Origin of the sequence: Streptomyces sp. Ac-502 (assembly GCF_045222935.1) — a bacterium.
GTDB classification, from domain to species: domain Bacteria; phylum Actinomycetota; class Actinomycetes; order Streptomycetales; family Streptomycetaceae; genus Streptomyces; species Streptomyces monomycini.
This window is the reverse complement of record NZ_JBHFFO010000001.1, coordinates 5,512,263-5,970,061: the sequence shown is the minus strand read 5'-3', so window position 1 is coordinate 5,970,061 and position 457,799 is coordinate 5,512,263. Positions and strand designations below refer to the sequence as shown.

The 457,799-nt window shown below is 71.6% G+C and carries 373 protein-coding genes, 8 tRNA genes, 1 other RNA gene, 61 pseudogenes and 2 riboswitches (2 of these 445 cut by a window edge); of the genes and pseudogenes, 223 read left to right on the top strand and 220 right to left on the bottom strand.

What is annotated here, in order from left to right:
- A pseudogene (locus ACEXOX_RS27125) lies at positions 1-352 on the top strand (DUF5937 family protein); its annotated part reaches 755 nt to the left of the window's first position; the annotation flags it as partial.
- 42 nt (positions 353-394) lie between these two features.
- Here the strand turns inward: ACEXOX_RS27125 and ACEXOX_RS27120 are convergent.
- The 3 genes from ACEXOX_RS27120 to ACEXOX_RS27110 form a co-directional block, all read right to left on the bottom strand.
- Positions 395-1,114 (bottom strand): glycoside hydrolase family 75 protein, encoded by a 720-nt coding sequence (locus tag ACEXOX_RS27120; RefSeq protein ID WP_406523812.1) that lies wholly within the window; start codon positions 1,112-1,114, stop codon positions 395-397.
- A 274-nt stretch (positions 1,115-1,388) separates the two neighbouring features.
- Complete coding sequence (locus ACEXOX_RS27115) at positions 1,389-2,075, bottom strand: response regulator transcription factor (protein WP_125045720.1); 687 nt, start codon at positions 2,073-2,075, stop codon at positions 1,389-1,391.
- A 15-nt stretch (positions 2,076-2,090) separates the two neighbouring features.
- Positions 2,091-3,413, bottom strand: coding sequence for a sensor histidine kinase (locus ACEXOX_RS27110; protein ID WP_406523811.1), 1,323 nt, complete (start codon positions 3,411-3,413; stop codon positions 2,091-2,093).
- A 161-nt stretch (positions 3,414-3,574) separates the two neighbouring features.
- Here ACEXOX_RS27110 and ACEXOX_RS27105 point away from each other — a divergent pair.
- Positions 3,575-4,574, top strand: a pseudogene (locus ACEXOX_RS27105) (SAM-dependent methyltransferase).
- Positions 4,575-4,689: 115 nt separating this feature from the next.
- Positions 4,690-5,831, top strand: a pseudogene (locus ACEXOX_RS27100) (NADH-quinone oxidoreductase subunit D).
- Positions 5,832-5,882: 51 nt separating this feature from the next.
- Here the strand turns inward: ACEXOX_RS27100 and ACEXOX_RS27095 are convergent.
- From ACEXOX_RS27095 to ACEXOX_RS27085, 3 genes are all read right to left on the bottom strand, one after another.
- The gene (locus ACEXOX_RS27095) at positions 5,883-6,437 is read right to left on the bottom strand and encodes a DUF4232 domain-containing protein (RefSeq protein WP_406523810.1); all 555 of its coding nucleotides are present in this window, start codon (positions 6,435-6,437) and stop codon (positions 5,883-5,885) included.
- Positions 6,438-6,583: 146 nt separating this feature from the next.
- Positions 6,584-7,237 carry a GNAT family N-acetyltransferase gene (locus tag ACEXOX_RS27090; RefSeq protein ID WP_406523809.1) on the bottom strand — a complete coding sequence of 218 codons (654 nt, stop codon included), beginning with the start codon at positions 7,235-7,237 and terminating at the stop codon, positions 6,584-6,586.
- A 183-nt stretch (positions 7,238-7,420) separates the two neighbouring features.
- Positions 7,421-8,035 (bottom strand): TetR/AcrR family transcriptional regulator, encoded by a 615-nt coding sequence (locus tag ACEXOX_RS27085; protein WP_406523808.1) that lies wholly within the window; start codon positions 8,033-8,035, stop codon positions 7,421-7,423.
- 109 nt (positions 8,036-8,144) lie between these two features.
- Between ACEXOX_RS27085 and ACEXOX_RS27080 the strand changes: the two genes are divergently transcribed.
- The gene (locus ACEXOX_RS27080) at positions 8,145-8,651 is read left to right on the top strand and encodes a DUF1453 domain-containing protein (RefSeq protein WP_406523807.1); all 507 of its coding nucleotides are present in this window, start codon (positions 8,145-8,147) and stop codon (positions 8,649-8,651) included.
- An 89-nt stretch (positions 8,652-8,740) separates the two neighbouring features.
- Here the strand turns inward: ACEXOX_RS27080 and ACEXOX_RS27075 are convergent, their stop codons facing one another.
- On the bottom strand, positions 8,741-9,289 hold the full coding sequence (locus ACEXOX_RS27075; protein WP_406523806.1) for a TetR/AcrR family transcriptional regulator: 549 nt from the start codon (positions 9,287-9,289) through the stop codon (positions 8,741-8,743).
- A gap of 213 nt (positions 9,290-9,502) precedes the next feature.
- On the opposite strand from ACEXOX_RS27075, the gene ACEXOX_RS27070 reads away from it, so the two are divergent.
- Entirely contained in the window at positions 9,503-10,762 is a 1,260-nt protein-coding gene (locus ACEXOX_RS27070; protein ID WP_406523805.1) for an MFS transporter, read from the top strand.
- Between the two features lie 109 nt (positions 10,763-10,871).
- Here the strand turns inward: ACEXOX_RS27070 and ACEXOX_RS27065 are convergent, their stop codons facing one another.
- The 4 genes from ACEXOX_RS27065 to ACEXOX_RS27050 form a co-directional block, all read right to left on the bottom strand.
- Positions 10,872-12,410, bottom strand: coding sequence for a hypothetical protein (locus tag ACEXOX_RS27065; protein ID WP_406523804.1), 1,539 nt, complete (start codon positions 12,408-12,410; stop codon positions 10,872-10,874).
- Positions 12,411-12,528: 118 nt separating this feature from the next.
- Positions 12,529-13,554, bottom strand: a complete 1,026-nt coding sequence (locus tag ACEXOX_RS27060; protein ID WP_406523803.1) for a glycine betaine ABC transporter substrate-binding protein — start codon at positions 13,552-13,554, stop codon at positions 12,529-12,531.
- Between the two features lie 107 nt (positions 13,555-13,661).
- Complete coding sequence (locus ACEXOX_RS27055) at positions 13,662-14,390, bottom strand: ABC transporter permease (protein WP_406523802.1); 729 nt, start codon at positions 14,388-14,390, stop codon at positions 13,662-13,664.
- Positions 14,391-14,394: 4 nt separating this feature from the next.
- Positions 14,395-15,132, bottom strand: coding sequence for an ABC transporter permease (locus ACEXOX_RS27050; protein WP_406523801.1), 738 nt, complete (start codon positions 15,130-15,132; stop codon positions 14,395-14,397).
- A 205-nt stretch (positions 15,133-15,337) separates the two neighbouring features.
- Here ACEXOX_RS27050 and ACEXOX_RS27045 point away from each other — a divergent pair, with 205 nt between their 5' ends.
- Positions 15,338-16,522: an ABC transporter ATP-binding protein gene (locus tag ACEXOX_RS27045; protein ID WP_406523800.1), complete on the top strand. Its 1,185-nt coding sequence runs from the start codon at positions 15,338-15,340 to the stop codon at positions 16,520-16,522.
- Positions 16,523-16,552: 30 nt separating this feature from the next.
- On the opposite strand, the gene ACEXOX_RS27040 is transcribed toward ACEXOX_RS27045, so the two are convergent.
- The 6 genes and pseudogenes from ACEXOX_RS27040 to ACEXOX_RS27015 all read right to left on the bottom strand — a co-directional run bounded on the left by ACEXOX_RS27040 (position 16,553) and on the right by ACEXOX_RS27015 (position 21,870).
- The gene (locus tag ACEXOX_RS27040; RefSeq protein ID WP_406523799.1) at positions 16,553-17,035 is read right to left on the bottom strand and encodes a DUF3180 domain-containing protein; all 483 of its coding nucleotides are present in this window, start codon (positions 17,033-17,035) and stop codon (positions 16,553-16,555) included.
- Positions 17,036-17,173: 138 nt separating this feature from the next.
- A complete protein-coding gene (gene folK / locus ACEXOX_RS27035) occupies positions 17,174-17,767 on the bottom strand; it encodes a 2-amino-4-hydroxy-6-hydroxymethyldihydropteridine diphosphokinase (protein ID WP_406523798.1) in 594 nt (197 codons plus the stop codon).
- Positions 17,764-18,122 (bottom strand): annotated as a pseudogene (gene folB, locus ACEXOX_RS27030) (dihydroneopterin aldolase). The gene folK and the pseudogene folB overlap by 4 nt, the downstream one beginning before the upstream one ends.
- A gap of 416 nt (positions 18,123-18,538) precedes the next feature.
- On the bottom strand, positions 18,539-19,030 hold the full coding sequence (locus ACEXOX_RS27025; protein WP_406523797.1) for a nuclear transport factor 2 family protein: 492 nt from the start codon (positions 19,028-19,030) through the stop codon (positions 18,539-18,541).
- Positions 19,027-19,947, bottom strand: a complete 921-nt coding sequence (folP, locus tag ACEXOX_RS27020; RefSeq protein ID WP_406523796.1) for a dihydropteroate synthase — start codon at positions 19,945-19,947, stop codon at positions 19,027-19,029. The genes ACEXOX_RS27025 and folP overlap by 4 nt, the downstream gene beginning before the upstream one ends.
- A 78-nt stretch (positions 19,948-20,025) precedes the next feature.
- Positions 20,026-21,870: a phosphatidylglycerol lysyltransferase domain-containing protein gene (locus tag ACEXOX_RS27015; protein WP_406523795.1), complete on the bottom strand. Its 1,845-nt coding sequence runs from the start codon at positions 21,868-21,870 to the stop codon at positions 20,026-20,028.
- Between the two features lie 140 nt (positions 21,871-22,010).
- Here ACEXOX_RS27015 and ACEXOX_RS27010 point away from each other — a divergent pair, with 140 nt between their 5' ends.
- A complete protein-coding gene (locus tag ACEXOX_RS27010; RefSeq protein WP_406523794.1) occupies positions 22,011-23,126 on the top strand; it encodes an alpha/beta hydrolase-fold protein in 1,116 nt (371 codons plus the stop codon).
- Between the two features lie 180 nt (positions 23,127-23,306).
- On the opposite strand, the gene folE is transcribed toward ACEXOX_RS27010, so the two are convergent.
- From folE to dacB, 6 genes and pseudogenes are all read right to left on the bottom strand, one after another.
- The gene (gene folE, locus ACEXOX_RS27005; RefSeq protein ID WP_406523793.1) at positions 23,307-23,912 is read right to left on the bottom strand and encodes a GTP cyclohydrolase I FolE; all 606 of its coding nucleotides are present in this window, start codon (positions 23,910-23,912) and stop codon (positions 23,307-23,309) included.
- Between the two features lie 226 nt (positions 23,913-24,138).
- Positions 24,139-26,156 (bottom strand): annotated as a pseudogene (ftsH, locus tag ACEXOX_RS27000) (ATP-dependent zinc metalloprotease FtsH).
- Between the two features lie 283 nt (positions 26,157-26,439).
- The gene (hpt, locus tag ACEXOX_RS26995) at positions 26,440-26,979 is read right to left on the bottom strand and encodes a hypoxanthine phosphoribosyltransferase (protein WP_030019223.1); all 540 of its coding nucleotides are present in this window, start codon (positions 26,977-26,979) and stop codon (positions 26,440-26,442) included.
- A gap of 88 nt (positions 26,980-27,067) precedes the next feature.
- Positions 27,068-28,156, bottom strand: a complete 1,089-nt coding sequence (gene tilS / locus ACEXOX_RS26990; RefSeq protein ID WP_406523792.1) for a tRNA lysidine(34) synthetase TilS — start codon at positions 28,154-28,156, stop codon at positions 27,068-27,070.
- A 209-nt stretch (positions 28,157-28,365) separates the two neighbouring features.
- Positions 28,366-29,496, bottom strand: coding sequence for a zinc-dependent metalloprotease (locus tag ACEXOX_RS26985; RefSeq protein WP_406523791.1), 1,131 nt, complete (start codon positions 29,494-29,496; stop codon positions 28,366-28,368).
- Between the two features lie 533 nt (positions 29,497-30,029).
- Positions 30,030-31,522, bottom strand: a pseudogene (gene dacB, locus ACEXOX_RS26980) (D-alanyl-D-alanine carboxypeptidase/D-alanyl-D-alanine-endopeptidase).
- 200 nt (positions 31,523-31,722) lie between these two features.
- Here dacB and ACEXOX_RS26975 point away from each other — a divergent pair.
- Positions 31,723-32,220, top strand: coding sequence for an inorganic diphosphatase (locus ACEXOX_RS26975; protein ID WP_004571927.1), 498 nt, complete (start codon positions 31,723-31,725; stop codon positions 32,218-32,220).
- 81 nt (positions 32,221-32,301) lie between these two features.
- Here ACEXOX_RS26975 and ACEXOX_RS26970 read toward each other — a convergent pair whose 3' ends face one another.
- The 12 genes from ACEXOX_RS26970 to ACEXOX_RS26915 form a co-directional block, all read right to left on the bottom strand.
- The gene (locus ACEXOX_RS26970; protein ID WP_406523790.1) at positions 32,302-32,799 is read right to left on the bottom strand and encodes a hypothetical protein; all 498 of its coding nucleotides are present in this window, start codon (positions 32,797-32,799) and stop codon (positions 32,302-32,304) included.
- 191 nt (positions 32,800-32,990) lie between these two features.
- Positions 32,991-33,161, bottom strand: a complete 171-nt coding sequence (locus ACEXOX_RS26965; RefSeq protein ID WP_406523789.1) for a hypothetical protein — start codon at positions 33,159-33,161, stop codon at positions 32,991-32,993.
- A gap of 98 nt (positions 33,162-33,259) precedes the next feature.
- Positions 33,260-33,451, bottom strand: coding sequence for a linaridin family RiPP (locus ACEXOX_RS26960; protein WP_030019228.1), 192 nt, complete (start codon positions 33,449-33,451; stop codon positions 33,260-33,262).
- Positions 33,452-33,581: 130 nt separating this feature from the next.
- Positions 33,582-34,046: a hypothetical protein gene (locus ACEXOX_RS26955; RefSeq protein WP_406523788.1), complete on the bottom strand. Its 465-nt coding sequence runs from the start codon at positions 34,044-34,046 to the stop codon at positions 33,582-33,584.
- Between the two features lie 112 nt (positions 34,047-34,158).
- Complete coding sequence (locus ACEXOX_RS26950) at positions 34,159-35,067, bottom strand: alpha/beta fold hydrolase (RefSeq protein ID WP_406523787.1); 909 nt, start codon at positions 35,065-35,067, stop codon at positions 34,159-34,161.
- 155 nt (positions 35,068-35,222) lie between these two features.
- On the bottom strand, positions 35,223-35,600 hold the full coding sequence (locus ACEXOX_RS26945) for a transposase (RefSeq protein WP_406523786.1): 378 nt from the start codon (positions 35,598-35,600) through the stop codon (positions 35,223-35,225).
- 45 nt (positions 35,601-35,645) lie between these two features.
- Entirely contained in the window at positions 35,646-36,413 is a 768-nt protein-coding gene (locus ACEXOX_RS26940; RefSeq protein ID WP_406523785.1) for a class I SAM-dependent DNA methyltransferase, read from the bottom strand.
- A gap of 374 nt (positions 36,414-36,787) precedes the next feature.
- Positions 36,788-38,299, bottom strand: coding sequence for a phytoene desaturase family protein (locus tag ACEXOX_RS26935; protein ID WP_406523784.1), 1,512 nt, complete (start codon positions 38,297-38,299; stop codon positions 36,788-36,790).
- Complete coding sequence (locus tag ACEXOX_RS26930) at positions 38,296-38,601, bottom strand: hypothetical protein (protein ID WP_406523783.1); 306 nt, start codon at positions 38,599-38,601, stop codon at positions 38,296-38,298. The genes ACEXOX_RS26935 and ACEXOX_RS26930 overlap by 4 nt, the downstream gene beginning before the upstream one ends.
- The gene (locus tag ACEXOX_RS26925) at positions 38,601-40,373 is read right to left on the bottom strand and encodes an ABC transporter ATP-binding protein (RefSeq protein WP_406523782.1); all 1,773 of its coding nucleotides are present in this window, start codon (positions 40,371-40,373) and stop codon (positions 38,601-38,603) included. Before ACEXOX_RS26925 ends, ACEXOX_RS26930 begins: the two co-directional genes overlap by 1 nt.
- Positions 40,374-40,664: 291 nt before the next feature.
- Complete coding sequence (locus tag ACEXOX_RS26920) at positions 40,665-42,452, bottom strand: threonine/serine exporter ThrE family protein (protein ID WP_406523781.1); 1,788 nt, start codon at positions 42,450-42,452, stop codon at positions 40,665-40,667.
- 269 nt (positions 42,453-42,721) lie between these two features.
- Positions 42,722-43,441 (bottom strand): DedA family protein, encoded by a 720-nt coding sequence (locus ACEXOX_RS26915; RefSeq protein WP_406523780.1) that lies wholly within the window; start codon positions 43,439-43,441, stop codon positions 42,722-42,724.
- A gap of 280 nt (positions 43,442-43,721) precedes the next feature.
- Between ACEXOX_RS26915 and ACEXOX_RS26910 the strand changes: the two genes are divergently transcribed.
- Positions 43,722-44,093, top strand: coding sequence for a YbjQ family protein (locus ACEXOX_RS26910; protein WP_125045744.1), 372 nt, complete (start codon positions 43,722-43,724; stop codon positions 44,091-44,093).
- 90 nt (positions 44,094-44,183) lie between these two features.
- Here ACEXOX_RS26910 and ACEXOX_RS26905 read toward each other — a convergent pair whose 3' ends face one another.
- Positions 44,184-44,942 carry a MerR family transcriptional regulator gene (locus ACEXOX_RS26905; RefSeq protein WP_406523779.1) on the bottom strand — a complete coding sequence of 253 codons (759 nt, stop codon included), beginning with the start codon at positions 44,940-44,942 and terminating at the stop codon, positions 44,184-44,186.
- Positions 44,943-45,061: 119 nt separating this feature from the next.
- On the opposite strand from ACEXOX_RS26905, the gene leuE reads away from it, so the two are divergent.
- Complete coding sequence (gene leuE, locus ACEXOX_RS26900; protein WP_406523778.1) at positions 45,062-45,736, top strand: leucine efflux protein LeuE; 675 nt, start codon at positions 45,062-45,064, stop codon at positions 45,734-45,736.
- 46 nt (positions 45,737-45,782) lie between these two features.
- Here leuE and ACEXOX_RS26895 read toward each other — a convergent pair whose 3' ends face one another.
- The 3 genes from ACEXOX_RS26895 to ACEXOX_RS26885 all read right to left on the bottom strand — a co-directional run bounded on the left by ACEXOX_RS26895 (position 45,783) and on the right by ACEXOX_RS26885 (position 51,622).
- The gene (locus tag ACEXOX_RS26895) at positions 45,783-46,832 is read right to left on the bottom strand and encodes a methyltransferase (protein ID WP_406523777.1); all 1,050 of its coding nucleotides are present in this window, start codon (positions 46,830-46,832) and stop codon (positions 45,783-45,785) included.
- Positions 46,833-47,168: 336 nt separating this feature from the next.
- Positions 47,169-47,645: a hypothetical protein gene (locus ACEXOX_RS26890; protein WP_406523776.1), complete on the bottom strand. Its 477-nt coding sequence runs from the start codon at positions 47,643-47,645 to the stop codon at positions 47,169-47,171.
- Positions 47,642-51,622 carry a polymorphic toxin-type HINT domain-containing protein gene (locus tag ACEXOX_RS26885; RefSeq protein ID WP_406523775.1) on the bottom strand — a complete coding sequence of 1,327 codons (3,981 nt, stop codon included), beginning with the start codon at positions 51,620-51,622 and terminating at the stop codon, positions 47,642-47,644. Before ACEXOX_RS26885 ends, ACEXOX_RS26890 begins: the two co-directional genes overlap by 4 nt.
- Before the next feature lie 79 nt (positions 51,623-51,701).
- On the opposite strand from ACEXOX_RS26885, the gene ACEXOX_RS26880 reads away from it, so the two are divergent.
- The 4 genes and pseudogenes from ACEXOX_RS26880 (at position 51,702) to ACEXOX_RS26865 (ending at position 55,240) form a co-directional block, all read left to right on the top strand.
- Complete coding sequence (locus tag ACEXOX_RS26880) at positions 51,702-52,400, top strand: hypothetical protein (RefSeq protein ID WP_406523774.1); 699 nt, start codon at positions 51,702-51,704, stop codon at positions 52,398-52,400.
- 192 nt (positions 52,401-52,592) lie between these two features.
- Positions 52,593-53,080: pseudogene (locus ACEXOX_RS26875) on the top strand (flavodoxin family protein); the annotation flags it as partial.
- Positions 53,081-53,095: 15 nt separating this feature from the next.
- On the top strand, positions 53,096-54,508 hold the full coding sequence (locus tag ACEXOX_RS26870; protein WP_406523773.1) for a glutamate decarboxylase: 1,413 nt from the start codon (positions 53,096-53,098) through the stop codon (positions 54,506-54,508).
- Between the two features lie 108 nt (positions 54,509-54,616).
- Positions 54,617-55,240, top strand: coding sequence for a Uma2 family endonuclease (locus ACEXOX_RS26865; RefSeq protein ID WP_406523772.1), 624 nt, complete (start codon positions 54,617-54,619; stop codon positions 55,238-55,240).
- Here the strand turns inward: ACEXOX_RS26865 and ACEXOX_RS26860 are convergent, their stop codons facing one another.
- Complete coding sequence (locus ACEXOX_RS26860; RefSeq protein ID WP_406523771.1) at positions 55,241-55,912, bottom strand: PadR family transcriptional regulator; 672 nt, start codon at positions 55,910-55,912, stop codon at positions 55,241-55,243.
- 95 nt (positions 55,913-56,007) lie between these two features.
- On the opposite strand from ACEXOX_RS26860, the gene ACEXOX_RS26855 reads away from it, so the two are divergent.
- Positions 56,008-56,766, top strand: a complete 759-nt coding sequence (locus ACEXOX_RS26855; RefSeq protein ID WP_406523770.1) for a bleomycin resistance protein — start codon at positions 56,008-56,010, stop codon at positions 56,764-56,766.
- On the opposite strand, the gene ACEXOX_RS26850 is transcribed toward ACEXOX_RS26855, so the two are convergent.
- The 3 genes and pseudogenes from ACEXOX_RS26850 to ACEXOX_RS26840 form a co-directional block, all read right to left on the bottom strand.
- The gene (locus ACEXOX_RS26850) at positions 56,729-57,274 is read right to left on the bottom strand and encodes a DinB family protein (RefSeq protein ID WP_406523769.1); all 546 of its coding nucleotides are present in this window, start codon (positions 57,272-57,274) and stop codon (positions 56,729-56,731) included. The genes ACEXOX_RS26855 and ACEXOX_RS26850 overlap by 38 nt on opposite strands.
- A 184-nt stretch (positions 57,275-57,458) precedes the next feature.
- A pseudogene (locus ACEXOX_RS26845) lies at positions 57,459-58,915 on the bottom strand (aldehyde dehydrogenase family protein).
- Positions 58,916-59,005: 90 nt separating this feature from the next.
- A pseudogene (locus ACEXOX_RS26840) lies at positions 59,006-59,868 on the bottom strand (helix-turn-helix domain-containing protein).
- A gap of 320 nt (positions 59,869-60,188) precedes the next feature.
- On the opposite strand from ACEXOX_RS26840, the gene ACEXOX_RS26835 reads away from it, so the two are divergent.
- A complete protein-coding gene (locus tag ACEXOX_RS26835) occupies positions 60,189-60,710 on the top strand; it encodes an ATP-binding protein (RefSeq protein ID WP_406523768.1) in 522 nt (173 codons plus the stop codon).
- Positions 60,711-60,912: 202 nt separating this feature from the next.
- On the opposite strand, the gene ACEXOX_RS26830 is transcribed toward ACEXOX_RS26835, so the two are convergent.
- From ACEXOX_RS26830 to rpmG, 5 genes are all read right to left on the bottom strand, one after another.
- Positions 60,913-61,152 (bottom strand): DUF397 domain-containing protein, encoded by a 240-nt coding sequence (locus tag ACEXOX_RS26830; RefSeq protein ID WP_030019250.1) that lies wholly within the window; start codon positions 61,150-61,152, stop codon positions 60,913-60,915.
- Positions 61,153-61,515: 363 nt separating this feature from the next.
- Positions 61,516-61,752: a 30S ribosomal protein S18 gene (rpsR, locus tag ACEXOX_RS26825; RefSeq protein ID WP_406523767.1), complete on the bottom strand. Its 237-nt coding sequence runs from the start codon at positions 61,750-61,752 to the stop codon at positions 61,516-61,518.
- Between the two features lie 77 nt (positions 61,753-61,829).
- Positions 61,830-62,972, bottom strand: a complete 1,143-nt coding sequence (locus ACEXOX_RS26820) for a GTP-binding protein (RefSeq protein WP_406526482.1) — start codon at positions 62,970-62,972, stop codon at positions 61,830-61,832.
- A 55-nt stretch (positions 62,973-63,027) separates the two neighbouring features.
- Positions 63,028-63,282 carry a type B 50S ribosomal protein L31 gene (locus ACEXOX_RS26815; protein ID WP_406523766.1) on the bottom strand — a complete coding sequence of 85 codons (255 nt, stop codon included), beginning with the start codon at positions 63,280-63,282 and terminating at the stop codon, positions 63,028-63,030.
- An 8-nt stretch (positions 63,283-63,290) separates the two neighbouring features.
- The gene (gene rpmG / locus ACEXOX_RS26810; RefSeq protein WP_030260286.1) at positions 63,291-63,455 is read right to left on the bottom strand and encodes a 50S ribosomal protein L33; all 165 of its coding nucleotides are present in this window, start codon (positions 63,453-63,455) and stop codon (positions 63,291-63,293) included.
- A gap of 50 nt (positions 63,456-63,505) precedes the next feature.
- Between rpmG and rpmB the strand changes: the two genes are divergently transcribed.
- The 3 genes from rpmB to ACEXOX_RS26795 all read left to right on the top strand — a co-directional run bounded on the left by rpmB (position 63,506) and on the right by ACEXOX_RS26795 (position 65,858).
- On the top strand, positions 63,506-63,742 hold the full coding sequence (gene rpmB / locus ACEXOX_RS26805; RefSeq protein WP_030019255.1) for a 50S ribosomal protein L28: 237 nt from the start codon (positions 63,506-63,508) through the stop codon (positions 63,740-63,742).
- Positions 63,742-64,047 carry a 30S ribosomal protein S14 gene (rpsN, locus tag ACEXOX_RS26800; protein ID WP_361155583.1) on the top strand — a complete coding sequence of 102 codons (306 nt, stop codon included), beginning with the start codon at positions 63,742-63,744 and terminating at the stop codon, positions 64,045-64,047. The genes rpmB and rpsN overlap by 1 nt, the downstream gene beginning before the upstream one ends.
- 125 nt (positions 64,048-64,172) lie before the next feature.
- The gene (locus tag ACEXOX_RS26795; RefSeq protein ID WP_406523765.1) at positions 64,173-65,858 is read left to right on the top strand and encodes an IS1182 family transposase; all 1,686 of its coding nucleotides are present in this window, start codon (positions 64,173-64,175) and stop codon (positions 65,856-65,858) included.
- A gap of 46 nt (positions 65,859-65,904) precedes the next feature.
- Here the strand turns inward: ACEXOX_RS26795 and ACEXOX_RS26790 are convergent, their stop codons facing one another.
- The 3 genes from ACEXOX_RS26790 to ACEXOX_RS26780 all read right to left on the bottom strand — a co-directional run bounded on the left by ACEXOX_RS26790 (position 65,905) and on the right by ACEXOX_RS26780 (position 68,442).
- Positions 65,905-66,591: a Uma2 family endonuclease gene (locus ACEXOX_RS26790; protein WP_406523764.1), complete on the bottom strand. Its 687-nt coding sequence runs from the start codon at positions 66,589-66,591 to the stop codon at positions 65,905-65,907.
- Between the two features lie 8 nt (positions 66,592-66,599).
- The gene (locus ACEXOX_RS26785) at positions 66,600-67,445 is read right to left on the bottom strand and encodes a nitrilase-related carbon-nitrogen hydrolase (protein ID WP_406523763.1); all 846 of its coding nucleotides are present in this window, start codon (positions 67,443-67,445) and stop codon (positions 66,600-66,602) included.
- A 229-nt stretch (positions 67,446-67,674) separates the two neighbouring features.
- Complete coding sequence (locus ACEXOX_RS26780; protein WP_406526481.1) at positions 67,675-68,442, bottom strand: alpha/beta fold hydrolase; 768 nt, start codon at positions 68,440-68,442, stop codon at positions 67,675-67,677.
- Positions 68,443-68,967: 525 nt separating this feature from the next.
- Between ACEXOX_RS26780 and ACEXOX_RS26775 the strand changes: the two are divergent.
- Positions 68,968-70,637 (top strand): annotated as a pseudogene (locus ACEXOX_RS26775) (bifunctional 3'-5' exonuclease/DNA polymerase).
- A 70-nt stretch (positions 70,638-70,707) separates the two neighbouring features.
- Positions 70,708-71,682 (top strand): alpha/beta hydrolase fold domain-containing protein, encoded by a 975-nt coding sequence (locus ACEXOX_RS26770; RefSeq protein WP_406523762.1) that lies wholly within the window; start codon positions 70,708-70,710, stop codon positions 71,680-71,682.
- Here ACEXOX_RS26770 and ACEXOX_RS26765 read toward each other — a convergent pair.
- Positions 71,648-72,247, bottom strand: a complete 600-nt coding sequence (locus tag ACEXOX_RS26765; RefSeq protein WP_406523761.1) for a TetR/AcrR family transcriptional regulator — start codon at positions 72,245-72,247, stop codon at positions 71,648-71,650. The genes ACEXOX_RS26770 and ACEXOX_RS26765 overlap by 35 nt on opposite strands.
- A gap of 141 nt (positions 72,248-72,388) precedes the next feature.
- On the opposite strand from ACEXOX_RS26765, the gene ACEXOX_RS26760 reads away from it, so the two are divergent.
- Genes ACEXOX_RS26760 through ACEXOX_RS26750 form a run of 3 tightly spaced genes read left to right on the top strand, consistent with a single transcriptional unit; the run spans position 72,389 to position 74,523 of the window.
- Entirely contained in the window at positions 72,389-73,075 is a 687-nt protein-coding gene (locus ACEXOX_RS26760; RefSeq protein WP_406523760.1) for a spheroidene monooxygenase, read from the top strand.
- A gap of 51 nt (positions 73,076-73,126) precedes the next feature.
- On the top strand, positions 73,127-74,044 hold the full coding sequence (locus ACEXOX_RS26755) for a DeoR/GlpR family DNA-binding transcription regulator (RefSeq protein WP_406523759.1): 918 nt from the start codon (positions 73,127-73,129) through the stop codon (positions 74,042-74,044).
- 32 nt (positions 74,045-74,076) lie between these two features.
- A complete protein-coding gene (locus ACEXOX_RS26750; protein ID WP_406523758.1) occupies positions 74,077-74,523 on the top strand; it encodes a RidA family protein in 447 nt (148 codons plus the stop codon).
- Positions 74,524-74,623: 100 nt separating this feature from the next.
- Here ACEXOX_RS26750 and ACEXOX_RS26745 read toward each other — a convergent pair whose 3' ends face one another.
- From ACEXOX_RS26745 to ACEXOX_RS26735, 3 genes and pseudogenes are all read right to left on the bottom strand, one after another.
- A complete protein-coding gene (locus ACEXOX_RS26745) occupies positions 74,624-75,463 on the bottom strand; it encodes an arylamine N-acetyltransferase (RefSeq protein WP_406523757.1) in 840 nt (279 codons plus the stop codon).
- A gap of 201 nt (positions 75,464-75,664) precedes the next feature.
- Positions 75,665-76,561 carry a glycerophosphodiester phosphodiesterase gene (locus ACEXOX_RS26740; protein ID WP_406526480.1) on the bottom strand — a complete coding sequence of 299 codons (897 nt, stop codon included), beginning with the start codon at positions 76,559-76,561 and terminating at the stop codon, positions 75,665-75,667.
- Positions 76,562-76,813: 252 nt separating this feature from the next.
- A pseudogene (locus ACEXOX_RS26735) lies at positions 76,814-77,682 on the bottom strand (MBL fold metallo-hydrolase); the annotation flags it as partial.
- Between the two features lie 187 nt (positions 77,683-77,869).
- Between ACEXOX_RS26735 and ACEXOX_RS26730 the strand changes: the two are divergent.
- Both ACEXOX_RS26730 and ACEXOX_RS26725 read left to right on the top strand, forming a co-directional pair.
- Entirely contained in the window at positions 77,870-78,100 is a 231-nt protein-coding gene (locus ACEXOX_RS26730; protein ID WP_406523756.1) for a hypothetical protein, read from the top strand.
- On the top strand, positions 78,097-79,518 hold the full coding sequence (locus tag ACEXOX_RS26725) for an amidase (protein ID WP_406523755.1): 1,422 nt from the start codon (positions 78,097-78,099) through the stop codon (positions 79,516-79,518). Before ACEXOX_RS26730 ends, ACEXOX_RS26725 begins: the two co-directional genes overlap by 4 nt.
- A gap of 69 nt (positions 79,519-79,587) precedes the next feature.
- On the opposite strand, the gene ACEXOX_RS26720 is transcribed toward ACEXOX_RS26725, so the two are convergent.
- Positions 79,588-80,232, bottom strand: a complete 645-nt coding sequence (locus ACEXOX_RS26720) for a TetR/AcrR family transcriptional regulator (RefSeq protein WP_406526479.1) — start codon at positions 80,230-80,232, stop codon at positions 79,588-79,590.
- Positions 80,233-80,366: 134 nt separating this feature from the next.
- Here ACEXOX_RS26720 and ACEXOX_RS26715 point away from each other — a divergent pair.
- The 17 genes and pseudogenes from ACEXOX_RS26715 to ACEXOX_RS26635 all read left to right on the top strand — a co-directional run.
- Positions 80,367-80,627 (top strand): annotated as a pseudogene (locus ACEXOX_RS26715) (hypothetical protein); the annotation flags it as partial.
- Between the two features lie 197 nt (positions 80,628-80,824).
- Positions 80,825-82,180 (top strand): type VII secretion integral membrane protein EccD, encoded by a 1,356-nt coding sequence (gene eccD, locus ACEXOX_RS26710; protein ID WP_406523754.1) that lies wholly within the window; start codon positions 80,825-80,827, stop codon positions 82,178-82,180.
- 53 nt (positions 82,181-82,233) lie between these two features.
- On the top strand, positions 82,234-83,418 hold the full coding sequence (locus tag ACEXOX_RS26705; protein WP_406523753.1) for a MinD/ParA family protein: 1,185 nt from the start codon (positions 82,234-82,236) through the stop codon (positions 83,416-83,418).
- Between the two features lie 37 nt (positions 83,419-83,455).
- A complete protein-coding gene (eccCa, locus tag ACEXOX_RS26700) occupies positions 83,456-87,490 on the top strand; it encodes a type VII secretion protein EccCa (RefSeq protein WP_406523752.1) in 4,035 nt (1,344 codons plus the stop codon).
- Between the two features lie 82 nt (positions 87,491-87,572).
- Positions 87,573-89,002 (top strand): annotated as a pseudogene (locus ACEXOX_RS26695) (DUF6177 family protein).
- A gap of 143 nt (positions 89,003-89,145) precedes the next feature.
- Positions 89,146-89,478 (top strand): hypothetical protein, encoded by a 333-nt coding sequence (locus tag ACEXOX_RS26690; protein WP_030019276.1) that lies wholly within the window; start codon positions 89,146-89,148, stop codon positions 89,476-89,478.
- A 48-nt stretch (positions 89,479-89,526) separates the two neighbouring features.
- Positions 89,527-89,838: a pore-forming ESAT-6 family protein gene (locus ACEXOX_RS26685; RefSeq protein ID WP_030019277.1), complete on the top strand. Its 312-nt coding sequence runs from the start codon at positions 89,527-89,529 to the stop codon at positions 89,836-89,838.
- Between the two features lie 126 nt (positions 89,839-89,964).
- Entirely contained in the window at positions 89,965-90,462 is a 498-nt protein-coding gene (locus ACEXOX_RS26680) for a DUF6507 family protein (RefSeq protein ID WP_406523751.1), read from the top strand.
- Positions 90,413-91,678, top strand: coding sequence for a hypothetical protein (locus ACEXOX_RS26675; protein ID WP_406523750.1), 1,266 nt, complete (start codon positions 90,413-90,415; stop codon positions 91,676-91,678). The genes ACEXOX_RS26680 and ACEXOX_RS26675 overlap by 50 nt, the downstream gene beginning before the upstream one ends.
- Positions 91,679-92,040: 362 nt before the next feature.
- Entirely contained in the window at positions 92,041-92,958 is a 918-nt protein-coding gene (locus tag ACEXOX_RS26670) for a hypothetical protein (RefSeq protein WP_406523749.1), read from the top strand.
- A 50-nt stretch (positions 92,959-93,008) separates the two neighbouring features.
- A complete protein-coding gene (locus tag ACEXOX_RS26665) occupies positions 93,009-93,380 on the top strand; it encodes a hypothetical protein (RefSeq protein ID WP_406523748.1) in 372 nt (123 codons plus the stop codon).
- A 26-nt stretch (positions 93,381-93,406) separates the two neighbouring features.
- Positions 93,407-93,706 (top strand): hypothetical protein, encoded by a 300-nt coding sequence (locus ACEXOX_RS26660; protein ID WP_406523747.1) that lies wholly within the window; start codon positions 93,407-93,409, stop codon positions 93,704-93,706.
- Positions 93,707-94,107: 401 nt separating this feature from the next.
- Positions 94,108-94,512, top strand: a complete 405-nt coding sequence (locus ACEXOX_RS26655) for a hypothetical protein (protein ID WP_406523746.1) — start codon at positions 94,108-94,110, stop codon at positions 94,510-94,512.
- Between the two features lie 145 nt (positions 94,513-94,657).
- Positions 94,658-95,476 carry an immunity 49 family protein gene (locus ACEXOX_RS26650; protein ID WP_406526478.1) on the top strand — a complete coding sequence of 273 codons (819 nt, stop codon included), beginning with the start codon at positions 94,658-94,660 and terminating at the stop codon, positions 95,474-95,476.
- 406 nt (positions 95,477-95,882) lie between these two features.
- Positions 95,883-96,335, top strand: coding sequence for a hypothetical protein (locus tag ACEXOX_RS26645; RefSeq protein WP_406523745.1), 453 nt, complete (start codon positions 95,883-95,885; stop codon positions 96,333-96,335).
- A gap of 668 nt (positions 96,336-97,003) precedes the next feature.
- Entirely contained in the window at positions 97,004-97,597 is a 594-nt protein-coding gene (locus tag ACEXOX_RS26640; RefSeq protein ID WP_406523744.1) for a hypothetical protein, read from the top strand.
- Between the two features lie 480 nt (positions 97,598-98,077).
- On the top strand, positions 98,078-98,251 hold the full coding sequence (locus ACEXOX_RS26635) for a hypothetical protein (RefSeq protein ID WP_406523743.1): 174 nt from the start codon (positions 98,078-98,080) through the stop codon (positions 98,249-98,251).
- A gap of 330 nt (positions 98,252-98,581) precedes the next feature.
- Here ACEXOX_RS26635 and ACEXOX_RS26630 read toward each other — a convergent pair.
- From ACEXOX_RS26630 to topA, 6 genes and pseudogenes are all read right to left on the bottom strand, one after another.
- Positions 98,582-98,658: transfer RNA gene (locus tag ACEXOX_RS26630), tRNA-Thr, on the bottom strand.
- Positions 98,659-98,718: 60 nt separating this feature from the next.
- Positions 98,719-100,316: pseudogene (locus tag ACEXOX_RS26625) on the bottom strand (alpha/beta hydrolase).
- A 192-nt stretch (positions 100,317-100,508) separates the two neighbouring features.
- The gene (locus ACEXOX_RS26620) at positions 100,509-101,738 is read right to left on the bottom strand and encodes a DNA polymerase III subunit delta' (RefSeq protein ID WP_406523742.1); all 1,230 of its coding nucleotides are present in this window, start codon (positions 101,736-101,738) and stop codon (positions 100,509-100,511) included.
- Between the two features lie 213 nt (positions 101,739-101,951).
- Positions 101,952-105,338, bottom strand: a pseudogene (gene tmk, locus ACEXOX_RS26615) (dTMP kinase).
- Between the two features lie 63 nt (positions 105,339-105,401).
- On the bottom strand, positions 105,402-105,662 hold the full coding sequence (locus ACEXOX_RS26610) for a hypothetical protein (protein WP_406523741.1): 261 nt from the start codon (positions 105,660-105,662) through the stop codon (positions 105,402-105,404).
- A gap of 14 nt (positions 105,663-105,676) precedes the next feature.
- Positions 105,677-108,541, bottom strand: a complete 2,865-nt coding sequence (gene topA, locus ACEXOX_RS26605) for a type I DNA topoisomerase (RefSeq protein ID WP_406523740.1) — start codon at positions 108,539-108,541, stop codon at positions 105,677-105,679.
- A 630-nt stretch (positions 108,542-109,171) separates the two neighbouring features.
- Here topA and ACEXOX_RS26600 point away from each other — a divergent pair.
- Positions 109,172-109,582, top strand: coding sequence for a DUF2752 domain-containing protein (locus ACEXOX_RS26600; RefSeq protein ID WP_406523739.1), 411 nt, complete (start codon positions 109,172-109,174; stop codon positions 109,580-109,582).
- Positions 109,583-109,694: 112 nt separating this feature from the next.
- On the opposite strand, the gene ACEXOX_RS26595 is transcribed toward ACEXOX_RS26600, so the two are convergent.
- The 7 genes from ACEXOX_RS26595 to bldG form a co-directional block, all read right to left on the bottom strand.
- Positions 109,695-110,105: a hypothetical protein gene (locus ACEXOX_RS26595; RefSeq protein WP_406523738.1), complete on the bottom strand. Its 411-nt coding sequence runs from the start codon at positions 110,103-110,105 to the stop codon at positions 109,695-109,697.
- A gap of 299 nt (positions 110,106-110,404) precedes the next feature.
- Positions 110,405-110,596: a hypothetical protein gene (locus ACEXOX_RS26590; protein ID WP_406523737.1), complete on the bottom strand. Its 192-nt coding sequence runs from the start codon at positions 110,594-110,596 to the stop codon at positions 110,405-110,407.
- A 97-nt stretch (positions 110,597-110,693) separates the two neighbouring features.
- On the bottom strand, positions 110,694-112,244 hold the full coding sequence (locus ACEXOX_RS26585; RefSeq protein ID WP_406523736.1) for a methyltransferase: 1,551 nt from the start codon (positions 112,242-112,244) through the stop codon (positions 110,694-110,696).
- Between the two features lie 364 nt (positions 112,245-112,608).
- Positions 112,609-113,190, bottom strand: a complete 582-nt coding sequence (locus ACEXOX_RS26580; RefSeq protein WP_406523735.1) for a small secreted protein — start codon at positions 113,188-113,190, stop codon at positions 112,609-112,611.
- Between the two features lie 204 nt (positions 113,191-113,394).
- Positions 113,395-115,791 carry a sodium-translocating pyrophosphatase gene (locus ACEXOX_RS26575; RefSeq protein WP_406523734.1) on the bottom strand — a complete coding sequence of 799 codons (2,397 nt, stop codon included), beginning with the start codon at positions 115,789-115,791 and terminating at the stop codon, positions 113,395-113,397.
- A gap of 1,045 nt (positions 115,792-116,836) precedes the next feature.
- Positions 116,837-117,310: an ATP-binding protein gene (locus ACEXOX_RS26570; RefSeq protein WP_406523733.1), complete on the bottom strand. Its 474-nt coding sequence runs from the start codon at positions 117,308-117,310 to the stop codon at positions 116,837-116,839.
- 106 nt (positions 117,311-117,416) lie between these two features.
- Positions 117,417-117,758 (bottom strand): anti-sigma factor antagonist BldG, encoded by a 342-nt coding sequence (gene bldG, locus ACEXOX_RS26565; RefSeq protein ID WP_004571875.1) that lies wholly within the window; start codon positions 117,756-117,758, stop codon positions 117,417-117,419.
- A gap of 55 nt (positions 117,759-117,813) precedes the next feature.
- Here bldG and ACEXOX_RS26560 point away from each other — a divergent pair.
- A pseudogene (locus ACEXOX_RS26560) lies at positions 117,814-120,259 on the top strand (DEAD/DEAH box helicase).
- A gap of 30 nt (positions 120,260-120,289) precedes the next feature.
- A complete protein-coding gene (locus ACEXOX_RS26555; protein WP_406523732.1) occupies positions 120,290-120,508 on the top strand; it encodes a hypothetical protein in 219 nt (72 codons plus the stop codon).
- Between the two features lie 65 nt (positions 120,509-120,573).
- On the opposite strand, the gene ACEXOX_RS26550 is transcribed toward ACEXOX_RS26555, so the two are convergent.
- From ACEXOX_RS26550 to ssd, 8 genes and pseudogenes are all read right to left on the bottom strand, one after another.
- A complete protein-coding gene (locus ACEXOX_RS26550; protein WP_406523731.1) occupies positions 120,574-120,906 on the bottom strand; it encodes a cupin domain-containing protein in 333 nt (110 codons plus the stop codon).
- A gap of 154 nt (positions 120,907-121,060) precedes the next feature.
- A complete protein-coding gene (locus tag ACEXOX_RS26545; RefSeq protein ID WP_406523730.1) occupies positions 121,061-121,408 on the bottom strand; it encodes an Rv3654c family TadE-like protein in 348 nt (115 codons plus the stop codon).
- A gap of 22 nt (positions 121,409-121,430) precedes the next feature.
- Positions 121,431-121,754 carry a TadE family type IV pilus minor pilin gene (locus ACEXOX_RS26540; protein ID WP_406523729.1) on the bottom strand — a complete coding sequence of 108 codons (324 nt, stop codon included), beginning with the start codon at positions 121,752-121,754 and terminating at the stop codon, positions 121,431-121,433.
- A gap of 64 nt (positions 121,755-121,818) precedes the next feature.
- Positions 121,819-122,025 carry a DUF4244 domain-containing protein gene (locus ACEXOX_RS26535; protein ID WP_406523728.1) on the bottom strand — a complete coding sequence of 69 codons (207 nt, stop codon included), beginning with the start codon at positions 122,023-122,025 and terminating at the stop codon, positions 121,819-121,821.
- 73 nt (positions 122,026-122,098) lie between these two features.
- The gene (locus ACEXOX_RS26530; protein WP_406523727.1) at positions 122,099-122,938 is read right to left on the bottom strand and encodes a type II secretion system F family protein; all 840 of its coding nucleotides are present in this window, start codon (positions 122,936-122,938) and stop codon (positions 122,099-122,101) included.
- Positions 122,928-123,938, bottom strand: a complete 1,011-nt coding sequence (locus ACEXOX_RS26525; protein ID WP_406523726.1) for a type II secretion system F family protein — start codon at positions 123,936-123,938, stop codon at positions 122,928-122,930. The genes ACEXOX_RS26530 and ACEXOX_RS26525 overlap by 11 nt, the downstream gene beginning before the upstream one ends.
- Positions 123,931-125,091 carry a TadA family conjugal transfer-associated ATPase gene (locus tag ACEXOX_RS26520; RefSeq protein WP_406526477.1) on the bottom strand — a complete coding sequence of 387 codons (1,161 nt, stop codon included), beginning with the start codon at positions 125,089-125,091 and terminating at the stop codon, positions 123,931-123,933. Before ACEXOX_RS26520 ends, ACEXOX_RS26525 begins: the two co-directional genes overlap by 8 nt.
- 196 nt (positions 125,092-125,287) lie before the next feature.
- Positions 125,288-126,570: pseudogene (gene ssd / locus ACEXOX_RS26515) on the bottom strand (septum site-determining protein Ssd).
- A gap of 435 nt (positions 126,571-127,005) precedes the next feature.
- On the opposite strand from ssd, the gene ACEXOX_RS26510 reads away from it, so the two are divergent.
- The gene (locus tag ACEXOX_RS26510; protein ID WP_030022543.1) at positions 127,006-127,878 is read left to right on the top strand and encodes an HAD family phosphatase; all 873 of its coding nucleotides are present in this window, start codon (positions 127,006-127,008) and stop codon (positions 127,876-127,878) included.
- Between the two features lie 430 nt (positions 127,879-128,308).
- On the opposite strand, the gene ACEXOX_RS26505 is transcribed toward ACEXOX_RS26510, so the two are convergent.
- Complete coding sequence (locus tag ACEXOX_RS26505; RefSeq protein ID WP_406523725.1) at positions 128,309-129,130, bottom strand: oxidoreductase; 822 nt, start codon at positions 129,128-129,130, stop codon at positions 128,309-128,311.
- Positions 129,131-129,240: 110 nt separating this feature from the next.
- On the opposite strand from ACEXOX_RS26505, the pseudogene ACEXOX_RS26500 reads away from it, so the two are divergent.
- From ACEXOX_RS26500 to ACEXOX_RS26465, 8 genes and pseudogenes are all read left to right on the top strand, one after another.
- Positions 129,241-130,221: pseudogene (locus ACEXOX_RS26500) on the top strand (ATP-binding protein); the annotation flags it as partial.
- A gap of 854 nt (positions 130,222-131,075) precedes the next feature.
- Positions 131,076-131,597 (top strand): hypothetical protein, encoded by a 522-nt coding sequence (locus tag ACEXOX_RS26495; RefSeq protein ID WP_406523724.1) that lies wholly within the window; start codon positions 131,076-131,078, stop codon positions 131,595-131,597.
- Between the two features lie 483 nt (positions 131,598-132,080).
- Positions 132,081-134,271 (top strand): annotated as a pseudogene (locus ACEXOX_RS26490) (SulP family inorganic anion transporter).
- 190 nt (positions 134,272-134,461) lie between these two features.
- A pseudogene (gene acs, locus ACEXOX_RS26485) lies at positions 134,462-136,437 on the top strand (acetate--CoA ligase).
- A 307-nt stretch (positions 136,438-136,744) separates the two neighbouring features.
- Positions 136,745-138,139, top strand: a complete 1,395-nt coding sequence (gene nhaA / locus ACEXOX_RS26480; protein ID WP_406523723.1) for a Na+/H+ antiporter NhaA — start codon at positions 136,745-136,747, stop codon at positions 138,137-138,139.
- Between the two features lie 44 nt (positions 138,140-138,183).
- Complete coding sequence (locus tag ACEXOX_RS26475; RefSeq protein ID WP_406523722.1) at positions 138,184-138,642, top strand: phage holin family protein; 459 nt, start codon at positions 138,184-138,186, stop codon at positions 138,640-138,642.
- Complete coding sequence (locus ACEXOX_RS26470) at positions 138,639-139,565, top strand: alpha/beta fold hydrolase (RefSeq protein ID WP_406523721.1); 927 nt, start codon at positions 138,639-138,641, stop codon at positions 139,563-139,565. The genes ACEXOX_RS26475 and ACEXOX_RS26470 overlap by 4 nt, the downstream gene beginning before the upstream one ends.
- A gap of 178 nt (positions 139,566-139,743) precedes the next feature.
- Positions 139,744-139,941: a hypothetical protein gene (locus ACEXOX_RS26465; RefSeq protein ID WP_406523720.1), complete on the top strand. Its 198-nt coding sequence runs from the start codon at positions 139,744-139,746 to the stop codon at positions 139,939-139,941.
- Between the two features lie 70 nt (positions 139,942-140,011).
- Here ACEXOX_RS26465 and ACEXOX_RS26460 read toward each other — a convergent pair whose 3' ends face one another.
- The 3 genes from ACEXOX_RS26460 to nth form a co-directional block, all read right to left on the bottom strand.
- Positions 140,012-141,211 carry a MarP family serine protease gene (locus ACEXOX_RS26460; protein ID WP_406523719.1) on the bottom strand — a complete coding sequence of 400 codons (1,200 nt, stop codon included), beginning with the start codon at positions 141,209-141,211 and terminating at the stop codon, positions 140,012-140,014.
- A gap of 13 nt (positions 141,212-141,224) precedes the next feature.
- Entirely contained in the window at positions 141,225-141,938 is a 714-nt protein-coding gene (locus ACEXOX_RS26455) for an NUDIX hydrolase (RefSeq protein WP_406523718.1), read from the bottom strand.
- 227 nt (positions 141,939-142,165) lie between these two features.
- Positions 142,166-142,912 carry an endonuclease III gene (gene nth, locus ACEXOX_RS26450; RefSeq protein ID WP_033038927.1) on the bottom strand — a complete coding sequence of 249 codons (747 nt, stop codon included), beginning with the start codon at positions 142,910-142,912 and terminating at the stop codon, positions 142,166-142,168.
- 595 nt (positions 142,913-143,507) lie between these two features.
- On the opposite strand from nth, the gene ACEXOX_RS26445 reads away from it, so the two are divergent.
- Positions 143,508-144,182, top strand: a complete 675-nt coding sequence (locus ACEXOX_RS26445) for a Crp/Fnr family transcriptional regulator (RefSeq protein WP_003981529.1) — start codon at positions 143,508-143,510, stop codon at positions 144,180-144,182.
- An 82-nt stretch (positions 144,183-144,264) separates the two neighbouring features.
- Here ACEXOX_RS26445 and ACEXOX_RS26440 read toward each other — a convergent pair whose 3' ends face one another.
- Together ACEXOX_RS26440 and ACEXOX_RS26435 are read right to left on the bottom strand one after the other, a co-directional pair.
- Positions 144,265-144,444 carry an agmatine deiminase family protein gene (locus tag ACEXOX_RS26440; RefSeq protein ID WP_406526476.1) on the bottom strand — a complete coding sequence of 60 codons (180 nt, stop codon included), beginning with the start codon at positions 144,442-144,444 and terminating at the stop codon, positions 144,265-144,267.
- A gap of 113 nt (positions 144,445-144,557) precedes the next feature.
- Positions 144,558-145,274: pseudogene (locus ACEXOX_RS26435) on the bottom strand (agmatine deiminase family protein); the annotation flags it as partial.
- A 326-nt stretch (positions 145,275-145,600) separates the two neighbouring features.
- Here ACEXOX_RS26435 and ACEXOX_RS26430 point away from each other — a divergent pair.
- On the top strand, positions 145,601-146,194 hold the full coding sequence (locus ACEXOX_RS26430; RefSeq protein ID WP_406523717.1) for a TetR/AcrR family transcriptional regulator: 594 nt from the start codon (positions 145,601-145,603) through the stop codon (positions 146,192-146,194).
- 133 nt (positions 146,195-146,327) lie between these two features.
- Here the strand turns inward: ACEXOX_RS26430 and ACEXOX_RS26425 are convergent, their stop codons facing one another.
- The 4 genes from ACEXOX_RS26425 to ACEXOX_RS26410 all read right to left on the bottom strand — a co-directional run bounded on the left by ACEXOX_RS26425 (position 146,328) and on the right by ACEXOX_RS26410 (position 148,915).
- Positions 146,328-147,164 carry an MBL fold metallo-hydrolase gene (locus ACEXOX_RS26425; protein ID WP_406523716.1) on the bottom strand — a complete coding sequence of 279 codons (837 nt, stop codon included), beginning with the start codon at positions 147,162-147,164 and terminating at the stop codon, positions 146,328-146,330.
- On the bottom strand, positions 147,161-148,099 hold the full coding sequence (locus tag ACEXOX_RS26420; protein ID WP_406523715.1) for an NUDIX hydrolase: 939 nt from the start codon (positions 148,097-148,099) through the stop codon (positions 147,161-147,163). Before ACEXOX_RS26420 ends, ACEXOX_RS26425 begins: the two co-directional genes overlap by 4 nt.
- A 193-nt stretch (positions 148,100-148,292) precedes the next feature.
- Entirely contained in the window at positions 148,293-148,757 is a 465-nt protein-coding gene (locus tag ACEXOX_RS26415) for a RidA family protein (protein WP_406523714.1), read from the bottom strand.
- Positions 148,754-148,915, bottom strand: a complete 162-nt coding sequence (locus ACEXOX_RS26410; protein WP_003981536.1) for a DUF4177 domain-containing protein — start codon at positions 148,913-148,915, stop codon at positions 148,754-148,756. The genes ACEXOX_RS26415 and ACEXOX_RS26410 overlap by 4 nt, the downstream gene beginning before the upstream one ends.
- 151 nt (positions 148,916-149,066) lie before the next feature.
- Between ACEXOX_RS26410 and ACEXOX_RS26405 the strand changes: the two genes are divergently transcribed.
- Positions 149,067-150,062, top strand: coding sequence for an ArsA family ATPase (locus ACEXOX_RS26405; RefSeq protein ID WP_406523713.1), 996 nt, complete (start codon positions 149,067-149,069; stop codon positions 150,060-150,062).
- 172 nt (positions 150,063-150,234) lie between these two features.
- A complete protein-coding gene (locus ACEXOX_RS26400; RefSeq protein WP_406526475.1) occupies positions 150,235-151,539 on the top strand; it encodes an ArsA family ATPase in 1,305 nt (434 codons plus the stop codon).
- 700 nt (positions 151,540-152,239) lie between these two features.
- Here the strand turns inward: ACEXOX_RS26400 and ACEXOX_RS26395 are convergent.
- Positions 152,240-152,632 (bottom strand): WhiB family transcriptional regulator, encoded by a 393-nt coding sequence (locus ACEXOX_RS26395; RefSeq protein ID WP_030022571.1) that lies wholly within the window; start codon positions 152,630-152,632, stop codon positions 152,240-152,242.
- A 571-nt stretch (positions 152,633-153,203) separates the two neighbouring features.
- On the opposite strand from ACEXOX_RS26395, the gene ACEXOX_RS26390 reads away from it, so the two are divergent.
- Positions 153,204-155,414 (top strand): transglycosylase domain-containing protein, encoded by a 2,211-nt coding sequence (locus tag ACEXOX_RS26390; RefSeq protein ID WP_406523712.1) that lies wholly within the window; start codon positions 153,204-153,206, stop codon positions 155,412-155,414.
- Between the two features lie 194 nt (positions 155,415-155,608).
- On the opposite strand, the pseudogene ACEXOX_RS26385 reads toward ACEXOX_RS26390, so the two are convergent.
- Positions 155,609-156,072 (bottom strand): annotated as a pseudogene (locus ACEXOX_RS26385) (GatB/YqeY domain-containing protein).
- Positions 156,073-156,261: 189 nt separating this feature from the next.
- On the opposite strand from ACEXOX_RS26385, the gene ACEXOX_RS26380 reads away from it, so the two are divergent.
- The 4 genes from ACEXOX_RS26380 to ACEXOX_RS26365 all read left to right on the top strand — a co-directional run bounded on the left by ACEXOX_RS26380 (position 156,262) and on the right by ACEXOX_RS26365 (position 158,237).
- Positions 156,262-157,200: a metallophosphoesterase gene (locus ACEXOX_RS26380; protein ID WP_406523711.1), complete on the top strand. Its 939-nt coding sequence runs from the start codon at positions 156,262-156,264 to the stop codon at positions 157,198-157,200.
- Between the two features lie 136 nt (positions 157,201-157,336).
- A complete protein-coding gene (locus tag ACEXOX_RS26375; RefSeq protein ID WP_406523710.1) occupies positions 157,337-157,696 on the top strand; it encodes a hypothetical protein in 360 nt (119 codons plus the stop codon).
- 26 nt (positions 157,697-157,722) lie between these two features.
- Positions 157,723-158,151: a Pr6Pr family membrane protein gene (locus tag ACEXOX_RS26370; protein WP_406526474.1), complete on the top strand. Its 429-nt coding sequence runs from the start codon at positions 157,723-157,725 to the stop codon at positions 158,149-158,151.
- Between the two features lie 12 nt (positions 158,152-158,163).
- Positions 158,164-158,237, top strand: a tRNA-Pro gene (locus ACEXOX_RS26365).
- Positions 158,238-158,515: 278 nt separating this feature from the next.
- Here the strand turns inward: ACEXOX_RS26365 and ACEXOX_RS26360 are convergent.
- Positions 158,516-159,877: an MFS transporter gene (locus ACEXOX_RS26360; RefSeq protein WP_406523709.1), complete on the bottom strand. Its 1,362-nt coding sequence runs from the start codon at positions 159,875-159,877 to the stop codon at positions 158,516-158,518.
- On the bottom strand, positions 159,871-160,257 hold the full coding sequence (locus tag ACEXOX_RS26355) for a hypothetical protein (RefSeq protein WP_406523708.1): 387 nt from the start codon (positions 160,255-160,257) through the stop codon (positions 159,871-159,873). The genes ACEXOX_RS26360 and ACEXOX_RS26355 overlap by 7 nt, the downstream gene beginning before the upstream one ends.
- A gap of 309 nt (positions 160,258-160,566) precedes the next feature.
- On the opposite strand from ACEXOX_RS26355, the gene ACEXOX_RS26350 reads away from it, so the two are divergent.
- The 4 genes from ACEXOX_RS26350 (at position 160,567) to ACEXOX_RS26335 (ending at position 165,048) form a co-directional block, all read left to right on the top strand.
- Positions 160,567-161,496: a LysR family transcriptional regulator gene (locus ACEXOX_RS26350; RefSeq protein WP_406523707.1), complete on the top strand. Its 930-nt coding sequence runs from the start codon at positions 160,567-160,569 to the stop codon at positions 161,494-161,496.
- 204 nt (positions 161,497-161,700) lie between these two features.
- Positions 161,701-163,311: a DUF885 family protein gene (locus ACEXOX_RS26345; RefSeq protein WP_406523706.1), complete on the top strand. Its 1,611-nt coding sequence runs from the start codon at positions 161,701-161,703 to the stop codon at positions 163,309-163,311.
- A gap of 328 nt (positions 163,312-163,639) precedes the next feature.
- A complete protein-coding gene (locus ACEXOX_RS26340; protein ID WP_406523705.1) occupies positions 163,640-163,891 on the top strand; it encodes a hypothetical protein in 252 nt (83 codons plus the stop codon).
- A gap of 14 nt (positions 163,892-163,905) precedes the next feature.
- A complete protein-coding gene (locus tag ACEXOX_RS26335; RefSeq protein ID WP_406523704.1) occupies positions 163,906-165,048 on the top strand; it encodes an SPFH domain-containing protein in 1,143 nt (380 codons plus the stop codon).
- 204 nt (positions 165,049-165,252) lie between these two features.
- Here the strand turns inward: ACEXOX_RS26335 and ACEXOX_RS26330 are convergent, their stop codons facing one another.
- The 3 genes from ACEXOX_RS26330 to ACEXOX_RS26320 form a co-directional block, all read right to left on the bottom strand.
- Positions 165,253-165,816, bottom strand: coding sequence for a hypothetical protein (locus ACEXOX_RS26330; RefSeq protein WP_406523703.1), 564 nt, complete (start codon positions 165,814-165,816; stop codon positions 165,253-165,255).
- A 171-nt stretch (positions 165,817-165,987) separates the two neighbouring features.
- Positions 165,988-167,751: a cytochrome c oxidase subunit I gene (gene ctaD, locus ACEXOX_RS26325; RefSeq protein WP_406523702.1), complete on the bottom strand. Its 1,764-nt coding sequence runs from the start codon at positions 167,749-167,751 to the stop codon at positions 165,988-165,990.
- Between the two features lie 368 nt (positions 167,752-168,119).
- Complete coding sequence (locus tag ACEXOX_RS26320; RefSeq protein ID WP_406523701.1) at positions 168,120-168,914, bottom strand: response regulator; 795 nt, start codon at positions 168,912-168,914, stop codon at positions 168,120-168,122.
- A gap of 525 nt (positions 168,915-169,439) precedes the next feature.
- Here ACEXOX_RS26320 and ACEXOX_RS26315 point away from each other — a divergent pair.
- The 6 genes from ACEXOX_RS26315 (at position 169,440) to ACEXOX_RS26290 (ending at position 176,660) form a co-directional block, all read left to right on the top strand.
- Positions 169,440-170,984 (top strand): globin domain-containing protein, encoded by a 1,545-nt coding sequence (locus ACEXOX_RS26315; RefSeq protein WP_406523700.1) that lies wholly within the window; start codon positions 169,440-169,442, stop codon positions 170,982-170,984.
- 136 nt (positions 170,985-171,120) lie between these two features.
- A complete protein-coding gene (locus ACEXOX_RS26310) occupies positions 171,121-172,728 on the top strand; it encodes a protoporphyrinogen/coproporphyrinogen oxidase (RefSeq protein ID WP_406526473.1) in 1,608 nt (535 codons plus the stop codon).
- Between the two features lie 360 nt (positions 172,729-173,088).
- Positions 173,089-173,463, top strand: a complete 375-nt coding sequence (locus ACEXOX_RS26305; protein ID WP_406523699.1) for a hypothetical protein — start codon at positions 173,089-173,091, stop codon at positions 173,461-173,463.
- Positions 173,464-173,602: 139 nt separating this feature from the next.
- Positions 173,603-173,998, top strand: a complete 396-nt coding sequence (locus ACEXOX_RS26300; protein ID WP_406523698.1) for a hypothetical protein — start codon at positions 173,603-173,605, stop codon at positions 173,996-173,998.
- Positions 173,999-174,097: 99 nt separating this feature from the next.
- Positions 174,098-175,483, top strand: a complete 1,386-nt coding sequence (locus ACEXOX_RS26295) for a cryptochrome/photolyase family protein (protein WP_406523697.1) — start codon at positions 174,098-174,100, stop codon at positions 175,481-175,483.
- A gap of 151 nt (positions 175,484-175,634) precedes the next feature.
- Positions 175,635-176,660: a hypothetical protein gene (locus tag ACEXOX_RS26290; protein WP_406523696.1), complete on the top strand. Its 1,026-nt coding sequence runs from the start codon at positions 175,635-175,637 to the stop codon at positions 176,658-176,660.
- An 84-nt stretch (positions 176,661-176,744) separates the two neighbouring features.
- On the opposite strand, the gene ACEXOX_RS26285 is transcribed toward ACEXOX_RS26290, so the two are convergent.
- Positions 176,745-177,587, bottom strand: coding sequence for a class I SAM-dependent methyltransferase (locus tag ACEXOX_RS26285; protein WP_406523695.1), 843 nt, complete (start codon positions 177,585-177,587; stop codon positions 176,745-176,747).
- Positions 177,588-177,656: 69 nt separating this feature from the next.
- On the opposite strand from ACEXOX_RS26285, the gene ACEXOX_RS26280 reads away from it, so the two are divergent.
- Together ACEXOX_RS26280 and ACEXOX_RS26275 are read left to right on the top strand one after the other, a co-directional pair.
- Positions 177,657-179,567, top strand: coding sequence for a S9 family peptidase (locus ACEXOX_RS26280; RefSeq protein ID WP_406523694.1), 1,911 nt, complete (start codon positions 177,657-177,659; stop codon positions 179,565-179,567).
- A 240-nt stretch (positions 179,568-179,807) separates the two neighbouring features.
- A pseudogene (locus ACEXOX_RS26275) lies at positions 179,808-180,643 on the top strand (pentapeptide repeat-containing protein).
- 126 nt (positions 180,644-180,769) lie between these two features.
- On the opposite strand, the pseudogene ACEXOX_RS26270 reads toward ACEXOX_RS26275, so the two are convergent.
- The 11 genes and pseudogenes from ACEXOX_RS26270 to ffs all read right to left on the bottom strand — a co-directional run.
- Positions 180,770-181,555, bottom strand: a pseudogene (locus ACEXOX_RS26270) (SURF1 family protein); the annotation flags it as partial.
- 145 nt (positions 181,556-181,700) lie between these two features.
- Complete coding sequence (locus ACEXOX_RS26265; protein WP_406523693.1) at positions 181,701-183,032, bottom strand: DUF4232 domain-containing protein; 1,332 nt, start codon at positions 183,030-183,032, stop codon at positions 181,701-181,703.
- Positions 183,029-183,604, bottom strand: a complete 576-nt coding sequence (locus tag ACEXOX_RS26260) for a SigE family RNA polymerase sigma factor (protein WP_030019634.1) — start codon at positions 183,602-183,604, stop codon at positions 183,029-183,031. The genes ACEXOX_RS26265 and ACEXOX_RS26260 overlap by 4 nt, the downstream gene beginning before the upstream one ends.
- A 546-nt stretch (positions 183,605-184,150) precedes the next feature.
- Positions 184,151-185,292: pseudogene (locus tag ACEXOX_RS26255) on the bottom strand (aspartate-semialdehyde dehydrogenase).
- Positions 185,289-186,560 carry an aspartate kinase gene (locus ACEXOX_RS26250; RefSeq protein ID WP_073764899.1) on the bottom strand — a complete coding sequence of 424 codons (1,272 nt, stop codon included), beginning with the start codon at positions 186,558-186,560 and terminating at the stop codon, positions 185,289-185,291. Before ACEXOX_RS26250 ends, ACEXOX_RS26255 begins: the two are co-directional and overlap by 4 nt.
- 333 nt (positions 186,561-186,893) lie before the next feature.
- Positions 186,894-187,559: a DUF5063 domain-containing protein gene (locus ACEXOX_RS26245; RefSeq protein WP_030019637.1), complete on the bottom strand. Its 666-nt coding sequence runs from the start codon at positions 187,557-187,559 to the stop codon at positions 186,894-186,896.
- Positions 187,552-188,151 (bottom strand): recombination mediator RecR, encoded by a 600-nt coding sequence (gene recR / locus ACEXOX_RS26240; protein WP_003984655.1) that lies wholly within the window; start codon positions 188,149-188,151, stop codon positions 187,552-187,554. The genes ACEXOX_RS26245 and recR overlap by 8 nt, the downstream gene beginning before the upstream one ends.
- Positions 188,152-188,314: 163 nt before the next feature.
- Positions 188,315-188,671: a YbaB/EbfC family nucleoid-associated protein gene (locus ACEXOX_RS26235; RefSeq protein ID WP_106968753.1), complete on the bottom strand. Its 357-nt coding sequence runs from the start codon at positions 188,669-188,671 to the stop codon at positions 188,315-188,317.
- Between the two features lie 262 nt (positions 188,672-188,933).
- The gene (locus tag ACEXOX_RS26230; protein ID WP_406526698.1) at positions 188,934-189,671 is read right to left on the bottom strand and encodes a hypothetical protein; all 738 of its coding nucleotides are present in this window, start codon (positions 189,669-189,671) and stop codon (positions 188,934-188,936) included.
- Positions 189,672-189,854: 183 nt separating this feature from the next.
- A pseudogene (locus ACEXOX_RS26225) lies at positions 189,855-191,582 on the bottom strand (DNA polymerase III subunit gamma and tau); the annotation flags it as partial.
- A 52-nt stretch (positions 191,583-191,634) separates the two neighbouring features.
- An RNA gene (ffs, locus tag ACEXOX_RS26220) (signal recognition particle sRNA small type) lies at positions 191,635-191,733 on the bottom strand.
- 140 nt (positions 191,734-191,873) lie between these two features.
- Here ffs and ACEXOX_RS26215 point away from each other — a divergent pair.
- The 3 genes from ACEXOX_RS26215 (at position 191,874) to ACEXOX_RS26205 (ending at position 195,736) form a co-directional block, all read left to right on the top strand.
- Positions 191,874-191,961: transfer RNA gene (locus ACEXOX_RS26215), tRNA-Ser, on the top strand.
- 255 nt (positions 191,962-192,216) lie between these two features.
- Complete coding sequence (locus ACEXOX_RS26210; RefSeq protein ID WP_406523692.1) at positions 192,217-192,972, top strand: DUF4232 domain-containing protein; 756 nt, start codon at positions 192,217-192,219, stop codon at positions 192,970-192,972.
- Positions 192,973-193,891: 919 nt separating this feature from the next.
- Positions 193,892-195,736 (top strand): helicase-associated domain-containing protein, encoded by a 1,845-nt coding sequence (locus ACEXOX_RS26205; protein WP_406523691.1) that lies wholly within the window; start codon positions 193,892-193,894, stop codon positions 195,734-195,736.
- 80 nt (positions 195,737-195,816) lie between these two features.
- On the opposite strand, the gene ACEXOX_RS26200 is transcribed toward ACEXOX_RS26205, so the two are convergent.
- Positions 195,817-196,212 (bottom strand): GNAT family N-acetyltransferase, encoded by a 396-nt coding sequence (locus ACEXOX_RS26200; RefSeq protein ID WP_406523690.1) that lies wholly within the window; start codon positions 196,210-196,212, stop codon positions 195,817-195,819.
- A gap of 93 nt (positions 196,213-196,305) precedes the next feature.
- Between ACEXOX_RS26200 and ACEXOX_RS26195 the strand changes: the two genes are divergently transcribed.
- Entirely contained in the window at positions 196,306-197,202 is an 897-nt protein-coding gene (locus ACEXOX_RS26195; RefSeq protein WP_406523689.1) for a DUF72 domain-containing protein, read from the top strand.
- A gap of 344 nt (positions 197,203-197,546) precedes the next feature.
- Positions 197,547-198,107 (top strand): glycoside hydrolase family 25 protein, encoded by a 561-nt coding sequence (locus tag ACEXOX_RS26190; RefSeq protein WP_406523688.1) that lies wholly within the window; start codon positions 197,547-197,549, stop codon positions 198,105-198,107.
- 322 nt (positions 198,108-198,429) lie between these two features.
- On the opposite strand, the pseudogene guaD reads toward ACEXOX_RS26190, so the two are convergent.
- A pseudogene (gene guaD, locus ACEXOX_RS26185) lies at positions 198,430-199,814 on the bottom strand (guanine deaminase); the annotation flags it as partial.
- 329 nt (positions 199,815-200,143) lie between these two features.
- Here guaD and ACEXOX_RS26180 point away from each other — a divergent pair.
- Positions 200,144-200,833, top strand: a complete 690-nt coding sequence (locus tag ACEXOX_RS26180; RefSeq protein WP_406523687.1) for a CAP domain-containing protein — start codon at positions 200,144-200,146, stop codon at positions 200,831-200,833.
- Between the two features lie 103 nt (positions 200,834-200,936).
- On the opposite strand, the gene ACEXOX_RS26175 is transcribed toward ACEXOX_RS26180, so the two are convergent.
- Both ACEXOX_RS26175 and ACEXOX_RS26170 read right to left on the bottom strand, forming a co-directional pair.
- Positions 200,937-201,698, bottom strand: coding sequence for a CbtA family protein (locus tag ACEXOX_RS26175; RefSeq protein WP_406523685.1), 762 nt, complete (start codon positions 201,696-201,698; stop codon positions 200,937-200,939).
- Positions 201,699-201,714: 16 nt separating this feature from the next.
- Positions 201,715-201,932, bottom strand: a pseudogene (locus tag ACEXOX_RS26170) (CbtB-domain containing protein).
- A 35-nt stretch (positions 201,933-201,967) separates the two neighbouring features.
- A riboswitch (cobalamin riboswitch) is annotated at positions 201,968-202,111 on the bottom strand.
- A 108-nt stretch (positions 202,112-202,219) separates the two neighbouring features.
- On the opposite strand from ACEXOX_RS26170, the gene ACEXOX_RS26165 reads away from it, so the two are divergent.
- The 3 genes from ACEXOX_RS26165 to alaS all read left to right on the top strand — a co-directional run bounded on the left by ACEXOX_RS26165 (position 202,220) and on the right by alaS (position 207,026).
- Positions 202,220-202,816 carry a histidine phosphatase family protein gene (locus ACEXOX_RS26165; protein WP_406523683.1) on the top strand — a complete coding sequence of 199 codons (597 nt, stop codon included), beginning with the start codon at positions 202,220-202,222 and terminating at the stop codon, positions 202,814-202,816.
- Positions 202,817-203,245: 429 nt separating this feature from the next.
- The gene (gene tsaD, locus ACEXOX_RS26160) at positions 203,246-204,310 is read left to right on the top strand and encodes a tRNA (adenosine(37)-N6)-threonylcarbamoyltransferase complex transferase subunit TsaD (protein ID WP_406526472.1); all 1,065 of its coding nucleotides are present in this window, start codon (positions 203,246-203,248) and stop codon (positions 204,308-204,310) included.
- Between the two features lie 64 nt (positions 204,311-204,374).
- Complete coding sequence (gene alaS / locus ACEXOX_RS26155) at positions 204,375-207,026, top strand: alanine--tRNA ligase (RefSeq protein ID WP_406523681.1); 2,652 nt, start codon at positions 204,375-204,377, stop codon at positions 207,024-207,026.
- Between the two features lie 204 nt (positions 207,027-207,230).
- On the opposite strand, the gene ACEXOX_RS26150 is transcribed toward alaS, so the two are convergent.
- Positions 207,231-208,208: a carbon-nitrogen hydrolase gene (locus tag ACEXOX_RS26150; protein ID WP_406523679.1), complete on the bottom strand. Its 978-nt coding sequence runs from the start codon at positions 208,206-208,208 to the stop codon at positions 207,231-207,233.
- Between the two features lie 675 nt (positions 208,209-208,883).
- Here ACEXOX_RS26150 and ACEXOX_RS26145 point away from each other — a divergent pair.
- Entirely contained in the window at positions 208,884-209,966 is a 1,083-nt protein-coding gene (locus tag ACEXOX_RS26145; protein ID WP_406523677.1) for a LacI family DNA-binding transcriptional regulator, read from the top strand.
- Positions 209,967-210,145: 179 nt separating this feature from the next.
- Here ACEXOX_RS26145 and ACEXOX_RS26140 read toward each other — a convergent pair.
- Positions 210,146-210,783: pseudogene (locus tag ACEXOX_RS26140) on the bottom strand (HD domain-containing protein).
- Between the two features lie 141 nt (positions 210,784-210,924).
- Positions 210,925-211,947 carry a GlxA family transcriptional regulator gene (locus ACEXOX_RS26135; RefSeq protein WP_406523675.1) on the bottom strand — a complete coding sequence of 341 codons (1,023 nt, stop codon included), beginning with the start codon at positions 211,945-211,947 and terminating at the stop codon, positions 210,925-210,927.
- Positions 211,948-212,114: 167 nt separating this feature from the next.
- On the opposite strand from ACEXOX_RS26135, the gene ACEXOX_RS26130 reads away from it, so the two are divergent.
- Positions 212,115-213,059, top strand: a complete 945-nt coding sequence (locus tag ACEXOX_RS26130) for an alpha/beta hydrolase (RefSeq protein ID WP_406523673.1) — start codon at positions 212,115-212,117, stop codon at positions 213,057-213,059.
- Between the two features lie 152 nt (positions 213,060-213,211).
- Complete coding sequence (locus ACEXOX_RS26125) at positions 213,212-213,976, top strand: methyltransferase domain-containing protein (protein WP_406523671.1); 765 nt, start codon at positions 213,212-213,214, stop codon at positions 213,974-213,976.
- A gap of 67 nt (positions 213,977-214,043) precedes the next feature.
- On the opposite strand, the pseudogene ACEXOX_RS26120 reads toward ACEXOX_RS26125, so the two are convergent.
- A pseudogene (locus ACEXOX_RS26120) lies at positions 214,044-215,644 on the bottom strand (ABC-F family ATP-binding cassette domain-containing protein).
- Positions 215,645-216,038: 394 nt separating this feature from the next.
- Here ACEXOX_RS26120 and ACEXOX_RS26115 point away from each other — a divergent pair.
- The gene (locus ACEXOX_RS26115) at positions 216,039-218,213 is read left to right on the top strand and encodes a TerD family protein (RefSeq protein WP_406526471.1); all 2,175 of its coding nucleotides are present in this window, start codon (positions 216,039-216,041) and stop codon (positions 218,211-218,213) included.
- 70 nt (positions 218,214-218,283) lie between these two features.
- Here the strand turns inward: ACEXOX_RS26115 and ACEXOX_RS26110 are convergent, their stop codons facing one another.
- Positions 218,284-218,595, bottom strand: a complete 312-nt coding sequence (locus ACEXOX_RS26110) for a hypothetical protein (protein WP_406523669.1) — start codon at positions 218,593-218,595, stop codon at positions 218,284-218,286.
- Positions 218,596-219,078: 483 nt separating this feature from the next.
- Between ACEXOX_RS26110 and ACEXOX_RS26105 the strand changes: the two genes are divergently transcribed.
- The 13 genes and pseudogenes from ACEXOX_RS26105 (at position 219,079) to ACEXOX_RS26045 (ending at position 235,047) form a co-directional block, all read left to right on the top strand.
- Positions 219,079-220,392 (top strand): GNAT family N-acetyltransferase, encoded by a 1,314-nt coding sequence (locus ACEXOX_RS26105; RefSeq protein WP_406523668.1) that lies wholly within the window; start codon positions 219,079-219,081, stop codon positions 220,390-220,392.
- A 127-nt stretch (positions 220,393-220,519) separates the two neighbouring features.
- Positions 220,520-221,755 carry a DegT/DnrJ/EryC1/StrS family aminotransferase gene (locus ACEXOX_RS26100; RefSeq protein ID WP_406523666.1) on the top strand — a complete coding sequence of 412 codons (1,236 nt, stop codon included), beginning with the start codon at positions 220,520-220,522 and terminating at the stop codon, positions 221,753-221,755.
- Positions 221,756-221,804: 49 nt separating this feature from the next.
- Complete coding sequence (locus ACEXOX_RS26095; RefSeq protein WP_406523665.1) at positions 221,805-222,815, top strand: glycosyltransferase family 2 protein; 1,011 nt, start codon at positions 221,805-221,807, stop codon at positions 222,813-222,815.
- Entirely contained in the window at positions 222,812-224,251 is a 1,440-nt protein-coding gene (locus ACEXOX_RS26090) for an NAD(P)/FAD-dependent oxidoreductase (protein WP_406523664.1), read from the top strand. The genes ACEXOX_RS26095 and ACEXOX_RS26090 overlap by 4 nt, the downstream gene beginning before the upstream one ends.
- Before the next feature lie 136 nt (positions 224,252-224,387).
- Positions 224,388-225,818: an aspartate aminotransferase family protein gene (locus ACEXOX_RS26085; RefSeq protein ID WP_406526470.1), complete on the top strand. Its 1,431-nt coding sequence runs from the start codon at positions 224,388-224,390 to the stop codon at positions 225,816-225,818.
- Positions 225,815-226,213, top strand: a complete 399-nt coding sequence (locus ACEXOX_RS26080; protein WP_406523662.1) for a hypothetical protein — start codon at positions 225,815-225,817, stop codon at positions 226,211-226,213. The genes ACEXOX_RS26085 and ACEXOX_RS26080 overlap by 4 nt, the downstream gene beginning before the upstream one ends.
- Positions 226,210-227,808, top strand: a complete 1,599-nt coding sequence (locus tag ACEXOX_RS26075; protein ID WP_406523660.1) for a GMC family oxidoreductase N-terminal domain-containing protein — start codon at positions 226,210-226,212, stop codon at positions 227,806-227,808. The genes ACEXOX_RS26080 and ACEXOX_RS26075 overlap by 4 nt, the downstream gene beginning before the upstream one ends.
- Positions 227,783-229,276, top strand: a pseudogene (locus tag ACEXOX_RS26070) (FAD-dependent oxidoreductase); the annotation flags it as partial. The gene ACEXOX_RS26075 and the pseudogene ACEXOX_RS26070, both read left to right, overlap by 26 nt.
- A gap of 280 nt (positions 229,277-229,556) precedes the next feature.
- Positions 229,557-230,558: a 2,3-diaminopropionate biosynthesis protein SbnA gene (gene sbnA / locus ACEXOX_RS26065; RefSeq protein WP_406523659.1), complete on the top strand. Its 1,002-nt coding sequence runs from the start codon at positions 229,557-229,559 to the stop codon at positions 230,556-230,558.
- Positions 230,559-231,656 (top strand): iron-containing redox enzyme family protein, encoded by a 1,098-nt coding sequence (locus ACEXOX_RS26060; RefSeq protein ID WP_406523657.1) that lies wholly within the window; start codon positions 230,559-230,561, stop codon positions 231,654-231,656. It begins immediately after the preceding gene.
- A gap of 23 nt (positions 231,657-231,679) precedes the next feature.
- A pseudogene (locus tag ACEXOX_RS26055) lies at positions 231,680-232,731 on the top strand (ROK family protein).
- 400 nt (positions 232,732-233,131) lie between these two features.
- Positions 233,132-234,514, top strand: a complete 1,383-nt coding sequence (locus ACEXOX_RS26050; protein ID WP_406526469.1) for a purine-cytosine permease family protein — start codon at positions 233,132-233,134, stop codon at positions 234,512-234,514.
- Positions 234,515-234,516: 2 nt separating this feature from the next.
- The gene (locus ACEXOX_RS26045; protein WP_406523655.1) at positions 234,517-235,047 is read left to right on the top strand and encodes a pyridoxamine 5'-phosphate oxidase family protein; all 531 of its coding nucleotides are present in this window, start codon (positions 234,517-234,519) and stop codon (positions 235,045-235,047) included.
- Between the two features lie 33 nt (positions 235,048-235,080).
- On the opposite strand, the gene ACEXOX_RS26040 is transcribed toward ACEXOX_RS26045, so the two are convergent.
- The 3 genes and pseudogenes from ACEXOX_RS26040 to ACEXOX_RS26030 all read right to left on the bottom strand — a co-directional run bounded on the left by ACEXOX_RS26040 (position 235,081) and on the right by ACEXOX_RS26030 (position 237,700).
- The gene (locus ACEXOX_RS26040; RefSeq protein ID WP_406523653.1) at positions 235,081-235,260 is read right to left on the bottom strand and encodes a hypothetical protein; all 180 of its coding nucleotides are present in this window, start codon (positions 235,258-235,260) and stop codon (positions 235,081-235,083) included.
- A gap of 85 nt (positions 235,261-235,345) precedes the next feature.
- Positions 235,346-236,802: pseudogene (locus tag ACEXOX_RS26035) on the bottom strand (amidase).
- Between the two features lie 22 nt (positions 236,803-236,824).
- Complete coding sequence (locus tag ACEXOX_RS26030; RefSeq protein ID WP_406523651.1) at positions 236,825-237,700, bottom strand: aminoglycoside phosphotransferase family protein; 876 nt, start codon at positions 237,698-237,700, stop codon at positions 236,825-236,827.
- 314 nt (positions 237,701-238,014) lie between these two features.
- On the opposite strand from ACEXOX_RS26030, the gene ACEXOX_RS26025 reads away from it, so the two are divergent.
- The 9 genes from ACEXOX_RS26025 to ACEXOX_RS25985 all read left to right on the top strand — a co-directional run bounded on the left by ACEXOX_RS26025 (position 238,015) and on the right by ACEXOX_RS25985 (position 244,389).
- Positions 238,015-238,824, top strand: a complete 810-nt coding sequence (locus tag ACEXOX_RS26025; RefSeq protein WP_406523650.1) for a hypothetical protein — start codon at positions 238,015-238,017, stop codon at positions 238,822-238,824.
- A gap of 60 nt (positions 238,825-238,884) precedes the next feature.
- A complete protein-coding gene (locus ACEXOX_RS26020; protein WP_406523648.1) occupies positions 238,885-240,327 on the top strand; it encodes a hypothetical protein in 1,443 nt (480 codons plus the stop codon).
- Between the two features lie 123 nt (positions 240,328-240,450).
- The gene (gene rpmF, locus ACEXOX_RS26015) at positions 240,451-240,621 is read left to right on the top strand and encodes a 50S ribosomal protein L32 (RefSeq protein ID WP_361587977.1); all 171 of its coding nucleotides are present in this window, start codon (positions 240,451-240,453) and stop codon (positions 240,619-240,621) included.
- Between the two features lie 6 nt (positions 240,622-240,627).
- Positions 240,628-241,890 (top strand): GTP-binding protein, encoded by a 1,263-nt coding sequence (locus ACEXOX_RS26010; RefSeq protein WP_406523645.1) that lies wholly within the window; start codon positions 240,628-240,630, stop codon positions 241,888-241,890.
- Positions 241,875-242,270 carry a Fur family transcriptional regulator gene (locus ACEXOX_RS26005; RefSeq protein ID WP_406523643.1) on the top strand — a complete coding sequence of 132 codons (396 nt, stop codon included), beginning with the start codon at positions 241,875-241,877 and terminating at the stop codon, positions 242,268-242,270. Before ACEXOX_RS26010 ends, ACEXOX_RS26005 begins: the two co-directional genes overlap by 16 nt.
- A gap of 140 nt (positions 242,271-242,410) precedes the next feature.
- On the top strand, positions 242,411-242,710 hold the full coding sequence (locus ACEXOX_RS26000; RefSeq protein WP_406523642.1) for a hypothetical protein: 300 nt from the start codon (positions 242,411-242,413) through the stop codon (positions 242,708-242,710).
- Between the two features lie 115 nt (positions 242,711-242,825).
- Entirely contained in the window at positions 242,826-243,380 is a 555-nt protein-coding gene (locus tag ACEXOX_RS25995) for an LPXTG cell wall anchor domain-containing protein (RefSeq protein ID WP_406523640.1), read from the top strand.
- A 35-nt stretch (positions 243,381-243,415) separates the two neighbouring features.
- Positions 243,416-244,105, top strand: a complete 690-nt coding sequence (locus ACEXOX_RS25990; protein WP_406523638.1) for an RNA polymerase sigma factor — start codon at positions 243,416-243,418, stop codon at positions 244,103-244,105.
- A complete protein-coding gene (locus ACEXOX_RS25985; protein ID WP_406523636.1) occupies positions 244,102-244,389 on the top strand; it encodes a hypothetical protein in 288 nt (95 codons plus the stop codon). The genes ACEXOX_RS25990 and ACEXOX_RS25985 overlap by 4 nt, the downstream gene beginning before the upstream one ends.
- A 73-nt stretch (positions 244,390-244,462) precedes the next feature.
- On the opposite strand, the gene ACEXOX_RS25980 is transcribed toward ACEXOX_RS25985, so the two are convergent.
- A complete protein-coding gene (locus ACEXOX_RS25980) occupies positions 244,463-244,873 on the bottom strand; it encodes a hypothetical protein (RefSeq protein ID WP_406523635.1) in 411 nt (136 codons plus the stop codon).
- Positions 244,874-245,254: 381 nt separating this feature from the next.
- Here ACEXOX_RS25980 and ACEXOX_RS25975 point away from each other — a divergent pair, with 381 nt between their 5' ends.
- Together ACEXOX_RS25975 and ACEXOX_RS25970 are read left to right on the top strand one after the other, a co-directional pair.
- Complete coding sequence (locus tag ACEXOX_RS25975) at positions 245,255-245,551, top strand: type II toxin-antitoxin system VapB family antitoxin (RefSeq protein WP_003986294.1); 297 nt, start codon at positions 245,255-245,257, stop codon at positions 245,549-245,551.
- A gap of 178 nt (positions 245,552-245,729) precedes the next feature.
- Positions 245,730-246,389 (top strand): LytR C-terminal domain-containing protein, encoded by a 660-nt coding sequence (locus tag ACEXOX_RS25970; RefSeq protein WP_406523633.1) that lies wholly within the window; start codon positions 245,730-245,732, stop codon positions 246,387-246,389.
- A 130-nt stretch (positions 246,390-246,519) separates the two neighbouring features.
- Here the strand turns inward: ACEXOX_RS25970 and upp are convergent, their stop codons facing one another.
- A complete protein-coding gene (gene upp / locus ACEXOX_RS25965; protein ID WP_030018025.1) occupies positions 246,520-247,155 on the bottom strand; it encodes a uracil phosphoribosyltransferase in 636 nt (211 codons plus the stop codon).
- A gap of 823 nt (positions 247,156-247,978) precedes the next feature.
- Between upp and ACEXOX_RS25960 the strand changes: the two genes are divergently transcribed.
- The 10 genes and pseudogenes from ACEXOX_RS25960 to ACEXOX_RS25915 all read left to right on the top strand — a co-directional run bounded on the left by ACEXOX_RS25960 (position 247,979) and on the right by ACEXOX_RS25915 (position 256,022).
- Positions 247,979-248,551, top strand: a complete 573-nt coding sequence (locus ACEXOX_RS25960; protein WP_406523631.1) for a hypothetical protein — start codon at positions 247,979-247,981, stop codon at positions 248,549-248,551.
- Positions 248,552-248,575: 24 nt separating this feature from the next.
- On the top strand, positions 248,576-249,106 hold the full coding sequence (locus ACEXOX_RS25955; protein ID WP_406523629.1) for a nucleoside deaminase: 531 nt from the start codon (positions 248,576-248,578) through the stop codon (positions 249,104-249,106).
- 67 nt (positions 249,107-249,173) lie between these two features.
- A tRNA-Ser gene (locus ACEXOX_RS25950) sits at positions 249,174-249,260 on the top strand.
- Between the two features lie 857 nt (positions 249,261-250,117).
- A complete protein-coding gene (locus ACEXOX_RS25945) occupies positions 250,118-250,297 on the top strand; it encodes a hypothetical protein (RefSeq protein ID WP_406523627.1) in 180 nt (59 codons plus the stop codon).
- A 1-nt stretch (position 250,298) separates the two neighbouring features.
- Positions 250,299-251,600, top strand: coding sequence for a hypothetical protein (locus tag ACEXOX_RS25940; RefSeq protein ID WP_406523626.1), 1,302 nt, complete (start codon positions 250,299-250,301; stop codon positions 251,598-251,600).
- Positions 251,587-252,264 (top strand): hypothetical protein, encoded by a 678-nt coding sequence (locus ACEXOX_RS25935; protein WP_406523624.1) that lies wholly within the window; start codon positions 251,587-251,589, stop codon positions 252,262-252,264. The genes ACEXOX_RS25940 and ACEXOX_RS25935 overlap by 14 nt, the downstream gene beginning before the upstream one ends.
- Positions 252,236-252,898: a hypothetical protein gene (locus ACEXOX_RS25930; protein WP_406523623.1), complete on the top strand. Its 663-nt coding sequence runs from the start codon at positions 252,236-252,238 to the stop codon at positions 252,896-252,898. Before ACEXOX_RS25935 ends, ACEXOX_RS25930 begins: the two co-directional genes overlap by 29 nt.
- Before the next feature lie 547 nt (positions 252,899-253,445).
- A complete protein-coding gene (locus ACEXOX_RS25925; RefSeq protein WP_406523621.1) occupies positions 253,446-253,964 on the top strand; it encodes a hypothetical protein in 519 nt (172 codons plus the stop codon).
- A gap of 161 nt (positions 253,965-254,125) precedes the next feature.
- Complete coding sequence (locus ACEXOX_RS25920; RefSeq protein ID WP_406523619.1) at positions 254,126-255,289, top strand: sensor histidine kinase; 1,164 nt, start codon at positions 254,126-254,128, stop codon at positions 255,287-255,289.
- Positions 255,286-256,022: pseudogene (locus tag ACEXOX_RS25915) on the top strand (response regulator). Before ACEXOX_RS25920 ends, ACEXOX_RS25915 begins: the two are co-directional and overlap by 4 nt.
- A 159-nt stretch (positions 256,023-256,181) precedes the next feature.
- On the opposite strand, the gene map reads toward ACEXOX_RS25915, so the two are convergent.
- Positions 256,182-256,964, bottom strand: coding sequence for a type I methionyl aminopeptidase (gene map / locus ACEXOX_RS25910; RefSeq protein ID WP_406523618.1), 783 nt, complete (start codon positions 256,962-256,964; stop codon positions 256,182-256,184).
- Positions 256,965-257,029: 65 nt separating this feature from the next.
- Between map and ACEXOX_RS25905 the strand changes: the two are divergent.
- A pseudogene (locus ACEXOX_RS25905) lies at positions 257,030-257,302 on the top strand (helix-turn-helix domain-containing protein); the annotation flags it as partial.
- 322 nt (positions 257,303-257,624) lie between these two features.
- Here the strand turns inward: ACEXOX_RS25905 and ACEXOX_RS25900 are convergent.
- A pseudogene (locus ACEXOX_RS25900) lies at positions 257,625-258,505 on the bottom strand (helix-turn-helix transcriptional regulator).
- Between the two features lie 78 nt (positions 258,506-258,583).
- On the opposite strand from ACEXOX_RS25900, the pseudogene ACEXOX_RS25895 reads away from it, so the two are divergent.
- The 10 genes and pseudogenes from ACEXOX_RS25895 to ACEXOX_RS25850 all read left to right on the top strand — a co-directional run.
- Positions 258,584-259,377, top strand: a pseudogene (locus ACEXOX_RS25895) (SDR family oxidoreductase); the annotation flags it as partial.
- 331 nt (positions 259,378-259,708) lie between these two features.
- Positions 259,709-259,831, top strand: coding sequence for a short-chain dehydrogenase/reductase (locus tag ACEXOX_RS25890; protein WP_406523616.1), 123 nt, complete (start codon positions 259,709-259,711; stop codon positions 259,829-259,831).
- A gap of 101 nt (positions 259,832-259,932) precedes the next feature.
- Positions 259,933-260,142, top strand: coding sequence for a tautomerase family protein (locus tag ACEXOX_RS25885; RefSeq protein ID WP_406523614.1), 210 nt, complete (start codon positions 259,933-259,935; stop codon positions 260,140-260,142).
- Positions 260,143-260,751: 609 nt separating this feature from the next.
- The gene (locus ACEXOX_RS25880) at positions 260,752-261,117 is read left to right on the top strand and encodes an ALF repeat-containing protein (protein WP_406523612.1); all 366 of its coding nucleotides are present in this window, start codon (positions 260,752-260,754) and stop codon (positions 261,115-261,117) included.
- Positions 261,084-264,125 (top strand): ALF repeat-containing protein, encoded by a 3,042-nt coding sequence (locus tag ACEXOX_RS25875; RefSeq protein WP_406523610.1) that lies wholly within the window; start codon positions 261,084-261,086, stop codon positions 264,123-264,125. Before ACEXOX_RS25880 ends, ACEXOX_RS25875 begins: the two co-directional genes overlap by 34 nt.
- Positions 264,126-264,516: 391 nt before the next feature.
- Positions 264,517-265,020, top strand: a complete 504-nt coding sequence (locus ACEXOX_RS25870) for a hypothetical protein (RefSeq protein WP_406523608.1) — start codon at positions 264,517-264,519, stop codon at positions 265,018-265,020.
- A gap of 165 nt (positions 265,021-265,185) precedes the next feature.
- Complete coding sequence (locus tag ACEXOX_RS25865) at positions 265,186-265,374, top strand: trypsin-like serine protease (protein ID WP_406523607.1); 189 nt, start codon at positions 265,186-265,188, stop codon at positions 265,372-265,374.
- A gap of 211 nt (positions 265,375-265,585) precedes the next feature.
- Complete coding sequence (locus ACEXOX_RS25860) at positions 265,586-266,938, top strand: hypothetical protein (protein WP_406523605.1); 1,353 nt, start codon at positions 265,586-265,588, stop codon at positions 266,936-266,938.
- Positions 266,939-267,349: 411 nt separating this feature from the next.
- Positions 267,350-268,570, top strand: a complete 1,221-nt coding sequence (locus ACEXOX_RS25855) for an acyltransferase family protein (protein WP_406523604.1) — start codon at positions 267,350-267,352, stop codon at positions 268,568-268,570.
- A 129-nt stretch (positions 268,571-268,699) separates the two neighbouring features.
- Positions 268,700-269,611, top strand: a complete 912-nt coding sequence (locus ACEXOX_RS25850) for a pirin family protein (protein ID WP_406523602.1) — start codon at positions 268,700-268,702, stop codon at positions 269,609-269,611.
- A gap of 90 nt (positions 269,612-269,701) precedes the next feature.
- On the opposite strand, the gene ACEXOX_RS25845 is transcribed toward ACEXOX_RS25850, so the two are convergent.
- Together ACEXOX_RS25845 and tatA are read right to left on the bottom strand one after the other, a co-directional pair.
- Positions 269,702-270,109: a hypothetical protein gene (locus ACEXOX_RS25845; RefSeq protein WP_406523600.1), complete on the bottom strand. Its 408-nt coding sequence runs from the start codon at positions 270,107-270,109 to the stop codon at positions 269,702-269,704.
- 91 nt (positions 270,110-270,200) lie between these two features.
- Positions 270,201-270,443, bottom strand: coding sequence for a Sec-independent protein translocase subunit TatA (gene tatA, locus ACEXOX_RS25840; RefSeq protein WP_406523598.1), 243 nt, complete (start codon positions 270,441-270,443; stop codon positions 270,201-270,203).
- 135 nt (positions 270,444-270,578) lie between these two features.
- On the opposite strand from tatA, the gene ACEXOX_RS25835 reads away from it, so the two are divergent.
- Positions 270,579-272,210, top strand: coding sequence for an LCP family protein (locus ACEXOX_RS25835; protein ID WP_406523596.1), 1,632 nt, complete (start codon positions 270,579-270,581; stop codon positions 272,208-272,210).
- 81 nt (positions 272,211-272,291) lie between these two features.
- On the opposite strand, the gene ACEXOX_RS25830 is transcribed toward ACEXOX_RS25835, so the two are convergent.
- From ACEXOX_RS25830 to ACEXOX_RS25820, 3 genes are read right to left on the bottom strand one after another with little or no spacing between them, the layout of a single operon-like run.
- A complete protein-coding gene (locus tag ACEXOX_RS25830; RefSeq protein WP_406526468.1) occupies positions 272,292-273,461 on the bottom strand; it encodes a cation transporting ATPase C-terminal domain-containing protein in 1,170 nt (389 codons plus the stop codon).
- A gap of 20 nt (positions 273,462-273,481) precedes the next feature.
- Complete coding sequence (locus ACEXOX_RS25825) at positions 273,482-275,425, bottom strand: cation-transporting P-type ATPase (RefSeq protein ID WP_406523594.1); 1,944 nt, start codon at positions 275,423-275,425, stop codon at positions 273,482-273,484.
- Positions 275,426-275,432: 7 nt separating this feature from the next.
- The gene (locus ACEXOX_RS25820) at positions 275,433-275,801 is read right to left on the bottom strand and encodes an ArsR/SmtB family transcription factor (protein WP_406523592.1); all 369 of its coding nucleotides are present in this window, start codon (positions 275,799-275,801) and stop codon (positions 275,433-275,435) included.
- 620 nt (positions 275,802-276,421) lie between these two features.
- On the opposite strand from ACEXOX_RS25820, the gene ACEXOX_RS25815 reads away from it, so the two are divergent.
- The 7 genes from ACEXOX_RS25815 (at position 276,422) to ACEXOX_RS25785 (ending at position 282,962) form a co-directional block, all read left to right on the top strand.
- A complete protein-coding gene (locus tag ACEXOX_RS25815; protein ID WP_406523590.1) occupies positions 276,422-276,586 on the top strand; it encodes a hypothetical protein in 165 nt (54 codons plus the stop codon).
- Between the two features lie 82 nt (positions 276,587-276,668).
- On the top strand, positions 276,669-276,962 hold the full coding sequence (locus tag ACEXOX_RS25810; protein WP_406523588.1) for a Dabb family protein: 294 nt from the start codon (positions 276,669-276,671) through the stop codon (positions 276,960-276,962).
- A gap of 308 nt (positions 276,963-277,270) precedes the next feature.
- A complete protein-coding gene (locus ACEXOX_RS25805; protein ID WP_030017598.1) occupies positions 277,271-278,080 on the top strand; it encodes an RNA polymerase sigma factor SigF in 810 nt (269 codons plus the stop codon).
- A gap of 191 nt (positions 278,081-278,271) precedes the next feature.
- On the top strand, positions 278,272-279,105 hold the full coding sequence (locus ACEXOX_RS25800; RefSeq protein ID WP_031012305.1) for an RNA polymerase sigma factor SigF: 834 nt from the start codon (positions 278,272-278,274) through the stop codon (positions 279,103-279,105).
- A 1,169-nt stretch (positions 279,106-280,274) separates the two neighbouring features.
- Positions 280,275-281,321 carry a methyltransferase domain-containing protein gene (locus ACEXOX_RS25795; RefSeq protein WP_406523587.1) on the top strand — a complete coding sequence of 349 codons (1,047 nt, stop codon included), beginning with the start codon at positions 280,275-280,277 and terminating at the stop codon, positions 281,319-281,321.
- Positions 281,322-281,646: 325 nt separating this feature from the next.
- Positions 281,647-282,534, top strand: coding sequence for a S1 family peptidase (locus ACEXOX_RS25790; RefSeq protein ID WP_406523586.1), 888 nt, complete (start codon positions 281,647-281,649; stop codon positions 282,532-282,534).
- Positions 282,531-282,962, top strand: coding sequence for an ankyrin repeat domain-containing protein (locus tag ACEXOX_RS25785; protein WP_406523585.1), 432 nt, complete (start codon positions 282,531-282,533; stop codon positions 282,960-282,962). The genes ACEXOX_RS25790 and ACEXOX_RS25785 overlap by 4 nt, the downstream gene beginning before the upstream one ends.
- Positions 282,963-283,071: 109 nt before the next feature.
- Here the strand turns inward: ACEXOX_RS25785 and ACEXOX_RS25780 are convergent, their stop codons facing one another.
- Both ACEXOX_RS25780 and ACEXOX_RS25775 read right to left on the bottom strand, forming a co-directional pair.
- A complete protein-coding gene (locus tag ACEXOX_RS25780; protein ID WP_406523583.1) occupies positions 283,072-283,446 on the bottom strand; it encodes a hypothetical protein in 375 nt (124 codons plus the stop codon).
- Positions 283,447-283,516: 70 nt separating this feature from the next.
- Positions 283,517-284,161, bottom strand: a complete 645-nt coding sequence (locus tag ACEXOX_RS25775; RefSeq protein WP_406523581.1) for a CatB-related O-acetyltransferase — start codon at positions 284,159-284,161, stop codon at positions 283,517-283,519.
- 293 nt (positions 284,162-284,454) lie between these two features.
- Here ACEXOX_RS25775 and ACEXOX_RS25770 point away from each other — a divergent pair, with 293 nt between their 5' ends.
- From ACEXOX_RS25770 to ACEXOX_RS25750, 5 genes are all read left to right on the top strand, one after another.
- A complete protein-coding gene (locus ACEXOX_RS25770) occupies positions 284,455-284,583 on the top strand; it encodes a lasso RiPP family leader peptide-containing protein (RefSeq protein WP_406523580.1) in 129 nt (42 codons plus the stop codon).
- A gap of 254 nt (positions 284,584-284,837) precedes the next feature.
- Entirely contained in the window at positions 284,838-285,287 is a 450-nt protein-coding gene (locus ACEXOX_RS25765) for a cupin domain-containing protein (RefSeq protein WP_406523579.1), read from the top strand.
- A gap of 88 nt (positions 285,288-285,375) precedes the next feature.
- Positions 285,376-285,921: a MarR family winged helix-turn-helix transcriptional regulator gene (locus ACEXOX_RS25760; protein ID WP_406523577.1), complete on the top strand. Its 546-nt coding sequence runs from the start codon at positions 285,376-285,378 to the stop codon at positions 285,919-285,921.
- A 96-nt stretch (positions 285,922-286,017) separates the two neighbouring features.
- Positions 286,018-286,272 (top strand): hypothetical protein, encoded by a 255-nt coding sequence (locus ACEXOX_RS25755; protein WP_406523575.1) that lies wholly within the window; start codon positions 286,018-286,020, stop codon positions 286,270-286,272.
- Positions 286,273-286,400: 128 nt separating this feature from the next.
- On the top strand, positions 286,401-286,958 hold the full coding sequence (locus ACEXOX_RS25750; RefSeq protein WP_406523574.1) for a Uma2 family endonuclease: 558 nt from the start codon (positions 286,401-286,403) through the stop codon (positions 286,956-286,958).
- A 36-nt stretch (positions 286,959-286,994) separates the two neighbouring features.
- On the opposite strand, the gene ACEXOX_RS25745 is transcribed toward ACEXOX_RS25750, so the two are convergent.
- The 4 genes from ACEXOX_RS25745 to ACEXOX_RS25730 all read right to left on the bottom strand — a co-directional run bounded on the left by ACEXOX_RS25745 (position 286,995) and on the right by ACEXOX_RS25730 (position 288,385).
- Positions 286,995-287,450 carry a GntR family transcriptional regulator gene (locus ACEXOX_RS25745; RefSeq protein ID WP_406523572.1) on the bottom strand — a complete coding sequence of 152 codons (456 nt, stop codon included), beginning with the start codon at positions 287,448-287,450 and terminating at the stop codon, positions 286,995-286,997.
- Between the two features lie 113 nt (positions 287,451-287,563).
- The gene (locus ACEXOX_RS25740; RefSeq protein WP_406526467.1) at positions 287,564-287,824 is read right to left on the bottom strand and encodes a GntR family transcriptional regulator; all 261 of its coding nucleotides are present in this window, start codon (positions 287,822-287,824) and stop codon (positions 287,564-287,566) included.
- A gap of 15 nt (positions 287,825-287,839) precedes the next feature.
- Complete coding sequence (locus ACEXOX_RS25735; RefSeq protein ID WP_406523571.1) at positions 287,840-288,103, bottom strand: GntR family transcriptional regulator; 264 nt, start codon at positions 288,101-288,103, stop codon at positions 287,840-287,842.
- Between the two features lie 12 nt (positions 288,104-288,115).
- A complete protein-coding gene (locus ACEXOX_RS25730; protein ID WP_406523570.1) occupies positions 288,116-288,385 on the bottom strand; it encodes a GntR family transcriptional regulator in 270 nt (89 codons plus the stop codon).
- A gap of 168 nt (positions 288,386-288,553) precedes the next feature.
- Here ACEXOX_RS25730 and ACEXOX_RS25725 point away from each other — a divergent pair, with 168 nt between their 5' ends.
- Together ACEXOX_RS25725 and ACEXOX_RS25720 are read left to right on the top strand one after the other, a co-directional pair.
- Positions 288,554-288,826: a hypothetical protein gene (locus tag ACEXOX_RS25725; protein ID WP_406523568.1), complete on the top strand. Its 273-nt coding sequence runs from the start codon at positions 288,554-288,556 to the stop codon at positions 288,824-288,826.
- Positions 288,823-289,167 (top strand): hypothetical protein, encoded by a 345-nt coding sequence (locus ACEXOX_RS25720; RefSeq protein ID WP_406523567.1) that lies wholly within the window; start codon positions 288,823-288,825, stop codon positions 289,165-289,167. The genes ACEXOX_RS25725 and ACEXOX_RS25720 overlap by 4 nt, the downstream gene beginning before the upstream one ends.
- A 36-nt stretch (positions 289,168-289,203) precedes the next feature.
- Here ACEXOX_RS25720 and ACEXOX_RS25715 read toward each other — a convergent pair whose 3' ends face one another.
- The 3 genes from ACEXOX_RS25715 to ACEXOX_RS25705 all read right to left on the bottom strand — a co-directional run bounded on the left by ACEXOX_RS25715 (position 289,204) and on the right by ACEXOX_RS25705 (position 291,481).
- Positions 289,204-289,422: a hypothetical protein gene (locus ACEXOX_RS25715; protein ID WP_406523566.1), complete on the bottom strand. Its 219-nt coding sequence runs from the start codon at positions 289,420-289,422 to the stop codon at positions 289,204-289,206.
- A gap of 116 nt (positions 289,423-289,538) precedes the next feature.
- On the bottom strand, positions 289,539-289,892 hold the full coding sequence (locus tag ACEXOX_RS25710) for a RidA family protein (protein WP_406523564.1): 354 nt from the start codon (positions 289,890-289,892) through the stop codon (positions 289,539-289,541).
- A gap of 77 nt (positions 289,893-289,969) precedes the next feature.
- Positions 289,970-291,481 (bottom strand): monooxygenase, encoded by a 1,512-nt coding sequence (locus ACEXOX_RS25705; RefSeq protein ID WP_406523562.1) that lies wholly within the window; start codon positions 291,479-291,481, stop codon positions 289,970-289,972.
- A gap of 64 nt (positions 291,482-291,545) precedes the next feature.
- Here ACEXOX_RS25705 and ACEXOX_RS25700 point away from each other — a divergent pair, with 64 nt between their 5' ends.
- Positions 291,546-292,256 carry a TetR/AcrR family transcriptional regulator gene (locus ACEXOX_RS25700; RefSeq protein WP_406523560.1) on the top strand — a complete coding sequence of 237 codons (711 nt, stop codon included), beginning with the start codon at positions 291,546-291,548 and terminating at the stop codon, positions 292,254-292,256.
- A 17-nt stretch (positions 292,257-292,273) separates the two neighbouring features.
- Here ACEXOX_RS25700 and tgmC read toward each other — a convergent pair whose 3' ends face one another.
- The 3 genes from tgmC to tgmA are packed head-to-tail and all read right to left on the bottom strand — an operon-like array spanning position 292,274 to position 294,659.
- A complete protein-coding gene (gene tgmC / locus ACEXOX_RS25695; RefSeq protein ID WP_406523559.1) occupies positions 292,274-293,401 on the bottom strand; it encodes an ATP-grasp peptide maturase system methyltransferase in 1,128 nt (375 codons plus the stop codon).
- Complete coding sequence (gene tgmB / locus ACEXOX_RS25690; RefSeq protein ID WP_406523558.1) at positions 293,398-294,351, bottom strand: ATP-grasp ribosomal peptide maturase; 954 nt, start codon at positions 294,349-294,351, stop codon at positions 293,398-293,400. The genes tgmC and tgmB overlap by 4 nt, the downstream gene beginning before the upstream one ends.
- On the bottom strand, positions 294,348-294,659 hold the full coding sequence (gene tgmA, locus ACEXOX_RS25685) for a putative ATP-grasp-modified RiPP (protein WP_406523556.1): 312 nt from the start codon (positions 294,657-294,659) through the stop codon (positions 294,348-294,350). The genes tgmB and tgmA overlap by 4 nt, the downstream gene beginning before the upstream one ends.
- Positions 294,660-295,069: 410 nt before the next feature.
- On the opposite strand from tgmA, the gene ACEXOX_RS25680 reads away from it, so the two are divergent.
- The 3 genes from ACEXOX_RS25680 to ACEXOX_RS25670 all read left to right on the top strand — a co-directional run bounded on the left by ACEXOX_RS25680 (position 295,070) and on the right by ACEXOX_RS25670 (position 299,203).
- Complete coding sequence (locus tag ACEXOX_RS25680; RefSeq protein ID WP_030017574.1) at positions 295,070-295,543, top strand: MarR family winged helix-turn-helix transcriptional regulator; 474 nt, start codon at positions 295,070-295,072, stop codon at positions 295,541-295,543.
- 11 nt (positions 295,544-295,554) lie between these two features.
- On the top strand, positions 295,555-298,134 hold the full coding sequence (locus ACEXOX_RS25675; RefSeq protein ID WP_406523555.1) for an MFS transporter: 2,580 nt from the start codon (positions 295,555-295,557) through the stop codon (positions 298,132-298,134).
- Positions 298,135-298,345: 211 nt separating this feature from the next.
- A complete protein-coding gene (locus tag ACEXOX_RS25670; protein ID WP_406523554.1) occupies positions 298,346-299,203 on the top strand; it encodes a YceI family protein in 858 nt (285 codons plus the stop codon).
- 98 nt (positions 299,204-299,301) lie between these two features.
- On the opposite strand, the gene ACEXOX_RS25665 is transcribed toward ACEXOX_RS25670, so the two are convergent.
- The 8 genes and pseudogenes from ACEXOX_RS25665 to ACEXOX_RS25630 all read right to left on the bottom strand — a co-directional run bounded on the left by ACEXOX_RS25665 (position 299,302) and on the right by ACEXOX_RS25630 (position 308,981).
- The gene (locus tag ACEXOX_RS25665; protein ID WP_030017571.1) at positions 299,302-299,538 is read right to left on the bottom strand and encodes a chaplin; all 237 of its coding nucleotides are present in this window, start codon (positions 299,536-299,538) and stop codon (positions 299,302-299,304) included.
- A gap of 370 nt (positions 299,539-299,908) precedes the next feature.
- A pseudogene (locus ACEXOX_RS25660) lies at positions 299,909-300,667 on the bottom strand (TetR/AcrR family transcriptional regulator); the annotation flags it as partial.
- 43 nt (positions 300,668-300,710) lie between these two features.
- A complete protein-coding gene (locus ACEXOX_RS25655) occupies positions 300,711-302,291 on the bottom strand; it encodes an MFS transporter (RefSeq protein ID WP_406523553.1) in 1,581 nt (526 codons plus the stop codon).
- A gap of 115 nt (positions 302,292-302,406) precedes the next feature.
- Positions 302,407-304,281 carry an ArnT family glycosyltransferase gene (locus ACEXOX_RS25650; protein ID WP_406523552.1) on the bottom strand — a complete coding sequence of 625 codons (1,875 nt, stop codon included), beginning with the start codon at positions 304,279-304,281 and terminating at the stop codon, positions 302,407-302,409.
- A 693-nt stretch (positions 304,282-304,974) separates the two neighbouring features.
- Positions 304,975-306,218 (bottom strand): annotated as a pseudogene (locus ACEXOX_RS25645) (glycosyltransferase); the annotation flags it as partial.
- A gap of 26 nt (positions 306,219-306,244) precedes the next feature.
- Positions 306,245-307,639, bottom strand: coding sequence for a sensor histidine kinase (locus tag ACEXOX_RS25640; RefSeq protein ID WP_406523551.1), 1,395 nt, complete (start codon positions 307,637-307,639; stop codon positions 306,245-306,247).
- A 38-nt stretch (positions 307,640-307,677) separates the two neighbouring features.
- The gene (locus ACEXOX_RS25635) at positions 307,678-307,965 is read right to left on the bottom strand and encodes a hypothetical protein (protein WP_406523550.1); all 288 of its coding nucleotides are present in this window, start codon (positions 307,963-307,965) and stop codon (positions 307,678-307,680) included.
- Positions 307,966-308,234: 269 nt separating this feature from the next.
- Positions 308,235-308,981, bottom strand: a complete 747-nt coding sequence (locus ACEXOX_RS25630) for a response regulator transcription factor (RefSeq protein WP_406523549.1) — start codon at positions 308,979-308,981, stop codon at positions 308,235-308,237.
- A gap of 266 nt (positions 308,982-309,247) precedes the next feature.
- On the opposite strand from ACEXOX_RS25630, the gene ACEXOX_RS25625 reads away from it, so the two are divergent.
- Positions 309,248-309,817: an NADPH-dependent FMN reductase gene (locus ACEXOX_RS25625; protein WP_406523548.1), complete on the top strand. Its 570-nt coding sequence runs from the start codon at positions 309,248-309,250 to the stop codon at positions 309,815-309,817.
- A gap of 74 nt (positions 309,818-309,891) precedes the next feature.
- Here the strand turns inward: ACEXOX_RS25625 and ACEXOX_RS25620 are convergent, their stop codons facing one another.
- Positions 309,892-310,896 (bottom strand): DUF2797 domain-containing protein, encoded by a 1,005-nt coding sequence (locus ACEXOX_RS25620; RefSeq protein WP_406523546.1) that lies wholly within the window; start codon positions 310,894-310,896, stop codon positions 309,892-309,894.
- Positions 310,841-311,925 (bottom strand): annotated as a pseudogene (locus ACEXOX_RS25615) (GlxA family transcriptional regulator). The gene ACEXOX_RS25620 and the pseudogene ACEXOX_RS25615 overlap by 56 nt, the downstream one beginning before the upstream one ends.
- 93 nt (positions 311,926-312,018) lie before the next feature.
- On the opposite strand from ACEXOX_RS25615, the gene ACEXOX_RS25610 reads away from it, so the two are divergent.
- Complete coding sequence (locus ACEXOX_RS25610; protein ID WP_406523544.1) at positions 312,019-312,798, top strand: NAD(P)H-dependent oxidoreductase; 780 nt, start codon at positions 312,019-312,021, stop codon at positions 312,796-312,798.
- 60 nt (positions 312,799-312,858) lie between these two features.
- On the opposite strand, the gene ACEXOX_RS25605 is transcribed toward ACEXOX_RS25610, so the two are convergent.
- The 5 genes from ACEXOX_RS25605 to ACEXOX_RS25585 all read right to left on the bottom strand — a co-directional run bounded on the left by ACEXOX_RS25605 (position 312,859) and on the right by ACEXOX_RS25585 (position 314,682).
- Positions 312,859-312,932, bottom strand: a tRNA-Met gene (locus ACEXOX_RS25605).
- Between the two features lie 65 nt (positions 312,933-312,997).
- Positions 312,998-313,285 (bottom strand): hypothetical protein, encoded by a 288-nt coding sequence (locus tag ACEXOX_RS25600; protein ID WP_406523543.1) that lies wholly within the window; start codon positions 313,283-313,285, stop codon positions 312,998-313,000.
- Between the two features lie 202 nt (positions 313,286-313,487).
- A tRNA-Arg gene (locus ACEXOX_RS25595) sits at positions 313,488-313,560 on the bottom strand.
- Positions 313,561-313,693: 133 nt separating this feature from the next.
- A complete protein-coding gene (locus tag ACEXOX_RS25590) occupies positions 313,694-314,443 on the bottom strand; it encodes an HD domain-containing protein (RefSeq protein ID WP_406523541.1) in 750 nt (249 codons plus the stop codon).
- A gap of 148 nt (positions 314,444-314,591) precedes the next feature.
- A tRNA-Ser gene (locus ACEXOX_RS25585) sits at positions 314,592-314,682 on the bottom strand.
- 317 nt (positions 314,683-314,999) lie between these two features.
- Between ACEXOX_RS25585 and ACEXOX_RS25580 the strand changes: the two genes are divergently transcribed.
- The 3 genes and pseudogenes from ACEXOX_RS25580 to ACEXOX_RS25570 form a co-directional block, all read left to right on the top strand.
- A complete protein-coding gene (locus ACEXOX_RS25580) occupies positions 315,000-315,593 on the top strand; it encodes an SSI family serine proteinase inhibitor (RefSeq protein WP_406523539.1) in 594 nt (197 codons plus the stop codon).
- Positions 315,594-315,786: 193 nt separating this feature from the next.
- Positions 315,787-320,179 (top strand): annotated as a pseudogene (locus ACEXOX_RS25575) (PAS domain-containing protein).
- Between the two features lie 141 nt (positions 320,180-320,320).
- Positions 320,321-320,782: pseudogene (locus ACEXOX_RS25570) on the top strand (DUF6886 family protein); the annotation flags it as partial.
- Between the two features lie 183 nt (positions 320,783-320,965).
- Here the strand turns inward: ACEXOX_RS25570 and ACEXOX_RS25565 are convergent.
- Positions 320,966-322,618 carry a long-chain fatty acid--CoA ligase gene (locus tag ACEXOX_RS25565; RefSeq protein ID WP_406523538.1) on the bottom strand — a complete coding sequence of 551 codons (1,653 nt, stop codon included), beginning with the start codon at positions 322,616-322,618 and terminating at the stop codon, positions 320,966-320,968.
- 187 nt (positions 322,619-322,805) lie between these two features.
- Positions 322,806-323,192, bottom strand: coding sequence for an ATP-binding protein (locus tag ACEXOX_RS25560; RefSeq protein ID WP_406523537.1), 387 nt, complete (start codon positions 323,190-323,192; stop codon positions 322,806-322,808).
- A 278-nt stretch (positions 323,193-323,470) separates the two neighbouring features.
- Between ACEXOX_RS25560 and ACEXOX_RS25555 the strand changes: the two genes are divergently transcribed.
- From ACEXOX_RS25555 to ACEXOX_RS25545, 3 genes are all read left to right on the top strand, one after another.
- A complete protein-coding gene (locus tag ACEXOX_RS25555) occupies positions 323,471-324,322 on the top strand; it encodes a helix-turn-helix domain-containing protein (RefSeq protein ID WP_406523535.1) in 852 nt (283 codons plus the stop codon).
- 11 nt (positions 324,323-324,333) lie between these two features.
- Entirely contained in the window at positions 324,334-324,528 is a 195-nt protein-coding gene (locus ACEXOX_RS25550) for a DUF397 domain-containing protein (RefSeq protein ID WP_406523533.1), read from the top strand.
- Between the two features lie 330 nt (positions 324,529-324,858).
- Positions 324,859-325,698, top strand: a complete 840-nt coding sequence (locus ACEXOX_RS25545; RefSeq protein WP_406523532.1) for an MOSC domain-containing protein — start codon at positions 324,859-324,861, stop codon at positions 325,696-325,698.
- Positions 325,699-325,796: 98 nt separating this feature from the next.
- Here the strand turns inward: ACEXOX_RS25545 and ACEXOX_RS25540 are convergent, their stop codons facing one another.
- The 5 genes from ACEXOX_RS25540 to ACEXOX_RS25520 all read right to left on the bottom strand — a co-directional run bounded on the left by ACEXOX_RS25540 (position 325,797) and on the right by ACEXOX_RS25520 (position 330,015).
- Positions 325,797-326,330: a SigE family RNA polymerase sigma factor gene (locus ACEXOX_RS25540; RefSeq protein WP_030024464.1), complete on the bottom strand. Its 534-nt coding sequence runs from the start codon at positions 326,328-326,330 to the stop codon at positions 325,797-325,799.
- A gap of 195 nt (positions 326,331-326,525) precedes the next feature.
- Complete coding sequence (locus tag ACEXOX_RS25535; RefSeq protein WP_406523531.1) at positions 326,526-327,386, bottom strand: DUF1906 domain-containing protein; 861 nt, start codon at positions 327,384-327,386, stop codon at positions 326,526-326,528.
- A gap of 120 nt (positions 327,387-327,506) precedes the next feature.
- Positions 327,507-328,673: a lipid-transfer protein gene (locus ACEXOX_RS25530; protein WP_406523529.1), complete on the bottom strand. Its 1,167-nt coding sequence runs from the start codon at positions 328,671-328,673 to the stop codon at positions 327,507-327,509.
- On the bottom strand, positions 328,670-329,086 hold the full coding sequence (locus ACEXOX_RS25525; RefSeq protein WP_406526466.1) for a MaoC family dehydratase: 417 nt from the start codon (positions 329,084-329,086) through the stop codon (positions 328,670-328,672). Before ACEXOX_RS25525 ends, ACEXOX_RS25530 begins: the two co-directional genes overlap by 4 nt.
- A gap of 11 nt (positions 329,087-329,097) precedes the next feature.
- On the bottom strand, positions 329,098-330,015 hold the full coding sequence (locus ACEXOX_RS25520) for a bifunctional MaoC family dehydratase N-terminal/OB-fold nucleic acid binding domain-containing protein (protein WP_406526465.1): 918 nt from the start codon (positions 330,013-330,015) through the stop codon (positions 329,098-329,100).
- Between ACEXOX_RS25520 and ACEXOX_RS25515 the strand changes: the two genes are divergently transcribed.
- Both ACEXOX_RS25515 and ACEXOX_RS25510 read left to right on the top strand, forming a co-directional pair.
- Positions 329,938-330,102, top strand: a complete 165-nt coding sequence (locus ACEXOX_RS25515; RefSeq protein ID WP_406526697.1) for a hypothetical protein — start codon at positions 329,938-329,940, stop codon at positions 330,100-330,102. The genes ACEXOX_RS25520 and ACEXOX_RS25515 overlap by 78 nt on opposite strands.
- 318 nt (positions 330,103-330,420) lie before the next feature.
- A complete protein-coding gene (locus ACEXOX_RS25510; RefSeq protein WP_406523528.1) occupies positions 330,421-331,485 on the top strand; it encodes a bifunctional DNA primase/polymerase in 1,065 nt (354 codons plus the stop codon).
- Between the two features lie 190 nt (positions 331,486-331,675).
- On the opposite strand, the gene ACEXOX_RS25505 is transcribed toward ACEXOX_RS25510, so the two are convergent.
- The 9 genes from ACEXOX_RS25505 to ACEXOX_RS25465 form a co-directional block, all read right to left on the bottom strand.
- The gene (locus ACEXOX_RS25505; protein WP_406523526.1) at positions 331,676-332,854 is read right to left on the bottom strand and encodes a tyrosine-type recombinase/integrase; all 1,179 of its coding nucleotides are present in this window, start codon (positions 332,852-332,854) and stop codon (positions 331,676-331,678) included.
- Positions 332,854-333,063, bottom strand: coding sequence for an excisionase family DNA-binding protein (locus ACEXOX_RS25500; RefSeq protein WP_406523524.1), 210 nt, complete (start codon positions 333,061-333,063; stop codon positions 332,854-332,856). Before ACEXOX_RS25500 ends, ACEXOX_RS25505 begins: the two co-directional genes overlap by 1 nt.
- 2 nt (positions 333,064-333,065) lie before the next feature.
- Positions 333,066-334,463, bottom strand: coding sequence for a replication initiator protein RepSA (gene repSA / locus ACEXOX_RS25495; RefSeq protein ID WP_406523522.1), 1,398 nt, complete (start codon positions 334,461-334,463; stop codon positions 333,066-333,068).
- On the bottom strand, positions 334,460-334,642 hold the full coding sequence (locus tag ACEXOX_RS25490) for a hypothetical protein (RefSeq protein ID WP_406523520.1): 183 nt from the start codon (positions 334,640-334,642) through the stop codon (positions 334,460-334,462). The genes repSA and ACEXOX_RS25490 overlap by 4 nt, the downstream gene beginning before the upstream one ends.
- Before the next feature lie 91 nt (positions 334,643-334,733).
- Positions 334,734-335,012 (bottom strand): hypothetical protein, encoded by a 279-nt coding sequence (locus ACEXOX_RS25485; protein WP_406523519.1) that lies wholly within the window; start codon positions 335,010-335,012, stop codon positions 334,734-334,736.
- Between the two features lie 18 nt (positions 335,013-335,030).
- Positions 335,031-335,219, bottom strand: a complete 189-nt coding sequence (locus ACEXOX_RS25480) for a mobile element transfer protein (RefSeq protein ID WP_406523517.1) — start codon at positions 335,217-335,219, stop codon at positions 335,031-335,033.
- Between the two features lie 12 nt (positions 335,220-335,231).
- Positions 335,232-335,957, bottom strand: coding sequence for a DUF2637 domain-containing protein (locus tag ACEXOX_RS25475; RefSeq protein ID WP_406523515.1), 726 nt, complete (start codon positions 335,955-335,957; stop codon positions 335,232-335,234).
- 92 nt (positions 335,958-336,049) lie between these two features.
- Entirely contained in the window at positions 336,050-337,393 is a 1,344-nt protein-coding gene (locus tag ACEXOX_RS25470) for an FtsK/SpoIIIE domain-containing protein (RefSeq protein ID WP_406523513.1), read from the bottom strand.
- Between the two features lie 2 nt (positions 337,394-337,395).
- Positions 337,396-337,725 (bottom strand): hypothetical protein, encoded by a 330-nt coding sequence (locus ACEXOX_RS25465; protein WP_406523511.1) that lies wholly within the window; start codon positions 337,723-337,725, stop codon positions 337,396-337,398.
- 138 nt (positions 337,726-337,863) lie between these two features.
- On the opposite strand from ACEXOX_RS25465, the gene ACEXOX_RS25460 reads away from it, so the two are divergent.
- Positions 337,864-338,730: a GntR family transcriptional regulator gene (locus ACEXOX_RS25460; protein ID WP_406523509.1), complete on the top strand. Its 867-nt coding sequence runs from the start codon at positions 337,864-337,866 to the stop codon at positions 338,728-338,730.
- Positions 338,720-339,403 carry an HAD family hydrolase gene (locus ACEXOX_RS25455; protein WP_406523507.1) on the top strand — a complete coding sequence of 228 codons (684 nt, stop codon included), beginning with the start codon at positions 338,720-338,722 and terminating at the stop codon, positions 339,401-339,403. Before ACEXOX_RS25460 ends, ACEXOX_RS25455 begins: the two co-directional genes overlap by 11 nt.
- Before the next feature lie 1,122 nt (positions 339,404-340,525).
- Here ACEXOX_RS25455 and ACEXOX_RS25450 read toward each other — a convergent pair.
- Positions 340,526-340,613 (bottom strand) — tRNA-Ser (locus tag ACEXOX_RS25450).
- Between the two features lie 43 nt (positions 340,614-340,656).
- Positions 340,657-342,389: pseudogene (locus ACEXOX_RS25445) on the bottom strand (S1C family serine protease).
- Positions 342,390-342,677: 288 nt separating this feature from the next.
- Between ACEXOX_RS25445 and ACEXOX_RS25440 the strand changes: the two are divergent.
- The 3 genes from ACEXOX_RS25440 (at position 342,678) to ACEXOX_RS25430 (ending at position 345,860) form a co-directional block, all read left to right on the top strand.
- Positions 342,678-343,517, top strand: a complete 840-nt coding sequence (locus ACEXOX_RS25440; RefSeq protein WP_406523505.1) for a glycerophosphodiester phosphodiesterase — start codon at positions 342,678-342,680, stop codon at positions 343,515-343,517.
- 53 nt (positions 343,518-343,570) lie between these two features.
- Positions 343,571-344,380 carry an ATP-binding protein gene (locus ACEXOX_RS25435; RefSeq protein WP_406523503.1) on the top strand — a complete coding sequence of 270 codons (810 nt, stop codon included), beginning with the start codon at positions 343,571-343,573 and terminating at the stop codon, positions 344,378-344,380.
- A gap of 511 nt (positions 344,381-344,891) precedes the next feature.
- On the top strand, positions 344,892-345,860 hold the full coding sequence (locus ACEXOX_RS25430) for a DUF5926 family protein (protein ID WP_406523501.1): 969 nt from the start codon (positions 344,892-344,894) through the stop codon (positions 345,858-345,860).
- A 471-nt stretch (positions 345,861-346,331) separates the two neighbouring features.
- Here the strand turns inward: ACEXOX_RS25430 and ACEXOX_RS25425 are convergent, their stop codons facing one another.
- Positions 346,332-346,628: a hypothetical protein gene (locus ACEXOX_RS25425; RefSeq protein ID WP_406523499.1), complete on the bottom strand. Its 297-nt coding sequence runs from the start codon at positions 346,626-346,628 to the stop codon at positions 346,332-346,334.
- A gap of 77 nt (positions 346,629-346,705) precedes the next feature.
- On the opposite strand from ACEXOX_RS25425, the gene ACEXOX_RS25420 reads away from it, so the two are divergent.
- Positions 346,706-346,840 carry a hypothetical protein gene (locus ACEXOX_RS25420; RefSeq protein WP_406523497.1) on the top strand — a complete coding sequence of 45 codons (135 nt, stop codon included), beginning with the start codon at positions 346,706-346,708 and terminating at the stop codon, positions 346,838-346,840.
- A 499-nt stretch (positions 346,841-347,339) separates the two neighbouring features.
- Here ACEXOX_RS25420 and ACEXOX_RS25415 read toward each other — a convergent pair whose 3' ends face one another.
- Complete coding sequence (locus ACEXOX_RS25415; RefSeq protein ID WP_406523495.1) at positions 347,340-348,059, bottom strand: bifunctional DNA primase/polymerase; 720 nt, start codon at positions 348,057-348,059, stop codon at positions 347,340-347,342.
- Positions 348,060-348,702: 643 nt separating this feature from the next.
- Between ACEXOX_RS25415 and ACEXOX_RS25410 the strand changes: the two genes are divergently transcribed.
- Together ACEXOX_RS25410 and ACEXOX_RS25405 are read left to right on the top strand one after the other, a co-directional pair.
- Complete coding sequence (locus ACEXOX_RS25410; protein WP_406523493.1) at positions 348,703-350,598, top strand: SpoIIE family protein phosphatase; 1,896 nt, start codon at positions 348,703-348,705, stop codon at positions 350,596-350,598.
- 125 nt (positions 350,599-350,723) lie between these two features.
- Positions 350,724-352,196, top strand: a complete 1,473-nt coding sequence (locus ACEXOX_RS25405; RefSeq protein ID WP_406523492.1) for an aminopeptidase P family protein — start codon at positions 350,724-350,726, stop codon at positions 352,194-352,196.
- A 185-nt stretch (positions 352,197-352,381) separates the two neighbouring features.
- Here the strand turns inward: ACEXOX_RS25405 and ACEXOX_RS25400 are convergent, their stop codons facing one another.
- Positions 352,382-353,023, bottom strand: a complete 642-nt coding sequence (locus ACEXOX_RS25400) for a TetR-like C-terminal domain-containing protein (protein ID WP_406523490.1) — start codon at positions 353,021-353,023, stop codon at positions 352,382-352,384.
- Between the two features lie 520 nt (positions 353,024-353,543).
- Here ACEXOX_RS25400 and ACEXOX_RS25395 point away from each other — a divergent pair.
- The 5 genes from ACEXOX_RS25395 (at position 353,544) to ACEXOX_RS25375 (ending at position 356,617) form a co-directional block, all read left to right on the top strand.
- Positions 353,544-353,849: a hypothetical protein gene (locus ACEXOX_RS25395; RefSeq protein ID WP_406523488.1), complete on the top strand. Its 306-nt coding sequence runs from the start codon at positions 353,544-353,546 to the stop codon at positions 353,847-353,849.
- Between the two features lie 60 nt (positions 353,850-353,909).
- The gene (locus ACEXOX_RS25390; RefSeq protein ID WP_406523487.1) at positions 353,910-355,361 is read left to right on the top strand and encodes a putative T7SS-secreted protein; all 1,452 of its coding nucleotides are present in this window, start codon (positions 353,910-353,912) and stop codon (positions 355,359-355,361) included.
- Positions 355,361-355,540 (top strand): hypothetical protein, encoded by a 180-nt coding sequence (locus ACEXOX_RS25385; RefSeq protein ID WP_406523486.1) that lies wholly within the window; start codon positions 355,361-355,363, stop codon positions 355,538-355,540. The genes ACEXOX_RS25390 and ACEXOX_RS25385 overlap by 1 nt, the downstream gene beginning before the upstream one ends.
- Positions 355,541-355,608: 68 nt before the next feature.
- A complete protein-coding gene (locus tag ACEXOX_RS25380; protein WP_406523484.1) occupies positions 355,609-356,013 on the top strand; it encodes a hypothetical protein in 405 nt (134 codons plus the stop codon).
- Positions 356,014-356,038: 25 nt separating this feature from the next.
- Positions 356,039-356,617, top strand: coding sequence for a hypothetical protein (locus ACEXOX_RS25375; RefSeq protein WP_406523483.1), 579 nt, complete (start codon positions 356,039-356,041; stop codon positions 356,615-356,617).
- A gap of 41 nt (positions 356,618-356,658) precedes the next feature.
- On the opposite strand, the gene ACEXOX_RS25370 is transcribed toward ACEXOX_RS25375, so the two are convergent.
- On the bottom strand, positions 356,659-357,150 hold the full coding sequence (locus tag ACEXOX_RS25370; RefSeq protein WP_406523481.1) for an ATP-binding protein: 492 nt from the start codon (positions 357,148-357,150) through the stop codon (positions 356,659-356,661).
- Between the two features lie 311 nt (positions 357,151-357,461).
- Here ACEXOX_RS25370 and ACEXOX_RS25365 point away from each other — a divergent pair.
- The 10 genes and pseudogenes from ACEXOX_RS25365 (at position 357,462) to ACEXOX_RS25320 (ending at position 369,225) form a co-directional block, all read left to right on the top strand.
- Positions 357,462-358,306, top strand: a pseudogene (locus ACEXOX_RS25365) (hypothetical protein).
- 196 nt (positions 358,307-358,502) lie between these two features.
- Positions 358,503-359,303, top strand: a complete 801-nt coding sequence (locus ACEXOX_RS25360; RefSeq protein ID WP_406523480.1) for a YcnI family protein — start codon at positions 358,503-358,505, stop codon at positions 359,301-359,303.
- Positions 359,304-359,383: 80 nt separating this feature from the next.
- The gene (locus ACEXOX_RS25355) at positions 359,384-360,034 is read left to right on the top strand and encodes an SCO family protein (protein ID WP_030022862.1); all 651 of its coding nucleotides are present in this window, start codon (positions 359,384-359,386) and stop codon (positions 360,032-360,034) included.
- Positions 360,031-360,471 (top strand): annotated as a pseudogene (locus ACEXOX_RS25350) (copper chaperone PCu(A)C); the annotation flags it as partial. The gene ACEXOX_RS25355 and the pseudogene ACEXOX_RS25350, both read left to right, overlap by 4 nt.
- Before the next feature lie 187 nt (positions 360,472-360,658).
- Positions 360,659-362,836, top strand: coding sequence for a copper resistance protein CopC (locus tag ACEXOX_RS25345; RefSeq protein ID WP_406523478.1), 2,178 nt, complete (start codon positions 360,659-360,661; stop codon positions 362,834-362,836).
- Positions 362,836-364,132 (top strand): annotated as a pseudogene (efeB, locus tag ACEXOX_RS25340) (iron uptake transporter deferrochelatase/peroxidase subunit). Before ACEXOX_RS25345 ends, efeB begins: the two are co-directional and overlap by 1 nt.
- Positions 364,133-364,340: 208 nt before the next feature.
- A complete protein-coding gene (pheA, locus tag ACEXOX_RS25335) occupies positions 364,341-365,267 on the top strand; it encodes a prephenate dehydratase (protein WP_406523476.1) in 927 nt (308 codons plus the stop codon).
- A gap of 781 nt (positions 365,268-366,048) precedes the next feature.
- Entirely contained in the window at positions 366,049-367,338 is a 1,290-nt protein-coding gene (gene serS, locus ACEXOX_RS25330) for a serine--tRNA ligase (protein ID WP_406523475.1), read from the top strand.
- Positions 367,335-368,192, top strand: a complete 858-nt coding sequence (locus tag ACEXOX_RS25325; RefSeq protein WP_406523473.1) for an HAD family hydrolase — start codon at positions 367,335-367,337, stop codon at positions 368,190-368,192. The genes serS and ACEXOX_RS25325 overlap by 4 nt, the downstream gene beginning before the upstream one ends.
- A 331-nt stretch (positions 368,193-368,523) precedes the next feature.
- Entirely contained in the window at positions 368,524-369,225 is a 702-nt protein-coding gene (locus ACEXOX_RS25320) for a hypothetical protein (protein ID WP_406523471.1), read from the top strand.
- On the opposite strand, the gene ACEXOX_RS25315 is transcribed toward ACEXOX_RS25320, so the two are convergent.
- Positions 369,222-369,425: a rhomboid-like protein gene (locus tag ACEXOX_RS25315; RefSeq protein WP_406523469.1), complete on the bottom strand. Its 204-nt coding sequence runs from the start codon at positions 369,423-369,425 to the stop codon at positions 369,222-369,224. The two genes, ACEXOX_RS25320 and ACEXOX_RS25315, sit on opposite strands and share 4 nt — an antisense overlap.
- A gap of 98 nt (positions 369,426-369,523) precedes the next feature.
- Positions 369,524-370,579, bottom strand: a complete 1,056-nt coding sequence (locus ACEXOX_RS25310; protein WP_406523468.1) for an Lrp/AsnC family transcriptional regulator — start codon at positions 370,577-370,579, stop codon at positions 369,524-369,526.
- Positions 370,580-370,704: 125 nt separating this feature from the next.
- Between ACEXOX_RS25310 and ACEXOX_RS25305 the strand changes: the two genes are divergently transcribed.
- Positions 370,705-372,210, top strand: coding sequence for an MFS transporter (locus ACEXOX_RS25305; RefSeq protein WP_406523466.1), 1,506 nt, complete (start codon positions 370,705-370,707; stop codon positions 372,208-372,210).
- Between the two features lie 259 nt (positions 372,211-372,469).
- Positions 372,470-373,558: a LysR family transcriptional regulator gene (locus ACEXOX_RS25300; protein ID WP_406523465.1), complete on the top strand. Its 1,089-nt coding sequence runs from the start codon at positions 372,470-372,472 to the stop codon at positions 373,556-373,558.
- A gap of 133 nt (positions 373,559-373,691) precedes the next feature.
- On the opposite strand, the gene ACEXOX_RS25295 is transcribed toward ACEXOX_RS25300, so the two are convergent.
- Entirely contained in the window at positions 373,692-374,519 is an 828-nt protein-coding gene (locus ACEXOX_RS25295) for a MerR family transcriptional regulator (protein ID WP_406523463.1), read from the bottom strand.
- Between the two features lie 348 nt (positions 374,520-374,867).
- On the opposite strand from ACEXOX_RS25295, the gene ACEXOX_RS25290 reads away from it, so the two are divergent.
- From ACEXOX_RS25290 to ACEXOX_RS25265, 6 genes are all read left to right on the top strand, one after another.
- A complete protein-coding gene (locus tag ACEXOX_RS25290; protein WP_406523461.1) occupies positions 374,868-375,185 on the top strand; it encodes an SAV_915 family protein in 318 nt (105 codons plus the stop codon).
- 19 nt (positions 375,186-375,204) lie between these two features.
- On the top strand, positions 375,205-376,659 hold the full coding sequence (gene lysA / locus ACEXOX_RS25285; RefSeq protein ID WP_406523459.1) for a diaminopimelate decarboxylase: 1,455 nt from the start codon (positions 375,205-375,207) through the stop codon (positions 376,657-376,659).
- 198 nt (positions 376,660-376,857) lie between these two features.
- Positions 376,858-377,568 (top strand): FadR/GntR family transcriptional regulator, encoded by a 711-nt coding sequence (locus tag ACEXOX_RS25280; RefSeq protein ID WP_030022880.1) that lies wholly within the window; start codon positions 376,858-376,860, stop codon positions 377,566-377,568.
- Positions 377,569-377,786: 218 nt separating this feature from the next.
- Positions 377,787-379,067, top strand: a complete 1,281-nt coding sequence (locus ACEXOX_RS25275; protein ID WP_406523457.1) for a CynX/NimT family MFS transporter — start codon at positions 377,787-377,789, stop codon at positions 379,065-379,067.
- A 355-nt stretch (positions 379,068-379,422) separates the two neighbouring features.
- Positions 379,423-379,638: a GntR family transcriptional regulator gene (locus tag ACEXOX_RS25270; protein WP_406523455.1), complete on the top strand. Its 216-nt coding sequence runs from the start codon at positions 379,423-379,425 to the stop codon at positions 379,636-379,638.
- Positions 379,639-379,795: 157 nt separating this feature from the next.
- Complete coding sequence (locus ACEXOX_RS25265; protein WP_406523453.1) at positions 379,796-380,248, top strand: VOC family protein; 453 nt, start codon at positions 379,796-379,798, stop codon at positions 380,246-380,248.
- A gap of 93 nt (positions 380,249-380,341) precedes the next feature.
- Here ACEXOX_RS25265 and ACEXOX_RS25260 read toward each other — a convergent pair whose 3' ends face one another.
- The 4 genes from ACEXOX_RS25260 to ACEXOX_RS25245 all read right to left on the bottom strand — a co-directional run bounded on the left by ACEXOX_RS25260 (position 380,342) and on the right by ACEXOX_RS25245 (position 384,115).
- On the bottom strand, positions 380,342-381,133 hold the full coding sequence (locus tag ACEXOX_RS25260) for an ABC transporter permease (protein WP_406523451.1): 792 nt from the start codon (positions 381,131-381,133) through the stop codon (positions 380,342-380,344).
- 16 nt (positions 381,134-381,149) lie between these two features.
- A complete protein-coding gene (locus tag ACEXOX_RS25255) occupies positions 381,150-382,061 on the bottom strand; it encodes an ABC transporter ATP-binding protein (RefSeq protein WP_406523449.1) in 912 nt (303 codons plus the stop codon).
- Positions 382,062-382,134: 73 nt separating this feature from the next.
- The gene (locus tag ACEXOX_RS25250; RefSeq protein ID WP_406523447.1) at positions 382,135-383,046 is read right to left on the bottom strand and encodes an ABC transporter permease; all 912 of its coding nucleotides are present in this window, start codon (positions 383,044-383,046) and stop codon (positions 382,135-382,137) included.
- Positions 383,036-384,115: an ABC transporter ATP-binding protein gene (locus tag ACEXOX_RS25245; RefSeq protein ID WP_406523445.1), complete on the bottom strand. Its 1,080-nt coding sequence runs from the start codon at positions 384,113-384,115 to the stop codon at positions 383,036-383,038. Before ACEXOX_RS25245 ends, ACEXOX_RS25250 begins: the two co-directional genes overlap by 11 nt.
- Positions 384,116-384,523: 408 nt before the next feature.
- Here ACEXOX_RS25245 and ACEXOX_RS25240 point away from each other — a divergent pair, with 408 nt between their 5' ends.
- The 4 genes and pseudogenes from ACEXOX_RS25240 to ACEXOX_RS25225 form a co-directional block, all read left to right on the top strand.
- A complete protein-coding gene (locus tag ACEXOX_RS25240) occupies positions 384,524-385,402 on the top strand; it encodes a M24 family metallopeptidase (protein WP_406523443.1) in 879 nt (292 codons plus the stop codon).
- Positions 385,399-387,257, top strand: a pseudogene (locus ACEXOX_RS25235) (SDR family oxidoreductase). The gene ACEXOX_RS25240 and the pseudogene ACEXOX_RS25235 overlap by 4 nt, the downstream one beginning before the upstream one ends.
- A 56-nt stretch (positions 387,258-387,313) precedes the next feature.
- Positions 387,314-388,236: pseudogene (locus ACEXOX_RS25230) on the top strand (metal-dependent hydrolase).
- Between the two features lie 11 nt (positions 388,237-388,247).
- A pseudogene (locus tag ACEXOX_RS25225) lies at positions 388,248-388,988 on the top strand (MerR family transcriptional regulator); the annotation flags it as partial.
- A gap of 764 nt (positions 388,989-389,752) precedes the next feature.
- Here the strand turns inward: ACEXOX_RS25225 and ACEXOX_RS25220 are convergent.
- The 3 genes from ACEXOX_RS25220 to ACEXOX_RS25210 form a co-directional block, all read right to left on the bottom strand.
- Complete coding sequence (locus ACEXOX_RS25220) at positions 389,753-390,046, bottom strand: hypothetical protein (RefSeq protein ID WP_406523441.1); 294 nt, start codon at positions 390,044-390,046, stop codon at positions 389,753-389,755.
- A gap of 222 nt (positions 390,047-390,268) precedes the next feature.
- Positions 390,269-391,633 (bottom strand): carotenoid oxygenase family protein, encoded by a 1,365-nt coding sequence (locus ACEXOX_RS25215; protein WP_406523440.1) that lies wholly within the window; start codon positions 391,631-391,633, stop codon positions 390,269-390,271.
- A complete protein-coding gene (locus ACEXOX_RS25210; protein WP_406523438.1) occupies positions 391,630-392,220 on the bottom strand; it encodes a hypothetical protein in 591 nt (196 codons plus the stop codon). The genes ACEXOX_RS25215 and ACEXOX_RS25210 overlap by 4 nt, the downstream gene beginning before the upstream one ends.
- Positions 392,221-392,333: 113 nt before the next feature.
- Here ACEXOX_RS25210 and ACEXOX_RS25205 point away from each other — a divergent pair, with 113 nt between their 5' ends.
- Together ACEXOX_RS25205 and ACEXOX_RS25200 are read left to right on the top strand one after the other, a co-directional pair.
- Complete coding sequence (locus ACEXOX_RS25205) at positions 392,334-392,750, top strand: PadR family transcriptional regulator (RefSeq protein WP_406523436.1); 417 nt, start codon at positions 392,334-392,336, stop codon at positions 392,748-392,750.
- Positions 392,747-393,019 carry a hypothetical protein gene (locus ACEXOX_RS25200; RefSeq protein WP_406523434.1) on the top strand — a complete coding sequence of 91 codons (273 nt, stop codon included), beginning with the start codon at positions 392,747-392,749 and terminating at the stop codon, positions 393,017-393,019. The genes ACEXOX_RS25205 and ACEXOX_RS25200 overlap by 4 nt, the downstream gene beginning before the upstream one ends.
- Positions 393,020-393,067: 48 nt before the next feature.
- Here the strand turns inward: ACEXOX_RS25200 and ACEXOX_RS25195 are convergent, their stop codons facing one another.
- The 3 genes from ACEXOX_RS25195 to ACEXOX_RS25185 all read right to left on the bottom strand — a co-directional run bounded on the left by ACEXOX_RS25195 (position 393,068) and on the right by ACEXOX_RS25185 (position 395,737).
- Positions 393,068-393,640 (bottom strand): hypothetical protein, encoded by a 573-nt coding sequence (locus tag ACEXOX_RS25195; protein WP_406523433.1) that lies wholly within the window; start codon positions 393,638-393,640, stop codon positions 393,068-393,070.
- A gap of 61 nt (positions 393,641-393,701) precedes the next feature.
- Positions 393,702-394,601, bottom strand: coding sequence for a zinc metalloprotease HtpX (gene htpX / locus ACEXOX_RS25190; RefSeq protein WP_406523431.1), 900 nt, complete (start codon positions 394,599-394,601; stop codon positions 393,702-393,704).
- A gap of 242 nt (positions 394,602-394,843) precedes the next feature.
- The gene (locus ACEXOX_RS25185) at positions 394,844-395,737 is read right to left on the bottom strand and encodes an LLM class flavin-dependent oxidoreductase (RefSeq protein ID WP_406523429.1); all 894 of its coding nucleotides are present in this window, start codon (positions 395,735-395,737) and stop codon (positions 394,844-394,846) included.
- A gap of 368 nt (positions 395,738-396,105) precedes the next feature.
- Here ACEXOX_RS25185 and ACEXOX_RS25180 point away from each other — a divergent pair.
- Positions 396,106-396,998, top strand: a pseudogene (locus tag ACEXOX_RS25180) (Cof-type HAD-IIB family hydrolase).
- Positions 396,999-397,186: 188 nt separating this feature from the next.
- Here the strand turns inward: ACEXOX_RS25180 and ACEXOX_RS25175 are convergent.
- The 6 genes and pseudogenes from ACEXOX_RS25175 to hisC form a co-directional block, all read right to left on the bottom strand.
- Positions 397,187-397,687, bottom strand: a pseudogene (locus ACEXOX_RS25175) (M23 family metallopeptidase); the annotation flags it as partial.
- A 971-nt stretch (positions 397,688-398,658) separates the two neighbouring features.
- Positions 398,659-400,337, bottom strand: a pseudogene (locus tag ACEXOX_RS25170) (GAF domain-containing protein).
- Positions 400,338-400,692: 355 nt separating this feature from the next.
- Positions 400,693-404,421, bottom strand: coding sequence for a thiol reductant ABC exporter subunit CydD (gene cydD, locus ACEXOX_RS25165; protein WP_406523427.1), 3,729 nt, complete (start codon positions 404,419-404,421; stop codon positions 400,693-400,695).
- 81 nt (positions 404,422-404,502) lie between these two features.
- The gene (gene cydB / locus ACEXOX_RS25160; protein WP_406523425.1) at positions 404,503-405,504 is read right to left on the bottom strand and encodes a cytochrome d ubiquinol oxidase subunit II; all 1,002 of its coding nucleotides are present in this window, start codon (positions 405,502-405,504) and stop codon (positions 404,503-404,505) included.
- A gap of 9 nt (positions 405,505-405,513) precedes the next feature.
- Complete coding sequence (locus ACEXOX_RS25155; protein ID WP_406523423.1) at positions 405,514-407,022, bottom strand: cytochrome ubiquinol oxidase subunit I; 1,509 nt, start codon at positions 407,020-407,022, stop codon at positions 405,514-405,516.
- Positions 407,023-407,274: 252 nt separating this feature from the next.
- Positions 407,275-408,354: a histidinol-phosphate transaminase gene (hisC, locus tag ACEXOX_RS25150; protein WP_406523422.1), complete on the bottom strand. Its 1,080-nt coding sequence runs from the start codon at positions 408,352-408,354 to the stop codon at positions 407,275-407,277.
- A 796-nt stretch (positions 408,355-409,150) separates the two neighbouring features.
- Between hisC and ACEXOX_RS25145 the strand changes: the two genes are divergently transcribed.
- The 4 genes from ACEXOX_RS25145 (at position 409,151) to ACEXOX_RS25130 (ending at position 413,978) form a co-directional block, all read left to right on the top strand.
- Positions 409,151-410,251: a LacI family DNA-binding transcriptional regulator gene (locus ACEXOX_RS25145; protein ID WP_030022912.1), complete on the top strand. Its 1,101-nt coding sequence runs from the start codon at positions 409,151-409,153 to the stop codon at positions 410,249-410,251.
- Between the two features lie 390 nt (positions 410,252-410,641).
- Positions 410,642-411,820, top strand: coding sequence for a metallophosphoesterase (locus tag ACEXOX_RS25140; protein ID WP_406523420.1), 1,179 nt, complete (start codon positions 410,642-410,644; stop codon positions 411,818-411,820).
- 204 nt (positions 411,821-412,024) lie between these two features.
- Complete coding sequence (locus ACEXOX_RS25135) at positions 412,025-412,930, top strand: hypothetical protein (RefSeq protein ID WP_406523418.1); 906 nt, start codon at positions 412,025-412,027, stop codon at positions 412,928-412,930.
- A 142-nt stretch (positions 412,931-413,072) separates the two neighbouring features.
- The gene (locus ACEXOX_RS25130) at positions 413,073-413,978 is read left to right on the top strand and encodes a Bro-N domain-containing protein (protein ID WP_406523416.1); all 906 of its coding nucleotides are present in this window, start codon (positions 413,073-413,075) and stop codon (positions 413,976-413,978) included.
- A gap of 241 nt (positions 413,979-414,219) precedes the next feature.
- Here ACEXOX_RS25130 and thiC read toward each other — a convergent pair.
- A pseudogene (gene thiC / locus ACEXOX_RS25125) lies at positions 414,220-416,009 on the bottom strand (phosphomethylpyrimidine synthase ThiC).
- Positions 416,003-416,161: riboswitch (TPP riboswitch) on the bottom strand. (Overlaps the previous pseudogene by 7 nt.)
- Positions 416,162-416,313: 152 nt before the next feature.
- Between thiC and ACEXOX_RS25120 the strand changes: the two are divergent.
- Positions 416,314-417,821 (top strand): annotated as a pseudogene (locus ACEXOX_RS25120) (YibE/F family protein).
- 122 nt (positions 417,822-417,943) lie between these two features.
- Here ACEXOX_RS25120 and ACEXOX_RS25115 read toward each other — a convergent pair.
- From ACEXOX_RS25115 to ACEXOX_RS25100, 4 genes are all read right to left on the bottom strand, one after another.
- Complete coding sequence (locus tag ACEXOX_RS25115; RefSeq protein ID WP_406523414.1) at positions 417,944-418,369, bottom strand: SsgA family sporulation/cell division regulator; 426 nt, start codon at positions 418,367-418,369, stop codon at positions 417,944-417,946.
- A 104-nt stretch (positions 418,370-418,473) separates the two neighbouring features.
- On the bottom strand, positions 418,474-419,244 hold the full coding sequence (locus ACEXOX_RS25110) for an IclR family transcriptional regulator (protein ID WP_406526464.1): 771 nt from the start codon (positions 419,242-419,244) through the stop codon (positions 418,474-418,476).
- Positions 419,245-419,696: 452 nt separating this feature from the next.
- On the bottom strand, positions 419,697-419,921 hold the full coding sequence (locus ACEXOX_RS25105) for a DUF5326 family protein (protein ID WP_030022921.1): 225 nt from the start codon (positions 419,919-419,921) through the stop codon (positions 419,697-419,699).
- A 170-nt stretch (positions 419,922-420,091) separates the two neighbouring features.
- Positions 420,092-420,409 carry a cupin domain-containing protein gene (locus ACEXOX_RS25100; protein WP_361153003.1) on the bottom strand — a complete coding sequence of 106 codons (318 nt, stop codon included), beginning with the start codon at positions 420,407-420,409 and terminating at the stop codon, positions 420,092-420,094.
- A 48-nt stretch (positions 420,410-420,457) separates the two neighbouring features.
- Here ACEXOX_RS25100 and ACEXOX_RS25095 point away from each other — a divergent pair, with 48 nt between their 5' ends.
- The 5 genes and pseudogenes from ACEXOX_RS25095 to ACEXOX_RS25075 all read left to right on the top strand — a co-directional run bounded on the left by ACEXOX_RS25095 (position 420,458) and on the right by ACEXOX_RS25075 (position 424,524).
- Positions 420,458-420,838: a phage holin family protein gene (locus tag ACEXOX_RS25095; RefSeq protein WP_406523412.1), complete on the top strand. Its 381-nt coding sequence runs from the start codon at positions 420,458-420,460 to the stop codon at positions 420,836-420,838.
- Positions 420,839-420,934: 96 nt separating this feature from the next.
- Complete coding sequence (locus tag ACEXOX_RS25090; RefSeq protein ID WP_406526463.1) at positions 420,935-421,585, top strand: low molecular weight protein-tyrosine-phosphatase; 651 nt, start codon at positions 420,935-420,937, stop codon at positions 421,583-421,585.
- Positions 421,586-421,635: 50 nt separating this feature from the next.
- On the top strand, positions 421,636-422,769 hold the full coding sequence (locus ACEXOX_RS25085) for a cystathionine gamma-lyase (RefSeq protein ID WP_406523410.1): 1,134 nt from the start codon (positions 421,636-421,638) through the stop codon (positions 422,767-422,769).
- Positions 422,770-423,021: 252 nt separating this feature from the next.
- Positions 423,022-423,916, top strand: a pseudogene (locus ACEXOX_RS25080) (LysR family transcriptional regulator).
- Positions 423,917-424,044: 128 nt separating this feature from the next.
- A complete protein-coding gene (locus tag ACEXOX_RS25075) occupies positions 424,045-424,524 on the top strand; it encodes an NUDIX domain-containing protein (protein ID WP_406523408.1) in 480 nt (159 codons plus the stop codon).
- Between the two features lie 617 nt (positions 424,525-425,141).
- On the opposite strand, the pseudogene ACEXOX_RS25070 reads toward ACEXOX_RS25075, so the two are convergent.
- From ACEXOX_RS25070 to ACEXOX_RS25060, 3 genes and pseudogenes are all read right to left on the bottom strand, one after another.
- Positions 425,142-425,718: pseudogene (locus tag ACEXOX_RS25070) on the bottom strand (pyridoxamine 5'-phosphate oxidase family protein); the annotation flags it as partial.
- Positions 425,719-425,904: 186 nt separating this feature from the next.
- Positions 425,905-427,740 (bottom strand): globin domain-containing protein, encoded by a 1,836-nt coding sequence (locus ACEXOX_RS25065; RefSeq protein ID WP_406523407.1) that lies wholly within the window; start codon positions 427,738-427,740, stop codon positions 425,905-425,907.
- A gap of 462 nt (positions 427,741-428,202) precedes the next feature.
- Positions 428,203-428,835: an HAD family hydrolase gene (locus ACEXOX_RS25060; RefSeq protein ID WP_406523405.1), complete on the bottom strand. Its 633-nt coding sequence runs from the start codon at positions 428,833-428,835 to the stop codon at positions 428,203-428,205.
- A 189-nt stretch (positions 428,836-429,024) separates the two neighbouring features.
- Between ACEXOX_RS25060 and ACEXOX_RS25055 the strand changes: the two genes are divergently transcribed.
- Positions 429,025-429,573 (top strand): DUF2269 domain-containing protein, encoded by a 549-nt coding sequence (locus tag ACEXOX_RS25055; RefSeq protein ID WP_406523403.1) that lies wholly within the window; start codon positions 429,025-429,027, stop codon positions 429,571-429,573.
- On the opposite strand, the gene ACEXOX_RS25050 is transcribed toward ACEXOX_RS25055, so the two are convergent.
- Together ACEXOX_RS25050 and ACEXOX_RS25045 are read right to left on the bottom strand one after the other, a co-directional pair.
- Positions 429,566-429,994, bottom strand: a complete 429-nt coding sequence (locus ACEXOX_RS25050) for a heme-binding protein (protein ID WP_406523401.1) — start codon at positions 429,992-429,994, stop codon at positions 429,566-429,568. The two genes, ACEXOX_RS25055 and ACEXOX_RS25050, sit on opposite strands and share 8 nt — an antisense overlap.
- A 259-nt stretch (positions 429,995-430,253) precedes the next feature.
- A complete protein-coding gene (locus ACEXOX_RS25045; RefSeq protein WP_406523400.1) occupies positions 430,254-431,555 on the bottom strand; it encodes an MFS transporter in 1,302 nt (433 codons plus the stop codon).
- Positions 431,556-431,928: 373 nt separating this feature from the next.
- Here ACEXOX_RS25045 and ACEXOX_RS25040 point away from each other — a divergent pair, with 373 nt between their 5' ends.
- On the top strand, positions 431,929-432,408 hold the full coding sequence (locus ACEXOX_RS25040; protein WP_406526462.1) for a MarR family winged helix-turn-helix transcriptional regulator: 480 nt from the start codon (positions 431,929-431,931) through the stop codon (positions 432,406-432,408).
- A 24-nt stretch (positions 432,409-432,432) separates the two neighbouring features.
- A complete protein-coding gene (locus ACEXOX_RS25035; protein ID WP_406523398.1) occupies positions 432,433-432,885 on the top strand; it encodes a GNAT family N-acetyltransferase in 453 nt (150 codons plus the stop codon).
- A 107-nt stretch (positions 432,886-432,992) separates the two neighbouring features.
- Here the strand turns inward: ACEXOX_RS25035 and ACEXOX_RS25030 are convergent, their stop codons facing one another.
- The 3 genes and pseudogenes from ACEXOX_RS25030 to ACEXOX_RS25020 all read right to left on the bottom strand — a co-directional run bounded on the left by ACEXOX_RS25030 (position 432,993) and on the right by ACEXOX_RS25020 (position 437,044).
- Positions 432,993-433,760: a TetR/AcrR family transcriptional regulator gene (locus ACEXOX_RS25030; protein ID WP_406523397.1), complete on the bottom strand. Its 768-nt coding sequence runs from the start codon at positions 433,758-433,760 to the stop codon at positions 432,993-432,995.
- 601 nt (positions 433,761-434,361) lie between these two features.
- A complete protein-coding gene (locus ACEXOX_RS25025) occupies positions 434,362-435,516 on the bottom strand; it encodes a pyridoxal-phosphate-dependent aminotransferase family protein (protein WP_406523395.1) in 1,155 nt (384 codons plus the stop codon).
- A 113-nt stretch (positions 435,517-435,629) separates the two neighbouring features.
- Positions 435,630-437,044, bottom strand: a pseudogene (locus ACEXOX_RS25020) (serine hydrolase domain-containing protein).
- Positions 437,045-437,287: 243 nt separating this feature from the next.
- Here ACEXOX_RS25020 and ACEXOX_RS25015 point away from each other — a divergent pair.
- On the top strand, positions 437,288-437,731 hold the full coding sequence (locus ACEXOX_RS25015) for a MerR family transcriptional regulator (RefSeq protein ID WP_406526461.1): 444 nt from the start codon (positions 437,288-437,290) through the stop codon (positions 437,729-437,731).
- On the opposite strand, the gene ACEXOX_RS25010 is transcribed toward ACEXOX_RS25015, so the two are convergent.
- The 4 genes from ACEXOX_RS25010 to ACEXOX_RS24995 form a co-directional block, all read right to left on the bottom strand.
- Positions 437,703-437,978 (bottom strand): hypothetical protein, encoded by a 276-nt coding sequence (locus ACEXOX_RS25010; protein ID WP_406523393.1) that lies wholly within the window; start codon positions 437,976-437,978, stop codon positions 437,703-437,705. The two genes, ACEXOX_RS25015 and ACEXOX_RS25010, sit on opposite strands and share 29 nt — an antisense overlap.
- Positions 437,979-438,434: 456 nt before the next feature.
- Positions 438,435-439,550 carry a MerR family transcriptional regulator gene (locus ACEXOX_RS25005; RefSeq protein ID WP_406523391.1) on the bottom strand — a complete coding sequence of 372 codons (1,116 nt, stop codon included), beginning with the start codon at positions 439,548-439,550 and terminating at the stop codon, positions 438,435-438,437.
- 68 nt (positions 439,551-439,618) lie between these two features.
- Positions 439,619-440,017: a hypothetical protein gene (locus tag ACEXOX_RS25000; RefSeq protein ID WP_406523389.1), complete on the bottom strand. Its 399-nt coding sequence runs from the start codon at positions 440,015-440,017 to the stop codon at positions 439,619-439,621.
- Positions 440,018-440,092: 75 nt separating this feature from the next.
- On the bottom strand, positions 440,093-440,671 hold the full coding sequence (locus tag ACEXOX_RS24995; protein WP_406523387.1) for a TetR/AcrR family transcriptional regulator: 579 nt from the start codon (positions 440,669-440,671) through the stop codon (positions 440,093-440,095).
- Between the two features lie 70 nt (positions 440,672-440,741).
- On the opposite strand from ACEXOX_RS24995, the gene ACEXOX_RS24990 reads away from it, so the two are divergent.
- Positions 440,742-441,635: an NADP-dependent oxidoreductase gene (locus ACEXOX_RS24990; protein ID WP_406523385.1), complete on the top strand. Its 894-nt coding sequence runs from the start codon at positions 440,742-440,744 to the stop codon at positions 441,633-441,635.
- A gap of 98 nt (positions 441,636-441,733) precedes the next feature.
- A complete protein-coding gene (locus ACEXOX_RS24985) occupies positions 441,734-442,861 on the top strand; it encodes an FAD-dependent oxidoreductase (RefSeq protein ID WP_406523383.1) in 1,128 nt (375 codons plus the stop codon).
- 168 nt (positions 442,862-443,029) lie between these two features.
- On the opposite strand, the gene ACEXOX_RS24980 is transcribed toward ACEXOX_RS24985, so the two are convergent.
- Together ACEXOX_RS24980 and dnaB are read right to left on the bottom strand one after the other, a co-directional pair.
- Positions 443,030-443,599 carry a haloacid dehalogenase type II gene (locus ACEXOX_RS24980; RefSeq protein ID WP_406523381.1) on the bottom strand — a complete coding sequence of 190 codons (570 nt, stop codon included), beginning with the start codon at positions 443,597-443,599 and terminating at the stop codon, positions 443,030-443,032.
- A 72-nt stretch (positions 443,600-443,671) separates the two neighbouring features.
- Positions 443,672-445,152 (bottom strand): annotated as a pseudogene (gene dnaB, locus ACEXOX_RS24975) (replicative DNA helicase).
- A gap of 457 nt (positions 445,153-445,609) precedes the next feature.
- Between dnaB and ACEXOX_RS24970 the strand changes: the two are divergent.
- Positions 445,610-446,946: pseudogene (locus tag ACEXOX_RS24970) on the top strand (MATE family efflux transporter).
- 39 nt (positions 446,947-446,985) lie between these two features.
- Positions 446,986-447,873 (top strand): trypsin-like serine peptidase, encoded by an 888-nt coding sequence (locus ACEXOX_RS24965; RefSeq protein ID WP_406523379.1) that lies wholly within the window; start codon positions 446,986-446,988, stop codon positions 447,871-447,873.
- Between the two features lie 90 nt (positions 447,874-447,963).
- Here the strand turns inward: ACEXOX_RS24965 and rplI are convergent, their stop codons facing one another.
- The 4 genes and pseudogenes from rplI to rpsF all read right to left on the bottom strand — a co-directional run bounded on the left by rplI (position 447,964) and on the right by rpsF (position 449,729).
- Positions 447,964-448,410: a 50S ribosomal protein L9 gene (rplI, locus tag ACEXOX_RS24960; RefSeq protein ID WP_406523377.1), complete on the bottom strand. Its 447-nt coding sequence runs from the start codon at positions 448,408-448,410 to the stop codon at positions 447,964-447,966.
- 18 nt (positions 448,411-448,428) lie between these two features.
- On the bottom strand, positions 448,429-448,665 hold the full coding sequence (rpsR, locus tag ACEXOX_RS24955) for a 30S ribosomal protein S18 (RefSeq protein WP_003978893.1): 237 nt from the start codon (positions 448,663-448,665) through the stop codon (positions 448,429-448,431).
- Between the two features lie 106 nt (positions 448,666-448,771).
- A pseudogene (locus ACEXOX_RS24950) lies at positions 448,772-449,361 on the bottom strand (single-stranded DNA-binding protein).
- A gap of 77 nt (positions 449,362-449,438) precedes the next feature.
- Positions 449,439-449,729: a 30S ribosomal protein S6 gene (rpsF, locus tag ACEXOX_RS24945; RefSeq protein ID WP_003978891.1), complete on the bottom strand. Its 291-nt coding sequence runs from the start codon at positions 449,727-449,729 to the stop codon at positions 449,439-449,441.
- Positions 449,730-449,959: 230 nt separating this feature from the next.
- Between rpsF and ACEXOX_RS24940 the strand changes: the two are divergent.
- The 3 genes and pseudogenes from ACEXOX_RS24940 to ACEXOX_RS24930 all read left to right on the top strand — a co-directional run bounded on the left by ACEXOX_RS24940 (position 449,960) and on the right by ACEXOX_RS24930 (position 452,600).
- A pseudogene (locus tag ACEXOX_RS24940) lies at positions 449,960-450,275 on the top strand (hypothetical protein).
- Between the two features lie 117 nt (positions 450,276-450,392).
- Complete coding sequence (locus tag ACEXOX_RS24935) at positions 450,393-451,511, top strand: peptidoglycan bridge formation glycyltransferase FemA/FemB family protein (RefSeq protein WP_030017085.1); 1,119 nt, start codon at positions 450,393-450,395, stop codon at positions 451,509-451,511.
- Positions 451,512-451,568: 57 nt separating this feature from the next.
- A complete protein-coding gene (locus ACEXOX_RS24930; RefSeq protein ID WP_406523374.1) occupies positions 451,569-452,600 on the top strand; it encodes an alanine racemase in 1,032 nt (343 codons plus the stop codon).
- Between the two features lie 91 nt (positions 452,601-452,691).
- Here ACEXOX_RS24930 and ACEXOX_RS24925 read toward each other — a convergent pair whose 3' ends face one another.
- A complete protein-coding gene (locus ACEXOX_RS24925) occupies positions 452,692-454,173 on the bottom strand; it encodes a glycosyltransferase family 87 protein (RefSeq protein WP_406523372.1) in 1,482 nt (493 codons plus the stop codon).
- 106 nt (positions 454,174-454,279) lie between these two features.
- A complete protein-coding gene (locus ACEXOX_RS24920) occupies positions 454,280-456,976 on the bottom strand; it encodes a transglycosylase domain-containing protein (RefSeq protein WP_406523370.1) in 2,697 nt (898 codons plus the stop codon).
- Positions 456,977-457,340: 364 nt separating this feature from the next.
- Here ACEXOX_RS24920 and ACEXOX_RS24915 point away from each other — a divergent pair, with 364 nt between their 5' ends.
- Positions 457,341-457,799 carry the 5' portion of a PadR family transcriptional regulator gene (locus ACEXOX_RS24915; protein ID WP_030017081.1) on the top strand. 213 nt of this gene lie beyond the right edge of the window, so the window shows 459 of its 672 coding nt (coding positions 1-459); it begins with the start codon at positions 457,341-457,343; the stop codon falls past the right edge of the window.

Sequence of the window (457,799 nt, the reverse complement as noted above, 5' to 3'; positions counted from 1 at the left end):
GTTCGGCTGGCCGCACCTGAGCGTGCTGCACGCGCGGGGCTGGCGCCCGGTGATCCACTATCCCGTGGCGGCGCCGGAGCCGGCCGGCCCCGCCTCGATCGCCCTGGTCGAGTCCCGGCTCGAAGCGCTCGCCCACCCGATGCGGATACGCATGTGCCGCCACCTGGCCCGTACCGCCTACACGACCGGTGAACTGGCCACCTCGCTCGGCATATCCGCGCCGGAGGTCTCCCGGCACCTCGCCGTCCTCAAGAAGGCCGGGCTGCTCCAGACCCGACGCCGCGGCCGGTACGTCCTGCACCAGCTGGACGTCCGGGTGGTGGCGCGCCTGGGCAGCGACTTCCTGGAGGGGTGCTGCGCTGATCCGACGGTCGGCCGGGGGCATGCGGGGCGCTCAGTTCTCCTGGAGGAACTTCTTGGCGAGGGCGTCGCCGCGGGTGACGGCGTCGCTGTGGCTCTCGATGGGGGACGCCTTGGAGTTCTTGAACAGGATGTAGGTGACGCCGGACTCGGCTCCGCCGGTGGCCGGGTCGGGGTCGATGCCGAGGCCCTTGGCGGCCGCGTACGACGCCTCACCGATGATCTTCTCGGGACCGCTGTCGCCGACGACCGCGTACTCGACCTTGTTCTTGTGGATGACGGCGACGATGCCGCCGCCCTTGATGCCCGCGGACTCGAAGTCCCAGATGCCGCTGACCGAGGGGACGACGACGTACGGCAGCTTCTCGGCGTTCAGCGGCTTGCCGTCGGACTGGTTCCAGCGGGTCTCCGGCTGGAACCAGGGGTCGGTGTCCTTGTTGCACTTGGCCGTGACCTGGCCGTCGCAGTCGATGTCCATGTCCGCCTTCCAGAACACGGCGTTCTTCTTGCCGCAGACGGGGATGGTCGCCGATGTCTCCTCGTCGGTGCGGTACTTGCCGTGGGAGATCTGCGAACAGCCGGTGACCTTGGCGAGCAGGTCGGCGGCGCTGACCGAGCCCTCGGTGACGCCCGGGCGGCTCACGGCGTTCGCGGCGGCGGAGGTCGCGGCCGGCTGGGCGGTGGCGGGCAGCGCGGCGGCGGCGAGCAGCGCGGTTCCGGCGGCGGTGGCCAGGGCGAAGGTTCGTCTGCGCACAGGAGGGCCCCTCTGTTAGGAAAGTTTCCTTACCGAGCGCGCCCAATCTCCTCCGCTCCACCACCCCCGTCAACCCCGCACCACCCGCAACTCGCGTCCCCTCCAGGCCCGTTCGACCCGAGCCCCGGCACGGCTCGACCGCCCCAACCCGACGACCGCGCCCCGGCCCCCGTCACGACTCGACCACCACGGCTCGACCGCCTCAGCCCGACCACCACGGCCCGACCACCGCCGCCCGAAGACCACGGCCCGACCGTCACCGCCCCCGCAGCCGTTACGCCCCCGCGCCGCCCCCGGCCCGTACGAGTCCCGTCTCGTAGGCGAGCACCACCGCCTGCACCCGGTCCCGCAGCTCCAACTTGGTGAGGATCCGGCCCACATGCGTCTTGACCGTGGCCTCCGACAGCACCAGCTGCGCCGCGATCTCGCCGTTCGAGAGCCCCTGGGCCACCAGCAGCAGCACCTCCCGCTCGCGCTCGGTGAGCCGTCCGATCTCCGGGCGGACCGGTTCGGCGGCGGACGCCGGCAGCATCGGCGTGAACCGGTCCAGCAGTCGGCGGGTGGTCGAGGGCGCGACCACCGCGTCACCGCTGCGCACCGCGCGGATCGCGGCGAGCAGTTCGCTCGGCGGCACGTCCTTCAGCATGAAGCCGCTGGCCCCGGCCTTGAGCGCGGAGAAGGCGTACTCGTCCAGGTCGAAGGTGGTCAGGATGAGCACCTTCGGCGCGTCCGCCTGCTGGCCGCCCGCGCAGATCCGGCGAGTGGTCTCCACCCCGTCCAGGTGCGGCATCCGCACGTCCATCAGGATGACGTCGACCTTGGTGGACCGGAGCACTTCCAGGGCCTCCACCCCGTCACCGGCCTCGGCGACGACCTCCATGTCGGGCTGGGCGGCCAGCACCATGCGGAAACCGGTGCGCAAGAGCACCTGGTCGTCGACGAGCATTACTCGGACAGTCATGGCAGGAGGTCCCTTTCAACGGCGGTGCGGGGGGCGGAGCCGGTGGTCCCGGCGCCGGGAGGGCCGGCCGGCGTCGGCGCGGCAACAGGGTACGTACGGGTGGGGGGAGCGGGGCGTCGTCCCCGCCTCACTGCCCCGATTTGAGCGGCAGGACCGCGCTGATCCGGAAGCCTCCCCCGGCCGCGGCCCCGCGTCCAGACTGCCGCCGACCATGCCGACGCGTTCGCGCATGCCGATGAGCCCGTGGCCGAGGCCGTCCGTCCCGCCGCCCTCGTACAGCTCGTGCTGGGCGCCGCGCCCGTCGTCCTCGACCAGCAGGTCCAGCTCGGCGTCGCGGTAGGCGAGGCGGACCGTGGCGCCGACGTCCGGGCCGCCGTGTTTGCGGGTGTTCGTCAGCGCTTCCTGCACGATGCGGTACGCGGTCAGCTCGACGCTGCTGGGCAGCGGGCGCGGTTCGCCCGCCACCTGGAAGTCGACCGGCAGTCCGGCTCCCCGCACCTGGTCGATCAGGTCGGCCAGCTGCTCGACGCCGGGCTGCGGTACGTACTCGCCGCTCTCCGGCTGTTCGCCGGTGCGCAGCACGCCGAGCAGCCGCCGCATCTCGGCGAGCGCCTGCCGGCCGGTGCCGGAGATCGTCTCCAGGGCCTGCTTGGCCTGCTCGGGCGCGGCGTCCAGGACGTAGGCGGCGCCGTCGGCCTGGACCACCATCACGGACACGTTGTGCGCGACGACGTCGTGCAGCTCGCGGGCGATGCGGGCGCGCTCGGCGGCCACCGCGATCCGCGACTGGGTCTCGCGCTCCTTCTCCAGCCGGGCGGCCTTCTCCTCCAGCTGGGCCCAGTACGCGCGGCGGGTACGGACCGAGTCGCCGAGCACCCACGCCAGCACGAAGGGGACGGTGAACAGCCCCAGGACGAACAGCCCTTGCCACAGGTTGCCGGGCGGCGCCTCACCGTTGCCGCTGCGGACGGCGTAGAGCGTCGGGCCGATCAGCGCACCGCCCAGAGCGGTACGCGAGGCCCAGCGCCTGGTGCCCGAGGCGACCGTGTAAATGGTCACCAGCATGGCGAAGTTGGACGGATTCGGCTGTACGTCGAACACCAGCTGGCAGAGGCCGACCAGGACGGACAGCAGCAGCATCTTCTCGGGCACCTTGCGCCGCAGGGCGACGGTGAGGCACATCGCGGCGACGACGAGAGCTTCGAGGATCGTCCGGCGCTCGCTCTGCACATCCGCCGACGCGACCAGCATCAGACAGTTGAAACCGAACAGGAGGACGGCCCAGAAGGTATCCACCCCTGTCGGATGCCTGCGGAAGAAGTCGTAGAGACGCTGCACGTCACCCAGCGTAGGCAGGCCGTATAGGTGTACGGGTCAACCGGACGGGCGATCCTGGGGGACGGGAGTACTCCGCAAGGTGGAGACGGGCCTGACACCGGGCCCCGCCGCCGTCCGCGCCCGCGTCCGCACGCCCACCCGTCCCCGCGTACCGTGGTGCGGTGACACACGACTGGTGCGGCTGGCGGGACGCCACGGAGCGGGCCCTGTACGGCCCCGGCGGCTTCTACACCAGCGGCGACGGGCCGGGCCCCGCCGGCCACTTCCGTACCTCCGTGCACGTCTCCCCCCGGTACGCCGAAGCCCTCGCCACCCTGCTGTGCCGCGTCGACGTGGCCTTGGGCCGTCCGGCGGAGCTGGCGCTGATCGATGTGGGCGCCGGGCGTGGCGAGCTGCTGACCGGAGTACTGGCGGCGCTCCCGGAACCGGTGTGCGCCCGCGTGCGCCCCTACGCCGTCGAACGCGCCCCCGGCCGGCCGGACTGGACGACCGCGTCACCTGGCTCCCGGAGCTGCCCGCACCCGGTTCCCTGACCGGCCTGCTCTTCGCCAACGAGTGGCTCGACAACGTCCCGGTCGACGTCGCCGAGACCGACGGGGACGGCGTGCTCCGGTACGTACTGGTCCGCCCGGACGGCACCGAACGGCTCGGCACCCCGGTCACCGGCGCGGACGCCGCGTGGCTCACCCGGTGGTGGCCCCTGCCGGCCGACGCCCCCGGGCTGCGCGCCGAGATCGGCCACCCGCGCGACGCGGCCTGGTCCCGCGCGGTCGGCACTCTGCGCGCCGGCCTCGCCGCCACCGCCGACTACGCGCACACCCGGGACACCCGCCCGCCCTTCGGCACCCTCACCGGCTTCCGCGAGGGCCGCGAGGCGCCCCCGTACCGGACGGCACCTGCGACATCACCGCCCACGTCGCCCTGGACGCCTGCGCGGGCCCCGGCGCCGAGCGCGTCACCCAGCGGCAGGCGCTGCACGCCCTCGGCGTCGACGGCCGCCGCCCGCCCCTCTCCCTCGCGTCCAGCGACCCGGCCGCCTACGTACGGGCCCTCGGCTCGGCGGGCGCGGCGGCGGAGCTGACCGACCCGGCGGGCCTCGGCTCCTTCGGCTGGCTCCTGCAACCGGTCGGCGGCGTCTGTACGGGCCTGCTCACCCCCTGAAGCAACCGTCCGCCGCCCGCCAAGAACCCGTCCGCGGCCCGGCCCCGCCCGTCGGTCGCCCGGCCGCCGCCCGACCCCACCGGACTCCCCCGGCCCGAACTGCGAGACTGTTCCCATGACGGAGACCACGGTCGGCATCGGCGGCGCGGCGGAGAGCACCGACATGGTGCTGAACATCGGCCCGCAGCACCCCTCCACGCACGGCGTGCTGCGGCTGCGCCTCGTCCTGGACGGCGAACGCATCCAGCACGCCGAACCCGTGATCGGCTACATGCACCGCGGCGCCGAGAAGCTCTTCGAGGCGCGCGACTACCGCCAGATCATCATGCTCGCCAACCGCCACGACTGGCTGTCGGCCTTCTCCAACGAGCTGGGCGTGGTCCTCGGCGTGGAGCGGATGCTCGGCATGGAGGTCCCCGAGCGCGCCGTGTGGACCCGTACGCTGCTCGCCGAGCTGAACCGGGTCCTCAACCACCTGATGTTCCTCGGCTCCTACCCCTGGAGCTGGGCGGCATCACCCCCGTCTTCCACGCCTTCCGCGAGCGCGAAGAACTGCAGAACGTCATGGAGGAGATCTCCGGCGGGCGGATGCACTACATGTTCAACCGCGTCGGCGGCCTCAAGGAGGACCTGCCGGCCGGCTGGCTCGGCCGCGCCCGGCACGCCGTCTCCGAGGTCCGCTCCCGGATGGGCGTCTTCGACCGGCTGGTCCTCGGCAACGAGATCTTCCGCGGCCGGACGCGCGGCATCGGCGTACTGAGCCGCGAGGCGGTGCACGGCTACGGCGTCTCCGGGCCGATCGCCCGCGCCTCCGGTGTCGACTTCGACCTGCGCCGCGACGAGCCCTACCTCGCGTACCCGGAACTCCAGGACACGCTGCGGGTGGTGACCCGAGAGGAGGGCGACTGCCTGGCCCGCTTCGAGTGCCTCCTGGAGCAGACCCACAACTCCCTGGAGCTGGCCGACGCCTGCCTGGACCGGATCGCCGAGCTGCCGCCCGGACCGATCAACCAGCGCCTGCCGAAGGTGCTGAAGGCCCCCGAGGGCGCGACCTACGCCTGGACCGAGAACCCGCTCGGCATCAACGGCTACTACCTGGTCTCCAAGGGCGAGAAGACCCCGTACCGCCTCAAGCTCCGCTCGGCGTCGTACAACAACATCCAGGCGCTGGCCGAGCTGCTGCCCGGGACGCTCGTCGCCGACATGGTCGCCATCCTCGGCTCGCTGTTCTTCGTGGTCGGCGACATCGACAAGTAGCCGGGCCGGCCCGGGAGCCCGGGGCGGCACAAGGGGCGTACGCCGCCCGGACTACGTACGCGGCCTGGGCCCCTCCCGGTGCCATGCCGTGACGCCCAGCTTGCCGGTGGACCCGAGATCGACCAGCTCACGGACCAGCTGCGGACGGCTGCCGCCAGCGGCCGGTGTGAGCGCCAGGAACGCACCGTTCACCGCGGGGCGCGTCGCGTCCGTCACGCGATTGCGCCACATCAGTACGGCCCTGACGTGCTCGCCCGGCTTGAGCGTGACCGGCTCGGGGCCGACGTCGTCCACGACGTCCGAGCCGTGGCTGATCTTCACGTCCAGCGGTTTGCGGTCCTTGTCGAGGACTTGGACGCCCGGGTAGCCGTTCACTTTGTAGGGGCGCTCGCCGCAGTTGGTCAGGGTGATGCCCATCGCGCGGGTGCCCATGGCGGCGTCCACCGGAGAGCCCTTGATGACGACACCGTCCTCGGGGCAGGCGGGGGCGGTACGGGACGGTTTGGGGTCGGGCTTCGCCTCCGGCTGCTCCTCGGGCTTCGCCGAACAGCCGACGGCGGCGAGCACCACGACGCCGAGCACGGCCGCCGAGAGCGCACGCGTCACCGGCCGGGCCGCTCCTGCGATGACTGCTCCGGCCACTGCTCCACTCCGCGTGCGCCTCACGTCGACCAACCACTGATCGAATCGGCCGCCAGCGTACCCGTACGGGGGCGGCGCGGACCCCGGCGTCCGCGCCGCCTCCGGCCCGCTCACGCCCCGAAAAGCGCCCGGCACTCCTCGGTCCATCCCGCCACCTCGACCGGCACCGTACGGTGCGCCTCCCACCCCGCCCGGTCCAGCCGCAGCCGCTGCAACGTCCGCGCCTGCCCGCGCACCGCGGCGACCTGCACGCCGTCCGGTACGTATCCGAGCTTGCGCGAGACCGCCAGCGACCGGGCGTTGTCCGTCATCGCGGCGGAGGTCACGGCGTCCGCGCCGAGCCGGTCGAAGACGAAGTGCAGGACGGCCGCCCGCATCTCCGTACCGATGCCCTGGCCCTGGTGGGGCAGTCCGAGCCAGGACCCGGTCTCCGCCTCCCTGGTCACCCCGAAGGCGGTGCCGACCACGTCCTGGCGCCCCACCGCCTTTCCCTCCCGTGTCACCGCGAGGCTCAGCGTCCAGCTCTCCGGCTGCCACGCCGCGACCGTGGAGAGTACGTGCTGGAACGTCGCGCGTCCGCGCTCCTCCGGGGCCGCGTCCGTCCAGGGCACGGTGAACGGCATCTCCGCCGCGTCGTGCACACCGTCGGCGGCGACCTCGGCCAGGTCGTCGAGGAGGTCGAGGCCGGGCAGGCTCAGTTCGAGGCGCGGGGTACGGATGCGGAGGCCGTAGAGGGGCCAGTGGTGTCGGCGAGGCTGTCTCATGACGGAATGCTGCCGAACGGGGGTCCGTGGCGTCGACCTGTTTCGCGTGCCCGCCGTGGGCCCCTGGCCTGTCCCTCACGTGCCCGCAGCCTGCCTTCAGGCCGCCTGCCGCCTGCCGCCGTATGCCCTCAGGCCGCCCGCCGCGTGCCCTCAGCCCGCCCGCCGCTCGCCCGACGCCTGTCCTCAGCCCGTCTTCAAGCCCTGCAAATGCCTGCGCAGCACCGCCCGCTGCGTTTCCGGAGTGACGTACTCCGGCTCCAGCATCGCGCGCAGGTTGAGGCCGTCCAGCAGGGCGGACAGCCGCAGGCACTCCAGGTCCACATCCAGGCCGGCGGGCAGGCCGCCGGCTTCCTGCGCGCCGCGCAGCACCCGCGCCAGCAGGGCCCGCAGGCCGGCCTCCAGCTCCACCGCGCACTTCCGCAGCTCCGGCCGGAGCCGGGCCGCGCCGCAGAACGCCGCCCAGAGCACCGCCTCCTGACGCCGCTCCTCGTCCAGGGCGAGGAACTCGCCGAGCAGTTCCTCCACGCGCGCCGGCCGCTCCCGCCGCGCGGCCGGGTCGAGCAGGCCGTCCACATGGGCCCGTACGCGCCGGTCGATCCGCGCACTCAGCTCACGCATCGTGAAGAGCAGCACCTCGTCATGGTCACGGAAGTAGTGCCGTACGGATCCGACGGCCAGCCGCGCCTCGTCGGCGACGGTGCGCAGCGAGGCGCCTTCCACCCCCTCCCGCCCGATGACGCGCAGAACGGCGTCGGCGACGGCCTGGCGGCGGGCTTCGGGGTCGACGATCTTCGGCATGTTGCCATTGTGGCACGCCCGAGCTAAATTGTTTTTGGCACGGTTGAGCTAAAAAGTTGGACCGAGACAACGTCGGGCGCCCGCCACCAGGGCGCCGTCAGGGGGAATCGTGAACGGCTGGCTGCTCGCGGCGATCATCGTCGTGGTCCTCGTCCTCGTCGTCGCCAAGCGGCTCAAGGGCGAACCGGTCAACGTCCGCGACCTCTTCGCGGGCCCGGCCGTCCTCACCGGCCTCGGCATCCTCTTCGTCGCCAAGGCCGACGGCGTGACCGGCACCGACATCGCCTGGGTGGCCCCCGGCGCCTTCCTCGGCCTCGGCCTCGGCGCCGCACGCGGCACCCTGGTGCACCTCTTCGAGAAGGACGGCACCCTGTGGCAGCGCTACACCGGCCGTACGTTCCTCGTCGTCATCGCGTCACTGCTGGTCTCGGCCGGTTACGGCGTCATCGCCGAGCACCTGGGGATGCACCCGTACGCCCGGCCCACGCAACTCACCATCGGCGTCAGCTTCCTGGGCGAGTCCCTGCTGGTCTACCACCGCGCGCGGAAGACGGGCACACCCTTCGCGCCGCAGCAGGAATCCCCCCTCGCCTTCCTCGACCGCCGCTCCCGATGAGCCACGCGGCCGAGGAGCGCCACACAGCCTGAGGGGATCACGTGGCCTGAGGGGATCACGCAGCCCAGGGGATCACGCGGCCTGGGGAGTCACGCGGCCGCGAGGAGGGCGGCCGCCACCGCCCTGGCCCGGTGGGCGGGCGCCGCCGAACGTTCCCGCAGGGCGGTGACCTGGGCCCCGTCGATCAGCAGGACGAGCTGTTCGGCCAGCTCCCGCGTGCCGCGCACATACCCGGCCCCGGTGAGCAGTTCGGCGACGTACGAGGCCAGCGTGCGCTTGTGGGCCGCGGCGGCGCGGTGTGCGGCGCTGGCCGGGTCCGCGATCTCGACCATCGTGTTGATGGCGGCGCAGCCGCGGTAGTCGTCGGCCGAGAAGCGTTCGGCGAGGGCGTCGAAGAGGGCGAGCGGTGCGCCGCCGCGCTCGGCGACCGCGGCGTGCAGCCAGTCGAACCAGCGCCGGCCGTAACCGTCGATCATGGCCACGACCAGGTCGTCCTTGCTCGCGAAGTGCCGGTAGAAGGACGCCCGGCCCACCCCCGAGACGGCGAGCAACCGCTCCACGCCGACGGCACGGATGCCCTCGGCGTAGAAGAGGTCCTCGGCTGCCCTGACGAGTCGTTCCCGGGCGTTGGTCGGCATACGGCCACGATAGCCAACCTTGACTCCGCACGGAACCGATCGGTACCGTCTCGCCTCACCAGCAGACGGTACCGATCGGTGCCATTCTCGGAGCCTGGAGACCGTATGTCCCGCCACAGCGCGTCCGACCAGCCACCGCCCCCGTCCTCTCCCTCGTCGGTTCTGCCGCCTCCCCCACCCGCGGAGTTTTCAGCGCCGCCGGATTGCCGAGCGATGGCGCCCGCCGCCACCGGATCGGGAAGCTGGCGCTTCCACGGAGCCGTGCTCGCCGCCGGAACGTTCGTCGTCGGCACCGACGCCTTCGTGATCGCGGGCGTCCTGCCCGGCATCGCCGCCGATCTGCACGTCGGGCTCGGCGCCGCCGGACAGCTCGTCACCGTGTTCGCCGTCGCCTACGCGGTGCTCTCGCCCCTGCTCGCGGCGCTCACCGCACGCTGGTCCCGCCGTACGGTACTGATCACCGCGCTGGTCGTCTTCGCACTCGGCAACGCGGCCACGGCGCTCGCCCCCGGCTACCCGGCCGCGCTGGCCGCCCGGGTCGTCGCGGCCGCCGGCGCCGCGCTCTACGCCCCGAACGCCTCGGCCACCGCCGCGGCCCTGGCCGGTGAGGCAGCCCGCGGGCGCGCCTTCGCCCTGGTGAACACCGGGCTGACCTCCGCGCTGATCCTCGGGGCGCCGCTCGGCACCGCCATCGGCGGCGCGTACGGCTGGCGCAGCACGATGTGGCTGGTCACCGTCCTGCCCCTGCTCGTCGTACCGCTGCTCGCCGCCCGGCTGCCCCGCATCCACACCGACACGCCACGCGGCCTGCGCCGCCGGTTCGCCCCACTGGCGGACCGCGGCGTCCTGTACATGCTCGTCGTCACGGTCGTGGTGTTCGTCGGTATCTACATCCCCTTCGAGTACCTCAGCGCCGTCTACGGGCCCGTGCTCGGTCCCGACGGCGGCGGCCCGACCGCGGTCCTGCTCCTGGTCTTCGGCATCACCGGCACGGCCGGGAACCTGGTCGCCGGCCACCTGGCCGACCGCTTCGGCCCGCGGCGGGTGGTACTCGGCGCCGCGCTCGCGCTCACCGTGATCTTCGGGCTGGTGCCGCTGAGCCGCGAGTGGCTGCCCGCCGCGCTGATCGCGGTGGCGGTCTCCGGCTGGGTGTCGTTCTCGGTGACCACACCGCAGCAGCACCGGATCGCCGCGCTCGCCCCGCAGGCGCAGTCCGTGGTCGTCTCCCTCAACGCGGCCGCCCTCTACCTCGCCGTGTCGCTGGCCGGCGGCCTGGGAGGCATCGGGCTGGAGACGGTGGGCGCGACCCGGCTGCCGTGGCTGGCCGCCGGGTTCACCCTGGTCGCCGCCGTACTGACGGCCGTACACCGGCCGAAGGCGGAACGGACACGGGCGGAACGGGCACGAGCGGAACGGGCGCGGGCGGGCCGAGAGCGGGCGGGCCGGGCGAAGGGGACGGCGGGCGCGGCCTGAACGCGACGATGCGCCCGGCAGTGGCCTGCCTGCCGCTGGGCAGGAGCGCCACCGCCGGGCGCATCGTCACGCGGAACGGAGAATCCGCGGAACCGTACCCGCTCGCGGGTCAGGAGGAGACCGCGCTGCGCAGTTCCGCCAAGTCGATCTGCTCGGTCTCGTCGTGCGCGGTCAGGTCGATGACCTCACCGTTGCCGGCATCCGCGGCCTCGGCCGCCGCACGGTCCGCCGGAGCGTCCGCGGCCTCGCCCTCCGCCGCCGACTCCTCGGCCGTCGCCGTCTGCGCCACTGCCTTCTTCGTCGCCGATTCCTTCGTCACCGGCTTCTTCGTCACCGGCTTCTTCCCCGTCGGCTTCTCCGCCGTCGGCTCCGGGGAACCGTCAAGGGCCCTGCCGAGCGCCGACTGTTCGGCGACCGCCTCGTCGCCCACCACGTCGGCGAGGTCCTCCTCCAGCCGCCGGACCGGCTTCGGCCGCCGCGTCACGGTCGACGGCGCGCCCGCGCCCGGACCGTTCTGCGGCGCCCCGTCCCGCACGGCACCGGTGCCGGTCGCCGTCCCGAAGAAGTCGAAGCCGCCCTGTAGGCGGGAGGCGGGCAGCCGCGCGGCCCGCACGGGCGCGACGACGGCCGCGGCAGCCGGAACCGGCCGCAGACCTGATGCCGAACCCGCGTCCGCCTTCGCACCGGCACCGGTCTCAGCACCAGCGTCCGGCAGCTCGGCGGAACCCAGGTCACGGCCCCGACCGGCACCACCGGCCGTACGGACAGAGACCTCGCCCGCCTCCACCTCAGCGACTCCGGACGCGGCAGACTCCGACACCCCCGCCTCCGCACCGCCCAGCTCCGACGCCCCCGACTTCGGACCGCCAGCCTTCGCCGCATCCGCGATCACCGCGTCCGTATCCGCCGCACCCGTGTCCGCCGCATCCGCCTTCGTCGCCCCCGACCTCGGACCCCCCGGCTTCGGACCGCCCGACCTCGGACCACCCGACCTCGGACCCCCCGGCTTCGGCACGGCGGCCCTACGGTTCCGGCCTTGCGCGGCCGGAGGCTCCGTGGCCGCCCCGGGATTCCCCTGGCCGTCCTCACCGTCCTGGGCCTGCGCGCTCTCGGCCTGCCGGGCCGCGTTGCGCGGCAGCTGCCGCAGCGCTTCCGCCGCCCGGTGGTACATCCCCGCGGTGAGCGCGCCCGGCACGCTCCCGTCCGGGCCGTCCGCGGTCCCGGACGTCAGCTCCCCGGCGGGAGCCCCGGTCTCGATCGCGAGCAGCCGGCGGCCCTCCAGGGCGCTGGCACGCTCGGTCTCGGCGGTGGCGTAGCGGCGCAGCAGCTCGGCGTGCTCACTGCGCAGCCGGGCCAGCTCGGCCCGCTTGGCCCGCAGCTTGGTGTCCAGCTTGCCGCGTATCCCGCGGGACTCCTCCAGGTCCGTTTCGAGCTCGGCTATGCGTTCGTCGGTCTTCCACTCGTCCCGCATCCGGGCGTTCTTCAGCTCGGCGACGCTCTTGCCCGCCGTACGGTCCCACGCGCGCAGCAGGACGGAACCGGTGACCGCGGCGGCCGCCGCGCCCGTGGCGAGCACCCGCTGGGCCAGGTCATCGCCGACGAACCAGACGCCCGAGGCACAGGCTAGTGACGCACCGGCGACCGTCACGGGCGGAAGAAGCCGGTGCAGGGATGGCGAATGGCGGTGGCGTCCTCGTGGCATGGCCTGAAACTTACCGTGCGTGCGGGATCTATGGGGCCCCGCCCGCCGGTTCGTTTCCCGGTGGTTACTTCTTCGCCAGTCCCTTCGACTCCAGATATGCGCGCGCGACATCCGCGGGCTTCTGCCGTTCCGCGTCGACCTTGCGGTTCAGCTCGATCAGATCGGCGGTCGTCAGCTTGTCCGTGAGCTTGCCGAGAGCCGCCTCGATCTCCTTGTCGCCGGCGCTCTTGGCATTCACCACGGGCAGCACATTGTCGGCATTCTGCAGCTTCTTGTCGTCCTTCAGCAGCACCAGGCCGAAGTTGCCGAGGGTGGCGTCCGTCGTCGTGGTCAGCACCATCTGGTCCGTGCCGTCTTTGACGGCCTGCTTGGCCTGCGTGGTGCCCACGCCCTTCGGGTCGATGCCCGCCACGTCTATGCCGTACACCTTCTCCAGACCCGCCTTGCAGTACGGCCGCGTCTCGCACTCCTCGCCGGCCGCCAGCTTGATCTTCTGCTCGGACCGGCCGAGGTCGGAGAGCGTCTTGAGGTGGTGACGGTCGGCGAATTCCTTGGTCACCGCGAACGCGTTCTGGTCCGTCGCCTCCCCGGCCGGCAGCACCTTCAGCCCGCGGGGTTCCGCGAGCGTCTTCAACGCCGCGACCGTCTTGCCGATGTCACTGGAGGCGACGGGCTTCGGGTTGGGCCCGTTCTTCTTGGCGTTGAGGAATTCGGCGAGGGTCGAGGCGTATTCCGGTACGACGTCGATCTGGCCCTTCTCCAGCGCCGGTTCGTACAGCTCACGATTGGCGAGCGTCTTGACGGTGGTGTGGTATCCCGCATCGCTAATGATCTTGGAATAGATCTCCGCGAGCACCTTCGACTCGGTGAAACCGGCCGAGCCGATGACGATGTCCCCCTTCCCGCCGGCGCTCTGGGAGCCGCCCTTCTCCTCCAGGCTCTTTCCGCCGCAGGCGGCCAGCCCGCCCGCCAGCGCGACCACGGTGCCCGCGACGAGCGCGGTCCGCAGGGCGCGGGCCGGTCTCCGGCCGCGACCGGGCCGACGAGCGGGGAGATGGCCGTGCTGCTGGCTGTTCGAGTGCTGGTTCATACCGGTTCACCATCCAAGGAGGAGAGAAGGAGTTCTGGTGCGGCCCCGGGGCCCCGGCCGGGGCGCGTCATCGCCGGGCCGGGCCGTCCCCGCGCAAGCCGTCCGGCTCACGCGGGGCTCCCGGCCGGTGTCGCGTCGTCGGCCGTCGTACGGGACTTCCGCGAGCGGCTCCGGCCCCGGCGCATCGGGTCGAAGACCCGGTCCGCCAGCACCAGCAGCCCTTCGACCAGCAGCGCCAGTACGGCGACCAGCACCGCGCCCGCGACCACCTGCGGCGTGTTGTAGTTGCCGAAGCCGGCGGTGATGATGCGGCCGAGGCCGCCGCCGCCCGCGAGCGCGGCGAGCGTCGCCGTGGCCACGACCTGGACACCGGCCGACCGCAGGCCCGTCATGATCAACGGATAGGCGAGCGGCAGCTCGACCCGCAGCAGCAGTTGCGGCCCGGACATGCCCATCCCGCGCGCCGCCTCGACCACGTCCCGGTCGGCCTCCCGCATGCCCACGTACGCGTTGGTGAGCAGCGGCGGCACCGCGAACAGCACCAGCGCGATGATCGTCGGCCAGTCCCCCGCCGTACCCAGCGGACTGAGCGTCAGCAGGACCAGCACCGCGAACGTCGGCACCGCGCGCCCCACGTTGGAGATGTTGACCGCCAGCGCCCCGCCCTTACCGATGTGGCCCAGGTACAGGGCGACCGGCAGGGCGATCAGGCAGGAGATCGCCAGGCACGTCGCGCTGAGGTAGACATGCTCGCCGAGCCGGTGCCACACGCCTTTCTCCCCGGCCCAGTTGGCCGAGGCCGCCAGCCAGTCCCAAGCGCCCGTTATCGCGTCCATCGCCTCAGGCCACCGCCTTCTTCGCCGTCCGGCCCGCCGCCCGCCGCTCCCGCCGCGCGCGGGACCGGGCCCGCGCCTGCACCCGGGTCCACGGCGTCAGCAGCCGCTGCAGGCCGATCAGCAGCACGTCGGCGACCACCGCCAGCAGCACGCAGAGCACCGAGGCCGTCAGCACCTCCGCCTTGAAGAAGCCCTCCATGCCGCTGGATATGAGATTGCCGAGGCCGCCGTAACCGACCACGGCGCCGATCGTCGTCATCGCCACCGTCGAGACCGTCGCGATGCGCAGCCCGGCCGTCAACGCGGGCAGCGCCAGCGGGAGTTCGACACCGAACAGCAGCTTCACGGGGCCGTAGCCCATCCCGCGCGCCGCCTCCCGGACCTCCTGCGGCACCGACTCCAGCCCGGCGAGGATGTTCCGGACCAGGATCGTCAGCGAGTAGAGCACCAGGCCCGTGACGACCACGGCGGCCGAGACGCCGAAGACCGGTGTCAGCAGCGCGAACATCGCCAGCGAAGGGACCGTGTACACGATCGTCGTCAGCCCGAGGACCGGTCCCGCGGCCGCACGCCAGCGGCGGGCCATGAGCGCCAGCGGAAAGGCGATCAGCAGGCCGATGACGACGGACACCAGCGTGATGCCCACATGCTGGAGGGTGGCGTCCAGCAACTCCTGACCGCGCGTCCGGACATACTCACCGCAGATCCAGTCGTTCGCCTCCAGGCAGCCCTGCGCACTCACCCGCGGTCACCTCCCCCGCCCTGTCGCTCACATTTTCGGTGACTGTCTGCGACCCTATCCCCCACCACTGACAATCCGGCCGGCCCGCCATCCAGTCGTAACACGACGCATGTGACGGGACGGGTTCCGCGGGCAGGAGCCGGAGGAGCACAGCGCGCCTACCCGGCCGGCGACCGTCCACACTGGCCACACTGGGGAAACCACCATGATCCGTTTCGAGCACGTCACCAAGAGCTACGGCGACGGCACCACCGCCGTCGACGACCTCTCGTTCGAGGTCGCGGAGGGCGAGCTGGTCACGCTCGTCGGACCGTCGGGCTGCGGCAAGACCACGACGATGAAGATGGTCAACCGGCTCATCGAACCGACCGGCGGCCGCATCTACCTGGACGGCGCGGACATATCGGCCATCGATCCCGTGGAACTGCGCCGCCGTATCGGCTACGTCATCCAGCAGGTCGGCCTCTTCCCGCACAAGACCGTGCTGGACAACACCGCGACCGTCCCGCACCTGCTCGGCTGGCCGCGCAAGAAGGCCAGGGACCGCGCCGCCGAACTCCTCGACCTGGTCGGCCTGGACCCCTCGCAGTACGGGGACCGCTACCCCGAACAGCTCTCCGGCGGACAGCGCCAGCGCGTCGGCGTCGCCCGCGCGCTCGCCGCCGACCCGCCCGTCCTGCTGATGGACGAGCCGTTCGGCGCGGTCGACCCGGTCGTCCGCGAACACCTTCAGACAGAGTTCCTGCGGCTCCAGTCCACGCTCCACAAGACGGTGCTCTTCGTCACCCACGACATCGAGGAAGCGGTACGGCTCGGGGACCGCATCGCCGTCTACGGGGCGGGCCGCGTCGAGCAGTTCGACACCCCGGCCACGGTCCTGGGGGCACCGGCCACCCCGTACGTCGCGGAGTTCGTCGGCGCCGACCGCGGCCTCAAGCGGCTCTCGGTGACACCGATCGAGACCGGTGACCTGGAGCAGCCGCCGGTGGTCCGGCTCGACGACGACGCGGCGCGGGCGGCCGCCCGGCTCGCCGCGGAGGGCGCGGCGTGGGCCGTGGTCCTGGACGCGGACGGCGGCCTGCACGGGTGGGTCTCGGCGGCGGGGCTGGAGGCCGCGGGCTCCGGGACGGCGACGGCGGGGACCGGGCGCGAGGTGCGCGACCACGCACGGCGCATGGACGCGTGGCTGCCGCTCGGTGCGCCGCTGAAGCAGGCGTTCAGCACGATGCTCCAGCACGACGCCGGGTGGATCGCGGTACTGGAGGAGGAACGATTCCTCGGTGTGCTGACGCCTGCGGCGCTGCACGCGGCGCTGCGGCGGTCGACGGCGGCCGACGCGGGCCGCCTGGCGCGCGAGGAGGTCGTGGTGGAGAGCGTCCCCGGCGCGTAGCTGCGGGGACGGCGGGTGCCGTCTCCGGCCCTACGCCGCGCTGGCCCCCGCCTCGTCATCGTCCTCCGGGAGCTTGCACACGCGCTCCAGGAAGAGGGCGGCCACCACCACCGCCGCACCGGCCAGGACCGAGAAGCCCGCGTGGATGGCCTGGTCACGGCGGGGCTCGACCGCGAGGTCCGTGGTGAGCAGGAAGACGCCGACACCGCCGTACACACCGGCCACCACGGAGGCCACCAGGGCGCTCGCCTGGCCGAAGACGACGGCGCGGGCGGCCACCAGCGGGTCGACGCCCCTGGCGTCGGGGCGGCGCTCGCGCTGGGCCTTCAGCCGGGAGCGCAGGGACACGGCGGTGGCGACCAGGACGGCGGCGATCAGGGCCAGGACGACGGGGGCGGCCAGCGGCACGCCGGGAAGCGTGCCGAAGGAGTCCCACAGCCGGGCACCGGCCCAGGCCAGTACTCCGGCTGCCAGGAACAGCCCGCCCAGCACCTTGATGTGTAGCTGCTTCACCGAGCGTTCGCCCCTTGTGCCCTCGTCCTCGTACGTGTGGTGCGCCGTGCGGGTGTCCGCGCGGTCGTGCGGAGTTCGTGCGTCACGGCAGGTCCGGTCCGGCGTGCGGCGCCGGAGGCGCCCCCACCGTCCCAACGTCTACTCGGGCAGCCGAAGTTCCAGGTCCACCCGCGGTACGACTCCCTCGCGGCCGACCGCCGAGAGCAGCTCCGCCACCGCGCCGCGGCCCGGGACCTCCGCCTCCGGGTCGACGTCGTGCCACGGCACCAGGACGAAGGCGCGCTCGTGGGCGCGCGGGTGGGGCAGGGTCAGCAGCGGGTCCTCGGAGAGGACGTCCTGGTACGCCAGGATGTCGACGTCGATCGTACGCGGCCCCCAGCGCTCGTCACGGACGCGCTCGAAGGCCTCCTCGATCGCCTGGCCGCGCTCCAGCAGGGAGGCGGGCGGCAGCGTCGTCTTGATGAGCACCACCGCGTTGAAGTACGACGGCTGCGAGCCGGGGGCGACGCCCCACGGCTCGGTCTCGTACACCGGCGAGACGGCCTTGACGCGGACGCCGGGGGTGTCCTCCAGCGCGTCGACGGCACCCTGGATGGTCTCCAGGCGGTTGCCGAGGTTGCTGCCGAGGGAGATCACGGCGCGTTTCGGGTTGGAGAGCGTCACGTCCGCGGCGTCCACCCGCTCCACCACGGACGTGGGCACCGGCTGCACGGTCGGGTCACTGCTGGTCATACTCGGCTCCGGGTGATGGTGATGGTCACGTCGTCAAAGGGGACGGTGATCGGGGCGTCCGGCTTGTGGACGACCACCTCCACCTCCTGCACCCCCTCGTGCTTGAGGCACTGGCCGGCGATGCGCTCCGCGAGCGTCTCGATGAGGTCGACGGGCTCGCCCTCGACGACGGCCACGACCTCCTCCGCCACGACGCCGTAATGCACGGTCTTCGCGAGGTCGTCGGTCGCCGCCGCCGGGCGGGTGTCCAGGCCCAGCACCAGGTCCACGATGAAGGTCTGGCCCTCTTCGCGTTCCCGGGGAAGACCCCGTGGTGCCCTCGGGCCTTCAGCCCACGCAGCGCGACACGATCCACGCGAATCACACTCCCACTGGTCCCATTGGCACCTCTGGTACCACTGATCGTCGGAATTGCGGGCGGGGACCAGAGACTCGTCCGGCACGCCGCCCCGTCATCGAATCTACCTGCGAGCACCGGCAGTGCTTGCCCACGGGGGCCATGGACAAGGCCCCGTACGACTGCTGGACGCTGCTGCCGGGGCGTGCAGACGGTCGTCCGCGCGGCCACTACCCGTGGGCCCGCGGTCCCACCCCTACCCGCACGGCACTTGGCTCGAACGGGTGCGCCGGAGTCGACCTCGCTGACGTTTCCCGCTGACGGGACCGGCGGAGTCGCCGCAGGCCGTCGGCCTGGTGACGGTCACCGTACCGCCACGGAACGGTCACCCGGCGCCCACGAATACGCGCGAAGTCTTCACGCGAGTTTCACGTTCATACCCCGCCGCCCACGCCTCCGGCACCCGGCCCGTCGTCGGGCCCCGCCGTGTCGCCGTCCCCGTCGTCGTCCTGGTCCGCCAGGACGGGCGAGCCGTGGTGCGACCAGACCCGCCAGCCCTCCTCCGTACGCCGGAAGACATTGGTCGCCACGACGAGCTGGCCGATCAGCGGCCCGACCGAGCCGTCCTCCTCCGCGGGCCCGCCGCTGAGGATGTTCTCGGTGCAGGTGACCAGCGCGGTGTCGCCGAGGACGTCGATCTCCACATCCGTCAGGAAGAACTGGATGTACTCGGTGTTCGCCATGATCAGGGCGTACGAGCGCAGCACCTCGCCGCGTCCGCGCAGCACCGGCCAGCCCGGGTGCACCACGCTCACCTGGCCGTCCATCCACATCTCGGACATGGCCGCGTGGTCGCCGCGCTCCATGGCCTCGTACAGGTCGGTGTTCGCCTGCTCGACCAGCTCGATGTCCGTACGTGGAGTCACACCGCTCCCGTCGCGTCCGCCGCACCCGCGGCGCCCGTCACACTCGTCCCGTCCGTCCGTACCGCCGCGCCTTCGACGGCACGGGCGACCCGTACCGCGTCCGCGCTCGCGCGCACCTCGTGCACCCGCACCGCCCAGGCTCCCTCCCGCGCGACCATCGCCGACACCGCGGCCGTCGCCGCGTCCCGCTCGCGGGCGGGCGGCGGAGCGGCCTGTGCGTCCCCTGCCAGCACCCTGCCCAGGAAACGTTTGCGCGAAGCGGCCACCAGCAGGGGACGGCCCAGCTCCCGCAGCCGCGCCAGCTGCGCGATCAGCGCGAGGTCGTGCCCGGCCTCCTTGGCGAAGCCCAGCCCGGGGTCGACGACGATGCGCTCGGGGTCGATGCCGCCGTGGACCGCCCGGTCCAGGCTCTGCCGCAGCTCGCCGAGCACCTCGGTGACGACGTCCCCGTACACGGCCCGGTTGTTCATGTCGATGGACCGGCCGCGCCAGTGCATGACCACGAACGGCACCCCGGCGGCGGCGACCACCGGCACCATCGCCGGGTCGGCCGCGCCCGCGCTGACGTCGTTGACCAGCCGCGCGCCCGCCGCCACGGCCTGCTCGGCCACCGAGGCGCGCATGGTGTCCACGGACACCACGGCCCCGGCGGCGCACAGCTCCCGTACGACGGGCACGACCCGGCGCAGTTCCTCCGCCTCGTCCACCCGGGCGGCGCCCGGACGCGTCGACTCGCCGCCCACGTCCACCAGGTCGGCGCCCTGCGCCACCAGGTCCAGGCCGTGCTTGACGGCCAGCTCGGTGTCGAACCACTGCCCGCCGTCGGAGAACGAATCGGGCGTCACGTTCACCACGCCCATCACCGCGCAGCGGCCCCAGTCCGGAAGTCCGGCCACCCGGCCGCGCAAGGTACTCATGTCCCCACCCTAGGCGGCCGGGACGCGGCGCCGCCCACCCCCGGGAAGGGCGGACGGCGCACCGGGTACGGAGCGTCGCTACGCCGCCGATTCGACGGCATCCGCGCCGATCGGTACCGGGGTGTGGGCGCACGGCCGCGGCTCGGGGGCCTTCTTGCGGCGCAGCGCGCGGGGCAGGCCCAGCTCCAGGTAGCCCTCGGCCTGAAGAGCGGCCAGGCCGATGCGCGGGATGTCCCGGCTGTTGCGGAAGACCACGAAGCGCGGCTCCCAGCGCGGGCGGAACTTGTCGTTGAACTTGTACAGCGACTCGATCTGGTACCAGCGCGACAGGAAGATCAGCATGCCGCGCCAGATCCGGATGACCGGCCCCGCGCCCAGCTTCTCGCCGCGCTCCAGGGAGGAGCGGAAGACCGCGAAGTTCAGCGACACCTGCTTGATCCTCAGGTCCGGGGCGGCCTGGAGGGAGGCGACGATCAGCAGCTCGTTCATGCCGGGGTCGGCGGCGCGGTCGCGGCGCATCAGCTCCAGCGAGATGCCGTCCTTGCCCCACGGCACGTAGTGCTGCATGGCCTTCAGGTCGCCGAACGGGCCGGGCTGCTCGCCCTCGGCCGGCGCCAGGTGCGCGGTGGCGATCACCGCGTCACCGTCCCGCTCGGCGTCGATCCGGCCCAGCGCCATGGAGAAGCCGCGCTCGGTGTCGGTGTCGCGCCAGGCGTCGGCGGCCTGCTGGACGCGCGCCAGCTCCTCCGGCTCCAGGTCGCGCACGCGCCGCACCCGGGTCTCGTACCCGTTGCGCTCGATGCGCTTGACCATCTGCCGTACGTTGCGCATCGAGCGGCCGGTGAGCGTGAAGTCCGCCACGTCCACGATCGCCTCGTCGCCCAGTTCCAGCGCGTCCATGCCGGTCTCGCGGGTCCAGACCTGGCCGCCGGTCTCGCTGCATCCGGTGACGGCCGGGGTCCAGGAGTGCGCCCGCGCCTCCTCCATGAAGCGCTCGATGGCGCCCGGCCAGGCCTCGACGTCGCCGATCGGGTCGCCGCTGGCCAGCATCACGCCGGATATCACCCGGTAGCAGACGGCGGCCTTGCCGGTCGGCGAGAAGACCACGCCCTTGTCGCGGCGGAGCGCGAAGTAGCCGAGGGAGTCGCGGCCGCCGTGCCTGGCGAGCAGCTCCCGCAGCTGCTCCTCGTCCCGCTCGGTGAGCCGGGCGGCCGGGTGCTCGGGGCGGAAGGCCAGGTAGGCGGTGGTGGCGACGGTCAGCAGGCCGAGCGCGCCGAGCGAGTAGCCGACGGTGTAGTCGACGTTGTTCACGTACCGGACCGGGCCCTCGAAGCCGAAGAGGCCCCACATGACGTGCTTGATCCGCTCCCACACCGACGGATCGCCGATGATCTTGTGCGGGTGGGTGTTGACGATCACCAGGCCGAGGCCGAAGCTGATGCTGCCCAGCGCGACGAAGTTCAGCAGGGCCTTCACCCGGCTGCGCGGGTCCGGCAGCGCCTCGAAGGCACGCCGGTGCCACACCAGGAAGGCCAGCAGGACCAGCGAGAGGGCCGCGCCCACGATGGAGTGACGGTAGACGAGCTGGGCCGCGATGCCCACCGGGAGCAGCGAGACGGCCGCCACCCAGGCCCGGCGCTTACGCCGTTTGAGCCCGTGGGCGAGCATCAGCAGCAGGATGCCGACGACGATGGAGGAGGCCGCCGCCAGGGCGCTCACGGCACCCGGCAGGACCTCCGCCAGGGCATGGAGCCTGCTGTGCCGGAAGCGGGGGAAGAGCCCGGCGACCAGGTTCAGCAGTCCGACGACCGCGCCGGCCGTCCCCACCAGTGGCGGCACCTTTTCCGGGCGGGGACCGCGCAGCCAGCGTGGCGGACGCCACGCAACCGTCCCGGACTTTTCGCCATCTAGCTTGTCAGACATTACTTTCCCGTCGCCCCGGTCGAGAGAACGTGCGAGTCTTAGTCGCAGCATCTGGACTTTTGCGCCCTGTATGACGGCGTTTCAGGGCCCGGGGTTCCACCCGCGGCACGGATGACCGGCCGCCCGGAAGAAAGCACCTCATGGGTCTCACCAGCAAAAAAGTGCTGCTCTTGGCCGTCCTTTTCGCAGTAGCACTCTTTGTTCTCACGATCTGGCTGTGGCCGCGCCTGTCCCGGCAGAACTGGCGCACGGTCCTCGGCCGCATCGGTCTGCTGCTGGCGACCCAACTGTCGATCTTCGCCTCGATCGGCCTCTTCGCGAACAATTCGTTCGGTTTCTACGCATCATGGGCGGACCTGTTCGGCAAGGAGCAGGAGCCCGGCGTGGTGACGAATCACGAGACCGGCCCGAACGGCACCAAGCTGAAGATGCTCGGCAGCGAGCACGTCGGCGTACCCGGCGGTTCCCAGCCGCACGTGGGCGGCCGGATAGACAAGGTTCTGCTGCAGGGCGAGAAATCCAAGATCAACAGCCCGGCCTTCGTCTACCTGCCGCCGCAGTACTTCCAGCCGGCGTACGCGAAGAAGCGTTTCCCCGCCTCCGTGGTGCTGACCGGCTACCCGGGCACCGCGGAAGCCCTCTACAAGAAGCTGCACTTCCCGCAGACCCAGCACGACCTGGTCCGCAAGAACAAGATGAAGCCGACGATACTGGTGATGATGCGCCCGACCGTCGCGCCGCCGCGCGACACCGAGTGCGTGGACATCCCGGACGGCCCGCAGACCGAGACCTTCTTCACCCATGACGTGCGGCACGACATAGCCAGCCACTACCGGGTGGGCACCGCAGCCCGGAACTGGGGCGTCATGGGGGACTCCACGGGCGGCTACTGCGCCCTGAAGATGCCGATGCGCCACCCGAAGGCCTTCTCGACCGGCGTGGCCCTCTCCGGCGCGTACAAGGCCCCGCTGGACGCCTCGACCGGCGCGCTCTTCGGCGGCGACAAGCAGCTGGAGCGGGAGAACAACCTGCTGTGGCGGCAGAAGAACCTGCCCGCGGCGCCGGTGAACCTCCTCGTCACCTCCAGCAAACAGGGCGAGGACAACTACCAGGAGACGCTGAAGTTCATCCAGCAGACCAAGTCCCCCGGGAAGATCTCGTCGATCATCCTCGACAGCGGCGGCCACAACTTCAACACCTGGCGCCGTGAGATACCCGCCGCCTTGGAGTGGCTGGGCGGCCACCTCAAGGCGTAGCGGAGCAGCGCCCCAGGGGGCGGCGTACGACGTGGGCGGGGCCCGGTGGATGTCCACCGGGCCCCGCCCACGTCGTACTCGCGCTACGGGACCGCTTCGGCCCCGTACGCGGCCCGGCCGTCCCGTACGGACTCCGGGCCCGTACGGCTCCTCACGGCGGCCCAGGGCCGCCGCCGGGCGTCAGCGCGCCAGAATCAGGCTCATCGCCTCGGAGCGGGTCGTGGAGTCGCGCAGCTGGCCGCGTACGGCCGAGGTGGTCGTCTTGGCGCCCGGCTTGCGTATGCCGCGCACCGACATGCACATGTGCTCGGCCTCGATCACCACGATGGCGCCGCGGGCCTCCAGGATGCGCATCAGGGAGTCCGCGATCTGCGTGGTGAGGCGTTCTTGCACCTGCGGGCGGCGGGCGAAGACCTCGACGAGGCGGGCCAGCTTGGACAGCCCGGTGATCTTGCCGGTGTCGGCCGGGATGTAGCCGACGTGCGCGACGCCGTGGAAGGGCAGCAGGTGGTGTTCGCACAGCGAGACGATCTCGATGTCCTTGACCAGCACCATCTCGTCGTGGCCGAGGTCGAAGGTGGTCGTCAGGACGTCTTCGGGCTCTTGGCGCAGCCCGGCCAGGATCTCCTTGTACGCCCGCGCGACCCGCGCCGGCGTCTCCAGGAGGCCCTCGCGGTCCGGGTCCTCGCCGACCGCGATCAGCAGTTCACGTACGGCGTTCTCGGCGCGCTTCTCGTCGAACTCGCCGATCTTGCCGTCGCCGTCCAGCGTCACCGGATCGGTCATCTCGTGCCTCGTTCCTGTTGCGCCCGCTCCACACGCGGAGTACCACACGTCCAGGCTAGAACCCGTGAGGCGCCACATTCATTCCGGGGCCGCTGAGGGGACCGTACGGAATCCGGCACAGCAGGCCCCCTACGACGAAGACCGGGCCCGTACGGAAGATTCCGTACGGGCCCGGTCTGCTTCCGGGCGGACCCGGTCGCCGTGTTCACCACCGCTCGGTGCGCGGTCAGGCCTCGGGGGTCTGGTCCTCGGAGGCTTCGGCCTTGTCCGTCGAGACGGCGGACGAGGAGGCCGAGGGGGCGGAGCCGTTGGCCGGCGCCAGCTCCTTCGGCGACAGCACCGGCGGGCGCGTCGAGGGCGTCCGCCGCGAGGAACCGGTCCACGCCGGGCGGGCCGGGCGCTTGACGATGTGCTTGAAGACCTCGGCGACCTCTTCCTTGTTCAGCGTCTCCTTCTCCAGGAGCTGCAGAACCAGGTTGTCGAGCACGTCGCGGTTCTCGACCAGGATCTCCCACGCCTCGTTGTGCGCGGTCTCGATGAGCTTCTTGACCTCTTCGTCGACCAGCGCGGCGACCTCTTCGGAGTAGTCGCGCTGGTGACCCATCTCACGGCCGAGGAACGGCTCGGAGTTGTCGGAGCCGAACTTGATCGCGCCGAGCCGCTCGGTCATGCCGTACTGCGTGACCATGGCACGGGCCGTCGCGGTCGCCTTCTCGATGTCGTTCGCGGCGCCCGTGGTCGGGTCGTGGAAGACCAGCTCCTCGGCCGCCCGGCCACCGAGCATGTACGCCAGCTGGTCGAGCATCTCGTTGCGCGTGGTCGAGTACTTGTCCTCGTCCGGCAGGACCATGGTGTAGCCGAGGGCCCGGCCACGGGACAAGATCGTGATCTTGTGGACCGGGTCGGAGTTCGGGAAGCCGCCGCGACCAGGGCGTGTCCGCCCTCGTGGTACGCGGTGATCTTCTTCTCCTTCTCGGACATGATGCGGGTCCGCTTCTGCGGTCCGGCCACCACGCGGTCGATCGCCTCGTCCAGGAACTTGTTGTCGATCAGCTTGGCGTCGCTGCGGGCCGTCAGCAGGGCGGCCTCGTTCAGCACGTTCGACAGATCGGCACCGGTGAAGCCGGGGGTGCGCTTGGCGACGGCCGACAGGTCGACGTCCGGCGCGACCGGCTTGCCCTTCTGGTGCACCTTGAGGATCTCCAGACGGCCCTGCATGTCCGGACGGTCGACGGCGATCTGCCGGTCGAAACGGCCGGGGCGCAGCAGCGCCGGGTCCAGGATGTCCGGACGGTTCGTGGCGGCGATCAGGATGACGCCGCCCTTGACGTCAAAGCCGTCCATCTCGACCAGGAGCTGGTTCAGCGTCTGCTCACGCTCGTCGTGCCCGCCGCCGAGGCCCGCGCCGCGGTGCCGGCCGACGGCGTCGATCTCGTCGACGAAGACGATCGCCGGGGCGTTCGCCTTGGCCTGCTCGAACAGGTCACGGACCCGGGAAGCACCGACACCGACGAACATCTCGACGAAGTCGGAACCGGAGATCGAGTAGAACGGGACGCCCGCCTCGCCGGCCACGGCGCGCGCGAGCAGCGTCTTGCCCGTACCCGGCGGGCCGTACAGCAGCACACCCTTGGGAATCTTGGCGCCGACGGCCTGGAACTTGGCCGGCTCCTGGAGGAACTCCTTGATCTCGTGGAGTTCCTCGACGGCCTCGTCCGACCCCGCGACGTCCGAGAACGTCGTCTTCGGCGTGTCCTTGGTGATCAGCTTGGCCTTGGACTTCCCGAAGTTCATCACCCGGGAGCCGCCGCCCTGCGTCTGGTTCAGCAGGAACAGGAAGACGACCGGGATGAGGATGAAGGGAAGCAGCGTCACCAGCATGCTGAGGAACGGGTTCTGCTTCGACGGGGAGACGGTGTAACCGTCCTTGATCTCGCCGGTCTGGTACCTGGCCTGCAGAGTCTTGGCCAGGTCGACGCCCTGGTCGCCGATGTAGCTCGCCTGGAGCTTGTTGGAGCCGTCGACCTTGTTGTCGCCCGACAGCTCGACCTTGATCTTGTTCTCGTCGCCGGTCGTCAGCTCGGCGGATTTCACCTTGTTGTCAGTGATCGCCTTGACGACCTGACCGGTGTCCACCGTCTTGTAGCCGCCGGACGAGCCGACGACCTGCATCAACACGACCACGGCGAGGACGGCCAGCACGATCCACATGACCGGCCCACGGAAGTATCGCTTCACGTCCATCCATACGGAGCCGTCTAGGCCCCGTCCCTCCTGCCACAGTGAGGCACAACAGCCCTGTGGAGGGCTGGTCGTGCGTACGGTGTATTACTGGCCCGAAAAAGACTGACCTTCGGACGGTACCCCAGCATTGTCACCCGGTGACGCCGCCCACGGTTAACAATGCAGCTTCGGATGCCGTTCTCCCTGCTCCAACGGCGGCGGCCCCTCCGGGGTTCCCGCCGCCGGGCACCGGCCGGTCCCGGGCCCCGGCCGCATCGAGGGCGGCCGGACGGGTCCGCGCCGCTCAGCCGCCGTAGACGTGCGGCGCGAGGGTGCCCACGAACGGCAGGTTGCGGTACTTCTCCGCGAAGTCCAGGCCGTAGCCCACGACGAACTCGTTGGGGATGTCGAAGCCGATCCACTTCACGTCGATGGCCACCTTCGCCGCGTCCGGCTTGCGCAGCAGCGTGCAGACCTCAAGGGTGGCGGGCTCCCGCGAACCGAGGTTCGACAGCAGCCAGGACAGCGTCAGACCGGAGTCGATGATGTCCTCGACGATCAGGACGTGCTTGCCCTTGATGTCGGTGTCGAGGTCCTTGAGGATGCGCACCACTCCGGAGGACTGGGTGCCCGCGCCGTACGACGACACGGCCATCCAGTCCATCGTGACGGGGGTGGACAGCGCGCGCGCCAGGTCCGCCATGACCATCACGGCGCCCTTGAGGACGCCGACGATGAGCAGGTCCTTGCCCGCGTACTCCGCGTCGATCTTCGCCGCCAGCTCCGCCAGCTTCGCGTCGATCTCTTCCTTGCTGATGAGCACCGACTGAAGGTCGGAACCCATGTCCTTGTCGTCCACCCGTGCCACTCTCGCTCGGTTCGGTGTCGTGAGACTCGTGAGGCGGGGCGGTGCCCTTTCGGTGTCCTGCGGCTCAGCCCTGCCGGATCACCAGTCTGCCACCCTGGCGTCGCACACCCACGCGCCCGGGGAGGTTGACGGTGCCCTGACCCCGCCATCCGGTGATCAGCCGGTCCACTTCCTCGATGTGGCGGGCGAAGAGCGAACCGGCCGGAGCGCCCGCCGCGATGGCGGCCCGGCGCAGCACCCGGCGGCGGACGGCCGCGGGCAGCGCGTACAGCGCGGTGGCGTCGAGCGTGCCGCGCTCGTCGAGGACCGTGCGCTCGGCGTCGGCGGCCCAGGAGTCCAGGGCGTCGGCGTCGTCCCGGGACAGTTGCGCCGTACGGGCCAGGGCCTCCACGACGCCCTTGCCGAGCGCCTTCTCCAGCGCGGGCAGGCCCTCGTGGCGCAGCCGGGAGCGGGTGTAGAGCGGATCGGAGTTGTGCGGGTCCTCCCAGACGGGCAGCGACTGGATCAGACACGCCTTGCGGGCGGTCTGCCGGTCGACCTCCAGGAAGGGACGGCGGTAGCGGCCACCGCGGCCGGTCTTCGCCGCCATGCCGGACAGCGAGCGGGTGCCGGAGCCCCTGGCGAGCCCCAGCAGGACCGTCTCTGCCTGATCGTCACGGGTGTGGCCGAGGAGGACGGCGGCGGCGCCGTGCCGCTCGGCGGCGGCGTCCAGCGCGGCGTAGCGGGCGTCCCGGGCGGCGGCCTCGGGCCCGCCGCAGCGGCCCACCTCGACGGCCACCGCGTCGACCGGGTCCAGGCCGAGGGAGCGCAGCCGCAGGACGACCTCGGCGGCGCGGACGTCGGAGCCGTCCTGCAAGCCGTGGTCGACGGTGATGCCGCCGGCGCGTACGCCCAGCCGGGGCGCCTCGAAGGCCAGTGCGGAGGCGAGGGCCATGGAGTCGGCGCCGCCGGAGCACGCGACGAGCACCAGGGGAGGGCCGTCCGCCGGCGCGGACGGCAGCGGCGCCCCGGCGGGCCGAGCGGGGCCCGCGGCGACCGGCTGCTGCGCGGGGGACGCGGGGGCCGGGGAGTGGGAGGTGTGGTGGTTCAGTACGTCGTGAAGTACGCGGCGGACCGCCACGCGTATCGCGGCGACCGCTGGATGGGGACCCATGTCCGTTTCCAATCGTCAGCTGGGGGGCCTCGGGCCGTCTACGGCTTTTTCGTCACACAGAGTGCCTAGATGGTGACAGAGACGAGCAGTTCCCCGAGCATTGCACGCCTATCCTGCGGTCACGGTCCCTCAGAAGAGTGATTGAGGGGAGCGTTCACCAGCCTCGCGGTGCGCCCGGCTCACGACTGCGCACCGCCGGGCTCCGCCCCCTACCGGTGCACCCGCGCGACCCAGTCCGCCGGTTTGGCGATCTCCTGTTTCGTCGGCAGCGTGTTCGGCGACGTCCACACCCGGTTGAAGCCGTCCATGCCGACCTCGTCGACCACCGCCCGGACGAACCGCTCGCCGTCCCGGTACTGCCGCAGCTTCGCGTCCAGCCCCAGCAGCTTGCGCAGCGCCTGGTCGAGGCGGCCCGCGCCGCTGGCCCGCCGCTTCTGGAACTTCTCCCGGATCTCCGCGACCGACGGCACCACGGCCGGGCCGACGCCGTCCATCACGTAGTCGGCGTGCCCCTCCAGCAGCGACATCACCGCGGTCAGCCGGGCCAGGATCTCCCGCTGTGCCGGGGTCTGCACCAGGTCGACGAAGCTGCGGCCGCCCTCGTCGCCCTCCTCGCCCTCGGGGCGGCCGCCGGTCAGCGACTGGGCGGCCTCCCGCAGCCGCTCCAGCAGCGTGCCCGGGTCGATCTCGGTCTCGCCGAGGAAGGACTGGATCTCGCCCTCGATGTGATCGCGCAGCCAGGGGACGGCCGTGAACTGCGTACGGTGCGTCTCCTCGTGCAGGCAGACCCACATGCGGAAGTCGTGCGGGTCCACCTCCAGCTCCCGCTCGACGTGCACGATGTTCGGCGCGACCAGCAGCAGCCGGCCGCCCCGCGCCGCGGCGGGCAGGTCCCGGCTCGCGGGCGCGAACGTCTCGTACTGCCCGAGGACCCGCGACGCCAGGAACGACAGCAGCATCCCCAGCTCCACGCCGGTCACCTTGCCGCCGACGGCCCCCAGCACCGCGCCGCCCGGTACGGCGGAACGGCGCTCCTCCATCTTCTGGAGCAGCGGCTTGAGCACCGCCCGGAAGCCGGCCACGTTGGCCTTGATCCAGCCCGCCCGGTCCACGACCAGCACCGGGGTGTCGTGCCCCTGCTGGCCCGGCTCCGCCTCCGGGTGCGCCATACGGGTGAACGCCCGCACGTGCTCCTCGGAGGACTTCGCGTGCCGCCGCAACTCGGCGACGATCGCCCGCGCCTCGTCCCGGCTCACTTCTGGTCCCGGCCGTACGAACCGGGTCGCGGTCGCTACCGCGAGATTCCAGTCGACCATCTCCACACCACCGATGCTCGTCATGGGTTCACGGTACGTGGGCGCATCCGCTGGGGGTAGCGCGGCGCCCCTCGGGCGCGGATTCCCGGATCGCCGGTGGCGGATCGCTTTTGGCTGCGGGTCCGTTGCGCCTGCGGCGGGGCGCCCTTCGGGCGCGGGTTTCCGGATCGCCGGTGGCGGTCCGCTTCTGGCTGCGGGTCCGTTGCGCCTGCGGCGGGGCGCCCTTCGGGCGCGGGTTTCCGGATCGCCGGTGGCGGTCCGCTTCTGGCTGCGGGTCCGTTGCGCCTGCGGCGGGCCGGTGCGGGTTTTGGGTGCCGGGTTGCTTGCGGGTGCTGAACTGCTGCGCCTGCGGCGGGCCGGTGCGGGTTTTGGGTGCCGGGTTGCTTGCGGGTGCTGAACCGTTGCGCCTGCGGCGGCCGGTGGCCGCTGCGCGGGGCTGTCAAGGTTCGGGGGCGGGCCTGCGCGGCAGGCCGCTCCGGCCCGCCCCCTTCCGTTGGGGGGTGGATGGAGGGGTTGGTGGGGGCTGGTGTGGGTGGTGGGGTGCTGGTGGGTTGGTTTTAGTGGCAACCGCAGTTCGCCACTGCTGTGGCCATGCGGTCCAGTGCCTGTTGGGCGGTCTGGGGGTCGGTGGTGTTGTTGGTCATGAAGGCGAAGAGGAGGAGGCGGCCTTCGGTGTCGACGACTGTGCCGGCCAGGGTGTTCACGCCGGTGAGGGTGCCGGTTTTGGCGCGTACGGTGCCGGCGCCCGCCTCTTCGCTGGTGTAGCGGCCGCTGAGGGTGCCGGTGAAGCCGGCTACCGGCAGGCCGGTGGTGACCGGGCGCAGTTCGGGGTGGTCGGGGGACGTGGCCAGGGTGAGCAGGCGGGTGAGGAGGGTGGCGGAGACCTTGTCGTCGCGGTCCAGGCCGCTGCCGTCCTCGAAGACGGTGCCGGTCAGCGGGAGTCTCAGGTTCGCCAGGGTCTTGCGGACGGCCCGGCCCGCGCCCTCGAAGCTGGCCGGTTCGCCGGTGGCCAGGGCCGTCTGGCGGGCCAGTGCTTCGGCGATGTCGTTGTCGCTGTGGGTCAGCATCCGCTCGACGAGGCCGGAGAGCGGCAGGGAGCGGGTGGTGGCGAGGCGGCGGGCCTTGGCGGGGGCGGTGGTGCTGTTGGGCGGGGCCTCGACCGTCACGCCGCGGTCGGTGAGCAGTTTCGCGAAGGTGCGGGCCGCGGCCTTGGCCGGGTCGGTGTCGCGGGGGCCGGGCCGGAGCGGGACGTGTCGAGGCGTCCCTCGTCCGCCATGAGGGAGGTGACGGGGGCGATGTTCTCGTTGGGGCTTATGGGGTGGAGGGTGGGGCCCGTATAGGCCGAGGTGTCGTAGCCGAGGCGGATCTTGGCGGTACCGCGCTCCTTGAGCGCGCGGGCCGTGTCGTCGGCCAGGGTGCGCAGGCTGGCTGGCCGGTCCTGGGCGTCCTGCTCCGGGGCGCGGGCGGTGAGGGTGGGGTCGCCGCCGCCGACCAGGACGAGGCCGCCGTCCGCGCCCTCGGCGACGGTGGTGTCGATGCGGTGCTCGGGGCCGAGCGCGGAGAGCGCGGCGGTGGCGATGGCGAGCTTGACCGTCGAGGCGGGGGTGGCGTTCCGTCCGGAGTCGGCGCCGAAGAGTTCGCGGCCGGTGGCGGCGTCCACGACGGAGGCGGTCCGCAGCGAGCCGAGTGCCGGGTCCCTCAGGAGCGGCGCGAGGGCGTTCTTCATGCCCTCGGCGCTGGGCGGGGGCGCGGGGGTGCCGAGCGCGGCCAGGACGGGCGGCGCGGCGGCCGGGCCGTCCGGAACGTGATGCTCGCCACGCGTTCCGCCGGGCGCCGCGGCGCGGGCGCGCTCCGCCGTACGCTGGCCGGAGTCCCACGGACCGGCCGCCGCCACCGCTCCGGCCGCCACCAGCAGGCCCAGGACGGTGGAGCTGGCGGTCAGCCGTACGGTCTGCCGCTGCTGCTTGGAGGCCGCCCACCAGGCGGTACGGGTGGAATCCGTGGCGGACCGGTAGGCCGAACGCGCCGAGCCGGCCGCCGAACGGGTCATGGACACGGCGGCGGAACCCGTCGACCGCGCCGAACCCGTCGCCGTACGGGCGAAACGTTGCGCCAACCGCTGCGCGGCCTGCCACCTGACCTGCCACGACCTGGTCTCCGGCACCTAGGACCAGCCCCTTTCGCCACCACACACCTGCGTGGGGGACACTTAATCACCAGACGTATGTGTTGATCATGGAGGAGCCACCCGTGGAGTTCGACGTCACCATCGAGATCCCGAAGGGTTCGCGGAACAAGTACGAGGTGGACCACGAGACCGGACGGATCCGCCTGGACCGTCGACTCTTCACCTCGACCAGCTACCCGGCCGACTACGGCTTCGTCGAGAACACCCTCGGCGAGGACGGCGACCCGCTGGACGCGCTGGTCATCCTGGACGAGCCGACGTTCCCCGGATGCCTGATCAAGTGCCGCGCCATCGGCATGTTCCGGATGACCGACGAGGCCGGCGGCGACGACAAGCTGCTGTGCGTCCCGGCGTCCGACCCGCGGGTGGAGCACCTGCGCGACATCCACCACGTGTCGGAGTTCGACCGCCTGGAGATCCAGCACTTCTTCGAGGTCTACAAGGACCTGGAGCCGGGCAAGTCGGTCGAGGGCGCGGACTGGGTCGGCCGCGCCGAGGCCGAGGCCGAGATCGAGGCGTCCTTCAAGCGCCTGGAGGCGCAGGGCGGCGCCCACCACTGAGCCTCGCGGTTCTTTGCGCGTACGCGGACGGGCGGCACCCCTTCGGTGGGGTGCCGCCCTTCGTCGTTCCCGCGGCTGTGACTACTCGGAGGCAGGGGTGAGCGCCGTGGGGGTCTTGTCGGGGCCGGGCAGCGCGGGCCGCTTGTCGCTCTGGGCGAGGACGTAGAGAAGTGCGGGGTGCGTGGCCCCGAAGGCCAGCACGAAGCGGTTGAGGCCCATGAACTGTCCGATGCCCAGGTGGAACAGCGTCATCGAGCCGAGCCACGCCTTGGCCGCGGGCTTCGGCAGCACGAAGACCAGCGGGAAGCCGACCTCGGCGGCGACCGTTCCCCAGGTCACGACCTTGCCCACCATCGGGTACTTGTGCACGAGCTTGAAGACGCGCTGGTCACCGTAGTTCTGCGTACGGATGACGCCGCTGAACGCCTCGCCGCTGAGCCACAGCGGCGACACCAGCTTGACCACGCCGGACGCGACGTAGGAGATGGTCGTCTCCAGGGCGAGGGCGCGCATGGCCACGTCGCGGGCCTTCTCGTCGTCCTTGAAGGTGCCGGTCGAGGCCAGCACGACGTTGATCACCTGTTGCAGCTGGTCGGCACCGTCCCCGCCGAAGGGGGTGTGCAGCCGGCCGGCCGCGCCGGTCGCCGCCAGGACGGCGCTGCCCGCCGCGCGGACGCCGCGCTGGTGGCCCCAGACCAGCGTGGCGGCGGAAGCACCCGCCTGGACGCCGTACAGGGCGACCGCGGCCTTCTTGGAGCTGAGGGCGCGGGTCAGCCGGGGAAACGTTTGGCCAGCTGGGGGCGCATGCTCCCCAGCTGACCGCTCAGCAGCTCGCCGTCCTCGAACTTACGGTGCTGGCTCAGCATTTCCAGTGCGGAGACCAGCGTGCCCAGCGAAGCCACTCGGCGAGCCGTGACCTCGGGCGGAGCGCTGAGAAACATGAGTGGGTGCTCCCTGTGGATCGAACATGACTACGGCGGCCGACACGGGGCAGGGGCACGGTGGGCGCAGGCGCCCACCGTGCCCCTGCCGGGTTCCGTCAACCGACGTTGTGGGTGACCTTGTCCAGGGCCACAGCGGTCGCCGAGGTCGCCGCGAAACCGACCGGGGTGGCCTCCGGGGTGGCGATGGTGGCGAGCGGGGTGACCATGGTCGGGGTGGAGTCGGCGCCGATACGGCCCGGCTTCACGTCGGCGAGTTCGGCGTTGGCGAAGTCAGCCAGGATGGACATGTTTTCTTCTTTCTCTCGGATTCTCACGATGAGCAACTCCAGCCGTTCGGCGGGAGGGCACGGACTCACGCGGCCCGGTACGGCCGAGTGAGTTCGCGGCTTCCAGCCGAGAGGACCCCGAGCCCCTCTTCTAGGCGGCCAGCGGAAAGGCTTCCGGATCCGGTGCTTCCGCTGCGGGCAGTGAGATTTCCTCGGACACGAAGAACGGCTCGATCTGCCGGTGCTCCGGAGCGGTGAGATACGAGTGCATCAGCAGGAACTGACTGTGCGACGCACCGTCGGCATGCGGCAGATGGTGCTGGATGTAGCCCGAGAGCAGCCGGTAGCCGGGCGACCACACCACGGGCGCCAGCTCCGATCCGGCGGCCGCCGCACGGGCCCGGATGCCCTGGATCGCGTCGAACAGGGCCTTGGGCGACCGGTTACGGGCGTTCCAGGCCAGGGCGTACCAGGGCCGGTCACGGGTGACCGGGATCTCCTGCCACTCCCCGGCTCGCCGTCCGCGATGTCCCGGTAGAGCAGATGGCAGTCCTTGACTCCGGGATTCGGCCCGAAGAAACGCCAGTTCGGCGTCGGGATGCGCAGCTTCCCGCACCACAGGATGTTGTCGAAGCGCGTCTCGGGCAGCTGTGCCGCGGCCGTCGCGACGAGCCAGGCGGCGAGCGAAGCCGTGACGGCGGCCGTCTTCACGCGTTCCGTGGTCACGTTCATGCCGACGTCAGCTCCTCTCCCGTACCGCCGTTCTCCTCGGCCGGCCGGTCACCGGCGGCCTGCCCGCTCTCCCCGTCGGCCCGCCCGGCCGGCGGCTCGTCGGCGATCGCCTCCGCCACCTGCTCGGCGAAGACCTGGACGGAGAGGATCGTCTCGTGGTCGGAGCCCTCGACGAAGCGGTGCCGGGACCGCTCGGAAAGGGTGGCCATCCTGGCCTGGACCACGCGGTGCGCGTCGTTGTCCCCCTGGTTGTTCTCCGCCGTGACCACGGTCAGCGGCAGGTCCAGCGAGGTGAGTTCCGGGTAGGTCATCGCGTCCCGGTAGTCCCGGTGGGCCAGGGCCCAGGTCCGGGGCTCCGCCAGGAACGCCCGGGAGCTGCGGTTGATCTCCTGGCGGTAGGTCTCGGACTTGTTCAGGGCGGGCCGGAAGGCCGCCACCCCCGCCATGGCGTACGCCCGCTCCATGAGCATCGACTGCCGGGACCAGCGGTCGACCTCGGAACGCCGGGAGCTGCGCAGATGCGCCACATCGGTGGCGTCGACCATGACCACCGAGGTCACGCCCCGCGCCGCGCCGGGGTGGCGCGACGCGTAGGCGGCGACCAGGTATCCGCCGAGGGAGTGACCGGCCAGCACCAGCGGGAGATCGCCGGTGAAGGTTTCGCGCAGTTCCTGGAGCAGCGTGAAGTGCTGCTCCAGGCCGTAACCGGCGGCCGACGAGCTGAGCCCGTATCCGGGGCGGTTGAACTTCACGTACCCCATGTCCGGGGGAAGCGCTGCGCAGACCCAGTCCCAGTATTCGTGGGGCGTCCCCAGCCCGTTGTCGAGCAGTACGACGCGCTCGGCCTGCGGAGGAATACGGACGTCGACCTCTACGAGGCTGCCGTCGGGCCTTTCGTGCAGCATGTAGCGACGCGCACGTTCTCGTCTGCCTTTGCACCGCATTACCGCGCCGGTCAGCAGACTCGCGCCGGCCAGTCCGGCCATACCTACGCCAAACTGGCGCTCCAAAGACGCCACATTCCCTCCCCCGTGATTCGAAGCGACTGATGCCCGGAAAGCTAGCACGCAGCGCCAGGATAAAATAACGGGTTACTTGAATCTTGGGACCGGGCGGTCCTGCCACCACGAACCGGGGCACGGCCGGCCATACTCCTGCCGTACTTACGGAGTTCTATGTACAGCTCGCCGATCGTGGCTTTGAGCGTGGCATTTTCTTGAGTCAGCTCAGCCACCCGGGAGGCGTCCCCGGTGTCCCTGCCGCCTTCACCGGCAAGGCCGACCCGGGCTCCCTCAATAAACTGGCGACGCCAATTGGATACGGACTGCTCGGACACCCCGGCGTTGCGCGCGGCCTCCGCCGCGGTCAGTTCACCGGTGAGCACCCTGAGTACCAGAGCGAACTTCTGATCCGTCGGCAATATCGGCGGACGTCCCACGTCGATCCCCCTTCTGTCATCCGCGTCTCGGTGTGTCTGCTGCTGTCAGGGCTTGACGTAGCCGCAGATGAACAGCGGGGCGCGGTCGCTGTAGGGGGTGCCGTCCCAGCGCGACATACGGGCTTCGGGCTCCAGCCCGGCCGCGCGGGCGTAGTCGTCGACCTCGTCCGGCGTGGTCAGGCGGGTGAGTTCGCTGCCCACCCTGGTGGTGCCGTCGGCCTGGTACAGGATGTGCGAGCAGTGCCACAGGTCGCCGGCGAGCAGGGTGGAGTGGGTCTGCACGCCCGTACCCGGCTCGGGGTACGGGACGAAGTAGGTGGTGCGGGTCAGCCCCTCGTGCAGCGCCAGGACCGGCGGCTTGTTGTGCGTCTCGATCAGCAGCCGGCCGCCGGGGACCAGGAGGTCGGCCGCTCGCCGCACCGCCCGCTGCTGGTCCTCCGGCGTGGTCAGGACCGACAGGGTCGCGCAGACGCAGTACACCAGCCCGTACCGGGAGTCCGAGGTGTAGGTGCGGATGTCCCCGTGCACCGGGGTGACGGTGCCGCCGTCCTTCAGGTCCTTCAGTTTGACGCGCATCGCGTCCAGCATTTCCGGCGAGGAGTCCACGCCGGTCACCTGGCCGACCCGCTGTGCGAGCGGGATGGCTATCCGTCCCGTACCGACGCCGAATTCGATGGTCCCCGCGTCCGGCGCGGGGTGGCGGGCCAGCAGCCCTGCCACCGCTTCGGCCGTGAGCCGCTCGTCCGGGAGCAGCCGGTCGTACCACCCCTCGAACTGCCGGCCGTAGCCGATGTCCTCAACCCCGTTTTCCACCCGTTTTCCCCTTCTCTATGTCCCCACTGTCATGCCGATGGGAGCGTCGTGACGCAGGGGCGCCGGAACGGGACGCGACGGAAATACGTCAACCAGGCCGACTGCAGGGGAACCACAGTCAACTGCTCGGCAGTCGGACCAGCAGAGCCTTACGTCCAGCGGTAACGCCTCAACGGCGCATGTGTGGGGGGACAGCGCTTCATTCGTCACCGTATCAAACGGACATGCGCGTCGTTTAGGAGTGCATTAAACCCTTCTTGCAGGCAGGTGCCTTCTGAGGCCAATGTCTCAAGGTATGGACTGCATAAACGACATGGCGTGACGACGGGCAACACCTTGCTGATACCGCACCATTTCAGTGACGGGAAATCCCGTTATACGGGCACAGAGCCGGGAATGCCTGACGAACTGGAAAAATTCGCCGGCCCGGGCGCCAGGCCGGGCACCTCACGTGTGCCGAAGCGGTGCCGGAGCGCGGAGAGCGCGGCCAGATAGCCGGACATGCCGTGCACGCTGGGCCCCGGAGGGGTGGCCGAGGAGCACAGGAAGACGCCCGGCAGCGGTGTGCGGTACGGGTCGATGCGCGGGGCGGGCCGCGCGATGCTCTGGTACAGCGTCATCGCGCCGGAGCCGATGTCCCCGCCGACGTAGTTGGGGTTGTAGTCCTCGTACGCGGCGGCGGGCACGGAGCGGTGCGCGAGGACCGTGTCCCGGAAGCCGGGGGCGTAGCGCTCGATCTGCGCGCAGACGCGGTCGAAGGGGTCGGTGGGATCGCCGTTCGGTACGTGCGCGTACGCCCACACCGGGCGCTTGCCGGGCAGCGCGCGCCCCGGGTCGGCCACCGTCGGGTCCACGACCAGGACGAAGGGGTTCTGAGTCCGTACTCCACGGGCGTTCGCCGTCTCCTGCCGGACCATCTCGGCATGGGTACCGCCCAGATGCACCGTTCCGGCGCGGCCCACGGCCGGTTCGGCCCAGGGGATCGGCCCGGAGACCAGGAAGTCGACCTTGGCGGCGCCCGGACCGTAACGGAAGCGTTCCAGGGAGCGTGCGTAAGCGCGCGGCAACCGGCTGCCCGCGAGAGCCAGAAAGCCCTTGGGGCTGGTGTCGAGCAGTACCGCTCGCGCGCCGCGCAGTTCCGCCAGATCCCGTACGGGGTGCCCGGTGTGGAAGACGCCACCGTGCCCGACGATGTCCTCGGCCATCGCCTCCGCTATCCGGCCACTGCCACCGCGCGGCAGCGGCCACCCCGTCCCGTGCGCCAAGTGACCGAGCAGCATGGCCACCGCGCCGGACGCCAGACTCGGCAGCTTGCCGACCGCGTGCGCGGCGACACCGGTGAGCAGCGCAGGTGCCTCCTCGCCCTGGAAGCGGGCCGCACCCAGCGCGCTGCCGTGCAGGGCCACCCGGCTCGCCAGCAGCAGCGCGGCCGCAGGATCCCGAGGCAGACTGCGCTGTCCGGAGAGAATCAGGTCGACGACCGCTTCGCTGTGCTCCAGCAGCGGCCCCAGCAGCCGCCGCCAGCGGAGGCCGTCGGGCCCCAGGTGCTCGCAGGTCTCGGCCAGCGACCGGTGCGCCAGGGCGGCGCGGCCCCCGTCCAGCGGATGGGCGTAACTGATCTCCGGTTGCAGGAGTTCGACCCCGCGACCCGCCAGGTCGAACGCGCGGAAGAACGGCGAAACGGCGGCCATGGGGTGGACGGCCGAGCAGATGTCGTGCACGACGTCGCTGTCGAAGAGGGAGGCGGTGCGCAGCCCTCCCCCGATCGAGTCGGCCGCCTCGTACAGCTCCACGCGCAGGCCCGCGCGGGCCAGGACCACTCCGGCCGCGAGGCCGTTGGGGCCGGTGCCCACGATGGCGACGTCGGGGCTGCTCTGGATGCTCATCGCTGCTCCTCACTGCTGACGGGCCGCAGCCGCATCGTCTGCTCACCGCCCCGGACGGGCTGGAGCCGCATCGTCTGCTCACCGGGCCGGGGCGCCGGAGCCTGCTCGCCGGGCCGGGGCGCCGGAGGTCCGCCGGGACGGCCCGCCGTGGGCCCGCCGGCCGTCATGAAGTGCGCCGCCGTCTCCGGTTCCCCGCGCGCCGGACCGGCCGCCGTGCCGACCAGGCCCGCCGTGCCGACCAGGCCGGGCCCCGCATGCAGTTGCGAGCCCGCCAGCCTGCGGTAGAGCTCGTCGCGCTCCATCAACTCCTGATGGGCGCCGGTGGCCCGGACGCTGCCCCCTCCAGCACCACGATCTGCTCGGCGTCGATCACCGTGGATATCCGGTGGGCGATGGCGACGACCGCGCACTGCCGGGAGACCCGGCGCAGCACGTCGCGGAAATCGCGTTCGGAGTCCGAGTCCAGGTGGGAGGTGGCCTCGTCCAGCAGCATGACCGCGGGCTTCTGCAGCAGCGTGCGGGCGATGCACAGCCGCTGGCGCTGACCGCCGGACAGTCCGCTGCCCTGGTCGCCGAGTTCGGTGTCCAGCCCCTGCGGGAGGCCGGCGACCACGGCGCCGAGGCCGGCCATCTCCACCGCTTCCCGGACGGCGTCCTCGCTGGCGTGCGGATTGGCGTACGTCAGGTTCTCCCGCACGGTGCCGCGCATGGCCGCGCTGTCCTGCTGGACGTAGCCGACCAGGCCCCGGACGGTGTCGAGCGGCAGCGCTTCGACCGGCTGGCCACCGAGCAGGACGCGGCCGCCGTCCGTCGGGTAGAAACGTTCGATCAGCTGGAACAGGGTGGACTTGCCCGCGCCCGAGGGCCCGACCACCGCCGTCAGCCCGCGCGCCGGCACGCTGAAGGAGACGCCGTGGAGGACCTGCGTCCGGTCCTCCTGCCGGCCGCGCCGGTAGGCGAACCGTACGTCGCGGAACTCGACCGCCGGCGGATCCTGCCCCGGCCACGCGCCGGACGCCGGGCGCCTCGCGCCCGCCGTACCACCGGCTCCCCCGACGGCCGCCGCCCCGCCGCCCTCCTGGGGCAGCGCGACCAGCTCGTCGACCCGCTGGATGGCGGCCCGGCCCTGCACGAACTGGCCCACCGCCATGAAGAACATCACCAGCGGCGACACCAGCTGGAACAGGTACATGATGAACGTGGTCAGGACGGCCATGTTCATCTCGCCGCGCGCCACCCACGTCATGCCGACGCCCACGACGACGGCGAGCGCGCCCTGCGTGCCGACGTTCATCGACGGGACCAGCAGGGCGTTGTAGGCGTTGACCCGGATGCCCGAGCGCCGCGCCTTCCCGGCCAGCCCGCCGATACGGGCGGTCTCGCGGGACTCGGCGCGGGACGCCTTGACCGTGGGCAGCGCGGAGAGCACGCGCTGCATGTCGCTGCCGAACTCTCCGGTGTCGTCGCGGTTCTGCAGGGCCGCTTCGCGCAGCTTGCGGGCGAGTACCAGGGAGACGACGGCGGCCACCCCGAGGCAGCTCATGGTGATGAGCATCAGCCACGGGTCGATGACGAACATCAGGACGACGCCGCCGGTCACGGTGGCGCCACTGGTGATCAGCTGCGCGAGGCTCTGCGAGAGGGCGATCTTCACCAGTGAGGTGTCGGTTACCGCGCGGGTGAGGATATCGCCCTGCGGATGTTTTCCGAATGCGGTGAGGTCGGCCCGCAGCAGCCGTTCCGTCACCAGTCGGCGGACACCGAGGACGATATTCTCCCCGGCCCGCCCGATCACATAGGACTGGAGCGAGGAGAAAAGCGCGCCCGCGCAGAAAAGGCCGACGAGCCGGCCGATGGGCAGGCCGAGAGGGTCACCCGAACCCGCCGCAGCGATCAGTTCTCCGATGGCCCAGGGCTGGGTGAGCGAGGCGGCCACCCCCAGCAGCCCCAGGAGCACGCCCGCGGTCAGCAGGGTGCTGTGCTGCTTGAACACGCTCGCCACCGCACCGGAGCCGTGTCCGGCACCGTGTCCGGCCTCGCCGGTCGGCCCCGCGTTCCCGGCACGTTTCGCCATGAGTGCTCCCCCGATCGGACGACGGCCGCGCCGCACGCGCGGCCGGAAAAACTTCCCTGCCTCGTGGGGGCCGGTCATCAGGAGGGCCGAAAGTAGCACGGCGTTCCGCCGTAAAGTTATGCGTTAATTTCCTCGCCGGCGCACGCTGTTCGGCCGTGGAGCGGCCGTACGCAGGCGGCGTCAGTTAATTGCTTTGTTGGGTGCCCGGCGTTGGCTGCCCGGCGCTTTTCCGCGGACGGCCGGAGCTGCCGCCGAGGCGGGCAGTTCCCTCTCCCCGGGCGCCGCGGCCCCTCAGAAGCCCCGCGTCCGCTTCGCGGCGCGCCGTTCGCCCGGCTCCTCCTGGGTGACGCCGGGCGCCTTCATGAAGAGGCGGGCCACCTCGCCGCCGAGGTTCACGCCGACCGCGATGGCCAGGGCCAGCGAGGCGGCCTTGATCAGGGACGAGACGCCGGGGCCGATGTCGCCCTGGGCGAAGTTGAGCAGCCCGAAGTACGTGGCGCTACCGGGCAGCAGCGGTCCGATCGCGGCGGTCACGTACGGCAGCGCGGACGCGTACCGGTAGCGGCTCAGGAGCTGGCCGAAGAGGCCGACGATGCCGGCCGCGATGGCCGTGGCGGGCACCGCGTTCATGCCGCTGACGTTGGCGAGCGCCCCGTACACGACCCACGCGACGCCGCCGTTGAGCGTGGCGAGCAGCACGGTGTGACGTTCCTGCTGGAGCAGTACGCAGAAGGCCAGCGCCAGCATCATCGCGGCCGCGATCTGGACCGGCGGATCGTTGAACGACGCGAACCCGGCGGCCGGGTAGAGGTACTCCGGATTGAGCTGGAGCCCGATGTAGAGCGCGGCGAGCACCCCGATGACGATGCCGACGATGAGGTAGCCGACCTCCAGCAACCGGGCCGACGCGGTGATGTAGTACCCCGTCAGGCCGTCCTGCACGGCGGCCACCAGCGCCCGCCCCGGGATCAGCGCGAACAGTCCACCGGTGATCACCGCGGACGCCTGCACGGCGACGTGCGAGAAGCTGAGGGCGACCCCTATGGCGGCCGGCGGCATGGCGGCGACCACGAACTGGTAGAACTCCGGCAGCCCGCGGCTGGACGCCAGCCAGGCCAGCCGGTCGCCCAGCATCGAGCCGATCATGGCCGCGATGAAGACGATCGCCCCGCCGCCGACCAGCATGCTCGCCGCGCCGGACAGCAGCCCGGAGGCGATGGTCAGCGACCAGCTCGGGAACGGGTGCCGGTTACGCCGGATCTCGGCCAGGCCGCGGTACGCCTCCTCCAGGGTGATGCCGTCGGAGGTGATGTCGTCCACGAGGCGGAACACCGCGGAGAGTCGCGTGTAGTCCACCCCGCGCCGCCGTACCGTGCGGCTGGCCGTCACCGGGTCGTCGACCAGCGACGGCTGGTAGGAGATCGACAGCAGCGTGAAGGTGACGGTCGGCTCGACGCGCTCCAGCCCGTACGCGTGTGCGACGCCGAACATCGCGGCTTCCACGTCCTCCGCGCCCTCGCCGCCGGCCAGCAGGATCTCGCCGATCCGCAGGGTCAGGTCCAGGACGCGCGGCACCGCGGGACCGCTCTCCTCGGCGCGCTCCACCCGCTCGGGGACCGGCCGCTCGCCGACCGGCATCCGCAGCATCGTGCGCATCCGGTCCTGCCAGGGCGTCTGCTTGGTCAGGCTGATGACGGGGATGCCGTGCGGCGGCGTGAAGGCGGGCCAGCCCGCCGGCGTCCGGTCGGGCAGCTGATGCTGGCCGGTGGTGCTGCTGGTGCCGGCGGGCGGGGTGAAGGCGGAGCCTTCCGGCTCGGCCGGCGCCTCGGTCCTCAGGCCGTCGGGGAGGGCGAACTCGGAGGTGGGGTGCTCCTCCTCGGGGACCTGCGGGTACGGCATGCCGGGCGGCGGGGTGAAGGCGCTGCGCGCCTCGTCCGACTGGAGCTTGCGGTCCTCGGGCTGCTCGTTTCCGCCGTTCGTACCATTGCTGGCGCCGTGTGCACCTTTGACGCCGTTCACGCTGTTCTTCCCGTTCGTGCCGTTGGTTCCGCGCTGACCCCGCTGTGCGTCCGACGCCACGTCTCTTCGCTCCTCGTACGCCTCCTGCCGACCGTCAAGGACACGATGCCTGATGGTCGGCAGGGGCGCGCGTGGCGGGGCCCTTACTGAGGTTCATATGAGCTGCGAGTGTCCCCTGTTTCCCAGGGGAAACCCGTGAATCCCGGCCCGGCGGCACCATAGGCGTCGCTCGGCGGTCACCGGGACCGTTTGTTCGCGGATCACCGGCACCACCGTACGCAGGGTCCCGTACGCCACCCGCCGGCGGTACCGCCGATCGGGCTCGGCGCTCAGCGCTTGGCGTGCCGGCCGCGGCGGCCGTCGTTGCCCGGCTGGCGGGGCGGCTGGACGGCGCCCGTCGGGTCGTACGGCTGCTCGGCGGCGGCCTTCTTGTTCTTGCCGCGGGCGCGCAGGTACTCGATGACGATCGGGACGACCGAGATCAGCACGATCGCGACGAGGATCAGCTCGATGTGCTTGTGGACGAACTCGATGTTGCCCAGCGAAGCGCCGAGGAGGGTGACACCGGCGCCCCACAGGGTGCCGCCGATGACGTTGAAGGTGATGAACGAGCGGTAGTTCATCTTGCTCACGCCCGCGATGATCGGCGTGAAGGTCCGCACGATCGGCACGAAGCGGGCCAGGATCAGCGACTTCGGACCGTGCTTCTCGAAGAACTCGTGCGCCTTCTCCACGTTCTCCTGCTTGAAGAGCTTGGAATCCGGGCGCTTGAACAGCGAGGGTCCGACCTTGCGGCCGAAGAGATAACCGGCCTGGTCACCGAGGACCGCCGCGAGCACGATCAGCAGGCACACCAGCCACAGCGGCTTGTCCAGCTTGTCGGTCGTCACCAGCAGGCCGGTGGTGAACAGGAGCGAATCGCCCGGCAGGAAGAAGCCGATCAGCAGGCCGGACTCCGCGAAGACGATGATCAGCACGCCGATCAGCCCGAACGTGCCGATCAGGTAGTCCGGGTCCAGCCACTGGGGGCCGAGCGCGAGAGTATTCACGGGGTGAAGGCTCCTGGGTCGAGGGCGCCGGATCGTGCGGTACGACGGAATGCAGGCGCAGTGTGCGGCCCAAAGCTATCAACGCCGGATGACGGGCCATGGTTCCAGCCGCCCGTCGCGGCCCCCGCACGCCCCGCTTCGGGCCCCTCCACGGCCGGACATCGCCGCCCCGGCCCCCTCGACACCCCCGCTTCCCCCGAACCGGCCCTCCCCCATGAGACGCTCCCCGCCAGGAGCCCGCCGGCCGGGCGGCTCACCGTACGGAGGGACAGGGCACACGATGGGCATCGAGGAGTTCGGCGGCGGCCAGGCCGCACAGGCCGACGTGCTGGTGGTGACGACCAACGACGTCCCCGGATACGAGGTGCAGCGGGTCATCGGCGAGGTCTTCGGCCTGACGGTGCGCTCCCGGCACCTGGGCAGCCAGATCGGGGCCGGGCTGAAGTCGATGATCGGCGGCGAGCTGAAGGGCCTGACGAAGACGCTCGTGGAGACCCGCAACCAGGCGATGGAACGGCTGGTGGAACAGGCGCGGGTACGCGGCGCCAACGCGGTGCTGATGTTCCGCTTCGACGTGACGGAGGCGGCCGACGTCGGCACGGAGGTCTGCGCGTACGGCACCGCCGTCGTGATCGCCCCGAAGAACGCCTGAGGCCGCCCCGGGAACGGCCGGTGCCGGTCGCCGGCCCGCGCGGACAGGATCGTACGGGCCAGGGGTCACACTCCCCTGCCCCGTACGGACTCAACTGTCACGTACGGCGTTGGCCAGCATCGCGTCCCGCATATAGACCGCCAACCCCGGCCGGATGGCCTCATAAGTGGCGGTGAAGCGCTCGTCCGCGACATACATCTCCCCGAGACAGGTGTGCATCTCGTACGAGCAGTCGTAGTAACCGGACGCGATGAACCGGCGGTGCTCCTCGGCCACGTCCATCGCCTCGGCCGAGTCCGCGGGCAACCCGCTCGCCATCACCTCGGCCATCTTCCGGTGGACGGCGTCGAACTCCTCCGTCAGCCGCTTCCAGTCCTCCTTCGTGTAAGAAGCCGTCCGCCGCTGCGTCTCCTTGTACGCCTCGCTGCTCCCCCAGCGCTCGCGCACCTCGTCGGCATAGTCGTCCGGGTCGAAGTCCCCGAACACCTCGAACTTCTCCTCAGGGGTGAGATTGACGCCCATCTTGCGTGCCTCCATCGCGTGTTCGACGGCGGCGGCCATCGCCTGGAGCTTGCCGATCCGGGCGTTCAGCAGCGCGTGCTGCCGCCGCAGGTGTTCCCGCGGGTCGGCGTCCGGGTCGTCCAGGAGGGCCGCCACCTCGTCGAGCGGGAAGCCGAGCTCCCGGTAGAACATGATCTGCTGGAGCCGGTCGAGATCGGCGTCGCTATAGCGCCGGTGCCCCGCGTGGCTGCGCTCCCCCGGCACCAGCAGCCCGATCTCGTCGTAATGGTGCAACGTACGCACCGTCACCCCGGCGAACCCGGCGACCTGCCCCACCGAATAACTCACCTGCCCGCCCTCCTCCCTCTCGGTACGCACTCCACGATGAGTCCTCACGCCACGTGAGGTGCAAGTCCGTATACCGGAAAGCTGTGGGACGGATGGGGCACGAGTGGCATCCTGCCGCCATGCTGGGGATAACCGATCTTCCGACCTACCTGGCGGGCCTGGCGCTCATCATTCTGCTGCCGGGCCCGAACTCGCTGTACGTCGTCTCCGTGGCCGCCCGCCGCGGCCCGCGCGTCGCCTATCGCGCGGCGGCCGGCGTCCTGTGCGGCGACACCGTCCTGATGACCCTGTCGGCAGGCGGCGTGGCCTCACTCCTCCAGGCCAGCCCGGTCCTCTTCACCATCGTCAAATTCGCCGGCGCGGGCTACCTCACCTGGCTGGCGGTGGGCATGCTGCGCGGCGCGTGGTCACTGTGGCGCAACCGGGAGACCGCGAAGGCCCTGCGCAAGCAGGCCACCTCCGACGGAGCCCCCGCCCCCAAGGAGGCCCGCGAACGCCCGTACCGCCGGGCCCTGGTCATCAGCCTCCTCAACCCCAAGGCCATCCTTTTCTTCATCTCCTTCTTCGTCCAGTTCGTCGACCCCGCCTACGCCCACCCCGTCCTCTCCTTCCTCACCCTCGGCGCCTGGGCCCAGCTCTTCAGCCTCACCTACCTCTCCGTCCTCATCTTCAGCGGCACCTACCTCGCCGCCACCTTCCGCCGCCGCAAACGCCTCACCGCCGGCCTGTCGGCGGGCGCGGGCGCGGCATTCCTGGGCTTCGCGGCGAAACTGTCACTGGCGAGTGGGGGCTGACACGACGGGTACGGCAGGCACGGCGGGCACCGTCACCTGCCTGCGCTCAGACAGCCGCAGCCTCGATCACGAACAACGCGTCCGCCGTCGGCACCGGAGTGAGGCCCGTGATTTTGAAGCCGGCCGTGGCGCACAGGTCCTCGAAGTCGGCGCGGGTGCGTTCCCGGCCGCCGACAGTGACGAGCATGTTGAGGTCGCTCATGTAGGGCAGGGCGGTCGCGCCGGGCCGTACCGTGTCGCCGAGGACCGGTTCGATGATCACCAGTCGGCCGTCCGGAGGCAGCACCTGGCGGATGTGACCCAGGATGCCGGCGCACTGCTCGTCGTTCCAGTCGTGGAGGACGCTCTTGAGCAGGTACAGGTCGCCGCCGGGCGGGGCGGCCGCGAAGAAGTCGCCGGGCTCCAGGGTGACGCGGTCGGCGACCCCCGCGGCGGCCAGTTTCGCGGGGGCCTGGGCGAGGCCCTCGGGGCTGTCGTAGATCATGCCGCGCGGGGCGGGGTGGGCCCGCAGGATCGCGGCGAGGAGGGTGCCGTCGCCGCCTCCCACGTCGACGACGGTGGTGAAGCGGCCGAAGTCGTAGTGCGGCGGCACGTGCTGCGCGGCGGTGTGGGTGCGCTGGCCCATCGCGGCGTTGAACGCGCGCGACAGTTCCGGTTCGTCCTTGAGGTGGCTGAAGAAGTCCGTACCGAAGATCGCGTCGAAGGCGGGCGCGCCGCTGCGCACGCTGTCCGCCACCCGCTCCCGGGCGCGGGTCATGAACGGCTCGCAGAAGACGCCGGCCAGGGTGGCCATGGAGTCGGGGGTGTCGCGGCGCAGCAGCGCCCCGGCGGCGGTGGCCCCGAAGACGCCCGCTTCGTGCTCGGTGAGCAGGTCCAGGGCGGCCAGGGCGCGCAGCAGGCGCAGGGTGGCCTGCGGGTCGGTGCCGCACGAAGCCGCCACGTCGGCCGCCGTACGGGTGCCGTCGCCGATACGGTCCAGTACACCCAGCCGGACGCCCGCGCCCACGGCGTACGTGGCCAACTGTCCGAACAACAGCCGGGAGACGGTGGCGCGGGCCTCGCGGGCCGGCGTGGCCTGATCCTCGTTCGCTTCCACGTCGGCTCCTTCGGGTCGCCTGGGACGCCGCCCCCGCGCCGCGGCGGCGGCCGGAAGACAGCATGACGGGCCCGGCGGATCCGTTCCCCCGTTCCCGCACAATAAGTTAGCAAGGCTAAGTTCCCGCACGGGTCGGCGCAATACGCGGACAACACACCTGTGGGCCGCGGTTGTTGACGGTTCACGTACTGGACGTACGTCGCCCTCGACGGGCCGGCGGCGGACGGGCCGGGCACGGGCGCCCCGGCTCCCGCGGTAAGCGCGGGGCCCCGCCCGGCAATCCGCCGGACGGGGCCCGTCACTTGCGCTGCGCCACCACGGCACGGCACACCACGGCTACGCCGAGGGCTCGCCCGGAATGACCGCCGCGGTCACTTGACCGTCCGGGAGGAACTCGATGAGCTTCCGGTCCTCGGCCGAGTAGACCCAGAAGTGCGGGAATTCATCCAGAATCTCCTCCACATGGCGCACGACGTCATACGACGCGAGACGCACGGAAGGCATCACCAAGGTCCCCCAGAAGATGACCACCTGCGCACCTTGGCGGATGTTCCTGGCCAGCAGTTCCGCGATCTGACGCATCCCATCCGCGTCGTCCTCGTACCAGAGGCGCTCGGAGTAGGAGCCGTCCGCCCAGCCGATCTCACCACCCGGCAGCTGCGGAAAGCGGTTCAAGCTGACGGCCTCGAGCGCGCGGCTCTCGTCCAGGCTCAGCTCCTGCATTTCTGTATGGCCGTCCGCCGCACCGGCCCCGCTCTTCATGAAAGCGGGGAGGAAATCCCGACGGCTGCCGTAAGAGTTTCGTTGCGTCATGTGTTGTTCTTCAGGAACTGCTCCAGTTCCTTCTCCATGTCCTTGAAGTCCGTCGCCTTGCTCTTCCACGGTACTGCCCACTTCCGGGCCGAGGCACCCTTGCCGACCATGATGTTGATGTGCAACCCCTTCGGCTCGTCGATGTCCAGCCGGAACTCCTTGAAGACGCCGTTCACCTTGGTGGTGAATCCGACGGGCTTGCCGTACGTGGACTTCGCCGATTCCAGGCGTCCGATGAGCGTCTTGCGCGTGGTCTCGTCGATCGGGCCGAGCAGCTTCAGCGCCTCGTTGCGGGCCTGCTCGAAGTGGTCGAACTGGCCGAGCACGATCTCCTTGCACGGGTTCGAGTTGTGCACCAGGACCGCGGCCGCACCGACCCGTACGTAGTACGTGTGGAGGTCCGCGACGGTGAGGTTGAAGACCTGCTGCTCGGCCGTCCAGGTGCGGACCGCCTCGACCTTGTTCGTCGCTCCGTCCGGAGTACGGAGCAGCGCGCCCGGCGTGATGTCGCCGGCCTTGACCCACTCCTGCCGGTCCACGAGCCAGAACGGGTGGCCGTCGGTGGCGGTGACCTCGCCGGTGGCGGTGCCCTGGTCGCCGTCGGTGTCGACGGTGAGCCGCACCAGGTTCTTCACGCCGCTGCCGACGATGACGTCGTCGACCGTCCGGGCCGCGTTCCGCCCCGTCTCCGGGTCGGTTGCCAGAACCTTGTCGCCGATTCTGACATCCTTGATCGGTCGGGTGCCGCCACCGGCCATCATCACCGGTGTCTCCGGGGTGAAGCTGTTCCTCTTGCAGGCGATCGCGACTTCCTTGCCGCCCTTGGCAGCCGCCTTGAAGAACTTCTCGGCCTTCTTGCCGTACTTCGCCGCGGTGGCGCCGTAGCCCGCACCGGGCACGGCCGCAGCACAGGACAGAGTGGCGTTGACCGCGTCCCCTTCGGCGCCGTACCACGCGCAGTTGGCCAGGTCGGCGAGGCCGCCCGCACCGGGGAAGAGGCCGACGATGTCGAGCCCGAAGTGGCCGGCTTCCGAGACGACGTCCCAGATGCTGGACTCCTTCTTCTCCGCCTCCGCCTCCTCCTGCTTCTTCAGGGCCTCGTCGATCCGCGCCCGCTCCTTCTCGGCCTCCTTCTCCTGCTTGAGAGCCTCGACCTCCTTGCGCTTCTTCGCGACGGCGACCGCGAAGGCCTCCTTGGCGATCTTCGTGGCCTCGGCCGCGTCCTTGCCCGCCTGGACGGCCGAAGCACGCGCCGAGTTGGCGGCGGCCCAGGCATCCGAAGCGGAGGCACGTGCCCACTGCGCCGAGGATTCGGCGCGGGAGGCGGACGCGGTGGCCTCGCGGGCCGCGCGGTGCGCGTCGGCCTCGGCCTGACGAGCGGTCTCGGCCGACCGGGCGGCCTCGGCCGCGGAGGCGGCGGCCGCGTCGGCGGACTTGCGGGCGCTCTCGGCGTACCGGTCCGCCTGCTTGGCCGAATCCTGGGCCTGCCGCTTGTACTCGTCCGCCTTGGCGGCCGCGTTCTTGGCCCGCTGGGCGGACTCGGCCGCCTTGAAGGCGTTCTGCTGGGCGGTCGCCGCTACCGCGGACGCCTCCGCGACCAGTCGCTGAATCTCGGCGTTGTGGGTGGCGGCGAGCTGGTCCTGGCGTGCCGCCTTGTACTGGCCGACCTCGATGAAGGCGTGCAGCAGCTGCGGCGGACCCGCCAGAGCGATCTTTGCCGCGGCCTTCGTCTCGGTGGTCTTCGAGCCGTCGACGCTGAGCAGTCGCAGCGCGCGCACCCGCTCATCGGCCGTCCGGGCCGTGTACTGCCCGGTGGTGATGAAATCGCGCAGCTTCTCGGGTGAGCCGGCGTTCAGCGCGGCCTTGGCCGCCTCTTGGACCTGCGGCCCGCCCGCGCTGTTGATCTGCAGCGCTTTGATCCGGTATGTACCGTTCGCCGCCTGGTGCTGACCGGTGCGCAGGAACTCACCGACCGTCTTGGCGTCGCCCTCAAGGGCCTTCGCGGCCGCGGTGCGGACCGACTCCATCTCGGACTCGTCCGCCAGGCGCTCGACCCGGGCCCGCTCGTCCTGCTCAGCGGCCTCCTGCCAACCGTGCTCGACGTACTCACGCACGTCGCCTTCCGAGCCGGCCAGGGCCACCTGGGCAGCGGTCTGGCTCCATGGGCCGCGGGTCTTCGCCGCGAGCAGCGCGAGCCGACGGCCCTCCCCGGCGACCTGCTTCGGGGCGGCGCCGGGCCTCGCCGCTTCGGCGGCGATGCGCTCCGCTTCCTCGTCGAGCTTCTTGATCTTCTCCGCCTGGCCCTGCTGCTCGGCCTTGCGCTCGTCGTCCTCTTCCTTGAGGTCCTTGGCCTTCTCGACCGCGGCGGCCGTACGGGCCTTGAGGTCTTCCTCCTCGGTCTCCTGGGCCAGCTTGTGGACCTTCTGGGCCTGCGTGACGGCGTCGGTGGCCACGGTGGCGGCGTCCTTGGCGGCCGTGGCGTGCGCGGCGGCCTTGTCGGCCTGCTTGTTCGCCTCACCCGCGTGCTCGGCCGCATCCAGGGCCGCGTCCGCGGCCCTGTTGGCGTGCCGGGCGGCCGACCTCGCCGCGTCACGCGACGCGAACGCCTCGGTCGCCGCCCGGTTCGCCAGCGCCTGGGCGGCGTTGGCCGAGCGGGTCGCCTCGGCGGCGTGGCGGCGGGCCCGGGCAGCCGCGGCCTTCGCCTCGGCCGCGTGGGCTCCGGCCGCGCCCGCGAGGTTGCTGGCGTCGGTCGCCGCGGCGGCCGCCGCGTCGGCATTGGCACCCGCGCTCAACGCGGCCTTCGCCGCGTTGCCGGCCTCATGCGCCGCGACACCCGCGTGCTCGGCCGCCTGGGCCGCCTTCTCGGCACCCTTCGCGGCGTCCCGGGCCTTCTGGGCGGCGTCCCGGGCCGCCTTGGCCTGGCCGGCGTCCGAAGCCGCTGCTGCGGCGGCGTTCTGCGCCCGGGACGCGGCGTTGGCCGCACCGGCGGCAGCGGCGGCGGCCCGGGAGGCGGCGCTCGCCGCGACCCGTGCCGAGGCGTTGGCCGCCTGCGCCGCGCTGATCGCCTGTTGCGCGGCCTTAGCCGCGCCCTTGGCCGCTTCAGCGGCCCGACTGGCCGCGCCGGCCGCCTTCACGGAGTCCTTGCGAGCCGCCTCGGTCTCCCGCTTGGCCTCCTGGGCGGCCTCCTTGGCCAGCTCCGAGGCGGCCACGGCGCGGTCCGACGCCGCCTTGGCCGCGTCCGTCTCCCGCTTCGCGCGGGCCCCGGCTTCCGTAGCCTGCTGTGCCAGCTGTTCGACCGTGGCTCGCTCCTGGTCCCTGGCGCGGGCCACCTCCAGGCCCACGTCCAGGAACTCCTGGATGTCGGCGGCGGAACCCTGCAGGGCCACCTTCGCCGCCTCCTTGACCGCCGGGCCCGCCGTGCTGATGATCTGCAGCACCCGGATCCGGTTGTCCGCCGCCCGGGCGGAGAGCTGGGTCTTGCTCAGGAACGCGCGTACGTCGTCGGGCGAGCCGTTCAGGGCGGCCTTGCCGGCTTCCTGGACGTTCTGCCCACCGTTGCTGATGGCCTGGAGAGCCTGGATGCGCTGGTCCGCCTCCAGGGGCTTCTCCCAGCCGCTCTTGAGGAAGTCCCGTACCGCATCCGGGGAGTTCGCGGACAGCGCCTTCTTGGCCGCCTCACGCACGTTCGGGCCGCTCAGGGACACGATCTGCATCGCCCCGATGCGGTCGTCCTGGGCCTCGATGAGCGCCCGTTCATGGTCCAGGAACCGCTTGACGTCGTCATCGGTCCCCACCAGGGCGGCTTCCGCGGCCGCCTTGACGCCCGCGCTGCCGTCCGTCCAGATCTTGACGACACGACCCCGGTCGGTGTCCGGAAGAGGGTTGACGGTCTCGTCACCCTCCCAGTACTCGACCGCTCCCGCCGCATTCGCCGGAGCGGTCCCCACTATCCCCGCGACGAATGTAAGCGGCAGCACGCCCGCGCACACAGCGCGTATACCACGCCGCCGCTTGCCTCTTTCTCGCACCGTACAAATCCTTCTCGCTGGTCATTCCTTGCCGGTCTTCGGCGCGACCAGCATAACGACCGCATTTTTTCGAAAGATTGCCGACATTGGGCAGCATCGGCCCGCCGGGAGCACGAAAAGCCAGCCCGGCGGATTTTTAGTTCTTCGTTCAACCATCCATCAGGTTGCGAGCGGCTGCACAAAAGAGGCCCTTTCGTGCCCGATTTGTTATCCGGCGAGCCTTGGTAATGGACCGGACCCGCCAAGTGATAGTCTCGCCGCTGCTCTCTGCGAAAACTCCCAGGCCGCTCCGAACCCCGCGAACGGCACCGTTCAGCATGCGGCCACCGACGAGCTGCCCCCGATCGCGGTCGAGGACTTCACGTACCCGGGTGCGGACAAGATCCTGAAGGAAAAGGGCATCAAGCTCGTCAAGGGTGACGGCCATATCCTCCTGTCCGAGTGCTCCGCGAACGACTGGAAAATCAAGGTCGAGGCGAACAAGAACTACGACACCCTCTTCCACTGCTTCAAGGTGACCGGCAAGAAGGGTTACGTCACCATGGAGCTCCCGGACGTCAGCGGCATCTGGACCGAGAACCAGGTTGTCAAGGCCACTCTCTCGTCCGACGGCAAGAAGAAGACCGTCGTTACCGAAGACGGTCCGAACCAGGTGAAGACGGTGGGCGTCGCCGACCTTCCCTCGGGAGGCAAAAAGGCCGACCTCCTCGAACTCCGCGTCGGCTGACCGTACAGCGGATTTCGAGCCGGTCTCGGCTCACCGCCGCTCCGGCTTCGCCGTGTGCTGCCTTTATGTCCGGGAGCCGATGGCTCAATTGGCCGTCGGCACGGATTCACCCCGGCCCGGACTCGTGTCCGTGTCCGAGGGAGACGACGGAAGCAGCGGCGCGGCAATCGTGCAGCGCCCTGACGACCGCCCGCCACCACTGCCGCCGTCGAGTCGAACCCCGCCTGGGCCGAAAACGTCCGCGCGACCGCCGACATCGCCGAGGCGACCCCCGACGACATGGTCTGGGCGGACGCCGTGATCTTCGGCTCCCCCACCCGGTACGGCGACATCGCCTCGCAGCTCAAGCAGTTCATCGACACGCTCGGCGGACTGTGGCAGGAGGGCAAGCTGGCCGACAAGGTCTACAGCGGCTTCACCGCCTCGGCCACCAAGCACGGCGGCCAGGAGTCCCCCTGCTCGCGCTCTACACCACGATCCACCACTTCGGCGGCATCGTCGTGGCCCCCGGTTACACCGACCCCGCCAAGTTCACCGACGGCAACCCGTACGGCACCTCGCACGTCGGCGGCCCCGAGACGCCCCTCGACGACGAGGCCCGGACCGCCGCCGGCATCCAGGCGCGGCGTGTCGAGAAGTTCACCCGTGCCCTGGAAGCAGGGCTTTCTGCGGACGGCTGAGGGTACGCGCGCACCATGCCACTCCACGAGGGATCACACGCCAAGGACGGCAGGCAGCACCTGTCGGTCAACCCCTTCTACGGCGAGGCCGACCCGGTCGCGGGCATGGCCACGGCCCCGCCCCGGCACACCCTGCCGGACGGCCCCACCGCCCCGCGCGCGGCCTACCAGCTCGTGCACGACGAACTGATGCTGGACGGCAATTCCCGGCTGAATCTGGCCACTTTCGTCACCACCTGGATGGAGCCGCACGCCGACGTCCTGATGGCGGAGTGCCGCGACAAGAACATGATCGACAAGGACGAGTACCCCCGCACCGCCGACCTGGAGCAACGGTGCGTCGCCATGCTCGCCGACCTGTGGCACGCCCCCGACCCGACCGCCGCCGTCGGCTGCTCGACGACCGGCTCCAGCGAGGCGTGCATGCTCGCCGGGATGGCCCTCAAGCGCCGCTGGTCGCGCGCGAACGCCGACCGCTATCCGGCGAGCGCCCGGCCCAACCTGGTCATGGGCGCGAACGTACAGGTCTGCTGGGAGAAGTTCTGCACGTTCTGGGAGGTCGAGGCGCGGCAGGTGCCCATGCGCGGCGACCGCTTCCACCTGGACGGCGAGTCCGCCGCCGCGCTCTGCGACGAGAACACCATCGGCGTGGTGGCCGTCCTCGGCTCGACGTTCGACGGTTCGTACGAGCCGGTGGCGGAGATCTGCGCGGCGCTGGACGGCCTCCAGGAACGTACCGGTCTGGACGTCCCCGTCCACGTGGACGCGGCCTCCGGCGGCATGATCGCGCCCTTCCTGGACCCTGAGCTGGTGTGGGACTTCCGGCTGCCGCGCGTGGCCTCCGTCAACACCTCCGGCCACAAGTACGGGCTCGTCTACCCCGGTGTGGGCTGGGCCCTGTGGCGCGACCGGCAGGCCCTTCCGGAGGAGTTGGTCTTCCACGTCGACTACCTGGGCGGCGACATGCCCACCTTCGCCCTCAACTTCTCCCGGCCCGGCGCCCAGGTCGTCGCCCAGTACTACACGTTCCTGCGGCTGGGCCGGGAGGGCTACCGAGCCGTACAGCAGACCACCCGCGATGTGGCCCGCTCGCTCGCCGACCGCATCGGCGCGCTGGGCGACTTCCGCCTCCTGACCCGCGGCGACGAACTGCCCGTCTTCGCCTTCACCACGGCCGACGGCGTACGGAACTTCGACGTCTTCGACGTGTCCCGCCGGATGCGCGAGCGCGGCTGGCTCCTGCCCGCGTACACCTTCCCACCCGACCGCGACGACCTCTCCGTCCTGCGGATCGTCTGCCGCAACGGCTTCTCACATGATCTGAGTGATCTGTTCATGGCCGATCTGGAGCGCTTGCTGCCGGAACTGCGGCAGCAGGACGGGCCTTTGGCGGGCCGCGCGGGTAAGGACACCGCGTTCCACCACTGAGGGCCCTGAAGGGCGCGCCGCCCTGCGTCACTCGTGCGGGTGGCGCTACGGTCGTTCGCGGGACGCGGAGCCGCGAACACGTAGACGATCCGGTGCATGGGAGCAGCCATGGCCGCAGAAGCCGAGCAGGAGCGGGGAGAGCGGGCCACCCCGGAGAACTGGATGTACCGGCCGCCGGGCGGCTGGACGTATGACCAGGTGAAGGATTCGGAGCTGCCGTTCGACTGGGAACTGCTGGATGGGAATATCGTGGTCCGAGAAATGGCCGTCTGGTGGCACAACCGCGTGCGGGACAGGCTCTATTACCAGCTGGAGAGCGCCTGCCGTGAGCCGTTCGCCGTCAACGTCGAACAGTGCACCGTGATCGACGACCGCAACGCCCCCAAGCCCGACGTGGTGGTCTTCGACGAGTCGGAGCTCGACATCGACACGGTGACCCAGATCCCCATCGAGAAGGTCGCGCTCGTTGTGGAAGTCGTGTCCGAAGGGTCACGCCTCGCCGACCGCTTCAGCAAGCCGGCCATGTACGCGGAAGCCGGCATCCGCTCCTATTGGCGTATCGAACGCGGCGATGACGGTCTGCCCGTGGTGCACGAGTTCTGGTTGCACCACGAGGCGGGTGTCTACGCTCCGAGCCCGGATCGGCCGACGCACGTCGGCAAGTTGGTGACGAGCGTTCCGTACCCAGTGGAGATCGACCTGCAAGGCCTCGTCAGAAGGCGCACGACGTGATCACCCCGAGGGCGGCGGCACCGTCCCGCCGTCCTCCCCGTACTCCGGGTCCGCCTCCCCCGTCGCATACGGATTCACCTGCCCCTCCGCCAGCACCCCCACGAACGGCTCGCCTTCCCCCGCGAACACGTACGCCCCGCCTTCGATCCGCTCGATCAGCCCCCGCGTCCACTCGGCGCCGCCGTCCGCCGCGTGCACCCACATGTTCATGATCTCGCCGATGTGGCCCAGCTGCTCCGGGCCGTCCGCCGGTGTGTAGTACTCGGTGACCGAGAGCCGCCACTCCTCCAGGCCCCGCACCCGCTCCTTCAGCAGGGCCACGGCCTCCTCGCGCGGCAGGTCCACGATGAAGCCGATCGCCGCGCTCAGCTCGTCGACCTTGCGGTCGTACTGCGACAGGGACTCGCGCAGCAGCTTGAAGTACTCCTCCGTGCCCGCCCCGGTCAGCTCGTACTCCGTACGCGGCGGGCCGCCGGCCGGGCTGGGCGCGATGTCGTGCGCGCGCATCAGTCCCTGCTTGGCCAGCTGCTTGAGCGCGTGGTAGATCGACCCCGGTTTGGCGTTGGACCACTCGTGGGCGCCCCAGTACTCCAGGTCGTTGCGCACCTGGTAACCGTGCGCCCGCCCGTGCTGGCGCACGGCCCCCAGAACCAACAGCCGGATCGCCGACATCGTCTCCTCGCATCCTTCGCTCTCGCGCTGCCACCAGCCTAGCCGATCAGCTATTCAATTTTGATTACTGCTGCGGCGCGCCGTACGCTCCCGGCATGGCCGAGACTGTGATTCCGATCCTCCCGTGCCCCTCCATCGACGGACTCCTCGACTTCTACAAGGCCCTCGGGTTCGAGGTGACCTCGTACCAGACCGCCCCGAACCCGTTCTGCGCCGTCCGCCTGCGCGGCATCGAGCTGCAGTTCTTCGGGATGAAGGCCCACGACCCGTCCACCTCGTACAGCACCTGCTACGTGCTGACCGACGACGTGGACGGGCTCTACTCGTCCTTCCGGACGGGCCTGAAGGCCGCGTTCGGCAAGGTGCCGACGCGCGGCCTGCCGCGGATCGGGGCGCTGAAGGACATGGCGTACGGCGTACGGCAGTTCCTGATGACCGACCCCGGCGGCAACTGCATACGGATCGGCCAGCCGATCGCGGACAGCTTCGACTACCCGCCCGTCCCGAAGGAGCGCTACGCGCGGGCCCTCCACCAGGCCACGCTGCTCGGCGAGTCCAAGGGGGACCACACCGCGGCGGCCCGGATCATCGACCGGGCCCTGGAGTACGGGTCGGGTGACGACGCCGGGCCAGACCCGCTCCAGCTCGTACGGCTCCTCCTGCTGCGCGCCGAGATGGCTGCCCAGTTGGACGGCTTGCCCGCGGCCGCCCCTGGCTCGACCGCGCGGACTCGGTCGAACTCGCCGCCTCCGACCGGGAGTCCGCGCGCGACGCGCTGCGCCGGGCGGCGGACCTGCGGGCCGGAGAGGACTGAGGTCAGCCCTGCGCCGTCCGCTCCTCGTCGACCAGCGTGAAGGCCGTCTTGCCGTCCAGGGACTCGCGGATCACGTCCGCGTGCCCGGCGTGCCGGGCGGTCTCCTCGATCAGGTGCAGCAGGAGCCAGCGCATCGACTGCACCGCGTTCGGCGGGTACCAGGGCGCCTCGGGCAGCGGGAAGGTGGCGTTCAGGTCCGGCAGCGCGCGGACGAACTCCTCGGTCTTACGGGCCACCTCGTCCCAGAAGGCGAGCGTCGACTCGACGGTCTCCTCGCCCTCCAGCTGGAAGCTCAGGTGCCAGGTGTTCATGTCCCGCTCGATGGAGTGAGGCTTCTCCTGGGCGGTCTCCACCCAGCCCTGCTCGACCTCCGCGACATGCTTGATCAGGCCGGACAGGGACAGTTCGCTGGCGGACGGCTTCCGCGCGGCCTGTTCGTCGGTGAGACCGAGCACGGACCGGCGCAGGCCGCCGCGCTGCGCCTCCAGGAAGGCCAGGAGCGCGCCGCGCTCGTCACCGTGGGCTTCGGCCGGAACGTGAGTGGGCATGGGGTCCGCCTTTCGTGGGGGCCGCGGCGCTGGTGCCGCGGCCCGACACGAAGAACTTATGAAGCGTTGAGGACAGGTACTGTCCTCAACCTGCCGCCGACCGGAAAAATCCCCGGCGGGGCCGGCAGCGGACGGCTGGGACGGAGCCCGCGGCGGACGGCTGGAGCGACCCCGCCGCGGACGACTAGAACGGGAATCGCGACCGGCCGTGCTGGATGGAGATCCACTTGGTGGTGGTGAAGGCCTCCACCATCGCGTCACCGTTCAGCCGCCCCAGCCCGGACGCCTTCTCGCCGCCGAAGGGCACGATCGGCTCGTCGTGCACCGTGCCGTCATTGATGTGGATCATGCCGGTCTCGACGCGCTTGGCGAACCGCACGCCCCGCTCGATGTCGGCGGTGTGCACCGCGCCGCTGAGCCCGTACGGCGAGGCGTTGGTGATCCGTACGGCCTCGTCGTCACCGTCGAACGGCACCAGCGCCACCACCGGCCCGAAGATCTCCTGGGTGAGCGCCACGGAGCCCTCCGGCAGCCCGGCCAGCACGGTCGGCGCGACCAGGGTGCCGCGCACGGCGCCGCGCACGAGCGCGGTGCCGCCCTCGGCGACGGCGCGGTCCACCACCGCGGCGACGGCCTCCGCCTGCCCCTCGTTGATCAGCGGGCCGATGTGGGTGGCCGGGTCGCTCGGGTCGCCGACCTTCAGGGTCTTGACCTTGGCGACGAACTTCTCGGTGAACTCCTGCTCCACCGCCCGGTCGACCAGCACCCGGTTGGCGGCCATGCAGACCTGACCCTGGTGCACGAAGCGGCTGAAGACGGCGGCGTCCACCGCGTAGTCGATGTCGGCGTCGTCCAGGACGACCAGCGCGCTGTTGCCGCCCAGTTCCAGGATCGTGCGCTTGAAGTGGGAGGCGGCGACGGTCGCGACATGGCGGCCGACCTTCTCGGAGCCGGTGAAGGAGATCACCTTCGGCACCGGGTGTTCGATGAGCGCGTCACCGATCTCCGCGATGTCGGTGACCACGACGTTCAGCAGGCCCGGGGGCAGCCCGGCCTCCTCGAAGACCTTGGCGACCAGGCCGCCGCCGCAGACCGGGGTGTTCTGGTGGGGCTTGAGGACCACGGCGTTGCCGAGGGCGAGCGCGGGCGCCACCGATTTGACCGACAGCAGGAAGGGGAAGTTGAAGGGGCTGATGACGCCCACGACACCGACCGGGAGCCGGTAGAGCCGGTTCTCCTTGCCGTCCACCGGGGACGGCAATATGCGGCCCTCGGCGCGCAGCGACAACTGGATCGCCTCGCGCAGGAATTCCCGTACGAGGTGGAGTTCGAAAGCCACCTTGGCGTGGGTGCCGCCGACTTCGGCGGTGATCGCGGCACCCAGTTCCTGTTCCCGGTCGTCGATGATCCGCAGGGCGCGTTCGAAGACCAGCCGGCGGGTGTACGGGTTGGTGGCCCCCACTCCCCCTGTGCGCGTTCGGCGGCCCGGTAGGCCTGGTCGATCTCGTCGACCGTGGCCACGGTGACGGACGCCAGCTTCTCCCCGTCGTAGGGATTGAAATCGACGATGTCCCACGAGCCGCTTCCGGCCCGCCATTCGCCGCCGATGTACTGGTACGCCAACTCGTCGAAGTAGGACATGTGAAATCCCAATCTGGAGGACAGGGCGCCGGTCACAGCGTCCCGGCCAGGGGGTGCTGACTCCTGATGGGAACTCATGCTACCTACGGGTTAAGTCAGTTGGAGTAGACCACGTATCAAGTCTCTGGTCTCGGCCGGATTAGGGCTGTCCTCCTGAAGGCGGTCCATCACCCGCGCGTACTGGGCAACTTCGTCGCCCTTGTCGAGATAGAGCGCGCTGGTCAGCTGTTCCAGGTACACGACGTCGGGCAGGCCGGGCTCCGGGAAGCCGAGCGTGGTGAACGCGCCGCTCTCCCCGCGTGCCCGCCGAAGCTGAACGGCATCACCTGCAAGCGCACATTCGGCCGCTCGGACAGTTCGATCAGGTGCCGCAGCTGCCCGCGCATCACCTCCCGGTCGCCGTACGGGCGGCGCAGCGCCGCCTCGTCGAGCACGCAGTGGAACTCCGGCGGGCGCTCCGCCAGCAGCAACTTCTGCCGCTCCAGGCGCAGCGCGACCCGGCGGTCGATCTCCGCCGGGCTTGCTCCCGGCATGCCGCGGCGGACGACCGCGTGCGCGTACTCCTGCGTTTGCAGAAGCCCGTGCACGAACTGCACCTCGTAGGCGCGGATGAGGGAAGCGGCCCCTTCCAGCCCCACATATGTCTGGAACCAGCCGGGCAGCACGTCGCCGTAACTGTGCCACCAGCCCGCGACGTTGGCCTCGCGGGCCAGCACCAGCAGCGCCTCGCGCTCCTGCGGATCGTTCACGCCGTACAGCGTGAGCAGGTCTTCCACGTCCCGTGCCTTGAAGCTGACCCGGCCCAGTTCCATCCGGCTGATCTTCGACTCGGACGCACGGATGGAGTAGCCGGCCGCCTCGCGGGTGATCCCGCGGGATTCACGCAGCCTGCGGAGCTGTGCCCCCAGCAGGATGCGCCGCACCACGGACCCGCTCGATTCGCTTGCGGACACCTTTGTGACCCTCCCATGGCCCACCCCGTCCAACTGTGGCCCGCAGTCTGCCACGTCCGGGCTTCGTTGCGTGCTCATCCGGTTACGGATGTGGGAGGTCCGGGCGGGCCCTCCACAAGAACACGTAGGAAGAAATACGCGTGAAGTGGCACGGCCGCTCCCAAACAGGGCGCGTGCACGTGCATCTGCCCTTGCATCTGGCGTGCGCATTGGGAACCATGGACAGCGCGCACATGCACGCTCGGGAAAGATCCGCCAGACCGTCGGATCCGGCTGCCCGGCCGGGGTCATGACGTCCGCGAACGCCAGGAGTGCCTCGCATGGGGACCAAGGTTTTGACCATGCTCCAGCCGCTATGGCAGGGCTTTCCTCCTGTCGACCCCCTGGCCGTCTCCGGATCCGTGTCCTACTCGCTGGCCCCCCGCTACGAATCGGTGCGCGGCGCACGGCAGTTCACCAGCGAGACCCTGCACCGGTGGGACCTGGAGGAGATCTTCGACAGCGTCGCCCTGGTCGTCTCCGAACTGGTCACCAACGCACTGCGGCACGCCTCCACGGCCGGCGCCCCCGGCCCGCACGAGCCCGCGCCCGCCGCGTACGAGCCTCTTCCCGACGCGGACGCGCCGCCCACCCGGCTGCACCTGATGCGGTGGTCGTCGCGGCTGGTGTGCGCGGTACGCGACTCCAGCGACGCGTCCCCGGAGGCCGCCACGGCCGACACCGGCGCGGAGTCGGGACGCGGCCTGTACCTGGTCGACTCCTTCAGCGACGGCTGGGGCTGGCACCCGCTGGCCGGCGCACCGCACGGAAAGATCGTGTGGGCGCAGTTCCGGCTGCCGTGAGCGGCGGAGGCTCCGGGGCCTCGGGGGCACGGGGCCCGGGGGCCACGGAGCCTCCGCCGGCCTGCCCGGACGGCCGGGACCGTCCGGGCAGGCGCGCAGCCGGGACCGTACGGACGGGCGGAACGGCGCGGCCGGGACCGGAACGCCCGGACCCGGTTCGGCCGCTACCGGTACCGGCCATTCCCGATTCAGGCCATACCGGTCAGTCCCGGACCAAGTGGTCGAACTCGCCGTCCTTGACGCCCGCGATCATCGCCTCGACCTCGGCCGGCGTGTAGACGAGCGCCGGACCCTCCGGGAACCGGGAGTTGCGTACGGCGATCTCCCCGCCCGGCAGCCGCGCGAACTCCACGCAGGACCCCTGCGAGTTGCTGTGCCGGCTCTTCTGCCAGGTCACACCGTGGAGATCCGTTGCGGCCATGCCGTTGTATGCGTCGGGCACAGGTGTCTCCCGGGGGATGCGGTGGTCAGCGGTGACGGGTCGTGGCGCGCTGAGCGGTCGGTGATGGGCTGTCAGCAGCAGTGCGCACAGCGGGACCGGTGTCAACTGCAACTGATGGGGATCATAGCTGCGTTCATATGCCGATGCATGGTCGGATGCACGTGCACGACGGCCCGTGGCGCACCCGTCACAGCTCGTCGAACTCCATGCTCACGGGACGTATCAGCGGACGACAGGGTTCCCCGGAACAAGAGAACCGGCCTTCCGCAACACCGCGCGGTGTCGTGGAAGGCCGGCAGCGGAACGGACTTCTCCGTAAGCAGCGGCAACCCGGCGAACAGCCGGTGGGTCGCCGCGCGGTCCTCACTTCGACGTGTACGGCAGCAGAGCCATCTCCCGGGCGTTCTTGATCGCGCGGGCCAGCTGCCGCTGCTGCTGCGCGCTCACCCTGGTGACCCGGCGGCTGCGGATCTTCCCGCGGTCGGAGATGAACTTCCGCAGCAGGTCGGTGTCCTTGTAGTCGATGTAGGTGATCCTCGCCGCGTCCAGCGGATTGGGACGGGGCGCGGTCTTCTTGCGGGGGTCGTGGCGACGGGGCATCGGTGCTCCTGAGGGCGGTACGGGTCGGGCTCGGCCCGAGGCGAAGGGCCGGCGGCAGCGGGGCGGGGCAGAGGACGTTACGGAACGGGATCGAGGAGTTCGTCGAACGCGGGGGTCAGCCGCTTCCACGCCCCCGGCCCGCCCGCGTACTCCTCGTCCGTGAGCAGGCAGGACTCCAGCAGCGACGTCAGCCCGTCGCGATCCAGCCCCGGCGAGGTGAAGACCAGGTGCTGCGCGCGGTCCCCGTGCTCGGGGTGCCAGTCCAGGGCGGCCGCGGCACGGCGTACCGGCGGCACCAGGTCCCAGGCGGCGTCCGGCAGCGCGGCCAGCCACGGCCCGGCGCTCTCGACGCACAGAGCGCCGCCCGCCGCGTCCCAGGCCAGCAGCGTGTCCGGCCGGTCCGCCAGCCAGAACCGGCCACGGCTGCGGGCCGCCACGCAGGTCAGGTCCTCCAGCGCCGCGTACAGCCGGGCCGGGTGGAAGGGCCGGGTACGGTGCCAGACGAGCGTCCCGACGCCGTCCGCGTCGGCCTCCTGGGGCAGCAGCGCGCACGCCGGGTGCTGCCGCGCGGCGGCCGCCTCCACGTCGAACCCGGCGAGGGCCGCCGCGGCCAGCTCACCCGGGTTGTCGACGTCCACGAGCCGCGCCGTCGGATGCAGTTGGGCGAGCAGCGCCAGGTCGGCGGCGTCGCCCTCCTCCTCGCCCGGCACCAGGGCGAGCACCGGCGGGTACTCCAGCTGCCGGGCCCAGGTGTCCGCGACGGTCCGCTGGTCGGAGGCGGCCGCGGCGAGCCCGGCCTCGGCCAGGTCGTCGCCGCAGCCCAGGTACGGAAGCAGCAGCGCCGGATCGACGGCGGTGAGCACGCCGGTCAGCGCGAGGTCCTCGCCGCCGCAGGCGGTGACGACCTCGGCCATGGCCTTGGGCTCCACGGAGTCCCACAGTTCGACGACGGCCAGCCGGCAGGTACGTCCGGCGGCCAGCCGCTCCAGCTCGGGGACCAGGTCCTCGCGGAGCGCGCAGCAGGCGCAGTCGTTGACCAGCGGCGCCTCGCCCGTGTCGAGCACCCCGCCGGCGTCCCGCACGGTCCGGCGAACCGTTCCTTCAGCGGCGGAGGCGAGATCGTGGTGGAGTGCGACGCTGCCGGGTACGGCGTGCAGCAACCGCTCCACGGTGGTCCGGCGGGCGTCCGAGTGCAGCCCGCCGACGATCACCACGGACAGCCGGTCCGCGCCGCCGCCTCCGAGGCCGGCGGCGTCCCCCGCGACGGGCCGCCCATCAGCGGGCCCCGCGCTTCCCGTACCGGCGCTCGAACCGCTCGACGCGGCCCGCGGTGTCCAGCACCCGCGCCGTCCCCGTGTAGAAGGGGTGGCTCGCCGAGGAGATCTCGACATCGATGACCGGGTAGGTGTTGCCGTCCTCCCACTCGATCGTCTTGTCGCTGATGGCGGTCGACCGGGTCAGGAAGGCGTGGCCGGCGGCCCGGTCACGGAAGACGACGGGACCGTACGGCGGGTGGATTCCAGGCTTCATGACGCTGCTCAGCGCTCCTCTCGGAAGTCGACGTGGCGGCCGGCGACCGGGTCGTACTTCTTCAGCACCAGCCGGTCGGGGTTGTTCCGGCGGTTCTTGCGGGTGACGTAGGTGTAGCCGGTGCCGGCCGTGGACCGGAGCTTGATCACGGGGCGTAGTTCGTTGCGGGCCATGGGCGCTACTATACAGAAATGGTTTCCATTTTCATTAGGAGGTGCTGACCTTGTCCGCCCACTGCCAGCTCACCGGCCGCAGCCCCGGCTTCGGCAAATCCGTCTCGCACTCGCACCGCCGCACGTCCCGGCGCTTCGACCCCAACATCCAGCGCAAGCGCTACTGGCTGGCGAGCGAGGGCCGGCACGTCCGCCTCACGCTCAGCGCGAAGGGGATCAAGACCGTGGACACGATCGGGATCGAGGCGGCCGTCGCCCGCATCCGCGCACGAGGGGAGAAGGTCTGATGGCCAAGAAGAGCAAGATCGCGAAGAACGAGAAGCGGCGCGCGACGGTGGCCCGTTACGCCGCCCGGCGGGCCCTGCTGAAGTCCGTCATCCGCAATCCGCACACCCCGGAGCAGGAGCGGCTGGCCGCCCACCGCGAACTTGCCCGCCAGCCGCGCGACGCGAGCGCCACCCGCGTACGCAACCGCGACAGCGTCGACGGCCGGCCGCGCGGCTACTTCCGCGCCTTCGGCCTCTCCCGGGTCAAGCTCCGCGAACAGGCGCACGCGGGGTTCCTGCCGGGGGTCCGGAAGTCGAGCTGGTAGGGGACGGGGGAGGCGGCCCGCCCTGTTCGCGGAACCCGACGCTGTTGGCGAATTGACTGCGTGTGACCTTGTCGGCCCCCGAGACTTGTTCTCGGGGGCCGACGTCGTGCGTGTGGAGGTCGGCGGTGTCGTTGCGGGCGGGGAAGCCGCGGGAGGTTCCGGCGGAGACAGTGCGGGTGGCCCGGGCGGCCTTCCCGAAGGGGAGCCTGGCGATCCGGGTTCGGGACGAGTTGGGAACGCTGTTTTGTGACGAGGAGTTCGCGGGGCTGTTTCCCGCGCGGGGCAAACCTGCCTGGTCACCTGGCCGACTCGCGTTCGTGCTGGTGTGGCAGTTCGTGGAGGGGCTGACTGACCGGCAGGCCGCGGAGGCGGTGCGGGCGAGGATCGACGTCAAGTACGCACTCGGGCTTGAACTCGGTGACCCGGGGTTCGACCACTCGGTGCTCTCGGAGTTCAGGGACCGTTTGATCGCCGCCGAGGCCGGGCGGCAGGTCCTGGACGGGATCTTGGACGCGGCCCGAGGGCGCGGGCTGATCAAACCCGGCGGCCGGGCCAGGACCGACTCCACGCACGTGCATGGTGCGGCCCGCGAGCTGAACTGGCTGGAGCACGTCGCGGAGACACTGCGGTCCGCACTGAACGCGCTGGCCGAGGCTGACCCCGAGTGGCTGGTGGAGGTGGCAGAGCCGGACTGGTTCCACCACTACGCCACTCGGGCGGAGGAATCACGCTTCCCTCAGGCCCGATCCCAGAGAACCGGGGTCGGCCTGCGCATCGGGGCAGACGGGATGCACCTGCTGCAGGCCGTGGTCCGTGCAGACGGGGCCGACTGGCTGCGTGTGCTGCCGGAGGTGGAGGCCCTGCGGCAGATCTGGGTCCAGCACTTCCACCTGGTGGAGGGAGAGGTGGCCCGCCGAGGCTCAAAAGACCGCCCGCCAGGCGCTCTGCGCCTGGTGGGCCCCTATGACATCGAGGCGCGCTGCGGCCGGAAGAACGACACCCGTTGGGACGGCTACAAGGTCCACCTGACCGAGACCTGCGAGCCGGACGCCGTGCACCTGATCACGAACGTGGTCACCACCGCCGGAGCGGTATCCGACGACCGGATGGCCGCCGTCGTCCACAACGGCCTTGCCGCGCGCGGCCTGCTGCCCGCAGAACACTGGGTGGACGCCGGTTACGCCAACGCTCTCGCGCTGGCCGCGGCACACCGGGACCACGGCGTCGCGCTGCACGGCCCCCTCAAGGCGGTGACCTCGGCCCAGTCCCAGGGCGAAGCTACCTACGGTCAGGACGCCTTCGCCATCGACTGGGATCAGCATCAGGTGACCTGCCCCAACGGCAAGACCGCCACAAGCTGGCGGGACGCTCGCTCCCAGGCTGGGCTCCCCGTGATCCGCGTGCAGTTCCCCTTGCACGACTGCCGGACCTGCACCATGCGAGCTGATTGCCTCGGCTCCACCAACCGACGCTATCGCGAGCTCACGCTGCGGCCCGAAACCGAGTACGAAGCCCTTCGACAGGCTAGAGCCCTCCAGCAAACCGATGAGTGGAAGGAGAGGTACAAGATCCGCGCTGGAGTCGAAGGCACCATCTCCCAGGGAGTCCTGCGCTGTGACCTGCGCAGATCCCGCTACCGGGGCCTGGCCAAGACCAGCCTCCAACACCAGCTCACCGGCGCTGCAATCAACCTCGCCCGCATCGACGCCCACCTCACCGGAACGCCCAGGGCCCGCACCCGCACCAGCCACTTCGCAGCACTTCGCCCCGCCGAACCAGTCGACGGGGCGAAGCAACACAGCCCGAATTAACCAACAGCGTCTGTTCGCGGAACCCGGGGCGGGCCGTCCCGTCAGCTCAGAACTGGGTGGTGTCGAGATCGGAATTGAGAGGGTCCGGCAGGGAGATGACCTTCTCTGCCAGGTCGATCTCGCTCACGCTCAGATACTGGTCGCCGGAGGGTTCCGCACACAGGGTGGCGAGGTCGGCGGCGCGGTCGATCAACAGGTAACAGGGGATACCGGCACGGGCGTACCCGCGCAGCTTCTTGATCCGGTCGTCCCCCGCCGTCGAGGACGAGAGCACCTCGACGACCAGCATGACCGGCGAGGGGTCGTGGAAGCCGATGTCGTCGTCGAAGCTGCCCTTCGGGGCGACCGCCAGGTCGGGAATCACCTTCCCGGTGGGCGAGCCTCCTGGAACGGAGAGTCCGATGTTCGTGTAGCGCCCCAGGTCCTTACGGTGATCCCGCACCTGCCCCGAGAGTTCCGACACGATCTCTTCGTGCCTGCCTACGGGAGGTGGTACCACGTGGATTTCCCCTTCGATCAGCTCCACGCGCCACCCCTTGGGGGCTGCCGCGCTCAACGCTTCGAAGGCATCCTCGGCCGATGCGGATGCACGCTCATCGGCGGCCCACGGTTCGGGTTCCGGAACGGTCGGTGCCACGGTGGACCTCCTTCGTGCGGAGCGACCCTGCCACCTTAGGCGACCGTCACACAGGCGTTCAGGTGACCTTTCATCCGTTCGAGCACACGAACGCATCCTGGGGGTCAGCTATCCCCGCCCTCGTCGATCAGGCGCCGCACCTCGCGGTCGATGAGGCCGAGGCGGGCCTCCGCGACCAGGGGGACCGCGCGGCGCTGGCGGCGGGCCTCGGACAGGTCGATGTCCACCGTGACCAGCGCGGTCTCCCACTTCGGGGCCTGGGCCACCACCGTGCCACGCGGGTCCACCACCCGGGAGCCGCCCCAGAAGGCCGCGCCGTGCTCGTTGCCCACGCGGTTGACGAAGACGATCCAGCACTGGAGCATCCGCGCCGTGTAGGAGAGCAGCGTGTCCCAGTACGAGCCGGTGTCCATCGCCTCCGGATCGAGGCTGGCGGCGCTGTTGGTGGGGACGAACAGCACCTCGGCGCCGTCCTGCACCGCGATCCAGGGCAGCACCGGCTGCCAGGCGTCGTTGCAGACCAGCGTCGCGCCGCGGCCGCCGCTGGGGGACTTCGACAGGCCGTACGCGCGCAGCGACTGGCCCGGGCTGACGTGCTTGCGCTCCTCCCAGGAGAGGTAGTTCGGGAGGTAGAGCTTGCGGTGCGCGTGCAGCAGCGTGCCGCCGGCGTAGTAGGCGGCCGTGTTGTAGGCGCGCAGGACCGTGTGCTCGTGGAAGCCCACGAGCACGTCCGGACCGAGCAGGCTCAGGTCCCGCAGCCGTGGGTCCTGCGCCTCGACCGAGACGTCCCGGGACAGGGCACCCAGGTGGTAGCCGTGCAGGCTCAGTTCGGGGAAGACGACCAGATCGGCGCCTTGTTCGGCGGATTTCTCGACCTCTTCGCGCGCGGTGGCGAGGTTCGCGTCGACCTCGCCCAGCGCGCAGTCCGTCTGTGCCAGCGCCACCCGCATGCCCGCACCTCGCTCCGTCGGCCGTCGCGCCCGCCGGGACGGCGTGTGGCGAGCGGTACGCCCGCCTTGCACACGGTTTGTGGCGTTACGAGCGGTACGTAGTCATGCTGACAGAGGATGCGGGCGCGGGCCTGTTCGGCGGCAGGCCCGGCCCCCGGACCGGCGCGTCAGTACATCAGTGCATCAGGCGCTTCAGGCGTGGCCAGTCGGCTCAGGCTCATCGGCCGCCTCAGGCGCGGAGGAACTCCTCCATCCTGGTGGCCAGCGCCACCGGCGTCTCGTGCATCGGGTAATGCCCCGATCCCTCGATCGTGACGATCTCGGCCTGCGGGTACCACCGCTGCCAGGTCTCCCGCATCAGATCGGCGGTCAGCGCGAGGTCGTACGCGCCGACGATCACCCGTACGGGGACGGAGTACCGCTTCGCCGCGTCCGCGACCGCCTCCGAGAGGTCGAGTAGCTGCCAGCTGGCCAGATAGGCCGCGTGCGCCTCCTGGCGGGAGATGTCGAGCGAGTGGCGCACCATGCGGTCCAGCCAGACGGGGCTCGCCCGGTGGCCCGTGACCAGGTCGATGATGGCGCGCCGCTTGGCCGGGTCCGCCGAGGCCCCGTAGAACAGCTCGTGCGTCGCGTCGTCCATCGGGTACGCCCCGGCGGGAACCGGCGCCAGGCCGAGCATCCGGTTCACCCGTTGGGGCGCACGGACCAGCACCTGCTGCATCGCCTTGGCGCCCATCGAATGGCCCACCAGGGAGAACCGCTCCCAGCCGAGCTGGTCGGCGAGGGCCAGCACGTCGCCGGCGATCTCCGGCAGGTCGAAGCGGCCCGGTACGTACTTGCGGTCGCCGTAGCCGCGGCAGTCGAGGAAGGCGTACGTGAAGGCGGTCCGGTCCAGGAAGTCCAGGACGGAACCCCAGCCGGCCGAGGTGCCGAACCAGTCGTGGAGAACGATCACCGGATGCGGTCCTGAACCGATGGCGCGGTGCGCGATGGCCATACGGGCGACTCCCTTGTCTGCCGTCTTGTCTGCCGTCTTGTCCGCCGTGGGCGGGGATGCCGGTGCGGGGTGCGTGACCTGGGTCGGCGCGCGCATTCTCCCCTTTGCCGGGTGGGTCGGGTAGGGGAGACAACCGGCCAACGACGGTGTTGACGGCGTGCCTTGACGGGAGGGCGGAGAGGCGGCGGGCGGGGCCGTTGTCGGTGGCGTGGTGTGCAATGGGGACATGAACGGGGATGTGCGGGTGAGTCACGAGCAGGTGCCTGGCCTGGCCCGGCGGCCCCCGGCGGCGTTCGACGCGTGGCTGCTGCGCGGGGCCCCCGGAAAGGGGTGCTGCGGGGCTGGTTCGAGGCATCCCGGCACCTCCGACGCACGCCTGATCCCGCCCGCCCGCCGCGCGAAGGGTGGTCAGGGGGTGCGCGCTGCGGGACGTGATGCGCGGGGCGGGCTTCGGTCGTCGGCCTTCGGAGCCCCGGGCGGCCTCAGGGGAACCCGACAAAAAGTCTGGAATGGGAAAATACACGTATGCGGTGGGTGGTCGGGGGAACGGGTGACGGGCGGGTGGCGGCGTGTGCCGTGGACGCGGCCGGGCGCCCGGTGGGGGTGCCGGTGCGGGCGGCGAGCGTGGCGGAGGCCGTACGCGCGTGCCCGGACGCGGAGCGGTGGGTGTGGCGCTCGACCGCGAAGACGTACCGGAAGCTGCTCGCGGCAGGCGTCCGCGTCGAGCGGTGCTACGACGTCGAGGCGGCCGAGGCGCTGCTGATCGGGCACGAGGAGGGCCAGTCGGGCCAGCCGCGGTCGCTGGCCGCGGCGTGGGCGCGGCGGCACCGGCTGCCGGTGCCCGACGACCCGCCGGTGCGCGGCGCGGAGACCCAGCCGTCGCTGTTCGAGCCGGGTCCGGTGCCGCTGCCGCCGGGGGTGGACGAGTTCACGGCGTTGCTGGAGGTGTACGCGGGGCAGCTGGAGCGTACGGAGCGGGCCGAGCACCCGGGCCGGATGCGGCTGCTGCTGGCCGCGGAGTCGGCCGGGACGCTCGTGGCCGCGGAGATGCGGCGGGCCGGGCTGCCGTGGCGGGCGGACGTGCACCGGGAGCTGCTGGACGAGCTGCTCGGCGAGCGCTATCCGGGCGGTCTGGAGCCGCGCCGGATGGCGGAGCTGGCGGAGGAGGTCTCGCGGGCGTTCGGGGAGGGCGTACGGGTGCGCCCGGATCTGCCGGGTGAGATCGTCAAGGCGTTCGCCGGTGCCGGGATCGCGCTGCGTTCGACCCGTAAGTGGGAGTTGCAGGAGATCCGGCACCCGGCGGTGGCGCCGCTGCTGGAGTACAAGCGTCTGTACCGGCTGCACACGGCGCACGGCTGGGCGTGGTTGCAGCAGTGGGTGCACGAGGGCCGGTTCCGCCCGGAGTATCTGCCCGGGGGACGGTCTCGGGCCGCTGGACGACCAACGGCGGCGGCGCCCTCCAGATCCCGAAGGTGGTCCGCAGGGCTGTCGTGGCCGATCCGGGCTGGCGGCTGGTGGTCGCGGACGCCGAGCAGATGGAACCGCGGGTGCTGGCGGCGGTCTCCCGGGACCGGGGGCTGATGGAGGTGGCGGGCAGCGGCCGCGACCTGTACGCGGACCTGGCGGCGCGGGCCTTCGGGGGCGACCGGGCGCAGGCGAAGCTGGGGCTGCTGGGCGCCATTTACGGCCAGACGTCCGGGGACGCCCTCAAGCACATGGCGGACCTGCGGCGGCGCTATCCGGACGCGGTGGAGTACGTGGACGTGGCCGCCCGCGCGGGCGAGGAGGGCCGGCTCGTACGGACGTGGCTGGGGCGTACGTGCCCGCCGGCGTCCGTGGCGCCGCCCGACGAGGCGGGGCTGCCGCAGGAGGAGGACGTTCCGGCGTACGGCGGTACGGCGAGCGCCCGGGCCCGTGGCCGGTTCACCCGTAACTTCGTGGTGCAGGGCAGTGCCGCCGACTGGGCGCTGCTGATGCTGGCCGCGCTGCGCCGGTCGCTGGCGCCGCTCCGGGCGGAGCTGGTCTTCTTCCAGCACGACGAGGTGATCGTGCACGCTCCCGAGGAGGAGGCCGGGACGGTGGCGGAGGCCGTCGCGGAGGCCGCCGAGCTGGCGGGGCGCACGGCGTTCGGCGCGACGCCGGTGCGGTTCCCGTTCAGTACGGCGGTGGTGGAGTGTTACGCCGATGCGAAGTGAGGCGGCGGGGTAGACGGGAGGGTGGAGGGCGGAGAGGGCGCCCCGAGAGGGAGGAGAGTGAGGGCCTGCTGTGCATGTCGACCCTGAGCTTGCGCCCGTTCTGGAGCAGTTGCCTCCGCTTCTCGACCCGTACGCCGACATCGAAGGCACCCGCACCGGGATGCACACCCTCGCCCGCCACTTCCCCGCGGACCGCGACGGGGTGACGAGCGAGCGGTTCGCGGTGCCGCGGCCGGACGGTTCGCGGCTGGCCGTGGAGGTCTACCGGCCGGTGGACGCGCCGGGCCCGCTGCCCGCGGTGCTGCACTTCCACGGTGGCGGTTACACGTTCGGGCAGGCGCCGCCCGGTGAGGACCGTACGGCGATCGGGCTGGTCCGCGAGGTGCGCTCCGCGGTGGTCTCGGTGGAGTACCGCCTCGCCCCGGAGCACCCGTGCCCGGCGGCGGTCGAGGACTGCTACCTCGCCCTGGAGTGGACCGCCGGGCAGGCCGCGGCGCTCGGCGTCGATGCCGCGCGCCTCGCGGTCGGCGGGCAGTCCGCCGGGGGCGGGCTCGCCGCCGCCGTCGCGCTGATGGCGCGGGACCGGGGCGGCCCGGCCCTCGTCCACCAGTCGCTGGTCGTACCCGACCTGGACGACACGGCGGGTACCGGTCCGACGCCCGCGGACGGCGACCCGCGCCTGCCGGACGGCGCGTTCATCCAGCAGGGCTGGCGGCACTACGCGCCGAAGGGGGCGGCCGCGTACCCGTACGCGGCCGCGGCCCGCGCCACCGATCTGCGCGGCCTGCCCGCCGCCTGCGTCGTCGTCTGCGGACTCGACCCGCTGCGCGACACCGGTCTCGCCTACGCCCGCCGGCTGGCGGACGCCGGGGTGCGGGTCGCACTGCACCACGTACCGGGGGCCTGGCACGGTTTCGAGATGTTCGCGCCGGACTCCCGCCTCGCGCGGCAGACGACGGCCCGCTGGACGGGCCTGCTGCGCGCCGCGCTCCACGGCGGCCGCGAACCGTTCAGCCGGACGCCGTCGCCACCAGCCCCCGCGTGATCCGCACCATCGCGGCGACCAGCACCTCCCGCGGCTTCTCCGGCCTGTCCAGCCACCACAGCGCCAGCCCGTACAGGGAACTGCGGATCGCCTCGCCCAGCGGCTCCAGTTCGGCCTCGGGCAGGCCCGGTACGTACGCGCGCAGCAGCGCTACGTCGGTGGCGCGCTGACGGCGCTGCAGTTCGCGGTGGAAGTCCTGCACCTCGGGGTCGCCGGTGGTGTCGCGGAACATCATGCGCCAGGTGTACGGGTGGGTCTGCACATGACCGAACCAGGCGTCGTACATCGCCGCCAAGCGGGTGGGCAGGTCGCCCTCACCGTGCAGGAGGCGCTCGATGGGCGCGGCGGCCAGTTCGTCGCGGTGCCGCTCCAGGAGGGCGAGGTGGAGTTCCTTCTTGGAGTCGAAGTGGCGGTAGAGCATCGGCTTGCTCAGGCCCGCCTCGGCGGCGATGTCCCCGATGGTGGTGCCGGCGTAACCGCGTTCGGCGAAGAGGCGGGCGGCGGTGTCCTCGATGTGCGCGCGGGCCTCGGCCCGGGCGGCACGGGTGCGAGCGATGTGGCTCATGGTTTGCCTCTCGCCTTCGCGGGGCCGTCGGTGGATACTAACGGTACTGCTCGGTGTACCAAAAAGTATACGCGTGAGTAACCATGCCTGAGGGGACTTCGGCCGCACATCCGGCGCCGACGCCCCGGAACGGGGTTCGAGATGATCGTTTCCGTACATTTCGCCGACGTCGGCCTCCGCGCCGCCCGCGACGTCCTGCGGTCCCGCCCCCGTCCCGGCTCGTTGCCCGGGCTGCGGCACGCACAGACCGCGCTCACCGGCGACATCGCGGCCGGACTGCCGCGGCTGCGCCCCGGACGCGCCGCGCTGATCGCGTCCTGGGAGGACGACGACGCGCTGGACCGCTTCCTCGCGGACCATCCGCTGGCCCGGCACTTCGCCCCGGGCCGGCACGTCCGCCTCGAACCGCTCGGGGTACGGGGCGCCTGGTCCGGCATGGCTCTCGCCATCGCCCCCGACGCCCGCCCGGCGGACGACGACGAGCAGGTGGCCGTCCTCACGCTGGGCGAGACCCGGCTCCGGCGTCTGGGCCCGTTCCTGCGTGCCAACTCCCTGGCATCCGGGCGGGCCGCCGCCGACCCGGCCATGACCGCGTCGGTCGCGCTCGCCCGGCCGCCGCGCTTCGTCGGCACCTTCTCCCTGTGGAGCAGCCTGCGCGCGATGACGGCGTACGCCTACGGCGACCGGCGGCCCGAACACCGGGACACGGTCGCGGCGCACCGGGCCCGGCCGTTCCACCACGAAGCGGCGTTCGCCCGGTTCCGCCCCTACGCGGTGGCCGGAACCTTTGGCGGGCACCCGTCCTCCGGGGCGGCGGCCTCGGCGTGACCACGCCATAGACTCGGCGGACAGCCGAGAACGTACGGAAAGGGATCAGCGTTGGCCGACACCGGAGGGACTCCAGACGCCTCGGCACCGGCCACGGCCCCGGCCGGGACACCGGCGCCCGCACCGGCCGCGGAGCCCGCGCCGGACGCGAAGAGCGGCCCGGCCCCCGCACCGGCGCCCGAGGCCAAGCTGGGCCCCAAGGACCGGCGCAAGCGGATCGCCGACCGGGTGCTGGCCGAAGGGCAGGTCAGCATCGAGGACCTGGTGCAGGAGCTGGGCGTCAGCCAGATGACCGTCCACCGTGACCTGGACTCCCTGGAGCACCAGGGCTGGCTGCGCAAGGTGCGCGGCGGGGCGACCGCCGCGCCCAACGCCCTGTTCGAGTCCAACGCGCGCTGGCGCGGCAACGAGCAGGTGGCGGCGAAGGAGGCGATCTGCGCGGCCGCGCTGGCCATCGCCGAGCCCGGCCAGGCCGTGATCATCGACGACTCCAGTACGGCGCTGCCGCTGGCCCGCTCGCTCGCCTCGCGCGGCGCGTACACGGTCATCACCAACTCGCTCCAGGTCATCAACGAGCTGGCCGAGGAGCCTGACATCCGGGTGATCGCCCTCGGCGGCGAGTACCACGCCGCCTTCAACGCCTTCCTCGGCATGTCCACGGCCGACATCGCCCGCAGCTTCCGCGCCGATGTCGCCTTCCTGTCCACCTCCGCCGTCGACAACGGCCACTGCTACCACCAGGCGCAGGAGAACGTGCTGGTCAAGCGGGCACTGATGGCCGCCGCGCGGCGCAAGGTGCTGCTGGTGGACCACTCCAAGTTCGGCCGCCAGGCGCTGTACGAGCTGGCGCCGCTGGCCGATTTCGACCTCGTCATCTCCGACGAGCAGCTTCCGCAGGAGGAGCGGGACGCGCTGCAATCGCTGGGAGTACGGTACGAGTTGGCGACGGAGGGGGCGCGTCGGGCGTGAGCGGCGAACGTACCGGAGGGGGCGCAGCGGGCGTGAGTGGCGGACAGGTACCGGGCAGCGGACAGCCGCCCGTAACGGCCGGCGGCTTCGAGCGGGTGAATCCGCCCGAGCTGTCGCCGCCGACGGGTTTCAGCCATGCCGTACGGGCCGCTCCCGGCACCATCGTGTTCCTGGCCGGCCAGACCGCGCTCGACGGGGCAGGACGCGTCGTCGGTGACGGCATCGTCGAGCAGTTCGAACGGGCGCTGACCAACCTGCTGGCCGCGGCGCGGGCCGCCGGCGCGGGCCCCGGCGACCTGGCCAAGCTGACCGTCTTCGCCGTGGACGTGGCCGACTACCGCCGCAACGCGGCCGCCGTCGGCCGGGTGTGGAAGCGGCTGGTCGGCACGGACTACCCGGCGATGGCGGTGATCGGCGCGACGCGGCTGTGGGACGAGGCGGCGCTGGTGGAGATCGAGGGGTTCGCGGTCGTCCGGTAGGGGCCGGTGGGGGCGCTGCCGGGCGCCCGCGCGGTCAGAGGTGCTGCCGGGCGCCGCACGCGTCGGACCGGTGGAGGTGCTGCCGGGGTGCCCGCACGGGTCAGGCCACCGGCGGTTCCCGGTGCAGTGCCACCAGGTCGGCCGCGTCCCGCGCGTCCAGTACGAGCCCGAAGTCCGTCTCCAGTACGGCCGGGATCTCCTCGGCCGGCACCTGCCGCACTTCGCGGGACCAGTCGGGGCGGGTCAGCGTCAGCTCCGTACCGATCAGGGCGCGCCGCAGGTCAGGGCCGGGCTGCTGGACCACCGTACGGCCGGTGAACGGCGAGCGCGGGTGGGTGGAGATGTAGTGGTTGAAGACGCCGTAGTCGGCCGGGTGACGGGCCTCCGGGCCGAACGCGTACAGGTCGAACCAGCCGTCCGCGTGCCGCGAGCGCAGCACCCAGGTGCCGTCCGCCGCCTCCCGCACCAGGCCGAACGTCCACCCGCCCTGCCGGACCTCGATGCCGTCGCGCAGCGGGACCGGCTCCAGCAGCGCCTCACCGCCGAAGCCCACGTCGGTGATCCAGTCCTCGCCGTCCAGCCGCACCTTGAGGAGGGCGTGGGTGACCGGCCGGATCTTGGTCTCCCCCATCCGGATGCGGGCGCCCAGCCCCGAGACCCGGAAGCCGAGGCGGTCCAGCGCGGCGGCGTACAGCAGGTTCTGCTCGTAGCAGTAGCCGCCGCGGCGGCGGCCGACCATCTTCTCCTGGAGGGACTTCAGGTCGAGCAGGACCGGCCGCCCCAGCACGATCTCCAGGTTCTCGAAGGCGAAGGCGGCGGCGTGCCGGGCGTGCAGCTCCCGCAGGGCGGCCGCCGTCGGCGCGCGCTCGCCCTCGTACCCGATCCGTGCGAGGTACGCGTCGAGGTCCAGCTGGTCCCCGCTCCAGGTGCTGTCGGTCATGCCGGTCCCTGCTCCTTCTGTGCCCCGGGCCACACCCCGGGGCGCCTGCTCACCTGCGGTCGGCGACGCGCCGCCCCTGCGACCTTACGAGACGGCTGGGGGCGGGGGTGGTGGGGGCGGGAGCGGTGGGGCGGGACCTTCCCGGCTACGCAGGTGGCACCCCGTTTCGCCGGATGCCGGATGCCGGATGCCGGATCCCGGTCAGACGATGACGCCGTCGAAGCCGTAAGCGGAAGCGACGCGCGCGTGGTTCCCCAGCGGCACGTCCCAGGCGAAGACCTCCATCCGGCGGCCGTGCACACCGCGCAGCCGGTGGACGGCGGCCACGTACTGCGCGTTCACCTTGGACAGCTGGGGGTTGATCTGGTCGACGTAGCGCGTGTACGAGGCGAGCGCGTTCAGCGGCGGATTGCCCAGGAACCCCGTACGGACATCCGGCGCCAGCCGGTGCACCGTCTGCATACTGCGGGCGCTGAAGCTCTGCACCACCAGCCGGCGGCGCACGTGCCCCCGGTCGAGCCAGCCCGCGCCCGCCAGCTCCTTGACGACGCGTGCCTCGATGCCGGGGTAGAGCTGCGGGCTCTTGATCTCCAGCAGCAGCCGCAGGTCGTGGTCCTCCATCCGCCGCAGGAACTCCGCGAGCGTCGGCACCCGTTCGCGCGCGAAGCGTCTGCCGAACCAGGTCCCGGCGTCCAGCCGCGCGATCTCGGCGGCCGTGAAGTCCCGCACCCGCCAGGGCGCCCGCTTGGGGAACACGCGCCGGGCGTCGGTGGTCCGCGCCAGCGTGGGGTCGTGCATCACCACCAGCTTCCCGTCCCGGGTCTGCTGCACGTCGTTCTCGACCCATTTGAAGCCCTGCCGGTCCGCCGCGTCCACGGCGGCGAGGGTGTTCTCCGGCGCCACCCGGGAAGCGCCCCGGTGCGCGACGACGACCGGTCCGGAGAGCCAGGGAATGTTCACGACATCGGCGAGCGGAGCCGTCACCCGGCCGGCGGTGCCCTGACTGGCCTGCGCGCTGCCCGCGCAGACCGGCGTCAGGCCCGCGACCAGCAGGGCGCATCCGGTGGCCGCCGCGATACGGAACGATCTCTGGTTCATCAGGGCCTCCCGGGCACGCCCACCGCAGACAGCAACGACTGCGACAGCCTTGCCCCGATATGCCCTTAAGCATTCAAGACTGCCGCCATGCGGGGTCGCGTACGCCGAGGAGTGCACGCCCCGGCGTGTCGTCGGACCGGGCGCCCCCGTACGGGAATGTGTCCCCCCAGGCGAGAGTGAGGGGCCGTCACGCGCCGCCGACGACCTCCAGCCGGTACCGCCCCTCACCCGTACCGCTCCCGGCTCCGGCTTCCGCCGGGCTCTCCCCTCCCGCCGCACCAGCCCGCCGGTCGGTGCCGCGAAGTGGCTCCCGAGCATCAGCGCGCCGCTCCGCGCCACCTCGTCGAACAGCCACCGCCGCGTCCGTACGGCTTCCTCCGGGTCGATGTCGACACTGCTGCACAACTGAGGGTGCGCCAGCTGCACGGGGTGGTGCACGCAGTCACCGGTGATGATCGCCGACTCCCCCGGCTGCGCAGGGCGACGGCGATCTGGCCGGGCGTGTGACCGGGCGTCGGGACGAGCGTGACGCCGGGGAGGATATCGACGCCGGGCGCGGTGACCTCGACCAGGTCCAGCAGGCCGTGTTCCCGTACGGGCTCGACCGAGTCGCGGAACATCTGACGACGGCTCTCCTCCATCTCGACGCCGGCCCAGTAGGCGTACTCGGCGCGGGAGGTGAGGTAGCGGGCGCGCGGGAAGGTCGGCTGCCAACTGCCGTCGGGGGCGAGGCGGGTGTTCCAGCCGACATGGTCCGCGTGGAGGTGCGTGAGGATCACGTGGTCGATCCGCTCCGGCGGGAAGCCGGCGGCGGTGAGCCGGTCGAGGTACGGCGTGTCGAGCTGGTGCCAGGCGGGGTTGGCGCGCGTCTTCCCGTTGCCGATGCCGGTGTCGACCAGTACGCGCACACCGTCGACCTCCAGCGCGAAGGTGTGCACGGCGGCGCGGAGCGTGCCGTCGGGGCGGGCGAACTCCGGTGCGAGCCAGGGCGTTCCGGCCACGAGGTCCGGCGTCGCCTCGGGGAGCAGCCAGGCGCCGGTCTCGGGCGGCAGCGCGACTTCGTCGATGCGGTGCACGACGATGTCGCCGATGTGCCAGGTCTGCGCGGGGCGGGGGGACATGGGGCCTCCGTACGGGTGGGAGCGGGGCGGGGGCGAGCGGCGCGAGCAGGCCGGAGCCAGGACACCCTCGCGGCGCCAAAAGCTAAGCATTTGCCTTAACCGACACTAGCCCCCTAGGCTCACCAAACGCAAAGGCTTAGCTTTAAAGCGTCCCACCCGCCCTTCCCGTCGCCCCCCCGGAGGCCCCATGCCCCCCTCCCGCACCTCCTCCGCCCTCACCCCCGACGACATCGCCCACCTCGCCCGGCGGGCCGGGCTCCCCCTCCCCGAAGAGCGCCTGGCCGGCGTCGCCGCCACCGTGAACGTCATCGACACCGTCCTCAGCACCCTCCGAGCCCTGCCCCTGGGCGACACACCACCCGCCTCTGTCTTCACCGCCGCCCCGCACACCTCCCCCCACCCCGGGAAGACCTCATGACACACGCGCCCTCCTCCACCCCCACCCCTCTCCCCCACCACCTCTCCCTCACCGAAGCCGCCCGCCTCATCGCGGACCGCACCCTCTCCCCCGTCGAACTCACCACCTCCGTCCTCGACCGGATCGCCGCCGTGGAGACGAAGGCCGGCGCCTACGTGACGGTGACCGGCGAAGCGGCGCTCGCCTCCGCCGCCGAGGCCGAACGGGAGATCGCCGCCGGGCGCCACCGCGGGCCGCTGCACGGCATCCCCGTGGCCCTGAAGGATCTGATCGACGTGGCCGGCGTACCGACCACGGCGAGCTCCCGGGTACGGGACGGCCACACGCCGGACGCGGACGCCGCCGTCACGGAACGGCTCCGGGCCGCCGGCGCGGTGCTGACCGGCAAGACCCACACCCACGAGTTCGCGTACGGCCTGACCACCCCGCAGACCCGTAACGCCTGGTCACCCGAGCACGTCGCCGGGGGCTCCAGCGGCGGCTCCGCGGCCGCCGTCGCCGCCGGCACGGCCACCTTCGCCCTCGGCACCGACACCGGCGGCTCGATCCGCGTGCCCGCCGCCCTCAACCACGTGGTCGGCCTGAAACCGACGTACGGCCTGGTCCCCCGGCACGGCGTGACCTCCCTGTCGTGGTCGCTGGACCACGTGGGCCCGATCACCCGTACGGCTGGCGACGCGGCCCTGGTCCTCCAGGCGCTCGCCGGACACGACCCGCGCGACCCCGCGTCCCTGGACCGCCCGCACGAGGACTACACCCGCGCCCTCGGCACGCCGGTCACCGGCCTGCGCATCGGCGTCCCCGTCAACTACTACTACGACCGGGTACAGCCCCAGGTGGCGGCCGCGGTCCGCGCCGCCGTCGACGCGCTCACCGCGCTCGGCGCCACCGCCGTACCCGTACACGTCCCGATGACGGAGTACGTCCACGCCGCCCAGTGGGGCCACATGGTTCCCGAGGCCACCGCGTACCACCAGGACACGCTGCGGGCCGTGCCCGACCTGTACTCCGACGACGTACGGATGCTCCTCGAAGCCGGCGAATTCTTCCCGGCCACCGACTACATCCGCGCCCAGCGCACCCGGACCCTGATGCACCAGGCCTGGCTGGAACTCTTCGACGGCATCGACGCGCTCGCCGCCCCCACCGTCCCCGCCACCGCCGCCCGCGCCGACCAGACGACCTTCACCTGGCCCGACGGCTCGACCGAGCCCGTCTCCGACGCCTACGTACGCCTCTCCGCCCCCGCCAACCTCACCGGCTTCCCCGCCCTCTCCGTCCCCGTCGGCTTCGACGACCAGGGCCTGCCCATCGGGATGCAGCTGATCGGCCGCCCGCTGGGCGAATCCACCCTGCTGCAACTCGGTCACGCCTACGAGACCGCCCATCGGCCGGTGCCGCGGATAGCCCCGGCCTGACCGACGGCCGGGCTGACCGTCAGCCGGACTGGCCATCGGCCGGATCTGACCACCAGCCGAAGCTGACCGTCACCCGGGCAGCAGCCGCTCCACCAGGCGCCGCGCGTAGTCCGCGCCGGCCCCGGAGCCGGCTGCCCCGGCCGGTCCCGCCTGCTCCTCCCCCACCGCGGTCTCCGCCCCCGGCCGGAACAGGATCCGGTACATGATCGGCGCCACGACCACGTCCATGGCCTCTTCCAGTTCCGGCACGGCTTCCCCGCGCTCGGCCGCCCGCCCCAGCAGGATCCGCACCTGCTCGGCCGCGTACGCGGAACACTGCCCGGCGTTGCCGCCGTCCGGATCGCCCGCCAGCGCGTCCCGGATGTACGCACGGCCGGCGGCGGACGCCATCTCCTCCAGGAACTGCTCCGCCCAGGCCCCGAAATCGGCACGCAGCGACCCGTGATCCTCCGGCGCCCCCTCCGGCCGCAGCCGCTCCACCGCCACGTCCGACAGCAGTTCCTGGAGGTCGCCCCACCGCCGGTACACGGTCGACGGCGTCACCCCGGCCCGCGCCGCGACCAGCGGCACCGTCAGCCCGTCCCGCCCGCGCTCACCGATCAGTTCCCGTACGGCCCGGTGCACCGACTCCTGCACCCGCGCGCTACGGCCACCGGGCCGGGCGGCCTTCCTGCTCCCCTTGGCCGCGGCACCGGAACCGGAACCCTCATTCATCCTGCCAGTCACCCCTCCACCTTAACGCGAAATCTTTGCGTCAGTGCTGCGGTGACCTCCGGCCAAAGGCAGCGCCCGCGTGCGCTTCTGTCACACCCATGCCCTATGTTGCAGAGGCACGGTAGGGGGCCGAAATGGCGCGGGATTACGACAGTCAACTACTGGAGTCGGTGGCGGTCCGCCGGCGCAGGATGCGCGACGCTCTGCTCTTCGGCGCCCAGCGGGGGCGGCGCACGGTGGACGAGCGGCTCGGAAAGATATTCGCGGGGATCGTGGTCGCGGCCGTCCTGTGCGCGGGGTGTGTCGCATGGTCGTTCTTGCAGCACACGCTGGCCCAGCAGAAGGCCGAGCAGGAGAAACAGCAACGCCGGGCGCGGCAGTACGAACAACCGCCGAAGTCCGCGAAGTCGGCGGATTCCCGGAAACCCACCGATCAGGTTCGGGCGGGCTTTGCGGCATTCCGGGAACAAACGCAAAGGACTTCTCCCGGCGGGGGGCGTTTTCTTGAAAGAGCGACGAGCGGCGACCGAGAACACCGGCAGGTGCGGTCGGCCCGGGAGTCCGCCGGATCCCCGATGGTAGGTTCCCGCAAGTGGTGAGCAGAACGACGACTTCGCAGGCGCAGCTGAGCCGGGTGACGTTGGTCGGCGAACGACGCCGGGCCGACATCGTGCTGCTTTCCGACACTCCGATAGGGGAGCTGATCCCGGACATCCTGACGTTGCTGGACGACCGGCCCGGACCCCGCCCGCTGTCCCGGCAGTTGATCACGTCCGACGGGTCCGCGCTGCCGCACGACAGCACCCTGGCGTCCGCCGGGATCGCCGACGGCGCGGTGCTCCGGCTCGTCCGGACGCATTCCGCGCCGCCCGCTCCGGTCGTGCACGACGTCACCGACCAGGTGGCCGACGACCTCGGCGTACGGGCCTGGCGCTGGCGGCCCGCCGCGCGCAGGGTCGGCGCGGGTGCGGCGTCCGTGGGCTTCGCGGTGGCCGCCGCGCTGCTCGCCCGCCGTGAGGTCGCGCTCGGCACCCTGGCCGGTGTGCTGGCCGCCGTCACGCTGGTGCTGCTGCCGGCCGGCGCGCTGGTCGCCAGGCTCGGGCGCGGCAACCGGGGCCTGGCGACCGCCCTGCTGGCCACCGCCGGCGGGCTCGGCGTGCTCGCCGCGTGGACGGCAGCCGACGCGTACGCCTGGCCGGGCCCGGCGCGGCTCGCCGCCGTCGCGGGCGCGCTGGTCCTGACGCTGGTGTTCCTCGGGTACTTCTCGCCGCTGGGCAAGGGCGGCCTCGTCGGTGCCGTGACCACGGGCGCGCTCACCGCCGCGTGGGAGACGGTCGCCGCCGTACAGGACGAACCGGCCCGGCTCGGCGCGGTCCTGGCCGTCGTCTCCCTGATGCTGCTCGGTCTGCTGCCACGGCTCGCGCTGATGGCGTCCGGTCTCACCGCGCTCGACGACCGGCGCTCGGCCGGTGCCTCGGTCAGCCGCCACCAGGTGGGGACCGCGCTCGCGGTGACGCACCGCGGCCTGGCCCTGTCGACGACGGTCACCGCGATATCGGCCGCCGCCGCGGGCCGGCTGCTCACTCTGGCGGCAGAGCCGTCCGTGTGGTCCGTGGCGCTCGCCTCGCTCATCGTCGTGGTGCTGATGTCGAAGGCGCGGGCCTTCCCGCTGGTCGCCGAGGTCGTCGCGCTCCTCGCCGCCGCGTCGTGCGTCGTCGTACGGCTCGTCGTGGTGTGGATGGAGCGCACCGGGTCCGCCGGGCCGCTCGCCGTGCTGTGCGCGGCCGCGGCGCTTCCCCTGCTCGTGCTGGCGGTGCAGTTTCCCGAGCATGTGCAGGTGCGCCTGCGGCGCGTGGCCGACCTGGCCGAATCCATCGGCATGGTGGCGCTCTTCCCGCTCGCCTTCGGGGTGTTCGGTGTGTACGGACAGTTGCTCAACCGGTTCTGAGTCGTTTCGCGGGCGCTCCGGGCGGGGCAGCACTTTGGGGGTGGAGGGCGGGTATGCCGAACGGAGGCGACTGGCAGAGTGATGTGCTGCGGGACCTGAGAGGTGTTCCTCACCAGGTCGCGGGAAGCACGGCCGAGCCGGCCCGAAGTGACTCCGCGCCCGGCCCGGAGCGTCCGTTGGAGGCCGTACAGGAGCCGGCCCCTGTCCATGGGGATGACGCCCGGCCGATGGCCTCCGAGCAGACCGGCCGGCAGCGCCAGGGCCCAACATCACGGGATGCGGCCGGAGATGACCCGGCTCCCGCGCCCCGCGCCGTTCCTGAGGCCCGCCCTGTGATGGGTGACGGCCCGTCCGTCGCGCTGGACCGCACGCCGCGGCACGGCGAGTCCGTCGCCGCGCGAGCCGTACGCGCCCTGCGCCGTACGCTCTACGCGTCGGCCACCCGTGAGGTCGCCGCTGCCACCCGTACCGCCGAAATGCTCCAGCGCCCGGTGACGACCGGCCGGCAGATCGCCGTCACCTCCATCCGGGGCGGCTCCGGCAAGACCACGGTCGCCGCGCTGCTCGGCACCGCGTACGCGCACTACCGGCAGGACCCGGTCCTCTTCCTGGAGGCCGACCCGGCGCTCGGCTCGCTGCCGCTGCGGCTCGGCGCCGACACGGTGCGCTGGACCACCGGCGACCTCGCCGGCCTGGTCACCCCCGACATGACCCTGCCCGACGTCACCGGACACCTGGTCCCGCTCCCCGACAACGCCTGGCTGCTGCCCGCGAGTCAGGGCCGGGTCGGTACGGGCCTGGACAGCCGGGCGTACGAGCGGGCGGTGGTCGCGCTGCGCCGCTACTTCGGCGTGATGGTCGTCGACTGCGAGACGCTGCCCGCCGAGGTCGCCCGTGTCGCGCTCGCCGCGGCCCACAGCCGCGTACTGACCAGTCCCGCCACGCCGGAAGGCGTCAGCAGTACATATGCGGTGCTCCGGTGGATGCAGGAACTGCCGCGCCGGCTGCTCGCCGGCACCGTCGTCGTGCTCACCGAACCGACGCCCCACCCGGGCATCGACCTCGCCGCGGCCGCCCGGCACCTCCGGTCCACCGGGGCGACCGTCCGCATCCTGCCGTACGACCGCCACCTGGCGTCCGGCGGACCGATCCGCACCGCCTCGCTCGCCCACCCCACCAGGAAAGCCGCCGCGCGCATCGCCGCCGAGGTCTTCCACCTCGCCCAGCAGCGCCACTGAACCGGATGCCGAGCCCGAACGTGAACGGCGGACGCCGATGAGTACCCGACTGATCCACCGCCCGGCCAGGACCGCCAAGCCCCCGGCCGCTCCCGAGGCACGCCTCGTCGAGGCCCCGCCCAACCTCCCCGAGGGCAAGGCGGGCAACGTCGCGATGTCGCTGCTGCCGGTCGCGGGCGTCATGTCGTCCGTGGTGATGATGACCGTCGTACGCAACAGCCAGTTCGCCGCGCTCGGCGCGATCATCCTGGTCGTCACCGTCATCGGCTCGGTCGTGCTCGTCCTCTCGCAGCGCGGCAAGGCCCAGCGCACCCGGCGCACCCAGCGCGAGGCGTACCTCGCCTACCTGGAGGACCTGCGCGAGGAGCTCGCCGCCGAGGAGCGCGAGCGGCGCAGCCGCGCCGACGTCCTCGACCCGCCGCCGCCCGCCCTGTACGACATGGCCCGCGACCCGGCCCGCCTGTGGGAGCGGCGGCGCGGCGACCGGGACTTCCTGCGCGTCCGGGCCGGCACCGGCGAGATGCCCGTACGCGATCTGCGCATCGCCCAGCAGGGCTCGTCCGTCCTCACCCCGCCCGACCGCTTCATGCTCAACGAGGCGTCGGCCCTGATGGCCCGCTTCCGTACCGGCACCGATCTCCCGCTCACCGTCCCGCTCGACCGCGTCGGCAACGTCAGCGTCATCGGCCCGCGTGAGGACTGCCTGCGGCTCGCGCGCGCCCTGCTCGTCCAGACGGCCGCTCTGCACGCCCCCGACGACGTGGGCATGGCGCTCGCCGTGCCCGGCCACCGGCTGGCGGACTGGGAGTGGGCCAAGTGGCTGCCGCACCTGCTCGACACGGAGCAGTTCGACGGCCCCGTCGCCGCGCGGCGTATCGCGCCCTCCGCACCGCAGCTCGCCCGGCAGCTCGGTCCCGAACTGCGCCGGCGCGCCTCGTACGCGGCGGAGGTGCGGCGCGGTCTTACCGGCAAGGACGCCCTGTCCCTGACGTCCCGGCTGCTCGTCGTCGCCGACGGCCACGGTGCGGACGCCGTCGACCTCCCGCGCCCCGACGAGGCGGTGGACCTGCGGGAGATGGCCGTCACCGTCCTGCACCTGCTCGACCAGCGGGTCCAGGAGCCGGGCCAGGTCAGCGTCCGGATCACCGTCGACGGCGACCAGGTGACCGTCGAAGACCTGCGCGAACCGGAACCGGTCGGCGCGCACGGCACCGTGGACGAGGTGAGCATCCCGTTCGCCGAAGGGCTGGCGCGGATGCTGGCGCCGCTGCGCCTGTCCGCCGAGTCGCTCGTCGACGCGCCCCTGTCCGGGCCGGTCGCGTTCGCCGGCCTCCTCGGCATCGACGACGTGGCACGGCTCGACGTCCCCAGCCTGTGGGCGCCGCGCGGCGAGCGCGCCTTCCTGCGCGTACCGATCGGCGTCAACGACGCCCACGAGCCGGTGCTGCTGGACCTGAAGGAGTCGTCGGAGCTGGGCATGGGCCCGCACGGCCTGTGCGTCGGCGCCACCGGCTCCGGCAAGTCGGAACTGCTGCGCACCCTCGTCCTCGCCCTCGTGGCCACGCACCCGCCGGAGGACCTCGCCCTGGTCCTCGTCGACTACAAGGGCGGGGCGACCTTCGCGCCGTTCGCGGACCTGCCGCACGTCGCCGGTGTCATCACCAACCTGGAGAACCAGGCCGGCCTGGTCGAACGCGTCCACGCCTCGCTCGCCGGCGAGGTCAAGCGCCGCCAGCAACTCCTCAAGGACGCCGGCAACATCGCCGACATCGGTGACTACGCGGCACTGCGCGGCAGCCGGCGGCCCGACCTCGACCCGCTGCCGCACCTGTTCGTCGTCATCGACGAGTTCGGCGAACTGCTCACGGCCAGGCCGGACTTCATCGACCTGTTCCTGTCCATAGGCCGCATCGGCCGCTCCATCGGCGTCCATCTGCTGCTCTCCAGCCAGCGCATCGAGGGCGGCAACCTCAAAGGGCTGGACACCTACCTCTCGTACCGGCTCGGCCTGCGCACCTTCTCCGCCGACGAGTCCCGTACGGTCCTGGACACCACGGACGCCTTCCACCTGCCGCCACTGCCCGGTTTCGGCTACCTCAAGGTCGACACCAGCCACTACGACCGCTTCAAGGCGAGCTATGTGTCGGGCCCCTACCGAGGCCCCGTACACCGCTCGGACGAGGAGACCACCGGGCCCCGCGTCCTCCCCTACGAAGCCTTCAACACCACGGGCGACGGGCAGGGCACGGACGTGGCGGAACCGGCCGTACGCCGCCGTGAGACCGGGCCGACCGAGCTGAGTGTCATGGTCGGGCAGCTGGCGGAGGCCCCCGGCACGGTACGCCGGATCTGGCTGCCTCCACTGCCCGGCGCGATCGCCCTGGACACCGTCGCCGGGCCGCTGGACGTGGGACGGCGCGGACTCCAGCTCCTGGACAGGAGGGGACGCGCCACGGGAGCAGCCGCGAAGACGGACGGCGGCCGGACCGCGGGCGCGGACCGGTCCCCGCTCCGGGTGCCGCTCGGTCTGCTCGACGACCCGGCCCGGCAGTGGCAGGACCAGTGGTACCTGGATCTCACCGTGGCCGGCGGCCACGCCGCGCTCATCGGCGGCCCGCAGTCCGGCAAGACCACCCTCCTGCGTACCTTCGTCCTCTCGCTCGCGCTGACCCACACCCCGCAGGAGGTCGGCGTCTACGGGCTCGACCTGGTCGGCGGCGGCCTCCAGGCGCTCTCGGCCCTGCCGCACGTCGGCGGTGTCGCGGGACGTGCCGACCGGGAACGCGCGGCACGGACCGTCGAAGAGGTACGCACCATGCTCACGGCCCGCGAAGACCTCTTCCGTGAGCACGGCATCGACTCCCTCGACCAGTTGCGTGCCCTGCACGCCGCGGGCCGGCTGCCCGAGCTGGCCTCCGCCGAGATCGTGCTGGTCATCGACGGGTTCGGCGGCCTGCGCGACGACTTCGAGGAACTGGACGACGACGTCGCCGACATCCTCAGACGCGGCGGCGGTTACGGCGTCCACGTCGTCGCCGCCATGCTCCGCTGGAACGACGCGCGCATCGCCGTGCAGTCGAACTTCGGCACCCGCGTCGAGCTGCGGCTGAACGATCCCGGCGAGTCCTGCATCGACCACAAGCTCGCCGCCACCCTCTCCCCGGACGAGCCCGGCCGCGTCCTCACCGACGGACGGCTCTTCGCCCAGGCCGCGCTGCCCCGCACGGACGGCATCGCCGACACCGCGGAGCTGGGCGCGGTCCTGGAGCGGACGGCCCGCACGGTCCGCGCGTCCTGGAGCGGCGAGGTCGCCCAGCCGGTACGGGTCCTCCCGCACCTCCTGGAGCCGCAGTTCCTGCCGGGCCCGGCAGCCGAACCCACGCGGGTGCCGATCGGCCTGGACCAGGCGGCACTCGAACCCGTCCTGCTCGACCTGTTCGCCCACGACCAGCACCTGCTGGTCCTCGGCGACAGCGAGTGCGGCAAGACGAACCTCCTGAAGGCCGTCGCCGGCGGCCTCGTCGACCGCTACGGCGAGGACGAACTGGTCTTCGCCGTCATGGACCCGCGACGCGGCCTGCGCGGCGCGATCCCCGAAGAGTTCAACGGCGGCTACGCGTACAACGCCAAGCTGTGCGCAGGCCTGGCCAACGGCATCGCGTCCGTACTGGAGCAGCGGCTGCCCGACGACACCGCGCGTCTGGACGAACTGGAGCCTGGCAGCTGGGGCGGCGGACCGCGGATCGTGGTCCTCGTGGACGACTACGACGTCCTGACCACCGCGGGCCAGGCGCCACTGGCTCCGTTCCTGCCCTACATCCCGGCCGCGGCGGACATCGGCCTGCATTTCGTCCCGACGCGCCGCGTGGCAGGTGCCTCACGCGGCATGTACGAACCTCTCGTGCAGAGCCTGCGCGAATCGGGGGCCGCGGCGCTCCTCATGGCGGGCGACCGCGGCGAGGGGCAGCTGTTCCCCGGCCTGTACGCCTCCCAGCAGCCCGCCGGCCGCGGCGTCCTCGTCCGCAGGGGCCGCCCCCACCGCCTCATCCAGACCGTGTACGCCCCCGAGTGACCCGCCCGACCGCTCCCGCGCGCAGGCGATCCACCCGGACCGCGGCGGCCGAGCCACGAACGACGAAGGACCGGACGACCCCATGACCAAGGACGTCATCGCCCTCACGGAACGTATGCCCGACCCCTGGAGCCTGCTCGCCGGCCTGCTCTCCGGGGGCCCCGACAAGCTCCTCGACACGACGGGAGAGGGCGCGGTCCTGCGCCTCTGCGACACGGAGGGGCGCCCGCTCGTCTCGGTGGAGGCTCCCCTGCTCATACAGGTCGACGGCGAGGCCGAGCGGCTGCTCGGGGCCACGGCGCCGCCGCTTCCCTACTGGTGGACGGAGGCCCGGGCCACCACCGGCGTCGAACAGGCCGAGCGGCTCGCGGGCACGTTCGCGGCCCGGCTGGCCTCGCTGTCCGGCGGCACCGCCTGGCCCCCGGAGGCGGCGCGCGGCCTGGCCGTCGTACCGTCCGACGGCGTGGGTGTCGTACCCGAACCCGCCGCCGCCCAACCCGCCGTCGACGTCCTCACGGACAAGGTCGCCGTCGTGATCCAGGACCGGCCGGTGGTCGCCATGACCGCCTGGCTCTCCGACGCCTTCCGTTTCGCCGCACGCGCCGAGCTGGGCCTCCAGGTAGTCACCCCGGCGGGCACCACCCTCTCCCCGCTGTCCGGGACAACCTGGGCACCTGGCCGTCGCGCTGGGTCGTGCAGGACGAGCGGGACGGCTACTACGACGGGCTGTCCGGGGCCGTACTGCGCTGGCAGGGCGAGATGTTCGCGCCGGTCGCGGCCGCCGACGCGACCCCGGACGACCCGCGCTCCACCATGGCCGCCGCCTTCCAGGAAGCCGTGCCCACCGGCGAGCGGCAGCTGGCCGTCAGCTTCCGCACCGTCCATCCCGCACACGAACGGCTGGTACTCGGCGGCGCGCTGGAAGCGGTGTGGCGCGAGCTGACCGGCGAGCCCCCTGCCGGCTGGGGAACCGCGGAACCCGCCGGCCTCCCCTGGTCACCGCGCCACATGACCGACCTCGCCTACGCCAGGGCGCCCGAGCCCACCTGGGCCGTGGTGGTCGGCAGCCCGGCACGGCCCGGCCTCGCCACGGTGCGCATCAGCCGTACGAAGGCGGGCGTGGAGGAAGACGTCAGGCTGATGTTCGGCTACGGGGCGGTCGAGGAGCCACCCGTCGAGTCGATGTCCCGGGTCGCGGAAGTGCTGGCCACCCGTCACGGCCTCCGGTCGATGCTCGTACAGATCCGCAAGGCCCGCCGCGACCTCGCGGTGCCGTCCCGCTTCGAAGGCCCGGGGGTGCCCGTGGCGTTCGTGCTCGGCGCGGAGGAGGTCCGTCGGATGCCCGGTGACCGCGCTCTGCGTACCCCGCTGTCCGAAGCGCCGGTCCGCCTCGGCCCGAAGAACAGACCCGCGCTGTATTACCCGCTTCCCGGTGACCCGTCGGACCTGTCGGGCTGGCGGGATTTCGAGCACCTGATGCGCCATCTGAAAGGGGCCGGAGAAGGGCTTTGAGCAGAGCCCGTGACGCGTCCGAAAGGCATGCGCCGCCCGGACGTCATAGGTGTGTCACAGCAACGCATTACGGATTGCACCAGTGATACCCGAGTTGATAGAGATGAACCTACATATGAATGTCACGTCTGGCAGGGGGCCCGATGAAGTTCGACATGGGGGCACAGACGCTCTCGACCCTGAGGTCACAGTCCCAGGGCTCGGGTTCGGAGCTGGGGGCTCTGATCCATCAGCTCGTGCAGGCCGCGCAGCCGCTGGAGAGCAAGTTCAACGGATCGGGCAAGGCCGCGTTCGACTCGTTCAAGTCGCGCGCCGACGAGATCACGGCGGCCCTGAACAGCGCGCTGTCCGCCATCGTCGGCGGCCAGTCGGGCATGGAGTCGGCGTTCGGCTCCGGTGACCAGGAGCAGGCCGACAACGCCCGGTCGCAGATGGCGGCGGCGAACTTCGACGCGGCGCGCTTCTCCGGCCGCTGACGGCCGGCTGCCGAAGAAGGAACCGGAAACCTCAGGGGGATGATCGTCATGGCAGCTGGAATGGACCGCCGTTCGTACGACACGGGCGCGTCGGCGGAGGCACAGGGCAACATCCAGGCCGTGATCGCACGCCTGGAACAGGTGATCACGGAACGCGACGCACAGGTGAAGGCCGCGATGGCCGACTTCACGGCGGACGGTGTCGCGGACGAGTACCACGGCAAGGAATTGCGCTGGAACCGGGCGTCCCAGGAGGTCAGGAGCATCATCCAGCTCCTGCGCACGACGCTGGAGAAGAACGACGGCACCGCGCACCAGACGCTCGCCCGCGCGAAGGCCGCGGTCGACAACATCGGCTGAGCCGGCCCGGCGCGTCGGGGGGAACGCTTCTCCGTGACGCGCCGGCGGCTGGAGAGCCACGGGGTGACGGCGCCGCCGCACGGTGCGTGCGGGCGGCGCTACAGTTTTGCAGCCAGGGGGGCATACATGGCGTCATGGGACATTCAGCCACAGGGGGTCCAGGGCCAGTTGAAGGTCGTCGGCACGCATGCCGAAGACCTGGGCAAGGCCCTCAACACGCTGCTCACGGACCTCCAGGAGGCGGCCCGGGTGGCCGGCACGGCCGTGCCCGGCTCGCAGGCCACGACGCTGCCGGACGGGGCGCCGGTACTGACGACGGCCAAGCCGGTCGGTCCGGTCGCTCCCGACAGGATGCCGCAGAAGGCGACGGGGCCGGTCGCCGCCGCGCTGGTCGAGTACGCCTCCCGGCGCCAGGAAGACATCAAGGCGATGGCCGATCGCGTCCAGGCCGCCGTCCTGGGCGCCGCTCAGGCCACCAACGAGTACGTCGAGGGTGACCTGGAATCGGCCAGGAACGCCCAGAACGCCGCCCGGGCCGTGCGGCTGGACGCTCTGAAGACCTTCGGGGGAAGCAGTGAGCAACGCGCCGGTCGACCCGGCCGAGGTGCCGGTCTACACCGGTGACCTGGGCAGCCTCCAGGCCAAGGTGAAGTCGCTGGCCCAGGGCGGCACCAAGGTCAAGACCGCCGGCTCGGACGTCCACACGTCCTTCGGCGGCCTGTCCGCCTTCTACCAGGCCCCCGAGGCCGAGCAACTGTTCGCCGTCACCGAACCGGTGGCGCGTACGGCACGGACCCTCGGCGACGAGATGCAGACCGTCTCCAAGGCCCTGGGCACCTACGCCCAGGAGATCACCCCGCTGGTCGACCAGCTGAACCGGCTCAGGCAGGAAGCCGCCGACTTCCGGGCCAACGACGCCGCCGACGACGACTGGGACGAGGACGGCGATCTGATCGAGGAGAACCTCGCCCGCCGTAACAAGATCGCCGAAGTCTGGACCGCCTTCCAGACGGCCGAACGAGAGTGCCACGCGAAGATCGTCGCCCTGGTCGGCGGCACCGCACTCAGGACGAACGACGGAACCAACCAGGAGGGCATGTACGGCTACGACGCCGAAGCCCTCAAACAGTCCAAGAGCCTGCCCTGGGGAGACGCGGTAGAGGAATCGGTCCCCGCCTGGCAGGTGTGGGAGCACGTCTACGACTTCGGCAAGGGAGTCGTCGTCGACGGCCTGTGGGGCACCGTCAGGGGCCTGGGCACCCTGGTCGGCGTCGACGGCTGGGACGCCGCCGGCGCAGCCTGGGTCAACCTGGCCAAGCTCTCCACCGCCATCACCATCGCCGCCATCCCCGGCCTGGGCGCCGCCTACCTGACCGTACCCGGCACCATGCTCCCCTCCTGGCTGCGGGACTCACGCACGGCGATGGCCGAAACCGGCAAGGCCATGCTGGCCTGGGACCAATGGGGCTCCAACAACTCCCGCGCCGCGGGCGCCGCCACCTTCAACGTCCTCACCGCCCTCCTCACCCGCGGCGGCGGCACAGCCGTATCCGGCGCAGGCAAAGCAGGAACCGCCGCCAAGGCCCTCTCCCTCGCCGGCCGGGTCGGCCAGGCCATCGACCCGATGACGTACGTCTTCAAAGGGGCGGGGGCGGGCCTGTCCAAAATCGGCGACGTACTCCCCCACCTCAAGAACCTCCGCGGCATCGAACTCCCGGAATTCCCCCACGACACCGTCGCACTCCCGCACGGCGCCCGCCTGACCACCGACGGCACCATCCACCTCCCCCGGGCCAGGCCACCCCGGAAGGCTTCACCCGACTCCCCGACGGCACCGTAAAAGCCCCGGCCCACCTCACCCTCCTCCCCCCGGGCACCGTCCGCCTCCCCACAGACGGCCCCCCACGCTTCCTCGCCGAAGACGGCACCATCTACAAGCCGGACGGCAGCATCGAGCATCACGCACAGACCGCACCAAGAGACATCACGTCCAGGCCGGCGGACGGCGCGGACCAGCCCCGGGTCAACTCCCCGAGCCGTCAGGAACAGGCGGTGGTGGCGGGTGTCGGCGGGCGGGGCGATGAAGTTGTTCGCGTCGGGTCGGAGATGTCCGGGGTGGAGCGGGTCGGGAGTGAACCCGGGCATGGTGGCGGCAGAAGCGACACCAGGGGTAGCCACTCCATCGGCAGCACCGTCGACCACATGCCCGTCAGCAAGCACTCCCCGGACGAAAGCGCCTCACACACACCTGACGCCGGCGGCGGGTCGGACCACACCTCTGGAGCCGGTCACATCACCGAAGCCCGCAGCGGCGGCAACGGACCCGGCAGCGATCCGTCCACCCCGCACAAGGGGGACAGCCCCATCGGCACCGGCGGGTCACATGACCTGCCCGGCACCGGCGACTTGGACAGCCTCGGTCACACCGGCGACGATGTGGTCGGCCACGAATCGGTCCGGCACGACTCTGAGACTTCGCCTCTTCCGGGCAATTCTGAAGCCAGACCGGACGGCGCTCGATATGTCGAAGAGCCTGCTCTCGAAGATGCCCAGGCGGCACGCTTCTACGACGAGGTGCGCGCAAACCCGGACGTCCTGGACATCAACGCAATTTCGAGTAACACCGGCATCAACACGCAAGTGCTGGACCGTGTACGGAGCCATTTCTTCCTCACCAAGCATCTGGTCACACAGGGGCCCGACGCAACTCACTTGGCGTATTTCACACCCCGTGGCGACCTGGCTGATATTTGGCAGGCAGCAGGGCAGCGCAGCCTGTCACCTGAGGAAACGATGAAATTTGAGCGCTATATCGCCCACGAGTACATGGAGAGCCATCTGATCGAAGCCGGCGTGCCTTATTTGCGTGACGAGCCGCACCTTTGGGAACATTTTCAGAATCCGGACGAGTCAGGGTACTATCGCGCCTGGCCTCGTGAACCGTCCGACGCGGGCGCCCACGAGCTCGCAGCCAGTGAAAACAGAGGCGGACTCAACCACTTGCGCAGCATGGGCTTCGATGTTCCGAACGTCGAGCTGACGCCCAACCTATCGAACATCGATGAGGTGGTGGCAGCCGTCTTCCAGGAACTGCGATCGAAGGGAATTGACCTGAAGTGAACGACCGAACGAAATCCCCCATGCTCAATCGCCTCCGAGCCGTAACCTGGATGGGCGACTGGGACCAAGCGTTCGGGCATGTCATGTCACGTCGAATTCTGCTGCGCGAATACATGCGTCGGGCCGCCCTGTGGGCTCGAACTTGCTCGGCCGAGAACGCGTGGCCCTTCTTTGACGCCACTCAGCATATGACCCCGGAACTTCACCTTTCTCCGGAGATCATCGAGGAACTCCAGGCTTTCCTGAGCCGCGTGCCCAACGATGCCGTCAAACGCACCTGTGCGGGCGCGGTACGTCTGGCGGAACTCCGCAGGCAGACCCCGGAAGCGGTTCCCGATCTTCCCGATCTCTACGAGCCGCTGGTCCTCTTCTACGAGCGAGGGGAGAGTTCGTCCGTGACAATGCGGGTTTCCTCGACCTGACCGGAGTCCTCTTCCGGCCCGGAACCTTGGACGGCCATCTGGGCACCCCGCCCCTGGAAACCCTCAGCAGCACCGTTCTTGATGCCGTCGACGCCGAAGGACGTATCTCCTACTACACCGAAGCCGACCGCCAAGGCCCACTATTGAGGCGCCGAAAGCTGCGCGGCGAGCAACACGATGAGGCGTTCGACCGCAGCGACCGATGGGTACCGACGGACCGGATTCCCGATACGGAAACCGCGGTCAAGGAGGCGGGCCTCGTGGAACTCGATGAGATCGTGGCGGCCAACCTCATCGGAGCGACGCTGGTCAGCGCTGCTCAGTAGAGCGAAGCGCGACGGCCCCGGACAGAAGACACCCGCCGTCACTTCCACAGCGCCCGACGCGCGATAACACAGGCGTTGGCGGTATTGGCCGGCCCCAACGCGAACGGGCGATAGAGCTGATGTGATCGAGTTGGAGAGGTTGCGTGAGCTCGCGGGTGAAGGTCCCCGAGTTGGAGGCCGGTGTACAGGCCCCGAGGAAACCGGCTGACTCGGCAGCGGTGACGGACATGACCCCTTGAGTTCACGGCGCTCCGCCGCTCGCATGGAGGGCTCGGCGTGGATCGCCAGTTGAGCACCACCAGCCGCCCCAGCCAGGTGGGTAAGCTACCCGGTGACCCCCACCGACATAATCCCGTCGGAAAGGTAGTCAAGTTGGAGTGGACCGAGCGGGCCGCCGATTAATGGAGGTCGTAGAAGTTGAAAATGCTCCACTCGCCGAGGAAATCAAAGCACAAGGCCAGGAAAAATTTGAGCAGGTACCCATCGCCCAACTGTCAGGGCGACTGGATCCTTCGCTGCGCGAGCCGCCGGCCAGTTACTTGTCCGAAGCGCACTCCCTACTGACCACCGGCAACATCCAAGACCCGATGGACACAGAAAAAGGGCTCGTCGCCCCTTTCGGGTTCTGCACCGATGGCGAATGGGCCTGGCCTGCATACTGGGGGTACTTCGTTCGGGAGTACGGGGTGCGGCTACCCAGCGAATTCACTGAACACGCACGGGAACAAAAGTTCACTCCCTTCTCCCTGCCCGACGAAGAACTGTTTCGAGCAGAGAAGGAATTCGAGGAGCAGTTCTTCGACTGAAAGTCACTGATTGGATCCTGCGTCACTGGAGTGGCGCTGGTTCGAGGTAGACAAAGGCAGGCTGGAACTGTTATCGAATTCTGCGATACCTGACGCGGAAAACAACACTCGAATGGTGCCGCACCAGGACTACGAGAAGGATGATATGGCAGCGGTGATTCCTGTAATGGAGGGGTCGCTGTCCTATTCGTTGGAGGAGATCGAGACCTCGCAGAGCTCCAGGTCGGGCGCAGTCATGAGGTCGCTGAACGTCGCCCTGGTCCGCTGCGTCGGTGACCCCGGTGCCGTCTTGTTGGAGACCTGGGAGTCCTGGCTGCTGGCCATGCAGGTGCACTCGGCCGTCTTCGCCGCCGCCGCTCCCGACCGGAAAACGGTCACCTGCAAGATCCGCCAGGAGAAACGCCACCTCGTCGCCACCGGGCCGCAGGCCTACCTCAATGCGAACACCTGGCTCAACGCCTTCTACCTAGCAGTCATCTGCCGAGAAGCAGCCCGCCTGGACATGCTGGCCCGGATTCCGGTCTCCCTGCTGCGCGACTTCGGTGGCGAACTGGACGAGTACACCTACTCCTGGGTGGAGACCCTCCAGAGCTTCTGGCTCCACCGGGACGACCTGCGCACGCACCTGGTGCGCGCCGTGGACCTGAGCGCTCCCGAGCACGCCCGCGTCGTCGACGCGGAGACGATGACCAAACTCCGCTACCCACCGATCATGATGCTCTACCGCTACCTGCGCAACGACGCCGCCGGCTTCAACGAGGCCCTGGCCGACGCCGTCCGCTGGCACAAGGAGTACTGGACCGCCGACGAGGATCGCGCCCAGAACATCGAGGGAATCGTAGCCATCGCTCCGCTGGCGATCGCCTGCCTGGCGAAAGCCAACGGCGTCCCGGCCGAGGTCGAGACCGACTACCTCCCCAAGGCCCTCCTGGACTTCGCCTGGCGCGGCGAGTTCGACGCGTGACACCGCACCTCACGTAAGGCGCACGCGCGACCATCGTCGTCCCACGCCACACATTCCGTACGCACAGCGTGGCCGTGATCACGGCGCCGCTCGGAGCGACCGCTCAGGAAGCCGTCGGGGGTGGAGGCCTCCGAGGACGACTGCTACGACCATTGGCCTGCCCACTGGGCGCAGCAAGTGGCGCTGCCTCTAGGCCCCCGGTTCGGACGAGCTCAAGGCGAGGGCCTAGAAGGAGAGACCTGACGCACCAACGCCCAGGAGATCACCCCGCTGGTCGACCAGCTGAGGCGTCGACGGCTGGGACGCCGCCGGCGCAGCCTGGGTCAACCTGGCCAAGCTCTCCACCGCCATCACCATCGCCGCCATCCCCGGCCTGGGCGCCGCCTACCTGACCGTACCCGGCACCATGCTCCCCTCCTGGCTGCGGGACTCACGCACGGCGATGGCCGAAACCGGCAAGGCCATGCTGGCCTGGGACCAATGGGGCTCCAACAACTCCCGCGCCGCGGGCGCCGCCACCTTCAACGTCCTCACCGCCCTCCTCACCCGCGGCGGCGGCACAGCCGTATCCGGCGCAGGCAAAGCAGGAACCGCCGCCAAGGCCCTCTCCCTCGCCGGCCGGGTCGGCCAGGCCATCGACCCGATGACGTACGTCTTCAAAGGGGCGGGGGCGGGCCTGTCCAAAATCGGCGACGTACTCCCCCACCTCAAGAACCTCCGCGGCATCGAACTCCCGGAATTCCCCCACGACACCGTCGCACTCCCGCACGGCGCCCGCCTGACCACCGACGGCACCATCCACCTCCCCCGGGCCAGGCCACCCCGGAAGGCTTCACCCGACTCCCCGACGGCACCGTAAAAGCCCCGGCCCACCTCACCCTCCTCCCCCGGGCACCGTCCGCCTCCCCACAGACGGCCCCCCACGCTTCCTCGCCGAAGACGGCACCATCTACAAGCCGGACGGCAGCATCGAGCATCACGCACAGACCGCACCAAGAGACATCACGTCCAGGCCGGCGGACGGCGCGGACCAGCCCCGGGTCAACTCCCCGAGCCGTCAGGAACAGGCGGTGGTGGCGGGTGTCGGCGGGCGGGGCGATGACGTGGTGCGGGTGAGGTCGGAGGTTTCGGATCCGGCGGAAGCCGGGGGCAGGGTGGGCCGTGGCGGCGAGGCGGGCGACAACATCCCCACGGGCCGTGCGGGAAGCCAGGCGAACACTTGCCCGCTAACAGTCTGGGTGACAACTCAACCAGGGGCGGGCCTACAGGGAACTACCTCAAGGGCAATGGCGATTCCGCGGGCGGGGGCACGGCACCGGGAACGCTCAGGAGCTTCCGCACCGGGGAAGCCACGGGGACCGGCCGTACAGCGGACACGACAGTCCGGCATCACCGGATACCGGCTTCGGGGGCAGCGGGGGGACCGGTGGTGACGGTCCCGGAGGTACCCCCGGATCCGGCGTCCCTGACGGTCAGCCGCCCGTGCATCTGGAGGGTGACCGCGTAGCGCAACAGCCCATTGGCGAAATGGCTCCCGAGCAGGTGGAAGCCGTGACCACGGCCTTGACCGAGGCGAAAGTGCCGCCAGTGGACCAGGAGCGCATGTTGACCCAGCTCCGGAAGTCGGGGTACGGAGGCGCTGTCGCCGAGCACATTGCCAGTGGACGATTCGCCGGTTTCCCTGGCTACAAGGACCTCATTTATCAGGTGAAACAAAAAGACATGCTGCCGGCCGTCCATCAAGCGCTGGAGCATGCAGCCGAACTACAGGCCAAGAACGTGGAGAACATCGGATTCGAGCTGAAACTTCCGGACCAAAAGCTCGATTTGGACGTCCTGGTGAAATCCGAGAATGGAATCGAGTATGGCGCCCAGCTTAAGGATGTACAGAGCGCCGACGGCATCAAATCGGCAGTGTCTAAAATCGCAGAAAAACAACTCGCAGGTCCCGGCGTGAGAACCAAGGTAGCGATTCTCGACATCAACGATATGAAAAGTTCCCTGACCGATCGCGCCTTGCGTAACGTTCAGAGGGCTGCGGACCGGACCAACGCCTACTTCGAGCTACGATTCAGCGACGGCTCTCTGACCGTCTTCCCGACCAGTGCAAACAAACCGTGAGGAACCCGAATTGTCGACTCTGATGCGAGCACCCAAGGAGGTCGGCTCGTGGTTCTGGGACCTCGAGGACGTGACGGCGCCAGGCCTGGAACCGGCTCTGCACACAGCCGCCCGCATGTCTGCCCTCCTGCGGGAGGAGAGCTTGCTGGAGCCTGCATCACTGGAATGGTCCTGGTTTGAGGTAGGCAAGGGAGGGCTGGGAATTCACAGCCGCCTCGACATCGTCGGGCGCTCTCTGAACGATGCCGGGATCGCCGAACAGGCACGAAAGTGCCAGCCGGCCGGCTATCCTGCGGCCGAGATGTCCGCGATCTTGGTCGCAGGGACAGGCTCATGGCTGGATTCTGATGGAAACCGGCGTAGCGAACCTCGTCTGGTCGAACTCACCGTATCTCCCGACCCGGTCGGCCCTTTCGCGGAACTGTCCGTGTACCACGACGTCTGGAGCCCGTGCGACTTTCGGAGTACCCCCACCCAGCGGTGCACGCCCACAATGCCCCTCGCCTGGCGGCAGCACTGCGCGGCCTCGAAAGTTTGCTGGGCATCGAAGCCGAGCCTGGCGAGCCAACCTACTTCGGGACCTCAGAGAAGTACGGAATCAAGGGTCCCGACATCATTGACGGGCTCGGTCCCGATCTGACCGACCTACTCTGACGTGACCCGACCAGCCACCGAGAGAGATCTCGGATCGCCTCACACAGAGTCCTCTGAGGCGCGACGGCGATGTTCGCAATTCCAGCGACGCCACCATGCACGTAAGAGTCCCCGGGACAGCGTCGAAGAAACCCCGAAAGGCGGCCGCCACCAGCGGCCGCCTTTGATGGCACGCGCCCCGGTGCGGCACCGGGCGTCTTCGCCACCCATCCGGCGGGACAGTCACCGAACCCGCAGAAGCGCTCACGCCACTTCCACTCCGAAAGACATGCACCCATCAGGGGAGTACCACAAAGGGCCAGATCAGAATCTTCTGATCTGGCCCTTTCATGGAGCCGCCTGGGGGAGTCGAACCCCCGACCTACGCATTACGAGTGCGTCGCTCTGGCCGACTGAGCTAAGGCGGCGTGGTGCGGAGCCCAGTCTACACATCGGATGGGGGTGGTCCGAACCGGGTTGGGGTGGGGTCAGGTGCAGTGCTTGTCGGGGGGTGGGGGTGTGCCTTCGAGGAGGTAGGTGTTGATGGTGGTGTCGGTGCAGTCGCTGCCGCGGCCGTAGGCGGTGTGGCCGTCGCCCTCGTAGGTGAGGAGGGTGGCGGAGGAGAGCTGGGAGGCCAGGGAGCGGGCCCAGGGGTAGGGGGTGGCCGGGTCGCGGGTGGTGCCGACGACCAGGATCGGGGCGGCGCCCTCGGCGGTGATGCGGTGGGGTTCGCCGGTGGGCTCGACCGGCCAGTACGCGCAGTTCAGGGCGGCCCAGGCGAAGCTTTCGCCGAAGACCGGGGAGGCCTTGCGGAAGGCGGGCAGGGCGGCGCGTACCTCGTCGGGGCCGGAGAAGGCGCCGGGGAGGTCGAGGCAGTTCACGGCGGGGTTGGCGAACATCTGGTTGGCGTAGGTGCCGTCGGGGTCGCGTTCGTAATAGGAGTCGGAGAGGGCGAGCAGGCCGCGGCCGTCGCCCTTCTGGGCCTGGGCGAGGTATTCGCGCAGCACCGGCCAGGCGCCCTCGTCGTACATGGCGGCCGTCACGCCGCTGGTGGCGAGGGATTCGGTGAGGGTGCGGGGGCCGCCGGCGGGGGCGGGGTGGGCGTCGAGCTGTTTGAAGAGGGCGCTCAGGCGGCGGCCTGCTTCCTCGGGGCCGCCGGTGCCCAGAGGGCAGTCGCGTTGCTTGGCGCAGTCCTTGGCGAAGGCGGTGAAGGCGGTGTTGAAGCCGGCGGTCTGGTCGCGGTTCATCGTCCGGGCGGGCAGCGAGGGGTCCATCGCGCCGTCGAGTACGAGGCGGCCGACGCGGGAGGGGAAGAGGCCGGCGTAGGTCGCGCCGAGGAAGGTCCCGTAGGAGGCGCCGACGTAGGTGAGTTTGTCGTCGCCGAGGACGGCGCGGAGAACGTCCATGTCGCGGGCCGATTCGGCGGTCGAGACGTGGCCGAGGCGGGCTCCGGTGCGGGCACGGCACCCTCGGGTGAAGTCGCGCACGGCGCTGACGAGGCGGTCGACCTCGGCGTCCGAGTCGGGGGTCTGGTCGACGCGGGTGTAGGCGTCCATCTGGGAGGTGGACAGGCAGCTGACCGGCTCGCTGCGGGCCACGCCGCGCGGGTCCATGGCGACCATGTCGTAGCGGGCCCGGACGGCGTCGGGCTGTGGCGCGTACTGCTGGAGGTAGTCGATCGCCGAGCCGCCCGGACCGCCCGGGTTGACCATGAGGGAGCCGAGGCGGCTGCCCGGGCCCGTGGCCTTCTTGCGGGAGACGGCCAGCTTCAGGTCGGTGGCGGCGCTGGGTTTCGCGTAGTCGAGGGGGCCTTCATCGTCGTGCACTCGAAGCCGACGATGCCGCACTCGCGCCAGGTGAGTTTCTGGTCGTAATACGGGCGGAGGGCGGCGGGGACGGCGGTGGGGAGGGGTTTGAGGGTGGCCGTCGCCGCGTCGGGCATGGCGTCGGCGTCCGTACGGCCGTGTGGCGGCTGCCCGGAGGCCGCGGCGCCGGGCGAGGAGTCACCCGAGGAGCAGCCGGAGACGAGTAGCACGGTAGCGGTCAGGACGGTACCGGCGGTGCGGAGCAGGCGGCTGGTTGCCATGGGCGGTCCCTCGGTCCCTGAGGAGAGGAAGGGGGTGGGAGTGGGAGGAGGAGAGGGGGTGTGGTGGGGGTGTTGGGGACTTCGGGTTGATTCGGGTGGTGGACGGAGCGTATCCGGGTCGGGACGGTCCGTGGGGGTGAGTGGGTACGCTCGTACGGGTGAGGGGTGTGGCCGGGGAGGGACGGGTGGGTTTCAGCCTTGGCGGAGGGCGGCGGTCATCGCCTCGACCGCCAGGAGGGGCGCCACGTTGCGGTCGAGGGCCCGGCGGCAGGCGATGACCGCCTCTATCCGGCGCAGGGTGCGCTCCGGGGACGAGGAGGAGGCGATGCGCCGGATGCTGTCGCGGACCTCGTCGTTGGCGAGGGGGACCGTGGCGTTCAGCTGGACGGCGAGGACGTCGCGGTAGAAGCCGGTGAGGTCGGTCAGGGCGAGGTCGAGGCTGTCGCGCTGGGTGCGGGTGGAGCGGCGCTTCTGCTTGTCCTGGAGCTCCTTCATGGCGCCCGCGGTGCCGCGCGGCAGTCGGCCGCCCGTGCCGGCGGCGGCGCCGAGGGCGGCGCGCAGCTCCTCCGTCTCCTTGGCGTCGACGTCCTCCGCGACCTGCTTGGCGTCCTCCGTCGCGGCGTCGATCAGTTCCTGGGCGCCCTTGAGGCAGCCGCCGATGTCGTCGACGCGCAGGGGCAGCTTGAGGACGGCGTCACGGCGGGCGCGGGCGCGCTCGTCGGTGGCCAGGCGGCGGGCCCGGCCGATGTGTCCTTGGGTGGCCCGGGCGGCGGCCGCGGCGGCGTCGGGATCGATGCCGTCCCGGCGGATCAGGACGTCGGCGACGGCGGCCACCGGCGGCGTGCGCAGGGTGACGTGCCGGCAGCGGGACCGGATCGTGGGCAGGACGTCCTCGATGGAGGGGGCGCACAGCAGCCAGACCGTACGGGGGGCGGGCTCCTCGACGGCCTTGAGGAGGACGTTGCCCGCGCCCTCGGTGAGGCGGTCGGCGTCCTCCAGGACGATGACCTGCCAGCGGCCGCCGGACGGCGACATGGAGGAGCGGCGGACCAGGTCGCGGGTCTCCTTCACGCCGATCGAGAGCAGGTCCGTACGGACGACCTCGACGTCGGCGTGGGTGCCCACCAGGCTCGTGTGGCAGCCGTCGCAGAAGCCGCAGCCGGGGGCGCCGCCGAGCGCGCGGTCCGGGCTGACGCACTGGAGCGCGGCGGCGAAGGCGCGGGCGGCGGTGGACCGGCCCGAACCGGGCGGGCCGGTGAACAGCCAGGCGTGCGTCATCTTGGACGCGCCGGACTGCGCTATCGGGTCGGCGCCGTTCGCGGCCGCGCCCTCGGCGGTGACCAGCGCGTCCGCGTCGCGTGCGGCAGCGGCAAGCTGCTCCGTCAGGCGTTCCTGCCCGACCACGTCGTCCCACACAGCCATCTCGCTGCCCGCCGTTCCTGTCCGTCCTGCCCGTGCCGTCGCGCCGCCTCGCGCCGCTCGTTCTACCGCGCCGTCGCCCAGCGCCCCACGCTCGTCCCATTGTGGGGCCTCCCACTGACAACGCGGGCAGGGAGGGAGAGGGGTGAGCCCCTGGGGTCCGTCGGAGACGGTTCCCAGGGGCTCACCTTTTTACGGACACATCGACCGCCCGCCTCAGCCCCGGCGCCCCCGTCGGCCGCGGCCCCGCTGTTCGTCCTCGTCCTCGCGCGGGCCGAGGAGTTCGTCGGCCAGCGTCGGCAGGTCGTCCAGCGGGGTCTCCTCCGCCCAGGCCGGGCGGCGGCGCGGTGCGGGCTGGACCGGTTCGCCGGTGGCCGGGTCGATCTGCGGGAGTTCCCTCGTACGTTCCGCGCCCGCGACACCGGAGTCGTTGGAGGCATGGGAGGCGTGGGAGGCGTGGGAGGCGCCGTGGCCACCCGGGGCGTGGGACGCGCCCCGCTCCCCCGTACGGCCGTCGTGCTCCTTGCGGAACATCCACTCGGGCACCCGGTCCGCCGGGTCGTCCCCCCGCCGCACCTCCTCGCGCTGTTGCCAGCCCTGGCCCGCCTCGGGGCGTACGGGCGGCAGCACCGCGGTCTCGTCGGAGGCGCCGGGGGCTTCGTCCCGGTGCTGCGGCAGGACGGCCGTTTCCTCGGCGTCCGAGGAGGGGGCGGGGACGAAGACGACGAGGACACGGCCGCGGACGAACGGGACGACGGCTCCCGCTCCGTACGGCCGTGCCGCTCCAGCCCCGCCATCGGCGTCTCCGTCGTAGGCGCCTCCGCAGCCTCCGCGGCCTCCGCCGCCCTGGCCGCCTCTTCGCGGGCCTTGCGCGCGGCCTCGGCCTTCTCCTTGGCCCGTGCTTCCGCCTCGGCCTTGGACTTGGCCTCTGCTTCGGCCGCGGCTGCCAGGCGGGCCTGCTCGGCGCGCAGCAGGGCCTCTTCGGCCTTGCGCTGCTTCTCCAGGCGGCGTTCCTCCGCTTCCTTGCGGAGCCGTGCCTCTTCCTCGGCCTGTTTGCGGAGCCGTTCCTGCTCGGCCTGCCGCGCGCGCTCTTCGGCCTCGCGCCGCTGGCGCTCCTCCTCGGCGGCCTTGCGGGCCTCCTCGGCGCGCTTGCGGGCTTCTTCGGCCTGGCGGGCGGCTTCGCGTGCCTTGGCCTCTTCGATCTCGCGGCGCTTGCGCTCTTCCTCCTCGGCGCGCAGCTTGGCGAGCTGCTCCTGCCGTTCGCGCTCCTTGCGCTCCTCCTCGGCCTTGCGCGCGGCCTCTTCCTCGGCCTTGCGCCGGGCTTCCTCCTCGGCGGCCTTGCGGGCCTCCTCCTGGGCCTTGACCTCGGCCTCGGACAGCGGCAGCACCTGGTCGAGGCGGTGGCGTACGACGGTGGTGACGTCCTCCGGCTCCTGGCCGGCGTCCACGACCAGGTAGCGCGCCGGGTCGGCGGCGGCCAGGGTCAGGAAACCGGAGCGGACGCGCTGGTGGAACTCGGCCGGCTCGGACTCCATCCGGTCCGGGGCCTCGGTGAAGCGCTCGCGGGCGGTCTCCGGGGAGACGTCGAGGAGCACGGTCAGGTGCGGTACGAGGCCGTCGGTGGCCCAGCGGGAGATGCGGGCGATCTCGGTGGGGGCGAGGTTGCGGCCCGCGCCCTGGTAGGCGACGGAGGAGTCGATGTAGCGGTCGGTGATGACGACCGCGCCCCGTTCGAGGGCGGGGCGGATCACGCTGTTGACGTGCTCGGCGCGGTCGGCGGCGAACATCAGCGCCTCGGCGCGGTCGGAGAGGCCCGAGGTGGACACGTCCAGGATGATCGAGCGCAGCCGCTTGCCGATGGCGGTGGCGCCCGGCTCGCGGGTCACCACGACCTCGTGGCCCTTGCCGCGGATCCATGCGGCGAGCGCCTCGACCTGGGTCGACTTGCCGGCGCCGTCGCCGCCCTCCAGGGCGATGAAGAAGCCGGTGGGGGCCGGTGCCTGGTCCGGGTCGCCGCCGCGCAGGGCCTCGCGCAGGTCACGTCCGAGGGGGACGCCCTGCCGGTCGTCGACCTTGCCGAGCACCCAGGCGGCGACCGGCAGCAGCAGCGCGCCGACCAGCATCAGGGTGAAGGCCGCGCCGCCGTGCGAGAAGACGTTCTTGTCGCCTGCCAGGTGGTGCGGGCCGATGGCCCCGGCGAGCAGCGGCGCGACGATGACGGCCAGCGCGACGACGAGCCGGACGACCGCGTGCAGATGATCGGTCGTACGGGCGGAGCGGGACGCTTCGGTCTCCTGGTCCAGGAGCGTGTGGCCGGTGTTGGCCGCGACGCCCGCCGCCACTCCGGCGAGGAGCGTCAGCAGGACGACCGTCGTGGTGTCCGGGACCAGCCCGGCCGCCAGCAGGGCCAGGCCCGTGACGGCCACGGCGAGGGCCAGGAGGCGGCGCCGGGACAGCGCGGGCAGCACCTTGCGCGCGCCGCGGATGCCCGCGACCGGGCCGGCGCTCAGGCCGAGGACCAGCAGTCCGAAGGCGACCGGTCCGCCGCCGAGGTCACCGGCGTGCAGGACGGCGACGGAGACGGCCGCGGCGATCGCGCCGGCCACCGCGGCGCAGGCCAGGACCAGCAGCGGTACGGCGTTGGTCCGGCCGCGGTCGACGCCGGCGTCGCTCTTGGGACGGCGCAGGCCCTCCAGGGGGAGCGCGGGCGCGGAGTCTGCGTACCGGGGAGTTCGAGGAAGTACAGGATCGAGATGGAGGCGGCGAACAGGCCGGAGGCCACGTACGAGGCCAGCGCGGCCTGGTGGTCGGCGAACCAGCCGATGCCGTTGGCCAGCAGCCTGCTGACCAGCGCGACGACGATCAGGCCCGCGGCGGCCAGCGGCAGCGAGACGAAGGCGGTGCGCAGCGACAGGCGGCGCAGCGCGTCCAGGTTGTCCGGCAGCGGCCGGACGGAGGGGCCTTCGGTACGGTCCGCCTGGCCGGACGCCCCCGAGGCCGGGGACGAGACCCGGGCCGAGGAGGAACCGCGGGCCGGGGACGAGACCGGGGCCGGCGGCGGCGCGGGCAGCAGTCCGGGCGCCGCGCTCTCCCGCGCGACGGTCCAGAAGCGCTCGGCCACGCCGCTGACGAAGACCGTCACCAGCAGCCAGATCAGCGCGGTGTCAGGAGTCCAGTCGATCCACAGCGGGGCCACGACCAGCAGCGCCAGCCGCACCCCGTCCGCCCCGATCATGGTCCAGCGGCGGTCCAGCGGACCGGACGGCGCGGTCAGCGCGGACAGCGGGCCCAGCAGCACCGCCCCGGAGAGCAGGGTGGCCAGCATCCGGGCCGCGAAGACGGCGGCGACGGCCAGGGCCGCGCCGCGGTAGCCGCCGCCGAAGGCCGCCTGGCCGCCGAAGGGTACGTACACCGCCGCTTGCAGCGTCAGCAGTACGAGCACCAACAGGGCCAGGGCATCGCCGATCGCCCCGACGAACTGTGCGCTCCAGAGCCGCTTCAGTGGGGGAAGCGGAGCAGGGCTCGCACGGCGCGCTCGCGGGAGTCCGCGACGAGGGCGCCGGATGTGGGGGTCACGACCGTAGGAGGCTCGGCACGCGTCATTCCGCCAGCCTATCGGCCGGATATGACAGGTCCAGCTCCCACCCGAACACACGGGCGGGTGGTTCAGTCCTCCAGCAGTACGGCGTCGAAGATCTCGATCACCACGATGACGAGCAGACCGTGCGCGACGACGTATTCGACGAGGAGACCCGCCGCCACTTGGGCCTTGCGGTTGTCCTCGTGCGTGCCGACGTGAGCGGTGGCCTTGTGGTACGGGTCGAGAGCGAGCTCGGCCAGCCCGCGTTCGAGCAGTTCCCGCCGCCCGGGAGCCATGGCGTCCGCCGTCACCTTCGCCTCGACGGTGTAGGTGACGCGGTACGCCATCGCGCTGCCCCCGCTCAGCTCTCCACGCTCTCCGCGGCCGCCGTCTTCTTGGCGGCCGCAGCCGTGGTCTTCTTCGCGGCGGTCGTCTTCTTCGCCGTCGTGGTCTTCTTCGCGTCCGTCGTCTTCTTGGCAGCCGTCTTCTTCGCCGGGGCCTTCTTCGCGGCGGTCTTCTTCGCCGTCGTCTTCTTGGCCGGGGCCTTCTTGGCGGTCTTCTTCGCCGGGCCCTTCGCGCGCTTCTCGGCGAGCAGCTCGTAGCCGCGCTCCGGCGTGATCGTCTCGACGTCGTCGTCCCGCCGCAGCGTCGCGTTGGTCTCGCCGTCGGTGACGTACGGACCGAAGCGGCCGTCCTTGACGACCACCGGGCGCTCGCTGACCGGGTCGGTGCCCAGTTCCTTCAGCGGCGGCTTGGCGGCGGCCCGGCCGCGCTGCTTGGGCTGCGCGTAGATGGCGAGGGCCTGCTCCAGCGTGATGTTGAAGATCTGGTCCTCGCTCTCCAGGGAGCGCGAGTCGGTGCCCTTCTTCAGGTACGGGCCGTAGCGGCCGTTCTGCGCGGTGATCTCGACGCCCTCGGGGTCCTTGCCGACGACGCGCGGCAGCGACATCAGTTTGAGCGCGTCGGCGAGGGTGACGGTGTCCAGGGACATCGACTTGAAGAGCGAGGCGGTACGCGGCTTGACCGCGTTCTTGCCGGTCTTCGGGGTGCCCTCGGGCAGGATCTCGGTGACGTACGGGCCGTAGCGGCCGTCCTTGGCGACGATCTGGTTGCCGCTGTCCGGGTCCATGCCCAGCTCGAAGTCGCCGCTCGGCTTGGCGAGCAGTTCCTCCGCGTAGGCGACGGTCAGCTCGTCGGGCGCCAGGTCCTCCGGCACGTCGGCGCGCTGGTGGCCCTCGGAGTCCTTCTCGCCGCGCTCCACGTACGGGCCGTAGCGGCCGACGCGCAGCATGATGCCGTCGCCGACCGGGAAGGAGGAGATCTCCCGGGCATCGATCGCGCCGAGGTCGGTGACCAGTTCCTTGAGGCCGCCGAGGTGGTCGCCGTCGCCGTTGCCGGCCTCGGAGGCGGCACCGGCCGCCTCGCCCACGCCGAAGTAGAAGCGGCGCAGCCACGGCACGGACTGGGCCTCGCCGCGCGCGATGCGGTCGAGGTCGTCCTCCATCTTGGCGGTGAAGTCGTAGTCGACGAGCCGCCCGAAGTGCTTCTCCAGGAGGTTGACCACGGCGAAGCTCAGGAAGGACGGCACCAGGGCGGTGCCCTTCTTGAAGACGTAGCCGCGGTCCAGGATGGTGCCGATGATCGACGCGTACGTCGACGGGCGGCCGATCTCGCGCTCTTCCAGCTCCTTGACCAGCGTGGCCTCGGTGTAGCGGGCCGGGGGCTTGGTGGCGTGGCCGTCCGCGGTGATCTCCCGCGCGCTCAGCGGGTCGCCCTCGGCGACCTGCGGCAGGCGCCGCTCGCGGTCGTCCAGCTCGGCGTTCGGGTCGTCGGCGCCTTCCACGTACGCCTTGAGGAAGCCGTGGAAGGTGATGGTCTTGCCGGAGGCGCTGAACTCGGCGTCCCGGCCGTCGGCCGTCCGGCCGCCGATCTTGACGGTGACGGAGTTGCCGGTGGCGTCCTTCATCTGGGAGGCGACGGTGCGCTTCCAGATCAGCTCGTACAGCCGGAACTGGTCACCGGTCAGACCGGTCTCCGCCGGGGTGCGGAAACGATCACCCGAAGGCCGGATCGCCTCGTGCGCCTCCTGCGCGTTCTTGACCTTGCCGGCGTACGAGCGCGGCTTGTCCGGCAGGTACGCGGCGCCGTACAGCTGTGTGACCTGCGCGCGGGCCGCGGAGATCGCGGTGTCCGACAGCGTCGTGGAGTCCGTACGCATATAGGTGATGAAGCCGTTCTCGTACAGCTTCTGCGCCACCTGCATGGTGGACTTCGCGCCGAAGCCCAGCTTGCGGCTGGCCTCCTGCTGGAGGGTGGTCGTACGGAACGGGGCGTACGGGGAGCGGCGGTACGGCTTGGACTCGACCGAGCGGACCGCGAAGTCGGTGTTCTCCAGGGCGGCGGCCAGCGCGCGGGCATTGGCCTCGTCCAGGTGGAGGACGTCGCTGTTCTTGAGCTGCCCGTTGGAACCGAAGTCGCGGCCCTGGGCGACGCGGCGGCCGTCGACCGTGGACAGGCGGGCGGCCAGGGTGGACGGGTCGCTGACGTCGCCGGCCCGGCCGGTGGAGAACGTGCCGGTCAGGTCCCAGTACTCGGCGGAGCGGAAGGCGATGCGCTCGCGCTCCCGCTCGACGACGAGGCGGGTGGCCACCGACTGCACCCGGCCGGCCGACAGGCGCGGCATGACCTTCTTCCACAGGACCGGCGAGACCTCGTAGCCGTAGAGGCGGTCGAGGATGCGGCGGGTCTCCTGGGCGTCGACGAGCTTCTGGTTCAGCTCGCGCGGGTTGGCGACGGCGGCGCGGATCGCGTCCTTGGTGATCTCGTGGAAGACCATCCGGTGGACCGGGACCTTGGGCTTGAGGATCTCCTGGAGGTGCCAGGCGATGGCCTCGCCCTCGCGGTCCTCATCGGTGGCGAGGAAGAGTTCGTCGGACTCGGCCAGCAGCTCCTTGAGCTTCTTGACCTGGTCCTTCTTGTCGCTGTTGACGACGTAGATCGGCTGGAAGTCGGCGTCGACGTTCACGCCGAGACGGGCCCAGGGCTCGCCCTTGTACTTCGCCGGGACCTCCGCCGCGCCGTTCGGGAGGTCGCGGATGTGCCCGACGCTGGCCTCGACCACGTAGCCGGGGCCGAGGTAGCCCTTGATCGTCTTCGCCTTGGCAGGCGACTCGACGATGACGAGTCGGCGGCCGCCGCCCTGTGCGGTCTCGCTGGTCGGGGACAACTTCGCTCTTCTCTCCGGTCGACGCTGGGGGTAACCCCCGGGCCGGAGCTCTGGGGGACACTGCGGTGACGCTTGACGCTGCGGAGTGTGACGGTACATCCCGCCCTCGTGTCAAACGGAAAAACCCCGCAACGCCACTCGAACGGTAACCCGACTACATGCCTTCATGCCGCCCGGACCGGATACGGGCCGGTGCGGGAGGCCGCGCCGGGCCGGACACAGGCCGGTGCCGGTGCCGGTACGGTCCCGGTCGGCGACGGGGGCGCGGTACGGCGGGGCGTCCGGCCGGCGGGCGGCGCCGACGGGCCGGACGGTGGCCGTATCCGTTCCCACCCCGTACTGTCCCCTCTCGACCGTGCCCTCTCACCCGGTGCCGCCGTCCTGGCCGGGGCGGGGCGTGGCTGATGCCCAGTGGCTGATGCGAAGTCGCTGGTGTGGCGTTGCTGATGTCACCGGTGGGAAGTCGCTGGTGTGAATGAAGAGGCGGGGACGGCTGGAGTATCTGGGATGTCTGGAGTGGCTGGTGGGCGTTTGCGGGGCGGGGGCCGTCGCCCGGGCAGCACGCGTTTGTCCTGAATCAGGGCAACTACGCCAGGTCGTCGCGCCGGGGCCCGGCGCGGTGAGCACTCCGTGAACGCCCCCTCCTCCCCCACCGCCGTACGGAACGCGACGTTGCGCCGCGCGGCGGTCGCCGTCGGTGTCGGTGCTCTCGGCGCGGTCTACCTGTGGCACACCGATCCCCACGAACCGGGGCAGATACTGCTTCCGTGTCCGTTCCGCTGGGCGACCGGGCTGCTCTGCCCGGCCTGCGGCGGGACCCGGATGGCGTACGACCTGATGCACGGCGACCTCGTGACCGCCTTCCACGACAACGCCGTCCTGCTGACCCTGGGCGTGCCGGCCGCCGCGTACATGACCGGGCGGTGGCTGTACGCGGGACTGCGCGGGCGCCGGTTCCGGGCCCGCCTCGGGGCGCGCGGCAACGTCGTCGTCCTCGGCGCCGCCGCCGTCTGGATGCTGGTGCGCAATCTCACGGGCTGACCGGGCGTTCGACCCGGCGGACAGTGCCCGTACGCGAACGGCCGCCGGGCGCGCCGCGGGGAAGCGGCGCGCCCGGCGTACCGTGCGTCGTGGTGGTGCCCTACGGCGTGTTTCAGCGCACGGTGACCGTGATCACCGGGGAGATCGCGCCACCGCCGGCGATCCGCAGCTGGTTGACGCCCTTGATGCCCAGCTTGACGCGGAGCGAGTAGGCGCCGGTCTTGTTGGTGGTGACGCTCGCGGGCAGCGAGACCCACTTGGCGCCCTGCTTCTGCTGGACGGTGACCTTGGTGCCGGCCTTGATGCCGGTGGAGGTGCCGGAGATACGGAACTCCTGCCAGGCCTTCACCGCGTTGGTGCTCGCCTTGGCGGTGAGCGTGGCCTGCTGCGGGGCCTTGGCGGCGACGCTGTGGGCGACCGGGGACGCGGGGGCCGCGGGGGCGGCGGAGGCGGCGGCCGCGGTCCCGGCGACGAGTGCGGCGCTGAGAACCCCTGCGGCGGTGAGGCGGTATGCACGGTTCATAACGTGTTCCTCCCTGTTGGGCCGGTTGATGGCCTTCACTCAGGAACACGGGCAGATGGCCGTTCCGGTTGCTTCACGGGCGAGTGGTTTTGCGCGTGGTTTGCCCGGTGGGGCGGGAGTGAACAGGCCGCGGCCGCAATGCAGTTGAGCGGGCAACGAACAAGGCGGCGTGCGGGGCCGCGGGCGCTTCTTGCGAAGACGAACGGGGAGAGCGGCGCGTTCCCTCGGCAGGCTCCCGAGAACTTCCGAGGGCCCCTGAGAACATGCGTACGCTCCCGGCGGCCTGCCCCCGCCCGCCCCTACAGCAACAGCCAGCACCCCGTCCCCAGGAACAGCACGCCGAAGAGCAGCGCCAGCGCCGTACCCGACGACCGGCTCACCCCGTCGGCGACCGGTTCCCCGGCCCGTACGCACGCGCCCGTCCACACCAGCAGGCCGGCGCCGAACAGCGCGAAGGCCACCCCGGCGAACGCCTCGGGACCACTCTCCATGCGGGCAGAGTGGCAGCCCCGGGCGGCGCGGCGGCGAACCTGAGGTGAAGGCCGCCCGTACGACTTCATCGCCGCCCTCCCGGGGCGGGCCGGGTCCTCAGTCCGTACCGGCCGTCACCGGCTCCAGGAAGCCCTGCTCGACCAGGGTCCGGATCGCGTCCGGCGTACGGTCGCGCAGCAACACGGGATCCTCGCCGACCAGTTGAGCGATCGCGTCGAGGATCCGTCCGGCGGGCAGCGAGCCGTCGCAGACCCCGGCGAAGCCCGCGCCGACCGTGTCCACCTTCGTGGCGCGCCGCATGCCGCGGTTCTGCCGCAGGACCACGTGCTCCGGGTCCTCGGCGCCGGGCAGCCCGACCTGTTCCTGCACGACCTCGTCGGCGAGCCGGAAATGGCCGGCCAGCAGGGCCGCGTCGTCCGTGGCGCGCAGGTAGTCCTGGCGTTCGAAATGCCGGACGACCGCGGTGCCCAGCGGCTGCTCGACCGGGTGCGGCCACTCCTCGACGGTGATCGACGGGTCCGCCGCGCCGGACTTGCGCAGGGTGATCCACCCGAAGCCGACGGCCTTGGTCCCGCGGGCCTCGAACTCCTCCAGCCAGGCGTCGTAACGCGCCGCGTACTCCTCGGGGGTCGTACGGTGGTCGCCGGCGTCCCGCAGCCACAGCTCCGCGTACTGCGTCACGTCCTGGACCTCGCGCTGCACGATCCACGCGTCACAGCCGCGCGGCACCCAGGAGCGCAGCCGGTCGTGCCAGTCCTCGCCCTCGACGTGCTGCCAGTTGGCGAGCAGCTGGCAGTACCCGCCGTCGTTCAGGTGGTCGGCGGCCTGCTGGACGATGGTGCGGCACAGGTCGTCGCCGCCCATCCCGCCGTCCCGGTAGGTCAGCCGGGCGCCCGGCGAGATCACGAAGGGCGGGTTGGAGACGATCAGGTCGTACGTCTCCTCGCCCACCGGGTCGAACAGCGAACCCTCGCGCAGGTCCGCGGCCGGCGCGCCGGACAGCGCCAGCGTCAGCCCGGCGATCCGCAGCGCCCGCGGGTTCAGGTCCGTGGCCGTGACCTGCGTCGCGTACGCGGAGGCGTGCAGCGCCTGGATGCCGGAGCCGGTGCCGAGGTCGAGGACCCGGGCGACGGGGGTGCGGACCGCGATGCCGGCGAGCGTCGTGGACGCGCCGCCGACACCGAGCACCAGCTGCGCGCGGTCCACGCCGGCGGCCTCCTCGGCGGCCCGGATGCCGCCCGCGCCGCCGACCGCGCACCCGAGGTCGGAGACGATCCACCAGTCCTGGCCGTCGGGGCCGCCGTACGGGCGCACGTCGACGCTCGCCCGGACCTCGTCGCCGTCGCGCACCAGCCAGCCGTCGGCGAGGCAGTCGTCCACCGGCAGCGCGGCGGCGGCCCGGCCGTACGGCACCGGTCGCTGGAGCAGGAACAGCCGCACCAGGGTGGGCAGCGGGCCGTCGTCCCGGGTCGCGCGGAGCGCCGGGACGGTCTCGCTGCGGGCCAGCGCGGCGTAGGCGGGCGCGCCGAGCAGATCCAGCAGGCCGTCGGCGGTGAACGCGGCGTCACGCAGCGCGTCGCGCAGCCGGGCCGTGCGGGCGGCGGAATCGGGGTCTCGGAGGTCTGCGGTGGGGAGGTGCGTACTCACGCTCCCATTGTCAGGCCAACCACTGACAAACGGCCACGGCCCGGCCGCCCCGCGGCCACCGGGGCGGGGCGGGCGCGAGCGGCGGGGCGGGGTGGGCGCGAGCGGCGGGGCGGGGTGGGCGCGGGCAACGGGGTACGCGGACAGCATGTCGGCCGTGTCGCGGCGTCTCGGCCGTGCGTCGGCGCGTGGCGGACACAGGACCGCCGGGGCCGACGGCGTGTCGGACACGGACCGGGCCGGCCCGCCTGATGGCGTGTCGGACACGGACCGGCGCACCTGACGGCGTGTCGGACGGGCCCGGCGCGCTCATGGGCGCGGACGGTGACCGTACGGCGCCCGCCGCGCCCCTCGGCCGCTTCCTCGGCTACTTCTTCGGCGCGGCCGACCCGCCGCCCTCGGTCGCCTTCTGGTTCTGGCAGCCGGACTGCCCCGCCATCGCCTTCTTGACGTCGCCGGACTCCAGCTTGCTGAACGCCTGCTCGCTCTTCTTGTTGAGCTTGTTGATGCCGTCGGACAGCGACCGCAGGCCGTCCGCGAACTTGCCCTTGTCCCCGGTGTCCAGGCCGTCGACCTGCTTCTTGAGGTCGGCGTAACCCTTGGAGAGGTCGTTGAGCTCCTTGACCGCGTTCTTCTGGGACTCCTCGCCGCCCTCGGCGGGCGGCGCGCCGGCCTGGTCGAGCGCCTTCGCCAGCGACGCGTAGGCGTCGGAGATCTGCTGGAACGCCTTGGAGTCGGCCTCCTGGACCTTCTTGGAGTCGGTGCCGCCGCTGTCGGCCGTCTGCATGGACGTGTTGGCGTCCTGGATCTTCTTGAACTGGGCCTGGGCGGGGTCGCAGAACTTCTTGGCCCAGGCGTCGAGCTTATTGTCACCGTCGTCGCTGCAGCCGGTCAGCGCGAGCATCAGTGCCGCGCCGCCGGACAGCGCGGCCACAAGCTTCTTCTTCACCGGATCGGTCCCTTCCATGGCTCTCGGCCCCGGAACATACACGTCCGAAGGCCCCCGGCCGTGAGCCGGTCGGTCCGTACGCCCCTCATTGCAGCCATTTGCACCAAGCCCTGTGACGCGGCCGGGCGCACAGCAGTGCGGGCGGAGCGCGTGCTCAAAGCACGCCCTCCGCCCGCCCGTTGAGCGGCGCGAACGCCCCGCCCGCTAGGAGACCACCGCCGGGTCGGCGGTCTGCGCCACCTTCCCCGCGTTGTTGTCTTCGTCACCCACCGCGATGCCGCGACGCTTGGAGATGTACACCGCGCCGACGATGACGGCGATCGCCACACCGGCGGCCACGATCCGTACGCCGGTGCTCTTGTCCGCGCCGTAGCTGAACTTCACGACGGCCGGTGCGATCAGCAGCGCGACCAGGTTCATGACCTTCAGCAGCGGGTTGATCGCGGGGCCCGCGGTGTCCTTGAACGGGTCGCCGACCGTGTCGCCGATGACGGTCGCGGCGTGCGCCTCGCTGCCCTTGCCGCCGTGGTGGCCGTCCTCGACCAGCTTCTTCGCGTTGTCCCAGGCGCCGCCCGAGTTGGCGAGGAAGACCGCCATCAGGGTGCCGGTGCCGATGGCGCCCGCGAGGAACGAGCCGAGCGCGCCGACGCCGAGCGAGAAGCCGACGGCGATCGGTGTGAGCACCGCCAGCAGGCCGGGCGTGGCCAGCTCGCGCAGCGCGTCCTTGGTGCAGATGTCCACGACACGCCCGTACTCGGGCTGTTCGGTGTAGTCCATGATCCCGGGCTTCTCGCGGAACTGCCGCCGCACCTCGAAGACGACCGCGCCGGCCGACCGGGACACCGCGTTGATCGCCAGCCCCGAGAAGAGGAAGACGACGGAGGCGCCCAGCACCAGGCCGACCAGGTTGTTCGGCTGCGAGATGTCCAGGCTCAGGCCCATGCCCCGGGCGGAGTCGCCGACGTCCCGTACGGCGGTGGCGATCGCGTCGCGGTACGAGCCGAACAGCGCGGCCGCGGCCAGTACCGCCGTGGCGATGGCGATGCCCTTGGTGATGGCCTTGGTGGTGTTGCCGACGGCGTCCAGGTCGGTGAGGACCTGCGCGCCGTCGCCGGTGACGTCGCCGGACATCTCGGCGATGCCCTGGGCGTTGTCGGAGACCGGGCCGAAGGTGTCCATCGCGACGATCACGCCGACGGTGGTCAGCAGGCCGGTGCCGGCCAGCGCCACCGCGAACAGCGCCAGCATGATGGACGTACCGCCCAGCAGGAACGCGCCGTACACGGACAGGCCGATCAGCACCGCGGAGTAGACCGCGGACTCCAGGCCGAGGGAGATACCGGAGAGCACCACCGTCGCCGCGCCGGTCAGCGAAGACTTGCCGACGTCCCGTACGGGCCGCCGGCTGGTCTCCGTGAAGTAGCCGGTGAGCTGCTGGATGAGCGCGGCCAGCACGATGCCGATGGCGACCGCCACCAGCGCCAGCACCCGCGGATCGCCACTGCGGCCCAGGATCGCCGGGTCCGTGACGCCGGACAGGTCGGCGTAGGAGGACGGCAGGTACGTGTAGACGGCGACGGCCACGAGGACCAGCGAGATGGCCGCGGAGATGAAGAAGCCGCGGTTGATGGCGGTCATGCCGCTGCGGTCGGAGCGCCGGGGCGCCACGACGAAGATGCCGATCATGGCCGTGACCACGCCGATGGCCGGGACCAGCAGCGGGAAGGCCAGGCCCGAGTCGCCGAAGGCGGCCATGCCCAGGATGAGGGCGGCGACCAGCGTCACGGCGTACGACTCGAAGAGGTCGGCGGCCATGCCGGCGCAGTCGCCGACGTTGTCGCCCACGTTGTCCGCGATGGTCGCGGCGTTGCGCGGGTCGTCCTCGGGGATGCCCTGCTCGACCTTGCCGACGAGGTCGGCGCCGACGTCCGCGGCCTTGGTGAAGATGCCGCCGCCGACCCGCATGAACATCGCGATCAGCGCGGCGCCGAGGCCGAAGCCCTCCAGGACCTTGGGGGCGTCGACCGCGTACACGAGCACCACACCGGACGCGCCGAGCAGGCCGAGCCCCACGGTGAACATGCCGACGACGCCACCCGTACGGAAAGCGATCTTCATGGCCTTGTGCGAGACGGCCGTGAGATCCTTTTTCGGCTCGCCCTCGGCCGGTGTGGCTTCCCGGGCGGCGGCCGCGACGCGCACATTGCTGCGCACCGCCAGCCACATCCCGATATAGCCGGTGGCGGCCGAGAAACCGGCGCCGATCAAGAAGAAGACGCTGCGCCCGGCGCGCTGCGTCCAGTCGTCCGCGGGAAGCAGCATGAGCAGGAAGAACACCACCACGGCGAATACGCCCAGGGTGCGCAACTGCCGGGCGAGATAGGCATTCGCGCCTTCCTGCACGGCGGCGGCGATCTTCTTCATGCTGTCGGTTCCCTCACCGGCGGCGAGCACTTGCCGCACCAGCACCGCCGCGACGGCCAGTGCCGCGAGCGCCACGACGGCGATCACCAGCACCATGCCGCGGTTGCCCGACGTCAGCGATGGCTCGGCCAGGTAAGAGGGATGTTCCAGCAACTGAGGGGTGTAAGGCCCCGCCATTCGTCCTCCTTGACGTTTGGCACATGGGCGCGCGGAAGCACGCTCAGGCGTCCTGAGCAAAGTTGTGGACGGATTGTAGGTAGCGGCACCAGATCAAAACAGGGCGCCTCAAAGGGAATTCGCCGGTCGCGGCCGAGATCGTTCGAAGAACGGACGGAGACCGGACAGAGATCAGGCGAAGAAGCGGCGAAGATCGAAAATAGCGGGGCCGTGGCGGCGCCATCACAATTCGCCTGGACGAATGAATGTGAATAATTCGCTGACAACTGAATGATGATCTCAGAGTCCTACCTGACGCCGCTGCTCACAGCGTCGGGAACGAGCGCCTCGCGGCCCGGCCGGACCGCCGCCGGGGTGGCGGGCTTCCGGCGGTCCGGAGGCTCGCGCGGGGAGGCGCTGTTGCGCCCGGCCGCCCTGCGGGGCGCTGGTGGCACCGCGCAGGGGGCCCGGCGGCGGTACGGGGGGCAATACGGGGGCGGTGAGCGCCGGGCAGCGTCGGTGGCCCGTACCGCCACGGAAGTACGCACTCCGGTAGGGGCCACGCGACCCTGGTACGGCGGCGGACCGTACGCCCGGTACGGCCGGGTGGGGAGACGGAGGAGCCGGGCGCACGAGACCGGTGGGTACGGGGAGCCGACTGGGCACGAGCGTGCGGATGTGGCCTGAAGAGGGGGTGAGAGTGACCGGAGCGCGAGTGGCCGGTTGATGCGCCTTGGCCACGGCGTGCCGCGTGCCACACACCGCGCGGACGCAGCCCCATTCGGCCGCACGAAAGAGTTGGGGCGCGTACGGCCGAATGGGGCGTGCGGGAGTGAAAGAGGGCGCGTGGGGGCGCGGAGCAGGTTCCCCGCGGTGCGGGTGGGGTCGCCGAGCCTGCGAGGCGTGAGCCCGCGATTCGTCGCAGCAGCCCGCCAGTCCGTCGCAGCAGCCCGCAGGCGCTACGGCGAGGGCCGCCCCGCCACGTGGGCAGCCGTACGGCAGGAGAACGCCGACCCGACGACAGAGCCGGCCCTTACGGCAGGCCGGCCGCTACGGCAGGCCAGCCCTACGGCAGCACCGGCGCCGGCGCCGTCGGCCAGCTCATGCGGATGATGCCGCCGGTCTCACCGGAGGTCACCTCGACGTCGTCGACCAGCCCGCTGATGACCGCGAGCCCCATCTCGTCGTCGCTCTCGGCCGCGTCGCCGTTGTCCGAGACGGGACCGCCGGGCAGCGGCTCCCCGTCCAGACCGCGGACGCCGGGCACCGCACCGGCACCCGCCGGGCTCCCCGGGACCTCGTCGCCCACCTCGATGGAGAACTTCTTCTCGTCCTCGACCAGGGCGACCCGTACCGGGGCCGTGATGTTGTTGGTGCGGTGCAGCCCCACCGCACGGGTGCACGCCTCACCGACGGCGAGCCGAACCTCGTCCAGCACGGCCTCGTCCACCCCGGCCCGCCGCGCCACGGCAGCCGCGACCAGTCGCGCGGTACGGACGTGCTCGGGAAGGGCGCTGAAGCGGAGTTCGACGGTGGCCATGCCATCCCCCTCGGTATGCGGGCGTGCAACGCAGGGGCCGGACCGCCAAGCCCGGTTCCCCCACTGCTTCCAACCCCCGCGCCGCGGCGCGGGGACCGGCGAGCCGTCAGTCGGTCGCTGCGACGGCTTCGTCGACCGAGGTGTGAATCGGGAACACCTTGGTCAGTCCGGTGATACGGAAGATCTTCAAAATGCGCTCCTGGTTGCAGACCAGGCGCAGCGAGCCCTCGTGGGCACGCACCCGCTTGAGCCCGCCGACCAGAACGCCGAGCCCCGTGGAGTCCAGGAAGTCGACACGCTCCATGTCCACCACGAGGTGGTAGCTTCCGTCGTTCACGAGCTCGACCAGCTGCTCCCGCAGCTTGGGCGCGGTGTATACATCAATCTCGCCACCGACCTCGACGACCGTACGGTCGCCAACGGTCCGGGTCGACAGGGACAGGTCCACGGATCCTCCAGCACCTTGCTATCGAGCGGTCGCCCCCCATGGATCGGCAGCCGCGATGGCATTCAATCACTTACCAGCAGGCGTGCACGACGCCTTGTGCGCATTGTCCGTCACACCGGTGACACACTCGATGCCGATGGCCTCCAATCAGCTGCCCCCGGACGGGGGCACCAGCCCCTCCCCGCGCACGGTCCTGGACCGTCTCACCCAGGGGCGTCCCGCGCTACGCGCATCACTCATACGGAGCACTTGCCCCCGCGCATCGGCAGCCATGCGGAATGGCCCGCACGGATCCGTCCGGAGGTGGTGGAAGCCGTCCGAGCCGCCGGGATCGCCCGGCCGTGGACCCATCAGGCACGTACCGTCGAGCACGCCCTGCGGGGCGAGTCGGTGGTCATCGCCACCGGTACGGCGTCCGGGAAGTCGCTCGCCTACCTGGTCCCGGTGCTGTCCGGGCTCCTGGACGGTTCCGAGGCCCCCAACGGGCGCGGCGCCACGGCCCTGTACCTCGCGCCCACCAAGGCGCTCGCCGCCGACCAGCGGCGCGCCGTCGGCGAACTCGCCGCGCCGCTCGGTACCGCGGTGCGGCCGGCCGTGTACGACGGCGACACGCCGGTCGAGGAACGCGAATGGGTGCGCCAGTACGGCAACTACGTCCTGACCAACCCCGACATGCTCCACCTGGGCATCCTCCCGGCCCACCCCCGCTGGTCCTCCTTCCTGCGCGCCCTGCGCTATGTCGTCATCGACGAGTGCCACAGCTACCGCGGCGTCTTCGGCTCCCACGTGGCCCAGGTCATACGCCGCCTCCGGCGTGTCTGTGCCCGGTACGGCTCCGAACCGGTCTTCCTGCTGGCCTCGGCCACCGCCGCCGAACCGGCCCGGTCGGCCGAGCGGCTGACGGGTCTTCCTGTGGCCGAAGTCACGGAGGACACCTCGCCGCGCGGCGAGGTGGTCTTCGCGCTGTGGGAGCCGCCGCTGACGGAGCTGCACGGCGAGCAGGGCGCCCCCGTACGCCGTACCGCCACCGCCGAGACCGCCGACCTGCTGACCGACCTCGCCCTCCAGGACGTCCGTACCGTGGCCTTCGTACGGTCGCGGCGCGGCGCCGAGCTGATCGCCCTGATCGCGCAGGAGCGGCTGGGGACGGTCGCGCGGGCCCTGGCCCAGCGGGTGGCCGCGTACCGGGGCGGCTATCTGCCCGAGGAGCGCCGGGCGCTGGAACGCGCCCTGCACACCGGCGACCTGCTCGGCCTGGCCGCCACCACGGCCCTGGAGCTGGGCGTGGACGTCTCCGGGCTGGACGCCGTACTGATCGCCGGTTACCCGGGCACCCGCGCCTCCCTGTGGCAGCAGGCCGGGCGCGCGGGCCGTGCCGGACAGGGCGCGCTCGCCGTCCTCGTCGCCCGCGACGACCCGCTGGACACCTACCTCGTGCACCATCCGGAAGCACTCTTCGACCAGCCCGTCGAGTCCACCGTGCTGGACCCGGACAACCCGTACGTGCTCGCCCCGCACCTGTGCGCGGCCGCCGCGGAACTCCCGCTCACCGAAGATGATTTCCCCTGTTCGGTCCCGCCGCCCCGGGTCTTCTCCCCTCGCTGGAGGCCCGCAAGCTGCTGCGCCGCCGCGCCAAGGCGTGGCACTGGACCCGTCGCGAGCGGGCCGCCGACCTCGCCGACATCCGCGGGCAGGGCGGCTCGCCCGTACAGGTCGTGGAGGCGGGCACCGGCCGGCTGCTGGGCACGGTGGACGCGGCCGCCGCGCACACCACCGTCCACGACGACGCCGTCCACCTCCACCAGGGCCGTACGTACCTGGTCGAACACCTGGACCTGGAGGACGACGTCGCCCTCGTCCAGGAGGCGAACCCGCCGTATTCGACGACCGCGCGCGACACCACCGCCATCACCGTCCTGGAGACCGAGACGGAGGTCCCGTGGGGCGACGCGCGCCTGTGCTTCGGCTCGGTGGAGGTCACCAACCAGGTCGTCTCCTACCTGCGCCGCCGGCTGATCACGGGTGAGGTGCTGGGCGAGACGAAACTGGACCTGCCGCCCCGTACGCTGCGCACCCGGGCCGTGTGGTGGACCGTCACCGAGGACCAGCTCGACGCGGCCCGCGTCAATCCCGAGCAGCTCGGCGGCGCCCTGCACGCCGCCGAGCACGCCTCGATCGGCCTGCTGCCGCTGTTCGCCACCTGTGACCGCTGGGACATCGGCGGCGTGTCCCTCCCGCTGCACCCCGACACCCTCCTTCCCACCGTCTTCGTCTACGACGGCCACCCGGGCGGCGCGGGCTTCGCCGAACGCGCCTTCCACACCGCCCCGGAGTGGCTCGCGGCCACCCGCAAGGCCATCGCGTCGTGCGAGTGCGAGGCCGGCTGCCCTTCCTGCATCCAGTCGCCCAAGTGCGGCAACGGCAACGACCCGCTCCACAAGCGAGGCGCCGTACGCCTCCTGACCGAACTCCTCAAGAACGCACCGCAGTCGGCCTCCTGAACGTTGGTCTCCGCCGGCCCCCGAAACTCGGTGATCATCCATCCGGACGACACGCCCGACCTCCGCCGGACCGCCGTCCCCGCCGGCCACCACCGTTGCTGCGGCCCGTTGGGCACGAGCGGGCGCAACATGGCGTGTACCTGCGGAACACTCATCGCCGCTCTCGCGGCCGACTGCATGGGCCCGCACGATCTGCACCTCGATCCGCTGCGCGTGTACGGCTACGGCGAGGGGGCCGCAGGGGTGTAGAGGGGGCGGAGGTCTTGCCCGGGTCTTGCTTCCCCCTCCCCCACCCCGCCCCGCCCCTCCTCCACCTACGCTTCCGACTCGGTCTCCGCCTCCGTCTCCGTCGCCGCTTCGAAGATCAACAATGTGCCGTGGCTTCCCGCGCGGACCGCGTGTCTCGCGCCCGCCGGGACCAGGTACAGCTCCCCCGGCCCCACCGAGACGTCCGTGCCGCCCACCGACAGCTCCAGCCGCCCGTCGAGCACGAACAGCGCCTCGGCCGTCCCGTGCGCTTCCTCCTCCCCCGGCACCTCGTCCATGCGCAGCACCTTCACGCGGGCCGCGCCCACCTCTCCCAGGGCGCGGGAGCTCCACGCTTCCGGCAGCGCGGCCGCCGTTGCCCGTACGTCGATCGCCTTCATGGCATGCCTCCCGGCGGACCGCCCCGGTCACGCCCGAAGAGCCCGCTCATCATCAAGAGCAATGGATGATCCGGACGCTATCCGGGCCGGGACGGCAGGTGGTCGACCGTTCGGTAAAACCTTCCGGGGCGCCACCGGCCGCTGCTGCCGGGCGCTACTGCCGTACGGGGGCGCTCCGTTCGGGTATCGGCTCGGCGGCCCGGCCCGCTGCCGCCGGCGGGCCCGCGCGGGCGCGGATGTCCGAGGTGAACGGGCCGGTACGGGCCCGGGCCGTGACGTCCGCGATGTCGCCCCGCACCGTGCAGCGCACCAGGTGAGCGTCCTGCGCGGCCGCCACCTCGCGGGCGGCTCGGCAGGCGGCCGACGCGCCCCGGAGCGCGGTGTCCGCCGCCGCCAGCGCCGACAGATCCGCCGCGGCGCCCGCGCGATGACGTGTCACGACCACCTGAGCCATGGCGATCACCACCGCGAACACCGTGCACAGCGCCATCGCCGCGAACACCGCCCACACCGTGGCCGATCCCTCATCGCCCCACCGTCTCCTCCGCAAGTGCCGTCGCCTCCCCTCGGAGCGTCAGCGTCAACGGGCCGACGCCCGGCGACGCCGCCTCGACCCGTACACGCACCTGGTCGCCTCGTCTCTCCAGCACCACCCGCGCGCCCTGCGGAGCAGCGCCGCGAGCCACCGCGACGACGGTCGCCGGTGGTTCCGACCGCGCTGCCGCCCGGGCCCCGGCGCGGGCCGCGTCCACGCACTGGATCTGCGCGCAGGCGGCCGCCAGTCCCCACAGGAGCAGCCCCGTGAACAGCACCAACGCCGGGATGACCAGAGCCGTTTCCGCCGTCACGTACCCCCGGTCACCCTCAAGGCCGCGGCTGCGGTCACGACCGCGGCCACGGCCGTGACCGTCGTCAGACCTGGACACCGAGGGCCTTCCCGATCACCGCGCGCAGCGCCGCCTCCACCGCGCTGCCCGACAGCACCTTGTAGAGCACGGCCGCGGCCGCACACGCCGCCAGGGTTCCCAGGGCGTACTCGGCCGTGGTCATGCCCCGGTCGCCGCGGGCCCGTTCCCGTAGGGCCGCAACGCGTCGCTCCAGCCACCTTCGTACGAACATCTCGTCCCCCTTGAGGTCTGCAAGTCGCTTCCGTCGTATGTGAGCCGGTGTGGCTCGGGTCGGTCGTGCGCTGTCATGAGTTCTGGGTGAGCGTTGCGGCCAGGCCGTACAGGACCGGTACGACGCCGAGCGTCAGGAAGGCGGGCAGGAAGCAGGCCGCCAGCGGCATCGTGACCAGCACTCCGGCCCGGCGGGCCCGTTCGGCTGCCGAGCGGGTCTCCTGCGCTCGCAGCTCCGCCGCGATCCGGGAGACGCCCTCCACCGGCGGGACCCCTGACATGCCCGCCCGCTCCAAGCACCGGGCCAGCCCCCGGGCGCCGGGGAGCGCGCCGAAGCGCCGCCATGCCGTCGCGGGGTCGCTCCCGAGCCGGAGTTCCGCGGCCACGCGCCACAGTCGCTCGCCGACGGGCCCGCCGAGCGACCGCCCCACCGCCTCGGCGGACTCCCGTGGCCCGGCGCCCGCCGCCAGGCAGGCCGCGAGCAGGTCGGCGGCCGGTGCCAGCGCCGCCCGCATGCCGTCCTCGGCCGTCCGCCGTACGGCCTGGGCCCGCGTACGGCGCCGCCACCGCCCGACTCCGTACGCCACGGCGAGTCCCAGGACTCCACCGGTCACCCCGCCGACGAGAATGGCCACGGCACCCGCGATCACAGCGGGTCCGGCCCGCTCCCGGACGGCCCCGGGCCACCGACGCCCTCGGCCGCGCCCCGGCTTCGGTACCGGGCATCGCCCTGCGCCGTTGCCGTGCCGTACGGCGTCGACCAGGACCGCCTCCACCCGTCGCCGGGCCCTCCGTATGCCGCGCGCTTCCCCGGCCGTGGTCAACGCGCCGACCACGGTGGCCAGGGCCAGAAAAACAATCCCCAGGGTGTGGACAACTTCTCGGGCGCCTCCTTGCGCGACATCAGCGGACATGACCGCCTCCCTCGGCGGCCGCGATGATCCGCGCCGTCCAGACGATGCCGCACCACTCCAGAAGGCCGCCGACCAGCAGGCACGCCCATCCGGCGGGGGTGTGCAGCAACACCCGGAGCGGGTCGGCGCCGAGGGCGCTGCCCATCGCCAGTCCTCCGGCCGGAAGGAGCGCGAGCATCAGGGCGGTCGCCCTCGGGCCCGCCAACTGGGCGCGCAGGTCGTCGCGCCGGTCGCGTTCCGCCCGGAGGGCCGTAGCGATCCGTTCCAGCCCGGCGGCCGGCCCGGCCCCGCCGTCGACGGCGACCTGCCAGCACGCCGCCACACCCGCCAGTCCCTCCGCGCCCGGCAGCCGCGCCGCCGACCGGAGGGCCGCCGGTACGTCCCCGCCGAACCGGGCCGCCGCCTCCACGGCCGCGCCCGCCTCGCCGAACCCCGCGGCACCGACTGCCGTCAGGGCCTGCCCCGGCTGCCGCCCGGCCCGCAGCTCGCCCGCCACCGCCTCGCACAGCTCGATCACCGCCGCTCCCCGGCGCTCCCGCTCCCGCGTCCGCTCGCGAGCCCGGAGCCATCGCCGCACCGGGACCGCCGCCACCACGGCGGCGATCACGGGCACCACCGAACCGGCCGTCACACCGAGGGCGACCCCGGCCGGCAGACACCACAGCTCCCGCGGGAAGCGCATGGCCCCGTCCTGGCTGCCTCCGTCGTTCCGCCGGGGGCCCCGGTAGGCGTTCCGCCTTCCACCACCCAGCCTGGAGGCCCGGTACGCGGCCCACGTGACCCAGTGCGTCACCCGTTGCAGCATCCGCCGAGGCGTGAACTCCCCCTGGCGGAGGCCCAGTTCTCGACCCCGCCCCTCCGGGCCCGCCACCTCCCCGTCCACCAACAACAGGCGCGCCCGTCGTACGTCTCCGCTCCGCCCGCCGGACATCCAGACCGCCAGCCCCGTGCACAGCACGGCCGCACACACCGGCACCGTCGCCATACCGACGTCACTCATCCCGCACCCCTCCCCGCTCGCACAGTTCCGTCAACCGCGGCCACCCGGCCGCCTGTTGAAATCCGTCCGGCCCCCACACCGCCGCCGGTACGGTCACCACGAAGCCGTCCCGATCCCGCTCCAGGACGTCCACCCGGGCGAGCCGCCGTCGGCCGTCCCGGTCCCGCACGAGATGCAGCAGCACCGACAGCGCGGCCGCCACCTGGCTGTGCAGAGCCGCCCGGTCGAGCCCGGCCGTCGAGCCGAGGGCTTCCAGGCGCGCCGGGACGTCGCCGGGAGCATTCGCGTGCACCGTGCCGCAGCCGCCCTCGTGACCGGTGTTCAGCGCCGCCAGCAGGTCCGTGACCTCGGCGCCGCGCACCTCGCCGACCACCAGCCGGTCCGGCCGCATCCGCAGCGCCTGCCGCACCAGGTCCCGCAGGACGACCTGGCCGACGCCTTCCTGGTTCGCGGGCCGGGTCTCCAGCCGTACGACGTGGGGGTGGTCCGGTCTCAGTTCCGCGGAGTCCTCGGCCAGTACGAGGCGTTCGGCCGGGCCGGCCAGGCCCAGCAGCGAGCTGAGCAGGGTGGTCTTCCCGGAGCCGGTCCCGCCGCTGATGAGGAAGGAGAGCCGGGCGTCCAGCACGGCCCGCAGCAGGCGGTCGCCGTCCGGTGGCACCGTGCCTGCCGCGACCAGTTCCGCGAGGGTGAAGGCGCGGGGGCGCAGGACCCGCAGCGACAGGCAGGTGCCCGCGACCGCCACCGGAGGCAGTACGGCGTGCAGGCGGGTGCCGTCGGGCAGCCGGGCGTCCACCCAGGGGTGGGCGTCGTCCAGCCGCCGTCCGGCCACCGAGGCCAGCCGCTGGGCGAGCCGGCGCACCGCGGCCTCGTCAGCGAAGCGCACCGAGGTGCGCTCCAGGCCGCCGCCGCGGTCCACCCACACCTCGTCCGGCGCGCTGACCAGGACGTCGGTCACCTCCGGTGCGGCGACGAGCGGTTCGAGGGGGCCGGTGCCGACCAGTTCCGACCGCAGCGCCGAGACGACGCCCAGCACTTCCGTGTCGCCGAGCAGGCGGCCCTCGGCGCGCAGCGCCATCGCGACCCGCGCGGGCGTCGGGTCGGCACCCGCCTGGGCCAGCCGTCCGCGCACCGCCTCCAGCAGACCGGCACCGATGCCCGTACGGACTCCGGCAGAAGCCTCGACGCCAGGCTGCCCATCGGACGCCCGCAGCCCGGATGCACCTAACCCGAACGTCTGCGGCCCGGCCGCCCGCAGCCCGGACACCTGCGGCCCGGACGGCTGCGGCCCGGACGGCTGTGATCCGGACGACTGCGCCCCGGACACCTGCGGCTCTTCCCCCTGGGGGATCTCAACCCTCACTCGAACCACCCCTTCCGCCCTCACCAGGCGACACACGCTCGACCTCAGGCCCGCCGCCCCTCGCCCCCGCAACCCCCGATCCCACGCCACCCGCCCCCGTGGCCTTCATCCCTATGGCCTTCATCTCCCCAGCCCCCGCCCCCGTGTCCTCCTCCCCCGCGCTCCCCGGCAGCACCCGCCCCCAGAACGCCGTGCCGAAGTGCCGCAGCGGTCCGCGGGCGTTCGCTCCGGGCGGCGCGCCCCGGGCCAGTTCCCCCGGGAGGCCGGTCTCCCAGCCCAGCTCTCCGGCCAGGGAAGCCCGAGCAGCCGGGCGGCCTCCTCGGGCGCCAGCTCCGCGGCGCGGCCGGTGTCCGGGCCGGGGCCGGCGCGCGTGACCACCCGCACGTCCGGCAGGACCGTGCGGACCAGGGCCGCCACGCGCCGGGCCGCCGCCAGCGCCCGAAGCTCGGTGGGGACGACCAGCAGGCCGACGTCGACCTGGGCGAGCGCTTCCACGGCCGCTTCGTCCAGCCGGCGCGGCAGGTCCACCACCACGGCGCCGCCCCGCCGGCGGGCCGCTGCCATGACCGCGCGCATCGCCTGCGGCGGGATCGCCACCGTGTCGCCGCGGTCCCAGCTCAGCACCCGTAAGGAGTGCAGCCTCGGCAGCGCTTCCTCCAGGGCGCCGCCGCCCACCCGTCCGCGCGACTCGGCGAAGGCGGGCCAGCGCAGCCCTTCTTCCTTCTCGCCGCCCAGCAGCACATCGAGTCCGCCGCCCAGCGGGTCCGCGTCGACCAGGACGGTCCGGCGGCCCGCGCGGGCCGCCGCCAGGGCCAGGGCGCAGGCGAGGGTGCTCGCGCCGGCGCCGCCGCTGCCGCCGATCACCCCGACCGTCACGGCGGCCGGCCCGACGCCCTCCACCGCGTCGGCGATCCGGTCCACGAGCCAGCTCTCGCCACCGGGGAGCACCAGCACCCGTTCGGCCCCGAGGGCGACGGCCAGCCGCCACAGCTGCCGGTCGTCCGCGCCCCGGGCGACGAGCACCACCCCGTCCCGGCGGCCCGCCCCGCACAGCCGGGGCGCGCAGTCGGCGCCGACGATCACCAGGGGCGCCGAGGCCCAGCCCGGACTGCGGCCGCGGGCGACGCCATGGGCCACTTCCGGCGTCGCGCCGGCTGCCGCGCAGAGTCTCAGGACGTCGTCGAGAAGTTCCTCGTCCTCGGTGACGACCAGCGGTCCGCCGCGCCCTTCGGCGGGCCCGGGCGGTTGATCGGGAGTCATACGTCCGGCCACGTTCCGTTCCCCTATCGCTACACAACTCACACATCCGCGAACTCGCGGAGTTTTCATCGTGTGGCGATCCGGAAAATCCCGTGGATCTTGGTCCAAAACTGTGGACAACTCAATGGCTGTGAATATCCCAGTCACCTATACCGGCGACCTTGGAGGCTCCCTTAGAGCAGCGTCACGACTACTCAGGGTGACGGATAGTGGGCAGCGTCGAGCCCGGGGATGAGCGGTGAAGAGGAAGCGGCCGATCCGCCTCGGACGGGCAAAAACGCGTCCGGACATGCGACGACCCCCGCCGGGGGGAGAGCGGGGGTCGTCCCCACGGCCGACTCGGGGGGAGGAGTCGGGCCGGGTTAGCACGGTCGCGAACGATCCGTGACTTCCATGGTGTACCCGAGAGCCTTCTCAGGCAAACCCACGCGCCACACCTTACGCCGAATGGTGGGCGCCTATGCTCGCCCCGTGGAAAACCACTCCGTGCCTCACTCGACTCCCCGCACAGCCGCGTTCTTCGACCTGGACAAGACAGTCATTGCTAAGTCGAGCACGCTGACCTTCAGCAAGTCGTTCTACCAAGGCGGCCTGATCAATCGCCGGGCCGTACTGCGGACCGCCTACGCCCAGTTCGTCTTCCTCGCGGGCGGCGCCGACCACGACCAGATGGAGCGGATGCGCGCCTACCTGTCGGCGCTCTGCCGGGGCTGGGACGTGGCCCAGGTCCGGGAAATCATCGCGGAGACCCTCCACGAACTGATCGACCCGCTCATCTACGACGAGGCCGCCTCGCTCATCGAGGAGCACCACACCGCGGGCCGCGACGTCGTGATCGTCTCCACCTCGGGCGCGGAGGTGGTCGAGCCGATCGGCAAGCTGCTCGGCGCCGACCGCGTGGTGGCCACCCGGATGGTCGTCGGCGCGGACGGCCGCTTCACGGGCGAGGTGGAGTACTACGCCTACGGCCCGACCAAGGCGCAGGCGGTCCGGGACCTCGCCGCGTCCGAGGGCTACGACCTGGCGCGCTGCTACGCGTACAGCGATTCGGCGACCGACGTGCCGATGCTGGAGGCGGTCGGCCATCCGTACGCCGTCAATCCGGACCGCGCGCTGCGCCGGGAGGCCGCGAGCCGGGGCTGGCCGGTCCTGTCGTTCACCCGGCCGGTCCAGCTGAAGCAGCGGCTGCCCTCCCTGGGGATGCCGTCGCGTCCGGTGCTCGCCACGGTGGCCGCCGTGGGCGCGGCCGCCGCGACCGCGGGCCTCGTCTGGTACGCGAGCCGGCGGCGCCCGGTTTTTGCCCGTATCACCCGAGTTTGAAGGGAAAAGTAAAGAACTGTGGCGAGGGGTTCCGCTTCCCCCGCGGCAGGAGTACAAAGGATGTAACGGCCCGCGAGACCGAGGACATCCGAGAGGAAGACCTTCTACGCAGCAAGGCCCCACGGACCGAAGCACGGAAACCGGGCACCCACGCGACGCCGACCCGTCGATTACGGGCCAGCCGTACCAGGTGACGGACCAAGTCTCCGACCTGATCGGCAACATCCGGAGCGCGCTTGGTAACCCGGTGGACGTGCCAGCGGCGGTACCGGAACGACTGGGTACCGCCGCAACCCTTTGCCCGGGCCGCGACGGCCTCCCCGGCGGCCCGACACGCCGCCGCCCCGACCCCGGTCAGGCAGGAACCACGCCGCCCCGCCCCCGGTCACGGGGCCGCGCCACCCCGAACCCGGCCCCGGTCACGCAGGAGTCACGCCGCCCCGCGCTGCATCGCCTCGCACACCGCCGTGCTCTCCCGCGCCCCCAGCTCTACCGCCCGGCCGCAGTGCGCGATCCACGCCGCCACGCCCTCCGGGGTGCCGGACACATAGCCTTCCAGCGCCGCCACGTACGCGGCCCGGTCCTGTTCCGCGTGACCGACCTCCGCCGGGCAGACCGACTTCGGGTCCAGCCCGCTGCCGACCAGCACGATGCGCTCGGCGGCCCGCGCGACCAGCCCGTTGTACGAGCCGAAGGGCCGCAGCGCCAGCAGTTCGCCGTGCACCACGGCCGCCACCACCAGAGCCGGCGCCTCACTGCCCGCCAGCAGCAGCCGCGCAAGCCCGTCCAGGCGCCCGGCGACCTCGTCGGCGTCCGGCAGCGCCAGTTCCACCAGCGGCTCGTCGACCGGCTCACCCGCCAGCCGGGGCCGCCCCACCGCATCCTGGCCGGCGTCGCCGCTCGCCGCCACCAGGTGCAGCCGCGCCAGCACCCGCAGCGGCGACTGCCGCCACACGCTGAGCAGTTGCCCGGCCTCGGCGGTCAGCCGCAGCGCCGCGCCGACCGTCCGCGGCTCTCCCTCGACGCCGAAGTCGGAACGCCGCCGCACCTCCTCCAGCGCCCAGTCGGCCCCGGCCAGCGCGGCGGAGGCCCGCGCTCCGCGCAGCGCCGCCTCGGAGGTGATCTCGTTGCTGCGCCGCCGCATGATCCGGTGCCCGTAGACCCGGTCCACGCTCGTGCGCACGGAGTCCACGGAGTCGGTGACCCCCGGGAGCGAGGCCAGGGTCGCGAGCGGATCGGCTGTCGTACTCATGGGTACGACCCTACGCACCCCGGAAGCCGCAAGACCGAACCGCTCGAAGGAGTGGTCTTCTTCACCCGAACCTCTCACTCGGGGCAACTCGGCGCTTACGCTTCGTGACCATGAAGATCGCGTTCGTGGGCAAGGGCGGCAGTGGGAAGACCACGCTCTCCTCCCTGTTCATCCGCCACCTCGCCGCCGCCCGCGTCCCCGTGATCGCGGTGGACGCCGACATCAACCAGCATCTGGCCACCGCCCTCGGCATGGACGAGGCGGAGGCCGCCGCGCTGCCGGCGCTCGGTGCCCGGCTGCCGCTGGTCAAGGACTACCTGCGCGGCACCAACCCGCGTATCGCCTCCGCCGAGACCATGATCAAGACGACGCCGCCCGGTGAGGGCTCCCGGCTGCTGCGGGTCGTCGAGGACAACCCGGTCTACGCGGCGTGCGCCCGGCCCGTCCTCCTGGAGGGCGAACCGGTGCGCCTGCTGGCGACCGGCCCCTTCGCCGAGTCCGACCTGGGGGTGGCCTGCTACCACTCCAAGACCGGCGCGGTCGAACTGTGCCTGAACCACCTCGTGGACGGCCGCGAGGAGTACGTCGTCGTCGACATGACGGCCGGCTCCGACTCCTTCGCCTCCGGTATGTTCACCCGCTTCGACCTGACCTTCCTGGTCGCCGAACCCACCCGTAAGGGCGTCGCGGTCTACCGCCAGTACAAGGACTACGCGCGCGACTACGGCATCGCCCTCAAGGTCGTCGGCAACAAGGTCCAGGGCCCGGACGACGCCGCCTTCCTGGCCGACGAGGTGGGCGAGGACCTGCTGCTGACGGTGGGGGACTCGGCGTGGGTGCGGGCCATGGAGAAGGGCCGGCCGCGCCGCTTCGACCTGCTGGAGGCCGACCACCGGCAGGCCCTGAAGGAGCTGCACGCCGCCGCTGACGAAACGTACGAGCAGCGGGACTGGGAGCGCTACACCCGCCAGATGGTGCACTTCCACCTGAAGAACGCGGAGAGCTGGGCGAACGCGAAGACGGGCGCCGACCTGGCGGCCCAGGTCGACCCCGCCTTCGTCCTCGCCGAGTCCGCGGGGCCCCGCAGCCCGCCTGACACCGGCCCGGAAGCGGCACGGTGCCAGGCGGCCTCGGGGCCCTTCCGAGGACCTGCCTCCCCGCTACTCCGCGTCCCGCCGCGCCGGTTCGGCCGACCCGGCCGAACCGGCGGGCCTGCCCGGCGCGCCGGGCTTCGCGGACGGGGACACCAGGTAGCTCCCCCACCCGCCCTTCGGCGCACCGCCCACCGGCAGCGCGCGCAGCTTCTCCAGCACCTGCGGGTCCTGCGCGTCCAGCCAGTCGGCCAGTTGCTTGAAGGTCACGCAGCGCACGCCCTGACGGGGGCAGATGGTCTTGATCGCGTCCTCGACGGCGCGCATGTACGTGCCGCCGTTCCAGGACTCGAAGTGGTTGCCGACGACGAGCGGCGCCCGGTTGCCCTTCTCGGCCCGCTCGAACGCGGCGAGCAGGCCGTCCCGCATCTGCTTGCCCCAGGTGGCGTGCATCGCCGGGTCGCCCCTGGTCGTACCGGACTGGTTGGCGAGGAAGTTGTAGTCCATCGAGAGCGTTTCGAAGGCCCGGCCGGGGACGGGGATCTGCTGGAGGGGGAAGTCCCAGATGCCGTCGATCTGCTTCGGCCACAGCTGCCTGCCGCCGACGGAGCTGGAGTCGTAGCGGAAGCCCATGGCCTTGGCGGCGGGGATGAGGTTGCGCTGGCCTTCGAGGCAGGGGCGCGGCCGCCGACGAGTTCCTTGCTGTAGTCGAACGGCAGCGGCTTCTCGGTCTTGAGTCCGGTGTGCGTCTTCCAGGACTTGACGAACGCCTCGGCCTGCCGGATCTCGCTCTGCCACTCCTCCGGCGACCAGGTGCCGACGCCGCCGTTGGCGCCGCAGAAGTGGCCGTTGAAGTGCGTACCGATCTCGTTGCCGTCCATCCAGGCGCCGCGGATCTGTTCCACGGTGGCCCGGACGCCCTTGACGTCGTTGAAGCCGATGTCGGAGGCGCCGGGGCTGTGCTTGGGCGGGTGGTAGGCGTCCTTCCTGTTGCCCGGGAGCAGGTAGACACCGCTGAGGAAGTACGTCATCCGCGCGTCGTACTTCTTGCCGACCGCGCGGAAGTGCGAGAACAGCTTCTGGCTGTCCTCGCCGGCGCCGTCCCAGGAGAAGACCACGAACTGCGGCGGCCGCTCACCGGGTCTCAGGCGCTCGGCCTTCGGCTGCATGGGCTGCGCCCCGGTGTACGCGGTCGAGCCGTCGCCGATGAGTTTGACCTGCTGGGCGGTGCGCTGTGGCGCGGCCTGGCCGCCCTGGGCGCCGCTCGGCCCGCCCCCGTTCCCCCGGCACAGCCGGCGACTGCCGCCAGCGCCATCGTCGTGACCAGTCCGGCCGTGACCCTTGATGCGGCTGCCATCAGCCACCTCACTCCCTGAGCTGTGAACTTCGAAACGGAATCATCAAAAAAACTGATTAACCGTTTTTCAGGCCGCATAAGCCATGGAATGGGCCGTAAGGGACAAGCGACTCGACGCTGCGTTCACTCGAAAGACGGAACGACAGACCCGAATGCCTGAAAAGGCTTCTCTGTGCCTTTACGTGTCATTACGCTTCATTTACCGATGCTTGAGAGTCACCGGACCGTCACGAACCGTGACGCCAGCTGGCCGGCTCGCGTCCCGCCGCAGTACACCGCCGCCCACGATCGCGCCGCAGCGCGACCGCGCCGCCCCGGAGGAGACGGGAATGTCGCAGCTTCAGAAGCCGCCGGGACCGCCGGAGCCGACCGGTGCACCGAGCACACGCCGTACGCGGGCCCCGCGGACCTCGCAGACCCCCGGTCTTCGCAGGCCCCACGGCCCTCGCAGACCCCGCGCCCCCGGCAGCCCGCCGACCGGACCACGTCCTGGCGCGGCGACCTGTCCGCCTCGGTCGTCGTCTTCCTGATCGCCGTACCGCTCTCGCTGGGCCTCGCCCTGGCCACCGGGGCGCCCCTCCAGGCCGGCCTGGTCGCCGCGGCCGTCGGCGGCATCGTGGCCGGGCTGCTCGGCGGCGCTCCCTCCAGGTCAGCGGCGCGGCGACGAGCCTGCTCGTGGTCACGGCCGAGCTGGTGCAGCGGTACGGCTGGCGGGCCACCTGTGCCGTCACGGTCCTCGCCGGGCTGGCCCAACTCGTACTCGGCGCCGTGCGGGTGGCCCGGGGCGCGCTCGCGATCAGCCCCGCGATCGTGCACGCCATGCTCGCGGGCATCGGCGTCACCATCGCCGTCGGGCAGCTGCACGTGGTGCTCGGCGGCAGCCCCGACAGCTCGGCGGTCGACAACGTCGCGGCGCTTCCCGGCCAGTTGGCGCACCCACACGCCCCCGCCCTGTTCGTCGGCGCCGTCACGGTCGCGGTGCTCACCGGGTGGCAGCGGCTGCCCGGGCGGGCCGGACGGGCGCTGCGGACGGTCCCGGCCCCGCTGGCCGCCGTGGCCGCCGCCACGACGGTGAGCGCGGCCGCGCCGGTGCCGCGCGTCGCCCTGCCCGAGTGGTCGCTCCAGGCCCTGCCCGCCCTCCCGGACGGGCCGGTCCTGGGGATCGCCGCCGCCGTCCTGACCGTCACCCTCGTCGCCAGCATGGAGTCCCTGCTGTCGGCGGTCGCGGTGGACCGCCTCGCCGCCGACCGCGGCGTCCCCACGTCCGGTACGGACCTGAACCGCGAACTGACGGGTCAGGGCGTCGCCAACGTGGTGTCCGGACTGCTGGGCGGGCTCCCGGTGGCCGGGGGCGCGATGCGCGGCTCGGCGAGCGTGCGGGCGGGCGCCGTCAGCCGACGCGCCACCGTGCTGCACGGCGCCTGGGTGGTGCTGTGCGCCGGTCTGCTCGCCTCGGCGCTGGAGCTGATCCCGCTGGCCGCCCTCGCCGCGCTGGTGATGGTCATGGGCGTACGGATGGTGAGCTTCGCGCACATCAAACATGTGCAGCGGCACCGGGAGTTCCCGGTCTACGCGGTCACCCTGGGCGGTGTGGTGCTGTTCGGCGTCCTCCAGGGGTGGCCCTGGGCATCGGGGTCACGGTCTTCCTGTCGCTGCGGCGGCTGACCCACACCCGGGTCACGGTCGGCGCCGAGGACGGGCGCCACCGGGTGCGCGTCAACGGGCAGTTGACCTTCCTCGCGGTACCGAGGCTGACCCGGGCGCTCGCCCAGGTGCCCGCCGGCGCGGACACCGTCGTCGAACTGGGAGGCTCGTTCATGGACCACGCCGCGTACGAGGCCCTGCGGACCTGGTCCGACCGGCATCGCGCGGGCGGCGGCTGGGTGACCCTGGGCGGCCGCGCCGGGGGCCCGATCGCGGAGCCCGCGAGCGCCCACCAGTGCCGCCCGTGGACCCCGTGGCGCAACCACCACTGCACCCGCCCGCCCGAGGAGGCCGCGGCCGCCCCGCGGTCCAGCGGCGACCAACTGCTCGGCGGGGTCAGCGCGTTCCAGCGCCACACGGCCCCGCTGGTCCGGGACGAGCTGGCCCGGCTGGCCCACGAAGGGCAGCGGCCCACCCAGCTCTTCCTGACGTGCGCCGACTCCCGGCTGGTCACCAGCATGATCACGTCCAGCGGCCCGGGCGACCTGTTCACCGTCCGCAATGTCGGCAATCTGATGCCGCCGCCCGGTACGGACGCCGCCTGCGACTCCGTGGGCGCGGCCATCGAGTACGCGGTCGAGGTGCTGAAGGTGGGTTCGCTGACCGTCTGCGGGCATTCGGGGTGCGGCGCGATGCAGGCACTGCTCGGCGCGGACCACGAGCCGGGCGCGCGGACCCCGCTCGCGCGCTGGCTGCGGCACGGCCGCCCGAGCCTGGCGCGGATGCAGCGGATCGGCCGGCTGGGCCGGGGCGAAGTCGCGCTCGCCGACCGCCCGGTGGCCGACGACGTGGAACGGCTCGCGCTGGTCAACGTCGTCCAGCAGCTCGACCACCTGATGTCGTACCCGTGCGTCGCCCACCGCGTCGCCGAGGGCGCGCTCACCCTGCACGGCATGTACTTCCACGTGGCCGAGGCCCAGGCGTACGTCCTCGACCGCACGACGGGCCGGTTCCGCGCGGTACGGCCGGAGGCGGCGGTCACGTCGTAGCCGGCGGCGGTGGCCGCCCCGTCAGCCCGACGCCTTTTCCTCACCCCTCGCCAAGTCCCCGTAAACCCACCCGTAAACAGCACTTGACCTGCGCATCAATAAAGGTCTACACCAATTTTTGGCGGCAACCCTTGTCAGGGCGGGTGGTGGGCTGATGAGCTATGGCCGGGAGAGACATCGCACGCCCTGAATGGGAGATGACGTGAGCAACGAAAGCCTGGCCAATCTTCTCAAGGAGGAGCGGCGGTTCGCGCCGCCCGCCGAACTGGCCGCGGACGCCAACGTCACCGCCGAGGCGTACGAGCGGGCCGCGGCGGACCGGCTGGGCTTCTGGGCCGCCCAGGCCAAGCGCCTGACCTGGGCGACCGAGCCCACCGAGACCCTCGACTGGTCCAACCCCCGTTCGCCAAGTGGTTCGCCGACGGCAAGCTCAACGTCGCGTACAACTGCGTGGACCGGCATGTCGAGAACGGCCTCGGCGACCGCGTCGCCCTCCACTTCGAGGGCGAGCCCGGCGACACCCGCTCGATCACCTACGCGCAGCTGCAGCGCGAGGTCTCCCAGGCCGCCAACGCGCTGACCGAGCTGGGCGTCACGGCCGGCGACCGGGTCGCGATCTACCTGCCGATGATCCCCGAGGCCGTCATCTCCATGCTGGCCTGCGCCCGCCTGGGCGCGCCGCACTCGGTCGTCTTCGGCGGCTTCTCCGCCGACGCGCTGGCGACCCGTATCAACGACGCCGACGCCCGCGTGGTGATCACCTCCGACGGCGGCTACCGGCGCGGCAAGCCGTCCGCCCTCAAGCCCGCCGTCGACGAGGCGCTGACCAGGCCCGGCACGGAGAACGTGCGCAGTGTGCTGGTGGTCCGCCGTACCGGCCAGCCGGACGTGGCCTGGACCGAGGGCCGCGACGTGTGGTGGCACGACATCGTCGGGCGGCAGAGCGAGACCCACACCCCGGAGGCGTTCGACGCCGAGCACCCGCTGTTCATCCTCTACACCTCCGGCACCACCGGTAAGCCCAAGGGCATCCTGCACACCACCGGCGGCTACCTCACCCAGGTGGCGTACACCCACCACGCCGTCTTCGACCTCAAGCCGGAGACCGACGTCTACTGGTGCACCGCCGACGTCGGCTGGGTGACCGGCCACTCGTACATCACGTACGGACCGCTGGCCAACGGCGCGACCGAGGTGCTCTACGAGGGCACGCCCGACTCCCCGCACCAGGGCCGCTGGTGGGAGATCGTGCAGAAGTACGGCGTCACGATCCTCTACACGGCCCCCACCGCGATCCGCGCCTGCATGAAGTGGGGCGACGACATCCCCGCGAAGTACAACCTGTCCTCGCTGCGGGTCCTCGGTTCGGTGGGCGAGCCCATCAACCCGGAGGCGTGGATGTGGTACCGCAAGCACATCGGCGCCGACCAGGCCCCCATCGTCGACACCTGGTGGCAGACGGAGACCGGCGGCATGATGCTCAGCCCGCTGCCCGGTGTCACGGAGACCAAGCCCGGCTCGGCGCAGCGCCCGCTGCCCGGCATCGCGGCCACCGTCGTGGACGACGAGGCCCGCGAGGTGCCGGACGGGGGCGGCGGCTACCTGGTGCTGACCGAGCCGTGGCCGTCCATGCTCCGCACGATCTGGGGCGACGACCAGCGCTACCTGGACACCTACTGGTCGCGCTTCGAGGGCCAGTACTTCGCCGGTGACGGCGCGAAGAAGGACGAGGACGGCGACATCTGGCTGCTCGGCCGGGTGGACGACGTGATGCTGGTGTCCGGCCACAACATCTCCACCACCGAGGTCGAGTCCGCGCTGGTCTCGCACCCGAAGGTGGCCGAGGCCGCCGTCGTCGGCGCGACCGACCCGCAGACCACCCAGTCGATCTGCGCCTTCGTCATCCTGCGCGGCACCGCGGCGGAGGACGAGGGGCTGGTGGAGGAGTTGCGGGCGCACGTCGGCAAGCAGCTGGGCCCGATCGCCAAGCCCAAGCGCGTGCTGCCGGTGGCCGAGCTGCCGAAGACCCGCTCCGGCAAGATCATGCGCCGGCTGCTGCGCGATGTCGCCGAGAACCGCGACCTGGGCGACGTCTCGACGCTCACGGACTCCGGCGTGATGGACCTGATCCAGGCGAAGCTGCCCGGCGCGGCGAGCGAGGACTGAGAACCTGGCGGTCGCACCCGGCACCACGCTTTCGAACGCGTGTGCCAATGAGTGACCGCCGCCCCGAGGGGCACCCGTCCGCAGACCGGCCGGGTGCCCTTCGCCTGTTCCGGGCGCCCCGCACCCCTCGCCGGGCGGCCGATCGCACCATTTGCCCGTAAGGTGAAGATCGCCGGAATGTTCCCCTCGCAGCCCGGGTACAGTAGGGATCGCGTCAAGAACGCGACAAATACCAAAGGTGCGCCGGGAAGTCTGGTCGGCAACTGCAACAGCCGTATCCAGCTGCCGAGACACCGGAGGTCTTCGCGTGAGCGCGCCCCACAACCGCCGATCCATATTCCTCGGGCGGATGTCCCTGCCCGAGCGCAACTTCATCGCGGAAGCCCTGCGCGCCGAGACCGTGGGCGGCGTCCTGCTGCTCATCGCCGCCGTAGTGGCCCTCGTCTGGGCCAACACCTTCGGGGAAAGCTACGAGTCGGTACGGGGTTTCCACCTCGGCATCGGCTCCATCGGGCTGGACCTCTCCGTACAGCACTGGGCCGCCGACGGCCTGCTCGCCGTCTTCTTCTTCGTCGCCGGTATCGAGCTCAAGCGCGAGCTGGTCGCGGGTGACCTGCGCGAACCCAAGAAGGCCGCGCTCCCGGTGGTCGCCGCGCTGTGCGGCATGGCGATGCCCGCCCTCGTCTACTTCGTGGTCAACACCGTCGGCGGCGGCTCGATGGACGGCTGGGCGGTGCCGACCGCCACCGACATCGCCTTCGCGCTGGCCGTGCTCGCCGTCATCGGCACGTCCCTGCCGTCCGCGCTGCGCGCCTTCCTGCTCACCCTCGCCGTCGTCGACGACCTCTTCGCGATCCTGATCATCGCGGTCTTCTTCACCTCGCAGCTCAACTTCCTGGCCCTCGGCTTCGCCGTCGCCGGCCTCGCCGTCTTCTACCTGCTGCTGCGCAAGGGCGTACGCGGCTGGTACATCTACGTACCGCTCGCCCTGGTCATCTGGGGCCTGATGTACAACAGCGGCATCCACGCCACCATCGCGGGCGTCGCCATGGGCCTGATGCTGCGCTGCCACCGCCGCGACGGCGAGGAGCAGTCCCCCGGCGAGCACATCGAGCACCTGGTGCGGCCCGCCTCGGCCGGGCTCGCGGTGCCGCTGTTCGCACTCTTCTCGGCGGGCGTGTCGATCTCCGGCAGCGCGCTGCACGACGTGTTCACCAAGCCGGAGACGCTCGGCGTCGTGCTCGGTCTGGTCGTCGGCAAGGCCCTCGGCATCTTCGGCGGCACGTGGTGCGCGGCCCGCTTCACCAAGGCGGAGCTGAACCCCGACCTGAAATGGCCGGACCTCTTCGCCGTCGCCTCGCTCGCCGGCATCGGCTTCACGGTCTCGCTGCTCATCGGTGAGCTGGCCTTCACCGACGACCCGCTGCTGACCGACGAGATCAAGGCCGCCGTGCTGACGGGCTCGCTGATCGCCGCGGTGCTGTCCGGAATCCTGCTGAAGATACGTAACGCCAAGTACAAGAAGCTGTGCGAGGACGAGGACCGCGACGAGGACCAGGACGGCGTCCCGGACGTGTACGAACTGGACAACCCGGAGTACCACCTGCGGATGGCCAAACTCCTCGAAGCGAAGGCCGCGGAACACCGCCGCCTTGCCGAAGTGGCCTCCGGCGCGAACGCCGGGGACGATGGTCCGGCATGATCTGAGAGGCTTTGCATCCGGGAGAAGACAAGAGGGAGACGTCGATGAGCACAGCCGACGACGGCGCGGACCGCAGCCTCGGGCAGCTGGTGGCCACGGCCACCGCCGAGATGTCCGCACTGGTGCACGACGAAATCGCACTGGCCAAGGCCGAGCTGCGGCAGGACGCCAAGCGGGCCGGCATCGGCGGCGCCGCGTTCCTGGTGGCCGGCGCGCTGGCGCTGTTCGCGCTGCCGGTCCTGAGCTTCGCCGCGGCGTACGGCATCCACAACCTCGGCCTCGGCCTCGCCTGGTCCTTCCTGATCGTGGGCGGCGCCTTCTTGATCGTCGCCCTGCTGCTGGTCCTGATGGCGGTCAGCAAGCTCAAGAAGATCAAGAAGCCGGAGAAGACCATCAGTTCGGCCAAGGAGACGGCGGCCGTACTGGGGAACGTCAAGCCGCATCCGCGCGCGGTGCCCGAGGACCACCCGGTCCTGGAGTCTGTGACACGCTCCTCCGTATGACGGCTACCGACAGTTCCGACTCGGTCGTCCGTCCCGAGGGGCCCTGGACCCACCGGGACGTGGCGGCCAACGGTGCGCGTTTCCACATCACCGAGATGGGTGACGGCCCGCTGGTGCTGTTGCTGCACGGCTTCCCGCAGTTCTGGTGGACCTGGCGCCACCAGCTCCCGGCGCTCGCCGGAGCGGGTTTCCGTGCGGTGGCGATGGACCTGCGGGGCGTGGGCGGCAGCGACCGCACGCCCCGCGGTTACGATCCGGCCAACCTGGCCCTGGACATCACCGGGATCGTACGGTCCCTCGGCGAGCCGGACGCCGCGATCGTCGGGCACGACCTCGGCGGCTACCTGGCGTGGACCGCGGCCGTGATGCGGCCGAAGCTGGTACGGCGGCTGGCGGTGTCCTCGATGCCGCACCCGCGGCGCTGGCGCGCGGCCATGCTGGCCGACTTCAAGCAGAGCCGGCAGAGCTCCTACGTATGGAACTTCCAGCGGCCGTGGCTGCCCGAACGCAAGCTGATGGCCGACGACGCCGCCCTGGTGGGGCGCCTGATCCGGGACTGGTCCGGGCCGCGGCTGCCCGAGGACGAGGACGTCGAGGTCTACCGGCGGGCGATGAGCATCCCCTCGACGGCGCACTGCGCGATCGAGCCGTACCGCTGGATGGTCCGGTCGATGGCCCGGCCGGACGGCATCCAGTTCAACCGCCGCATGAAGTGGCCCGTACGGGTGCCGACGCTGCATCTGCACGGCTCGCTCGACCCCGTGATGCGCACCCGCAGCGCGGCCGGGTCCGGCGAGTACGTCGAGGCCCCGTACCGCTGGCGGCTCTTCGACGGGCTCGGGCACTTCCCGCACGAGGAGGACCCGGTGGCGTTCTCCACCGAGCTGATCAACTGGCTGAAGGACCCGGAGCCGGACCGGTAGGACCGGCCACCACGGCAGCCGGGGGAGCCGGTTACGGGCGCGGCGCGCGGGTCCCGTGGGGCGACACGCCGCATTGATCCGAACGCGCGTATGACGAACAGCCAATTGCCGCCCGCATAGGCCAATTGACGGGCCGCCGGGCGGTTACGGAGCCCGGGGCCCGGGCAGAGTCGTGGGTATGGGCTGGACGCACGACTACCGTGACGTGGCACGCAACCGCCGCAGCAGCGCCGCTGCAGTGGGCACTCAGGAGAGGGGTTCCTCGGACCTTGTGTCCGGTGAGTCTCCCGAGCTCGCCCACCCGCTGGGCATTCCGCGCATCCTGCGCCGCCGGGCGCGCTGGATGACCGCGCGGCTCAAGCATCCACGGACCTGACCCCCGCCGGAGCCCCGGGCCGGGGGCGGCGTCCGCCTCCCCGCCCGGGCCGGACCGGCTCGGCGTCCCGTCACATCGCGCACCCCTGGCTGTCGACCGCCCGCGCGGCGGTACGCCCCTTGGTGATGTCCTCGCGGATCTCGTCGGCGGTCAGCGCGTAGCCGGTGTGGGCGTCGTCCAGGGACTTGGCGAACACCACTCCGTACACCTCGCCGTTCGGCGTGAGCAGCGGGCCGCCGGAGTTGCCCTGCCGGACCGTGGCGTACAGGGAGTACACGTCACGGCCGACCGTGCCGCGGTGGTAGATGTCCGGGCCGTTGGCCTGGATGCGGCTGCGGATACGGGCCGCGCGGACGTCGTAGCCGCCGTTCTCCGGGAAACCGGCGACGATGGCGCCCTTGCCGGTGCTCGCGTCGTCCGCGGCGAAGCGCAGCGCGGGCGCGGGCAGTGACGGCACGTCGAGCACCGCGATGTCGCGCTCCCAGTCGTACAGGACGACCTTCGCGTCGTACGTACGGCCCTCGCCGCCTATCTGGACGGTCGGCTCCTTGACGCCGCCCACCACGTGCGCGTTGGTCATGACCCGGTGCGGCGCGAAGACGAAGCCGCTGCCTTCGAGGACCTTGCCGCAGCTCGGGGCCGTACCGACGACCTTGACGATGCTCTTGCGCGCCTGGGCGGCCACGGGGCTGCTGGCCAGCCTGGGGTCGGGGGCCGGCACCGCGCGGATCGGCTCGTTCGAAAACGGTGTGAAGACCTGCGGGAAGCCGTTCTGCTTGAGGACCGACTGGAAGTCCTGGAACCAGTTGTTCGCCTCTTCCGGCATCACCTGGGTGACACCGAGCAGCACCTTGGAGCTGCGGACCTCCTTGCCGACCGTCGGTATCGAGGTCTGCGCCAGCATGGAGCCCAGGAGCCAGGCGACCAGCAGCATCGCCAGGACGTTGACCAGCGCGCCGCCGGTGGCGTCCAGGGCGCGCGCCGGTGACCAGGTGATGTATCGGCGCAGTTTGTTGCCCAGATGGGTGGTCAGCGCCTGCCCCACGGAGGCGCAGACCACCACGACGGCCACCGCGGCGATCACCGCGTAGGTGCCCGGGGTGGCGTCGTCGGTGACCTGGTTCCAGATCACGGGCAGCACGTAGACCGCGACCAGGCCGCCCCCGAGGAAGCCGGTCACGGACAGGATGCCGACGACGAAGCCTTGGCGGTAGCCGACGACGGCGAACCACACGGCCGCGACCAGCAACACGATGTCCAGCACGTTCACGCCCGCCACCGTCTCACGCGCGCCGGTCGAGCGGGACCTGCTTCGTACGGTCCCACGGCCGCTCCCACCCCGCGTAGTGCAGGATCCGGTCGATCACTCCGGCCGTGAAACCCCAGACCAGCGCGTCCTCGACGAGGAAGGCGGGGCCCACGTGGCCACTGGGGTGGCGGGCCGTCACCCGGTGCGCGGGGTCCGTGAGATCCGCCACGGGAACCGTGAAGACCCGGGCGGTCTCCGCCGCGTCCACCGGCCCCACCGGGCTCGGCTCGCGCCACCAGCCCAGGACGGGCGTGACGACGAAGCCGCTCACGGGGATGTACAGCCGCGGCAGCACGCCGAAGACCTGGACACCGGACGGGTCCAGTCCGGTCTCCTCCCACGCCTCGCGCAGCGCGGCGCGCACCGGCCCCTCCCCCTCCGGATCGCCGTCCTCCGGGTCGAGGGCGCCGCCGGGGAACGAGGGCTGGCCGGCGTGCGAGCGCAGGGTGCCCGCGCGCTCCATGAGCAGCAGCTCAGGGCCGCGGTCGCCGGGCCCGAAGAGGACCAGGACGGCGGACTGCCGGCCGCCGCTCTCGGGCGGCAGGAATCTGCTGAGCTGGTGGGGCTCGATCGTGGCGGCGGCGCGCGAGACCGGCGCCAGCCACTCCGGCAGGCCGTCGGAGCTGACGTCCGCACTGTACGTCCCGTACGCCGCTGTCTTCCCGTACTGCTCCCGTGCGCTCGTCATACGCGCCCCCTCAGGCCCTTGGATCGGTGGGATCGATGGTCATGCGGCCGTGGCCGGTCCTCTTGGGGGTGAGTGCGGCAGCGGCCGGTCCGGTTCCCCTCCGGGATGTGACGCTTCTGTCCCGCGCGGGGCGACAAGGGCCGCACGGGCCGCACGGGCCGAACGGGGGCCGGAAGGCCGACGCCGGGCGCGAGGGGGCCGGGGCCGGGGCCGGGCGCGGGCGGCGCTCAACGGCCCGCCAGCGGCGGCGCGGGCTGTCCCGGGTAGTCAGCCGGGGGCCGCAGCCGCTGGCCCGGCTGACCGCCCATCTCGTACTTGAGCAGCTTCTTCGCCTTCTCCGGGTCCAGCTCGCCCTCGCCGTACGACGGGCAGTCGTGCGCGATGGGGCAGGCGCCGCAGGCGGGCTTGCGGGAGTGGCAGACGCGGCGGCCGTGGAAGACGACGCGGTGCGAGAGCATCGTCCACTCGCTCTTGGGGAAGATCTCGGCGATCTCCGCCTCGACCTTCTCCGGGTCCTGCTGCTCGGTCCAGCGGAAGCGCCGGACCAGCCGGCCGAAGTGGGTGTCGACCGTGATGCCCGGCACGCCGAAGGCGTTGCCCAGCACGACGTTGGCGGTCTTGCGGCCGACGCCCGGCAGCGTCACCAGGTCCTCCAGACGGCCGGGCACCTCACCGTCGAAACGGTCCCGTAGCGCCGTCGAGAGGCCCAGCAGTGACTTCGCCTTGGCACGGAAGAAGCCGGTGGGCCGGATCAGCTCCTCCAGCCGCTCCGGGTCGGCGGCCGCCATGTCCTCCGGGGTGGGGTAAGCGGCGAACAGCGCCGGAGTGGTCTGGTTGACCCGCAGGTCGGTGGTCTGCGCGGACAGCACCGTGGCGCAGAGCAGCTCGAAGGAGTTACGGAAATCCAGCTCGGGGTGGGCGTACGGATACACCTCGGCCAGCTCGCGGTTCATCCGGCGGGCACGGCGCACCATGGCGGTGCGGGACTCGTCCTTGAAGGCGGGGGCGGGGGCGGCTTTGGCGGGAGCGGCCTTGGCGGGAGTCTTGGAGGGCGCCTTCTTGGCGGCGGTCGTCTTCTTCGCGGCGGCCGCCTTGGCGGGGCCTTCGCGGCGACGGTCTTCTTGGCCGCGGTCTTCTTCGCGGAGGCGGTCTTCTCCACCGCAGCGGACTTCTTCACGGCGGTCTTCGCAGTGGTCTTCTTCGCGGCAGAGGTCCCGGTCGCGGCCGTGGCGGCGGACTTCTTCCGTGCCGCTGCCTTGCGTACCTTTTCCTCGGATTTCACCGCTTTCGCGGTTTCGGCGGGCGCCTGTTCGCCCACAGCGGAATCACGGCCCGCGCTCACTCGCTCAGCCCCCTTGTCCTGTGCTCTCACCGGCGTATTGGACACTCGGCCAGACTAAGGCCACCCACTGACATCCGGTCCGATCACCAGTACCCGTGGGTCCAATCGGCCCCCTGCCGTATGGCTTGCGCCACGGGTCCGGCATCCTTGTGATTGATCGCACTGTTTTGCATTCCGGCATGATGGGGACCAAGGTCCCTTTGAGCATGTCGACAAGGAGAGATCTCGTGGACGACGTTCTGCGGCGCGCACCGCTCTTCGCGGCGCTCGACGATGAGCAGGCGGCCGAGCTGCGCGCCTCGATGGGAGAGGTCACGCTCGCCCGCGGCGACGCCCTGTTCCACGAAGGGGACCCGGGCGACCGCCTGTACGTGGTCACCGAGGGCAAGGTGAAGCTGCACCGCACCTCCCCGGACGGGCGGGAGAACATGCTCGCCGTCCTCGGCCCCGGTGAGCTGATCGGCGAGCTCTCCCTGTTCGACCCGGGCCCGCGTACCGCCACCGCCACCGCACTGACCGAGGTCAAGCTGCTGGGCCTGGGCCACGGCGACCTCCAGCCCTGGCTGAACGCCCGCCCGGAGGTCGCCACGGCGCTGCTGCGCGCCGTCGCGCGCCGCCTGCGCAAGACCAACGACCAGATGTCCGACCTGGTCTTCTCCGACGTTCCGGGCCGTGTCGCCCGGGCGCTCCTGGACCTGTCGCGCCGCTTCGGCGTGCAGTCCGAGGAGGGCATCCACGTCGTGCACGACCTCACGCAGGAGGAGCTGGCCCAGCTGGTCGGCGCCTCGCGCGAGACGGTCAACAAGGCCCTCGCGGACTTCGCGGGCCGCGGCTGGCTGCGCCTGGAGGCGCGCGCGGTGATCCTGCTGGACGTGGAGCGCCTGGCGAAGCGTTCGCGCTGACGCCCGCCGCCGTCACGGCATCGCAAGGTCCCGCTCCCCCGGGGGAGCGGGACCTTTTCGCGTGAAACCGTCCGGACAGGCCCTACGGCACCCGCGGCAGCTGCTGCGTGGCGCAGTGGATACCGCCCCCGCCCTCGCCGACCGCGTCGATCGCGACCTGCCGGATGTCGCGGCCGGGGTGCAGGTCGCGCAGCACCCCGGCGGCCCGGTCGTCGGCCCGGCGGTCGCCGAAGCGCGGGAGCACCACGACGTCGTTCGCCACGTAGTAGTTGAGGTACGAGGCGAGGAACTGCTCCCCCGGTCGCCGATCGCGTACGGGTCGGGCTCCGCGACCTCGACGATCTCCAGCCGCCTGCCCCGGGCGTCCCGTGCCTTCGCCAGGACACCACGGGCCTGCTCGTACACCCGCGTCCAGACGTCCGGGCCGTCCCCCTTCCAGGGGCGGTTCAGGGCGACGACGCCCGGCTCCACGAAGCGCGCGACGGTGTCGATGTGGCAGTCGGTGATGTCCTCGCCGCGCACCCCCGCGATCCAGATCACCCGGGTCACGCCCAGTACCCGCTTCAGCTCCCGTTCGATGTCGTCCCGCGTCCTGCCGGGGTTGCGGTTGGCGTTGACCAGCGAGCTTTCGGCGGCGAGCAGCGTGCCCTCGCCGTCGACCTCCAGGGAGCCGCCCTCGGCCGTGATCCCGGCGTCGGTACGGGCCGTCTTCGTCCGCTCCAGCAGCGTCCGGGCGACCTTGGCGTCGCGCGGGTGGCGCTGCTTGCCGCCCCAGCCGTTGAAGTGCAGGTCGACGCCCTCGCGGGCGGGTCCCGGAGACGCGTCCGGCCGGGTCACGAAGACCGGCCCGGTGTCCCGTATCCACAGGTCGTCGACCGGGATCGGCAGGATCTCCACCGCCGAGCCGCACGCGCGGCGCGCCCGCGTCTGCTCCGCCGGTCCGGCCAGCAGCACGACCGGCTCGTATGCGGCGACAGTACGGGCGAGCCGGGCGATGTCGCGCTGTACGGCGGGGGCCCGCTCGCCCCAGAGGGAGTCGGCCGGCGGCCAGGCGAGGTACGTCGCGGCGTGCGGTCGCCATTCGGCGGGCATCCGGGCGGGGACGGACGCGGCGACGGGTGCGGCAGACCCGTCGGACCCGGCGGGCCCGTCGGGCCGGGGTGCCCACGCGGCGTACGCGAGTCCCGTACCCGCCGCCAGCGCTCCCAAGCCGCCGAGGCCGAGCAGCCCGCGGCGTGACAGATGACGTCGAGGTCGGTTCATGACCGGATGCGTTCCTTTCCGGGCCGCCCATCGGTGCCGGACGCTCCCCATTTCCTGACTGAAAATTCAGTCAGGTTCGTGTGCCGAACGTAGCACCGGCAAGAAGCGATGGCGACCGGTTACCGATGCACGGGCACCGAGTACGGTGGGTGACTGTGTCCGAGCGCCGACTGCAGATCCTGGAAGCCGCGACCCGCACCATCGCGCGGAGCGGCGTACGCGGCCTGCGGGTGGAGGAGATCGCGGCCGCGGCCGGTGTCTCCACCGGGCTGATCTACTACCACTTCGGCGGCCGGGCCGAGCTGCTCCGCCGCACCCTGGACTTCATCGGCGAACGCGCCGAACGCTGCACGGCGCCGGACCCGGAGACCGTCCGTACGGCAGGCCCGCGCGCGCAGTTGGAGGAGATGCTGCTGCGCGAGCTCCAGGACACCCCGGAGCTGGTGGAGAACAGCACCGCCTGGGGCGAGTTCCAGTCCAGCGCCGTCTTCGACGCCGGGCTGCGGGAGCAGTTGCGCGAGGCGACCCGGCAGTGGACTGACGATGTGGCCGACCTCGTACGGGAGGCACAGGCCGCCGGTACGGCCGACCCGAACGCCCCGGTGGCCGACGTCGCCGAGCGGCTGACCGCGCTCGTGGAAGGGCTCAGCACCCGCTGGCTCAGCGGCTCGATCCCCTTGGAGCGAGCCCGCGAGCTGCTGCGCGGCGGCATCGAACGCGAACTGGGCCCGGCGGCGGAAGAGGACTGAGGGCAGGGCGGCGCCCTTGGCAGCCTGTGTTCGGCCCTTGGAGCAGCCTTGGCCGCCCCCTGGACCAGCCCTTGGGCCAGCCCCGGGGCCAGCCCTTGGTCGCCTCCTGGACCAGCCCTTGGCCGGCCCGCGATCAGCCCTCGATCAGCCCGTGCTCCCCGAGATAGTCCAGCTGCGCCCGTACGGACAGCTCGGCCGCGGGCCACAGCATGCGGTCCACGTCCGCGTACACGCTCGCGACGACCTCCGAAGGCGTGCGGTACCCCGCCTCGACCGCCGTCTCGACCTGGGCCAGCCGGTTGGCCCGGTGCGCCAGGTAGAACTCGATCGCGCCCTGGGCATCGCTCAGTACGGGCCCGTGGCCGGGGAGGACGGTCGTGACGCCGTCGTCGACGGTCAGGGACCGCAGCCGCCGCAGCGAGTCCAGGTAGTCGCCCAGACGGCCGTCCGGATGCGCGACGACGGTGGTCCCGCGCCCCAGGATCGAGTCGCCGGTCAGCACGGCGGCGTCGGCCGGGAGGTGGAAGGAGAGCGAGTCGGCGGTGTGCCCGGGGGTCGGTACGACCCGCAGCTCCAGGCCGCCGGTGGTGATCACGTCCCCGGCGGCCAGCCCCTCGTCCCCCAGGCGCAGCGCCGGGTCCAGGGCCCGTACCGGGGAGCCGGTCAGCTCGGCGAAGCGCTCCGCGCCCTCGGCGTGGTCCGGGTGACCGTGCGTCAGCAGCGTCAGGGCGACCCGCTTCCCGGCCTGCTCGGCGGCTTCCACGACCGCCCTGAGGTGGGTCTCGTCCAGCGGGCCCGGGTCGATGACGACCGCCACGTCGGCGTCCGGCTCGGCGACGATCCAGGTGTTGGTGCCGTCCAGGGTCATCGGGGACGGGTTCGGGGCGAGCACGCACCGGGTGCGGTCGGTGGCGGGTCCGGCGATGTCCCCTCCGCGGGGCCGGCCGGGCAGGGCGGCTGCGTACGTCATGCGGTGGACTCTCCCGTGGTGGTGGGCGGTGCGGTGGCCGGGCTCCCGGTCGCGGGCGGCGCGACCGGGGTGAGGTGCTTGGTGAACTCCTCGTGCCCCGGCCAGCTCAGGACGATCTCACCGTCCTTCAGCTCCGCCCGCGCGAGGACCGGCGTCAGGTCCCGGCCGCCGGCCGCCGCGAGGGCCTCGGCGGCCGTCCCGTACGCCGTCAGGCCGCGCAGCGTCGAGATCGTCGGCGGCATCATCAGCAGCTCGCCGCGGTCGTAGCCGGCGGCGGCCTCGGCGGGACGGATCCACACCGTACGGTCGGCCTCCGTGGAGACGTTCCGGGTGCGCTGGCCCTCGGGCAGCGCCGCCACGAAGAACCAGGTGTCGTAGCGGCGGGGCTCGAACTCCGGGGTGATCCAGCGGGCCCACGCCCCCAGGAGGTCGCTGCGCAGGACCAGACCGCGGCGGTCCAGGAAGTCCGCGAAGGACAGTTCGTGGGCGACCAGCGCCGCGCGGTCCGCGTCCCAGTCGTCACCGGTGGTGTCGGCGACCACGGTCCCGGCGGAGGTGCCGGCGAGCAGCACACCCGCCTCCTCGAAGGTCTCCCGGACGGCCGCGCAGACCACGGCCTGCGCCGCGGCCTCCTCGCCCGCCCCGAAGCCGAGCCGCCCGGCCCACTCGGCGAGCGAAGGCCCGGCCCAGGCCACCGGCCGCTCGTCGCGCGGATCGACGGACCCGCCCGGGTAGGCGTACGCGCCTCCGGCGAAGGCCATGGAGGTACGTCTGCGCAGCATGTGGACGGCGGGACCGCCCGCGCCGGTGTCCCGCAGCAGCAGAACGGTCGCGGCCCGGCGCGGCGCCGCCGGGGTCAGCTCGCCGTGCGCGAGGGCCCGGATGCGGGCCGGCCATTCCGGCGGATACCACTGGCCATTGGGGGTCGACGACATGGCCGGATGCTATGCGCTGGCGCGCGGATGTTCGAGGGGGCGCTTCTTCGGGGGCTGCGCGCGGGGGTTGGTCGTGGGGTGCGGGTGAGGGGTGCTGGGTACGGGGACGCGGGTACGGAAACGGGGCGGGCCCGGTTCCCCGGCCCCGCCCCGTCGTATCCGGTCACATCCGGTCGTACGCGGTCGCCCGACGTCAGTCCGCGACCTCGACCTGCATCTCGACCTCGACCGGCGCGTCGATCGGCAGTACGGCCACGCCGACCGCGGAACGGGCGTGCACGCCCTTGTCGCCCAGCACCTCGCCCAGCAGCTCGCTGGCGCCGTTGATGACGCCGGGCTGGCCGGTGAAGCCGGGGGCCGAGGCGACGAAGCCGACGACCTTGACGACCCGCACGATCTTGTCGAGGTCGCCGATGACGGACTTCACGGCGGCCAGCGCGTTCAGCGCGCAGGTCGCGGCCAGTTCCTTGGCCTGCTCGGGGCCGACCTCGGCGCCCACCTTGCCGGTGGCCGGCAGCGCGCCGTCCACCATCGGCAGCTGGCCCGAGGTGTGGACGTACGCGCCCGAGCGCACCGCGGGCTGGTACGCCGCCAGCGGCGGCACGACCTGCGGCAGCTTCAGGCCCAGCTCGGCGAGCCTGTCCTCCACCGCGCTCATGCCTGCTTCTCCCGCTTCAGGTAGGCCACCAGCTGCTCGGGGTTGTTCGGCCCCGGCACGACCTGGACCAGCTCCCAGCCGTCCTCGCCCCAGGTGTCCAGAATCTGCTTGGTCGCGTGTACGAGCAGCGGCACGGTCACGTATTCCCACTTGGTCATGGGGCCGAGCGTAATGCCTGTCCCGACGGCGCGCGGACGCGGCGGTGCCGCCCGGACGCGCGGCCGGTCCGCGCCCGTCGCACGCCCCCGGCGCACAACCCGACGCCGGTCCCGTGCGTAGCCCGCCACCGGACTGGTTAGGCTCCTTGGCGTGAGCAGGCTCCATGTCGTCAGCGGCAAGGGCGGTACCGGCAAGACCACGGTCGCCGCTGCCCTCGCCCTCGCCCTGGCCACCGAGGGACGCCGTACCCTCCTGGTCGAGGTCGAGGGCCGGCAGGGCATTGCCCAGGTGTTCGAGACCGAGGCGCTCCCGTACGAGGAGCGCAAGATCGCGGTGGCCCCCGGGCCCGACGGAGGAGGTGTGTACGCCCTCGCCATCGACGCCGAGCGGGCGCTCCTGGACTACCTCCAGATGTTCTACAGACTCGGCGGCGCGGGCCGCGCCCTGAAGAAGCTCGGCGCGATCGACTTCGCCACGACCATCGCCCCCGGCCTGCGGGACGTCCTGCTGACCGGCAAGGCGTGCGAGGCGGTGCGCCGCAAGGACAAGCGCGGACGGTTCGTCTACGACGCCGTCGTGATGGACGCCCCGCCCACCGGCCGCATCACCCGCTTCCTGAACGTCAACGACGAGGTCGCGGGCCTGGCCAAGATAGGTCCGATCCACAACCAGGCGCAGGCCGTGATGCGGGTCCTGAAGTCGCCCGAGACGGCGGTCCACCTGGTGACCCTGCTGGAGGAGATGCCCGTCCAGGAGACCGTGGACGGCATCGCCGAGCTGCGCGCCGCCGGACTGCCGGTGGGCGGCGTCGTGATCAACATGACCCGGCCCGAGGTGCTGGACACCGGCGAGGTCGACATCGCCGCCAACGGGGCACGCAGGGGCATCGCCGAGGCGCTGGCCGAGGCGGGCCTGCGCGGCGGCCGCCGCGGCGCGGCCGGTGTGAAGTGGGCCGACGGGCTCATCGACCCCCTCCTGGCAGAGGCCCGCGAGCACGCGCAGCGCGTCGACCTGGAGCGGGCCGAGCACGCCGAGCTGGCCGGTCTCGACCTGCCGACCTACGAGCTGGAGCTGCTCCCCGAGGGAGTGGACCTCGCCGGGCTGTACCGGCTCGCGCGAGACCTGCGGAAACAGGGGCCGATATGACCGCGGACGCAAGCCTCCCGGACGACCGCGCCGCGGGTGACGGCACTCCGGACGCCGCCACCCCGGATGCCGCCGTTACGGATGTCATCCCCCCGGGCGCCGGTGCCGCGTCGTCCCGGCACACCGCACCGCCCGCCTCCGGGCGCGGCGCGCTGCACTCCCCGCCGCCCACCTGGAAGTCGACCCGCTGCTCGACGACCCGCGCACCCGCATCGTCGTGTGCTGCGGCTCCGGCGGCGTCGGCAAGACCACGACCGCCGCGGCCCTCGGCGTACGCGCCGCCGAGCGCGGCCGCAAGGCCGTCGTGCTGACCATCGACCCGGCCCGCCGGCTGGCGCAGTCGATGGGCATCTCGGAACTGGACAACGTGCCGCGCCGGGTCAAGGGCATCGACGAGAGCGCGGGCGGCGAGCTGCACGCCATGATGCTGGACATGAAGCGCACCTTCGACGAGATCGTCGAGGCGCACGCGGACGCCGAACGGGCCCGCGCCATCCTGGACAACCCCTTCTACCAGTCCCTGTCGGCCGGTTTCGCGGGCACGCAGGAGTACATGGCCATGGAGAAGCTGGGCCAGCTGCGCTCCCGTGACGCCTGGGACCTGATCATCGTCGACACCCCGCCCAGCCGGTCCGCGCTCGACTTCCTGGACGCGCCCAAGCGGCTCGGGTCGTTCCTGGACGGCAAGTTCATCCGGGTGCTGATGGCGCCCGCGAAGGCCGGCGGGCGGGCCGGCATGAAGTTCCTCAATGTCGGTATGTCGATGATGACCGGCACCCTCAGCAAGATCATGGGCGGTCAACTGCTGCGTGACGTGCAGACGTTCGCCGCCGCCATGGACACCATGTTCGGCGGCTTCCGTACACGCGCGGACGCGACGTACCGGCTGCTCCAGGCACCCGGCACCGCGTTCCTCGTCGTGGCGGCGCCGGAGCGGGACGCACTGCGCGAGGCCGCGTACTTCGTCGAACGGCTGGCCGCCGAGCAGATGCCGCTGGCGGGGCTGGTCCTGAACCGGGTGCACGGCAGCGGCGCCGCCCAGCTCGGCGCGGAACGGGCGCTGGCCGCCGCCGAGGCCCTGGCGGACCGGGACCGGGCCGCCGCCGAGGAGCAGGCCGGCGACCGGTCCGAAAATCTTGGCGGCGACGGCATTGTGGATCTAGCGGGCGGGAAGGCTGATTCTCGTACCGCCGACGGCCACTCCCCCGCCGCGGCGGACCCACGGACGACGGACGACACCCCATCGGCAGCGCGGCTCGCTGCCGGCCTGCTGCGGTTGCACGCCGAGCGGATGCACGTACTCGCACGCGAACGGCGAACGCGCGACCGCTTCACCGCACTGCATCCCGAAGTCCCGGTCACGGAGATCGCCGCGCTTCCCGGCGACGTCCACGACCTGGCCGGGCTGCGCGCGATCGGCGACCGCCTCGCCGCCCGGGAACGGACGGACGACGACACCCGGCAGACCGAGGACTGACCGGAGGGCTGGTCAAAGAACCGGTCGGAGAACTGGTCGGAGAACTGGTCAAAAAAGGGGCCGGAGAAGTGGCCTGAAAACTCATCAGGAGACTGGTCAGAGGGCTGGCCAGCAGGCTGCTCGGAGAACCGATCAGCGGGCTGACCAAGGGCCTTCCGGGCAAGACCCGACCGCGGCGCGCCCCTGCCACCGCCCTGCCACAGCCCTGATACGGCCCTGTACGGGCCCCAAGAGGCCCCGGGGGAGCGGGACCAAGGGACTTCACCCAGGAGCGGCGGAAACAGCGGACTGCACCGGACTCAGCGGACACGGCGGTCTCAGCGGCGAACGCAGACAACCCGAGCAACGATCCCAGCGTCTGTAGCGCCACCCGGCGCCGACGGCTTGCACGCGCGCTCGCGCCTTCCCGGTGCCGAGGCGCCGAGTCGTCCCGCGCCGGCGCATCCGTACGGCCACGCCCACGCGCCGGGCATGCCCGTGCACCAGGACGACCACCGCCGTCAGGACCGCGCACCGATCACGACCACGCGCTGGTCACGACCGCACAGCGATCCCGGCCGCACAGCAACCACGCCCGCACAGCAACCACGCCCGCACAGCAACCACGCCCGCACAGCGATCACGCCCGTACGCCGACCGTTCCGGACCATGCCGAATACACCCATGGACCAACCGGCCCACAGCAGACGGCTACCGACGCCTAGCCGACTGCGGCGTAGTCGTCGTACGTACCGTCGTAGCGGTTGCCGTACGCGTTGTCGTAGGTGTTCTCGTACGTCTCGTCGTCCTCACAGTCCACGGGCAGGATGCCGGTGCTGCGCTCGTATTCCGTACGCGCTGTCTCCAGCAACCGACGCCACGAGGTGACGGTCGGGCGGCGGCGCAGCAGCGCCCTCCGCTCGCGTTCGGTCATGCCGCCCCAGACTCCGAACTCCACGCGGTTGTCCAGGGCGTCGGCCAGGCACTCCGTCCGCACCGGGCATCCGGTGCAGACCGCCTTGGCCCGGTTCTGGGCCGCGCCCTGAACGAACAGCTCGTCCGGATCGGTGGTGCGGCAGGCTGCCTGTGTACTCCAGTCGGTTACCCAGCTCATGCTGGCGCCGTCCTCTCCCGAATCGAGGCTCCCCCACGGCGGCAAGCGGCATATTCACCGTTGCCAGTTGAGGACGTTACGGAAGGCGAGCAGGGCGCAACACCCCCTTCGGGCCCAATCTTGAATGGCCCGAACGGACTATGCGTATGCGGCAGATCACCCAACGGAGTGAGCCGGTGGCATACGCCACGTTCCCGGCAGCGTGGGGCAGTTCACCACTGCCACACCGGGTGCACGGCGACATATGCGGACGTACGGGGCGCCAAGCGCACACGAAGGCGGGGTTGACGGACCGACGTGATCCCTCTGCGGCCGCCGGACGGGATCAGGTTAAACGAACAGATGCGCCCCTGTCCGGCGTTTGAGGACGGAGCCACCTCGTGAAGTCGCACCGGCCGGTCGTCACCTGCGTCACTGCGGTCACACCACCGCCACCACGGCCACCGCGCCCGGCTCGGGCGCCGGGCCGTTCGGGACCGCGCGCCCCGGCGCACGGACGTCCCGATAGCCGGACGTCCCGACCCAGCACCGCTCCCTCGGGCCGCCGCACACGAGGGCTTAGGCTGCCCTCATGGGTAAGAAGCGCGACGGCGGGGGTCTGACCAAGACCCAGCAGGCCGCTAAATTCCTGGGTGTCAGCGTCCTGGCCGGAGCGGTGCTGGCGGGCCTGGCCCTCCCCGCGGCCGGCGCGCTGGGCCTCGCGGCGAAGGGATCGGTCGAAGGATTCGACGAGATCCCCGCCAATCTGAAGACTCCACCGCTGAGCCAGCGGACCACCATCCTCGACGCGGACGGCGGCGAGATCGCCAAGGTCTACTCGCGCGACCGCACCGTGGTCGACCTCAAGGACATGTCGCCGTACGTCCAGAAGGCGATCGTCGCCATCGAGGACGCGCGTTTCTACCAGCACGGCGCGATCGACCTGAAGGGCATCCTGCGCGCGGTCAACAAGAACGCGCGGTCCGGCGGCGTCTCCGAGGGCGCCTCGACGCTGACGCAGCAATACGTGAAGAACGTCTTCATCGAGGAGGCCGGCGACGACCCGGACAAGGTCGCCCAGGCCACCCAGCAGACCATCGGCCGCAAGGTCAAGGAGCTGAAGTACGCGATCCAGGTCGAGGAGGAACTGGGCAAGCAGAAGATCCTGCAGAACTACCTGAACATCACCTTCTTCGGGCAGCAGGCGTACGGCGTCGAGGCCGCCTCCCAGCGGTATTTCAGCAAGCACGCCAAGGACCTGACCCTGGACGAGTCCGCGCTGCTGGCGGGCATCGTGCAGTCGCCGAGCCGGTACGACCCGGTGAACGACCCGAAGGAGGCGCAGCGCCGCCGTAACACCGTGCTGCAGCGGATGGCCGACACGAAGGCCGTCACGCAGGCCGAGGCCGAGGCCGCCGCCAAGAAGCCGATCAAGCTGAAGGTCAGCCGCCCCAAGAACGGCTGCATCACGGCTGGTTCGGGCGCCGGGTTCTTCTGCGACTACGTACGCGAGGTGTTGCTGAACGACCAGGCCTTCGGCAAGACCCGCAAGGAACGCAGCAAGCGCTGGAACCAGGGCGGTCTGACGATCCGTACGACGCTCGACCCGCAGACCCAGCGGTCGATCCAGTCGGCCGTCACCAGCCAGGTCTACGCCGACGACCCGGTCGCCACCGCGGCGACGATCGTCCAGCCCGGCACCGGAAAGATCCTGGGCATGGGCCAGTCACGTCCGTACGGCTTCGGTCAGAACCAGACCCAGATGAATCTGTCCGTCGACCAGAAGATGGGCGGCGGCGCGGGCTACCAGCCCGGTTCCACGTTCAAGCCGGTGATCGCGGCGGCGGCCCTGGAGGCCGGCAAGGGCCCGGACCAGTCGTACTCCTCGCCGTACAAGATGCAGTACCCGAGCCCGGTCCCGACCTGCACCGGGCAGTGGACGGGCAACGACCCGGTCTCGAACGAGAACACCTCCGAGGTCGGCCCGTACAGCATGAAGGAGGCGACCGCGAAGTCGGTCAACACCTACTTCGTCCAGCTGATCAGCGACATCGGGATCTGCCCGGTGACCAAGATGGCCGACAAGATGGGCATCAAACGCTCCAACGGCAATCCGGTGGAGCAGAGCCCCGCCATCGCGCTGGGCTCCCCCGAGGTGTCCCCGCTGACCATGGCCAACGCCTACGCGACCTTCGCCAACGAGGGCGTCCACTGCTCCCCGGTGGCCATCGAGTCGATCACCGACGCGACCGGCAAGGCGCTGACCGTACCGAAGACCAGCTGCCACCGCGCGATGTCCCAGCAGACCGCCAAGACCATCAACGCGCTGCTCAAGGGCGTCGTCGAGGACGGCACCGGCCGGCAGGCCGGCCTCCAGGGCCGGGACAGCGCGGGCAAGACCGGCACCACCGACAGCCGGTACGCGGCCTGGTTCACCGGCTACACCCCGAACATGGCCGGCGCGGTGTGGGTGGGTGACCCGGCTCACAAGCGGCGGATGTTCGACATCACCATCGGCGGCACCTTCCACGACAAGGTGTACGGCGCGGACACCCCGGGCCCGATCTGGCGCGAGGCGATGTCGGGCGCGCTGTCCGGCAAGCCCGCGCCGTCCCTGCCCACCGTCCCGCTCGGCGACTCCGACAAGAGCGACGGCAAGGGCGGCGGAGGCGGCGGCCGCCACGACCGGCCCGGCGGCGGAGGCGGCCACGGTGGCGGAGGCGGCCACGGCGGGGGACGGGGCGACGGCAAGCCGGGCGGCGGCTGGCACATTCCCGGGTTCCCGGGGCTGTTCGGGGGCTGAGGCAGGTCAGACCGCTGAGGCGGCGATCAGGAAAGACGTAAGCGCAGGACGTACGGAAGGGGCGCTCCCACCAAGTGGTGGGAGCGCCCCTTCCGTACACCGGCTGGCAGGGAGCAGCGATCCAACGGCCTACACCGCCTGCACCCCCCGCATCGCCTCCCCGCCCCGCTTCCCCGCTCCCCCGCTTCCTCTCCTCAGCCCGCGAGCAGCTTCTTGACCACCGCGGCCACCCGGCCGCCCTCGGCCCGGCCCGCGATCTTCGGATTCACGATCTTCATGACGGCGCCCATGGCCCGCGGCCCCTCGGCGCCGCCCCCTTGGCCTCCGCGACGGCCGCGGCGACGATGTTCTCCAGCTCCTCGTCCGAGAGCGGCTTCGGCAGGTACTCCGCGAGCACCTCGCCCTCCGCGCGCTCCCGCTCCGCCGACTCGGCGCGGCCGCCCTTGTCGAACGCCTCGGCCGCCTCCCGGCGCTTCTTCGCCTCCCGCGCGATGATCTTCTCGACCTCGGCGTCCGACAGCTCGCGCGCCTCGGTGCCCGCGACCTCCTCCTTCTGGACGGCGGTCAGGGTGAGACGGAGGGTGGAAGAGCGCAGCTCGTCACGGGCCTTGATGGCCGTGGTGAGGTCGTCCTGCAGCTTCGACTTGAGCGTGGTCATGACGTCGAGTATGCCCGTACGCGGCGTCCCGCGCCCCACCAATACGTTCCGGTGCACGGATGTGACGTACCGGAGAGCGGATGTCGGGTATCGGACGGCGGGTATCGGACGGCGGGCGTGAAGCACCGGAGGACGGGGCAGAACCTACCGATGGGCGATTCCCCCGCTCGCTCTGCCACGATGGGAATCATGCGCGCCCGTTACGGAGTCCCCCTGTCCCTCGCCGCGGCCGGAGCCGCGGGCCTGGTCTACGCCGCCGGATTCGAAGTCCGCTCCTTCAGACTGCGCCGGGTCACCGTGCCCGTACTGCCGCCCGGGATGCGGCCGTTGCGCGTCCTCCAGGTCTCCGACATCCACATGGTCAGCGGCCAGCGCAAGAAACAGCGCTGGCTCCAGTCGCTGGCCGGACTGCGCCCCGACTTCGTCATCAACACCGGCGACAACCTCTCCGACCCCGAGGGCGTCCCGGAGGTGCTGGACGCGCTCGGTCCGCTCATGGAGTTCCCGGGCGCGTACGTCTTCGGCTCCAACGACTACTACGGTCCCAAGCCGCGCAACCCTGCCCGCTACCTGCTCGAAAAAGCACAGAAGCGGCACGGCCTGAACGGCAACCCGCCCGTCGTCGGCGCCATCCACAACCCCTGGGAAGACCTGCGCGACGCCTTCGACACGGCCGGCTGGGTCAACCTCTCCAACACCCGCGGCAGCCTGAAGCTCGACGGCTCGGCCGGCGGCTTCGAGATCGCCCTGACCGGTCTGGACGACCCGCACATCAAGCGGGACCGCTACGCCCAGGTCGCCGGCGGCCCTGAACCGGGCGCCGACCTCTCCCTGGCCGTCGTTCACGCGCCCTACCTGCGCACCCTCGACGCCTTCGCCGCCGACGGCTACCCGCTGATCCTGGCCGGCCACACCCACGGCGGCCAGCTCTGCATCCCCTTCTACGGGGCCCTGGTCACCAACTGCGACATCGACACCGAGCGGGTCAAGGGCCTGTCCACCCACACCGCGGCCGGCCACACCTCCTTCCTCCACGTCTCCGCGGGCTGCGGCACCAACCGCTACACCCCGGTCCGCTTCGCCTGCCCTCCCGAGGCGACGCTGCTGACGCTGACGGCACGGGACTAGAACCGGAGACCACGGGCGGGACCTGACCCCGTACGGCCAGGAGCAGGCCCGAGAGCCCACCCGCCCCTCCACCCCTCCTCCCCCGAATTCGCACACACCCTCCGCATCACCCCCCACTCCCGTCTAGCGTGGGGGGATGATCGACCCCACCAGCGCACGCGTCCCGAGCTCCCGTCCGCCGCAGGCCACCTCGCACGCCTCCACCCGGTACGCCCGGGGAGCGGCAGCCGCCTCGGCCCACACCCCGGCCTCCGCCGTCGTCCCCCCGGTCCGGCGCCCGCTGGCCGCCGCGTTCCGCCTGCTGATCGCCCTGGCCGCGCTGACCGGCCTCGTCCTGGACATCGCGATCTCCCCGGACCTGGGCCGCCTCTTCAGCTACTTCACGGTCCAGACGAACATCGCGGTGGCCGTCTTCTTCGCCTGGTCCGCCTACCGCGCCTGGGCCGCCCGCCCCCGATCTCCGCGCGCATCAGCGGCGGCGTCCTCCTCTTCATAGCCATCACCGGTCTCGTCTACCACTTGGTGCTCACCAACGACTCCAGCAGCTTCTCCATGACCGGCACCCCGGAACACGACACCGTCCGCACCGTCTCCACCCACCTCCTGCACACCGTCACCCCCATCGGCGCCGCCCTCGACTGGCTCCTGCTCACCGCCCCCCGCGGCTTCCGCTGGCGCTACGCCGCCCAGTGGCTGGCCTACCCCTTCCTCTACCTCCCCTTCGCCCTCATCCGCGGCGCCCTCCTCGCCCCGGGCACCGAGGGCCGCTACCCGTACCCCTTCCTCGACGTCGACCTCCACGGCTACGCAGGCATCGCCCTGAACACCCTCGTCTTCGGTTCCGCCTTCTACGCCCTCGCCCTGATCCTCATCGCGATCGACCAGGTCAGGCCCCAGCCCCGGCGCCCGGAGAACCGGATTTCACCTTCGGGGATCGGTCCGCTAAAGTAGAGCTCGTTGCTTCGGGGTGTGGCGCAGCTTGGCAGCGCGCTTCGTTCGGGACGAAGAGGTCGTGGGTTCAAATCCCGCCACCCCGACTGAGAAGTAGCAGGTCAAGGCCCACCGACTCGCAAGAGTCGGTGGGCCTGACTCGTTTCCGGGGCCTCTTGGGAGAAGTCCGGGAGAGGGTCTTCGGCTCCACCTTCCTGCACTCCCCTACCGACATCCGGCCAGACGCACTTGCAGAAGCTCGTCGAGCACAGCAGCGGGTGATGTATGACACATCACCAGCCGGGCATGCAGCGAGACCATCCGCAGGACCGCCGGCATCAGTGACACCGCTCGCCCCCGCCCCGACAGCACCGGCCGGGACGTCTCAGCGCTTCCTGGCGGCCGGGGACGCCTCCTGCGCCGGGGCGTCCAGGGCCGGCTCGTTCAGGATGCGGAGCAGGGGGACCAGGGTGAGCGCGGTGAGCACGGCAGCCAGGGCGAATACCGGGCGCGGGCCGGTCAGTTCGGCGAGCCCGGCGGCCAGCGCAGCACCCAGCGGCATGCCGCCCCAGCCGAGGCACCGGATGGCGCCGCTGATCCGGCCCAGCCGGTCCTGGGGGATCAGGCGTTGGCGCAGCGAGATGACCACCACGTTCCACAGGCCGCTGCCCACCCCGCCGATGAACGTGGCGAAGGCGATCACCGCGACGTCGGCGCTCACTGCAGGGGCACCCAGCATGACGACGCCGGCCACCACGTCCGTGACCAGGATCCAGCGGACGCCCGCCGTGCGGGCAAGCCGCGGGGCCAGCGCGGCGCCGGTCACGGCGCCTGCGCCCAGGGTCGTCAGCAGCAGTCCGTAGCCGACCGGGGACAGGCCGACCGGGCCCTGGACGGTGTACACGACCAGTACGGCGAGCCATGCGCTCCAGCAGCCCGCCATGACCGTGCTCATGAGCGTCAGCGTGCGCAACGGCCGGTTGCGCCAAAGGATTCTCAAGCCCGCGGTGAGCAGGTGCCGCCTGCGCCCGTCGAGCCCGTCGTCGCCGTGTTGTCCCGCGCCTTCGCCGCTTCGTACGCCGTGCTCGACCACGCCCCCGTCAGGTGCCCCGTCCTGGGCCGCCGGCCGGTACTTCCCGTGCAGCGTCAGCATGGCGCAGGCCGCGACGGCATAGAGTCCGCCGGCGCCGCCGATCGCCCACGCCGGGCCGATGGCGACCAGCAGCCCGCCCAGCGGCAGCCCCACGAACTCGTTCAGTACCGACTCCGTACCCCTGATCCAGGAGTTCGCCCACTCCAGCCGGTGGCGCGGCACCACCGAGGGGACGAGTGCGGTCGTGGCGATGTCGGCGACGGCCTCGCCGACCGCCAGACAGCATGCGACCAGGTAGAGGGCGTAGAGAACGAACAGGGCGGTGGCGTCGAGCAGGAGGGCGGCCAGGAGGGCGGCCAGTGCCGCCGCGCGGAACAGGTCGAAGAAGATGATCAGGTGGCGCCGGTCCATGCTGTCGACGAGCAGACCGACCACCAGCGGAGCCACCGCCCAGGGCAGCGTGTGCGCCAGCTTCGCCCCCGCGACCAGGCCCGAGGAAGCCGTCAGCTGTACGGCGAGCAACGGGATCAGAGCCAGCACCAGACCGTCGCCGAGATTCGCCGATGCCGTCGCGGCCCACAGTCGCGCGAAGACCCGGCCGTCCCCGCGCTGGTCGGGACGGCCGGATCGGTGCTGTTCCGCCGGTGTCAGCACAGAAGGGCGAACGTGGCACGCATGAAGGTGCCTTCACCGTGGGCGCGGACGGTGTGGGCGAACGCCGCCCGGGCGTTGGCCGGCGCCGGCACCGTGGTGGGCGAGACCATGGGGAACTTGGCCAGGAGGCCGCGTACCTGCTCGCCGACGCAGTTGATTCCCTTGTTCTTCAGGATGACGTCGCCGATCTCTGCGCCGGCGCCGTCGAGAGACTCGCCGGTCCAGGCGGAAACCGCGTACTTCTTGCCTTCCACCTGCTCGAAGAAACGGAGCTGGGCGTGGCCTTCGCTTTCTGTGAGGAGAACGAAGATGCGACGCTCGGCGAGCTCCATGTTGAGCGCGTCCACCTTGCGCAGGATGGATTCCGGATCGCCGTACAAGTCGTGGACTTCTGGAGTCCAGGAGTACTGCCTGCAAGGTACCGCCAAATCTGCGGCTCCCCGCTCAGTTGATTTTCGGGGTGTGACACTCACGGAGTATCCCCTTCCTCTGCTTCCGGCTGACTGCTCAGCAGGGCAGCCGTCTTCAGATTTCCGGATCCGACGGAAAAGCGCAATTGCAGGTTTCGCATGGTAGCCATACCATCCCGACATGCGTGACCTTCATCGTTTACGTGTACTCGTCGAGGTCGCCGAATCCGGCGCAAGAACATAATTGCGGGTTCCGGATGGCTGCTATACGTTCCGGGCATGCGTGACCTTCATCGTCTGCGGGTGCTCGTCGAGGTGGCCGACCGGGGGTCGATGTCGGCCGCGGCCAGGGCGCTGTCCTTCAGCCAGCCGGCCGTCTCGCGGCAGATCGAGGCGCTGGAGCACGAGGTGGGCGCGCAGCTCGTACAGCGGCTGGGCCGTGGTGTCCGGCTGACCGACGCGGGCCTGCTGCTGGCCGACCGGGCCCGCGACATCCTGTCCCGGGTCGTCACCGTCCAACAGGAGTTGCGGGCGATGAGCGGGCTGCGTGGCGGGCGGCTGCGGGTGGGCGGCTTCGCCGGCGTCAACGCGTATCTGCTGCCGCAGTCACTGGCCCGCTTCGCCGAACGCTATCCGCAGGTGGGGCTCTCGCTGTCCGGCTGGACCACCCGCCACCACGCCGCGGACCTGCGGTCCGGGCTGATCGACATCGCGCTGGTCACCGGCTGGGACCTCATCGGTGAACAGGCCTGCGGGCTGGACGTCCTGCCACTGCTGGAGGACGAGTTGTACATCGCCGTCGCCCGTGACCGCCGGGCCGGCCGTGGCGGGTTCTCCAGGGGTGAGCTGCAGGACCTGGCGGCGGAATCGTGGATCGAGGGCGCCCATCCGGACTGCCTCGGCCCGCAGCCGGAATTCAAGAGTGCGCTGGGGTTCGCACCGCATGTCCATTTCCAGGTCGAGGACTGGAGCGCCGTCATCCGGCTGGTGGAAATGTCGGCCGGTGTCACACTTGTTCCGGGGTTGCTCGCGGTCCGTAGCAGTGGAAACATCGCCCTTCATTCTCTGGCGGGAGAATTTCCGCCACGTCGTGTGTACATTGCACTTCCGGAAGGACGGCACGCGCCCGCAGCGGAACCCATGATCGAAATTCTGCTGGAAGTGGCCCGAAAGGAGGGTACACTGCTCGCCGGTACGGCCATTCATTGATCGTCCATGATTGTCCACGAACGTCCGCGATCATCGATGGGCGCCGGGCGATTGTCCGGGATTGCCCGGCTGGGTCGATCACGCGGCCACAGGAGTCGGGGGCGGAGTCCTGCGGGACCTTCATAAGGAACATCCGTAATGCACATCCGCAAGGAATACCCATGAGAGTCATCCGCAAGGAATACCTGAAAGGAATATGCGGCCATGGATGCCCGGTTGCGCGCGGTGTGTGATCTGATGGTCGAGCTGGTGCGTGAACAAGCCGGCCTGCACGAATACGACGGCCACGTACAGGACCTCTCCCCGGACGGCATCCGCTCCGGACTCGCCGGGCTCGGCGGCCCCGCCCCCGGCCCCCGCGAACCGCCCTCCTCCCTCACCCCGCTCGCCTCTCCCGGATCACTCGACTCTCCCGGATCGCCCGACTCCCACGACGCCGCGCACCTCCACATCTTCGAGGCAGCCCTGCGCACGGTCTACGGCGACCTGGAGATGCACCGCCGCAACCCGCTGCCCCACCTGCTCAACCTCGACCTCTGCTGTTACGACCGGGAGTACGCACCGGCTGCCGACCGGGACCGTGCCAAGCGCACCCATCTCGCCAACTGGCCCGACGCGATCGACGCGTCCGTCCGCGCACTCGACCAGGTCGACGCCCCCACGGCCCGCGCCGTGCTCGACACGGCCGACAGCCTCACCGCCGTCATCCCGCCCGAACTGGCCGGCACCGATGTCGCCGTACGCGCCCGCAGCGCACACGGGCGGCTGATGGCCTGCCTGAAACACGCGGCCGACCACGGCGACCCGCGCTCCGCCCTCGGCGAGCGGGACCTCGCCCTGCTCATGGGCGCCCCCGAAGGGCTCGAGGTCAGCGTGCCCCGGCTGGCCGACCGGGCCGACCAGGAGGCCGAACGGCTGCGCACACTGCTGCACGAGGCCTGCCACCGGCTGGTTCCCGGCCGCCGCCCGCACGACCTCGTGCGCGATCTCGTACGGGAACACCCGCCGGCCGACGCCGTACTGGACCGGGCGCGAGCCGTCACCGGCGAACTGATGGCCTTCACCCGCGGCCGGGCGCTCCTCCCGCACCTCGACGGCGAGGTGCTCGTCGGCCCCACACCACCGTCACGACAGGACACCTGGGCCATGATGAGCTTCGCCGCCCCCGGGGAGCCCGACGCCCCGTCCTGGTACCACATCACCTTGCCGGGGCCCGGCTGGAAGGACGAGGACGCCGCCGAGTGGCTGACCGTCTTCAGCCCGGCCATGCTTCCCGCCGTCACGGCACACGAGGTGGTGCCCGGGCACTTCGCGCACGCCCGATGCCTGCGCAGGGCCGGCAGTCCTGTCCGGCGGATCCTGCAGTCCCTCACCTTCATGGAGGGCTGGGCCCATTACGGGGAAGAGCTGATGGTGGAGGAGGGTTTCCGGGCGGCCGACCCCCGCTTCGCCATCGGCGTCTGCATGGAAGCACTGATCAGGGTGACCCGGCTCGCCTGCGCGATCGGTGTACACACCGGAGCCATGGACGTACCGGAGGCCGCCCGGCGCTTCGAGGCGGACACCTACCTGTCGGGCCGGGCCGCCCGCGCGGAGGCCGAGCGGGCCACCTTCGACCCCACCTACGGCCGCTACACCTGGGGCAAGCTGGCCCTGCGCGACCTGCGGGACGAAGCCCGGCGACGCTGGGGCGACGCCTACTCTCCCTTGCGCTTCCACAGCGCTGTCCTCGCCCTGGGCTCCCCACCGCTGGGCCTGCTGCCGACCGCCCTCACAGCGGGCCTGCCGGAACGCCCCACCCGCCGGCCTGGATGATTCAGCCGATCGGCCACAGCACGGGCGCCGAACGTTTCCGCGCCGGTGACCGGCTTAACCGCCCCTACGCGCACTCACTCAGCAGGCCGGGCCCGCAGCGTGACGGCCGAAGGCCGGGCCGGGTTGGTGGGTGTGGTCGAGCCGGCGTGGTCGGTGTCTGCCGTGCGCCGCCAGGTGCGGATGTTCTTCGCGCGTCACCTGCCGGAGCACTGACTGACATGCGTAAGTACGTCAGAGGTGCGTGGCACACGGTCCCGCGGGGCGGGGCCGTGTGCCACGGGACGCTATGGTCGGAACGCAGGTCAGTGCGACGAGGGGGCGGCCGCCGATGATGCCGGACGAGGCGGTGATCGGCTGTGCCGGAGAGCTGGTGCTCGGGACCCGTGGGGCCGCCGGGCCCGGTGAGGTCCTGGTGCGGGTCAGGGGCGGGACGGAGACGTTTCTCGCCTGGTCCGACGATCCCCTGCCGCGCGGGACGTCCGTGCTCGTGATCGCGTCCCGGGGCGGCCGCCAGGTCGACGTGATCAGATGGGCCGATCCATTGGACGCGTCGGCCGGTGACGCCGGCGACGCCGGTTGAGGAGACGACGAGAGATGTTCGGTTACCGCGTGCCCGCCCCCGACGAGGCGATGCTGATCTCGGGTGGCAGGCGTGGCCTCGGGGGTGCGCCGTTCCGCGTGGTGACCGGCCACGGCAAGTTCGTGCTGCCCGTCTTCCGCAAGACCCGCTTCCTGACCCTGGCCATGTGCGAGTCGGAGGTCGTCGAGACCTGTGTGACCCGGCAGGGCATCGCGCTGACGGTGCGGGCCGTGATCGCCTTCAAGGTCGGCAACGACACCGAGAGCATCGTCAACGCGGGCCAGCGCTTCCTCTCCGACCAGGACCAGATGTCGGTGCTGACCGGCCGGATCTTCGCCGGTCACCTGCGGTCCATCATCGGCTCGATGACGGTCGAGGAGATCGTCACCGAGCGGCAGAAGCTGGCCACCGAGGTGCTGGACACCTCCAAGTCGGAGATGGCGAAGATCGGGCTGCACGTGGACTCGTTGCAGATCCAGTCGATCGACGACGGTGACACCGGCTACATCGACGCCATGTCCGCCCCGCACAAGGCGGCGATCCAGCGGCAGGCGCAGATCGCACAGGCGCAGGCGACGCAGGCCGCGGCGGAGGCGGAGCAGGCGGCGGCGCGCAAGCAGGCGGAGTACGCGCGGCAGACCGCCGTCGTCCAGGCCGAGTACTCCGCCGAGGTGGACCGTGCGCAGGCCCAGGCCGCGCAGGCCGGCCCGCTGGCCGAGGCCCATGCGCAGCAGGAAGTACTGGACGCGCAGACCGAACTGGCGGAGCGGGCCGCCCAGCTGCGCCAGCAGCAGCTGGTGGCCGAGGTCGTCAAGCCCGCCGAGGCGGACGCCGAGCGCATCCGGGTACTCGCCCTGGCCGAGGCCGAGCGCATGAAGATCCAGGCGGAGGCTGCCGCGTCGTACGACCGGGTCGCGCTGGACCGGATGCTGATCGACCAGCTCCCGCAGATCGTCAAGGAGGCCGCCGTCGGCCTTTCCGGCGCGAACGTCAATGTGCTCAACGGAGCTGACGGGCTCGGCGAGATCGCGGCCGGGCTGGTCGGGCAGGGACTGACGATCCTGGATTCCGTACGGCGCAACCTGGGCGCGCCGGAGGAGAGCACGGCTGACGGGCGGGTGCCGGAGCAGGGTGGCGGACGGGTGGAGATCGAATAGGCGAGGGCCGGGGGCGCTATCGGGAGGGGGACGGTACGGGGGCAGCGGCCGCGGGCGGTGCGGGGCGGCGCGGTGCGGTGCGGTGCGGTGCGGTGCGGGGGCAATGGTGGCGGACGTAATACGGGGGCGATGGTGGCGGGCGTAGTACGGGGGCGATGGTGGCGGAAGTAGTACGCGGGCCAGCGGTCGCGGTCCGTACGGGCCTCAGTGGCGGCGGGTCGCCTGGGCGCGGGTGCCGGCAATGGCCAGGGAGGCGGCGGAGATGCCGACGGCGGTCACGGTCGCGGTGACGGCGCTCTGCCGGGTCAGGCTGTCCGCCGTCAGCAGCACGGTGGTCGCGATCACCGAGGCGACGATGTTGCCGGGTAAAAGGTAGAGCAGGAAGGTGAGTTGGGCGCGCGCCGGGTTGCCGGGCGGCGTGGAGACCGGGGCGTGGGCTCCCGTACCGCCTTGTCGCAGGGTGGACCAGCGCTGTGACTCCTCGTGCTGTTCGCGGGACCGCTGGAGGCGGGACACGGCCAGCAGGGCCGCGGCCGTGAGCAGTCCGGCGGCCGTGACGGCGCCGAGGGCGGACCACGGGGCCGGGGTCAGCAGGAGGACGGCGACCAGGGCGGGCGTGCACCAGAAGGTGACGCAGGACGCGGCGGCGATGCGGTGCGAGTACGGCCGGTCGGCGCCCGCGCGCAGGGCCGCGGCCGCGGGGAGGTACCAGACGCAGCCGGCGGCGAAGAGCGCGGTGGCGCCGAGGGCGAGGGTGGCGTGGGACATGGTGGGTTCCTCCCTCGGGGAGGGGCGGGTGGGGGCTGTGGGTGAGGAGCGGGTACGGGCTAGGCAGGTGCCGGCAGCCGGCGTCTCGGGTCTAGGTATGGCCGGGCCCTGGCGGGCAGGCCCACGGCTGCGGAAGCGTCGGCGGGCTTCCGCAGCCGTGGGCCGGGGACGTCAGGTGCGGGTCGATTCCAGGGCGACGATCTCCGGGTGGTGCAGATCGAAGGCCGGGGATTCGCTGCGGATGCGCGGCAGCGAGGTGAAGTTGTGGCGGGGCGGCGGGCAGGAGGTGGCCCATTCCAGGGAGCGGCTGTAGCCCCAGGGGTCGTCGACGGTGACTTTCTTTCCGTACTTGGCGGTCTTCCAGACGTTGTAGAAGAAGGGCAGGAAGGACAGGCCGAGCAGGAAGGAGCCGATGGTGGACAGCGTGTTGAGGGTGGTGAATCCGTCGGCGGCGAGATAGTCCGCGTACCGCCTGGGCATGCCTGCCGCGCCGAGCCAGTGCTGGACGAGGAAGGTGAGGTTGAAGCCGACGGTGAGGGTCCAGAAGGTGATTTTCCCGAGCCGCTCGTCGAGCATCTTGCCGGTGAACTTGGGCCACCAGAAGTGGAATCCGGCGAACATCGCGTACACGACCGTACCGAAGAGCGTGTAGTGGAAGTGCGCGACGACGAAGTAGGTGTCCGAGACGTGGAAGTCCATGGGTGGCGAGGCGAGGATGACGCCGGTCAGGCCGCCGAAGACGAAGGTGACGAGGAAGCCGGTGGCCCAGAGCATCGGCGCTTCGAAGGACAGTGAGCCCTTCCACATGGTGCCGATCCAGTTGAAGAATTTCACTCCGGTCGGCACGGCGATCAGGAAGGTCATGAAGGCGAAGAACGGTAGGAGTACGCCGCCGGTGACGTACATGTGGTGGGCCCATACGGTGATGGACAGGCCCGCGATGGAGATCGTGGCGGCGATCAGACCGATGTAACCGAACATCGGCTTACGGGAGAAGACCGGGATGACCTCGGAGATGACGCCGAAGAACGGCAGCGCGAGAACATAGACCTCGGGGTGGCCGAAGAACCAGAACAGGTGCTGCCACAGCAGCGCGCCGCCGTTGGCCGCGTCGAAGATGTGCGAACCGAATTTACGGTCCATTTCGAGGGCGAACAGCGCGGCGGCCAGCACCGGGAAGACCATCAGGATCAGCAGCGCGGTCAGCAGCACGTTCCACGTGAAGATCGGCATCCGGAACATCGTCATGCCGGGGGCGCGCATACAGATGATGGTGGTGATGAAGTTGACGGCGCCCAGGATGGACCCGAACCCGGAGAACGCCACGCCCATGATCCACATGTCGGCGCCCACACCGGGCGAGTGCACCGCGTCCGAGAGCGGCGCGTACGCGAACCAGCCGAAGTCCGCGGCGCCCTGCGGGGTCAGGAAGCCGGCCGCCGCGATCAGCGAACCGAACAGGAAGAACCAGTAGGCGAGCATGTTCAGTCGCGGGAAGGCGACGTCGGGCGCGCCGATCTGGAGCGGCATCAGCCAGTTCGCGAAGCCGGTGAACAGCGGCATCGCGAACAGCAGCAGCATCACCGAGCCGTGCATCGTGAACGCCTGGTTGAACTGCTCGTTCGACATGATCTGGGTGCCCGGGCGGGCGAGTTCGGCCCGCATCAGCAGCGCCATCAGGCCGCCCACCAGGAAGAACACGAAGGCGGTGACGAGGTAGAGCGTCCCGATCTTCTTGTGGTCGGTGGTGGTCAGCCACTCCACCGGGATGCGGCGGCGCACGGGGCGGGGGCCGAGTGCGGCGCGTGGTGGGTCGGAAGCCGCGGGCGCCGGATCGTCCCGGTGGGTGTCCGGCCCGGTGGCGGGCCCCGCCGGAGCGGCAGGGCCCGCCTGCGCTCCGGGGTCTGACTGCGTACGAGTATCCGATCCGTCCACCGGGCTGTGTCCTTCACCTCTGGCGCGCCGCTGGCGCCTTACTCCGACTCTGGCCGGGAAGAGCCTCAGCACGGGGGAGAGACCGGCTCTTCCCGGCCCCATCAGGGTCCGTCGCGGCGCATCCGCCGCCATAGGGCCGGGCGGGCCGGGCCGGCTGCCGAGGGTCCCTTACCTGAGTGGCCGTCAGGCCCGGGCGAGGCGGGGGACGAGGGGCCGGGTGACGGGGAGCCCGGGTGACAGCGAGTCCGGGTGACGGCGAGTCCGCCTGACGACGGGTCCGGTTGACGGCGAGTCCGGGTGACGACAGTTCCGGGTGAGGGCGAGTCCGGGGAACGACGGGTCCGGCTGACGGCGCGGGGAGACGCCCCCTACCACCCCCCGCGCTGCTCCCCCTGCCGCTCCTGCTGCCCCCGTATCCGCCCGGCGATCACCGCGGCCTGTACCCGTCGGCCCACTCCCAGCTTGGACAGGATCGTGGAGATGCGGTTCTTCACCGTCTTCTCCGCGAGGAACAGCCGGTCCGCGATCTCCCGGTTGGTCAGGCCCTCGCCGATCAGTTCCAGAATCTCGCGCTCACGGGGTGCGAGCCGGTCCAGTTCGGACTGCGGGGACGTCTCGGCCTGCTGCGGCGCGCGCAGCCGCGCCATGACGCGGGACGCGGTGCGCGGGTCCAGCATCGATTTGCCGGCCGCCACCGTCCGTACGGCGTTCACCAGGTCGGACCCGTTGATCTGCTTGAGGACGTAACCGGCCGCGCCCGCCATGATGGCGTCGAAGAGGGCCTCGTCGTCGTCGAAGGACGTCAGCATCAGGCAGGCCAGGTCCGGCATACGGGCGCGCAGTTCGCGGCACACCTCGATGCCCTCGTGGTCGCCGCCCGACGGCTCGCCCCGCTCGCCCAGCCGTACGTCGAGCACGGCCACCTGCGGGCGCACGGCGGGCACCCGGGCCAGCGCCTCGGGACCGCTGGACGCCTCCCCCACGACCTCGATGCCGTCCTCCGCGTCGAGGAGGTCGCGGACGCCCCGGCGGACCACCTCGTGGTCGTCCAGGATGAAGACGCGCAGGGGCGGGGTGCCCGGTGCGGCGGGGCCGATGGGTCCGATGGGTCCGGTGGTTCCGGTGCGTCCGGTAGGGCCGGTGGGTCCGGTGTGCTGGTTCATGCGGCTCTCGATCTGTCGGCCGGGCGTGCGGGGTACCGGTCCATGGTGCGGCGGGGCGGCGATCCGGCGGGGCGGGCCGATCGGCGGCCGCCCGGACCGGTGGCCCGCCGCCGCCGTAACACCCGCTCCGTACGCGCGCGTTGGGAGCGGCTGCCAGCGGTAGCCGGGGAGGTGCTCCGTCCGCGCGCAAAGGGGTGCGAGGGCATCACACACCCGTGCGCCGGCACGCGGCGAGGGCCGAAAGTCCCCCGGGGATAGGGCCGTTTGGGCACCTTTGCCTGGTGCCATACTGACGCGCCCCGTCCCCTTCAGGAGGTCCGCTCATGCCACGCCTCGCGTCGTACGCCCTCGCGCCGTACGCCCTCACGGTCAGAGCGCTCCGAGCCGTTCCGGCCCTCCCGGTCTCCCCCTCGCCCCACCCTGCCCGGCCGTCGCGGCCGCACCGGCCGCCCCGGTCTCCGTGTCCGGCCCGGCCCGTACGTCCCCGCGGGCCGCCGTCACCGCCTCGAACCAGGTCGTACGGCCATGAGTACCGTCAACGACGATTACCACGCCCTGCTCGCCCGGCACGAGGCCATGCGGCTGCGCCGCCGTATCCTTTCGCCGCGTCCGGAGCGCGAGGACGCGGCCCAGGAGCGCCCGACGTACGGCGGCCAGTCGGCCGGCCCGAACGGCCCGTCCGGCAGCCCCCGCGCGCTCGGCCGGCCCGCGATCCACTCCGGGAACGTCTCCGGGGCCGCCGGTCGTTACCCCTCCGACGCGTACGCCGATGCCTGCCCCGACTCCTACGACGGCGCCGCCGACCAGCGGGTGATCACCGAGTACCTGGAACTGGTGACGCCCTTCGGCGAGCTGATCACCCACCTCTACGAAGCGATGTTCCGGCGATGGCCCTACCTGCGGTCGCTGTTCCCGGAGTCGATGGAGTTCCAGCGCGCCCATCTGGCGCGCGCGTTCTGGTACCTGATCGAGAATCTGCACCGGCCCGACGACATCGCTGAGGTCTTCGGGCGGCTCGGCCGCGACCACCGCAAACTCGGGGTGCGCCCGGTGCACTTCGAGGCGTTCGAGGCGGCGCTGTGCGAGGCGCTGCGCCGTACGGCGGGCCCGCGCTGGGCCGAGGCGGTGGAGCAGGCGTGGGTGCGGATGCTGCGGTTCGCCGTCGCCGCCATGGTCAGCGGCGCCGAGGCCGCGCTCGCCGAACCGCCGTACTGGCAGGCCACGGTGACCGCGCACGAGCGGCGCCGCCCGGACCTCGCCGTCCTGCGGGTGCGGCCGCACGAGCCGTACCCGTACCGGGCCGGGCAGTTCGCGGCGCTGGAGTCGCCGCGGCTGCCGCAGGCGTGGCGGCAGTACTCGATCGCCTGCGCGCCCCGGTCCGACGCCGAGCTGGAGTTCCACGTACGGCAGACCTGCACGGGCGGGGTGAGTGAGGCCCTGGTGGCAGGGACCCAGGTCGGTGACACGCTGCGCGTCGGCCCGCCGCGCGGGTCGATGACGCTGGACGACGAGCTGGCGAGCGACCTGGTCCTGGTCGCGGCGGACACCGGCTGGGCACCCGTGAAGGCGCTCTTGGAGGAGCTGTCCGCGCGCCGCGGCCACCGCAGCGTACGGCTGTTCCTCGGGGCGCACAGCTTCGCCGACCTGTACGACGCGGGAGCGCCCTCGGAGCTGGAGCGGGGACGGCCCTGGCTGCGGGTGACGCCCGTCATCGGGCGGCGGCCGGAGACCGGCGGCGCCTTCGGTCCCGACGAGTACGGCTACGACGCGCTGGCCGAGGCGGTGGCCGACGCGGTGACGCGGCACGGCGACTGGTCGGGGCATCTCGCGTACGTCAGCGGGCCGACCGCGGTGGTCGACACGACCGTGGCCCGGCTGACCGCCGCCGGGGTGCCGCCGCGGAACATCCGCCACGACCCGCTCTCCGACATCCTGCGCCCGTCGTCCCGCCCCGAGGAGGCCGCCGGCGATCCGGCGTCGGGCGGGCCCGCCGTGGTGTCCCGGTCCCGGGGCGCCGCGGCCGGCCGGCGGGCGCCCGCGAGCACCACGTTCGAAGGAGCCGACTCATGAGCGTGCCGACGACCGTGTCCGCCGTACGACCCGCGGGCCCCCTGGACAGGAAAGCGCGGCAGGACCGGCGGCCCGGCCGGGGCAGGCCGCCACGTCCGGGCGGTCCGACGCGACCGGCCCGGCACTCGCGCGGCACATCGTCGTCATCGGCGGCGGCATCGCCGGGCTCGCCGCCGCCCACCGGCTGACCGGCGCGGGCCTGCGGGTGACGCTGCTGGAGTCCACCGGCCGGATCGGCGGCAAGCTGCGCTCGGGCGAGCTCGCCGGAACGCCGGTCGACCTGGGTGCCGAGGCCCTGCGGGTGCCCCGGCCGGAAGCGGTCGACCTGGCGCGGGCGGTCGGCCTCGGCGACCGGCTGCGCGTCCCGGCCGCGACGGACGCCGCGCTGTGGACGCGGGGCGCGCTGCGGCCGATCCCGAGCTGCCGCGGGCGGGACGTCCTGGGCAGGGCCCGTACGGTCGACACGTACGAGGTGTCCTTGCGGGCCGCCGTACCGCAACTCTTCGAGGCGGCGCGGCACGACGGCGCGTTGCTCACCGGCGTCCGGGCAGTACGCCGGCGGACGGCCGAGCAGCAGCGGCGCCTCGCCGAGGAGCGGCAGGCGGCCGAGCGGCGGCGGATCGCGGAGGAACGGCGGATCGCCGAGCAGCGGCGGATCGCCGACCGGCCGGGAACCGCCGGTCAGCCGGGCTTTCCGGGGCGGCCGCGCTCCGGGCCGCTCATTCCCCGGCCCCGTCCCGGGTTCATCCGGCCGGGGACGGGACCGGGTACCGGTACGGGACCGGAGGCGGGCACGGGCGCGGGCTGCGCCGGGCCCGTGTCCCCGGGCGGCTTCGCCGGAGAACTCGGGAGCGGTCTCTCCAGTGCCCCTGGGACCGGCCTCCCCGGCGGGTCCGCGGACGGTCTACCCGGCCAGCCCGGAGGCGGCTTCCCCGGCGCGCCCCGGGGCGCCCACACCGTCCCGGACCTCTCCCGCGGCGGTCCCGACTACCTGGGGCTGGACGGGGGCGCGGGCACCCTGGCGGGCGCCGTGGCCGATGCCGTACGCGCCGCCGGCGGCGAGATCCTGCGCAACACCCCGGCTCTGGCGCTGACCCGTGGCCCGTACGGCTGGGAGGTACGCACCGCCGCCCGCACCCTGCTGTGCGACGGCCTGGTCCTCGCCACCCCGGCCTGGACGGCGGCCACCCTGCTCGCCGCCGAGGCACCGCTCGCGGCGGCCGAGCTGTCCGAGGTCGCCTACGCGTCGATGGCCCTGGTCACGATGGCGTTCCGGCGCTCGCACCTGGAAGGGCTGACGGCGTTCGACGGCCGGTGCGGCTTCCTCGTGCCGCCGGGCGACGGGCACACCATCAAGGCGTCCACGTTCCTGACCCGTAAGTGGGACTGGCTGTCGGAGCGGGCCAAGGACCTGTTCCTGCTGCGGACGTCCATCGGCCGGTACGGCCAGGAGGAGGTCCTCTACCTGGACGACGCCGACCTGGTGAGCGCCGCGCTGCGCGACCTGGGTGAGGCCACCGGTCTGACCGCGCGCCCGGTGGCGACCGACGTGACCCGGTGGATCGGCGGGCTGCCGCACTACGCGGTCGGGCATCCCGCGCGCGTGACCCGCGTACGCAACGGGCTGTCCGCGCTGCCGGGGCTGCGGCTGTGCGGCGCGGCGTACGACGGCGTGGGCGTCGCCGACTGCGTGGCGAGCGGGCAGCGCGCGGCCGACGAGATCATCGCGGCGGAGGCGGCCTGACGGGTCCGGGGCGCCGGGGCGGAGATACCGGCGCGGAGGTACCGGGGCGGTGGCTCCGGCCCGGTGATTCCAGGGTGACGGCTTCGGCCCGAAGGTGCCGGGGCGCGTACGCGCACACTGAGGCGCGTGGGTACGCGCCCCGGAGCCCGCACCACGGATACACGCTCGCGTACGGCCGGGGCGCGCCGCGAGCCGACGCCCCTGCCGCCTCAAACGCACCGCCTGATACGCCGTCACGAGACTGCACGACGTGCCAAGATGAACGCATGGAGTCGCCACGACGCACTCCTGGTGTGCCGGGAAGTCTGGTCGGCGGTCGGTTCGACGTGCGACGGGGCCGGGTGCCCGGGGCAGGTGGCCATGGCAGGCATCGATGAGACGCTGCGGGACCTGGTGGGGCTGGAAGGCGTCCTCGGTGCCTCGGTCGTCGACTACTTCAGCCGGCTGACGCTCGGCGCGGTCGGCGATCCGGCCGGGCCCGACCTGGAAGCGGCGGCCCGCGGCGACACCGACGTGGTGCGCGCCAAACTCTCCACCCTGGAGCTGATCGGCTACGGCCCCGAACGCGTCGAGGACATCATCGTCACCCTCGACGACGCGTTCCACCTCATCCGCCCCCTCACCCGGCGCGCTTGCCAGGGCATCTTCGTCTTCCTCGTGCTGGACCGGGCCAGCGGCGATCTGGAGGCCGTGCGGGAGAGCCTGCGCAAGGTCGAGGCGGAGCTGGACGTCTGAGCGTCCGCGTCACCCGCCGTGCTGCCGGAACGGTCCGCCGGGCGCGTTGTGCCGCCGGGAGGCGACGGACGGGGAAGAGTGGGTACGCGCAGGCGCACGCCCCGGGCCTGCCGCGGCGGCCGACAGGAGGAGGCGGAAGGTGCACGTGGGACTGCTGCGCACGGTGGGTGCCACGACGGCGGTGTACGGCCTGGCGGTCACCGCCTGGCCCGGCCTGCTGGCCAAGCCCTCCGGCCTCGCGGAAGCGGACGGCCGGACGGCCCCCGCCACCCGTACCTCCTTGCGCCCACTGGCCTGGCGCGACGCGGCCTGCGGTCTGGCGCTGGTCCTGGCCCCGGCGGGCCCGGCCCTGCGCACCGCCGCCTGCCTGCGGATCGCGGCGGACTTCGGCGACGCGGCCCTGCTCGGCGTGACCCTGCCTGGACGGGCCCGGCGGCGGACCGCGGTAGCCGTCTCCCTGGGGTGGGGAGCGCTGTCGGTCGCAGGGGTGCTGTGGCCGACGACCGGCCGGCGTGACCAGCGCGCGCGGGCGTAACCCGTACGCGCCTTCCCCCTCCCCCTGGCTCTTTCGTCCCCCCTGCCTCTCCCCCGGCTCCTTCGTCTCCCCTCCCCCACAACGCCCGGAGCGACCCGCATGAGTGCTGCCTCGATCGCCCTGTTCACCTCCGATCTGCGGGTCCACGACCAGCCCGTCCTGCACGCCGCGGCGAAGGGTACGGGCGGTGTCGTACCGCTGTTCGTCCTTGATGACGGCGTACGGGCCGCGGGCTTCGACGTGCCCAACCGGCGCGCTTTCCTGGCCGATTGCCTGGCGGACCTGGACGAGGCCCTGCGCGCCCGTGGGGGCCGGCTCGTCGTCCGTACGGGAGACGTGGTCGAGGAGACCGCGCGGGCCGCTGCCGAAGCGGACGCGCGCGACGTGCATGTGGCGGGCGGCGTCAGCGGGTACGCGCACCGCCGGGAGGAGCGGCTGCGGCGTGCCCTGGAAGCCGACGGGCGGCGGCTGCACGTGCACGACGCGGTGGTCACCGCCCTCGCGCCGGGCGAGGTCACCCCGGCCGGCAAGGACCATTTCGCGGTCTTCACGCCGTACTTCCGGCGCTGGCAGGCCGAACGCCACCGTGACGTGCTGCGGGCGCCCCGGCGGGTGCGGGTGCCCGAGGCGGTCGGCTCCGGGCCCGTACCGCGGCGGCGTGACGTGTCCGGGGTGTCCCCCGGGCTGGCGGCGGGCGGCGAGGTGGAAGGCCGCCGCCGGGCGACGGCCTGGATGGGCAGTCCGCTGCGCCGCTACGCGCAGGGGCAGGACGACCTCGCCGGGGACGCGACGTCCCGCCTCTCCCCGCATCTGCACTTCGGCACGCTGTCCGCCGTCGAACTGGTCCAGCGCGCCCGTATGGCGGGCGGGGACGGGGACGGCGCCGAGGCGTTCGTACGGCAGCTGGCCTGGCGGGACTTCCACCACCAGGTCCTCGCGGCCCGCCCGGCCGCCGCGCACGCCGACTACCGGGCGCGGCACGACCGCTGGCGCCGTGACGAGCAGGAGGCCGAGGCGTGGCGCACCGGCCGCACCGGCTATCCGATCGTGGACGCGGCGATGCGGCAGCTCGCCCACGAGGGGTGGATGCACAACCGGGCGCGGCTGCTGACCGCCGGCTTCCTGACCAAGACGCTGTATCTGGACTGGCGGCTGGGCGCGGCCCACTTCCTGTCGCTCCTGGTCGACGGCGACCTGGCCAACAACCAGCTGAACTGGCAGTGGGCGGCGGGCACCGGCACCGACACCCGCCCCAACCGTGTCCTCAACCCCCTGGCGCAGGCGAAGCGGTTCGACGCGGACGGCGCGTACGTACGGCGCTGGGTGCCGGAGCTGGCGGACGTACCGGGGCTGGAGAGGGGCGCCGTCCACCAGCCGTGGAAGCTGCGGCCCGCCGCGGCGCGGGCGGCGCTGGACTACCCGGAACCGGTGGTCGACCTGGCGGACGGCCTGGCGCGGTTCAAGCAGGCCCGCGGGCTGGACTGAGGCGTGGCCCGACCGGTGGTCCCCGATGTCGCTCATGGCCGGGTATGACGGGCGGTTCCGGTCAATCGGACGGGCCGTGTTCTCGGGCGCCGTTCCCGTGGCTAGCCTGTGCGCCGACCTGCTCCACTCGTACGCACGAAGGAGAGCGATCATGGTCGACATCCCCACCACCTCCGGTATGGCCTGGGACGAGGCCACGTCCCTGCACGGGCAGATCGTCGGCAATCCCTCCGTGGCCCCGAACGCCGACGGCCGGCTCCAGGTGTTCGCCCGCGGGAAGAACGAGCAGGCACTGTGGACCATCTGGCAGAAGCGCGACGGCGGCTGGAGCGACTGGGAGAACCTGGGCGGTTCGCTGGGCAGTGAACCCAACGCCATCCGCCGCCTGGACGGCCGTATCTCGGTCTTCTACAAGGGCTCGGACGGTCACCTGCACCACGTACGGCAGGGCGCGATCAACGTCGGCTTCAGCCCCGACGACATCATCGTGCGCAACATCGGCGGCGACCCGGTCCCGGCCGTCAACGCCGACGGGCGTCTCGACGTCTTCTTCCGCGGCACGGACACCCAGCTGTGGCACGTGTACCAGCAGAACGTCGACTACGAGAACTGGGTGGCGCCGTCCAGCCTGGCCGGCGGCGCGCAGGGCAACCCGGCGGTGGCGCGGGCCGGTGACGGCAAGCTGGAGGTCTTCCACCACAGCACCAACGGCAACCTCTACGACAACCAGCAGAAGGTCCCCGACTCCAGCGACTCCTGGAGCGGCCACTTCGAGCTCGTACGCAACATCGGCGGCGGCGTCGAGGCCGGGCTCGACTCGAACCAGCGCATCCAGGTGTTCTTCCGCGGCACGGACACCCAGCTGTGGCACATCCAGCAGAAGGCCGGGTACGACTCCTGGTCCTCCGCCTCCAGCCTGGGGGGCGGCGTCCAGGGCACGCCCGCGCTGGCGCGCGCGGCCGACGGTCGGCTGGTGGTCTTCCACCACAGCACCAACGGCCACATGTACGCGGCCGAGGAATCGAAGATCAACGGCGTGGACTGGAGCGGCCACTTCGAGCTGGTACGCAACGTCGGCGGCGACCCGGTGGTCGGCACCAACCGGGACGGCCGCCTGGAGCTGTTCTTCCGCGGCACCGACGAGGCGCTGTGGCACCGGCCGCAGAAGTTCGTGTGAGTCCGCGTGCGTGCGAGTCCGTTCGCGCGGGCCTCGCGTTCGCGTGAGCCTCGCGTCCGTATGAGCCCCGTGTTCGTCTGAGCCTTACGGGCGCGAGGCCTTGAGCGAGTACATGAGCGGCACGCGGGGGCGGTCGGCGGGCAGCCGGAAGTAGCCGTCGTCCCCGCGTTGCAGCGATCCGAAGCGCTGGAACATCGTCATGTCGTGCTCGTGCAGGAACTCCAGGCGCAGGCCGGCCGCGGCCAGCGCCGAGACGACGTCGCCGAGGGTGTGCTGCCACTCGACACGGCGGTTGTGGACCGTGGGGGCCGCGAAGTCCGTGTACGTCCCCGGGCTCTCGTCCACCCAGGCGTCACGGCTGAAGTAGTCGTGCGCGACGCGTGCGGCACTCTCGTCGTCGAGGGCGTCGGTGAGCGGGTGGAACTCCGCGAGGTACAGGAAGCCGCCGGGGGCGACGAGGGAAGCGGCCGTCTCGGCCCAGCGGCGGATGTCCGGCAGCCAGCACAGCGCCCCGAGGCCGGTGTAGACGACGTCGTACGCCGCTGGGGCCCCGGTGGCGGCGACGGCCTCGGCCGCGTCGTACACGTCGGCGGCGAGGAAGGTGGCGCGGTCGGGGCCGATGCCGACCTCGGCGGCCAGCTCGCGGGCGGCCTCGATCGCGGGCTCGGAGAAGTCCAGGCCGACGACGCGGGCGGCGCCTCGGTGGGCCCAGGACAGGGTGTCCTGGCCGATGTGGCACTGGAGGTGCAGCAGCGACTTGCCGGTGACGTCGCCGACCTCCGCCGCCTCGAAGTCACGGATGACGTCCCGGTCCCGTCGGAAGCCTTCCTGATCGTAGTAGTCGCTGGCGAGGTGGATGGGGACCCGCTCGTCCCACATGGCACGGTTGGCCGCACGCCAGTCCTCAGGTCCCGTGTGTGTCAGCATCCGGCGAAGTTATCCACAGGCTGGGGGCCGTGTCAGCGGAATTTTCCCGGGCCTGCGCAGAATGGGGCCATGACTGACGAGACCACCAACGCCAACACCGAAGCTTCCGGGGCGGGCGCCCCGGGGGCGGCCGGTTCCCCCGCGACCGTGCCGGACTGGGAGAAGCGCTTCCGGGCGCCGCGGGTCGGCCTGCCCGAGTGGGCCGAGGACGCCCCGGACCGCTCGCTGTTCGTCTCCAACGCCACCGGAACCTTCGAGCTGTACGCCTGGGACCGGGCGAGCGGCGAGCAGCGGCAGGTCACCGACCGGCCGAACGGCACGACGGACGGCACGCTGACGCCCGACGGCGAGTGGATCTGGTGGTTCTCGGACACCGACGGGGACGAGTTCGGCATCTGGAAGCGGCAGCCGTTCGGCGGCGGCGCGGACGAGCCGGCCGCGCCCGGCCTGGAGCCCTCGTACCCGGCGGGCCTGGCGCTCGGCCGGGACGGCACGGCGGTGATCGGCCGCTCCACGGACGAGGACGGCACCACCCTGCACGTCGTACGGCCCGGACAGCCGCCCGTGGAAATCTACCGGCACCGCGAGTCGGCGGGCGTGGGCGCCCTGTCGCACGACGGTTCGCTGATCGCCGTCGAGCACACCGAGCACGGTGACGCGATGCACTCCGCGATCCGGGTGGTGCGGCCGGACGGCTCGACCGTCGCCGAGCTGGACGACACCAAGGGCGGCACCGAGGAGCTGGGCCTGGCGGTGATGGGCTTCGCGCCGGTGGACGGCGACTCCCGGCTGCTCGTCGGGCACCAGCGGCGCGGCCGCTGGGAGCCCATGATCTGGGACCCGCTGTCGGGCGAGGAGAGCGCCCTGGACATCGACCTGCCGGGCGACGTGGCCGCCGACTGGTATCCGGACGGTGCGGCCCTGCTGGTGGAGCACGAGTTCCGGGCCCGCGCCGAGCTGTGGCGTTACGAGCCGCTGACCCGGCAGCTGACCCGCGTCGAGACGCCCGCCGGGACGGTCGCCGGGGCGACGGCGCGGCCGGACGGCTCGGTGGAGTACCTCTGGTCGTCGGCCGCGCAGCCGCCGGAGGTGCGCTCGACGAGCGGGCGGGTCGTCCTCGACCCGCCCGGGGCGAAGGCGCCGGGCTCGGTGCCGGTGACCGACGCGTGGGTGGAGGGCCCGGGCGGCACGGTCCACGCGCTGGTGCAGCAGCCGGCCGGCGATGGCCCATTCCCGACGGTCTTCGAGATCCACGGTGGCCCGACATGGCACGACAGCGATGCATTCGCGTCCGCGCCCGCGGCGTGGGTGGACCACGGCTTCGCCGTGGTGCGGGTGAACTACCGCGGCTCGACGGGTTACGGCCGGGAGTGGACGGACGCCCTCAAGCACCGTGTCGGGCTGATCGAGCTGGAGGACATCGCGGCGGTACGGGAGTGGGCCGTCTCCTCCGGGCTGGCCGACCCGGAGCGGCTGGTGCTCTCCGGCGGCTCGTGGGGCGGCTATCTGACGCTGCTCGGGCTGGGCACCCAGCCGGAGGCGTGGGCGCTGGGCCTGGCGGCGGTCCCGGTGGCGGACTACGTCACGGCGTACCACGACGAGATGGAGGCCCTGAAGGCGATGGACCGCACGCTGCTGGGCGGCACGCCGGAGGAGGTGCCGGAGCGCTTCGAGGCGTCGTCGCCGCTGACGTACGTGGACGCGGTGCGCGCGCCGGTCTACATCTCCGCCGGGGTCAACGACCCGCGCTGCCCCATCCGCCAGGTGGAGAACTACGTCGACCGCCTGAAGGACCGCGGCCACCCGCACGAGGTGTACCGCTACGACGCCGGTCACGGCTCGCTGGTCGTCGAGGAGCGCATCAAGCAGGTCCGGCTGGAGCTGGACTTCACGCATCGGTACCTGGGGGCGGGGGCGGAGAGCAGCGGCAGCGGCAGCGGCAGCGGCAGCGGCAGCGGCAGCGGTGAACTGAAGCAGTAGGCGCCGAGGGGTGGGGTGGGGGTGGGCGGGGCGGGGGGAAGCCACCAGAGCGTCACGTGGGCCCGGCCCCCGAGCCCCCAGGGCCCCTGCTCCCCGCCCCCGCCCCCGTCCCCCGCCCGTCTCCCCACCGCCCCGCCCCGTGTCCCCCGTCACTCTCCCCCGTCCGGGACAATGGAGGTTCGTTTGCGGAACGGAGCGGGGGCACACTCCCGCTCGTCTTGTGGCAGGAGATCACTCGCGGTGTCCCAGAAGCACGAAGCCCCCTCGGCCGGCGGCGACCGTCTCGACCTCCAGGCCGACTGCGGCAGCTGCTTCGGCCTGTGCTGCGTCGCGCTGCCCTTCGCCGCCTCCGCCGACTTCGCGGTCGACAAGCCTGCCGGCAAGCCGTGCACGAACCTCCAGGCGGACTTCAGCTGCGGCATCCACGCCCGCCTCCGCGACAAGGGCTTCTCCGGCTGTACGGTCTTCGACTGCTTCGGCGCCGGCCAGAAGGTCTCCCAGATCACCTTCGGCGGTACGGACTGGCGCGGCGCGCCGGGCACCGCGCGGCAGATGTTCGACGTGTTCCCCGTCATGCGCCAGCTCCACGAACTGCTCTGGTACCTGACCGAGGCGCTGGAGCTGCCGGCCGCCCGACCCGTCCACAAGGACCTCCGCCGCGCTCTGCGGGAGACCGACCGGCTCACCCGCGGCAGCGCCGACGCGCTCGCGGAGGTGGACGTCGCGGCCGTACGGCAGGACGTCAACGCCCTGCTGCTGCGCACCAGCGAACTGGTGCGGGCCACCGTTCCCGGCCGTAAGAAGAACCACCGGGGAGCCGACCTGATCGGCGCCCGCCTCAAGGAGCCGACCTGCGGGGCGCGAATCTGCGCGGTGCCTACCTCATCGCCGCCGACCTCGGGGACGCCGATCTGCGGACCGCCGACCTGATCGGCGTGGACTTCCGTGACGCGAACCTGAGCGGCGCCGACCTGACCGGCAGCATCTTCCTCACCCAGGCCCAGCTCAACGCGGCCAAGGGCGACGCGTCGACCAAGCTGCCCGAGGCGCTCAGCCGCCCGGCGCACTGGAAGTAGGCTCGCCGCCCGCTCAGGGCCGCGTCGCGGAAGGCGCGTCGGTCGCGGCGTTCGCATCCTTCGGACCGTCCGCGGCGTTCCCGTCATCCACGGCGTCGGCGTCCTGCCCGGAAGCCCCGGCCGCCGCCCCTCCTCCGCCGGGACCAGCCCCAGCGCCACGTCCCTGGCCGCCTCCGCCTCCCTGCGGAAGAGCCGGAACCACATGAAGATCACGAAACCGGCGAACACGAACCATTCCCCGGTGTATCCCAGGTTCTGGAACGCCTTCAGGTCCAGCCCGCTGCCCTCCGCCGCCGTCGGCGGCACGGCGACCAGCGGCGCGTCGGCCTCGGTCACGGTGATCCAGGCGTCGTAGACGTCGTACGGGACGATGTTGACCAGCGACGCCGCGCTGATCATGCCGAGCTGCCCGGCCGGCAGTCCGCCGCCCGCGTGCACCCCGTCGGTGCCCTGGTTCTCCGACGCCTGAAGGGCCCCGGTGACCGTCACCGCACCGCTCGGCGGCGCGGGCACCTTCGCCCTGGCCTCGGGCGCGTTCGCGTCGCCGGGCAGCCAGCCCCGTACGACCGGGAGCGCCTTGCCGCCGTCCGTACGCAGCAGCGTCAGTACGTAGAAGCCGCTCCGCTCGTCGAGACGGCGGTCCGGGACGAGCAGCTGGTGTCCGGTGTCGTAGCGGCCGGTGGCGGTGGCCTGCCGGCCCGAGGTGACCTTGTCCACCGGCAGCAGCTCGTCCAGCGGCCGGGCGGCCGCGGTCTTCGCCTCGGCGGACCGGTCCTCCTGCTGGTGGTGCGTGTCGACGCGGTCCTCGAAGCGGCTCAGCTGCCAGCTGCCCATGAAGATGCAGAAAGGAATCGCCAGTACGGCGAAGACGTTGATTCCCCACCACCGCGGGGTCAGCAGGAACCGGTACACAAGGCCAACGGTACGGGGAGCGCCGCCCGGACCGGACGGCGGGGCCGTCTCCGCGCCGCCCCGTATGGCCCGGTTAAGGGCTCGCGCTCGGGCCCGGGCCCTGGCCCCGGACCTTTCCGCCCGGGCCGGCAGGGCCGGAGGGCCGCTACTGCGCCGGCAGGGGCTCGGTGCGGTAGACCGTCCCGGCGCAGGCGTCCGGGAGCTTGGCGTCCGCCGCGGCCGGCTCCCCGGCCTCCGGCGTGTGGTTGAGCACGATGCCGCCCGGCGGGTTGGAGCCGCCGCCCGGGGTGCCCTCGTTGCCGCCGGCCTGGTTGCCGCCCGTGGCGCTCCCGCCGCCCTCGCCGGACGCCGACGAGGAGGAGTCCGGCGACTTCTCACCGGGCGCCTTGGACGGTACCGGGGTCGGCGACGGGGGCGGCGCGGCGCAGCCGGTCGTGCCGCCGCCCTCGGCCGGGACCCACGCGAACTTGACCTCGTACGCCTCACCCGGCTTGAGCACCAGCTGATCCGGGGTGGTGATCGGGTCGGGCAGGGCGGGGGCCGCGTCGCCCGCCGTGTGGTCGACGACGCTGACGCGCGAGCTGTCCGTACCGCCCTGCGGGAGCACGCCGATCTCGCCGCCGCCCTCGACCGAGCACGCGTCGTCGGAGGTGTTCACCACCCGGAACGAGCCGTAGACGCGGCCGCTGGCGTCGGCCGGGCCGACCGAGCTGACACCGTTGCCGAGCTGCGCGCGCGAACAGGCGGGCGAGGTGACGCCCATCGTCCCGGACGGGTACGGCGTGCCGGTGCCGGCGCTGGGCTGCTTGTCCGCCGAGTCCGGGCTCTTGCCCGGTCCGGCGGGTTTGCCGGGGTCGGTCTTCTTCCCGCCGTGCCCGGCCGGCGGCTTGCCGCTGTGCTCGGTGCCCTCGCCGTGCGTGCCTTCGGCGCTGCCCGGGGTGCGCTGTGTACTGGCGGCGTTGGCGGGGCGGTCCTCGGGGCCGTCGGCGAAGTCGGCGACGTGCACCATCGCGGGGATGGACGTGCCGCCGAGCAGGATGGCCGCGGCGGCGCCGACCACGGCGTGGCGGCGGCGCCGGCGCCGGGCCGGGACCGCTCGGCGCAGCTGTTCGAGCGAGTCGGGGGCGGGCTCCAGGTCGCCGACGGCGGAGTGCAGCAGCCGCCGCAGCTCGTCCTCGCCGACGCCGCGGCCGGTGTCCTGGCCGCTGTCCTGGCTGGCACCCTGACTGGTGTCGTGGCCGGTGCCCTGGCCGCGCCGTCCGGTCTCCTGGCGTTCCTGCGGCTCGTCCTTCGGGTCCGGCAGGTCCTTCGGAGCCTGCGGGGTCTGTGCGTCCTGTGAGGCCGGTGTGCCCTGCGGGGACTGTGCGTCGTGCTGGTCCTGCGCGTCCTGCTGGTGCTGCGGGTGCCCCTGGTCACGGGAGTTCCGCGGGCCTTGCCTGTCCTGCGGGTCGTACGGGCCGAACTGCTTGCCACTCATGCGGGAGCCTCCATGGCGACGCGCAGCGCCGCGATACCCCGTGAGCCGTACGCCTTCACCGAACCGAGCGATATCCCCAACGTCTCGGCGACCTGGGCCTCGGTCATGTCCGCGAAGTACCGCAGGACCAGGACCTCGCGCTGGCGGCGCTGCAACCCCCGCATCGCCTTGATCAATTGGTCGCGCTCCAGGAGGTCGTACGCGCCTTCCTCGGCGCTCGCCATGTCGGGCATCGGCTTGGAGAGCAGCTTCAGCCCGAGGATGCGGCGGCGCAGCGCCGAACGGGAGAGATTGACGACTGTCTGGCGCAGATAGGCGAGGGTCTTCTCGGGATCGCGCACCCGGCCCCGGGCGGAGTGCACCCGGATGAAGGCTTCCTGGACGACGTCCTCGCAGGAGGCGGTGTCGTCCAGCAGCAGCGCGGCCAGGCCCAGCAGTGATCGGTAGTGCGCGCGGTAGGTCTCGGTGAGATGGTCGACAGTCGTGCCCGCAGCCATCGCGTCGTCAGTGTCCCCACGCTGAGGGGAGATCTGGGCGGGCTGCGCGGCGGGCCACGGGGCGATCACCGGCATACCCCCGGGCATGCGGGGCCGCAACGGCCGCACTGCTGTGCCTCCGGAGCCCCCTGGGGCGATCGCGATGCCGAATACCTCTGCCACGCCTGTTGGACACGTTTCCCCCATCAGGGTTGTACGCGCACGACACCGTCTTTGACGGCGGGTCAAATGCCCTCATGCGTACCAGCTCTTCCCCAATACCCCATTTGTCCCACGGGTCCATGGACACCCTTGAGGGGCGGCCACAAAGACGCTCCCCGCCCAACTACCGGTTGCAGTAAGGGGGAGCGAATAGTCGAACACGGCGTCGGGCCAGTTCAAGTGGTTTGGACCAACGAGTCGCTCACAGGACCTTCACACAACTCTCAAGGTATCTCCTGAGCGGATCAGTGACAGCACCAATCGAGTCAGTAGCTCTCCAAACCGGCGCTCCTCGGCCACGATCGACGTTTCCCGGCCAACGAGCGTCGCACACCGGTTCCGGGTGCCGCGCGCCGGGTCCGGGCGCCGGTTCCGGACGCCACGCGCCGGGTCCGGGCGGCTGACCGCCTGCGCCGGGGCCTACGCCGTCATCTCCGCCGCGACCACCTCGGCGATCTGCGCGGTGTTCAGCGCCGCGCCCTTGCGCAGGTTGTCCCCGCACACGAAGAGCTCCAGCGCCCGGGGGTCGTCCAGCGACCGCCGTACCCGCCCGACCCAGGTCGGGTCGGTGCCGACCACGTCGGCGGGCGTGGGGAACTCGCCGGCCTCCGGGTCGTCGCAGACCACCACGCCCGGCGCGGACGCCAGGATCTCGTGCGCCCCGGCGACCGTGACCTCGTTCTCGAAGCGCGCGTGCACGGTCAGCGAGTGCGTGGTGATCACGGGGACCCGTACGCAGGTCGCGGCGACCCGCAGGCCGGGCAGCCCGAGGATCTTCCGCGACTCGTCGCGGATCTTGAGCTCCTCCGAGGACCAGCCGTCCTCCCGCGGCGACCCGGCCCACGGCACGACGTTCAGCGCGACCGGCGCCGGGAACGGGCCGAGCGTGTCGCCCATGGCCCGCCGTACGTCGCCGGGCGTGGTGCCCAGTTCCGTACCGGAGACGGCGGCGAGCTGGGAGCGGAGCGTGTCGACGCCGTCCTCGCCCGCGCCGGAGACGGCCTGGTACGAGGAGACGATCAGCTCGCTCAGCCCGTACTCGGCGTGCAGGGCGCCCAGCGCGACGATCATCGACAGGGTGGTGCAGTTCGGGTTGGCGACGATGCCGCGCGGTCGCACCCGCGCCGCGTGCGCGTTGACCTCGGGGACCACCAGCGGCACTTCCGGGTCCATCCGGAACGCCGCGGAGTTGTCCACGACCACCGCGCCCTTGGCGGCGGCGATCGGCGCCCACCGCGCGGCGACCTCGTCCGGTACGTCGAACATCGCGACGTCGATGCCGTCGAAGACTTCCTCGCTCAGCGCGAGGACCTCGACCTCCTCGCCCCGTACGGTCAGCTTGCGGCCGGCCGAACGGTGGGGGTCCCCCTGCTCGAACGCAGCTGAGAGCTTGGGGGAGACGAGACGAGCCGGATCTCGCCCCAGATGTCGGCCCGCTCGGAGAGGATGCCGAGCAGCACCGAGCCGACCGCGCCGGTGGCGCCGACGACCGCCAGATGCGGCTTACGGGCCGCGCGGTCAACCGCGCGACCCGTAGCCGTACCCGGGAAGGGTGTGGTCATCGACCGGTGCCGCCGTAGACGACGGCCTCGTCGCTCTCGCTGTCGAGGCCGAAGGCGCTGTGCACGGCCTGCACGGCCTCCTTGACGTCGTCCGCACGGGTGACGACCGAGATACGGATCTCGGAGGTCGAGATCAGCTCGATGTTCACGCCCGCGTTGGACAGCGCCTCGAAGAAGGTCGCGGTCACGCCGGGGTTGGTCTTCATACCCGCGCCGACCAGCGAGATCTTGGCGATCTGGTCGTCGTAGCGCAGCGAGTCGAAGCCGACCGACGCCTTGGTCCGCTCCAGCGCCGTGACGGCCTTGCGGCCCTCGTCCTTCGGCAGGGTGAAGGAGATGTCGGTCAGACCCGTCGAGGCGGCCGACACGTTCTGCACGACCATGTCGATGTTGACCTCGGAGTCCGCGATGGCGCGGAAGATCGTCGCGGCCTCGCCCGGCTTGTCCGGGACGCCGACGACCGTGACCTTCGCCTCGGAGGTGTCGTGCGCGACGCCCGAGATGATCGCCTGCTCCATGGGCTGGTCCCCTTGCGGTTCGTTGCTGACCCAGGTGCCGCGCAGTCCGGAGAAGGACGAGCGGACGTGGATCGGGATGTTGTAACGGCGGGCGTACTCGACGCAGCGGTGCAGCAGCACCTTGGAACCGGAGCTGGCCAGCTCCAGCATGTCCTCGAACGAGATCCAGTCGATCTTCCGGGCCTTCTTCACGACCCGGGGGTCGGCGGTGAAGACGCCGTCCACATCGGTGTAGATCTCGCAGACGTCCGCGTCCAGCGCCGCGGCCAGCGCGACGGCGGTGGTGTCCGAGCCGCCCCGCCCCAGCGTGGTGATGTCCTTCTTGTCCTGGGACACACCCTGGAAGCCGGCGACGATGGCGATGTTGCCCTCGTCCACGGACGTCTTGATGCGGCCCGGGGTGACATCGATGATCCGCGCCTTGTTGTGCACGGAGTCGGTGATGACACCGGCCTGGCTCCCGGTGAAGGACTGCGCCTCGTGACCGAGGTTTTTGATCGCCATCGCCAGCAAGGCCATGGAGATCCGCTCTCCGGCGGTCAGCAGCATGTCGAACTCGCGCCCCGACGGGATCGGGGACACTTCCTGCGCGAGATCGATCAGCTCGTCCGTCGTGTCGCCCATCGCGGAGACCACCACAACCACCTGGTTGCCGTTCTTCTTGGCCTCGACGATTCGCTTGGCGACGCGCTTGATGCCCTCGGCATCCGCAACGGATGAGCCGCCGTACTTCTGCACGACAAGGCCCACGTGCGCTCCTCGCAACTGTCTCTTCGGGAGTTTCCCCCGGACCCCCGGAAAAGGGGGTACTGCGGTCGGCTCAGTCTAACGAGCAGGCGGAATCCGCCTCGCCAATACCACATGGTGAGACACAGCGCTCACGTCACGAACGTCCGTGGACCGGCGTGGGCGCGCCGTTGCGCCCGCTCGGCCAGCACATGCCCGCTTCTCACAAGGGCACACGGAAAGGTAACCCAGGTCACACCGGGGCCCGGGTCCGTACCGCGTACCGGCAGCCCTGGTACGCGTACCTGTCCGACGGCCCGGATCACCTCCGGACGGGCGGACGGCCCCGGCCCGTCCTCACACCCCGCGCAGCCCCAGCGGCCCGGCGATCTCCGCCGCCATGACCTTGCCGGCCTCCTCGGCGAGCCGCTCCTCGTCGCCGTCCGCCGCGTCGCTGTCCGTGTCCAGGCCGTCCAGCTCGTCCAGCGGCTGGTCCAGCCGTACGTGGGCGACCAGCGACTGCAACGCGCGCAGCGCCGCGCTCGCCGTCGGCCCCCAGTTCGACAGGTACGAGAACTGCCACCACCACAGCGCCTCGCTGACCCGGCCCGCCCGGTAGTGCGCCAGGCCGTGCCGCAGGTCCGTGATGAGGTCCGCGAGGTCGTCGGAGATCCGGCAGGCGACGGGCGCGCTGCGCGGTACGTACGGGTCGAAGACCTCGGAGTACACGTCCACCGGGTCCAGCAGCCGCGCGAACCGCTCCCGCAGCTCGTCGACGTCCGGTTCCGGGCCCACGTCGGGCTCGTACCGCTCGTCCGGCACGATGTCCTCGTGCGCCCCCAGACGGCCGCCGGTCAGCAGCAGCTGGGAGACCTCCAGCAGCAGGAACGGCACGGCGCTGTCCGGCTCGTCACCCTTGGCCACCTCGGTGACCGCGACGATGAAGCTCTCGATCGAGTCGGAGATCTGTACGGCGAAATCGTCCGGATTCCGCGTGGCGTCGTGCAGCGTGGCGTCAGACATCGAGAAGTCTCCTCCCTTCGAAGGCCCGCCCCAGCGTGACCTCGTCGGCATACTCCAGATCGCCCCCGACGGGCAGCCCGCTGGCCAGCCGCGTCACCCGCAGGCCCATCGGCTTGACCATGCGCGCGAGGTACGTGGCCGTGGCCTCGCCCTCCAGGTTCGGGTCGGTGGCCAGGATCAGCTCGGTGATCGTGCCGTCCGCGAGCCTGGCCAGGAGTTCCCGTATCCGCAGATCGTCGGGGCCCACGCCCTCGATCGGGCTGATCGCCCCGCCGAGCACGTGGTAGCGGCCGCGGAACTCCCGCGTCCGCTCGATCGCCACGACGTCCTTGGGCTCCTCCACGACACAGATGACCGCCGGGTCGCGGCGCGGGTCCAGGCAGACCCGGCACTGCTCGTCCTGTGCGACGTTGCCGCACACGCTGCAGAACCGGACCTTCGCCTTGACCTCCATCAGCGCGTTCGCGAGCCGGCGGACGTCGGTCGGCTCGGCCTGAAGAATGTGGAAGGCGATCCGCTGCGCGCTCTTGGGACCGACGCCGGGCAGCCTGCCCAGCTCGTCGATCAGATCCTGGACCACGCCTTCATACACGGAACGTCTTCTCTCTCTTCTGCCGTGCTGCGTACGCTAGTTGTCTCCTCCCCGGAAAGGGAGACCCATCTTCCGACGACTTCGGCCCCGGAGATCCGGAACGGTGGTTCCGGAGCCGGAGCCTGTGTCGTCGTCCGTCGGCCGTCGGCTCAGAGCCGACGGCTCAGAAGGGAAGGCCGGGAATGCCGCCGCCGCCCAGCCCCTGGGCGAGCGGGCCGAGCTTCTCCTGCTGGAGCTGCTGAGCGCTGGCGTTGGCGTCCCGTACGGCGGCCAGGACGAGGTCCGCGAGCGTCTCGGCGTTCTCCTCGGCGGTGCCCGCCTCCGGGTCCACCGCCTTGGGGTCGATGACCAGGCCCTGGAGCTCGCCGGAGCCGTTCACGGTCGCCTTGACCAGGCCGCCTCCCGCCGAACCCTCCACGGGCGTCTCGGCCAGCTCCTGCTGGGCCGCCGCGAGATCCTGCTGCATCTTCTGGGCCTGCTGGAGCAGCTGCTGCATGTTGGGCTGACCACCGGGGATCACTACGTGACTCCTGCCGTACGACAACGATTGGTGCGGTAGCCCGAGCCTACGTGCTCGAACGGCGCGACGCCCTACGCCGTACGGAGGAGCACAGCCGTACGCCCGGCCGACAGCCGTCCGGCGCGCGCCCGCACCTGATCAGCACGCCCGGAGCGAACGTCCGGTACGGCCGCGACGGACGGCCGCCCGACCGCTCAGTACTCGTTGTTGAACTCCTCGACCACCGTCGCGCCCAGCTCGCGGACGATCAGGTCGTGTCCGCTCAGCGCGGAGTCGACGAGGTCGGGGTCGTCCTCGGCGGGCATGTCGTCCTCGATCGACACCGGCGCGGGCTCCGGCTCGCGGTACGCGGCGGCGCCACCGGCAGGCCCGCTTCCGGACCCGCCCTGCGCGCCACCGGACGGACCACCCGGCCCGCCGCTCCCCCGTTGCCGCCGCTGTCACCGTTACCGCCACCACCGGAATGACCGCCGCCGGTCCCATAGCCGCCGCCACCGGACGCGGCACCCGTCGGGGCCACCGCCTGCCGCGCCATCTGCGCACCCTGGCCGCCGCCCGCGTCATACCCGGATCCGGAGCCGCCCTGCGCGCCACCGGACGGGCCGCCCGGCCCGCCGCCCTGCGCCGGAGCACCGGAGGGGCCGCCGAAGCCGCCGCCACCGCCGCCGAAACTGCCGCCGCCGAAGCCACCGCCCTGCGGCGTGCCTCCACCGGGCCCGCCGGGCGGATTGGTGCCTCCGGACGGGTCGACGATCGCCTCGACCTTCCACTGCACGTTGAACTTGTCGGCCAGCGCCTGCCGCAGCACGTCCTCGCTGCCGCCGTTGGCGAAGCTGTCCCGGGCACCGGCGTTCGGGAAGCCGATCTGCAGCGTCGTGCCGTCGAAGCCGGCCACCTGCGCGTTCTGGCTGAGCAGGATCCAGGTGAAGCGCCGGCGGCCCTTCACGGCCTCCAGGATCTCCGGCCACAGCTGCCGCACCTGCGCGGCTCCCTGCGCCATGCTTCCGCCGCCCTGAGCGGCCGGCTGCGCCTGCTGAGGCTGCTGTACGGGTACGGACTGCCCAGGCTGCCCGGCCTGTCCCGCACCGGCCTGCACACCGCCACCAGGACCACCGACAGAACCACCGGCCCCACCGGCGCCTCCCGGGCCACCGCCCTGCCCCGGCGCCGTCGCCGTGGGCCACCCACCAGGCTGCCGCCCGGCCGCGCCTCCGGCCGCCTGCTGCCCGGGCCAGGCACCGGGCTGCCGCTGTCCGGCACCACCCTGACCCCCGCCCTGACCGGGCCAGGCCCCAGGCGGCGCCGCCTGCTCGCCCCCCGTACCGGCGCCTGCTCCGGCTCCGCCTCCAACTCCAGCCGCATTCGGCTTCCCGGCCCCCGGCCAAGCACCCGGCGCGGCAGCAGCCGCAGCCTCCGCCCCCGCGGATTCCGCCGGCGCCCCACCAGCAGGCGCACCGCCAGCGGGCACCCCGGACACATCCGCCCCAGAACCAACACCCGCATCAGCACCAGCACCGACACCAGCTCCGGACCCAGCGCCACCCCCAACGCCCCCAGCGCCTCCACCACTCGTCCCCCGCACCGCGGCCCGAGCGGCAGCCGGACCGGCAGGCCCAGCGGGCGACCCCACAGACGGCCCGGTCGGCGCTCCGGCCGGCGGCATACCCGCATGCCCCCCGGCCCCGGCACATACTCGACCTCGGGCCCGCCGATCCCCGTCGTCACCGGCCCGCCCATGCCCATCCCGGCCGTGCTCGCCCCGCGCTCCAGGCGGTCGAGGCGCGCCTGCACCGAGCGCTCGTCGTCGTACGCCGCGGGCAGCAGCACCCGCGCACAGATCAGCTCCAACTGGAGCCGCGGGGAGGTCGCCCCCGCATCTCCGTCAACCCGGCATTGACCAGGTCCGCGGCCCGCGCCAGCTCAGCTCCCCCGAACACCGACGCCTGGGCCTGCATCCGCTCGACCACATCGGCGGGCGAATCGATCAGCCCCTTCTCCGCCGCGTCCGGCACCGCCGCCAGGATCACCAGGTCACGCAACCGCTCCAGCAGGTCGGCGACGAACCGCCGCGGGTCGTTCCCGCCCTCGACGACCTGGTCCACGACCTCGAAGGCCGCCGCCCCGTCCCCCGCGGCGAACGCCTCCACGATCGAGTCCAGCAGCGACCCGTCGGTGTACCCGAGCAGCGACGTGGCCATGGCATACGTCACACCCGCGTCACCGGCGCCGGCGAGCAGCTGGTCCATCACCGACATCGAGTCCCGTACGGACCCGGCACCGGCCCGTACGACCAGCGGCAGAACGCCCTCCTCGACCGGGATGTCCTCCTGCCCGCACACCTCGCCCAGGTAGTCCCGCAGGGTCCCCGGCGGCACCAGCCGGAACGGATAGTGGTGCGTACGCGACCGGATCGTCCCGATGACCTTCTCGGGCTCGGTCGTGGCAAAAATGAACTTCAGGTGCTCCGGCGGCTCCTCGACCACCTTGAGCAGCGCGTTGAAGCCCGCCGACGTGACCATGTGGGCCTCGTCGATGATGTAGATCTTGTACCGGCTGCCGGCCGGCCGAAGAACGCCTTCTCCCGCAGCTCACGGGCGTCGTCCACACCACCGTGCGAAGCCGCGTCGATCTCGATGACGTCGATCGACCCCCGCCCGTTACGAGCGAGGTCCACACACGACTGGCACTCCCCGCACGGGTCGGGGGTGGGACCTTTCTCACAGTTGAGACAGCGCGCCAGGATGCGCGCACTGGTCGTCTTGCCGCAGCCACGCGGGCCACTGAACAGATACGCGTGATTGACCCTGTTGTTCCGCAGGGCCTGCTGGAGCGGATCGGTCACGTGCTCTTGCCCGATGACCTGAGCAAAGGTCTCGGGGCGGTAGCGGCGGTACAGCGCGAGGGACGACACGCATACGACGATATCGGCCCGCACTGACAACCGGGCCGCCCCCGAGCCCCGGAACGCAAACGCCCCCCACGCACCCGCCAGAGCTCACTTACCCTTGCTGCCTTCCGGCCCTGGGGGAGTTCGGTGAGATAGCGCCACGTGAGGGGCTGCGCCCAACCCTAGCGGATCCCCCGCCCCACGCACGACCCCACCCCGCCCCAAGATCACTTCCGCCCCTCTCGACGATCACTCCCACCCCCTCCGGCGGATCATGTTCGCGAGCACCCCTCAACGTCTTGTATTGTTTGCGGCGGAGGATTCGCCTAGTGGCCTAGGGCGCACGCTTGGAAAGCGTGTTGGGGGCAACCCCTCACGAGTTCGAATCTCGTATCCTCCGCCAGTGCCTCACCGGGCACTACGTCGAAGGCCCCTACCGTTCGCGGTGGGGGCCTTCGTCGCGTTCCGGATCGGGTTCCGTCTCGGTCGGCCGCTGAGTGGCCCTGGAGCCCGCAGGTGCGGCGGAGGGCTGTCTTTCCCCAGCTCACCCCCGGATTAGCCGGAAGTTAGCGGGGCGCCAGCCGGGCGGTAGTGGGGCCGAGCAGAGTGGGTGTCGTACGGAGGAGAGACCGACACCGACTTCCCGGGGGGACCACAAATGAGCGCCAGCACTTCTGACCGCACCACTCGTCGCCGCACCCTGCGCGTTGCCGCCGCGGCGCTGACCGCAGCCGCCGCGCTGTCGCTGACCGCATGCTCCGGCTCGGACGCCGCCGCACCCAAGGCCGGTGGGCAGTCGGGGTCGGGTGCTGCCGCCGAGGCCGGCGGTGCGGGTTCCGCCGGGGCCGGTGGCGCGGGTTCGGATGGCGGGGCGCAGGGGGGCGGTGCCCAGCCGGACAGTGCCAAGCCGGGTGCCGGTGACGGCACCGCGCCTCGCGCCGGCTCGGGTGGTGGCGCCTCGTCCCGGGCCGGGTCCGGGGGCGGAGCGGCCAAGGGCGGGGGCAAGGGCAAGTTCTGCCGTACGAGCGAGCTGAACATGGAGGCCGTGGACAGCTCGCCCGACCAGCAGACGGGCGATGTCACCGTTCAGATGACGAACAAGAGTGGGCGGAACTGCTCGGTGACGGGCTTCGCGGGTGTCGACCTGAAGGACGCCGACGGCACCTCCGCCCCGGTCCACCGCGGTGGTGAGCAGCCCCGCATCACCGATCTGCGGCCCGGCGACACCGCCACCTTCAGCATCTCGTACTCGGTCGACAACAGTGATGGCAACCTCGCCACCCCGACCCACCTCATCGTGACGCCGCCGAACGAGACCCACAGCGTGTCCCTGAAGTGGCCCGCTGACGCGCTGAAGCTGGCCGGCCCGTACGACGAGAAGATCAAGGTTCACCCGGTCGGCATCGCCAACTGATCGCGAGGGGTTTCTCGCCCCCCGCCAGTGCCTCGTCGGGTACTGCGTCGAAGGTCCCTGCCGTTCGCGGTGGGGGCCTTCGACGCGTTCCGGTACCCGTTGGTGGGGTCGTTCGGGTATCTCGCCCCTGCGGAACCCGGGGTGCGGCACCCTGGGGCCGGGTGGAGTGACGCCGGGGTCCGGCACCGGCGCGCTTCTTTGATCGGGCGGGGTGTATCTCATGGTGTCCGGGTCGACGTTGACGGCGTGGCTGCACGGTCTCGACGGGCCGCGCCTGGCGCGCGTGCTCGCGACGCGTGAGGACGCGATGGCCTCTCCGGAGCCGTTGTCTGCTGGGGAGTTGGCGGACCGCCTGCAACGGCCGTGGTCGGTGGCGCTCGTCCTGCCGCGGCTCACGTTGCCGTGCTTACAGGCGGCCGAAGCGTTGGCGGCCCTGGGGGGTTGCGCGTCGCGGGATGCCCTGGCGGAGCTGCTGGGTGTGGCAGACCCCGGTACGGGTCGCGCGCTGGACGCGACGCTGGAGGAGCTGTCGGAGTACGCGCTTGTCTGGCCGATTGGGAGCGGGGGCAGGGGCCGGAGTGGGACCGGGATGCTTTGTATGGTCGAGGCGTTTCGGGAGGCGTGGGACTCTCCACTGGGTCTGGAGGCGCCGCTGGAGGCGCTGTTGACGGATACGTCCTCCGATGAGCTAAGCAGCATGTTGGCGGCGTTGGGCGTCAGGCCGCCCAGCAATAGGCGCGAGCGGCTGGCCGCTCTGACGGAGCACCACAGCGATCCGGTTCTGATCGCCTCGGTGATCGCGGACGCCCCTGCGGATGCTCGCGACCTGCTTGAGTGCCGAGCCCGGACTTTCACCTTTCCTCCGCACGAGCCAGGTTTCATCGGGTACGGGGCTCCGCATCCTGACGGTGAACCGGGCGTGCGGTGGGCGCTGGACCGCGGGCTCCTCGTCCAGGACCTGTACCGCTACAGCGCGGCCCACATGCCCCTCGAAGTGGCGCTCGCGTTGCGTGGGCCCGACTGGAGCGCCCCTTTCGACCCCGTACCGCCCTCCGTGCAGTTGATCTCCGTGACCGAGGCGGAGGTGGAGCGGGAGTCGGCGGCCGCGGCCACGGCGTTCGCGGCCCAGGCCGCCACGGTCCTGTCGGTGTGCTCGGCGTCTCCGCCGGCTCGTTTGAAGTCCGGCGGGGTCGGCGCGCGTGAGCTGGCCCGGGTCAGAAAGGGGAGCCAGGCCCCGGACGATGTGGTGCGGATCGTCCTGGAGACCGCGTACGCGGCCGGGCTGCTCGGGTATGACAGCGACCGCGTCGCGCCCACCGAGGCGTACGACGTCTGGGCGGAGCAGGAGCCCTCGGAACAGTTCGCCGTGCTGAGTCGGGCATGGTGGAGTTTGGCTCTCACCCCTTCCCTCGCGCGCGACGAGATCGACAAGGCGCTCCCCGCACTCGCCGGAGCGCCGCCCTGCAGCGGCAGTCTGCAGGCCCGGCACGGTCTGCTCGCCGCTGCGGCCCGGATTCCGGCAGGGCAGGGAGCGGAGGACGCCACGGGCCTGGGACAGCTCGTGGCCTGGTACCGCCCGCTGGCCGGCCCGACACTGCACGGCGGATTCCCGTACTTCGAGGTGGTCCGGGAGGCCGAGCTGCTCGGTGTCCTCGCCCGTGGCGCCCTGTCGCGCGTCGGTGCCGCGCTGCTGGCCAATGATGCGGACGGGCTGGCCGCCGCATGCCGTCAACTGCTGCCCAAAGCGGCGTCGACGGCCCGGATCGGCGCCGACCTCACCGCTGTCGTCACCGGCATTCCGACGGCACAGCTCGCCGCTCTCCTGGATGACGTCGCCGACCGGGAGACCAGCGGCACGGCCTCGGTGTGGCGCTTCACCCCCGCCAGTGTCCGACGTGCTCTGGACGCCGGCCACACCCCGGGCACCATCACGGCCGACCTCACCGCCGTGGCCGCCAGAGATTTGCCCCAGCCTCTGGCTTTTCTCATCGCCGACACCGCGCGAACGCACGGCCGCGTACGCATCGCTCCGGCCGCCTGCGTCATCCACGGCGCGGAGCCCGCCCTCCTGGCCGAACTCGCCGCCCACCGCGCGCTGCGCGGGCTCGGCCTGCGGCTCCTCGCCCCGACGGTGCTGCTCAGCCGCAGCGCGCTCGAACCGGCCCTGGCGGCGCTCCGGGCCGAGGGCTATGCCGCCGTCGCCGAGACGGCCGATGGAACGGTACGGGTGGGGAAGGTCCGGGCTCGGCGGGCCCCGGGGCCGGCTTCGACTCCGGTCCCGGGTTCGGTACCGGGTTCGGTCCCGACTACCGTTCCGGGTTCGGTCCCGACTACGTCCCCTGGTTCGGTCCCGGCTCCGCGCGGGTCCGACGGCGCGGGGGCCATCCGTAGCTCGGGTGTCCGTGCGGCGGGGGCTTCGACCACTGTGGAGCCGAGTGTCCTGGCCGGCCGGCTGCTGGACGCCCCGGCCGAAGCTCCGCTCCCCGACCCGTTCGGCAGCGGCATCGTTTACGAGTCCGACACCGCAGAAATTGTTGACGGGTACGCGAAACTGCTGTCGTACAGCGATGTCCGCCAGCTCGCCCATGCCCTGAACACCGGTACGGCCATCACGGTCGACTACGTCGCTGCCTCCGGAATCCGCACCGTACGCACCCTCAGCAACCTCGTTCTCAACCCGCCCTTTCTTGAGGCCTGGTGTCATATGCGGGACGCCGAGCGCGTGTTCACCCTCTCCCGGATTCACGGGATCATGCCCGCCTAGACCGCGCAGCATCCGGTTCAGGACCATCACTGCTCAGAACTGCTGCTGCTTCGGGGCTGGGTGCCGCGAAGCTGGGCGTCTCACAGCCGGATCAGCCCTGCATCCGTCGGTGTGAAGCCGCAGGCATCGAAGTAGAAACGCTTCAGATCGTCGTCGAAATCGACGTGCAGCCACTCGCACTGTGCGGCGCGGGCCTCCCGCGCGGTCGTGGCTACGAGTGCCGTACCGGTCCCGGCCCCGCGGCACCGCCGGTCCACGACCGTGTCCAGGATGAACGCGTGGACGCCGCCGTCCCATGCCACATTGACGAAGCCGACGAGCCGGCCTTCCTGCCAGGCGCAGACCCAGCCGAGGCTGTGCCGACGCAGCTGGGACAACCAGTCGATCTCCAGGGGCGGGTGGTCGAATCCTTCGGCGTGCAGCGCGTTGACGGCCGCGTTGTCGAAGTCGCCCCGCCATCCGTAGGTGACGGTCATGGCGTGATCCTAGGAGCAGCAGCAGGAGCCGGGCAGGAGGCCTCGTCGTGTTGCCGCTCCGGTGAGGGCGGCGGGACGGGGTAGCCGGGGGGCATGGGTGAGATCTTGGTCGGGACGTGCTCGTGGACGGATCGGGCGTTGGTGTCGAGTGGGTGGTATCCGGCGGGGCGGCGGGACCCGGAGGGGCGGTTGCGGCATTACGCCGGGCGGTTTCCGGTGGTGGAGGTCGATGCGACGTATTACGCGTTGCCGAGTGAGCGCAACAGCGGGCTGTGGGCCGAGCGGACGCCGGAGGGTTTCCGGTTTGATGTGAAGGCGTTTTCGTTGCTCACCGGGCACCCGACGCGGCCGGCCGCGTTGCCCGTGGATCTGCGGTCCGCTTTCGTACGGCGCCGGGAGGGTGCCGATGCGGAGGACGGCGGGCTGCTGGACGAGGTGTGGCGGCGGTTCAGCGGAGCGGTGGAACCGCTGCGGGAGGCGGGGCGGCTCGGTACGTTGCTGTTTCAGTTTCCGCCGTGGTTCGCGCCGGGCGCCCGGGCGGAAGCGTTTCTCAGGCGGTGCCGGGAGCGGGCCGAAGGGTGGCCGGTCGCGGTGGAGTTCCGGCATCCGGAGTGGTGGCGGGACGGAAAGCGGCAGGCTTCCACGGCGGCGATGCTCAAGGAACTGGGCATGGCCACCGTCGCGGTGGACATGGTGCAGACACTGCCGGTGTCGATACCGCCGGTCACTCCTGTCACGGACGACCGGCTGGCGGTGGTGCGCTTTCACGGGCGTAATTCCGCGTGGGGAACCGGGAGCAAGGAGGAGCGGTTCCGGTACGCGTATACGGAGGCGGAGTTGGCGGAATGGGTGCCGCGTGTCCGGGGGATGGCGGAGCGGGCCGACCTGGTGCACGTGCTGTTCAACAACTGCTGCGCGGACGCGGCCGTACGGGCCGCGGAGTCGATGCGGGATCTGCTCGGCCTGCCCGAAGGGCGGAGTGAAGGGTGAAAGGTGAGGGGTGAAGTACGGGTGGGGGCGCACGTCAGTGCCACGGTGGCTCGGGGCCCTTGGGGGTGACGCGCGGGGAATATGGGGAATGTATGGGGGGAGGCGTGCTGAGGAGGGCGTGAAGAAGGAGCGGCATCGGGAGTGGGAGCGGGGCTGGGGGCGTTCGGGTTCGGCGTTCTGTAATGCCTTGGGGTTGGGTCTGACGCCCAGGTGACCTGGCGGCCCGATGGCCTGATGGCGCGCGACGTCCTGCGTTCTCGCTTTGTGGCGACGCTGCCTTCCGGGGTCCTCGCACGCTCTTCGGATCACTTCCCTTCACCCTTCCCACCACCGAGAGGCATCTCATGCTGCACGGCGTCGACATCTCCGCTCACCAGTCCTCCTACGACGCGTCCGGCCTGGACTTCGTCTTCATCAAGGCGACCGAGGGGCGTTCCTACGCCAGTCCGCACCGAGCGGATCAAGCCGCCAAGGCCCGGAAAGCGGGGTGTGTGGTCGGCTTCTATCACTTCCTGTGGCCCGGGAACATCGCCGCCCAGGCCCGGTACTTCGTCGAGAAATGCGGGGCGGAAAAGGGCGACGTGCTCGCCGCCGACTGGGAAACGACGAGTTCCGGCACGCACGCGAGCGGAGCGCAGAAGGACCAGTTCCTGCGGGAGGTGAAGAAATTGGCTCCGGGCCATCGCGTACTGCTGTACACCAACGTGTCCTTCTGGAAGGGGCACGACACCTCGTCGTACGCCGCGGACGGGCTGTGGATCGCCGACTACGTCAGCCCCGGAAAGCCGCGGATCAAGGGGAAATGGCTCTTCCACCAGCACACCGACCGGCCGCTGGACAAGAACGTCGCGCAGTTCGAGAACCGGGGCGCGCTGAAGAGGTGGGCCGCTGCCGGGGAGGAGTGAACGGGGAGGGGAGTGCCTGCCGGGGGGCGGGAGTACGGGGGCGCGGAACGCCCGGGAAGGAGGCGACGAGGAGGCCGTCGCCGCCGCCGAGGCCGGTGATCGGGCCCTGCGGCACCTCGCGTCGATGGACGACGAGCGGCGACGTGCCTGGCTGGGACGGTACTTCCGTTCCGTGGAGAGCTGCGACGCGCGGAAGGTTCCTCAGCTGTGACGCGGAAGCACGCGGAGACGACGCGCCCCCTCACTGCACCGCGTCCCGCTCGTACGCCAACCGGCCCCCTGTGTAGGTGGCCCGTACGGTGCGGTCGTCGCCGAGGATGCTGAGGGCGAAGAGCAGGTCCTCGATGTTTTCGGCGCGGGCGGTGCGGTCGGCCAGGAGGGGTGTGGCGCGCGGGTCGAGCACGGTGAAGTCGGCTTCCTGGCCCGGTGTCAGGGAGCCGATCGTGTCGGACAGGCCCAGGGCCTCCGCGCCGCCGCGGGTGGCGAGGTAGAACGCCTTGACGGCGTCGAGGGCGTGGTCGCGCAGTTTGGCGACCTGGTGGGCGTCGCGCATGGTCTGGAGGAGGGAGAAGCTGGTGCCGGCGCCGATGTCGGTGCCGAGGGCTACGGTGAGTGGGTGGTCTCCTTCCTTGGCTTCGCGGAGGGGAAGAGACCGCTGCCGAGGAAGAGGTTCGAGGACGGGCAGTGGGCCACGGCCGTGCCGGTGCGGGCGCAGTGGTCGCGTTCGGAGGGGGTGAGGTGGATGCCGTGGGCGAGGACGGTGCGGGGGCCGAGCAGGCCGTAGTGGTCGTAGACGTCCAGGTAGCCGTCGCGGTCGGGGAAGAGGGAGCGGACCCAGGGGATTTCATCGCGGTGTTCCGAGATGTGGGTGTGCAGGAGGGTGTCGGGATGGGCCGCGCGTAGGGCGCGGGCGGCTTCGAGCTGAGCGGGGGTGCTGGTGGGGGCGAAGCGAGGGGTGACGGCGTAGAGGTTGCGGCCCTTGCCGTGCCAGCGCCGGATCAGGTCGAGGGTTTCGTCGTAGGCACGCTGTGCGGTGTCGAGCAGGCTGTCGGGGGCGTTGCGGTCCATCAGGACCTTGCCGGCGGCGATGCGCAGGTCGCGCCGGGTGGCTTCTTCGAACAGGGCGTCGGCCGAGCCGGGGTGTACGGAGGCGAAGGCCAGGGCGGTCGTGGTGCCGTTGCGCAGCAGTTCGTCGCAGAAGGAGGAGGCGACGCGGCGGGCGTGGGTGCCGTCGGCGAAGCGTTCCTCGGTCACGTAGGTGTGGTCGAGCCAGTCGGGCAACTGGGCGCCGAAGCGGGCGACGGCCTCCTTCTGCACGTAGTGCGTGTGGGCGTCGACGAAGCCGGCGGTGATGAGGTGGCCCGGGTAGTGGACGGGTGCGGTGCCGGGCGGCAGCCGGTCGCGGAGGGCTGCGTACGGACCTGCGGCGGTGATGCGGCCGGCCTCGCAGATCAGCAGCCCGTCGGGGTCGTGGACGAGGGCTTCCGCGGGAGCGGCGGTACGGAAGGGGTCGGCCCGGAAGCGGACGAGGGGGCCGCGGACGGCGGAGACGGGGGTGGGGTTGGGGGTGGGAGTGGGGTTGGGAGAGGGGGCGGAGGTCGGAGTCGGAGCGGGGGTGGAGTCGCGGGTCGGAGTGGGGGTGGGGGTCGGAGTGGGGGCCGGGGTCGGAGTGGGGGCGGGGGCAGGTGTCGGCGTGCTGGTGGTCATGGGCGGGCGGGTACCCGTTTCGGGCGGGGATGGCTCTGGCGTACGTCAGCGGGGCGGGCGGGTACCCGTTTCGGGCCGGCATGGATCTGACGTACGTCAGCGGGGCGGGCGGCCCGTACAGCCGAACGGGTCGGGTATCGGCCGCGGACGACAGACGCGGGGGCGGGGACGGCAAGACTGTCACCGGGCCGGCTGCCGGGTACGGCGCCGGCCGGGCGACGACCGGTCGCCACAGCCGATGACTGTCGAGGAACTGGGGCCGAATGGGCGGGAGTACGGGTGGACGTCAGCGCGGGAGTACGGGCCGGCGTTCGGGCAGGAGTACGGACGTGACCGCGGGCCGGGGCGCGGCGGCGGGGCCTCGCGTGCGCCGGGGGCGCGGAGCGGACCGGCGGACGGCGCGGTACGCGGTACGGGCGGTGGTGGCGGTACTGGCCCTGGCGGGCCTGACGGTGGGCGGGGCCGCCGCCGCGAAGCCTCCGGGCGGGCGATCGGGGCTGCCGGAAGCCGCGTACACCGCCCTTTCGTCATACGAGACGCTGCTGACCCACCCGGCCCTGTCGCCCTACGCGGCCCCGGACTCACGGGCTCTGCGGGCCCCGGGCACCGCCCGCGCCCCCGGTAACGCCGCGACGACCAGGGCGGCCGTCGTCCGGCTGGTCAACCGGGAGCGGGCGAAGGCCGGCTGCCGTCCCGTGAGGACGCACCGTACGGTCACCAAGGCCGCTCAGCGGCACAGCGACCACATGGCCCGCGAGGGCTCGCTCTCGCACCGGGAACGCGGCGGCTCCGGCCCCGGCAGCCGGCTCTCGGCCGTCGGGTACGACTGGCGCCGCGCGGGCGAGAACATCGCGCGCGGCCAGCAGGGGGCCGCGGAGGTGGTGCGGGCGTGGGCGCGCAGTCCGGAGCACCAGGTGGTGCTGGCGGACTGCGCGTTCCGGCACGCGGGGGTGGGGATCAACAGCGGCACGGACGACCGCGGCCCGTGGTGGACGCTGCTGCTGGCCCGCCCTGCCTGAGGGGCGGTGTCGGCACTCCGGCCGGCTGTACGCCGCCTGACAAGGCATACGGTTCCGGACCGCGGCGGATGTCCGCGCTCCGGAACCGCAGTGTCGACCCGGCTCAGCGCGCCGACGGCACAGGACCCCCGTCCGCCCCGCGCGGAGCGGCGCCCGCCCGTACCCCGGTGGCCCGCTCGGCCAGTTCGCCGAAGAGCAGGCCGAAGGCGGTCCACAGGGCGAGCTGGACGCCGAGTGCGGAGAGGCGGAACTTCCAGAGCAGCAGGGCCGGGAAGTCGGCGGGGAGTTCGTTGACGGCCGGGAGGAACGCGTAGGCGAGGCCGACGGCCGCGGCGAAGGCTGCCAGGGCGGCGACCGTCGCGTACCAGGTGCCCAGGCGGGGTGCGAGCCGCTTGCCGAGGAGGACGGCGGCGACGGCCAGCAGCACGCTGAGGGCGATCATGAGGAAGTACAGCGCGGTGCGGGTGCCGATGGAGTCGGGGTCTCCGACGGACGGCGGGTTGGCCGGGTACTTCAGGAACGGTACGAGGTAGACCGCGCCGAAGGCGGCCCCGGAGAGCAGCAGGGCGGTGGCGCGGGGGCCGAAGCGGCCGACGCGCCCGAGGGCGAAGCAGTAGGCCAGGGCGGCGATCCCGCCCAGCGCGACGCCGTACACCAGGACGCCGGTGGCCAGGCCCGCGGTGGACTGCACCGCGCGGCTGACGACCTCGGCCTCGTGTTCGTGGGCGTGCGCGTCCTCGAAGGCGATGGCGGCGTCGACCTGCGGTTTGCCCAGCAGGTAGGCGACGAGCAGGGCGAGCAGGCCGGCGGCGAGGCCGGCCAGCATGCCGCGCACCAGGAGGGACCTGACGGTGGCGGAGTTCATGTGCGAAGGCCCCCGGTCAGTGGCAGGGGAAGCCGAGCAGATGGCGTCCGTCGTGGACCCACTCGTGCACGCCGGTGCCGGAGAGCAGCGCGGTGGCGCCCTGTTCGGCGCCGACGAAGTAGAGCAGGACGAGCATGAGGACGCCGCCGAAGACCGCCCACGGCAGGACCGTCCGGACGGGGAGGGGGCGGGCGCGGCGTGGCCGGTGGCCGGCGGCGCGACGGAATGGGCCATGTCGGGAACCTCCTGGGGGAACTCGCGTCCCGGTCGGGGAGCCGTGACGACAGGACGGGTCTGGCTCGCCCGTCGGCCCCGTACGGGACCGGTGCGGGTTCACAGTGGCGCGACCGCGCCGGAATTCCACCGGCTTCCGTCATGTCATCGTCAATATCATCGGGAACGTACCGCGTGGCGGCGACGGGGAGAAGGGCCCGCGGGCGGGCGTGCGGGTGCACGGCGGTGGTCGCGCGCCCCGCTGTTCCCTGGTGCGCCATCAGATTTCCGCGTCGAAAGAGGTGCGCATGACAACTCGGGTGATGTTGGTCTCACCGTCCTTCGACGACGCCCTGGGCGCGGTGCGCTTCCCGGCCGGCGAATCCCTGACACCGGGCGGGCTGCGCCGCGCCCGCGCCGCCCGCCCCGCTGCCGCCGCCCTGCCCGCCGACCGGGCCCTGACCTCCCCTTCCGCGCGCTGCCGGGAGACGGCCGAGGCGCTCGGCCTGCGGGCGGAGCCGGACCCGGGCGCGGCGGGCCGGGCGATGGGCCGCTGGCGGGGGCTGGCCCTGGAGGACGTGCTGGCCGCCGAGCCCGCGGCAGTCACGGCCTGGCTGTCCGACGCGGACAGCGCGCCGCACGGCGGCGAGACGCTGGCGCAGTTGCTCGGACGGGTGGCGGACTGGCTGGCGGGCCTCGCGGCGGAGGGCGGCCGGATCGTGGCCGTAGTGGAGCCGGACGTCGTACGTGCGTCCGTGGTGTGCGCCCTGGGGGCCCCGCCCTCGTCCTTCTGGCGGGTGGACGTACCGCCGCTGACCGTGACGGCGCTGAGCGGGCGGGACGGCCGGTGGAACGTGCGGGTGGCGGGGGAACTCGACGGGTTGGCGGCTCCTGGGGCGCCGTGACCGCCGGCGCGGACTGTCCTGCGGACCTTCCCGGGGGGCGCACCGGCCCCTCCCGGGGGGCACCGGCCCGTCCCGCGACACTTCCCGGGCTGCACCGGACCGTCCCACGGCCCCTCCCTGGCGGCACGGGACCGCCCCACTGCCCCTCCCAGGCGGCACCGGCCCGCCCACGGCCCCCATCCGGCCTGTCCGCAGCCTCGCCCGGCCCGCCCGCGGCCCCCGCCCGGGCCGGTTCGGGCCGCCGTATCCTGGTCGGAGACGGGTTGTTGCACATCGCTTGCAACAAGGCGGCTCGCGTGCGGCGAGGCGCCTCTCGTGCAGCAGGGCGGCTCGCGTGCGGCAAGACGCCTCACGTGCGGCAAGGCGGCGACGAGGCCGGGTACGAAACGGGTACGAAGGAGCGGTGCGGTGGCATCTCCAGGCTCTCCAGTGGTGCTGGGGATCGAGTCCTCCTGCGACGAGACCGGGGCGGGCCTGGTCCGCGACGGCAAGCTGCTCGGGCACGCGGTGGCGTCCAGCATGGACGAGCACGCGCGCTACGGCGGCGTCGTGCCGGAGATCGCGGCCCGCGCCCATGTGCACTCCCTCGCCCCCGTCGTGCACCGCGCGCTCGACGACGCGGGCCTGACCATGGCCGACATCGGCGCGGTGGCCGTGACCACCGGCCCCGGCCTGTCGGGCGCCCTCCAGGTCGGTCTGGCCGGTGCCAAGGGCCTGGCGTACGGGCTGGGCGTGCCGCTGTACGGGGTGCACCACCTCGCCGGGCACGTCGCCGCCGACACCCTGGAGCACGGCCCGCTGCCCGACCCCTGCATGGTGCTCATCGTCTCCGGCGGGCACACTTCCCTCCTCCTCGTACGGGACCTGGCGCGCGACCCGATCGTGCACCTCGGCGACACCCTCGACGACGCCGCCGGGGAGTGCTTCGACAAGGTCGCGCGGGTCTTCGGCCTGCCGTACCCGGGCGGCCCCGCGATCGACCGGGCCGCGCGCGAGGGCGACCCGAAGGCCGTCGCGTTCCCGCGGCCGCTTACCGGGCCGCGTGACGACCCGTACGGCTTCTCCTTCTCCGGCCTCAAGACGGCCGCCGCGCGCTGGGCCGAACGGCACGCCGACGGCGAACTGCCTGTCGCGGACGGCGCGGCCTCCCTCCAGGAGGCGGTCGCCGACGTCCTGACCCGCAAGGCCGTCGCGGCCTGCAAGGAGCACGGCGTGGGCACCCTGGTGGTGGTGGGCGGCGTCGCCGCCAACTCGCGCGTCCGGTCCCTCGCCGAGGAGCGCTGCCAGAAGGCGGGCATCACGCTGCGCGTGCCGCCCCTGCGGCTGTGCACGGACAACGGCGCGATGATCGCCGCCGTCGGCGACCTGCTCGTACGGGCGGGCGCCGGACCGGCTCCGCTGGACCTCTCGATCGACCCGTCGGCGCCGCTGGAGTACGCGGCCCTGCACCCGGTCGCCAGGGCGGCACGGGCCGCGGCGGCGACCGCAGCCTGACGGCCCGACGGCCGACCGCCACCGCCCCCTTCCGCCACCGCCACCGACCGCCCCGGAGCCCCCTTTGCGTACCGCCGAGATCCGCGCCCGCTTCCTCGACTTCTTCGCCGAGCGCGGCCACACCGTCGTCCCCAGCGCGCCGCTGCCGACGCCGGACCCGACCCTGCTGTTCGTCAACGCGGGCATGGTGCCCTTCAAGCCGTACCTGACCGGTGAGGTGGCGGCGCCCTGGCCGCGGGCGACCAGCGTGCAGAAGTGCGTGCGGACCCTGGACATCGAAGAGGTCGGCAAGACCACCCGGCACGGCTCGTTCTTCCAGATGAACGGCAACTTCTCGCTCGGCGACTACTTCAAGGAAGACGCCATCCGGTTCGCCTGGGAGCTGTCCACCAAGTCCGTCGCCGACGGCGGATACGGCCTGGACCCCGGGAAGATCTGGGTCACCGTGCACCACTCCGACGACGAGGCGCGCACCCTGTGGCGCGAGATCTCCGGGCTTCCGGAGGAGCGCATCGTCTCGCGCGGTGACGAGGACAACTTCTGGTCGATGGGCGTGCCGGGACCGTGCGGGCCCTGCTCGGAGCTGTACTACGACCGGGGGCCCAAGTTCGGCCGGGCGGGTGGCCCGGAGGTCGACGAGGACCGGTACATGGAGTTCTGGAACCTCGTCTTCATGCAGTACGAGCGCGGCGAGGGCACCGGCAAGACCGGCTACCCGATCCTCGGCGAACTCCCCCGCCAGAACATCGACACCGGCATGGGCCTGGAGCGGATGGCCACCCTTCTCCAGGGCGTCGACAACCTCTACGAGATCGACGAGACCCGCCCCGTCCTGGACCGCGCCGCCGCCCTCGCCGGGGTCCGCTACGGCGACGACGAGCAGAACGACGTACGGCTGCGCGTGGTCGCCGACCACGTCCGTACGGCCCTGATGCTGCTCGCCGACGGCACCACCCCCGGCAACGAGGGCCGCGGCTACGTGCTGCGCCGCATCCTGCGCCGCGCCGTCCGCTCGATGCGCCAGCTCGGCTACGAGGACCGCGCGCTGCCCGAACTGCTGCCGGTCGCCCGCGACTGCATGGCGCCCAGCTACCCGGAGGTCGCCGAGGCCTACGAGCGGATCGCGGGCCAGGCGGCCGGCGAGGAGGACGCCTTCCGGGCGACGCTGCGCCAGGGCACCGCCGTCCTGGACACCGCCGTCACCAAGGTCAAGTCGGAGGGCGGCCGTTCGCTCCCCGGCAAGCAGGCGTTCCTCCTGCACGACACGTACGGCTTCCCCATCGACCTCACTCTGGAGATGGCCGCCGAACAGGGCGTCGAGGTGGACCGCGAGGGCTTCGCCGCCCTCATGCGCGAGCAGCGCGAACGGGCCCGCGCCGACGCCCGCGCCCGCAAGTCCGGCGGCGCGGTGGACACCTCGGCGCTGCGCACGGTCCTGGACGAGCACGGGCCCACCGACTGGCGCGCCTGGGACACCCTGGAGACCGACTCCAAGGTGCTGGCCCTGCTGGGCGCCCAGGGCCCGGTGCCGGTGGCCCGCGAGGGCGAGATCGTCACCGTCGTCCTGGACCGCACCCCGTTCTACGCCGAGTCCGGCGGCCAGGACAGCGACGCCGGGCGGCTGTCCGGCACCTCCGTCGAGGCCGAGGTGCTGGACGTGCAGCGGCCGGTGCCCGGCCTGGTCGCCCACCAGGTACGGATCACCGCCGGCGAACTCGCCCTCGGCGACGCGCTGCACGCGGCCGTCGATCCCGAGTGGCGGCTCGGCGCGCGCCAGGCCCACTCCGGTACGCACGTCCTGCACGCCGCGCTGCGCGAGATCCTCGGCCCGACGGCCCTCCAGTCCGGCTCGTACAACCGTCCCGGCTACCTGCGCCTGGACTTCCCGTGGCGCGGTGGCCTGTCCGCCACCGCCCGCAGCGAGGTCGAGGAGGCCGCCAACCGGGCGCTCCGCCGCGACCTGCCGGTGGGCGTGAAGTGGATGACGCTCCCGGAGGCCAAGGAGCTGGGCGCGCTCGCGCTCTTCGACGAGACGTACGGCGAGAAGGTGCGGGTCGTCGAGATCGGCGGCGCCTGGTCGCGCGAGCTGTGCGGCGGTACGCACGTCTCGCACGCCTCACAGGTCGGCATCGTCGCCCTGACCGCGGAGTCGTCCGTCGGCGCCGGCATGCGCCGCCTGGAAGCTTCCGTCGGCATCGAGGGCTTCGGCTACCTCGCCCGTGAACGCGACCTGGTCACCCAGATCGCCGAGCAGATCCAGGCCCCGCGCGCCGAACTGTCCGACCGGGTGGCCGGACTGCTGGAGCGCCTGAAGGCCAGCGACCGGGAGAACCAGCGGCTGCGGCAGCAGGCCACCGTGGCGCGCGCTGCCGAGCTGGCCGGTTCCGCCGTACAGGCCGCCGGTTTCCTGGTGGTCACCGCCACCGCCGACGGCGGCGCCGACGCGGCCCGCGCGCTGGCCATGGCCGTACGGGACCGGATGCCCGCGGGGCAGCCCGCCGCCGTGGCCGTCGGTTCGGCCACGGACGGCAAGGCGGCCCTGGTGGTCGCGCTGAACAAGGCCGGCAAGGACGCCGGGGGTTCGGCGTCGGACCTGGTCAAGCGCCTGCTGAACGGGCGGGGCGGCGGCTCCCCCGAACTCGCCCAGGGTGGCGGCCTGGCGGCCGATCAACTGCCGCAGACGCTGGGCGCGCTGGCGGGGCTGCTCGGGGAGTAGGCGAGAGGTAGAGGTGATGCGGGCGGGCGGCTCCAGGTGGGGCGCCCGCCTGCTGGCTTTGGGGGGGCTGGCTTGGGGGCGGGTGGCTGGCTTGGGGGGTGGCTGGCTTTGCGGGGAGCGCCGGTCAGTACGTCGTGCAACCGGCCCGTATCGCGGCTGGCCCGTATCGCGGCCGTCCCGCACCGCGGCCGTCCCGTACCCCGCTCAGTCCGTCACCGTCGCCGCCACCGTCGCCGTCAGCGGCCCGTAGGCGTCCGGGCGGCGGGTGGTGAGGAACGGGAACAGCTCCAGCCAGTCGCGGCGGGCGTCCAGGTCGAGGTCGGCCACCAGGACGGCGGGTTCGTCGCGGGGCGCCTGGGCCAGGACGCGGCCGTACGGGTCGACGAGGAAAGAGCTGCCGTAGAACGTCAGCGGGCCTTCGGTGCCGATACGGTTCGGCACGATCATGAAGGTGCCGTTGGCGACGGCGTTCCCGGTGATCACCTTCTGCCACAGCGGCTGGGTGTCGAAGCCGGGGTGGCCCGGCTCTGAGCCGATGGCCGTCGGGTAGACCAGCACGTCGGCACCGGCCAGCGAGTAGGCGCGGGCCAGCTCGGGGAACCACTGGTCCCAGCAGGTGGGCAGCCCGAGGACGGCGTTCTCCACGGCGTGGGTCGGGAAGGCGTCGGCACCGGCCGGGCCCGGGCGGAACCAGTGGTGCTCGTAGTAGCCCTCGGTGACGGGGATGTGGGTCTTGCGCGTACGGGCCACGAGGGTGCCGTCCGGGGCGACCAGGACGGCCGTGTTGTAGCCGAGGCCGTCGGGCGTCACCGTGCCGTCCGGGCCCGGTTCGGGGTCGGCCCGCTCGTACAGCGAGGCGTGCACGTACACGCCGTGGGTACGGGCGGCCTCGGCGGCGAAGGTCACCGTGGGCCCGGTGCGCAGGTCTTCCGGCTCGGCGGGGTCGGGGTGGTCGGCCTTGCGGACCACCGCGAAGTACGGCGAGAGCGTCAGCTCCTGAAGACAGACGACGCGCGCGCCTTCCGCCGCGGCCAGCCGGATGCCCTCCGCCAGGGCGGCACGGTGCTCGACGGGGTCGCGGTGCCAGCGCTCCTGGACGAGCGCGACGCGCAGCGGGACACGGTCGGCCGGCCGGGTACGGGCCGGCGAGGCGGGCGGGGTGAGGGCCGTGATGACACGCATGGGGGCTCCTGGGGCGCGGGAGGTCGCGGGGGCGTGGACGGGTGCGGCGGACCGCAGAGGCAGGCGCAACCGTTTGCCGGAACGTTCCGGCAAGCAGCAATGTACGAGCGCCGGAACGTTCCGGCAAGGGGTCGTTGTAGGGGCGGCCCCGTAGCGACGGGTCGGCTTCGCAGCGATGGGTCGAGGCCGTAGCGATGGGCCGGCTTCGTGGCGACGGGTCAGCTTCGTGGCGACGGATCGAAGCCGTAGCGACGGGTCGGCTCCGTAGCGGCGAACCGGGCTCGTATCGGCGAGCCGCTGGCGTTACGACGCGACGTACCCGTAACGGCGAGCCTGCACCGTAGCGACGCGGCGCACCTGTATCGACGAACCAGTACCGTAGCGACGCGGCGCACCCGTATCGACGAACCAGTACCGTAGCGGCGAGCCGACTCCGTAGCGACGCGACGGGCTGGTATCGGCGAACCGCCACCGTAACGACGCGACGCGAGCGTATCGACGAGCCGCAGCCGTACCGCCGCAACGCCCCCGTATCACCGAGCCTCCGCCGTATCGACGCATCGCATCCGTACAACGAACCGCTACCGTGACGACGCGACGGCCCCGTTCCATCGTCCCACCGGACGCGGCCGCGTCCCGGCTCGCCCGCTCCCCCTACGTCTAGACTTGCGCCCCGTGACCAGCCGCCGCACCGTGACCCTGCTCGATGTGGCGCGGGCCGCCGGGGTCTCCAAGAGCACCGTTTCCGACGCGCTCCAGGGCTCCGGCCGGGTGGCCGAGGACACCCGCCGCCGGGTCAGGGACACCGCCGACCGGCTGGGCTACCGGCCCAACAGCGCCGCCCAGCGCCTGCGCCGGGCCAGCACCGGGGCGATCGGCCTGCATCTGCCCCGTACCGCGACCCGGCTGGACTACTACATGACCCTCGCCTTCGGGGCGGTGGCCCGCGCCCAGGAGGGCGGCCTGGACGTGGTGCTGCTGGCCCCGGGCGGCGAGGCCGCCGGGCGGCTCGCCTCCCGGGTGGACGGCTTGCTCGTGATCGACCCGGAGGCCACCGACACCGACGTACCCGGGCTGCTCGACGCGGGCGTACCCGTCGTCACGGGTGAGCGGTACCTCGGTACGGGCGCCGCTCCCGCCGGTGCCGTGGTCTGCGACAACGCCGCCTCGCTGACCGCCCTGCTGGACCATGTGCGCGAGTCCGGCGCCCGCCGCCCGGCGCTGCTCGCGCCCGCCGGCACGTCCGCGTGGGCCACCGCGCTGCGCGAGACGGCGGACGCCTGGAGCCGTACGCACGGGCTGCCCGTCACCGTACGGACCGTGCCGTTCGCCGCCACCCCCGACGAGGCCGCGCGGGCCACCGAGAACCTGCTCGCGGACGTACCCGCCGTCGACGCGGTGGTCTGCGCGCCCGACGGAGCCGCCGCCGGAGTCCTGCGGGCCGCCTCCGGGCTCGGCCGCACGGCCGGGCGCGACCTGCTCGTCGCCTCCTGCGTGGACGGCCCGGCCCTGCGCGCCTGCGCGCCGCCCGTGACGGCGATCGACCTGCGCCCGGACGCGTACGGGCGGGCCTGCGCCGCCCTGCTCTGCGACATCCTGGCCGGCCGCGCCGAGCCGCGTACCGTCCGCCACCACGACTGGTCCCTGCGGGTACGGGCATCCAGCCGCCCGGCGGGGGCGGCGGAGGACCCGAACGGCCCGAACGGCCCGAACGGCCGGAGCGACCCAGGCGGTTCGCCCACCTCACGCGCCACCTGACACGCAGCCCCGCACCGCACCCCGACCGGCCCGCGCCGTCCCCGCACCCCGACCGGCCCGCGCCGTCCCCGCACCCGGCCGACCCGCGCCGCCTTTCCTCCGCGCCCCCGACCGACCCGCCCCGTCCCTCCTCCGCGCACCCCGGCCGACCCGCCCCGTCCCTGCGCAGCCCCACCCCCTCACTCCGGCCAGTCGGACCCCGGATCACCTCCACGAAGTCGCCGCGCTCGAACCCCGGGACGAAGTGGGCGAGGACATCGGCCTTCACGTTCCCGAAGGTGGTGTCGGGCCGGTCCTTGATGCCGTCGGTGAAGGCGGCCAGGATGCGGTTCTTGAAGTCGGGCCGCGGGTGCGCCGCGACCACGGCGGCGCGTTGCTCGTCGGAGACGGCGTCGTAGCCGATGCCCAGGACGTCCAGTTCCACGCCCCGGGTGACCAGGGCCACCTCGGGCGCCATGTGCAGCGGGATCTCCGGTGTGGTGTGCAGGGCGATCGCCGTCCAGACGCGGTCGGCCGGTTCGCCGGTGATGCCGTGCCGGTGCAGGAAGGCGCGGGCCTCGTCGGCGCCGTCGATCTCGAAGCGCTGATCGGTGCGGCGGTAACGGCCGGTCAGCCCGAGATCGTGGAACATCGCTCCCACGTAGAGCAGTTCCGGGTCGAACTCCAGTTTCTGCTCCCGTCCGCGCAGCGCCCCGAACAGGAACACCCGGCGGGAGTGGTCGAACAGCAGCGGTGGCGCGGCCTCGCGCACCAGCTCGGTAGCCTCCCGCGCCAGGGCACTGTCCGGGATCCGCACATCGGCGATCACCTCGCGCACGACGTCCTCCTTCGTCTCGGTCGGCTTCCACCTTCGCCCGTCGACGCACCCGACGCCACGACCGTACGGACAAGAGGGCCACACATCCGGACACCCGCCGTACGGCCAGACGGCGCTTCGCGAGACCCCGGGCTCCACCCGTCAGGACAGCTCCACGGCCGCGGACGTGACGCCGTGCGCGGGGGCGGCGGCCGAGCGGAACGCCCGCCGATAGGCGGAGGGAGTGGTGTCCAGCGCGCCCCGCATGTGCTGCCGCAGGTTGGTGCCGCTTCCCAGGCCGGTCCGGGCGGCGATGTCGTCCACGGGCAGTTCCGTCGACTCCAGCAGGTAGCGGGCGTGCTTCAGGCGGGCGGAGGTCAGCCATTCCGCCGGCGACACTCCTGTCTCCTGCCTGAACCGCCTGGTGAACGACCGCACGCTCATGTGGCAGTGCGCCGCGAGCTCCTTCAGGGACAGCCGCCGGTCCAGATGCTCCGTCATGAGCGCGCGTGCCCCGGCCGTCGACGTCCCGGCGTCCTCCGCGACCGGATGGTCGATGTACTGCGCCTGCCCGCCTTCCCGCATGGGCGCGACGACGTTGTACCGGGCCACCTGGTTCGCCACGGAACTGCCGTGGTCCTCCCGGATCAGGTGCAGGCACAGGTCGATGGCCGCCGCGCCGCCGGCGGAGGTCAGCACGCCGCGATCGGCGACGTAGAGCGGGTTGGTGTCGAGACCGACGGACGGGAAGAGCCGCCGGAACTGGTCCGCGTAGCGCCAGTGGGTCGCGGCCCGGTGTCCCTCCAGCAAGCCGGCGGCCGCGAGAACGAACGATCCGGTGCACAGGGACACCATCCGGGCGCGACCCCGGGCCGCGCGCAACGCGTCCGCGATACGGGGGTCCACCACCCCGTCGTCGAGCACCTCCGGGCAGCGGGTGCCCGCGACGATCACGGTGTCGGCGTGCTCCAGCAGGGACAGATCGCCCTGGGGCATGACGCCGTACCCGTTCACCGTCGCCACCGCGGAGCCGTCCGGTGTGACGGCCCGCACCTCGTACGCCGCGCCTCCGGCCCGCGGGGCGACCATGGCGAGCATCTGGGCCGGGATGCTGAGGTCGAACGCGACCACCGGTGCGATGGCGAGAACCGCCACCCGGTGCGGAGCTGGGACAGCGACAGTCATGGCCCGATAGTTGCACATGCTGGCCCCCGGGCCACTTCTGCCGGCCTCGAAGTCCGGAGAAGCTGAGGGCATCTCCTTTCCGCACTCCCGAACTTCCGTACTCCGCACCCCCGTGCTCCCGCACCCCCACACCCCCGCACTCCCACCCGAAAGGTGGCGGCCCCGCCATGACCGTTCCCGCTGTCGACCCCGAGATCCAGACGCTGCTCGACACCGCCGACACCGGCATCTTCCCCGTGTACGGCCTGGACGCCGTCCTCGCCGACCCCGAGCGGTACGCGCTGCTGCGGGAGCACCCCGACACCCCCGCCGACGACCGGGTACAGGTCCGGGACCTGTTCATCCCCGGGCCAGGCGGACAACTTCGCCTGCGCGTCTACCGGCCCGCCGCCCACGACAACCTGCCGGTGATCCTCTACGTGCACGGCGGTGCCTTCACCTACGGGTCCCCCGAGGCCGAGGAAGAGCGCTCCCTGCGGTACGCCCGGGACGTCGAGGCCGTCGTCGTCTCCGTCGACTACCGTCTCGCGCCCGAACACCCCTACCCGGCCGCGGCCGACGACGCCTACGCGGCCCTGACCTGGATCGCCGCCAACGCGGCGCAGATAGGCGGCGACCCGCAGCGCATCGCCGTCGCGGGCGGAAGCGCCGGCGGCAACATCGCGGCCTCCACCGCCCTGCGCGCCCGTGACCTCGGCGGACCGCGCATCATCTTCCAGGCGCTGACCTACCCGGGCGTGGACGGCGGCCTGACGAGCGCATCGGCCCGCGAGTTCACCGACACTCCGGTCCTCAACCGGGCCGCGATGGAACTGGCCTGGCGCTACTACGCACAGGAGAGCCACCCCGATCCGTACGCCTCCCCGATCCGGGCCGCCGGCCTCGGCGGACTGCCGCCCGCCTACATCGCCGTGGCGGAGGTCGACCCGCTGCGCGACGAGGGCCGCGCCTACGCGGGACGCCTCAGCGCCGCCGGGGTCACCACCGAGCTGGTCCAGGTCCCGGGCGCCGTGCACGGCTTCGACCTGCTGTTCCCGAAGGCCCGGGTCAGCGAGCGCAGCCTGGCGGACCAGGTACGCGCCCTGCGCGAAGCCCTCCACCACCACCCGTGACACCGGACCCGACCCGGGCCCGGCCCCCACCCTTGCCACCACCTCCACCCCCCTCCCCCTCCCCCTCCCCCGCTCCCTCCCTCCATCCCCCTCCAGGACAAAACACCAAATTACGTAGCAAAAATCCCCTCCTCCCTGAGACGATCCCTGCCATGACCACACGCACCTTCGACGACCTTCTGGCCGAGGCGGAATCCGTATCCGTCGAAGGCTGGGACTTCTCCTGGCTGGACGGCCGGGCCACCGAGCAGCGCCCCTCCTGGGGGTACCAGCGCCGCCTGGGCGAGCGGCTGGCCCACGCCCGGGCGGCGCTGGACATCCAGACCGGCGGCGGCGAAGTCCTCGCGGGCGCCGGGCCGTTGCCGCCCGTCATGGCCGCCACCGAGTCCTGGCCGCCCAACGTCGCGAAGGCGACCGCGCTGCTGCACCCGCTCGGCGCGGTCGTCGTCGCCGACCCGGACGAGCCGCCGCTGCCCTTCGCCGACGGCGCCTTCGACCTCGTCACCAGCCGCCACCCGGCCACCGTGTGGTGGCCGGAGATCGCCCGGGTGCTGTGTCCCGGCGGTACGTACTTCGCCCAGCACGTCGGCCCGGCCAGCGTCTTCGAGCTGGTCGAGTACTTCCTCGGCCCGCAGCCCGAGGACGTACGGCGCCGGCGCCACCCCGACGACGAGAGCCGGGACGCCGAGGCCGCCGGCCTGGAGATCACCGGCCTGCGCGCCGAATCGCTCCGTACGGAGTTCCACGACATCGGTGCGGTGGTCTACTTCCTGCGCAAGGTGATCTGGATGGTCCCGGGCTTCACGGTGGACCGCTACCGGGACCGGCTGCGGGAACTGGACGAGAAGATCCGGGCGGAGGGCCCGTTCGTGGCCCACTCCACCCGCTTCCTCATCGAGGCCCGCAAGCCCGCCTGACCTGCCGGGCCGCCGGCGGGCCCGGCTGACGGCGGGAGGCGCCCCCCACGCCTCCTCCCCCGGCCCCTCACGCCAGATCCACCAGCCCCGCGTACTCCCGCCCCCACAGGTCCTCCGTACCGTCCGGCAGCACCAGCACCCGGTCGGGCCGGAGGGCCTCGACGGCACCCGGGTCGTGGCTGACCATGACGATCGCGCCGGGGTAGGTGCCGACCGCGCCCAGCACCTCGTCCCGGGAGGCCGGATCGAGGTTGTTGGTCGGCTCGTCCAGGAGCAGGACGTTGGCGCGCGAGTGGACCAGTCCGGCCAGTGCCAGCCGGGTCTTCTCACCGCCGGAGAGCACCCGTACCGGCTTGTCCGCGTCGTCCCCGGAGAAGAGGAACGAGCCGAGGACGTGCCGGGCCTCGCCGTCACTCAGGTGCGGCGCCGCGGCGGCCAGGTTCTCCCGGACCGTACGGGTCGGATCCAGCGTGTCGTGTTCCTGCGCGAAGTAGCCCAGCCGCAGGCCGTGCCCGGCGACGACCCGGCCCGCGTCCGGAGCTTCCCGCCCGGCCAGCAGCCGCAGCAGCGTCGTCTTGCCCGTCCCGTTGAGGCCGAGCACGACCAGCCGGCTCCCCGGTCGACGGCCAGGTCCACACCGTCCAGCACCCGGTGTTCCCCGTACGCCTTGGTCAGGCTGACCGCGCCCAGCGGTACCCGGCCGCACGGCGCGGGCTCGGGCAGCCGGATGCGCGCGGTCTTCTCGCTGCGCCGCGCCGGTTCCAGCGCGGCCAGCATCCGGTCTGCACGGCGGGCCATGTTCTTCGCGGAGACGGCCGTCGCGACGTTCGCGCGCATCTTGTCGGCCTGCCCGTGCAGCGCCGCCGCCTTGCGCTCGGCATTGGCGCGCTCCCGCGCCCGGCGCCGGTCGTCCGCCGCGCGCTGGGCGAGGTACGTGTGCCACCCGGTGTTGTGCACGTCGAGGGCGGCCCGCGCAGGGTCCACGTGGAACACCCGGTTGACGGTGTCGGCCAGCAGCCCGGTGTCATGGCTGATCACCACCAGCCCGCCCCGGTGCGCGGCCAGGAAACCGCGCAGCCAGGCGACCGAATCGGCGTCGAGGTGGTTGGTCGGCTCGTCCAGCAGCAGCGTGCCGTGTCCCGCGAACAGGATGCGGGCCAGCTCCACCCGCCGCCGCTGCCCGCCCGACAGCCCGCCCACCGGCTGACGCAGCACTCGTTCGGGCAGCCCCAGCCCGTCCGCGACCCGCGCCGCCTCGGCCTCGGCCGCATACCCGCCACGCGCCTGGAAGGCGTCCTCGGCCCGCGCGTACGCGGCCATCGCCTTCTCCTGCGCCCCCGGCCCCACTGCCGCGGCCAGCGCGTCCCCGGCCCGCCGCAGCTCCGCCACGGCCCGGTCCAGCCCGCGCGCGGACAGGATCCGGTCGGTGACGGTGACGGCCGGGTCGGCCGCCCGGGAGTCCTGCTGCAGATGGCCGAGGCTCCCCGTACGCACGATCTCCCCGGCGGCGAGGGGCACCCGCCCCGCCAGGACGTCGAGCAGGGTCGTCTTCCCCGCCCCGTTACGGCCCACCAGGCCGACCCGGTCATCGGGCCCCACATGGAAGGACACACCGGACAGCAGAAGCCGGGCACCGACGCGCACGTCGGCACCACGAACGGTAATCATGGTTTGACACTCCGGAACAGCTCCAGGACACACGGGTGGCGCGAAAGCGGGTGTCCGAGCTAGGAGATCCGGGGGTCGACATGGTGGCGAGGGTACGTGGCGGCCCGGCGGAGCGCACCTGGATTTTCCGGCGCGGGGCGTCTGCCGTGGCCTTCCCCGGCAGCGCCACGGGCCTGCGGGTGCGGTGGCGCGGAGCCCGACGTCCGGAGGTCGTCCCGCATCCGGAAGATCCGGACTTCCGCTGGTCCCGGCACCTCCCGAAACACCCGATACGGGTCTAAGGTTCGCGGCGTACACACTGAGTTGTGCTGCATCGCAGGTCACCACGTAGCAGCCTGCCGGGTGTGCCCGTGCCCCTGGATGCGGCGGCATTTGTGGGGGCTCCATGCACGAGATGATCAAGGGTGGCAACGTCGGACTGGCGGCCCTGAGCGAAGAGGCCGGTTCACTGATGGTGAGCCTGAGCTGGAGCAGCGCGTCCGGGGACGGGGACGCGGACGTCTCCGTTCTGCTGCTCGGCGCCGACGGCAAGGTGCGCGGCGACGCGGATTTCTACTTCTACAACAATCCGTCCGCCGCTGACGGCAGCGTGCAGTTACTGGGCAAGACGCCGACGGCCAACGGCAGTGAGGACCGCGTCAGCATCGACCTGACCGCCGTACCGGACGATGTCGAGTCCCTGGTCGTGGCGGCCAGCCAGTACGGCACCGGCCGCTTCGGCCAGCTGGACGACCTGCGGGTGACGGTCGCCGACCGTACGGGCGAGGCACTGCTGGGCTTCTCCATCGCCGACGCCGGGGAGGAGAGCGCGTTCATCTTCGGTGAGCTGTACCGGCGGGCCGGGGAGTGGAAGTTCCGTGCGGTCGGGCAGGGTTACGCGACGGGTCTGGTGGGACTGGCCACGGACTTCGGCATCTCCGTGGACGAGGAGGAAGAGCCGGCGCCCGCGGACGAGGAGGAGGCCGGAGCGGGCGAACCGCATCCCGGGACCGCGGTGGGGGCGGGTGCGGCCGAGGTGCCGGCGCCCATCGGCCCGGTGGCGGCTCCCGCCCCGGTGGCCGAGGCACCGGCGGCCACGCCCGCGCCGTCCGCCGCGCCCTCGGCCGTACCCGCACCGTCTGCCGTACCCGCGCCGCCTGCCGTACCCGCGCCCTCGGCCGTACCCGCACCGTCCGCCGGAGCCGACCCGGCTCCCGCGCGGCGCCCCAGTGGGCCGCGTACGGCGAAGAAGAAGGTCACCCTGCCCAAGGTGGCGAAGAAGTCCCTCGCCGAGAACGACTCCTGGCGCCAGGCCCGGCTGTTCCCCGCGCCCACGCTGAAGAGCGACCGGGAGCGCGAGACGCGCGCGACGTCGGTCCTGCTGGCCGTGATGGCGCAGGTGCCGGAGTTCGGGCGGCGGCTCACCGCGGCCTTCGGCGCCCCGGCCGGCCGGATGCAGACGTTCACCGAGGTCACGCTGCCGAACGGGGACACGCCCCGGCGCCCTGACGGGGTCATCCGGGTGGAGCGGGCGGGCAAACTGTGGACCGCGCTGGTCGAGACGAAGACCAACGGCAACCCCTTGAAGTCCGAGCAGGTCCAGGACTACATGGACATCGCGGCCCGGCGCGGCTACGAGGTGGTGATCACCCTCTCCAACGACGTGGCGCTGGAGGGCAGTCCGCTGGTCGAGGTGAGGACCGACGGTCGCCGCAAGCACAAGGTGACGCTGTGGCACCTGTCCTGGGCCGAGGTGGCGCACCAGGCTCAGCTGCTGATCCGCCACGAGGGTGTGGGCAACGCGGCGCACGCCTGGCTGCTCCAGGAGCTGCTGCACTACCTCCAGCACGAGAACTCCGGCTGCCACGGTTTCCAGAACATGGGCCCGGCGTGGGTGCCGGTGCGCAACGGCATCGACACGGACACCCTCTGCCAGGGCGACGAGCGCGCCGTGGCCGTCGTCGAGAGCTGGGAGCGGCTCATCCGCCAGGTCTGCCTGCGGCTGGGCGGGGAACTGGGCCAGAAGGTACTGCCCGTACAGCGCGCCAAGCGCGGGACCGACCAGGCCAGCCGTCGCGCGGCGCTCGCCGACCGGCTCTGTGAGGAGGGCCGCCTCTCCGCCGAGCTGCGCATCGACACCACGCCCGGCATCCTCGCGATCGCCGCTGACCTGCGGACCGGGAAGCTGCGTACGTCCATCGAGGTCCCGGCGCCGGAGCAGGGCTATCCCCTCAGCTGGGCCAAGCGCCTGGTCAGGCAGCTCGCCGAAGCGCCGGCGGACCTTCATGTGGAGACTCTGGTGGAGGGCAACCGGGGGCCGCGCGGCACGCTGGAGCGGCTGCGCCCGGAGCCGGGAGACCTCCTGCCCAAGGACGGGGTGGCCATCAACGGGTTCCGGCTGTCCCTGTTCAAGGGCATGGGCAGCACGCGCGGCAACGCCGAGTCCGGTTTCATCCGCAGCGTCGACGAAGCCGTCGACCGGTTCTACGCGAGTGTCGTGGCCCACCTCACGCAGGCCGGTGGTACGGAGCGCCGGCCCGTGCGCCGTACCTCCGCGTCCGACGCGGCCGAAGCCGCTGTCATGAGCTGAACCGCCTCGCGGAAAATCCCCCGCCGGCCCCCGCGAATTCCCCGCGGAGGCCGGCGGGCAGGACCCGTTGTCACGTTTCGGCGGCTATCCAGGCGATGTGCCAGCCGTTCTTGGCGGCGTATTCGGGGTCGATGGGCTGGCGGTCGACGCGGCGGACGTAGATGCGGAAACCGGTGGGGGTGGCGGCGTAGACCGTGTTTCCGCCGGTGGTCATCCACATGCGGTCGTCGCCGGTGAGGGCGGCGATATAGGCGGGGGTGTCGGTGAATTGTCCGGCGCTGGTGTCGACGTCGATGTAGACGCCGTCGCCATTGCGGTCGGGGTAGTTCTGCCAGCCTTCGCCGGGGGCGGTCCTGCCGGAAAGGAACTTGCCGTTCTGCATTGCCTGCTCCTGTCACGTCCTCGTAGGAATGCGGACCGGCGATCAACTGATCGGCGGCTAGGGCAGTTTGGGCCCGGACGTCCGTGGCTAGCAAGGGCGTTCGACAACGTTGGCCAGATGTGGGGAGTGCCCGCCGGGGGCGGGGTCGCTGGCCGGAATGGAGGGTTGACCGGGGGACGGGGCGGGCGTAGCCGGGGGTGGGGGCGGGGGCATGATTCTTTTTTCGGGAGGGTTGACAGTCCCCTGCCGTCTCACAAACCTAGGACCCAGCCTTTTCCGGCGGCCCCGGCACGCTCGACGCATGAGGAATTCGCGATCCGGGCCTCGCGATCACCATCTCTCCGGTTCCGCGGCGTTCCGCGCCGCACCGGAGCAGCCGATACGGCCTCTGCGTCGAACGCCGACGACCTTTACGCGCCGCGCTCGCCGCACCTCTTCCCGGCACGAGGCCGATGACGGGCTATGGAGAAGGATGTGGAGCACATGCCGGACGTCGGAGCGCCGAAGGGGGCGTGGCCGGGTACGGGAACGGCCGCGCCGGCCGGTACGGGCGGCGGCCGGACCGCCGCGGGATACACCTTCCGGGCCGCCGCGGAATGGGCGGAATTCGGGGCGGTGCTCGACCTCGCGTACGGCGGCCGTCCGCACTCGCCGGCCCACAGCGCCGTGGTCGGGGCGCTTTTCGAACCGAAGCGTTCCCTCGTCGCGTGTTACGGCGGCCGACCGTGCGCCACCCTCGCCGGGTACGCGCTGGAGATGACGCTGCCGGGCGGCCCGGCCCCGGTGGCCGGCATCGGGTACGTGGCGGTCGCGCCGCCGCACCGGCGCCGGGGGCTGATGCGGGAACTGCTGCGGCAGGCGCTCACCGCGCTGCACGAGGAGCGGGCCGAGCCGGTCGCGGTCCTGCACTCGACCGAGCCGGGGATCTACGGGCGGTTCGGGTTCGGGCTCGCCTCCCAGGCCGTCGAGGTGTCCGTGCCGCCGGAGGCGCGGGCTTTCGCGGGGGAAGTGGCTGCCGAGGGACTGACGCTGGACGTCGTTTCGCCCGACGAGGCGCACGCGGTCATAGCCGATGTCTACCGCGCCTGTCTGTCCCAGCGGCCCGGTCTGCTGCGCCGCGACGCCGCCTGGCAGCGCCGCGCCGTCGAGGACGAGCCGGACGGGCGGCACGGCGCGGGGCGGCTGCTGTGCATGGTGGTGTCGGGGCCCGGCGGTGGCGCGCGCGGGTATGCGCTGTACCGGATGCGGCCCGCCTGGGAGCGGTCCCGGCCGCGCTATGCCCTGTCCGTCCGGGAGGTGTTCGCGCGCGACCCGGCCGCGTACGCCTTCGTATGGCGGGCGCTGCTGGACACCGACCTGGCCGGCACCGTCAGCGCGGCGTGCCGCCCGGTCGACGACCCGTTACTGGCACTGCTCGACGATCCGCGCAGCGCCGCGCCGACCGTACGCGACCAGTTGTACGCCCGTCCCGTGGACCTGGACCGTGCGCTGACCTCCCGTACGTACAGCGCGCCGGTGGATGTCGTGCTGGAAGTGCGAGATGTGATGTGCCCCTGGAACGACGGGCGTTGGCGACTGTGCGCGGAGCCCGGGGGCGGTGCCGTGTGTGTGCGGACGGGGGCCGCGGCCGATCTCGCGCTGGGCGCCCGTGACATCGGCGCGATGCTGCTCGGCGGTGGTGCGCCGGCCCAGCTCGCGCTCGCGGGCCGGGTCTCGGAGCTGCGGCCGGGCGCGCTGCGCGCCGTCTCCGCCGCCTTCCGCCACGATCCGGCACCGTTCTGTCCGACGGCCTTCTGAGACCGGCGAGGTGACCGGCGGCCCACGGGCCGCCGTCCGGCCGGCAGAAGGCCGCGCGGCTCCGGCGCGTTCCGAGGAAGTCGGCCGCCGGTGACCGCACCACCCATCTTCCTGCGAGGAGTCCCCCATGCCCGGACCCGGCTATGCCTTCTTCGGTGACGAGGAGCGCGACAACGTCCAGCAGGTGCTCGACACGTGGGCGCGGACGACCGCCGCGCACTCCTACCCGCTCGGTGACCTCACCCAGACCCGGCTGTTCGAGCAGGCCGCGGCGCACCGCCTGGGCAGCCCGTACTGCCTGTCCGTCAACAGCGGCACGTCCGCGCTCCAGGCGGGCCTCGCGGCGCTCGGCATCGGACCCGGTGACGAGATCGTCGTGCCCGGGTACATGTACGGCGCGTGCCTCGCCGCCGTGGCGTACAGCGGGGCGACGCCGGTACTGGCCGAGGTGGACGCCTCGCTGACCCTCGACCCCGAGGACGTACGGCAGCGGATCACGCCGCGCACGAAGGCGCTGATGCCGGTGCACATGCTGGGTACGGCGTGCGACATGGCGGCGCTGCGGCGGATCGCGGACGAGCACGGGCTGCTGGTGCTGGAGGACGCCGCGCAGGCGTGCGGCGGCACCTACCGGGGGCAGGCGCTGGGCACGTTCGGGCACGCGGGGGCCTTCTCCCTCAACATGTTCAAGGTGATCACGGGCGGGGACGGCGGTTTCCTGCTCACCGCCGACGAGCGGATCTTCCAGCGGGCGTACGGCTTCCACGACCACGGCTGGTTCCCGTACCGCCGCGAGGACGGCCCCGGCGACCGGCTGTGGGGCCTCAACCTGCGGATGACGGAGCTGACGGCGGCCGTGGCGCGCGCTCAGCTCGGCCGGTTGGACGCCGTGCTGGCCCGTACCCGGGAGCTACGGGACGAGCTGCTGGAGCAGATCCCCGAACGGGACGGGCTGGTGCGCCGCCCCCTGCACGACGCGGCGGGCGACTGCGCGACCCTCCTGGTCCACGTCTTCGACGAGCGGGCGGACGCCGAGGCCGTCGCGAAGCGGCTCGGCACCAAGACGCTGCTGCACTCGCCCAAGCACCACTACGGCGGGATTCCCGAACTGGCCGCGCTGGCCGCCCCGGACGGCTCCTCGTGCCCGTCCCGCCCGGCCGCCGAGTCCTGGCGGCGGGACGGCTGGCGGGCGGGCGCGCTGCCGCGCACCGACGACGTGCTGAGCCGGTCGCTGGCGCTGACCGTCGGCACGTCCGACACCTATCTGGGCGCCGACTTCGGGGTGAACGTCTTCAGCGGTACGGACGAGGTCGCCGAGGTCGCCGAACGGTTCCGCGAGACGGTCGGTGAAGTGCTCGGCTGACCGGCCCGTCGTCCTCCCTCCCAGCCCACCCACCGACCTAAGGACCGCCATGCCCGCGACCCGAACGCCCGCGCAGTTCACCGCCGTGGCCGCCAGGCCCCTGGTCAGCGTGGTGGTGCCGTGCTTCGACGAGGCGGCCGTCATCGGGGAGACGCACCGCCGGCTCGGCGCCGTACTGCGCGGCCTGCCGGAGTGCGAGTACGAGGTCGTGTACGTGGACGACGGCAGCCGGGACGGCACGTGGGACCGCCTCACGGCGCTCGCCGCCGCCGACGCGCGCGTCCGGCTCGTGCGGCTGACCCGCAACTTCGGGCACCAGCCGGCCGTCCTCGCGGGCCTGCGCGAGGCGGCCGGGGACGCCGTGGTGACCATCGACGCGGACCTCCAGGACCCGCCCGGCCTCATCGCCGACATGGTCGAACGCTGGCGCGCAGGCTGGCCGGTGGTCTCCGCGCGGCGCACCGGACGGGAGGGCGAGAGCCGCTTCAAGACCGGTACCGCGCACGTCTTCTACCGGCTGCTGGCGGCGGTCGCCGACCACCCCGTCAGCCTCGACACCGGCGACTTCCGGCTGCTGGACCGCGAGGTCGTCCGCACCCTCACCCTGCTCCCGGAGAGCGAGCTGTATCTGCGCGGCTCGGTCTGCTGGGCGGGCTTCCCGGAGACGAGCCTGGAGTACGGGCGGCAGCCCCGGCTCGCCGGGCGGACGAAGTACACGCTGCGCAAGATGGCGGGCCTGTCCCGGCGCGGCCTGCTCGCCTGCTCGTCAGCCCCGGCCCGGGTGCCCGGCGCCGTCGGGCTGGTCTGGCTCGGCGGTACGGCCGTGACTTCGGCCGTACTGCGCCGCCCGCTGCCGCTGGCCGCGTGGACCTTCGGCTGCGAGGCGGTGCTGCTCGGGGTGCTGGGCGAGTACCTGCTGCTGGTCCACCGCGAGGTGCGCGGCAGGCCGCCGTACGTGGTCCTCCAGCGGTGGGCGGCCGGCGTCCCGGCACCGGCGGAGCTGACGGCCGACGACGTGGCCGGCCCCCGGGAGGCGTGGACCGCCGGGAGCGCGCGGTGACGGCCGTGAACGGCGACCGGGAGGTACGGGACGCACGCCCCGGCGGCGCGGACTGGGACGTCATCGTCGTCGGCGCCGGATTCACCGGCCTGGCCGCCGCCCACGAACTCGGCCGCGCCGGACTGCGCTGCCTCGTCCTGGAGGCGGACGGCCACGTGGGCGGCCTCGCGGGCACGTTCACCGTCGGCGACCGGCAGCTGGAGCGCTTCTACCACCACTGGTTCGCCTCCGACACGGACATCTTCCGGCTCTGCGCCGACCTCGGCCGCGCCGACCTCGTCCAGCGCCACCACGGCCGCACCGGCTTCTACTACGCGGGCGGCATCCACCGCCTGTCCACCCCGCTCGACGTGCTGCGCTTCGCGCCGCTGCCGCCCGCCGACCGGCTGCGCCTGGGCCGGTCGGTGCTGCGCGCGGGCCGGGTGCGGCACTGGCGCGAGCTGGAGGCGCTGACCGCCGAGGAGTGGCTGGTCGGACTGGGCGGGCGGCGGGTGTACGACCGGGTGTGGCGGCCGCTGCTGGAGGGCAAGTTCGGCCCGTACGCGCCCGAGGTCGGCGCCACCTGGATGTGGACCAAGCTGCACCTGCGGGGCGGCAGCCGCAGCCGGTCGGGCCGCGAGGTGCTGCACTACCTGCGCGGGGGCTGCGGCGCCCTGCTGGACGCCTGGCTGCCCCGGCTGGCCGGGCTGGGCGTACGGATACGGACCGGCAGCCCGGTGACGGAGGTGCTCACCGGGCCGGAGGGCGTACGCGGCGTGCGCTGCGGTGGTGATGTGGCGCACGCCCCGCGCGTGCTGGTGACCTGCGCCCCCGGACCCGCCGCCGCGCTGCTCGACCGGTCCGCGCACCCCGCCGTACCGGCCCTGCGCCGCCGCCTCACGGCGATCCCGTACCTGGCCAACCTCTGTCTCGTGCTGGAGAACGACCGGCCGCTGTCCGACACGTACTGGCTCAACGTCACCGACCCGCACTTCCCCTACGTCGGCGTCATCGAGCACACCAACCTCGACGCCCCGGAGCACTACGGCGGGCGGCACCTGGTCTACCTGTCCACGTACCTGCCGGCGGACGCCGCGCTGTACCGGATGAGCGACCCGGAGGTCTACCGGTACAGCCTTCCGCACCTGCGGCGGATGTTCCCGGCGTTCCGCGCGGAGTGGGTGCGCGCCCACCGCGTCTGGCGCGCCCGGTACGCGCAGCCGGTCATCACCCGGCACTACTCGCGGACCGTGCCCGGCGTCGAGAACGCCGTACCCGGCCTCCACCTCGCCGGAATGGCCCAGGTCTTCCCCGAGGACCGGGGCACCAACTACGCGCTGCGGGGCGGGCAGCGCGCCGGGCGGCTGATCGCCGACCGCGTCCGTACGGCGGAGCGCCGCACAGCCGGCGCCGCCCCCGCCCACCCCATCCACCGGAGCGGAGCGGACCATGACTGACCCCCGCGCCCAACAGGCGCAGCAGCCCCCACACTCCCATCAGACTCCGCAGCCCCAGCAGTCCCATAAGCCCCCGCAGCCACCTCAGCGCCTGCACCCGCTCCAGCCCCTGTTCAGCCTCGACGACTGCGAGCGGATGCCCGCCCGCCAGGTGCACGACCTCTACCGGCGGTACGTCAGCCGCGCCCAGGTCTCCCTGCTCGGCTCCTTCGGCTTCGGCCAGGATCTGGTCGACCACGCCGAAGGCTGCTGGATCACCCTGCGCGACGGGCGGCGCATCCTGGACTTCACCGGCGGGATCGGCGTCCTCAACCACGGGCACAACCACCCCCGGCTGCTCGCCGCGCGCCGCCGCTTCGCCGACCGGCGCGCCATGGAGGTCCACAAGAACTTCCTGTCCCCGTACGTGGCCGCGCTCAGCCACAACCTGGCCACGCTGCTCCCCGGCGACCTGAACATCAGCTACTTCCCCAACTCCGGTGCGGAGGCTGTCGAAGGCGCCGTGAAGCTCGCTTACAAGTACCACCGGGGGCACCGCGGCACCGTGCTGCACAGCGACATCTCCTTCCACGGCAAGCTTCTCGGCGCGGGCAGCCTCACCGCCTCCCCAGAGGTCGGCTTCCCGTACCCCGGCCTGCCCGGCACCGACCACTTCGCCTACGACGACCTGGAGTCCTTCGCCCTCGCTCTGGAACGGCACCGGACCGGGGACGGCAGCAGCGACGTGTACGCGGTGGTGCTGGAGCCGTTCAGTGCGTCGAGCGTCCGGGAGTGCTCGGCGGATTTCCTGTACGAGGCGCGCCGACTGTGCACGGAACGGGACATCGTGCTGGTCTTCGACGAGGTGTACACCGGCTGGGGGCGCACCGGGTCGCTCTTCCACTTCATGCGGCACCCCGGCCTGCTGCCCGACGTCCTGACCACCTCGAAGTCGTTCGGCGGCGGCAAGGCGTCCATCTCCGGCTACGTCGCGCGCGAGCCGGTCTTCCGCGCCGCGTACGACAACCTCTCCGACGCGACCCTGCACAGCACCACCTACTACGGCTTCGGCGAGGAGACCGCGACCGCGCTGGAAGCCGTCGCCATCGCCGTCGAGGACGACTACCCGGCGCGCGCCGCGCGGATCGGCGAGCGGCTGGGCGGGGGCCTCGCCGACCTCGCCGCCCGCCACCGCTCCCTGGTGTCCGGCACCTGTGGCCGGGGCGCGCTGCACGGCCTTTTCCTCAACGACGGCAATCCCGCACTGGACCGGCTGCTGCGCCTGGTCCCCTCCTCCTTCGCCCGTGACCCGCGGGCCCGCCGCAAGCTCGTCACAGCCGCCGTGATCGCCTCTCTCTACCGCGACTTCGGCGTCCTGGCCTACTACGGTTCCAACCACGGCCTGCCGCTCATCGCATCGCCGCCGCTGGTCGCCGGTGAGACCGAGGTCGAGGTGTTCCTCCAGGCGCTGGACTCGGTGCTGGAGCAGGGGGCCGGGCGGCTGCTGTCCCGCTTCGCCAAGGACGTACTGGCGCAGCATGTGCCCTTACGCGGCAAGGGGGCCAAGGAGCAGGCGGTGGCGCGGTGAGGGACGCGTACCCGGGAGGCGGCGGCCGGATGGCGCGGGCACTGCGCGCAAGCGGGCTGCCGCGCCTGTGGGCGGCCCGCTACCCGGCACTCGCCGGACCGCTCGCGGGCGCGCGCGCTGCCGCGCATGTCAGCGGCTCGCTGGAGCGACTGCCGAGGCCGTACCGAGTCGGCGCCGAGGTCGCGCTGCGTGTCGCCGGGCTCGTACCGGCGCGGGGTTCCGCCCCCACCACCGTGTACAACCGGCTCACGCGGCTCCCCGGTTTCGGCCGCTTCCTAGCCGTCACCGACGCCCTCGCGCTGTACGGAGCACTGGACGGGGCACCAGACGGAGCGCTGGGCGGAGCACCGGACGGCGCCCCGAACAGCGCACTGGACGGTGACCCGGACACATGACCCGCCGCCGCGCACCGTCCCGCACCCGCACCATCGCCTGTGACGCCCTGGTCATCGGCTCCGGCGCCGGCGGCGCGGTCGCCGCGCTGGAACTGGCGCGGGCCGGCCACCGTACCGTCGTCCTGGAGGAAGGGCCCCGGACCAGCACCGCCGAGATCGCCGCCTCGGCACCCGCGGAGAACCTGCGCCGCCTCTACCGCGACGCCGGACTCACCCCGGTCTTCGGCAGCCCGGTCATCCCGTACGGCGAGGGCCGCTGCGTGGGCGGCAGCACGGTCGTCAACGGCGGGGTCCTGTGGGCGCCGCCGGACGCGCTGCTGGAACGCTGGGCGCGGGTGATGGGCACCACCGACTACCGCGCCGACCGGCTGGCAGAGCACGTCCGTACGGTGTCCGAGCGCCTCGGCGTCGGCGAGCAGCAGCACGGCGACGGCAACGCGGACTCCCGGCTGCTGGCGGGCGCGGCCGACGCCCTGGGCTGGCACTGGGCCGCCGCCCGGCGCGCTGCCCCCGGCTGCCGGCACCGCAACCGCTGCCCGACCGGCTGCCCCAGCGGCGCCAAGCGCAGCATGCTCGTCAGCTACCTCCCGGAGGCCGAGCGATACGGCGCGCGCATCGAGCCGGACACGCGGGCCGTCCTGCTGCGGCACGACGGCCGGACCGTGTACGGCGTGACGGCCATCAGCGGGCCGGACGGGCCGGGTGGGCCGGGCGGACCGGGCGGTTCAAACGGCTCGAACGGCTCGGGCGGCCCGGACGGTTCAGGCGGCCGCACCCGCATCGAATACCGCCCGCGCACGGTCTTCCTCGCCGCCGGTGCCGTCGGCAGCGCACTCCTCCTCCAGCGCAGCGGCATCCACCGCCGCCACGCCGGGCGCGCCATGGGGTTCCACGTCAATTTCCGCCTGGTGGCCCGCCTCGCGGACCCGGTGCACGCCACCCGGGGCACCATCTTCACCGCCCAGATACGGGAGTTCGACGAGCTGGGCATCCACCTGATGCCCGCCAACCTCACCGCCGGATCGCTGGCGGCGGCCCTCGCCGGGCACGGCCCCGCCGTGATCGACGCGCTGCTGGCGGACCTGGGCAGCGTCCTCGTGTGCACGGTGCAGGTGCGGATGAGCGGCCGCGTAGCCGTCCGTCAACTCGGCGCCGACACACGGCTTTTACGACACCACCTCACCCCGTACGACCACGGCCTGCTGCGCTTCGCGCTCGGCCGGGCGGCGCGGCTGCTCTTCCGGGCGGGAGCCGTGGAGCTGTACCCGCCGTGTCCGGGGGTGCTGCGCTCGGACCGTACGGCGCAGGAGTTCGCCGCCCGGTCGGACCCGCGCGGCTGGAACCTGGTCTCCGTCCACGCCATGGGGTCCTGCCCGATGGGGCGTCCCGCGCTCGGCGGGGTGTGCGACCAGGACGGCCGACCGTACGGTTTCACCAACCTCCGGCTGTGCGACGCGTCGGTGCTGCCGGGGCCAGCCGGTATCAGCCCGCAGGGCACCGTCCTGGCCTTCGCGCACGAGATCGTCGCCCGCCACCTCTCCGCACCCCCACCGCTCCCCCTGAGGAGGCATGGTGACAGCGACACCACCCCCTGACGCCACGGGGCGCCCGCGCGGCCTGCTGCGCCCCACCGGGCCCGTCCTCGACTGCGACATCGCCGTCCTCGGCTCCGGCATGGGCGGCGCGACCCTCGCGTACGCGCTGCGCGGCACCGGCGCGCGGGTCCTGGTCGTGGAACGCGGCGACTTCCTGCCACGGGAATGGCAGAACTGGTCGGCGTCCGCCGTCTTCACCGCCGCGCGCTACCGCAACGCCGAACCCTGGTACGACGCCCGGTCGGAACGGTTCTTCTCCCCCGGCGTGCACTACTACGTCGGTGGCAACACCAAGGTCTTCGGCGCCACCCTGCCGCGCTTCCGCGAGGCCGATTTCGGGCCGCTGGAACACGCCGAAGGCGTCTCGCCCGGCTGGCCGTTCCCGTACGGCGCGCTCGAACCGCACTACGCGCGCGCCGAACGCCTCTACCGGGTGCACGGCGCCCGCGCCGCCGACCCGACCGACCCGTGGCGCTCCGGCGACTACCCCTGGCCGGCCGTCCCCCACGAACCCGCGGTCGCCGCGCTCGCCGAGTCGCTGCGCGACCAGGGCCTGACACCGTTCACCCTGCCCACCGGCGTGGACCTCCGGGAGGACGGCCGGTGCCTGCGCTGCGGCACCTGCGACGGCTTCCCCTGCCTGGTCGAGGCCAAGAGCGACGCCGACGTGTGTGCCCTGCGGCCCGCGCTGGCCTCGGGCAACGTCTCGCTGCTCACCCGGACCACGGTCACCCGACTCGTCACCGGCGTGTCCGGGCGGCGGGTCACCGAGGCGCTGGCCCAGTACGAAGGCCGTGAGCTGCGCATTCGCGCCGACCGTTTCGTCCTGGCCTGCGGCGCGGTCAACACGGCTGCGCTACTGCTGCGTTCGGAGCCCGGCGTCTTGCGTACGGGATCGGTACGGACCACCGGCCTGACAAACGGTTCCGGGCAGGCCGGGCGCAACTACATGGTGCACAACAGCACCTTCCTCATGGCCGTCGACCCGCGCCACGCCAACGACGTCGTCTTCCAGAAGACGCTGGGCGTCAACGACTGGTACCTGGGCAACGGCTCGCACGGCCCCCTGGGCAACATCCAGGCCCTGGGCAAGCTGCGTCCCCCGTCGGCGGGCGGACTGTGGCCCCGGACACCACGCCCGCTGCTCGCCGCCGCCACCCGGCGCAGCATCGACCTGTACCTCACCAGCGAGGACCTGCCGGTGCCGGAGAACCGGGTGGCCGTCGGCCCCGGAGGCCGTACCGATGTGCACTGGCGTCCGGTGAACCTGCCGCCGCACCGCGAACTGGCGCGCCGCGCGGTGCGGATGATGCGCCGCGCGGGCTTTCCCCTGGTCCGCACCCGGCGGATGGGCATCGCGGTCAATTCGCACCAGTGCGGCACGGCGGTCGCCGGGGACGACCCGGCGGCCAGCGTCGTCGACCCGGGGTGCAAGGCCCATGAGCTGGACAACCTGTGGGTCGCGGACAGCTCCTGGTTCCCGTCGTCGGCGGCGGTCAACCCGGCGCTGACGATCGCCGCCAACGCGCTGCGCATCGCGCCGGGCGTGGCGGGGGTACCGGCGGTTCCGGGGGTGCCGGAGGAGACGTACGAGCCCGGGACGTACGAGGCCCCCGGGACATACGAGGGCGGGACGTACAAGGCGGAGACGTACGAGGCCCGCACGGCCGACACCCCCGCGAGGCCGGTGCCGCCCGCACCCCCGACGCGGCGCGGGGCGGCCCCGGGGACGGAGGGACCGCCGGCCCATGATCGCCGACCACGCCTACGAACTGATCACCGACGACGTCTTCCTGCGCCTGCCCGGGCTGCTGCCGCACGCCGAACTCTTCCTCAAGCTGGAAGGCCTCAACCCGGCCGGCTCGGTCAAGCTCAAGACCGCCACCGGCCTGGTCGAGGACGCCGAACGCCGCGGCCTGCTGCGCCCCGGCGGCGCGCTGATCGAGTCCTCCTCCGGCAACCTGGGCATCGCCCTGAGCGCCGTCTGCGCCGCCAAGGGCTACACCTTCACCTGCGTCACCGACCCGCACGTCTCGCGGCAGAGCGTCGCGCTGATGCGCGCGTTCGGCGCCCACGTGTGCGTCGTGGACACCCCCGACGGCAACGGCGGCTACCTCGGCAGCCGGATCGCCCTGATCCGCAGCGCCCTGGACCTCGACCCGTCCCTGACCTGGCTCAACCAGTACGCCAACGCCGCCAACCCGGCCGTGCACGCGGCCCGCACGGCCGCCGCCGTGCTGCGCGAGATCCGCGCCGTGGACTACCTCTTCGTCGGCGCCGGCACCACCGGCACCGTCATGGGCTGCGCCGCGCACTTCCGCCGCTGCTCACCCCGGACCACCGTGGTCGCCGTGGACGCCGAGGGCTCGGTGACCTTCGGCGGCCCGCCCGGCACCCGCCGCATACCGGGCCTGGGCACCAGCCGGGTGCCGGAGCTCTGCCGCCCGCGCGCCGTGCACCGGGTGGTCGCCGTACCCGAACGGGACGCCGTACGGATGTGCCGCCGCCTCGCCCGCTCCCACGGCCTGGCCGTCGGCGGCTCCACCGGCTCCGTGCTCTGCGCCGTCCTGCGGCTGCGGTCCGGCATCCCGCCGGGCGCCCGTGTGGTGGCGCTCTCCGCCGATCTCGGGGACCGCTACCTGGACACCGTGTACGACGACGCCTGGGTCACCGAGCACTTCGGCGCCGCGACGGCCGGCCGTACCCGGCGGCCCGGCACCGCGCAGTCCGCCCCAGAGGAGGTGCGTTGAATGAACCCGCCCACCGCGAACGCCGCCCCGGCCCCCATCGAAGTGAAGGGCGCCGACGGCCTCCAGGACCTGTACTGGCCCCCCGTCCACCCCTTCGCCTCCCTCGACCCCGCACTCGTCCGTTTCCTGGCCGCTCCCCCGCCCGCCCAGACCGCCCACCTCGCCCGCCTGCGCGCCGACCCCGAGGCCCACGGCCGCTTCCTCCACGACCACCTGGCCACCCTCTACGCCCACTCCTTCGGCTACCGCGACGGCCCGGCCGCCCACGCCCCCGACGACGACCTCGAAATCGCCCTGTACGCGGCGCGCACCCGGCTGGAGCACGAGTTCCTGACGTACGGCTGCGCCCCCGGGCCCGTACCGGCCCTGCGGAACCAGGAGGCGGCCGCCGACCACCTGGAAGCGCTGGCCGCCGACAACCCCGGCGCCTCCCACCCCCTCTTCCGCTTCCTCGCCACCGACGCCACCCGCGAGCAGATCGAGTACTTCCTGCGCTGCGAACTGATCCGCAACGAGATCGTGGACGACGAGGTCGCCCTGCTCGTCGTCGGCCTCCAGGGACGGCAGAAGGCCGTCGCGGCGGCCAACCTGTGGGACGAGTGCGGGCGCGGCCGGCTGGAGAACTTCCACACGTACTGGCTGCGCCGCCAGCTCGGCTCCCCCGCCGGGTGGGAAGCGCTGGCCCGCTACCGCCGCACCCACCCGTGGTTCGCCAAGCCGACCTCGAACCTCTTCGCCGCGCTGCTGCTGCGCCCGGCGCGCGTGCAGGCCGCGTACGGCTGCTTCCTCGTCTTCGAAAGCTGGGTCGAGCCGCACTTCACCCTCCTCCTGGAGGGAATGACGCGGGTGGGCATCCACGACGACGACATGCGCGTGTACTACACCGCCCACACCCGCATCGACCCCCGCCACAGCCGGGAGCTGTGCGACGGGCTGCGCGCCCAGCGCCCCCGCCTCACACCCCCGGAGGTGCGGGCTGCCCTGTACGGGGCCCACCTCGCGGTCGACACGGGTGTGCGGCAGTACGACCGCATCCGGCGTCACTTGGAGACCATGGGCCCGCGGAGCGTTCGCGCGCCGCGGCCCCAGGACCACTGAGGCCGGCTGCGATCGGAGGAAGCATGACGGACCCGGACCGGAGCGCCCGACAGCAGGCGGGGGCGGCCGACGCCGTACTGACCCTGCCCGGCACGATCCTCACCACGCCAGGACCCGGCCGGGCGAACGGCGGTCCCGGCGGCTGCACCCTCGGCCTCGACATCGGCGGCACCTTCGTCAAGTCCGCGCTGGTCGCCGCCGACGGCACGGTCCGGCACGAGAGCCGCTGCCCGACCCGGAGCGCGGACGGCCCCGACGCGGTCCTGCGCGCCGTCCTCGACCACGCCGCCGAGACCCTGGCCGTGGCCCGCGACGCGGGCGAGGACGTCCGCGCGGTGGGCATCGCCTCCTGCGGACTGGTGGACGAGGACGCGGGCACCGTCGTGTTCTCCGCGTCCATCCAGTGGCGCGACCTGCCGCTGCGGCGGCTGGCGGCCGAGTGCCTCGGCCTGCCGGTCGCCCTCGGGCACGACGTACGGTCCGGCGGCCTCGCCGAAGCGCGGCTGGGCGCCGGGCGCGGCCACCGGGCCGTCCTGTTCGTGCCCGTGGGCACGGGGGTGGGCGGCGCGCTGCTGCTGGACGGGAAGCCGTTCCCGGGCAGCCACTGGCGCTCGGCGGAGGTCGGGCACGTCGTCACCCGGCCGGACGGCGACGCGTGCCCGTGCGGTCAGCGCGGCTGCCTGGACACCATCGCGGGCGGTGTCGCCGTCGCGCGCCGCTACAACCAGCGGTGCGGCGCGCTCCCCCGGTCACCGGCGCCGAGGAGGTGGCGCGGCGCGCGGCGGCCGGCGACCCGGTGGCCGTGCAGGTGTGGGAGGAGGCGGCCGACGCGATGGCCCAGACGCTGCTGGCGGCGGTCACGCTCTTCGACCCGGCCGTCCTGGTGCTGGGCGGCGGGCTCAGCCAGGCGGGCGAGCAGCTGCGGGCGCCGCTGCGGCGCGGCCTCGAACAGCGGGTCGCCTTCCAGGCGCTGCCCGACCTCGTCTTCGCCCAACTGGGTGAACGGGCGGGCCGGATCGGCGCCGGACTGCTGGCCTGGGACCTCCTCCACGCCCACGAAGGCGTACGGGCGTGAGGCGCCAGGGCCGGGCGGAAGCGGTCGCGTCGGTGCCCGTAAGCGGGCACAGCCCGCCCCAGCCGCACACCCGCGTCGGCTGCCGACCCGGCCCTGACCGGCCGCGCGGCCCCCGCTGACCAGATCTGCCCGCGGCGCGGCGGCGGCGGGGGAAACGGGCATGTACACCACAGTGGGCGCGGCGGACCGCCCCAGAGGGCCGTCCATCGGGTTCGCTCTTCCCAGCCGGGTTCTCCTCCCCTGAAAGGGGCCCGACCATGAAGCACCCCGCCTCCGGGGCCGGTCCCGCCGGTTCCGGAGCCCCCACCCCGCCGCCACCACGGAAACCTCCGGCACCGCCGCGCCCGGCCCCCACGCCGCGCCCGACGGCCCGGCCCGCCACCTCGTCGAGGGCCGCACCATCGACGCCGTACCGGAGACCGAACGGCACGGCCGCCCGCGCGACCTGTTCGCCGTCTGGTTCGCCGCCAACATCAGCCCGCTGACCATCGTCTCCGGCACCATCGCCCCGCTCGTCTTCGGCCTCGGCCTGTGGCCCGCCATCGCCGCCGTGACCCTCGGCAACCTGCTCGGCGGGTTCCTGATGGCCCTGCACGCGGCGCAGGGCCCGCGGCTCGGCGTGCCGCAGATGATCCAGAGCCGCGGCCAGTTCGGCAGCCACGGATCGCTGCTGGTCACGCTGGTCGTCGTCTTCATGTACGCGGGCTGGTTCGCGTCCAACCTGGTCATCGCCGGGCAGGCGCTGAACCGGTCGGTACCCGCCGTGGACACCTCCGGCTGGCTGGTGCTCTGCGCGCTGGCCGGTCTGGTCGTCGCCGTCGTCGGCTACCGCCTGATCCACCGCGTCGGCCGCTGGGCCACCGTCGTCACCCTCGCACTGCTCGCCCTGTGCGCCGTACGGGTGTTCATGACCCCCGGCGTCCTCGAACGCGCCACGAACGCCACCGGCTTCACCCTCTCCGGCTTCGTCGGCATGACCGCGATCGGCATCCTGCTCCAGATTACCTACGCCCCGTACGTCTCGGACTACACCCGCTACATGCCCGCGCACGCCGCGTCCCGCCGCTCCACCCTGTGGTTCACCTACTGGGGCAGCGTCCTGGGCAGCGTGCTGCCGATGTTCCTCGGCATCGTGATGGGTTTGGCGGTGGCCGACGACGCGATCGCCGGGCTGGACGCCATCCTCGGCGGTACCCTGTCCGCCGTCGTGCTGTGCTCCTTCGCCGCCATCGTCGTGCACGTCAACTCGATGAACCTGTACGGCACGTCGCTGTGCCTGGTGACCGCCGCCCAGACGTTCCGGCACAGCTGGCTGCCGGGCCGCCTGACCCGTACGGCGCTGATCGCGGGCCCGCTCGCCCTCGGCCTCACCCTCGCCCTGGCCTTCCAGGACACCTTCCTCGCCTCGTACACCGACTTCCTGGCGATCCTCCAGTACATCCTGATCCCGTGGACCGCCATCAACCTCGTCGACTACTACCTCATCCGGCGCGGCCACTACCACGTACCGTCCTTCTTCGCCCCCGACGGCGGCGTGTACGGGCGGATCAACGGCCCGGCCGTCCTGGTCTACGCCGTCAGCTTCGCGCTGGAGGTCCCCTTCATGCACACCTCGGCCTACACCGGCCCGGTCGCCGCCGCGCTGAACGGCATAGACCTCTCCTGGGCCGTGGGCCTGCTGGTCCCCACCGTCGCGTACTGGCTCATCGCCCGCCGCCGCACCGCGCCCGACCTCCTCGCCACCACGACCCCCGCGTCCGCCCTCCCCCAGGAAGGCTCCTGACCATGTCCACCATCCCCGACTTACGCGCCGAGGCGGCCCGCCTCCTGCACACCAACCGCTACCTCACCCTCGGGACCGCCGGACCCGACGGCACCCCCTGGGCCGTCCCCGTCACCTACGCCTGGGACGACGCGGACCACTTCTACTGGTGGTCCGCGTCGGACGCGGCGCACTCCCGCAACATCGCGGCCAACCCCGCCGTCTCGTTCCTGGTCTTCGACTCCCAGGTCTCCGACGCCGAGGCGCAGGCCCTCTACGGGGAAGGCACCGCCCACGCCCTCGCCCCGGCCGACCTGCCGGCGGCCCTCGCGGTCTTCTACGCCCGCCGCTACCCCGACCCGGCCCTCCGCGCCCGCAAGGCCCGCCGACCGGCCGAATTCCAGGGCAACTCCCCCAAGCGCTTCTACTGCGCCACCGTCCACGCCTACTCGGCCCTCAGCCCCGACCCCCACCCGGTCCACGGCGACGCGGTGCCCCACCGGGTCACCTTCCCGTTCACCACGGCGTGGGCGAAGGCGTACGAGCCGGGGTGAGGCGGTCTCAGGACGACACGGACCTGTCCCGCCTCACAGGCACTTACGCCGCCAGGCGAGCAGCCCCACGAGGGCGACCGGCCCGAAGACGGCGGCCTTGACGGCCAGCTTCGTCGTCAGCCAAGCGAAACCAGGAGCCCACAGCCCCAACCACCAGGCCAGCAACAGCGCCAGGCCCACCACCAGAACGACACACACCGCGGACACCGCCATGCGGGCCGCCCGGTTGCCGAGCTGTTCCGCACTCTCCCCTCGCTCATGAGGGTGATTCTAGAGACGAGGGTGACACGTCGCGGACTCAGGTAGTGATCTTGCCAAGGATGTCCGGATGGCGTCGGCCGTGCCCCGTGGCCGCTTCGTAGGCGGCACCGGCCCGCAGGACCGCCAGGTCGGCGCGCGGCGGACCGACGATCTGGAGGCCCACCGGGAGGCCGCCCGGGGTGAAGCCCGCCGGCACGGACAGGGCGGGCACGCCCAGTACGGACACGAAGTAGGCCGAACGCATCCAGTCGATGTAGGTGTACTGCGGCTGCCCGGCGACCGTCTCCGGGTACTCCGCCGCCGCGTCGAACGGCGCGACCTGGGACACCGGTGCCAGCAGCACGTCGTACCGGGTGAAGAAGTCGACGACGCCCAGATGCAGCCGCGCGCGGTCGGCCGTGGCACGGGCCAGGTCGGGGCCGGTCAGGCGGCGGCCCTGCTCGATGTTCCAGGCCAGGCTCGGCTTCAGGGCCTCGGGGGACGCGTCGAGCGCCGCGCCGAGCGCCAGGTCGAAGTGGTGGGCCCGCAGCACACGGAAGACGTCGTCGGCCCCGTCCAGGTCCGGGCAGTCCTCCTCGACCCGGCACCCGAGCTGCCGGAACACCTCCGCCTGCGGCTCCAGCACCTCCCGCACCTCGGCGTCGACCGGCACCCGGCCGCCCAGATCAGGCGTCCAGGCCACGCGCAGCCCGGCGAGATCACCCGTCAGCGGCTCGCGGAACGGCGCCCCCGGCCCCTCCAGGCTCACCGGGCAGCGCGGATCGGGCCCCGCCATGACCGAGAGCAGCAGCGCGGCGTCGGCGACCGTACGGGCCATCGGGCCCGGCACGGTCAGCGTGTCCCACGGGTTCCACGCCGGGTACGACGGCACCCGGCCGGGGGTCGGGCGCAGCCCGACGACGTTGCAGAACGAGGCGGGGTTGCGCAGCGAACCGCCCATGTCGGAGCCGTCGGCGAGGGGTGCAGCCCGGCGGCCAGCCCGGCCGCCGCACCGCCGCTGCTGCCGCCCGCCGAGCGGGTGAGGTCGTACGGGTTGCGGGTCACCCCGAAGACCGGGTTGAACGTGTGCGAACCGGCCCCGAACTCGGGCACGTTGGTCTTCCCCATACGGATCGCGCCGGCGGCCTGGATGCGCTGGACGAGCAGTTCGTCCTCGTCGGGGACGGTGTCCGCGCGCAGCAGCGAGCCGTACGTGGTGCGCATGCCGCGGGTGAGGTGGGTGTCCTTGAAGGCGATGGGCAGCCCGTGCAGGGGCCCGGCCGCACCGCCGCGCGCCAGGTGCTCGTCGGCGGCCGCGGCAGCCGCCATCGCCCCCTCGGGGTCGAGGGAGACGAGGGCGTTCACGCGCGGGTTGACGCGCTCGATGCGGTCCAGGTGGGCCTGGACGACTTCCCGCGCGGACAGCTCGCGACGGCGGATGCGGGCGGCGAGGTCGGTGGCGTCGGTGTAGGTGAGGTTGGTGGCGGTGTCGGTGAGGTCGTGGTCACCACTCATACCCTCAACCCAACACCGTCCATCAGCGCGCCCACCACCCCCGGGCCCGCCCGACGGCTTCCTCGTCGCCCGTCCGCAGGCCGCGCGCCCACGCCTCCGCGGCGTCCAGTGCGGCGAGCGCCGGCAGCGCGTACCGCTCCGCGTCCGTCAGCTCCCGCCCGTAACCGCGCAGGAAGGCGGCGCGCAGGGCCGGGTCACGCAGGCACGCGCCGTACGCCACCCGGACGAGGTCTTCCGCCGCGCACCCCAGCCGCGCCTGCGCGAACCCGGCGAGCGCCAGCCGCCGTCCCGCCGCGTCCCACAGGAAGTGGTGCTCGCCGACATCGCCGTGCAGGAAGCCCCCGGGCAGCGGCGGGAGCAGGTGGAGCACCGCGGCCCGGTCCAGGATGAACTGCCGCTCCGCCGCGTCGAGTACGCCCGCCTCCGTCAGCTGTGCCACCTGCTCCTCGGCGGCGGCGTGCCGGACCGCGGCCCACTGGTCCGCGCCGCCCGCCGGACCCGCCGCGCCCGCCGGGCCGCACGCGTCGTGCAGGCGGCGCAGCAGCCCGCCCGCCTGCCGGTACAGCTCCGTACGGTCGGCACGGCCCGGCGCGGAGCCGGGCGCACCGGTCCCCGGAACGGCGGTGAGCAGCAGCGCGAGGCGGCCCGGGTCGCTGTCGACGAGGACCGGGGCGTGCGCGTGGCCGAGGGCGGGGACGGCGTGCCGGTACGCGTGCGTCTCGCGCGTGTAGCGGTCCGGCGTCGGCGCCACCTTGAGGAAGAACCGGGCCGCGTCCGCGCGCGTCAGCTCCCACACCCGCGCGCCGGCCCGCTGCCGCGCGACGTCGCGGACCTCGGTGATCTCACCGCCGGCCCGGCTGCGGGCCCAGGCGGCGACGGTGTTCGGGACGGTTGGCACAGTTCCTCCTCGGTTGACGCCGGTTCGGACGGGTGCTCGCAGAACGAGGCCCGCGGACCGTTCGTCACGGTCCCACGAGGGCGCCCTCTCGGTCGAAAGTTCGACCGGCCCGTCAACGCGCGGCCCGGCACGGGTCGTGCGCGACACGGTTCACCCGGCCGTGGCGCACCACCCGATCCGGGGATTGCGGGCTGCCGGTTGGCTGGAAGTCGGCAGCGACGGGACGGTCGCCACCCTACGGAGTTGTACAGTTGCGCAATCCAGCAACTTAATCAGCGCTGCGCGCGAGCGCACCGATCCGCCGGGGGATCCACATGCCAGGCACCGACTCCCTACGGACCGAGGTGGACGCCGCCTTCGCGCACGCCCTCGGCCAGGCACTCGACTCCCCGGAGGTGAGGGAGGCGATGCGCCGCGCCCCGGGGGCCACCGGCCGCGAACAGTTGCGCGCCCGGGCCCGCCGGGAACGCGACGCCCTCTGCGCCGCCGCGGCACCCGAGTACGCGACGTACACCCGACTACGCTCCGCGAACAGCACCCCGCCTCCCGAGGAGGCACCCCCGGAGCCCCGTACGGCCTCGGACTCCGGCGGCCTGCTGCCCGCCCTCGCCGTCCTCGTACCGAGCCTGGGCGCGGTGGCCGCCGTCCTCTTCCTCGCGATCGGCTTCGGGATGCGGCTCGTCGGCTTCCACCGGCAGTTCGCCGACGAGCTGGTGTACGCGGGCTGGCTCGCCGCGGGCATCGCGGCGGCGGGGACCGTGGCCGGGCTGGCCTGGATGCTGGTGACCGCGGCCCGCAACCGCTCGGCGACGACCGCGGGCGGCGACCCGGCTCCCGGCGCTGACGCCGGCACCCATTCCGGGGAGCCCGAGGTGGCGCGGGCCCGCGCGGCCTGGCAGCGCGCGCTGCTGGAGCGCGGCGTCCTGCCGTTCCTGCTGGACCACATCCGCGCCCAGGAGGAAGAGACCCGCACCGCTCCGACAGCAGCACCCGCGGCCCGTACCCGCCCCGGCTACTCCGCTCCCGAATACGGCAGCCCGGAGTACGCCAGTCCCGAGTACGCCAGCCCTGGCTACGGGAGGCCCGCCTACGGGAGCCCGGCGTACGAAAGTCCCGACCGCTAGGGCGTTCCGGGTTATCCACAGGGGTGGTTGTGAGCCACGTCACGCAGGCACTATGGGTACATGACCAGGGCCACCGGCCGCGTGCCGTCGGGTCCGCCGCACCCGTCGCCGCGGCGGTACAACACCGTGCTCCGGCTGTACGACGCGCCTCTGCACCGGGACTGGGCGTTCTGGCTCACTGTCGGGATCGCCGTCCTGACGGCGCTCAGTATCGGCACGAGCCAGGAGCAGACGGGCGGCCTGCCCCGCTGGCTGGACACGCTGCTCGCGACGCTCACCTTCGCCCTGCTCTTCGGGGTGGCGCCTGCGTGGATCCGGCTGGGCGTCCGTAGGTGGCGGTGGCGTGAACGACCGAGCCCCCCGAAGCCCCCGCCCGACGCGACGTCGCCCCCGATCCCCGCCTCGCGCCCCACTCCGTCCCCGCAGGCCGCCCCACCCCCTCGCACCGCCGCGGCCCCTCTCGCCACCCCTGCCCCTCGCCCCGCCGCGCCTCCCCGCACCGACTCGCCATCCCCTCGCACCACCCCGCCACGCCACACACCCCCACCCCCACTCTCGCCCCACGGCCCCGCCCGCCCCGAGTCCGCGTACCCGCCGTCCCCCGACCCCCTGGCCGCCGCCCGCCGCGCCTTCCCTCACCCCGTGGCCCGGACCGTGCACGAGATGCAGCGGGCGCACACCGCCAAGGACCGCCACGAGGCGCTGCTCGAAGCCGGTGAGACGCTCGCCGCCACCGTCGCCGTCACCGCGGCGGGACTGCTCACGGCGCACGGCGCCGGGGAGCGCAACCTCGCGGAGCTGCGTACGGCCCTCGCCGGCACCGGCACCACCTTCGGCACCTGGACGGTCTGGCTCCACCACCTGTGCAAGGTCGCGCGGGAGCGCACGGATGTGATTCCCGGCCTCTCGGAGGCCCTCCGGGACGACTCCCAGATGGCGGCCCGGCCGGACGACCCCGGCCTCGCCCAGTTCCTCGACCGCCTCAAGGGCGAACGCAACCGCACCTCGCACGGCGACAAGCCGCGGACCCAGGAGGAGGCCGCCCTGCGCGTCGCCGAGCATCAGCTCACCCTCGAACAGGCGCTGATATCCGCCCAGTTCCTCACCGGGCTGCCCTGGCTGCTCACCGCCTCGTGCGCCTACCAGCGCCGTACCGGCACGTTCGAGGTCGTGGCGGACCATCTGATGGGCGACCACCCGGACTTCGACCGGCTGACCTTCTCCTGCCCGGCCCCGGTCGCCGACGACACGGTGTACGTCCTCAGCCCGGCGGGCCCGGTCGCCCTGTCGCCGTTCGTCGCCAGCCTGTACTGCGCGCAGTGCGGGCGCCGCGAGATCTGCCACGCCAACAACGCGGGGCGCCGCAACCGCCCGGCGGCCTACAAGAGCTTCGGTCGCGGGCACGTCATCCCGCACCCCGAGCTGGACGAGGAGATAGCCGCCCTGCCCGGCCCGCGGCCGTCACCCCGCCCGTCGCCCCGTCCGGGCCGCCGCGACCCTTAGCTCGTAATGGGATTCATTTTCATATAGCCTCGTCCGGACCGGCACCGGCACGTCCGCGCCCGCCACCCGGCGGCGCCTCGCGTGCCCGCCGGCACACCCGCGCCCAGGAGAGGTTCCCGGACCATGGCCGTTCCCAAGCGGAAGATGTCCCGCAGCAACACCCGCCACCGCCGCGCCCAGTGGAAGGCCCGCACGCCCGCCCTGGTCCCGGTGACCGTCGACGGCTCCGTCCACCAGGTGCCGCGCCGCCTGGTGAAGGCGTACCGGCTCGGCCTGCTGCGCCCGGAGGACTGACCGCCCATGGCCCCGCCGCCCCCGGCCGGACCGCTGCCCGTCACCGTGCTCTCCGGATTCCTCGGTGCGGGCAAGACCACGCTGCTCAACCACGTCCTGCACCAGCGGGCCGGACTGCGCGTCGCCGTGATCGTCAACGACATGAGCGAGATCAGCATCGACGCCGCGCTCGTCCGCGGCGGCCGGGCCGCCCTGTCCCGTACCGAGGAACGCCTGGTCGAGATGGTCAACGGGTGCATCTGCTGCACCCTGCGCGACGACCTCCTCGAAGAGGTCGCCCGGCTGGCCCGCGAGGGCCGTTTCGACCACCTGCTCATCGAGTCCAGCGGCATCAGCGAGCCGATGCCGGTGGCCGCCACTTTCGCGTTCCCGTGCGACGACGGCGCGACGCTCAACGACCTGGCCCGGCTGGACACCATGGTCACCGTGGTCGACGCCGCGAACTTCCACGGCGAACTGGCGGACGGCGACGCCCTCGCCGAGCGCGGCCTCGCCCCGTACGAGGACGACGAGCGGACCGTCAGCGACCTGCTCGTGGACCAGGTCGAGTTCGCGGACGTCATCGTCGTCAACAAGCTCGACCTGGTGGCCGAGACGGCGGCCGCGCGCCTGCGGGCCGCCCTCGCCCGCCTGAACCCGGCGGCCCGGATCGTCACCGCCCGGCACGGCCGGGTGGCGCCCGCCGAGATCCTGGGCACCGGCCGCTTCGACCTGGAGCGCGCCCAGCAGGCACCCGGCTGGGTCAGGGAGCTCAACGGCGACCACGTACCGGAGACCGAGGAGTACGGGATCTCCAGCACGGTCTTCCGCGCGGCGCGCCCCTTCCACCCCGGCCGGCTCTGGACCTTCGTCACGGAAGGCATGGACAGCGGGGCGTACGGGGAGATCCTGCGGTCCAAGGGCTTCTTCCGCCTCGCCGGCCGGCCGCGCGTGACCGGCCTCTGGTCGCAGGCGGGCTCCGTCGCCCGCTTCGAGCCTTCGGGCACCCACGCCCTGGACGGGGCCGACCGGGGCGGGGACGGGAGCCACCCCGGTGCCGTCCGGGCCGGGGACGGCACGGACGGCCTTCCCGCGGACGTCCAGGAACTGGTCTTCATCGGAACCGGACTGCGGGCCGATGCCCTGCACGCCGCCCTCGGGGACTGCCTCGTCACGGACGCCGAGACGCGCACGGAGGCGTACGGCGCCGACCCGTTCCCGGCATGGGACACGTACGGCGTGGACGACAGCCGCGGCCACGAGGGCGAACCGGCATGGGCGGGCGGCTGACCCGACGGCGCGCCGCCGTGCTGCGCGTACTGGCCGGGTGCCAGGACTTCGTCTCGGCTCAGGAGTTGCACGTACGCCTGGACGCCGCCGGCGTACCCGTCGGCCTGTCCACCGTCTACCGGGCCCTGCACGCCCTGGAGCGGACCGGGCAGCTCGACGTCGTACGGGACGAGGCGGGCGGGCGCCTCTACCGGCCGCGGCCCGCCGACGGCCACCGCCACTACCTGATCTGCCGCCATTGCGGCCGCAGCCGCCCACTGGACTCCGACGTGGTGGAGCGCTGGGCGGAGCGGGTGGGCGCGGAGAGCGGCTTCAGCGCCGTCAAGCACACCGTGGAACTCAGCGGCGTCTGCGCCCGCTGCACCGGGGCGCGCCCGTAGCGCCGCGAAGCACGGCGCCCCGTGGCCGTGCGGCCCGTACGGCAACGCGGCTCGTACGACGATGCGCCCGGCGCCGTACGGCGGGAGACTCGTAAGAGGGAACGCGCGTCCATGGCGAGGAAGGAAAGAAGGTGCCTGCCATGACAGCCACCACCCACACACCGCACCCGCACCACACCCACGAGCACGGCAGCGGCTGCGGCCACGTCGCCGTGCCGCACGACGACCACGTGGACTACGTCCACGACGGCCATCTCCACCGCCCGCACGGCGACCACGCCGACGAGTGCGAGCCCGCCGCGCACACCGTCCACGAGGGCCACGACCACGACCACCGCCCCGGCTGCGGCCACGTCGCCGTACCGCACGGCACCCATGTCGACTTCGTCCACGACGGCCACCGGCACGCCGCGCACGAGGACCACTGGGACGACCACTGAGGCGCGACCCGCCCCGAAGAAATTCCCGCCCCACCGGCAACCCCCGTGGCTCCCGCACGTCGTGACGGGTGAGGGCGCCGTCCGGCGCCGTCCCGCCGACCGTGGAGCAGCCATCGTGAACGACTCCCGCACCTCCGCCTCGTCCGCGTCGTCCCCTTCGTCGCGCCCGCCCGCCACCTCGTACGCGCTGTCCCGCGGCGCCGGGCGCGGGGCCCGCCGCACGGTACGGAACGCCGTGGCCGCAGGGCTGCTGGTCGCTTTCGCCCTGCCCGCGCTCTCCCTGACCGGTACGGCGCACGCCGAAGAGCGGGCCCCGAAGGCGAGCGCCCCCAGCGCCGCCCCGGAGGAAGGCGGCACCGCCCCGAAGCCGGTGCCCGAAGCGACCGCCCCGTCCGCCGCGCGTCCGAGCGCCGAGCCCAGCCGCGCACCGGCCCCCGCACCGAGCGCGAGCAAGGCGCCCGGCCCGGCCTCCGGCGCTGCCGAGGCCGCCCGGCCGTCCGACGGCTCCGCCGCGAAGCCCGCCCCCGCGCCCTCGCACGCCAAGGACGAACTCGCCGAGACCGGCACCTCCACCACCACCAACGTGGCGCTGGGCGCCGGAGCCGCCCTGCTGATCGCCGGGGGCGGCGGTGCCGTGTACGCGGCCCGCCGCCGCAACAGCGCCGCCTGAGTCACCCCACACCGCTTCCGACGGCCGAGGAACCGATGGAGTTCACCGCCGCCGCGGCCCTCACCCCGGCACGGCCCGCCGTGCCGGGGCCTTGGCGTGCCCTGCGCCGGCGCCTGCTCACCCGCACCGCGGGGCGGCAGGACACGTACGGCCCGGCGCCCGCCCAGCGGCCCGCCGCCCGGACCGGCCCCGCCGCCCGCCTCCCCGGTGACGGCCCCGCCGTCCGCCTCCCCGACGAGAGCCCCAGCATCACGGACCTCTACCACGCCCACCGGCTGTCCATGGTGCGGCTGGCGGTGCTGCTGGTGGACGACCGGGCCACCGCCGAGGACGTCGTCCAGGACGCGTTCGCGGCCCTCTACAAGCGCCACGGCGAGCGCCTCGACGAGGTCGACAACGCCCTCGCGTACCTGCGCACCGCCGTCGTCAACGCGGCCCGCTCGGTGCTGCGGCGCCGGCGCACGGCCCGCGACTACACGCCCCCGCACGAGACGGACGCGCCTTCCGCCGAGGAACGCGTCGTGCTCGACGAGGAGCACCGCGAGGTCCTCGCCGCCCTCGGCCGCCTGACCGACCGCCGTCGCGAGGTCCTCGTCCTGCGGTACTGGGGCGAGCTGACCGAGGCGCAGATCGCGGCCACGCTGGGCATCAGCCGCGGCGCCGTGAAGTCGATCGCCAGCCGCGCGCTGGACTCCCTGGAGAAGATGCTGGAGGCGCGGCCATGACGCAGCACAGACCGGGCCCGGGACCCGACCACGGCCCGGAACCCGGACCCGACCACCGACCGGCCCCCGGAACCGATCCCGCTTCCGCCCCCGCACCCGCCCCCGTCTCCGCCCCCACACCCGCCCCCGCCTTCGCTCCCGTAGACCACCGGCAGCCCGGGGAAACCCTCCCCGTCGAAGCACGGCTGCGCCTCGCCCTCACGGCCCGTGCCGAGCAGATCGTCCTCCGCGACCTGCGGCCCTCCGCACCCCCGGGCCTCATCTGCGCCGCGGCCGGTTCCTGAGCCGGCGGCTGCGGCCGCGGCGCCTCGTCCTGCCGCTGACGGCGGCGGCCACGGTGGCCGCCGCCGCGGTGGGCTACCTGGTCCTGGCCCCGGACACCCCCGTACCGCCGCGTCCCGCCCCCGCGGCCACGCCCAGCCCCGTACCGACCCGTCCGGGACCGACCCGCCCAGCACCGGCCAGTCCCGGACCGGCCGCCCCCGTCCCCTCCCCGCCCTCGTCCCCCGACGACACGGCCGCCTCCGCCCCTCCGGAGCGGTCCCCCTCGTCCCGTCCCACCGCGCGGCCCGGCACGCCCGTCCCGAGTGCGGCCACCCCCGGCCCCAGCGAGAACCCCTCCCCCTCGAAGGCGCGGCGGCAAGCGTCCGCACCGCCCCCGGCCGGGGCGGACCGTTCGGCGACGGCGGTGCCCAGCGCGCCGCGGTCGGGCCGGGCGGCGGCTCCGAGCAGCGTGTCCGGCCGCTGAGGGGCACGCTTAGCACTCACCCCGGATTCCGACCGCCCGGCACGACGATCAGTACTCCGATCGTGTCGAATTCCCCCACACCCCACCCTTCACGGTTTTTGCGGAATTCGGCCTTCTTTACGCCCTGCCGCGAGCGCCCGCCCCGCCCACCGCACCCCGCCGAACGCTTATTTCCAGCCGTCCTCGGAAGCACGTCGCACCACTTTTCCCGGGCGGCGGCCGCCTTTCGGCACCACGGGCGGTCCTTTCCCCACCATGGCCGCGTGGGACGCGCGCCCCCTCCCCGGGGCCGCCCCCGCGTCGCCTCTCCCGTACCCCACTCCGGAATTGCCCCTCTTTGCCGCCTTCGCTCTCCGGCCGCATGGCTGCGCCCGGCACCGGCGGCCCGGTAGGCTTTCCGTGTGATCTTCAAGCGCATCGGAAATGGGCGGCCGTACCCGGACCACGGCCGGGAAAGCACCCGCCAGTGGGCGGATGTCGCCCCTCGCCCGGTACGCCTTGACCAGTTGGTGACGACCAAGCAGCAGCTCGACCTGGAGACGCTGCTCGCCGAGGACTCCACCTTCTACGGCGACCTCTTCGCACACGTCGTGAAGTGGCAGGGCGACCTCTACCTGGAAGACGGGCTGCACCGCGCCGTGCGCGCCGCCCTCCAGCAGCGCCAGGTGCTCCACGCCCGCGTCCTGGAACTGGGCTGACGTACCCGCCGGGGCCCCCGGCACCCCCGGCCGACGCACGGGACCGCGGGCCCCACCGCCGCCGCCCGACACGGCCCGCCACCTGATCGGCGCACGGTATTGGCCCTTTCGGGTGGGCCTCACGACGCGTATTGATCATTTGATAGGCACGGCCCCGGCCCCGCACTACGCTGCGACCATGAGCATGCTGACGCCCCCTGGCATGGGCGGTAAGAAGTACCGCATCACGGGCGACAGATATCCGCGGATGCGCCGCCCCCGTCACCGTCGGCGGATCGCCCTGGCGATCACCGCCGCCGTCTGTGCCCTGGCCCTGGCCGGCTGGGGCACGTTGCAGCTCATCGACGTCTTCGGCGGCCGCGGCGGTACGGCGCAGGCCGCGCAGGACAAGAAGAAGTGCCCCGACAAGGGCGGGGGCGGCGCGAAACCGGCCGGCGCCCTGGCCGCCGGTACGGACAAGCCGCTGCCGAAGCCCGCCGACGTCACCGTCAACGTCTTCAACGCGACCGCGCGCGGCGGACTCGCCAAGACGACCGCGGACGAGCTGAAGAAACGCGGCTTCAAGGTCGGCAAGGTGGGCAACGCCCCGCCCGCGTACGACAAGAAGATCAAGGGCACCGGCGTACTGCTGGGCGCGCGGACGACGTCCGAAGGCTCTCAGAAGGTGCTGGGCACGCAGCTCGCCGGCGCGGAGCCGAAGACCGACACCCGCAAGACGGGCGACGTCGATCTGCTCATCGGCGACACGTTCAAGGCGCTGGCCGAGCCGGCCGCGGCCCAGAAGGCGCTCTCCGCGCTGACCGCGCCACCCAGGACGGACCCGCGCTGCCGCAAGTGACCGGCCCGGGCCGAACGCCCGCCCGGGCCGTACGCTCACCGGCTTCCGAAGGCCTGTCTCCGAGAACCGGCCTCCGAAGACCGGCCTCGCGATCGTGTCTCCGCAAACCGGCCCCCTCCGGGAACCGGCCTCAGCCCGCCGTGCCGTACATCCGGTCACCCGCGTCGCCCAGCCCCGGGACGATGTAGCGGTCCGGGTCCAGGCACTCGTCCACGGCCGCCGTGACGACCGTCACCGGCGCGCCGGCCAGCTCGCGCTCCATCACCTCGACGCCCTCGGGCGCCGCCAGCAGACAGATCGCGGTGACGTCGTCCGCGCCGCGGTTGATCAGTTCCCGGATGGCCGCGACCAGCGTGCCGCCGGTGGCCAGCATCGGGTCGACCACGTACACCTGGCGGCCCGAGAGGTCGTCCGGCATCCGCGTGGCGTACGTGTGGGCCTCGTACGTCTCCTCGTTGCGGACCATGCCCATGAAGCCGACCTCGGCCGTGGGCAGCAGCCGGACCATGCCGTCCAGCATGCCCAGACCGGCGCGCAGGATCGGCACGACCAGCGGGCGGGGGTGGGACAGCCGCACTCCGGTGGTCGCCGTCACCGGGGTCTCGATGTCGACCTGCTCGGTCCGCACATCGCGGGTGGCCTCGTACGCGAGCAGGGTGACCAGCTCGTCGGCGAGGCGCCGGAAGGTCGGGGAATCGGTGCGCTTGTCGCGCAGGGTAGTGAGTTTGTGCGCCACCAGCGGGTGGTCGACGACGTGGATCCGCATGACATCGACAGTAGCCGAGGTCACGGGCGCCGGTGCCCGCCCGTCCGCGCCGCACGGCCCGGAAACCGATTCCGTCCCCGTTGGCATCGAAGCGCCGGTCAGGGGGAAAGTGGGCACAAACGCCCGGTACGCGGCACCGGTGCCGGGCACGGACCTCGTCCCAAGGCGGTGTACGGCGTGCCCGACGGGAATGGGAGCGGTAACGGAACCGGGGCCGGACGCGGTACCGGACGCGCCGGCAGCGACGGGCGCGGCGGCACATCCGCGAGCCGGCGGCGCACCGGCAGGGGCGCCGCCACCAGGCCCGTACGACCGTCCCGAGAGCCCCCAGAGCTCCGCGAAACCCGGGAAACCCGGGAAACAACGCCCCAAGCCCCGAACCAAGCCCCACCTACGACGTCACCCCCGACGGCACCCCCGTCCCCGGAACGCCAACCACCCCCACCCCTACCTCCCGCCCCCTCCTCCGCCCCTCCCGACGACGGCGCCACCGGCGAGGAGAACGACGCGGCGCGCCGACGGCGACGCGCCCAGTTCCTGCGCGAACTCCACGAGGCCAAGGAACTGCGCGACCGCGTCCAGCCGCGCCGCGCCCGGGCGGCACGGATGCGGCAGGCCATGAGAATGCGCACGTTCCGCTGGTAGCCGAACGTCACTTTTGCCCCATCAGAACCTCGCGCCCCACAAGACGTGAGCCACATCTCTCATAACGCCCGCACGACGCAACGCCGAAGACCCCGCGCAATCGCGTTGTTTCTGCCACGATTCCGATGGGCGGGGACCTGCGGCGCCGAGGCGCCGCCCCGTCCGGCCCGGCACGCCTATGACCAGTGGGAGAGTCACGGTGTACTTCGCCGCACTGCTCGCGCGCACCGAAGACGGGTGGGAAGCGAGCGACACGGAGCTCGACGATGTGGAGACCCTGACCGATCTGGCCGACCTGGCCCGTGAGGCCGCGGTCGACGACGACACGGTGGTGGCATACATCGAGCAGGAAGGCACGTGGTTCGGCGTCGTCCGTGTGGACGGCGAGGACGATCCACGGATCTTCATCTCGAACGCCGCCGCCGCGGCCCGCAGCTCGTACGGTGCGATGCTCACCGACGAACTGCTCGGCCGCGACGAGGACGGCACCGACGACCTCGACAGCCTCGACAGCCTCGACCTGGACGGTACGGAGGACGGCGAACCCGACCCGGCGGAGGTCACGGGCGAGGGCGAGGGGACGGCGGCGGCTTCCGGCGCCCCCGCGCCACCGCCGGGACCGCTCGGCGATCCGGGCCTGCTGACCGACCTGGGCATCGGTGACAAGGAGCTGCTCGCGCTCGACACCGACGCGCTGTCCGAGATCGCCGACGCCCTCGGCTGCACGGAGGTCCTGGAGGCCGTGAGGTAACCCCCGTCACGGACACTGGGAGGCATGACCGCCTCCTTGCCCGACCCCCACACCCCGGCGCCCGACCCGCTGCGCGATCCCTGGACCGCGGCGATGCGACGGGCGCTGGACGAGGCTGCCCGTGCCCCCGGGACCGGTGACGTCCCGGTGGGCGCCGTCGTGCTGTCCCCCGACGGCACGGTCATCGGCACCGGCCGCAACGAACGCGAGGCCACCGGCGACCCCACCGCGCACGCCGAGGTCCTCGCCATCCGCGAGGCGGCCCGCACCCTGCGCGGCACCCCCGCCGACGGCGAGCGACCGGCCGGCGACTGGCGGCTGACCGGCTGCACCCTCGTCGTCACCCTGGAACCGTGCACGATGTGCGCGGGCGCCATCGTCCTGTCCCGCCTGGACCGCGTCGTCTACGGAGCGGCCGACGAGAAGGCGGGCGCCGCCGGCTCCCTCTGGGACGTCGTACGCGACCGCCGCCTCAACCACCGCCCCGAAGTGATCACCGACGTCCTGGCCACCCCCTGCGCCGACCTCCTGACCACCTTCTTCCGCTCCCGCTGACCCCCACCCACCCCCACCGCCGGACACCGATTTCGGCGTACGGCCCCCGTGGGCTAGAGTTCCTCTCGGTAGCGTGTCCGAGCGGCCGAAGGAGCGCGCCTCGAAAGCGCGTGAGGGGGCAACTCCTCCGTGGGTTCAAATCCCACCGCTACCGCTTGTAACACCCCTCTGACCTGCGGAGACGCGGTCGGGGGGTGTTTTGCGTGGTGCAGGCGAGCCCCCTCCGCCACCAACTGATGCCCCTCTGCCATGGGCACAAGCCGTAGGGCACAGTGCGCCCATTACACAAATGCGCCCAGGGCGGTGTACCGACCTGTACCGACCACGGTGCTGCCGGGAAGAGGCCAGATCAGCCGCAAGAGCGAGCGAGTGCCTGCGCTTCCGCTGTGACGATGACCGTTGACATCGGCAAATCATTCCATTTCAGCTTTGACTGAACGGAACCGACACACCATCCGAACGTCAGTGCAATCGGCGATGGACGTGTCGACCCGATCGGCCCGCCGGGCTTTCACTCGGACGCCTGAGTGGAAGGCCGAGCCCTACCCCGCGGTCCTCGTTCGTGGGCACCGATCGCGCCCCCACCTGCTGATGGCCGGCAGAAGCTGCATCGCAGACAGCGGAATCAAGAAGAAAAATGTAAGCGGCAACGACCTCATGACGACAAGGCGTGGGCCAGTCCGGGAGAGGTTGCCCCATGGGCGTGCCATACCTGTATACGGCAACGGCGATCGCTCACACCTGCCTCCAGCCGCCCCCAAGCCCCGCGCCACGACTTCCACCATCTCGGATTCCTGCGCGCGACCTGCTCGCGACCGCCTGCCCGCGAGAAGCCGTCCAGCATCGCCCCTCAAAGCAGTATCAAGCAGGACGCACCAGCCCTCACACCCTTTTCTCTGCAGCGCTACCCCAGCTCGCATTTGTGGTCGGATCAGACGTGGGGTTGTTCGATACAAACTGCGCATCCGAATAATTCCGGCCCGACTGCCGGGCGGGCGGAACAGTTGCCCATTGAGCGACCTGGACCAGGCCTGCAACGACTTTCAAGAACACTGGAAGTACGGCTCCGAGCAGATTGCAGAGCAGACCAAGGAACTCACCGACTCCGTCAGCAAGACCAAGGAGAATTACGAAGAGGTCGAACAGGCCCTGGAGGAGGCTTTCAAGGTAGCCGCAGGCAAGGCAGGATGAAATGACGCAGCCGTACCCCAACCTAGGCTTTAATCCCGCTCCCGGAGACATTGCCGCCGTCTCGGACCTGAAGGCGAAGCTGACCTCCTTGGCGGAAACTTTGGCACAGGCACACCGATTGGTGCAGCAGTTGCAGTCCGGCAGTTCGTGGGAGGGCGACGCCGCTGTTGCATTTCGCGAGGAACTGGACGGCGTGCTTCCGGACAACCTCACGAAAGCCCATACATCCCTGCTGAAAGCTGCGGATGCCCTGGATGACTGGAGCCGGGCCTTGCTTGGCTACCAAGGCGATGCGAAGAAGCTGGATACTGAAGCCAAAGCCGCGCACGACAAGCTCGACATGGCCAAGGAGCTGGAGGAGAACGCCAGTAACAACCCGGACCTGAAGCTGGCCCACCAGACATTCGATGACGCGGCATCCCTGCAGAACGCGCAAGCCCGGCTGGACAAGGCCACAACGGCCCTCAACGACGCGCGTGGCTCCGTCACCGATGCGCAGGATCTTCTCTCGTCCATCAAGCGGCGAGCCCACGATTTGGAGAGCGAACACGCGTCCACAGCGCGGGGCAAGGCCAGCTCGATCCGTGACGCGACAGACAAACTGGCGCCCAAGGAGCCCGGCTGGTTCGCCAAGGCCATGGACTGGCTGGACGACAACCTCACCGATGTGCTGGGCACGGTCGCTGCGATCGCAGGCCTCCTCGCATTGATCTTGAGTGGTCCCATAGGCGTGGCGTTTCTCCTGGTTGCCGCCACAGCGAGCGCAGCCACTCTGGCTTCCCGTCTGTCGGACCCCGCCGTCAGAGCTTCGCTCAAGGATGGCTTCACCAAGGGCGAGTTCGACGCTGACTTCTGGAGCAACGCGGTAGGGGTGGCCGGGGACACACTGGGCATGGTGCCTGGAGTCGGCGCCGTGGCACGTGGCATCAACGGAGCAGTTCGCTCGGCCGGTGCTGCAACTGAGGCTTTGCCCCTCACCGACCACTTGGCGAGCGCGGGAAGCAAGACGTGGTTGGCCGCGAACCGGATCGCTGGGGCCGAAAACCCTCTGACGACTTGGATGGTCAGGGGTGCCGCAAACCCGGAGCGGGCCGGGCGGATGATCGATCTCGGCATCGCCGGTGCCGGGGCCGCCACCGGCACGTACGGCACGGCCAAGGACCTGATCGACGCTTTGGACGACGACACGGCCAACAACGTGGGCACCGGCATGGACGGCGCCCGCGCCGGCAGTTTCGACGGTGCCGGTCACGGCGCTACGGCCCTGAAAACCCTGAAGGTGCTTCTCGATGTCGGCCACTGAGGGAAACCTGAATGAGTTCGCCATCGATGGATCGGCGATGAGTGCCGAATGTGACATCTGGTTCGCCCTGCCGCCTGGGTTCGTCGAGGTACCGCTGGTCCCCGGTGCCGACGCAACGGCGGACGAATGGGAGTTGCTCTCTACCCTCGTACCGGAGGAACAGTACGGGGCGTTCCGCGAACGTATGCAAGAAGCGCGAGCCATGGGGGTTCTGCTGGCGCGTAGCGGCGCTGTCCATCTCTCCATAGGGGTGCACCACGACGAGTCGGACGGTGTTGTGCACTCTGTGTTTCTGATCAAGTGGCAGGAGTTGCCGTGGACCCCACCGAAGCTCGCGGCGGCGAAGGCTGCGCTGGCATCCGGCGGGGCTCGCAGCGCCGACCTTGTCGATCTGCCCTGCGGTCCGGCAGCTGTGGCGGAGAGTCTGGACCATCGCGAGGGCCAAGAGGTCTTTCAGATGACCGCCTACCTGCCGCATCCCGAAGGTCGCCGCGTCGCTGTGCTGGCGCTGAGCACAACGGCCGAGTCCGGCCACGAACACTACCGCGATGTGTTCCACGGCATCATCGGCATGGTGAGCTTCGACAATCCTCTTCCGTCACACCTGCGCGAGCAGATGCCGGAGGCCCGGGAAGTTGCCGCTGCGCGAGACGCATTCGGCTGACGAGAAACTTGTGAGGGCGGAGATGCCGTCTCCGGTGCACTACAAGACAGCTTGGGAAGACCCGGCTACCCGCCGGGCGTGGCGCCGTACCGCGGTGTTCCGGTGTACTGCTCTGCTGGCCTGGCTGCTGGGCTTTTTCGCTTGGCTTTTCGCCGTCGTCATGACGCCGGCCTGGTTGCTGATGCTGTGGCTGCCGGCGCTGTGCGTCGGCATTTGGTACGCCCTGCTCGCGGTGATCGCGACGACCTCTCTGACGCGAACACGTCGGGTGCTGCGCGTCTATCCGTGGCAGGTGGACATCGCCGAGGCCAAGCCGAAGAAGAACGGCAGTACACAGTTCGTCGCGCCGGATCCGGAACGACCGGAGAAAGCCGTGAGCCTCGGCTATGGCGGCCTGATCGGGACGAGGTGGCACTTCTGGGTCCGCGCGGTGAAGGACGGGCGGGTTGCCGAAACCTGGTTCGCGGGCGACCCCAGATACCTGGGCGTCGTCGCCGTCCCTGGGCCACGGCACCTCTTGTGGGTCGCCCAGCGGGAGGCGACGGACTCCCGGATGTCGCCCCGCAAGAAGGGCGTCAGTCCTGGGGCACGAGCGCTTGCGCGTGCCGCCGGAGCGCGGGTCGGGATGAACTGATCACCCTTCGTCCAGCTCTTGGGAAAAGTCGCACGCGAGAAGCGTCACCCCGTCGGGTTCAAATCCCACCGCTACCGCTTGTACACCCCTCTGATCTGCGGAAACGCGGTCATGGGGGGTGCTGTGTAGGGCACGTGTACCGCCGCTACCGGCGCCAACCGCTGGAGCAGCCGCAAACCGACCGGGTGTCCGGCATACCCAACAGCTCCCTGCCCCGTGAAGGCTTCCAGGCCAGTTCCTGGGCCAGTTCTCGAATCGCGAGCCCCGTATCGGATGCGGCAAGTTCGAATGCCCGTTGCAGCATCACCGGCTGCTCGCCCGGATAACCCGTACGGACTCCGGCGCGAAACCGGCCTGCACATGGGTGCGTGGAGGGCAATGCTGGGGAAATCGACGCGGTGCAAGACGCCCGGGTTGCTCAGTGCCCGCACGTGGCTCGGTGTGCAGTCGGTGGTGCCCCGTCCACCCGGGGTGGAGACGTTTGTCAACCCACCGCTCAACCCACGGGCTGACGATCGGCGGCCACGTCCGCAGCAGTCTTACTGCCATGAACATCGCCGATTACATCGTCAACGGGATTCTCATCCTGCTCGTCCTGCGCCAGATACGCGAGGGCCGGTTGAGCCTGTTCAACCTGGTGCTTCCCGTCGTCCTGGTCGTCGGTGTCGCCGTGTACTACCTGCGGTCGGTGCCGACGTCCGGAAACGACCTCGTCCTTGAAATGGCGTTGGCCGGCTCGGGAGCTGTGCTCGGAGTGCTGTGCGGGGTCGCCACGCGCCTGCGGCGCAAGCCCGACGGCGTCTACGTCAAGGCGGGGCTCGCCGCCGCTGCCTTGTGGGTCTTCGGTATGGCCTTGCGGATGTGCTTCGCCTTCGCCGCCGATCACGGGGCCGGAGACGCCATCGCCGACTTCAGCCGCAGCACCGACATTTCCGGGGCCCAGGCATGGGTGGCGGCCTTCGTCCTGATGGCACTGGCCCAGGCGGTCGCCCGGCTGGCCGTGATCCGCTACCGGGCCTACCGGCTGTCCTCTTCGCTGCCTGCCGCGCGCCAGGCAGCGGCGTGACCGCCGCCCGGCGGCAGCTGGGCCCGGTCTCCCCGTCACCTGCTCCTTCTATGCTGTACGGCATGAGCTCAACGCCGCCCGGCGGTCGTGAGGGAGACAGTCCCAGAGTGGCGGCGGCCCGGTCGCGTGCGGCCGTACGTGCCACGCGTCAGGGTGCGCGGATGCACCTGATGCTGTGGGGAGTCCTGGTCCTCACCATCGCCTCGGTCCTCCAGAGCCGGCCGCACCCGGGGACGTCCGGCGCACCCCTCGTCATCAGCCTGGCGCTGGCCGGATGCGTACTGTCGCTGATCTTCTCGGCCCTGACCCGCGACACCGGGAAGTCGGAGGCGGCCACTGCCGGGCTGCCGCTGATCCTGGGCGTGAGCGGCAACGTGCTGGCGGCGTTCCAGCCGGCGTCCCTGGCCGTGGTGCCGGCCTCCACGGCCGTGGCGATGCTCTTCGCGCGCTTGCGGCCGCGCCTCGCCCTTCTGCTCGCCACACCCCTGACCGTGGCGATCGCGGCCATCACCGCCTACGTCGGCCCGCCCGGCGACGCGTTCCAGGCAGCGGTGGCCGGTGTGCTGCTGTGCGTGGTGCTCGGTGCCGTCTGCCTCTTCGCCCGTCAGGCCCGGCTGCGTCACGACTACACCGAACTGCTGCTTGCCGAACTCGACGACTCCCGTGAGGCGCAGGCGCGTGCCGCCGCCGTCGCTGAACGCAGCCGGATCGCCCGCGACCTGCACGACATCCTGGCGCAGTCCCTGTCCGCGCTCGCCGTGCAGTTGGAGGGCGCCCGCAAGCTCGCCGAACGCGACCACGTCGCCCCGGCGCTGCACCAGCTGATCGTACGCAGCGGTGAACTGACCCGGGAGGGCCTCTCCGACGCGCGCAGGGCCGTCGCCGCCTTGCGCGGGGACGACGTGCCCATGGCCGACCAGCTCACTTCCCTGGTCGACCGCTGCCGCCGCGACCTCGCACTGCCCATCACGATGTCGGTGACCGGGCAGCCCCGGGCGCTCGCGCCGGAGGCGCACCTCGCGTTCTACAGAGGAGCCCAGGAGGCGCTCACCAACGCCGCCCGATACGCCGGTTCACCGACCACCGTGGCGCTGCGCTACACACCGCACGCCACCGTACTGACCGTCTCGGATCAGGGCCGGACCGCCGACGAGGACGACGTCGCGGGCGGCGTGGCCACGGGCTCCGGCACGTCCCCAGCCAAGTGGACGGGCGGCGGGAACGGACTGCGGGGCATGCGCGAACGTATCGAACGGGTCGGCGGCAGCACCCACGCCGGACCCGCCGGACAGGGGTGGACTGTGGAAATGGAAGTACCGGCATGAGCGAATTCGAGGCCCCCATCACCGTGCTGGTCGCCGATGACCAACGGGTGACCCGCGAGGGCCTGATGCTGCTGATCGGCCTGAACGCGGGCATGGAGGTCGTGGGCGGTGCGGCCGACGGTGCGGAGGCGGTGGCGCTGGCCCATGAGCACCGGCCGGACGTCGTACTGATGGACCTGTCCATGCCCGGAACGGACGGCATCACCGCAACCCGGACGCTCCGCGAGCAGGCCCCGGGGATCGCCGTGCTGGTGCTGACGACCTACGCGGACGACGCGTCGGTCTTCCCCGCACTGCAGGCGGGGGCGAAGGGGTACCTCACCAAGGACGTGGGCGCGGACGAGATCGAACGGGCGATCAAAGCCGTCCATGGCGGGCAGGTGTGGATGGACCCGGTCGTACAGGAGCGGCTGGTCGCGGCGGTCACCTCGGGCATGACACCCCGGCCCGCGGCGGTCGCGGACGGCACCGCGCCGCTCCCCCGGCCGCCACGCCCGAAGCGGGACAGCCGGCGTGGCACACCCCCGCCCCGCTGCCCGAGCGTCTGACCGCACGTGAAGCGGAAGTCCTGGCACTGATCGCACAAGGACTGACCAACGCCGAGATCAGCGCACACCTCTTCCTCGGCCGCGCCACGGTCAAGACGCACATCAACCGCATCTTCGCGAAGACCGGCGTACGCGATCGCGCGCAGGCCGTCCGCTATGCCTATCGCGCCGGACTGGCCGACTGATCCTCGTCCTCGGCGCGTTGTTGCGCCTGGGGCGCTTGTGTTGCCCGCGCACCACGGAACGCGGTCCAGCAGGATCATGTGAGGTCCAGCAGCACCGAATCGGCGCCTTTTGCGGGTGCCCGGGCAGGGACGCGCATCCCGGGCAGGCTCCCCGCCCCCTTACAGCCGTGCCGACGCGGGCAAGGTGAGGATTTCGGCGCCGTCGTCGGTGATGGCGATGGTGTGCTCGCTGTGCGCGGTCCGGCAGCCCGTCGCGCTGCGCAGGGTCCAGCCGTCGGGGTCGGTGACGAGGGTGGCCGTGTCGGTCATGACCCACGGTTCCAGGGCGAGCAGGAGTCCGGGGCGCAGCTTGTAGCCGCGGCCGGGTCGTCCGGTGTTCGCGACGTGGGGGTCCTGGTGCATGGTCGAGCCGATGCCGTGGCCGCCGAACTCGGTGTTGATCGGGTAGCCCGCCTCGCCGAGGACCGTGCCGATGGCGTGGGAGAGGTCGCCGATCCGTGCCCCGGGCCTGGCGGCGGCGATTCCGGCGGCGAGAGCGCGTTCGGTCGTCTCGATCAGCGCGACGCTCTCCGCCGGCCTGGCCTTGCCCACCAGGAAGCTGATCGCGGCGTCCGCGGCCACCCCGCCCTTGGACACGGCGAGGTCGAGAGTCAGCAGGTCGCCGTCGGCGAGCGTGTAGGGGCGCGGCCGTCCGTGGAGCACCGCGTCGTTGACGGCCGTGCATATGTAGTGGCCGAACGGGCCGCGCCCGAAGGAGGGCGCGTAGTCGACGTAGCAGGACTGCGCCCCCGCCTCGGTGATCATCTCCTTGGCCCACTGGTCGATGTCCAGCAGGTTCGTCCCGACCGTGCTGCGCTGCTTCAGCGTGTGCAGGATCTCTCCGACCAGGGCGCCGGCGCCTCGCGCCCGCTCAAGACGGGCGGAGTTCAGGATCTCGATCATGGGGGGCCTCTCAGGTGCTTCCAATAACTATACCGGTATGACTGTACCGGTATTAAAATGGGGCCATGGTCAGGTTGCCGCTCACCCCCGCCGAGGTAGCCCGCGGAGAGCGCCTCGGCGCTCTGCTCCGCCGAGCCCGGGGCTGCCGCTCGATGCTGGATGTGGCGCTCGCGGCGCACATCTCGCCGGAGACCCTGAGGAAGATCGAATCCGGCCGGGTGGCCACCCCCGCCTTCCCCACCATCGCGGCGATCGCCGACACCCTCGGCCTGTCTCTCGACACCGTCTGGGCCGAGATGTGCCGGGCGGAAGGGGTTGTGGAAGGGGCTGTGGGAGGGTCCGTGGAAGGGCCTGTGGAAAGGGCTGTGGGAGGGCCCGTAGGAGGAGCTGTGGGAGGGACCGTCGAGGAACAGGCGGTTCGGCCTGTCACGCGGCATCCGTCGCTGGCTTCGTGACGCCGTGCGCGGGGAATCGGTGGATGCACCGACCGTGACGAGGAACGTGCGGGGGCGGATACGGGGGCAGACGCGGGGCGAGGCAGAGATGACGTCGCCGGTGCGGGCTGCTGGTGCCGTCAACCCTGGAGCACGCGCCCTGGCACGCGCCGCCGGAGCGCGGGTCGGGGCGGACTGATCACGGCGTACGCGTCCGCTCGAGCCGTCAGCGGACCGGCCCGGATGGCGGGGCGCTGACTTCCTGGGTGCCGAGGACGGTGAGCAGGTCGAAGAGGCCCGCGCTCTCGGTGCCGGCCGCGGGGGTGAACCACAGGAGGCGCTGTCGGCCGTCCTCGCTGAACAGGTTGAGGCAGTTGACCTCGATCAGCCCGAGCGCGGGGTGGTTGACGCGCTTGCGGTCGTCGCGCCGGAACGCCACGTCGTGGTCGGCCCACAGGGCGGCGAATTCGGGGGAGGCGGCCAGCAGCGAGCTGATCATCGAGCGGGCTCCGGTGTCCTTGGCGTCGCGCCGGGCGGCGGCTGCCCGCAGGTCGGCGACGAAGGCCCGGGACTGGCCCGGGTGGTCGGCCTCGGGGTACAGCCGCCGGGCGTCCGGTTCGGTGAACCACCGGTGGACGAAGCCGGCCCGGCCGCCCCGCAGGCCGGAGTGGTCCCCAAGCAGCGCCACCGCCGGCGGGTTCTGTACGAGGGTGACGTGCAGGTCGGTGATGACCTGAGCGGGTGTCGTCGTCAGGCGGGAGAGCAGATCGAGCATGCCGGGGTGGACGTGTGAGGCCGGTCCCCCTGTGCGGGCACCGGGCGGTCGGCCAGGCGGTAGAGGTAGTCGCGCTCGTCGGCGGTCAGGCGCAGGGCCCTGGCCAGCGCGGCGATCATCTGCTCGGAGGGCTGGGAACCGGCGCCGCGTTCGAGTTCGTTGTAGTAGTCCACCGACGCGCCGGCGAGCTGGGCGACCTCGTCGCGGCGCAGCCCGGGCACCCGGCGGCGGGGCCCGTGGGGAAGTCCCACGTCGGCCGGGCGGACGCGGGCACGGCGCGAGCGCAGGAAAGTCCCCAGCTCGGTGTGTTGCGCAGACCTCTTGCCTGACATTGTGCGCGTGGCCGGGCCACCGGCACAGGGGATGACATTCCCTGGTTCCGCCGCCCGGCGCCGCGCATCGTGGCAGGCATGACTGCGCATCACCCTCCTTCCGGCCCCCTGACCAGCCCCGACCCCACCCGCGCCGCTACCGCGGTGGCCGGGCGGGTCGCCGTCGTCACCGGCGGATCACGCGGCATCGGCCGGGCGGTCTGCCTCCGGCTCGCCCAGGACGGTCTGACCGTCGTGGTGAACTACGCCCGCGACGCGGCAGCCGCCGAGGAGACGGTGGCGGCGGTCGACGCAGTCGGCGGGCGGGCGCTCTGTGTACGGACGGACGTGGCGGACGAGGACGCGGTCGCCGTCCTGTTCGACCGGGCCGAGCGGGAGTTCGGCGGCGTGGACGTCGTGGTGAACTGTGCGGGGCGGCTCGCGCTGTCGCCGGTCGCCGATCGCCGATCTGGATCTGGCGGTGCTCGACGCCGCACACCGCACCAACATCCGAGGCGCCTTCGTCGTCGCTCAGCAGGCCGCCTGCCGACTGCGCGCGGGCGGCGCCTTCGTGGCGTTCTCGACCTCCGTGGTCGGTACCCGGTTCCCCGCCTACGGTGCGTACGCGGCGAGCAAAGCGGCGGTCGAGTCGCTCACGCTGATCCTCGCCCGCGAGCTGCGCGGGCGGGACATCACCGTCAACACCGTCGCCCCCGGGCCGACGGCCACGGACCTGTTCCTCGAAGGCAAGACACCCGAGCAGACCACCCAACTCGCCCTGGCCCCGCCCCTGGAGCGCCTGGACACCCCGAGGACATCGCCCAGGTGGTCGCCTTCCTCACCAGCCGGCGGGGCACTGGGTGAACGGCCAAGTTCTGCGGGTCAACGGGGGGTGGTGTGAGCACGCAACCGGACGACGTGGTGCTCACCGGCGCTTACAGCGGCTTCGGGAACCTCACCACACGGGCAGAAGGAGCGCGGCGTACAGACCGCCGGCGTAGAGATGGACGTCCAGGGGCAGGAGTCGATCGACGCGTCCATCGATCACGTGCTGACGGAGCAAGGGTCTCGTCGACGTGGTGGTACACCATCCCGACCAGGTGGTCCTCGGGTCGGCCGAGTCGTTCACCGTCGCTCAGTTCGCGGAGGTCCACGACGTCAACGTGCTGTCCACGCATCGGGGGAACCGTGCCGTGCTGCCGGTCATGCGCCGACAGCGACGAGATGCACGTCGATCCCAGCCGCGACGGCAGCGTAGTGGTCATGGCCGTGTACGACCGGGGCTGCACGGAGTTCTTCCACGGCATCGGCACCACCGGACTGCTGACTTCCCACGCCAGCCTCTGACCACGCCGTGACCGCCGGGAACCAGCCCCGCGGCTACTCGTTCGCGAACACGCACTCGCACTTCCGCACCACGGAAGAGACCCACTCGAGGAGAAACATCCATGCCTTTCGCCCACTTCAAGGTCCCCGCGGGCACCGTCACCACCGAGGACAAGAAGAAGATCGTGGAGCGCACCACCGACCTGTACGCGGACATCTACGGCGAGCGGGCCCGCCCCACCACCGTCGTACTGATCGACGAGGTCGCCGACGGCGGCTGGGGTGTCGTCGGCAACGTCCTGACCGCCGCCATGCTGAACGGTGACGCCTGACCTCCAGCTCTGCATGGCCCTGGCACCGACGCAGAGGTAACCGCCGCACGCCGACCGCGGTGTTGCACGTGAAACACCGAGCACGGTCCAACCGGACCACACAGGGCTCGCAGCATCGAATCAAAAGGCTCTGACGGGCTCTCCGGGAGCCACGGGCGAGAAGCACCGGTGGCAGGTTCGCACTCTCTTCCCTGCCGCCCCAACACCCCTCTGATCTGCGGAAACGCGACCGGAGGGGTGTTTGCTCGGTGTACGTGCAGCACGGTGACGTCTGCTGAGCGCCCGGCACACCGTTCCCCGAGACCAAAGCCCCCACATCGACACCCTGCCGACCGTCCCCACCGGCGAAGGCGGGCGGTCAAGGGACAGGGGAAGGGCCTGTCGACAGCAGGTGCCGCCCTGGCCTCCCCACCCCGGGGGCACTCCGCACACATGCCAAAACGCGCACGCATCAGCCTGACCCTATGTGAACACCTGTACCAATCAGGTAATGTGCCCGCCTGTTGTCCCAGATGCAGCATGAAGTCCTGAATCCACTGCCACTTCCACGATTCGCATGGTTTCACGCGCGTCTGGATAGAAATAGCACGCATGTGAAGGATGTACGTCTTGCCGACATCGTTGTGGAGCAGACGCCGCTTACTCACCACGCTCGCCGGAGCAGCTGCGGCCCCGACCCTGCCGTCCATCGTCACCCTGACCGCCACTCCTGCCCACGCTGCGGGTTCCGACAGTGGTGAGACGGGCGACGTCCTGCCCCACACCGAACGCGGCCAGGTCGTGTGGGCTTACAAGTCCGGGGGCCGGGCGGTCCGTGAGGCGGCTGCCGCCGCTCTGGTCGGCAGCCCGGCCGCCGTGACCGCCTTCCTCGCCCGCGGACTGCCCTTCGCCAAGGCAGAAGACAATCGCTTCGCGATCCTCACCGGCATGGCCCAGGGGGCGTGGCCGTCAGCGAGTCCGCCGGCGCGGCACTGAGCGCCGGAGACGACGCAGTCGCCGCTTACCTGCGTGACGGATACAAGAAACCCGTCGAAGAGGATCTGCGGGTGGCGGTGTTCACCGTCATGAACAACAGCGGCGCCGCCGTGAAACGGGAGGCCGCCAAGGCGCTGGAGCAGGGCACCCGGCCAGCCTTGAAGAAGTTCCTGGACCAGGCCCAGTACACCGCACAGCAGGAGGACGAGCGGGTGGAGGTCTTCTCCATCCTCAACACCGCCTCGCCCGAGGTGAAGAAGTACGCACAACGCGCCTTGGACGACGGGTCGCCCGACGCGATTCACCAGTTCCTCGTCTCAGGCCAGCACATCGCCCGCGCTCGCGACGAAGAAGCGGCGACGATCGACCAGTTGGTCGACATCGCGCAGCGAGAGGGCCGGCAGGCCAAGTTGCAGACGGAAAAAGCCGTCACGGCCTCCGAACGCGCGCAGAAGGCCGCCACCAAGGCCAAGGACTCCGCGCTCCTGGCGGCGGAGCAGGCGAAGGCCGCCCAGCAGGACGTACGCAAATCGGCTCAGGCGGCGGACAACGCAGCCAGGGCCGCCGACGGGGCCGCAGATGCCGCTGTCGCCGCCATCGCAGCCTCGCGCACCGCCCAATCCGCTTCCCACCGCGCCGCCCAGGCCGCCCAAGCAGCCGCTGCCGCCGCGGCGATGGCTGGACACGCCGCTTCCCGTGCCTACAGCGCCGCCATAGCCGCTTCCAAGGACGCGTCCAAGGCGTCCGCCGCTCGGGCGGCGGCCCAGAGTGCACGGAACGCCGCTGCCCGCGCGCGTACTGCGGCCCAAGCAGCCGATCAGGCAACCATCGCCTCCCGGCAGGCCGCTGCGGCCGGTTCCTCCGCCGCGGGTGCAGCCAGGAACGCCGCCGCGGCCGCTCGTGCCTCTGCCGAATCCGCCGCGGCCGCCGGCGCTGCCCAGTCCCAGGCGGCCAAGGCGAGGCAGGCGGCCGCCGAGGCCGACGCCGCCGCCGCACGGGCCTCTCGGGCCGCCGGTACGGCCCGTACCTTGGCGAACGAGGCAGCCGAGGCCGCCCGTGTGGCCCGCGACGCCGCCAACAGCGCTGCTGATCACGCCGACAAGGCCGCGGACGCGGCGGACGAGGCGGCGAAGAACGCGGGTAAGGCAGTGGAGTACGCCAAGCGGTCCACCACCTACGCCGAAGCGGCGGTGACAGCAGCCACCACCGCCGCCGACGCGGTCAAGAAGGCCCAGCAGGTGGAGAAGGCGGCACGCGAGGCGGAAGCCGCCCGTATCGCCGCGGACACCGAGCTCGGCGTGGCGGAGGCCCGCCTCAGGGCGAAGGCCGAGGTCGACGATGCCGCCCGCGCCGACAAGGAGCGTACGCAGGCGGACAGGACCGCGAAGAGGATCACGGACGTGATCACTGCCGCCGAGACTGCGCTGCGAGCCGGGGACACGGCCAAGGCCGTCGCGGCCGGCCGGCAGGCCGCGGTCGAACTGCTCGACTCGACCGGCACGTGGACCAGGGAAGCCGCGGAGTTCGCGCTCGCCGGCACCGATCAGGACGTGGTCAACTGGATCGACACCGACCGTCTGCTCGCCCAGCAGCAGGACGACCGCGAAAGCGTCCTGGCGATCGCCAGGTCGGCCACGGCCGCAGTCGCCGACGCGGCCCACAAGGCGCTGGACAGCGACGCCCCTGACGCGGTCCGCAGCTTCCTTGAGCACGGAGTCGTCGAAGCGGCGGCCACGGACAACCGCATCACCGTGTTCAGAATCCTCGACGAGAACCCGGGCAAGGCGGTCAAGGCCAAAGCCGAGGCGGCACTGAGAGACGGGAGCGCCGGGGCACTGCACCGGTTCGTCACCGCGGAACTGGCGGAAGCGGTGAAGGAGGACGACCGGGTCGAGGTCTTCAGCCTCCTCAACTCGGGCGGCGCCTACCTGCAGTCGGCGGCGAAAATCGTTCTGGAGGGCTCCGCCCGTATGCGGCGTGGCTTCGTCAGCCACGACCGATTCATCGTCGCACGGATCGATCAGGACCAGGCGACCCACGTCTCCGCCGTCCGGGCCTCCATCGCCCTCGCCGCCAGGGTCGCCGCGCAGGCACTGGAGAACGCCGCCCGGGCGTCCAAGGCGGCAGCGGAAGCCCGTGACGCGGCCAAGGAAGCGTCCGACTGGGCAGCAAAGGCGAACACCTACGCCGCGGATGCCACAGCCTCGGCGAAAGAGGCGAGGACCCATGCGGACGCCGCTGACAGGTCGGCGGCCGCCGCGGCCCGGTCGGCCAAGGACGCGAGCAAGGCCGCGGCCACGGCGCGCGTGGCGGCCCGGGCAGCGAACTATTCGATGCGGCAGGCGTCGGCATCCGCTCAGCAGGCGGTGGCGTCCGCGTGGCGAGCGCAGGCGTCCGCTTCCCAGGCCCAGGCTGCCGCGTTCCAGGCCGGCAGGGATGCCAAGGCAGCTGCTGCCGCCGCCGACGAGGCTCACAAGATCGAGTTTGCGAAGCGGAGGGCCGAGGTCGAGGCCGCGGCGAAGAAGGCGGCCGAGAAAGCGAAAGAGCACCAGGCGAACGGGACGCACCCCTCCCAGAACGCCGACAATGACAAGCCCTGGTATGTGGACTGGGGTGTGTGGCCCGAGGACATATCCAGCGTCAAGGACTGGGCGCAGGTCACCGGGCATTGGAGCACGATCGCCGGTTCGGCCGGGGCCGTACTCGGGGCCGGCGCGATGTTCTACCCGCCCCTCGCGATAGCCGCTGGTGCGGCCGGCATGGTGTCCTGGGGGCTGCAAGGGACGAGCGCCCTGCTGAACGTCATAGAGTACGGGTGGGACAGCAAGGAATTTCATTCGGCACTCGGCATGTTCGCGGTCGGCGGCATCTTCATGGGCACCGGAAAGCTGCTCAGTAAGTTCGGCCTGGCTGAAGGTTTCGGCCCCCAGGTCCAAGGTATCGGTGAGGACATAGCGAACTTCGCACACGATGCGACGACCACGGTGGTCGGCTGGCTCACCTGGTAGCTGCTGCGCGAGTGAGGCGAGTCGTGTTCTCGCCTCACTCCGGGCGGAAGGAAAGGAGTGGCACGAGAGCACACAGCCATCCGCTCTCTTGCCTTCATACTGACGTCCGGTCTCGTCGCGTTTACCCAATGACGTGCGGCGCCCCGACGTCGGCGGCTCGCCTCGCGAAGACGCTCGAACACCCACAAAGGCCGTGGTGACGAACTCCACAACTGCCCGATGTGGGGATTTAGGTGCCGTGTCCCTTTTCCCGCATGAGGCACATTACGGCCTCATGTTTCAATCTCCGGCACCCTCCGCGCTTTTGACCGCGGCGTGCCACAGCAACACGTTTTCCCGCCACCCCGATAAGCCCATTACGCCCCCAACTCTTCAACACGGAGGAAAGAGCATGAAGTTAGTGCGACGCCTGATCGTCACCGGCACGGCCATCACCGCATGTGCCGCAGCTGTCGTCGGCATGGCGCATGCCACGGAGACCACGGCCAAGCCACCGGTCAACGCCGCCGACAGTCAGTTGGAATTCCCCATGGAGGATTTCAACTATCCCCAGTCCGATGCAATCGAGAAAAAACTTGGTATCGTCCTCAAGCGCGGCGATGGTCACATCGTGCTCGCCGACTGCACATCGAGCGGCAGCCTGATGGAAGTATATTCTCACACCAAAGAAAAGATATGCTTCCGCGTCACCGGGAACACCGGCTACCTCAGCCTGGAAATTCCCGCGGTGTACGGGGTGAAGGCGGACGCCGCCCACAAGGCCGAGATGACCCTGACCGCTGACGGCAGTAAGCAGAACATCACCTTGGCGAAGGACCAGTGGAAGGCAGCCGGGGAGACCGCCGACCCGGAGCGTCGCGCACACGTGCTCATGGAGATATCCACCTCCAGCTGATCTGCCGTCGGCTGACCATTTCCCGTTTTGCCGACGGGTTTTGCCGAACTCAATTGTCACCCTGCTGAACAGCAGAGAACGGATCGGACCCTCTTGTCTCGAATACATTCACGCGCAGCGGCCGCGCTGCTCACCTCGTGCACCGCGCTGAGCGCGTTGAGCACCGTGCCCGCTCACGCTGTCGTCGGTGAAAGCGCCAAGGACGGTACCTACTCCTACACCGCTCAGGTCATGATCGGTGAGCACGGGCGCGGCTGCTCGGGAGTGCTGGTGGACCCGCAGTGGGTTCTGACCGCGAGCAACTGCTTCACCGAGAAGCCCGGTGAGACGCTCTCCCCGGCAAGCCGCGCCTGAAGACCACGGTGACCGTCGGCCGTACCGACCTGACCAGCACGCAAGGCACCGTCAGTGGCGTCAGCGAGCTGGTGCCGCATCCCAGTCGTGGCGTGGTGCTGGCCCGCCTGGAGCGTCCCGCCGTAGGGGTCGACTCACTTCCCCTGGCCGATTCACCTGCCGCGGAAGGGAAGACACTGACGGCAGCGGGATTCGGCCGGACCAAGGACGAGTGGGCCCCCTCCAGCTGCACACGACGACCCTCGCCACCGGCACGGTCGGCGACGACGCCCTCACGTTGACGTCGACGGGGTCCTCCGGCGGCATATGCAAGGGTGACGCCGGAGGCCCCGTCGTGCGTGAGGACGAGGACGGCTCCGAACTGGTCGCTCTCGCTGCCGGCTCGAACAGTGCCGGCTGCTTCGGGTCGGACGTGACCGGGCCGGGTCAGGCCTCGGCCATCCGCGTCGACGGACTCAACTCCTGGCTGCGCGGTCACTTCAAGAGTTCCCTGCTGATGCCGGGCCAGCGGCTCAACCCCGGCGAGAAGCTGGAGGGCCGCCGCGTCGAACTGCGTATGCAGAAGGACGGCAACCTGGCCATGTACCACAAGGCGGGTGGCCAGGTGCTGTGGGCCACCCAGACCTTCGGCAACCCTGGTGCTTACCTCCAGATGCAGAGCGACGGCAATCTCGTCGTCTACAAGAAGACCGGCGGGCAGGGCAAGGGCGGCAACCTCTGGGCCTCCGACACCTTCCGCTCCCCGGGGTCCTACCTGCTTCTCCAGGACGACGGGAACATGGTCGTCTACAAGAAGGACGGTGGCCAGGGCAAGGGCGGCTCCCTGTGGAGCAGTGACACCTTCGGCCGGCCCACGTCCTTCACCCCCGGAATGGAGCTGCGGCCGGGCCAGTGGATCGAGAACCAGAACGTCACGCTGCTGATGCAGCGGGACGGCAACCTGGTCCTCCAGCACCGTGAAAGCGGCGTCACCCTGTGGGCCAGCGGCACTTCCGGGGTGGGCAACTACGCCCGCATGCAGGACGACGGCAACTTCGTCATCTACAAGGCCAACGGCGGACAGGGCAAGGGCGGCGACCTCTGGTCCACCAAGACCTCCAAGAACCCCGGCGCATTCCTTCACGTGCAGGACGACGGCAACGTCGTCGTCTACAAGAAGAACAGCGTCCCGGGCAAGGGTGGTGCGCTGTGGGACACGGCCACCTGGGGTCGACCCGACACTTTCGCCGGCGGCCAGGAACTGCGCGCGGGACAGTGGATGTCCTCCAAGGCGGGCCTGCTGATCATGCGGTACGACGGCAACCTCGCCCTGTACCGGCGCGGTGACAGCACGCTCCTGTGGGCCAGCGGCACTTCCGGGGTGGGCAACTACGCCCGCATGCAGGACGACGGCAACTTCGTCGTCTACAAGGCCAACGGCGGACAGGGCAAGGGCGGCGACCTCTGGTCCACCAAGACCTCCAAGAACCCCGAGGCCTTCCTGCGTCTGGACGACGACGGGAAGCTGGTCGTCTACAAGGCCGGCGGCGGGCAGGGCCAAGGCGTCCTCTGGAAGGCCGGTTAGTCCTACCTGATCAACTGAGTGCGGTGTGGGTCCCTGATGCCTGGGGGCCCACACCGTTTCGTGTTCGCCCGCCCGCTGGGGGCCTTACCGAGGGCCGCCCGGCCCCCAGCGTCGGCGGCCCGTCGCCCAAGCGGATGCCGCTCACCCCCGCACCCCAACCCGCACCCGCCCCCGCACCCGCCAACTTGCCAAAGCCGCCGCAGATCCCCCTTGACCGTTTCGCGATGAACCCCACCCGCCCCGCGCTCATCATCATCGGCAGACGCAACCCGGCTCTGCCGGATTTTCCGGATGTGGCACCGGAACTTTCGCACCGGCCGAACGCCGACCGGTGCACACAGGAGACGCAGTCGTCCTGGGCACCGGTCCCCGCGGTCGGCGCCCGTCTCCATCTGTAGGCATGAAGCGCCCGTGACCAGGGCGTTCAAGGGGTACACGATGGCCGGGCCGCGCTCGGGGAACAGGCTTGCCGCGCTGGACGGGCTACGGCTGCTGGCGGCGTTGATGGTGGTTTTCTACCACTATGTCGCGCTCGCAAAGCCGTGGGGACACGACACCGGAACGATCTTCCCGGTCACTCGTGTCGCGGCCCAGTACGGGTGGCTCGGTGTCGAGATCTTCTTCCTCATCAGTGGCTTCGTCATCTGTATGAGCGTGTGGGGCCGCACGCTGGGGGAGTTCGCCGTCTCCCGCGTCTCCCGGCTGTTCCCCGCCTACTGGGCGGGCATCCTGCTCACGACGCTGGTCATCAAGATGTGGCCGGAGGTGGATTCCTTCCCGGGCCTGGACCGGGTGATCAACAACCTGTCGATGCTCCAGTCCGGCAACAACTCCCCGGACGTCGACCCGGTGTACTGGACGCTCTTCGTGGAGCTCAAGTTCTACCTGATCATGGTCGCGGTGGTGTGGTTCGGCGTCACCTACCGCAACTGTCTGATCCTGTGCGGCGTGTGGACGGCCGCCGCCGCGCTCGCCCCGGGTCTGAACACACCGTTGCTGTCCGCGTTCGCGATGCCGCAGTACGCGCCGTTCTTCATCGCGGGCATCGTCTTCCACCTGATGCGGCGCCACGGGCAGAACGCGGTCCTGTGGGCGCTGATCGCCGTACAACTGGTGCTCGCCCAGCGGTACATCGACTACCGCATGGCCACGAGCCTCGGCAAAGCCGTCGCGACCGCCCTGCCCGGTTGGCCGGCCCGTCTCGTCATCATCGCGGGCTTCGCCCTGGTCGGCGCGATCGCCCTCGGCGCGTTCGACCGCGTCCGATGGAGGTGGCTCACGACCGCGGGCGCGCTGACCTACCCGCTCTACCTCATCCACCTGAACATTGGCATGACCCTCATCCACCACTTCCGGAACAGGGTGCCCGCGCCGGTCCTGGTGCTCTCGGTGACGGTCCTCATGCTGGTCACCGCCTGGCTCATCCACCGCGTCGTCGAACGCCCCCTCGGGAAGTGGCTGCGGGCCGTCATGCGGAAGGGCGTGGTCGACGTCCGCCGGCACATGGCGCCGCGGCGCAAGTCCGCCCGGCAACCCGAGGCGCCGGTACGGGTACCGGTACCCGCCGCCTCCCGGACGGCAGGCAGCGCCACGAGCGATGAAGTTGAACGTACAATTACTTTGTCACGGTGACCCGCCCGGGAATCACGGTGACCCGCCCGGGAAGGCTACGCACATGAGCAACGAGGACGCCGGACCCGCCGAGTTGCCCGGCATCGAGGTCCTCACCCCCGCGACGTCCCGCTGGGCGGCCCGCGGGCGATGACCGTGCGCCGTACGCTGCCGCAGCGCTCCCGCACCCTCATCGGCGCCTGGTGCTTCGCCGACCACTACGGCCCCGACGACGTCGCCGGAACGGGCGGCATGCGCGTCGCCCCGCACCCGCACACCGGCCTCCAGACGGTGAGCTGGCTGTTCAGCGGCGAGATCGAGCACCGCGACAGCCTGGGCACCCACGCGTACGTACGGCCCGGCGAGCTGAACCTCATGACGGGCGGCCACGGCATCAGCCACTCGGAGGTCTCGACGGAGCGGACCACCGTGCTGCACGGGGTGCAGCTGTGGGTCGCGCTCCCCGGCGAACACCGGCACGCGGAGGCGGACTTCCAGCACCACGTACCCGGTTCCGTACGGGTCGGCGGGGCCGAGGTCAGCGTCTTCCTCGGCACCCTCGCCGGGGTCACCTCCCCGGTGCGTACGTTCTCCCCGCTGCTCGGCGCCGAGATCGTCCTCGACCCGGGGGCGACGGCCACCCTCGCCGTCGACCCGGCCTTCGAACACGGCCTGCTCGTCGACCACGGCACCGTCCGCCTGTCCGGCGCACCGCTGCGCCCGGCCGAACTCGGCTACGCCGCCCCCGGCCGCGACCACCTCACGCTGACGAACGCGTCGGACACGCCCGCGCGGACGGTCCTCCTCGGCGGCACGCCCTTCGAGGAGGAGATCGTCATGTGGTGGAACTTCGTGGGCCGTTCCCAGCAGGACATCGAAGAGGCCCGGCGGGACTGGATGACCGGCCTCGGCTCCGGTCCCAGCCCCGGCCCCGGTCCCAGCCCCGACCCCGGCTCTCGGTGCGGCTCCCGGTTCGGCGAGGTGCGCGGCTACGACGGCGACCGGCTGCCCGCGCCCGAACTCCCCACGGTGGGGCTGAAGTCGCGCGGCCGGGGGCGCTGAGCAGCGGAAGGCCCCGGCAGTACGACGCCCCCGCCGCAAGCACGGGCTTGCGGCGGGGGCGTCCCGGATCGCGCGGTGTCGCGCGGGACCTCAGCTGTTGCGGCGGCGGAACGCCTTGCGCACGAAGTGCACGATCAGCCAGATCACCACGATGATGACGACCAGGAAAATGATCAGCAGCACGATGAGGAAGATGCCGAGCTTCTTGAAGAAGCCCTTTTTCTTCTTCTTGTCCTTCTTGTCGCCGTCCTTGTCCTTGGAGCCGAAGGCCGCCGTCGTCACGTGATGGACGGAAGCCGGAGCGGCCTCCGCCTGCGCGGCCGGCGCGCCGCCGGTCTGCTGCTGGACGCCGTGGGCGACCGCCGGGGCGGCGGGCGACGCCGCTGCCGCCGAGCCCGCGGCCCCCATCAGGCCGAGCAGCAGGGCCACGACAACCGCCGTGAACCGCCCGCCCTTTGCGCGTACGGCGTGTTCGGAAGGCTTGCGCTCGGTGCTCATCCGGTCCGGTATCCCCTCGTGTTGGTGCAGGGCGCGGCACGCTGATCGTGACGCGCGTCCACCATTATGGAACCGCCGGCCGGCCGGACGTTCAGTGAGCGGCCGGGCCACGGTCGTGCGCGGCCGCCGGCTCCCCGGCCCGTACGACTCCCGGGCCCGGCCCGTTCTTGTCGTCGCCGGCCTCGTCCTTCATCGCCTTGGTCTCGCTCTTGAGGATGCGCAGCGACTTGCCGAGGGCCCGTGCCGTGTCCGGCAGCTTCTTCGAGCCGAACAGCAGGATCACCACGATCGCCACGATCAGTAGGTGCCAGGGCTCCAGTCCGTTCCGCAGCATCGCCGTCCCGCCTCTCTTCCAGCCTGCGCTCGTCCGGTTGTCCGCTTTATGACTTGCTACATTGCGCAACTGTACAACCAACGGGCCGGATCTTCCGTCTTCCCCGGTACGAAGCCACGCGGGTGAGGTGCACACATGACAGCAAGCAGCCACAAGGCGGTGGCCGGCAGTTCCGGACGGGCCAGGAAGGCGGGCCGGACCGGGGCAAGCCGCGGCACGGCGGACCGCGCGGCAGGCCGGGCCGTACGCGGCCGTCGCCGGCCCCTGCGCACGGTCGGCATCGTCGCCGTCTCGCTGCTCGTACTGATCACCGCGGGCGCCGGCTGGTTCTACTTCAAGCTCAACGGCAACATCACCACCTTCGGCGCGGAAGGGGTCAGCCCGCAGCGCCCCGCCGAGGGCGCCGGCGGCCAGAACGTCCTGGTCATCGGCTCCGACTCGCGGTCCGGCGACAACAGCTCGCTGGGTGGCGGCGAGGGCGACGTGGGCCGCTCGGACACCGCGTTCCTGCTGCACATATACGGCGACAGCAAGCACGCGGTCGCCGTCTCCATACCCCGCGACACCCTGGTGGAGATACCCCCGTGCCGGCTCCCGAGCGGCAAGTGGACGGCGGCGCAGCACAACGCCATGTTCAACGCGGCGTTCTCGGTCGGCGAGAGCCCGCGGGGCAACCCGGCCTGCACCCAGAACACGGTGGAGAAGCTGTCCGGCGTACGCGTCGACCACACCGTCGTCGTCGACTTCGAGGGCTTCTCGAAGATGACGTCCGCGGTGGGCGGCGTACCCGTCTGCCTGCCGAAGGACATCTACCAGGGCGACCTCAACCCGAACCGGCGCTCCCGCGGCGAACGGATCTTCGCCAAGGGACCGCAGAACGTCTCCGGCCAGCAGGCGCTCGACTACGTCCGTATCCGGCACGGCATCGGCGACAACTCGGACATCGGCCGCATCCAGCGCCAGCAGGCGTTCGTCGGCTCCCTCATCAAGAAGGTCAAGGACCAGGGTTTCAACCCCACCACCCTGCTGCCGTTGGCCAACGCCGCCACCCAGTCCATGACCGTCGACCCGGGCCTGGACTCGGCCGACAAGCTGCTCTCCTTCGCGATGTCCCTGAAGGACATCGACCTGCACAACACCAAGTTCGTCACACTGCCCTGGCGCTACCAGGGCGCCCGGGTCGCGGTCGTGCACCCGGCGGCGGACGCGCTCTGGGCGGACATCAAGGCGGACCGCACCCTGGACGGCAAGGACGCGGGCGGGCCGGGGTCGGCCGGGGGCGGGGCGGCTTCTCCGAGCCCGTCGCCATCGGGTACGGGTACGGGCTCCGGTACGGGTACGGGACCCGGTACCGGTGCGGGCATCAGCGTCGCCGTCTACAACGGCACCACCGCCACCGGCCTCGCCGCCCGCGCCGCCGACCAGCTCAAGTCCGCGGGCTTCACCGTCACCGGCACGTCGACCGCGCGGACCCAGGACCACGCGACGACCGTCGTCGAGTACGGCGCGGGCAAGGAGGCCGAGGCCAAGACCGTCGCCGCGCACTTCCGCGGCGCCCAACTGGTGCCGAAGGCCACCGCGGGTGTGAACGTCGTCCTCGGCACCACGTACGCGTCCGCCCCGGCCCTGGAGTCCCCCGCCGCTTCCGCTCCGGGGCCGGCCCCCTCGTCGGGGGCGTCGGGGGCGGGGGCGTCCGGGCCGTCGGAGATCGCCGGCAAGGCACGCTCGGCCGACGACAACATCTGCTCGGATCTGTCCTACGGCTGAGGCGCCGCGCCAGGGCCGGGGTCACGGCTGGGGCCAGGGCCAGGGCCAGGGCCGGGGCCCGGGGGACGTGTCTTGCGTGGCCTACGCGTCCTCCGGGGCCGTCTTCCGGTCGTACCGGTCCTTGGCCCACGCCAGCCCGATCCCGTACAGCACCAGCACCGCCGCCAGCAGCCCGTAATAGAGGGGAGGCAGGGCCGCCATCCCCAGCAGCGGACCCAGCGGCGACGGGGGCAGCAGCAGTCCGATGACGGCGAGCGCGCACACCGCGATCCGGATCGGGCCGGGCGCCCGGCCTTCCGCCGAGCGGCGGCCGGTACGCAGCAGGTACATCACCAGCGCCTGCGTCAGCAGGTTCTCCGTGAACCACCCGGCGTGGAACGCGTCCTGGCCGCCCGGGTCGCCGAAGCCGTGCAGCGCCAGGACCAGCACGCCGAACGTGGCCAGGTCGGCCGCCGCGTTGAGCAGGCCGAAACCGGTGATGTAGCGGAGCAGGTCGGCGGGGCGCAGGACCGCCGGCCGGCGCAGCGCGGCGGGCCCCGGCCGGTCGAAGGCGAACGCGAGCTGGACCGCGTCGAAGCACAGGTTCTGCACCAGGACCTGCGCCGGAAGCATCGGCAGGAAGGGCAGCAGCAGCCCGGCGCCGAGCATCGCGATGACGTTGCCGAGGTTGGAGGAGAGGGTGATGCGCAGATACGTGGCGATGTTGGCGCTGCTGCGGCGGCCCGCGACGATGGCGTCGTCGATGGCGCCGAGGTCCTTCGAGGCGAGGACCACGTCGGCCGCCTCACGGGTCACGTCGACGGCGTCGCGCGGGGCGATGCCGACGTCGCAGGCGTGCAGCGCGGGCAGGTCGTTGACACCGTCGCCGAGGAAGCCGACGGTACGGGGCGGGGTCGCCGTGGTCTCCGGCCCCGGATCCGGCCCGGCCACCGCTTCCGTTCCCGGCCCGGCAACGGTTCCCGCCCCCGGTCCGGCCCCCGCCCGCAGCGCCTCCACGATCCGCGCCTTGTGTTCCGGTGTGCAGCGCGCGAAGGCCGTCGTGCGGGCGGCGAGCCGGGCGAGTTCCGCGTCCGTGAGGCCGTCGGTCCGGTCGGCCGTGACCACCGCGCCGGGCCCGGTGTCGAGCCCGAGTTCCCGGCAGACGTGGGTGACGGTGCCCGGGTGGTCACCGGTGAGGATCTTCACCGCGACGCCGCGCCGCGCCAGGCCCGCGCAGGCCGCGGCGGCGGTCGGGGCGAGCGCGTCGCGCAGGCCGACGAAGCCGACGAGGGTCAGGCCGCGCTCGTCCGCCGGCGTGTAGCGGCGGCCGGGCCTGGCGGGCCGCTCGGCGACCGCGACGGCCAGCAGCCGCAGCCCGTCCGCCGTACGGTCCGCGACGAGCCGGGCCAGACGGGCGCGGGCCGCGTCGTCCAGGTCGACGTCTTCGGCGCGTTCGGTGGCCGCGGGGCTCTCTCCCCCGTGCGGACACGGGCACAGCGTTCCAGTACGGCCTCGGGCGCGCCCTTGACCACGAGCGTGTGTGCGCCGAGCCGCAGGCCGACCCCCGCGGCAGCGTCCGTACGGACCACCGCGCACGACGTACGGCGCACCGGGTCGAACGGCAGCGCGGCGACACCCTCGTACGCCAGCAGCTCGTCGAAGTCGTCCTCGGCCGCCTCCAGGACCGCCTCGTCGAGCGCGTCCGGCGTGGGCAGCTCGGCCAGCTGGAGTGTCCACAGGCTGTTGACAGCCGCCCAGTGCAGCGGCCCGGGCGCCGGCCGCCCGTCGGGGTCGAGGGAGCAGTCCAGGACCGGGCGGTCCTGGGTGAGGGTGCCGGTCTTGTCCGTACACAGCACGTCGATCGCGCCGAGGTCGTGCAGCGCCGGCAGCCGCTTGACGATCACCTCGCCGCCGCGCGCGAGCAGCGCCGCGCCCCGGGCGAGCGCGGTGGTGACGATGACCGGCAGCATCTCGGGGGTGAGGCCGACCGCCACCGCGACGGCGAACGGCAGCGTCTCCAGGCCGCGGCCGCGCAGCGCGGCGTTGGCCATCAGCACCAGCGGCGGCGTGAGCAGCATGAAGCGGATGAGGGTCCAGGAGACACCGTTCACGGAGCGGTCGAAGGCGCTCGTGGGGCGCGTACGCCGGGTGCCGCGCGCCCCGCCCGCGGGGTCCGCGCCCGTTCCGGGCGGCCGCCGGCGTGTACCGGTCCGGTACGTCCCGGACCGGTACGTACCGGCGAAGACCGTGTCCGCACCGGTCGCCAGCACCACCGCGGTGGCACTGCCGGACGCGACGCTGCTGCCCTGGAAGCACAGCTCGGGCCGTTCGAAGAGGCCTGGGCCGGGGGTGGCTGTACCGGAGGCGGCCGTAAGGGAGGTGCCCGTACCGGAGGCCTCCGTAACGGAGGTGCCCGTACCGAAGGTGTCCGTACCGGAGGCCTCCGTATTGGAAGCGTCCGTACCGAAGGTGTCCGTACCGGAAGCGTCCGTATCCGTACCGGAGGCACCGGTTCCTGTCTCCACCGGATGCTTCGCCACCGGCGCCGACTCCCCCGTCAGCGGCGCCTGGCGTACCGTCAGCCCGCTCGCGCGCAGCAACCGCAGATCGGCGGGGACCAGATCCCCCGGCCCGAGGCGGATCACATCACCCGGCACCAGCTGATCGACCGGTATCTCCCGGGTGGTCACGTCTCCCGTCAGGGCCGCGCCCGACGCCGCACCCGAAGCCCGCGCCGCCCGTACGCCGAACCCCGCGGCCCCGCCAGCCCCGGCCCCCGGCCGCCGCTGCACCGTCGCCGTCGTGGCGATCAGCTCGCGCAGCGCCGCCGTGGACCGTTCGGCGCGGTGCTCGCCGCTGGACCGCAGCACCGCGCTGACCACCACCAGTACCGCGATCACGCACGCCGTCCCCCAGGAGGCGACGGCGGCCGAGACCAGGGCCAGGCACAGCAGTACGGTCGTGAACGGATCGCGCAGGCTGCGCACGAAGCGCAAGGACCGGCCGGCGGGCCGCCGTTCGGGCACCGCGTTGTCGCCGTACCGCAGCAGCCGTTCCTCGGCCTGCGCCTCGGTCAGGCCGCGCGGCCCGCTCTCCAGGAACCGCAGGGTTTCCAGCGCCGTGAGTCCGGGGGTGTCGCGCAGCCGGGCGCCGCTGTCCGCCCGTACGCCCGGTGGTGCGGTGGTGCGCCGGCCCGGCTCCGCCTCCCCGTCGGTACGGGCGGACGCGGAGCCCACGGCCCTCTCAGGCGCCCAGGCCACGGACGCGTCCCGGAACCGCCGGGCCGTCGGAGCGGCCCGTCCGGTCGGTCAGCTGCCCCACCAGCCACCGCACCATCGACACCACATCGGGGTCGTCCACCAGGTACACCACGCGGCGGCCCTCGCGCCGCGACCGCACCAGCCCCGCCAGCTTCAGTTTCGCCAGGTGCTGGCTCACCGCGGGCAGCGCGCCGCCCACCCGCTCCGCCAGCCCGCTCACGTCGCACTCGCCGGCCGCCAGCACCCAGACGATGTGCAGGCGCGCGGGCGACGCGAGCAGCCCGAACGTCGCCGCGGCCTCCGTCAGCACCTCGGCCGACGGATCCGCCACGTCCTCGACGCCACTCGTCACAGCCGCTCTCCATCCGCCCAGGGCCGCCCAGGGACGGGCCCGTGCCCCCGAAAGGTCCCAGTCTAGGCGCCGGGTGCCCGGCACTCCCGTACGAATGAGGGCCTGCTTCAGGACCCGTTCCCGTACGGCGGGACTCCGCGCCCTGTACGGCGGAAGCCCCGGTCCCGGGCTCGGAAGCCCGGAGCCGGGGCTCCGTGTCACAGTCGGGGGAAACGGCAACGGGGGACATGCCGTTTCCCCCGATGGTGGGCCGGGCCTCAAAGTCCGCGCCGCTGTCAGGGGGAAGCTTGCGGCGTGGACCCCGCAGTGAGGCTCGGGTCCGGTGCCCCGCGCATTCCTGCCAGATCCGCCGGGCACCCCCATCCTGCTCCGCGCGCCTCTCAGAGGACGCGGGCAAAGGGCCTGCCTCCAGAGGCCTTTGGTCCTTAAAGTCAGCATCAACACGCGCCCCCCACTTCTCTCCCACACTCCCCCTCCCCTCTCTCCCACCTTCCCCCTCGCCTCTCTCCCGGCTCCCTCCCGTCGGCTCCACCCCTGTTGCGGAAGTGGTTACACTCACCCGGTCTGCACTCTGGGAAAGGGCGGGCGGGAGCTGCCGTAGGGGAGACGGGGACAGTCAGATGGTGCAAGCGAAGAAGATCGCGCTGTACGTGGTCGTCGTCTTCGTCCTGTACACGATCATCACGTCCCCGGCACGCGCCGCCGATCTCGTGCAGATAGGGTTCGAGGGCATTTCGTCGGCCGCTCACGGTGTCGGCGAGTTCATGACCCAGCTGATCTCGTAGGACGCGCCGGCCGTACGCAGACGTGCGGAGCGGGACGTACGGCGCGGGACGGCCGGGGGCCGACCGTACGGAGGACCGCCCAGTGATACGCCACCTGGTTCTTTTCAAGCTCGCCGAGGGTGTCGGACGCGACGAGCCGCGGGTCGTGGCCGGCGCGAAGGCGTTCCAGGAGCTGGCCGACCAGATTCCCGAGCTGGAGTTCTGGGAGTGCGCCTGGAACATCACGGACCGGCCGATCGCGTACGACTTCGCCGTGAACTCCGCCGTGGCCGACGCCGACGCCCTGAAGCGCTATATCGAACACCCGGCCCATCAGGCGGCCGCCGGGCAGTGGCGCGAGTTCGCCACCTGGGTGATCGCCGACTACGAGTTCTGAGCCGCGGCTCCGGCCGAGCGCCCGTCCCTCGACCTGCCCGTCGGCCCGCGCCTCGGCCTGCCCGTCGGCCCTCCTGCCGGCCTGCCCCTCGTCCCGCCCCGTGACCTGCCCCTCGTCCCGTCTCGTGACCTGCCCCTCGTCCCGTCTCGCGGGCGAGGGGCTTCGTCGTGCCCGGTCCCGGCCCCGCGTACGCCTGCTCGTCGATCAACTCTGCGATCAACACGGCGTTATGCGGTGCTTGCACACAGTGCACATGTCTTGTGATGCTATGACCGCTTTTGCCGGTTGAATGGACTGAGAAGGGTGGCGTGCCCGTGACGGCCCGAACTGCGCCCAAGGCGCCATCCCGCGAGAGCAGGAGCGCGGACACACGGGCACTCACGCAGGTGCTGTTCGCCGAGCTGACGAGCCTGGAGCCGGGCACACCGGAGCACGCACGGGTGCGCGCCGCCCTGATCGAGGCCAATCTGCCGCTGGTCCGGTACGCGGCGGCACGTTTCCGCAGCCGTAACGAGCCGATGGAGGACGTCGTGCAGGTCGGCACGATCGGCCTCATCAACGCCATCGACCGCTTCGATCCCGGCCGCGGGGTCCAGTTCCCCACCTTCGCGATGCCGACCGTGGTCGGCGAGATCAAGCGCTACTTCCGGGACAACGTGCGCACCGTCCACGTACCGCGCCGCCTCCACGAGCTGTGGGTGCAGGTCAACGGTGCCACGGAGGACCTGACCGTGCTGCACGGCCGGTCGCCGACGACCGCCGAGATCGCCGAACGGCTCAAGATCGGCGAGGACGAGGTGCTGGCCTGCCTGGAGGCGGGCCGCTCGTACCACGCGACCTCCCTGGAGGCCGCTCAGGAGGGTGACGGCCTGCCGGGCCTGCTGGACCGGCTCGGGTACGAGGATCCGGAGCTGGCCGGGGTCGAGCACCGGGACCTCGTCCGGCATCTCCTCGTCCAGCTCCCCGAGCGCGAGCAGCGCATCCTGCTCCTCCGTTACTACAGCAACTTGACGCAATCTCAGATCAGCGCCGAGCTGGGGGTGTCGCAGATGCATGTGTCGCGGCTACTGTCGCGGAGCTTCGCACGACTGCGGTCCGCAAACAGGATCGAAGCCTAACCGGGACGGGCTACCCGTTCCTGCACAGATATGTCGACATGGCGCTACAGCGTGTTGCCGACATGTGACATTCTGCAGGAACCGCGTTTGCCGTGGCGCCGCCTCCGGTATTCAGGTGGAGGCATAAGTTCTCGGTTCCGCCGCGGACCGAGGGCGCCGCAGCGACCCGACCGCGACCTCAAGGGGGTGGCATGTCCGTAGAACTGGGCAGCTCGAAGGTGCTTCCCGCGATTCCCGCGCCGGCACCACATGTGCACGACGACGCTCTCAACACCCGTACGCTCTCCCGCTCCCTCTTCCTGCGGCTGGCCACGCTCGACAAGGACAGCCCGGAGCGCACGTACGTACGCGACACCCTCATCGAACTGAACCTGCCGCTGGTGCGCTACGCGGCGGCACGTTTCCGCAGCCGCAACGAGCCGATGGAGGACATCGTCCAGGTCGGCACGATCGGTCTGATCAAGGCCATCGACCGTTTCGATTGCGAACGCGGAGTCGAATTCCCGACGTTCGCGATGCCGACGGTGGTCGGCGAGATCAAGCGTTTCTTCCGCGACACCTCGTGGTCGGTCCGCGTCCCGCGCCGCCTCCAGGAGCTGCGCCTGGCCCTGACCAAGGCCAGCGACGAACTCGCCCAGAAGCTCGACCGCTCCCCCACCGTCACCGAACTGGCCCAGTGCCTCGGCGTGTCCGAGGAGGACGTCGTCGACGGCCTGGCGGTCGGCAACGCCTACACCGCCTCCTCGCTCGACTCCCCCTCCCCCGAGGACGACGGCGGCGAGGGCTCCCTCGCGGACCGCCTCGGCTACGAGGACAGCGCGCTCGAAGGCGTCGAGTACCGCGAGTCCCTGAAGCCCCTGCTGGCCAAACTCCCGCCGCGGGAGCGCCAGATCATCATGCTGCGCTTCTTCGCCAACATGACGCAGTCCCAGATCGGCGAAGAGGTCGGCATCTCCCAGATGCACGTCTCCCGCCTGCTCACCCGCACCCTGGCGACCCTGCGCGACGGCCTGATCTCGGACTGAGCCCCAGCAAGGCCAACGCCCGCCGGCGGGCCGCCCGGCACCGCCCGGAGCCCCGCCTGCCGCACGGGCCGACGCCCAGCCGTACCGGGCCTATGCAACTGACGCCCCGTCAGTGACACTGGCCCGATGCGACGGATCACGCGCGCTCCGAAAACCGCAAGTGCTCCCCGTGATTCCGGTAATCCCGGCTCTCCTCACACCCAGCAACCCCGCCTGCCCACGCGCGCCCCACAGGCCCCGCGTGCCCCTCACCTTCTGGGCGCCCCAAGCCTCCCGCACGCGTCGCTCCTCCCGCGCGTATCGCGCCTCCCGCGCGCCCTCCTGCCGGCCACCGCCTTGTGCCTGGCCGCGCTGCTCAGCGCCTGCGGCAGCGACGACGGCCGCGGCCACGCCGCGGTGGGCGCCGCCGGCCCGGCGGACGGCCGGACCCCGACGAAACCGGTACCCCCGCGCGACGGGATCACCCTCACGCCCCTGGACGAAGCCGGCACCCCCACGGCGGCCAACGGCTCATCCCCGTACGCCGCCCCGCCACCATCGGCCCCCGGCACATCCGCCCCACCCGGCTCCGACGCCGCTCCCCCGGTCGCCCCCCGACATCACGCCACCGACAGCGACAGCGACAGCAGCAGCGACCGTGCTGCCGACCAAGCCACCGCCCCCACCCCCGGCCCACCCGGCACCTCTCCCGGACGCCCCTCCGGAGAAACCTCCCAACGGCCCCCGGCGCACCCCCAGCACCCGGCCCCGGCCCCACCCCCGGCCCTCGACCGACCCCCACGCCCAAGCCGACCCCGCGACCCAACACCCCGCCCCACCTCACCACCGGCCCCGTCAACCGCACGGGCACCGACGTCCGATGGTGCGAAAAGGTCTCCGTCCCCCTGCACAACACCGGCGACCGCCCCGTCACTTCAGGCACCATCACCTTCGGCACCCACATCATCGGCGCCTTGGGCATCGACTGGACCACCCGCACCTCCACCCACCCGCTCCCCACCCCCTCACCGGCCACACACGCCACACGGCCACCTGGCGCGTCTGCGTCGCCGCCTGGCGCGTACCTCTGGGGATGCACATCGAGACCCGGGACGTACGCATTGACTGGCACTGACAGGCCGGAACTGACCGCTCCGCCCCCACCCGGCCTGGACCACCACCTTCAGGCCATGCGTCAACTCGACGCCCAAGGCGCGTTCGAGCACCCCTGGATGCGCGCGGCCTTCCGCGACGTCCCCCGGGACGCGTTCGCCCCCGACACCGTCTGGGTGTGGCATCCCGACGACGACCGGTACCACCCCGTCGCCCGCGCCGACGACGACCAGCGGTGGGCGGCGTTGGTCCACCACCCCACGGAGCCCGTGGTCACACAGGTGGACGACGGACGCCCCGTGCACGCCGACGGTACGGGCCGGCTGCCCACCAGTTCGCTCAGCGCGGCCGATGCCGTACTGACCACCCTCGCCGCCACCGACCCGGCCCCCGGCAGCCGCGTACTGCACATCGGTACGGGTACGGGCTACGACTCGGCGCTGCTGTGCGAACGGGTCGGCCACGCCAACCTCACCACCGTCGAGATCGACCGGACACTGGCCGACGCGGCCCGCGCGCGGCTGCTCGGCCTCGGCTACCGGCCCCACGTGGTCTGCGCGGACGGTGAGCGCGGTCATGCTCCGGGGGCGCCGTACGACCGCGTCCTCTGCACGGCGTCGTTGTCCCGCGTCCCCGCCGCCTGGATCGCCCAGTCCGCCCCCGGCGCGCGCATCGTCACGCCATGGAAGTCCACACTCCAGCCCGCCGGCCTGGCCGTCCTGACCGTCGGCGCCGACCGCCGCGTTGCCGGTGGCCGTTTCGGCATGCCGCTGACCTTCATGGACCTGCGTGGCCAGCGCCGCACCGACAACCCGCTCCCGCGCGTCTACACCCCGCAGCGGTGGGCGGAGAGCCGGTCCAGCACGTCCCCCTCCCGCCGGGCTTCCTCGACGACTTCCATGCCCGCTTCGCCCTCGGCCTCCAGCTGCCCGGTGTCCACGCGACCCGTACGCCCACACCTGATGCCACCCCCGCCTGGTGGCTGTCCACGGACGCTGCCTGGGCCTACGTGTGCGCCGGGGAGACGTACCAGTGGGGCGACCGCGACCTGGCCTCCGAGGCCGAGCGGGCGTACGCGTGGTGGCTGGAGGCGGGCAGCCCGGAGGTGTTCGACTTCGGCATGACGGTGGACGGTGCCGAGCACCGGACGTGGTTCGGCACGGAGGACGGGCCGAGCTGGCCGGTGGGGCCGTAAGGAGCCGAGGGCGTACGGATGGTGTACGGATGTACAGGCCTACGCCCCGCCCCCGAGGCCGTGTCAGGGTCGTCACCCCGCAGGATGACCGCTGACGCGACCGGCGGCTGATTACTCCCGTGTGCCTGCGCACTACATTCAACTCCCGTAACAGGCAACGGCGCAGGAGCGGGCTGGGCAAGACCCGGCCTGCCGGGATCAGGGAGCGGCACGTGGGGTTGAAGCATCGACGGTACGGGCTCGGGGAGCGTCGGGTGGGCGCGCGTGCCGGAATGGCGCTGAGGGCGGCTGCCCTGAGCGCCGCCACCCTCATGGCCACCACCATCGGCACCGCGGGCCCGGCCCAAGCCATGTCCGGCGGCACGCAGCTGCCCCGCCCGGGCGCCACGCCCTGGCTCGCGACGCTGGCCGAGAAGGGCGACACCCCGTTGCTGAAACGCGCATCCTGCGGCGGCGTCCTCATCGCGCCCGACCGCATCCTCACCGCGGCCCACTGCGTGAACGGTGTGGACGTTCAACGCATGGAGGTCCACCTGGGTTCCTCGGTCCTCTCGCAGGACCCCGGCACCGTACGCGGCATACGCAGCGCCACCCTGCACCCGCGCTTCAAGCTCCTGCCGTCCCCCGCCGCGCCCAACAGCCCGGAAATGTCCTCGGCCGCTTACGACATAGCCGAACTCCGCCTCAGCGCGCCGATACACGACATCAAGCCGCTCCCCGTCACGCGCCACCGGCCACGTCCCGGCACCCCGGTATCGATCTTCAGCCACGGCACCACGGCCGCCCCGGACCCGTCCCGGCCCGGCGCGGAGGTCCGGGGCGACGTACTGCGCCGCGGCGACCTCACCGTGCGGGGACATGCGCAGTGCGCCGCGCAGACACCGGCGGTAGTGGACGAGGCATCCGTCTTCTGCGCCCGGGATGCGCGCGCCGGCCTGCCGGGCCGCACCGCCACGACCATGTGCACCGGCGACAGCGGCAGCCCGCTGGTGCTCTGGGGGCGGCGCGGCCCCGAACTGGCCGGCATCTTCAGCTTCGCCGGCGAGACGGCCGGAAAGGTCTGCGGCCAGCCCGCCGACGCGGCGTTCGCCGACGTACCGGCGCTGCGCGCCGCCGCGCGCCCGGATGGCGGCCAGGCATGAACCGCCGCCGCCAGAAGAAGCTGGCAAGCAGACTCGTGACGGCCGCCATGCTCGGCGACGCCCCCGCAGCCGCCGCGCTGCTCCGCGCCGGAGCCCAGCCGAACACGGCGAACACCGAGGGCAGCACGCCCCTCTACGCCGCCTCCGTACACGGCGACGCGGCCGTGGTCCGCCTGCTCCTGGCCGCCGGAGCCGCACCGGACGCGGAGAGCGGTCACGGTACGGAGGGCACCCCGCTGTGCGCGGCCGCCGCCTGGGGGCACCTCGACGTCGTACGCGCCCTCCTCGCCCACGGCGCCGACCCGAACCTCCGCGAGGACGGCGGCACCGGCCACTCCCCGCTCGAATGGGCCACCAAGGACTTCCAGCCCCACCCGGAGACGGCGGCCGCCCTCTTCGCGGCAGGCGCGCGCCCCCGGGACGCGTGACGCCAGTCGGCACGTGGGGCGGTGGGCGGCACGTGGGGCGGGACGGTCGGCACATGAGGCGGGAAGGTCGGCACGTCACGCGGGGCGCTCGGCACGCGCCCCGGACCCATCAGTTGAAGGCGACCGCAGCCGCCCCGCCGAGCGCGGCCAGTACGTACGCCGGTACCTCCTGCCACCCCGTGACCGGCTTCCCGCGGCCCCGAGTGCTGAGCAGCCGCACGGTCCGGCCCGCGTAGCCCGGCACCAACACACCGAGTACGCCGAGCACGCCCAGGGTGCCGACGCTCCACTCGAAGTCGATGCCGCTGAACACGGCCGTGCCGACCATGGCCAGTGCGGCGACCGCGTACAGCAGCCCGGGGCCGAGCCCGGCGTCGTCACGCGGTCGGGGCGCTGCTTCGTCCTCTCCTCCGGGCTCTCCGGAGTGGCGCCGGTCCCGCTGCTCGACGCCGAAACAGGCGAGCAGCAAGACGACGGTCTCCACCGCCAGGACGGCGGCCGCGACGAGTACGAAGGTCGTGTGTCCCCCTCACACGTGCTTGCTGCCCTGTGTTCTACGGCTTCGGCGCCACCGCCGCCAGTTCCGCCACCGATCCCGACATGATCGTCCGAACATGCTCGGTGATGTGCTCCACGGGCCAGTCCCACCACGCCAGTTCGAGCAGCCGGTCGGTGTCCGCCTCGTCGTAGCGGCGGCGGATCAGCTTGGCCGGGTTGCCGCCGACGATGCCGTAATCCGGTACGTCGTCCACGACGACGGCCCCGGAGGCGATGACCGCGCCGTGGCCGATCCGTACGCCCGGCATGACCATGGACCGGTACCCGAACCACACGTCGTTGCCGACCACCGTGTCGCCCTTGCCCGGCAGTCCGCTGATCAGGTCGAAGTGCTCGGACCACGACCCGCCCATGATCGGGAAGGGGAACGTCGAAGGGCCGTCCATCCGGTGGTTGGCGCCGTTCATGATGAACCGCACGCCCTCGCCCAGCGCGCAGTACTTCCCGATGACCAGCTTCTCGGGCCCGTAGTGGTACAGCACGTTCCGCGTCTCGAAGGCGGTCGGGTCGTCCGGGTCGTCGTAGTACGAGAAGTCACCGACGTCGATGAGCGGCGAGGTGACGAGGGGCTTCAGCAGCACCACCCGCGGCTGGCCGGGCATCGGGTGCACGACGTTCGGGTCAGCGGGGACAAGTGGCATCGGGCAACGCCCTCTCGTAAGGGGGAACGGTGGGATACGCATCGGTACGGATACTCGGCTCCGGCTCTCGCGCCATGATCGCAATCACCGCCACCGCACGCGACCGGTTACCGAGGCCGACGCGTCCACGCCGGAGCCGGCCGGCGCGAGCGCCGGTCGCACTCCCCGCACACCACCGCGCCCGCTCACCTCGGGGCCACCTCAACGAGGGATCCGCGCGGGCTTTGCCCGCAGGCATGGTGGACAGTGCCCGCACAACACGTGCGAGCACGCCCCTGAAAGGACGAAGTGCCATGCGGGAGACCGACGAAGAGACCGACTACGAAGCCCCCGAACTGGCCGAGGCCGGCGACTTCGCCGACCTCACCCGTGGCTACGCCGGGCAGTACTGGGACGGGTACAGCGGCTTCTTCGGCACCTGAGAGCCCACACAACGCCCCTTCTCCACGGACGCAGCCATCTGCCGGCCTCGACACCCCCGCTCCGGTCGTGTGCCAGGGTGGGGGCCCTTTGTGGATGGGGCCCTTGTCGGTGGTGCCCTTTGTCGCTTCCCGGACGTGCGACGGCCGAGCAGGCACTGAACTTGCTGCTCCGGCAACGATAGTTGCCACCCTGCGAAAGCAGGCGCAGCCTGTTGCCCCACCGAAGGCCGTCGCACATACCAGGGGGCGCCACGATGACCACCCAGCACCACACCGGGCCCACACCCAGCACCGACGCTGACGCCGACGCGCCACGCGGCAACCGCGTGCACCTCGTCCGGGCCGGCGAGCTGGACGGCCATGCCGCGATCAGCGGCGGCACCGTCGGCTCGAAGCGGCTCTGGATGGGGATGGTCGTGAACCCGCCGCTCAGCTCGACGGACAACCACCACCACGGCGCGTCGGAAGCGGGCATCTACGTCGTCAGCGGCCACCCCGTCTTCGTCCACCACGACGGAGAACAGGAGGTACGGATCACCGCGCACCCCGGCGACTTCGTACTCGTCCCGCCCTTCGTCCCCCACCGCGAAGAGAACCCCGACCCGGACGAACCGGCGGTCGTCGTGATCGCCCGTACGACACAGGAGCCGATCAAGGTGTCCGTACCCGAGCTGTACCGGCACGAGGAGCCCGGCGCGCGGTAGCCCGGCAGCTCCAGGCACACCCCCGCCACCTGGGACACTGATACCGGAAGAGCCCCGTACTGACGCACACCGCTAGGGAGAGTCACAGGTGAGCAAGGCGCCGGAGAGTGCCCTGTCGACCGTCATGATGGTGATCGCCACCGGACGGCGTCTTCAGGAGCAGCTGGAAACGCGGCTCACCGGCATCGGCCTGTCGATGCGGCTGTTCGGGGCGCTCGGGCACATCTCCCGCGACCCCGACCTCTCGTACAGCGACCTGGCCCGCCGCGCGGGCGTGACGAGCCAGAGCATGCGCGCCACCGTCCTGATGCTGGAGGAACTGGGCGCGGTGGAACGCAACCTGCGCGGGCAGGGACACCGCGCGCGCCTGGAGCTGACGGACAAGGGCCGCGCGCTGCTCGGTCAGGCGCGGGGCATCCTGTCCGAGCTGGACGAAGAGTTCCTGAAGGCCGCGGGGCAGCACCAGAAGACAGCCCTGGACGCCGCCTGCGAGCGCGCGCTGGCGCCCGGGGGCCGTTCCCCTTCCGGCCCGAGTAGTCAGAGGCGGGCTGCGACCCTGGTCCCTGGATCGTTTGACCAGGACCCATGCGTTAACCGCGCGTTAGCCCCTCCGGCAGGCTCGACCGGGAAGTGATCGTTCCACAGCACCCGGTACGTCCGGCGCGCTCATGCTGCGTACGCAGAACCTGGCGCACCCACCGGGAAGAGAAACGTTGGAGTGAGGCAAGAAGTGCGTAACCTCGGCAAGAAGGCAGCAGCCGGCCTGGCCACCCTGGCCACGGTCTCCGGCATCTCGATCGCCACGGCAGGCTCGGCGTCCGCCGAGAACCGCCACTTCCCGACGAAGGCCGCCTGCTTCGACGCCGGCAACGCGGCGATGGCTCCCGGCAACATCAGGGGCTTCCGCTGCATGCCGGCCGCCCCGGCGACTTCGTCCTGGAGATCTACTGACGGAGTTCGGGTAACGCGCCGTCACCACAACTGAGCGCGATCCCCTGCGTCACCACCGGCCGGAGCCATGCCCATGGCTCCGGCCGGTGCCGTACGTACACAGTCGGGTGACGGTACTGGGTGGGCGCGAGGCCAGCCGTCGTCTTCCGTGAAGATGCCCGCATGAGCCCCAAGCCGGCCGACTACGGCGACACCGTCACCCCGGAACACGCCCTGAAGTACGCCATCCAGCATGTCCACGGTGGGCGGGTCCAGCTCATCGAGGGTGCCATCGAGCCGCTGTCCTTGTCCTGGGCCCACGAAACCGTCGCCGACATCCTCCGCCGTCAGCTCGATCCCCGCGCCGCCGAACTCCGCTGCATCATCGGCTCCGGCGACCTCGACCTGCCGGGCTCACCCAACTGGTACGTCCCCGACCTCGCCGTCGTCCCGGCCGCCGCAGCCCAGGGCGCCGGCGCCCTGCGTCCCGACCAGACGCTGCTGATCGTGGAGGTCACGTCGAAGGCGGACGCCGACACCGACCGCATCGTCAAGCGCCGCCGCTACGCCGAGTACAGGGCACCGCTGTACTTGCTCGTAGACCGACAGCAGCGCGCACTCACCCTCTTCGCCGAGCCCGGCCAGCTCGGCTACACCCACATCACCGGCCCCCTGCCGTACGGGACCCCGCTGCACGTCCCGGCGCCGTTCGGCCTGGACCTGGACACCAGCAGCTGGTGACCGGCGGCTCCTCGGCGCTGTCGCGGACTCGTCCGATCAGGCTTCGTCCGAACCCTCGCCAGGCTCCGTCGGCAGATTCAGCGAGACGAAAGAGCCCATGCCGGGTGTTGTGGTGATCAGTCCCTCTTCCCGGAGGGCGGCGGTGACCTTCCGTACGGTCATGCGCGCTACGCCGAACTCCTGCTCCAGCCGAACCTCGGAGACCAAGTGGCGCGGCGGGTACTCGCCGCTGAGGATCCTCGAACGGACCACGTCGGCGATCTGCTCCCACTTGGAGCGAGGACTCACCATCTTCGGCGGCTCGTCCCCGATCCGCCCCGATACGAACGAGCCCAAGCCGGGTTGGGTGTGGATCAGCCCCTCGGCTCGAAGTCCTCGATGCACCTTCTGAGCAGTGACACCCGCGATGCCGAATTCCTCTTCGAGTTGGAGCACTGACGGAACGCGTTCCCCGGGCGCGTACGTGCCGTCGGCGATTCGCTCGCGGATCACGTCGGCAACCTGGTGCCACCTCGGTCGCACCGGGTCAAAATGCAGCATGGCCCCACTCACCCCCGTCGTAGCACCAGCCCGGGACCCGCATGTCTCCGGTCCTCCCCGCCGAGCTACGCCTCATCGGTCCTCCCGGCATCGGTGGGCGGCACTTCCACCGCCACGAACGACCCCATCCCGGGCGTCGTGACGATCAGCCCCTCATCCCGAAGTGCAGCGGTGACCTTCCGAACTGTCACACGCGCTACGTCGAACTCCTGCTCAAGCTTCACCTCGGAGATCAGGTGGTGGAGCGGGTAGACGCCGCTCGCGATCCGCTGTCGGATCACGTCGGCGATCTGCGTCCACTTGGGACACGTCGGGTCGAACTCCATCACCAGCGCGCCCGCTCACGCCCCGCCGGAACCCTCGTCGGACTGCCTCGGTAGAACCTTGGAGACGAAGGACCCCACGCCCGGCTCCGTGAAGATCAAGCCTTCCGCTCGGAGGCCGCGGTGCACCTTCTGGCTGGTGGCCGCGGCAATACCGAACTCCTCCTGGAGTTTCAGCACCGACGGGATCTGCGCGCCGGGCGGGTACGTGCCGTCATCCACGCGCTGACGGATGACGGCGGCAACCTGTTTCCACCTGGCACGGCTGGGGTCGAACTCCACGATTGGCTCTCTTCAGTTCTGGCCTGAGTCCTCTGCGGCCTGTTTCTTCGGCAAGTCCTTGGAGACGAAGGAGCCCATGCCCGGCTCCGTGTAGATCAGGCCCTCCGCGCGTAGGCCACGGTGCACCTTCTGGCCCGTGGACGTGGAGATGCCGAACTCGTCCAGCATCTCCGTCACCGAGGGAACGCGCGTCCCCGGCTGGTAGGTGCCGTCTTCGATGCGCTGACGGATGATCCGCGCGACTTGTCGCCAGCGCGGCTCACCAGGGGCAAATTCGATCACAAGACTAGAGTAAGCAGACTGCAACATGGCATGCGATACCTAGTTTGGTCACTTTGGTAGGTCTGGTAGCTAGGGGGCAACAGAGCCACTAAGGTCACGGACAGTAGACCCCGGCGGGTGATAGCCCCACCCCCGGGGCGTGGCCAACGCTGCGCAAGGAGCGCCGACATGCGTCACCGTATCCGTCGACTGGCGGCATGGATGGGAAAACTCAGCTCGCCGCCGCCCATCACGCCCTTCACAACCCCTTACGCGCCCCTGCGCCCCTCCCGCGCGGCAAGGCAGGCGCGCGGCATCTCCCACCCACTCGACACCCCCCTGAACACCGACACCACCCCCCTCGTACGCCCCTACCTGACCGCCCACGAAGCCCGGGACCACGAGCAGCAAGCCCGCCGCTTCGCGCGCATCCGCTCGATGCGCGGGGAGTTCGCCGTATGAGCGCGGCAGAGGGGCCCGTACCGGGGATGCGTCTGCTGCCCTGGTCGCAGGAGGGCGGGAAGCAGTGTCTGCTGTCGACCGACGGTGACGGCTACGTGGCGCGGTTCGCGGACGACATGGAGGCAGCGCAGCTCGACATGGGGACGGAGCTGCTCGATCACGCCGGGGCGATGCTGGGCGAACCCGACGCGTCCGCCAGTGAACTGCGGTTTCTCGCCAATCGGTTGGTCGAGGCGCTGCACGACGCGTTGCGGGTCGCCGACAGCCGAGGCCGGCGGGTTCCCGGCCTGGGCGGTGCGAGCGGAAAGGGGAGCTTCGGCCGCTTGGCCGCGGCCGAGTGAGGGGACGTCAGGCCGGCGTGGCCGGAGAGCGGCCGGTCAGCTCAGGGCGAGCCACGCGGCGCCGACGACGACCGCGATCGCGACGATCACGCCGATGATGACACCGATGCGGGGGCCGCCGGACGACTGCTGCTGGACCGCTGCCCGGCGGCCGCCGGGCTCGGGGGCGCCCTCGTCCACGAAGGCGCGGAACATCTGGGTGTTGCCGGCCGGGTCGGGCTGGCCGTTGGCCGGGTTCTGCTGGTAGTTCGCCATAGGCCAGGACACTAGCGAACCCGGCATGGACGGCACACCCCTGGGCCTCGTGCGTCACAGCACAGTCGCCCGCCGATCCGCACCACTGGCTCCACCGGCCTCGGGCGCCACCAGCCCTACCGTGTGCGCAACGCCGCCACCACTTCGACTTCCAGCAGGTATTCAGGCGCGAAGAGGGCGGCGACGGCCACCAGTGTGCTCGCCGGTGCCTCCGTAGTGCCCGCGCGCAGTGGGGCGAAGATCTCAGGGAGCAAGGCGGGGGTGTAGTCCACCACGTAGACGGTTTCTTTGATGATGTCGTCCCGGGTGGCGCCGACCGCCGCGAGGGCCGATTCCAGGTTGCGGGCTATCTGGGCGGCCTGGGCCGCGTGATCGCCGGGTCCGACGGGCCGTCCATCGGCGTCCCAGGCGACCTGCCCCGACAGGTGCGCCAGCCGTACGCCTTCGGTGACGACGACTTGGCTGATCAAGGGTGCCAGGTTGGGCAGGACGGAGGGATTGAGGCGTTGTGGGGGCGTGACGGCGCTGTCCTCTCGGGGCCCGGGGCTCACGACGGCGTGCCTGCCCAGGCCGTGAGCGCCTTGTGGCGTTCCGTGTGGCGGGTGCCGAGGTCGGTGGTGCGGGTGGCCCAGGCCACGTGGCCGTCGGGGCGTACGAGGATCTCGGTCACGCCGTCCAGGTGGGGGTGGGTGTCCCGAGTGGTGACGGTGACGGGGGTGACGCGCGAGCCCCAGCCCGCGGTGACCGTTGCCGCGAGGTCCGGGGCGTCGCCTGCGAGGTCGAGGTGGACGTACCGGCCGGCCGGGAGGAGTTCGTACACCCGTACCGCCTCCGATCCGGCGGCGGTCAGGCCGATGTCCGGCATCCGGTGCCCGACCAGCGGGTCGGCTCCGGGAGTGGTCGGCGGGTAGGCCGTGCCGAGGGCGGAAACCCTGGCGGCGAGGGTGCGGTTGACCTGGGGCATGCCGAGGAGTTCGTCGAGGAGGGCGCGGAGGGCCGTGGCGGGGCGCTGATACTGCGGTACGAGTGTCAGTTCGGCCAACAAGGTCTGGGTCTCGGTGTTCTCGGTGACCATCTGTCCGACGGGGCGGCGTTCGGTGTCGTAGCTGTCCAGGAGGCCGGGCGGGGCCCAGCCGTTGATCTCGGCGGCCAGTTTCCAGCCGAGGTTCATGGCGTCCTGGAGGCCGGTGTTGAGGCCCTGGCCCGCTGCGGGGAAGTGGATGTGGGCGGCGTCGCCCGCCAGGAGGACGCGTCCGGCGCGGTAGCTCTCGGCGAGCCGGGTGGCGTTGCCGAAGCGGGAGAGCCAGCGGGGTTCGGCGACGCCGCAGTCGGAGCCGCAGAGCCGGGTCAGGGTCGCGCGGAACTCCTCCAGGCTCACGGGTTCGCCGGCCGGCACGCGCATACGTTCCGGGTCGATGCAGACGAGCCGGACGATGCCGCCCTCCATCGGGGCGACCAGAACGCCCCGCGCGCGGGCGGCGTCGAGGGCGGCGGGGTCGGCGACCGCGAAGTCGCCGAGTGCGCCGGTCAGGGACTCGTCCGTACCCGGGAAGGCGATGCCGGCGGCCTGCCGTACGACGCTGCGTCCGCCGTCGCAGCCGACGACGTAACGGGCCCGTATCGTCGCGACGCTGCCGTCCCGGCCGCGCACCTTGACCTCGGCCCCGTCGCCGTCCTGGCTCAGCCCGTCGACTTCGTAACCGCGCTCGATCACCACGCCAAGCTCCCTGGCGCGTTCCGCCAGCAGCGCCTCGGTGTGCGCCTGGGCGAGGAACAGCGTGTAGCCGTGCCGGGAGTCCAGTACGGAGAAGTCGAGGTGGGTGGGGAGTTGGGCGAAGTGCCAGCCGGGCACGGGCCGGCCGAGCGGGAGGAAGCGGTCGAGCAGTCCGCGCTGGTCCATCAGTTCCACGCTGCGCGGGTGCAGGCTCAGGGCCCGCGAGTCGCGCTGCGGTTCGGTACGGCGCTCGAAGACACGGGTGTGTACGCCGGCCAGCGCCAGTTCGCAGGCGAGCAGCAGGCCGGTCGGGCCCGCGCCCACGACAGCCACATCAACGTTCATCGGAGTGACCCTCCCTATTTAGTGAACAACGTTCACGTGAACGGCGTTCACTATAGTGAGGGTCATGAGCTCCCCGTCAAGCCCGGCCCGCGGCCGCCCCGCCCGACTGGACCGCGCACGCACCCTGCAAACAGCCCTCGACCTGCTGGATCAGTCGGGCCTCGACGCGCTGACGATGCGCCGGCTCGCCGACGCGATGGGCGTACAAGCAGGCGCCCTGTACCGCTATTTCGCGACCAAGCAAGATCTGCTCACCGCCATGGCGGAGCGGATGATGGAGGGCGCCGCCGAGGCTGCCGCCACCGCGTCGGCGGCTACCGCACCGGCGGCCACGGCGGACGGCGGCGACTGGAGCGAGCGGCTGACCGCCCTCGCCCGCGCCGCGCGCAGCGCCCTGCTCGCCCACCGCGACGGCGCCCGCGTCTTCGCCGGTACGCATGCGACCGGCGAGAGCGTCCTCGGCTTCGCCGATGCGTTCGTGGGCGTACTGCGCGAGGCGGGCTTCGGCGACGACGCGGCGGCCCGGGCGCTCTACACGGTGGTCAACTACACCGTGGGCCACACCCTGGAGGAACAGGCGGCCCTCCAGGCGCAGGACGGCGACCAAGAAGGCGCGGGCGCTCTGCGCGACGCGGTGGCCGCCGGGACGTACCCCCACCTCAGCGCCAGCCTGCCCGCCCTGACCAGCACAGACTTCACCGGCCTCTTCGAGTTCGGGCTCGGCCTGATCGTCGAGGGATTGCGGGCACGGCACGCGCCGCCGGGGAGGAAGTAATCACCGAGACGGGCCTCTTATTTCGTCGGCCAGGTGACGCGCTGCCCACCCGGCCCGACCGTGATGCTGAATCGCTCCAGGGGCGGGGCACCGTCGGCCCGCCAACGCCGTACGTGCTCTTCCACGGCGTCCCACAACCGCGCCGGCCCTCCCTGGCGAACCAACGAGCGCTCCCCGTCCTTGCGCAGAGCCGCCCACGAACCGTCCGCGACATCCAGCAGCACCTCTTCGGCACTGCCGTCCTCGCACGTAAGGCTGATGTGCTGGGCGCGGGGCGCGGCAAGCTGGGCAACGAACCGCGCGGTCCAGTCGTCCAGCACCTCGTGCGCGGCCAGGCGGGCGGGGCTCTCGTCGGCGCTCTCCATGTCGGGCAGGCAGCCGAGCGCGGGTGGCTGATGAGTGCGGGCGAGCATGAAGGAGATTCCGCCGCCGAGGAATCCGCCGCGCGCGACACCGCCCTCGACAGTGAGGCAGGCCAGCTCGGACGCGTACAGCCAGCCGGACACGGTGGCCAGGATCCGGCCGCCCGGGCGGGTCTGTTCGACCCATTCGCCGGGCACCTCCAGAATCCCGCAGGTGGCGATCGTCCGGTCATACGGCGCCGAGGGCCCGTACCCGGCCAGGCCGTCCCCGACGACGAGTCTGGGGGCGTACCCGCACCTGCCGAGCGCTACCCGGGCCCGGGTCATCACATCCGGATCCACCTCGACGGTGGTGACGCGGTCGGCGCCGAGCCGGTGGCACAGCAACGCGGTGGAGTAGCCGGTGCCGGTACCGATCTCCAGCACCCGGTGGCCGTCAGCGACCTGGAGTTCTTCGAGCATGTGCAGCACCAGGCCCGGCATGGTGCTGGAGGACGTGGGCGCCCGGCAGATCTCGCCCCGGACGTCGGCCGGGACGATGGTGCCGGCCACCTGCGTGACCAGGGAATCGTCACGGTAGCAGCGCTCCAGCCATGCATCGTCGCCAGACGGCACGGGCCGCCACCAGGTAGGCCAGGAGCCGGGGACCCGCTCGAAGAAACCGCCGCGCAGGAACTCGTGCCGCGGCACCGCTTCCGCCGCCGCCCGCCATCGGGCCGTACGCAGATGCCCGGCCTCCGTCAGTCGGCGGACCAGATCCGCCCGCAGCTCTTCGTCCTTCACGCCACGGCTCTCCTCTCCAGCAGGTCGGCCATGGCCGCCACCATCGGCAGGCCGGTCTCCGGCTCCAGCCAGGCCCACTGCCCGGACGGGTTGCACTCCAGGAACCACCATCGCCCTCGCCGGTCCACGGCGAAGTCGAATGCTCCGAAGTTCAGCCGGAAGTGATCGAGGTAGGCGGACAGGGCACGGGGGACACCTGGCGGCGGACGTACGACGGTGTATGTGAGCTTGCCGTAATCGGTGCGCCAGTCCAGCAGTCCGGAGGCGATACGGACGCAGAAGGTGCGCTCACCGATGACGGTCACCCGGACGTCCGCCACCTTCTCGACCCGCTGCTGGAACAGGTGGGCCGTGCCTGCCACCGCGTCGTCGATCTCCTCCACCGCCACTTCGCCGACCGCCACGGCGCACGAGACACCGTCGATGCGGTACAGCGGTGCCGAAAGGGGCTTGTAGATCACCGGAGCGTGGTCCTTGACGAAAGCCCGCGCAGCCTCCGGGTCGGAAGTGATCAGGGTGGGCGGCACGCGGAAACCGCACGAGGCCGCGGCAGCCAGACCGGACGGCTTGAACTCCGCGTCACCGATGCGGTGCGGATGATTGACGTACCGGCACCCCGGCAGGGAAGCCAGCACACCGCCCAGCCCGTACCGGGCCTGCGTGACGGCGAACCGGGCGTCCTGCTCCGCCAGGTGCGGGAAGGCGAAGCCGGACGGCCGCCGGTAGTACAGCGAGCGAACACCCCGCAGGTCCGCGACACGAGAGGGTGTCGTGACCGTGCCGGCGATTCCACCGGAACCGATGGTGGCGGCGATGGTCAGGGCGTACGGGAAGTCCCCGGAATCCAGGCGTACGACAGGCACACCACGACCGTGCAGCTCGCCGATCACCAGGTCGGCCGTGGGGTCGTCCTTGCCGGTCACAACCAGGACGGACCGGGTATCGCTCACTGGTCGCTGTCGTTGCCGGTGTCCTGGTCCCCGCCGCCGTCCCCGCCTCCACCGGCACCGTCCGACGGGTTGCCGGTGTTGGTCGGCGGGTTGGTTCCGGTGCTGGTGCCGTGCCCCGGCATCATCACCGGTTGCCCTTCGGCGTCGAAGTAGCGCGCCGTCTGCGTCTCCGGATCCAGCTCGGTACGCGCGTAGGCCGGCGCGAACGAGGGGTAGGGCGCCATACGCCGCAGGCCCCATGGCGGCAGTGTCGGCGCTCCGGACGGCAGCGGACTGCCGACGGGGAAGCGATCCGCGTGACTGAACATGGAGGACCTCCTCGAAGTGCCGTCCGCGCCGGGAGGGTGCCTGGCCGGAGCAGTCGTCGGCAGGCGACCGTGGGATCCGGTCACCAGGTGGCGACCGTAAGTGACGGCGCAATGACCGACAGCACGATCAGGGTGGCACCCCTGGAGGGGGCGGAGGGAGAGCGCACGAGCGCGCAGGCAGGCGCCCCTTCGCCCCACCGCACTCACGCCGCACCGCACCCGCGCCGCGCCGCTACTCCCCAACGACCCACCTGACCTGCACCTTTACACCCCCACCCCACCCCCTTGACCATCGATCTTGCCAACCTTTTGGGTTCCTTTACCTTCCCCGCCCCAGAATCGTTTGCCTTCAGCAACCAAGTGGTTCTACGGTTGCTCAAGGCAACAAAAGAAGAAGTGCGGAGGTGCCCATGGCCGCTCAGAGTCAGTACGAGGAGCTGGCCCGGCAGCTCAGTGCCATCGGTGCCGTCAAGCGTGAGATGGGGCGGATTCTGCCGCCCGACTGCCCGCCCGCTTCGGCCGGTGTGCTCACCCTGCTCGACCGGTACGGCGAGATGCGGATGAGCAAGCTGGCGGAGCTGCTCGCGATCGACATGTCGGTCACGAGCCGGCACGTGGCCCACGCCGCCGAGCGCGGCTGGATCGAGCGCGAGCCCGACCCGCTGGACAAGCGGTCGCGGCTGCTGCGGCTGACACCGAGCGGCCGGACGCTCCTCGCGGAGCTCTCCGAGCGCTACACAGCATCACTCGCCCGGTACCTGGACGACTGGTCCGACAGCGACGTCGGCCGTCTCAACGAGTTGCTCGCCAGGCTCCGTACGAGCTTCGGCGACTGCCGGACCCGGGCGCATCACGAACCCACCACCCGCACACCCGCGGAATGAAAAGGAACTACATGGCTACGACCACACCATCCGGTGTGCGGGGCGGCCACGCCAAGCACGGGGGCCACCCGGCTCCCGACGGGGCGCCCATGTCGCACCGTCAGATCATGGAGGCGATATCCGGGCTGCTGCTCGGCATGTTCGTCGCCATCCTGTCCTCGACGATCGTCTCCAACGCGCTGCCCGAGATCATCCACGACCTCAAGGGCGGCCAGAGCGCGTACACCTGGGTCGTCACGGCGTCGCTGCTGGCGATGACCGCGACCACCCCGCTGTGGGGCAAGCTCTCCGACCTGTTCAGCAAGAAGCTGCTGGTCCAGGTCGCGCTGGTGATCTACGTGGCGGGCTCGGTGGTGGCCGGTCTGTCGCAGAACTCCGGCATGCTGATCGCCTGCCGTGTCGTGCAGGGCATCGGCGTGGGCGGTCTGTCCGCGCTGGCCCAGATCGTCATGGCCGCGATGATCTCCCCGCGCGAGCGCGGCCGTTACAGCGGCTACATCGGCGCCACCTTCGCGGTCGCCACCGTCGGCGGCCCGCTGCTGGGCGGCGTCATCACCGACACCAGCTGGATGGGCTGGCGCTGGTGCTTCTACGTCGGCGTGCCGTTCGCGATCATCGCTCTGATCGTCCTCCAGAAGACCCTGAAGCTCCCCGTGGTCAAGCGGGACGTCAAGGTCGACTGGGCGGGTGCCTTCTTCATCAGCGCGGCGGTCTCGCTGCTGCTGGTGTGGGTGACCCTGGCGGGCGACAAGTACGACTGGATCTCCGGCCAGACCTTCGCCATGGTCGGCGGCGCGATCGTGCTCGGCGCGATCTTCGTGTTCGTCGAGTCCCGGGCGGCCGAGCCGATCATCCCGCTGCGGCTGTTCCGCAACAAGACGATCACTCTCGCCTCGCTGGCCTCGCTGTTCGTCGGTATCGCGATGTTCTCCGGCACCGTCTTCTTCAGCCAGTACTTCCAGCTGGCGCGCGGTGAGTCGCCGACCATGTCCGGGATCATGACGATTCCGATGATCGGTGGTCTGTTCATCTCCTCGACCGTCTCCGGTCAGGTCATCACCAAGACCGGCCGCTGGAAGGCCTGGCTGGTCTCCGGTGGCGTGCTGGTGACCGCGGGCCTCGGCCTGCTGGGCACCATCCGGTACGACACCGAGTACTGGCACATCGCGATCTTCATGGCGCTGATGGGCCTCGGCATCGGCATGATGATGCAGAACCTGGTCCTGTGCACGCAGAACCAGGTCGCCCCGAAGGACCTCGGCTCCGCCTCCTCCGTCGTGACCTTCTTCCGTTCCCTCGGTGGTGCGGTGGGCGTCTCGGCGCTCGGTGCGGTGCTCGCGAACCGTGTCACGCACTACGTGAAGGACGGCGTCCAGGAGCTCGGCCCGCAGGCCGCGGCGAAGTTCGCCCAGGGCGGCGGCGGTGGCGGCGGCGGCATCCCGGACCTGGACGCCCTCCCGGCCCCGTTCCGGACGATCATGGAGAGCGCCTACGGGCACGGCGTCGGCGACGTCTTCCTGTACGCGGCTCCGTGCGCGCTGCTCGCCTTCCTGCTGACGCTGTTCATCAAGGAGGTCGCGCTGAAGACCCAGGGCGGTCTGGCGCAGTCCGGCGAGTCCGAGGCGGCACCGGCCGGTGCCCCCGCCGCTGCCGGTGCGGCCGCCGCCGCGGCGCCGCAGCCGGAGCCCGCCCTCGTGGGCGCCGGTGCCCCGGTGGGCCAGGGCGACGGCCAGGCGCCCTCCTGGGCGCAGCAGCCGTCCGCGTCGGCCACCACCCAGCCGCTGGCGGCGTACGCCTCGGCGGGCGGCGGTGACGAGGTCCCGGCCGGTCCGGCGATCCACGGCTCGGTCCGTAACGCGGAGGGCCACCCGGTCACCAACTCCGCGGTCACGCTGATCTCGCTCAGCGGCAGCCAGCTGGGCCGCTCGGTGGTCCAGGCCAACGGCTCGTACGTGCTGAACGCCCCCGGCGCCGGTTCGTACGTGCTGATCGCGGCGGCCGACGGCCACCAGCCGCAGGCGTCCACGGTCGTCGTCGGCGAGCAGGCTCTGGCCTACGACATCCTGCTCAGCGGCACCAGCGGCCTCGGCGGCCAGGTCCGCAGCGCGGTCACCGGCGAGCCGGTGGCGGACGCGATGGTCGTGGTCACCGACGTGCGCGGTGAGGTGCTGGCCACCGGCAAGACCGCGCCGGAGGGGTACTTCTCCTTCGACGAGCTGGCCCCCGGCACGTACACCATCGCCGTCAACGCCGCCGACTTCCGGCCGACGGCGCTGCCGGTCGAGGTCGGCGGGCAGGGCACCACCCGGATGGAGATCGAGCTGCTGTCCGGCGCCCGGGTGCAGGGTGTCGTACGGGCCGGAGCCGGCCGGCGTCCGCTGGCGGACGCGCGGGTCACGCTCGTGGACGCGGCGGGCAACGTCGTGGCCACCTCCACCACCGGTGAGGACGGCGCGTACGCCTTCACCGACCTGGACGCGGGCGACTACACGGTCATCGCGAGCGGCTACCCGCCGGTCGCCAACGGCCTGACGGTCGACGCGCGCGGGGTCGACGGCTACGACGTCGAGCTCGCCCACCCCGGCGAGTGATCCCGGGCCCGGGGGCCGGCCGTTGGACGGCGGGCCCCCGGGAGCCCCGGTTCACCCCGGGGCGCACGAACCCCGGCCCGCTGTCCTTTTGAGCGGAGAGGCAGCACGGGCCGGACCCCAGGGCTCCGGCGGCGGTACGCGCACAGGCAGGGGACGGCCTGCGTGCCGCCGCCCGGAGCCCGACATGTGAGAGGCAAGAACGGGAGTGGGAATGACTTCGACGGGCGCGGCAGCGGGAGCGGCCAACGGCGCGGGCGTACGCGCACAGGTCCGTACACGGGACGGCTGGGCGGTGCAGCACGCGGTGCTGACCGTCACCGACATGACCGGCACCCAGGTGCTGCGCGCGGCGGCCGACCAGGACGGTGTCGTACGGGACGCGCAGCCGCTGGCCCCCGGCCCGTACACGGTGATCGTGACGGCCGTCGGCTACGCGCCGGTCGCCTCCAGCGCGATCGTCACGGCGAGCGGCCGGATGGACGTCGGCAACGTGACGCTGGCACGCCAGGGCGGGGCCGAGCTGCCGCCGCCCGGCGCCTGGACCATCGACCCGATGCACTCGACGGTCGCGGCGACCGCCCAGCACCTGGGCATCACCAGCGTGCACGGCCGCTTCCTGGACTTCGCGGGCCGCATCGAGATCGCCGAGGACCTGCACAAGTCGTTGGTCCGGGCGGTCATCAAGACGGCCTCGATCGACACCGGCAACGGGATGCGCGACGGGCACCTGCGGACCGGGGACTTCCTCGACGTCGAGCAGTACCCCGAGATGACCTACGTCAGCACCGGCCTGGAGCCGGCCGGCCCGGACCGCTGGACCGTGCACGGCGACCTGTCGCTGCGCGGCGTGGTACGCCCGGTGGACCTGGACCTGAGCTACCTCGGCACCGGCCCCGACCCGTGGGGCGGCGTGCGGGCGGCCTTCAACGCCACCGCCGAGCTGCGCCGCGAGGACTTCAAGATGAACTACAACCAGGTCGTCGCCGCCGGTATCGCGGCGATCGGCACGACCCTGAGGGTCGAGCTGGACATCCAGGCCGTACAGGGCGAGACCCTGCCCGCGGCCTGACGACCCGCGGCCCCACCCCCGACCGACCGGGGCCGCACGCGACGGTGCCCCGCCCTTTGCATCGCAAGGGGCGGGGCACCGTCGTGCAGGGGGTTCCGTCAGTTGGTCTTGCACTTGTTGCCCGTGGCGGGGTTGAGCAGTCCGATGACGTCGATGGTGTTGCCGCACAGGTTCAGTCCGAGGTCGATCGGTACCTGGATGGCGTTGCCCGACAGGATGCCGGGCGAGTTGGCGACCTTGGCCCCCGCACCTGCGTCGGCGACGGCGGTACCGACGCTGCCGAGGACGGCGGCGACGGTCAGGACACCCGCGCTGATGGCAGTACGAACGCGCATGTGGAGCTCCTTACGCTGCGCTGAGAAATGATCAGATAAGAGGTAGACACGGCGCGGTGGTCGAAAACCGCCGCGCCCGCCGATGCCCACGTTCGGCGGGCCCTCTTCATCCGTTCGGACGCGCGGGGAGTACGGGTCGGGGTGGGGGTGGTAGGGGCGCTGTGGGGCGGCGCCACCGGTGCGGTTACGGGGTGGTGGCGGCCGGGTCCGTACCGGGGTCGGAGCCGCGGGTGCCCGTATCGGAGCTGGGGTGGCCCGCGTCGGAGCCGGGACTGCCGGCGTCGGAGCCGGGGCTGCCGGCGTCAGGGCCGGGGCTGCCCGCGTCGGGGCCGTCCGCATCGGAGCGCACCGCCGCGGCCGCCGCCCGCTGCCGCTCCCGCATCGCCTCGATGCCCGCGATCTGGAGGTCGAGGGCGAAGGCGAAGTCGTCGTCCAGCATCTGCTCGATGCTCATCCCCTCGCGGGCGTACGCGGCGTTGACGGACAGGTCCATCGTCTCGGCGAACCGCGGCCGGTCCTGCACCGCATCCACGACCCGGCGGAAATACTCGTCCATGGTGGTGCCCTCGGCCCGGCAGCGGGCCCGGTGCTGGCCCTGGATGCTGCAGAAGCCGTAGATGAACTGGAAGACGGCCGCCAGCGCTCCCGACGCCGACTTCTTCGCCAGGCCGCTGCGCGCCATCACCCGCAGCGTCGCGTTGGAGAACTCCATCGAGCGCGGCCCGAAGTTGAGGTACTCCCCCAGGAGCTTCGGCAGCCACGTGTGGGCGAGCAGCAGCTTGCGGTACTCGAAGGCGAGATGGCGCAGCTGGTCGCGCCAGTCGGCCCCCTCGCCGGACTCGTCGGGCAGGTCCAGTTCGCCCGCCACCGCGTCCATGGCCAGTTCCAGCAGGTCGTCCTTGGTGTCGACGTACCAGTAGACGGACATGGCCGTGACACCCAGTTCGGCGGCGAGACGGCGCATGGAGAACTTCGCCAGGCCCTCGGCGTCCAGCAGCCGGACCGTGGCCGCGACGATCTTGTCGAGGTCCAGTCCGGCCGGCTGGTCGGCCTTCCGTTTCACCGGGGGGCGCTCGGTCAGCCACACGCTCTTCGGCTGCTTCTCGGCGCGGCTCGTAGTCGCTGCCATCTCGCGCCCTCCCTCTCGTTCACGCAGTCGTACGGAGTCGATGCTATTCCGGCCGGGCGGCGGCCGGGTCCGGGCGTACGGGGTCGTCTTCCGGGGCGCTCGGCCCGGGTGCGGCGGGGCCGGACGCGGGGACGCCCCGCTCCGCGCGCCGCAGCAGGAACGCCGCGAGCAGGCCGCCGAGGAAGACGGCGGCCGCGCCCACCAGCTGGCTGGTGCCGATGCCGGAGGCGAACGCGTCGTGCACGGCCGCCCGGTCCGCGTCCGTACGGGCCATGGCCAGCGCGGCCGGCAGCGAACCGGCGCCCAGCGCGACCGCGGGCAGCAGCGCGGCGAAGCGGGAGTTGAGGACCGCGCCGAGGACGGCGACGCCGAGCCCCTGGCCGAACTCCATCAGCGTGCCGTTCACGCCCGCGCCCACCCCGGCCTTCTCGACCGGGATCGACGACATGATGGCGTTGGCCATGGTGGGCATCGCGAACGCCACACCGACGCCCATCAGCAGCAGGCCGAGCAGCATGCCGCCGTAACTGTCGCTGCCGAGGGTCGCGATGGCGGCCAGACCGCCGGCGAGCAGGCTCATGCCGACCACGATCATGCCGGGGGTGCCCAGCTTGGGCAGCAGCTTGACGCCCAGGCCGGTGAAGTTCAGCGCGACGACCATCAGCGCCAGCGGCGCCATCCGCAGCCCGGCCTCCAGCGGCCCGTACCCGAGGACGAGTTGCAGGTGCTGGGTGAGCAGGAACATCGAGCCGCCCAGGCCGAACGCCACCAGGATGCCGCCGGACACCGCGCCGATGAACCGGCTGTTGCGGAAGAAGTGCATGTCCAGCATCGGGTTCGGGACGCGCAGCTCCCACAGCGTGAAGACGGCGAGGCCCACGACGCCGACCGCGGCGGAGGTCAGCACCCGGCCGGAGAGCCAGCCGCTCCCGGGCCCGGAGATGATCGCGAAGACCACGCCCACCATGCCGACCATGGAGAGCAGCGCGCCGACCAGGTCGGGACGCTCCCCGTTGGAGCTCTTCGACTCGGGGACGAGCCGCAGCACGGCGACGAAACCGATCAGCGCGACCGGAATATTGATCAGGAACAGCGAGCCCCACCAGTAGTGGGCCAGCAGCGTGCCGCCGATCAGCGGCCCGGCGGCGAACCCGAGCGAGTTCACCGAGCTCCAGATGCCGATGGCCTTCGGGCGCTCGGCGTCGTCGAATATCTGCATGACGACGGCGAGCGTGGTCGTCATCAGCAGCGCGCCGCCGACACCCATCGCGGCACGGGCCGCGATCAGTTGTCCGGGCGACTGGGCGAGGGAGGCGGCGAGCGAGGCGACGCCGAACAGCACCAGGCCGAGGGCGAGCATCTTCTTGCGGCCGTACCGGTCGGCGGCGTTGCCGGCGGTGAGCAGCAGGCCGGACTGGACCAGGGAGTACGCGTTGAGCATCCACTGGACGTCGGCGGTGGTCGCGCCCATCTCCTCGGTGAGCGAGGGGACCGCGACGTTCAGGACGGTGTTGTCGAGCAGGACGGTCAGCTGCGCGAGGCAGATGACGGCGAGGATGAGCCAGCGGGTGGGGTTGCGGGCCGGACTCAAGGGTGGGGTGGCTCCGGAGGCCACGGAGGACATACAGGCTCCCTGTACGGAGTGATCGAGCGGATCAGCGGGACGTCTACACCGTACAGGGTGCGCTATACGCCGTACATCTCTTTATGGGGAGAGCGGCTGGGCGTTCTTGGCTACATCACGAGGCGGGTTTCGTCAGGTCGTACAGCGTCGTACTCCCGACGGTCACCTTCTTGAAGTTCTTCTCGACCCAGCTCGTGATGTCGGACGAGGTGGACTTCTGGGCACCGTTCGGGCCGAAGAAGCCGCCGCCCGCGCCGCCGCCGACGAAGTAGTGGATCTTTCCCTGGCGTACGTACTCCTTGAACTGGGCGAGCGTGGGTGAGGGGTCGCTGCCGTTGAACCCGCCGATGGGCATGACCGGCAGCTGGGTGGCGAGCTGGTAGCTGGCGGCGTTCTGGGAGCCGATGGCGGCGGCGGCCCAGGTGTGGTCGGCGGCGTTCTCCTGGAGGGCGGCCTTGGTTTCGGGGCTGACCTGTTGGCCGTTGAGGAGGCCGCCGAGGGTGTTGTGGCGGCCGCCGTCGGGGCCGTTGGGGCCTCCTGGGCCGGCGGGCCGGCCCTGGCTCTGACCCTGGCCCTGCCGTCCTGGGTTTTGGCCTTGGGTCTGGCCGCCGGGCGGCGGGCCGCCCTGGCCTGCCTTGCTTCCCCGGCTTCCCTTGCTCCCCTGGCCTCCCTGGCCTCCCTGGCCTCCCTGGCCTCCCTGGCCTCCCTGGCCCCCCTTGCCGTCCGGCCCGGGCCCGCCGACGATGATCATCCCGCCGTGCCGGCCCCCGGCGCCCTCGACCTTCGGGCCCGCGGTCACGATCGACCCGGTGTGCGGGGTGTCGACCGTGTTCGCCGCGTACGCCACCGGCCCGCCCAGCCCGGCGGCGACGCCCAGCCCGGCGGCCACCACGGCCAGCCGCCGGCCCATCCGTACCGACAGCAGCAGCCCCAGCGCCGCCACCGCGCCGACCGCCATCACCGACCAGCGCAGCCACGGCAGCCACTGCGGCGAGCGGGCCAGCAGGACGTACGCCCAGGCCGCCGTCACCGCGATCGTGCCCGCCAGCACCAGCACGGCGGCGGTACGGTCCCGCCGCCGCCACAGCAGCGTCGCGCCCATGGCGACCAGTGCCGCGATGTACGGGGCCAACGCGATGTTGTAGTACTGGTGGAAGATCCCGGACATGAAGCTGAACGTCGCGAACGTGATCAGCAGCGCGCCGCCCCACACCAGGAACGCCGCGCGCGCGGCATCGGTCCGGCCGGCCCGCCGCAGTACCACCAGCCCCGCGACCAGCAGGAGTGCGGCGGCGGGCAGCAGCCAGGCGATCTGGCCGCCCATGTCGGAGGCGAAGAGCCGGGTGAAGCCGGTGTCGCCCCAGCTTGCCCCGCCGCCTCCCCCGCCTCCGCCTGGGCGGCCGCCGCCGACACTGCCTGCCTCGTTGCCGTTCAGGCGCCCGAGCCCGTTGTAGCCGAAGGTCAGCTCCAGGAAGCTGTTGCTCTGCGAGCCGCCGATGTACGGGCGCGAGCCGGCCGGCCACAGCTCGACGATCGCCACCCACCAGCCGCCGGAGACGACCATCGCCAGCCCGCCGAGGAGGAGTTGACCGAACCGGCGGCGGAGTCGCGTGGGCGCGCACACCACGTACACGAGCGCCAACGGCGGCAGGATCAGCCACGCCTGAAGTGTTTTGGTCAGGAAGGCGAAACCGAAGCAGGCGCCCGCCAGCAGCAGCCACTTCGTACGGGCGTCCTCCAGCGCGCGCAGTACGCAGTACACGGCGCAGACCATCAGCAGGCACAGCAGCGCGTCGGGGTTGTTGAAGCGGAACATCAGCGCGGCGACCGGCGTCAGGGCGAGCAGCGCCCCCGCGAACAGCCCGGCGCCCACACCGAAGCGACGCCGTACGGCCGCGTACAGCACACCGACCGTGGCCACGCCCATCAGCGCCTCCGGCACCAGGATGGACCACGAGCTGAGCCCGAAGAGCCGTACGGACAGGGCCATCGGCCACAGGGCGGCCGGGGGCTTGTCGACGGTGATGGAGTTGGCGGCGTCGGAGGATCCGAAGAAGAGCGCCTTCCAGCTTGCGGAACCGGCCTGGGCGGCCGCCGAGTAGAACTGGTTCGCGTAACCGGACGCGCCGAGATCCCAGAGGAAGAGCGCGGCGGATGCCAGGAGCAGCGCGGCGAGGGCGGGGCGGGCCCAGCGGGGGAGTCGGGGGTGGGGTGGCCTCTTGGGGGGCCTCCTGAGTGGCCCCCTGGGTGACCTCCTGGGTGGATTCGGGCGGCCCGGGCGCCTCGGACGGCCCGGGCGCCTCGGGCGGCTCAGGTGGCTCGGCCTGCTCAGATGGCTCGGCTTCCTGGGCGTGGGGGCCGGGCGGCTCGGCCGGTTCCGTGAGGCGGGGGTGGTGCGTGGTCATCGGGGGCTCCTGCCGGGGTGGTGCGGGGCGGGGGTGGGGTGGTGGTCATCCGGGGCGGGGGCGGGGTGGTGGTCATCCGGGGCGGGGGCGGGGTGGTTCCGTACGGGGGCGGGGTGGACCGGTACGGGGGTCGGGTCGTCCCGTACGAGGGCGGGGTGCTCCCGTACGGCGGCGGGGCGGTCCGGTACGGCGGTGTGGCGGTCCGGTACGGCACCCCCGCCGTTCCGCTCCCGCCCCCGTGCCCGCCCCCGTGCCCGCTCCCGGCCCTGCTCCCGCTCCCGGTCCGTGAAGACCCACGCCCGGAAGAGCAGGAACCGCAGCAGCGTCGCCGCGAGGTTGGCGGCGACCAGCACCGCCATCTCGGTGCCGTGCGCGGGATCGCCGGTCGCGGCGTCCAGTGCGGCCAGCGATCCGCTGGTCAGGGCCAGTCCGATGCCGAAGACGACGAGCCCCTGGGCCTGATGGCGTACGGCGCGCTCGCGGCCCCGTACGCCGAAGGTCAGCCGGCGGTTCGCCGCCGTGTTGCCGATGGCCGACAGCAGCAGGGCCGCGGCGTTGGCCGTCTGTGGCCCGACGCCGAGCCGGAAGAGCGAGTAGAGGCCGAGGTAGAGGAGGGTGCTCAGGGCGCCGACCACGCAGAAGCCCATGACCTGGCGGGCCAGCCCGCGCGGTACGCCGGTCAGTTCGCGGTCGCGCGGGTCGTCGCCGAAGGGGCGCGCGAGCCGGTCCAGCGGCAGCGCACCGGTCGCCAGCGCGCGCCCCACGCGCCAGACGCCCTTGAGGTCCTCGGTGGCCGTCCGCGCGATGTGCACGGTGCTGTGCGGGTCGTCCACCCAGTCCACCGGGACCTCGTGGATGCGCAGGCCGGCGCGTTCGGCGAGCACCAGCATCTCGGTGTCGAAGAACCACCCGCTGTCCTCGACCATGGGCAGCAGCCGCTCGGCGACGTCGCCCCGTACGGCTTTGAATCCGCACTGCGCGTCGGAGAAGCGGGCGGCCAGCGAGCCGCGCAGGATGAGGTTGTAGGAGCGGGAGATGAACTCCCGCTTGGGGCCGCGCACCACCCGCGAACTCCGCGCCAGGCGCGAGCCGATCGCCAGGTCGGAGTGGCCCGAGATGAGCGGGGCGACCAGCGGCAGCAGCGCGTTCAGGTCGGTGGACAGGTCGACGTCCATGTAGGCGAGCACCGGGGCGTCGGAGAGGGACCAGACGGTGCGCAGGGCCCGGCCTCGGCCTTTCTCCTCCAGGCGTACGGCCGTCACCTCGTCGATCGTCTCGTCCAGCGACGCGGAGATCTCGGGCGTACGGTCCGTGCTCGCGTTGTCCGCGACGGTGATGCGGAAGCCGTAGGGGAAGGTGCGGGAGAGGTGGTCGTGGAGCCGGCGGACGCACGGCTCCAGGTCGGACTCCTCGTTGTAGACGGGGATCACGACATCGAGCACCGTGTCGATCTGGCCGAGGCGCAGATGCTCACGGGGCGGCAGGGAGCCCAGGGGGTGTGGGCCGGCTGTGTCGTCGTCATGGCATCGACACTTCCGGAGCGCGCTGTCACCCTTGTGTGGTGCCGCTGTGCCCGGGCTGTGAATGGGCGTGTTCAAGGGGCGTATGGGAACCCTGAGGGGCGCGTGCGGTGTCGCGCGCCGGTCCGCCGGCGGGCAGCCGGACCCGGAAGACGGTCCGTCCGGGGGCGCTCTCCACCCCGGCCGTGCCGCCGTGCGCCGCGACCACGGCCTCCACGATCGCCAGCCCCAGGCCCGTACTGCCGCTGTTACGGGCGCCTGCGTTTTTCGTACCGCCCGCACTCTCCGTACCGGCTGCACTCTCCGTACCGGCTGCACTCTTCGTACCACCCGTACCACCCGTACCACCCGTATCGCCCAGGCCGCCTGCGTCTCCTGTGCCGCGCGGGCCACCTGAGTCGTGCAAGCCACCTGAGTCACCTGTTCCGCCGCTGCCGCCGCTGCCACCGCCCGTACGGGAACGGGACGCGTCCCCTCGGGCGAACCGCTCGAAGACACGCGGCAGCAGCTCGGGCGGCACGCCGGGGCCGTCGTCCCGCACCTCCAGCCGGACGAAGTGCCCCTCCCCCGGCATCGGCATCTCGCGCCGCAGGCAGGCGACGACCGTGGTGCCCTCGGGCGTGTGCGTACGGGCGTTGGCCAGCAGATTGACCAGGACCTGGTGCAGCCGGTCGCCGTCGGCCCGTACGGGCACGGGGTCGGCCGGCAGCTCCAGGCGCCACTTGTGGCGGGGGCCGGCGGCGCGGGCGTCGCTGACGGCGTCCACGACGAGCGGCACGAGGTCGGTGCAGTCGTACGACAGCGGGCGCCCGGAATCCAGCCTGGCGAGCAGCAGCAGATCCTCCACCAGGCCGGTCATCCGCTCCGCCTCGGACTCGATGCGGCCCAGGGCGTGCCGGGTGGCCGGTCCCGGCTCCTCGCGGCCCCGGCGGGTCAGCTCGGCGTAACCGCGTATCGAGGCCAGCGGCGTCCGCAGCTCGTGGCTCGCGTCCGCGACGAATCTGCGGACCCGTGTCTCGCTCTCCTGCCGGGCCGCGAGCGCCGACCCCACGTGCCCGAGCATCCGGTTGAGCGCCGCGCCGACCTGCCCGACCTCCGTACGCGGGTCCGCCTCGGCGGCCGGGACGCGCTCGTGCAACGCCACTTCACCGCGGTGCAGCGGCAGTTCGGAGACGCGGGTGGCGGTGGCGGCGACCCGGCGCAGCGGCCACAGCGCGATACGGACCGTGGCGGCGCCCGCGAGGCCGGCGGCCACCAGGCCCGCGGCGGTCACACAGACCTCCACGACGACCAGCCGCCCGACGACGTCCTGCACCTCCCCGGTCGGCAGGCCGACCAGCGCGGAGTCGTCCGGCGCCGACTCGACACGGTAGTCGCCCAGGTCGGGGAGGGTGACGGTGTGCGGACGCCCGTCCCGGGGCACGGCGGCCAGTGCCTGCTTCTGCTCGTCGGTCAGCGTGATCAGGTTCTGCGCGGGCAGCGGATTGCGAGCGTCGATGCTGCGGGCGGCGGCGGTGACGTCACCCTCGGGGAGAGCCGCGCCCCGACCGTGCCGATGGGCTGGCCGGGGCCGGCGATGAACCCGAGGTCCCGGTGCCCGGTGAAGTCACCCTGCCGGCCCACGGAGTGCTGGGCCGACTCGCGCAGCTTGCCGTCGAGCTGGTTCTGGAGGTACGAGTGCAGCGCGATGGTGGTGACCGTACCGATCACCGCGCACACCACCGCGATCAGCAGAACCGCCGACACCACCAGCCGGGTCCGCAGACTCCACCGCCGCGGCCGCAACCGGAACTGCCGGGGGCGCCGATGCCGGTGCACACGCGGGCCGGTGGCAGACGCCCCGGCACCCGCCCGTACCGCAGTCGCCGGACCAGCCCCCGCCGCCTGCCCGGCAGCCGGCCGACCGGCGCCCGCAGCCCGCCCGGCAGTCGGCACACCAGCGCCCGCGACCCGCCCGGCAATCGGCGGACCGGCTCCACCCCCGCTGCCCCCGCCGCCCCCGCTGACCCGGACACCCGCTACCCGCCAGGTTTGATCAAATACCCGGCGCCACGGCGTGTGTGAATCATCGGGGAGCGGCCCGCGTCGATCTTCCGGCGCAGGTACGAGATGTACAGCTCCACGACATTGGCCTGGCCGCCGAAGTCGTAGCTCCACACCCGGTCCAGGATCTGCGTCTTGCTCAGCACCCGGCGCGGGTTGCGCATCAGGTAACGCAGCAGCTCGAATTCGGTCGCCGTCAGGTGAATCTCCTGGCCGCCCCGCCACACGTCGTGGCTCTCCTCGTCGAGCAGCAGGTCGCCCACCGCGAGCAGCGACTCGCTGCGTCCCGCCGCCGCGCCCGCCCGGCGCAGCAGACCGCGCAGCCGTGCCACCACCTCCTCCAGGCTGAAGGGCTTGGTCACATAGTCGTCGCCGCCCGCCGTCAGCCCGGCGATCCGGTCCTCGACCGCGTCCTTCGCGGTCAGGAACAGCACCGGCACCTCGGGCAGTTCATGGCGCAGCCGCCCCAGTACGGTCAGGCCGTCCATGTCCGGCAGCATCACGTCGAGCAGCACCGCGTCCGGCCGCCACTCACGTGCCGCCCGCAGCGCGGCCGTGCCGTCACCTTCGGCGCGGATGTCCCAGCCCTCGTAACGCAGCGCCAAGGAGAGCAGTTCGGCGAGCGACGCCTCGTCGTCGACGACCAGCACCCGCACCGGGCTCCCGTCGGGACGCAGCAGCTCAGCACGCTTCTTGGCGGTGGATGTGGACGTCACGGTCATGCTGTCGAGGCTGACCACCCCTCTGAGAGCCGTCTTGCGCGTACCTGTGAATCTCCTGAGAAACACCCGTCACCACAGCACTGCTTCAGTGGAACCGGACTGGGCCGCCCCCGCGCGGTCCAGCCGGTCACCACTGGAATCAGCATCGCACCCACCACTGACAATCTCCCTGACCTGCGCATTCACCCTCCCGAATGCCTTCGTCCCCCCGCCCGTCCTCCACCGCCCCTTCCCTTCACCCCGACGTCAATCCGTACCGTCACCGCATGAAGATCCTCGCCCTCAACGGCAGCCTGCGCGCCCGTTCCTCCAACGGCGCCGTCCTGCGCTCCGCCCTCGCGCTCACCGACGCCACGTCAGCCACCGCCGACATCGCCGCGCTTCCCCACTTCGACCCCGACCAGGACGCCGAGGGCGCCACTCCACCCGCCCCGGTGGCCGCCCTGCGCCGCGCCGTGGCGGACGCGGACGCCGTACTGATCGTCAGCCCGGAGTACGCCCACGGCGTCCCCGGCGTCCTCAAGAACGCCCTCGACTGGCTGGTCAGCAGCGCCGAACTCCTGGGCAAGCCGACCGCGGTACTGACCGCCTCGCCCTCACCGACCGGCGCCGCCCACGCACACGAGCAGCTGCGCGAAACCCTGCGCATGATGTCCGCCGGTGTGATCCCGGATGCCTGCCGCGACCTCACCGCCATCGGCCCGAAGACCGACCAGGCCACCGGAACCGTCACCGACCCCGCCACCCTCCAGGACCTCCGCACAGCCCTGGCAGCACTGACCGCGGCGACCGCCCGCCCCGCCCAAAGCCCGAACAGCCGACTCGCGTTCCCGTAACAAGCCCCCGCAGCCACCCCCCACCCACCAACCCCACCGACCTCCTCCCCCACCCCCTGCCCTCCCCTTCCCCCTCAGAACAAACTCCCCTGGTCCCCTTCCACACCCCCCGCCTCCCCCTTCCCGGCCGCCCGCACCTTCGCCGTAGTCACCCCGCCCACCGCACCACGCAACACCCACCCCGCCAACAACCGCCCATCCACCACAAACACCCCAGCCCCTCCCTCTCCTCCAGCCCCTCCCGATCTCTCAGTCCCTCCCGCTCTCCCAGCCCCTCCGGCTCCCCCGACGCCTCCCTCTCCCCCAGCACCCCGCACATACACATCAGCCCCCACCCCCGCCACCACAACCCCCACCACCTCATCCCCCGCAACCAACCCCTCCACCTCACCGACCCCCGCCGCCGGAATCCGGTCCAGCCCGAACACCTCCGCATGGTCCGTCCACGCGAACGCGACCGGCTCCAACGCCTCCGGCCACCCCGCCAGCCCCCGCGCCGCGCCGTGCAGTTCGGCCAGTGCCGCAGCCCGCTCCGCCACCGGGGGCAGCGCGGCGCGCGCCGCCCGCTTCTCCGCCTTGCCGAACCGGTCCCGTACGTCCAGGGCGGTGCCCAACAGCGCCTCCGCCCGCCGCGCGGCCATCAGCGGCCCGTACCCCAGCCATGCGTACGTGACCGCCCCCTGCTCTACCAGCCGCGCCGCGCCACGCTCGGCCGCCGTGATCCCCACCTTCAGCAGGCCGGGCCCGAAGTACGCCAGGTAGACGCCGTACGTACGCGGATCGTCGGCCATCGTGTCCGCCGCCACCGACCGCGAACGGTCGAGCCGCGCGCAGTCCGCGCACTGGTCCCGCGCGCGCCCGCCGTCGATCACGGCCGCGTACGGGCAGGCCGTCCACCGCGCGCCCCTCCGCACCCCGAGACACCGCCGCTCACCCACCACCGCGAAGGCCAGGGCTTTGCCGGCAGGCAAGGCACTACGCCGCCGTACACCGCGCTCCGGGGCGTACCACCCGAGCCCCGGCTCACCCCCGTCCCAACTCGGCCCCGTACACCACCAGCCACCCGCCGCCCCGCTCACGTACCGGCACCCGCCTCCACCGCACCGGCCCCCGGTAAGTGCTGCGATACGCGCTCGGCGACACACCGATCGCAGCCTGGAGATGCTGCCGCAGCGAGGCCGCCGTACCGAAGCCGGCGTCCGTCGCCACCCGGTCCACCGTCAGTTCCGTCTCCTCCAGCAACTGCCGCGCCCGCTCGACGCGTTGCTGCGTGAGCCACTGCAACGGTGACACCCCGACCTCCTCCCGGAACCGCCGGGTGAAGGTCCGTACGCTCATCGCCTCGCACGAAGCCAGTTCCCGCAGGGTCACCGGCCGGTCCAGGTGCTCCAGCGCCCAGGCCCGGGCCGCGGCCGTCGAGGAGTACTGCGGTGCGGGGACGGGGCGCCGGATGAACTGGGCCTGCCCGCCCTCCCGGTGCGGCGGCACGACCGTACGGCGCGCCACCTCGTTGGCCACCGCCGCTCCGTGATCACACCTGATCATGTGCAGGCACAGGTCGATCCCGGAAGCGACACCAGCGGCTGTCAGCACACCCCCTCATCCGTATACAGAACATCCGCGTCCAGCTCCACCTGCGGAAACAACCGCCGGAACTGCTCCGCCGACCGCCAGTGCGTCGTCGCCCGCCGCCCCTCCAGCAGCCCGGCCGCCGCCAGCACGAACGACCCGGTGCAGATCGACGCCACCCGCGCGCCCGGACGGAAGCGCGCCACCGCCCGCGCCATCTCCTCGCTCAGGCACCCCTCGTCCGTCCCGTAATCCTGCTGCGAGGCCGGCACCACGACGGTGTCCGCCTCCGCGAGGGCCTCGGGCCCGTACCGCACATTGACCGTGAAATCCACGTCGGTACGGATCTCCCCCGGCATCGGCGCACAGGTCACCACCTCGTACAACCGCTGCCCGTCGGCCGCCTCGGCCTGCCCGAAGATCCGGTGCACGATCCCCAGCTCCATCGGCAGCAGTCCGTGCCGCACCAGTACGGCGACCCGATGCCGCCCGTCCTCCGCGAAAACGCCCATGGCCCGATCCTCACACACCTTGGCCATCCGGCCACTCGCCCCGCCCCCACCCCCCACCAGAAGATCGACCCACTCCCGAAAACCACCTCTCCCCTTACCTCCCTTCCCCTTGGAGCCCCCATGAAGGTCCTATGGCTGGCAGCCCACCCCGAGGAACGTTCCCTCAACGGCTCCCTCAAGACCGAAGGCATCCGCACCCTGCGCGACCACGGCCACGAGGTCCAGCTCTCCGACCTCTACGCCATGAAGTGGAACCCGGTCGTCGACGCCGACGACTTCGACCACTCCCCCACGGAACGCCTCCGCATCAGCAACGCCGCCCATCACGCCTACACCAGCGGCACCATGAGCCCCGACATCCGCGCCGAACAGGAGAAGGTCACCTGGGCCGACACCCTCGTCGTCCAGTTCCCCCTCTGGTGGTACGGAATGCCCGCGATCCTCAAGGGCTGGTTCGACCGCGTCTTCGTCAGGGGCTTCGCGTACGGCATCAACGACCCCGCCACCGGGCAGGCACTCCGCTACGGCGACGGCCCGCTGACCGGCAAGCGCGCCATGGCCGTCGTCACCGCCGGCGCCCGCCCCTCCTCGATCGGCCCCCGCGGTGTCAACGGCGACCTCAACGACCTGCTCTTCCCCCTCCACCACGGCACCTTCTGGTACACGGGCATGAGCGCGGCCCCACCGTTCCTCGTCCCCTCGGCGGACCGCACGACCCCCGCCGTCTACGAGGACACCGTCGCCCACCTGCGCACCCGCCTCCTGGACCTGCCCACGACCCCGCCCCTCCCCTTCCGCCGCCAGAACTCCCCCGACTACGACCCGGAAACCCTCACCCTCCGCCCGGACCTCGCCCCCCACACCACCGGCCCGGCCCTGCACTACACGGACACCCCGTAATCCGAGCGCGCACGCAAAAGACCGGCCCGGCACGTTTCCGTGCCGGACCGGTCTTCGCAGTAGCGGGGACAGGATTTGAACCTGCGACCTCTGGGTTATGAGCCCAGCGAGCTACCGAGCTGCTCCACCCCGCGTCGGTTCGTCAGACTCTACGCCACACCCGCCCCGAAGGGAAATCGTTCCCCCACACCCACCCGTCCTACAAACCACGCAGCGCCACGTACAGGTCGTCGTAGGCTGCCCAACAGTCAATGCTGCCGTCGTCGTGCAGGCTGCCCATGTACCAGTCGTCGTCACGAACAGGCTTCACAAGGCACAGACTGTGGAATCCGAGAACGATCTCCGGGTGCAGCACCTCGTCGGGAGTTCCGAAGCGGCCTACCCACTTCACCGCCCGGTTTCGATCCAGGACGACAGCCTCCTGGTCCCCGGACACGTCGCGAATGCGCTGAAGAGACCACCCCGTGGGTAGCTGCGTGTCTGCCATCCACGGATGATTTCATGCACCGGATACGGAGCACCGCCGCCAGAATCGGACCACGGGCCCGGCGGGCCAATGAGCCACAGCCAGGACACACTCACCCCGAACCGCGAGTGGTACCGGCAGCTGACCCGGTTGCTGCATTTCGCTGCTGTACACCACGACAAAGCCCCCGCCCGGAGAACCCGGCGGGGGCTTTGGTCTGCTGTGCGCTCGGCAGGATTCGAACCTGCAACCTTCTGATCCGTAGTCAGATGCTCTATCCGTTAAGCTACGAGCGCTTGGCTTTCCGGCGGTTTTTCTTGCCGGTCGGCGTTGCAGAAAGAACATTACACGAACCTCGCCGGGAGGCGAAATCCGATCACGGCACCCCATCTGACCTGCGGAAACGTCGTGGAGGTGAGGGGGCTGGGGTTACTCGGGCCAGGCGGAGGTCTCGATGATCCGTACGAGGTCCGGACGGATGTGGTCCGGATCCAGGTGGGCCAGGACGTCGGCCTGGGGGGTGCCTGGGGCGGTTTCCGGGCGGTGGGTGAGGGCTCGGTGGTAGGCGCGGAGGATGTGGCGCTTGAAGCCGGGGCGGGGGTGGGCCGTGAGGATCTCGTCGCGGGTGTCCGGCGGGAGGGTGGCGTGGCCGATGCCCAGGACGTCGAGTTCGTAGCCAGCCGCGAGGAGGGCGATCTCCGGGGCCATGCGGTGGGGGATCTCCGGTGTCGTGTGCAGGGCGACGGCTTCCCAGGTGAGGCGGGTGCGGGCCGGCGGGACGCCGCGGGCGGCGAGGAAGCCGCGGGCCGCGTCGGCGCCGTCCAGTTCGAAGCGCTGCCGGGAGCCGCGGAACCGGTCGGTCAGGCCGAGGCTGTGAAAGAGGGCGGCGATGTAGAGGAGTTCCGCGTCGAAGGCGAGGCTTCGCTCGCGGCCGTGCCGGGCGCCGAAGAGGTAGACCCGGCGGGAGTGGTGGTAGAGCAGTTCGTCGGTGGTGTTCCGGATCAGCTCGGTGGCCTCCTTGGCCAGGGAGGAGTCCGGGAGGGGGATGCCGGCGATGTGGGTGTGGGTCGTGTGGGTGGTGTGGGTGGAGCGGCGGATTGCGGAGAGGTCCGGGGCTGGGGACGGGGGTGAGGGCTGGGTGAAGGGGTGGTGGTTGCGCTGGTCACGGCCGGGCGTCATGGGGACAGGGTCGCTCGGGAGTGTGGGCGGCGCCCGGGGCATTCCGGCCAGGTGGGGGAGGGGCTCGTGCGGCGGGGGGTGCGCGCTGTCCCGGGGAGAAAAGCGTTCAGGCCCCGGTCTGAGTGACCGGGGCCTGAACGAAACGGAGCGGAGGCGGAGGGATTTGAACCCTCGATGGGCTTTAAAACCCAAACCGCATTAGCAGTGCGGCGCCATAGACCGGACTAGGCGACGCCTCCACACACCCCGACCGCGCGCAAGCGCGATGTGGCGTGACCAGATGATGGCACAGCTCGGCGGGCTGTCACCAATCGACCCCCACGGTACTCGGCGGACGGGCGGCCCGGCAAAGGTCTTTACGGGGTGGTTCGGGTGCGTTCCGTACGAATCCGCGCCCCGGGAATCGAACAGGGTTCAAACATCGCGGCGGGCGGCGAGCCGCGCGCAACGTCGGGCCCGTCGGCGCGTTAGACGCTGCGGAGATGTGAGGGCGGGAGCGGACGGGGGAGCGGGAGCCCGGCCCCGCCCCCGTGCCTCGTGTCCCGCCCCGTACCCCGTGTCACGCCCCCGTACCTCGCACCTCGACTCCCGCCCCGGTACCTCGCACCTTCTGGAGTACGTGATGCCGTTCCACCGGCCCTTCCGCTTCGCCACGGCTGCCACGACCACCGCTGCCGCCCTTGCCACCCTCGCGCTGACGGCTCCGGTCGCCGCTTCGGCCCCGGCCTCGCCCGCCGCCCTCACCGCCCCCGCCGCCCCCGCCGACGTGTCCATCGGCTCCCCGCCCCTCGCCGCGCCCCTCCCCCGCCTGTCGCGCTCCTCCGACCACCTCACGGTCACGGTCAGCGACTCCGGCAAGGCGGCCACGAACGGTACGTACGAGCTGTACTGCCACCCGGCGCGCGGCACCCACACCGACGCGCGCGGAGCCTGCGACAAGCTCGACAGCCTGTCGCGGTGGGGCAAGGACCTGTTCGCGGGCGTGCCGAAGGGCAGCAAGTGCACGATGCAGTACGGGGGCCCGGCCACCGCGCGGATCACCGGCAGGTGGGCGGGACGCCCGGTCGACGCCCGGTTCAGCAGGGCCGACGGATGTGAGATCAGCCGCTGGAACCGGTTCGTTCCGGTGCTGCCCTCGGTCGCTTCGTGACGTAGAAGCGGGCCAGTTCAGGACGCGGGGCACATGTCGGGCGTGCGACGAGTCGCACAATCCCGTGGCATTACCTCCTCGTCATCCGTCTCCGCGTCCACATCCGGTGCCCGTAGACTCCCTTCCAGTGACCCGCGGCGGACGTGGCGGCGGGCTCGGCAAGGTGCGGTAACTGCAGGGAGGAAGCGTCGTCGTGAGCAGCAGGCCATCCCGAGGCGCTGCTCGCCTCGCAGCCATACTCGACGCTCTGCCGGACGCGTTGCTGCTGGTGAACTGCAACGGCACGGTCGTCAACGCGAACGCCATCGCCCTGGAGACCTTCGAGGCCCCGGGCACCGCCCTGGTGGGCCGCGGTCTGCTGGACCTGCTGCCGTCCTTCGACTCCAAGCGCATCCCCGGCTCGATGCGGCGCCACGACGAGCAGCAGCAGGGCCCGCGCACGAAGCCCACCCGGATGGTGGCGCGGCGTACCGACGGCAGGGAACTGCTGGTCGAGGTGACCAGCGCGAACCTGGAGGACGGCCGTACCCCGTACGAGTCCGCCTTCGAGGCCGCGTACGCCGACCACCGCAACGGCTACACCGGCGACGAGCTGCTGATGCTCGTCGTACGGGACCTGACCGGCACCCTCGACACCGAGACCGAGCTGGCCCGCCAGCAGCGCCAGACCGAGATGATCCTGCGCGCGGCCGCCGAGGGCGTCGTCGGCGTCGACTCCGAGGGCAAGGTCGTCCTCGTCAACCCGTCCGCCGCACAGATCCTCGGATACCGGGCGAGCGAGCTGGGCGGCAAGGAACTGCACCCGCTCATCCACCACTCCCGCGCGGACGGCACGCCGCTGCCCTGGGAGGAGACGCCGCTCGCCGACTCCCTGCGTTCCGGGCGCAAGCACCGGGTGCGGGGGCAGGCGCTGTGGGCCAAGGACGGCCGGTCCGTCCCGGTGGACCTGACGACCGCGCCGGTACGCGACGGTGACCAGCTCGTCGGCGCGGTGATGACCTTCACCGACCGCCGCCCGTACGACGCGCTGGCGGCCCGCCACACGCAGCTGCTGGCCGTACTGGACCAGTCGCTGCGCGGCCCGCTGGAGGAGCTGAAGGCGGAGCTGGGCACGCTGGCGTCCGACCCGGCCGGCCAGCTGTGGCCGGAGGCGAACCAGATCCTGCACCACCTGGCCGCCGGGTACGCCCGGATGACGACGCTGGTCGACAACGTCCTGAGCTACCAGCGGCTGGACGCGGGCGGCGAACGGCTCACCCGCCGCAAGGTCTCGCTCGACGCGGTCGTGACGGCCGGCGTCGAGGGCGCGATCGAGCTGATCGGCCCGGGCCGCGCCCAGTTCGCGGTGCACGCGCCGCCGATCGACGCCGAGGTGGACGCGGAGCGGCTCGCGCAGGCGCTGTCCCATCTGATCGCGGACGTGGCCGGGGTGGATGCCACGGGCAAGGCCGGGAGCGGCTCCGAGGCCACTTCCGGGGACTCGACGATCGTGGTGGCCGCGGCCCAGCGCGGCGAGGTCGTACGGATCGAGGTGCGCGGCCCGTACGGCGGCGGCAACCCGGTCCACGCACCGATCGTGCGCGGCATCGTGCGGCAGCACGGCGGCGTGCTCCAGACGCACAAGGTGCCGGGCGCGGGCGGCAGCGCGTACGTGCTCGAAGTGCCGGTGACGGCCGGTGGCACGCCGGTGTCCGGCGCCGCGGGCCCGGCGCGCGAGGTGACGGGCAACGAGACGACGGTCATGCCGGTGCCGGCCGAGCGGGCTCGGGGGACGCAGGAGCAGGGCAAGGGGCGGGGTCAAGGGCAGGAACAGGGCCAGGGTCCGGGAGCCGGTGGGGCCGGGGCTCAGGGGGCACCTGGGGTGCCGGGGCAGAAGGCTCGCGCGCAGGGCGATGGAGGGGCCACCGGCCCCGGTACGCCTGGTGCTGCCGACGGCGGTACGGGTCGTACGGGCGGTGGTGCCGAGGGCACGCCGACCGGGCGGCGCCGGGCGCGCAACGGTGATGTGCCGGAGCAGCAGCAGCCGGGCGGAGACGCCGCTGCCGCCGGGAACGGCAACGGAACCGGGAACGGGAACAACAACCGCAGTGGTCAGGTGCCTCGGGCCCGTCATGAGGCGGGTGCCTCCGGGGCGCAGGACACGGGCGGCCCTGGCGTACGCGGTACGGGTACGGACGCGGGCGGCGCCGGGCGTCCCGGCGCGGCACCGGGGATGTCCGGCGCGCCCGGGATGCCGCAGGGCATGGCCGAGGCCGAGGTCGTACCGCCGGGCGGCCGGCGTCCGCTCCAGCAGGGCGGCGCGGAGGGTGCCGCACGGGTGGCGCTCCCGGCGGTCGCCGACGGCCCGCAGGGGCAGGGGCAGCAGCACGGACAGGCGCAGGGGCAAGCAGTTCACGCCCAGGCGCAGGCGCCGGGGCAGGTGCCGTCGTCCGGGCGCCGGGCGCGCAGGGCGCTGGCCGACACGGCCGAGCGCCCCTTCCCGAACCAGTCGCCGGCCCCCGCCCGTAACGTGCACTCGGCCTTCGCGCTGCCGCCCGCCGCCGCCGACCAGCTTCCGCAGTCCCCCTGCCCGCGCTGCCGGTCCTGACCGGTCAGAATTCCGGCCAGGCCGGTGGCCCGCAAACCGGTACAAGTACGGGTACGGGTACGGGCCCGGCTTCGGGTACGGACGCGAGCACAGGTACCGGTACGGGTACGGGCCGCCGTCGCGCGCGCCCCGGTACGGCGGACGGTGTCGGTGATCCGGCCGGAGCCGTGCCCGAGCCGGGTGCGCCCGAGGGCGACTGGGGCCCCGAGCCGACCGGTCGGCGCCGTGCGCGCCGGGCCGCCGCCGAGGAGCGGGCCGCCGCCGCGATGGCCGATTCGGAGTCGACGGGAACGTTCGTCGCCGGTCCGGAGGGGCTGGTGGCACACCCCACCGAGGGCGGGCCGACGGCCGGTCCCGGCAGCGCTCCCACGGGCGGTCCCGGCAGCGCTCCGACAACCGGCCCGGGAACCGCTCCCGCGGACGCGCCACCCGCCCCCACCGGGCGACGGCGCGGGCGCCCCAGCCCGGTCGAGGCCGAGCAGGCCGCGGGCCAGGAGCCGCAGAGCCAGGGGCAGAGCCCGGCACAGCACCAGGGACAGCACCAGGGACAGCACCAGAGGCAGCCTCAGGGACAGCACCAGACGCAGAGCCCGGCGCAGGGCCCGTCGCAGGACCAGGGCCCGACCCAGGGGCCGGCCGCTCAGCACGGTCCCGCCGGGGGCCCCGGCGCCGCCGACGCCCCCGTACCCGACCCGGCAGCTCCCCGGCAGCCCATGCCCGCGCCCGCCTCCCCGGAGGCGGCGGAGGGTGACGACGTGGCGGGCGGGCCCGCCGCGGGCCACTCCCACGGGCGCGCGTTCAGTGTGCGCACGCTCGGGCAGGGTGTGCCGTTCTCGCAGCAGCTCGTCGAGCAGCAGCGGCCGGGCGCTCCCGGTGGCCCCGGCACCCCCGCTCCCGGAGGCGCCGCACCCGGCTCCCCCGCGCCCGGAGCCCCCGCGCCCGGAGCCTCCGCCGCGGGCTCGGGCCGCCGCCGCAAGCTGGCGCAGCCGCCGCAGGAGGGGGAGCGTACGGCCGCGTCCGACGCCGCCTCCGCCGAGGCCCGTCCGCACCCGCAACCCGGCATCCACGCGCCGGGACAGCCGCACCAGCAGTCCTCGCAACACCAGCAGCCCCCACAGCAACAACCGCACCAGCAACACCTGCTGAACACCCCGGAGGGACGCGCCTTCGCCGTCTCCGCCCCCGACGAGGGCAGCGAGGGTCCCGAGCCGCTGGACGGCCCGAACGGCGCCGTCGAGGTGACCGAGCCGCAGCCGCAGCCGATGGACGACGAGTTGCCGCCGGAGCCGCTGGACAACCCGCGCCGGCTGCTGGTCTGGCCGGCGCCGGACGTCTCCACGCAGCAGGCGCTGAGCGACCGCGGCTACCGCCCGGTCATCGTCAACTCCCGCGAGGAGGTGGACGCGCAGATCGCCGCGTACCCGGCGGCGCTGTTCGTCGACCCCTGACCGGGCCGATCACCCGTACGGCGCTCCAGTCGCTGCGTACGGCGGCGGTGGCGGCCGAGGTGCCGGTCCTGGTGACGGCCGGGCTCGGGCAGGCGACCCGGGAGGCCGCGTACGGGGCCGACCCGGCCGTACTCCTCAAGGCGCTCGCCCCGCGCGACAGCGAGCAGCACCCGCCGCGGGTCCTGCTGACCGAGGAGAACGACGCCGTCGCCGGAGCGCTGACCGCCTCGCTGGAGCGGCGCGGCATGCAGGTCGCGCGGGCGGCGACGGACGCGGACGCGGTGACGCTCGCGGCCCAGATGCGGCCGAACCTGGTGGTGATGGACCTGATGCAGGTACGCCGCCGCCGGGCCGGGATCGTCGACTGGCTGCGTTCGAACGGCCTGCTCAACCGCACTCCGCTGGTCGTCTACACGTCGGCCGACCTCGACCCGGCCCAACTGCCGGGGCTCGCGGCGGGCGAGACCGTCCTCTTCCTGGCGGAGCGCTCGACGAGCGCGGAGGTCCAGTCCCGGATCGTCGACCTGCTCGCGAAGATCGGTACGAACTGAGCGGCGCCGGTACGAACTAAGCGGGGCCGATCCGGGCCGAACGGTGCCGGTACGGGCGAACGGAACCCGTACGCCCTCGGCCACCGGGGCGGCGGTGCAAAACCCCGGCGGGCCGCCACCGCCCTGCGGTAGGAAGGCCCCATGCGCCCACGCCCCGGTGAAGTCCTGCACTTTTCGGAGGACCCCACGATCGGCACGTTCGTGCCGCATGTCGCCGCGACCGCCCGGCAGGAGGAAGCGTACGTCTGGGCCGTCGACGGCGACCGGGCGCCGGACTACTGGTTCCCGCGGCAGTGCCCGCGGGCCATGGCCTGGTGTGTGCCGGGCACGTCCGCCGCGGACCGTGCGCGCTTCCTCGGGCCGGGCGGCGGCGAGCGGGTGCACGTGATCGAGTACGACTGGCTGGAGCGGCTGCGCACCGCCGAGCTGTACGCCTACCGACTGCCCGCCGCGGCCTTCCGTCCGTTCGGCGGGCCGGTGCCGCACGCCGTCGTGGCGACCCGTCCGGTCGACCCGCTCGGCCCGCCGGAGCCGGTCGGCGACCTGCTCCGGCTCCACCGGGACGCCGGGATCCAGCTCCGCGTGCTCGACAGCCTCTGGGGCTTCTGGAACGAGGCGATCACCAGCACGCTGGGGTTCAGCGGCATCCGGCTGCGCAACGCGAGGCCGGACGAGGGTCCGCGGGCGCAGGCAGCGGTGGGTACGGGTACAGGCACAGGTACGGGTGCGGGTTCAGGCCCGGGGCCGTACGGGAGGACACTCCTCCCGTACGGCGACGCCGCCGCCTCACCCCACCCGCGTGACCGTGAGCTTCCCCTCCGCGTACTGCCTGCGCAGCACCTTCTTGTCGAACTTGCCGACGCTGGTCTTCGGTACGGCCGCCACCGCCGTCCACCGCTCCGGCAGCTGCCAGCGCGCCACCCGTTCGCCGAGGAAGGTCCGCAGCTCCTCGAACCGGGCGCTCGCGCCCTCCCGCAGCACCACGGCGGCCAGCGGGCGTTCGCCCCACTTGTCGTCCGGTACGGCCACCACCGCGGCCTCCGCGACCTCCGGGTGGGCCATCAGGTGGTTCTCCAGCTCGACGGACGAGATCCATTCACCGCCGGACTTGATCACGTCCTTGGCGCGGTCGGTCAGCGTCAGGTAGCCGTCCGGCGTGATCGTGCCGACGTCGCCGGTGCGCAGCCAGCCGTCGGGGCTGAACTTGTCCTCGGGGCGCTGGTCGACGCCGTCCGCGCCCCCGTAGTACGCGCCCGCGATCCACGGGCCGCGCACCTCCAGCTCGCCGGCGGCCTCCCCGTCCCACGGCAGGTGTTCGCCGTCCGGGCCGACCAGCCGGGCCTCCACCGAGGCGGGGAAGCGGCCCTGCGTCGCGCGGTAGGCCCACTCCTCCTCGCCGCTCGCACCGGCCGGCGGGTGCGCGACCGAGCCGAGCGGGGAGGTCTCGGTCATGCCCCAGGCGTGTACGACGCGCAGCCCGTGGCGTTCCTCGAAGGCGCGCATCAGCGCCGGGGGACACGCGGAACCGCCGATGACGACATTGCGCAGCGAGCTGACGTCGCGCTTCGTGGCGTCCAGCTCGCCGAGCAGGCCCTGCCAGATGGTGGGCACGGCGGCGGCGACGGTCGGCCGTACCGTCTCGATCATTTCGGCGATCGGCCCCGGCTGGAGGAACCGGTCGGGCATCAGCAGGGAGGCGCCCGCCATGAAGGAGGCGTGCGGCAGGCCCCAGGCGTTCACGTGGAACATCGGAACCACCGGCATGGCGATGTCCTTGCCGCCCAGGGCGAACGCCTCGGCGTTGTTGACCTGCATGGAGTGCAGGTAGAGGGAACGGTGGCTGTAGGCCACGCCCTTCGGGTCGCCGGTCGTGCCGGAGGTGTAGCAGAGCGCGGCGGCCTGCCGTTCGTCGAGCTCCGGCCAGGCGTAGTGCTCCGGGCGGCCGGCGATCAGCTCCTCGTACTCGTGGACGCGCGGCCGGACGCCCTCCAGCAGGGAACGGTCACCCGCCCCCGCCACGACGACGTGCTCGACCCCCGGCAGGTGCGGGAGCAGCGGCGCCAGCAGCGGCAGCAGGGAGCCGTTGACGAGGACGACGCGGTCGGCGGCGTGGTGGACGATCCAGATCAGCTGCTCGACGGGGAGGCGCAGGTTGAGCGTGTGGAGCACGGCGCCCATGGAGGGGATGGCGAGGTACGCCTCCAGGTGCTCGGCGTTGTTCCACATGAGCGTCGCCACCCGCTCGTCGCCGTCGACGCCCAGTTCGTCGCGGAGCGCGTGGGCGAGCTGGGCGGCGCGGGTGCCGATCTCCGCGTAACCGCGGCGGTGCGGCTCGCCGTCACCGGTCCAGGTGATCACCTCGGCCCTTCCGTGGATCGTCGCGCCGTGCGTCAAGATCCTCGAAACGAGCAGGGGTACGTCTTGCATCGTGCTCTGCACCGGGAGCCTCCCCATAGGGTGCGCCTGTTACGCGCGGGTAAGTTCCTGGCGATTGTGCTGGTGTTCCTCGCGGTATGTCACTACCCGGCCCGTGCGGATCCGGCCGTTCTCCGGGGCTCGACGGCCCCGCCGCACCGTCGGTGAGCGGTACGGAGGGGACGCCGGGTGTTCTTGGGGTACGGCTCGATCAGGCCATCTTCGCCATGTCGGCAGGGGCGCCGACGGCTTCGGCCTTACGGCACGACGCTTCCGCCCCGGTCGAGCGCGAACCACACCCCTTGCGCCGGCGGGTGTCGATGTTGGGCCGGTAGACGCCCCACCGCGACGCGAGGGCCTCGACCAGGTGCAGGCCACGCCCCGACCCGTCGTCGAGCAGCGCGGGCAGGCTGAGGAGCCGGCTGCGCGGGGCGTCGTCCCACACGGCCACACGTACGGAGGTGGGGTGCACGGTCACGTCGAGGCGTACGACGGCCGTGTCGGTGTGCAGGTGTACGTTCGTGACCAGCTCACTCACCAAGACGCGGATGTCGTCGACGAGTTCGGTGTTGCCGGTCAGGGTCATCAGGTCGGTCACGACGGCCCGGGCGATCCCCGGCGCGGTGGCACGGTTGAGCAGGTCGAACCGGAACGAGTCGCGTGCGACGGGGGTGTGGCCTGGCCACTCCCCAGGTGCGCGCCCAAGGGGCGTGCGAGTGACTGCACTTCGGCGATCCGACGTGCGGCGCGGTGCTTCCACGACCGTAGGGCACATGCATGAGACGGCACAAGGATGAGACGGGGACGTGTCGTTGACAGGTAGACCCGTGAGACCGTGTCGCGTCAGACTGGGAACGCCGACCAGAAGAGGGGCCGATGCCACCACGAAGCAGTCCCACCGTGCGGCAGCAACGGTTGGGCGCGGAACTGCGGAAGCTCCGCGAGGCGTCAGGGATGCCCGCGCGCGAGGCCGGAGCCCTGCTCGGCGGAAATCAGGCGCAGATCAGCCACCTGGAGTCGGGGCGGTGGGGGATCAGCGCGGAGCGAGTTCGTCGCCTCGCCTCGTTCTACTCCGCCGGCGATTCCGCCTTGGTCGACGCCCTCTGCGACATGGCCGAAGAGCGGCACAAAGGGTGGTGGGAGGAGTATCGAGGAATCCTCCCGCAAGGCTTCTTGGACGTCGCAGAGTTGGAGCATCACGCCCGGCGCATCCTGTCCCTGCAAAGTCTCACGATTCCCGGCATCTTCCAGACGGCCGACTACGCGCGGACGATCTTCGGCGGAGCGCTGCCGCCGCTGCCTCAGACCGAACTCGATGCCCGTGTTGAGCAGCGCATAAGGCGCCGCACCTTGTTCGACCGCGCCACCCCTCCGCCCTTCGAGGGAGTGATCAACGAGGCGGCCCTGCGCATGAGGTACGGCGGCCGCGCCGTCGCTCGCCGCCAGCTCGAACACCTTCTGGAAGTCGCCGAATGGCCGAGCGTGACGATACAGGTTCTCCCGTTCTCCACGGAAGAATTCATCGGGTCAGCACAGTCAGTGCTCTATGCCGAAGGCCCCGTGCCTCAGCTCGACACCGTGCAACTCGACAGCGCATACGGGCCGGGATTCCTGGACGCGGAGGCCCAACTCAGCAAGTACCGCGCGGTTTTAAAAGCCGCCAAACGAGCCTCGCTCAGCCCTGCCGCATCGCAGGAACTCATCCACAGCATCGCAAAGGAAATGTGAGACTCTCAGCAATGACCACTGTTACCAACTGGCAGAAGTCTTCTTACTCCGAGGCAACGGGGAATTGCGTCGAGATACGGACGCATGGCGGAATGATCGACGTCCGGGAGAGCGATAACCCGAGCGAGATCATCAGGACTACTCGCACAAAGTTCGAAGCGTTGATCCTGGGCGTCAAGGCCGGGGAATTCGATCACGCGATCTAGTTCGTCAACGGCATTCGGACGGACGAGCCCATATCGCCGCGAGGGAATGGGCTTGCGTCATATGCCGTCTCATTTATGTGCCGTCACATACTTGCGACACCCCTCTCTGTAGCCCTACGTTCTTCACACGTCGCCGCTCCAGGACCGAAACCGCAAGGGCATGGTTCGGCGTACGCCCCCTCCCCGTCGGCTGATTTCTCCAAGCAGGCGCGACGGGGAGGGACCCAGCCCGCTCACGCCTCGGGCCGATCCACCCCTACCACGCGCTACGCGCGCCCCGCACCGGAAAATCAGGAGTCTCGCGTCGTACGGTCGTGGCAGCCTGGGGGTATGGGGACGATGGTGGGAACGGTGACCACGCTGTGGCGTTATCCGGTGAAATCGCTGCTGGGTGAGGAGGTTCCGGACGTTTCGGCGGACGCCCGCGGGCTGGCGGGGGACCGTGCGCTCGCGTTGGTGCACCAGGCGTCCGGCCAGGTCGCCAGCGCGAAGAATCCACGGCTGTGGCGCGACTTGCTGAAGTTGCGGGCCGAGATCATCGACCATGCCGTACGGATCACGCTGCCGTCCGGCCGGACCGTACGGTCCACCGACGCGCACGTGGACCGGACGCTCTCCGCGCATCTCGGGCAGCCCGTCACGCTCGCCGACGCCCCGCCCGAGAAGGCCACCCTGGAGCGCTCCCGCCCCGAAGAGGTGCTGGCCGCCGGCGTGGCGGCCGAGGTGGCCCACGAGACCCTGGAGATCGCCTCACAGGCCCCGCCCGGCACCTTCTTCGACTTCGCGCCGCTGCATCTGATCACCCGCGCCACACTCGACAGGATCACCGAACTCGGCCCCCGGGCCACCACCGTCGAGGCCGAGCGCTACCGCCCGAACGTCGTCATCCGTACCGAGGCCGCCGGGTTCGTCGAGAACGACTGGACCGGCCGCGAACTGCGCATCGGCGACGAACTCACCCTCCGGGTCGTGGCCCGGACACCGCGCTGCGCCGTACCGACGCTGGAACACGGCAGGCTGCCGCGCGACCCGGACGCCCTGCGGGTGCCCGCGCGCCACAACCGGGTGGTGCCGATGGAGGGCATGGGCCCGCAGCCGTGCGCGGGCGTGTACGCGCAGGTCGTACGGCCGGGACGGATCCGGCAGGGGGACGCGGTACGGCTGGTCTGAGCCGGAGGCGCGCGGCGCGGCCAGCCTGAGTGTAGTGGGCCCGCCGCGCTCAGGCACGGGTACGGGCCCGGGCCCGCGACGAAGGCAACCAGGTGGTGCTACGCCGCCACCGACAGCTCCGGGTCCTCGCGCAGCTTGGCCAGGGCCCGGGAGACCGCGCTCTTGACCGTACCGACGGAGACCCCGAGCACCTCCGCCGTCTGCGCCTCGCTCAGGTCCTCGTAATAACGCAGCACGACCATGGCCCGCTGCCGCGCCGGCAGCCGCAGCACCGCCCGCCACATCGCGTCCCGCAGCACCTGGGCCTCGGCCGGGTCGGGCGCCGGCACCGGGTCGGGCTCGGGTATCTCCTCGCAGGCGAACTCGTCGATCTTGCGCTTGCGCCACTGCGAGGTACGGGTGTTCAGCAGGGCGCGGCGCACATAGCCGTCGAGCGCCCGGTGGTCCTCGATCCGCTCCCACGCCACGAACGTCTTGGTCAGCGCGGTCTGCAGCAGGTCCTCGGCGTCGCTCGGGTTGGCGGTGAGCGAGCGGGCGGTCCGCAACAGCACCGGCCCGCGGGCCCGTACGTACGACGAGAACGACGGGAACACAGCGGCGCGGGAGGCGCTGGTGCACACTGGCGTGGTCATGCTCCCACGCTAGAAGCGCGGAATGCCGTGAGGGATCGCCCACAGGTGCCGATGCCCTCTCCCTCTCAAGTTGTACAGGTGGGGTTGGCCCTACCTCCTAAAGGCGGACAGCCACTCGTCCCTCGTCAGGGTCCCCACCCCACTTTCGTCAGGGCTCCGGCGCCCGCGCCCCGGAGCCCCACCCGGGCCGACGCCCTACTGGATCACTGCGACCGGTGCGTCCACCTGGTTGCGGTCGATGGTCATCCGGTGGCCGCCGTGCGTCTCGGCGACATTGCCCGCGTACTGGTGGATCCGCCGGTGCGGACGCCACGCCGATGCGGACATCTCGGGCTCGCCGTACAGATTCGGCTTGGAGTGCCACCGAGCGAACCACATCACCGACGGCAGGTCCCCCGTACCGGCCCGCCGGGCCCGCTCGATGTGCCGTACGCCGGAATCGGCGCTGCTGTAGAAGCCGGGGACATAGCCCTGGCGGACCGCCTCCCGGTTCCAGGCGCGGATGTACTCCAGCGTCTTACGGGTGCAGGCCGCGTCGCGCAGGTTGTACGCCTCCATGTCCAGGTACAGCGCGCTGTCCGGGGCGATGCCCAGCGCCTTGGCCCGGCGTACCGCGTCCTGCGCCTCCCCGGTCCCCACCTGCACCGGATCGCTGCCGATGGTCACCTTGCGCTTGTGCTTGTTGACCACGCAGGGCGCCTGGGAGCCGACGTACAGCGGCAGCAGGCGCCAGCCCGCGCGGTGGGCGGCGCGTACCCAGTCACGGGTGAGGTTCGGCTGGTTGGGGCAGGCCCGGCCGCGGCCGCCGAAGTAGACGCCGACCCCGCGGTACTTGGACGCCTTCCAGGCCCGCATCGTGCTCTGCGAGGGCGTCTTGCAGGTGTCGAACGCCCGGCCCTGGAACACGTTCGGGCCACGTGGACCGGTCCGGTCGGGCTCCGCGCCGGCGGCCGGGGCGAGGAGCGTGGCCAGCAGGCCGAGCAGGCTGGTCAGGGCGGTGAGGAGGAGGGTGGGGCGCAGCGCACGCCGTCGGATGATCTTGTTTGTCGATCTCATATCCGGAGTCAAAGTCCGGGTACGGCGCGCCGCGCGCCGGACACGCCATCGGCCGCACGCATTCAGCCTTCCGAGTGCCTTTTCGGGGCGGCGTTCGATCGGGGCGGCCGACGGCTCCCGTCAGCCGTCCGCCCCGAGCACCAGCCCGGAGGTCGGTACGCCCGTACCGGCGGTGACCAGCACACCGGCGGCGCCGGACACCTGGTTGACGGAGGTGCCGCGGAGCTGCCGTACCGCCTCCGCGATCCCGTTCATGCCGTGCAGATACGCCTCGCCCAGCTGACCACCGTGCGTATTGATCGGCAGCCTGTCCGCGGCGACGAAATCCGCCGCCTCACCCGGCGCGCAGAAACCGAACTCCTCCAGCTGCATCAGCACGAACGGGGTGAAATGGTCGTAGAGGATGCCGACGTCGATGTCCGCCGGGCGCAGTCCGCTCGTCCGCCAGAGCTGCCGCGCCACGACGGCCGACTCCGGCAGCCCGGTCAGGCCGTCCCGGTAGTAGCTCGTCATCTGCTCCTGGGCGCGGCCGGCGCCCTGTGCCGCCGCACGGATCACCGCGGGCGGCCGCCGCAGGTCACGGGCGCGTTCGAGCGAGGTGACGACGAGAGCCTGGCCACCGTCGGTCTCCTGGCAGCAGTCGAGCAGCCGCAGCGGCTCGACGATCCAGCGGGACGCGGCGTGGTCGGCGAGGGTGATCGGCCTGCCGTGGAAGTACGCGGCGGGGTTGCGCGCCGCGTGCCGCCGGCCGACGACCGCGACCTGCCCGAACGCCTCCGGGGTGAGCCCGTACGCGTACAGGTACCGCTGTGCCGCCATGGCGACCCAGGAGGCGGGCGTCAGCAGCCCGGCGGGCAGGTTCCAGCCGAGCGCCGCGCCCTCGGCGGACGGCTCGCGCCGCTGCACACCGGCACCGAACCGGCGTCCCGAGCGCTCGTTGAACGCCCGGTAACAGACGACGACTTCGGCGATCCCGGCCGCGACGGCGAGGGCCGCCTGCTGGACCGTGGCGCAGGCCGCGCCGCCGCCGTAGTGGACGCGGGAGAAGAAGGACAGCTCGCCGATACCGGCCGCCTGGGCGACGGTGATCTCGGGGCTGGTGTCCATCGTGAAGGTGACCAGGCCGTCGACGTCGCCGGGGCCGAGCCCGGCGTCGTCCAGAGCGGCCCGTACGGCTTCGACGGCCAGCTTCAGCTCGCTGCGGCCGGAGTCCTTGGAGAACTCGGTGGCCCCGATACCGGCGATGGCGGCCCGGCCGCCGAGGGTGTCCGCGCGGTGGAGGGTCATGGGGTGGGCTCCGGGGCGGGGACGGTCTCCGGGGCGGGGACGGTGACGGTCACCGTGCCGGTGACGTGGTGGCCGAGGCGGTTGGTGCCCACCACCCGTACGTCCACCGTGTCACCGTCCAGGGCGAGGACCGTGCCGCGCAACTCCATCTCGTCCCCAGGATAGTTGGGGGCCCCGAGTCGGATCGCGACCTTGCGGAGTACGGCGCGGGGGCCGAAGGAGTCGGTGATGTAGCGGCCCACGAGGCCGTTCGTGGTCAGGATGTTCATGAAGATGTCGGGGGAGCCTTTGGCCCTGGCCGCCTCGGCGTCGTGGTGCACGTCCTGGTAGTCGCGGGAGGCGACGGCTCCCGCGACGATGAGGGTACGGGTGACGGGGATGGTCAGCGGGGGTAGCTCGTCGCCGGGTTTCACGGCTGCCTCCGTCATACGTGTTTCCCATTGAAGACGGGCAAGACCAGGCCCTCCTCCACGGCCCGGAACTCCAGCCGTACGGACATGCCGACGCGCACCTCCTCGGGCGGCACCCCGACCACCCCGGCCACCATCCGTACGCCCTCCGCCAGTTCGACCAGCCCGACGGCGTAGGGCGGGTCGAAAGCCGGGAAAGGCGGGTGGTGCATGACGACATACGAGAAGACCGTGCCGCGCCCGGCGGCCTCGACGGTGTCCCAGCCGTCGCCGCCGCAGTGGTTGCAGCCCGGCAGCCAGGGGAAACGCAGGGTCGCGCAGTCCGTACAGCGCTGGATGAGCAGTTTGTGCCCGGCCACTCCGTCCCAGAAACCGGCGTTGTCGCGGTTGATCACAGGGCGGGGGTGGGGGCTGCGGGCCCGGTCACCGCTCCCGGGCGGACGCGGACGGCCGTCCTGAGCGCGGGACTCCCGGCGCCCGGCAGGCGCGTACTTGAGGATACGGAATCGGTGCGTCCCGGCCGGCTCGCCGTCTGCCCGTACGTCCGTCCGCGTCGTGACGAAATACCCCGCCCCCAGCTTCGTCGTCTTGCGCGGGGACACCGACTCGATGACGGAATCGAAGGTGATGCGGTCGCCGGGGCGGAGCGGACGCACGTACTCCTGCTCGCAGTCGGTCGCGACGACGGAGGTGCAGCCGGCCTCGTCCAGCAGCGCGAAGAGCGCCTCGTGCGCCGTCGAGCGGCCAGGATGCCCGGAGAGGCCGCCCATCGTCCATGCCTGCAACATGGTGGGCGGGGCGATGGCGTCGGGACCCTGGTATGCGGGATGGGTGTCACCCATGGCCTCGCACCAATGCCGGATCATCGGCTCGTTGACGGGGTCCTTGCCCTCGCCGACCGTGACGGCGGCCTGCCCTTCGAAGGCCTTCAGCTGTACGTACAGCTCATCGTCACCGCTCCCTCCAGCACCTCTGGAACCGCCTACGCCACCAACCCCGCCCGCTACACCGCTATGTGACTTGGCACGCCCGACCACACCTCACCCCTCCCCCTTCCTTCCACTCCCCCGAACACCTGAAGAGTTTCTGACTGTCCGTCAGGCACTGCGCGAAGTCAAGAGCGAAGTGGCAGCGACCGGACGGGCTCACCGGCCACCACAGCAGGCCGGTGCCGGTCTGCTCACCAGAGGTTGGCGAAGTTGTCCGTGGCGTCGGCCTGGTCGATGTGGGTCAGGCCGTGGCCGGCCGTTCACGCTCGCGGCACCTTTCCGGCCTTTCCCGGCCGAGAGCCCATGCGCCCCCTTCCCTGATTCGAACGCGCATACGAAAATAGACGCATGGCCTCTCCCCACCCCACCACCACCGGAAGCCATCCCTCCCACACCGACGACGACCTCGGCACCCGCCCTGACGCCCGCCCCGGCGACCGCCCCGGTGACCGCCCCGCCCGGCGGTCCGCCCAGCCCGGCCAGCCCGCCCAGCCCGGCCGATCTGCCCGTCCCGCCCGTCCCACCCGGCCCGCCCGCCGTGGTGACGCCCACGCCACGGCCCTCACCCACGCCCTCGTCGCGGCCGGCCGCGGCTACTCCGTCCTCCCGCTCACCCGCGCCAAGCTCCCCGCCGTACGCTCCCCGCACCACGCCGACCCGTTCCCCACCCCCGCCCCCTGCCGCGGCGAATGCGGCCGCCCCGGGCACGGCATCCACGACGCGACCTCGGACCCGCTCGCCGTCCGCCGCCTCTTCGCGGCCGCGCCCTGGGCCACCGCGTACGGCATCGCCTGCGGCGTCCCTCCGCACCACCTCATCGGCATCGACCTGGACACCAAGAACGGCGCGGACGGCCTCACCGCCCTGCACCTCCTCGCCGCCCAACACCGCTTCACCCTCCCGCCCACCGTCACGGTCCGCACCCCGAGCGGCGGCCGCCACCTCTACTTCTCCGGCCCGCCGGCCCCTCCCGTACCCAACTCCGCGGGCCGCCTGGCCCCGGGCATCGACATCCGCGGCACCGGCGGCTACCTGGTCGGCCCCGGCTCCCGCACCTCCCGCGGCGAGTACCACCTGACCCCCGGCACCCCACGCCTCCCCGCCCCGGCACCAGCCCCCCTCCTCTCCCTCCTCCCACCCCAGTCACCACCCCACCCGCACCCCCACGCCCTCCACCACCCCTCCGCCCTGCCCTCCCCTCCCCCACACCCCAACCCGGCCCCCGCCCTCCTCCGCTTCGTCCGCACCTCCCCGGACGGCCAGCGCAACGCCCGCCTCTACTGGGCCGCCTGCCGCGCCCACGAATCCGGCCTCGGCCAGGAAATGGCCACCGCCCTGACCACCGCAGCCCTCCACACCGGCCTCACCGAACACGAGGCCCTCGCGACGATCGCTTCGGCGGCCCGGCGTTGAGCGGGTCTGCCGCTGGGAGTGGCCCGTCGGTGGCCGAGTTCCGCCCAAGACAGCGGCCCCCGACCAGAACCGCTGGTCGGGGGCCGTATGTCGGCGGAGGCTGTGGGATTTGAACCCACGGTGAGGGGTTACCTCACGACAGTTTTCAAGATGTCTCCCCGAAGATCACCGGAGGAGCCATCTCAGCAGGTCAGGCAGGTGCGAGGGCTCCGGCAGGACCGTCGTCATCGTCCTCATGCCCGCTGCGTGCCCTTCGAGCACTGTCGTGCCCCTCGATCCACGACTCCGAAGCCTCAGCCACCTGAGCATCTCGACCAGCGGCAGGCCGTGCGTAGTGCCGGGTGGTGACGCTGGCGTTGGAGTGCCCGAGCCGGTGAGCGGCGGTCATCACGCCGTACTGGTCAGCAACCCAAGTGGCATGCGAGGCCCGCAGGTCATGCGGGGTGACGTCCTTCAGCCCGGCCGCCGCCACAGCCGGATCGAAGTACGCCTTACGCCACTGGTTGTACCGGAGCGGGCGGCCGGCACTGTTGGTGAACAAGAGCGCGTCCTCACCACCAGGCAACCGATCGAGGTACGCCGACAGCCTCACCACCAGCGACGGAGCGAGCGTAAGCACGCGCTTTTGATGCGACTTCGGCGTGTCGAACACCAGCGCCCCGTTGGCTTCCGCCAGGTTCTCATCCACCACCAGGAGGCGGGCGCTGACGTTGATGTCTGCTCGCCGGAGTGCGAAAGCCTCACCGATGCGCAGGCCAGCGAAAGCCAGCAGCGCGATCAGCAGATCATGCGGCGCCTTGGCGTTGCCGACGATCCGCGATGCCTCCAGCGGCGTAAGGATGTGCGGCTCGGTCTGAGGCATCCGCGGCAGGCGCACCCCTCGGCACGGCGTCACAGCGATCAGCCCGTTATCCACGGCCGCAGACATGATCTGTGCCAGCACGCGGTAGCACTGCCGGATCCAGGACGCTCCCATGCCGTCCGTCTGCATGTTGGAGACCCACTCCGCGACCGTGATGGGCCGCACGCTGGAGAGTTCCCGGTCACCCAGTACCGGGTCGATCCGGGACCTGATGATCGAGCGGTACGTAGCCCACGTCTTGTGCTTGAGCTGCGGCCCCACAGAAGCCAGCCAGCGAGCCGACCAGTCCCGAACGGTCGTCTTGCCCTCAGCAGGATCGAGCCAGCGTCCCTCTTCGATCTCGATGCGCTTCCTGGCAAGCCACCGGTCCGCATCTGTCGTTGTCGGGAACGTCCGATCCGCAGGCCGGAGGATGCCGTCCGGACCGGGGTAGCGCACCTGGTAACGCCCCGATGGCAGCTTGCGCACCCGGCCGAACTGGCGACGGCTCTTGCGCTTCCCCGGCATCAGGCCACCGCCCGCAGGGACCGAAGCGGGGCAACGGGTTGCACCGTGTTGTGTTCGATGAACGCGGTAACGACGCTCTCCGGCACACGAACATGCCGGCCGACCTTGACGAAGGTGATGCGCCGTTCCTCGATCAGCCGCCGGGGGAAGCGCACCGTCGTGCCGAGCCGGTCAGCGACCTGTTCCAAGGTCAGCAGGCGATCAGCCATGGTCACCACTCCCCCGCGGTGTCGAGTGCGGCGCGGTGTTCCCGGGCGGTGTCGCGGTTGTGCTGGATGTCACGGGCGATGGTGGCAGCGAGCCAGGATTCACCGGGGGTGTGGCCGTGCCCGGCGTAGGCCCAGTGGGCGAGGGTGAGGGTGGTGGCCTCCGGGTGGTCGTCCGGGTCGGGCAGGCCGAGGGCGGCGCGTTGCTGGGCGGCTCGGTAGTCGGCGCGGACCTGACGCAGGGCTCCGAGGGTCGTGGAGTAGCGGCGGGACTTGGTGGAGAAGTGGCCCCGGAAGCCGAGCATGTGCGCCCACTGCCACAGCTTCCGGTCGGGGTAGAGCGCGTCCAGGTCGCGGCACGCGCGGATCAGTCGACGGGTGTGGTCGGGCAGGTCAGGGAGTTTGTCCAGCTCGGACAGTTCCCCGATGCGGCGGTCAACGGTGCCGGTCGCTTCGGCGGCCTTGGTGGCGTACTTGGCGACGTAGGAGGCCACGGCCTGTTCGGTGAGATCTTCGCCGTGGCCGAAGGCGCCGATGGCCTGTACGTCGAGCTGTGTGCCCCAGCGCAGGACGCGGGCAGGCTGGTCGCCGACGGCGGGGAGGGCGACTTCGGCGCGTGCAGCAGCGGTGCGTAAGGCGTTGGTGAGCAGGTCGCGGGTGGCCCAGGCCGGGGGCGCGGTGTCGGGGCCGTCGGGTCCGTCGAGGCGGATGACGGCATGGAAGTGGATGGCGCCGCGCTTCTGGTACTCGGCAACTTTGCCGTACGAGATGCGCAGCCGCTCTCGGAGTTCGCGCTGGGTGATGCCGGCACACTTGGCCAGCTCGCGCGGCAGGTAGATCGTCACGTAACGCCACAGGTGTCCGGCGTGGTTGTTCCACAGCACGGCGCCCGCGTAGTCGTAGGCGGCCGGGTCGAGGGCGGTGCCGAGTTCGGGGGCGTCGGCCGGGTGGTGAATACCGCAGCGGCAGGGCCGGTGGCCGCGTCCGGGGCGGTTGTGCACGGGGCCGAAGGAGGGCGCGGTGAGGGTGGCGAAGACGCGCGGGTGATTGCGCACGGTGTGCGGGGTGCCCTTGGCCGGGTCGCCGGTCAGTCCGGCGCGGATGAGGTGGTAGGTGTCGCCCGCGTAGGTCCAGGCGCACGACGGACAGCGGGAGGCGCGACGGTTACCGCAGGCCACGCGCAGGCGTCCGCCGGGTTCGGCTTCGGTCGAGTAGGAGTGCAGGACCTGGCCGGTGTCGCGGTCGCGAGTGACGGTGGTACCGGTCAGGTGGATCGGGTCGGAGCAGCCGCCAGTACGGCGAATCTGGTCTTGCCAGCGGTCGAAGCCGGGAGACCCAGCCACCCGGAGCGCGTCGCCCAGGGTGGTCGGGTCCAGACCCGCCAGGGTGGCGGTGACGGTCACGCGGCCACCTCACGGGCGGCGCGGCGCAGGTGGAAGCCGATGCCGTTGCACGCACGGCAGGTGACGGTCCTGGTGTGGCGGGTGCCGTCGGGGCTGGTGTGGTCGGTGGTGACCTTGACGGCGGGGAATCCGTCGCAGTTGCGGCAGCGGCGGGCGTCGGCCGGAGCGTTCTGGGCCATGATGGAAGTCCCTTTCGGTCCGTTGGTCTGGAAGGGGTGCAGGCGCCCGGGGCGGCGGAAGTTTGGCGACCGAGGCCGCCCCGGGGGCCGTTCAGCTCTTGAGCCGGTTCCGGTGGAGCTTGAGCGAGAGGCTGACGCCGCCGATGGTCGGCACGGCAGCGGCGGCGGCCGCAGCGGCGATCTTGAAGGCGATGGCGAGGACGATCAGGAAGGCCGAGGCGCCGATGGCGATGGTGATCGTCAGCAGGATCGGTCCCGCGTAGGAGCGGGCCGGGGCCTGGATGACGACGACCTCACCGGGGTGGATGCCAGGCGGAATCAGTTCGGCCGGGCGGTGGTTGGCGCGGAGCTGAGCGCTGGGGTGGCGCATGGTGTGCCTCCCTTGCGGTCAGGGGTTGCAGCGGTGGGTACGGGCAGCGAGTTCGGCGGCGGCGCGGTCGTCGTAGTCGGCGGAGAAGCCGCAGCCGGAGGCGGTGCAGGCGGCGGTGTGCTTGGTGCGCCCGCGCCGGTCGCGGTAGCTGCCCACCTGGACGGGGCCGATGCGGCGCACGTCGTAGAAACGGTTCGGTCGGGACATAGGTCGCTCCTGTCAGGCGAGTTGAGCGGTGATGGCGTCGGCGAGGACCGGCGGGACGCCGAGCCGGGCGCGCAGGGTGCCCGCGTCGATCGGCGTGCCAGTGGTCGTCTGGTGCGTGTCGGCGATCTTGCGGGCGTGATCCAGCAGCGCCGGAGGAACCGCGGGAACCGACGGAGCAGGCCGAGGCGCGGGCGCTACCGGTTCCGGCGACGGCTCCTCGGCCGCCAGAGGCTCCGGGGCAGACACGGGCTCCGGTCCGGGCGCGGGCAGTACGGCCGGAGGCGGTTCCGGTGCCCGCTCGACGGTGGTCGGCTCGAACGAGGCCGTCTCGGTGGCGGCGCCGTTTTCGGCCGGCATGGGGGCCGGTGCGTGGGCCAGGAGCGTGCCGCCGAGGAAGGCCAGCGCGGGCCACCCGGCGACGAGGATGCGCAGCCAGGCCGGTACCTGGGTCAGATCGAGGAGACCCGCCGTGGCGATGTTGGCGCCCAGGGACGCGGCCAGAGCGATGACGAACCAGGTCCAGGCAGGCCGGGCCGAGCGGGCGTCAGCGCGCAGGGAGCGCAGGCGGTGCCAGGCAGCGACAAACAGCAGATCGACACTGACCGGGTAGGCCCATGCCTTCCAGCCGTCTTGTCCGGCCGCTTCGGCCAGGTCGTGCAGGTGGGAGAAGGAAAGGGCTCCGGCGATCACCGCTTGGATCAGCACCACGTCAGCGAGTCGGCGCAGGCGTCGGGACACAGGTCACCTCCTTTCGATGGCAGTCGGTTTTGGCATGGCGGTGGTAGTGAGCTGACGTGAGACGGTCACGTCGACCGGGGGAAATGGGAGCGCTACTCGGCGACGGGCTGCGGCTTGACCAGCGAGGGCGCGTCATCCGAGGCCGGTTCGGCCGGCATGGCCGGGCGGAACGAGGCCAGCGCATCCAGGTCCGGAGCCAGGTGGGCGAAGGCCCGGCAGACCGCTGCCGCTTCGGCGGGGGTGGTCTGCGGAGTGCGGATACGGGACCAGCCGCCGGAGGAGTCCCCGGCCACCGCAACGCCGGGTCGGTCGGGGGCGATCGTGGTCGCGGCGAAGACCGCTTCGGGCGCGATGTCGCCCAGACCCATCTCTGCCGTCTGCTTGTCATTGACCCGGTGCACGACACGGCCGGTGAGCTGGGCGCGAAGCATGGTGGCGCCCTTGCCGAGTTCGGCGCCGAAGCGTTGCCCGCAGATCTCCAGGTAGATGCCGACCGCGCGGGCCATCTGCGCGATACGCACCAGTTGCATGACCATGCGGTCCCGGCGTTCCTCGTCCTTCTTCGCGGCGACGAGGAACAGTTCGGCCACCTCGTCCACGAGGACGACCAGCGGCACCGGCCGGATGCTGGCAGGCAGGTCCCACAGTTCCGCGACCTTGTGCGCGCTCAGCAGGTCGAAGCGCTTCTCCATCAGCCCGACCAGCTCTTCCAGGAGATTGGATGCCTGCTCGGGGGTGGTGGCCAGGGCGGAGAGCCGGGGCGCATAGGCGCTCTGTTCTACCCCGCGCTTGCAGTCGATGCCGACCAGGCCCACCGGCAGCTTCGCGAGTCCGACGATCAGGTTGCGCTGATACATCGACTTACCGGACTGGTTGGCGCCCAGCGTCAGCGCGTGCGGCACCTTGCGGTAGTCGCGGACGTACGCGGAACCGTCCTCGCGCAGGGCTACCGGCACCACCATCGGACCGGCCTTGATCCGGCGCGGCATCCGTACCCGGCTCAGCACGTCGTAGCCGGTCATCCGCAGCTCTACGACCCCCGGCTTGATCTCCACCACGTTGACGGAGTGGACGCCCCAGGCGTGCCGCAGCCGTTCGGAGGCCGCCGCCACGTCCGCCGGTTCCAGTCCCGCCGGAAGCCGCAGCGCGACCCGCAGCCCGGTCGATGTGCCGCGCAGACGACGGACCTTCGGCGGTACCGGCTGAACATCGCGCCGGGCGACGTTGCGGACCATGAACGCCCGCAGGCCGGACGGCTGAACCGTCAGGTCGCACACGTCCATCGTGGAGCGGTAGGTGAGGGTGAACCGGCCCCAGGCGACCGGCAGGCCCACCAGCGACCAGTACACGCGCGGGGCACGGGCCTTGGCGTAGCCGAGAGAGCCGATGCCGCCTAACGCGCCGGTGACTTCGAGCACCGTGGCCAGGTCAGACATGATCAGGCTCCCGCCGCGATGGCCGCCGCGCGGAAGGCGATGCCGTGCCGCTTCTCGCCGTTGAACTCGTTCTCCCAGTCCCGCGCCTTGAGGCTGACGACCGAGACCGGCATCCCCGGGACCAGCCCCTCCGGCACCCCGGTCTGCGGCACGGATACCTGGTAGAGGTTGCCCTCCCCGTCGTCGGAGATCAGCAGGCCCACCGTCATCATGTTGGCGCCGGTTTCGCTGTCCACGGCGATCTCGCCGGTCCGCTTGTTCTTGAGCTTCGGGGTCGGCGCGGTCGCGACGAAGACCACAGCGGTCGAAGTGTCGATCTTGAAGGAAGGCATGGAACTACCCCTTTAGCGAGGTGACTGACTTGGCTAGCCGTGTTGGCTACATGGACAACGTACGCAGCATGGCTAGTCATGTCAACACTTGGCTGTCCTGGCTGTCCCACTGTCAGTTCGCCCGCGTACCATCGGGGCATGACCTTCGTCGCCGACCCGCTAGACCCAGACGACAACCGCCCGCCGTACGAGCAGGTAGCGAGCAGTCTTGGAGCCGCCATCCGTACGCGGAGGCTGGCGCCCGGCGAAAAGCTCCCGTCGCACAAGGCACTGACGGAGATGTACGGCTTCGCGCGGGCAACGATCCAGCGCGCGCTGCGGGACCTCGAAGATGAGGGCTTGGTTGTGTCCCGCCAGGGCAGCGGCGTCTTCGTCCGCAACCGAACAGAGCGACCCGCCGGCCTCCGCCCCTACGTGGAGCAAGCGTTCTCGGCCGCAGATGTAACGATCGACTTCGCCGGGTTTTCCAGCGAAACGCTCCATGGCGCGCTGCAAGAACCGCTGGACAAAATTCGGATCGGCAGGCTTACTCCGGCGAGTATCGCCGTTCGCATCCTCGTGCCGGACATGTCGGTCCCCCAGGCCGCTCCCGTGCGCCGCGAAGACGGCGCGGATGATGTGCGGCTACGCGATCGCATGCACGACATCATGGTCGGCTATGCCCGCAGCATCCGGGACTCGATCACGGAATTGAGGCACCTCGGGTTGGTGCCGGAGACTCGCGTGGACGTACGGGTCCACAACGGAACGCCGTTCTTCAAGCTGTACGTGATCAACAATGAAGACGCGTTCTTTGGCTACTACCCGATCAAGCCGAACAAGGTAGTTGCTCAGGGCGAAGCGATCGAGATTTACGACCTGGTTGGCAGGGACACCGTTCTCTTCCACCACTCCGTGAACGACAACGAGTCATCGAGCGGTACCCAACAGGTACAGCAAGGCCGCATGTGGTTCGACAGCGTGTGGGAGACCATCGGAAGGGACTTCGACCTCGATGGGCGTTGACGACCTCAGCAAGACGTTGGCCAGGTCAACGGCGGTGCTCTTCGATTTCGACGGCCCGCTGTGTGACGTGTTCGCAGGTCTGCCAGCACCGCAGGTGGCAGACGAACTGGCGCGACAGGCCGCGTCTCACGACCCAACGCTGAGCACCAAACTCACCGAAACAGACGACCCTCTCGAAGTCCTACGGCTGACTTTCCAAGCCGACCAAGATCTAGGGCTGCAAGTTGAGCAGGCCCTTACCTCTGCTGAGATTAAAGCTGTGGCAGTGGCCGGACCACCAACGCCAGGAGCTGTAGCTTCCCTGGAAGCTGCCGAAGCCGCGGGGCGCCGGATCGCCGTAGTGAGCAATAACTCTGCGGAGTGCGTCCGCTCTTTCCTCGTGCGCCATTCACTGGATGGGTACGTACGCGAAGTCATTGGGCGCCCAGTCCACCGCCCTGACCTCATGAAGCCCCACCCTCATTCTCTGTACCGGGCCGCTGAGTTGCTGGAAGTCGCCCCGTCAGAATGCGTGCTCATTGGGGATTCCCTCACAGACATCCAGGCGGCACACGAGGCTGGCAGCGCTGCGATCGGCTACGCCAACAAGCCGCACAAGCGGAGTGTCTTCATCGGGGCTGGCGCCGAAGCCGTCACGGAGCACATGGGGGACATCGCCGAAGCGATGCGGTAAGGGCGGGAGCTGTTACAGGTTTCTCTACCTCATCAAGCCCCACCCTTCGGGCGGGGAGAGGGGGCAGCGGGGTGAGGGGGAAGCACTTCGGAGCGCTCGCAGGGCGGGAGGCCGTTCACCTGCCGAGCCATCCTGGCGCCAGTCAGACGCACGGTCATCGACCCACCCACCATCAGGCTCAAAGGAAGCTCCCAGGCCCACCAGCAGCCACGTATGCCCCGCGCCGGTCATCGTCTCGCGGCCCAAGCCCTGGGGCCCGGGGAAGGCGTCGGCTTGTGGCGATCGGCCTTGTGGGTGCTCTTGCCTTCGGCATCCGGCGCGCGGGCAACGGCTTGGCAGCCGCCGCTACGAAGCACACCCCACCGGCCTGCACAGCAGGCCGGCGCGGAGCTCGGGGGCTCGGGCGCCGCTCCTGCCTCCGGCCCGCTCCGCCCGGCCCCCGGCCCCGCGCCACCTTTAAAGCTGCCACGGGGTGCTTCGTACACGCTTTGCCCCGCCCAAAAGCAGCGCCGGAACGAGCAGACACCCCACCAGCCGATCGCCACCTCCGACACCACCCCGCCCCTTGGCTCGGCCGCAGTCACCCACCACCAGGGGATAAGCCCAGCAGGTACCCGGCACCCCCATAGCCCAGCAGGTACCAGACCAGGCGAGGAGGCCCGGGTGCGGCGAGAAAAGTGCGGACGAGAAGGGGTGAAGGGGGAAGCGGAAGAGGTGGGCGGTATACGTGGCAGGCGCACTGCCGACCTCCGCATAGGTCGTAGTGCTGTAGAACGGAGCAGGCTACGGAAGGGGTGGGAGCAGGGACGCCGAGCGCTGCCGGGCGAAACGGCCGACGGGGGCAGAGCGCCGTACCGCCACCGTCACGGATGCGAGCGCATGAGCGGACCGAAACGCTTGACCGGGCTCAGGGGGAGCAGCTGCTGCCGCGATGTGGCCAAGCCCGTCATGGGCGCTCCGCTAAGCGCACCACCATCGTGGGGAGATGAACGGCCACCGTGCCCCTGCCGTGCCCGATCGGTCGGGGAACAGCGGGGAATGACGGGGCTCAGCAGGTAACGGAAAAGCGAACGGCCCCCGACCAAACTTGCTGGTCAGGGGCCGTTCCTTGGTGCTGAACTGCGGAGGCTGTGGGATTTGAACCCACGGTGAGGGGTTACCTCACGACAGTTTTCAAGACTGTTCCCTTAGGCCGCTCGGGCAAGCCTCCCCGCGCACCGCCGCGACGGTGGCGCGGGGATCAGACTAGCGCGTCACTTGTCGCCCGTGCGTTGGCCCAGGGTCACCTGGGCGGTGTGCTCCTTGCCGCCGCGCTTGTAGGTGAGGGTCACCTTGTCGCCCGGCTTGTGCTGGTAGATGGTGCTGATCAGGGTGGGGCCGCTGTCGATCACGGTGTTGTCGAGCTTGGTGATCGTGTCGCCGGGCTTCAGGCCAGCCTTGTCGGCGGGGCCGTTCGGGGTGATCGCGGCGGAGCCGTCGGCGCCGCCGTTCGGGGGATGGTCGCGCCGTCGCCGGTGTCGCGCAACAGGACCTGCGCGCCGATCTGCGGGTAGACCGGCTGGCCCTTCCTGATCAGGTCGTCGGCGACCCGCTTGGCCTGGTCGATCGGGATGGCGAAGCCGAGGCCGATGCTGCCGGACTGCTGGCTCTCGCCGCCGAAACCGCCGCCGCCGTTGCCCGCGGACTGGATGGCCGAGTTGATGCCGATGACGCTGCCGGAGGCGTCCATCAGGGGGCCGCCGGAGTTGCCCGGGTTGATCGAGGCGTCCGTCTGCAGGGCGCTCATGTACGAGGCGGCGGCGCCGCCGCCGTCGCTGGAGGCCACCGGGCGGTTCTTGGCGCTGATGATGCCGGTGGTGACGGTGCCGGAGAGGCCGAAGGGCGCGCCGATGGCGATCGTCGCGTCGCCCACCTGGACGTTGGCGGACTTGCCGAGCGGGAGCGGGACGAGGTTGGCGTCGGAGGGGTTCTTGAGCTTGATGACGGCGACGTCGTAGCCCTGGGCCCGGCCGATGACCTCGGCGTCGTACTTCTTGCCGTTGGAGAACGTGGCGGTCAGTTTGCCGCCCTGGGCGGCACTGGCGACGACGTGGTTGTTGGTCAGGATGTGGCCCTGCTTGTCGTAGACGAAGCCGGTGCCGGTGCCGCCCTCGCCGGTCGCGCCCTGCGCCTCGATCGTCACGACGCTGGGCAGCGCCTTCTGCGCTATCCCGGAGACGGAGGTGGGCTTGCGGTTGAGCGCCTCGGGGTCGCCGGAGGCGGAGACCGTCGTGGAGTTCGTGTCGGCGCGGTTGGCGGCCCAGAAGCCGATGCCGCCGCCGATGCCGCCGGCCACCAGTGCGGCGACGAGTACGGCGGCGACCAGGCCGCCGTTGCGGCGCTTCTTCGGCGCGGGCGTGCCCGGGGCGCCCCACACGCCGTCCGGGCCGCCCGCGCCGCCGCCTCCGTAACCGGGCGGGGGGCCACCCCAGCCGCCCGCGGAGGCGCCGTGCGCCGCCGTCGCGTACGAAGGCGGCGTGGATTGGTGAGTGGGGGCGGCCGCGGGGGCCGTGGGGGCCGTGGGGGCGCCCTCGCCGCTGGGGTGGGGGGTGGCGTCCGGGTGAGGGGCGCTGCCTGGGTGGGGCTGGGTGCCCGAGTAGGGCTGGGTGCCCGGCTGGGGCTGGGTGCCCGGGTGGGGCTCGGTCGGGTTCGGCCGGCCGGCCGTCGGTGCGAACTCCGGCGGTGGCGGCGCGGAGGGCGGGGTGGCGGCAGGAGCGGGCGAAGGGGCGGGGGCGGAGGGCGCTCTGGGCGCGTCGTGCGCCCCCGATGCGCCCGGCGCGTCGTGCGCCGCTGGTGCGCCCGGCGCGTCCGGCGCGCCTGCCGTGTCCCGTGCGCCCGCGCCGTCCGCAGATCGCGCACCGGACTCGGGTGCGCTGTCCGACGCCTGGGGCGCCGACGGCGGCTGGGCCTCCGGCGGGACGGCGGCGCCCTCGTTCTCGGTGCTCACGGCTCTCTCCTCAGCTTCACGACGGTGCCGGGCCACGGCCCGGCCTCTCCTTCAGGATGCGGTCCGGTGTCCAGGATGCGGTGCGGAACCCTGGCGTACGGGCGACGGGCAGGCGGTACCGGCGACTGTCACAGGCGCAAGCCTTTCCCACCGCGCGTCAGGGCGCTGTAAGCCGAGGCTGTGACTCTCTCCCCATCCTTTATGCCGGACAAAAAAGGCGCATCTATTGTTATGCGGATCAGGTAGTGCACAAGGCGACCCTCCCGCGGGCGATGGCACGATAACCCGGTGACCACCGCGCACCCGCTCCGGGACCGCAGCCCGGACTCCTCCATTTCCGTCATCGCCCATCGTGGCGCGTCCGAGGACGCTCCGGAACACACCCTGGCCGCCTATCGCCGGGCGATCGAGGACGGCGCGGACGCGCTGGAGTGCGATGTGCGGCTCACCGCCGACGGGCATCTCGTCTGTGTGCACGACCGCCGGGTCAACCGCACCTCCAACGGGCGCGGCGCGGTCTCCGCACTGGAGCTGGCCGACCTGGCCGCGCTGGACTTCGGGTCATGGAAGGAGGACGAGGACGCCACCTGGGAGGCCCCGGACCGCCAGCACGAGGACCCGGAACGCACCTCCGTCCTGACTCTGGAACGACTTCTCGAACTCGTGTCCGACGCCGGCCGTCGCGTCGAGCTGGCCATCGAGACCAAGCACCCCACCCGCTGGGCCGGTCAGGTGGAGGAGCGGCTCGTCGCCCTACTGGCGAGATTCGGCCACACCCGGGCGTCGGCCGAGGGTCCGCCGCCCGTCCGCGTCATGAGTTTCTCGGCCCGGTCGCTGCACCGCGTACGGGCCGCGGCCCCCGACATCCCTGGTGTCTACCTGATGCAGTTCCTGACCCCGCGTCACCGCGACGGGCGGCTGCCGCCCGGCGTGGACATCGCGGGACCGGGCGTCCGGATCTTGCGCGCGCACCCCGACTACGTCTCCAAGGCGCACCGCGCGGGCCACCAGGTGCACGTCTGGACCGTCAACGACGAGGCGGATGTCGAGTTGTGCGAACGCCTGGGAGTGGACGCAATCATCACCAACCGCCCCAAACAGGTACGAGCCCAACTGGGTCTCGGCTAGCGGACGTCACGGGGAGTGCACCGGCGCATTCGACCCGTATTCGATCGTCACGAGTGCGTCACCGCACCGGGACTGGCCGGTTTCCGGTCCAGGCCATTGGGGCATCCATCCCGTGGCGTGGGGTGAAGGAGGTCTCGGGGGTGGCGTTGATGGTGGCACAAGAGGTGCCGACGGCGTCGGTCATGGCCGTACCCCATGGTCCGTCAGGGGTCGGGTCGGCCAGGCGGCGCATGCGGGCCGAGCTGCTGGCAAGCGGTGTTCAGGACACGGTCGTCGACGACGCGGTACTCATTCTTTCCGAACTGCTGAGCAATGCGTGTCGGCACGCACGTCCGATATGCGTGCTGGAGGCGCCGGGTTGCGTACGGGACCCGGCACACGACGCGGTGCCGGACGCGATACGCGCGGCGTGGCGTATCGACGGACACGGCCAGTTGACCATCGCGGTCACCGACGGAGGCGGCCCGACCCGGCCGCAGCCGGCCACACCGTCGGTCACCGCCAAGGGAGGCCGCGGGCTGGCGATCATCCGGTCCCTCGCCAAGGAATGGGGCGTGGAGGAAGCGGGTGGCGAGGTGACGGTCTGGGCTCTGCTCGCCCTGCACGGCCTCCGCAGCACGTTCGCTACGCGCGTGGACCTACCCGTGGAGCTGTCCGCCGACTTCTCCGGCGGAGGACTCAACGGGCGGCCCGGCGGGCGGCCCAACGGCGTGGTGCAGGGGCACGCTTCCGCAGCGGGGCGGGACACCGCAGTCGGCCAGGAGATCGCAGTCGGCCGGGTCACCGCAGCCGGTCAAGGTACGGCGTCCGGGCGGGATACGGCCGTCAGGGCAGAACTGTCGCTGGTGGAGTGCGAGTGCTGAACGGGGCTGTACGGCTGAACGGGTAAGGGGGTGAAGGGGCAGGCGGCCCAGGACTGGGCCGAGGGGTGAGCCCGAGGCCCTAGGTCCGAGGCCCGAAGCCCCAGGCCCGAGGCCCGAGCGATGACGGGGGCGAGGCCCGCAGCCCGCGTGGCGAGGGTGCGAGCGCGGGGCGGTCAAGAATGGCCGCCCGTACGCACCCCGCCGTACCCCCGCCGTCCTGTATGCCGACACGGTGGTACGGAGGCGAGCGGTCGCGCGGGGCCGATTCCGTCGGCCTGCACGGCTGCGGGCGGCGGACGGACGACGGACGTACGGCGGAACGGCGGCGTATGGACGGCGGGCGGGCGTCGGGCGAATCGTCCGGAGGCAGCCCCAGGGCGCCGTGCCGCCCGCTTCCCGAGCAGCGCGCGGTCACCGGCCGCAGCGCGCGCCGCGAGTGCGGGGCCCAGTCGTCTAGGCTCGCGCCGGAACGCGACCGTACGCCCCGGACCGACCAGGAGAAAGCCTCGCCATGGCCAAGAAGCGCCGTCCCCAGACCAAGGCCGCAGCACCGCAGATCAAGGACGGCGAGATTCCCGTCGTCGGGGCACGCGAGCCCTGCCCCTGTGGCTCGGGCCGCCGCTACAAGGCCTGTCACGGCCGGAGCGCGGCGCACGCCGTCACCGAGCTGGTGCAGCGCCCCTTCGAGGGCCTGCGGGGCGAGTGCGACTGGGTGGCGCTGCGGGAGCTGGTGCCCGCCGCCACCGTCGAGTTGAAGCTCAAGGACGGGCTGCCCGAGGGCGTGCCGTCGGTGACGCTGGCGACCGTCCTGCCCATGGCCTGGCCCGCGCTGCGCCGCGACAACGGCGCCGTCCTGCTCGGTCTGCAGAACGACACCGCCTCGGGAGACCTCAGCCGCGACCTCGCCGACACGCTGCGCCGCGCGCTGGCCGCCGAGCCGGGCACGCCGGTCGCCGCCGAGCGCGCCACGGCGGACGGCCCGCGTCTTCAGGACCTGCTGGACCCGGCCGCGCCCTTCGAGCCGCAGGTGCACTCCGGCTTCGAGTTCTGGGTGGAGGACGCCGAGAACGCGACGGGCGAGGTCGCCGCTTCCCTGGAGCGGGCGAACGCCGCCGCCATCCCGACCGCCCGGCTGGACGGCCTGGAGGGCGCCTACTGGTGCGAGACGCCCGAGAAGAACCACCTGCGCTGGGTGATGGACCGCCCGGAGGAGAAGCTGCTGGACGCGCTGGCCCGGCTGCACGCCGCCGGTACGTCCTCGCTGGGCGAGGGCACCCGTCTGGTCGGGTCCTTCCGCGCGCACGGCCTGGTCGTGCCGGTCTGGGACCTGCCCTCCGGGATGAGCGCCGACGACGTGGCCAAGCCGGCCGCCGCCTTCGCGGAGCGGCTCGCGACGGCGCTCGCCGCTGACACCCCGCTGACGCCGGAGGAGCGCCGTGCCCGTGGTGGCCTCACCAACCGTCAGGTGACGCTGAGCTGAGCGTGCCCCGAGGGGCCCGGAGGGGCGCTCCGGGCGTGACTCCGGTCACAAGTCGCCGTACCGACCGGTAAATACGCGTCCGGAATTCCACGATCGAATTTGCGAACCGCCGATCTCTTGTTACCGTTCTAGGAGCCCGGTCGCTGGTGCATCCCCCGTCGCCAGCGACCGGGCGCTTCCATGCCCGCGTCCGCCCAGGACCGGGCAGCCCGCCCCGGCGCCGCGAGACCGCCGCGGGGCACCCTCCCCGCGAGACCGGCCCACCGCGCCTCCTGTGCGCCCGCCTCCCGCCACCTCTGGCCCGCCGCGCACATCGTGTCGGCCCGCGCGCCACCACGGCCGCCAGCCCCCGTCAGACGCCGTCAGGGCCGGGTGGGGACCCGTACGGACGGGTCCGGACGTCGGCGGCAGCCCCCGGCACTCCGGCCCCACGGCGCGCTCCCACAGCACGCACCCACCGTCCCCGCACCGTCATTGGTCCGAACCACCGGCGTCCGGCTCGGCGTTGCTGCCGGAGCGCAGCAGCTTGCGTTCGCCCCGCTTGTCGGTGACCTCCGCGACCGCGGTGTACGGCGCCCGGTCGCCGCCGACCGTCGACTCCCGCGGGGTTTCGCAGGTCCCGGGCTCGTCACCGGCCGGCAGGTCGCAGTGCGCCTGTACGGTCCGGCCGTCCGGCCGCATCAGGGACAGGACGGCGTGCAGGGGCTTGCCGGAGGTGTTGCGGTAGTACGTGCGCCCCCAGGTCCGGCCCCCTCGGAGAGAACACACGTTTGAGCTTCCACTCCTTCGGGTGAGGCGAGTTCGGGGCCGCAGCGGGTGGTGCGGAAATCGGTACGGGGATCGGCATGGGGATCGGCATGGGGATCGGCATGGGGATCGGCATGGGGGTGGGTTCCGGGGCCGGTACGGGCATCGGTACGCGCACCCGTGCGGGGGTCGTCACGGGCATCCGTACGGGTATCCGTGTGCGCGCCGGGTGACGGGGCCGGTCCCGCATACGGGCCCGGCGCGGCGGACGCCCTCGTACCGACCGGAACATCAGCATCCGGATGTGCAGCACTCGCGGAGCCATCGGCCGCCGACCGATCGGATTCGGCCGGACCGGCGGTCGCGGCCGCCAGCGGCAGGGCGACGGCGAGCGCGACCGTGCTCGCCAGCGCGATCATGCGGAGATTCGGCGCACGCTCCATGGGACCACCTGGATTGTCAGGGCGACGGAGTTGACCGTCGGATTGACGGTGCGCCGAACATATCGGCCCGGAACGGGCACATACCGGGCCCGAACCCCCGAATCCCCGCCACCACCGGGCAGCTCACACCCGTACGAGTGAACCGCCCGCGCGTTCTTTGTCGCGCCGAGCGGTGAGAGGGGGTGTCCGGGTGAGGAGGCCGGGCGGCCAGGTCACACGTCCGTACGCGGTCCAGCAGGCGCGCCAGTGCGACCCGGCGGACGCGTCCGTACGCGCTCCCGCAGTCGCGTCAGTACGCGAGCCGGCTGCCGCCGTCCGGCGCGCTGGTGCTCGCGGTGACCAGAGCGTCCACGATCGTCTCCACCCGCGGCAGGAACGGCGCGGCCGGGCCGGTGCCCGGCGACCGCTCCCAGCGCACCTTGCCCGCGCCGATCTGCGAGGGCGGCAGCACCACATAGCCGCCCTCGCTGTGAAAGCGCAGCGAACTGGGCACCCAGTCCCGGGAGTGCAGCAACTCGCCCAGTTCCGCGAGGGAGTACGGGGCGACCAGCAACGACCATCGGGTGGGGGTGGCGACGACCGGACCGGTCCGGACGCCGAAGTGGTCCAGGGCGGCCAGCGCCTGCGCCCCGGCGACGGCCGGCAGGCTCAGCGCGCAGGGCGCGCGGCCGCCGGTGGCCAGCAGCAGCGGCGCGGTCGGCCGGTTGGTCCACCACCAACGCACCATGCGGGCATCGGTGGTGGCGGCGAACAGCCCGGGATCGAAGGGGTGCGCGCCGGGCACCACGCAGTCCGGGTCCGGGCAACTGCACGGGCGCGTCCCGCGTTCGGCGCGTCCCCGTCCACCGGGCGGCTTGCCGCCCGCCGGTTTCCCGCCGGTCCGCAGCCCGACGCCCGGGAGTACGGGCCACTGCCACTCGGTGGCGCAGTGGAGCGCCGCACCGAGCAGCGCCGACCTTCCGCCGCGCCGGAGCTGGAGCTTGCGTCGCCTTCCGAGGATCTCGCGCATGAGCGCTCGTTCCTTTCCGTTAACGCCGAGGGCTATGTCCATCGCACATGCCGGTTCATGCCGCTTCGTGGCGTTCTTCGGTGGCTCCTGCGAACCCCTGACGCCACGTGGATCTCTGGTCACTGCGTGTACAGAGCAGCGCATCACGCCATACGCCGAGCGTGGAACGTGGCGGAGGGTGGCGCACGCATGGCGCTTGCTGTCCCGTGAAGCAGTTCCGCCACTTGGGGGTGCGGTGCGGCGCGGTCGTCGCCGTGTTAGACGCCCGTGCCCGTCGGAGAGTTCCGGCGCGGCCCAACTGACTCCGCGCCTTTCCGAGTACGTACCCGCCATGGTGGTGATGACGCACTGTCGAACGTCGCCAGTCGACCTCAAATTGACGTTCGGGGGGATATTTTCCGGCCAACTTCCTCGTCCCGTTGACACCACAAACCCCATGCGGACAATGCTGGACATCGTGTCACTGCGGCGTGTACATGTGGAGGCATTGATAGCGGAGCAGCATGACATGGGGGTTTGCGATGCTATTGAGGAAATTGAGCAGTTTGACACACTACTCAACATCACTCAACAAAATGCCGCAGCGCCCCTCAACGTGCGGCCTGACCTGGGCTTTCACCCGGCGCTACGTAAGCCGTCGGCCATGACCACCCCTCACGTCCCGAAAGTGGCTGGAATCGAACCAGCACTTCCCGCCCCCACGCACACTGCCGAGTCCGCCGCCTCGTCCACCCCGGCGGACACCCCGCCCGAATCCCGCCACACGGCCGTCCAGGACCGCCTCGCCGGCTGGGTCTCCGACCTCACCACGCTGCACGGCCTCACCGGGCAGCTGGCCCGCACGCGGACCCTCGAAGCCGCCCTCCGGGAGCTGCTGCGCGCCGGAGCCTCCCTGGTGGGGGCCCGACGCGGGCTGGTGGTCCTCGAACCGTCCGACGGGCTCGGACCGGACACCACCATCGGCCTCGGGCTGGGTCAGGCGGACATCGGCCACATCGAGACCGTGCCGCGCCGCGCGCAGTCCTTCGGCCGGATTCTCGACAGACTGCCGGTGCCGGACGGACGGACGGCGACGGAAGGACGGACCGCGACGGACGGGCTGCCGGTGACGGACGGCCCGACCACGAACGACGGCCTGACCACGAACGACGGCCGACCCACGAACGACGGCCGACCCACGCAAGACGGCCTGCCCACGCAAGACAGCCTGCCCACTGACGGGTGTCCGGCCGGCTCGCCCGTCGATCACGGTGCGGACGGCCCTGAGCCGGACGGCTCCAGCCCCGACATCGCCGGCCGGGACGGCTCCGGCTGCGTCGCCTGCGGGCGCGGCCACGTCGCCCAGCCCGACATCCCCGGCGAGCCCGGCCTCGACCCCCGCCTGCGGGAGGTCGCCGCCCGCCTCGGATACGCGGCCAGCTACGCCGTACCGCTGGAGGCCGGCTCCGTCGGCCGGTTCGGCGCGGCGGTCTGGCTCTACGACGAACCCGCCGCCCCCGCCGAGCGGCAGCGCCATCTCGTCGGCCGCTACCTCGCGTACGCCACCGAACACCTCGCCCGCCTCCTCGAACTGCACCGCCAGCGGCAGACCGTGGCGACGCTGCGCGAGGAGCTGCTGCCCAGCAGGCTGCCCCGGGTCCCGGGCGTACGGCTCGCGGTACGGCACAGCTCCGGGCCGCTCGGCGGCGGCGACTGGTACGACGCGCTCCCGCTGCCGGACGGCGCGCTGGGCCTGGCGGTCGGTTCCGTCACCGGCTCGGGCCCGGGCGCCGTGGCCGCCATGGGGCGCCTGCGCGCCTCGCTTCGCGCGTACGCGGTGATGGAGGGCGAGGACCCGGTCGCGGTCCTCTCCGACCTGGAGCTGCTGCTGCGGCTGACCGAACCGGCCCGTAGCGCGACGGCCCTGTTCGCCTTCGCCGAAGCGCCGCCGGGCGCACCGGGGGTGGTCGGTATGGGCCCGGGGGTCGGTATCGGTATGGGTCCGGGCGGTATGGGACCTGGGGCCGGCATCGGTCCTGGGGTCGGCTTGGGACCGGGAGTCGGCATGGGGCCGGGCATCGGTACGGGGCCAGGTGCCGCCTCCGGGCCGGGTGCCGCCTCCGGGCCAGGTACCGGTCCAGGTGCCGGACCAGGTACGCCCCCGCCCGGGCTGCCGGGCCCGCCCGGGCGCCGCATCGTGCTGGCCGGTGCCGGGCACTGCCCGCCGCTGATCATCGGCGACCGCCGTACCGAGTACGTGGAGACCTCGCTGTCCGCGCCCCTGGGCATGCTCGCCTGCTGGGAAGCACCGAGCGTGGAGCTGCGCCCCGCGCCAGGAGAAACCCTTCTGCTGTACAGCGACGGGCTGCTGCGCCGCACCGGCGAGCCGATGGACCGCGCCTTCGCCCGGCTGCACGCCGCCGCCGCGGGTGTCCCCCGGGCCGTACGCCACGACCCCGAGGCCCTGACGGACCACCTGCTGCGCACCCTCCTGCCGGAAGGGCTGGACGCCCCACAATCCCCGGAGGACGTGGTACTGCTCACGGCGTACTTCGAGTGACGGCGAGGCCGCGCGGACGGACCGCCGCGCGCCCGGACTGTCTGATAGCTCACCGCTTCCGACCCCTGGACCCCGTTCTCTCCGCACTTACGATGGAATGTGGTGCAGTCGTACAAGGAGGCATAGTGACGGACGAGCTCACGCCGGAGACCCCGGGCGAGGACGAGCAGCCGATCAAGCAGCGGAAGAACGGCCTTTACCCGGGCGTATCGGACGAGCTCGCGAAGAACATGCAGTCGGGGTGGGCCGACACCGAGCTGCGCGGCCTGGAGCCCGACGAGCAGGCCCCGTACGCGGCCCGGCGGCGCGCGGCGCTGTCCCGCCGCTTCCCCGGCGAGCGCCTGGTGATCCCGGCGGGCAACCTGAAGACCCGTTCCAACGACACCGAGTACGGCTTCCGCGCCGCGACCGAGTTCGTACACCTCACCGGTGACCAGACCGACGACAGCGTGCTGGTCCTGGAGCCCCGCGGGAGCGGCGAGGGCCACGACGCGACGCTCTACCGGCTGCCCCGCTCCGACCGTGAGAACGGCGAGTTCTGGCTGGACGGCATGGGCGAGCTGTGGGTCGGCCGGCGCAACAGCCTGACCGAGGCCGCGGCGCTGCTCGGCGTCGACTGCGCGGACGTGCGCGAGCTGCCCGACGCGCTGCGCGCGGCGAGCGGCCCGGTCCGCGTGGTGCGCGGCCACGACGCCGGTATCGAGGAGGCCCTGGCCGACAAGGTCACCGCCGAGCGCGACGAAGAGCTGCGGGAGTACCTCTCCGAGGCGCGCCTGGTGAAGGACGACTTCGAGATCGGTGAGCTGCAGAAGGCGGTCGACTCGACCGTGCGCGGCTTCGAGGACGTCGTGAAGGTCCTGGACAAGGCCGAGGCGACCAGCGAGCGCTACATCGAAGGAACGTTCTTCCTCCGGGCCCGCGTCGAGGGCAACGACGTCGGTTACGGCTCGATCTGCGCCGCGGGGCCGCACGCCACCACGCTGCACTGGGTCCGCAACAACGGCCAGGTCCGCTCCGGCGACCTGCTGCTGCTGGACGCGGGTGTGGAGACCACCACCCTCTACACCGCGGACGTCACCCGTACGCTGCCGATCAACGGCACGTACAACGACCTCCAGCGCAAGATCTACGACGCGGTGTACGAGGCCCAGGAGGCGGGCATCGCGGCCGTCAAGCCGGGCGCCGCGTTCCGCGACTTCCACGACGCGGCGCAGCGCGTGCTCGCCGAGAAGCTGGTCGAGTGGGGCCTGGTCGAGGGCCCGGCGGACCGGGTGCTGGAGCTGGGGCTGCAGCGCCGCTGGACGCTGCACGGCACCGGCCACATGCTCGGCCTGGACGTCCACGACTGCGCCGCCGCCCGTACGGAGACGTACGTCGACGGGGCGCTGGAGCCCGGCATGGTGCTGACCGTCGAGCCCGGACTGTACTTCCAGGCGGACGACCTGACCGTCCCGGAGGAGTACCGCGGCATCGGCGTCCGCATCGAGGACGACATCCTCGTCACCGAGGACGGCAACCGGAACCTGTCCGCCGCGCTGCCGCGCCGCGCGGACGAGGTCGAGGCGTGGATGGCGGAGCTGACCGGGCAGAAGGGCTGACCGGACGCCGGGACTGATCCCGCAGACGGTCACCGCCGTCGGACACCGTCGTCGGAAGGCGGCCGGTGGGCTCCCACGGGAGTCACCGGCCGCCTTCGGCGTTTCCGGGGGCTGGGCGGCGTTACGGGTGCGGCATTACGGGGCCTTACGGGGCCGCGTTGCTCCCGTAAGGGGCCCGCGACGCCTCATACGGGGTCCGCAGTGTCTCCTACGGAGCCCGAGGCGCCCCCTATGGAGCCCGCAGCGTCCCGTACAGAGTCCGCAGTGTCCCCTACGGAGCCCGCGGCGTCCCGAACCGCGTCCGTGGCGCCCCGTACCCCCTCCCTCTCCGCGGTGCCCGCCGCGGGTGCGAAGACCCCGGCCCGTGCCGCCACCCAGGCGGCTTCGGCCGCGCAGTCCGCCAGCCGGAGGTCGACCGGCCCGCGGGCGATCAGCAGCCGGTAGTAGAACGGCGCGCCCAGGGCGGCCACGACCTCGTCCGGGTCGGCGCCTTCGGGCAGTTCACCGCGCGCCACCGCACGGGGCACCATGGCGCCGGCCAGCCGCAACCGCTCGTCGAAGAACTGCCGCAGCACGTCGGCGGCCTCCGGCTGGCGCGCGGCGGCGGACACCACCGCTTCCAGCAGCCCGCAGTAGCGCGGTTCCGTGTAGAAGGCGGCGATCGAACGGGCCAGTGCGCGCAGGTCGCCGCGGAGCGTGCCGGTGTCCGGGAGCGGAATCCCGCCACTCAGGTCGGCCATCAGCTCGCAGACGAGCCCCTCGACGGACCGCCAGCGGCGGTAGATCGTCGCGACGTGCACCCCGGAACGCCGGGCGACCCCCTCCATGGTGAGCGCGGCGTATCCGCCCTCGCCCAGTTCCTCGAAGACCGCGTCCAGTACGGCTTGTCTCGTACGCGCGGTACGTCCCCCGGCCGGGACGCTCCGGGAGGGGGCTGCGCTGTGCTCACGGCGGCTCCGTATTGCAGTGCGGGTTCAGGCCACGTATCGTCCAGAACACGCTAACGCGATTCACCTCGCGTTAGGTCGGGTGCGCGTGGTTCCCGCGGCAATCGGGGACGCGACGGGGGACGTCCTTCCCCTGCGGGACCGCGCGACCCACCACCGGAGGGACGCCGGCACGACCGTCGGCTCCCGGGTACTTCTTCGGCAGGTCGGCACTTCGGGAACCATGCCCGGTAGTTCTCGATGGCCCGCAGGGCATTTCGGTGCGTTGTGTCCTGAGTGCGCCTCGCCGACACACCCGCCGCCGGCTCGACGCCACAGAGACACAACACCCCCCGTGTGAGCGGACGTCCGTCCGGCGGTAACGTGTCGGCCGGTTGTGCACAGTTACGGGGGAGGGCGTATGGGGGGCTATTTCAAGGTCGAGGCGGACAATCTCGGACGTCTGCTGAAGGACCTGCACGACAGCCAGGACAACATGCGCAAGGCGCTGGGAGCCCTGAAGGACACCGGGCCGAAGTCGACCGGGGCCGAGGCGCTGGACAACGCCTGCGACGAGTTCCACGACAGCTGGGACAACGCGATCAAGAAGATCGCCGACGGCACCCAGGCCATCGAGGAGAAGCTGAAGCAGGTCAAGCAGAACTACGAGTCGCTGGAGAACACCCTGCGGGACGCCTTCGCGAAGAACGCCAAGAAGACGGCGTGATGTGCGTGCCGCTCCGCCCTCGTACCCGTTCCGCGACGTCCCCCTCCGGCAGGTGACCCGATGACCCAGCAGAACTTCCCGGCCCTCGGCTTCAACCCGGCGCCCGGCGACCTGGGCTCCGTCGAGTCCCTCAACGGCAAGCTCGACGCGGCCAAGCGCTCCCTGGACTCCGCCCACTCAGTGCTCTCCCGTATCGGCAAGGGCGGCGGCGACTGGGAGGGCGACGCGGCGAAGGCGTTCTCCGAGAAGGTCGGTGACCTTCCGAAGTACGTCAGTGACAGCCGCGACGCCATGGGGGACGCCGTCACCCAGCTCCGCGCCTGGCACACCGCACTGTCCTCGTACCAGACCAAGGGCAAGCAGTACGAGGCGGAGGCCGCCGCGGCCAAGCAGACGGTCGCCACCCGCAAGAAGGAGAACGAGCACGCGGTCGGCGCGTACAACCAGGCCGCCGCCGACCCGGACCTGCGGCTGGCCGGCACGTACTACACCGACCAGGCCGCCTTGGACGCCGCGCAGAAGAAGATCGACGCGGCCAGCGCCCGGCTGAACAAGGCGGACACCGCCCTCGACACCGCCCGCAGTCAACTGGACACCGCCACCCAGGAGCTGGAGGCGATCGTCAAGAAGGCCGAGGCCCTCCTCGGCGACCACCAGGACGAGGCCCGCAGCATCGCCGAACGCATCCGGCGCGCCACCGAGAACGCCCCCGACCCGGGCTTCTGGGAGAGCCTCGGTGACTTCTTCACCAGCATGGGCCACGGCATCCAGGAGTGGTGCACCAAGCACGCCGATCTGCTGAAGAAGATCGGTGACTGGCTCTCGATCGCCTCCAGCATCCTGGGCGTCGCCTCCCTGCTGACCCTGTGGTGCCCGCCCCTCTCCGGCGCGCTCGCCCTGGCCAGCGCCGGTGCCTCCGTCGGTGCGCTCGCCACGCACGGGGCGGCGAAGCTCGGCGGGGCGGACGTCAGCGTGATGGACCTGGTGGGCGACGGCATCGGGGCCGTTCCGTTCGCGAAGTTCGGCGGCGTCGCGGCGAAGGGTGCCAAGGTGCCCATGAAGGTGGCACAGGTGGAAGGCCGCACCGTCAACTCCATCGACAAGGTCAACAAGATCCAGGCCCTGCGGGACGCCGGGTTCACCGGCCGGGCGCTGGAGGGCAAGAAGTTCTTCGGGATGGGCAAGGAGTACGCGGCCGGCAGCGAGGTCTTCACCACCACCGGGTTCGGCAACCGCATGAAACTGGCATGGAACAGCCACGTCCAGGACGTGGTGGGCGCGAGCGTCAAGGAAGCGGGGCTCAGCAAGGGCCTCAACAAGGTCCTGGAGAGCGGCCTCACCCCCGAAGCGGTCAAGACCTCGCTGCGCGGGGCCATGCGGGCTGACGGCTCCATCGATCCGCTCTCCTGGTGGTCCAAGGGTCCGCAGTTGGCCCAGCAAGTGCCGGGGGTCGCCATCGGCGCCCACTCTCAGCTCACCGACCCGGGTACGCCGGCCGCGGGGAGGCTGTGATGTCCACGCCCCCGCAGAGCATGTCGCTCACGCTGGACACCCCGGAAGGCTTCCACGAGCTGCCGCTGCACCTCCCCCGGACGTCCTCGACGCCGCCCTGTGGGAGCTGGCGGAGAAGATCTGGCCGGGCGGTACGGAGTTCCAGCGCGAGACCACCGCCGTCGCCTACTCCGAACTGACGGCCGCGCTGGCCGCCGACAACGTCCTGTACGCGTCCGTCGCCCTCTACGAGACGGACGACGGCGCGGTGAGCACCGCCAACCTTCTGGTCCGGGCGGAGGCCGTGGAGCCGGACGCCCCGGAGATCGTCGCGGCCTCGGTCCAGGAGGGCCTCGCCTTCGAAGAGCACCGCAGTGTCGACCGGGTGGACCTGCCGTGCGGCCCCGCCGTGCTTTCCCTGCACGCCACCGAGACGGACGGCACGGGCATTCTGCCGACGCTGGACTTCGCCCACATCGAGCTGTACGTTCCCGCTCCGGTGCGGGGCTGGCTGCTGGTGCTCGCGCTCACGACACCGTGCTTCGACGACCTGCCGCGGTACACGGGCATCCTGCGCCAGATCGGTGAATCCTTGGTCGTCCGCCCCGCGGCGCACGAGGACGACGGTCCGGAGGCGCCGGCGGCTGGTGACGTGCGCGCGGTGTTCGGTTAGGGGATCCGACGAGACGGGACACGCCATGACGCTCACCTTCACCCGCCATCGCAGAGCCGAGCGCTACGAACTGCGCCCGCACGGCGCCGACCCCGTCCACGTGCACCGTGGCGCGCCCGACGGCCGTGCCCTTCCCGAGGGGTGTGAACCGCGCTTCACTCTTGCGGCTGACCCGGACGGTGCCAGGCCGCTCGCCATCGTCGTCCGGAGGAAGGGCGACGGTCATCTCGCCGTGCTCGCTCCGGATCACGCGCACCTGGCCGAGCTGCGACTGACGCCACGCAAGAAGCTGCGGCGGCCCAAGTACGAGATCCACCTGCCCGGCGGGGAGGTGCTGCGCGGGCGGGAGGGGACCGTGCCGTCGCTGCTCCTGTGGCTGGTGATGCTGCCGTTCGTCCTTGTCTACCTGGTCGCGCTGACGCTCTCCGACATGCCCGCCGACGAGGTCGGTTCTCCCCTGCGGACGGCCTGGAAGCGGCCGGGCGGGCTCATCGGCCGGGTGGCCATGACCGAGTCCGCACGGGGACGCTTCCGTGTGCCGGGTGACGGGCTCGATCACCGGGTGGCGTACGCGCAGGCGGTGGCGAAGTACTGGAAGCAGTGACCCGGGACCGCTGACCGGTCCGTCAGGGAGCCCGGATCCGTTCACGACGCCATCAGCGGCACCCCCTCCTTCCACTTGAGGATCTTGTCGAAGCTGACCACCGCCCCGCGCCGCCCGGTGCGGTCGCGGTAGCGGACGTGGTCGGTCAGGGCCTCGATCAGAAAGAGCCCCCGTCCGTGCTCGGCCTGGGCCGGGGCGGGGGCTGCCATGGGTGGGGGCGGCGCGGGATCGGGCGTCGCGCTCCGCCCGGGGCGCTTGGGCCTGTGGGCCCGGTCCCGGAATCCGGGGCCGGAGTCGGTGACTTCGATACGACAGGTGTCGCCGTTGATGAAGGCGGTGACCCGGTAGTCCTCCGTAGCGGCGTCGCCACCGTGTTCGACAGCGTTCGCGCACGCTTCGGAGAGGGCGACGGACAGGTCGTGGGAGACGTCCGGGTCCACCCCGGCCGTCTCCATCGTTCCCAGCAGGAGCCGCCGGGCGAGCGGCACGCTCGCGGCCTCGCGCCGCAGATGCAGGGACCACCAGATGCTCATCGCTGCAGCCTCCTGGTCGCGGCTCGACATATCGATACGTATTGCCGGGGCGCATGGTCCGTAAGCGTGCACGGGACGTGACTCCGCTCATTCGGCGGATGCGCCTCCGACGTCTGCCGGTGTAACGGAGGCCTTGTGCGCCCGCGCACGCTCCGGCGCGCTCCCTGAGCGCTCCGGCGCCGCCCCCTCGCCCACCCCTCCCCCGTACCCCTTCCCGCACCCCGCAGTCCGGAATGGCACGATCCCTCGGGTGCCGAAGTGGCGGACCTGCCGTATGCGAGCCGTAAGGGCAGTGGGATGATGGCGCGGCCATGACTGCCCCGTCCGACCCCGGAGCGCGCGCCGCCGTCGATCTGCGGCTGCTGAGGGCCGCGGTGTTCACCGCGGTCTGCGTCGCGCTGTCCGCGGCCGGGCACATGATCGGGTCCTGCGCCGCCGTACCCTGTGGACGCTGGGCGTGGGCTGCGCGGCGGTGTTCGCCGTCGCGGCACCGCTGGCCGGGCGGGAACGCTCGCTGCCCGGCATCGCCGTGGCGCTGGCCGTCGGCCAGCTCGCGCTGCACACCGTCTTCGCGCTGGGGCAGCATCGGATGGCCACCGCGCCGGAGACCGCCACGGCACCGGCCGGCGGCGGGCTCTCCGACCAGGCGGCCATCTCCCTCGCACGGCACATCACCTGCGGTCTCGGCGCCGGGCAGCTGGACGGCGCGGCAGCGCGCCGCATCCTGCACACCTCGGTCATCGGCCCGGGCGGCCCCGCCTCTTCGGCCGGCGGCGCCGGGCACGCCATGGACCCGGCGGCCACCGCCTCCACGGCGGCGCACGGGCTGCTGCCCTCGCTGCCGATGCTGCTGGCGCACCTGCTCGCGGCGCTCGCCGCCGGCTGGCTGCTGCGCCGCGGCGAGGCGGCCCTGTGGCGGCTCGTACGGCTCTCGGCGCCCGCGGCCCGGGAGGCTTCGGCGGGGGCGGAAGCTCTCGTGAGCGCGCTGCGCGGCGCGCTCGCGCTCGTACGCGCCCTGTGCGCCGGGCTCCTGGCGGCCGACGTACGCCCTGTGGCGCGTTTTTCGTACGGGGATGACCAACCCCGTACGAAGGAACTCGCGCTCCAGCACAGTGTCGTCAGGCGGGGCCCGCCCGCCCTGGCCCTCGCGGCCTGACGACCACACACCGCACTCCCCGCAACAGGGCCGGAACGCCCGGCAGGACCGGAACGATCCGGCAGAGCCGGACACACTCCGGCGCGCGGGCCGGACACGCTCCGGCGCACGGGAGGCAGCGGCGTGCGCCGTCGTCGCCGCACGCGCGCCAGCCGTTCCTTCCCCGTCCCTCCTGCCTGTGGAGTGCATTTCCGCCATGTCTGAGACCACTGCCGTACCGTCACCGTCCCCTGCCGCACCGTCACAGGGCACCGCACCGGCCCCCGCCACCGGCCGCCGCGGACGGCTCGCCCGCCGGCTGCCCGTCGTGGGCGGCCTCGCCGCGGGCGGCGTCCTGCTGCTCGCCGGCCCGGCCTTCGCGCACGTCAGCGTGCAGCCGGGCCAGGCCGAGCAGGGCGGCTACGCGACCATCAACTTCAAGGTCCCCAACGAGCGCGACAACGCCTCGACCGTGAAGCTCGAAGTGACCCTGCCGACCGACCACCCGCTGGCGTCCGCCATGCCGCAGCCGGTGCCGGGCTGGAAGGTGGACGTCACCAAGTCCAAGCTCGACAAGCCCCTCGAAACGCACGGCAAGAAGCTCACCGAGGCCGTCTCGAAGATCACCTGGACCGCGGACGGCAGCAAGATCGAGCCGGGGCAGTTCCAGCAGTTCCCGGTCTCCGTCGGACAGTTGCCCAAGGCCGACAAGATGGTCTTCAAGGCCCTCCAGACGTACGACAACGACGAGGTCGTACGGTGGATCGAGCCGACCAAGGAGGGCGGCCCCGAGCCGGAGAACCCGGCGCCGGTGCTCGAACTGACCCCCGCGTCCGGCGACGGCCACGGCTCCGGCACGGCCGACGCGAAGAACGCCGGCGGCGACGCGGGCGACGCTCGGCAGACCGCCGCGGACAGCAGCGACACCACGGCGCGCGTCCTGGGCGGCGTCGGCATCGTCGTCGGCATCATCGGTGTCGCGTTCGGCGTGCTCGCCGGCCGGCGCCGCGGCGCCTGACCCGACCCCGTGCCGTCCCCGGCCCCCGGCCTCCCGGGCGCCGGGCCGGCACACCCTTCCTGAAAACGGGACACACGTACATGCGTAAGAGGAACCTCACCGCCGCCGGCATCGCGCTGGTCTCGGCCCTGACGCTGGCCGCCTGCGGCAGCGGTGACGACAGCGACCAGCCCGCCGCCAGCGTCTCCGGCGGCACCCGCTCCGAGCCGATCGTCACGCTCGACCGGCCCATGGAGAAGCCGGACCTGGTCCTGACGGACACCGAGGGCAAGAAGTACGACCTGATCGAACAGACCAAGGGCCACCCGACCCTGGTCTACTTCGGCTACACCCACTGCCCGGACGTCTGCCCGCTGACGATGAACAACATCGACGTCGCGATGCGGCAGCTGCCCAAGGCCGAACAGGACGACCTGCGCGTCGTCTTCGTCACCTCGGACCCCGAGCGGGACACCCCCGCCGCGCTCAAGAAGTGGCTCGGCGGCATCAACAAGAAGTTCGTCGGCCTGACCGGCTCCTTCGACACCATCCAGGCCGGCGCGCGCAGCGTGAACATCGGCATCGAGAAGCCCGTCAAGAAGAAGAACGGCGACGTGGTCTCCACCCACGGCGCGCAGGTCCTGCTCAGCTCCCCCAAGGACGACAAGATCCACTGGATGGGGATGCAGGACGCGGGCGTCGACCACTACTCCAAGGCACTTCCGAAGATCACCAAGGGACAGAACCCGTGAACCACCGCACCACCCTCGCCGCCGTACTCGCCCTCACCGCCGGATTCGCCCTCGCGGGCTGCGGCGGGGACAGCGCTCCCGAGCTGAAGGTCTCCGGGGCGTACCTGCCGCAGCCGGTCGACCAGAGCATGGCCGGCGCGTTCATGGTCGTGGAGAACTCCGGCGGTACGGCCGACAAGCTCACCTCCGTCACCAGCGACCTGAGCGACGACGTCACCATCCACACCACGAAGAACAACAAGATGGAGCAGGTCAAGTCCCTGGACATACCCGCGAACGGCAAGCTCGAACTCGCCCGCGGCGGCAACCACCTGATGTTCATGGGGCTGAAGAAGAAGCCGGCCGAGGGCCAGACCGTCAACGTGGAGCTGCACTTCGCCACGGCCGATCCGATCAAGGTCGAGGTGCCGGTCCGGTCCGCCACCTACGTCCCGAAGAACGGCGGGGACAAGGCCGAAGACAAGGGCGGCTCCGGCCACGGCGGGGACAAGGCCGGGGACCAGGAAGGCTCCGGCCACGGCGGGGCCGCCGACCACGGATCGATGCAGCACGGCAGCTCGCAGCACGAGGGATCCATGGACGACCACGCGCAGCACCACGCCGAGAAGTAGGGGGCGCCTCGCCATGACCACCACCGTCCTCTGCGCACCGGGCTCCGGCGCCCGCGCTCCGAGCGCACGCCGGAGCGGCGTGCCACGCGCCCGCCGGTCGTCCGTGCTGCGCCTTCTGGTGCTCGCGGCGGCCGTGCTCGGCGCGCTCTTCGGGGGCGCCGCCCCGGCCTCCGCCCACGCCGCGCTGACCGGCAGCACACCCGCGCAGGGGTCGGTGGTGCAGAGCGCACCGGAACAGGTCACCCTCACCTTCTCCGAGGGCGTCGCGATGAGCGACGACTCGGTGCGGGTCCTGGACCCGCAGGGCAAGCGGGTGGACCGCGGCAAGCTGCGCGACCTGTGCAGCGGCGAGACCGTCAAGTACGGCGCCGGGCTGCCCCCGGGGCTCCCGGACGGCACGTACACCGTCGCCTGGCAGGCGGTCTCCGCCGACAGCCACCCGGTCTCCGGTGCCTTCACCTTCTCGGTGGGCGCGCCCTCCGAGACGAGCGCGCCACTGCCGCAGCAGGAGGCCGGCGGCGGTGTGGTCGGCGCGCTGTACGGCATCGCCCGCTATCTCGCGTACGCGGGTTTCGTCGTCCTGGTGGGCGGGGCGGCGTTCGTCCTGATCTGCCGCCCGGCCGCCGCGCGCGTACGGTCCGTGCAGCGTCTGGTGGCCCGTGGCTGGGCCGTGCTGACCGCCGCGACGATCGCGATGCTGCTGCTGCGCACCCCGTACACGACCTCCGGTGACCTGGCCGACATCTTCGACCTCGGCGGACTCCGCCAGGTCCTGGAGACCAAGCCGGGGGCCGCGCTGGTCTCGCGGCTGCTGCTGCTCGCGGCCGCGGCCCTGTTCGTGGCCGTCCTCTTCGGCGCGTACGCCCGCGCGCAGGAGGACGAAGGGCGTGCGGGGCGGGGCAAGGGGCGTACGGGCGCGGAAGGGGCGGACGAGGCAGTATCGGGCGCCCCGAACGCCTCGGCCACCCCGGCCGCCTCGGGCGCCTCGGCCGCCGACGCCAAGCGCCGCAAGGACCTCGCCTTCGGGCTCTCCGTCGGCGGCGCCATCGTCGCCGTGGGGCTGGCCGCGACCTGGGCGATGGCCGAGCACGCCTCGACCGGTCTGCAGACCGCCGTCGCCATGCCCGTCGACGTCCTGCACCTGCTGGCCGTCGCCACCTGGCTCGGCGGTCTGACGGCGCTGCTGGTCTCCCTCTACCGGGGGCCGTCGGTGGCCCGTTCCGGCGTACGCCGCTTCTCGCGGCTCGCGTTCGGCTCCGTCCTGGTGGTGGTCGCGACCGGCGTGTACCAGTCGTGGCGGCAGGTCGGCACGTGGCAGGCGCTGACCGACACCTCGTACGGGAAGCTGCTGCTGGTCAAGGCGGCGTTGGTCGTCGTCCTCGTCGGCGTCGCCTGGTTCTCGCGGCGCTGGACGGCGCGGCTGGGCGAGGGCCCGGCGCCCGAGGTGGAGGCCACCGCCGTACTGGAGAGCGTGGCGGCACGTACGGAAACGACGACGGCACGTACGGAAGCGACGACTGCGCGGGACGAAGCGGTACCGGACGGAGCGACCGCACCGGCCGGCGGGGCCGGCGGCCTGGCCGGCACCGACGGCCCCACGGCGGAAGCCGACCCCGCGCGCGCCGCCCAACTCGCCCGGCAGCGCGCCGCGCTGGCCACCGCGCGGACGAAGCGCATCCGCGACGCGGACCCCGAGCGTTCCGGACTGCGCCGCTCGGTCCTCGCCGAGGCAACGGTCGCCGTGGTGGTGCTGGCCGTCACCACCGTGCTCACCTCCACCGAACCGGCGCGTACGGAGGCGGCCGTGAAGGCGGCCGGCGGGGCCGGGCAGTCGGCCGACGCCAACCAGCCGAAGGTGCTGAACATCCCCTTCGACACCGGCGGCCCGCGCGGCAAGGGCACCGCGCGCGTCGACCTGGACCCCGGGCGCAGCGGCAGCGGCAACGCCCTGCACCTGCGGCTCGCCGACCCGGACGGCCGGACGGTCGACGTCCCCGAGGTGAAGGTCTCCTTCACCCTCCCGGACAAGGACCTCGGGCCGCTGCCGGTCACCCTCGACCATGTCAGCGAGGGACACTGGAGCGCGCGTGACGTCCAGTTGCCGGTGCCCGGACAGTGGCAGCTCTCCCTGGTCGTACGGACCTCCGACATCGACCAGGTGACCGAGACCAGGAACGTGAAGATCAACTGATGACGACCACCGCTTCTCCCTCCGACGACGCCGCCAGGGCCGACGGCCGTACCGAAACCCTCGAACTCTCCCGCCGACGCCTGCTCGGCACCGTCGGCGCCGCGGGCGCGGCGGGCCTCGTCGTCGGTGCGGCCGGCGGCGCGATCGGTGTCGCCGCCGCCCAGGACGACCCGCCCCCGCCCTGAGCAGCGTCGGCTCGACCGCGGTCGCCTTCCGCGACGAGCGCGCCAAGCAGCAGGCGGGCATCACCACGCCCCTCCAGGCGCGCGGCCATCTCGTCGCGTTCGACCTCGCGCCGGGTGCCGGGCGCAAGGAGGCGGCCGCGCTGCTGCGCCGCTGGTCGCGTACGGCCGAGGAGCTGATGGCCGGACGGACACCGGCCGCCGACACCGGTGTCGCGCTGGACGCGGGCCCGTCCTCGCTCACCGTCACCTTCGGCTTCGGCCGCACCTTCTTCGACCGTACGGGGCTGACGGAGCGCCGCCCCGTCCAGCTCGAACCGCTGCCGGACTTCTCCTCGGACGTGCTGGACGCCGGGCGCAGCAACGGCGACCTGTGGATCCAGATCGGCTCCGACGACGCGCTGGTCGCCTTCCACGCGCTGCGCGCCCTCCAGAAGGAGGCCGGGGACACCGCGCGGCTGCGGTGGCAGATGAACGGCTTCAACCGCACGCCCGGCGCCACCGCGGACCCGATGACCGCCCGCAATCTGATGGGCCAGGTCGACGGCACCAACAACCCCAAGCCGGCGGACCCGGACTTCGACGAGCGGATCTTCGTCGGCCGGGACGCCGGCAGCGGGCCGTACGCCTGGATGCGCGGCGGATCGTACGCGGTGGTCCGCCGGATCCGGATGCTGCTGGACGACTGGGAGAAGCAGCCGCTGGCCAAGCAGGAGAAGGTCATAGGCCGCCGCAAGGCCGACGGCGCGCCGCTGACCGGCGGCGACGAGCACACGAAGATGGACCTCGACAAGAACGGCCCCGGCGGGCTGCCGGTCGTTCCGGCCGACGCGCACGCGCGGATCGCGGCGCCGGAGTCCAACCAGGGCGCGGCCATGCTGCGGCGGCCCTTCTCGTTCCACGACGGGTTCCGGGACGACGGCGCCCCGGACGCCGGGCTGCTGTTCGTCTGCTGGCAGGCCGACCCGCTGCGCTCCTTCATCCCGATCCAGCGCAAGCTGGACCGGGGGACGCGCTGTCGCCGTTCCTGCGGCACGAGGCGAGCGGGCTGTTCGCCGTGCCGCCGGCGGCGGTGGCAGGCGGGTACGTGGGGCAGTCGTTGCTGGAGGGGTGAGCGTTGTACGTGTGTTTCACGGGACCGGAGCGGCTGGGGGGGCGGCTCCGAGGCTCGTGAGCAGCGGCACCGGGGCCCGTGAGCGGCGGCACCGGGGCCCGTGAGCCGATTCGGGCTTCCCGGCCGGGCCGGGCGGCCGGGCGGGTAACGTGGCGAGCGGGTGACCGGCGAGTCGGTCCCCACCGGAGCGTGAGGGAGTCAGAGGGACATGTCGGTCAGCCGCTATACGTACCTGGGACCCGAAGGAACGTTCACGGAGGCGGCCCTGCGGACGCTGCCGGAGTCCGCCACCCGCGAGCTGGTCCCGATGGTGTCCGTACCGGCCGCGCTGGACGCGGTACGGGCCGGCGAGGCCGCGGCCGCGCTGGTGCCGATCGAGAACTCGGTCGAGGGCGGCGTGACCACCACCCTGGACGAACTGGCCGCCGGCGAACCGCTGATGATCTACCGCGAGGTGCTGCTGCCGATCGCGTTCGCCCTGCTCGTACGGCCCGGCACCCGGTTGGCCGACGTCAAGACGGTCACCGGGCACCCGGTGGCCCAGCCGCAGGTGCGCAAGTGGCTCGCCGAGCACCTGCCGGAGGCGGTGTGGGAGTCGGCGGCGTCCAACGCGGACGGTGCGCGGCTGGTCCAGGAGGGCCGGTACGACGGCGCGTTCGCGGGCGAGTTCGCGGCGGCGACGTACGGCCTCGAACCGCTGGTCACCGAGATCCACGACGCGCAGAACGCCGCCACCCGTTTCGTGCTGGTCGGCCGCCCGGCCCGCCCCGCGGCGCGCACCGGTGCCGACAAGACCTCGGTCGTGCTGTGGCTGCGCGAGAACCACCCCGGCGCCCTGCTGGAGCTGCTCCAGGAGTACGCGGCCCGCGGCGTCAGCATGATGCGCATCGAGTCGCGGCCGACCGGCGAGGGCATCGGCCAGTACTGCTTCTCGGTGGACTGCGAGGGGCACCTCACGGACCGCCGGGTCGGCGAGGTGCTGATGGCGCTCAAGCGGGTCTGCCGCGAGGTGCGCTTCCTCGGGTCGTACCCGCGTGCCGACCAGGTGCGGCCGAACGTACGGCCGGACACGGTCGACACGGCGTTCACGGACGCGGCGGACTGGCTGACGCGTTGCCTCGACGGGCGGGCCTGAGGCGCCCACGGCGGGTGACGGTGCGGCCGGACGGCGTTCCGGAGGGCTCGTCGGGGCCCGTCCGGGGCCTGGTCTGGGGTCTTGGGGTTGTCCACAAAGTTATCCACAGGCCCTGTTCTCGACCTGGGGATAAGTCGACACGACGGCCCTCTCGACCCGGCCGGAGTCGACATGTTGCTCTACCGACCCCCAGGACCTTCCACAGCAGCCCACCCCGGCCCGCGTCAGCACAAATTACGCGAACAATCCTTTAGGGCGAGGAAATCCCACACGAAAGAGCGTCCACTTGGGGTTTCTCCGGTGAATCCCTGGCAACGCATTCTTGAAACGGAACCCGATCTTCCGACTTCCACAGATTCCACACACAGCCTGTGGATAAGATTCCGCAACACCCTCACCCCTGTGGACAACCCTGGGTACAACCTTCGTCGCCCGCCGTTCCGACCCGTCCGCCAACTCCTCCCCTACACAAGGGAAGCCGGTCGGAACATACGGATCGACTACCCCCGCGCCGGTGTCGGCGCAAGATTTTTTCCACCGCTATTTCCCGCCACTTTCCGCACGCCCGAACGAGCCCCGTCCGCACTTCCCGCATCTCCGCCCGCACCCCGCCCTCTTCCCGCACACCCCTTATGCGCCCCTTATGCACCCTCACCACTCCGCCTTACCGGGCCGTACCGCCCGGAATAGCCAAACCCACTAAACATCAACAAACCGGACAAAGCGCCACGCGGGGAATATGGCGTCGAAGGTCCGCGCCGTGCCCCGGTAGCCTGGTGGGGTGATTGACCTTCGCCTGCTCCGTGAGGACCCCGACCGTGTGCGCGCCTCCCAGCGTGCCCGTGGAGAGGACGTCGCACTCGTCGACGCACTGCTCTCCGCCGACGAGCGGCGCAGGACCTCCAGCGTCCGCTTCGACGAGCTGCGCGCCGAGCAGAAGTCGCTCGGCAAGCTCATTCCCAAGGCCGCCGGCGACGAGAAGGCCGCGCTGCTGAAGAAGGCCGGTGAGCTGTCCGCCGCCGTCAAGGCCGCCGACGCCGAGCAGGACCAGGCCAAGGAGGAGACCCAGTCCCTCCTGCTGAAGCTGGGCAACATCGTCCACCCCGACGTGCCCGTCGGCGGCGAGGAGGACTTCACGGTCCTGGAGACGCACGGCACGATCCGCGACTTCACCGCCGAGGGCTTCGAGCCCAAGGACCACCTGGAGATCGGCCAGGCGCTGGCCGCGATCGACGTGGAGCGCGGCGCCAAGGTCTCCGGCTCGCGCTTCTACTACCTGACCGGCATCGGCGCGCTCCTGGAGCTCGCGCTGGTCAACGCCGCCATCGCGCAGGCCACCGAGGCCGGCTTCACGCCGATGCTCACCCCGGCCCTGGTGCGCCCGCACGCCATGGAGGGCACCGGATTCCTCGGCCAGGCCGCGGAGAACGTGTACCACCTGGAGAAGGACGACTACTACCTCGTCGGCACCTCCGAGGTCCCGCTCGCCGCGTACCACATGGACGAGATCCTCGACGCGGACAAGCTGCCGGTGCGCTACGCGGGCTTCTCGCCGTGCTTCCGCCGCGAGGCCGGTACGTACGGCAAGGACACCCGGGGCATCTTCCGCGTCCACCAGTTCGACAAGGTCGAGATGTTCTCGTACGTCGACCCGGAGGACGCGCAGGCCGAGCACCAGCGCCTGCTGGACTGGGAGAAGCAGTGGCTGACCGGCCTGGAGCTGCCCTTCCAGGTGATCGACGTGGCCACCGGTGACCTCGGCGCCTCGGCCTCGCGCAAGTACGACTGCGAGGCGTGGATCCCCACCCAGGGCAAGTACCGCGAGCTGACCAGCGCCTCGAACTGCGACGAGTTCCAGGCCCGCCGCCTGTCGGTCCGGATGCGGACGAACAAGGACGGCAAGCAGCAGGTCAAGCCGCTCGCCACGCTCAACGGCACGCTCTGCGCGGTGCCCCGCACCATCGTGGCGATCTTCGAGAACCACCAGCAGGCGGACGGCTCCGTGCGCGTACCCGAGATGCTCCGCCCTTACCTGGGCGGCCGGGAGACCCTGGAGCCCGTCGACCGGTGACCACCGCCCCCGAGCCCGCGCACCGGGCCGACCAGGCCCGCCCGCTGCCGTACAAACTCGTCGCGACCGATCTCGACGGGACGCTGCTGCGGCACGACGACACGATCTCCGAGCGCACCCGCGCCGCCCTGGCCACGGCCACGGCGGCGGGTGCCGCGCACATCATCGTCACGGGCCGCGCGGTGCCGTGGACCCGGCACATCCTCGACGCGCTGGACTACGACGGCATAGCGGTGTGCGGGCAGGGCGCGCAGGTCTACCACGCCGGCGAACACCGGCTGCTGACCTCGGTGACCCTGGACCGGCAGCTCGCCGGACTGGCCCTGTCCAAGATCGAGGCGGAGGTCGGCCCGCTGTTCCTGGCCGCGAGCCGGGACGGTCTGGAGGGCGAGGTGCTGGTCACCCCCGGCTACCGCATCCAGGAAGGCCCGCTGCCGAACCTGGAGATCCAGGACCCCGGCGACCTGTGGGCAGCCCCCATCAACAAGATCTACATCCAGCACCCGACCCTCGGCGACGACGAACTGGCCCGTGCGGCACGCGAGGTCTCCGGCGACCTGGTCGGCGTGATCATGGCCGGCGAGGGCGTCGTGGAACTCCTCCCGCTCGGCCTCTCCAAGGCCACCGGCCTCTCCCTGGCCGCCCGCCGCCTGGGCGTGAAGGCCGCGGACACCATCGCCTTCGGCGACATGCCCAACGACATCCCGATGTTCGGCTGGGCCCGGCACGGCGTCGCCATGGCCAACGCCCACACCGAGCTCAAGGCCGTCGCGGACGAGACGACGGCCTCCAACGAAGAGGACGGCATCGCGGTCGTCCTGGAGCGGTTGTACGGGGACGGGAACGGCGCCTGAGGCGCCCTCCGGCCCGGCCCCGGCGGCCGGGTCGGTCTTCTTTTCGGAACGTACGCACGAAGTCATGCCCGAGACGGGGTGACTGTACGTTTATCGACTCGTTGTCCCCTGTGCGTGGAGGCAACTGGAGTTCGAGGCGTCGAGGGTTCGTGAAGTGCTGGGGTTTGCCGGCGACGGTCGTGAAGCGGTGCAGCCGTACGACTGAGAACCGGACATAGAGGTAGTGGCATCCGTGAGCAGCCTCCGCTCCTGGGCCCTGGATACGGGCGTTCAGTTGAAAGGGACACCCTGTCCCTTTCAAACCGTTCTGGTTTGAGTGGAGGGCATGCACATGCCACCCGAAGCTGTACTGCTGGAGTCGCGGGCCATGCGCGACAGTGTGATGGGACGCGTCGACGTCCTGGACAAGGTGAAGGCGCTGGTGCTGCTGCCTGATGGGCTGCATGTCACGACGCGGATGGTCGCCGACTATTTCGAGGTGGGTGACCGCGCCGTCAACAGCCTGATGCGGCGGCACCGAGCGGAGCTGTCCGAGAACGGCATGCACGTCCTCAAGGGCTCTGACCTGCGAACCTTTGAAAGCTCCAACTTGAAGCTTTCAGCGGAAAGTTATCCACAGGGCCGCGCCCACCTCACCCTCTACACCCGCCGAACCATCCTCAACATCGCCATGCTCCTCCGCGACAGCGAGGTCGCGCGGGCGGTCCGTACGTACCTCCTCGACGTCGAGGAGGACGCGCGGACGCGGGTCGAGGTGCCCCGGCCCCGGCAGGCCCGGCCGGCGCCCACGGTCGAATCCCTCGACCACCGGCTCACGAACGTCGAGTCGTCGCTCGCCGACATCGGCCCCGCCCTGCGGGATCTGGGACCGGTGATCGGCCGGATCTCCGTGCGGCTGGACCGGCTGGACCGGCGGCTGGATGCCACGAACCGCGTCGTGTGCGCGATGAGTGAGCGGCTCAGCGATCTGTCGGAGGACGTCCGGGAGTTGCGTTCCGGTCCGCGCCCTCTGCCCCTTCCTCAGCCCCGCTAGGAGACACAGATGTCGACGACGTGCGACATGGAGCGGGGCAGCCGGTGGCCTTCGATGGCGAGCAGGACCAGCTCCTGGCCGGCGAGGGTGGCGGTGATGTGGGCGGCGCCGACGGTCAGCAGCCAGGTGTGGGTGCCGGGGGCGGACCGTACCCAGGCGGTCCCCCGGTCGACGGGTGAGGACGGGAGCCCCGGCCTCATCGCACGGACACCGCCCTCATCGCACGGACACCATCCTCATCAGGCGTAAGCACCATCCTCATCACATATGCACCGACCTCATCCTGTGGACACCGCCCTCACCGCCCCCGGGCCGGTGACAGCGCGGAGGTGATCGGACCGGTGCCGGCCCGTCCGTAACCGTGCGGCCCAGGGCCCTTGAGGCGGCGGATCAACGGGGCCGTCTCCATGTTCTGTACGGCGGGCAGCGCCGCGATCCGGGTGGTCAGATACGTGTAGAGGGCGCGCACGTCCGGGCACAGGACCGACGCGAAGAGGTTGTGCGGCCCGGTGGTGGCGCAGGCGAAGGCCACCTCGGGGTGCTGGGCCAGCGCCGCGCCGGTGGCGGCGAGTTCGCCGGGGGCGACGGAGAGCCAGAGGGAGACCATGACGCCGAGCCCGAAGTGCCGGGCGTCGTAGTCCACGTCGTAGTAGAGGACACCGTCGGCGCGCAGTTCGGCCAGCCGGCGGCGGACGGTGGTCTGGGACCAGCCGGTGGCCGCGGCCAGGTCGCCGAGGGCGGCCCGCCCGTCCTCGGCGAGGACGTCCAGGAGGCGGCGGTCGGCGTCGGTGAGCGTGACGGGCGCCGTCTGTCCGGGCGGGGCGGCGGCGCGAGCGTCGGCCGCCGCGGACGCCGGGTGGCGCAGCCGCGCGGCCTGTTCCTCGGTCAGCGCGCCGGACTTGTTGACCAGCCCGAGCGGACCGCCGAAGAACTCGTGCACCATGCAGTGCGCCGTCACCCCGACCACGCTGGGCGTCCGCGGCAGCTTCTGCAGGAGGAGCGCGTCGCTGTCCCGGCTGCTCGCGGAGCGGCAGACGACGCCGATCTCGGTGCCGCCGGACATCAGGCTCACCCAGGACGTGTCGGGGCGCCGGGCGAGCGCCTCGGCGACGGCGACGGCCGCGTCGGGGGTGCACTGGACCCGTACGATCCACTCGATCTCGCCGAGGGAGGTCGGGTCGGTCAGCCCCATGACCTTGATCATGCCCGCGCCGCGCAGCCGCCCGTAGCGGCGGGCGACGGTCTGGTCGGAGACGCCGAGGACCTCGGCGATACGGCTGAAAGGGGCCCGGCCGTCGAGCTGGAGGGCGTGGACCAGGCTCCGGTCCAGTGGGTCGAAGCCGTCGGTTTTCACCAGCACAGGCTAGCTCGTGTCGGATTGCGCCGCGCGGGACGGCGTGGTTGGGAGATGCGGGGGCCGGGCCGGACTCTGGACGGACCACGACATACGGAACACCGATCCATCTCAGAGGTTCTTTGATGCACAACGGGCGGAGCAGATGGTGGCCCCTGGTCGCCATCACCCTGGGCAACTTCATGTTGCTCGTCGACGTCACGATCGTGAACACCGCGCTGCCGCGGATCGCCGACGGTCTGGACGCCTCCTTCACCTCGCTGCAGTGGGTGATGGACATCTACGCGCTGGCGCTGGCCGCGCTGCTGATGGTGGCCGGTTCGGCGGCCGACCTGCTCGGGCGCCGCAAGCTGTACCTGGCGGGCCTCGGGCTCTTCGCGCTGGCCTCGCTCGCCTGCGGGCTGGCGCCCGACGAGGGCGTGCTGATCGCCGCGCGCGCGGTGCAGGGCGTGGGCGCGGCGGCCATGTTCGCCACCAACACGCCGCTGCTGATGGCCGCCTACCAGGGCCGTGACCGCGGGGTGGCCTTCGGCATCTGGGGCGGTACGAGCGGCGCCGCGGCCGCGGTCGGCCCGGTGTTGGGCGGCGTGCTGACCCAGTACGTGGACTGGCGGGCGATCTTCCTGGTCAACCTGCCGCTGACGGCGGTGGCGGTCTGGATCACCCTGCGGTCGGTCCAGGAGTCGCACGGCGACCGTACGGCGCGCATCGACTGGCCGGGCGCCGGCGCGTTCACCCTGTGCGCGGGCGCACTGACGTACGGGCTGATGCGCGGCGGCGAGGAGGGCTGGACGGAGTCCGGCACCCTGCTGGCGCTGGCGGTGGCGCTGCTGTCGCTGGTCGCCTTCGTCGCCGTGGAGCGCCGCGCGCGGCAGCCGCTGCTGGACCTGAAGCTGCTGCGCCGTCCGGCCTTCGCCGTACTGATGGCGGCCGCGCTGCTGCTCCAGGCCGCGGCGTTCCCGTACCTGACGTACGTGGGCCTGTGGGTGCAGAACATCCTGGGTCTGAGCCCGGTGATGGGCGGTGTCGCGGTACTGCCGATGGCGGTGGCGTCGATGGCCGTGGGCATGTTCGGCGGCCGGTTCCTGCACCGGCTGGCGCCGCGGCTGCCGATCGGCATCGGTCTCCTGCTGATCGGCGCGGGCCCGCTGCTGCACGTCCTGCTGCTGAACGACGACTCCGGCTGGGCGGTCCTCGTCCCGGGCCTGCTCATCAGCGGCCTCGGCATCGGCATGTCGATGCCGGTGCTGGTCTCGGCGGCACTCGGCGCGACCCCGCCCCAGCGGGCCGGCATGGCCAGCGGCGCGGTGAACACCTTCCGCCAGCTCGGCTACGCGCTCGGCATCGCGATCCTCGGCATGGTCTTCACGCAGGGCCTGCGGTCCGCGGGTGCGCACGCCGCTCCCGGTACCGCGTACGTGCACGGCCTGACCCGGGTGTCCCTGGTCGCGGGCGTGGTGGCGGTGATCGCGGGCCTGCTGGTCCTGGCCGTCGTACGCCGCCCGGAGGCGGAGCAGGCGGCTCCGGTCGCCGGGGGTACGGCCGGGCGGGGTACGGCGAAGCCGGACGCGGTGACGTCTGGTGCGGCAGAGCGGGCCGGTGGCGTGCCCGTCGGCGCCGACCAAGGGTGAGGTCGGAGTCGTACGAACAAGGCCGAGGGCGTGCGGGTAAGGCCGGACGCGTCAGGCTGAGGCCGTAGACGTACGGCATGGCCGTACGACGGCAGCCCTCCCCGGGGGCCGGCCCATGGCGGGTCGGCCCCCGGAACCGTACGGCGCCGTAGCCGGTTCCGGGTGGCCGCCCTGGGCCCTGCACCGATCCTCGTCCCGCTCGCACACCCAAGTCAATCCTCGGGTTTCCTTCCAATTACCCCAGCGATACCTTGGGTTGGTGACTCTTGATGATCTTCGCGCCTTCGTCGCCGTCTGCGAGGCGGGCAGCCTCAGCGCCGTCGCCCGTGACCTGGGCTGTACGCAGTCGGCGGTGAGCCAGCGCGTCAAGCGGCTCGAACGCGAGGCGGGCATCGCCCTGTTGGAGCGGCGGCCGCGCGGTGTGGCCCCCACCCGGGCGGGCCGCATCCTGTGCCGCGCCGCGACCGGCTCACTCGCCGAACTGGACCTGGCCCTGCGCCGCCTGGCCGACCTACGTCACGGCGACGGCGGCACACTGAGGATCACCACGGGGGCCACGACCGTACGGCACTTCATGTCGGCGGCGGTGGTCGCCTTCCGGGCCCGCCACCCGCACGTCGACCTGGAGTTCCAGACCGAGAACTCCGGCCGCCGCTGCTTCGAGGCGGTGGCCGACGGCACCGCCGAACTGGCCTGGATCACCATCGGCCCGCCCGTACGCGGTATCGAGCAGCACCCGGTGCTGGAGCTGCCCTGGGTGCTCGCCGTACGGTCCGACGACCCGCTCGCCGGACGCGACCACATCGAGCCGGCCGAGCTGACGGGCGGCCGGTCCGGCATCCGGCACATCCGGCTGCCGGAGAACTCCGTCTCGCGGATGCGTCTCGACGGCCATCTGGCGCGGCCGGAGACCGGCCAGGGGCCCGCCGTCGCGCCCGCCAGTTCCACCAGTGTGGCCGACTGGGACACCGCGATCCTGCTGGCGGAACTGGGCGTCGGGCACGCGGTGGTGCCGGACCTGCCGGGCTGGCGGGGCGCCGGGCACCCGTCGCTGCGGCTGATCCCGGTCCCGGGGCTGCCGCCGTTGGCGGCCGGCTGGGCGGTACGGCAGTGGGCGGCACTGAGCCCGGTGGCGGTGGAGTTCGCCGAGACGGTGAACGGCTCGCTCGGGGCGGGCGCGGCGGTAGGAGCGGTGGAAGGTACGGCAGCGGGCACGGGCGCCGACCCGGGCGCAAGGCTTCGGGCACGACGGCTCTCGGACGCCGAAGCAGATGTGTCCGCGTGCGCCCCTGCGTGCGCCGGCGCGTCCGAGGGGCGCGTAACCGAGGGGCACGTAGGGGGCAGGTAAAGGCCGGGAGGGGCCGGCGAGGGGCCGGTCCGGACACCGGCCCGAGCGACGTACCGTCCGCCCCACCGGCCACTCCACCAACCATCTCACCGACCACCTCACCGACCACCTCACCGGCTGCCCCCTCCCCGACTCAGCGCTCCACAGTGATCGGCTCCTGCAGTTCGGTCACCCACGCCTCCCGGTCCTCCGGACACTCCAGCGTCAGTTCCCGTGGATACCCGGCGGACCGGTAGGGGCTGTCGTCGAGCCAGCGGGCCAGCACCTGGGCCGTGGGCAGCACCCGCTCCATGGGCCCGCGGTGCACCACCGTGGCGGCCTGCGCGAGCGGCGGGAGGTCCACGATCGCGAAGTCGTGGGACGACTGCGGTGCGGCCGCGACCACGACCGCCGCGTGCACCGTGATGCGGTCCCCGCCGCCGGGCGCGTCCGCGTAGTGCGCGATGCCCGGGCCCGTCGGCTCGACGCCCGCGGCGGCCAGCCGCCGGAGCAGTTCGTCGTACAGCGGCCCGACGACCGGGCCGATGTCCTCCGGCCCGAAGCTCGCCGCGGTGCCCGTCAGCTGGGCGACCCGTACCGCTTCGACCCGCTTGACCACCACCTCGTCGGCGGCCATCCGCCCCTCGCCCTCGATCGTCCGCAGCCGCGCCTCGACCCGGGCCAGCCGGGCGCCGGCCGCCGTGACCGCCGCCGCCAGCTCGGCCCGGCGCAGCCGCAGCATGCCGCGCAGTTCCGCGGCGCTGACCTGTTCGTCCAGGATGGCCGTCACCTGCTGGAGGCTGAAGCCGAGGTCCTTGAGGGCGATGATGCGGTTGAGGCGGGCGAGCTGTCCGGCCTCGTAGTAGCGGTAGCCGGTGACCGGGTCCGTACGGGCCGGGCGCAGCAGCCCGATGGTGTCGTAGTGGCGCAGCATCCGGGCCGACACACGGCCGTGGCCCGCGAACTCTCCGATGGTGAACATGATTCTCCCAGTGCAGGGCTTGCCACGGTGTGAAGGTCAAGGGGCGGAGGGGCGGGCCGGCCGCCGTCGGGCAGCGGTCGAGACGATCCTCTCGGACGGCGGGCGGCGACGTGCCGTGATTGGACCTGTGCCGGGGCGTATGCACGGGCCCGCGCCGGGGCGCACGTCGTCTCCGTGCACCGGGGCATGCGCCGGGGCACCAGCATTCCGTCAAGGGGCGTCCACGGGCCGTCAATGATGCGTCAGTACGCCGCCGTGCGCATGCCGGTTCGGGCATAGCGTCGAGGAGGAGCCCCGGCACTTCTCTTCCCACCGGGCCGGGGCCATTGCCGCGCGAGGAGCGACGCCGTGCCCCAGCAACACCTGTACGCGGAAGACCCCGAACCCGCCGAACTCGTCCCGGCCGGACTGCTGTTCGTCCCCGTCCGGCCGGGCCCCGCGGGCTGTACGGCCCGCCTGTTCCGCACCCCGCTCGGCGGCCGTACCGCCGTCGGTTTCACCTCCGTGCAGCGGCTCGCCGCGGCGCTCGGCAGCGACCAGCCGTGGATCCGGCTCGCCGAGCCCGCGCTGCGTGCCCTCGCCGAACCGCTCGGCGCGGCCGTCCTGACCGTGGACCCCCGCCTCGCCCCCGGCACCACCCGTACACCGCTGCTGCGGGCCGTCTGAGAAGGGGCGTACGACCACCATGACCGTGACGACCACCTCATCGCAGCCCCCCGCAGGACAGCGGACCGACCCGCCTCGCCCTCACCCCGCCGACCCCTCAGCTCTCACCAACCCCACGGTTCCCGCTGACCCCGCCGCTCCTGCTGCCCCCGCCACCCCCACTGATCCCGCCACCCCCACCGACTTCGGCGTATGGCCCGCTTCCACGGCCGAACTCCCCGACGCCGACCTCACCGTCGGCGGCGTCCCCCTCACCGAACTCGCCGCGCGCTTCGGCACCCCCACGTACGTCCTGGACGAGGCCGAGGTCCGCGCCCGCTGCCGCGCCTACCTGCGGGCCTTCCCCGACGCCGACGTCCTGTACGCGGCCAAGGCGTTCCTGTGCCGCGCCATGGCCCACTGGGTGCGGGAGGAGGGCCTGGGCCTGGACGTCTGCTCCGCGGGCGAACTGGAACTCGCCGTCACCACCGGCTTCCCGCCCGGCCGGATCGTGCTGCACGGCAACGCCAAGAGCCCCGAGGACCTGCGCACCGCGCTGCGCCTCGGGGTCGGCCGGATCGTCATCGACAGCACCTCCGAGATCGCCCGGCTCGCCGCCGCGGTGCCCGCCGGAACCCGTCAGCAGGTCCTCGTACGGGTGGTTCCGGGCATCGCCGCCGGCGGCCACGCCAAGATCCGTACGGGTACCGACGACCAGAAGTTCGGCCTGTCGCTGGCCGACGGTTCGGCGCAGCACGCCATCACCCGCATCCTGGGCCAGCCGCGGCTCCGGCTGGTCGGTCTGCACTGCCACCTGGGCTCGCAGATCACCACCGTGAAGCCGTACCTGTCGGCCGTACGGCGGCTGGTCGGACTGCTGGCCCGTATCCACGAGCAGCACGGCGTCACGCTGCCCCAGCTGGACATCGGGGGCGGCCACGGCGTCGCCTACCGGCCCGGCGAGGACAGCATGGACATCGCGGCGCTCGGCGCGAAGGTGCGCGCGGAGCTGGCCGGCGGCTGCGCGGCGGCCGGGCTGCCGGTGCCCCGGCTGACCGTCGAGCCGGGCCGTGCCATCGCGGGGCCGTCGGGCGTCGCCCTCTACCGGGTGCTGTCGGTCAAGCGGACCGGCGACCACACCTTCGTCGCCGTCGACGGCGGGATGAGCGACAACCCGCGGCCGGCGCTGTACGGGGTGCGGTACGCGCCCCGGCTGGTCGGGCGGCGGTCGTCCGCCGCGCCCACGCCGGTGAGCGTGGTGGGGCGGCACTGCGAGGCGGGCGACGTACTCGCCGCCGGTGTGCCGCTGCCCGGGGACGTGCGGCCGGGGGACCTGATCGCCGTGCCGGTAGCGGGCGCATACCACCTGTCCATGGCCTCGGGGTACAACCTCGTGGGCCGCCCGCCGGTGGTCGCCGTCGCGGACGGGCGGGCGCGGGTCCTCGTACGGCGCGAGTCCCTGGCGGACATCCAGGAGCGCGACATCGGGCTGTGACGGCACGCACGGCGCGGCACGCACGGCGCGGTGAGCACTGCCGGTGGGCACTGCGCGGTGAGCACGCACGGTATGCACGGAGCGAGACTCCGTGCATACTGCACTCAACAGTTGTAGGATGACCGGGCAACCGGGCGACCGCCTGTGCCCGTACCCGACCGATCAGGGCGGGCCCGCGACCGGATCAAGGAGACGCGCATGGCATTGCAGGCAGCGGGACGGCAGTCCCTCGTGGACACCGTCGTCGACGCCCTGCGCGCCCAGCTGGCCGCCGGCACCTGGCCGGTCGGCGAGCGCATCCCCACCGAACACGCGCTGGCCGAGCAGCTCCAGGTCGGCCGCAACACCGTCCGCGAGGCCGTACGCGTCCTCGTGCACGCCGGCATGCTGCGCTCCCGGCAGGGCGAGGGCACCTTCGTCGTCTCCCAGGCCGACCCGGGCGACATCATGCGCGGCGTCCAGCGCGCCGGGGTCCGGGACGTACTGGAGCTGCGGATCGCCCTGGAGGCGGAGGCCGCCCGGCTGGCGGCGCAGCGGCACCGGCCGGACGACCTGGAGCGGATGCGGGCCGCGCTGGACGCGCAGGCCGCGCTGGAGGCGGACAGCGGGCAGCCGTTCGGCGGCGACCTGGAGCTGTACGCCGATCACGACGTCGCCTTCCACCGGGCCGTCGTGGAGGCCGCGCACAACACCGCGCTCACCGCCACGTACGCCTGGTTCAGCAGCTCCGTACGCGAGGCGCTGGTCTCCTCGCTCGGCGACGAGCTGATGCCGCGGATCGTGCACGGCGACCACCGCGCCGTCCTGGACGCGATCGCCTCCGGCGACCCGGAGGCCGCCGAGAAAGCCGCCCGCGCGCTGCTGGAGCCCCCGAAACGGGCGGTGGAGAAACTCCTCGCGGAGCGGTGAGCGGACCCGGCTCCGCCGGGCCCGGAATACGGCGGGCTGCGGCCCTGCCCCGCCTCGCCGTACGGAGCTGCGGCCCCGTACGTCACGTACGTACGGCCATCACCTTGCAGAAACGTTCCCTCTCCTCCCTGGCAAGGCCCTGAGCCATCCGCCCCCACCCCCTCCCCACTCCCACTCCCCCTTCCCCCACCCCCTCACTCAAGGAGCGTCACCCACCCATGTCAGGGACCCGGCCCGAAGCACCACTGATCGACGCCGAGGAGGACCTCGCCCCGGCACCGCCGGTCACCGCGGCCCGCCGCCGGCTGCGCGCGCACCCGGTCCTGGTCCTGGTCGGCATCGTGCTCGCCTCACTGAACATGCGCGCCGCGCTGGCCGGCGTCTCGCCGCTGGTGAGCGAGATCGGCGACCACTTCCACCTGGCCGCGACCGCGAGCAGCCTCGTGACGACCATCCCGCTCGTCTTCATGGGCCTCGGCTCGATCGCCGCGCCGCGCCTGGCCCGCCGCTGGGGCACCGAGACGGTGCTGTGCGGCGCGCTGGTGCTGCTGTGCGGCGGCATCCTGCTGCGGATCGCCCCGCCGGTCGTCGCGCTGTTCGTGGGCTGCGCGGTGGTCGGTACGTCCATCGCGCTGCTGAACGTCCTGATGCCCGGCCTGATCAAGCGCGACTTCCCGGAGCAGGCCGCGGGCATGACCGCCCTCTACTCCACGGCCATGATCCTGGGCGCCACCGTCTCGGCCGCCTCCGCCGTGCCGCTGGAGAACGCGCTGGGCGGCTGGCAGGGCTCGCTGGCGTCGTGGGCGCTGCTGGCCGCGGTCGCCGCCCTCGTCTGGATCCCGCAGGCGGTGATCGCCCGCCGCGGTACGCGTCACGGCCAGGCCGCCGCGACACCGGCGCACGCCACCGAGGACGGCCCGAACCTGAGCCGTTCCCCGCTGGCCTGGCAGGTCACGCTCTTCATGGGCTCGCAGTCGCTGATCGCGTACGTGATGATCGCCTGGATGCCGACGATCTTCACCGACCACGGCATGAGCAAGGCCACCGCCGGACTGGTCTTCGCCTTCAGCACCCTGGTGCAGATGGCCGGCTCCTTCGTGGTGCCGATGCTCGCCGGCCGGATGCGGCGGCAGCGGCTGCTGGCCGTCGCCGTCACCGCCCTGATGGCCTGCGGCATCGTCGGCCTCCTGGTGGCCCCGGTGGCGGGCGCCTGGATCTGGGCCGTACTCCTGGGCATCGGGCAGGGCGGCGCGCTCGGCCTGGCCCTGACGATGATGGTGCTGCGCTCCGGAGACGCCCACACCGCCGCCCGCCTCTCGGGCATGGCCCAGACCTGGGGCTACCTCCTCGCCGCCGCCGGCCCGCTGGTGCTCGGCGCGGTACACCAGGCGACACACGGCTGGACGGTGCCGATCGTGCTGCTGCTGGCCGTCTGCGCGGGCCTGGTCCTGCTGGGCCTGGGCGCGGGGCGGGATCGGCGGATCGGGGCGGGGGCGTAACGGGTCCCTGTTCCTCCCCTCGCGAGCGCTGCCGGAGATCCTGTGATCCCCGGCAGCGCTCGCCGCGTTCTGCGGCGTCCCGGCATATGGGGCTACCTGACTGAGGCCACTGTTCGTCTGCTGCGGCCAACCGCTCACCTCGTAGCTCAGCGACGTTCAGCGCGTCCGTCAGGCATTCAGCTGTCCGGCGCAACATGAACCAGCCCTCCTCGGCGGTGAGCTGGGGACCGTCCAGCATCGTGCGCACGAGTGCCAGGAGTCGACCCTCGCCCGGTCACCCTGGGGCGCATTCGTTTCCGGTGGACACCGGACAGCCAGACCACCTGACCATGTCGGTACCTCGGTACCAAACTGAGTGAATCCGTCGCACGCTGACCAGGTGGAGATCGACAGAGCCCTACCGCATTGGCCACAAGTCGCAGCGGAGATCCGGCGGCGCATTCAGGACGGCACCTATCGCGCCGGGGAACGCTTGCCGGGCACGGTGGCGCTCGCCGTTGAGTTCGACGTCTCCAGTCGACAGCAACCCGAGCCGTGGCCGGCCTTCGCACCGAGGGGCTCGTGTACGTAGTGAGCGGTAGAGGCTACTTCGTCGCCGACTGAGTCAACTGGCCAGAGACCACATGTATTCGGCGTGCGGCCACGGCGATGGCACTGGCACCCTCGACCGACCAGCCCCCGCCCCCGATACGGCCCCGTTGTCAGTGGCAGTAGGTATAACTACCCCCATGGCAGTGACGTGGAAGTTGGTCATCGACAGCAGTAACGCCCCCGCCCTCGCGGACTTCTGGGCCGCGGCGCTGGAGTACGAGGTGGAGGACCCCAGCGCGCTCGTCGAGCAGTTGCTGGCCGCCGGGCACATAGGCGACGAGGCGGTCGCCGAGCACCGGGGCCGTAAGACCTTCCGGGGTTACGCCGCGGTCCGCCACCCGGAGGACCCGTTCGACGCGGCCAGCGGTGTCGGCCGCGGTCGGCGAGTGCTCTTTCAGGACGTACCCGAGGGCAAGACGGGCAAGAACCGTCTGCACATCGACGTCCACAGCGAGCCCGGCGGTCTCGACGCGCTGGTGGCCCGACTGGAGAAGCTGGGGGCGACCCGCGTCCGAGAGGTCGACCGGGGGATCGAGGGGCACTGGTGGCTCATGCGGGATCCGGAGGGGAACGAGTTCTGCGCGGTGTAGGCCGCACTTGACACGCGCTCGCGTGTGCGTGCATGCGGGGAGCCCGGCCGCGCCGTAGGACGGCAGCGGCCGGGCCTCCCCTCACGCCTCTCCTTACTCCTCCCCCGCCAACGTCAGCGAGCGCAGCTTGCGTGCCGCGTACCAGGTGGCGAGTCCCGTCACGGCCACCAGGAGGACGACCGCCAGCGGCAGTCCCACCTCGGACGTGATCGCGCCCTCCGCGCCGATCTTCTGGCCCACCGCGAGGGCCCACTGCTGGACGCTCAGCGTCCGCGCGCCCGGGACCAGGTTGCCGAACAGCGTCTCCCACACCAGGGCGTAGACCAGGCCGAAGACGACCGCGTGCCGGCTGATCGTGCCGAAGAACAGGAACAGGGCGCTGTACGCGACGGAGGCCACGGCCGCGGCGACGGCGTACGCGACGGCGATCTGCTGGCTGTTGCCGTTGAGGACGAACCCGGCGATCAGCACTGGGATCGCGGAGAAGGCGGCCGTCACGCCGATCGCCACGACCAGCTTGGTGAAGATGATCGAGGACCGGCGCAGCGGCTTGGCCAGCAGGTAGACGACCGAGCCGTCGTCGATCTCGGGGCCGATCGCGCCCGTACCGGCGATGACGCCGATCAGCGGCACCATCGTGGCGAGCGCGAAGGTGCCCAGGACACCGTTGGCGGTGGAGTCGTCGGCGCCGGCGAGCGCCCGTACGGCGACGGAGATGACGATCAGGAGGGCGGGCAGCGCGAAGAGGATCAGCGCGCGGCGCCGCCCCAGGAGGGCCCGGCAGGTGAGCCGGGCGACGGTGGGATGGAAGAACGCCGGGGCCGTCGAAGGGCCCGCGGCGGGCGCCGGGGACGGGTCCGGCCGGACCGATGAGGTCGCTGACATCGCTTTCAGGCTCCTTTCAGGCCGCGACGAGGTAGGAGAAGACCGATTCCAGGGACTCGTCGGAAGGCGAGACCGTCAGGAGGCGGATGCCGTGGTCGCGGGCGACACGCGGCAGCAAGGCGGTGAAGCGGGGGAAGTCGACGGCCTGGACGCGCAACGCGCTCTCCTGGAGGTCCACCTCGATACCGGCCGTGGACGGGTCGGCGATCAGGGCGGCGGCCAGCGCGCGGTCGTCGTCGGAGCGGATGAGGTAGCGGTGCGGCCGGTCCGTCATCAGGCGGCGGATCTTGCGGAAGTCACCGGACGCGGCGTGCCGCCCGGCCACCACCACCTCGATGTGCGAGGCCAGTTGCTCGACCTCTTCGAGGATGTGGGAGGAGAACAGCACCGTACGGCCCTCGTCGCCCATCCGCCGCAGCAACTCCATCAGCTGCATCCGCTGACGCGGGTCCATGCCGTTGAACGGCTCGTCCAGCAGCAGCACGGACGGGTCGTGGACCAGCGCCGACGCCATCTTCACGCGCTGGCGCATGCCCTTGCTGTACGTGGAGATCTTGCGGTCCTGCGCGTACTCCATCTCGACGGTGGCCAGCGCGCGCCGCGCGGCGTCCCGTCCCAGGCCGTGCAGTTCGGCGTTGGCGACGACGAACTCGCGGCCGGTGAGGAAGTCGTACATCGCCTCGCGCTCGGGCACGATGCCGATGTCGCGGTATATGCGTTCGTTGCGCCAGATGGCACGGCCGTCGAGGGTGACGGTCCCGCCGGACGGGGCGAGGAAGCCGCCCATCATGTTGATCAGGGTGGACTTGCCCGCGCCATTGGGGCCGAGGAGGCCGGTGACACCGGGTCCGATGGTCATGGTGATGTCGTTGACGGCAACGACGTTGCCGAACCAGCGGGAGACGTGGTCGATCTGGATGGTCGTCATGGGCGCGGCCCGTTCCTCCGGGAGCTGATGGCGGGCGTCGTCGGGTGCGCCTTCGGGGGCGCGGGGCGGGCGGTCACAGGCCGGCCTTCCGGTAGCGGCGCATCAGCAGGACGTACGAGCCCGCGACGGCGACCAGCGTGACCAGGAGGGCCACCAGCCCGGCGGCGGTGGACGGCTGGACCTCGTCGGGGAACGACGCGGTGCCGCCGAGGAACGTCGCCTGCACGCTGTCGATCAGGGTGACGGGCGAGAACAGGGCGAGCCAGCCCACGACCCCTTCCTGCCCCTGTACGGCGGCGATGCCCTGGACGGCGCTCACCGCGGCGTAGGGGATCGTCAGCGCGGCGATGACGGCCGCCACGCCGAAGCCGCGGCGCGGGGTCAGTGCGGAGATCAGCAGGCCGACGCCCGCGAAGAGGAGGGAGAGCAGCGCCACCGAGACCAGGCCCTGGGCCATCCCCTTGGTCTGGTCGACGAAGTCCATCTTGGCCAGCAGCGCGCCGATGTAGAGGATCAGCAGCGGCGCGGCGGTCAGGATGAACAGCGCACTGGCCATCGCCGCGAACTTCGCCACCACGTAGTCGACGCGCTCGATCGGGCGCGAGAAGTACAGCGGCACGGTCTTGAAGCGCAGGTCACGGGAGACGGACTGCGGCGCCTGGGCGGCCAGGTAGAGGCCGATGACGGCCTGGAGGAAGATCGCGTACCGGGTGTACGCCACCGGCAGGTCGTTCATCTTCGTGAACACCGCGACCGCCACCATGATGCCCGCCGGCAGGCACATGACGGCGAACAGCAGCATCGGCAGGACCTTGGACTTCGCCGAGCGGCCGAGCCCGTAGGCGCCGCGCAGGCTCTGCGAGAACAGCGAGCGGCGGGCGTAGGCGCGGCCCAGGCGGGGGCCGTCGAAATGGCGGTAGCCGATGTCGTGGATGACGTCCTGCGCCGCTCCGGCGGTGGCGGGGTTCCTGGTCTCAGGCGGCATCGGGGGCGCCTCCGTCCTTGGTGGCTCGGTGGGCGGTCGTCGCGGAAGCGGTGGTCGCGGGGGCGGTGGGGCGGGGCGCGGCCGGCTGCCGGCCCGGGGCTTCCGGGGCGTCCGCGGTCGCCGTGCCGTCGCTCTGGAAGACCTCGGAGATGCGGTGCCTGCGCTGCTCCATCCGGACCAGGCCGAGGCCGAGGCCGGCGACGGTGTCGCGCACCAGGTCGTACGTTTCTTCGCCGGTGGCCTCCACGTACAGCACGTGGGAGGCGGACGCGCCGCTCTCCGAGCCGGGTGCCGCGGTGGTCACCGCGACACCGGTACGGGCCAGGGCCGCGCGCAGCGACGCCGTGCCGTCCGGGTGCTCGTCGGTGTCCGTGACCTCGACCGCGAGGGAGGCGGTGAGCTGGGTGAAGTCGTCGGTCGAGGAGGAACGCAGCAGCTTGCCGCCGTCGATGACGACGACGTGGTCGCAGGTACGCTCCAGCTCGCCGAGCAGGTGCGAGGTGACCAGGACCGATATGCCGAATTCGGTGTGCACGCGGCGGATCAGTCCGAGCATCTCGTCGCGGCCGACCGGGTCCAGGCCGTTGGTCGGCTCGTCCAGGAAGACCAGCTGCGGGTCGTGGACCAGCGCCTGGGCCAGCTTGACGCGCTGCTTCATACCCGTCGAATAGCCGCCGATGGGGCGGTAGCGCTCCTCGTAGAGGCCGACGTGCCGCAGCGTGTCGGCGGTGCGCTCACGGGCCGCGGTCGGCGGCAGGCCCGACATGCGCGCCATGTGGACGACGAACTCGGTGGCCGAGACGTCGGGCGGCAGACAGTCGTGCTCCGGCATGTAGCCGACGCGCTCCCGGATGGCGCCGCCCTCCCTGGCCACGTCGAGGCCGAGGACGGTCGCAGACCCCTCACTGGCCGGGGCGAGGCCCAGCAGCAGCTTGATCAGGGTGGACTTGCCGGCGCCGTTCGCACCCACCAGGCCGGTCACGCCCGGGCCGATGTCAACGGTGAGCCGGTCCAGCGCGGTCACCCTCGGGTACCGCTTGCTCAGGCTTTCGGTCACGATCACAGTCACGTCAACGACGGTAGTGGTGCTCACCACACCGGTCGTCAGACCTGGCGGCTGGATCGGCGTCCGACCACAGATGGAGGGGCCCGTAGGGGAGGTCCGGCTTTCGGCCCATGGGTGTCGGGGGTGGGGGGTGGGGCGGGGGGAGCGGCCGGAGGGGGAGGGGGAGGCGGGGCGGCCGCGGACGAGCGACGTGCCGGCTCGTGGGCTGCGGGCGCTCCGGGGGCTCCGGGGGCTCCGGGGGCTCCGGGGGCTCCGGGGGCTCCGGGGGCTCCGGGGGCTCCGGGGGCTCCGGCGAGTTTTCCACAGGCCCGTGCCGACCCCTTGACGTCGCCGCCGAGCATTGTCACATTCATCAGTGTCAAGTTACGGGCACGTACCGCGATGAACGGCATACGGGACGGACGGTTGGCGATGACCTCAGCGACAGGGGCCGCAGCGGCCCGGAGGGGCGGCGGGGCGCGTGAACTCCCGGCGGACCTGCGGGGGTTCAGAGAGGTGCAGCGCCTTGCGTACGACTGCGCCGAGGCGGTCGCCGCCCAGCTCAGGCCGGGGGTGACGGAGCGGGAAGCGGCACGGATGCAGCGCGAGTGGCTGCACGAGCGGGGCGTACGGGACTGGTTCCACCTCCCCTTCGCCTGGTTCGGCGACCGTACGGCCTTCACGAACTTCCGTATACCGCTGCAGTTCTTCCCCACCGACCGGCGTCTGGAGCCCGGGATGGCCTTCATCCTCGACATGGCGCCGGTCCACCAGGGCTGCACGGCCGACATCGGCTACTCCGGCTGCCTCGGGCTGAACCCGGTGCACGACCGGCTGCTGGCCGACCTCGAAGCGCACCGCGACCTGATCCTGCGCGAGGTGCGCGAACGCCGCCCGCTGCGCGAGATCTACGAGGACGTCGAGCGGCTCATGATCCGCCAGGGCCACGCGAACCGGCATCGCGCCTATCCCTTCGGCGTGATCGCCCACAAGATCGACCGGGTGAAGGAGCGCCGCTGGTCGCCCACGGTCTTCGGGTTCGGCACACAGGCGCTCAAGGGCCTGGCCTCCGACGCGCTGCACGGTCACCGGGACGGCTGGTCACCGCTGTGGAGCCCGTACAAGTTCTCCGACCACCCGCCGCGGCCGGGGCTGTGGGCGGTCGAACCGCACCTCGGCTTCCGGGGCACGGGCGCGAAGTTCGAGGAGATCCTCGTCGTGACGGACTCCGCCGACCCGCGGGAGAGCGCCTTTTGGCTGGACGACGATCTGCCGCACGTGCGGCGCTGGCAGGAGGAGAAGGCCGCATGAGCAGGACGACAGGGACCGGAGCGGGAGCGGAAGCCGGAGCGGGAGCCGGGGCCGGCGCGGGAGCCGGAGGTGGGGCCGTCGTGGCTGGTGCTGGAGCCGGGCTGGACGGAGCCCGGGAGCGCTGGGTCCGTACGGGCGGGGTGGAGCTGTGCGTCGCCGAACTGGGCGACACCTCGCGCCCCACGGTCGTGCTGGTGCACGGCTACCCGGACAGCAAGGAGGTGTGGTCGGAGGTGGCCCGCGGCTTGGCCGGCCGCTTCCACGTGGTGCTGTACGACGTCCGGGGCTGCGGCCGGTCCACCGCGCCCGAACCGCTGCGCGGCGGCTTCACGCTGGAGAAGCTGACCGACGACTTCCTCGCCGTCGTGGACGCGGTGAGCCCGGACCGGCCGGTCCACGTGGTCGGCCACGACTGGGGCTCGGTGCAGGCCTGGGAGTTCGCGACGGCCCGGCACACGGAAGGCCGGATCGCCTCCTTCACCTCGATGTCCGGTCCGTCACTGGACCACTTCGGCCACTGGATCAAGAAGCGCGCCTCCCGCCCCACCCCGCGCCGCGCCGCACAACTGCTCAACCAGGGCGCCAAATCCTGGTACGTCTACATGCTGCACACCCCCGTCCTGCCCGAGCTGGCCTGGAAGGGGCCGCTCGGCAAGCGCTGGCCGAAGATCCTCCAGCGGGTGGAGAAGGTGCCCGCGGGCGACTACCCGACGGCGTCCCTGCCCACGGACGCCGCCCACGGCGCATGGCTCTACCGCGACAACGTCCGCGCCCGGCTGCGCCGCCCGCGCGCCGACGCCTACGCCCACTGTCCGGTGCAGCTCATCACGCCCACCGGCGACGCCTTCCTGTCCCAGCGGCTCTACGACGACCTCGACCACTGGGTACCGCAACTGGTGCGGCGCACCCTCCCGGCCAAGCACTGGGTGCCGCGCACCCGGCCTGATCAACTGGTGTCCTGGATCAGCGCATTCGTGACGTCCAAGGAGGAGGGCGACCCGGCCAGGAAGATCGTCGCCACCGGCCCGCACGCCGACCGGTTCGGCGGCCAGCTGGTGCTCGTCACCGGCGCCGCCAGCGGCATCGGGCGGGCCACCGCGTTCGCCTTCGCCGAGGCGGGCGCGCGCGTCGTCGCCGTCGACCGGGACGCCGAGGGGTGGCCCGTACGGCCGACCTGGCCCGGCTGGTGGGCGCCCCACAGGCCTGGGCCGAGACGGTGGACGTCTCGGACGAGGCCGCCATGGAGAAGCTGGCCGACAAGGTCGCCGCCGAGTACGGCACTGTCGACGTCCTGGTCAACAACGCCGGCATCGGCCTGTCCGGCTCCTTCCTCAGCACGACCACCGAGGACTGGAAGAAGGTCCTGGACGTCAACCTCTGGGGCGTCATCCACGGCTGCCGCCTCTTCGGCCGGCAGATGGCCGAGCGCGGCCAGGGCGGCCACATCGTCAACACCGCCTCGGCAGCGGCCTTCCAGCCGTCCAAGATCCTGTCCGCCTACGGCGCGTCGAAGGCGGCGGTGCTCATGCTCAGCGAGAGCCTGCGCGCCGAACTGGCAGGCCAGGGCATCGGCGTCACGGCCATCTGCCCCGGCATAGTGAACACGAACATCACCACGACGGCCCGCTTCACGGGCCTCTCGGCGGACGAGGAGAAACGCCGCCAGGCCAAGGTGGCCCGCGCGTACGGGCTGCGGAACTACCCGCCGGAGAAGGTCGCCGACGCGATCCTGCGCGCGGTCGTCCGCAATGAAGCGGTGGTCCCCGTCACGCCCGAGGCGCGCGGCGCCCACCTGTTGTCCCGCTTCGCCCCACGCGCACTGCGCGCGCTGGCCCGCCTCGACCCGCCCGTGTGAGCCGTCCTCCCCCTCCTCCCCTCTCCCTCCCTCACGTCTTACGTCAGGAGTACAGCGTGAGCACGAACCCCACCGAACCGGAGGAGCACCACACGATCGCCCCCCGCCGGGTCTCGTTCGACTGGCACGAGACTCCGCTGCACTGGATACCGGACGAACCCACCGCCACCCACGTCATCAACGTGCTGCACCTGCTGCTGCCCGCGGGGGAGCGCTGGTTCGTCAAGGTCTTCAAGGAAGCCCTGCCACTGGTCCGCGACCCCGCTCTCCTCAAGGACGTCAAAGGCTTCATGGGCCAGGAGGCCACCCACAGCGTCCAGCACGCCCACGTCCTGGAACACCTCGCCCACCAAGGCCTGGACACCGCCCCCTACACGCAGCACGTCGACTTTCTCTTCGAACACCTCCTCGGCGAACGGCCCCCTTCGCCGCCCCGATACCCACCCAGGAGTGGCTGCGCTTCCGCCTCTCCCTCATAGCCGCCATCGAGCAGTTCACCGCTGTCCTCGGCAACTGGGTGCTGCACGCCGAGGGCCTGGACCGGGCCGGCCCCGACCCGGTCATGCTCGACCTGCTGCGCTGGCACGGCGCGGAGGAGGTCGAGCACCGCGCCGTGGCCTTCGACATGTACGAGCACACCGGCGGCGAGGGCCTGTCCCGGTACGCCCGCCGCGTCCTGGGCATGGCCGTCACGGCACCCGTCCTCCTGTACCTGTGGGCCTGGGGCGCCGCCTACCTCATACGCCACGACCCGCGGCTGGCCGGCCGCCTGCGGTACTCCCTGCGCGCCCACAACCGGGCCGTACGCGCCCAGCTCCTGCCGACCTGGCGCGAGCTGGGCGCCGCCGTACCGCGCTACCTGAAGCGGTCGTACCATCCCTCGCAGGAAGGGTCGCTGCGCAAGGCCGTCGCATACCTGGCGTCCTCCCCGGCCGCCCGCGCCGCGGCGGGCGCGGTGGGTCGCGCGGCCATCTCGTAAGGAGCACCGCATTGACCGACCAGTCGCCGCCACCGGCCGAGTACCGCATCGAGGACCTGGCCCACATCAGCGGCACCTCGGTCCGCACGATCCGCGCCTACCAGGACCGCGGCCTGCTGCCCAAGCCGGAACGCCGCGGCCGGGCCAACGTCTACGGCGACGAGCACCTGGAACGCCTGCGCCGCACCGCCGACCTGCTCGACCGCGGCTACACCCTCGCCAGCATCAAGGAACTCCTGGAGGCCTGGGACACCGGCCGCGGCCTCGGCGGCGTACTCGGCCTGGTCGCCGAGATAGACGGCCCGTGGAGCGACGAGGAGGCGGCCCGCATCACCCGCGAAGAGCTGGACGCCGCGTTCGGCGGCACGCCGGACCAGGAGGCCTTGGCGGACGCCGTCGAACTGGGCGTCCTGGAACGCCTCCCCGGCACCGACGACACCTTCCGCGTCCCCAGCCCCCAGGAACTGGCCGTCGCCGCCGAGCTGCACTCCGCCGGCGTCCCCCTCACCGCCATCTCCGGCCACCTGCGCGAACTCCGCGGCCAGGTCGAGCACATAGCGGCCCGCTTCCTCGACTTCACCACCGAGTACGTCTTCCACCCCTACCTCGACCACCAGCCCACCGACGCCGAAGCCACCGAGGCCGCCGACCTCGTACGCCGCCTCCGCCCCCTCGCCCAGCAAACCGTCGACGCCGAACTGGCCCGCGCCATGCGCACCATGGCCACCCGCTACATCCATCACCACCTCGGTGACATCGGCAACCTCAGCGACACCAGCACCGTCAACATCAACGTCGACAGCGCACAGGGCGATCCGGGGGCGGTGCGGGACACGCAGGGACCGGGAGCGGAGCCACCGGGCACGGTAGGACGTGACGCGGTAGAGCGGGACGCGGCGGTGCGGGACGCATTGGTGCGGGAGGCGGCGGTGCGGGAGGCGGCGGTGCGGGACGCGACGTTGCGCGAAGCGACGGGCTCGGGTGTAGGTCCGGGCCGGGCGAGCCGGGAGCCGAATGCGGCGGAAGGCCCGACGCCCGGCCCCGCTCCCTCCCCAGCTGCCGCAGTGGCACCCCACGCCCCCGCCGGCGCCCAGGCCAATGCCGACGCCCACGTCGACACCGGCGCCCAGGCCGACACCGACACCGACATCGACATCGACATCGACATCGACACGATCATGATCGCGCTCCCCGCCGAGGCCCTCCACGCCGTACGCGATCTGGTCGGCCAGGAGAACGTGGCAGCCTTTGTCACCGCGGCCACCCGACGCGAGGTGCACGCCCGCACCATGGACGAGTTGGCAGCCCGCCGCACCCCTCCCCACTGACCGCCGAGCCCCTTGTACGGCCCCGCCCCGGATCCGTCCCCGTCCAGGTTCCAGTCCCAGCCCCGGCCCCAGCTCTGGCCCCGGACCCAATCCTGGCCCCGGCCCCGGCCCCAGCTCTGACCTCGGGCCCAACCCCGGCCCCGGCCCCGCCCCCCCAATCCGGGGTCTCGGCCCGGCCCCAGCCCGGTTCAGTCGAGTTTCATGTCACCGAAGACGACCTTGCTGTTCCAGTTGTTCCCTCCCCAGTTGTGCGATGCGACGGACGGTGCGTAGGTGTACTTGCCGATGGTCACGGCGCCGGTGCCCCGGCCTTCGTGGCCTGCGGCCCGACCGACGTGGCCGGGCCGGCCGAGGTCGTCCACCGGGCCCGTCCGGCCGATCCAGCCGCCGTGGCTGTCGGCCGTGGCCGGGGCGGTGATGAGCAGGGGGGCCGCGACGGCCAGGGTCAGTGCGCCGAGGGTGGTGGCGGTACGTACACGCATGGGGCTTCTTTCCTCGTCTGGAGCGGGGCGGAAGCGGCCGGTCCCGGCCCGGCCGTCGTCGTGGACATCGCCCGGACGCGGCAGTCGGGCCTCGTCGGAAGGCGGCCCCCGAATCCGTCCCAACTGCGCCGACCGGTGTGAACCCCCTCATCCGACACCGCCGCATCCCCGGCCGCCATTCAGGCGCAGCCACTCGGGGGCCGGGCGCGGTCCGCCGCGTCCCTACTGCGCCGGGTCCGGGATCCAGTTCCCGTGGAACCCGTAGGGCACCCGCTGGGGCAGGTGGACCGTGGCCACCGGCCCCTCGGTTATGTCCTCCGCGTCGAGGATCACAAGATCGCTGGAGTCGCGGGCTGCGTCATAGACGTAAGTGAGCAACCACCCGGGGCCGCCCGGCCGGTCGTCCGCCGGGGCGAAGGCCGCCTCGGCCGGTGTACGGCCGGAATCGAAGTCGTACCGGGTGCTGGTGCCGGTGTGCAGGTCATAGCGGATCAATGCGCTCGGCGTCGGGCCTGCGCCGGGGCCCCCGCTCCGCGTGATGTGCCCGAACCTGGCGTCCAGCCCCGCCAGCCGGTCGTCCACACGCGGGAACTCGCCCGACTGGTCGTCCACCTGCTCCTCGACGACCTTGTCCGACGCGAGGTCGATGGTCCACCGCCACAGTGTGGGCAGTGACTTCAGCTCCGGCGCCGGGTAGCGACAGACGTAGAGGACGATGCGCCCCGGGCCGTCGTCGTACGCGTTCATGGAGTGGAAGACGTAGCAGGGGTCGATGGCGAACCAGCGGACGTCACCGTGCGGATCGTCACGACGCAGCACACCGAGCCGGGCACCGTACTCCTGGTCCCACACGTACGGCATGCCGGGAGTTCCGCGGTCGTAGACGAGCGGGAGGTCCATGAAGACGACGTGCCCGGCCGTCAGGTGGAAGTCGTGCATCATCGTGGACGCCGCCACCTCGACGGGGCGGCTCAGCTCCAGTGCGCCGGAGGCGTCCGCACGGTGGTAGGTCAGGTACGGCGGCTCCGGAGCCCCATATCCGAAGAAGTGCAGCTCCCCCGTGGTCGGGCAGGTCTTGGGGTGAGCGGTCATGGCGGTGGTCAGCCGTCCGTCGAAGTCGTACGGGCCGATGGTCTCCAGTTCGTGGCCCGGGCGGCAGTCGAGTTCGTACGGGAAGGATGACTCGACCAGGGCGAGAGTGCGGCCCGCGTGGTGCACGACGTGGGTGTTGGCGACACCGGCGGTCAGGTCGGGGCGCCCGTCCCGCTCCCGGGGTTGGGCGCCGTCGGTGAGGGTCGAGGTGCGCACCCAGCGGTTGCGGTACGAGACGGCCTTGCCGCCTTCCAGGCGGACACCGTGGACCATGCCGTCACCGAAGAACCAGTGCGCCGACGCGGCGTCCCGCGGGTTGGGGCCGTTGCGCAGGTACCAGCCCACCAGCTCGGGCGGTATCGCGCCGGTGACCGGCAGCTCGTACGCGGTGAGTTCCTTGGTCACCGGGGCGAAGTTCCCCGCCAGGTGCGGGGCCGGGGCGCCGCCGGAGCCGGACGCCGGGACGGCGGATCCGAGGGCGTTGGTCGTCGTCATACGGGTTGAGCCTCCTGTACGTAGGGGTGGCCGCCGGCCTGCTCCAGGAAGCGCGCTCGCGCACGCTCCGGATAGCTCGCGGTGAAACGCAACGGGATGACGAAGGCGCTGACATGGATGGAGATCATCGCGGACAGCCCCAGCCCGAGGCCCGTGACCAACGCCTGCCCGGCCGCGGCGAACGTGAAGGACGCCGCCCAGGCCGCGGTGAGCACGTAATTGATCCGCAGGAACAGCCGGTTACGCCACACCTCGGGCGGCGCCTTGCGGCGGGCTGTCGCGAGTGTGAAAGGCCGGCGGGCGGCCATCGACCCCCAGGTGACCAGCGCCAGCCAGCCCGAGGACAGGGCCCCGTCGTAGATCCGCAGACCGCTGTCCGGGCGGAAGAAGGCCAGGGCCGTGATGCCGGCGAAGAACACCAGGCTGCCGTACTCCAGCACCCGGAACGATGGCGCCAGCCCCTCGGCACGGTCCGCGTAAAGCACCACGACACCGATCACCAAGGCCAGCAACGCGGCCCACTGCCACGACGCCCAGGCCACTGCTCCGTAGGCGATCCACGGAAAGAACCCCCGCAAGAAGGTCATGACTCTCGACTCCCCCGGCCGTCCCCGGCCATCCAGCGACATTCCAACTCAGACATGTCGAAGCTAGAAGGTACTTCTTTGACGTGTCAAGACTGGAAGGTAAAGTGACGGACATGAGCCTCCGCCACGCCGTTCTGGGCCTGCTGGCCGAATCACCCGCCAGCGGCTACGACTTGATGAAGACGTTCGACCTGTCGCTCGCGCATGTGTGGCCGGCCACCCAGAGCCAGGTCTACGGAGAGCTGAACAAACTCACCGCGGCCGACCTGATCGAGGTGGCCTCCCACGGCCCTCGTGGCCGCAAGGAGTACGCCATCACCAAGGCGGGCCTGGCCGAACTGCACCACTGGCTCACGGAGGTGGAGCCCGTCGGACCCCAGCGTCACGACGGCCTGTTGCGCGTCTTCTTCCTCGGTGTCCTGACGCCGCTGGAAGCCCGTACGTACCTTCTGCAACAGGCCGAACGGTCCGCCCGCGCGCACGCCGACTACCGGGCCTTGGCCGACGCCGGCAACTGGGAGGGGAAATGATCGCTGTCTACGGGCGCATCGCCCTGGAATTCGGCCTGCGGCAGACCGCCATGATGGAGGAATGGGCCAACTGGGCAGCATCCGAGATCACTTCGGACCAGGCCCGCCGGAGCAGTGAAGCGGCCGGGGAGCAGGGATCGGAGCAGCACCACGACGCGGAGCTGGAGTTGGAGCTGGCCCAGGGCCAAGGTCGGGTTCAGGAACGAGATCAGGTTCGGGACCAGGAGCAGGCCCGGGAACAAGCGCAGACCCAGAAGCAAGAGCAGTAGCCCCCGCCTGCCCGACTGCCCGCCCGCCCGCCGAGACCTCCTAGCTCGTCACAGCCCCGGCGCGCCCCAGACCGGGAACCACCGGCTCAGGTCCGGCTCGGTCTCCAAGTCGTCGGCGAGCACGGCCCGGACTTCCAGCTCAAGGGCGTTGTCGCGCTTCTCGGCGGCACCACCCGGCCCTGTCTGCGGCGCAAAGGGGTAGAACGTGCCGCGCTTGTAGAGGTAGACGAGCGCGAGTGGCCTGCCCCGATCGTCCCGGAAACCCATGAGGGAGCACAGCAGTTGCGGGCCGAATCCGGTGCTCTCCAGGGAACTGTTGACCGTGTGCAGATCGTTCACCAGCCCCGCACTGTCCTCCGCCTCGTGCCGCGTGAGCATCCACGAGTAGCCGTACCCGTCCTGACTGAACTCGGCCGGACTGCCCAGCAGATCGCGCACCTCTTCCTGGATGCCGCGGAACGCGCCGCCCTCGACGCTCGCGAAGCACACCGACCCCAGGCCGGTGGGCCGGAAGCCGGTCGCGGCCTGGAGGGTGACAGCCGCGGAAGGCAGCGCGAACAGCCGGTCGAGGTCCGGGCGCACCGGCTTGCTGCGTCCGAGGATGGCGTCCAGGAATCCCATACGGTGCCTCTCCTTGATCCGTCTCCGAAGGTCGCCCGGAGGGCAGCCCCCGCGACCGCTCCTACGGCCGCCCCAGCTGCGCCGAGATTTGCCCCAGCTGCTCCAGCCGCTGCTCCAGGGTCGGGTGCGAAGACAGCAGCCGCCCGAAGCTCTCCTTCGAGAACGCCGGCGCGAAGAAGAACGCGTTGAACGGTTCGGCCTTGCGCAGGTCCCGCGTCGGGATCTGCGCCATCTGGCCGGTGACCTTGGTGAGTGCGGCGGCCAGCGCCGACGGGCGCCCGGTCAGGATCGCCGCGGCCCGGTCGGCGGACAGCTCCCGGTAGCGCGACAGCAGGCGGGTGAGGAGGAAGCTGACGGCGTAGACCACGGCGCTGACCAGCGTGACGACCAGGACGGCGATCGCCGCGTTGTTGTCCCGGCTGTTGCGGCCGACGCCGCTCCACAGGGCCGCGCGCGTGATGATCCCGGCCAGTACGCCCAGGAACGAGGCGATTGTCATGACCGCCACATCGCGGTGTGCGACGTGCGACAGCTCGTGCGCCAGTACGCCTTCCAGCTCCTCCGGCTCCAGCCGCCGCAGCAGGCCGGTCGTCGCGCACACCATCGCGTTCTTCTGGTTGCGGCCGGTCGCGAAGGCGTTCGGTACGTCGGACTCCGCGACGGCCACGCGCGGCTTGGGCATGTCGGCGAGGGCGCACAGCCGGTCGACTGCACCGTGGAGTTCCGGTGCCTGCTCCGGAGTGACCTCACGCGCCCCCATGCTGAAGGCGGCGATCCGGTCGCTGAACCAGAACTGCGCGACGAACATGGCGCCCGAGATGAGCAGCACCACGACCCACGCGCCCTTGAGGAGCACCACCAGCGCGCCCACCACGACCACGTACAGCAGGCCGATGAAGAACATGGTCGTGACCATGCGTGACGTCAGTCCGCGGTCGGGGGCGAATCGGGTTCGTGCCATGCCTCTCAGTCCTCCAAAACGCAGAGTCCGCAGAGTCCACCCGAGGAACCGTTCAGGCGCCTCTGACCCGATTCTCCCTCTTGTCCGCTCGTTACGGCGTAAAGCGCAGGCCATGGATTCGCCCGCCCGCGGGACAGCGGCTGCGCGTCGGCCCCGGTGACCCGGAACGCCCGGCCCACCTGCCTACGGCCCCGGCACACCTGCCTACAACCCCGGCCCGCCTGTCCACGGCCCCAGCCCGCCTACGCCCCCAGCTGCGCAAGCCCCTCGCCGGCGATCCGCTCGAACACCGAGAGGTCCGCTGCGAAGACCGAATCGGCGATCGGCCAGTGCAGCACGATCTCGTCGATGCCCGCCTCGGCGTGTGCACCCGCGAAGTCCACGAAGGCGTCCACGGAATCGAGCGGGCGGTCCGGCGTGAAGCCGGTGAGCATGGTCCTCGACAGCTCGCCGGCGTCCCGGCCGGCCTCGGCGCAGGCCTTGCCGAGGCGTTCGATCTGGCCGCGTACCGCTTCCAGGGACTCGGCCGCGGTGCCGTTCGCGGAGGTCTTCGGGTCGCCGGTGGTCACCCACGCCTGGCCGTGCCGGGCGGCCAGCCGCATGCCACGCGGCCCGGTGGCCGCGATCGCGAACGGCAATCGGGGCCGCTGTACACAGCCGGGGATGTTGCGCACCTCGTGGGCGCGGTAGTGCACGCCCTCGTACGAGACCACGTCCTGCGTCAGCAGCCGGTCCAGCAGCGGCACGAATTCGCCGAAGTGATCGGCCCGTTCCCGGGGCGTCCACGGTTCCTGGCCAAGGGCCGTGGCGTCGAAACCGGATCCGCCCGCGCCGATGCCCAGGGTGATCCGCCCGTCGCTGATGTCGTCCAGGGAGATCAGTTCCTTGGCGAGGGGCACCGGGTGCCGGAAGTTCGGGGACGTGACGAGCGTGCCCAGCCGCATCCGGGACGTCGCGGCGGCGGCCGCGGTCAGTGTCGGCACCGCGCCGAACCACGGTCCGTCACGGAAACTCCGCCAGGAGAGGTGGTCATAGGTGTACGCGGTGTGGAAGCCCAGCTCCTCGGCGCGCTGCCACACCTCCCGGCCACCCTCGGACCAGCGGCGGACAGGAAGGATCACGGTGCTCAGTCGCATGGGTACGAGCGTACGGCGGCGGGGCACCCGGCCCGCGAGCCGCGGTGAGCACCCGCGCTCGGGAGACACAGGCCGTGCACGCGGGGTGCGCATGCCGTACCGGCGCGCACGCTGCCAGCCGTATGCCTGCCACTGCATCCGTACGCCTCCCCACCCGAACCCGTGCAGTCCCGGCTCCGCCCTTGGGCGGGTGCGCGCGGCACCCGCCCCGGTACGACCCTGCGCTCGTCCCCTTACGGCCCGGTACCCGTTCCCGTACGGCCGTCCGGCACCTCCGGCGTACGCCCCCGTACTCCCGACACGCGTCCCACCTCCGTCAAGCTCATGCGCGCGACCCGCCGCACGCCTGTGCGCGCATATGCGCGAAGATGGGCTGCGTGACCGATGCCTCCGCAGAGCCTCCCCTGGCGCCCGGGTCCGACGGGAAAACGATCCGGCTGATCGCCACCGACCTCGACGGCACGTTGCTGCGCGACGACAAGACGGTCTCCGGCCGGACGATCGCCGCGCTGGCCGCCGCCGAGCGGGCAGGCATCGAAGTCTTCTTCGTGACCGGCCGGCCGGCCCGCTGGATGGACGTGGTCAGTGACCATGTGCACGGGCACGGGCTGGCGATCTGCGCGAACGGCGCGGCCGTCGTCGATCTTCACCACGGCCGCCGCCTCGTCGGAATCAGCCCCTTGGAGCGGCCGGAAGCGCTCTCCGTCGTGCACGCGCTGCGCGCTGCCGCCCCGGGACGACGTTCGCGGTCGAGCGGACCGGCGGCATCAACTACGAGCCCGCGTACCCGCCCTTCCACCTCGACCCGGCCGCCGTCATCGCGCCCGCGGAGAAACTTCTGGCCGAAGTGAGCCCGAAGGAGCGCCACTCCCCGCTGAGCCCCGACCAGCCCGTGCTCAAACTCCTCGCGCACCACCCCGACCTGGACCCGGACGCCTTCCTGGACCTCGCTCGCGCGCGGGCGGGCGCGTACGCCTCCTTCACCCGGTCCAGCCCCACCGCGCTCCTGGAGATCAGCGGCCTGGGCGTCAGCAAGGCCGGCACCCTGGCCCGCTGCTGCGCGGAACGCGGCATCACCCCCGACCAGGTCGTCGCCTTCGGGGACATGCCCAACGACATCGAGATGCTGACCTGGGCCGGCACCGCGTACGCCATGGCGAACGCCCACCCCGCCGTACTGGCCGCGACGGACCTGCACACGGCCGGCAACAACGAGGACGGCGTGGCGGCCGTGATCGAACGCATCCTTGAGCACCGCTGACCGCCCCTCGCCACCACGCCTCTCCACCACACCTTTTCATCACGATCAGCCACCGGATCGTCACACACCTCCTCATCGCAACCACACCCCCGCTTCGCCAGCCACGGCACCGGATCAACCCCCGAGCCCATGCGCGGCGTGCGGCGTACCTCGAAGTGCAGGTGCGGCCCGGTGGAGTTGCCGGTCGTACCGGACAGCGCGATCTGCTGCCCCGGCCGCACCCGCTGCCCGGGACGGGCCAACGCGGCCGACAGGTGCGCGTACTGCGAGAACGCACCGGCGCCGTGCTGCACCACCATGCTGATCCCGAAGCCGTCGCCGCAGGTCAGGCTGGCGATACGGCCCCAGCCCACGGACCGTACGGGCGTGCCGACCGGCACCGCGAAGTCCTGGCCCGTGTGGCCGCGCGCCCAGCGGCGGCCCGCGCCGCCGAACCCCGCGGACAGGACGTAGTGCTCCACCGGCCGCGTCCACCTGACGCCCGGCGCCGTCACCGGCGGCGCCGGGGCCTCTGAGCGCCTCGCCGCCGTGGACACCGCGCCGGGCGGCCCGCAACGCCCCTCACGCGACGCCTTCCGGGACAGGACCTGAAGCTGTACGCGGACGACGCCCAGGCGGCGGCTGATGCGACGGCGTTCGGCGTCGAGACGGGAGCGGTGCACGTCCAGTGCGGCGGAGCGGGCCAGCATGGCCGCACTGTCCGTCTCCAGGGCCCGGCTCAGACGCAGCGCCTCGCGCGTACGGGACGCCAGCAGGCGTTGCCGGTGCTCGGCCTCCCGGTAGGCGTTCAGTACCGCCTCCGGGCCGAGATGTGCCGGATGGCCGTGACGCGTCTGGGAGCCGTGCCCTGCCCGGGCACTCAGCGCGAACGGGAGCCGGTTGTTGCCCCGGTACTGTGCGCCGGCGATCCGTCCGGCGGCCCGGCGCAGGTCGACGGCCCTGCGGCGCTCCCGGAGCAGCGCCGCGTGCAGCCGCGAAGCGCGGGCCCGGCCGGCTCTCACCTCGCTCAGGGTCTTCGCGTACGACCGGCCGGTCCGGTGCGCGGCCCTGCCGAGCCGGAGCACCTCCAGGCTCGCGTCGGCCAGCCGGTCGGCACCGTGGGCGCGCGCCGGGGAGGAGCGGCGGGGGGCGGGCAGTGATGCCAAGGGGGCGACGGTGCTCGGTCCCGCCGGGGCCCTGGCGGCGGCCGGGAACCTGGCGGCCGCTGGGGACCCGTCCCGGGCCGTCCCGCCGACGGCAGTCTCTGTACCGGCCGCCGCCGTCAGCGCCATGACCAGCGACAACGTCACCCGCACCGCGCGTGACGGCGCGCGACGCCGCCAGGGGACACAGCGCCCCGCCCGCCCGTACGTACGCCGGGCAGGGCGCCACCACCCTCGGACCGTCTTACGCAACCAATCCAGCGAACCTGGACACATGGTCTGATAGTTGCACGGACATCCGTAAAACCAACTAAAACGTTTCGCCTCCTTCGTCCGCGAGGCTCCGAACGGAGCAATCCGCCTCCCGCGGAATGGCCGGAATCAACCGCTCCAGCAACCACGACAGATCACTCGAATACCGGTTGAACCGTACGGAGGTATCCCAGCTGGTCCGTCCGGACGCGGCCCGGGTACGGCCACCGATCCGCTCCCGTCTCACCCACCACCCTCGCCGCCCCTTAGAGCGGTGCCTCCCACGTCACCATCGTCCCCGCGCCGCCCTCCCCCAGACCCGGCCCGTACGTGCTGGACCCGCCCAGCGACTCGGCCCGCTTCGCGAGATTGCGCAGGCCGCTGCGCCGGCCGCCGTCCGGAATGCCCACACCGTCGTCGGCGACCGTCAGCCGTACGCCGTCCCGGCCGTCCGGCAGCTTGATCATCGAGTCGACGACGACCTCGATGCGCGAGGCGTCCGCGTGCCGGAACGCGTTGGACAGCGCCTCGCGCAGCGCGGCGATCAGGTTCTTGCCGGTCAGCTCGCCGACGCGCGCGTCCACCGGGCCGATGAAGTTGGCCGACGGCTGGAAGCCGAGCGGCACGGCGGCGGTGCCGATCTCCCGCAGGACCCGGGTCCGCAGCCCGGGCGGCGCCTCGGCCGGACCCTGTTGCAGCGCGAAGATCGCGGTACGGATCTCCTGGATGGTGACGTCGAGCTCGTCCACGGCCTTGCCGATGCCCTCCTGCACCTCGGGCACGACCGACCTGCGCTGCGCGCTCTCCAGCATCATCCCGGTCGCGAAGAGCCGCTGGATGACCAGGTCGTGCAGGTCGCGGGCGATCCGGTCGCGGTCCTCGTAGACGGCCAGCCGCTCGCGGTCGCGCTGCGCGTCGGCCAGCACGAGCGCCAGCGCGGCCTGGGCCGCGAACTGGGTGGCCAGCGTGCGTTCGGCGGCGGTGAAAGGGCGGTCGCCGCGCTTCCGCGGTGTCGCCAGCGTGCCCAGCACCCGGCCGCCGCTCTTGAGGGGCAGCAGCATGCTGGGGCCGAACCGCGGCGCGACGCCCGTGACCATCCGCGCGTCGGTGGCCGAGTCCTCCACGAACACCGGCTCACCGGCCAGCAGTCGCGCGGCCACCGGGCTCTCGGACGGCATGTGGGTACCGATGAGACCGGCGGGATCGTCCGCCGACGCCGCGACGATCTCCAGTCCGCCGTCCGCCGCGGGCAGCAGCACGATGCCGGCCGCCGAGTCGGCCAGCTTGCGTGCCTGTTCGGCGACGACCGCGAGCGCGTCGTCCACGTCGCTGCCGGCCAGCAGCGCGGTGGTCACCGCGGCCGCACCGTCGATCCACCGCTCCCGCTGCCGCGTCGCCGCGTACATCCGCGCGTTGCCGATCGCGATGCCGGCCTCGGTGGCGAGCACCCGCACCATGTGCAGATCGCCCTCGCTGAACTCGCCGCCGCCACGTTTCTCGGTCAGATAGAGGTTGCCGAAAATCTCCCCTGGACTCGGATCGGCACCCCGAGGAAGGTCCGCATCGGCGGGTGCCCCGGCGGGAAGCCCGCCGACCGCACGTCCTGCGTCAGGTCCGCCAGCCGCAGCGCCTTCGGATCGTGGATGAGGGCGCCGAGCAGTCCCTTGTGCCCGTCGGGCAGCGCGCCGATCCGGGCCCGCTCCTCGGCACTGACCCCGTACGTCACGAAGTCCGACAGGCCCTCACGCGCCTCGTCGATGATCCCGATCGCGGCGTAGCGGGCGTCGGCCAGCTCGGCGGCGGTCTCGACGATCCGGTCCAGGGTGATGTGCAGGTCCAGGCCCGCGCCGACGGTACGCATCGCTTCCAGGAGCTGCGGTACCCGTGCGGTCAGCTCGGTCGACAGGCCCTGGAGGCTGCGGGTCGCCTCGGTGGCCGCTTCCATGGGATCGGGACCGGAATCGGAAGCGGGACCGGGACCGGGCGCGGTCGCGCCACCGGATCCGGTGGGCGCCGTACCGGAACTCTTGCCGGTGGACGCCGCCCCCGTCCCCGCGCCGGTGGACGTCGCCCCGGAGCCCGCGCCGGTGGGTTCCCCGGTGCCCATGGGGTCTGAGGGTCCTGTCGTGACTGCCATGAGACGAGCCTAATAGTTGCTTTCCCGATGAAAGCCTTCTATGCGGCAATTCGGACGCCGGACCGGACCACCCCGGACCGCCCCGGGCTGCCACGTCACCCCGGTCCGGACGTCCGCCGCCACCGTACGCAGCGGCCGCCGGCACCCGTCGTTCTTCAGCCGTTCACCGGGCCTGCCCCACGCCCACCGGACACGCGTCCGCCGCACCCCGGTCCCCGGCCCGCGCGTCCACCGCCCGCTCACGCTCCCGCATCCGGCGGAACGCGCCGTCGGCCGCCGCCAGCTCCGTGTACGTGCCGCGCTGGACGGGCCGTCCCGCGTCCAGGACCAGCACCTCGTCGACGGCCTCCAGGCCCTCCAGCCGGTGCGTGATCAGCACGGTCGTACGGCCCTCGGTCGCGGCCAGCAGGTCGGCGGTCAACGCGTCGGCCGTGGCCAGGTCGAGGTGTTCGGCAGGCTCGTCCAGCACCAGGACGGGGAAGTCGGCGAGCAGCGCGCGGGCCAGCGCGAGACGCTGCCGCTGACCGCCGGAGAGCCGGGCACCGTGCTCGCCGACCATCGTGTCCAGCCCGTCGGGCAGCGACCGCACCCAGTCGGCCAGGCGGGCCCGCGAGAGCGCGTCCCACAGGTCGTCCTCGCCCGCTCCGGGCCGCGCGAGCCGCAGGTTCTCCCGTACCGAGCTGTCGAAGAGGTGCGCGTCCTGCGCGCAGAGGCCGACCTGCCGCCGTACGGCGTCCCCGTCCGCTGCCGCCGCGTCCACACCGTTCAGCGTGTACGAGCCGGACTCCCGGTCCAGGAAGCGCAGCAGCACCTGGGCGAGCGTCGTCTTGCCCGAACCGGACGGTCCGACCACCGCCAGCCGCCGCCCGGCGGGGAGGGTGAAGCCGACTCCGTCCAGAGCGGGCACCCGCTGACCGGGGTACCGGGCCGTGAGCCCTTCCACGACCAGCGGGAACGGGGAGTCCGGCACCGGTACGGCCACCGCGCCGGCCGGTTCGCTGACCGGCTCCGGCGCGTCCAGCACCTCGAAGACCCGCTCGGCCGCCCGCCGCGTGCGCTGCCGGTACTGCACGGCGAGCGGCAGCCCCGCGACGGCCTCGAAGGCGGCGAGCGGAACGAGCACCACGACGGCCAGGCACACGCCCTCCAGCCGCCCCTCGTGGACGGCCCGCACACCGACGACAGCCGCCGCGGCCACCGTCAGCCCGCACAGCAGCGCGGACAGCCCGGCCCCGGCACCGGCCGCGGCCGCCGAACGGGACGCGATCCGGGTCAGGTCACGGTCGGCACGCCGCGTCCGGTCGATACGGGACGTGAGCGCGCCGGACACCGTCAGCTCGGCGGTGCCGGTGAGCAGGTCGAGGACGTGGGTGGAGAGCGCGCCCCGGGCGGGGGAGAGCTGCCGCTCGGCGCGGCGCGCGAGCACGGCGGACAGCGCGGGCACTCCCACGCCCGCCAACAGCAGCCCGGCAGCGAGGATGGCGCCCGCCTCGGGCAGCAGCCAGGCGGTGAACCCGACGGAACCCACGCCGACCACCACGGCCGCTCCGACCGGCAGCAGCCACCGCAGGAAGTAGTCCTGTACGGCGTCGACATCGGCCACCAGGCGCGACAGCAGGTCGCCGCTGCTGCGCGACCGCAGCCCGGCGGGCGCCAGACGTTCCAGGCGCCGGAAGACGGCCACCCGTACGTCCGCGAGCATCCGGAAGACGGCGTCGTGCGCCACCAGCCGCTCCGCGTACCGGAACACGGCCCGGCCGATGCCGAAGGCCCGCGTCGCGGTGACCGCCACCATCAGGTACAGGACGGGCGGGTGCTGCGCCGCCCGGGAGATGAGCCAGCCGGACGTCGCCATGAGGCCCACGGCGCTGCCCAGCGCCAGGCTGCCCAGCAGCAGCGCCAGTCCGAGCCGGCCCCAACGGGCACGCGCCAGGCCCCGCAGCCGCGCCAGCGCCGGGCGCCGGGCACCGGCCACGACCTCCGGACCACCTAGGCCGTCATCCGCACCGTCCTCGGACTCCGACGCCGCAAGATCGTCGCGTACGGCTTCCTCGGCACTCCCCCGCAGGGGACCCGAGGGCGCGGCGGGCTCTGTGGACACGGCGAACTCCGGCAAAGCGGCGGACTCCGTGGGAGCAGAGGACTCCGTGGAAGCGACGGACTCCGTGGAAGCGACGGGCTTCCCGATCTCCGCGGGCGCGCCGGCCGCCATAGGACGCCCGCCCCCGTCAGCCCCCTCCGCGGCCACCGCCGCCCCCGGCCCCGCCAGCCGCACCGTACGATCCACCACCACCAGCAACGCGGGCCGGTGGACGACCAGCAGCACCGTGCGGCCGGCCGCCAGGCGGCGTACCGCGTCGACGATGCCCGCCTCCGTCTCGCCGTCCAGGTTCGCGGTCGGCTCGTCGAGCAGCAGGACCGGGCGGTCGGCCAGGAACGCGCGGGCCAGGGCCAGACGTTGCCGCTGCCCTGCCGACAGCCCGGTTCCGCCCTCGCCGAGCACGGTCTCCGCGCCGTCGGGCAGGGCGGAGACGAAGTCCAGGGCCCCGGCGTCGCGGAGCGCGGCACGTACCGCCGCGTCGTCCGCGTCGGGGCGGGCCAGCCGCACGTTGTCGGCGATGGTGCCCGCGAAGAGGTACGGACGCTGCGCCACCCAGGCGATCTGCCGCCGCCAGTCCTCCGGATCGACGGTGGTCAGGTCGCGGCCGCCGATCCGTACCCGTCCCGCCGCGGGTACGGCGAAGCCGAGAAGGACGTTCAGCAAGGTCGACTTGCCCGCGCCGGAGGGACCGACGACGGCCACCGTCTCACCGGGCCTGACCTCGAACGACGTCTCGGGGAGCGAGGGTTCGGTGCGGCCGGGATGGCGCACGACCAGTCCCTCGACGGACAGTGCGGTGCTGTCGGGAGCGGGCTCGCCGCCCGTCGTGCGCAGCGGTGTCTCCAGCACCGCGAAGATCTCCTCGGCGGCCGCCAGTCCCTCGGCGGCCGCGTGGTACTGCGCGCCGACCTGTCGCAACGGCAGATACGCCTCGGGCGCCAGGACCAGCACCATCAGGCCGGTGTACAGGTCCAGGTCGCCGTGCACGAGCCGCATGCCGATGCCGACGGCGACCAGCGCGACCGAGATCGTGGCGAGCAGTTCCAGCGCGAAGGAGGAGAGGAAGGCGATCCGCAGGGTGCGCAGCGTGGCGCGGCGGTACTCGCCGGTGATGGAACGGATGGACGCGGCCTGCGCCTTGGCCCGGCCGAAGACCTTCAGTGTGGGCAGCCCGGCGACCACGTCCAGGAAGTGGCCCGACAGCCGGGACAGCAGCTGCCACTGGCGGTCCATGCGGTTCTGGGTGGCCCAGCCGATGAGGACCATGAACAGCGGGATCAGCGGCAGCGTCACGACGATGGTCGCGGCCGCGATCCAGTCGCCGGTGACGATCCGCGCCAGCACGGCGACCGGTACGACGACCGCCAGGCCCAGTTGCGGCAGATAGCGCGCGAAGTAGTCGTCGAGGGCGTCGATACCGCGGGTGGCGAGGGTGGTGAGTTCCCCGGACCGCTGGGTGCTCAGCCACCCCGGGCCCAGCCCGGCCGCCGCCCGCGTCAGCAGCCGCGTACGCAGCTCGGACTTGACCACCGCGCTCGCCCGGTGCGCGGCCAGTTCCGTCAGCCAGGCCACCAGGGCCCGGCCGACGGAGACCAGGACGAGCAGCACCACCGGTGTGCCCAGGTCGCCGAGATCGAGGTGGCGCTGGAAGGCACCGACGACGATTTCGGCGACGAGCATGGCCTGGCCGATGACCAGACCCGAGCCGGCCAGCCCGAGGACCACCACCGCGGCGAGGAAGAACCGGGTGGAGCGGGCGTACCGCAGCAGGCGCGGGTCGACGGGTTTCACGTGAAACAACCTCTCCCGGACGGAAGTTGATCAGCCGGTGACGGCCGGTGGGGTCCCGCCGGGACCCCACCGGGGGGCTGCCTAGTGGGCGTCGGCGATGTGCTGCGTACCGATCCGCTTACGGAAGACCCAGTAGGTCCAGCCCTGGTAGAGCATGACGATCGGGGTGGCGATGCCCGCGCACCACGTCATGATCTTCAACGTGTACGCACTGGACGAGGCGTTGGAGACCGTGAGGTTCCAGCTCTCGTTCAGCGAGGACGGCATCACGTTCGGGAAGAGCGTCAGGAACAGCATCGCGACCGCGGCGACGATCGTGACGCCGGAGAACGCGAACGACCAGCCTTCCCGCCCGAGGTGGTTCATCACCAGCCCGGCGACCAGCGCCACCACCGCGACGGCCATCGCGACCAGCGACGAGGTGTCGCCCTTGTCGAGCTGGGTCCAGCCCAGGAAGACGATCGCCAGCACGGCGGTGGCCAGACCCAGGACGGTGGCCGTCCGGCGGGCCCGTGCCCGGATGTCGCCCAGCGTCTTCAGCGAGGCGAAGACCGCGCCGTGGAAGGTGAACAGGGTCAGCGTGACCAGGCCGCCGAGCAGGGCGTACGGGTTCAGCAGGTCCAGGACGCCGCCGACGTACTCCTTGTGCGCGTCGATCTGCACGCCCCGCACGATGTTGCCGAAAGCGACGCCCCACAGGAACGCGGGGAGCAGCGAGCACCAGAAGATCGCGTGCTCCCAGTTGCGCTGCCAGCGCTCCTCGGGCCGCTTGACGCGGTACTCGAAGGCGACACCGCGCACGATCAGGCAGACCAGGATGAGCAGCAGCGGCAGGTAGAAGCCGGAGAACAGGGTGGCGTACCACTCCGGGAAGGCGGCGAAGGTCGCGCCGCCCGCGCTGAGCAGCCACACCTCGTTGCCGTCCCAGACCGGGCCGATGGTGTTGATCAGGACCCGCCGCTCGCTCCGGTCGCGGGCGAGCAGCTTGGTCAGGACGCCGATGCCGAAGTCGAATCCTTCGAGGAAGAAGTACCCGGTCCACAGCACGGCGATGAGTACGAACCAGACGTCATGGAGTTCCACGGTCGCCCCCTAGTACGAGAAGGCCATCGGCCGGTCGGCGTCCGCGTGGTCGCCGCCGATCTTGGTGGGCGGGTTGAGGTCGTCGTCCGTCAGCTCCGGCGGCCCGGCCTTGACGTACTTGACCAGCAGCCGGACCTCGATGACCGCGAGGATCGCGTACAGCAGCGTGAAGACGGTCATCGACGTGAGCACTTCACCCTGCGAGACGCCCGGGGAGACCGCCGAAGAGGTCTTCAGGACGCCGTACACCGCCCAGGGCTGCCGGCCCATCTCGGTGAAGATCCAGCCCCAGGAGTTGGCGATGAGCGGGAAGCCGAGGGTGACGAACGCCAGCGACCAGTAGAGCTTGCTCAGGCGGACGCCGAGCACCTTGTTCTTGGTGAGCGCCAGGTGGGGTGGCTCCTCGTCCCCCGTACGCAGCCCCGGCGAGAGCCAGAACTTCTTGCGGGTGAGCCAGAGCCCGGCCAGGCCGATGGCGAACGAGGCCATGCCGAAGCCGATCATCCAGCGGAAGCCCCAGTAGGCGACCGGGATGTTGGGCCGGTAGTCGCCGGGCCCGTACTTCTGCTGTTCGGCCTTGTTGACGTCGTTGATGCCGGGGACCGGCGTGGAGAAGTCGTTGTGGGCGAGGAAGGAGAGCAGCCCGGGTATCTCGATGGCGACCTTGTTGTGGCCCTTGTCGACGTCGCCGTAGGCGAAGACGGAGAACGGCGCCGGGCCCTCCTTGTCCCACAGCGCCTCGGCGGCGGCCATCTTCATCGGCTGCTGCCGGAACATGACCTTGCCGAGCTGGTCGCCGCTGATCGCGGTGAGCGCGCCGGCGATGACCAGGGTGACCAGGCCGAGCCGCAGCGAGGTGCGCATCACCTTGACGTGCTTCTTGCGCATCAGGTGGTACGCGGCGATGCCGACCATGAACGCGGCGCCGGTCAGGAAGGCGGCGGTCAGCGTGTGGAAGACGACGACGAGCGTGGTGTCCTGGGTCAGCACCTTCCAGAAGTCGGTCAGCTCGGCGCGTCCGTTGGCGGCGTTGTACTTGTAGCCGACCGGGTGCTGCATCCAGGAGTTGGCCGCGAGGATGAAGTACGACGACAGGATGGTGCCGATCGAGACCATCCACATGCAGAAGCAGTGGATCTTCTTGGGCAGCTTGTCCCAGCCGAAGATCCACAGGCCGATGAAGGTGGACTCGAAGAAGAAGGCGATGAGGGCCTCGAACGCGAGCGGGGCGCCGAAGACGTCACCGACGAACCGCGAGTAGTCCGACCAGTTCATACCGAACTGGAACTCCTGGACGATGCCGGTGACGACACCCATCGCGATATTGATCAGGAAGAGCTTGCCCCAGAACTTGGTGGCTTTCAGGTACTGCTGCTTGCCCGTCCGCACCCATGCGGTCTCCAGCCCGGCCACCAGCGCGGCGAGGGAGATCGTGAGGGGGACGAAGAGGAAGTGGTAGACGGTCGTGATGCCGAATTGCCATCGCGCCAGGGTCTCTGGCGCCAACGCCAGGTCCACGTCGGGTCTCTCCTTACGTCGCCGTGTGCTGTCTACGGCTGCTTCGCCCCGGTTTGTCCCGATGGAAGCGGTACATAAGGGGCGCGCTTGTGAACGCGTTCACATTCACAAGCAATTATCACCCATGGCTGGTTTTTGATCCTGACGGGGGTGCGTGACGACCGTCACGCCCGGAAAAGCGCAGGAACAGCAGAGCGGGGGCGCGCGCCCATCAGGCACACGCCCCCGCTCGGGGCAGCAGCTGGCCGCCGCTCACAGCTCCTTGCGGAACTGCTCGGCAGCCTGCAAGAACAGGTCCATCGCCGCCGTCTCGCCGATCGTCACGCGCACACCCTCGCCGGCGAAGGGACGCACCACCACGCCCGCCTTCTCGCAGGCCGCCGCGAAGTCGAGCGTGTGCTCGCCCAGCCGCAGCCAGACGAAGTTCGCATGCGTCTCGGGCACCGTCCAGCCCTGCGCGGTCAGCGCCTCGCAGACCCGGGCCCGCTCCGTGACCAGCGCGTCCACCCGTTCCATCAGCGCGCCCTCGCTGCGCAGCGACGCCACCGCCGCCTCCTGCGCGAGCTGGCTCACGCCGAACGGCACGGCCGTCTTGCGCAGCGCGGCCGCCACCGGCTCGTGGGCCACCGCGAAGCCGATGCGCAGGCCGGCGAGCCCGTACGCCTTGGAGAAGGTCCGCAGCACGCAGACGTTGGGGCGGTCCCGGTACAGGTCCAGGCCGTTCGGTACGTCCGCGTCGCGGTTGAACTCCTGGTACGCCTCGTCCAGCACGATCAGGATGTCGCTGGGCACCCGGTCCAGGAACGCTTCCAGCTCCGCCCGGCGGACGACGGTGCCGGTGGGGTTGTTGGGGTTGCAGACGAAGATCAGCCGGGTCCGGTCGGTTATCGCCTCGTACATCGCGTCCAGGTCGTGCACCTCACCGGAGGTCAGCGGCACCTGCACGGGCGTGGCCCCGGCGACCTGGGTCACGATCGGGTACGCCTCGAAGGAGCGCCACGCGTAGATCACTTCGGCGCCCGGCCCGGCCGTCGACTGCACCAGCTGCTGGGCCACGCCCACCGAACCCGTGCCCGTCGCCAGGTGCTCGACCGGCACCGAGAAGTGCTCCGACAGCTCGGCCATCAGCCCCGTGCAAGCCATGTCCGGGTAGCGGTTGAAGGCCCCGGCCGCGGTCACCGCGCTCTCCAGGACGCCGGGCAGCGGCGGGTACGGGTTCTCGTTGGAGGACAGCTTGTAGGTGACGGGGCCGCCCGTCGCAGCCGGCTTGCCGGGCTTGTAGGTGGGGATGCCGTCCAGCGCAGCGCGCAGCTTCGGGCTCTTCTCGCTCACCGCAGGTTCCTCCTCGACCGTGCCGTCCGTCTCCAATACTGCACACCTTATGAGGATTGCTCCGTCAGGCGTAGGCCTCGGCCGGATCGGATGCCGTCTCCGGGGCCTGGTCCGCCTTCCTGTTCGTGTTCGAGCCGTGGGCCCGGCGTCGGGTGCCGGAAGCGCGGGGGCCGCCCCGACCCCGACGGACCCCGGTGGCCGCTTCGCCCCCGGCGGGACCCGGTGGCCGCTCCACCCCCGACAGACCCCGGTGGCCGCTTCGCCCCCGACGGACCCCGGTGGCCGCCCCGCCGCCGACGGATCTCCGATGGCCACCCTGCCCCCGGCGGCCCCCTGGTGGCCGCCCCAACCCCGGCGGATCACCCACCCTCGTAGACCACGCCGCCTACCGACGGCCCCACTCCCCCTGTGGCCCGCCTCACCCAGGCGCCCCGCCTCACCGCGGACGATCCCCCCTGCCGGGAAGATCGTCCGTACAGGAGGAAAGCCCCCTGAAGATCGACCTCGCAGCCCGTCCCCACCGCGCACAGCCCTTGGGGAGCGCTACGCCCTGCGTCACGCGCCGGTGGCTCGCGCCGTGGCGCGCATCCCTCGTGAAGGTGACTTGAGACCGCTTCGAGACCTGGACCAATCCGCCGACGACTCCCAACGTTCCTCCGACAGTCACCAGTGAACACCCCCAACTCCCTTCGTTTCACAGGGCACGAGGGGCATGCGGGCATGCAGAAACGTGCCTTTCCACTGCCGCACACAGCGCCCCGCGAAAGGACCGCCCGAGCCCTACTATCGGCTCGCCATGACAGCAGCAGGGAAGCACCAGGTGAGCCGGTCTACCGGTCGCCGGCTGGGGCGGGCAGGCATCCGGGACGTGGCCGCCGCAGCCGGGGTATCCATCACGACTGTCTCCGACGCGCTCAACGGCAAGGGCCGGCTTCCGGATGCCACCCGTCGCCACGTCCGCGAGGTGGCCGACCGGTTGGGTTACCGCCCTTCCGCCGCCGCCCGCACGCTCCGTACCGGCAAGTCCGGGCTCATCGGCCTGACCGTCACCACGTACGGGGATGAACCTTTCACCTTCACCGAATTCGCGTACTTCGCGGAAATGGCCAGAGCCGCCACCTCGGCGGCGCTCGCCCGCGGCTACGCCCTCGTCATCCTGCCCGCGACCTCCCGCCACGACGTCTGGTCGAACGTCGCCCTCGACGGCACCGTCGTCATCGATCCGGCCGACGGCGATCCCGTCGTCACCGAGCTCGTACGGCACGGCATCCCCGTCGTCTCCGACGGCCGCCCCGGCGGAACCCTCCCCGTGATGGGCTGGGTCGACAACGACCACGAGGCGGCCGTACTCGGCCTCCTCGACCACCTAGCCGACGCCGGCGCCCGCCGCATCGGCCTGCTCACCGGCACCACCACCGACACCTACACCCGGCTCTCCACCACCGCTTACCTGCACTGGTGCGAGCGCGTCGGACAGGACCCGGTGTACGAGTCCTACCCCGCGCACGACCCGTGCGCGGGCGCGGTGGCCGCCGACCGCCTGCTGGCCCGTCCGGACCGTCCGGACGCGGTGTACGGCCTGTTCGACCCGAACGGGACCGACCTGCTGGCGGCGGCCAGACGCTACGGCCTGCGCGTCCCCGAGGACCTGCTGCTGGTCTGCTGCAGCGAGTCCACGGTCTACGCCACGACCGAACCCCCGATCACCACCCTCTCCCTCAAACCCCGCCGGATCGGCACCGCCGTCGTCCAGCTCCTCATCGACGCCATCGAAGGACTGGACAGCGGACGACCGGTCGAGCAGGTGATACCGACCGATCTGATCGTGCGGACCTCCTCCCAGCGCAGGTCCACACGGACGACCGTCAGTCCGCCGCGGGGACCGTCCGGGGCCTGACCCCGCCGGTCACCGCGGAGGCCCTCCGGGTCCGACCGTCACACGTTCGAGCGGCCGTGTGGACGCGCCTTTCGCGTCCGCACGGCCGGAGGTGTGTCCGGGCGAGGTGTCGGGCCGGAGCACCCCGCCGAGCACCCACCGGGCGACTTCGGTACGTCGTACCGTCCTCCCGCCATCGCCGCGCCGCCCGCCCGCCATCCGGCCGCCCGGGATAAAATCGGGTGGATCCCGGAGAAAACGGCAGCGAACACCGGGCGCCGAGCGATTGACCACCCCCGGGTGCGTCACAACCCGCGAGCGGCATTCCTATGATGGGCGCACGACACCACGGACCGCCGTCGACCAGGCAAGGTCCGCGAGGTGCACGGCGGCGCGACGGTGGAGGGGTCGATGACTCAGGGGGCCAGTGTGGGACCCATGGTGCGGACCATGCCGGCACAACCTCCGGCTCCGGGGCAGCCGCTTGCTCCGCCGGTGCCCCCGGCACCCGCGGCCCCCCCGCGGCCGACGGCTCCTCCGGCATCCGTGGGCGCGTCCGCCGCTCCACACGGCATGCCGCCCGAGTACACGCCCACGGAACGTTCCCTTCCGGTCATCGGCGCCGACGCCCGGGCCGACGCCCCCGGTGGCGCCGAGGGCCGTACGGACCTCCCGCCCGTCACCCGTACGGACACCCTCATCGACCGCCCGACCGTCGACCTGGCGGCGGTGCCCGAGTCGGCCGTACCGGCCGCCGAGCAGCAGGAGGGCGGCGGACCGCTGTACGTCGTCGGCGACGTGCACGGCTACTACGACGAACTGCGCGAGGCGCTCGCCGCCGAGGGCCTCATCGACGCCGACGGCCAGTGGGCCGCCGGCAACGCCCGCCTGTGGTTCCTCGGCGACTTCACCGACCGCGGCCCGGACGGCATCGGCGTGATCGACCTGGTCATGCAGCTGTCCGCCGAGGCCGCGGCGGCCGGCGGCTACTGCAAGGCCCTGATGGGCAACCACGAACTGCTGCTCCTCGGCGCCAAGCGGTTCGGTGACATCCCGGTCCAGTCCGGCGCCGGCACGGCGTCCTTCCAGGCCGCCTGGCTCCTCAACGGCGGCCAGAAGACCGACATGGACCGCCTCCAGGACCACCACCTGCAGTGGATGGCCCGGCTGGACGCCGTCTCGGAGGAGGACGGGCACCTGCTCGTGCACTCCGACACCACGGCCTACCTGGAGTACGGCGACTCCATCGAGGACGTCAACGACACCGTCCACGACGTCCTCACGCGCAGCGACGCGGACGAGGTCTGGGACCTGTTCCGCAAGTTCACCAAGCGGTTCGCCTTCCGCGACGAGGAAGCCGGCCCGATGGCCGTACGGGAACTCCTCGACACCTACGGCGGCCGGCGCGTCGTGCACGGCCACAGCCCGATCCCGTACCTCCTCGGCGAGGTCGGCGGCGAGGACGACGAAGGCGAGGGCATCGCCGTCGACGGCCCGCACCTCTACGCCGACGGGCTGGCCATCGCCATGGACGGCGGGATCACCATGGCCGGAAAGCTACTGGTCGTACAACTTCCCCTGAGTGCCTGACCGTTATCCGGGCAGGGGTAGCGGAAGGTAGGGAAGTGGAGCAGCGGGGTCCGAGCCACGCAGGAGCGGTCCTTATTTCCGCAAACACCCTGTCACCCCGTGCCGGAGGCGCTCTACCATCGGTCTATCCGTAGCAGGCTCTCCTCCGTTTCCGCCCACTGCCCGGCCCACGCCGGCCTGTACGGCCCTACGGAGCATCGGGGGATGCACATGAACAGCGCTCCGCACCTGCTGAGCGAGGACCGCGCGGAGTTCGCGCGGCTCCTCGACGAGGCGCTGCGCACCGCGGAATACCGACCGGAGATGACCTCCGCGGCGACGAAGCACCTCAACACCGAGCAGTTGCGCACCATGGCGCTCAGCGCCACGTCGGCCATCGCGGCATGCGCGACGGCCGAATACCGTCACTATGTACGGCTCCGCGAGGAGCTGCGCGCTCCGGCGCCCGCACCGGACGCCGGCGGCGTGGAAGGCCGTGAGGAGAAAGGCGCTTCCGCGGGCGGACCGGGGATCGACCTCGCCACGACCGTGGGCGAGGTCGCCGAACCGGCCGGTGCCGGACTGGCCGCGATGCTCGCGGTGCTGGCCCCGGTACTGGCGGGGGTCGCCGCCGTCCTGTTCCTGGTCATCGGGTACGTCCTGCGGACGATCGGTACCGACCCGGCCGCCGCCCAGCCGATGATCAGCGTCGGCTGGATCTTCGCGGCGATCACCGCCGCCGGGGCACTCGTCGCCATGGCCAGCCTGGTCCACGCGGCCTGGCGCAACGGCTCCACCTCGCTCCGCGCCCCACGCACCGCTGACGACCGGGGCGCCCGGGACCGGGAGGTGGACGTCGCCCGGGACGCCTGGCGGCAGGCGCTCCTGGAGCGCGGCATACTGCCGTTCCTGCGCGAGGCCCTGTCCGACCCGGCCGGCGTCAACGGCCACGGCACGGCCCGGTACGTACCGCGCCGCGGCGTCGACGGCGGCCGTATCCCGACCCTGGGCTACTCACGGCCCGACTTCACCAGCCCGGACGGCGGCCCGCCCGCCGCTCCCCGACCCAGGTTCACCAGCCCGGACTTCACCAGCCCCGACTACGGAGGTCCGGACCACCACCCTGAATAGCGCCGACGAACCATGCCGCGGGGGCCCGGTGACGGGCCCCGCGGCGCGTGCGGCAGACCCGCCCCGATGGAGTGAAATCCGTTTTATCGGGCGGGGGTTGGGGTGGCGGGGGACTTACGTTCGGCGGTGGAGGTGATTCGCGATGAGCGAATGCGAGAAACCGCCGGGCAAGCGGGCCCGGCGAGACGCGCTGGACATCAACGACTTCGTCTACGCAGCAACCGCGACCCGACTGCGCAGGCTGACAATGCCGGACGGCGAACACTGGTTCCCGGCCATCGACCTGTGCCGCGAACTGGGCCATACCAACGCGCGCAAGGCGCTCGCCGACCATGTGCACCCTGGCGGCAAGTCCACGCTCGAGAACGTAACCTCACGTTACGGTCTCAGCATTCCCGCAGGTCGGGAGTGGCGCCGAGACTTGCACGTGGTAAATCTCCAGGGGCTGATCCAACTGGTGAACGCCTGCAACAAACCGGATGCCGCCCTCTTCAAGGAGTGGGTCTCAGAGGTCATCTTCACCGTTCAACGGGACGGCTCGTACTCCTTGAAGGTGTCGGAGATCAGCCGCAACCGGCCGCCGGACCCGCCGCCCCCCGAATCGGTCGTCACGCCACAAGAAATGGCTGAAGCCCTGACCCGCCTGGAAGTGCGCAACGAGAGCTTCCAGACGGAGGTCCTCGATACGCTACGGCGGGCCGAGCGGGCCTGGACTCGTATGGCCGAAACGCTGCAGCCCAAGGCGGACGTCGGCCCGGTCGTGGACAAACGCGCATTGCGGCTCACGACCGAGGACCTCTTCGCCCAGTGGAAGGCCCGGCTGCGCCTCACCGAGGACGTATGGGCTGTCGCCGTGTACATCCTGCCCACGCTGGCCGAAGCCGGACGGATCAGTTGTTCGACGGAGACGCTGGCCGCTAAAACCGGGCTGTCCCAGCAGCGCGTCCACGCGTGCCTGCGCTTCCTCCAGAAGCACCGCTGCATCCGCCAACAGGGGATGAGTAACGACGGGCACCCTGTGTACCTCGCAGAGTTGCCGCCCAAGTAGGAGATGAGCGGACCCGAAGTCGCAATCGCTACTTGCGGCTTCGGGCCCGTTCGTCGTCGCACGATAGTCATGCTCCGGGGCTCGCACCAGCCTGTGGACAACCCGGAGCGATCGTGCCGGATGTATCGACTGAACCCTCATTTTTCGTGAGGGTTCACGCGAGTTCGCAGGTCAACCCCCTATGGATGACGTGCCAGAAGTTTCGCGAGACTGTGACTGGAGGTCACAGTCTCGGAAACTCTCACTCCGCGATCGGCAGATACACCCGATTCCCCGCCGCCGCGAACTCCTTCGACTTCTCGGCCATTCCGGCCTCTGCCTCCGCATCCGCCCCCGCGCCGGCCGCCAGGTCGCCACCGTGCTCGCGGCGAATGTCCTGCGAGATCTTCATGGAGCAGAACTTCGGCCCGCACATGGAACAGAAGTGCGCCGTCTTAGCGGCTCCGCCGGCAGTGTCTCGTCGTGGAAGGCGCGGGCCGTGTCCGGGTCGAGGGCCAGGTTGAACTGGTCCTCCCACCGGAACTCGAAGCGCGCGTCGGACAGCGCGTCGTCCCACTCCTGGGCCCCGGGGTGCCCCTTGGCCAGGTCCGCCGCGTGGGCCGCGATCTTGTACGTGATCACGCCGGTCTTCACGTCGTCCCGGTCCGGCAGGCCCAGGTGCTCCTTGGGCGTGACGTAGCAGAGCATCGCCGTACCCCACCAGGCGATCATCGCCGCGCCGATCCCGGAGGTGATGTGGTCGTACGCGGGGGCGATGTCCGTGGTCAGCGGGCCGAGCGTGTAGAACGGGGCCTCTTCGCAGATCTCCTGCTGGAGGTCGATGTTCTCCTTGATCTTGTGCATCGGGACATGGCCCGGGCCCTCGATCATCGTCTGTACGCCGTGGCGCTTGGCGATCGTGTTCAGCTCGCCGAGCGTCCGCAACTCCGCGAACTGCGCCTCGTCGTTGGCGTCCGCGATGGACCCGGGGCGCAGGCCGTCGCCGAGGGAGTACGTGACGTCGTAGGAGGCGAGGATTTCGCAGAGTTCTTCGAAGTGGGTGTAGAGGAACGATTCCTTGTGGTGCGCGAGGCACCACGCCGCCATGATCGAACCGCCGCGCGAGACGATGCCGGTCTTGCGGCGGGCCGTCAGGGGCACGTACCGCAGCAGGACCCCGGCGTGGACGGTCATGTAGTCCACGCCCTGTTCGGCCTGTTCGATGACCGTGTCCTTGTAGATCTCCCAGGTCAGCTCCTCGGCCTTGCCGTCCACCTTCTCCAGTGCCTGGTAGAGGGGGACGGTGCCGATGGGCACGGGGGAGTTGCGCAGCACCCATTCGCGGGTGGTGTGGATGTTGCGGCCGGTGGACAGGTCCATGACCGTGTCGGCGCCCCAGCGGGTCGCCCAGGTCATCTTCTCCACCTCCTCCTCGATGGAGGAGGTGACGGCGGAGTTGCCGATGTTCGCGTTGACCTTGACCAGGAAGTTCTTGCCGATGATCATCGGCTCGATCTCCGGGTGGTTGACGTTGGCGGGCAGGACCGCCCGGCCGGCCGCGATCTCGTCCCGTACGAATTCGGGGGAGCAGTTCTCGCGGATCGCGACGTACTCCATCTCCGCCGTGACCTCGCCCCGCCGCGCGTACGCGAGCTGGGTGACCGCGGCGCCGCCCCGGCCCCGGCGCGGCTGCCGGGGGCGGCCGGGGAAGACCGCGTCGAGGTTCTTCAGGCCGCCGCGCGGCGAGGTGTGCTTGAGGCCGTCGTCCTCGGGCCGCGGCGGGCGGCCCGCGTACTCCTCGGTGTCCCCGCGGCTGATGATCCAGTTCTCCCGCAGCGGCGCCAGGCCGCGGCGGACGTCCGTTTCGATGTTGGGGTCGGTGTACGGTCCCGACGTGTCGTAGAGCGTCACGTCCTGGCCGTTGGTGAGGTGCACACGACGGACCGGAACCCTGAGGTCGGGGCGCGATCCGGTGAGGTAGCCCTTGTGCCAGCCGATCTCCGTGGCGGAGCCCTGGCCGTTTTCGGGCGTGCGTGCATCCTGCAGAGTCATGAAGACCCACTCCCTACGCCGGCATTACCCGGTAACAGGTTCGGCGGTCGACGCAGCGATGTCCGTGGCGGCGTTCCCGGCTTCGGCCGGACGTTCCGTACGGAGGTCAGCGCCCTCTCAGCCCGGTGCTCCAAGCTCCCGCGATTGCAAAGGTGACACCACGGTAGCGGCCGGTGTGGCGCGGTGAACAGGGGGCCCTGCCAGTTCTTGCGATGATCGGGCGGTGACCAGCAACGAGCCTTCACACTCCGCGCACGACCACACTTCCGGTTCGTCGCACAGGTCCGGGCCCCTGCCCGAGCCCATGTCCGGGCCCGCGTCCGAGCCCATGCCGGGGGCCGGGCCCGGGGCCGTGTCCGGAGCCGAGCTCGGAGCCGAGCCCGGGGCCGGAGACGAGGGCGGCAGCCACAGCCACGGGCGCAGCCACGGCCACGGCTCCGGACACGGCCACAGCCACGGGCATGGACACGGTCACGGGCACGGCCCCGCGGCCCCCGTCTCGCGCCACCTCCGCAAGGTCATCGCGGCGGTGCTCATCCCGTTCGCCGCCGCGGTGCTGGCCGGGCTGGTCGTGCTGTGGCCGGGCGGCGCACCCGGTCACAAGCCGTCCGGCATCGGTTTCGACCAGCCCACCGAGAAGGCGAAGGTGGTGAAGGTCGAGGAAGTGAACTGCGCGGACGTCCACGCCCAGCAGCAACAGCAACCTTCGCAGCAGCAACCCCCTCCTCCGGACCCCAGCAGGCCAAGCACTGCGAGCGGGCGGTCATCGAGGTGACCACCGGGAAGGACACGGGCCGGCGGTTCGAGTCGATCGTGACGCCCGAGGCCACGCGGCACTACGAAGCCGGCCAAGGGGTCGTGGTCGCGTACGCCCCCAAAGCGCCCATTAACCTGCAGTATTCGGTCACCGATGTGGACCGCACCTTCCCGATGTGGGTGCTCGCCGCCCTCTTCGCCGCGGCGGTCGTCGTGGTCGGGCGGCTGCGCGGGCTCCTGGCACTGGTCGCGCTGGTCGTGAGCTTCCTGGTCCTGACGCTGTTCATCCTCCCCGCCATCCTCCAGGGCGCGAATCCCCTGGTGGTCGCCATCGTCGGAGGCAGCGCGATCATGCTGGTCGCCCTCTACCTGTGCCACGGGCTGACGGCGCGTACGTCCGTCGCCGTACTGGGCACACTGGTCTCGCTGCTGCTGATCGGCCTGCTCGGCTCCCTCTTCATCGACTGGGCCCTGCTGTCCGGCAACACCGACGACCAGACCGGGCTGGTGCACGGCCTCTACCCCGACATCGAGATCCGCGGGCTGCTGCTGGCGGGCATCATCATCGGGTCGTTGGGCGTGCTCGACGATGTGACGGTCACTCAGACCGCCGCGGTATGGGAGCTGAAGGAGGCCGACCCGTCGGCAGGCCGGCGCAAGCTCTACACGTCGGCGATGCGCATCGGCCGCGATCACATCGCATCCGTCGTCAACACGCTCGTACTCGCTTACGCGGGCGCGGCACTGCCACTGCTGTTGCTGTTCACGATCGCACAGAGCAGTGTCGGTACGGTCGCCACCAGCGAGGTGGTCGCCGAGGAGGTCGTCCGCACGCTCGTGGGCAGCATCGGCCTGGTCGCGTCCGTACCGCTCACCACTCTGCTGGCCGCACTGGTGGTCTCGGCGGACCGGGAGACGGGCCTGGCGGCGGGCCGGGGCGCCCGCCGAGGTCCGGGGCGGGGTACGAGGCCGAGCACGGGGCGAAGCACAGGACGGCGCGCGGGCCGGGGTGCCGGCCGGGGCGCGGGCAGCGGCAGGCGGCGTCGCGCGCGCTGAAGCGGCGATCGGATGCGAGTTCCGCCCTGCGCCCGGAGGTCGGGCGTGAGCCCTGCCCTGAACCGGCCGGGCGCGCGGCCCGGGCCGGCCGTTCCGGCAGCGGTCCGGCAGCGGCCGCCCGCTCACCCCGCCTTCTGCGCCTCCGAAAGAATGCGGTCCAGTGTCGAGTCGAGCGTGTCGCACACCTCTTCCTCCCCGATCGGTACGAGTCGGTCCGTACGGTCGAGGAAGGCCACCAGTGGCGGGGCGCCGGCCCGGAACAGCGCCCGTTCGTCGGCCACCTGAAGGCTGATGAAGACATCGCTGAGGTGCTCGGAGGAGGACGGCTCGATGCGCACGTCGCCCTCACCGGACGGCTTGCTCAACCCGTCCAGCAGCAGCTCCCGACTGAAGGCCCAGGTCACGGGCGTGTCGCCGGGAAGGTCGAAGGTGAAGCTGACCGCATAGGGGTCCGCGCGGTCGAAGTACAGCTCCACCGGGATACGGAAGGCGAGCTCCTCGGACACGAGGAAGCTCATGATCACTTCTGCCTGAACTGTGTCGGTCATCAACCTCTGCCCCGTACTTGGTCGGAGATGGCCAGGAATCGTCCCTCTTGGCCCCATTGACGCCATCGTCTGTCACGTGCGAACGGATCACAAGGAGTGATATTTCAGATACTGATAGAGAAAGCGAGAGTGGTCACCGTCGCCTCCGCCATTCTGCGTAGTCGTTCGGTAACGCAGTGTAGGCGCTGAGCGTCGCTCGCGGGAAGAGAAATCGCCACGGCCGCGGCCGCCGAACCCACCTGGATCGGAAGCGCCGAGCATACTGTGCCCAGGGCATATTCCTGCTGTTCGTAGGCGACTTGGGCGCGGCGCACCGTGTCCAGGCGGTGCAGCAGGTCGTCCTCGCTCCGCACCGAGTAGGGCGTGAGCGGCTGCACCGGATACCGGGCCAGGTGGTCCTTCCTGGACTGTTCGTCGAGTTGTGCGAGCAAACACTGCCCGATCGCATGTGCGTGCGCGGTGGTACGGAAGTCCACCCACTCCTCCACCGGCGGTCGTTGCGGGTCCTCGGTGACGGCCACCACCTCCACCTCCCCCGCGCGGTAGACCGCGAAGTAGACCGCGGCGCCGATCCGTTTGCCGACGGCGGCCAGCGCGTCACCCAGCTCGGCACGGCGGCACCGTTCGGCGCCCGCCTTCCCGATGGAGCCGGCGGCCTCTCCGTAGACGAACACTCCGTTCTCGCGCCGCAGGTAGCCCTCGTGCGTCAGGGTTCGCAGCAGGTGGTACGTCGTCGGAAGCGGCAACCCCGCCTCCCTGGCCAGCTGTTTGGCGGGCGCGCCGGCGGAGTGCGCGCCCACCGCCTCCAACAGGCGCAGCGCCCGCTGCACCGAGCCGATCAACGTGGGGTGCGAAACGGATTCACCGTTCACCATTGCCAACGCCAACCCCCTGGTCGGGTAGCCGGGGCGGCACGGCCCCGGTGGCGGGAGCCGCTCCCGCTCCGCCCGCGTCTCCCCGGGGCCCTCGTCGACGCCCGGACCGGCCCTGCCTCACTCGCTATTTTCCGGAACGTCACCATCCGGAAGACGCCTGCGAACCGCACTCTAACTTGGCCGCTCCGGGCGGCAGAGGGATTTGGCGGGGGGATGGTCGAGGGGATCGGCCATGGATCGGGCATGGATCGGGCATAGGGATCGGCCGGGGACGAGGCGAGGGGCCGTCGGCGCAACAGCGCGCGCCACCCGACCAAAAGAGAAAGCCCCGCTCCCTTGCGGGGCGGGGCGGGGCGGGCGGGCCGCGATGAGCGGAGTGGTGCCAACCGTTCGCGATCAGCAGGAAAGGGCACGACCAGCAGGTCGGGCCCGATTCCCGGTGTACCGATCACTCACCAGTCGCTCCGCGACGAGGAGGACGAGGAGCCCTTGAGCCTGCGTGCCAGGTAGACGACACCGGCGATCAACGCCACCGCTATCAGCACCTTGAAGAGCAGGCCGATCAGGAAGCCGACCGCGCTGGCGATCAGGCTGCCGAACACCACCAGGAGGACGACGGGCACCGCGACCCACGTCACCCACCACGGAAGTCCTGCGAACGTCCCCTTGCCGGCCATTGCTCTGCCCTGCTTTCTGCGTCTACTTCGCGTTTGTTGTCGTCTGTCTACGCGGCCCGCTGCCCTGTTCTCCCTGCACCACCGATGCTAGGGCGGCGCGGAACGGAACGGGGGCCGTGCGGCCCCGGCCCTCCCCTGAACCGTCCCCTACGGGACGAGGGGTGCGCGCCTCAGCTTTCGGGCGGAGAGAAGACCACCATGACCCGCAGGTCCTCGCTGATGTGGTGGAACTTGTGCGGCACCCCGGCGGGGACGTACACCACGCTGCCGCGCGCCACCGAGGTCGTCTCCATACCGACGGTGATCGCCGCCCGGCCGCTCACGACCAGGTAGACCTCGTCCTGTTGGTGCGGGAGCTGCGGGTCGGTGCTGCCCGCGTCGAGGGCGTAGAGCCCGACCGACATGTTCCGTTCCCGCAGGAACTGCAGATACGCGCCGTCGTTGGCGGCCCGCTCCGCCTCCAGTTCGTCGAGCCTGAAAGCCTTCATGCCGTTGGTGCCCCTCGGAGAGTCCGTATCGTCTGCGACGATCTCACCATGAAGATTTTCGTGGTCAAGACGATCGCCAATGCCGCGGCGCTTGCCGTGGCCATCTGGCTGCTGAAGGACATCACACTGACCGGTGAGAGCACCGGGCGCAAGACACTGACGCTGCTGCTGGTGGCGTTGATCTTCGGCGTGGTGAACTTCGTCGTCAAACCCGTGGTCAAGCTGCTGTCCTTGCCGCTCTTCATTCTCACTCTCGGCCTCATCACGCTCGTGATCAACGCGTTGATGCTGCTGCTCACCTCGTGGCTGGCGGAGAAGTTCGACCTCGCCTTCCACGTCCAGAACTTCTGGACCGCCGTACTGGGCGGCGTGATCATCTCGATCGTCTCCTGGGCGATGCACATGGTGCTGCCCGACGACAGGGACTGATCCGTGCGCGCTCCGGCCTCGCGTCCGGCGCGTCCACGGGCCGCCGCCCCGTACCGCGTCTGTTTCGTCTGCACCGGCAACATCTGCCGCTCACCGATGGCCGAGGCCGTCTTCCGGGCCCGCGTCGAGGAGGACGGTCTCGACGGGCTGGTCGTCGTCGACAGCGCCGGTACGGGCGGCTGGCACGAGGGCGACGGGGCCGACCCCCGGACCGTCGCCGTCCTCCGTGCCGCCGGCTACGAGGAGGACCACGTCGCCCGGCGGTTCCGGGCCGCGTGGTTCGCGACGCTCGACCTGGTGATCGCGCTGGACGAAGGTCATCTGCGCGCGCTGCGGCGGCTGGCGCCCACGGCACAGGACGCGGCCAAGGTACGGCTGCTGCGCTCGTACGACCCCGCGGTGTCGCCCGATGGCGCCGTACACCCGGCCGGAACGGTGTCCTCCGGTGAGGCTCCTACGGGAGCGCGCTCCCACGATCTGGACGTTCCCGACCCGTATTACGGCGGTATGGCAGGGTTCGAGGAGTGCCTGGAGATGACCGAGGCCGCCAGTGGCGGCCTGCTGGCGGCGGTACGGGCCACCCTCGAAGGGGAGGGGGCTCCGGCCGGAGGGCAGTCCGTCGATGAGGATCGGTCGCCCACTGAGCTGCTTCGGTCGCCCACTGATCGAGTTCGGCCTTCTACCGAGCAGATTCGGTCGTCTACTGGGCAGGTCCGGTCGTCTGCTGGGGAGCCGTCTGTCGCGTAGCGGCCCCGGCTCCGGCCCGGCCCCGGCCCCTTCACAGAGGAGAACCCCGCATGACAGGTGACAGCACACGGGCCGTACGGGCCGGGCTCCCGGTGCCCGAGGCGTACGAGCCGTCCCTGCCCGGCCCGGTCTTCGCCGCGCACTACCACCTGCCCGGCGACGCCACCGGCCCGTATACGTACGGCCGCGAGTCCAACCCCACCTGGACCCGGCTGGAATCGGCCATCGGCGGCCTGGAGTCCCCGGACGAGCCCGCGCAGACCGTGACCTTCGCCTCCGGGATGGCTGCCATCTCGGCCGTCCTCTTCTCCTGCCTGCGCAGCGGCGACGCGGTCGTCCTCCCGAACGACGGCTACCAGTTGCTGCCCGCCGTCCGCGAGCGCCTGGAGAGCTACGGCATCGAGGTGCGTACGGCTCCCACCCCCGGTGACGCGCAGCTCGACGCGCTCGACGGGGCCCGGCTGCTGTGGATCGAGACACCGTCCAACCCCGGCCTGGACGTCTGCGACATCCGGCGGCTGGCGGAGGCCGCACACGCCCGCGGCGCCCTGGTCGCCGTCGACAACACCCTGGCCACGCCGCTCGGCCAGCGCCCCCTGGACCTCGGCGCCGACTTCTCCGTAGCCAGCGGCACCAAGGCGCTGACCGGCCACGGCGACGTACTCCTCGGATACGCCGCGACCCGCGACGCGGCCCTCGCCGACTCCGTACGGATGTGGCGCAAAACCGTCGGCGCGATTCCCGGCCCGATGGAGGCGTGGCTCGCCCACCGGTCGCTCGCCACGCTCGCCCTGCGCGTGCGCCAGCAGTCCGCCGGGGCGCTCGCGCTCGCGGCGGCACTGCGGGAGCGGCCCGAGGTGACGGGCCTACGGCACCCCGGGCTGCCGTCCGACCCCGCGCACGAGATCGCCGTACGGCAGATGCGCGAAGGCCGTTTCGGCAACGTGGTGTCCTTCACGCTGCCCGACCGCGCCCACGCGGAACGCTTCCTGGCGGCGCTGACGCTGGTGGACGACGCCACCAGCTTCGGCAGTGTGCGGTCGACCGCCGAGCGGCGCGGACGGTGGGGCGGCGACGCGGTGCCGGAAGGTTTCATCCGCTTCTCGGTCGGGGTCGAGGAGCCGGCGGACCTGATCGCGGACGTGACGGCAGCACTGGATACGGCGTGCGAACGGCCGTCGTAGCGGGAGCAGGCGGCTGAGGGGACGGCTGAGGCGGCAGCCGGCGCCACCGGTCCGTACCAACGCCGCTACGCAAAGCGGGCTGGCAGGGTATCCCCCTCGGCACCCTGCCAGCCCCGGTTCGCATCATTTCGAACCGCGCAGACAAGGCTAGTTGACCCAGCGTCAGTGTCCAATCACGCTGGCGACACAGCCCTATCGACAAATTTATCGTTGGCCGGTCGACGACTCGGCGGAAGTGGAGGGGAGGTACGGATGGACCTCGCTTTATTACGCACGTTCGTCACGGTGCACCGAGCGGGTTCCTTCACCCGCGCCGCCGCTCTGCTGGGCCTCTCCCAGCCCGCCGTGACCGGACAGATACGCAGCCTGGAGCGGCAGTTGGGGCGCCCGCTCTTCCTCCGCAAGGCCCGCGGCGTGACCCCCACCACCGTCGGCGACGAGCTCGCCCACAAGGTGGCCCCCCACTTGGACGCGCTCACCGAGATCACCGAAGCCGGACTCGACGATGACTCCGCCGTCCGCACCCTGCACCTCGCCGGCCCCCGGAGTTCACCTCCCAGCGCGCGTTACCGGCCTTGGCGCCGCTCATAGACCAGGGCCTCTGCGTACGGACCGCCTTCGGCCCCGCGGACGAGCTGCTGTCCGGCCTGGCCGACGGCCACCACGACCTCGCGATCACGACCACCAGGCCACGAGGAGCCCTGCTCACCGCCACGCCGCTGTGCGACGAGGAGCACGTCCTGATAGCCGCCCCCGGTGGGCGGACCGGCTCGGCGGCCCCGCGGTCGTCCAGGCGAAGGGCGTGCACGCCCTCGCCCCCGTACCGCTCGTCGAGGTCCATGAAAGCCTCCCGCTGATCTCCCGGTACTGGTCAGCGGTCTTCGAGACGCCACCCGCGGCCTCCGCGGCCGTCATCGCCTCCGACTTACGGGCGGTACTGGCGTGCGTCATGGCGGGCGCCGGCCTGGCGGTGCTGCCGCGCTACCTGTGCACGCAGGCGCTGGCCAGCGGCGAGGCGGTCGCCCTGCTCGACCCTCCGGTACCGCCGCTGCGTACGTACTTCCTGGTGACCCGGGCCGGAACGCTGGCGCTGCCGCACATCGCCCGGACTCATGAATGGCTGCTCCGGGCTGCTGCGGACTGGTGAGGCGGGGAATCGTTCGGGCGGGGGGCCGGGAGGCGGGGAGGCATGTCCGCGTCACCCCCTCGCGGCGAGCCTCGGCGGACTGGTGGGACGGTGGTTTCACGGAGCCCCGGCTGCGGCATCTGTCCCGTATGACCGTACGGCCAGTCGTCAAACGCACCGCCCGCGCGATCCTGCTCGACGGTGCCGACATCGTTCTGATCAAGCGCACCAAGCCCGGCCGGGCCCCGTACTGGATCACTCCCGGCGGCGGGGTCGAGCCGGAGGACGCCACGGTCGTGGACGCCCTGCACCGCGAACTCCACGAGGAGCTGGGCGCCAAGATCTCCGACGTCGTCCCGGTCTTCGTCGACACCGTCGAGCACATCAGCGAGGGCGGGGTGGACGGGGTGAAGGTGCAGCACTTCTTCGTCTGCCACCTGGAGTCGATGGATCTCTCGCTGCGGCACGGGCCGGAGGTGGAGGAACCCTGCGGTCAGTACGAGATCGTGCGGGTGCCGTTCACCCGGGTGGGCATCGCCTCGGCCGAGGTCGTGCCGCTGTCCCTGCGCCACTACCTCGACGGCAACATCGAGGGCGTACGGGCGATGCACGCACCTGACCTCGGGTGACGTGAAGCGGCCAGCATCGGCGTACGGCGCGACCCGATCGCCCCGCGCGCTCTTCGCCGCCCTCCTGCCCTCACCCGGGTCCTACCCGAACCAGCCCCGGAAACCGTCTCCTTCGACGGCAGCGGGTGCCCGCAACCGGGCGCGAGCGAGCACCTGCTCGACCTCGCGCTCTACCTGATCTCGGACTTCCTGGGTCTCTTGGGTCGCTTGGGGCTCCCGGGCCTCTTGAGCCACCCGGGTCCTCTGGGGTTCTTGGGCCCCCTGGGTCCCCGCAGCTCTCGGGGCCTCCCGTACCACCCGGGTTCCCCGGATGCCCGGTGTCGGCGGGTGGCTCTCCCGACGGGTGTCGGCTTCCGCGCACAGCACAGGGGACGGGCGGGAGGTTCCGGCTTCCGGGCGGGGCCCGGTTCCCGGGCGCGGGACGGGCTCCAGACGGTGTCGGGACACAGCATCCGGTTCCCGGCGGCCACCGGCCTCCTCGCGAGAGGCGACGTCCGGGCGAGAGACGACGTCCGGGCGAGAGACGGCGTCCGCGTGGGCGGTGCTGTCCGCGTGAGAGGCGGGGCCCGGGCAAGAGGTGCTGTCCGCGTGAGAGGCGCCGTCTCCCTCCTCCCGGCGGGCAGCCGCCTCCGCCGCCGCGCCGAAGAAGTCTCCGCCCTTGCGCTTGGCGTCGTCCGTGCCCCAGGCGCGCGAGCCGCTCGCCTGCCGGGGCACCTTTTGCAGGTGCGGGATGTGCTTGGCGCAGTGGATATACGTTTCCTCAACCGCGACCTCCACCCACAACTGGGCCCGTCGGCCGGGCACCGGGTCGGTGGGCAGGTACGGGTGCCGCGCCCGCATCTCGTCGTCCATGACCACCCGTGCCCGCCCGTTGACATGCAGCCCGATGCGGTCGCGCGTGAAGTCGATCATCAGGATGCCGAGATGCGGGTTCTCGGACAGATTTCCGACGGATGCCATGACGCCGTTCCCGCGGTATTCCGGGTACGCGAGCGTCCGCTCGTCCAGTACCTGGAGGAACCCGGGCGGCCCGGCCCGGAACGTTGAGTCGCACTCGCCGTGCCGGTCGGCCGTGGCCAGGAAGAACATCTCCTGCCGACCCACGAACTCCCGCATCCGGTCGTTGAGATGGTCGAGCACCTGGTCGTCGTAGAACCGGTCGGCGCGTTCGGTCGTACCCAGCCGCTGCTGCACCAAGTGCTCGCCGTCACTGCCCGGATGCGCCTCCCGCACGCCCGTCCCGGGCCGGCCGCCCGGGCTCTCACCCGGCCTCACCAGGCCGTACGCGTCTGGAGCCCCGGCCGCGCCGAGTTCGCCGTAAGCCGTCAAACCGTTCCCACCCTGTGCTACCAAGCCGTGATCACCATGTGTCGTCAATGCTCAATCTCCCGCCGCGACCAGCTCTTCCACGGAGTCGTGCCGTATGCGGTCGGAGGGAATGCCGACCCCCACCAATGCGTCCACGCCGTTGCGTATCATTCCGGGCGGCCCGGACAAGTAGGCCTCATATTCCCTCCAGGGTCCGTACTGACGCACCGCGTCGGGGAGTTGGCCGCTGATGCTGCTGGCCGGCCCGACGGGGCGGCCGGTGGCCACGACCGTGCGTACGGACAGCCAGGGGTGGCTCTGTTCCAGCCGCAGCATGGTGTCGAGGTCGTACAGGTCGTGGCTGCTGCGAGCGCCGTAGAAGACCTCCATCGGGCGCCGGTGGCCACGCTCGGCGACGTCCTCGACCAGGGCCTTGATCGGGGCGATGCCCGTACCGCCGCCCAGGCACAACAGCCCGTTGTCAGTGGTGTGGTCTACGGTCATGGAACCGGATGGGGAACCGAGCCGGACGACATCGCCGGGGCGGGCGCGATGGACCATGGCGTTGGACACCCAGCCGGCCGGTACGGCTTTCACGTGGAAGGAGAGCAGGCCGTCGGAGCGGGGCGCCGCGGCGAAGGAGTAGTGCCGCCAAATGCGCGGCCACCAGGGGGTTTCCACACTGGCGTACTGACCGGCCAGAAAGGGGTAGGGCTGGTCGGGCCGGACGGTGACGACAGCGATGTCGGGCGTACGCAGCTCGTGCGAAACGACCTCGGCCTGCCACCAGGCGGGGGCCACCGCCTCGTCCTCGGCGGCAGCGTCGATCATGATCTGCGAAATGGTGGTGTACGCCCGCACCCACGCAGCTTCGGCCTCCGGGTTCCAGGTGCCGGGGGCGTACCGGGCGAGGGCGTTCAGCAGGCATTCGCCGACGGCCGGGTAGTGCTCGGGCAGCGTGCCGTACTTACGGTGCCCGCGCCCGAGGTGTGAGAGGTATGCGGTGATGTAGGCCGTGTCGTCGACGTTCTTGACGGAGGTGAGCAACGCCTTGAACAGCCGGTCGCGTTGGGCGTCCATCGCAGCCGGAAAGAGCGCGCGCAGGTCGGGGTGGCGCACGAAGAGCAACGCGTAGAAGTACGAGGTGACCTTGTCCGCCACGGGCTCGATCTCGTCCAGAGTCCGCCGGATGAGCATCGCGTCGCCGGAGTCGGCAGCGGCCGGACGAGCGCCGGTGGACGCGACACCGACTGGGCCTGCCGTAGAGGCAGCCCCACGCGCGGGGACGAAAGCCTCATTCGCACGCCCGGAAGAACCGGCCCCAACCCCGCCCCCAGGCCCGTGCCCGGCCGAAGCCCCACCCCGTACACCCTCGTGCGCCGCACCCCCTGCGCCGCGCTCTTCAGGTGCCCGCTCGCGCTCCGCCGCCGTACCCACCGGCCTTATCGAACTGACCGGCCGACCGGGGGCTCGCTCCTGGCCGTAACCGTCATCCGGTACGGCGTGCCTACCCTGGCTGGGGCTGGGGCTGGGGCTGGGGCTGGGGCTGGGGCTGGGGCTGGGGCTGGGGCTGGGGCTGGGGCTGGGGCTGGGGCTGGGGCTGGGGCTGGGGCTGGGGCTGGGGCTGGGGCTGGGGCTGGGGCTGGGGCTGGGGCTGGGGCTGGGGCTGTCATGAGCGTGCCTGCTCTGGCTGTGGGTGTCATCGGCGCGACTGTCCTGGGGGCGACCGTAACCGTTCTCTGCGGCGTGCTTTCCCCGTTGCTCGTGATCGTGCTCGCCCTCGTGCCGACCGTCCGCCGGCCCCTGATGATCTTCGGAGGACTTCTTCGACGGAGTGAACCATCCCCAATCGCCACTGCTGCCGCCAGAAGAGCCGTTATCGGCTGTCGTGGTGGTCGGAGCGTCCATGGTCTGCCTCGCCTCGAACGTCTTTCGATCGTCTTCGCACTTCCGCAGTTCGGAATGTGCCCGCAATTCCTTGCACCGCTTCGGAATACCTAATCGATCAGAGCTGTCCCGGCAACACCCTCCATAGCGGACACGGTTCGCGTTCGTCCGGCACCGCGCGGACTCCTTCTCCGCAGCGTGCCACCCGGCCCCGGCGCACCGGACAAACAACGGGAAGTCCGGGCGCGGCGGACCGCTCTGCCCCTAAGCTGGCAGGCTTCATGTACCGCCCCGCCGCACGGTCACAAGCCGCCGGAAGCGGTCTCCCCGCTCAACCGGACTAGACCGTACCCGCAGCACTTGAATCCACAACCCCTGTACCGGAGCCACTTACTCCGGGCCCGTCGATTTCCGCGTTCCGCCCCATGGAACACGATTCACCGGGCCGTCAAGGAGTACCGATCGCCCGCAGGCAGCCGGGAATTATCCGTCGGCCCGCACGAGTTCGTACGCCTCGCGCAGGTCACGGCCGTCGTACGCGTATGAGGCCAGGTCGCTGACATGGTGGTCCGCATTCACCGCCACGGAAGCGGGAACGGCCGCGAACAGGGCGGTGTCGGACATGGAATCGCCATACGCCACACAGTCGGACCGGCGCAGACCGAACTTGGCGCACAGGTCATCCATAATGCTCACCTTTGCAGACGCGGAAAGTATCCCGTCCGGTTCCACCGGTTCGCGAAAAGGCAGCGCGGGCCAGCGTGAGCCATGTGCGGCATCCGCTCCCCAGACCGTCAGCCGCTCGACGAAGAACCCCGGTGACAAGGAGATCACCGCGCACCGCTCACCCCGCGCCCGAATGTCGGCCCACACCTCTCGGATGCCGGCGAGCCACGGCGCGCCCTCGAAAGCCGCCGTCACCAGTTCATCGGTCAGCTCACCCCACAGCTCGCACGCCAGCTCCGCGAAGCGCAGCGGCGTGAGTTCGCCGAGGATGAACGCCCGCTCCAGCTCGGCGATCTCCCGGTCCAGTCCGAGTTGCCGGGATATCTCGACGGCGGCCGCCGATCCGTAGAGCAGCGTGCCGTCCATGTCGAACAGATGCAGTCTCCCCATACCTGCGAGCGTAGACGTGGGGAAGCCGTGGCGTCCCGTGCGTAACACCGGTCCCTCAGCTCCCTCGGAGCCCCAGGCGCAGACGCTCACCGACCACTCCCGTGGCGCCCCCTCTACTCAACCGCGCGTACGACTGGATACTCCCGCCGTCAGATGCCGCGTTGCCCGCCGGGCGCGATCGTGGATCTCATGAAGCAGCTCAGCCGGCCTGTGCGCCGCGCCGTCCTCGTCGTCCATGTCGCGGTTTCCGTCGGCTGGTTCGGGCTCTCACTCGGCCTGCTCACGCTGAGCGTCACCGGGTACACCTCGGGATCACTGGAGACCACCGTGGCCGCCTACCGCGCCATGAAGATCTTCAGCGACTGGCTGCTCCTCCCCGTGGCACTGTCGGCGCTGGTCAGCGGGCTGGTGCTGTCCTTCGGTACGCCCTGGGGGCTGGCCCGCCACCGCTGGGTGATCGTCAAGTTCTGGTTGACCTTGGCGACCGTACTGCTGACGGCCTTCTCCCTGCGCCCGGGCATCGACCGGCTGGCGGCCGACGCCGTGGCCGGCACGCCGGACACCGGGCTGAGCATGGTGTCCGCGCCCTCCGTCGCGACGGCCACGTACCTCTTCATCACCGCCATCTCCATGCTCAAGCCCTGGGGCCTCACCCGACGCGGCGGCCGACTGCGCAACGCGCAGTCGGCCGAGGTCCGCGAACGGGCACGTAAGCGCCCGAGTGGTGTCGTCAGTTGAGGCCCGCCGCCTCGATGGCGGTACGGGCGATGCGATCGTCCTGCTCCGGCGCCCCGCCGCCGACGCCGATCGCGCCGATCAGGCGGCCGTCCCGATGGACCGGCACGCCACCGGCGATGAACAGCAGCGGGCGGTCGAGCGCGGTGGGCAGCGTGTGAAAGAGGCCGTCGGGCCGTACGGCGTCGACGAGGCCGGCGGTCGGCGCGTCCAGCTGCAACGCGGTGTACGCCTTGCGGGTGCTGGTCTCGCCCGAGATCAGCACAGCGGTGTCGTCGCGCCGGAAGCCGAGCAGGTGACCGCCCGCGTCCAGGACGCTGACACTGCCCTTGACCCCAAGGTCGGCGGCGGCGGCGCGGGCGGCTTGCACCAGGGCGTCCGCGTCGCGGGTGGTGAGCGGGCGGACGGAGGGGGTGGTGCTCATGAGGGGGCTCCTGTGCGTGCGGGTGTGTGCGGGTACGTACGGGTGTGCGTGGGTTGTGCGGGTGCCTATGGGCGGGTAGCAGGCGTGCTCGGGTGGGGCTTGGGGCGCACGGACGGGTGGGCCGGCCGGGTGCGCTCGTCTGTGAACGGGGGATGAGTCGGGGCCTGGGTAGGGCCTCCGCTCTGAGGCGGGGCTCGGCTCCGGTACGGGACTCGGTCCGACCAATGGGCTACAGAACCGGCCCAAGGAATCCGGCCGCCTAGCCGCGTACGATCACCGCCGCCTCTCCCCCAGCGCTGCCGACCGCTACCTCGGGCCTGGCCCCGGCTCCCGAAACGACAACCTGACCGCTGCGCTCGTCCGCGTCACTGCGCTCGTCCGCGCCGCTCCGCGCTCCGCGACCGTCCCCCAGGCCGCCGCCCCGCCGCTCCAGCACTCCCGCGAGGACCGCGACGCCCAGTGCCAGGACGGTCATCCCCACTCCGACCCAGTTCGGCGCGGTCAGCCCGAGCCCCGCCGCGATGACGATCCCGCCGAGCCAGGAGGCGAGCGCGTTGCCGAAGTTGAAGGCCGCGATGTTGCCGACCGAGGCGAGGGTGGGGGCGGTCACCGCCTGATCCATGATCCGCTTCTGCAGCGGTGGCACGGTCGCGAAACCGAAGGCGCCGATGAGGGCGATGGTGACGGTCGCGGCGGCTTTGTCGTGGGCGGCGAAGCTGAACGCGGCCAGCGAGAGCGCGAGCCCGGCCAGCGACACGTACAGCATCGGCATCATGTGGCGGTCGGTGAACCGTCCCGAGACGAGGTTGCCGCCGACCATTCCCAGGCCGAAGACAGCCGTGAGCCAGACGACGGACGACGGTGCAAAACCGGCGACCTCGGTCATCATCGAGGCGAGGTAGGTGACGGCCGCGAAGACACCGCCGAAGCCGAGGACGGTCATCAGCATCGCCAGCCCGACCTGGGGGTTGCGGAAGACGGCGATCTCCTGGCCCATCGGGGCGGCCGCCTTCACGGCCTGCGCCGGGACCAGCCTGGCGACGCCGAGGAAGCCGAGTACGCCCAGGACCGCGATGGCGACGAAGGTGGCGCGCCAGTTGATCTGCTGGGCGAGCAGGGTGCCGAACGGTACGCCCACGACGTTGGCGACGGTCAGTCCGGCGAACATCATCGAGATGGCGCCGGCCCGCTTGTGCGGCGCGACGAGATCGGCGGCCACCAGCGACCCGATGCCGAAGAACGCGCCGTGCGCAAAGGACGAAACGATCCGCCCGGCCAGCATGACCGCGAACACGGGCGCCACGGCAGTGAGCAGGTTGCCCACCACGAACAGCCCCATCAGCAACATCAGCATCTGCTTACGGGTCATCCGGGTGCCGAGGGCGGTCGTCAGCGGAGCTCCGACGACGACGCCGAGCGCGTACAGAGTGGTCGCGTATCCGGCCGTCGGGATGGAGACGCCGAAACCCGCGGCCACGTCGGGCAGCAGCCCCATCACCGCGAACTCGGTCATCCCGATCCCGAAGGCGCCGATGGTGAGCGCCAGGAGAGCGAGCGGCATGACGGATCCCTTCGAACGATTGCATGCAGCTTTAACAAGCGCCGACAATAATTGTAGACGCTGGCTACTTGCAAGCGCGGGCTATTTCGCTGGTGTCCTATCCTGGGTCGTACGACCTGTAAGGAGGTCCTCGATGACGCAGCAGACCCGGCGGGCGGCGCGGCAGAGCCCGCGGTGGACGGGACAGGACGGGCAGCACGGCCGCCAGGAACCTTCGGTGGACGAGGGCATGGACTCGCCGTTGGGTCCGGCTCCGACTTCGACCACGAGCACGCCGACGGACACGTCACCGGGCAGGCATGCCGGCGCGGCCGCACCCAAGAACGCGGCTGCGAATGACAGCTCGACCACGTCCGTCCCCCCGGCCGCAGACATGGACGCGCCCGGCCAGGGCTGCCCGACCGGTTCCGGCTCCGCACCGGCCCTCGCCCAGGGCTGGTGCGCCCTCTCCGCCCTGCACGGCCGCATCGAGTCGCACATCGAGCGCGCGTTGCAGGCTCGCCACGACCTGAGCGTCCGGGAGTTCTCCGTACTGAACGTGCTCAACGAGCAGCACGACGGCCCGGGCGGCCACCTGCGGATGCACCAGGTCGCGGACTCGGTCGTGCTCAGCCAGAGCGCCACCACCCGCCTGGTCACCCGCCTCGAAGAGCGCCACCTGCTCTCCCGGTACCTGTGCCCCGACGACCGGCGCGGCATCTACACCAACGTCACCGACGAAGGACGTCAGCTGCTCGAAGAGGCCCGTCCGACGCACGACGCGGCGCTGCGCGAAGCACTCCAGGACGCCGCGAAACGCCCCGAGCTGGCCCCCCTGGTGACCGCGGTGGAAACCCTCGCCACACCTGCCTGAGCAGGGGTGCGTAGGGTCCCGCTCATGAGCGACATCGAGATCCGCCCAGCGACCGAGGACGACCTTCCGGCCATCGTCGCCATGCTGGCCGACGACGCGCTGGGCGCCACCCGCGAGAGTCCGGACGACCTGACCCCGTACCGCGCGGCGTACGAGCTGCTGGCCGCTGACCCCAACCAGCACCTGGTCGTCGCCGTACGCGGCGACCGACCGGTGGGGACGCTCCAACTCACGGTGATACCCGGGCTTTCACGACGCGGCAGCAGCCGTTCGACCATCGAGGCGGTACGCGTCCACGCGGACGAGCGGGGCAGCGGCCTGGGCACCCGGCTGATCCAGTGGGCGGTCGCCGAATCCCGCGCCCTCGGCTGCCAGCTGGTCCAGCTCACCTCCGACGCGACGCGCGTCGACGCCCACCGCTTCTACGAACACCTCGGCTTCGAGGCCTCCCACCTGGGCTTCAAGCTCCAGCTCTGACCTCGCGCCGCCCTGCCACGACGCGCATTCTCCGCCGTTCCGTCGCGATTCCGCCTGGCTCGGTCCCGTCCCGGGGCGCCCGCGTCACCGCCGTACCGGGTGCCCCCTCAGCCGCGGGGCCGGCTCCCTTCGCGAGTACGCACCGGCGTCCGCACCCTGGCCCGGTGCGCCTTCTGCCGACAGGCTCCGCCACAGAACCGCGCCGGCCGGCCTGTACGCGCGGGAGGAACCGGGTCCCCACACACCTCGCACGGAGTTTCGTTACGGTTCTGCACCTGGCGGGGCAGTTTCGTCACGCTCTTCCCCGCCCGCAGTCCGTCGCACATCAAGGTCGTCATCCGCCCCTGCGGTGCCCCCGACGTGACCTGTCGGCGCTCCATCGAAAGGCACCCGACCAGCAGCGCCAAGACGTCTTCCAGACCGACGTCCTTCCGTACGCCGCCCGCCTCTTGGGCCCGTACGAGCAAGACTCCCAGGGCCTCGGTGAAGTCCCGCTCGGCATGCGGCGAAGGCTGGTAACCACCCTCGCCGGCCGCCTCCAGCGCGTCACACAGCGCCTTGTTGCGGGACGCCACCCGGATCACCGACGCGATGAACCGAAAAAAGACGGCTACGGGCTCCGTGGCGTCCGCCAAGTCCCGTGCCGTGTCCGCGAAAAGCCGCGCCCTGTCGGCGACTGACGCCCTGAACAGCGCGTCCTTGGAGGGGAAATGACGGTAGACGGTTCCGGCACCGACACCGGCACGCCGCGCGATCTCACCCAGCGGTACGCCCAAGCCCTGCTCCTCAAAAGCAGTTCGGGCTGCCCGCAACACCAGTTCCCTGTTGCGCCGCGCGTCCGCCCGCGCAGGGGCAGACGCTCCATCCGCCGCCATCCACCCTCCTGAGAACCGTCGCCTCCCGAGTCGAGCGTTCCTCACGCTCAACCGGGCCCCTCGTTCCGATTCTACGGGGGCCTGAAACCAAGATCATCACCCGACTCGCCGTACTGGCCTCCAGCGCAGAGGAACGGGGGAGAGGCCGGGAAGGGACCAAGACCGGGGCCGAGGCCGGGGCCGAGGCCGGGCAAGAGCCGAGACCGAGGCCGGGCAAGAGCCGAGACCGAGACTGGGACCGAGCAAGGGCCGAGACCGAGGCTGGGACGGCGCGGATCTTCACCGCCCAGCCTTACTTCGACACCCCCACCCCGCCACCGGAGCGCGCCCAAAAGGAGGAAGTCCCCTACGGCCGCACCGCCACGGAGGCGACACACGCAGCCAACACACGACCACTCGCTCAAGCCGTCACACTCGACGACCAACCAGGCGTCCGCAAAGGGACGTTGAAACCTCAGCGACGCCCCCGACCAACCAGTCCCCGCCTCCGGTTTCACGTGAAACAGCCACCCACCCAACAAAAATCTGGGGTGCCGTTTCACGTGAAACGGCACCCCAGATACCTCGCGTCAAATGCGCTGCGCGATAAGCGCTCGTTGCCTCAGCCGGCGACGACCTCATCCCATGCCGCACCCGCCGCCGCGGCCGCCCCGTCGCCGTCCACCGTGACGCCGAGCACCCGCAGGCCCGCCGCCAACGCCGCGAGAGACGCCAGCACCACGCCCCGCTCTGCCGCCTGCCCATAGTGATTCACCCGGATCATCTCCTTGGCCAGCGCTCCTGCCGCGGCCTGGACGGGCACGGCAACCGTGCCGTCCGCGGCATCCAGCGCGGCCGAGACGATCTCACGTGCATCCAGGTCCGCAGGCGCACGCAGGGTCGTGGCAACCGGGGCCGCGTCCTCGTCCCGCACCACGTACGGGGACAGCGCGCCGAGCGCCCGCACGCCTGCCCGTACCGCCGCCGCGGCCGCCCGATGACGCGTGATGACGGCATCGAGGCCCTCCGCATCGACACGGTCCACGGCCTGTTCCAGAGCGAGCATCTCCAGCTGCGCCGGCGCGTGCGGCAGCGCGGTACGTCCGCCGTCGATCCACCGCTCCTTCCAGTCCAGCAGCGAGAGGTAGGAGCGACGGGGAGCCTGCTCGTTGGCCGCGATGCGCTCCCAGGCCCGGGCGCTCACCGAGGCCGCCGAAACGCCTGCCGGACCTCCCAGCGCCTTCTGCCCGCCGATCACGCACAGGTCGACGCCCCACTCGTCGGTGAGCAGCGGCTCAGCTCCCACCGAGGCCACGGCGTCGAGCATGAGCAGCGCGCCGTGCTCCCGCACGACGGCACCGATCTCGGCGACCGGGTTGGTGTTGCCGGTCGCCGCCTCGGCGTGCACCAGGCTCACGAAGTCGATGGCGGGGTGCTCACGCAGCGCCTCCGCCACCTGCTCCGGACGCACGGCTCCCGTGAACGGCGCGCTGATCGTGACGACCTCGGCGCCACAGGACCGCAGCCAGCCGCCGAAGGTCTCACCGTATGGGCCGGTCACGATGTTGAGCGCCGTGGTGCCGGGGCCCGCGGCGGAGCGGATGCACGCCTCCAGCGGCAGCAGCGCCTCACCCTGCATGGCCACGACGTCGGCCCGGGTACGCATCAGCGCCGCGACCTTGTCCTCGATCCGCGCGAAGTGTCCGGCGGTGAGCGGCGGCAGATCGAGCAGATCCGGAACGTCGGAGGTCGTGTTCACGGCGGTCGCGTCAGTCACGGTGGCCTTCCAGCGGTAGCGGGCCGCGGTGCGGCGGCTCCTGATATGTGGCTCGACTGTACGTCCGGGGCCGTCACCCCTGCCGTACGGGCTCGGCTCCCGTCCCGCCGCCGTCAGCGGCCGCGCCAGCCCTCCTCGTCGACTCCGCCCGGCACCGGGCCCGCGGGCTCGTACGGGCCCCGTGTGAAGACGAAGGTGCCCACGTCCAGGTGGCTGACCGAGCCGTCCTCGGTACGGACGACGCGCAGCCGCTCACCGGTGAAGTAACCGTCCAGCCCGGTCCAGGTGCCGTCGGCCTCCGCACGGAACCGCGAAGCACGGCCCCCGGGCCCGACAGGAGCGAAATCTCCAGCGCCCGGGCCTCCCGCAACCGCAGGACGTACGGGTGGGCGCCCCAGTACCACGGCCCGGTGAGGGCCAGCAGGTCCTCGTCCAGCGGTCCGGCCATCGGGCTCCACGGCTCCGGGATACGCGGCTCCCGGTCCGCGACGATTCCGGCCAGGTCGGCGGCGATGGCGCTGATGGCCGGCCCCGACGTGCAGTTCGCCAGCACGACACCGGCGACGTCCTCGGAAACGTCGATCATCAGGGACGCCAGAAAGCCGGGCATGGACCCGCCATGGCCGAACAGCAGGCGCCCGTTCCACCGGAAGAGCTGAAGTCCGAGCCCGAAGCCTCCGTCCCACGCCGCGCCCTCGGGCGGTACGGCCGGGGCCCGCATCTCGGCCAGGGTGGCGGCGCCGAGCACCCGGTCGTCACCGCGGAGCAGGAACGCCGCCCAGCGCACCAGGTCCTCGGCCGTGGACCAGAGCTGTCCGGCCGGGCTCATCAGACCGGTGTCCTGAGCGGGCTCCGGCAGCAGTACGTCCGCCCACGGATGCGCCGCCCACCCGTCGGCACACGGAGCCTGCGGCTGGAGCGTCGTACGGCTCATGCCCAGCGGCTCCAGCACCTCCCGACGCAGCACCTCACCCCAGGCCTGCCCACCGCGCAGGCGCTCGATCAGGGAGCCCAGCAGGGCGTAACCCGGGTTGGAGTAGTGGAACCGCCGTCCGGCGGGCAGGCGCCGCGGATCGCCCTCGAAGAGGTCGCCGGGCTCCGGCCGCAGTGTTCCGGGCGTCCGTTCCCACCAGGGCCCACGGGATTCGGCCGCCAGCCCCGAGCTGTGCGAGAGGAGCTGGGCGACCGTCACGTCCGGAGCCGCGCTGCCCGGCACATGCTTGCCGAGCGGATCGTCCAGCGTGAGCAGGCCTTCGTCACGCAGCCGCAGCACCAGTACCGCGACGAATGTCTTGGTGATCGAGCCGATCCGGTACTGGACATCCACCCCGCCGGCCGTGCCATCGCCGCTACCGCTACGCCTGCCGCTGCCCGTGCCACCGCCACTGCGAGACGCGGCCCATGCCACCTTCCCACCCCGCATCACCGCGCCCGTCAGCGAAGGTGCACGCCCCTCGGCCTGGCCGACCGCCAGCCGTCGCAACAACGCCCGCCTCGTCTCGGGCAGCAACGCTGCGAACTGTTCCACCTCGTGCTCCCCCGCACCGTCCAGCTCCTCGCGGAAGGCCGCTTCCTGACGCACGTCGGACGGTTCCCTGCTCATGGCGCTCCTCGACAGCTCAACACCCACGGTCTGGACAAGGATGGAGCACCCACCCCCTCACCCGCACCGCCGAATCCGACCCAGCCCCTGGACATGACGTCGGCGTCAACGGCTACGGTCGTCAGGGCGCCCGGAACAGCACTGTGCCGGGCCTGGACGGGGGCGAAGGTGCGGATCGGAGAACTGGCCGAGCGAGCCAGCACCACCACTCGCACTCTGCGGTACTACGAAGCGCGCGGTCTGCTCCACGCCGAGCGCACGGCCAACGGCCACCGCACCTACGACGAGGCGGATCTACGGCTGCTGCGGCAGATCCAGGTGCTGCAACGCTTCGGCTTCGAGCTGGAAGAGACCCGGCCCTTCGTGGAGTGCCTGCGCGCCGGCCACCCAGCAGGCGACGCCTGCCCCGCCTCGCTCCAGGTCTACCGGCGCAAGCTGGCGGAACTGGACGCCTGTATCGCCCAACTTCAGGACGTACGGGAGCAGGTGAGTGACCAACTGGCCCGTGCCGTAGAGGCCATGCACGAGCTGGCAACCCCGGCCGCAGAGCCCGGCGGGCCCCAAGCCAGTCCCCGATGCGAACTCACCCACGCACCACCACCGATGCGCTAGCCCCTTCCCCCAGTAGCACGATGGCCTTCCCGAGAGTCTGCTGTTCCTCCGCCATGAGCCATCGCGCCGCGTGGACCATGTGCAGCGCCGTCCGAAGCCGGTCACGGTCCTGCTCGGAGCCGAGGTCGCTCAGGTATGCCGGCAGGATCATCCCCAGCGCCTTGAAGTCCTGCCGCTCGCAGAGCCTGGCCAGCAGCCCCACCAGCAAATCCGCCGCAGCCTCCCGGCCCTCTGCCGCTTCCGCCACGCCCCGTCCGGCGGCTGCCCCCTCCCGGCAGCCGTCTCCCGCAGCCCTTCCGCGATAGCGAAACGGTTCCACATCCCGTAGTCGTCGCCCGGCGCGTCCCCCACCCGCTCGGCAGCCCGCTGAAAGTACGCGTGTGCCTCAGTGGTCTCACCCAGTTCCCGGTGAGCGCGCGCCATGTTCGCGTACAGGGACGCATAGAAACCGCTGACACGTTCGTCGCCCACCCGGTCCGCCCGGTCCAAGCACTCCTGGTTCCACCGGAGCGTTTCCTCCGGCGTTTCTTGATGACGCGCTACGTAATGAGCGGCGATACAGGCTTCGTAGTCGTCACGCGCATCCTCCCAAGCCTGCAAGAACAGCCCACGCGCTGCAGCGTCCTCCCCCGCCCCTCAGCCTCCATGCCCCGCACGCACAGCCGCACCACGTGATTGTCCGCGTCCACCGTCCGGCTCCTCTTCAGTCCGTTTCACGTGAAACATGCGCCTGCACCGGCATGACCAAGGTGGTGAAACTGCCTTGGTCGGCGGAGCGCACAACGACCGGCTGCGTCCCGGAAGCAATCTCCAACAGCACATCGGGCCCCACCCCCGAGTCCAGCGCGGGAACGAGCACCGCCGGATCGAAGGCGATACGCAACGACGGACCCGAGCAGACCGCGCTCACCTCGACCGCCGGCCGACCCCCGCTTCCGCCCCCGCCCTCGCTGACCACCACCTCCTGTGCTCCCGCCCGTACGGTGATCACGGCGCCCTTCTCCCGCTCGGCAAAGGCATCACGAAGCGCCGTCCGGTCCGCGATGACCCGATGCCGGATGCCCTCCACTCCGTCCAGCACCAGCCGGTAATCGGGAAACTCCCCCGCACGGCCCAAGAACGCGCGATGCACCCCGCCCTCCCCGGTCAGGCGCCCTTCGTCCCCGTTCACCTCGACCTCGATGTGCTGCTGTCGCAGTGCCCACGCTGCCATGTCCGCCAGTTCCCGGGCATCGATCAGTACCCGGCACGGAGCACCGCCTGCCGTTCTCGCCCGCAGGGTCCGGACCGCCAACCGGTACCGGTCGGTGGCCACTACCCGCACCTCGCCCTCGCCGAGTTCGAGCAACACGCAGCCGAGCACCGGGTACTTCACGCGTGTCTCGGTGTCCGCCACCGCGGGCCCTACCTGCCGTACCGCACTGGCCAGCTCAGCACCACCGATGCCGGCCCGCCCCCGCGGCTGCTGGCGGGGAGCCTCCACCGGGCTCCCCCGCAGCATTTCCTCGATCAACGCCCGCGCGGCATCCGCCGTCTGTCGCGTCCGCTCCACGTGCGTGTTCAGAACCGTACGGGCCTCCGCCTCGCCCCCGTCGAGTACGGACCTGGCATCCAGCAGCGGCAGCCCTGCCTCCCGCAATCTGCGGAGCAGCACAGCACGGCCCTCCTGTTCGGCCCCGTACAACCGGTAGCCGCTCGCCGGATCGACCGTGACGGGACGCAGGACACCGCAGTCGTCGTAGAAGCGCAGCGCGCTCGGAGCCAGCCCCACCCGTCGTCCGAACGCTCCGATGCCCAGCAACTCATCGCTCTCGTCCATGACAGTGATGGTGGGGCTTCAAGCAACCTGAAGGTCAAAGCCCGGCCGTCGGCGCTGCGCTCCCGTGACTACGCCGGCGTCCGGCCGAGCGCCCGCCAGACCCGGCCGCGCAGCAGCTCGTACTCCTCACCGCGACGCGGCAGTCGTCCCTCAGGCCGCTGAACGGCTCGGCTGCCGGACACCACCTGCCCAAGCCTGAACTGCTCTTGCGTGAGGTCGATCTCGATGCCGCTGGGAAGCCGGTTCCACCAGTGGTGGCCGTGCTGCTCCCCGTCGAGGTGCACCTCTCCGACCAAGAGTTCGCCACCGAAGAAGTCGTGGACAACGAGAGCGGTGATGTCGCAGTGTCCCCAGGCCGGATTGTCGGCGGTCCAGGGAGCACGGCCGAGATCATCGGTCGAACACGTGTCAGCAGCCCAGCCCGAGCGGACCGCCTGCGTGATGTCGGTGAGAGTTAAAGGAGTCATGCGCCGCAGCATCGCAGCAACCACTGACAACGCGACCGCGATGCCCTGCCCGTCAGGAACAGGGCCGCACGCCCGTCAAGAAAGACGAGCGGCCTCCCAGGCCGCCTCGATCATTCGGAAGATCTCGTCCACCGCGGCCTCCGGTTCGGTCTCCTCTCGGGCCAGCGAATAGGCGTCGATCACGAACCTCGCGATCGCCCGGCCGGCCGTCGCGGTCTGCGGCAGTCCGGGATCGGCGGCGATGGCCGCCGCCAGCGACTCCGCGTGGCGCAGCCGCATCGACTCCTCGTACTTCCGCAGGGCCGGTGATCCGTCGATCATGCGCCAGATCGGAGCGGCTTCCTCCGCCGTGCAGTGCCGCACCAGCGCCTGGACCTCGCGGCGCAGCGCGGGGATGAGCGGCTCGTGCGGCGCCCGGCCGGTGACCACCTGGGTGAGGCGCTGCTCGAAGTCCGCGTCCTGCTCGAACACCAGGGCCTCTTTAGAGGCGAAGTGGGAGAAGAGCGTGGTGACGGCCACGTCCGCCTCGGCGGCCACGTTACGGATGCCCACCGCGTCGTACCCGCGTTCCAGGAAGAGCCGCAGGGCGGTGTCGGCGATCTTCTGGCGCGTCGCGGCCTTCTTGCGCTCACGGCGTCCGGGCGGCTCGGTCATGCGCCGATGCTAGCAGTTACGTACCCGTAACCGTTCCAAAACGCTAACCGTTAGTGTTACGGTCCTCGGCATGAAGAAAGTGAGCTACTTCGAGTTCGGCGGCCCCGACGTACTGCGCCTCATCGACGCCGAGGAACCCCACGCAGGCCCTGGACAGATACGCATCGCCGTGCGGGCGGCGGGCGTGAACCCCGTCGACTGGCGGATCCGCGAGGGCCAGTTCCAGAAGAGCAACCCGATCGAACTGCCCGCAGGGGTCGGCCAGGACGCCGCCGGGGTGGTGGACCAGATCGGCGAGGGCGTCGAAGGCGTCCAGGTCGGCGACCGCGTGTTCGGTGAAGGCGCGAGCACCTACGCCGAGTACGCCGTGCTGTCGGCCTGGACCCGTATGCCCGGGCAGCTGTCGTTCGAAGAGGCGGCCGGCTACCCCTCCGTGGTGGAGACCGCGCTGCGCATCATCGGCCAGGTCGGTGTGCGTCCCGGGCAGACGCTGCTGGTCAGCGGCGCGTCCGGAGGAGTCGGGTCGGCGGTTCTGCAGATCGCCCGTGACCGCGGCATCACCGTGATCGGCACGGCCGGGGCCACGAGCCAGGACTATGTGCGCGGCCTGGGCGCCACCGCCACGACGTACGGCGAGGGCTGGACCGAGCGGGTGCGGCAGCTCGGCCGCATCGACGCGGCCCTCGACCTGGCCGGCTCGGGCGTGCTCCGCGAACTCGTCGAACTGACCGGGGACCCGCGGAAGGTGATCACCATCGCCGACCTCGGCGCGCCGGAGTTCGGTGTCCGCTTCTCCGGCGTGGCCGGAAGCGTGCCGGATGCGCTCACCGAGGCCGCCGGCCTCATCGCGCGGGGCAAGCTCCGCATTCCGGTCGAGAAGACGTACACGCTCGCCGAGGCCGCGGCGGCGCACAGGGACAGCCACGCCGGTCACACCCGCGGCCGCCGGGTCATCGTCGTCTGAGCCGCTTACCGCGCGCTTGCCCGGCCCGGCGGGCCGAACCCCTTCCGCAGAGAGCCTCCCGGGCCCGCCCGGCAGGTGTACGACACCCAAGGAGCCCCATGCACACTCCTGTCACCATCATCGGCGCCGGCCTCGGCGGCCTCGTGCTGGCCCGCGTCCTGCACGTGCACGGCATCCCGGCCGTCATCTACGAGGCGGAGCCCTCCCCGACGGCGCGGCCGCAGGGCGGGATGCTCGACATCCACGACCACAGCGGCCAACTCGCGCTCCGGGCGGCCGCCTTGACGGACGCGTTCCGCGGCATCGTTCTGGAGGGCCGCCAAGCGATACGGCTCCTCGACCGGAACGGGACCGTCCTGTTCGACAAGCCCGACGACGGCACCGGGAAGAGCCCCGAGGTGCAGCGCGGCGAGCTGCGGCAACTCCTGCTCGACTCGCTGCCGGCCGGCACCGTCCGATGGGGCCACAAGGCCACCGGCATCCGCGCCGTCGGCGAGGGCCGCCACGAGGTGACCTTCGCCGACGGCACCACCGTCGCCACGAGCCTGCTGGTCGGCGCGGACGGCGCCTGGTCACGGGCCCGCCCGCTGCTCTCCGGCGCCACACCCGCGTACGTCGGCCGGTCCGTCGTCGAAACCTGCCTGTACGACGCCGACACCCGGCACCCGGCCACCGCGAAGGCGGTCGGCGGCGGGACGCTCATGGCCTTCGACCCGGACGAGCACGGGAAGTGGTTCGTGTCCCACCGGGAGAAGGACGGCGTCCTCCGCGCCTACATCTCACTGACCAAGCCGCAGGACTGGTTCGCGGCCGTCGACTTCACCGATGTCGCCACGGCCGCCGCACGGATCGCGCAGGAGTACGCCGGCTGGGCACCGGAACTCACCGCTCTGATCACCGGCATCGAGACCGCGCCGGTCCTGCGCCCCCTCCACACCCTGCCGCCCGGGCACCGCTGGGACCGGGTGCCCGGAGTGACCCTGCTCGGCGACGCCGCCCACCTCACCCCGCCCAACGGCGAGGGCGCCAACCTGGCCATGCAGGACGGCGCCGAACTCGGCATCGCCCTCGCCGCGCATCCGGACTCCGTCGAGACCGCCCTCGCCACGTACGAGAAAGCCCTGTTCCCCCGCAGCACGGCGGCCGCCACGGCCGCGGAAGTCACCCACAACCCCACACCCCAGGACCTGATCAACTTCTTCACCCAGGAGGCGCGGGCCGAATGAGTCACTCGTCGTACGGAGCCATCGGCAGGTAGGGGCACAACTCCGGGACGACTCCTCGGGAACGGACTCCGAGAACATGAGGGCTTCGTCCCGACCTTCGCCGAAACGGGCGGCGAATTAGTCGAACGCCCGTTTCTGGATTCGGGAATCGCTGACCGGGCGCCACTTTCATTCCGCTGTCAGCTCGGCGACCAAAGCGTCCAGGCTGTCCGACCGCCAGACGAAAATGCCGGAGCTCTCCGGAGCGTCCCCGCCCGGTCGTTGAACATAGGCGGTTCGCATTCCCACCGCCTGAGCCCCGCGAAGGCCCCAGGCGTGGGCGGCGACCAGCAGTACGCGCTCAGGTGGGCACCCTGCCGCGTCGATCGCAAGTTGATAAACCTCCGGTGCGGGCTTGTATGCCTGGGCATCTTCGGCGGAAAAGGCCTGGTGCCAGCGCAGCCCGGCGTATGCGTTGAGGCGGAGCAGGGTGGCGCGACTGGCATGGGAGAGGCCCAGGACCGGAAATCGCTGTGCGAGGCGCGTGAGTCCGCCGGAGGAATCGTCCCAGGGCTTGAGGCGCTGACTCGCGGTGGCCAGTCGCTCCACGGCCGCCATCCAGCTCTGGACCTGATCCGCAGCGTCTTGTCCCGTCGGGAGGGCGGGCGCGATCAGTCCCAGGAAGAGGTCAATTCGGTGACGCAGGCCACCGGCAGAGGTGAACCCCCGAGGGCGGCCGGGCTCGCCTCGGGGGTCCATCGTGAACAGTCGACATGACCGCGACGGCAACAGGCCGTAGCTACCAGACCTGAGAACCCGCATACCTTCACATCAGGTCTGCGCCATATCCACAAACCGCGAATAATGCCCCTGGAACGCGACGGTGATGGTCGCCGTCGGACCGTTACGGTGCTTGGCCACGATCAGGTCGGCCTCGCCGGCGCGGGGGACTCCTTCTCGTAGGCGTCCTCGCGGTGCAGCAGGATGACCATGTCCGCGTCCTGCTCGATGGAGCCGGATTCACGCAGGTCGGAGACCATCGGCTTTTTGTCCGTGCGCTGCTCGGGGCCACGGTTGAGCTGCGAGAGCGCGATGACCGGCAGTTCCAGCTCCTTGGCCAGCAGCTTGAGGTTACGGGACATGTCCGACACCTCCTGCTGGCGGCTCTCGGCGCGCTTGGAGCCGCCGGACTGCATCAGCTGGAGGTAGTCGATGACCACCAGCTTCAGCTCGTTGCGCTGCTTGAGGCGGCGGCACTTCGCGCGGATCTCCATCATCGACAGGTTCGGCGAGTCGTCGATGTAGAGCGGCGCGGCCGACACGTCCGGCATCCGCCGGGCCAGGCGGGTCCAGTCCTCGTCCGTCATCGAGCCGGACCGCATGTGGTGCAGCGCCACCCGCGCCTCGGCGGACAGCAGACGCATCGCGATCTCGTTGCGGCCCATTTCGAGCGAGAAGATCACACTCGGCAGATTGCTCTTGATCGAGCACGCACGGGCGAAGTCCAGCGCGAGGGTGGACTTACCCATCGCGGGACGGGCCGCGATGACGATCATCTGGCCGGGGTGCAGGCCGTTGGTGAGGGAGTCCAGGTCGGTGAAGCCGGTGGGGACGCCGGTCATCTGGCCCTGGCGGGAGCCGATCGCCTCGATCTCGTCGAGGGCGCCCTCCATGATGTCGCCGAGCGGCAGGTAGTCCTCGCTGGTGCGCTGCTCGGTGACGGCGTAGATCTCCGCCTGGGCGCTGTTGACGATCTCGTCGACGTCGCCGTCGGCCGCGTATCCCATCTGGGTGATGCGGGTGCCGGCCTCGACGAGCCGGCGCAGGACCGCCCGTTCGTGGACGATCTCGGCGTAGTACTCCGCGTTGGCCGCCGTCGGTACGGACTGGACCAGGGTGTGCAGATACGACGCGCCGCCCACCCGGGCGATCTCGCCGCGCTTGGTCAGCTCGGCCGCGATGGTGATCGGGTCGGCCGGCTCGCCCTTCGCATACAGGTCGAGGATCGCCTGGTAGATCAGCTCATGGGCCGGCCGGTAGAAGTCGTGGCCCTTGAGCACCTCGACGACGTCCGCGATGGCGTCCTTGGACAGCAGCATGCCGCCGAGCACGGACTGCTCGGCGTCCAGGTCCTGGGGCGGCACGCGCTCGAAACCGCCGGAGGGCCAGCCGCCCTCCTCGTCACCGCCACGGTCGCGGCGGTCGTCGCGGCCACGCCCCTTGCCCTCGCCCCGACGGGAGCGCGCGGCAGGCAGCCGGTCACTGGGGCCGGCGTCCGCCCAGGGGTCTTCCACGGGCTCGGGCATACTCACCCCGGCACCTCCTCCCGTCCGCGGCGCGGACCTTGCTGTGCCCTTCTTTCTTACGGCACGGCTCTGACAAACGAGACGCCCGACTCCGGTTACGGCGCGTCGAGTTCGGATGGGTTCTCAGACCGGAACAGGGGCCAGGCGCCGGACTACGGTAGGCCCGTCGGCACCGTCCGCCAATCTGGTTATCCACAGGCCATGTGGACGAAGGACCCGTTCCTGTGGAGAAGTGCGCCGATCCTGTGCACGGCACGGGGGACACCGCTGTGGACAAACACACAATCAGCCGACCCTTACCTACCTGACCTGCGCTTTTGTCGTCCATAGGCTGTGGGGAGAAAAACTTCGGCAACCTGTTCATGATCGGGCCGAACGGCGCGGAGGAGAACGCTCCACCCGCCGCGAAGTAATGATTGCAGAGCAGTTGTGCCACTTACCTGTGGAAGATTAGATTGACGGCATGACACAGGCCCCCGCGACGCCGCGGCGCACCGACCGCCGCCACGACCGCGAGATCATCTCGCTCGCTCTGCCCGCCTTCGGCGCGCTCGTCGCGGAACCGCTCTTCGTCATGGTCGACAGCGCCGTCATTGGTCACCTCGGAACCCGGCAGCTCGCCGGTCTCGGCGTCGCCGCCCCGCTGCTGACGACCGCGGTCTCGGTCTTCGTCTTCCTCGCGTACGCCACCACCGCCGCCGTCGCCCGGCGGGTCGGCGCCGGTGACCGCTCGGCCGCCATCCGGCAGGGCATGGACGGCATCTGGCTCGCCCTCCTGCTGGGTGCCGCCGTACTGGCCACCGTCCTGCCCGCTGCGCCCTGGCTCGTCGACGTCTTCGGCGCCTCACCCACCGCCGCCCCGTACGCCGTCACCTACCTGCGCATCAGCGCCCTCGGCATCCCGGCGATGCTCGTGGTGCTGGCCGCCACCGGCGTACTGCGCGGTCTCCAGGACACCCGGACACCGCTGTACGTCGCGATCGGCGGCTTCTCCGTCAACGCCGCCCTGAACATCGGGCTGGTCTACGGTGCCGGCCTCGGCATCGCCGGATCCGCCTGGGGAACGGTCGTCGCCCAGTGCGGTATGGCCGCCGTCTACCTGGTCGTCGTGGTGCGGGGGCCCGCCGGCACCACGCCTCCCTCCGGCCGGACGCGGCCGGGATCCGTGCCTGCGCCCAAGCCGGGGTGCCGCTGCTGGTCCGTACGCTCTCGCTGCGCGCCGTCCTCATGATCGCGACCGCCGTGGCCGCCCGCCTCGGTGACGCCGAGGTGGCCGCCCACCAGATCGTCATCACCCTGTGGTCCCTGCTGGCCTTCGCCCTGGACGCCATCGCCATCGCCGGCCAGGCGATCATCGGCCGGTACCTGGGCGCCGACGACGTGGCGGGCGCCAGGGCGGCCTGCCGCCGCATGGTGCAGTGGGGTATCGCCTCCGGAGTGGTGCTCGGGCTACTCGTCGTCCTCACGCGGCCGCTGTTCATGCCGCTGTTCACCGACGACCCGACCGTGAAGGACGCGCTGCTGCCCGCGCTCCTGGTCGTCGCCGTCACCCAACCGGTCGCCGGGATCGTCTTCGTCCTCGACGGCGTGCTGATGGGCGCCGGCGACGGCCGCTACCTGGCCTGGGCGATGCTGGTGACGCTGGCCCTCTTCGCGCCCGCCGCGCTGCTGGTGCCGGTCGTCGGCGGCGGCCTGACCGCGCTGTGGTGGGCCATGACCCTGATGATGACCGTGCGGATGCTGACATTGTGGGCACGCACCCGGTCGGGCCGCTGGATTGTGACCGGAGCCTCGCGTTGAAGCCACCCGAAACAACGGCACCGTGCTGATAATGACCGTGTGCGCCCGCTTGCCAGGAAGATCGTCCTGCCCCTGACGCTGATCGTCGTCGGGGCAGGCGCCATAGTGGGTTACGCCTCCCAGGAAGCCGACACCAGCAGCCGCGGCAACGGCACGCTCAGAAGCGGTCACGGCAAGTCGGGCCAGTCCCAGCAGGATCCTCAGGACCCCCAGGACCAGGATCCGTCCGCCACGGCGCCCGCCGACGACGGCAGCGCGTACACCCCGCGCAGTACCGAGCAGAACGCCCGAGTCGGAGCCGTTTTCGAGAAGGACGACTCCGGCGACCACTTCTGCACCGCCAGCGTCGTGCAGAGCCCCGGCCGAAACATGCTGATCACCGCGGCACACTGCGCTTTCGACGCCGAGACCGGCGAACCCGTCAACGACCTCGTCTTCGCACCCGACTACCGCGACGGCAAAGAACCGACCGGCCTGTGGAAGGTCGAGAAGGTCGTCGTCGACGACCGCTGGGCCAAGTCCCAGGACGAGGACATGGACGTCGCCTTCCTCGTCCTCGGCAGCAAGGACGGCAAACAGATCCAGGACGTGCTGGGCGGCAACACCCTCGGCATCGACCCGGGCTTCGACAATGACGTCAAGATCACCGGCTACCCCACCAGCAGCGAGACGCCGATCTCCTGCCACAACCGCGCCACGAAGTTCAGCGACACCCAGATGCGCGTCCGGTGCACCGACTTCGCGGGCGGCACGAGCGGCAGCCCCTGGCTCGCCGACTACGACCCCAAGAGCCACACCGGCACGGTGATCGGCGTTCTGGGCGGGCACCAGGGCGGCGGAGACGAGGACGACGTCTCCTACGCCGCGTACTTCGGTGACGCTGTCGCCGATCTCTACGAGCGCGCCCAGAAAGAGGACGAGGGCTGACCCACTGCTCGCAGCAGCCCGCGCGCAGACGAAAGGGCCGCACCCCGTTTCCGGAGTGCGGCCCTCACGCGTGCTGCGGTGTCGCTGCTATCAGGCGGCGACGACCTCGACGCCCAGCTTCGCGACGACGTCGCTGTGCAGGCGTACGGACACCTGGTGCGCGCCCAGGGTCTTGATCGGCGAGCCGAGCTCGACGCGGCGCTTGTCCACGTCGGGGCCGCCCGCGGCCTTGATCGCCGAGGCGACGTCGGCCGGCGTGACGGAGCCGAACAGGCGGCCGGCGTCGCCGGCACGCACGGCCAGCTTCACCTTGACGCCCTCGAGCCGGCCCTTGATCTCGTTGGCCTGCTCGACCGAGGCGATCTCGCGGATCTTGCGACCGCGGCGGATCTGCTCGACGTCCTTCTCGCCACCCTTGGTCCAGCGGATCGCGAAACCGCGCGGGACCAGGTAGTTACGGGCGTAACCGTCGCGGACGTCGACGACGTCGCCGGCGGTGCCGAGGCCGGAGACCTCGTGGGTGAGGATGATCTTCATGTGTCGGTCACCCTTCCCTTATCGCGCAGTGGAGGTGTAGGGCAGCAGCGCCATCTCACGGCTGTTCTTCACGGCCGTGGCGACGTCACGCTGGTGCTGGGTACAGTTGCCGGTCACCCGGCGGGCACGGATCTTGCCGCGGTCGGAAATGAACTTCCGCAGCAGGTTCGTGTCCTTGTAGTCGACGTAGGAGATCTTCTCCTTGCAGAACACGCAAACCTTCTTCTTAGGCTTGCGAGCAGGCGGCTTCGCCATTGTCTCTCTCCAGTGAGTTCAAGAAGTTTGTGCTGACGCCCTCAGGCCCGCGGTCGCCCCGCGCTGTTTCACGTGAAACAACGCGTGTACGTGCCGGAAGTCGGACCTAGAAGGGCGGCTCGTCCGAGTAGCCGCCGCCGGAGCCGCCGCCCCAGCCACCACCGCCGCCACCCTGCTGGCCGCCGCCGGCAGGGGCACCGGTCGCCCACGGGTCGTCGGCGGGAGCACCGCCGCCACCCTGCTGGCCACCGCCGGGGCCGCCGCCCCAGCCGCCGCCACCCTGGCCACCGCCCTGCTGACCGCCGCCGAAGCCGCCGCCCTGGCCGCCGCGGCCCGAGGTCTTGGTGACCTTGGCCGTGGCATTGCGCAAGCTGGCACCGACCTCGTCGACGTCGAGCTCGTAGACCGTGCGCTTGACGCCCTCGCGGTCCTCGTACGACCGCTGCTTCAGGCGGCCCTGCACGATCACGCGAGTGCCCCGCGTGAGGGACTCGGCGACGTTCTCCGCCGCCTGACGCCACACCGAGCAGGTCAGGAACAGGCTCTCGCCGTCCTTCCACTCATTGGTCTGACGGTCGAAGGTGCGGGGGTGGACGCGACGCGGAACTTCGCGACCGCCGCACCGGACGGGGTGAAGCGCAGCTCGGGGTCGTCGACAAGATTGCCGACGACCGTGATGACGGTCTCGCCTGCCATTAGGGGAACCTCTCGGCGGGTGTGCTGCTGGCTGCTGGTGTTGCTACTCGAACCCGGTTACCGCTGACGCTGATGCGTCAGTGGGTCTCGGGACGGAGGACCTTGGTCCGGAGGACCGACTCGTTCAGGTTCATCTGACGGTCGAGTTCCTTGACGACCGCAGGCTCGGCCTGCAGGTCGATGACCGAGTAGATGCCCTCGGGCTTCTTGTTGATCTCGTACGAGAGACGACGACGGCCCCAGGTGTCGACCTTCTCGACCTTTCCGTTGCCCTCACGGACGACGGAGAGGAAGTTCTCGATCAGCGGGGAGACAGCGCGCTCCTCGAGATCGGGGTCGAGGATGACCATCACCTCGTAGTGACGCATGTAGAACCCACCTCCTTTGGACTCAGCGGCCACGGTCGTTCCGTGGCAGGAGGGTCATGATGCGTTCCGCACCCGGCCCGGCCAGGAGACCTGGGCAGACGTGGGCGCAGACTGTACAGAGTACCCGCCCGCGGGCTTCCGGTTGAAATCCGGCCGCTGATCCCCCCAATCTGGAACACAACGGGTGTGAGCGGCGTTACAGTTCGCCGCCCTGTCTTCGGAGGTGCCGCATGGCACAGGCAGTCCGGCCGCAGCACGGCCTTCTCTCTTCTGAACAGCGACGGCAAGGCCCATCCCGTCGAGAACACCCTCGTCGCCGTGACGCTGGTGTTCGGCGTGATCGCCTTCGCCACCGCCCACTTCCACCACCTTCACCTGCTGAGTTCCTGGACGGGACTGATCGGCATCGGCACCGGCGCGTGGGGGCAGTTCATCTCCGCCACCACCGGCGAGCGCTTCCTGCTGATCATCGGCCTCGGCGCGGCGGCGGTCGGCTTCTTCCTCGGCATGGCCCACGGCGGTCTCTTCGGCGGGCTGCTCGGCTAGCCGGGCGGCGGGGCTCCACCCCCTACGCCCAGACGGGGCGCTCCCTAGTCACAGTAGGCTTCGGCGCGAGAGCCGGAGCCCCGACCCTGGGGACAAACCTGCCGAGGAGCGCCCCGCATGAGCCTGACCCTGAGGACCATCAGCCGAGAGCAGCATCTGGCGTACATCCAGAGCCTGCCTTCGGCCAGCCACATGCAGGTGCCGGCCTGGGCCGATGTGAAGTCCGAATGGCGCTCGGAGAACCTGGGCTGGTTCGACAAGACCGGTCAGCTGGTCGGCGCGGGCCTGGTCCTCTACCGCCAGCTGCCCAAGATCAAGCGGTACCTTGCGTACCTGCCCGAGGGGCCGGTGATCAACTGGTACGCGCCGAACCTGGAGGACTGGCTCAAGCCGATGCTGGCGCACCTGAAGCAGCAGGGCGCCTTCTCGGTGAAGATGGGCCCGCCGGTGATCATCCGGCGCTGGGACTCCGCCGCGATCAAGTCCGGGATCCAGGACCCTGACGTCAAGCGCCTGCGGGACGTCGAGCCCACCCACATCGAGCCGCGCGCCTTCGAGGTGTCCGACAAGCTGCGCCGGATGGGCTGGCAGCAGGGCGAGGACGGCGGGGCCGGCTTCGGTGACGTCCAGCCCCGGTACGTCTTCCAGGTGCCGCTGGAGAACCGTTCGCTGGAGGACGTCCACAAGGGCTTCAACCAGCTGTGGCGCCGCAACATCAAGAAGGCCGAGAAGGCCGGCGTCGAGGTCGTCCAGGGCCGCTACGAGGATCTCGCCGAGTGGCAGCGCCTGTACGAGATCACCGCGATCCGCGACAAGTTCCGGCCGCGGCCGCTGAGCTACTTCCAGCGGATGTGGGCAGCCCTCAACACCGAGGACCCCAACCGCATGCGGCTGTACTTCGCCCGGCACAACGGCGTGAACCTCTCCGCCGCGACGATGCTGGTCGTCGGCGGCCACGTCTGGTACTCCTACGGCGCCTCGGACAACATCGGCCGGGAGTTCCGGCCGTCCAACGCCATGCAGTGGCGGATGCTGCGCGACGCCTACGCGCTGGGCGCCACCGTCTACGACCTGCGCGGCATCAGCGACTCGCTCGACGAGAACGACCACCTCTTCGGCCTCATCCAGTTCAAGGTGGGCACGGGCGGGCAGGCAGCCGAGTACCTGGGCGAGTGGGACTTCCCGCTCAACAAGCTCCTGCACAAGGCGCTCGACATCTACATGTCGCGCCGCTGACCGTCACACCCCCTGTTCGACCGCATCGCAGCCACGAGAAAGGTTCCGGGCCCGGCCATGGCGCTCACCCTCTACGTCGACACCGCGCGCTGGCGGGCACACCAGCAGAGCGTTCTGCAGCAGTTCCCGGGGCTCGTCCCGGTCTGCAAAGGCAACGGCTACGGCTTCGGCCATGAACGCCTTGCCGAGGAGACGACCCGGTTCGGTGCCGACCTCCTCGCCGTGGGGACGACCTACGAAGCGGCTCGCATGAAGGACTACTTCAGCGGCGACCTGCTCGTGCTCACCCCCTTCCGGCACGGTGAGGAACCGGTTCCGCTGCCGGACCGCGCCATCCGTTCGGTCTCCTCGGTCGAGGGCGTGGGCGGCCTGGTGGGCGCCCGGGTGGTCATCGAGGTCATGAGCAGCATGAAGCGCCACGGTGTGCTGCCCGAGGACCTGCCGAAGCTGGCCTCGGCCATAGAGGACGTACGGCTGGAGGGCTTCGCCATCCACCTGCCGCTGGACCGTACCGACGGTTCCGACGCGGTGGAGGAGGTCATCGGCTGGATGGACCGGCTGCGGGCCAATCACCTGCCGCTGCACACGATGTTCGTCAGCCACCTCAAGTCCGACGAACTCCACCGTCTCCAGCAGCAGTTCCCGCAGACCCGCTTCCGCGCCCGCATCGGTACGCGCCTGTGGCTCGGTGACCACGAGGCCACCGAGTACCGCGGCTCGGTCCTGGACGTCACCCGGGTCGGCAAGGGCGACCGCTTCGGTTACCGCCAGCAGAAGGCCGCCTCGGACGGCTACCTGGTCGTGGTGGCCGGCGGTACGTCGCACGGGGTGGGTCTGGAGTCGCCCAAGGCGTTGCATGGTGTGATGCCCCGCGCCAAGGGCGTGGCGCGCGCGGGTCTGGCGACCGTCAACCGCAACCTCTCGCCGTACGTGTGGGCGGGCAAGCAGCGGTGGTTCGCGGAGCCCCCGCACATGCAGGTCTCCATCCTCTTCGTGCCGGGCGACGCCCCCGAGCCCCGCGTCGGCGAGGAGCTGGTGGCGCATCTGCGGCACACCACGACGCAGTACGACCGCATCGTGGACCGCTGAGCCGCGATCTTTCACACGGAACAACAGGCCCGGGGCCGCAGAGCAGTTCTGCGGCCCCGGGCCTGTTCCGTGCTTGTCGCTGCCGGCCCGGTCACTTCCGGGCCGCTCCCCAGCGCACCTGTGATGCTCCCTCGAACTGCACAGCGTGCCGTGACAGGTGCTGCGCACGGCCGAGCACGAAGACGTCCGGTGCGTGGTCCAGCACGCCGCCCGACGGGTCGTCCTCACCGTCCTTGCGTACGACGTCCCGCTCGGGCAGCAGCACGTCACGTACCACCATGACGCACAGGTACAACGTCCCCAGCAGGTGCAGTGCCATGGCCAGCTGGTAACCCTCCAGCGGGAGGCCCTGGTGCTTGTCGCCGTTGCCGGTGTAGGCCAGGTACAGCCAGATGCCGAGGAAGTACATGACCTCGCACGCCTGCCAGACCAGGAAGTCACGCCAGCGCGGCCGTGCCAGCGCGGCGAGCGGGATCAGCCACAGCACGTACTGCGGCGAGTAGACCTTGTTGGTGAGGATGAACAGCGCGACGACCAGGAAGGCGAGCTGAGCGAACCGCGGCCGGCGCGGAGCGTAGAAGGTGAGGAGCGCCAGCGCGCCGCACCCCAGGATCATCAGCACCGTCGCGTAGGTGTTCGCGTCCTCCAGCGGATTGCCGGTGCGCTGGGAGATGAGCAGCCAGATCGATCCGAAGTCGATGGGCCGTTCCTGGCTGAAGGTGTAGAACTTCGCCCAGCCCGCACGGATGTGGAATCCGGAACCGTCGTGCGTGATCATCACCGGTACGTTGACGACCAGCCACGCGGCCGCGGCACCGGCCACGGCTTTGCCGTAGGTACGCCACTGCCCGGCCCGCCAGCACAGGACGAGCAGCGGGCCGAGCAGCAGTACCGGGTACAGCTTCGCGGCGGTCGCGAGCCCGATGAACACGCCTGCGGCGAGGGCCCGGCTGCGCGACCACATCAGCATTCCGACGGCGGTCAGCGCTACGGCCAGGAGGTCCCAGTTGATGGTGGCCGTGAGGGCGAGGGCGGGAGCGAGGGCGACCAGGAGGCCGTCCCAGGGGCGGCGGCGGTGGGTGCGTGCCACACAGACGGCGAGGGCCGCGGCGCAGGCCATCAGCAGTCCCGCGTTGACCAGCCAGTAGATCTGCTCACGCTCCTGCATGGGGCCGCCGTGCGGGGTCAGCCAGGAAGCGGCCTCCATGAACACACCGGTCAGCACCGGGTATTCGAGGTACTCCATCTCGCCGGGCAGTCTGTCGAAGTACGGGATCAGACCGTCGGCGAAGCCGCGGCCGGCGTACAGGTGGGGGATGTCGGAGTAGCAGGCGTGGGTGTACTGGCTGGTGGCGCCGAAGAACCAGCCGCTCTCGTAGCACGGCAGCTTCTGCACCATGCCGAGCGCGAACATCCCGATCACGACGAGCGCGATGACGCGTACCGGGCTCCACCAGCCCGTGCCGAAGACCGCGCGCCGCCCGGCACGGCCACCGATCAGCTCGCTGCCGGCCGCCGCCACCTCGTCCCGCCGCGTGGGCCGTACGGGCTCGTCCTGTCGCACGCTCGTCATGCGCCCATCCTGCCGTACGGCCCGGGGCCGAACGCGGAGAAGCCCCCGGCCCGTACGCACGGGTCCGGGGGCTTCTCCGTCATGTTTCACGTGAAACAGTCACCGCTCAGTAGTCGCGTCGTCCGCCTGACGCCGAGCCGCCGGCCGGGTGGCCGAAGATGCCGCCTTCGTCGCCCCCGGGCCCACCGGTGCCCGGATCGGGTGTCGGAGTGTTGCCGCCGGAATCTCCACCGCCCGGACGTCCACCGGTGTCCCCGCCGTTCGCGCCACCGTTGGTCCGGCAGTTGAGGTCCCAGTCCGCGCACGTGTTGGTCGGCGTGGGGGTGGGCGTAGGACTGGTCGGTGCGGACTTGGTCGGGGTGGGCGTCGGGGAGCTGGGCGGGGGAGCGGACGGGGTGGGCTTCGGCGACGGGCTCATACCGTCCCCGTAGACCGTCTGGCCGATCGGTGCGGGCTGCGGGAAGCGTTCGAGCTTCTTGCCCTTCATGACCTGCGCCATGTAGTCCGCCCAGATGCGGGCCGGGAACGACGCGCCGTGGACCTTCTTCTCGCCGCCCACGCCGTACATCTTGAGGAACTGCTGCTGCTTGGCCTGGTCGTCCACCCGCCACATGCCGATCGTGGTGGCCAGCTGCTTGGTGTAGCCGGCGAACCAGGCCGACTTGTTGTCGTCGGTGGTACCGGTCTTGCCGGCCGCCTCGCGTCCGTCGGGCAGCTTCGCCGCCGTACCGGTGCCCTTTTCCACCACGGTCTTCAGCACGTCCGTCACGTTGTCCGCGACCGCGGCGCTGAAGCCCGTCTTGGGCTTCTTGGTGTGCTCGTACTTGGTCTGGCCGTCCTTCTCGACGGACTCGACCGAGTACGGATCGTCCTGCTGCCCGCTGGCGGCGAAGGTGGCGTACGCGCCGGCCAGCCGGATCGCGCTCGGCGCCGAGGTACCCAGCGAGAAGGCCGGGGTGGTCTTCGCCATGCTCTGGTCGTCGCGGAGCCCCGCGGCGATGGCCGCTTCCTTCACCTTGTCCCGGCCGACGTCCATGCCGAGCTGGATGTACGGGGTGTTCACCGAGAACTGCATGGCGGTACGGAGCGTGACCTTGCCCTTGTCCTCGTTGCCGTCGTTCGCCTGGTGCCACTCCTTGCCGTCCTTGTCGTGCCAGACGGTCCCGTCGTAGTTGAGCAGCTTCAGCTTGTTGTCGCCGTTGTAGATGCTGTTCGGCGAGACCCGCGTACGGCGTTCGGGATTGTGCGGGTCCCGTACGCCCTCGCTCATCGCCGACGCCAGCACGAACGGCTTGAAGGTGGAGCCGACCTGGACACCGGTGTAGTCGGCGTTGTTCGTGTAGTGCTGGGTCGCGTCCTTGCCGCCGTAGATGGCGACGATCTTGCCGGTGCCCGGTTCGACCGAGGCGCCGCCGAACTGGACGTGCTTGTCCACCTCGCGCTTGTCCGGGTCGATGTGTTCCTTGGTGACCTTGTCCACCGACGCCGCGAGTTCGTTGACCTGCTTCTCGTCGAAGGTCGTGTGGATCTCGTAGCCACCCTTCTTGAGCATGGCGTCCGTGATCTTGGTGTTGCCCGTGATGTAGTTGTTGGCCAGGTCGACCAGGTAGCCCTTCTGGCCGCGGAGGTCCATGGCCTTCTTGGGCTTCAGCGGCATCGGGAAGTCCTTGATCTGTTCCCGGTCCGGCTTCTTCATCCGGCCTACCTCGACCTCGCGGTCCAGCGTCCACTTCCAGCGGTACTCGGCGCGCTTGAGATTCGCGCCCTTGGTCTCCGTGGTGATGTACGGGTCGTACAGGTTGGGGCCGTTGAGCAGTGCGGCCATGAAGGCGCTTTCACTCGGGGTGAGCTTGTCGCAATCCTTGCCGTAGTACGCCCGGGACGCGGCCTGGATGCCATACGCACCGCGGCCGTAGTAGGCGGTGTTGAGGTAGCCCGCCAGGATGTCCGTCTTATCCTCCTTGATACCCACCTTCACCGAGATGAACAGCTCGGTGAGCTTGCGCTTGATGGTCTGCGACTGGTCGAGGTAGGTGTTCTTCACGTACTGCTGGGTGATGGTGGAACCACTCTGGGTCTCACCGCCCCTGGCCATGTTGAAGACGGCACGCGCGATGCCCATCGGGTCGATGCCCGAGTCCTCGTAGAAGGAGGCGTTCTCGGCCGAGATCACCGCGTCCTGCATGGTCGCGGGGATGGAGGAGATCGGTACGATCTGCCGGTTGAGTTCACCACCGCCTGCGACGACCATCGGCTTGCCGTTGGACCAGTAGTAGACGTTCTTCTGCAGCTGCGACGCCTTCTGCGGGTCCGGAATGTCCACGTAGGCCAGTGCGATACCGGACGCTCCGACGATCAGCGCCAGAAACCCGATGCAGGTGCCGAGGGTCTGCTTCCACGAGGGCACGAACCGGCGCCAGCCGATCTTCCCGGCTCTCGGGTAGTCGATGATCCGCTTCTTGCCGGGCCTGCCTGCGCCCCGGCCACGTCCGCGGCCGCCTTCATCGCCACCGCCACCGCCACCACCGCGGCGTCCGCCGCCGCGGCCGCCGTGGCCACTGCCCGAGGCCATCGCCGCCGTGTCGGAGGCACGCCGTCGGCCGCCGCGTTGGGCGGCGCGCCGGGCCTCGGCTCTGCCGCCGGCCGGCCGTTCCCGCCCGTACGATCCGGAGTCGGCGCCGGGGGCAGGTGCGGAGCCGCGGGTGGGCGCGGCGCGGCGCCCGGGTGGTTGCTGTGCGGCTCGTCGGGCCGCAGCACGTCCGCCGCCCTGCGGCTGGGGCGGTTTGCGACGGTGCTCGCTCATGGAACGAATACTCCTCGGGCAGGCGCGCTATCTATCTCGTCGCCTGAAGGCGGCAATTGGCTTCAGGTCCCCCCGACGTACGGCACCCATGTGGCGCATGGGGTCGCACTACACCGAGGACGGGGACGTCATGTTCCGCCCCACGGTTCCCGGCAGTTTGCATGGCGCACAGACTACGCACGGCCAAAACCTGCCCACTGTTGAAATTCACTCCAAATCAGTCAGGTTGGGTAGAACGAAACGGTGATGTGATGGCGTTCACCGTCCCCCTCTTGTTCCTCCCCTGGGGTCGATCTATCGTCTGGATGTATCGGATCGATACATCAGCTCGGCATAAAGAGCGCACGAGACCAAGGAGGCGGCCATGAGCAGGCGGTCCGGCATCCTTGAGTTCGCCGTCCTCGGTCTGCTCCGCGAGTCCCCCATGCACGGCTATGAGCTGCGCAAACGGCTCAACACCTCGCTGGGGGTCTTCCGTGCGTTCAGCTACGGCACGCTCTATCCCTGCCTGAAGGCGCTGGTCGCCAACGGCTGGCTGACCGAGGAGACGGGCGGTTCCCCGGAGCCCGCGTCCCTCACCGGCCGCCGGGCGAAGATCGTCTACCGGCTGACGGCGGAGGGGAAGAGCCACTTCGAGGAGCTGCTCGCCCACTCCGGTCCGGACGCGTGGGAGGACGAGCACTTCGGCGTCCGCTTCGCCTTCTTCGGACAGACCTCGCGCGACGTACGGATGCGGGTCCTCGAAGGCCGCCGCAGCCGGCTGGAGGAGCGCCTCGAAAAGATGCGTACCTCCCTGGCCCGTTCGCGCGAGCGGCTCGACGAC

What these genes read in the sequence shown, in the direction of transcription:
- ACEXOX_RS27115 (WP_125045720.1), bottom strand. Translation starts at nt 2,075, where the DNA reads ATGACTGTCCGAGTAATGCTCGTCGACGACCAGGTGCTCTTGCGCACC.
- ACEXOX_RS27090 (WP_406523809.1), bottom strand. Translation starts at nt 7,237, where the DNA reads ATGAGACAGCCTCGCCGACACCACTGGCCCCTCTACGGCCTCCGCATC.
- ACEXOX_RS27085 (WP_406523808.1), bottom strand. Translation starts at nt 8,035, where the DNA reads ATGCCGAAGATCGTCGACCCCGAAGCCCGCCGCCAGGCCGTCGCCGAC.
- ACEXOX_RS27075 (WP_406523806.1), bottom strand. Translation starts at nt 9,289, where the DNA reads ATGCCGACCAACGCCCGGGAACGACTCGTCAGGGCAGCCGAGGACCTC.
- ACEXOX_RS27070 (WP_406523805.1), top strand. Translation starts at nt 9,503, where the DNA reads ATGGCGCCCGCCGCCACCGGATCGGGAAGCTGGCGCTTCCACGGAGCC.
- ACEXOX_RS27060 (WP_406523803.1), bottom strand. Translation starts at nt 13,554, where the DNA reads ATGAACCAGCACTCGAACAGCCAGCAGCACGGCCATCTCCCCGCTCGT.
- ACEXOX_RS27055 (WP_406523802.1), bottom strand. Translation starts at nt 14,390, where the DNA reads ATGGACGCGATAACGGGCGCTTGGGACTGGCTGGCGGCCTCGGCCAAC.
- ACEXOX_RS27045 (WP_406523800.1), top strand. Translation starts at nt 15,338, where the DNA reads ATGATCCGTTTCGAGCACGTCACCAAGAGCTACGGCGACGGCACCACC.
- folK (WP_406523798.1), bottom strand. Translation starts at nt 17,767, where the DNA reads ATGACCAGCAGTGACCCGACCGTGCAGCCGGTGCCCACGTCCGTGGTG.
- folP (WP_406523796.1), bottom strand. Translation starts at nt 19,947, where the DNA reads ATGAGTACCTTGCGCGGCCGGGTGGCCGGACTTCCGGACTGGGGCCGC.
- ACEXOX_RS27015 (WP_406523795.1), bottom strand. Translation starts at nt 21,870, where the DNA reads ATGTCTGACAAGCTAGATGGCGAAAAGTCCGGGACGGTTGCGTGGCGT.
- ACEXOX_RS27010 (WP_406523794.1), top strand. Translation starts at nt 22,011, where the DNA reads ATGGGTCTCACCAGCAAAAAAGTGCTGCTCTTGGCCGTCCTTTTCGCA.
- folE (WP_406523793.1), bottom strand. Translation starts at nt 23,912, where the DNA reads ATGACCGATCCGGTGACGCTGGACGGCGACGGCAAGATCGGCGAGTTC.
- hpt (WP_030019223.1), bottom strand. Translation starts at nt 26,979, where the DNA reads ATGGGTTCCGACCTTCAGTCGGTGCTCATCAGCAAGGAAGAGATCGAC.
- tilS (WP_406523792.1), bottom strand. Translation starts at nt 28,156, where the DNA reads ATGGGTCCCCATCCAGCGGTCGCCGCGATACGCGTGGCGGTCCGCCGC.
- ACEXOX_RS26985 (WP_406523791.1), bottom strand. Translation starts at nt 29,496, where the DNA reads ATGACGAGCATCGGTGGTGTGGAGATGGTCGACTGGAATCTCGCGGTA.
- ACEXOX_RS26965 (WP_406523789.1), bottom strand. Translation starts at nt 33,161, where the DNA reads ATGTTTCTCAGCGCTCCGCCCGAGGTCACGGCTCGCCGAGTGGCTTCG.
- ACEXOX_RS26960 (WP_030019228.1), bottom strand. Translation starts at nt 33,451, where the DNA reads ATGTCCATCCTGGCTGACTTCGCCAACGCCGAACTCGCCGACGTGAAG.
- ACEXOX_RS26950 (WP_406523787.1), bottom strand. Translation starts at nt 35,067, where the DNA reads ATGCTGCACGAAAGGCCCGACGGCAGCCTCGTAGAGGTCGACGTCCGT.
- ACEXOX_RS26935 (WP_406523784.1), bottom strand. Translation starts at nt 38,299, where the DNA reads ATGAGCATCCAGAGCAGCCCCGACGTCGCCATCGTGGGCACCGGCCCC.
- ACEXOX_RS26930 (WP_406523783.1), bottom strand. Translation starts at nt 38,601, where the DNA reads ATGGAGCGCGACGAGCTCTACCGCAGGCTGGCGGGCTCGCAACTGCAT.
- ACEXOX_RS26925 (WP_406523782.1), bottom strand. Translation starts at nt 40,373, where the DNA reads ATGGCGAAACGTGCCGGGAACGCGGGGCCGACCGGCGAGGCCGGACAC.
- ACEXOX_RS26910 (WP_125045744.1), top strand. Translation starts at nt 43,722, where the DNA reads ATGGGCATCGAGGAGTTCGGCGGCGGCCAGGCCGCACAGGCCGACGTG.
- leuE (WP_406523778.1), top strand. Translation starts at nt 45,062, where the DNA reads ATGCTGGGGATAACCGATCTTCCGACCTACCTGGCGGGCCTGGCGCTC.
- ACEXOX_RS26890 (WP_406523776.1), bottom strand. Translation starts at nt 47,645, where the DNA reads ATGACGCAACGAAACTCTTACGGCAGCCGTCGGGATTTCCTCCCCGCT.
- ACEXOX_RS26870 (WP_406523773.1), top strand. Translation starts at nt 53,096, where the DNA reads ATGCCACTCCACGAGGGATCACACGCCAAGGACGGCAGGCAGCACCTG.
- ACEXOX_RS26865 (WP_406523772.1), top strand. Translation starts at nt 54,617, where the DNA reads ATGGCCGCAGAAGCCGAGCAGGAGCGGGGAGAGCGGGCCACCCCGGAG.
- ACEXOX_RS26860 (WP_406523771.1), bottom strand. Translation starts at nt 55,912, where the DNA reads ATGTCGGCGATCCGGCTGTTGGTTCTGGGGGCCGTGCGCCAGCACGGG.
- ACEXOX_RS26855 (WP_406523770.1), top strand. Translation starts at nt 56,008, where the DNA reads ATGGCCGAGACTGTGATTCCGATCCTCCCGTGCCCCTCCATCGACGGA.
- ACEXOX_RS26850 (WP_406523769.1), bottom strand. Translation starts at nt 57,274, where the DNA reads ATGCCCACTCACGTTCCGGCCGAAGCCCACGGTGACGAGCGCGGCGCG.
- ACEXOX_RS26835 (WP_406523768.1), top strand. Translation starts at nt 60,189, where the DNA reads ATGGGGACCAAGGTTTTGACCATGCTCCAGCCGCTATGGCAGGGCTTT.
- rpsR (WP_406523767.1), bottom strand. Translation starts at nt 61,752, where the DNA reads ATGCCCCGTCGCCACGACCCCCGCAAGAAGACCGCGCCCCGTCCCAAT.
- ACEXOX_RS26815 (WP_406523766.1), bottom strand. Translation starts at nt 63,282, where the DNA reads ATGAAGCCTGGAATCCACCCGCCGTACGGTCCCGTCGTCTTCCGTGAC.
- rpmG (WP_030260286.1), bottom strand. Translation starts at nt 63,455, where the DNA reads ATGGCCCGCAACGAACTACGCCCCGTGATCAAGCTCCGGTCCACGGCC.
- rpsN (WP_361155583.1), top strand. Translation starts at nt 63,742, where the DNA reads ATGGCCAAGAAGAGCAAGATCGCGAAGAACGAGAAGCGGCGCGCGACG.
- ACEXOX_RS26790 (WP_406523764.1), bottom strand. Translation starts at nt 66,591, where the DNA reads ATGCGTTCGTGTGCTCGAACGGATGAAAGGTCACCTGAACGCCTGTGT.
- ACEXOX_RS26785 (WP_406523763.1), bottom strand. Translation starts at nt 67,445, where the DNA reads ATGCGGGTGGCGCTGGCACAGACGGACTGCGCGCTGGGCGAGGTCGAC.
- ACEXOX_RS26780 (WP_406526481.1), bottom strand. Translation starts at nt 68,442, where the DNA reads ATGGCCATCGCGCACCGCGCCATCGGTTCAGGACCGCATCCGGTGATC.
- ACEXOX_RS26765 (WP_406523761.1), bottom strand. Translation starts at nt 72,247, where the DNA reads ATGAGCCACATCGCTCGCACCCGTGCCGCCCGGGCCGAGGCCCGCGCG.
- ACEXOX_RS26760 (WP_406523760.1), top strand. Translation starts at nt 72,389, where the DNA reads ATGATCGTTTCCGTACATTTCGCCGACGTCGGCCTCCGCGCCGCCCGC.
- ACEXOX_RS26745 (WP_406523757.1), bottom strand. Translation starts at nt 75,463, where the DNA reads ATGACCGACAGCACCTGGAGCGGGGACCAGCTGGACCTCGACGCGTAC.
- ACEXOX_RS26740 (WP_406526480.1), bottom strand. Translation starts at nt 76,561, where the DNA reads ATGAACCAGAGATCGTTCCGTATCGCGGCGGCCACCGGATGCGCCCTG.
- ACEXOX_RS26730 (WP_406523756.1), top strand. Translation starts at nt 77,870, where the DNA reads ATGCCCCCCTCCCGCACCTCCTCCGCCCTCACCCCCGACGACATCGCC.
- ACEXOX_RS26725 (WP_406523755.1), top strand. Translation starts at nt 78,097, where the DNA reads ATGACACACGCGCCCTCCTCCACCCCCACCCCTCTCCCCCACCACCTC.
- ACEXOX_RS26720 (WP_406526479.1), bottom strand. Translation starts at nt 80,232, where the DNA reads ATGAATGAGGGTTCCGGTTCCGGTGCCGCGGCCAAGGGGAGCAGGAAG.
- ACEXOX_RS26705 (WP_406523753.1), top strand. Translation starts at nt 82,234, where the DNA reads ATGCCGAACGGAGGCGACTGGCAGAGTGATGTGCTGCGGGACCTGAGA.
- eccCa (WP_406523752.1), top strand. Translation starts at nt 83,456, where the DNA reads ATGAGTACCCGACTGATCCACCGCCCGGCCAGGACCGCCAAGCCCCCG.
- ACEXOX_RS26690 (WP_030019276.1), top strand. Translation starts at nt 89,146, where the DNA reads ATGAAGTTCGACATGGGGGCACAGACGCTCTCGACCCTGAGGTCACAG.
- ACEXOX_RS26685 (WP_030019277.1), top strand. Translation starts at nt 89,527, where the DNA reads ATGGCAGCTGGAATGGACCGCCGTTCGTACGACACGGGCGCGTCGGCG.
- ACEXOX_RS26680 (WP_406523751.1), top strand. Translation starts at nt 89,965, where the DNA reads ATGGCGTCATGGGACATTCAGCCACAGGGGGTCCAGGGCCAGTTGAAG.
- ACEXOX_RS26670 (WP_406523749.1), top strand. Translation starts at nt 92,041, where the DNA reads ATGCCCGTCAGCAAGCACTCCCCGGACGAAAGCGCCTCACACACACCT.
- ACEXOX_RS26665 (WP_406523748.1), top strand. Translation starts at nt 93,009, where the DNA reads ATGGGCGACTGGGACCAAGCGTTCGGGCATGTCATGTCACGTCGAATT.
- ACEXOX_RS26655 (WP_406523746.1), top strand. Translation starts at nt 94,108, where the DNA reads ATGGAGGTCGTAGAAGTTGAAAATGCTCCACTCGCCGAGGAAATCAAA.
- ACEXOX_RS26650 (WP_406526478.1), top strand. Translation starts at nt 94,658, where the DNA reads ATGGCAGCGGTGATTCCTGTAATGGAGGGGTCGCTGTCCTATTCGTTG.
- ACEXOX_RS26645 (WP_406523745.1), top strand. Translation starts at nt 95,883, where the DNA reads ATGCTCCCCTCCTGGCTGCGGGACTCACGCACGGCGATGGCCGAAACC.
- ACEXOX_RS26640 (WP_406523744.1), top strand. Translation starts at nt 97,004, where the DNA reads ATGGCTCCCGAGCAGGTGGAAGCCGTGACCACGGCCTTGACCGAGGCG.
- ACEXOX_RS26620 (WP_406523742.1), bottom strand. Translation starts at nt 101,738, where the DNA reads ATGGCTGTGTGGGACGACGTGGTCGGGCAGGAACGCCTGACGGAGCAG.
- ACEXOX_RS26610 (WP_406523741.1), bottom strand. Translation starts at nt 105,662, where the DNA reads ATGGCGTACCGCGTCACCTACACCGTCGAGGCGAAGGTGACGGCGGAC.
- ACEXOX_RS26595 (WP_406523738.1), bottom strand. Translation starts at nt 110,105, where the DNA reads ATGAACCGTGCATACCGCCTCACCGCCGCAGGGGTTCTCAGCGCCGCA.
- ACEXOX_RS26590 (WP_406523737.1), bottom strand. Translation starts at nt 110,596, where the DNA reads ATGGAGAGTGGTCCCGAGGCGTTCGCCGGGGTGGCCTTCGCGCTGTTC.
- ACEXOX_RS26575 (WP_406523734.1), bottom strand. Translation starts at nt 115,791, where the DNA reads ATGGCGGGGCCTTACACCCCTCAGTTGCTGGAACATCCCTCTTACCTG.
- ACEXOX_RS26570 (WP_406523733.1), bottom strand. Translation starts at nt 117,310, where the DNA reads ATGGCCACCGTCGAACTCCGCTTCAGCGCCCTTCCCGAGCACGTCCGT.
- ACEXOX_RS26550 (WP_406523731.1), bottom strand. Translation starts at nt 120,906, where the DNA reads ATGAAGGCGATCGACGTACGGGCAACGGCGGCCGCGCTGCCGGAAGCG.
- ACEXOX_RS26535 (WP_406523728.1), bottom strand. Translation starts at nt 122,025, where the DNA reads ATGTTCGTACGAAGGTGGCTGGAGCGACGCGTTGCGGCCCTACGGGAA.
- ACEXOX_RS26530 (WP_406523727.1), bottom strand. Translation starts at nt 122,938, where the DNA reads ATGTCCGCTGATGTCGCGCAAGGAGGCGCCCGAGAAGTTGTCCACACC.
- ACEXOX_RS26525 (WP_406523726.1), bottom strand. Translation starts at nt 123,938, where the DNA reads ATGAGTGACGTCGGTATGGCGACGGTGCCGGTGTGTGCGGCCGTGCTG.
- ACEXOX_RS26510 (WP_030022543.1), top strand. Translation starts at nt 127,006, where the DNA reads ATGGTGGGCGCCTATGCTCGCCCCGTGGAAAACCACTCCGTGCCTCAC.
- ACEXOX_RS26505 (WP_406523725.1), bottom strand. Translation starts at nt 129,130, where the DNA reads ATGAGTACGACAGCCGATCCGCTCGCGACCCTGGCCTCGCTCCCGGGG.
- ACEXOX_RS26475 (WP_406523722.1), top strand. Translation starts at nt 138,184, where the DNA reads ATGAGCACAGCCGACGACGGCGCGGACCGCAGCCTCGGGCAGCTGGTG.
- ACEXOX_RS26470 (WP_406523721.1), top strand. Translation starts at nt 138,639, where the DNA reads ATGACGGCTACCGACAGTTCCGACTCGGTCGTCCGTCCCGAGGGGCCC.
- ACEXOX_RS26465 (WP_406523720.1), top strand. Translation starts at nt 139,744, where the DNA reads ATGGGCTGGACGCACGACTACCGTGACGTGGCACGCAACCGCCGCAGC.
- ACEXOX_RS26455 (WP_406523718.1), bottom strand. Translation starts at nt 141,938, where the DNA reads ATGACGAGCGCACGGGAGCAGTACGGGAAGACAGCGGCGTACGGGACG.
- nth (WP_033038927.1), bottom strand. Translation starts at nt 142,912, where the DNA reads ATGGTGCGCCGTGCCCGCCGGATGAACCGCGAGCTGGCCGAGGTGTAT.
- ACEXOX_RS26425 (WP_406523716.1), bottom strand. Translation starts at nt 147,164, where the DNA reads ATGACGTACGCAGCCGCCCTGCCCGGCCGGCCCCGCGGAGGGGACATC.
- ACEXOX_RS26420 (WP_406523715.1), bottom strand. Translation starts at nt 148,099, where the DNA reads ATGTCGTCGACCCCCAATGGCCAGTGGTATCCGCCGGAATGGCCGGCC.
- ACEXOX_RS26415 (WP_406523714.1), bottom strand. Translation starts at nt 148,757, where the DNA reads ATGAGCGCGGTGGAGGACAGGCTCGCCGAGCTGGGCCTGAAGCTGCCG.
- ACEXOX_RS26410 (WP_003981536.1), bottom strand. Translation starts at nt 148,915, where the DNA reads ATGACCAAGTGGGAATACGTGACCGTGCCGCTGCTCGTACACGCGACC.
- ACEXOX_RS26395 (WP_030022571.1), bottom strand. Translation starts at nt 152,632, where the DNA reads ATGAGCTGGGTAACCGACTGGAGTACACAGGCAGCCTGCCGCACCACC.
- ACEXOX_RS26390 (WP_406523712.1), top strand. Translation starts at nt 153,204, where the DNA reads ATGGGTAAGAAGCGCGACGGCGGGGGTCTGACCAAGACCCAGCAGGCC.
- ACEXOX_RS26380 (WP_406523711.1), top strand. Translation starts at nt 156,262, where the DNA reads ATGCGCGCCCGTTACGGAGTCCCCCTGTCCCTCGCCGCGGCCGGAGCC.
- ACEXOX_RS26375 (WP_406523710.1), top strand. Translation starts at nt 157,337, where the DNA reads ATGATCGACCCCACCAGCGCACGCGTCCCGAGCTCCCGTCCGCCGCAG.
- ACEXOX_RS26350 (WP_406523707.1), top strand. Translation starts at nt 160,567, where the DNA reads ATGCGTGACCTTCATCGTCTGCGGGTGCTCGTCGAGGTGGCCGACCGG.
- ACEXOX_RS26345 (WP_406523706.1), top strand. Translation starts at nt 161,701, where the DNA reads ATGGATGCCCGGTTGCGCGCGGTGTGTGATCTGATGGTCGAGCTGGTG.
- ACEXOX_RS26340 (WP_406523705.1), top strand. Translation starts at nt 163,640, where the DNA reads ATGATGCCGGACGAGGCGGTGATCGGCTGTGCCGGAGAGCTGGTGCTC.
- ACEXOX_RS26335 (WP_406523704.1), top strand. Translation starts at nt 163,906, where the DNA reads ATGTTCGGTTACCGCGTGCCCGCCCCCGACGAGGCGATGCTGATCTCG.
- ACEXOX_RS26330 (WP_406523703.1), bottom strand. Translation starts at nt 165,816, where the DNA reads ATGTCCCACGCCACCCTCGCCCTCGGCGCCACCGCGCTCTTCGCCGCC.
- ACEXOX_RS26320 (WP_406523701.1), bottom strand. Translation starts at nt 168,914, where the DNA reads ATGAACCAGCACACCGGACCCACCGGCCCTACCGGACGCACCGGAACC.
- ACEXOX_RS26315 (WP_406523700.1), top strand. Translation starts at nt 169,440, where the DNA reads ATGAGTACCGTCAACGACGATTACCACGCCCTGCTCGCCCGGCACGAG.
- ACEXOX_RS26305 (WP_406523699.1), top strand. Translation starts at nt 173,089, where the DNA reads ATGGCAGGCATCGATGAGACGCTGCGGGACCTGGTGGGGCTGGAAGGC.
- ACEXOX_RS26295 (WP_406523697.1), top strand. Translation starts at nt 174,098, where the DNA reads ATGAGTGCTGCCTCGATCGCCCTGTTCACCTCCGATCTGCGGGTCCAC.
- ACEXOX_RS26290 (WP_406523696.1), top strand. Translation starts at nt 175,635, where the DNA reads ATGGTCGACATCCCCACCACCTCCGGTATGGCCTGGGACGAGGCCACG.
- ACEXOX_RS26285 (WP_406523695.1), bottom strand. Translation starts at nt 177,587, where the DNA reads ATGCTGACACACACGGGACCTGAGGACTGGCGTGCGGCCAACCGTGCC.
- ACEXOX_RS26280 (WP_406523694.1), top strand. Translation starts at nt 177,657, where the DNA reads ATGACTGACGAGACCACCAACGCCAACACCGAAGCTTCCGGGGCGGGC.
- ACEXOX_RS26265 (WP_406523693.1), bottom strand. Translation starts at nt 183,032, where the DNA reads ATGAGTGGCAAGCAGTTCGGCCCGTACGACCCGCAGGACAGGCAAGGC.
- ACEXOX_RS26260 (WP_030019634.1), bottom strand. Translation starts at nt 183,604, where the DNA reads ATGCCGGTGATCGCCCCGTGGCCCGCCGCGCAGCCCGCCCAGATCTCC.
- ACEXOX_RS26245 (WP_030019637.1), bottom strand. Translation starts at nt 187,559, where the DNA reads ATGTCTGACGCCACGCTGCACGACGCCACGCGGAATCCGGACGATTTC.
- ACEXOX_RS26230 (WP_406526698.1), bottom strand. Translation starts at nt 189,671, where the DNA reads ATGGCGCAGGGAGCCGCGCAGGTGCGGCAGCTGTGGCCGGAGATCCTG.
- ACEXOX_RS26210 (WP_406523692.1), top strand. Translation starts at nt 192,217, where the DNA reads ATGAGCGCCAGCACTTCTGACCGCACCACTCGTCGCCGCACCCTGCGC.
- ACEXOX_RS26200 (WP_406523690.1), bottom strand. Translation starts at nt 196,212, where the DNA reads ATGACCGTCACCTACGGATGGCGGGGCGACTTCGACAACGCGGCCGTC.
- ACEXOX_RS26195 (WP_406523689.1), top strand. Translation starts at nt 196,306, where the DNA reads ATGGGTGAGATCTTGGTCGGGACGTGCTCGTGGACGGATCGGGCGTTG.
- ACEXOX_RS26190 (WP_406523688.1), top strand. Translation starts at nt 197,547, where the DNA reads ATGCTGCACGGCGTCGACATCTCCGCTCACCAGTCCTCCTACGACGCG.
- ACEXOX_RS26175 (WP_406523685.1), bottom strand. Translation starts at nt 201,698, where the DNA reads ATGAACTCCGCCACCGTCAGGTCCCTCCTGGTGCGCGGCATGCTGGCC.
- ACEXOX_RS26165 (WP_406523683.1), top strand. Translation starts at nt 202,220, where the DNA reads ATGACAACTCGGGTGATGTTGGTCTCACCGTCCTTCGACGACGCCCTG.
- ACEXOX_RS26150 (WP_406523679.1), bottom strand. Translation starts at nt 208,208, where the DNA reads ATGCGTGTCATCACGGCCCTCACCCCGCCCGCCTCGCCGGCCCGTACC.
- ACEXOX_RS26135 (WP_406523675.1), bottom strand. Translation starts at nt 211,947, where the DNA reads ATGACTGTCGCTGTCCCAGCTCCGCACCGGGTGGCGGTTCTCGCCATC.
- ACEXOX_RS26130 (WP_406523673.1), top strand. Translation starts at nt 212,115, where the DNA reads ATGACCGTTCCCGCTGTCGACCCCGAGATCCAGACGCTGCTCGACACC.
- ACEXOX_RS26125 (WP_406523671.1), top strand. Translation starts at nt 213,212, where the DNA reads ATGACCACACGCACCTTCGACGACCTTCTGGCCGAGGCGGAATCCGTA.
- ACEXOX_RS26115 (WP_406526471.1), top strand. Translation starts at nt 216,039, where the DNA reads ATGATCAAGGGTGGCAACGTCGGACTGGCGGCCCTGAGCGAAGAGGCC.
- ACEXOX_RS26110 (WP_406523669.1), bottom strand. Translation starts at nt 218,595, where the DNA reads ATGCAGAACGGCAAGTTCCTTTCCGGCAGGACCGCCCCCGGCGAAGGC.
- ACEXOX_RS26105 (WP_406523668.1), top strand. Translation starts at nt 219,079, where the DNA reads ATGCCGGACGTCGGAGCGCCGAAGGGGGCGTGGCCGGGTACGGGAACG.
- ACEXOX_RS26100 (WP_406523666.1), top strand. Translation starts at nt 220,520, where the DNA reads ATGCCCGGACCCGGCTATGCCTTCTTCGGTGACGAGGAGCGCGACAAC.
- ACEXOX_RS26095 (WP_406523665.1), top strand. Translation starts at nt 221,805, where the DNA reads ATGCCCGCGACCCGAACGCCCGCGCAGTTCACCGCCGTGGCCGCCAGG.
- ACEXOX_RS26085 (WP_406526470.1), top strand. Translation starts at nt 224,388, where the DNA reads ATGCCCGCCCGCCAGGTGCACGACCTCTACCGGCGGTACGTCAGCCGC.
- ACEXOX_RS26075 (WP_406523660.1), top strand. Translation starts at nt 226,210, where the DNA reads ATGACCCGCCGCCGCGCACCGTCCCGCACCCGCACCATCGCCTGTGAC.
- sbnA (WP_406523659.1), top strand. Translation starts at nt 229,557, where the DNA reads ATGATCGCCGACCACGCCTACGAACTGATCACCGACGACGTCTTCCTG.
- ACEXOX_RS26060 (WP_406523657.1), top strand. Translation starts at nt 230,559, where the DNA reads ATGAACCCGCCCACCGCGAACGCCGCCCCGGCCCCCATCGAAGTGAAG.
- ACEXOX_RS26045 (WP_406523655.1), top strand. Translation starts at nt 234,517, where the DNA reads ATGTCCACCATCCCCGACTTACGCGCCGAGGCGGCCCGCCTCCTGCAC.
- ACEXOX_RS26040 (WP_406523653.1), bottom strand. Translation starts at nt 235,260, where the DNA reads ATGGCGGTGTCCGCGGTGTGTGTCGTTCTGGTGGTGGGCCTGGCGCTG.
- ACEXOX_RS26025 (WP_406523650.1), top strand. Translation starts at nt 238,015, where the DNA reads ATGCCAGGCACCGACTCCCTACGGACCGAGGTGGACGCCGCCTTCGCG.
- ACEXOX_RS26020 (WP_406523648.1), top strand. Translation starts at nt 238,885, where the DNA reads ATGACCAGGGCCACCGGCCGCGTGCCGTCGGGTCCGCCGCACCCGTCG.
- rpmF (WP_361587977.1), top strand. Translation starts at nt 240,451, where the DNA reads ATGGCCGTTCCCAAGCGGAAGATGTCCCGCAGCAACACCCGCCACCGC.
- ACEXOX_RS26010 (WP_406523645.1), top strand. Translation starts at nt 240,628, where the DNA reads ATGGCCCCGCCGCCCCCGGCCGGACCGCTGCCCGTCACCGTGCTCTCC.
- ACEXOX_RS26005 (WP_406523643.1), top strand. Translation starts at nt 241,875, where the DNA reads ATGGGCGGGCGGCTGACCCGACGGCGCGCCGCCGTGCTGCGCGTACTG.
- ACEXOX_RS26000 (WP_406523642.1), top strand. Translation starts at nt 242,411, where the DNA reads ATGACAGCCACCACCCACACACCGCACCCGCACCACACCCACGAGCAC.
- ACEXOX_RS25990 (WP_406523638.1), top strand. Translation starts at nt 243,416, where the DNA reads ATGGAGTTCACCGCCGCCGCGGCCCTCACCCCGGCACGGCCCGCCGTG.
- ACEXOX_RS25985 (WP_406523636.1), top strand. Translation starts at nt 244,102, where the DNA reads ATGACGCAGCACAGACCGGGCCCGGGACCCGACCACGGCCCGGAACCC.
- ACEXOX_RS25970 (WP_406523633.1), top strand. Translation starts at nt 245,730, where the DNA reads ATGAGCATGCTGACGCCCCCTGGCATGGGCGGTAAGAAGTACCGCATC.
- upp (WP_030018025.1), bottom strand. Translation starts at nt 247,155, where the DNA reads ATGCGGATCCACGTCGTCGACCACCCGCTGGTGGCGCACAAACTCACT.
- ACEXOX_RS25960 (WP_406523631.1), top strand. Translation starts at nt 247,979, where the DNA reads ATGACCAGTGGGAGAGTCACGGTGTACTTCGCCGCACTGCTCGCGCGC.
- ACEXOX_RS25955 (WP_406523629.1), top strand. Translation starts at nt 248,576, where the DNA reads ATGACCGCCTCCTTGCCCGACCCCCACACCCCGGCGCCCGACCCGCTG.
- ACEXOX_RS25940 (WP_406523626.1), top strand. Translation starts at nt 250,299, where the DNA reads ATGACGCAGCCGTACCCCAACCTAGGCTTTAATCCCGCTCCCGGAGAC.
- ACEXOX_RS25935 (WP_406523624.1), top strand. Translation starts at nt 251,587, where the DNA reads ATGTCGGCCACTGAGGGAAACCTGAATGAGTTCGCCATCGATGGATCG.
- ACEXOX_RS25925 (WP_406523621.1), top strand. Translation starts at nt 253,446, where the DNA reads ATGAACATCGCCGATTACATCGTCAACGGGATTCTCATCCTGCTCGTC.
- ACEXOX_RS25920 (WP_406523619.1), top strand. Translation starts at nt 254,126, where the DNA reads ATGCACCTGATGCTGTGGGGAGTCCTGGTCCTCACCATCGCCTCGGTC.
- map (WP_406523618.1), bottom strand. Translation starts at nt 256,964, where the DNA reads ATGATCGAGATCCTGAACTCCGCCCGTCTTGAGCGGGCGCGAGGCGCC.
- ACEXOX_RS25890 (WP_406523616.1), top strand. Translation starts at nt 259,709, where the DNA reads ATGCACGTCGATCCCAGCCGCGACGGCAGCGTAGTGGTCATGGCCGTG.
- ACEXOX_RS25885 (WP_406523614.1), top strand. Translation starts at nt 259,933, where the DNA reads ATGCCTTTCGCCCACTTCAAGGTCCCCGCGGGCACCGTCACCACCGAG.
- ACEXOX_RS25870 (WP_406523608.1), top strand. Translation starts at nt 264,517, where the DNA reads ATGAAGTTAGTGCGACGCCTGATCGTCACCGGCACGGCCATCACCGCA.
- ACEXOX_RS25850 (WP_406523602.1), top strand. Translation starts at nt 268,700, where the DNA reads ATGACCGTGCGCCGTACGCTGCCGCAGCGCTCCCGCACCCTCATCGGC.
- ACEXOX_RS25845 (WP_406523600.1), bottom strand. Translation starts at nt 270,109, where the DNA reads ATGAGCACCGAGCGCAAGCCTTCCGAACACGCCGTACGCGCAAAGGGC.
- tatA (WP_406523598.1), bottom strand. Translation starts at nt 270,443, where the DNA reads ATGCTGCGGAACGGACTGGAGCCCTGGCACCTACTGATCGTGGCGATC.
- ACEXOX_RS25835 (WP_406523596.1), top strand. Translation starts at nt 270,579, where the DNA reads ATGACAGCAAGCAGCCACAAGGCGGTGGCCGGCAGTTCCGGACGGGCC.
- ACEXOX_RS25815 (WP_406523590.1), top strand. Translation starts at nt 276,422, where the DNA reads ATGGTGCAAGCGAAGAAGATCGCGCTGTACGTGGTCGTCGTCTTCGTC.
- ACEXOX_RS25800 (WP_031012305.1), top strand. Translation starts at nt 278,272, where the DNA reads ATGTCCGTAGAACTGGGCAGCTCGAAGGTGCTTCCCGCGATTCCCGCG.
- ACEXOX_RS25795 (WP_406523587.1), top strand. Translation starts at nt 280,275, where the DNA reads ATGCGTCAACTCGACGCCCAAGGCGCGTTCGAGCACCCCTGGATGCGC.
- ACEXOX_RS25785 (WP_406523585.1), top strand. Translation starts at nt 282,531, where the DNA reads ATGAACCGCCGCCGCCAGAAGAAGCTGGCAAGCAGACTCGTGACGGCC.
- ACEXOX_RS25775 (WP_406523581.1), bottom strand. Translation starts at nt 284,161, where the DNA reads ATGCCACTTGTCCCCGCTGACCCGAACGTCGTGCACCCGATGCCCGGC.
- ACEXOX_RS25770 (WP_406523580.1), top strand. Translation starts at nt 284,455, where the DNA reads ATGCGGGAGACCGACGAAGAGACCGACTACGAAGCCCCCGAACTGGCC.
- ACEXOX_RS25765 (WP_406523579.1), top strand. Translation starts at nt 284,838, where the DNA reads ATGACCACCCAGCACCACACCGGGCCCACACCCAGCACCGACGCTGAC.
- ACEXOX_RS25750 (WP_406523574.1), top strand. Translation starts at nt 286,401, where the DNA reads ATGAGCCCCAAGCCGGCCGACTACGGCGACACCGTCACCCCGGAACAC.
- ACEXOX_RS25740 (WP_406526467.1), bottom strand. Translation starts at nt 287,824, where the DNA reads ATGGAGTTCGACCCGACGTGTCCCAAGTGGACGCAGATCGCCGACGTG.
- ACEXOX_RS25725 (WP_406523568.1), top strand. Translation starts at nt 288,554, where the DNA reads ATGCGTCACCGTATCCGTCGACTGGCGGCATGGATGGGAAAACTCAGC.
- ACEXOX_RS25720 (WP_406523567.1), top strand. Translation starts at nt 288,823, where the DNA reads ATGAGCGCGGCAGAGGGGCCCGTACCGGGGATGCGTCTGCTGCCCTGG.
- ACEXOX_RS25715 (WP_406523566.1), bottom strand. Translation starts at nt 289,422, where the DNA reads ATGGCGAACTACCAGCAGAACCCGGCCAACGGCCAGCCCGACCCGGCC.
- ACEXOX_RS25705 (WP_406523562.1), bottom strand. Translation starts at nt 291,481, where the DNA reads ATGAACGTTGATGTGGCTGTCGTGGGCGCGGGCCCGACCGGCCTGCTG.
- ACEXOX_RS25700 (WP_406523560.1), top strand. Translation starts at nt 291,546, where the DNA reads ATGAGCTCCCCGTCAAGCCCGGCCCGCGGCCGCCCCGCCCGACTGGAC.
- tgmA (WP_406523556.1), bottom strand. Translation starts at nt 294,659, where the DNA reads ATGTTCAGTCACGCGGATCGCTTCCCCGTCGGCAGTCCGCTGCCGTCC.
- ACEXOX_RS25680 (WP_030017574.1), top strand. Translation starts at nt 295,070, where the DNA reads ATGGCCGCTCAGAGTCAGTACGAGGAGCTGGCCCGGCAGCTCAGTGCC.
- ACEXOX_RS25675 (WP_406523555.1), top strand. Translation starts at nt 295,555, where the DNA reads ATGGCTACGACCACACCATCCGGTGTGCGGGGCGGCCACGCCAAGCAC.
- ACEXOX_RS25670 (WP_406523554.1), top strand. Translation starts at nt 298,346, where the DNA reads ATGACTTCGACGGGCGCGGCAGCGGGAGCGGCCAACGGCGCGGGCGTA.
- ACEXOX_RS25665 (WP_030017571.1), bottom strand. Translation starts at nt 299,538, where the DNA reads ATGCGCGTTCGTACTGCCATCAGCGCGGGTGTCCTGACCGTCGCCGCC.
- ACEXOX_RS25655 (WP_406523553.1), bottom strand. Translation starts at nt 302,291, where the DNA reads ATGTCCTCCGTGGCCTCCGGAGCCACCCCACCCTTGAGTCCGGCCCGC.
- ACEXOX_RS25650 (WP_406523552.1), bottom strand. Translation starts at nt 304,281, where the DNA reads ATGGCCCTGTCCGTACGGCTCTTCGGGCTCAGCTCGTGGTCCATCCTG.
- ACEXOX_RS25630 (WP_406523549.1), bottom strand. Translation starts at nt 308,981, where the DNA reads ATGACCGTGACGTCCACATCCACCGCCAAGAAGCGTGCTGAGCTGCTG.
- ACEXOX_RS25625 (WP_406523548.1), top strand. Translation starts at nt 309,248, where the DNA reads ATGAAGATCCTCGCCCTCAACGGCAGCCTGCGCGCCCGTTCCTCCAAC.
- ACEXOX_RS25610 (WP_406523544.1), top strand. Translation starts at nt 312,019, where the DNA reads ATGAAGGTCCTATGGCTGGCAGCCCACCCCGAGGAACGTTCCCTCAAC.
- ACEXOX_RS25600 (WP_406523543.1), bottom strand. Translation starts at nt 313,285, where the DNA reads ATGGCAGACACGCAGCTACCCACGGGGTGGTCTCTTCAGCGCATTCGC.
- ACEXOX_RS25590 (WP_406523541.1), bottom strand. Translation starts at nt 314,443, where the DNA reads ATGACGCCCGGCCGTGACCAGCGCAACCACCACCCCTTCACCCAGCCC.
- ACEXOX_RS25555 (WP_406523535.1), top strand. Translation starts at nt 323,471, where the DNA reads ATGCCACCACGAAGCAGTCCCACCGTGCGGCAGCAACGGTTGGGCGCG.
- ACEXOX_RS25550 (WP_406523533.1), top strand. Translation starts at nt 324,334, where the DNA reads ATGACCACTGTTACCAACTGGCAGAAGTCTTCTTACTCCGAGGCAACG.
- ACEXOX_RS25545 (WP_406523532.1), top strand. Translation starts at nt 324,859, where the DNA reads ATGGGGACGATGGTGGGAACGGTGACCACGCTGTGGCGTTATCCGGTG.
- ACEXOX_RS25540 (WP_030024464.1), bottom strand. Translation starts at nt 326,330, where the DNA reads ATGACCACGCCAGTGTGCACCAGCGCCTCCCGCGCCGCTGTGTTCCCG.
- ACEXOX_RS25535 (WP_406523531.1), bottom strand. Translation starts at nt 327,386, where the DNA reads ATGAGATCGACAAACAAGATCATCCGACGGCGTGCGCTGCGCCCCACC.
- ACEXOX_RS25530 (WP_406523529.1), bottom strand. Translation starts at nt 328,673, where the DNA reads ATGACCCTCCACCGCGCGGACACCCTCGGCGGCCGGGCCGCCATCGCC.
- ACEXOX_RS25515 (WP_406526697.1), top strand. Translation starts at nt 329,938, where the DNA reads ATGCCGGATCATCGGCTCGTTGACGGGGTCCTTGCCCTCGCCGACCGT.
- ACEXOX_RS25510 (WP_406523528.1), top strand. Translation starts at nt 330,421, where the DNA reads ATGGCCTCTCCCCACCCCACCACCACCGGAAGCCATCCCTCCCACACC.
- ACEXOX_RS25505 (WP_406523526.1), bottom strand. Translation starts at nt 332,854, where the DNA reads ATGCCGGGGAAGCGCAAGAGCCGTCGCCAGTTCGGCCGGGTGCGCAAG.
- ACEXOX_RS25500 (WP_406523524.1), bottom strand. Translation starts at nt 333,063, where the DNA reads ATGGCTGATCGCCTGCTGACCTTGGAACAGGTCGCTGACCGGCTCGGC.
- ACEXOX_RS25490 (WP_406523520.1), bottom strand. Translation starts at nt 334,642, where the DNA reads ATGGCCCAGAACGCTCCGGCCGACGCCCGCCGCTGCCGCAACTGCGAC.
- ACEXOX_RS25485 (WP_406523519.1), bottom strand. Translation starts at nt 335,012, where the DNA reads ATGCGCCACCCCAGCGCTCAGCTCCGCGCCAACCACCGCCCGGCCGAA.
- ACEXOX_RS25480 (WP_406523517.1), bottom strand. Translation starts at nt 335,219, where the DNA reads ATGTCCCGACCGAACCGTTTCTACGACGTGCGCCGCATCGGCCCCGTC.
- ACEXOX_RS25470 (WP_406523513.1), bottom strand. Translation starts at nt 337,393, where the DNA reads ATGTCTGACCTGGCCACGGTGCTCGAAGTCACCGGCGCGTTAGGCGGC.
- ACEXOX_RS25465 (WP_406523511.1), bottom strand. Translation starts at nt 337,725, where the DNA reads ATGCCTTCCTTCAAGATCGACACTTCGACCGCTGTGGTCTTCGTCGCG.
- ACEXOX_RS25460 (WP_406523509.1), top strand. Translation starts at nt 337,864, where the DNA reads ATGACCTTCGTCGCCGACCCGCTAGACCCAGACGACAACCGCCCGCCG.
- ACEXOX_RS25455 (WP_406523507.1), top strand. Translation starts at nt 338,720, where the DNA reads ATGGGCGTTGACGACCTCAGCAAGACGTTGGCCAGGTCAACGGCGGTG.
- ACEXOX_RS25430 (WP_406523501.1), top strand. Translation starts at nt 344,892, where the DNA reads ATGGCCAAGAAGCGCCGTCCCCAGACCAAGGCCGCAGCACCGCAGATC.
- ACEXOX_RS25420 (WP_406523497.1), top strand. Translation starts at nt 346,706, where the DNA reads ATGGGGATCGGCATGGGGATCGGCATGGGGATCGGCATGGGGGTGGGT.
- ACEXOX_RS25415 (WP_406523495.1), bottom strand. Translation starts at nt 348,059, where the DNA reads ATGCGCGAGATCCTCGGAAGGCGACGCAAGCTCCAGCTCCGGCGCGGC.
- ACEXOX_RS25410 (WP_406523493.1), top strand. Translation starts at nt 348,703, where the DNA reads ATGACCACCCCTCACGTCCCGAAAGTGGCTGGAATCGAACCAGCACTT.
- ACEXOX_RS25400 (WP_406523490.1), bottom strand. Translation starts at nt 353,023, where the DNA reads ATGGAGGGGGTCGCCCGGCGTTCCGGGGTGCACGTCGCGACGATCTAC.
- ACEXOX_RS25395 (WP_406523488.1), top strand. Translation starts at nt 353,544, where the DNA reads ATGGGGGGCTATTTCAAGGTCGAGGCGGACAATCTCGGACGTCTGCTG.
- ACEXOX_RS25390 (WP_406523487.1), top strand. Translation starts at nt 353,910, where the DNA reads ATGACCCAGCAGAACTTCCCGGCCCTCGGCTTCAACCCGGCGCCCGGC.
- ACEXOX_RS25385 (WP_406523486.1), top strand. Translation starts at nt 355,361, where the DNA reads ATGTCCACGCCCCCGCAGAGCATGTCGCTCACGCTGGACACCCCGGAA.
- ACEXOX_RS25375 (WP_406523483.1), top strand. Translation starts at nt 356,039, where the DNA reads ATGACGCTCACCTTCACCCGCCATCGCAGAGCCGAGCGCTACGAACTG.
- ACEXOX_RS25370 (WP_406523481.1), bottom strand. Translation starts at nt 357,150, where the DNA reads ATGAGCATCTGGTGGTCCCTGCATCTGCGGCGCGAGGCCGCGAGCGTG.
- ACEXOX_RS25360 (WP_406523480.1), top strand. Translation starts at nt 358,503, where the DNA reads ATGTCTGAGACCACTGCCGTACCGTCACCGTCCCCTGCCGCACCGTCA.
- ACEXOX_RS25355 (WP_030022862.1), top strand. Translation starts at nt 359,384, where the DNA reads ATGCGTAAGAGGAACCTCACCGCCGCCGGCATCGCGCTGGTCTCGGCC.
- ACEXOX_RS25345 (WP_406523478.1), top strand. Translation starts at nt 360,659, where the DNA reads ATGACCACCACCGTCCTCTGCGCACCGGGCTCCGGCGCCCGCGCTCCG.
- pheA (WP_406523476.1), top strand. Translation starts at nt 364,341, where the DNA reads ATGTCGGTCAGCCGCTATACGTACCTGGGACCCGAAGGAACGTTCACG.
- ACEXOX_RS25320 (WP_406523471.1), top strand. Translation starts at nt 368,524, where the DNA reads ATGCCACCCGAAGCTGTACTGCTGGAGTCGCGGGCCATGCGCGACAGT.
- ACEXOX_RS25315 (WP_406523469.1), bottom strand. Translation starts at nt 369,425, where the DNA reads ATGAGGCCGGGGCTCCCGTCCTCACCCGTCGACCGGGGGACCGCCTGG.
- ACEXOX_RS25305 (WP_406523466.1), top strand. Translation starts at nt 370,705, where the DNA reads ATGCACAACGGGCGGAGCAGATGGTGGCCCCTGGTCGCCATCACCCTG.
- ACEXOX_RS25295 (WP_406523463.1), bottom strand. Translation starts at nt 374,519, where the DNA reads ATGTTCACCATCGGAGAGTTCGCGGGCCACGGCCGTGTGTCGGCCCGG.
- lysA (WP_406523459.1), top strand. Translation starts at nt 375,205, where the DNA reads ATGACCGTGACGACCACCTCATCGCAGCCCCCCGCAGGACAGCGGACC.
- ACEXOX_RS25280 (WP_030022880.1), top strand. Translation starts at nt 376,858, where the DNA reads ATGGCATTGCAGGCAGCGGGACGGCAGTCCCTCGTGGACACCGTCGTC.
- ACEXOX_RS25275 (WP_406523457.1), top strand. Translation starts at nt 377,787, where the DNA reads ATGTCAGGGACCCGGCCCGAAGCACCACTGATCGACGCCGAGGAGGAC.
- ACEXOX_RS25265 (WP_406523453.1), top strand. Translation starts at nt 379,796, where the DNA reads ATGGCAGTGACGTGGAAGTTGGTCATCGACAGCAGTAACGCCCCCGCC.
- ACEXOX_RS25260 (WP_406523451.1), bottom strand. Translation starts at nt 381,133, where the DNA reads ATGTCAGCGACCTCATCGGTCCGGCCGGACCCGTCCCCGGCGCCCGCC.
- ACEXOX_RS25255 (WP_406523449.1), bottom strand. Translation starts at nt 382,061, where the DNA reads ATGACGACCATCCAGATCGACCACGTCTCCCGCTGGTTCGGCAACGTC.
- ACEXOX_RS25250 (WP_406523447.1), bottom strand. Translation starts at nt 383,046, where the DNA reads ATGCCGCCTGAGACCAGGAACCCCGCCACCGCCGGAGCGGCGCAGGAC.
- ACEXOX_RS25240 (WP_406523443.1), top strand. Translation starts at nt 384,524, where the DNA reads ATGACCTCAGCGACAGGGGCCGCAGCGGCCCGGAGGGGCGGCGGGGCG.
- ACEXOX_RS25220 (WP_406523441.1), bottom strand. Translation starts at nt 390,046, where the DNA reads ATGCGTGTACGTACCGCCACCACCCTCGGCGCACTGACCCTGGCCGTC.
- ACEXOX_RS25215 (WP_406523440.1), bottom strand. Translation starts at nt 391,633, where the DNA reads ATGACGACGACCAACGCCCTCGGATCCGCCGTCCCGGCGTCCGGCTCC.
- ACEXOX_RS25210 (WP_406523438.1), bottom strand. Translation starts at nt 392,220, where the DNA reads ATGACCTTCTTGCGGGGGTTCTTTCCGTGGATCGCCTACGGAGCAGTG.
- ACEXOX_RS25205 (WP_406523436.1), top strand. Translation starts at nt 392,334, where the DNA reads ATGAGCCTCCGCCACGCCGTTCTGGGCCTGCTGGCCGAATCACCCGCC.
- ACEXOX_RS25200 (WP_406523434.1), top strand. Translation starts at nt 392,747, where the DNA reads ATGATCGCTGTCTACGGGCGCATCGCCCTGGAATTCGGCCTGCGGCAG.
- ACEXOX_RS25195 (WP_406523433.1), bottom strand. Translation starts at nt 393,640, where the DNA reads ATGGGATTCCTGGACGCCATCCTCGGACGCAGCAAGCCGGTGCGCCCG.
- htpX (WP_406523431.1), bottom strand. Translation starts at nt 394,601, where the DNA reads ATGGCACGAACCCGATTCGCCCCCGACCGCGGACTGACGTCACGCATG.
- ACEXOX_RS25185 (WP_406523429.1), bottom strand. Translation starts at nt 395,737, where the DNA reads ATGCGACTGAGCACCGTGATCCTTCCTGTCCGCCGCTGGTCCGAGGGT.
- ACEXOX_RS25145 (WP_030022912.1), top strand. Translation starts at nt 409,151, where the DNA reads ATGACAGCAGCAGGGAAGCACCAGGTGAGCCGGTCTACCGGTCGCCGG.
- ACEXOX_RS25140 (WP_406523420.1), top strand. Translation starts at nt 410,642, where the DNA reads ATGACTCAGGGGGCCAGTGTGGGACCCATGGTGCGGACCATGCCGGCA.
- ACEXOX_RS25135 (WP_406523418.1), top strand. Translation starts at nt 412,025, where the DNA reads ATGCACATGAACAGCGCTCCGCACCTGCTGAGCGAGGACCGCGCGGAG.
- ACEXOX_RS25130 (WP_406523416.1), top strand. Translation starts at nt 413,073, where the DNA reads ATGAGCGAATGCGAGAAACCGCCGGGCAAGCGGGCCCGGCGAGACGCG.
- ACEXOX_RS25115 (WP_406523414.1), bottom strand. Translation starts at nt 418,369, where the DNA reads ATGACCGACACAGTTCAGGCAGAAGTGATCATGAGCTTCCTCGTGTCC.
- ACEXOX_RS25110 (WP_406526464.1), bottom strand. Translation starts at nt 419,244, where the DNA reads ATGGTGAACGGTGAATCCGTTTCGCACCCCACGTTGATCGGCTCGGTG.
- ACEXOX_RS25105 (WP_030022921.1), bottom strand. Translation starts at nt 419,921, where the DNA reads ATGGCCGGCAAGGGGACGTTCGCAGGACTTCCGTGGTGGGTGACGTGG.
- ACEXOX_RS25100 (WP_361153003.1), bottom strand. Translation starts at nt 420,409, where the DNA reads ATGAAGGCTTTCAGGCTCGACGAACTGGAGGCGGAGCGGGCCGCCAAC.
- ACEXOX_RS25095 (WP_406523412.1), top strand. Translation starts at nt 420,458, where the DNA reads ATGAAGATTTTCGTGGTCAAGACGATCGCCAATGCCGCGGCGCTTGCC.
- ACEXOX_RS25090 (WP_406526463.1), top strand. Translation starts at nt 420,935, where the DNA reads ATGGCCGAGGCCGTCTTCCGGGCCCGCGTCGAGGAGGACGGTCTCGAC.
- ACEXOX_RS25085 (WP_406523410.1), top strand. Translation starts at nt 421,636, where the DNA reads ATGACAGGTGACAGCACACGGGCCGTACGGGCCGGGCTCCCGGTGCCC.
- ACEXOX_RS25075 (WP_406523408.1), top strand. Translation starts at nt 424,045, where the DNA reads ATGACCGTACGGCCAGTCGTCAAACGCACCGCCCGCGCGATCCTGCTC.
- ACEXOX_RS25065 (WP_406523407.1), bottom strand. Translation starts at nt 427,740, where the DNA reads ATGGACGCTCCGACCACCACGACAGCCGATAACGGCTCTTCTGGCGGC.
- ACEXOX_RS25060 (WP_406523405.1), bottom strand. Translation starts at nt 428,835, where the DNA reads ATGGGGAGACTGCATCTGTTCGACATGGACGGCACGCTGCTCTACGGA.
- ACEXOX_RS25055 (WP_406523403.1), top strand. Translation starts at nt 429,025, where the DNA reads ATGAAGCAGCTCAGCCGGCCTGTGCGCCGCGCCGTCCTCGTCGTCCAT.
- ACEXOX_RS25050 (WP_406523401.1), bottom strand. Translation starts at nt 429,994, where the DNA reads ATGAGCACCACCCCCTCCGTCCGCCCGCTCACCACCCGCGACGCGGAC.
- ACEXOX_RS25045 (WP_406523400.1), bottom strand. Translation starts at nt 431,555, where the DNA reads ATGCCGCTCGCTCTCCTGGCGCTCACCATCGGCGCCTTCGGGATCGGG.
- ACEXOX_RS25040 (WP_406526462.1), top strand. Translation starts at nt 431,929, where the DNA reads ATGGACGCGCCCGGCCAGGGCTGCCCGACCGGTTCCGGCTCCGCACCG.
- ACEXOX_RS25035 (WP_406523398.1), top strand. Translation starts at nt 432,433, where the DNA reads ATGAGCGACATCGAGATCCGCCCAGCGACCGAGGACGACCTTCCGGCC.
- ACEXOX_RS25030 (WP_406523397.1), bottom strand. Translation starts at nt 433,760, where the DNA reads ATGGCGGCGGATGGAGCGTCTGCCCCTGCGCGGGCGGACGCGCGGCGC.
- ACEXOX_RS25005 (WP_406523391.1), bottom strand. Translation starts at nt 439,550, where the DNA reads ATGGACGAGAGCGATGAGTTGCTGGGCATCGGAGCGTTCGGACGACGG.
- ACEXOX_RS25000 (WP_406523389.1), bottom strand. Translation starts at nt 440,017, where the DNA reads ATGACTCCTTTAACTCTCACCGACATCACGCAGGCGGTCCGCTCGGGC.
- ACEXOX_RS24995 (WP_406523387.1), bottom strand. Translation starts at nt 440,671, where the DNA reads ATGACCGAGCCGCCCGGACGCCGTGAGCGCAAGAAGGCCGCGACGCGC.
- ACEXOX_RS24990 (WP_406523385.1), top strand. Translation starts at nt 440,742, where the DNA reads ATGAAGAAAGTGAGCTACTTCGAGTTCGGCGGCCCCGACGTACTGCGC.
- ACEXOX_RS24985 (WP_406523383.1), top strand. Translation starts at nt 441,734, where the DNA reads ATGCACACTCCTGTCACCATCATCGGCGCCGGCCTCGGCGGCCTCGTG.
- ACEXOX_RS24980 (WP_406523381.1), bottom strand. Translation starts at nt 443,599, where the DNA reads ATGGACCCCCGAGGCGAGCCCGGCCGCCCTCGGGGGTTCACCTCTGCC.
- rplI (WP_406523377.1), bottom strand. Translation starts at nt 448,410, where the DNA reads ATGAAGATCATCCTCACCCACGAGGTCTCCGGCCTCGGCACCGCCGGC.
- rpsR (WP_003978893.1), bottom strand. Translation starts at nt 448,665, where the DNA reads ATGGCGAAGCCGCCTGCTCGCAAGCCTAAGAAGAAGGTTTGCGTGTTC.
- rpsF (WP_003978891.1), bottom strand. Translation starts at nt 449,729, where the DNA reads ATGCGTCACTACGAGGTGATGGTCATCCTCGACCCCGATCTCGAGGAG.
- ACEXOX_RS24935 (WP_030017085.1), top strand. Translation starts at nt 450,393, where the DNA reads ATGAGCCTGACCCTGAGGACCATCAGCCGAGAGCAGCATCTGGCGTAC.
- ACEXOX_RS24930 (WP_406523374.1), top strand. Translation starts at nt 451,569, where the DNA reads ATGGCGCTCACCCTCTACGTCGACACCGCGCGCTGGCGGGCACACCAG.
- ACEXOX_RS24925 (WP_406523372.1), bottom strand. Translation starts at nt 454,173, where the DNA reads ATGACGAGCGTGCGACAGGACGAGCCCGTACGGCCCACGCGGCGGGAC.
- ACEXOX_RS24920 (WP_406523370.1), bottom strand. Translation starts at nt 456,976, where the DNA reads ATGAGCGAGCACCGTCGCAAACCGCCCCAGCCGCAGGGCGGCGGACGT.